Source organism: Plantibacter auratus, from assembly GCF_050587365.1.
Lineage (GTDB): Bacteria > Actinomycetota > Actinomycetes > Actinomycetales > Microbacteriaceae > Plantibacter > Plantibacter auratus.
In genome coordinates this window covers 167,413-609,858 of record NZ_JBOBFV010000002.1, presented here as the reverse complement: position 1 = coordinate 609,858, position 442,446 = coordinate 167,413, and the positions used below count along the sequence as shown (strand labels likewise).

The window sequence follows — 442,446 nt, the reverse complement described above, 5'->3', positions numbered from 1 at the left end:
GCTCGGCCGACGTCGACACCTGGGCCGATGCCACCGAACTCGGGGTCGTCACCGCCGTCGAGTCGCCGGCATCGACCGCGTCCACCATGCCGACCGCCGACCCTGAGGAGCGTCTCCCATGACCGATGACCTGCTTGCCGTCCTCGCCGACTGGACCGAACGGGTGTCCGCCGAGCTGGAGCTCGGCGACGTCGCGGTCGACATCGACGCCGTCCTCGGACTCGCGGGCACGGCAGCGCACGCCGTGCTGCGTCCGGCCGCCCCGCTCACCACCTACCTCGTCGGCATCGCCGTCGGGAAGGCGCTCGCGAGCGGGGCGGATCCGGTCGCCGCCGCCGAGGCCGCGACCGCGGCGGTCGAACGGCTGGTCGCCTCGGACTCGACCGCATGACGAGGTCCTCCTGGTCGGACGCCCGCAGCATCGCGCATGCGGCGGGTGCCGCGCAGCGGTCCGACGTCGTCGACACCCTGGCGCTCTCCGAGGCTCTCGGACATGTCCTCGCGGCGCCGCTCGTCTCGCCCATCGCGATCCCGCACTACGCCTCCTCGGCGATGGACGGCTGGGCGGTGGCCGGGGTCGGCCCGTGGACCTTGCTGACCGGTGGAGACGCCGAGCACGCACGATCGGTCGGACTCGGCGACGGTGTCGCGGTCGACGTCCTGACCGGTGGACTGATCCCGGCGGGCGCCGAGGCCGTGCTCCAGCTCGAGCACGGCATGGTCGAGCACGGTTCGGGATCAGCTCGCCTCCACCTCGCACCGTCCGCACCGAGCGGGGAGCCGCGGACGGGGCGGCACATCCGGCCCGCCGGAATCGAGTCACCCGCAGGGTCGACCGTCCTCGACGGGGGCACGCGCCTGGGGCCCGTGCACCTCGCGGTCGCCGCCGGTGCCGGCTTCGACCGCGTGTCCGTCGTGCCGACCCCGCGGGTCCGCCTGGTCCTCACGGGCGACGAGGTCGTCACGAGCGGCGTGCCCGCACCCGGGTTCGTGCGCGACAGCTTCGGTCCATCGCTCCCGGGAGTGATCGCCTCGCTCGGTGGCGTCGTCACGTCCAGTGTCCGTGTCGGCGACGACGCGTCCACCACGGCCGACGCCCTCGGGCTGACGAGTGCGGTCGGCGCTCCTGCCCGCCACCCGCGGGACCTCGTCGTGACCACGGGTGGTACCGGGGACTCCCGGGCCGATCATGTCCGAGCGCTGCTCCGCGACGCGGGTGCCGACTTCCTCGTGGACGGCGTCGACGTCCGCCCGGGTGGCCCTGCGCTGCTCGCGCGGCTGCCGGACGGCCGCCTGTTCGTCGGGCTGCCCGGCAACCCGCTCGCCGCACTGCTCAGTGTCCTCACGCTCGTGCACCCGGTGCTCGCGGGCTTCCAGGGACTCGAGCTCCCGGCCCTGCGACCGGCGGTGCTCGCCTCGCCCGTCGACGGGGTCCGTTCCGGGACGGTGCTGCGTCCGTACCGCTCGGTGCACGATCCCGATTCGGCGACGCCGCATGCGGAGCCGACGCCCTGGCACGGGGCAGCCATGCTCCGCGGGCTCGCCGACGCCGATGGCGTGCTCGTGTGCCCGGGCTCCGGCACAGCCGCGGGCGGCCTGGTACCGAGTCTCGACCTGCCCTGGTGATCGCGCCTCGGGTCAGCGGCCCCGGACGGCTGCCGCCGTCATCAGCCGCAGCAGTTCCTCGCCGGCGAGGATGCCGCGCCGCTCGGTGACCGTCAGCGTGTCGATCGTGAAGCCCTCGTCGTCGAGCTCGCCGTGCGCCGGCCGGAACGCGAGGTCGGCGGTCTCCAGCATCGACTGGTCGAGGAGCGAGTCACCGGCCGCGAGGACGAGAGGTCCGTCGAGGCGACGGGCGACCTCGCTGACGGCGTCGTGCTTCGTGAGCGTGCGCGGCACGCAGTAGAGCTTGCGTCCCTGCAGCGACACCGTCCATCCGAGCCGTTCGCACTCCTGCTCGACCTGTTCGAGCCAGCCCGCCGGGATCGCGTCGCGCTCGACGATCGAGTAGAAGAACAGCGCGTCCGCGACGTTCGTCTTGAGGATCCAGGTGGGCGAGGCAAGCTCCTCGAAGCGCGCGAGCGCCTCGTCGAGCGGAGCGGTGTGGTCGGTGAGGTGCGCTCGCACGCGACCGCGCCAGTCGGCGTCCGGGACGCCGTCGACGAGGATCTCGCCGCCGTTGCTCGTGATCGCGTAATCGGGCGCACCACCCGGCAGCTGCACCCGCTGATACTGCGCCACGGTTCGCGTCGTGACGGGCATGAAGACGGCCTGCGAGCGCAGCTCGATCAGCAGGCGCTCCGAATGGCGCGTCATGAACGAGATCGGCACGCCGTTCCAGAGCTCCGAGACGATGATCGACGGCGCATCGGGGTCCGGCGTCTCGAGCCAGAACGCCTTCGGCGAGTAGATGAGCGTTCGGTCGAGGTCGCAGGCGACGAGGGCGCTCACTGGGCGTCTCCCGCCGCGGCGTCGCTCAACGGGTTGATGAGTCCGACACAGCTGTAGGGCAAGCCGGGCACGACCTCGACCGGCACACCGCGCTGCTCGGCGAGCAGGAGCACGTGCGCGACGTCGTCGAGGGCGTCCGGCGACACGAGCACCTTCCACGGCACCCGACGGAGCAGGACGCGGGTGGTCTCGCCGACACCCGGCTTCACGAGGTTCACGGTCGGGATGTCGTACTGTTCCCGGATCCGCTCGACGGCCTCCCAGCCGATCCAGCTCGGTTCGCGATCGGCCGTGGAGGCCTCCTCGACGCCCGCTGCGACGTCGTCGACCACCTCGGCGAAGCGGCTGGAGACCGCGTCGAGGAAGGCGCCGGAGACGTCGTGACTGCTCAGCTCGCGGTAGAACTTGGCACCGTGGAACTGGTCGTCGGAGAGCAGATCGCGGTTGTACACCGTGCGGGACACGAGGCCGGAGACGGTGGAGTTCAGGCACGCGGAGGGGATGAGGTAGTCGTCGCGCGTGCCGTAGACGGGCACGCAGTGTCCGGGGTCGGCGAGGACCGCCAGTTCGTCGGAGAAGCGGATGCCGTCGGTCTCGGCGAAGAGCTCCAGCGCCGCCGTCAGTTCGCGGGCGATGGCGCCCTTGCCGGTCCAGCCGTCGACGAACGCGATCTGCTCCGGGTCGTGGTGCGCCGCGAGGTAGCGCAGCGCGGTCCCGTCGACGCCGACACCGCGCACGATGCTCATCGTGTAGTGCGGCACGTCGATCCCGCGGACCTCCTTCGCCCAGCGACGCATGAGGATCCCGATGGGCGTTCCGGCGCGGGCGAGGGAGACCAGCACTGGCCGGTTCTCGCGGGACGCCAGGACGAGGTCGGTGACGACGCCGACGGCCACCGCGAGGCGTCGGCTCGAGCGCGCGAGGGCGTCGCGGTAGAGCTCCTCGTACTCGGGGGAGGGCAGGTACTCGATGGGCAGCGACTCGGCGTAGTGCGCGCGACCGCTCTGGATAGCGGCCTCGCGTTCGGAGGCGTCGGCCTCGAGGCGGGTGTCGCCGAGGTCGGTCAGCAGCCAGCGCACCTCCGAGGCGTCGTAGGACCCGAAGTCCGGTCCGGTGAGCGGCTCGGGGAGGGCGGCGGCGTCGATGGTCACGGTGCGGGGTTCCATTCGGCTGGGGTCGGGACGGATTCGGTGAGGAGGACGACGATGACGTGGTCGGTGACGGTCCGCAGTGCCTCGACGACGCCGTCGGGCCGAAGCAGGAGCTCGCGGTCGGCGCCCGGCTCCGGGAACAGGACCACCGCCGCGAACCGTGAGCCGCCGCGGGAGAGGTTGTAGGCGAAGCGGGGTCCGAAGCCGTCGATCGTACGGTCGTGGCTGGTGAAGGACACCGCGCTCGCGATGGCGTAGTCGTCACGGTCGATGACGGCGATGGGGGACCGCGTGGTGGTCGAGAAGCGCGTCGCTCCGCGCGCGCGGTCGAGGTGGGCGGCGACGGCCAGCGGGACCGCGATGAACTCCTCGGAGCCGAGCACCACGACCTCGCCGTCCGGCAGCTCCGGAAGGACCCGGTCGGCGATCGCGGCGGTCACCGCGTCGTCCAGGCGTCCTGGCGCACCGAAGCGTGCGCTCCGCACGGGCGGCAGGTCGGAGGCGTCCACGACGACGACGTCGCCGGCTGTGGTCGATCCCGCGACCGATGCGGCGGGTGCAACGTCGATGACCGCTCGCGCTCGGGCGAGGACGTCCTCCGGAAGGTCGACGGCACCCACACCGAGTGCCACGACGGTGATCCGGGTGCCGAGCCGGTGGGCGAGGTCGTCGAAGCGCTGCCGGTCCGCATCCGAACGGAGGTCGATGAGGGCCGCGACCACCCAGTGCGCCTGCGGCGTGGTGGCGTGCAGGGCGGTGATCGTGTTGCGGACGGTGCGTCCCGTGCTCAACTCGTCGTCGACGAGCACCGTGGTGCCGCCGACCGTGGCCCACGCGGGGTCGCTCGGGTACAGGCGGTGGTCGCTCGCGTGCGAATGCTCCTCCTCGAACGGGGTGAAGGGCACGTCCGCCTCGTGTCTCGTGGAGTGGAGGTACGGCGAGCCGAGCGCGTCGGCGACGATGTGGCCGAGCCCGGTCGCCGTCTCCGCGTAGCCGACGGTGACGAGCTCCGGCCCGGCCACTGGGGCCGCATCGCGGAGCTGGGCGAGGTGCTCGCGGACGGCGGTGAGGGCGGCGAGACCGTCAGCGTCCGGCCGTTCCCGACGGGCCAGGAGCTGCGCCACGGTGTCGAACGGAGCCGTCTCCGGATCGCTGCCGTCGAGCGCGCTCCGCACCAGCAGTCCGAGCAGTTCTCCGGCGGCGAGTGCCAGGCCGGGCACGGTCGGCACGTGTTTGGCGAGGACCGTCGACACGAGCAGCTGCGCGCGTTTGGGGTTGTCGCGGAGTGCGAGACCGACGAGGTCCTCCACCGGGATCAGGCTTCGGGACGCGTCCGAGCGCAGGCCGATGCCGACGGCGTCACTGACGAAGCGGCCCGTCCATACGGTCACCGCATGCTCGTCTCGAGGAGGTCGACGAACGTCGTCTCCTCCGCTGCCACCCCGAAGGCGTCCGCGCGGAGCAGGGTCTTGCGCGCCCACGCCTGGTGCGGCTTCATCTCGTTCATCTTGTTCCGGTAGGGGGAGGCGTTGGCACCGCCGCCCACATCGCCGACGACCGAGAGGGCGTCGACGTACTCCTCGTGGCTCACGACCGACATCGCGTGGACGACCGGCACGTGGCTCGGGTGGATGACCGTCTTGCCGAGCAGCCCGTTCGCCTGGTCGAGCGCGATCTCGCGGATGAGGCCGTCGAGTCCCTTGAGGAGGAGCTTCTGACGCAGCTGCGCCTCGTTCGCGTCCTGGAACGGCGTCATGCGCAGCTGCGGGCGCATGAGCCGCTCCGCGTTGTGGAAGTGCTCCCAGACCGTGCCGGTGATGACGAAGTCGTCGCCCGGTCGACCGAAGACGTTGACGACGTCGGCGATGACCGAGGAGACGAGTTTCACGTCGTACACGGTGAGGTCGCGGGAGCGCCGGAGCGAGAAGGCGCTCGAGAGGTCGGTGGCGCCGATGCGGACCGCCAGGACGTCCTCGCGGTGGGCCTTGGTGACGTCGACGATCCCGGAGAGGGTGTCGTCGCGGGTCTCGCGGTGGATCATCCGCGGCGACTCGAGGATCGGCATGACCCGGAGGCGACGCGCGCCGTTCGACCCGTCCTGCCCGTAGTCGCGCTGCACGCGACCGAGCGCTTCGAAGAAGCGGTCCGCCACCCCGTCGCTGTTCTCGTACTTGGGGATGACGAAGCCGCTCAGGAGGTCGAGTCCCGGACCGAGGAGCCCGGCGACCCGCTCGAGCTGCTCGGGCGTGCGGACGCGGATGAAGAGCAGCGGCAACACGGGGCGCTTGGACCCCGAGCTCTTGGCGGCGAGCTGCTGCATCGCCTCCGCGACGTTCGTCTCGGCGAACTCGACCGCGTCGTCGGGTACCGAGTCCTCGAGGCACAGCACCATGCTCAGGCAGCCGTGCTTCGCCTGCTTCACGACGTCCTTCGCGAGCGTCGGGCGCGTGCCGGGACTGTAGAGCGTGGCGCCGAGTGCCGCCGCCACGTGTTCCGGCGGGGAGTCGATGCTGATGGGGCTCGGGAGCTTGTGGAACAGCCGCGACGCGCGCTTGTCGTCGACGTAACTGAAGTGGCGCATGGTCATCGTCTCCGGGGTTCGCGGGCGACGACGTACGGCGTCGGCTCGAAGCCGAACTGCTGCAGGAGCGTCTCGAGGGGGATCTCGGCGGGAAGGGGTTCGAGGCGGAGTTCGAGTCTCGACCCGATGCGCAACAGCGAGACGACCGGAGCGGCACCGGTCTCATCGGCGGCGGCGAAGCTCTCGCCGTCGAAGAGCTGCACCGTCAGTGGGTGGCCGGCTGTGCCGACGAACAACGCCCGCCGGATGAGGTGCACGTGCCGGAGCGCGAGGATCGCGTCGCCGCCGTCGAAGCCGAGCAGCGGCCGGTTGCCGGGCGTCGTCACGGGCGTGCCGTCGATGCCGTCGGCCGTCGCGACCCCCGTCACGAGTTCGACGGTCTCCCACACGATCGCCGTCGCTCCGCCGATGATGAGGCTGCCGATCGCGGACTGACGTGGGTCGAGCCGGACCAGTGGGGTCTCGTCGTCGAGGACGCGGACCTCCTCGGCTGTCGGGGCCGGGAAGGGCTGCGGGGTCGTCGGAGCTGCGGCGGGTGTGGTGGCGGGGCGTCCCGACGGCGTAGCGGGAGCGGGCGACGAGGATCCGCCGAGCGAGAGTCCTGTCGAGGGTGCAGACGGTGCAGACGGCGCTGCCGATGCCGCCGGGGCAGGGGGTGCGGCGGCGGGCGTCGACGGCCCGCCGAGCGTGAGTCCCGTCGACGGTGCTGCCGACGCGGCGGGCGTTGCGGGGGGAGGTGCCGCCGGGGCGCTCGCCACCGGTTCCGCCTGCGCCACCGGCTCAGGTCTCGGCTTCACCCGACGACGGAGGTAGTCGATGTCCCGTCGCACCGGGGAGGTGTTGAGCGGCACGGCTCAGAGGTCGATTCTGAAGTCGCGCGCCACGCCGGCGAGCCCACCGGCGTACCCCTGCCCGAGGGCGCGGAACTTCCAGTCCGAGCGGTGCCGGTACAGCTCGGCCAGGAGCAGCGCCTGGCTGCTGCGGACCTCCGCGATCGGCACGTCGAAGCGCACGAGCTCCCGACCGTCGGGTGTGGCGACGCGGACGAACGCCGAGCGCACAGGCGAGAAGTCGCCGGGACCGCGGACGTCGGGGTCGATGTAGAGCAGGAAGGCGATCTTCGACACGGCGTCCGGCACCCGCGACAGCTCGACGTCGATCTCCTCGTCGTCGGCCTCGGACGAGAAGGTGACCGCGCCGTCCTGGCTTTCGACCTGGTTGAAGAACACGAGGTGGTCGTCGGACAGCGCCTTGCCGTCGTCGCCGCACATGATCGCCAGCGGCACGGGTTCGCTCTGCGGCCCGCGGCTCGCGATGACGTCCCAGCCGAACCCGATGAGCACGGCGTCGAGGCCGGGGTTCTCGGCGGTGAGCGCGGCGTTCGCGCCCGCGATCAGCGACGCCATCAGTGCGCCCCCAGCACGAGACCGGCGTCGGGCTCCTGGAACTTGTCGGAGAGGAAGCGACCGTGCGTCGAGAGTTCGGCGATCGCGCCGATGCGGATCTGGTTGAGGAGGTCGCGGATGGTCTCCTCGATGAGCTCCAGCTGACGGGCGAAGACGATCGTGCTGCGGGAGTCGTCGGTGCGGTCCGCGGCCGGCAGCGCGAGGAAGGAGCGCAGCGGGCTCGGGAGGTAGTCCGTCACCATCGCGGCGAGGAGCACGCGCTGCTCGGTCGACGCACCCTGGTCGGCGATGGTCGCGACGACGAGGCGCAACTGGTCGTCGATCTGTCGGAGCTGCGAGGTGAGCAGCGTGGGGAGGTCGCGCCCCACGGAGCGCACCGAGTCGCGGAGTTCGTCGAGGTGCCGGGCCGTCTGCTCGTCCTCGGTCTCACCGACGGGCGCCGGCGTGGCGTCGATGACGCCGAGCGGCTCGGCCCCGCCGGTCCGCAGTGCGTTCAGCAGTCGTCCGAATGCCATCCCTCGTCCCCCTTCGTCCTCAGCGACCCGTGCGCCCGATCACCCGAGCGTGAGGCTACCGCAGTTCGCGCTGCTCGGCCTGACGGCTGCGCTCGAGGTACGGCTTCGCCTTCTCGAGACCAGACTCGAGCGCGTTGACGGTGCCCTCCATGTTCTTGGCGGCTTCGGCACGGAAGGTGTCGATCGCGTCCATGGTCTGGAAGACGTTGTCGAACGCGCGCTGCAGGGTCTCGACGCTGACACCCGCGGTGGAGGCCTGCTGGTGGATGCGCGTGGTCTGGTCCTTCAGCATCTCGCTCGTCTGCAGGATCATGTTGTTCGTCGTGGTGTTGATCGCGTCGATCTGGTCGAGGACCATCTTCTGGTTCGCGAGGGCCTGCGCGACGACGACGGCGGTCCGCAGGGCGGCGATCGTCGTGGTGCGAGCGCGGTCGACACCCTTGATGAGCTCGAGGTTGTTCTTGCGAATGAGGTCCATCGCCAGGTAGCCCTGCACCGAGACGGCGAGCTGCGTGAGGATGTCCTGGTGACGCTGGCGGACGGGGAAGAGGACGTCGGCCTCGAGCTTCTGGGCTTCCTCGATGCGTCCGGAGGAGCGGGCTTCGTCGATCTTGGCGACGCAGGCGGCGTCGAGCGCCTTCGCGAAGACGGCGTACTCACTGAGCGCCTGCATCGTCTCCCAGAGCTGGACCTTCTCGCCGGCGAGGGCGGCGTTGTCCTTCAGGAGCTCGTCCTGACCGGCCATGAGCGACTTGATGATCTTGTCGAGCTGGGTCTGCGCGGACTCGTACTTCTGGAAGTACTTGGCGAGCTTGTTGCCGCCCGGGATGAACCCGAGGATCTTGCGCCCGACGCCGAGGTCCGCCTGGTTCGGCGTGAGGTCCTCGACGGTGCTGCGGAGGTCGCCGAGCGTGGTCGCGACCTTGATCTGCGCGCTGTCACCCGAACGCTTCGCACCGGCGACCGAGGTCGACGAGCGGTCGAGCATGCGGGAGGAGTACCCGCTCGACTGCACCATCTCCTTGCCGCCGATCTGGGAGATACCCTCGATCTTCTGCGTGAACTCGGGCGAGCGCGGGTCGAGCGTCGCGACCTCCGTCACGAAGGAGCGCGCCTGCTGCTGGATCTCCGTCTGGCGCTCCGCCGGGACGGGGACCATGCCCGGTGCCTCTTCGGCCTGCACGACGTCCGGTGCATCCGGAGCGTGCAGCACGAGGGAGGCTGCTGCCTGTTCGTTGGCGTCTGGCGGAGTGAGTGGCGTGCTCATACGGTCGACCTTGCTCTCGTGTGTGGCTTGCTCGTGGTGGAGGCGTCGGTGCTCAGCCGAGCGGGACGCCGAAGTCGCCGGCGATGCCGGCAAGACCGGTGGTGTAGCCCTGGCCGACGGCCTTGAACTTCCACTCGGATCCGTTGCGGTAGAGCTCCGAGAACAGCATGGCGGTCTCGGGGGCGGCGTCCTCGCTGAGGTCGAAGCGGACGATCTCGGTGCCGTCCTGGTCGACGATGCGGCAGTACGCTCCGCGGACCTGGCCGAAGTTCTGGCGACGCTCGTCCGCCTTGTCGATCGACACGGCGATGATCACGCGCTCGACGTCTGCCCCGACCGCGTTCAGGTCGACCGAGATCTGCTCGTCGTCGCCCTCGCCGTCGCCGGTGCGGTTGTCGCCGAGGTGCTTGACGGAGCCGTCCGCCGAGGCGGGCTGGTTGTAGAAGATGAAGTCGGCGGAGGAGCGCACCTTGCCGTTCGCGCCGACGAGCAGCGCGGAGGCGTCGAGGTCGAAGGCCTCACCGCTCGTGGTGCGCGGGTCCCACCCGAGACCGACCGTCGCGACCGTCAGGCCGGGGCTGGTCTTGGTGAGCGAGAGGTTGTTGCCCTTTTCGAGGGTGAGTCCTGCCATGGTGATCGCTTCTCCTTCGGAACTGCGCTGGCGCGCGGGGGACTGCTGCGGGTGGTGCTCAGAGGGCCTGGGCGGCCGGGCCGAGGAGGTCCATGACGGAACGCCCGTTGGCGCGCTCGCCGATCGCCTTGAAGGTCCAGCCGTTGCCCTCGCGCGAGACCTTCGACATGATCATCGCGGTGTGCGGACCGGAGTCGGTGAGCTGGTAGCGGGCGACCTCGGGCGAGCCGGGGGTCGAGTCGTCGATGATCCGGCTGAAGGCGTTCTGCACGGTGTCGAAGGTCTGGCGGCTGTAGCTGCTGATCACGAACACGATCTGCTGGACGGACGGGGCGACCCTCGAGAGGTCGACGAGGATCGTCTCGTCGTCGCCGTCGCCGGCACCCGTGAGGTTGTCGCCGGTGTGGCTGGCCGAGCCGTCCTTGCTCGCGAGCTGCTGGAACCAGATGGTGTCGAGCACCTTGCCGGTGGCGTCGAAGAAGATCGCTGAGGCGTCCAGGTCGATGTCGGGTGCGGACGAGCGGCCGAAGAAGCCGCGCTTCACCGGTGCGACGCCGTCCCAGCCGAGACCGAGGCGGATCCGCGTGAGCGACCCGCCGTCCTGCTTCGTCAGTGAGAGCGACTGGCCCTTTTCCAGACTCAGACCCATGGTTCCGTCTCCTAGATGCTTCATCGTGTTGCTGGTGGTGAGGTGTGGGACGTGCGCCCCCGGCCGAAGCTGGGAGCGCACGTCCACGTTATCGGTTCAGCCGGGCGAGCGCCCGGATTCCCGGTCCGTTCAGAGCAGGCCGCGTGAGTCGGAGCTCTTCGCCTGCAGCTCGTGGGCCCGGGCGAGCAGCCGCTGGAGCTCCTCGTCGTCGGCCGCCTTCGCCTGGTGCTTGGGCTTCAGGTTCGCGAACGACTTCTGGCGCTCGACCATGCGGGTGTAGCTCGTCTCGAGTTCGACCTCGTCCACGTGGTGACCGTCCGGGATGTCCTCCGGGGAGTCGGCGTGGTCGACGATCTTCTTCGCCTGGGTGCGGGCGTCGCTGATGATCGTGTGTGCACGACCGGCCGGGCTGAGGAGCGAGGCGAGGACCGTGACGGTCAGGATGCCGATGATGACGATGAGCGACAGCCCAGTGCTGATCTCGAACACCGGGATGTGCTCGCCACCGTTGAGGAACGGCAGGGTGTTCTCGTGGAGCGCGTGCAGGACGAGCTTCACACCGATGAAGCCGAGGATCGCCGCCAGGCCGTAGCTCAGGAAGATGAGGCGGTCGAGCAGGCCGTCGATGAGGAAGTAGAGCTGACGGAGGCCGAGCAGCGAGAACGCCGTCGCGGTGAAGACGATGTACGGGTTCTGCGTGAGGCCGAAGATCGCGGGGATCGAGTCGAGCGCGAAGAGCAGGTCGGTGCCGCCGATGGCGACCATGACGAGCAGCATCGGCGTGAGGACCTTCTTGCCGTTCTCGATGGTGACGAGCTTGTCGCCGTCGTAGCGGTCGGTCGTCTTGAAGAGACGCTTGGCGAGACGGATGACGAAGTTGTTCGCGTCGTCGCTCTCCTCCTCCGGGCGGAGGAGCTTGATCGCCGTGAAGATGAGGAACGCGCCGAAGATGTAGAACAGCCAGGACCAGGCGTTGACCGCGGCGGCACCGAGGAAGATGAAGCCGGTGCGGGCGATGAGGGCGAAGACGATGCCGAAGAGGAGCACCTTCTGCTGGTCGGCCCGCGGCACGCGGAAGCTCGACATGATGATGAGGAAGACGAAGAGGTTGTCGACCGACAGGGCCTTCTCCGTGATGTAGCCGGCGAAGTACTCGGATCCGAGTGTGCCACCGCCGAAGAAGAGGACGCCGAGGCCGAAGACGATGGCGATACCGACGTAGAGGGCCGACCACTTCGCGGCTTCCGGCAGCGTCGGCTCGTGGGCCTTGCGCACGTGGAAGATGAAGTCGAAGGCGAGGAGGGCCAGAATGCCGACGATCGTCAGCAGCCAGACGTATCCGGGGATTTCCATGGGCTGTGTTCTCCGCAGCGCTCGAGGTGGGGACGGGTGATGTTTAGTTGGTGCCGTCCCACTATATAGTTGGTATGGTCGAACCAACACCCGAACGCACGTATTCAGAAAGAATTCAGCTATGAGCGATGACGTCGACCCCGCCGAGGCGGGAGCCGTCATCCAGGCGTCCCTCGCGACGGTGCTCCGGTGGTCCACCAGGGCCGACAACCGGCGTTCACTGCACGACGCCGAGGGTGCCGCCCTCACCGCCACGGACGCGTGGCTCCTCGAATACGTCATCACCGCCGGGCCGATCCGCATGTCCACGGTCGCGGGCTGGATGGACGTCGACAAGTCGACCGCGACGGCCGAGGTGCGTCGCCTCGAGGAGGGCGGTCTCGTCGTCCGGGCGACGGATCCGAGTGATCGCCGCGCGGTGCTCGTGAGCGCGACGGAGGAGGGACGGACCGCCCTCGAACGACACCGGCAGGCGGCGCAGCAGGTCTACAACACCCTCGTCGGCAAGTGGAGCGAGCGCGATCGAGCGGAACTCGCCCGGTTGCTCTCGCGGTTCGTCGACGAGTTCTCCTGGGTCAGCGACGCCGTCTCGCAGCACAACGCGAGTCGCTGACCGGACGGCCTCACGGGTCGACGCGCACGGGGATCGGCCCCGTCCGCTCCGCCCGCGGTCCGTACACCCAGAAGCGGTAGAGCACGAAGCGGAACGCGGAACCGAGGGCCAGCCCGACGATGTTCGCCGACACGTTGTCCGCCAGCGGCGTCGTCAGGTGCATCGCGTCGTGGGAGACCCAGAGGCAGGCCAGGGCGATCGCGCCGCCCGCGAGACTCACCAGACCGAATTCGAGCGCTTCGCGGGCGACGTCCGAGCGCCGATGCGCGCGGAAGGTGAGGAGCCGGTTGCCCACCCAGTTGGCCACGATGGCGAGGGTCGTCGAGATGCCCTTCGCCACGAGCAGCCCGGAGGTGCCGGTGTGGAGGAACACGGTGTACGCGAGCAGGTTGAAGACCCCGACGTCGACGAGGAAGCCGGCGCCGCCGACGAGGCCGAAGGTGGCGACCTCGCGGACGATCGGTCGCCGGAGCAGTGCGCGCGGATCGGGAAGGGCTCGGATCACCATCGCGTCACGACCTGACCAGCTCGAAGACGATGCTGCGGTGGACGGGGATCCGCTGCTCGACGTGGTAGCCGAGCGCCTCCAGATCCGCCACGTTCGGAGAGGTGCTCGAGCCCTCGACGACCCAGACGGTGTCGTGGCCGATGAGCCGGTCGTGGATCTCGGACAGCGGCGCGGCGAGATCCCAGAGCTCGGGGCGGTCGCGGTAGCTCGTCTCGAGCGCCACGTCGTCGAGACCGGCGAAGGCCTGCGGGTAGAGGTCGATCGCGAGCCGCGACTTGCGCGAGGGCTTCACCGACTGGTCGAAGACGACCGCGTCGCCCGGCGAGGCATGGGCCTGGACGACCTCCGCGGTCTGCCGGAGGTCGCTGCCGTCGTCCTTCGCGAACGGGCCGCGCTGTTCCGCGAGGACCGGGATCGCGAGCGCCAGCACGAGCGCGACACCGACCGCGGTCGCCACCGCGCGGTCCACCCGCTTCGGCAGGAGGTCGACGATCGTCCGGAGTCCGAGCGCCATCATGATAGCGACGGCCGGGACGCAGAAGGTGACGTAGCGGAGGTTGTACATCGGCGTCACGAGGGTGTTGCCGATGATGAGCAGCGCGGTCGGTGCGAGCGCCCAGACGGCGATCATCGCCAGGGCGCGACGCTGTCGGGAGGATCGGCGCACCACGAGGACCCCGATGGGAGCGAGCACGATGAGCAGCCACGCGAGCACGGCGAAGGCCGGCGTCTGGAACCACTGGCCGACGAGCACCGATTCCGGCGTCGCGTAGTCCCGCCTGCCGAGGAACGCGATCTGCTCGCGCTGCGCGATGCCCGCGATCACGATCGGAGCGCCGAGGACCAGTGCGCCGACCAGGGACCAGCCCCACGCTCGCATCACCCTCCGCCCGGGGCGTTGGAGCACCATCCAGGTTGCGTGCACGAGGAGGAGCATCGCGAGGTACAGGAACAGGTACATCGAGGCGGCGCTCGCGATGGCGAAGAGCGCCCAGCTGCGGCGCGATGTGGACCGGCGGCGAACGAGCGACACGAACCAGACCGTCAGCCACACGACCGTGGCCATACCCAGTGCATAGGAACGCGTCTCGGCGCCCATCCTGGTGACCTGGGGGATGACGGCGAACACGAGGCCCGCCGTGATGCCGATCGCCGGGGTGAAGATGGACCGCGCGAGCACGACCGTCCCGGCCGCGGCCAGGCCGACGCCGATCGCGCTCGGGAACCGCGTGACGGCCTCGGCGGTGCCGAAGGCACCGGTCCAGACGTGCAGGAACGCGTAGTACAGGCCGTGGACGGCGTCGATGTGGCCGATCATCCCGAACATGACGGGGAGGGGGCGTTCAGCGGCGAGGACGCTCGCCGCCTCGTCACCCCAGTACGACGGCGTGCCGATGCCGATGAGGGAGACGAGGGTGGCGAACAGGCCGACGACCCATGGTGCGGCGCGGCCGCCGAGGAGGGTGTGGAGGGCGTCCCACCGACGGCGCGAGGGCGCGGTCGGGACGGTGATCGTCGCAGTCATGGGTTCCCCTCGGACGCGACAACCTGGCGCGTCGTCTCATCGTCCGCCGCTCGGATGAACGCCAGCAGAGAGATTCCTGAGAGGCCGCGGGGGATCCTGCCGGGACCCGACGGCAGGAGCCCGGCCGCCCCGGTGGGGAGTTGTCCCCATCGCGCGGCAACGGCGCGCGGGACAGACTGCTGGAGTCCGCCGCCGAAAGGAATCCCGATGCAGCTCTCCCGCGTCACCGCCCTGATCACCCTCCCCGTCGCAGCCATGCTCGTGCTGGCCGGATGCTCCACGCCGTCGGCCCCCGACGCGAAGCCGACGGAGAAGGCTTCGTCGTCTGCGACGTCGAAGCCGACCTCGACCGGATCGGCGGACGGTGAGGTCACCGAGCCTGGAGCGCAGGTCGGGATCGATGAACCGATCGTCTACGAGTCGCAGGGCACCGACGGCGTCACCGCACTCATCAGCGCGAAGCTGACCGAGGTCACCCCCGCGACGGCCGACCAGGTCGCGTTCCTCAAGACGCAGTTCGACGGCGGAGAGCTCGACGGCTACGACATCACGCTCATCCGGCTCGAGATGACCAAGGTGTCGGGCGACCCGGTGGCGTTCAACAGCGACGCGACCTCCTTCTCGCCCGTCGACGCCGATGGGGAGAAGGTCCAGGAGGCCACGCTCATCGGGTGGGACGAGTGCGGATCCGACTCGTTCACCGAGGAGTTCGACGCTGGCGCGCCGATCACGCAGTGCTACGTCGCGGCGGCTCCCGCCGGCGGCAAGGCTCCGGCCGGCCTCATGTACGACGGCGGCTTCACCGACCCGAACCCGTACGACTCCTTCGACGGCGACCCGATCCTGCTCATCAAGGACTAGCTGTGCTGCAGGCCTAGGTGCCCTTCGACAGGCTCAGGGACCGGAGCATCGCGGGTGAACCTCTCCCGCTCACTGAGCCTGTCGAAGTGCCCGCGAGGAACCCGCATAGTTCCGGGCACACCTCTCCCGGTCACTGAGCTTGTCGAAGTGCCTGAGTGCCCTTCGACAGGCTCAGGGACCGGATCATTCCCGGTGAACATCTCCCGGTCACTGAGCCTGTCGAAGTGCCCGCGAGGATGCTTCATCGTTCCGGGCGAACATCTCCCGGTCACTGAGCCTGTCGAAGTGCCCACGAGGAACCCTCATCGTTCCGGGCACACCTCTCCCGGTCACTGAGCTTGTCGAAGTGCCCACGAGGAACCCTTCCGGCGGGAACACGGCCGGAACGACCGAGTCTGCGAGCGCGTCCGCATATGCGGCAGAGCGAGCCAGCAAGCGCGCTTCTCGCGCATCGAGAGCAGCCCGCAGCCGGTGGATCTCCGCGTACTCGTCCGAGAACTCCACCAGCCGTGCGGCGTACTCGTCGCTCGCGCGGATCGCGGCGGTGGTGGTGTCGGTCATGGAACCAGTCCACCATGGACCACTGACATTCCAGATGCTGATTCGGGACGGCTGTGGAAGTTGCTCGTGGGCCCTTCGACAGGCTCAGGGAGCGGAGGAGGCATGCCGGACTGGTGGGGTTCACCCGTGGGCCCTTCGGCAGGCTCAGGGGCCGGGGGAGGAGGAGTCTGGGATCGGGGGAGTCAGGGACCGAGGGACAACAGACGAACGCCGGTGACCCGCGAGGGCGGGTCACCGGCGTTCGTGTGATCGGGAGGTCAGTTCTTGAACGCGTCCTTCACGTTCTCACCGGCCTGCTTCACGTCGGACTTGGCCTGGTCGGCCTTGCCCTCCGCGACGAGCTTGTCGTTGTCGGTCGCCTTGCCGACGGCCTCTTTGGCCTTGCCCGCGAGGTCTTCGGCGGCGTTCTTGATCTTGTCTGCTGCGCTCATATGGTGCTCCTCACATGTTCTTCGGGCTGTCGATCCGCACTGATCGAATCCGACAGGGCGACCTGGTGGACGCCCTTCACTTCTACACCCGGGAGCTCCACGTCCGGGCGGGGCTCCAGCAGACTCCCAGAGAACTCCCCGGACCGCTGCACCAGCACACCCGTCGTCGGTTCGTCCCCGACAGCCAGGACCCTGGCCATCAGACCACGCCGCTCGTGCCGAGCAGGGTGCCGATGGCGAAGGTGACGGCGAGGGCGAGCGCTCCACCGACCACGACCCGGACGGTCGGGCGGAGCGCGGGGTTGCCGCCGATCCTCGCGCTCGTGAAGCCGGTGAGCGCCAGCGCGATGAGCACGACGACGAAGGTGATCGGGACGCGCACCTCGGGCGGCGGCAGCAGGATCGCGAGCAGGGGGAGCAGCGCCCCGATCGTGAAGGCGAGCGCTGATGCGCCGGCGGCCGCCCAGGGGCTGACGACGGCGTCCTCGGTGATGCCGAGTTCGGCCTCGAGGTGTGCCGTGAGCGGGTCGTGTGCGGTCAGCTCCTCGGCGACCCGCCTCGCGGTCGTCGGCTGGAGCCCCTTCGCCTCGTAGATCCCGGCGAGTTCCGCGAGCTCCGCCGCGGGGTCGTCGGAGAGCTCCCGCCGCTCCTTCGCGATGAGGGCCCGCTGGCTGTCCCGCTGGCTGCTCACCGACACGTACTCGCCGAGGGCCATGGAGATCGCACCACCGACCAGCCCCGCGACACCCGCTGCGAGGAGCGGGGCGCTGTCGGTCGTGGCACCGGCGACACCGACGACGAGGGACGCGACGGAGACGATGCCGTCGTTCGCGCCGAGCACACCCGCACGGAGCCAGTTCAAGCGGCCCGCGAGGTCACCGCGGTGCGGTTCGTCCGGGTGGCCGCCGGTCGGTGGTGAGGAGCTCATGGATGCATCCAAGCACTGCGCAGGCCGCCTGCGCACGGTTCCCGGCCGATCCCCCACCCGATCGCCTAGAATGGAGGCTGGTGCGCCGGGAAGTCTGGTCGGCGGGCGATCGATCGAGATCGCTCTGCTGCTCGACCGAACCCTCACCCGAAGGATCCGCATGCCCGACGCGCACCGCTCCCACGACCTGCCGGCCGACCAGGCCCCGCACTCGATCTGGCGTGGCATCCACCAGACGCTCCAACAAGACACCGTCGGTGGCGCCCTCCTCGTCGTCGCCACCGCACTTGCGCTCGTGCTCGCCAACACCGGTGCTTCCGAGTTCTACCTGAGCGTCCGGGACTTCACCTTCGGTCCGGAGGCACTCCATCTGAACCTCTCCGTCGGTGCCTGGGCGGCCGACGGGCTCCTCGCGATCTTCTTCTTCGTCGTCGGTCTGGAACTCAAGGAGGAGTTCGTCGCCGGGAAGCTCCGGAACCCCAAGACCGCGGTGCTCCCCATCGCCGCTGCGGTCGGCGGAGTGGCCGTGCCCGCCGTCATCTACGTCCTCGTGAACCTGAGCGCCGGGCCCGACGCACTGCAGGGCTGGGCGATCCCGGCCGCCACGGACATCGCGTTCGCCGTCGCGGTGATCGCGGTGGTCGGCAAGTTCCTGCCGCCGGCACTGCGCACCTTCCTGCTCACACTCGCCGTGGTGGACGACCTCATCGCCATCAGCATCATCGCGATCTTCTACACCGACCACATCGAGTTCCTGCCGCTGGCGCTCGCCGCGGTGCCGCTCGCCATCTTCGCCGTGCTCGTCCAGCGCGGCGTCCGGGCCTGGTGGGTGCTCATCCCGCTCGGTCTGTGCACCTGGGCGCTCATCCACGCGTCCGGTATCCACGCGACCGTCGCCGGCGTGCTGCTCGGCTTCATGGTGCCGGTCATCGCGACCAAGCGCGCGCGCGTGCAGGTGGGGACCACCGCTGAGGGACGACCGGTCTACGACGGGCTCGCCGCGCACTTCGCCGACCGCTGGAGCGTCGTGTCGACCGCTGTCGCGGTCCCGATCTTCGCGTTCTTCTCCGCGGGCGTGGTCATCGGTGGGATCTCGGGGCTCGTCGAGTCGTTCCAGGACACCATCGCAGTCGGGATCATCGCCGGGCTCGTCCTCGGCAAACCGATCGGCATCACGGTGACGACGTTCCTCGTCACGCGCCTGCCCGGGCTCAGGCTCGACCCCTCGATCCGCTGGGTCGACCTCGTCGGCATGGCGTTCGTCGCGGGCATCGGCTTCACCGTCTCGCTCCTCGTCGGTGAGCTGTCCTTCGGTGTCGGCAGCGCGTCCGACGACCATGTCAAGGTCGGTGTGCTCGCCGGCTCGCTCATCGCCGCCACCATCGGTGCCGCGATCCTCGCCGCCCGCAACCGCGTCTACCGGCGTGCGGTCACGGCTGGAAGTAGTACGCCGAGTGCAGGCGGCAGCCAGGATTGAACCGGGCGTCGCAGTTCGGGCAGGCGTCGACCTGCAAGTAGCGGTCGATCGTCAGTTCCGTCGAGCACACGCCGCACAGGATCGCCTCGCGGTCGCGCTGCTCGCGCGGCCACTGCTCGGCCGGGTGGTCGGCGCACTCCGCGTGGCACAGGTGGCACGGGTAGTACTCGCCGCAGCAGGCGAAGCGGATCGCGATGACGTCGAGCGCGGTCGCGTAGTGGACGCAGCGCGTCTCGTCGTCGACCGTCTTCCCGAGGACGCGCACGGTGTCGCCGCCGCTCACCGGACGCCCCGGGCGGTGAGGGCCTCGCCGAGCTCGTCGGCATGCTTCAGCGACACCACGAGGAACGGCACGACGAAGGTCACGAGGTTCGACCCGGCCCCACGCGCCCGCTGCGCTTCCCGGACGCTCGTGGCCAAGCGGGCGAGGACGGGCACCGTGTTGATGGCGACGGCGAGCATCAGGGCGATGCGCGAGGGGTCGACACCGAAGCGACCCAGGGGCTGGAGGACGCGCTCGAAGGCGTCGAGCAGGTCGGCGACCCGCGTGCTCAGCACCAGGAGCGCCGCGAGCAGGACGGCGGCGACGATCCGGGAGGTGTTCGACACGGCGGACTCGACGTCGAGGAACAGCAGTTGGCCGGCCACCGTGATCGTGATGATCCAGCGGATGAGCAGGAGCTGCCGTCCGAGCTCGCCGAGGCCGAGGCCCGAGACGAGGTAGGCGAGGACGGTCACCGTGGTGGCGATGCCCGCGGTCCACCAACTTGTCGGCAGGAGCGAGATCGCGAGCACCACGACGAGGATGCCGAGCGCCTTCGGGCCGGCCGGCGCGCGGTGGAGCCAGCCGGAGCCGGGACGGTAGAGAGTGATCACGCGGTCACGCCCGCAGACTCGCGCGGTAGGCCGCGATCACGTCGTCCGGTGCTCCCTGCGCGACGACCCGCCCACCGTCGAAGAGCAGCGCGGTGTCGCAGCGGGCGGCGAGCTCCAGGTCATGGGTGACGAGGAGGAGCTGATGGCCTGCCTCGGGGTGGAGGAGGTGATCGGCGACGGCGGCGCTGTTGCGGGCATCGAGGTAAGCGGTGGGTTCATCGGCGATGAGCAGCGCCGGCCGGCGGATCACGGCCCCGCAGAGCGCCAGCAACTGCTTCTGGCCGCCGGAGAGTTCGTAGGCGGACCGGTCGGCGAGGGCAGTCAGGCCGAACTCGTCGAGCGCATCGGCGACCTGCGCGGCGATGTCGGCCTTCGACGCCTTCGTGCCGCGGAGGGAGAACGCGACGTCCTCCGCCACCGTCGGCATGACGATCTGCGCGTCCGGGTTGCTGAACACGATGCTGACGAGTCGTCGAAGGGTCGCCGTGTCCTTGGCTGCGTCGACCCCGTGGACCTGGACGCTGCCGACGGTCGCCCGGGTGAGGCCGCCGACGAGCCGCGCGAAGGTGGACTTCCCCGAGCCGTTCGCCCCGATGACCGCGATGCGCGCATCGTCGAGGTGGAGCGTCACGTCGTCGAGTGCGACGGTGTCGCCGAGACGAGCGGTGACGCCGTCGAGACGGATGGCGGATGACTGGTCGATGTCCCCGATCATCGCACGACCTCGAACACCGCGGCGACGCCGAGACCGCCGCCGACCGAGGCCGCAGCCACCCCGATCGTGCCCGCCGGAGCTCCGCCACGGACGAGCCGCGAGAACAGGCGGACCACGGCGACCGCACCGCTCGCGCCCCACGGATGACCGAGCGCGAGGGCGCCACCGTCGGCGCAGAGACGCTCGTCGTCCTCGGCGACACCGAGTCGGTCGAGCACGGCGAGCGTCTGGGCCGCGAACGCCTCCACGATCTCGAACGCGGCGATCTGCGCGAGGTCCACGCCGGCCCGATCGAGAGTGTCGAGGATCGCCGGCGCGGCCCCGATCCCCGGCAGTGCCGGGTCGCAGCCGACGACGGCGTGCGCCCGGACGGCGAGACCGGGCGTCGTGCTCCCGTGGGCGGGCCCGCCGGGCATGACGAGCACGGCGGCCGCACCGTCGCTCACCCGGCAGGTGTTGCCTGCGGTGAGGGAGCCTTCGGAGAAGAGCGGGGTGAACCGGGGGAGGAGCCGCTCGATCCCGCTGCGCGGCGCCTCATCGTGCTCCGCCGCCCCGACCAGCGCGACGAGCTCGTCGGTGAACCGCCCGGCGGCGACGGCGCTCGCCGCACGATGCGCGCTCCGCGTCGCGTAGGCGTCCTGGCGTTCGCGGGAGATCCCGTCGTGCTCGGCGAGGTCCTCCGCGGCGCGGGTCATGTCGGGGTCGTGCCAACCCGCCGGTGCGAACGGTGCGCGTGCGTAGGCGATGCCGTCGACGGAGCGGGTCGGCGCGGTCGACGCGCTCTCGACACCGCCGGCGATCCGTGGCCGATGGTCGCCGGCGCTGATCGCCGTGGACGCCTCGATGATCGCCGCGAGGCCGCTGCCGCACTGCCGGTCGACGGAGAGCCCTGGAACGTCGAAGCCGAGGCCGGCCCCGAGCGCGGCGACGCGGGCCGGGTTGCCGCCGGGGCCCATGCAGTTCCCGAAGACGACGTCCGCCACCACCGGCGGCAGGCCCAGGACGTGCGTCGCGTCGTCGTGCACGGCGCGGACGACGGGGACCGCCAGCTGCTCGACCGTGAGTGCGGCGAGGGCGCGCCCGCGCGTCGCGATCGGCGTCCGTCGGGCCGCGACGATGCGCGGGAGGGCGTGCGACTCAGTCAAGGGACGCCACCGTCCCTGCCGCGAGACGACCGGCGAGCTCCGCGCGGGCGGCCTTGCCGGTGACGGTGCGGGGCAGCTCGTCGACGACGAACCACCGTCGGGGCCGATGGGTCGGCGGCAGCAACGGTGCGAGGGCGTCGCGGAGCATCGCGCGGGTCGGACGCGCGCCCGGGTGCAGTTCCAACACGGCCGTCACGAGCGATCCGACCCCGGCGTTCGGCAGACCGAGCACGACGGCGTCGTCCACCTCGTCGAGTCGGCGCAGAGCCTCCTCGACATCGGCGGGGATGACGGTCGCCGCGGCCGTGAGGATCGCATCGTCGGATCGTCCGAGGAGCGTGACGATCCCGTCGTCGGTCCGTGCGCGGTCGCCGACGGTTGACCAGTCGCCGTCGCGTCGGAGCGGGCCCGAGCCCCCAAGGTACCCGGTCGCGACGAACGGCGATCGGACCCAGAGGACGTCGTCGTCGCGGACCTCGAGCTCGACGCCGGGGAACGCGCGGAGGCCCGGTCGATCCGGATCGACACCGTCATCGACCGCCACGAAGGAGAGCTCGGCGGCTCCGTAGTAGGACACGACGCGGATGCCGAGGTCCTCCGCCCTGGCGCGGAGTCCGGGGTCGAGTGAGGCGCCTCCGATCAACGCCACCCGCAGGTGGGGCGGCACCTCGCCGTCGAGGAGTGCCCGGAGGCCGTTCGGGGTCCCGTGGAACCGGGTCGCGTCACGAGCGTCGTCGGCGGTGAGCGCGTGGGTGGTCGGGAGGGCGAGCGAGCAGCCGACGGCGGCCGCATGGGCGACCGAGAACAGCGACAGCGACGACGCGGGCGGCGACGACAGCGCCAGGACGTCGTCCGGCCCGAGGTCGAGCAGCGCGCCGACGGCCGGGAAGGAGTCCGCCCACGACGCGGCGGTCCTGAGCACGATGCGCGGCTCGCCCGTGGTGCCGGAGGTCAGCGTCGCCCACCCCTGGCCAGGCTGTGGACCGGACGCGGTGCTGCGCTCGCGGACGGAACGCCAATACGACTCGCTCCACCGGTCGTCGCCGATCAACGGCACGCCGCCGGCCGCCCGCACCTCGAGCGCCCGACGGACGAGGTCGGTCGGCGCCCCGCCGCGCAGCGGGACGAGGTGCCCTGGACGCACGGTCATCCGATCCGGGCGGGCTCGCCGGGACGCGTGGAGCCGGCGCCGGCCGCGTTGCGGAACGCGCGCGGGTAGGCGCGGGCGAGCGTCATCGTGATGACCGTCGCGAGCACGACCTTCACGAGGTCGCCGGGCACGAAGACGAGGCTCTGCAGGGCGGTCTCGCCGAGTGGCAGGCGGGTGACGAGCGACTGCACCGGGATGCCGAACGCGTAGATGACGCCGATGCCGCCGGCGAAGACGCCGAGCGCGGTGCGCCACCAGCGCAGCCGACTCCCGCCGGCGTGCACGATGAGCCCGATCACGAAGACGCCGACGATCCAGCCGAGGAGATATCCGGCACTCGGTCCGACGAAGACGCCGATCCCGCCGCGACCGCCGGACAGGAGAGGGAGGCCGATGGCGACGAGCGCCAGCAGCACCAGCATGGAGAGCATGCCGCGCCACGGGCCGAGGATCGCGCCGGCGAGCATGACGCCGAGGGTCTGCGCCGTGATGGGCACCGCGCCGAGCACCGAAAACGCGCCGGGCAGGCCCAGGGCGGCCACGATGGCGGCGAACACGGCAATGCGTGCGATGTCGGTCGCGTCGATCCGGAGTCTGCTCATGCTGGGTCCTTCGTCGGGATGGTCGGTTCGCCTGGGGCGGGTGGATCGCACCTGAACGGTGTTCACCTGAACAGCGTTCACTATAGTGGTGCTCATGTCCGGTCCCGAAACAGTGCGTCGCCATCGGCGCGACGATGTGGCTCAGGTGGCCCTCCGCATCCTCGACGATCACGGCCTGGCCGACCTCACGATGCGCCGCCTCGCCGCGTCGCTCGACGTCCAGCCGAGCGCGCTGTACTGGCACTTCGAGAACAAGCAGACCCTCATCGCCGAGCTCGCCGACCGGATTGTCGATGCGCACCCGGCACCGGGTGACGCGGTGTCCGAGGCCGGTTCCGACTGGCGCGAGCGGACGCGCGTGGAGGCGGAGGCGCTGCGCGACGCTCTCCTCGCCTATCGCGACGGCGCCGAGGTGGTGTCGAGCACCTACGCGCTCGGGCTCGGTTCCGGGCGGGCGCTCACCCGGCTGACGGATGCGGTGTCGGTGGCCGGGTTCGACGAGGCGACGAGTCGACGTGCGGGCACGGTGCTGCTCCACTTCATCCTCGGGCACGTGTCGCACGAGCAGCAACGGATGCAGTACGACAGCGTCGGCGTGCTGGCTGACGCTGCGACGGATCCGCTCGGCCAGGAGGACCAGGCACAGGCGTTCGCCTTCGGGGTCGGTCTCCTCGTCGACGGCCTGGCGGCGCTCTCCGTCCGCTGACGGCTCGTCGTGCGCGATAGCACAGGGTGGATGGAACCGCCCACCGTCTGGATCGGCGGCGGCCCACGGTAGCGTTGGTGCAGGCAGGACGCGAGGGAGGCAGGCGATGGCGAAGGGTGATGACGACGACGTCGACATCGTCATCGACGCCTGGGCGAACGCGCTGCCCGACGTGGACTTCGCACCGCTCGACGTGGTGTCCCGCCTCCGCCGGCTCGTGCCGCACCTGCAGGAGGTTCGACGCCTGTCGTTCGCCGCGAGCAACCTGCGGCCGTGGGAGTTCGAGTTCCTCTCCATCCTCCGCCAGCACGGAGCGGACGGACTGACGCCGTCCATCCTCGCCACCCGACTGGGCATCACGAGCGGCAACCTCGCGAGTCAGCTCGATCGTCTGGCCGCTCGCTCGCTCGTCGCCCGGCAGAAGAACGAGGCCGACGGTCGGAGCAAGATCGTCGTCCTGACGACCCTCGGTCAGCAGCGGGTCGACGAGGCGATGCGTCGGCTGGTGGACGACGAGAACGCGATGCTCGCCGGGCTCAGCCATGAGCAGGTGGCCGTGCTCATCGAGAGCCTCCGGGTCATCGGCGCGGCGCTCGAGCGTCGGTAGGGGTCTGTTCCGCTGCCCTTCGACAGGCTCAGGACAACGCCCTTCGACGGGCGCAGGGACCGGACCCGCCTCAGAACCGCAGGTCGGACGGGCCGCTCAGCTCGATCCAGGTGTCGGTGTCGGGACGCACTGTCGCGGGAGTCGGCTCGAGGACGTCGGCGGAGGCGAGGGCACCGAAGTCGAGACCGGTGACGCTCGCGAGGTCGAGGATCGGCAGCTGGAAGGTCCGGAACGGGCCGAGTGGGGGCACGTCGGTGGCATCGTGCGTGTCGTCGATCGCACTGGACCGGCCGAGGTCGAGGTCGTCGAGCTGCGCCGACTGGTCGAGGAGGTAGCCGCTCGCCGCGAGCGCTCCGTCGTTCGACCACGCCGCCACCTTCCAGAACCGGCGCGGGATCTGCACGCCGCGGTAGAGCGGGTCCGTGTCGGCGAACACCGGCCCGGTGAAGATCGACAGTCGCCGGCGCCCGGCCGAGGCGTACTCGAGGACGAGGTCCTCCAGGCCGTTCCAGAGCTCGAGTGACTGGTTGAAGTCCGCAGCCTGCGGGGCGGCGTTCGTGTAGCAGAAGGTGTCGACGTTGGCCTGCCGGGCGATCTCGACGGGCCCCCAGACCGGGTCCCTCCGCCGCACGAGGTGGCCGCGGTCGAGGTCGTTGCGGGCGTAGAGCTCCGGGCCGGCCTGCTCCTCGACCGGGATGCGGTCGTCGAGGTGCCAGTCGTCGCCGCGCCCGAGGTCGAGGAGGGCGGCGCCGTCGATGTCGACTCCGGTCGCGGCTGCCAGGCGGCGGTCGGGGTCGAGGAGCACGGTGAAGTGCGTGTAGTCGAGACGGCGGAGGCGCGCCAGCTCGGCGGGATCGGTGGGTGCCGGGAGCTGCAGCTGGTCGGCGAGGTCGAGGAAGCCTGAATCGAAGCCGGTCATGGCAATGAGTCGATCATGAATCCGATCGAATCGGAACGGGGGACCCGCCCGATGGCCACGACGTCACCGACCGTTCACGATCATGCACCCGTTCCGCAACAAATGAGAGCGCTCTCTTGACCTCGTCCAACCCAGCGCTTAGTGTGTCCTGCATGCCCGTGGGAACGTTCCCACGGCGTCGCGCCGCGGATCCCGGATGGGTGGCCGGCCGACACCGAAGCGCACACACAAAGGAGTGACTGTGAACAGCAAACGCCGCGGCATCACCGCCGCATCCATCGCGGGGGCATCGATCCTCGCCGTCCTGGCCTCGGGGTGCAGTTCCCCCGCCGGCAGTGGCGGAGACGAGAAGATCACCCTCTCGGTCACCACGTTCGGCACCATGGGCGTCGACGCCAACTACGAGCAGTACATGGAGGAGCACCCCAACATCACCATCGAGGCCACCAACCTGGAGGGTGGTGGAGCAGCGCGCGACGACGCCTACGCCAAGATCGCCGCCGGAACCGGCCTCAGCGACGTCGTGGCCATCGAGGAGGGCTGGCTCGGAACCATCTCCGAGGTCAGCGACTCCTTCGTCGACCTTCGCGACTACGGCATCGAGGACGTCAAGGACACCTGGCTGGACTGGAAGTACGAGCAGGGCACGGACGCCGACGGGCGCGTGATCGGCGCCGGTCTCGACATCGGACCGCAGGGCATCTGCTACCGCGGTGACCTGTTCGCGGCAGCCGGTCTGCCGAGCGAGCGCAGCGAGGTCGCTGCGTACTTCGGCGGCGAGGACGCGACCTGGGACCGGTTCTTCGAGGTCGGTGAGGAGTACGTCGGTGCCACCGGGAAGGCGTTCTATCACAGCCCCCGGTTCTTCTGGAACTCCTTCGTGAACCAGCAGGAGGAGGGCTACTACAAGGCCGACGGCGAGACCCTGAACATCGAGGGCAACGACGTGCTGAAGGAGCAGTTCGCGAAGATCGTCGAGGCCGAACAGGCCGGGCTCGGTGCCGGTCTTCCCGGCTGGGACGTCGGCCCGGAGGCCAAGGAGGGCAAGTTCGCGACCTACATGTGCCCGAGCTGGATGCTCGGCATCGTGCAGGGCTACTACGACGAGGGCACGACCGACAGTGGTTGGGACTTCGCCGACGTGATGCCCGGCGGCGCTGCCAACTGGGGCGGTGCGTTCCTCGGCGTCGCCGAGAACTCCGAGCACAAGGAGGAGGCGGCCGAGCTCGCCCTCTGGCTCGCATCCCCTGAGGCGCAGGCCGCATCGTTCGAACTCGCCGGTCCGTTCCCGAGCACGCTCGACGGCCAGGAGCTCGTGAAGGACTCCACCAACCCGTTCTTCAACGACGCACCGGTGGGCGAGATCTTCGCCGCGCGGTCGGAGGGGGTCGTGGCCCAAGTGAAGGGTCCTGAGGACTCCAACATCCAGGACAACGTGTTCGGTCCGATCCTCGACCGGGTGAGCCAGGGCGAGATCACCGATGGTGACACCGCCTGGAACGAGGCGCTCAAGCTGCTCGACCAGCTCGTCGGCTGACCTCCTCTCCGACGCAGCTCGCCGGGGCGTCCGTTCGCACGCGGACGCCCCGGCACCCCTCCCGCTCCCTCTCCCGGATTGGCAGAGCCATGACCAGCACCGCAACCGTCCGCCGGCCACCTGCCGCGTTGACGTTCAGACAGAAGCTGAACCGCTTCGACTACCGCGCCTCGCCGTACCTGTACATCGCGCCGTTCTTCATCCTCTTCGCACTCATCGGCATCTTCCCGATCGTCTACACCTTCAACGTGTCGCTGTACGAGTGGCATCTGTTGAAGGGCCAGGGCGACTTCGTCGGACTCGACAACTACGTCTCCGTCCTCTCGGACCCGTTCTTCTGGAACGCGTTCGGCAACACCGTCAGCATCTTCCTGCTCTCGGCGGTGCCGCAGCTCGTCATCGCGACGCTGATCGCCGCCCTCCTCGACCAGACGCTCCGCGGACGCACGTTCTGGCGGATGAGCATCCTGCTGCCGTACATCGTGGCGCCGGTCGCCGTCGCGGTCATCTTCCTGCAGATCTTCAACCAGTACCACGGACCGGTCGCCGGCCTCCTCGAACTCTTCGGGCTCGACCCGATCCGGTGGGCGTTCGACGTCTTCCCCTCGCACGTCGCCATCGCGAGCATGGTGAACTGGCGGTGGACCGGCTACAACGCCCTCATCCTCCTCGCTGCGATGCAGGCGATTCCACGGGACGTCTACGAGTCCGCCGCGCTGGACGGCGCGAACAAGCTCCGACGGTTCTGGTCGATCACGATCCCGATGATCCGCCCGACGCTCATCTTCGTCGTCATCACCTCGACGATCGGCGGGCTGCAGATCTTCACGGAACCGAAGCTGTTCGATCCCCGGAGCAACGGCGGATCCGACCGGCAGTTCCAGACGATCGTCCTGTATCTGTACGAGCTCGCCTTCCCGAGGCGGGACTTCGGTCGAGCATCCGCCACCGCCTGGATCCTGTTCCTCGTGATCATCCTCGCGGGCCTGATCAACTTCGCCATCACCAGGGCCATCCGGACGAACGACGCACGTCCGGTGCGGATCCCGAAGGTGCGCGACACCCTCATCACGACGCGGTCCGTCAGCACCAGCCCGGCCCGCTCGCGTTCGACGACCACGAGCACCACCGACCAGCGAGGCGGACGAGCATGAGCACCCTGATGGAACGCACGCGGACCGAACCGACCGCGACCACGGAGGCCCCGCGGTACCGCAAGGGCAAGGACCACGAGCGGCCGGGCATCCTCACCTACGCCATCCTCATCGCGTTCTTCGCCATCTCGGCGTTCCCGTTGTGGTGGTCGTTCGTCATCTCGAGTCGGCAGTCCTCCGACACGAACCTCGTGCCGCCCGCCGTCCTCCCCGGCCCGAACTTCCTCGGCAACGCGGCGAAGGTGTTCGAGACCGCCCCGTTCCTGCAGGCGCTCGCGAACAGCGTCATCATCTCGGGCGCGATCACGGTCTCGGTGGTGTTCTTCTCGACCCTCGCCGGCTACTCCTTCGCGAAGCTGAAGTTCCGGGCCAGCAACGGGCTGCTCCTCGCGGTGATCGCCACGATGGCGATCCCCACCCAACTCGGCATCATCCCGTTGTTCATGCTCATGGCCGAGTGGGAGTGGGTGGGGACGCTCCAGGCGGTGATCCTGCCGGGGCTCGTGACCGCGTTCGGTGTGTTCTTCATGCGCCAGTACCTCGTCGACGTCATCCCCGACGAGCTCATCGAGGCCGCGCGCGTCGACGGCGCGTCGATGTGGGGCACCTTCTGGCATGTCGCGCTGCCGGCCGCCCGACCGGCGATGGCCGTCCTCGCGCTCTTCACCTTCATGGCCGCGTGGACCGACTTCCTCTGGCCACTCCTCGTCCTCGGTCCGCGGAACCCGAGTGTGCAGACGGCGCTCGCGGCCCTGAGCGCGAGCGGCGGACAGACCCCGGACCACTCACTCGTGCTCGCTGGCGCGGTGCTCTCGGTGATCCCGCTGCTGATCCTCTTCGTCCTCGCCGGGAAGCAGCTCGTGGCGGGCATCATGCAGGGCGCGGTCAAGGGATGACGCCCGCGCCGCATACAGTGTCTTCACACCGGCACGACTGAGGAGACACACCATCGACACCGAGACGGACTCCACCGTCCCCACGCTCATCGCGGTGGCAGCGCTCGCGGGCGTCTCCAAGTCCACCGCCTCCCGCGTCATCAACGGGTCCTCCCAGGTGACGCCGGAGGCGGTCGCGTCCGTGACCGCGGCCGTCGAGCAGCTGCACTACGTCCCGAACCGCGCGGCACGCAGCCTCGTGCGTCGGCGTGCTCAGACGATCGCGATGGTCATCCCGCAACGCACCGCCGAGTTCTTCGCCGACCCCTACTTCGCCGAGGTCATCCAGGGTGCCGCGATGTACGCGTCGTCGACCGACTACACGCTGACGCTGCTGATCGAATCCGACGTCGACCCGGACAAGACCCGTCGGTTCCTCACCGGCGGCAACGTGGACGGCGCGCTCGTCCTCTCGCATCACACGAGCATGCAGGCGTACGCGAAGCTGTCGACGTCCCTCCCGGTCGTGTTCGGGGTGCGGGCGCTCGAGGAGACGACGCCACCTGGACATGTCGTCGACGTCGACAACGTGGAGGCGGGCGCCCTGGCGACCCGGCGTCTGGTGGAGGCCGGTCGGTCCCGCATCGCCACGATCACCGGCCCGCTCGACACCGCGGCCGGTATCGACCGCCGTGCCGGGTGGCGGCGCGCCCTCCTCGAGGCGGGACTCGAGCCGGGACCCGAGGAGGAGGGTGACTTCACGCCAACGAGCGGCGCGCGCGCGATGGAACGGCTCCTCGCGGACGGCCGGCAGGTCGATGCGGTGTTCGCGGCGTCGGCGCAGATGGCGACCGGAGCGCTCGGGGTGCTTCGAGACCGGGGGATCCCGGTGCCGGCGCAGATCGCCATGACCGCGGTCGACAACAACGTGTTCGCCGTGGACGCCTACCCGGCGTTGACGACCGTGGACCTGCACACGGCGGACAAGGGTGCGCTGCTCGTCGAGACCCTGCACCGCCTCATCGCAGGAGAGGAAGTGCCGGAGATGACCACGATCCCGATCGACCTCGTGGAGCGCGCCTCGGTCTGATCCCCGCCAGGGCTCGTAGGCGGGAGTCGCCGCACCTGACTGCACTTACTAGAATTTCACACTTTTGTTTCAGTTGGTTTTTTGATATATTACTTTTCATGACCACGATCTACGAAACCACGCGCCGCACCGAAGATTCGCGCATGCTCGCAGCTCTCGTGTCCGCCACATTCCTGCTCGACGCGCTGATCGTGTTCGGCATCGGCTTCATCCCCGGCGTCTCGCCGCTCGAAGGCGGACCGACGGCGATGACCGCAGCGGTGCTGACCGCCGTCCTCTTCGCCGTTCAGCTCGTGATCGTCGTCGTGATGGCACGTGCCGCCCGGGCCTCCATCGCCTGAGGGCATCGCTTCGGCGAGGTGCTCAGAGATGGATCTGCGTCTTCGGTCCGCCGGAGCTCGCGCGGGGGAGTCCCTCGGCGAGGACCCGCGGCACCTCGTCCAGGGTGATGACGGTGCCGATGAGTCGGCGGATCCGGTCACCCATGAGCGCAAACCGTCGTGCCGCCTCGTCGATCTCGGCCGAGCCGCCGAGCACCGCGTGGACGGCGGCATCGAGGGCGATGAGTCTGCCCGACGGGAGTCCGACGTCACCGTCGGGGACCCCGAGCAGCGCGATGCGGACGCCGACGGTGGCGTTGTCGAGCAGCCGACGCGTGACCTCGGCTGAGCCGGTCGCTTCGATGACCACGTCGAAGCGCTCGTCGCCGAGCGTCGCGGGGTCGCGGGTCTTGAGGCCGAACCCCGTGGCGAAGTCCCGGTCGGATTCGCGGCGCGCGGCGACGGCCACCTCGGCGCCGGCGTCCGCGGCGAACAGGGCGGCGAACATGCCGAGGGTCCCGGCGCCCCAGACGAGCACGCGGTCGCCCGGGCCGGTCTCGGTGAGTCGGATGCCGCGAAGCGAGCACGACGCCGGCTCGACCATCGCGCCCAGGTCCGCATCGACACCGGGTGGGAGGCGGTGTACGGCCCGCTCGGGGAGCACGAGGAGTTCCGCGAGTGCGCCGTCCAGCTGGCCGAGGACGCCGAGTTCGAGGTGGTCGGGGCAGCGGTGGTGGTGTCCGGCGGCGCAGCGAGCGCATGCGCCGCACCCGATGAACGTGTCGCCGGTGACGAGGTCGCCCGGCCCCACACGGCTGACGCCGTCGCCCACGGCGACCACTCGGCCGGCCCACTCGTGGCCGGGCTGGAGCGGCAGGGTCGTCCGTCCGTCGGCGAGGTACGGCATGGTGCCGCGGAAGAGTGCCACGTCGGTGCCGCAGAGTCCGGCGCGCTCGATCCGGATGAGGACCTCACCCGGTCCAGCCGGTGGATCCGGTCGCTCGAGGACGGTGGCCTCGTTCGGTGCGGTGATGCGTACGGCTCGCATGCGGTCTCCTCGTCGTGACGGCGCTGGTCAGAGCGTAGTGGGGGTATGCCGCCGTCGATCTGCATGCGGAAGGACGCGGTGTCCTCGTGGGCACTTCGACAGGCTCAGTGACCGGAGGGGGTGTGCTCGGGACGCTCTGGTCCCTGAGCCTGTCGAAGGGCAGTCGGGCCGGGTGGCCTCGGCTCGCCCGCGTCAGCTCACCAGGACGACTTGCCTCCGCCTGCGACGACCGCGCTGGGCCGCTGCACCTCGGCGAGACGGGAGGTCCGGAGCGGCGTCGTCTCCCACCAGGCGTCGAAGGTGCCGGACGCCGGGTCGATCTCGAGGTGCATGCGGTGGGGTGTCTCGATGAAGATCGCGTCGACGCGGAGGACCCGCGCTCCGTCCTCGCCGCCGGTGCCCCAGGCGGCACTCGCCGTGATCGGTCCATGCGTCCGCCACGCGCCGACACCGGGGACGAGCTCCACCCGGTCGTCGCCCTCGTGCACGACCAGCACGATGTCGTCACCCTCGCCCGCCGTCACCTCGAGCGCCGTCAGCTGCGCCAGGCCGGTATCGGCGGCGGCCGAGAACGTCCGTCCGACGAGCTCGCGCAGTGACGAAGCCCCGCCGGTCTCGTCGGACGCGTCGAGCGGCGGCAGGGCAAGCCCCGCCAGGCGTGCGAGCAGCGACTGATCGGCGTCCGAGGTCGGACCGCGGTCTGCGTCACTACGCTCGCCAGTCCCGAACGCCGGCAGCAGGTGCTCCCACGCGGCGTTCAGCACGGCCTGCATGTCGAGACTCTGCCCGGTGATCGCCAGGACCACGTCGTGCTCCGGCAGGACGACACAGTACTGACCGTAGGCGCCGTCGCCGCGGAACCCGTGACGGGCCATCCAGAACTGGAACCCGTACCCCTGCGCCCAGTCCGACTCAGGGTCGTCGCCGTTCGCGATGTGGGAACGTGTCGCCTCGGCGACCCAGGCGGCCGGCAGCAGCTGCCGATCATCCCAGGCGCCGCCCTGCAGATAGAGCTGACCGAGTGCGGCGATCGCCTCCGTCGTCGCGTGCAGGCCGCTGTACCCGAGCTCGAAGCCCTCGTCGTCCTGCTGCCAGTCGAACTCGCCGATACCCAGTGGCTCGAGTAACCGCGGTCGCAGGTAGTCGGTCATCGTCCCGCCTGTGACGCGCTGGACGATCGCCGCGGCCGTGTAGGTGCAGGGCTGGTTGTACGCGAAGACGGTTCCCGGGTCATCGTCGGGTGGGAGGAGCAGGAAGCCGCGGACGAGGTTCGTCGGGTCGATCGCAGCGGCCCGCATGATCGTCTCCTCGCGGTGCCCGCTCGCCATCGCGAGCACGTGTCGCACGCGCATGGCGCGGCTGCGGGGGTCGGTGATCTCGGCGTCGAGCTCCGGGAAGTGGCTGATGATCGTGTCGTCGAGTCCGAGCAGGCCCTCCTCGACGGCGAGGCCGACGGCGGTCGAGGTGAAGCTCTTGCTCAGCGAGTACAGCAGGTGCACCCGATCAGCCGAGTACGGCGCCCACCAGCCCTCGGCGACGACATTCCCGCCGCGCAGGAGCATCAGGCTGTGCGGTTCGACGTTCGGCGTGTGCTCGAGGGCCGTGATGAACGCCTCGATCCCGGCGGCGTCGACGTGCTGGGCGGACGGAGTGCTTCGCTGCAGGCTCATCCCTCCATGCTGCCATCTGCCGGCGGTGGGATCGACCCGACGCTCAGTCCTGGTCGGCGTCGAGCTGGTCTCGGAGTCCCTGGTTGATGTCCTCGAGATCGAGCACGCGAGCGATGCCGGCGAGGTTGACGCCGTCGTCGCGGAGGTCGGTGACGCGCTTGAGTCGCTCGATGTCATCCTCGCTGTAGCGACGGGTGCCGCCCTCGGTCCGGGACGGGGTGAGGAGGCCTTTGCTCTCGAAGAGCCGCAGGGACGCCTCCGGGACGCCGGCGAGCTGGGCTGCGACGGCGATGCCGTACACGGGTGTCGCGCCGTCACGATCGGTCATGCTTGAGGTTTCCTTTGAACGGGTTGCAATGGATCAGGTTTCGGATGTATAAAAAATCTACACCACAAAGTGCAGATCTGAACCACCGGATCTGTGGCTTCCGGGCACTGACAATCGATGAGCCCGATCCGTCATCGGGCGACAGGGAAGGAGAACACCCATGGCAATGACCCTCGATCCCATCAGCCAGCTCGACCGCTTCGCGGCCTCCGTACTGGACTCCGTGCGCGCACCCCGGCCCATGCCGGTGGACCTCTTCCGTGACGGCGACCGGTACATGATGGTCGCCGACCTCCCCGGCATCGACCCCGGATCCATCGACGTCGACGTCGACGGAGGTCAGCTGACCATCCGTGCCCAGCGCACGGCCGACAGCCGCGAGGGTGTCCGCTGGCTCGCACGCGAGCGCGGTGGCGGCCACTTCCTGCGGCAGTTCACCCTCGGCGAGGGAGTCGACCTCGACGGCATCACCGCGTCCTACGACAGCGGTGTGCTCTCCGTGATCATCCCGGTGAGCGAGCGTGCGAAGCCGCGGAAGATCACCGTCGACTCCACGACCGACCACCCGCAGTCGATCAACGCCTGAGCCAGGATCGACCCTGAGCCGGGATCGACACTGAGCCGGGATCGACACCCGTCCGGATCGAACGAACCGAACGCCCCGCCCACGATCCGTGGGTGGGGCGTTCGCCCGTGTGCGACCGGCGGTCGGCATACTGGGGGCATGTCCCGCGTCCAACGGATCCTCGTAGCGTCAGCCCTGCTCGTGATCGCCGCACTCGGCCTGTTGGTCGCGGCGACGCAGACCACGATGATCTGGTACCAGGCGCCGGGCGCCGACGGCATCGCGACGGAACAGGTCGCGGTGTTCGAGCCGGCGGTGGTCGGCACCGTGATCGCCGCGGTGGCGGTGCTCGCGCTCCTGGCCCACCTGGTCCTCGTGATCCGACGCGCGGTGCCTCGGATGCAGTGGGTCGTCGCCATCGCGCTGACCGTCGTGACCGTGATCGCCGCGGTCCTCGTGTCCATCGCGGATCGGCCGGTGTTCTAGCGCACGTCGAGCTCAGCCGAGCAGCTCGGCCAACAGGGCCCGAGTCGTCTCCTCGCTCGCCCCGGGGGCCTGCAGACGCACCCAGTCGTCGCCACGACGAGCGTGCGCCGAGTGCTCGCTCCCGGCCGCATCCACGGCGCCGACCGGACTGTCCTCGCGAAGCACCCACGCGCCTCCGGGGAGCGCCGTGAACCGGACGAGCTCGCGGGAGTCCGCGGACAGCAGCCGGCAGTCGAGTCCGCCGAGCCGCTGGAGCGAGTCCTGCACGAGGTGGTAGCTCGGTGTCGCGGTGCTCACGTAGCTCGCGCCGGTGGCGGCTGTGCCGAGGTGTGCTGCAGCGATGTCCACCGGCAGCGCCGTGGCGCAGGAGCGCGAGGTGGGCGCCGACGACGGGGGTGCGGCGGGCGCCGGAACCGGGGCTGCCGCGAGCGCTGCGCGAGCCAGTTCCTCCGTGCGCGTCCCAGCCGGGTCGTCGACCCCCGCCGCATCGACCTCGATGAACCGCTCGCCGTCGAGGGCGTGGACGGAGCAGGCGCCGTCCGAGCACATCGTCCCGTTGATCTCGCCGACGCTGTCACGCCAGTCGGTGTGCTCGTACCAGTGGTTGAAGGTTGCCCAGTGGTCGACACCCTCTCCGACGAGTCGGACGGTAAATGAGGTGCCGGCCGCTTCGTCGGCCCAGGCGCAGACGGTCCCGCCGTCCTGCAGGACCGGGGCGTCGTCGACGGTGAGCGGTTGCGGCGCGGCTGCGGCGCCCAGGAAGGATGCGACCTCCGCGTCGGGGACGAGCGCGTCGCAGGCGAGCCCCGGGAAGGTGGACGTCGGCGCGGGTGGGAGCGCCGCCGATGCATTCGGTGGGGATCCGGTCGGAGTCCCGGTGGGCACCCCCGACGGCGGCGCGCTACACGCCGCAAGGACGCCCAGCAGCGCGGCGATCGTGAGGACGCGTGCGCCACGTGCGATCGTGGGCACCGTTCGACTCAGCCCACTGCTCATCGTCGCCGGAACAACCCTCGCTTGCGGCGATGGAACGGCGGGACACTGGTCAGGAGATGCTTCGCGCCAGGCGCCACGTACATGACGTCGATCGGCACGCTTGCCGAGTATGTCGCGAGGGCTCGTGCGAGCGGACCGCTGATCGTCTCACGGGCGGTCGGGGCGCCGACGATGACGAGGAGGTAGCACTCGTCGAACGTGCCGCCCTCCTGCGGGGTGACCTTCCAGCCCAGCACCGCTTCGTCGACCTCGCCGTACTCGGCGAGGACCGCGGTCAGGGTCTCGGTCATCCCTGGTGGGATGCGAGCCGGCTGTCCCACCATGACCTCGGTCTCGCGCTCGACCACGCGTGGTGTGAGCACCGCCTCGCCGTCGAGCAGCTGGGCGACTTCGCCGGGGAGGAACTCCTTGCCGTGCGTGGAATGCGGGTTCAGGACCAGCCTCGCGCCTCGGGTCATCTGCCACAGGACGCGGCAAGGGAGGGCGAGGAGGTGCTGTTCGAACGACGGGACGACCTGGAGTGTCTCCTGGAAGCGCGCCTTCGAGGTGTAGAACGGCTGCACCGAGCTGCCGTCCGAGTCGAGGAGGTCAGCCAGGGTCGCCATGCCGTCGTCGGTCACGGTCCCTGCCACGATCACGGTGCTCTCGAGGAGCGCCGTCAGGAACGCGGGGGCGTTCGAGCGGTCGTTCGCGGCTGCGGCGAGGAGGGCTTCGATGTCGGGAGCGTCGGGTGCGTCGTCGGCGGCAGGCATGCCAGCAGCGTATCCCGGCCGTGTGGGAAGGTGCGCGTGCTCAGCAGCAGTCGCAGGTGTCCGTGTTCTCCGAGGTGAGCGATGAGACCGGCCGCTTGCACGCGTCTCCACGCCAGGCTTCGACGCCCTCACGGACCGCGAAGCCGGCGATGACGAGGGCGGCGACGCCGTCCGCCCAGGCCCAGCCGAGGGTGCTGTTGAGGACCAGCCCGATGAGGACCGCGGCCGACAGGTAGAAGCAGATGAGCGTCTGCTTCGAGTCGGCGACGGCGGAGGCGGAGCCGAGTTCCTTGCCGGTCCGGCGCTCGAACAGCGAGAACGCCGGCATGATCACGACGCTGACCGCCGCGAGGACGATGCCGACGGTCGAGTGCTGGACTTCGGCGAACCCGAGCAGCGAGCGGGCGGCGTCGACGCTCACGAACGCGGCGAGGCCGAAGAACGACAGGGCGATCACCCGGAGGGCGATCCGTTCCCGACGATGGGGATCGGGGCTCGAGAACTGCCAGGCGACCGCGGCGGCGGACAGGACCTCGACGATCGAGTCGAGACCGAAGCCGACGAGGGCTGCCGATGAGGCGACGGTCCCGGCCGACAGGGCGATGACGGCCTCGACGACGTTGTAGGCGATGGTCGCCGCGACGATCCAGCGGATCCGGCGCTGCAGCGTCGTGCGTCTGGCGGGGCTCAGCTGGGCGCGGAGCCGGGGGCTCGGCAGGCCGACGTCGCTCATACGCAGGTGCAGCTCTCACCCGAGCAGCAGGCGGGATCGACGATCAGGACGAGCCGGAGGAGGTCGTCGAGCGCCGGCGCCAGGTGGCTGTCCGCCAGGCGGTACCAGGTGTTGCGTCCTTCCTTGACGCCTTCGACGAGGCCGCAGCCGCGGAGACAGGCGAGCTGGTTCGACATGACCTGTCGGGAGACGCCGAGTGCGTCCGCGAGATCGGAGGGGAAGGCCGGTGCCTCGCGCAGGGTCAGGAGGATCCGGGCCCGGGTCTCGTCCGACAGGGCGTGCCCCAGCCTCGCGAGCGCGGCGGTGTGCGTCAGGGTCGCGGTCGGTGTCATGGTGTCGGTCACGCGAACGACAGTACACGAAACGCTGTATCGAGCAAGTCTCGCGGTCGCCCGAACAGCCGCGTTAGGTGAGGCGAAACGCTGGCAATCGGGCGTCTCGGCTTGCTGCCGCCGCACGGCGCTGGCAACGTTGACGGGTCCTCGCGGCATGGCGCCCGAACGCATCTCCGCGTCCAGGACGCATCACAGGAAGACCTCGCGACATGACGTTCTGGCCGCTGCTCCTCATCGCGCTCGGCGTCTCCGCCGACGCCTTCGCCGTCGCCCTCACCAAGGGTCTGCACATGCGGCGGTTCAACGTGCGTCACGCGCTCGTGATCGCCGCGACCTTCGGACTCTTCCAAGCGGTCATGCCGCTCATCGGCTGGTTCCTCGGCACGCAGTTCGCGCGGTACATCACGGAGGTCGACCACTGGGTCGCCTTCGGCCTGCTCGCCCTCGTGGGCGGCAAGATGCTCTGGGAGGCGTTCTCGAGCCACGAGGACACCGAGGTCGACTCCGACCGCATCGACGTCCGGCGACTCCTCATCCTCGCGCTCGCCACGAGCATCGACGCGCTCGCCATCGGCATCACGCTCGCGTTCCTGCCCGGTTCGATCCTCGAAGCTGTCGTCCTCATCGGACTGACGACGTTCGTGCTCGCCTTCCTGGGCGTCTTCATCGGCCGTCGCGTCGGTCAGCGCTTCGGCAAGCCGGCGGAGATCGCCGGTGGAGTCATCCTGATCCTCATCGGTGTCAAGATCCTCATCGACCACCTCACCGGCTAGTCGGAGGTCACCGCTTCCGGGTGAAGATCGCGCCGGTCGACACGTCCTCGCCGAGCGCCTCGAGGCTCCGCCCACGCGTCTCGGGTACCTGGGTGGCGACGAAGAGGAGCGCGAGTGCGCCGACACCCGCGAACAGGAAGAAGGTCCCGGTGATGCCGAGGCCGTCGACGAGCGACGGGAAGTACAGCGCCAGGAACCCGTTGGCGACCCAGAGCATGAAGATCGAGACGCCCATCCCGAGGCCGCGCATCTGGAGCGGGAAGACCTCGGCGAGGTACACCCAGACCGCCACGTTGAGGAACGTCTGCATGGAGCCGACGAACACGACCACGAGGACCAGGATGACCCAGGGACGCATCGGGTCGCCCGGCTCGAGCACCGTCGAGGAGAAGCCGATGAGCAGATGGCACGCGGTCGTGAGCGAGAAGCCGATGACGAACGTCTTCCGTCGGTCGAGTCGGTCCATGTAGGTGAGGGCGATGAAGCCCCCGACGACGGCGATGATCCCGGGCGCGATGTTGGCGATGAGCGCGGCGCTCTCGTCGAAGCCCGACTCCACGAGCACGGTCTGCCCGTAATACATGATCGAGTTGATCCCCGTGAGCTGCTGGGCGATCCCGACGCCGACACCGACGAGCAGGATGCGCACGAGCCACGGGTTGCGGAGGACGGCCCCGAGCCCGATCCGGTGTTGGTCGCGCTGCGCGGTGATGGACGCCTCCACCTCCGCGAGTTCGGCGACGGCGCGGTCGTCGGAGCGGACGGTCCGCAGGACGTCCAGGGCGTCCTCGCGGCGACCGTGGTCGACGAGCCACCGCGGTGACTCGGGCATCCGCAGCATGCCGACGAACAGCGCGACCGCCGGGAGGGCGCAGACGGCGAACATGATGCGCCAGACGCTCGTGTGCTCGCTGAACACGGTGCCGATGACCGCGTTGATCACGAACGCCGACAACTGTCCGAGGACGATCGCGACCTCGTTCCGGCCGGTGATCGACCCGCGGATCTCATACGGAGCGAGCTCCGCCAGGTAGACAGGGACGACGGCGGAGGCACCGCCGACGGCGAGACCGAGAAGGATGCGACCGGCGACGAGGAGCTCGACGTTCGGTGAGCAGACGACGACCAGCGTGCCGACGAAGAAGAGGACGGCCAGCACGATGATGCTCCGACGTCGGCCCCAGGCGTCCGACACCCGCCCGCCGAGCAGCGCACCGACGGCGGCCGCGAAGACGAGTGAACTCGTCACGACACCCTCGGTGAGCGGGGTGAGGCCGAGCTCCGCGGTCATCGGTCGCAGTGCGCCGTTGATGACGCCGGTGTCGTACCCGAAGAGCAGGCCGCCGAAACAGGCGACGATGGAGATCAGGCCGAGGTGGCGGCGGTGCGGCCCGGGCGTGAGGGCCGGCAGCGTGCTCGCCGACTGTCGGGCTGTGGGGGATCCGGCCATCGTGCTTCCTCGTCTGCTGGGTCCCGGTGCCGAGCGGCGACGTGGACACGACGACAGTACCGGTTCAGTCGTCCGCGCCCGGCCGCAGCAGGCCGCTCTCGTACGCGAGGATGACGAGCTGGGCGCGGTCGTGGGCGGCGACCTTCGTCATGATGCGGTTCACATGGGTCTTCGAGGTGTGCGGTGAGATGACGAGGTCGTCGGCGATCTGCTGGTTGGAGCGTCCGCGGGCCACGAGGAGCAACACTTCCAGCTCCCGCTCGGTGAGGAGCGCCAGCTCGGTGGGGACCTGGCGCGGGCTCGTCGGTTCGTCCGCAGCGACGACGTACCTGGTGATGAGACTCCGGGTCGCCGCGGGGGACAGGAGTGCGTCTCCGGCGTGCACCGCGCGCACGGCGCGGACGATCTCCTCGGGCTCCGAGCCCTTGCCGATGAACCCGCTCGCGCCGGCGCGCAGGGTCGCGATGAGGTTCTCGTCCTCCTCGAACGTGGTGAGGATGAGGACCCGGGTGTCCGCGAGCTCGGGGTCGGCGCAGATCGCCGAGGTCGCACCGATGCCGTCCAGCACGGGCATGCGGATGTCCATGAGCACGACGTCCGGTCGCAACTCGCGCGCGAGTGACACCGCCTGCGCGCCGTCCACGGCTTCGCCCACGACCTCGAGGTCGGCCTCGGAGGAGAGGATGTCGGCGACCGCCTGGCGGATGAGCGACTGGTCGTCGACGACGAGCACGGTGGTCATGCGGGGGACTCCTCGGGGTGTGTCGTGTCTCCGTGCATCGGTTCGCCGGTCGGGAGGCTCGCGGACAACCGCCAGCCGCCCGGGGTCACGCCGACGTCGACGGCCCCGCGGACGGCGGCGACGCGCTCGCGGATGCCGAGGAGTCCGTGCCCGGTGGTCGGCGCCGCGTCGGCCTGCTCACGCGGGACGCCGGGGGCCGTCGGATTGCTCACGCTGACGACGATCCTTCCGTCGCCGCCCTCCACGAGCACGTGTGCACGACGCTCCGGACCGTGCTTCAGTGCGTTCGTCAGCCCCTCCTGGACGACGCGGTACGCGACCATGTCCGTGGCGGTCGACAGCTCTGGTGCGTCGGGGTCGATCCGTGTCGTGATGTCGAGGCCTGCGGTGGTGAACTCGGCGATCAATGCGTCGAGTCGGTCGAGTCCCGGCTGCGGCAGCGTTCCACGGGAGCCTGCGCCAGCGTCCCCGCCGTCGCTCCGCAGGACCTCGAGCAGGTCACCGATCTCGCCGAGCACCGTCCGTGACGCCCGGCGGATCGAGACGAGCGCCTCCTTCGCCTTCTCCGGCCGCGACTCCAGGGAGCTCGAAGCCACCCCGGCGTTCAGGCTGATCACCGAGATCTGATGCGCGACGGTGTCGTGGAGGTCGCGTGCGATCCGGAGACGCTCCTCAGTCACCCGACGCCTCGCCTCGGCCTCGCGGGTCTGTTCGGCCCGCTCCGCGCGTTCGGTGATCGCCAGGATGTACGCGCGGCGTGATCGCGTCCCGTCGCCGGCTGCGGCGGCGAACGCGATCATCACCGCGAACTGGACCGTCCGCGGATCGAAGCTGCCGATCGATGCCAGCAGGCTGAGGAGGGCGACGGCGACCATCGTCGCGACGGCCGTGATCAGGGTCGTCCGACGCGCCGAGCGAACGGCCACCCCGAACATCGCGATCGCGGCCGCGATCACGACACCGGGAGCGAGGGTCCCCGTGATCGCCGCCGCACCGTAACAGGCGATGACGGCAGCGAGCACCGGGATGGGCCAACGTCGGCGGAGCGGGAGCAGGAGTGCCGGCGCGACGACCAGGGCGACGACGAGCGGGCTGCCCGGCCGGAACTCCGCATTGGGGAAGGGGATGAACGCCGAGGCGATGATGAGGACCGCGGCGACCACGTCGTGCACCCACGCCGGAGGTCTCCGACGCGGATCGCGCACCCGGTGATCCTGCGTCGCGGAGGTCATTGGCCCAGTCTGCCGGGAACCGGCGCCGGGCGACTCCTCCGCACGTGGCATTCCGCGGTACCACGGACGCGGTACACGGGTGTCCGCCGGTGGGGGACGCGCCGGACGGGCGACGCCGCGAGTCTGGAGTGGAGCCGGAGCACCCGGCCCCAGACGAGGAGACACCATGCAGAGCACCACAGCGCCGCCGATCATCTCGGTCCGGGACGTCCGGCGTTCCTACGGTCGCGGTCAGAACCGGTTCGACGCGCTGAAGGGGGTGAGCTTCGACATCCACGCCGGCGAGAGCGTCGCGATCGTCGGGAAGAGCGGCTCCGGCAAGTCCACGCTCATGCACGTGCTCGCGCTCCTCGACGCACCGAGTTTCGGCACCGTCGAGCTCGAAGGGGTCGACACGAGCACCCTCCGCGGTCGCCGCCTCAACACGACCAGGAACAAGACCTTCGGGTTCGTGTTCCAGCAGTTCTTCCTCACCGCCAACGCGACGGTGCTCGAGAACGTCCTGCTCCCGATGAAGATCGCCGGCGTCCGCCGCGGTGACCGGCGTCGCCGGGCGCTCGCCGCACTCGCGCAGCTCCAGCTCGAGGACAAGGCGCGGAACCGTGCGGTGAACCTCTCCGGCGGGCAGAAACAGCGGACGGTGATCGCCCGCGCGCTCGTCAACAACCCGCGGATCATCTTCGCCGACGAGCCGACCGGCAACCTCGACACGGCGACCGGCGCCGTCGTGGAGGACATCCTCTTCTCCCTCAATCGGGAGAGCGGCATCACCCTCATCGTCGTCACGCACGACGAGGAGCTGGCGGCACGCTGCGATCGGCGGATCCTCATCCGCGACGGACTGCTCGTCGAGGACGAGGCGGTGGCCGCATGAGAACCGTCGACCTCATCGGGACCGCCGTCGCGAACACGTTCCGGTCCAAGACCCGCACCATCCTGACCATCCTGGCGATCTTCGTCGGGGCGTTCACGCTCACGCTCACCAACGGGCTCGGCACGGGCATCAACGCCTACATCGACGACACGGTGTCGAGCGTCGGCGCGTCCGACACGATGACCGTCACCAAGACGTCCGAGACCGCAGGCGGGTTGGGTGCGGCGACGAGCGGGCCGAAGGAGTACGACCCGGACGCGGTCGCCGCCACCGGTGCCGGCGCGCCGGGATCGACCGTCGTCGCCCTGACACCGACCGACCTCGACGAGCTCGGCAGGATCGACGGCGTCCTCGACGTCCAGGCCGTGAAGTCGATCTCGACCGACTACATCGAGGCGGGCGGCGGCACGAAGTACGTCGTCGGTGTCGGTGGGCTCATCTCCGGGCAGAGCGTCACGCTGGTGGACGGTGCACAGCCCGACGACGACACCGACACGCTCCAGCTCGTGCTCCCCACGTCCTACGTGGAACCGCTCGGCTTCGGAAGCGACGCCGACGCGGTCGGGCAGACGGTCACGGTCGCGATCACGGATGCGCAGCGCACGCAGCACACCGTGGACGCGACCGTCGTCGGAGTCGCCGAGGAGAGTCTCGCTTCGCCCACCGGCGCCTCGATCGTGCCGAACGCCGCGCTCACCGACCTCCTCTACGAGACGCAGAACATCGGCGTCCCGTCCGACCAAGTCGACCGGTACGCGCAGGCGTCCATCCGGTTCAGCGCGGACGCCACCGACGAGCAGGTCACGGCGTTGAAGGACCGACTCACCGACGCGGGCTACACCGGCACGACCGTCGCGGACCAGCTCGGCACCATCAAGACGGTGATCGACGGGATCGTCCTCGTCCTCAACGCCTTCGCGATCATCGCGCTCCTCGCGGCCAGCTTCGGGATCGTGAACACCCTCCTCATGTCCGTGCAGGAGCGCACCCGCGAGATCGGGCTGATGAAGGCCATGGGGATGGGGAGCGGGAAGGTCTTCGGGTTGTTCAGCCTCGAGGCCGCGTTCATCGGCTTCCTCGGCAGTGCGATCGGCGTCGGTATCGCGGCGCTCGCCGGCACCGGCATCAGTGCCGCGCTGTCCGGATCGCTCCTCGCCGACCTGCCGGGCCTCGACCTCATCGCGTTCGACCCGGTGTCGCTCGGGATCATCGTCCTGGTCGTCATGGTGATCGCGTTCCTCGCCGGCACCCTGCCCGCCGCCCGTGCCGCCAAGGCCGATCCGGTGGAGTCGCTCCGCTACGAGTGAGGTGCAGTGGTCGGGAATGCCGGGTGGCGGCTGTGGGGCGTGGCGGAAGCGACGCCCCACAGCCGCGCCGGCGCCAGGTTGAGGAGCAGCGCCGGCGCAGACGCTCAGGTCGCGTCTGCGGCGTCCACGTTACGACAAGCGGCCGTCCCGTCGTCGGAGGTTGAGGCTCCGCGCCCGCTTCTTCTACGCTTCGCGCTTCGGGGTGGTGACGTGCTCGGGTCTGAGACCGATCCCGATGAACCTCGCCGCAAGCGGTCGGACGACGGGTCCGGCGAGCCGCATCAGCCGGATCACCGACCGCGGCGCGATGCGGTCGCCCGTGGTCGTGCGGGAGATCACCCGATGCCCCGCTCGCTGGATGCGCTGCATGATCCTCACCGGCCGCTCGCGTCGACGTTGGACGGCCGCGAGGACCCCGGACGGTGCGTCCCCTGCGGCGAGGTGGTCGGCGATCGCGTTGGACAGGGCGACCGCATCCTGGATCGCGTAGTTGACCCCGACGCCGAACATCGGTGACATCGCGTGCGCGGCGTCGCCGATGGCGATGAAGCCCGGGCGGTGCCAGCGGTCGAGGCGGTTGAGCTGGACTGAGAGGAGCTTGACCTGGTCCCAGTCGGTCAGGGTGTCGACCACCTGACGCAGGACGGGCGCGGCATCGACGATCCGGCGGCGGAGCGCCGGCAGGCCCTCGGCTCGGAGCAGCTCCGCGCCGCCCTTCCGGATGACCATGCCGGACTGGTACCGGTCACCCCGGTCGATCGTGAGCACCATGCCGCGCGGCGAGAGGTAGGCGAGGGTCGGGGGCGGCGGGTCGGCCGGCTTCGGCAGGCTGAACCACAGGACGTCGATCGGCACGCCGCTCTCGTCGGGGATGAGTCCGGCCGCGTCGCGGAGTGCCGAGGTGCGTCCGTCCGCCGCGACCGTGAGGGTGGCTCGGATCTCGATCTCGATCTCGATGTCGGTGGAGGTGCTGGTCGCCGGGTCGGTTTCGCTCGCTGGGCCTTCGGCGGTCGTCGTGGTCGCGCGCAGGCCACGGACCTGGCCCTGCTCCATGATCAGGCCGGTCGCCTCCGTGCGGAGGCGGAGCTCGAAGTTCGGCAGTGCGGCCGCCTCCTCGGCGAGGAAGTTCAGGAAGTCCCACTGCGGCGCGAGGACGAGGAAGCGGTCGGGTGCTGGCAGGGTGCGGAAGTCGACCATCGTCATCCGCAGGCCGTCGATCACGGCGTCCATCGCCTGCAACCGGTTGAGCGGCAGCCGCAGGAACCGCTCGCGCAGGCCGAGCTCGCCGAGCAAGGTGATGGTCGACGGGTGGATCGTGTCGCCGCGGAAGTCGCGGAAGAAGTCGGCGTGTTTCTCGAGCACGGTCACGCGGAGGCCGGACCGGGCGAGGAGGTAGCCGAGCACCATGCCGGCCGGGCCGCCACCCGCGATGACGCAGTCGCGGTCCGTGGTGTGGTCGGCAGTGTGGTCGCCGTGATCGCTGTCGGTGGGGGTCGTCGGTTTCATCGCGCTGCTCCCGTCGGTCTCTTCCGGACACTACTCCGGAACCCATATCGTCGACATCATGCGTGTGTTGCAGCGGGCGGGACTGCCGCTTCTCGTGTCCGGAACGATCGTGCTCGCGCTGTCGGCGTGCACTGGTGGCGGTGGGCCCGGTGGCGGCTCCGCCGGCAGCGCATCGCCCGCTGCGTCGGTGCCGGCGGAGTCGTCGAGCGGGGGCTCGGGAGACGGATCGTCCCTCCAGGTCGACTGCGCGGCGGTGGAGGCGGCCGTCGCGCCGTACATCGAGGGGCTCGTCGCGCGGGAGGACAACGGGGCGGACGAGTACGGGACCGTCTGCGGGTGGGAGGCGCCGGAGGGGACGATCGATGCGGCGGACATCCGCTCGGTGGAGATCGTCGTCTCGCCCGAGTCGAGCGAGGCACTGTCGGCCGATGAGCTCGCCGCCGCCGGGCTCACGCCGATCCCGGATGCGACCATCGAGGCTGCTGGCGGGACCGCTTACAGTGCGACGGTCGAGACCGGTGTCGCCGCGGTGATCGTCACGACGGTGGTGCTGCCGGAGACGGAGATATCCGTCACCGGTGGGCAGTGGGCCGGTCATCCGTCGCTCGACGGACCGGCCGCGGTCGAGGTCGTGAAGGCGCTCATGGGCCGGTGAGCGGCCCGGGAGCTGCTGGCCCATCCGGTCCCTGAGCAACCCACTCCGGTCCGCGAGCAACCCTCGCCCGTCCCTAAGCGACCCTCGTCCGTCCCTGAGCAACCCACTCAGGTCCCTGAGCAACCCCCTCCGGTCCCTGAGCAACCCCCTCCGGTCCCTGAGCTTGTCGAAGGGCCCACGGGGCGAACCCTGCGAATCCGGTATGCCTCCTCCGGTCCCTGAGCCTGTCGAAGGGCCCACGATCAACTTCCACAACCGCTTCGACTCAGCATCTGGAATGTCAGTGGTCCGTGGTGGACTGAAGTCATGACCGAGACCACCACCTCCGCAGTTCGAGCTGGCGATGATTACGCCGCGCAGCTCGCGGAGTTCTCGGACGAGTACGCGGAGATCCAACGGCTGCGAGCGGCGCTCGACGCACGGGAGGCACGCTTGCTGGCTCGCTCCGCCGCATATGCCGACGCCCTCGCCGACTCGGTCGTCCCGGCGATCTACCCGCCGGCCGAGCGACTGGCCCTGTCGCGCCGCTCCACGTGCGCAGCCCTCGCGATGGCGACGCGCACGCCCGAGCAGACGGTCCAGCGGGCGACGAACGACGCTGAGCGTCTCGTCAATGACGCACCCGCCGTGCTCGCGTCCCTCGAGGCCGGCCGCATCTCGGCCCGGCACGCGCAGACGATCATCGACCAACTCAGCGACGTGCCGACCGCAGGGCGGGCGGTGTTCCTCGCCGAGGTCCTGCCGGTCGCGGAAGAGTCCACCAACGCGAACCTCCGCAGGCGAGCCCGCGTCCTGCGCGAACGCCTCCACCCCGAGTCCATCACCGCCCGAGCGGTCCGCTCGGAGGCCGACCGCCGGGTCGAGTTCGAACCCGCGGCGGACGGCATGGCCTGGGTGCACCTCTTCACCACAGCACCCATCGCCCAGGGCATCATCGAGCGCGTCGAAGCCGCGGCAGCAGAGTCACGCAACGCCGGCGACACCCGCACCTGCGGACAACTGCAGGCCGACGCCCTGGCAGCTCTCGCACTCACCGGCGTCACCCCCGACGACGTCATGTCGAACCCGGTCCTCCCGCACCCGATCGAGGTGCAGGAGCACATCAAGCCCACCGTGCAGATCACCGTCCCGGCGCTCACTGTGGCCGGCGTGAGCGACGCTCCGGCCACCCTCGACGGCTACGGACCCATCGACGCCGAGACCGCCGCCCGTATCGCGGTGAACGCACCCAGCTTCACCCGGATCCTCGTCCAGCCCGAGACCGGCGCGGTCTTGTCGGTCGGGCGCAACCAGTACCGCGTTCCGGCGGACCTCCAACGCGCGGTCCGGCTTCGGGACGGCACCTGTCGGGCACCGGGCTGCGGCAGGCGAGCCAGAGCGTGCGACCTCGACCACTCGGTCGCCTGGGAAGACGGCGGCGCGACGGATGTCGGTAACCTCGCGTGTCTCTGTCGACATCATCACCGGATGAAGCATCTGCCCGGCTGGAACCTCGACCACGGGCCCGGCGGGGTCCTCGTGTGGACGACACCCGACGGCAAACACCATCGAACGAAACCGGACCCTGCCCCATTCTGACTCCCGCCGGTCCCTGAGCCTGTCGAAGGGTTCCTCGTGGGCACTTCGACAGGCTCAGTGACCGGGAGGGGTGTACCCGGAACGTTCAGGCGTGCTCGTGGGCACTTCGACAGGCTCAGTGACCGGGAGGGGTGTGCCCGGAACCGGTTCGGTCCCTGAGCTTGTCGAAGGGCACTCGGGTTGCGCTGCCTCAGTGACCGGGGAGAGGTGTGCCCGGAGCGTTGAGGGTTCCTCGTGGGCACTTCGACAGGCTCAGTGACCGAGCTGGACTGTGCTCGGATGCATTTCGGTCCCTGAGCTTGTCGAAGGGCACTCGGGTTGCGCTGCCTCAGTTACCGGGGAGAGGTGTGCCCGGAACGTTGAGGCGTGCTCGTGCGCACTTCGACAAGCTCAGTGATCGGGAGAGGTGTGTCCGGAACGTTTCGGTCCCTGAGCTTGTCGAAGGGCAGGCAGCCCCGGCGTGCTTCCGGGACCACCTCCGCACCCCGCCGGGTAGGCTCCAGACGTGGGCACCGACGAAGACCAGATGCTGTCACTTGTGTACGCGAGCACGGCGACACAGCCGTTCACCGACGACGACCTCACCGCCCTGCTCGCCGTCTGCCGCGAGAACAACGCCCGCGCACAGCTCACCGGCATGCTCGTCCACCGTGACGGACGGTTCCTCCAGGTCCTCGAGGGCCCCGAGGCCGCCGTCCGCGAGCTGATGGTCACCCTCGCGGCCGACCCGCGCCACGCCGGTATCCGCGTGATGTTCGAGGAGCCCATCCGCGAACGCCAGTTCGCCGCCTGGACCATGGGCTTCGAACGCGCCGACACCGGCTCCGCCGCAGACCTCGACGGCTACCGCGACACCTTCGACGACCTCGACCGCGACGACCCGACCGCCACCATGCGCGCCCTGCAGGAACTCGCCCGCTGGTTCCGCAGCCGCGCCACGCGGAGCTGAGCCACGCTCAAGCCCGCGCTCACACCCGCAGTCAGCCTGCGAGCTTGCCGATCGGGCTGTCGTCGAGGTTCGCGAGCAGCTCGGCGACGTCGCCGTAGACCGCGACAGCACCCGCGTCACGGAGCTCCTGCTCGCCGAACCCACCGCTGCGCACCCCGATGCACTCCACACCGGCCCGCGCAGCCGCCTCGATGTCCCAGACGGCATCGCCGACCATGACCGCTCGCGACGCCGGCACGCCCGCACGATCGAGGGCGACCTCGACGATGTCGGGCTCCGGCTTGGCGGTCTCCACGTCACCGGACGAGGTCGCCGCGAAGATCGCATCGTCGACGTCGAGCAGCTCCCGCAGGATCTCGAGCTCGTTCTCCGGAGCCGAGGTCGCCAGCACGACCGCGATCCCGCGGCCTGCCAACTCGCCGAGCAGCTCGCGCGCACCACCGATCACCCGCAGCCGGGAGGTGTTCTGGAGGTAGTACTCGCTGTGCAGCTCCTTCGCCCGCTCGCCGTACTGCTCGACCTCGTCGGACCCGTCGAGCAGCGATTCGAGCAACTCGCCGCCGTCCTTGCCGATCGAGCGATGGATCCGCCACGCGTCGACCGGCCTGCCGGCATCGGCGAACGCGCGATCCCACGCGTCGACGTGCAGGTAGTTCGAGTCGACGAGCGTCCCGTCGATGTCGAAGAGCACCGCGATGCGGTCGTCGGCGTTCTCGGGGACGGTGGTGTCAGCTGATTCGGACATGCGTCCAGTCAAACCCGCGAGCCCGCGATTGTGAAGCGGTGGTCATTCTCCACGGAACATGCGAGCCCGCAGCGCCGCCCGCTACTGGAACCGACTCGTGAGGATCACGGAGCTGGTCGTGTCGTCGAGGAACACCTGCGTCGAGCGGCCGTCCTGCGAGAAGGCGTCGTCGAGAGCGGACGAACGTACAAGCGGTCCCGGCGGCAGTGCGTCGTCGAGTCCGGCGTCGAGGTCCGGGAGCTCCGCCTCCGCGTCCGAGCCCGCCTCACCTGGCGCGAGCGCCCGCAGTTCCGCGTATCCGGCCTCGTCCAGGACGACGACCGCGTCGATCCAGTACGTGCTCGGGCCCGGAACCCGCTCGTCGCCCATGGTCCCCGACATCCAGGTCGCCGAGAGCGCGGTGGCGAGCTGCGGGAAGCGGTCGGTGAGCGGGCCGAGCTCGTGCCGGATCTCACCGGTGCCCGAGCGGGTGGCGGAGTCCGATGCCGCGGCGGATGCCGCCGTCGTCCGGTCCGGCGACGGTGACGACGCGCAGCCGGCGAGCAGACCGGCGACCACGACGACCACCGTGGCCACGACGGTCGCGCGCGGCGCGAGACGGTGACGTCGATCGTGCATCCGAGCAGTCGTGTCCATGCCAGCAGCCTAGAGGTCGTCGATCACTGTCCGTTCGGCCAGCCCGGGACTGTGCGGCAGGCGGGGGTGCCCGGAGCGGCTTGCGCCGAGGCTGGATCCATGAACCTCTCCACTCATCCCATCGAGGCTCGCGGGCTCCGCAAGACCTTCCACGGTCGCCCGCGCGTCGATGACGTGTCCTTCACCGTCGACCCTGGCCGGGTCGTCGGACTCCTCGGCCCCAACGGCGCCGGGAAGACCACCACCATCCGCCTGCTGCTGGGACTCGCCCGTCCTGACGCGGGGGACGGCCTCATCCTCGGTCGCCCGTACCGCGAGCTCGAGCAGCCGGCGCGCACCGTCGGCGCCGTCCTCGACGCGGGCGGACTCCACCCGGCTCGCACCGGGCGGCAGCACCTCCGCATCGCCGCCGCACGGATCGGGGTCGACGCCTCCCGCATCGACGCGGTCCTCACCGAAGTAGGCATGGCACGCGACGCCGACCGCCCCGCCGGCGGGTACTCGCTCGGGATGCGTCAGCGCATCGCGATCGCGGCAGCGCTCCTCGGCGAGCCGGCCGTGCTCATCCTCGACGAGCCGTCGAACGGCCTGGACCCAGCAGGCATGCAGTGGCTGCGACTCCGGCTGCGTGCGTTCGCCGACGCGGGTGGAACGGTGCTGCTCTCGTCCCATCTGCTCTCCGACGTCCAGGACATCGCGGACGACGTGGTCGTCATCACCGACGGGCGCGTCGTGGCCCAGTCGTCGATGGACGACATCCTCGCCGCATCGAGCGGCGACCTCGAGGCGTACTACCTCCAGGTCACCGGAACCGCCCAGCTCCCCGAGAACGGGCAGGTGCGCTGATGTTCCGCGCTGAACTCATCGGGCTCGTCACCACGACCGCGACGAAGGTCACCGCGGCGGTCGCCGTCGTGGGACTCATCGTCACGCAACTCGCCTTCGTCACCCTCATGCCCGCCCTCGCCGAGGGCGACATCGGCCCTGGCCTCGACGCCCTCGGGAGCGACTTCCCCGTCCTGGACCTCGCCTCCCGCGCCGTCCAACTCGACGCGCTCAACCCCCTCGGTGCGTCGATGGGCAGCGGCTCCATCGGCGTCGCACTCCTGGCGATCACCCTGCTCGGCGTGCTCGCCGGCACGAGTGACGACCGCTACGGCGGCATCGTCGGCGCTGTCCTCGCCTCGCCGAAGCGGTTCCGCATCGTCGCAGCCAAGGCGGGCGCCGTCGCAGTCGTCGGCGCCGCTCTCGGTGTCGTACTCGCCCTCGTCAGCCTGGTCACGCTCGTGATCACCCTGGCAGCGACCGGGACGCCGTTCGTCCTCGGACTCCCGGACCTCGCAGCACGGTTCGGGCTCGGTGTCCTCGCCGTCACCGCCCTGTCGGTCATCGGACTCGCGGTCGGACTCATCGTCCGCACCCAGCTCGCCGGCGTTCTGACGATGATCGCGATCCTCATCCTCGAACCGGTCGTCGTCTCCTCGATCCAGCTGGTCACCGGCGGCACCGTGCCGGCCTGGACCCAGTTCCTGCCCGTCGCCCTCGCACAGGGCGTCATCCACGGCGGAACGGACGGGCTCGGACCGATCGTCGTCATCCTCGCCCTCGTGGCCCTCACCGCCGCCCTCACCGCGGCCGCATCCGCTGCGCTCGCGCGCCGCGACATCTGAAAGGAACCACCCACATGAACGACCAGACCCAGACCCACACTCAGACCAAGACGCAGCACCAGACTCGTCACCGCACGATCATCGCCGTCTCGGCCGCCGCCGCCCTGCTCGCCGGAACCGTCTCGCTCAGCGCCTGTTCCAGCGCCACGGAGCAGACCGCCGGCACCGGCTCCGCATCCGGGCCGCTGCAGGACCGGATGCAGTCGCTCGTCGACGCCGGTTACCCCGCCGCACTCGCCTCGGTGATCGGGCCGGACGGCGAGGCGACCGACGTCGCCGCCGGCATCGGCGACCTCGCGACCGACGAGCCGGCCCCGGTCGACGGCGAGGTGCGGATCGCGAGCAACACGAAGATGTTCGTCTCGACCGTCGTCCTGCAACTCGTCCAGGAGGGGAAGGTCGCGCTCGACGCCCCGATCGACACCTACCTCCCCGGGCTCATCACCGGCGACGGTATCGACGGCACCCGCATCACGGTCCGTCAGCTGCTCCAGCACACGGCAGGGCTCCCCGAGTACGCCGACCAGATCGCCGCCGACGCGTTCGCGGCACAGGAGCGCTACACCTCACCCCGCGACATGCTCGACATCGCCCTCGCAAAGCCGGCCGTGTTCGCGCCAGGGGAGCGGTGGGCGTACAGCAACACGAACTACCTCGTGCTGGGGCTCATGGTCGAGAGCGTCACCGACCGGGCACTCGCCCAGCAGATCGACGAGCGCATCGTCAAGCCGCTCGACCTCGAGCGCACCTACTTCCCTGCGCCGGGCGAACGCGAGCTGCGCGGCGAGCACCCGCACGGGTACCACGCGAAGACCGTCGGCGACCTCCTGGACATCACGGCCCTCGACACCTCGTTCGCCTGGTCCGCCGGTGCGCTCGTCTCGACACCGCACGAGCTCAACGTCTTCATGAAGGCCCTGCTCGACGGTGAACTCCTGAACGAGGAGACCCTCGCCGAGATGCAGACCACGGTTCCGGCTGGTGACGAGCTGTGGCCGGGAGCGGGGTATGGATTGGGCCTGCAGAGCTACCCGCTGAGCTGCGGCGGTGTGGCGTGGGGCCATGGCGGCGACATCCCCGGAACCCAGACGCGCAACGCGGTCGGCCCCGACGGCACGGCCGTCACCATCGCCGTCACCTCGCTGCCGTGGGCGGTCGTGTCGCCCGATGACAACGAGCGGTTGATGAAGCAGTACCGGATCGTCGTCGACGCCCTCGACGCGACCCTCTGCGAGCGATGATCGCTGCCCACCGGACGCCGAGGGCCGGCCCCCACCGGGGTCGGCGCTCGGCGTGGTTGACTCGACCCATGACCTCTTCCGCGCGGCCAGCCCCTGTCGCGGCCCGTCTGCGCTCGGCGCTCCCGCCGGTTTTGGTCCTCGCCGGTGCGGTGGGGTACCTCGGGGTCGTGCCGTGGGTCGACGAGCTGCACGCCGTGCCGGGTCAGGTGTCGCCGTGGGCGCACGCGGGGCTGGTCGTGCTCCAGGCCATCGCCCTGCTCTTCCGGCGTCGGCACCCTGTCGCGGTGTTCGGCGTGGCGGTCCTCCTCGACCTCCTGGTCCTCGGGTCCAGTGGTGGCGAACTCGGGATCGGCTCGTTCGGCGTGATCCTCGCCACCTACGCGCTCGCTCGTCGCGCGGAGCGGCGGACGGTCATCCGCGCGCTGGTGGCCGGTGCGGTCGCGACGACGGTGGTCGGCGGCATCGCGATGATCTTCGGGTCGTCCGAGGAGCCGCTCATCCTCGTGTTCGCGGCCGTTGCGCGAATCGTGTTGCAGTACGTGCTCCCGGCCGGTGTCGCCGAGTACGCCAGGGGTCGCGAGCGCCTGCTGTCGGCGATCGAGGACCAGGCACGCATGGCCGAGAACGAGCGTCGCATCAGCGTGCAGAACGACCTCCGCGCTGAGCGCACCGCCCTCGCGCGGGAGCTGCACGACATCGCCGGACATCACCTGTCAGGGATCATCGTCAGTGCGCAGGCGGCCAGCGCCCTGGTGGAGCGCGACCCGGAACGTGCTCGGGAGATGCTCCAGACGGTGCAGTCCGATGCCCGCACGACGCTCGTGGACCTGCGGCGGACGGTCGGCCTGCTGCGCAGCGACGATGCGGACGCCCAGGGAGGCGGAGACGGATCGACGCTCGGGCCGGCGACCATTCCGACGATCGCGGCGATCCCGGAACTCGTCGAGGCGGCGCGGTCGCGGGGGCAGCACGTCGCCTACACCGTGACCGGCGAGCCTCGTGTGCTGGGGCCGCTCGCGGAGACGGCCGCGTACCGGACCGTCCAGGAATCGCTGGCGAACGCCGCCCGGCACGCGCCCGGAGCCGTTTGTCGCGTGTCGGTGCGGTTCGAGGTGGACGCGATCGAGCTCACCGTGACGAACGCAGCGTCGTCGCAGCGGCCTGCTTCGCCGTCGCGTGACGGCTACGGACTCTGGGGCATGCGCGAGCGTGCCGAGCTCATCGGAGCGAGTTTGACCTCAGCACCGACGGACGAGGGTGGGTGGCGAAACCGCCTGACCATCCCCGACGAACACCGTCCCGATCAGCAGGGTCCCGACCAGCATCGGAGTGACGCATGATCCGCCTCCTCATCGCCGACGACCAGGCGGTCGTCCGCGCCGGCCTCTCGGTGATCCTCGGTGCCGAGCCCGACATCGAGGTGGTGGGCGAGGCGATCGACGGTGCCGACGCGGTGCGGTTGGCGAAGGAGCTGCGTCCGGACCTGATCTGCATGGACATCCGGATGCCGGGTACGGACGGGATCGCGGCGACCCGCACGATCACGGCGGATCCGGATCTCGACGCCGACGTCCTCATCCTGACGACGTTCGATGTCGATGCGGACGTGTTCGCCGCCCTCGAGGCCGGTGCGGCCGGCTTCCTGCTCAAGGGCGCCGATGAGGCGACGCTGCTTGCCGCGATCCGGTCCGTCGCAGCGGGGGAGGGAACGCTCGACCAACGCCTCACCCGTCGCATCCTCCGCGAGTTCTCGGAGCGCCGGCGCGAGACGCCCGCGGCCGCGACGGCACCGGCGGAGTCGCCGCTGACCGACCGCGAGTTCGAGGTCCTCGACCTCCTGGCGCAGGGACTCTCCAACGCGGAGATCGCCGACCGCCTGTTCGTCGAACCCACGACGGTGAAGTACCACCTCGCCGGCCTGCTGCAGAAGACGGGAGCGCGCGACCGCCTCCAGGCCGTGCTCTGGGGCATCCGCGCGGGGCTCGTCGACCCGCGGTGAGCTGCGGCTAACGAGCCGTAAAGACATAATCACAATTATCGGGCATATTCCCGGTGAGTTATCCACAGGTTGATGCGGTCCGATGTCGACCAGAAATGAGAGCACGGCTACGTCCACGCCGGTGTGACGAGCGCGATCGCGGACAGCGCCGGAGCCTACGCTGCCCTCACGCTGATGGACCAGGGCTCGGAAGTGCTGACCGTTGAGTACAAGATCAACCTGCTCGCACCTGCGGCAGGCCGTCATCATGGTCATTGTCGCCAGCGTAGCCATGACTGCGGTACTGACGCGCGAACAACCGGTGAGGGTTCAACCGCCGCGGGTCGATCCTCAGTACACGCTCTTGATCACGAAATACGTGCCGCGGATGGTGCCGGCGAGTTTCGACTTCTGGCGGGCGAACTTGAACCTCGACTCGAGTTCGGCAGGCACGTCCATACCGTCGGAGAGCTTGAACCCGACGGCGCGTTTCCCACCGTCCTCGATCGTGTACATGACGTTGATGGAGAGTCCGGACTCGTAAAACACATAGGACATGTCGATGCCCTCCACCTCGAACCTGGTGGCTTCGAGCGGTCTGGATTCGATCGTCAGGCTGCGCTCGTCCTGCAAGATGCGGTGCACTCGTTCGATGATCTCCGGCACTTGGCTCGCGGGGCTGACGGTGAAGACGTGGTCGTACTTGTTCTTGAAGTAGCGGGCCTCGTTGGCCCGCAGTCCGGCCAGTGCCGCAGCCACCGGCGACGACTCGAGCCCGACCTCCGACACCGTGACGAAATCGACGACGTACGACATTGGTTCCTCCTCGGTTACCGACCCATCCGACTGTAGGGCGAAATGCACACGCGGTGGCCGTCAGCGGGTTTGGGGGCGTTCCTGGATCACCCAGGCGTTCCCGCCGGGGTCGGCGAAGAAGACGAATGAGTTCCAGTCGCCACCTCGGCCCTCGAGGCGGACGCCGTCTTCGAAGTGTGTCACTGGACTCACGTCGACACCGCGGTCGGCCAACTCGGCGCGTGCCTGATCGATGTCGTCGACGATGAGCTGCAAGCCCTCCAGCCGGGTCTCACCGGTCTTGAGTTGGATGCTGCTACCTGAGCCGGGCGGTGTGAGTTGCACGATGCGGAGCTCGTCACTGATTCGGACGTCGAGGTCCAAGTGGAATCCGACCTGCTGGGCGTAGAAGTCCTTCGCCTGATCGACGTCGGCGACGCTGACGGGAACGACTTCGAGACTCCACTGCACCGGGCACTCCTTCGCGACGATCACGGGTTCGAATGCCCGTCGTGCTCCAGTGTGCTCGGCCGGCACGTGTTTCGACAAGCGGGTGTGTCACCGGCAGGTCTGGTGGGGGCGCGTTGGCGTCGGTTCTGTCAGAACTCTCAGGGTGTCGGTCCGCGTTCGAGGGCGCAGCGCCGCTCGGCGTGCGAGGCTCGGGAGATGATCCACACCGGTCTCTTCGACCCTCAGTCCATCATCCAGAGCAGTGGCGGGTGGGCGCTTGCCGTCGTGTGTCTGATCATCTTCGTCGAGACGGGATTGCTGATCGGGTTCGTGCTTCCGGGCGACACCCTGCTCTTCTTCACGGGGGTGCTGACGTTCTCCGGCGTGATCGACGTGCCCGTCGCAGTCGTCATTCTCGCGGTCGCCGTGTCGGCGGTCGCAGGGGATCAGCTCGGATACCTCATCGGGAGGCGGCTCGGCCCTCGGGTCTTCGAGCGGAAGGCCGCGGGACTCATCAGTCGGGCCACCCTCGAGCGCACGAACGGATTTTTCGACCGATACGGTTCGGCGACGGTGACGATCGCGAGATTCGTCCCCGTGGTCCGCACCGTCGCACCGGTCGCCGCCGGCACGGCCCGGATGCACTATCCGCGGTTCCTGCTCTTCAACATTGTCGGCGGCATCGCCTGGCCGACCCTGCTGATTCTCGCTGGGTTCTTCCTTGGACAGATCCCCGGCGTGGCGGACTTCGTGTCGCAATACATCGACCTGATCCTCGGCGGCATCGTTGTCATCTCCATTCTGTCGATCATCGTCAGCGTGATCCGGAGTCGTCGCGCGGGACGCACAGACCGCTGAACCAGCCGTCCGGGACGCGCGGGCGCCGCGCATTCTGTGAGCACCCTCACGAATGCGGGTCGTCAACGTCAGGCCGGCTGCAGGGTGGAGCGGGAGCGTTGAGGCATGACCTCGACACTCGAATCCACTCGCGTCAGTGACCTGCTGCTCAGCAAGGTCCCCCAGATCACCTTGGCCTTCTGGGTGATCAAAGTGTTCTCCACTACCGTCGGCGAGACCGCGGCCGACTACTTCAACGACACGCTCGGCTTCGGACTGACGGCGACGTCGATCGTGACGGGCGCACTGTTCCTCGTCGCCCTCGCCGTCCAGTTCCGGACGCGCCGCTACGTGCCGACGGTCTACTGGATCACCGTCGTGTTGATCAGCGTCGTCGGCACCCTCATCACCGACAACCTCACCGACGTCGTGGGGGTGCCGCTGTGGGCTTCGACGCTCGGCTTCGCCGTCCTGCTCGGGGCGACCTTCACGGTGTGGTTCCGGCGCGAGCGGACCCTGTCGATCCACTCCATCGTGACCCGCCGGCGCGAGGCGTTCTACTGGTTGGCGATCCTGTTCACTTTCGCGCTCGGTACTGCGGCGGGAGACTTCCTGTCGGAGGCGCTCGGCCTCGGCTACGTGCTCGCCGCGGTCCTGTTCGCCGCGGTCATCGCGGCCGTCGCCATCGCGTATGTCGTCTTCCATGCCAACGCCGTGGTGTGTTTCTGGATCGCCTACGTCCTCACCCGCCCGCTCGGTGCTTCACTCGGCGATCTCGCCTCCCAACCGGTCGCGGACGGCGGGCTGGGGCTCGGGACGACCGCCACGAGCGCGGTGTTCGGCATCGTCATCATCGCCCTCGTCGTCTTCATGACAGTGCAGCTCGCGCGTCAGCGTCGACAGCTTGTGGCGTCCGATCCGTCGGTCGTCTCAGCGGTAGCCGGCGCCCGGCGACACGCTGCGTCCTAGGATGTGGAAACGGGGGCCGGGCGGGCATTGCCGGCAACAGGCGGGAGGGGGCAGGTCGTGAGGATCCTCGTCGTCGACGATGAGCACGAGATGACGGAACTGCTTGCTCGCGGGCTGGCGTCCGACGGCCACGAGGTCGTCGAGTCACACGACGGTATCGACGCCATCGGACTCGCGACGGACACGGGGTTCGAGCTCGCGGTCGTCGACGTGATGCTTCCGGGGATGTCGGGGTTCGAGCTCAGCCGCCGGTTGAAAGAGCTGGATCCCACGATCGCGATCATCCTCCTGACCGCTCGGCACGCCGTCGACGATCGGGTGCGGGGGCTCGACGCCGGTGCTGACGATTACATGGTCAAACCGTTCGACCTGGCCGAGCTGTCCGCGCGCATCAGAGCCGTCCGCCGCCGCGACGCGCTGCACGCACCCGCCCGCATCCTGCTCGGCGACCTGACGGTCGATCTCGCACGCCATCGTGCCCGGCTGGGCGACCGGGAGATCCCGCTGAGCCGCACGGAGTTCGACGTGCTCCGCGTGCTCGCGCTTCGCGTCGAGGACACCGTGACCCGCGCCGAGATCCTCGCCGAGGTCTGGGAAACCAGCGAGCACATCGATCCGAACATCGTCGACCAGTACGTGAGCTACTTGCGGCGGAAGCTCGAGCAGAGCGGGGCGGGCGTGCGCATCCTGACCACCCGCGGCGTCGGCTTCCGGCTCGTCGCCTCACAGGGTCCGTGACGGGCCCCGTGTCGACGGCCCGCAGACTGATCGACCGTCTCGGCATCCGGATGAGGATCGCCGGGGGCAGTCTCCTCATCGCGATCCTCATCGCAGTCGCCGCGGGCATCGTCCTGAACGCGCAGATCGAACGCATCGTCCGTGACGGCACCAGCTCGGTCCTCTCAAGCGACAGCGCCCCCTACGTCGTCGCCCTGCAGACGGAACCGGACGACTCCTTCGACGCGCCCGGGCCATCACAACTCGTCGCCGTCCTGGCTCCCGACGGCTCGACGCCCATCAACACGCTGCCGACCTCACTTGCCGACAAACTGCCGAATGTGGGCGGATCCGGGCAGGCGCACGACGTCCGGGTGGGAGATGCGTCCTTCATCGTCCTGTCGACGACGGTCGCAGTCGCCGGTGGGGACTGGGTTGTGGTGGCAGCCCGAGACGCCCAGGAAGAGACGACCGTGCTCGCGCAGATGCGCGCGCTGCTCTTCACGGGCCTCGCGGTGATCGCCGTCGGTGCTGCCGGGACCGCCTGGGCGCTCACCAGTCTGTCCCTCGGCCCAGTCCGTCGCCTTCGCCGGAGTGCGGATGCGCTCAGCGCCGGGTCGTCCTCGGAACTCCTCGCGGTCGGCGAGGCTCGCGACGAGATCTCGGACCTCGCCCGCACCTTGAACGAGCTCATCGAGCGGCTGCGCGACTCCGCCCGCCGGGAACGGCAACTCGTCTCCGACGCCAGCCACGAGCTCCGCACGCCGATCGCGTTGCTGAACACCCAACTGCAGGTCGCGGTCGCTGAAGCGTCCTCGGTGGAACAGATGGTGCGAGACGTCGACGGTGCCAGACGGAACGTCGCCCGCCTGGCGGCCCTCGTGACCTCCCTGCTGGAACTTTCGGCCATCGAAGCCGCCCACGACGGTGTTCGAAGCTCGATCGGAGCACTCGATCGTGAAGCCGACGATGCGACCGACCGCGCACGGTTCCGCGCACAGGACACGGCGATCTCGATTCTGTACGACGGGCCGGAGCTCCTGGCGTCCGACGACGGGACAGAGGACACCGGCAGCTTCCCGATCGGCGCTGAGGCGTTCGGACGCATCCTGGACAACCTGCTCAACAATGCACTGCGCGCCGTCGGCCACGGCGGGGTGATCGACGTCCAGCTGACCGTTGGAGGAGGATTCGCATGGCTCCTCGTAACCGACACCGGCGGTGGGATGGATCCGGCGTTCGAGCCGTTCGCGCTCGACCGCTTCACCCGTCAAGATGCCTCGCGGACCGGCGGTCAGGGAACCGGTCTCGGACTCGCGATCGTCGCCGCACTGGTTCGGAACGCCGGTGGCAGCATCGAGCTGGACAACCGGCCGGGCGACGGGCTGACGATCCGCATCGGCCTGCCTGCCGTTCAGGCGGCGTCGTCGCACGACAGCTGACCGGCGCCGCCTGAACGTTTTCCGGCGGGCATCGGGTTGCGGGCGTGGCGTCGCGCTAAGACGGCGACGAGTCCAATCGCGAGGGCAAGAGCGACCAGCGTCACCGGACCCGTTCCGAAACCCAGACCGCCTCGCGAAGGCACCACCGCGAGCCCGTCCGCAATCGACGCACCGAGCGGTCTCGTGACGATGTACGACGCCCAGAACATCGCGACCGCCGACCAACCCAAGAACCGGTATGCCAGACCCGGTAGCAGGAACAGTACGCCGAAGAGGATGGCGGACCCGCCGTAGCCGAGAGCGAGGTCGTGCGCGGCGAGGTCACCGACGGCGGTGCCGAGCGCGAAGGTCGCGCACACCGTCGCCCAGTAGAACACCTCCCGCCGGCGACTCGTGATCGAGTGGATCGACAACGTGCCCTCGAATCGCCACCACACGCCCAGCACCACGGCGAGTGCCACGGCGAACGCCGCCGTCGAGACGATGTACGGCACCCCGACGACGATGTGCGCGACATCGGCGACCATCGTCCCGAACACCCCGATCATGCCCACCAACAACCAGTACCGCCACACCGAGTACCGCGGCGCCCGCAGCTGGATTGTCAGACACGCGCCGAACACCACCGCCGTGCCCAGCACGACCGATACCGGATCGAGGTGCACGACCATCCAGTCGGACGCCGTCTCACCGAGCCCCGTGGTCAGCAGCTTCAGCGCCCAGAAGAACGCCGTGATCTCGGGCACCTTCGACGCGACGAACGACGCGGGCGCAGGCACAACACTCATGAACGGAGCCTGCACGCGCGTCCCGAGAGATGACACGGAAAGCGAGCGCGGAGCTCTGAGAGCACTCTCAGCCAGCGCCACCCCGCTCGGTGTCGGCACGCCAAGCGAACAACCAGCCCCAGCCGCGATGAGATCCGTCGGCGTCATGACGGTTGGCTCCGACCAGGGAAGCGTTTGCGGCACCCCCTGTCGTGACGTATCGCCTCACCGTCCGCGAAACATCGTCTCCCGGCAGACCCCAGCACCACCGAGTCCCTAACGCGTCTTGGCCGTCCGTGCGCGGGTTCGGAGTCCGAGGAGCGCGTCGACGACGACGAAGGCGGCGAGGCTGAGCCCGCCTGGATCGACTGCGGCGTACCGATCTTCTTCCGGTTCGAGGGTTCCCGGCCCATCGCGATCAACCGCTTCTGACTGGAGGCGATGATGGATCGGTCGTTCACCCTCGCTGGCCTCGACGTCATGCCGGAGAGCGAACACCCCGACACGTCACCCGACGCATAGTTCATCGCGGTCGCGAACGGTTCGAGCTACGAATGCTCGCCGTCGTCCTCTGGCACCTGCTTCGGCTTGCGTGGCCACCGGAGCACGAGCAGTGTCACGTTGCCGACCAGCAACACGATGAATGCCACCTTCAACGGCGTTTGCATCGTCGGGCTGACCAGCAAGATCAACGCCAGGAACACGATGAACGCCAAGCGAGCCCACGAGGCTTTGGCCGAGGTCTTCATGTCGGCAGCAGATCGCGAACGCATCTGAGGGGCATGGTCGCGACTGTAGCATTGCCGTCGACGTCAGCTAGGGCGTCAGTGAAGGCGCATCCCGTGTCCATAAAACCGGAATGACGAGTCATAACATGGGTTATCAGTCTTATTCCCGAGGAGTTATACACAGGCGGGAGGCTTCCGAACCGGTCCGTTTCGCGCACCGAAACCTTCCCAGCGTGAATCATGCCGGGTGGAGACACTGCGGTGTCACACGTGCGTATGTGGAGCCGGTCCCGATGAACTCGGCACGGTGGCGGTGACGGTTCGAGCGGAGAAGGCGTCGAGATTCGGCAGAGCGTGCTCTGCTCGATGTTCTGCCTTGAGTGCGACGGCTTCGGCATGGCTCAGGCGACCAGGCGCGAACGCGGCGCCGGACCCCGGGCCCGACGCCGTCGCTCGTGCTGGGATTTTAGATCCCCGTGTCGCGAAGCCACTGTGCAACAGAACGAGGAGAGATGCCGAGCAGCGTCTGCGCGGACCGGGACTCGTCGATGCGCTCGTCGGGCATCGACCATCGTGCGTGGTACGACGCGATGACGGGCTCAACGCCCGCGGCTCCGAAGAGTGGGGTGATCAGCTTCCCGTAGTCGTCGGGGTTCTGGCTCTCGAAGGTGACCGGCGTGTTCAGGTGTGCCGAGAATCCTTCAGCGAGGTCGTCGCCGAGCAGGGCCGGCAGTGCACCTGCGGTGACAACGCCCTGCACGCCGACGTTGTCGGTGAGGAGCTGCACTGCGATGTCAGCCATGTCCAGGTGGGAGATCCACGAGATGGCGTAGTCCTCACGGATCGGGTAGCGAAGCTTCCCCTCTATGCGGGCGGGGTCGAGGGTGACCGGCAACAGCAGGTTCTCGAGGAACGTCTTCGGAGCGATGACGGCGTAAGCCACTCCTGACTTCTCCAGTCTGTCGTGGAGGATGCCGTGCGCAGTGCTGGTGCCATCGGGCAGGGTCAGCGGGTAGCCGCTGGTCGAGAACACGACTCGCTTGGGGCGCGCCTTCGCGACCGCGTCGCCGATCGCCGTCGCGAACGTTACCTGCTGGTCCGGGCTTCCCAGGGGCAGGTGAACGAAGACACCGTCTGCGCCTTGGTACGCCTCGGCGAGGGACGCCGCCGAATCGAAGTCGACGGAGACAGCCTTCCCGTCGACCTTCGCCGTGTCGCGCACCGCCGCAATGGCGTCGTGGCCTGCCGCGTGCAGGAGGGAGAAGATGGGGGCGCCCTGGGCACCCGTTGCACCATGAATGATAAATGTCATGACACCATTAGTGCATACGATGCACTAGTTACTTCAAGTGCACTAAGGAGGCATCATGGGATTCACAGCACAGACCTGGCCAGCGTGCGGGATCGCTCGATTCCTGTCGCTTCTGGAGGGTCCGTGGGCGACCTTGATCGTTCGAGAGCTGCTGAACGGACCTCACCGTTTTGGCCGGTTGAAGGACGCACTGCCAGGGATCAGTGCTCACACGTTGACGGATCGGCTGCGTCGCTTCGAGACCTATGGAATCGTCACCCGAACCTCGCACCCGGAAATTCCTCCCCGAGTGGAGTACGAGCTCACCGAACTGGGCCAGGGCCTACGGCCCGTCCTTGACGCCATGAACGCCTGGGCACTGACCGTTCCAGCCGCGGCAGACGAAGAAGATGCTGTCGCGCTCCCGGCATCGTGCACTGGTGTGGTTTACCAGCCGACCACGCACTCCTGACGCAGGGCGTAGCGGTCAGCTGGAAACGATTGTTTCGGAGCACTCGCCTGTTGGTCCGGTGCAGTTGGCGAGGTCCCACACACGTCGGGTGCTCAGAACTTGTTGTCGAAACCCAACCTGCGAGGTTCAGCTGACCGGTGTTCGTTCCCGAACCAGCAGTGGGACGAGCCGCACGAACACGACCATGCCGACCAGCTCGACGAGCGTCTGCGTAACGACCACCACGGGCGCGAGCGCCAGTGACGGGGGCAGCGCGAGCGCGAGCGGCAGGACCACGAGACTGTTCCGGGTGGCACCGCTGAACACCAGGGCACGGGTCGCCGGGACGTCGAGGCGGAACAGGCGCCCGGCACCCGTGCCGACGAACGCCATGACGACGAGGAACGCCGCATACAGCGGCACGAGCACGAGCAATTGCAGGGCCGCGGTGCTCACGGCCCCCGCCTGCGAGGCAACGACCGTGAACAGGGTCGCGACCATCAGCGGCACCATGAGCGCCAGCATGGTGCGTTCGATCCCGCGCCCGATCCGGTGCCGCTTGGCGAGCCACTGGGTCGCCGCGGCCGCGGTCAGTGGCAGCACGATGAGCAGCAGGAACGCGCGCACGAACGGGCCGAGCTCGACGGCCGCGACACCGCTGGGACCGACGAACAGCAGCAGGTAGACGGGCAGCAAGAGGATCTGCGTGAGCATCAGCAATGGAGCCGCCGCGAGCAGACGCTCCGCGGCTCCTCCCGCGAGGCCGGCGAACACGATCACGTAGTCGATGCACGGCGTCAGCAGCACCAACAGCACCCCGAATAGCAGCGCCGGTTGATCCGCGACGAACCGCGACAGACCGTAGGCGACGAGCGGCACGATGACGAAGTTCACGAACCCGACCGCGCTGAGGAACCGGACGTCGCGAAGCGCGCGGCCGATCGCGGCGAACGGAACTCCGAGGAACGTCGCGAACAGCAGCAGCGCGAGCACCGGCTCGATCGCCATCTCCAGATGATGCGCGCCAGGTAGGAGCAGGCCGAGGACGCCGCCAGCAGCGATCGCCGCGAGGTAGAGGACGATCTGGTGACGTTCCAGCCACGGGACGACCGCCGCCACGAGGGACCGAGAGTTGAGGGGCACGAGGCTCAACCGTAAACATTCGAGCCACTGGAAGGTCAAGCCGGGTTCCCAGCCGTAGGATCGGCGCATGCGCATCTCGGAGGTCAGCAAACGCACCGGCGTCGCACCGACCGCACTGCGCTATTACGAGAGCATCGGGCTCATCGCCCCCGGCCGCACCCGCAACGGTTACCGCGACTATGACACCGCCGTGCTCGGGCGGCTCGACCTGATCGAAGCGAGCAAAGAACTCGGCCTGCCACTCGCTGACATCGGTCGGCATCTCCGGTCGCTGGAGGACGACTCCTGCACCGACGTTCGCGACCAGCTCCGCCCGCTCCTGGCGGAACGGGTGCGCCAGATCGACGAGAAACGCGCCCGCCTCGACGAGCTGCGCGCCCGCCTCGACCAGGCCGACATGGGACTCGCGAACTGTCCAGATCGAGCCGAACACTGCTCAACCGAATGCGTGTTTCACCCGGCCGAGCGATCAGCCTCGACCCACACTTCCGGTGTGCCCCAGGAGCTCGATTGACTTGAGCATGCGTGCAACCTGCCTTGGAGTGTCACGGTGTTCGTGTCGTGGTGTCGGTCTGGTGTCTGTAGAGCGTCGCCCTGCTCCAGCCGACGAGTGCGGCGGCTTCTGCTGCGGTGCGCCCGCGATCGCGGGTCCTGGGTCCGCAATCACCTCGACGAAGCACCGTCCGGAAGCGTCTCGATCACTTTCCCTTCGATGAGCTGCCGAAGCGCCGCGATCTCGCTCGTGAGTGCTTCGATGTGCGCACTGGTGATCGCTTCGGATGCGGCTTCCCTTTGTTCGACGCGTTCGACGATCCATGAAGCAAGAGTGGCAGTGACGACACCGATGAGGGCGATCCCACCGATCATGACTCCGACGGCAACCAACTGTCCGGTGTACGTCACGGGGAAGTAGTCGCCGTAGCCGACGGTGGTGATGGTGACGAATGCCCACCAAAGGGCTTGGCCAAATGTCTGGATCGAGCCGTCGCCGCTGCGTTCAGCATCAAGGACCGCAAGACCTGCGACGTACACCAGGAGGGTGGATGCGCCGGCGGCATAGATGATGACCCGTCCTCGGAAGGCGGCGCCGGCGGTCCGGTTCAGGATCGCCAGGAGCGTGACGAGCCGGAGCAGGCGCAACGGCCGGAGCATCGGGAGGACGACGATCGCGAGATCGAGAAGGTGCGTGTAGAACCATCGCCATCGCGGTTTCGCGAGCAGCAGATTGACGACGTAGTCGGCTACGAAGACCACCCACGTCGCCGCGATGATGACCTCGGCGACGTTTCCGCCGGGTTCGGCGATCACCTCGTAGGAGTACGCCGCGAGGAAGACGACCGCAGCGATCGCGAGGGGCCATTCAGTGAGCTTCTGCCAACGTGCCTGGGTCATGCCGCGAGCGTATCTGGAGGAGCCGTCAGCGTTGGGCATCCGCCCAAGGCTCGTCGACCCGCCCCGAGGGGTATTTCGAGGCCTGAACAGGGCCGATTCGCACCCTGGACTCAGGTAAGGCTATCCTTCCTAGGTCCCACCCCTCGAATGAAGGAGACGACGTGCACCAGCGCGCCGCCATTAGCCTCGTCCTCGCCGCGGCACTCGCCGTCGGACTGTCCGCCTGCGGCGCGTCCGAAGCGGTCGAGCCCGCATCGACAGCCGCCGCCGGGCAAGGGAAGACCGAGTATCCGCTCACGCTCGACAACTGCGGCACCGAGGTCACGATCGACGCCGCACCCCAGCGGGTCGTCTCCCTCGACCAGAACTCCACCGAGATCCTGCTGTCCCTCGGTCTCGAAGACCGCATGGTCGGCACCGCCTCCTGGACGGACCCCGTCCTTGACTCACTCGCCGACGCGAACGCCGACGTCCCGCGCCTGGCCGACAATGCCCCCACGTACGAGGTCGTCCTCGGTGCCGACCCGGACTTCGTCACCGCGTCCTTCGGCCGCCACTACAACGAGGGCGGCGTCGCGCCACGCGAGCGGTTCGCCGAGACCGGTGTCGCCAGCTACCTCTCGCCCACCGACTGCGACAACGGCACGAGCATCAACGGCGGCGGGACGCGCACGACGCCGCTCACCATCGACGCGCTGTACCAGGAGATCACCGAGATGGGAGAGGTCTTCGACGTCTCCGACCGTGCTGCTGCGCTCGTCGCCGAGCTGCAGGGTCGTGCCGCGAAGGCGACCGAGGGTGTCGATTTCGACGGCACGACGGTCGCGTTCTGGTTCGCCGACACGAAGACCCCCTACGTCGGCGGTGGGCTCGGATCCGCCGCACTGCTCGCCTCGACCACCGGGCTCGACAACGTCTTCGGCGAGCTCGAGGACGACTGGCCGGCCACCACCTGGGAAGACCTCGTCGACCGCGACCCGCAGGTCCTCGTCCTCGGCGACCTGCAGCGCGACCGGTTCCCCGGCGACCGCCTCGACGACAAGGTCGCGTTCCTGGAGTCCGACCCGCTCACGAAGACCATGGACGCGGTGCGCAACCAGCGCTACATCGCCCTCCACGGCGCCGAGCTGAACCCGTCCATCCGCTTCGTCGACGGCCTCGAGAAGATCAAGGTGTGGTGGGTCGAACACGAGGACGAGCTCTGAACCCGGAGACGGTGACGAGCACCGAACCGGTGACGAGCGGCGACACGGCGCGGCGACCCGCCTCACGCGCACGCCGCGCGACGATCACCGGCCTGCTCGTCCTCGCCGGCGTGATCCTCCTCCTCGCCTCGGTCGGCGTGGCGATCACGCTCGGACCGGCGGACATCCTGCTCGTGAACGTGCGGGACATCGTCGCGAACCACCTCGGCTTCACCGACATCCCGGTGAAGCTGTCGAAGGACGCGATCGTGTGGGAGGAACGCCTGCCGCGGGCCTTCGTCGCGGCAGCCTGCGGAGCCGGGCTCGGGCTCTGCGGCGTCATCATGCAGTCGCTCCTCCGCAACCCGCTGGCCGACCCGTTCATCCTCGGCATCTCCTCCGGGGCGTCGACCGGGGCGGTCGCGATCGGGATCCTCGGACTCGGCGGGGCATCGATCGGGCTCTCCGGCGGCGCGTTCATCGGCGCGCTCGTCGCTTTCGGACTCGTGCTCCTGCTCTCCCGTCTGTCGGGCGGCGGTACTGACCGGGTCGTGCTCGCGGGCGTCGCCAGCACGCAACTCTTCTCCGCACTGACCTCGCTGATCATCTTCGCGTTCGCCGACTCGGACGAGACGCGCGGCGTGATGTTCTGGCTGCTCGGCTCGCTCGAGGGCGTGCGCTGGGACGACGTGGCACTCTGCGCAATCGTCGTCGTCGCCGGGTCGCTCCTGTGCCTGCGGTACGCCAATGCACTCGACGCGTTCGCCTTCGGTGAGGACGTCGCGGCGTCACTCGGCATCCACGTCGCGAGGACGCGGGCGATCCTGCTCATCGCGACGGCGCTCATCACGGCGACGCTGGTGAGCGTCGCGGGGGCGATCGGCTTCGTCGGGCTCGTCCTGCCCCACGCCGCCCGCTTGCTCGTCGGGCCCCGTCACGGTCGGCTCATCCCGGCCACAGCGATCATCGGTGCGATCTTCATGGTCTGGGTGGATGCCGGCTCGCGCGTCGCGTTCTCGCCGACACCGCTGCCGGTCGGCGTCGGGACAGCGCTCGTCGGGGTGCCGGTCTTCATCGCCCTGCTGGCGCGGAGGAGGACGCGGGTATGACACTCCACGCTGAGCACGTGTCCTGGAACCGCGGCGGTGCGCTCGTCGTCGACGGCGTGACGCTGCACCCCGAGCCGGGACAGACCGTCGGCCTCCTCGGGCCGAACGGGTCGGGCAAGTCGTCGCTCCTGCGGGTGCTCCACGGACTCGTGAAGCCGACCGCGGGCCTCGTGACGCTCGACGGTGTCGACCTGGCGTCGGTCGGTCGACGGCGCATCGCGCGTTCGGTCGCCTCGGTGACGCAGCACGCCGACACCGACGTCGACATCACGGTGCGCGACATCGCACGACTCGGTCGGATCCCGCACCGCTCGGGGCTCGGCGGTGACACCGCAGCCGACGAGACCGCCGTCGACCGCGCGCTCGCCCACGTCGGCCTGCTCGACCAGGCCGGCCGCCTGTGGCACACCCTGTCCGGAGGCGAACGCCAGCGGGCACAGATCGCGCGGGCGCTCGCCCAGGAGCCACGTGAGCTCCTCCTCGACGAACCGACCAACCACCTCGACATCCGACACCAGTTGGAGCTGCTCGACCTCGTCTGTGCGCTCCCGGTCACGACCGTGATCGCCATTCACGACCTCAATCTCGCCGCGATGTACTGCGACACGGTCGTCGTGCTGCGGGCCGGTCGGGTGGTCGCTGCCGGGGCACCCAGCGAGGTGCTGACCGCGGCGCTGATCGCGGACGTCTACGGCGTGGCGGCCGAGGTGACGCTGGACGTCGAGCGCGGGTATCCGGTGGTCACGTTCACGAGATCGGCTGCGCCGTCCCCGTCACGGTGATGCCGCCGGTGACCGGGACGTCGACCGTCAGCAGACTGGGCGCGCCGACGTGGTGGCCCTGGCGGATGAGGATCCGAGCCGGTGGGGTGAGGAGGCCGAGCGCCCGCAGGTAGCCACCGAAGGAGGCGGCTGCGGAACCGGTCGCCGGATCCTCGGTGATGGCTCCGACCGGGAAGAGGTTGCGGGCCTCGACGAGCAGCTGGCCGTCCGCGTCGATCCCGTGATCGTGTACGACCGTCACCGTCCCGGCCCAACCCTGCTCATCCATCAGCGTGCGCAGGGCGGTCGGGTCGAAGGTGAAGGCGTCGAAGACCTGTTGCTCGCGGACCGCGACGACCGGGTGCCGGTTGCCGGCGAACGACTCGCGGAGCGGCCACCGCTCGTCGAGGTCGGAGCGTTCGAGCCCGAGCAGTGACAGCAGACGATCGGCGACCCCGGCGTCGAGATCGCGCACGGTGGGTTCGACGCTCGTGAACGACGCGGTGATCGAGCTGGCGTCGCCGTTCGTGTCGGCGTCGGATGCGGTCTCGACGACGAGGGGTCCGACGTTCGTCTCCAGCGTGAAGCGTCCGACGCCACGGCGCTCAGCCAGGGCGACGGCGGTGGCGATGGTCGCGTGCCCACAGAACGGCACCTCGGCACCGGGGGAGAAGTAGCGCATGCGCAGGTGGCGGTCGTCACCATCGATACCCGGGTCGACGACGAACGCCGTCTCCGGATACGCGACCTCGGTGGCGATCGCCTGCATCTCAGCGTCGGTGAGCACCGAGGCGTCGAGGACGACACCCGCGGGATTGCCTCCACCGGGTTCGGCGGCGAAGGCCGTGAGGCGGAGGATCTCGGGAGGTCGCGTGGTCGACATCCGACGATGCTAACCCGCGTCGCCGTCCTCGCCGACTGCTGAGACCTCCACGATCCAGGCCCGTTCCGGTGCGGACGACGGGGTCTGGAGGCCCGAGTGCGACAGCATCGCCCCGGAGGCGACCACTCCGGTCCACCCGGCGAGCGGGCCGTCCACCTCGTCCTCCTCGCCGAACCAGGCGGGCACGGCGCGACCGCCGGTCGGCTCACCGATGCGCAACGGCCGAACCCGGTAGCGACGCTCCGGGTCGAGTCCGCGCAGGGTGAACCGCCCGATCCTCGCGACGTCCGAGCGGCTGAGGAACGTGAGTGAGAACAGGGCACGCGACCGGTCCTCGGCCACCACACCCGTGATCTGGAGCGCGTCGTCGAAGACGTCCTCGCGCACGAGCCTCCCCGTGTGCAACAGGTCACGCGTCCGGCGGTAGAGCCCGAACCATCCGCGCAGTTCCTCCAGTTCCGCCGGGGACGCCTGCCGCAGGTCCCACTCGACCCCGAGATGACCGAAGATCGCGGTCGCCGCACGGAAGGACAGCTCGTGCGAGCGGCCCGTGGTGTGCGAGCGCCCGGAGGCGATGTGGGCGCCGAGCCGCTCCAGGGGGACCAGCTGGGCGGTCCAGCGGTTGATCTGCTGCCGCTCGAGCGGGTCGCTGCAGTCCGAGGCCCACACGCGGTGCGTGCGCTCGAGGACGCCGAGGTCGACGCGTGAGCCGCCGGAGGAGCAGGACTCGATCTCCAGCTCCGGGAACCGACGCGTGAGTTCGTCCATCAACCGGTACACGGCCGCCGTCTGACGATGCACGCCGGCCCGACCGTCGGGTGCCGACCCGGCGTCGACGAGGTCGCGGTTCTGATCCCACTTGATGTACGCGATGTCGACCTCGGTGAGGATCGCGGTCATCCGTTCCAGGACGGCGGCGAAGGCCTCTGGTCGGCCGAGATCGAGGACCTGCTGGTTCCTGGCGGGGATCGGCAATCGTCCACCCGTCTGCATGATCCAGTCCGGGTGCTCCCGGGCCAGATCGGAGTCGAGGTTCACCATCTCCGGCTCGAACCACAGACCGAACTCCATCCCCAGGCTCCGGACCCGGTCGGCGAGCGGCTGCAGCCCGTCGGGCCACACCTCCTCGTCGACGAACCAGTCGCCGAGCCCCGCGCGGTCGTGTCGTCGCCCGCGGAACCAGCCGTCGTCGAGGACGAACCGCTCGATCCCGAGCGAGGACGCGACCTCGGCCAACTGCATCAGAGCCTCGGCGTCGTGATCGAAGTAGACCGCCTCCCACACGTTGAGCGTGAGCGGTCGGTCCCGTGCCGGATGGCCGGGTTGCGCGCGCAGGTGCTCGTGGAACAGCGCGGCCTGCGCGTCGAGCCCGTCCCCGTAGGCGCCGTACACCCAGGGGCTCGTGTAGGTGTCACCCCTGGCGAGGCGGATCTCGTCGGGCAGCAGCAGTTCGCCGCCCCCGATCACCTGGTCGCCGGTCGAGAGCCGTTCCGCGAGGTGTCGCTGGTTGCCGCTCCACCCCACGTGGACGCCCCAGACCTCGCCCGTGGCGAAGCCGAACCCGGGGACGCCCACGTTCAGGACGAGCGGCGCGTCCGGCCCGGTCCGCCCGCGGCGGTCATCGCGCACCCAGGCGCCGACCCGGAGCGGCGAGCGCTGCGGCGTCCGCTCCTTGCCCCACCGGCCGGCGAGGTCGAGGACCTCGCGGGCGCGAGCCGGGATCGGGAGCGCGAGATGCAGGTCGTCGAGCCGGTAGACGCCGTCGGCGACGTTGCGGAGCGTCGCGCGGACACGCAGGAGACCGGCCTCGCTCAGCTCGAACTCGACGCGGATCGCCAGCCCCGCCTCGGCGTCCTCGCCGTCGACGGTCACCGTGCGCGGGGTCACCTGCGCCGGCTCCATCGTGAACAGCGGCGACCAGTCGCGTCCGTCCCGGCTGCCGGTGATGCCCGGCCGACCGAGCCAGGCCTCGCTCTGCTCCGGCAGCACCGCGAGGCGGGTCGGGCGGTCGGGGGCGTTCTCCGTGACGAACCGCTCCGCGCCGCGCACGACATCGGCGAGCTCCGCAGCGTCGAGCGCACCGAGGTCGGCTCCCCAGTGCGCGATCGACGGCAGATGTCCGTCGTGCAGGTCGATCACGACGCTCACGGCGCGCGATCGCAGGTGGACGACGGGCTGTCGGGTGTCGGTGGACATGGGGTCCTTTCGGATGGGTGCGGTGGTCAGTCCGCGGACGGGCGTGCGAGCTGGCCGTCCCAGGGGACGAAGGTGGCGAGGTCGACGTCGTGCACGGTTCCGTCGGTCCACCGTGCGACCAGTCGGGTCCCGGTCACGTCCACCGCGACCGGCAGGTCGGGTGTCTCGCCGTCGTCGAAGCGGAGGGTGTGGAGTGCGGCCAGGACGGTGTGCCCCGGAGTGCTGACGGCGTACAGTACCGGGACCGCCGAGTGGGGACCGAACGCGTTGGCGTCACGGTAGGCGACGGCCTCCGCGCGGTCCCAACCGTGCAGCCCGACGATGGTCGCTGCGAGCCCGTCACGACCGACCACCGTGGCCCGCGGCGCGGCCCCGGCGGGATCGACCACGGAGGGATCGACCACGGAGGGATCGACCACGGCGGGATCGACCACGGTGCGCAGGATGGCGTCGTCGGCGACGGCCGCACCGCCCTCGCGGACGGTCCAGGCGCGCGTCGATTCGACGAGGTGCGCGCGGAGCTCCTGATCACCGTGGACGATGCTGACCGTGGTGACGGCGCAGCCCGGCCACACCCGGCCGTCGAGCTGTGGGAGGTGCACCGAGCCGGAGACCTCGCCGACGGTCCGCATCCCGCGGATCGCGGCGCGTCGACTCGCCCGCCCGTCCTCGTCGAGCAGCGCGAGATGGCCGTCGACGTTCTCGTCCCACGCCGCGCCCGTCCCCGGGGCCGTGTGCGAGGAGTACCCGAACTTGGCGTAGTGCGGATCGTCCGCGTCGGCGCGAGCGGGCTCGACGGGGATCTCGCAGTGGTCGCTGCCGTGGTTGGCGAGCGTCACGACACCGTCCCGCTGCGAGCGCAGGATCCATCCGACCGCCGGCAGCACGGTGGTCTCCGGCGGCCCGTCGGTCGGTTGCGGGCGTTCCGGAGCGGTCCACACCGGGTCGTCGCGGTCGATGGCGAGCCCGAGGAACCCGATACCCGCGAGGTAGGGCGAGCCGAAGCCGCTGTAGCTCTGCGCGGTGGGCTCCCACGGCCCGTACCAACCGAGACTCAGCGGGCCGTCGACGCCGACGCCGTGCCGGACGAACCCCGAGACCACCCCGGAGGCCAGGCGTCGCGTCGCGCCGGGACTCAACGGGTTCACCCCCGAGAGCTCGGCGCACCAGAGCGCGGTGAGGGCGGCCGTCCGATAGCTCAGCGAGCGGCCGACGTGCACCATCGACCCGTCGGGTGCGACCATGCGCGCGAAGGAGCCGGTGAAGTCGTGCAGCCGTTCCAGATGCCGTGAGCCGTCGGCCGTGCCCGTGCGGTCGGTCATGCGGTACCAGGCCCAGAGGTAGGGGTGGATCGCCCACGCGTTGTAGTAGTCGATCGCGTGTTCCGGACCGTCGGTGTACCAGCCCTGCTCCAGGTGCCACGACTCGACCCGGGCGACGTTCCTCGTGCCGTTCAGCCCGGTGACGTCCTCGTCGACCGAGCGGAGGAACGCCTCCGCCATCGCCGGGAAGAGCTGCCAGTTGTTGTGCCAGACCTCGAGGCGCGCATGGTGGCGCAGCCAGTCGGCGATCTGCACCTGCTCCTTCCGGGTGAGCCCCGCCCACAGTCGGTCGCGACTGACGTACAGGCCGAACGCGATGTTCGCCGCCTCCACGATCGAGTTGGTGACGCCCGTGCCGGGGGCCCGACACGTCACGCCCAGCGGCCAGGACTCCGGACCGTCCGGGGCCGTACCGGCGAGGAGTGCCCGGCTGTACCAGGCGACGAGGTCCTCGACCCCGTCTCCACCGCCGTCTCCACCGCCGTCTCCACCGCCGGCGATCCGCGGTGCGGCGAGGAGGAAGGAGCGACCGACCGCTTCCATGCCCTCGCGGGCGACACCGTCGCGGGTGACCCGACCGGGCAGCCGAGGGATGCCGCCGAGCGGACTCTCGAACCGGCGGACCTCCGCCAGCCACCGGTCGGCCGTGGCCTCCCAGTGCGCCCGCGTCCACCCGGTGAAGGGTGCGGCGACGGGGTCCGCGGCCGGTAGACGGAACGGCGGGAGCGGGTCGGGCGTCATCGTCGGGCCTCCATCGGTGCTCCCGGTTCCGGGTACTGTTCCGCGCGGCGCACCCGCAGCGCGTGTGACCCGCTCGTCGCGGTGGCGCGCTGCACGAGCCGGATGCGGAAGACGGCCGACCCCCAGACCTCATGGAGCTTCGGGTCGTCAATGTCGATCCGGTCCACCGCCACCTCGAACGCGGGGTCGGTGTCCAGGCGGGCGTCGCCGACCAGGACACCGTGATCGTCGGCGACCGGCTCGGCAGCCGTCAGGAAGGTCAGCGTCATCTGCAACGGTTCGGCGAACGCCCAGTGGTCGTCGACGAGGACGGCGCCGGCGGCACGGTCGAGCGTCACCGTGCGGTCCAGTGCTGTGAGTCGGGCCTCGGGCGGATACGCACCCAGGAGGGACGTGGCGAGGACGGAGCGGTCGCCCTCGTCGGAGAACCGTGTCCCGCTCGCCGTGAAGGACCGACCATACGGTTGCTCGACCCCGGCAGGGAGGGGGACGTTGTGGAAGGCGCTCCGCATGGTCCAGATGCCGTAGCGGGTGTCCGGCATGAAGGTGTCGCGGTGGTACACGCCGACACCCACGTCGATGAGGACGGGCTCACCGTCGAGCGAGACGATGACCCCGCCGACGTCGTTGTGGTTGTGGCTGACGTCGTTGTGACCACCCTTCGCGGCGACCGCCCAGCCGTCCACGCGACCGGCGTGCTCGCGGAACACCGCCACCTCCGTTCCCGGTGCGTACCAGGAGGAGGGCATCCCCGGCGTGGCGGCGCCGGCCGTGGTCCACGCCGGGTCGAGCAGCTCCGCAAGCGTGCGGCGGAACAACGGAGCCAACTGCCCCGAGAAGCCGAGCGGATGCGAGCGCCCCATCCAGCGGGCGTGGGCAGCCACCTCGTCGTCGCCCACGCGCTCGCCGAAGCGGGCGAGCAGGTTCCACGTCGCGTTCGCCGGCAGGCTCGCGGACCCGTCCGAGAAGTTGACCTGTGACGTGGCCGACAGCTGCATGACCATCGGGAACCGGGCCATCGCGGCGACCGGCGGGACCGCGAAGCCGTCGAAGACGCCGCCCGTCAGGTCGCCGAGCAGGTCGAGGGCCTCGAACAGGGTCGCGCCCGCCCACCACCAGTACGTCGCACCCTCGTCGCAGCTCCCGTCCTCGGCGTACCCGGCACGGAAACGGTCGAGGACGGCGACCGCGCGGTCCACCGACGCCGCCAGCTCGGACCGATCGGTCTCGACCACGGCGGAGCACACGAGCACGTTCGAGACGATCCACGGGGCCCAGTTGTTCGGCGGTCCGTCGAGCCCGTGCCAGAAGTCCACCTCGTCGCGCCACGGGTCCAGGACCCGACGACGGATCTCGGCGTGCACCCGTGCGCGCAGTCCGGGGAAGGTCCGCTCCAGGCGGTCCCCGGCGATCGTGTCGATCGCGGCGAGCATCCCGCCGATGTAGGCGTCTGAGAGGTCGAGCACGTCACGACCGGGGATCGGGAGGAAGGGGCGCTCGCCGGACTCGGGCAGCGCGTAGTGCGAGGGCAGACACCAGGCGGTCAGTTCGCAGAGCCGCCAGACGCGGTCACCGAGCTCGCCGACCCAGGCGTCGGCCCCGGTGGCACCGAGCGCGAGGGCCGAGGCGGCGACGGACCCGAGGAGGGCCTGCTGCGCCGTCTCGTACGGGGTCCGGTCGCCTTCCGCGCTGTACGTGGCCCACAGCGACAGGGTCGGTGGGTTGCGGTCCGCCTCCGCGCACCAGCGGTGGGCCGCATCGACGAGGGCCAGCCGGTCGCGCTCGGCGACGCGGCCCCAGGCCTCGCGGTCGTCGACCGACGGCCCGGCGCTCCAGTGCCCGACCCGCAGTGCGCGGCGGGCCCGGACGTCGAACCGTCCGGCGAAGCTCGTGGTCGTCGGCGCGGTGCGGTCTGTCTCGAGGGTCATGGTCTGGCCTCTGGTGTTCGGTGGTCGGTTCACGCCTGCAGCGCGAGGGCGGCGAGGGTGATCGGTCGATGGAAGGTGCCGAACCGGACGAAATGCAGGGCCTCGTCAACCGTGTTGGCTGCGAGACGTGCGAGCTCGTTCCCGGCCGAGCCGGCGATGTGCGGCGTGATGACCGTGTTGGGGGTCGACCACAGTCGGGAGGAGGGCGGCAGGATCTCCGGCGAGGTGACGTCGAGGATCGCGACCAGGTCGCCGCGGTCGAGTCGGTCGGCGAGCGCGTCGTGGTCGATGAGGTCGCCTCGGGCGGTGTTGATGACCGTGGTCCCGGGCCGCATCAGCTGGAGGAGGGACCGGTCGACGAGGTGTCTGGTGGAGGGGAGTGCCGGGGCGTGGAGCGTGACGATGTCGCTGTGCGCGGCCAGCTCGTCGAGCGTGACGCAGGGTACCCCGAGGGCCGCCTGCTCCTCGTGGTCGAGGGTCGGATCGGCGACGACGACCCGCACGTCCAGGGAGGCGAGGCGCTCGACGACGAGTCGGCCGATCCGGGAGGCGCCGACGACGCCCACCGTGATCCCGTGGCTGCCGACCGTCGGCCACGCCCGCTCCGCATCGACGGGGGCTCGAGAGGCCCGCAGCGTCTCGGCGGCCCAGAACGTGCGCTTCGCGGCGAGGATCACCATCGCCATCGTGAACTCGGCGACCGGGACCGCGTTGGCCGTCGCACTGGAGGTGAGGGCGATCCGGCGTTCGAGAAGGGCGTCGGTGACGATGCCGCGCACGCTGCCGGCCGAGTGCGCCACGGCCCGGAGTGACGGCAGGGATCGCAGGAGCGTCTCGTCGAGCACGGGGGAGCCCCAGCCCGTCACGAGCACCTCGACCGCGGCCAGCCGGGCGCGGTCCGCCGCGCGCTCGAGCCGGAGCGGGCGGTCCCACGGCAGTCGAGCGTGCGACTCCGACCGCAGCCGGGCGAGGTCCGGCTCGGAGAACACCCGGTCGAAGGTGCCGTCCGGCATGAGGAAGCCGATCGTGCCCGTCGGGGCGCTCTCGCTCTGCGGCATCGTCGCCTCCTGGTCGTCTCGGCAGCAGGCTCAATCCCAATCGGAGCCGCCCGATCGTGTCAAGCACGCCCGTTCAAACGAACAGGAATCGAACAGCGCCGTGCTATCGCGGTGGCGCGGTCGACTCGCGGAGGCTCAGACTCGGCCGCAGGCTCATGTGGCGTGCGGAGAAGCCCTGCTGGGCCGCGGCCGAGATGCGCTCGAAGCACATCGTCGCCGCGAACCGGCCGATGTCGCGTTTGGGCGGTGCGACCGCCGTGAGCGGCACCCGGGCGAGCCCGGCCACCTCGTCGTCGTACGCCACGATCGACAGGTCGTCGGGGATCGAGAGCCCGAAGTCGAGCGCCGCGTCCGCGAACTCGACGGCGTAGTGGTCCGAGTGCATGAACACCGCGGTCGTGCCGGACGCCACGCACGCCTCGAGGTACCGCCTCGTCTGCTCGCCGACGCCGTGCCGGTCGTCGATGATCGCCGTGCTGGCGTCCTCGCGCAGGCCGAGCTGGCGTCGGGCGCGCTCGTAGCCGAGCCGCAACGAGGGCGTCGTCGGGGTGTCGAAGGCCGCCATCCCGACCCGCTCGTGACCGAGGGCGGCGAGGTGCCGGAGCGCGATGGCGGCGCCGGCGGCATGGTCGGTACGCACGAACTCGAGTCCGTCGCCCACCGGGGACTCCGCGACCGAGCGCTCCACGAGGACGACGGGGACCGGTGCGCGCTCGAGGAGCTCGAGCGTCGCGAAGGCGTCGAGGACCGAGGTGGTCACGAGGAGGCCGTCCACTCCGCCGGCCAGCAGTCGCTCGATCTGGTCGCGCTCGCGGGCGGGGTCGTAGCGCGAGACACCGAGGACGATCCGACCGCCGAGCGACTGCGCCCGCTCCACGGCACCGGCCACGATCGTCGGGAAGTAGTAGCTCGGATCGGGCACGACGAACCCGAAGGTGAACAGGGTGTCGGCGGCACCGGGGGCCGGCGTGGGGCGGGCGCCCGGCCGGTGCGGGATGCCCGTGGTCGGCTGCGTGTCGATCGAGACGGCCCCGCCGTGCACCCGACGGAGGCGGCCCTGCTCCCCGAGCTCGCGCAGGTCCCGCCGGACGGTCATCGCGGAGATGCCCATGCGCTCGGCGAAGTCGGCCGCGGAGAGACTGCCGTGGATCCGCAGTTCGGCGAGGATGCGGTCGTGACGTTGCGAGAGCTCCATGATCGACTCCGATGTTCGATATCTGTTCGGATGATTAGATGATCTTGACTTTACTCAACGGCCCCGCGAAAGATTGCCAACGTTCGAGAGAACGACGCGGAAGCACCCGACGGGGCCTCCGCTGCGAGCAAGGGAGCTGCTGTGAGCGCGACGACGACCGATCGGCCGGAGACCATCCGACCACCGATCGCACCCGCAGGTTCCGGCGGCCGGCCGACGAAGCGCAAGGTGCCGTTCGGGATGCAGTTCCGTCGCGACTCGCCACTGCTCATCATGGTGACGCCGGCGGTCGTGCTGCTGCTGCTGTTCGTCTACATCCCGCTGCTCGGGAACGTCATCGCGTTCATGGACTACCAGCCGTACATCCCGATCCCGGACAGCCCGTGGGTGGGCTTCGCCAACTTCTCGGCGCTCTTCGGCGATCCGGCGTTCTGGAACGCGGTCTCCAACACCCTCCAGATCACGTTCATCCAGCTGGTCCTCTTCTTCCCGGTCCCCATCGCGCTGGCCATCTTCATCCACTCGCTGACCTGGCCCTGGCTCCGCTCCATCGTGCAGTCGGTGCTCTACCTGCCGCACTTCCTGTCCTGGGTCATCGTCGTCGGCTTCTTCCAGCAGAGTCTCGGATCGGGAGGGGTGCTCAACACCTGGCTGCGGCAACTTGACCTCGGGACCGTCTCCGTCATGTCCGACCCGGCCACCTTCAAGCTCCTGCTTTCCTCGCAGGTGATCTGGAAGGACGCGGGCTGGGGCACCATCATCTTCCTCGCGGCGCTCGCGGCCATCGACGACTCGCTCTACGAGGCCGCCGCCATCGACGGAGCGGGCGCCTGGAGCCGGTTCTGGCACATCACCCTGCCTGGGATCCGGCCCATCATCGTGCTGCTGCTCATCCTGCGGCTCGGCGAGGCGCTGTCCGTCGGCTTCGAGCAGATCATCCTGCAACGCAACGCCGTCGGCCCCGGAGCCGCCGAAGTGCTCGACACCTACGTCTACTACCACGGCGTCATCGACGGGAACTGGAGTACCGGCATCGCCGCCGGCCTCATCAAGGGTCTCGTCGGTCTCGTCCTCATCCTCGTCGCCAACAAGGCGGCGCACATGCTCGGCGAGCAGGGAGTGTATTCCAAATCATGAGCACCATCGTCCGACCGGTCTGGGCGGGGAAACCGAAGCCCGTCGTCCTCGCGCTCAAGGCGCTCGCGATCGTCATGATCCTCGCCGTCATCCTGTTCCCGTTCCTCATCGTGGTCTCCACGAGTGTGTCGACCGCCGAGGACGTCACGGCCGCCGGTGGCTACGTCGTGTGGCCAAAGTCCTTCACGCTCGACGCGTACCAGCAGATCCTCGCCGGGGGCGTGGTCACCCGCGCGATCCTGGTGACGCTGTTCGTGACCGTCGTCGGCACGCTCATCAGCCTCGTCTGCACCGTGTCGGCAGCGTGGGCCCTCAGCCGGCGTTCGTTCTTCCAGCGCCCCGTACTGATGATCGTGCTCGCCACGTTCCTCTTCACCCCGGGGCTCATCCCGCTGTACCTGATGGTGAAGCAGCTCGGTCTGCTCGACAACGTCTGGGCGCTCATCCTGCCCGGTGCGTTCAGCGTGTTCAACATGGTGGTCGTCCGCGGCTTCATGATGGGCATCCCGCAGGAGCTCATCGACAGCGCGAAGATCGACGGCGCCGGGGAGTTCCGCATCCTCGGCACGATCGTCCTGCCGCTGTCCCGCGCGGTGATCGCCGTCGTCGCTCTCTTCTACGCGGTCGGGTACTGGAACGCGTTCTTCAACGCGCTGCTGTACATCAACGACACCTCCAAGTGGACGCTCCAGCTCGTCCTGCGCACCTACGTGCTGCAAGGGTCCTCGCTCGTCGGTGGAGCTTCGGACGCCTCGGTGCTGCCACCGGCCGAGTCCCTGCAGATGGCCGTCGTGCTCATCGCCATCGTCCCGATCCTCATCGCCTACCCACTCGTGCAACGCCACCTCACGAAGGGTGTGCTGACCGGCGCCGTCAAGGGCTGACCGGTCCGCACACCTCCACCCGGCACCGTCGCCGGGACCTCACCCGCGCCCCTGGCGCCAGCCCCACCTCGAAGGAGACCACGATGAACGACACCACCTCCGGCCTGTCACGCCGCACCTTCCTCACCGCGGCCGGCGTCGGCCTCGCCGTCCTCGGCCTCGGTTCCGCGCTCGCCGGCTGCACGCCAGGCGGCGCGACGTCCGGTGCCGCGGGTTCCGGAGCCCTCGTCCCGCTGCCCACGTACGTGCCGATCACGAAGGGACCGACCCCGGACCTCGCCGGCTCGGCCACGGTCCAGCCCGTCTACCTCTCGGCACCGAAGGAGGCCGAGCTCTTCACCTCGGTGTCCGGGAAGGCCGCCGTGAGCGGCACGGTGTCCGGGTTCGTCATCTCGTACAGCCCGCCGGCACCCGCGTCGAACAGCTACCTCCAGGCGGCCGAGCAGGAACTCGGCTGCAAGCTCGACCTGCAGGTGGTCCCGGCCGACTCGTTCGCGCCCAAGTTCGCGACGGTCATGGCCGGCGGCAGTGTGCCGGACCTCGTCGAGTTCCTCGCGTTCCAGCTGCCGCCGTCCTACCCGCAGCTGCTGAAGGCCCAGTTCGCGGACCTGTCCGACCACCTCTCGGGCGACAAGGTGAAGGCATACCCCAACCTCGCGAACCTGCCCACCCCGTCCTGGGAGGGCTGCCGGATCAACGGCCGGATCTACGGCGTCCCGGTGAACCGCCCGCCGTTCGGCAACATGCTCATCTCCCGACCGGACGTCATCAAGGACCTCACGGGAGCGGAACCCGCTCCGAAGACGAAGGACGAGTTCACCGAGCTGTGCAAGGCGGTCACCGACGCCAAGCGCAACCGGTACGCGATCAGCGGGCAGAGCAACGGCGACAGCGTCGACTGGGGGTACGACTTCATGGGCGCGATGTTCGGGGTGCCGAACGGTTGGGAGCTGCAGGGCTCGAAGCTCGTCCACAAGTGGGAGTCGGACCGCTGGCTCGAGACGCTGTCGTACATCAAGGAGTTGAAGGACGCCGGGTACTACCACCCGGACACCCCGAGCATCTCCGGCTCCCAGGCGAAGACCTACATGGCCAACGGCACGGTGCTCATGCACCAGGACGGCATCTCGGCGATCATCGACCCCAGTGCCCCCGAGGGCGTGGTCTACGACGCGATCCTCCCGTTCGCGGCGGACGGCGGCGACGGCATCGTCTACCAGGGCTCGTCGATGTTCTCCTTCACCGCCATCAAGCAGGCGGACGACGCTCGCGTGAAGGAACTGCTGACGCTGCTCAACCACCTCGCGGCGCCCTACGGCAGCACCGAGGGGTTCTTCCTCCAGTACGGCCGGGCCGGCGAGCACCACACGCGTGAAGCGGACGGTCGCGTCGTCCTGACCGAGGCGGGATCGGCACAGATCGGCCCCACCTCGCTGAACCGGCTCGCCGCCGCACCACAGATCCTCGCGAGCGCGGTGCCGATGGAGGAACGGCTGCGTCGCTCGCACGCCTGGCAGGAGCAGGCCTCCCCGATGCTCCAGAAGAGCCCGATCACCGGGCTGTACTCGGAGACCGCGGGCAAGACGTCGTCGTCGACGAACGCCCTGTCGTCGACGATGAACGAGTACGTCCTCGGCCGGACCGGTTTCGACGCCGTGAAGTCGGGCATCGCCTCGTGGAAGAAGTCGACGAACGACAAGGTCCGTGCGGAGTACCAGGAGCAGCTCGAGAAGCTGTCCTGACGGCGGCCGGCGGTCAGGCGCGAGGTCTGGCCCACATGACGACGCCGTACCAGGCGATGACCGCCACGACACCGGCGATCAGCCCTCCGAGGACGAGGTCGCCGAACGGGTCGTCGCCCGCGACGCCGTTCAGGGTCCAGATGCCCAGGATCACTGCGGCGGCGAGGGCCGACGGGGTCAGCCAGCGCACCGCGTCGCGGAGCAGACCCGGCTTCGGGGCCCGGCGCCGGGCCGACCCGAGGGCGCCGATCACGGAACCGAGGATGGCAAGCCCGGCGAGGACCACCGTGAAGAGCCCCGGTGCCAGCGCCACCGTCCGGGCCCAGGCCGCGGCATCGGCGTCGGTACCGGCGACCGTCCCGGCCGGGAGGTCGAGGACCACGCCGAGGTCGTCGCCACGGACGTCGAGCGGCCATCCGCCGTCGTCGTCAGGCGTGAGCTCGATGGTCGCCGTCTCGCGGCCGGAACCACCCTCGGACGCCGCCGGTCGCCAAGTCCCTGCCTCGGTGGGGGTCCACCCGGCATCGACGGCGTCGTCGAGGAGTTCGTCGTCGGCGGTGAAGCTGAGCCGGAACGGCCCCTGCGCGACGTCCTCGTCCCAGGCGACACCGCTCGTCCAGCCGTCGAGGAACCCGACCCAGCTGACCCGGTCGACGTCCCGTCCATCGACAGTCGCGGAGACGGCCGGCCTCGTGGCGGTCGTCTGGATCACGACGTCGCGCAGGCCGGTGCGCACGTCGGCGAAGGTCGTTCGGAGCAGCAGCCGACCCTCCGCGCGTTCCGTCGTGAAGGGCGCGTCATCGCCATCGACCGTCACCCGATCGACCGTGAGGCCCAGGTCTTGGCCGTCGACCACGGCCGGCCATTCGCGCACCACCTGGGCGGGCACCGAGCCCTCGTCGGAGAAGTCCACACCCAGGCGTTCGGTCACGCGCAGTCGCGCACCGTCGCCGTCGGTCCGCGTGAGCTGCGCGTCGAGGTCGGCTGTCGCGATCGTCGTGAGGGTCGATCCGGGGATGTCGCCCGTGTAGGAGCGCGCGGTCTCGGGCTCCAGCGACGAAGCCGGGAGGACGTTCACTGCGACGATCGCGCCGACGACGAGGAGCGCGGCGAGCACCCGGACGGCGATCCGCGGGCCGGTCAGGAAGCCCGCTGACGACCCGTCGGGCGGCGAGGTGGGATCGGTCGAGGCCGCCGGCATCGTGATCTCCGGGGCGATCAGGGCCGCCACGCGCCGGCCGGTCGCCCGAGGTGGGGCGCCGAGCACGGCGTAGGGCAGGAGACGGTCGCGCAGGGAGGCGCGATCGAGCAGCTGCGTCCGTTCGGCGAACACCCGGATGCCGAGCAGGTGCTGCTTCACGAGCGCACCCTTGCGAGTCAGTGGCCGGGCGGTTAGGGCGATCGCGAGCACGATGGCGGCGAAGACGGTCGAGAGGGCGACGAAGGCGAGCGGCCACCACACCACCGCGAGCACGGTCTGATGGGAGAGCTGCCGGACGATGCCCCACTGGAGGAGGGTCAGCGCGATCGGTGCGGCGATGAACCAGTCACGCACGAAGCCCTTCGGCACCCGGCGGAGACCCGCCTGGATCTGCCCGGCGCGTTCCGGCCCGGTCAGGTACCGGCGCAGGGCACGGGGTCGGTCGCCCAAGCGGCCGGCCCGCTTGGCGGCACCGGCCGCCGCGATGAGGCGCGCCTGTCGTTTGGCCTGCTGCTTCGTGCCGCTCACCGCGGCGTCCTTGAGTCGTTCGGCGAGCTCCATCGTCGCGGGCGACCGGAGGAGGTGCGCGGCGATGCGCGGCGAGATGCCCTCCGGCGGTTCCGACTGGGCGAGGTACCACGGACGTCCACGCGCATCACCCCACGCGACCGCACGGGCCGCGAACGACAGCAGGAGCGTCGCAGCGAGGACGAGCATCGGCAGGACGGGGCCGAAGGTCTGCACCCAGAAGATCCAGGACTGCGGGGGCATCGTGATCGAGCCGGCTTCGAACGGCATGGTGAACCGCGCCTGCGCGTGCGGTGGGGCCGCGTCGTCGCTCGTGAACGCGTAGGCCACCTCGCCGGGTGGGGCGTCCGGCTCCGGGGTCAGCCACTGCCCGGCACCCACGAGGGTCCATGCGAGGGAGCCGCGCGGTTGCCGGACGAGACGGTCGTCGAGCTCCTGTGGGATGGTCACCCGCACGTCGAGCTTCGCCACGGCCTGCTGCAGGTCGGGGCCGAACACGTCCCACCGGAGCAGGTCGACGGGCTGCCCGGTGGCGGGGTCCGGAGCGACGTAGGCGAGATCGGAGAGCCGGTACCGGATGACGAGCTCGTGGTCGCCCGTGAGCTGCTCGCCGGGATCGACGACGAGCCTGAGGAAGACCGCGGCCCGCTCCCGGGTCACGTCCTGCTTCACGCCGTCCAACGTCACCGTGATCCCCGACGGCTCGAGGGCGTGCCCCTGGTACTCGGTCGCGAGCACCCGCTCGATGGCGCGGTCGTCGAGGTCCTTCGGGAAGAACGCGTCGATGCGCTCCTCGACGTCGGTGACGAGTCGGCCGTCCTCATCGGTGGTCACGCGGTAGTCGGCGCTGAAGGAGCGGGCGATCCAGGTGTCGGTGACGTCGGATGCCTCGTCGGTGAGGTCGTCGAGAGTGAGGGGCGGGTTGATGACCGGGCCGACGAGGAGGAGGATCCCGCCGACGGCCACGAGCCCCCAGAGCTGCCACAGCCCGCCGCGGAGGCGGGAGCCGCCACGAGACTGCAACCATCGCTCGACCCGCAGGAGCCAGGCGGAGAGGACGGTCCACAGTGGCGTGTGCCGGGGCGCGGGATCCGGGATGCGGCTGTCGGGTTCGCCCACGCCGTCCGGTTCCGTCACGTCGTCGAGTGTAATCCCGTGGCGTCGCGCGCCCGGACGCCAGCCGTCGCTCGGCGACGCCGGGAGCTCAGCGACGCCGGGTGTTCAGCGACGCCGAGAGCTGAAGGCGACCGCCTGGTGACCCGTCTCGGTGACGTCGCGCTCGGCCGCGGCCCGCTCGCGGTCCAGGTCGAGCGACCGGGAGAGGAGCACGTACGCGATCGCGGACGCGGCGAGACCGATGAACAGGGCGAGGTCGGCACCGCCGAGCGCCTGCGCGATCGGACCGGTGAACCACACCGTGACCACGAACGGGATCATCGCGACGATGCCGATCGCGTAGGCGAGGAGGCCGCGCCAGCCCCAGGCACCGTAGACGCCGTTCGGGGTGAAGATGTCGCGGACCACGTAGTGGCCCTTCCGCACGAGGTAGTAGTCGACGAGGTTGATCGAGGTCCACGGCACGAGGACGTAGAGCAGGACGACGAGGAAGCTGCTGAAGTTCGCCAGGAACTCGCCGGTGCTCAGCAGTGAGCCGATGACGGCGGCCGTCGCGATGGCGAGACAGGTGACGACCCGCAGGGTGCGCGTCGGCCGGACCGGTCGGATCGAGTCGATGATCGTGATGGTCTCGATCGAGGCCGCGTAGATGTTCACGGTGATGACGCTGATGAGTCCTGGCAGTGCGGCGACGAGCAGCCAGGTGCCTGAGCCGGGCAGGATGGCGTCGGCGGCGTCACGGACTCCTTCGAGCGGGTCGGCGCCCTGGAACGCGCTGGCGACGAACGCTCCGAGGCCCATCAGCCAGACGGCACCGACGAACACGCCGCCGTAGGTGTAGAACAAGGCCCGCCCGGGGTTCGTCTGCGGCGGGAGGTAGCGCGAGTAGTCGGAGACGTAGGGTGCCCAACCGAGCGCGTACGCTGCGGCACCACCGAACTGCACGAGGAACGCGACCCAGCTGAAGTTCGCGAGCGACAGCGCGTCGGCCGGCAGCGGCACAACGAAGGGGACGACGACCGTGAACAGCCCGAAGGTGATGAGGAACAGCGCGGTGAGCCACGACTGCGTCCGGTGGATCCAGGAGTACCCGAAGATCGCGAGGAGGACGGCGACGCCGCTGATGAGCACATACCAGCCCGCACCGGCGTCGACTCCGGTCGTCATGGTGAGGACGTCCGCGCCGAGCATCTGGTTGAACATGTTGAAGCCGACGAGGCTGAAGACGACGATCGCGCAGATGAGGACGACGCCGCGGTAGCCGAACTGCGCACGCGACTGGATCATCTGCGGGAGTCCCAGCTGCGGCCCCTGTGCGGAGTGGAAGGCCGTGAACACGGTGCCGACGGCGACGCCGAGGACGATCGCGAGGAGGGACGTCGCGAGGTTCGCGCCGAGCGCCGCACCGAGCATGCCGGTCGCCAGGGTCGTGACCTGCGCGTTCGACATGAACCAGAGCGAGAACAGCGAGCGCGGGCGACCGTGACGCTCATTGAGCGGGACCCAGTCGATGGAGCGGGATTCGACGAGGGACGGCTGGGCGTCACCCGCTCCGGCGGCGGAACCGGACGGGGGAGTGGGGGCGGCGGGTGTCGCCATGGCTGGCCTCCAGGGCTCGGGCGGTCGAGGAGTGCGACGGGCAGCCGGGGGTCTGCCTCAGGTCGGGGACTCGCTCGTGCCGACGACGGTATCCGCAGCCCACGGACCGGCACAATCGGCCATGCCCCGATCCCAGCCATCGGGGAACACGATGGTCCCGTTCGCGAGGGCTTCGTATGATCGCTGGATGACCAGCACCGACCCCTCGGGGTTCACCGACCACGCCGACCACGACGCGCACAGCATCCGGGTTCGCGCTCAGGAACTCAGCCCCGTCCTCGGCGACCTCGACGGTAACCTGCGCACGATCGAAACGGCCGTCCGGGACGCTGTCACGGACGGGGTGCAGCTCCTCGTGCTGCCCGAACTCGCGACGAGCGGCTACTACCTGGGCAGCCCGGAGGCGGCTCGCGCCGTCGCGCTCCCGAGCGACGCGTCGGTGTTCACCGAGTGGGCGTTGCTGCTCCCCGAGGACGCCGTGGTGGTCGTCGGGTTCTGCGAGCTCGACGGCGAGGAGATCCGCAACAGCGCCCTGGTGCTCGGCGCCTCGGGTGTGCTCGGGGTCTACCGGAAGGTGCACCTGTGGGACGAGGAGCAGTCCGTCTTCGTGGCTGGTCGCGAGACCCAGCCGGTGGTCGAGACGCCGCTCGGCCGGCTCGGCATCCTCGTCTGCTACGACCTCGAGTTCCCCGAGGTGCCGCGGGGCCTGGCGCTCAGGGGCGCGGACCTCCTCGTCGTCCCGACGAACTGGCCCCTGGTCGAGCGCCCGGAGGGCGAGCGGGCACCCGAGGTCGTCCAGGCGATGGCGGCGGCACGAGCGTCCGCGATCCCGATCGTGTGCTGCGACCGCTCCGGCACCGAGGCCGGCAACCCCTGGACCGAGGGAACCACGATCATCCCGGCCGACGGGTGGCCCGTCGGTGGGAAGGACGCGCGGGGACGGGTGGACGCGACCGTCCGGATCGACCGGGGCGCGACCCGGATCGGTCCGCGCAACGACGTCCTCGCCGACCGGCGCCCCGAGCTGTACGGCGCGGTGACGGGAGAACGCTCCTCGCTAGGCTGACCGCATGACCCTCGCGCAACTCCGCGCCTTCCTCGCCGCCTACGAGAGCGGCTCCTTCACTGCCGCAGCCGCCGAGCTCGACAGCAGTCAGGCCTCCGTGTCGGAGCTCGTCAGCCGCCTCGAGCGCGAGATCGGCCTGCAGTTGTTCGCCCGCGGGGCGCGTCGGCTCGTCCCGACGGCGGCCGCCGAGGAGCTGCGCGAGCACGCCAGACGCGCGGTCGCCGCGATCGACGGTGGGCTCGACGCGCTCTCGGCGATCACCTCCCTCGACGGCGGCGTGTGCACCTTCGGCGTTCTGCGCAACGCCGCCTACTACGAGCTGTCCGACCTGGTGCAGCGCTTCCACCAGCGCTACCCCAACGTGCGCGTGCGACTCGTGGGGTTGAACTCGGCACTCGTCGCGGACTCCGTGGCGAGCGGCGAGATCGAGGCCGGGCTCGTCGTCCTCCCGGTGCCCGTCGCGGGCCTCGCCATCCGGCCCCTCTTCCGCGACGAGGTCTTCTACGCCTCCACCACCAGGGATCCCGCCGCGGGCCCGGTCGGGATCGACGAGTTCGCGGACGCCAAGCTCGTGCTCTACGACGCCTACGCCGGGTGGCGGGATCCCACTCGGCTGCAACTGCTGGAGCGCGCTCGCCTGCAGGGACGGTCGATCGAACCGGCCGTCGAGGTCGAGCACGTGGAGACCGCCCTGAGCCTCGCGGCGACCGGGGCCGCGGACACGATCGTCTCCGGCACGGTCGCCCGCACCGGCGGGTTCCCGGAGCAGCTCACGCTCACCCCCTTCGCCGAACCGCTCTACGACACGATCGCGCTCGTCCAGCGCGAGGGCGCCTACCTGTCGCCGGCCACCGCGCGGATCGCGGAGCTCGCCGAGCACACGCTGCTCGCGGCGGCCGAGCCCGACCAGGTGATCGCGACCACCCCGAGGCGCTGAGCGTCGCTTGCGAACCGGCGTATCGGATGACCCGATGGCTCGCGCAGGCACGTCCCCCGTTGTCGCCCTCACGCCGCGTTCGTACGCTCGCACCATGCGTTTCAGTCCTCCTGTGCTCCAGTCCCTCGACGGCTCCTTCCGTCACCTCAAGACCCCGCTCGTCGACGCCCCACCGGCCCAGCGCGACCCGGCCGTCATCGAGACCGTCTCCGCGATGCTCCTCGACATCGAGCGGCGCGGCATGGACGCCGTGCTCGACGCCGCGCGACGGCTCGACCGGTACGAGGGCGGCGACGTCGAGCTGACGGCCGAGCAGATCGCGACCAGCGGCGACCGCCTCCCCGCCGACCTCCGCGCCGCCATCGACCTCGGCGGCGAGCGCACCCGGGCCTTCGCCCAGGAGCAGCGCTCCCACCTGCAGGACTTCGAGACCGAGCTCGTCCCCGGGCTCGTCACGGGCGTGAAGTACGTGCCCGTCTCCCGCGTGGGCGCCTACCTCCCGGCCGGCCGGTTCCCGCTCACCGCGAGCGCGTTCATGACGGTCGGCGTCGCCAAGCAGGCTGGTGTGCCGACGGTCATCGCCTGCACCCCGCCGCAGCCCGACGGCGGCGCGAACGACGCCGTCGTCTACGCCGCGCATGTGTCCGGCGTCGACCGCGTCTTCGTCCTCGGCGGTGTGCAGGCGCTCGCCGCGATGGCCTACGGTCTGCTCGGCGAGCTGCCGATCGACATGCTCGTCGGTGCGGGCAACGCCTTCGTCGCCGAGGCCAAGCGGCAGCTGTTCGGCACGGTCGCGATCGACCTCCTCGCCGGTCCGTCCGAGGTGGCCGTCCTCGCGGACGAGACCGCGGACCCGATCCTGGTGGCCGCGGACCTGCTCGGGCAGGCCGAGCACGGTCCGAACTCGCCGGCCGCGCTCGTGACGACGTCGGAGGAGCTCGGCCGCGCGGTCATCGCCGAGGTCGAACGCCAGCTCCCGACGCTCTCGACCGAGTCGATCTGCGGGCCCGCCTGGCGCGACTACGGCTCGGTGACCGTGGCCGACGACCGCGAGACCGCCGCGGCGCTCATGGACGACCTCGCCCCGGAGCACCTCGAGGTCATCACGGCGGACGACGCCTGGTACCACGAGCGGTTGCTCAACTACGGGTCGATCTTCCTCGGTGCGTGGAGCACTGTGGCGTACTCGGACAAAGGCATGGCCGGCACGAACCACGTGCTCCCGACCGCCGGCGGCGCCAAGCACAGTGCCGGGCTCTCGGTGTCGCGGTTCCTGAAGCCGCTCACCTACCAGCGGATCGCCGAGGCGGCGACACCCGAGCTCGCCGACGCGGTGCAGGTCATCTCCGATTCGGAGGGGATGGCGGCGCACCGCGCGACGGCGACGCTTCGCACGGCCCGGCTCAGCTGAGGCGGTCGGCGGCACGGCCCCACTCCGGTCCCGGAGTTCCGATCTACGGTCCCTGAGCTTGTCGAAGGGCATTTCGACAGGCTCAATGACCGGGGCGATGGCTCAATGACCGGGGTGATGGCTCAATGACCGGGGTGATGGCTCAGTCACCCTGGCGGAGCGCGTGCTGGGCCTCCTGCACCGCCTCGTCGAAGTCGAGTTCGGGCTCGTGGAGGATCCGGGCGGTCGCGCGAGCGTGCGCGCGGGCCTCGCGCTCGACCGCCTCGGACGCAGCTGTCTGCTCGACGGGTTCGATCGAGGGCTCACCGATCGTGGCGAACGCACGCGTGAGGCTGAGCTGCACCTCGCGGTCGCCCCGGCCGAACTGCCTCGCCAGCAGCTCGGCGAGTGCCGACGCCTCCCGCTCCGGGACGACCCCTGCAGCGGTGCGCCAGGCGGCTCGGGCGACCTGATCCTCCTCGTCCTCCAGCAGTGCGAGGGTGATGGCCGACCAGGTGCGGGGGTCTCCGGTCTTCGAGAGGGTGTGGAGCGCCTGACTGCGAGCCTGTGGGAAGACCGACCCGAGTTCCTCCATCAGCCGAGGAACGGTCACCTCGGGGTCGTGCCGCACGAGTGCCCAGGTGAGCATGTCGCGCACGAAGAAGTCGGGCTCCACGGCGCAGCGGTCGACGAGGACCTCGATATAGGCGGTCCTCGGGGTGGTGCCCGCAGCGAGTGCAGCCTGGAGCCGGTCTGAAGAGGCCGGCACGCGGAGGGCGCGGGCGAGCCCGTTCGCGGCGGCGTCGTCGTATTCCGAGGACATCTCGACCACCTTCCGGGGTGTGGGGACGGGTTTCCAGCGTAGGTGTCCGGTGACGCCGACGGCCCCCTATGACGGCGCTCGTCGTGCGGACAGCCAGACTGGACCCATGATCACCATCCACCTCCGCTACCAGATCGACCCCGAGCAGCTCGACACCTTCACCGAGTACGGGCGGCGCTGGATCCGCCTCGTGAACCGGCTCGGTGGCGACCACCACGGCTACTTCCTCCCAGCGGAGGGCGACAACGACGAGGCGTTCGCGCTGTTCAGCTTCCCGTCGCTCGCCGCATACGAGCAGTACCGCATCGCCGCGGCGACGGACCCGGAGTGCATCGAGGCCTACGAGCTCGTGCGGGGCACCGGCTGCATCGTGCGCTTCGAGCGTCGCTTCCAGACACCGCTCTTCGGCGACGAGGCGGACCTCCGACCCTGAGCCTCGGTGACCCTGAGCCTCCGTGAGCGTCAGTAGGGCGCGCGGAACGTCAGGGTGAACCGGGTCGGCGCGTCCTCGGTGAGGAGGGACCCGTTCAGGAGTTCGGCGCGTTCGCTCAAGCCGACGAGGCCGTGGCCCGCGGACGACCACGAGCTGTCCGACGTGCGTGCGGGTCGGGCGTTCCGGATGACCACGGTGACCTCGTCTGCGGAGGCTTCGGCGCGCACGTCGACCGCGGCGCCCGGCGCATGCTTCCGCGCGTTCGTCAGTCCCTCCTGCACGGTCCGGTAGATCGCCCGCTGCACGGGTGCGGGGAGGCCGTCCGGCAACTCGATGGCGGAGGTGACGTCGATGCCGCTGTCCGCGATCAACCGGTCGAGGTCGTCGACCGTCGGTTGCGGGGCCAGCGGCGCATGACCGGTCTCCGCGCGCAGCAGCGTCACCATGTCCCGCAGCTCGTCGAGCGTGCGCGACGCGAGCGAACGGATCGTCACCGCCATCCGCTTCGTCCCGGGTTCCTCGGTCTGCACCTGGATCGCGCCGGCCTGGACAGCGATCAGACTGACCTGGTGGGAGACGACGTCGTGCATCTCCCGGGCGATGCGCGTGCGCTCCTCGACGAGGACGTCGGAGGCGATGCGTGCCCGCTCGCTGCGTCGGACCTGTTCGAGGTCGTGTATGCGGTCGAACAGTTCGCGGCGGGTGCGGACGAGCAGGCCGAAGGCGATCGGTGCCGCTGCGTAGAGCGCGGCGTACACGATGGACAGGATCGTGTAATTGGGCGACGTCCACCCCCACCACGGCACCGCGGCGAGGACGAAGACCACGGCGCCCGTCGTGACGAGCCGCCAGCGTCGCCGTTCCCGCACCGCGACGGAGAAGAGCGACGCCAACCCGGCCAGGGTGGCGAGGTTGAGGGTGAAGGCCGGCACGGCGAGGATGAGCGACAGCCACGGCCAGCGTCGCCGGAAGATCAGACCGACGGCAGCGGCGATCGCCAGGCCGGACTCCCAGGGCGTCGCCCACTCGAGCGTCGTCAGGCTCTCGACGGCCGCCGCCGCGATGAGGGCGAGTTCGAGGAGGACCGACCAGAGCCGCGAGCGCCGCTTCACCGGGGGTCCGCTTCGTCGCCGCGGACCCCGGCACGCTCGGCGATGATGGCGGCTTCGAGTCGGGTCGTCACCTCGAGTTTGCCGAGGATGGCACTCACGTGGTCCTTCACGGTCGCGCGGCTGAGGTGCAGTGCCTCGCCGATCTCGGTGTTGGACGCGCCCGTCCGGAGCGCCGCGAGCACGTCCTGTTCGCGGCCCGTCAGCCCGGACAGTCGCTTCGCCGCCTCGCGGTCGGCGGTGCGGGCGAATCCGCCGACGAGCGTCCGGGACACCTGCGGCGAGAGCACGATGCCGCCCGCGGAGAGGGATCGGAGCAGCATCGGAAGCTGCTCCGGGTCCGTGTCCTTCACGAGGAACCCCGCGGCACCGCTGCGCAGAGCTCGGGCGATGTAGTCGTCGGAGTCGAAGGTGGTGAGGATCGCGACGACGGGCGGGTCGTCCCAGGTCTGCAGCTCGTCGAGGATGTCGAGCCCGTTGCGCCCGGGCATGCGGACGTCCAGGAGGACCACGTCGGGACGGCTCGAGCGGATCGCCTCCACGGCGCCGATCCCGTCGACCGAGGCGACGACCTCGATGTCCTCGACGGCACCCAGGATGAGTTCGAATCCGGACCGCACCAACGCCTCGTCGTCGACGATGGCCACTCCGATCACGGTGTCCTCCTCAGCTCGACTCTCACCCTACGAGTCCCGGGAACCGGGCGGCGACGGCCGGGAGGCTGAACCCGCCAGGTGGCGGGGGTGGAATAGCCCGCAGCAGGATGCGCGTCGCGCCGACCCGGGCGGATACTGAAGCGCCCCGGTGACGTGCGCGCCACTCGGAGCATCGACATCGAGGGTGTCGATCGAACGTCCGGGGGAAGCACGATGCGAGAACAGTCATGACACGAGTGCGCGTGGAGCAGCGGATCCCGCTGTCGAAGCCCTTCCACGCCGCGGGCGAACTCGAACAGCTCGAACGCGTCCTCGCCGGAGACCACGTCCACGGCGACGGTGCCTTCACCGCGTCGGCATCCGAGCGCCTCAGGGACCTCACGGGCGCGCCGCACGTGCTCCTGACCACCTCGGGGACCCACGCGCTCGAGATGATGACCCGCCTGATCGGCGTCGGTCCCGGCGACGAGGTCATCCTGCCGACCTTCACCTTCCCGTCGGCGGCGAACGCGGTCGTCCTCGCCGGAGCGACGCCGGTCTTCGTCGACAGCGACCCGGTGACGGGCAACCTGGATCCCCAGCACGTCGCCGACGCCATCGGACCACGCACGCGGGCGATCTCGGTCATGCACTACGGCGGTGTCCCCGTGGACGTGCCCGCGTTCCAGCAGCTCACGGGCGAGCACGGGCTGCACCTGCTCGAGGACAATGCGCACGGCCTCGGGGTCGCCGGCGACGGTGTCCGCCTCGGCACGGTCGGAGCGATGGCGGCCCAGAGCTTCCACGACACGAAGAACGTGCACTGCGGCGAGGGCGGCGCCCTGCTCATCTCCGACGAGACCGTCCTCCTCCGCGCCGAGATCATGCGCGAGAAGGGGACCGATCGGGCCCAGTTCCTCCGCGGGCAGGTCGACAAGTACAGCTGGGCGGACCTCGGGTCGAGCTACCTGCCGAGCGAGCTCAACGCCGCCGTCCTCGACGCCCAGCTCCGCGACTTCGACGTCATCCAGGGGCATCGGCATCGCATCTGGGACCGCTATGCGGCCGAACTCGCCGAGTGGGCTCACGATCGCGGCGCGACGCTCATGGACCCGCCCGGTGGCGTGCATGCCGCGCACCTGTTCTTCCTCCTGCTGCCGGATGCGCAGGTGCAGCAGGAGTTCCTGCGTCACCTCCAGGCGCACGGTGTCGGAGCGGCCTTCCACTACGTGCCACTGCACTCGAGCGCGGCGGGCCGGCGCTACGGCAGAGTGGTCACCGAGCCGCAGCACGCGGTCCGGTTCGCCGAGCGTCTCGTCCGGCTCCCGTTGTGGCCGGCCATGACGGACGACGAGGTGGACCGGGTCATCACGGCGGTCCGCGCGTTCGGACCCGTGACACCAGCGGCACCAGCAGCACCTGCGGCACTCGCAGCGACGGCATCGACGGGACAGGACTCCATATGGGCATGATCGGGCAGGGGCTCCGAGCCATCCGCGGCGAGGGCGTCCGATCGACGCTCTGGCGCGCCGCGCACTTCGCCGACGGACGGTTCAACCCGATGCGGCGCAAGCCGACGGACCTGTACCCGAGCGACGCCATCGCCGCGGACTGGACGGTGCCGCGGAACTTCAACGCCGTCGAGTTCCCGGAGGGCCCCTACGAGGTGGCGTGGTTGATCTCGCCGCCGAGCCGGACCTCGGGCGGGCACCAGAACGCCTTCCGGTTCATGGAGTTCCTCGAGCGCGCCGGGCACCGGCTCACGATCTACCTGTACCAGGCGTCGGCCCAGCCCGCGGTCGACATCCCCGGGATCAGGGCGATGATGGCCGCGAGCAGCGCGTACCCGGAGCTGCAGGCCGACCTCGTCCGGTACGACCCGACGATCGGCATCGCGCCGGGCGCGGACGTCGTCGTGTCCTCCGACTGGCAGACGGCCTACCCCGCGTTCCGCTACGAGGGGCCGGCCAAACGGTTCTCCTTCGTGCAGGACTTCGAACCGTGGTTCTACCCGGCCAGCAGTGAGTACGTGCTCGCGGAGAACACCTACCGGTTCGGGTTCCACGGCTTCTCCGCTGGGCCGTGGCTCGCGCAGAAGGTCGCGGACGAGTACGGGATGAGCTGCGACCACTTCGACTACTCGGTCGACAAGCAGCACTACTCGCACGTGAACGACGCGCCCCGCACCGAGATCCTGTTCTACGCCCGCCCGCCGACTCCTCGACGCGGTTGGGAGATCGGCGAACTCGCCCTGACCGAGTTCCACCGGCTGCGGCCCGACATCACGATCAACCTCGTCGGCTGGGACATGTCGGGATACGAGACCGGGTTCCCGTTCGTCAACCGGTCGGCGATGGACATCTCGGAGCTCAACGCGGTCTACAACCGGTGCGCCGCGGGTCTCGTCCTCTCGCTGACCGACATGTCGTTGCTGCCGCTGGAGATCATGTCCTCCGGCGTCGTGCCCGTCGTCAATGACAGCCCGAACACGACCGGGGTCCTCGACAGCGAGCACATCGAGTACGTCCCGTTGTCGCCTGCGGCCATCGCCCGTCGCCTCGTCGACATCGTCGAACGGCCCGACGCGGTCGAGCACGCGAAGCGGATCTCGGCGTCCATCACCGCCGCGGACTGGTCCGACCCGGGCACGCAGTTCGTGGCGCAGTTCGAGCGCGCGATGCGCACGTCGATCTGACGAGCCTCCGCCGCGTCAGCCCGCCCGCACCTGTCGGCCACGCGAGTCGAAGTCGGGCACCGTGGCGGTGGTAGCCGCTTCGCGCGAGCCGAGGGCGGTGAGCGCGAGCTCGACCGCCTCCCGCACGCTCAAGCCGGTCGCCGTGAGGGTGTTCAGCTGCGCGAGGGCCTCGGGATCCACGATGACGACCGAGACGGGCGACTCGGGCCCCGCCTCGCCCACGGCGGACCCGGCGCGAGCCCGACGGGTGGCGAGCCCGCGAGCGATCCACGCCCGGTTCCGCTCGACGTCGATCTTCAACAACCGTTTGTTGTTCCGGACCCGTTCGGCGACGAGTCTGCCCTCGTGGATGTCGGAGTACACCTGCCAGCGCGGGTAGAGGAGCCGGGTCGCGAGGTCGGTCGGTCGCAGTGGGATCGGGAGGTCGTCGATGAAGTCCTGCAGCACGGCGTCGGCGAGCGCCTCGCGGAGCGGTCGCCGACGCAGGGTGTCGTCGGGCGAAGCTGGGAACGGCAGGGTCATGGGGATCCGGTGGTCAGAGGTCGGGTATGGTCCAGTGTCACTCCGGGTCCTGCGCCCCGGGTGGACTTCACCTGGAAACCACCCCGGAACCAACCCCTGCAATCCGTTGACCGTGCAGGTGCCGGTCTCATCGCACGGACCTGATCGGCAGCACGGCGAGTCCGCCGAGGACGGCGAACACGATCGCCGCGACATACAGCGCGTGATAGTTCTCCCCGCCACCGAGCGCGAGCAGGGGGACGGCGACGATCGGTACGAGCAGCTGTGGGAGCTGGTACGACAGTGAGACGATGCCGAGGTCCTTGCCGGCCTCGTCGAACGACGGCAAGACCTCCGTCATGAGGGCGATGTCGACGGACACGTAGGCCCCCTGCGCCGCTCCGACGATGAAGATGCCGACGAGGAACACGGTGACGTCGGGGGAGATGATCGCGACCCCGAGTCCGACCGCGCTCAGGAGGCTGGAGACGAGCACGATCGGCTTGCGTCGCCCGGTCCGGTCGGAGATCCAACCGAACAGGACCGTCATGGCGATGTTCCCGACCGTGAAGATGATGAGCGCGTTCGCCTGGACGCCCGAGGCCTGCTCCTTCGGGATGCCCAACTGGTCGATGATGAAGAACAACAGGTAGATCGACACCGAGACGATCGACATCGTCACGAGCAGGCGGCAGGCCCACGCCCAGAAGAAGTCGCGATAGCGCACGGGGTTCAGCCAGTACGTGGACAGGATGTCGGCCACGCGCAACGGCGGAGCAGGGACAGTCCGCACGATGTCCCGGAGCCCGAACACGAGCGCGGTGCTCAGCACGCCGCCGATCAGGCCCGGCACGACGAACCAGGTCCACCGCGCGTCATTGGGGAGGGCGGCGACGATCTGCGCACCGACGATCAGGGCGAGCCCGCCCGAGACGCTGGCGGCGGCCGCGACGCGCGCCCTGATCCGTGCCGGGATCTGATCGGCGAGCAGCGCGTGCACCGCCATGTTCGTCGCCCCGAAGCCGAGCTGCACGATGCTCCACCCCAGGATCGTCACCGCGAGGCTGTCACCCGTCGCCAGGATCGCGACCCCGCCGAGCGCCACGATCGCACCGCCGAGCATCCACGGCCGCCGCATCCCGAAGCGCGAACGCGAACGGTCGGACAGCCGGCCGAACAGCGGCGTGATGATCATGATGACGATGCCGCCGACCGCCGCGACGATCGAGAGGTTCGTCCCTTTGGTCGCATCGTCGAGGAACGCGAGGGCCTTGGGGATCGACGCCCCGCTGATGGTGCCGAGCGCCAGCGTGACCCCGAACCAGGCCAGGACGAACAGCGGCAGGAAGCCGCGCGCCTGCGGTGAGCCGGGGACGGCGTCCGGATCGACCGCCGCCACGGGGACGGCGTCACCGATCCGCGGCTCCGGCTCGACGGGGCCCGTGGACGGACCGGTGGGTGGGGTGTGAGCTGACATCATCGTCTCCTCGGCTGGGTCGGTTCGGGCGCGAGCGCGTTCGTCCCGTAGGCCTCACGGAGCGCGGTGGCCTGGACCGCTTGCCACTCCCTCGCGCCCGCCATGACGGCCGTGAGACCACCCGACGCATGGACGTGGCCGCGCCCGATCCACGTCATCGTCGGGACCCCCGCCTCCACGAGTCGGCCTCCGTACGCCAGACCCGCGTCGCGGAGCGGGTCGTGCTCGGCGACTTGGATCAGCGTGGGTGGCAGGCCCGAGAGGTCGCCGGCCTCGAGCGGGGAGGCATAGGCGTCCGCCGCCCGCGGACCGCCGAGGTAGAGCGGCACGAGTGCCTCCGCGTCGTCCAGCCCGAACCCGCGCGCGTACCGTGTGGCGGAGTCGCCCGACGGGGTCAGCGACACCGCGGGGACCTCGAGCGCCTGATGGACGAGGGGGAGGTCACCCGAGTCACGCAGGTGGAGGACGGCGCTCGCCGCGATCCCGCCACCCGCCGAGTTGCCGGCGATGCCCAGGCGGCCTGGATCGACGTCGAAACGGCTCGGGCCTGCTTCGGAGGTCAGGACCTGCAGGGCGTGGATGGTGTCGTCGACGGCGGCCGGATAGGGGTGCTCGGGTGCGAGCCGGTATCCGAGCGCGACGACCTGGATCCCGGCGGCGAAGGCCCTGGCTGCGAGCAGTCGGTCGTTTAGGAGCTCGTGGACGGTGCCGGACGTGAAGCCGCCGCCGTGCAGCGCGAGTTGGGTCGGCGCCGGAGACGGGAGCCCCTCCGGGCGGTACCGGCGGAGCTCGAGCGGCCCGGCCGGTCCGTCGATCCAGCTCGAGGTGATCTCGACCGACGGTGGCGCGGGTTCGGTGAACTCCTCCGCCAGGAGGTCGGAGAGCCGCCGCGCCGCCTGCCGACGGAGGGCGAGGTCCGAGGAGCGGAGTGCCGGCAGCTGCTCCGCGTGCTGCTCGATCCGCGCAGCCCAGGCGAGGATGCCCGGGTCCAACCGCAGCTCCTCCACGGACGTCACCGCGAGGCCTCCGCCGGCTCGCGGAGCGGCGCGCCGTAGCTCACCGGCTCCTCGTGCAGCGTCCGCAGGGTCGTGATGACGTCGCGGTGCAGGTGGTCTGCGGCCGGGACGTGACCGGTCAGCCCGCCGGAGGTGTGCGTCTGCCCGATGTAACGGACGCAGCTCACCGGCACGCCGGCCTCGCTCAGCACGCGGGCGTAGGCCTCGCCGTCTCCGCGGAGCGGGTCCATCTCCGCCGTGTAGATGACGGCCGGTGGCAGATCCCGGTGGTCGGTCGCGAGGAGTGGCGACGCGTACGGTTCGTGCTGCGTCGCCCGGTCCGGCCCCAGGTACTGGAGCACGAGCTGGCGCGCGAGGCGACGCAGGATGGCACCCGGCACCTGCGTGATCCCGCGGGCGTCGAGGTGTCCGCGCGTCAGGTCGAGCGCCGGAGCCTCGAGCAGCTGCAGCCGGATCGGCCGCTTGGTGCGGTCCCGGTTCATGAGGGTCACGGCGGCGGCGAGGTTCCCGCCCGATGATGCACCGCCGATCGCGAGTCGGTCGGGGTCACCGCCGAGTGAACGCGCGTGTTCGGCCGCCCACTCGAACACGGACCAGCACTGCTCCGGCTGTGCGGGGTACCGGACCTCCGGGGCCAAGGAGTACTCGCCGGCGACGATGATGACACCGGCCTCCCTGGCGCGGCGACGGAACCCGGCGTCCCAACCGATCCAGTCGATCCCGGCGATCGTGAAGCCACCGCCGAAGAAGTACACGAGGACGGGTCGGCCACCGGACACACCGTCGGCCAGGGCGGGGAGTCGCTGCTGGTCGGGCCAGTAGACGCGGAGCCGTGCGTCCGGGTGGCCGGGCACTCGGACGGTGTGGTCCTCGGTCGCTGCCACGAGGGTCTCGGTGCCGAGCGCCTCGGAGGACACCCGGTCGAAGGCGGCCGCGTGTGCACGCCGCCCGGCGGGATCCTTCGGCTCGGGCGTCTGCAGCGCTGCCAGACGCCCGGTGATCGCCGTGACGAACGCGTCGACGGCGGGCTTGCTCCGAGCCATGGTGTTCCTCCGATCCCGGCATCGATGCCGTGTCCGGTTCGAGTATCCGCTATCGAAGAACTTCGATCAAAGAACTTTTTACGAGCTAGGATCGTCGGAGGAGGTGCGCCATGGACGAGCGACCGCAGAAGGCGACGATCTACGCGGTGGCCAAGCGTGCCGGCGTGAGCATCTCGACCGTCTCCCTGGCCATCAACCACCCGCAGCGGGTGAACGAGGCGACGCGACGATCGGTCATCGCCGCAGCGACGGAGCTCGGTTACCGCGGTGGTGCCGCCGCGAGCGGTGCTCAGCGGATCGCCGTCGCTGCGCCGTTCTCGAGTTACGCCTCCTACTACCGGCGACTCTCGGGGATCATGGAGCGCGCCGCGATGGACTCGGTCGAGATCGTCGTGCACGACCTCCCCTCGGCGGCGGGGAGCGACAGTCCCGTCCTCGACGCGCTGCCCATGCGAGCGGGGATCGACGGCATCGTGGTGATGGGCGTGCCGCTGTCACCGGCCGCGTTGGAGTCGAAGGCGCTCCCCGGCCCGCCGGTCGTCCTCGTCGACGTCCCGGACGGCGCGCAGCGGCGGCTCGGGCTGCCCTCCGTCCTCATCGACGACGAACGGGGTGGTGAACTCATCGCGCGACATCTCGCGGAGCTCGGTCACGAACGCGTGATGTTCCTCCACGAGCCGCAACGCTCCGAGGAGTACGTGTCGGCCGGCATGCTGCGGGCGCGCGGCCTCGGTCACCTGCTCTCCGTCTCCGAGGCCGTGGCCGACGTCGCCGCGACAGACCTCGTCGAAGCCGTCGGTGCCGCGCTCGAGCGGGCGTTCCGGGTCGATCCGGAAGCGACCGCCGTGGTCGCCAATCACGACGAGCTGGCCGCCGCCGCGCACCGGGCGTTCCGCGTCACCGGCGCGCACCTGCCCGTGGGACGCTCGCTCGTCGGCTACGACGACGGACCGCTGGCTTCCGCGCTCGACCTCACGACGGTCCGCCAGCCGTTCGAGGAGTCCGGGTACGCGGCGCTCGATCTCCTGCTCGGTCGGCTCTCGGGTGAGCACGCCCGCGTCTCATCGGTCCAGCTCGCACCCGACCTGGTCGTCCGAGGCACCACCTTCCGCGTCTGACCCGACCTCGCGAGCGCCCGCCGCCGCGACTCTGTTAGCCTCGACGCACGAACACCACCGTTGAGGGAGGAATCGTCATGGGCAACGACGCCGGACGACAGGACCGAGCACGCGCAGGATCGAAGCGGGACGGAGCGCTGCAGCCCGCGGGTGGCGGGGAGGCGGAACCCGTCCTGGTCCAGGATCCGGAGCTGCCGCCCACGGCGGTCGACGAGGCCGACCTCGCCCCGAGATGGACCCCGGCGAAAGTGATCCTGTGGGTCGCCATCGCCTTGCTCGGCGGTCTCGCCTGGACGATGCTCGCCCTCGTCCGGGGTGAGACGGTCAACGCGATCTGGTTCGTCTTCGCGGCGGTCTGCACCTACCTCATCGCCTACCGCTTCTACTCGAAGCTCATCGAACGCAAGCTGCTGCGCCCCGACGACCGACGAGCCACCCCGGCCGAGTACCTCGCCAACGGCAAGGACTTCGTCCCCACCGACCGCCGGGTGCTGTACGGCCACCACTTCGCGGCGATCGCCGGAGCCGGTCCACTCGTCGGCCCGGTGCTCGCGGCACAGATGGGCTACCTGCCCGGCACCATCTGGATCATCATCGGCGTGATCCTGGCGGGTGCCGTGCAGGACTACCTCGTCCTCTTCTTCTCGATGCGCCGCGGCGGCCGCTCCCTCGGCCAGATGGCGCGCGACGAACTCGGTGTGATCGGCGGGACGGCGGCGATCATCGCGACGCTCGCGATCATGGTCATCATCGTCGCGATCCTCGCCCTCGTGGTCGTCAACGCGCTCGGCGAGAGCCCGTGGGGTGTCTTCAGCGTCTCCATGACGATCCCGATCGCACTCTTCATGGGCGTGTACCTGCGCTTCATCCGGCCAGGCAAGATCACCGAGATCTCGATCATCGGTTTCGTCCTGCTCATGTTCGCGATCGTCGCCGGCGGCTGGGTCGCCGAGACCGAGTGGGGCGCCGCGGCGTTCACCCTCGACCGCACGGTCATCGCCGTCGGGATCATCGTCTACGGCTTCGTCGCCGCGATCCTGCCGGTGTGGCTGCTCCTCGCACCACGCGACTACCTCTCCACGTTCATGAAGATCGGCACGATCGTCATGCTCGCGGGCGCGATCGTCCTCGTCCGCCCGGAGATCACGGTGCCGGCGTTCAGCGAGTTCGCCGGTGGCGACGCCGGCCCGGTCGTGAGCGGCTCGCTGTTCCCGTTCCTCTTCGTCACGATCGCGTGCGGCGCCCTCTCCGGCTTCCACGCGCTCATCGCGTCCGGCACCACGCCCAAGCTGATCGAGAAGGAGCGCCAGACCCGTTTCATCGGGTACGGCGGCATGCTCATGGAGTCGTTCGTCGCGATCATGGCCCTCGTCGCGGCGCTGTCGATCGACCGCGGCATCTACTTCGCGATGAACTCCTCCGCAGCGGCCACGGGCGGCACCGTCGAGGGCGCGGTCGCCTTCGTGAACTCGCTCGGCCTCGCCGGAGTGAACCTCACGCCCGACGTGCTCACGCAGACGGCGGCGAACGTGGGGGAGGAGTCGATCGTCTCCCGCACCGGCGGTGCGCCGACGCTCGCCCTCGGCCTCGCGCACATCATGCAGCAACTCATCGGCGGCACGTCGCTCATGTCGTTCTGGTACCACTTCGCGATCATGTTCGAGGCGCTGTTCATCCTCACCGCGGTCGACGCTGGGACGCGCGTGGCACGCTTCATGCTGCAGGACACCTTCGGCAACATCATCCCGAAGTTCCGCGACCCGGACTGGCGGGTCGGAGCGTGGATCTGCACCGCGGTCATGGTGGCGGCGTGGGGAGCGATCCTCATCATGGGCGTCACCGATCCACTCGGCGGCATCAACACCCTCTTCCCGCTGTTCGGCATCGCGAACCAGCTACTCGCCGCCATCGCGCTCGCCGTGTGCATGGCGATCGTGGCGAAACGCGGGAACTTCCGCTGGCTGTGGATCGTCGCCGTCCCGCTGGCGTTCACCGCCGTGGTGACGATCACCGCGTCGATGTTCAAGATCTTCTCGCCGGTTCCGGCCGTCGGCTACTGGGCGCAGAACGCGGCGTTCCGTGAGGCGCTCGCGGCGGGCGAGGACAGCTTCGGAAATGCACCGACGCGGGCGGCGATGGAGGCGGTCGTGCGGAACACCACCGTGCAGGGGGTGCTCTCGATCCTGTTCGTGACCCTCGCGATCATCGTCATCTTCTTCGCGATCCTCCACACCGTGCGGTCGTTCCGCTCGGGTGGCGGGCCGAGTTCGGAGGATCCGGCGCTGCCGTCGCGACGGTACGCGCCGTCGGGGCTCATCGCCACGAAGGCGGAGAAGGTGCTCGAGCGCGAGTGGTCGACCGTGGACGCCGACAAGCGACCCGCGCGGTCGGGGCACTGATGGCCGGCTTGCGGCGGGGTTGGGCGTCGGTGCGGTGGTTCGTCACCTCGCTCATGGGTGACACCGCCTACGCCACGTTCGTGGACCACCAGCGTCGCGTCCATCCCGACGCACCGGTTCCCGACGAGCGCACATTCTGGCGGGAGCGCTTCGCGGAGCAGGACCGGACGCCCGGTTCTCGCTGCTGCTGAACGCGCGGGGCGCTCGTGCCGTCGCGTCCTACTGGTCCACCGCGTGGACGGAGAGGACGACCTGCTCCTCCGGCACGAGCGCCTCGAGAGCCTTGCGAGCGCTCGGGTAGTCGCGGCCCTCTGCCTCGATGGTGCGGGTTGCCGTCGGTCGGAAGACCGCGGTGCCGACGAGGTCGCCGTTCACCCGGCCGCCGCCGTGCAGCCCGGCGAGGGCGTGACCGGGCGGGGTGGAGGCGAGGACGGCGGCACGCAAGGCGGCGACGTCGGGTGCGGAGGCTTCGGTGGTGATGGTCGCGCGGTCGCGGACGGTGGCGATGAGCTTCACCCGTCCAGCCTACGGAACGTCGGGTTCCGGGACGAACCCCTTCCGGTCCCTGCCGAGGGACCTCCCGAATCCGGTGATCCTTTCCCGGTCCCTGAGCCTGTCGAAGGGCACACGACGGATCTCCTGCTCCGGTGATCTTCTCCCGGTCCCTGAGCTTGTCGAAGGGCCCACGAGGGACCTCCTGCTCCGGTGATCTTCTCCCGGTCCCTGAGCTTGTCGAAGGGCCCACGAGGGACCTCCTGCTCCGGTGATCTTCTCCCGGTCCCTGAGCCTGTCGAAGGGCACACGACGGATCTCCTGCTCCGGTGATCTTCTCCCGGTCCCTGAGCTTGTCGAAGGGCCCACGAGCAACTTCCACAACCGCGTCGACTCAGCATCTGGAATGTCAGTGGTTCATGGTGGACTGGTTCCATGACCGAGAGCACCTCCGCCGCAGTCCACGTCGGCGACGAGTACGCCGCGCAGCTCGCGGAGTTCTCGGACCAGTGGGCTGAGCTCCACCGCCAGCAGGCCGTCCTGGACGCCCGGAAAGCGGGCCTCCTGGCCCGCTCCGCCGCCTATGCGGACGCCTTCGCGGATGCCACGGTCCCGGCGATCTTCCCGCCGGCCGAGCGCCAGGCACTCTCTCGCCGGTCGACCTGCGCTGCTCTCGCGATGGCGACCCGGACACCGGAACGGACGATCCAGCGTGCGACGAACGACGCCGAACGCCTCGTCAACGACGCACCCGCCGTGTTCGAGTCCCTGGAGGCCGGCCGTATCTCGGCGCTGCATGCACAGGTGATCACCGACCAACTCTGCGACGTCCCGGCCGCGGGTCGGGCGGTGTTCCTCGAACAGGTACTGCCGGTCGCCGAGAGCGCGACCGCCTCGTACCTCCGGCACCGCGCTCGCGTCCTGCGCGAACGGCTCCACCCGGAATCGATCACCGCACGCGCCAAGCGTTCCGAGGCCGACCGCCGGGTCGAGTTCGAGCCCGCAGCCGACGGCATGGCCTGGGTACACCTCTTCACCACGGCACCCATCGCGCAGGGCATCATCGAGCGCGTCGAAGCAGCGGCAGCGGAATCACGTGCGGCTGGCGACACCCGGACGTGCGCTCAGCTGCAGGCGGACGCCCTCGCAGCCCTGGCCCTCACCGGTGTGACCCCTGACGACGTCATGTCGAGCCCGGTGCTCCCGCACCCGATCGAAGTGCAGGAGCACATCAGGCCGACCGTGCAGATCACGGTCCCGGCGCTCACCATGGCCGGAGTCTCGGACACCCCGGCCACCCTCGACGGCTACGGCCCCATCGACCCGGAGACCGCGGCACGCATCGCGGTGAACGCACCCAGCTTCACCCGGATCCTCGTCCAACCCGAGACCGGCGCGATCCTCTCCGTGGGGCGGAACCAGTACCGGGTCCCGGCTGATCTCCAGCGGGCGGTGCGTTTGCGAGACGGCACCTGTCGCGCACCGGGCTGCGGGCGACGAGCCAGAGCCTGCGACCTCGATCACTCGGTCACTTGGGAGGACGGCGGCACCACGGATGTCGGCAACCTCGCGTGTCTCTGCCGACATCACCATCGGATGAAGCACCTGCCCGGATGGAACCTCGACCACGGGCCCGGCGGGGTCCTCGACTGGACGACACCTGATGGGAAGCGCCACCGGACCGAGCCGGACCCCGCACCGTTCTGACCAGCTCCGGTCCCTGAGCCTGTCGAAGGGTTCCTCGTGGGCACTTCGACAAGCTCAGTGACCGGAAGAGGTTCACCGTGAACGTTTCGGTCCCTGAGCCTGTCGAAGGGTTCCTCGTGGGCTCTTCGACAAGCTCAGTGACCGGGTAGGGCGTGCCCGCGTAGCCGCTGGGGCGCTCGGGGTTGGACCGTCCTGCGTGTGCCGCTCGATGCAGGCGTGCACACCCCTCACCGCCGACGGCTCGGTAGCCTGGGCGGATGGCCGGACCGACCGATGCATCCCCGGAGTTCGAACGCATCTCGGACGGTCTGCGGATCCTCGATGCGATCGTCGGCCTCACGCCCCGTGAAGCCGCGACCCACCCGTCGCTGTGGCCGCTGCTCGGCGTCCCTGCCATCGACCGTGGTGCGCTCGTGATCTTCCCCCTGGCCGCCTGCAGCGCGACGGACCGATCAGGGCTCGAGCGGCTGCGCGAACTCTGTGCGGCACTGCAACAGGACTGCATCCACCTCTTCGGCGGGGACCACATCCACCGGGAGACCGTGCTCGACCCGGATGAGGACCCGTACGGGCGGCGTCTCGCCGAAGTCGGAGCGCACGCGACGACACCGCGCGGGGTGGTGGTGTGGCGTGTCCGCGATCGTGGCGCGGCACTCGTCCTCGTGGTCGACGAGGAGCGCGAGCAGGCGACGCTGGCCTTCCACCTGGTGCCGAAGGATTGGATCTGGAACTGGCCTCCGACGCCCACGACGAAGCGCGACGCGTCCCGTCGTCGGACCGCGGTGAAGGAACAGGCGGCCGTCGACGTCGTCTGGTCCTGGCCTGCGGCCGACCTGGCTCAGGTTCGGTGAACGGAGGGCTCGCCAGGTTCGTCCGAGGGTGTCGACCCGTTGAGCGCCGCAGCACGTTCGGTGTCCGCGGTGCGCGCGGCGAAGAGCGCGAGCGCCGCAACGAGACCGGCCACCAGTGCGAGGATCGGTGGGAACCAGAACAGCAGGTCCTCGACCTCGCCGGCGCGGATCATCATGCAGACGAGCGCCACCGTCGCGAAGAACGCGGTCCCGCCCGAGACCTGCATGGCGCGGGTGCGCGCTGCACCGTGGTCGCGTCGCCCGATCGACCACTGCATGAGGACGTTGAGGAACGCCAGGCTGTAGCAGACCGCCACGACGGGGAGCCCCGTCTCAGCCGGGAAGATGAACGTGCCCCGGTCACCCGAGTCGCCGGTACCGCGCGTCTCCGCACGCGAGAAGGTGAACGGCGACATCCAGAGCCAGCCTGCTCCGGTCACGAGCCACATGACACCGGTCACCGTGCCGACGACGCCGATGCGTCGGTAGCTCTCACCCAGGGTCCGCAACTCCTCCCGCTTCACGACTGGTCCGCCGTCTGCGCATCCGTCGCGATCGTTGAGCGACCCGGGCGCGGGTCGTCGCCGCCGAAGGCGACGACGCGGTCCCACAACCAGTCGGTGAGGCTCGCGGCCACCTCTTCGTCGTCACGTCCGGCGGCACGACGGATGAGCCGTCCGCCTGAACCCTCGATGAGGTAGGCGCCCGCATCGTCGGTGAAAAGCTGCGTGTAGTAGTCGTGCTCGGCATCCCACTGCGGCCACGCTTCCGGGTCCCGTTCGATCGCCTCGTCCATCTCGCCGATCTCGGCGCCGCTCATGAGACGGAACGGGCTGCCGTCGCCCCAGCGCCCGCCGGTACCGGGGAGCTGCCCGTCGTGCCAGGCGAGCACCTTGTCGTCACCGCCGCTCGCGCCCGCGGCGTCGAGGTCGAGCGACGGGCGCAGCGAGGCCGCCAGCTCCTCCGGGAGCAGTGGGTCCAGAGCGGCCAATGCGTCGGCGAGCCCGGCCTCGAAGAGCTTGTCGCGCAGGATCCGCCAGGCGATCTCGCCCATGCCGGCCCGGCGCAGGTCGTCCATCGTCCCGACGCCACGCTCGATGGGATCGAGGAACGCCCGCGCGACGATCATCCCGCCCTGGGCGACCTCGTCCATCGGGTCCTCACGCAGGACCCGGGCGAGGAGTTCCAGGGCCTCCTGCGGACGGTAGTCGTAGAGATAGGCGAAGGCCAGTGCCGTCGAGAGCGTCGTCTCGCTCGGATCCGCCTCGATCGCCTGCTGCGCGGCGACGAGGAATCGACCGGGTGGGGTGCCCGTCGACAGGAAGTGCACGGCTCGGAGTCCGAGCGCGCCGGCGTGGGCCTCCGGGGCGGTCCGGCCAGCGAGCTCGACCGCGTCGTCCATGAGTGCCCACCCGCGCTGGGGATCGGCTGCCATCGCGACGGCGGCCGCGTGGTCCATGTGGTCGAACCAGTCCGCCTCCGGGTCCTCGCGGAGGACGAGTTCACCGAGTCGCATGGCCTCCGCGAAGTCGCCCTCGGACCCTTCGAGATCGCGCAGGCGACGCAGTGCACCGAGGAACTGTCGGTCGCGTCGGCCGAGCAACTCCCGGAGGAGGCGTCTGGCCTCATCGACGTCGCCGCAGGCCTGCCGGTGCATGGAGAGCAGGATGATCATCCCGGTGAACTGCGGCGCCCGGGCGAGGACGCTCATCGCCAGCTCGGGGATCCGCGGGTGTTCGGGCTGGAAGTCGTAGAGCTCCCAGGCGAGGTCGCGGTCGTGTTCGATGGCCTCGCGTTCGACGCCGACGGGGTCGCTCATCGGAGCCCGTGCTGCACGCGGTACGCCCGGAGCTGGGCGAAGGTGCCGTCGTCGACACCGTATTCGAGCACCGGTGCGACCTGGTCGAACCATGATGCCGTCGAGGGGGTGAGTCCGGCTGCGGCGTCGAGCAAGGCCTGCGTCGTGACCGGCACGATGGTGCCAGCGTTCATCGAGGCGGTGAGTGACTGCTGCAGTGCGATCCTGGTCACCTGAGCGATGTCGGCACCGGAGAAGCCCTCAGTCGCTGCGGCCGCTGCGATCACATCGACCTCGTCCGTCGGTTTGCCGTCGAGGCCGCCCTGCAGGATGGCCGCTCTGGCGACGGCGTCGGGCGGGAGCACCAGGACGGTCTTGTCGATGCGGCCTGGGCGCCGCAACGCCGGATCGATGTCCCACGGGCGGTTGGTCGCGGCGAGGAAGTAGACGCCGTCGTTCTCGTCCGCCACTCCGTCGAGCTCCTCGAGCAGCTGCGTCACGATCGTACGCATCGACTGCGATCCGCCCCCGGACGTGCGGCGGCCACCGAGAGCGTCGAACTCGTCGAAGAAGATGACGCATGGAGCGGCGGCCCGAGCATCGTGGAAGACACTCTGGATCGCCTTCTCGCTGTCACCCAGCCACTTGCTCAGCAGGTCGGCGAGGGTGACGTGGATGAAGGACGCCCCGAGGTCACCGGCGATCGCCTTGGCGATGAACGTCTTGCCGCAGCCGGGCGGACCGTACATGAGCAGTGAACCGCCGGGCTTCTGCCCGAACGCTGCGGCGAGCTCCGGGTTGCGGAGTGGCGCGAGGAACGTCGAGTCGAGGTGCTGCTTCACGTCGGCGAGTCCCGCCACGTCCGCGAGCGTGACGGCTGGTCGTTCCGCGTCCCAGAGGCTCGGCTGGTCGATCGGCATGGTGGCGGTTTCGGCTGCCGACGGGGCGGGGATCGCCGAGCGGTCGGGCTCGATCGAGGTGTCGGTCGCTGTTCCCCGGAGTCGCGCCGCCATCACGCGGGCGCGCAAAAGCCGGACCCGCGCCGGGTCGCCCCCGAGTCGCTCGAAGGTCGTCACCTCCTGCGCCGCGCGGTCGACGTCGTGCTGCAGCAGCAGGGTGACGAAGTCCTCGCGGAGCGCGGCGTTCTGCGGATCCTGCGCGACCTCCGCCGCGATCACCTCGAGGAAGTCCTCGTCCTGCGTCATGTCGTCCCCCCGGTCGATGTGCGATTCCGACCATCCTGCCAGCGGCACACTGATCGGCGACAGGTGTCCGCCGGCATTGAGCGGGCGGAGGGGGAGCGCACCCCATCCGCCCTGACCCGCTCGTGTACCGTCGAGACGAGCGTCGGACCTGAAGGCGGCTTGAGGTCGATGCGAGGAACGAGGGTGGGACACCGTGCACAGTCCGGACGAGTTGCTCAGTGTCGGCGAGATGAGTCGTCGCACCGGCGTCGCGGTGTCGGCGCTGCACTACTACGAGCGGCTCGGCCTCATCGGTTCCGAGCGGACCGCCGGCAACCAGCGGCGATACCCCCGGCACATGCTGCGTCGCGTCGCGCTCATCTCGGTCGCGAAGCGTCTCGGTATCCCGCTCGAAGACGTGGCGGAGGCGTTCGCCGACGTGCCGCTCTCCAGCACCCCGAGTCACGAGGACTGGCAGCGTGCCTCCCGCCGCTGGCAGAAGGTCCTCGAACAGCGTCGGCGCGGGATCGAGCAACTCGAACGCGAGCTCACCGGCTGCATCGGCTGCGGCTGCCTCTCGATGAAGGCGTGCACACTCCTCAACCCCGACGACGAGCTCGGCGACACCGGCACCGGCGCGAGGCGCATCCCGGTCTGAGTGCACTGTCTGCCCGGTGTTCAGCCGTCGCGGCGTTGTCCGAACGTCGCTGGATCGACCGGCCGCAGCCGTTTCGGCAGTCCCTCGACGACGAGCAGGTACGACTCCGTGACGAGGTCGTCGACGAACGCCGGTTCGAGCTCGCCATCCGGCTTGAGCGAGATCCAGTGCCGCTTGTTCATGTGATAGCCGGGGATGATGTCGGGGAAGGCCTCGCGCAGACTGTGGCTGTCCTCGGGTCTCGCCTTCAGGGTGACGATGGGTTCGCCCGTCGCCCCCGTCTGCAGCATGAAGACCTTGCCGCGGACCTTGTAGACGTCCCACTCCTCGCCGAACGGGTGCGTCAGCTCCGCACCGGGGAGTTCGTCGGCGCGACGGGCCGCCCGGTCCTGCAGCTCCGAGCCGTGCATCGTGGTCCTCCTCGGAGTCGACGTCAGCCCTGGCTGTCCGTGGGTTTGAGCCCCGCCAGGTTCTGCAGCGGGCACCAGGCGCCGAGGCGCGGGTAGTCGATGGTCACGCCGACGACCCCGTGCTCGCCGAAGGACCGGACCCAGTCGATCGCCGCAGGCATCGGGACCGCGAGCAGCGACACCGTGGCGTCCGGCGGGACCAGCCCGTTCGCGTACGCGGCCTCCTGCGCTCGCGTCCCGCTGCTGTAGATGCCGATCAGGTTCCCGGGTTGCGCTGCGAGCGCGTACGGCCGCGGGTTGTCCTCCGGACCACGGTTGATGAAGACCCACCGGTCGAGTGCGGCGACCGCCCGCCAGAGCCGGATCTGAGCGTCGATGTCGTCCGGCGCCGCCCGGCAGGCCTCGTTCAGTGCGTCGAGCTCGGCCAGTACCTCGGGAGCGGGCTCGAGGGTGCGGCCCTGGTTCGGCTGCTCCGGGGCGTCGATCTGCTCATCGACCGGGCTGTCGTCGTTCGGGCTGCCGTCGTTCGGGCTGCCGTCGCGGCGGAACGGGTTCTTCATGGTCACTTCCTCGTGGCTCGGGATCCGGGTTCGGGGACGTGGCCAACGCTATCGCAGGGGTCCGACGGGGAGCGGGAGGTTCAGAACGCACTCCCGAAGGCGAGGGCTTCGGCCGCTGCCTGCGCCGGCGAGCCGAAGAACGCCGGGCCGTGTCCCGGCAGCACGACGGAGGCCGGGAGTCCGGCCAGCGTGGTCAACGACTGGCGGGCGCGCTGGAGATCGCCGTGGAACATCTCGGGGAGCAACTGCGGGCCGTCGTGAGGGCTGGTGGGGTGGGCGGTGACGAGTGCGTCGCCCGCGACGAGGACGCCGTGCTCGACGAGGAGAAATCCGAGGTGCCCGCGCGTGTGGCCGGGGAGGGGGAGCGGGCGGACCGCGACACCGAGGGTCGCGCGGAGCTCGGGCACGTCCTCGATCGCGGTGACCGACGTCGGCGGCACGACCTCGAGTCCGCCGGCCTCGACGGCGTGGTTGACCCAGGCGGCGACCCCGGGACGTTCCAGATGTGGCTGCACGTCGGCGAGTCCGACCTGCTCGAGCACCTCCCGGCGGACGTTGGGGATCTCGTCGCGGGACGCGAGGATGTCACACTCCGCCAACCCGGCGATGAACGTCGCGTTGCCGATGTGGTCGCTGTGTCCGTGAGTGAGGAGGATCGCCTGCACGTCCTCGACCGCGTAGCCGAGCGCGCCGAGGGTCGCGGTGACGGCCGCGCCGTCGCCGGGGTAGCCGGTGTCGATGAGGACCGGCCCGAGGTCGCCCTCGACGATGATCCAGTTGACGGACGGACCCTGCACGAGGTGTACCCGATCCGTGACAGTGGTGCTGCGGGTGGTGCCGTTCGGCACGGCGTCGATCTGGGACATGGGCGTCCTTCCGATTGCGGAGACGGGGTTCGGGGGAGGGGTCGGTGCTCGGGAGAGGGTCAGTGTTCGGCCGGTCCGGCGACGAGCTCATGAGCGGCCGCTGCGGCGGTCGTCGTGGCTGCAGCGCCGGCGGGATCGACGGTCGCGAGGATCGGCCGGATCAGGGTGATCAGTCGCTCGCTGAGCTCAGCCGCATCGTCGTCGCCGACCGTCGTGGTGACGAGTCCGAAGCAGGCGTCGAGCAGGACGTCTGCGACGCCGTCGAGGTCCGGGAGGTCGAGATCGTGCGCTGCGGCCTCCATGCGGAGGTTCGTGCGGGTGTACGCCCGCCAGTCGAACACCGTGTAGACCGGGTCGTCCATCCGTGGCAGTTCGTGCAGGAGCCGGATGGCGCCCATCGCGATGGGGGACCGCTGCGCTTCCTGCGCGGAGGCGAGGATCATCGTCACCCAGCGGAGCGCGCCGTAGGGCACCCCGATCCGTGCGTCCGCCGCCTGCCATCGTTCGTCCTGCTCCGCGATCACCGCGTGCGCGAGGCTCCGCTTCGAGGGGAACAGGTGGTACCCGATGACCGATTTCGGCTTGCCCATGACGGACGCGATGCCGGAGAACGACGTCCCGGCGTAGCCGTTCCGGCCGAACTCGAGCCCGGCGGCGTCGATGATCTCGTCGCGGACCTGGTTCATCGCGTACTGGCGCAGACCGCTCACGAGCGCTCCTTCGAGGTGGAGGGCCCGGGGCTCGGGCCGCTAGACGATCGTCTGAGTCAGACGTTCGTCTAGCTTAGACGAGCGTCTGTGAAGGAGCTGAGGGTGCATCGGATGACCGGTGGTCAGCCGGGAGCTCTTCGCCGGTTCCGCAGTCGCCCGATACATTGGAGCGTCGATTCCCCCCGCCGATTGGAAGGCAACAGCCTATGCGCGTCACCCCTCGTGTCTGGATCGGCCTGGCGATCTACGTCGGTTACGTCGCCGTCATCTTCGTCGTATCGAAGCTCAGTGGGGTGGCGTACACCGAGATCGGGACGTCCGCGGAGCTCACGTGGCGAGGTGCGGTCCTCGACCTGGCGGTCGGCGCGGTGCTGCTGGCCATCACCACCTGGCTGTTGGGATGGTGGAGGCCTGCCCTGTTCGAGCGGAGACGCTCGCACCACAAGTGGCCGATCTTCGTCCCCGCCCTCATGCTGGTCGTCGCCGTCGCGAACCTGGTCAACACCGACTGGTCGAGGTTCGACCCGTCGTTCCTCCTCTCCCTGCTCGCGCTGGGCCTGGCGGTCGGGTTCTGTGAGGAGCTGATGTCGCGCGGTCTGCTGCTGACGGCGTTCCGCTCACGTCTTTCCGAAGTGTGGGTGTGGCTGCTGACCTCCCTGCTCTTCGGAGCCATGCATCTGGTCAATGCAGCACTCGGCGCTCCATTCCTCAACACGCTCGGACAAGTGGTCCTCGCCGCGATGTCGGGCACCTGCTTCTACATCGTGCGGCGGGTGACCGGCTCCCTCATCTGGGCGATGGCGTTGCACGGCATCTGGGACGTCGCCGCGTTCTCGGTGGGCTTCGCCCCGCTCGGCACGCCCTGGGCGGCCTACCTGACGCCGGTCATCGGTATCCTCGCCGTCGCGGTCGTGTACTGGGTGATCACGGGGACAGACGAGCGACAGGTCGGATCCCGAGCGGGCGCGACACCCGCCCTGAGCTGACACTCAGACCGGGAGCGGCTCGATGAGGTGCGGGCCCGTGTTGCGGACGTTGTTCACGTCGCGCGTGACCTCGTAGTGGGTCAGGTCGTGGGCGACCGCGAAGGACTCCCGGTCGAGCAGCTGCAACAGCTGGTCGGTGTCGAGGTGGTCGCCGAGCCAGTCGTCGTAGCCGTCGGGGGTGAGGCAGGCCGGCATGCGGTCGTGGACCTCGCCCGGCGAGACGTGCGCGTCCCGCGTGATGATCGCCATCGACAGACGCCACTTGTCCGGGTCGCCCTCAGGTTTGCCGGGGTCGGGCCAGGCACTGATGATGCCCGCCATCGCGAGCTCGGCCTCGAGGTCGTGGATGAAATGCGGCTGTTTGCCGGTCTCGGTGACGACCCACTCGTAGTAACCGGTCGCCGGCACGATGCACCGTGCTGACGCGAAGGCCTTGCGGAACATGGAGGCGGTCGCGACCGTCTCCATACGCGCGTTGATGGGTTGTGGCCGTTGCTTGGCGAAGTCCTTGGCCCAGCCGGGGACGAAGCCCCAACGGGCGCTGGTCGCGGTCCGTTCCTCGTGCCGGGTGCGGACCACCGTCACCTCGGTGGTGGGCGCGACGTTGTAGTCGGGCGCAGGCGCCTCGAACTCGGCCACGAGGTCCGCGAGGAGGGTGGACGTGGAATCGGTGACGACGAAGCGACCGCACATGCGCTCAGCTTAGGAGCGCATGTGCGGTCGGTCGACCCCTACCGCTCGAGGCCTGCTCGTGCGTCACGGCGGGTCTTCGCGAGCGAGGCGACCGTCGCCACGGTGATGGTCGCGGCGATGAAGAGCAGCGAGAACCAGATCGGGATGTCGGGGATCCAGTCGATGTGCTGACCGCCGTTGATGAACGGCAGCTCGTTCACGTGGAGGGCGTGGAACACGAGCTTCACGCCGATGAAGGCGAGGATGACGGCGAGCCCCTGGGCGAGGTAGACGAGGCGTTCCAGCAGACCACCGATGAGGAAGAACAGCTGGCGGAGGCCCATCAGGGCGAAGGCGTTCGCGGTGAACACGATGTACGCCTGCTCGGTGAGGCCGTAGATCGCGGGGATCGAGTCGACCGCGAACACGAGGTCGACGAACCCGATCGCGACGATCGTCAGCAGCATCGGCGTGAAGAAGCGCTTGCCGTCGATCCTCACCGAGAGTCGGTCACCGTGATAGGTGTCGGTGATCGGGAGGATGCGGCGGGCGAATCCCACGACCTTGCCGTTGGCCGGGTCGCTCTCGTGGCTGCCGAACGCCTGGCGGTACGCGAGGAACAGCAGCAGCGCGCCCATCAGGTAGAAGATCCAGGAGTAGTTCTCGATGAGTGCGGCGCCGACGGCGATGAACGCGCCGCGCATGATGAGCGCGATGATGATGCCGATCATCAGCACCTTCTGCTGGTACGCCTTCGGGACGGCGAACCCGGCCATCACGATGAGGAAGACGAACAGGTTGTCGATCGACAGCGCCTTCTCGGTCAGGTACCCGGCGAAGTACTCGCCGCCGTACGTCCAGCCGGAGACGAGGCCGATACCGACACCGAACAGCAGGGCGAGGCTGACGTAGAAGATCGACCAGCGTGCCGACTCGGCGATCGTCGGTTCGTGGGGCTTCCGCACGTGCGCGAAGAACTCGTAGACGAAGAAGAGGATCGTGACACCGATGGTGATGATCCAGATCAGCGGGGTGACGGCCATGGTGGCTCCAGGGGCTCGAGGACGGGACTCCGACGCGATGGTCGGAACACGGTCTTCTCCACTCTCGATGAGAGCCGACACCCCGGGACCCGATGGCGGATCCGTACTGACGAGCATGTCGCGAAGGAGTACTCCCCCTGCTCCGACAAGTGTAGGTCAGGGGGTGGGCGGGGCACCTGGGAATACGCCCTTCGACAGGCTCAGGGACCGGAGGAGGGGCGGCTCAGGGACCGGAGGAGGGGCGGCTCGGGGACCGGAGGAGGGGCGGCTCGGGGACCGGAGAAGGGGCGGCTCAGGGACCGGGATGGGGCTGAGGGACCGGTGTGGGGCAGGGGCCGGGTGAGGCTCAGGGACCGGAGGTGCTCAGGGGGCGTCGACCCGGCGCCTCGCCAAGCGCTCGGCGTTCGCCGTCGCCGTGGAGTCGCGCAGGATCAGCTCCGGTACCGAGGGTGACACCACTCCCGGGGGTTCCCCGTTGACGTGGTCGAGCAGGGTCGCGAGCAGCGTCCGGCCGACCTGTTCGAAGTCCTGCCGCACGGTGGTGAGCGGCGGCGAGAGGTGCTCCGCCTCGGGGATGTCGTCGAACCCCACGACGCTGAAGTCGAGCGGGACCCGGAGTCCGCGCTCGGTGAGCGAGTGCATGAGCCCGAGGGCCATCTGGTCGTTGGCGGCGAACACCGCGGTGACCTCGTCGTCCAGCTGACGGCCGAGAGCGTATCCGGAGGTCGGCGTCCAGTCGCCGGTCCCGACGACCTGAGCGACGAGACCCGCGGTGGCGAGTTCGTCTCGCCAGCCGCGCTCGCGCTCGCGGGCGTCGATCGCGTCCGGTGGTCCGGCGAGGTGCCCGATGCGCCGGTGGCCGAGCCCGATGAGATGGGCGGTCGCGGCACGCGCGCCGGCGTACTGGTCGACGCCGACGGTGACCATGCTCGCGCGTGGTGTGGCGTGCAGGGCCACGAGCGGCACGCTGAGTTCCATCCCCGCCACGATGTCGGTGACCCCCTCGCGTGCGCTGATCACGGCGATCCCCTCGACGTTCTGGCGCAGGAACCCCTCGACCGCTGCACGCGCGGAACCCGGGTCGCTGTCCACCATGTTCGCGGTAAAGACCGACCAGCGGGCGTCGCGGGCCGCGGCGTTGAAGTGCAGGACCGAGGACGAGGGCCCGAACTCGGTGCCACCGGTGGCGATGAGGCCGATGGTGCGGGATCGCTTCGTGACGAGCGTCCGGGCGGCGGGGGAGGGGACGTAGCGCAGCTGCTTGATCGCTTCGTCGACCCGCGCCTTCGTCGCCGGGCGCACGTTCGGGAGGTCGTTGAGCACTCGTGACACGGTCTGGTGCGAGACCCCCGCGAGCCGCGCGACGTCGAAGATCGTCGCATGACGGGACGGCTCAGCCACGCGGTCCCCTCTCGTCGTCGGCGGTCGTGATCGGTTCCGGCGGGGCCTCGTCCGGCCCCTCCGAGATCGCGGCCAGCAGCTTCGAGACGGTGAGGTCGTAGTTCGGGAGGTCGGCGACCTTCCGTCGGTCGCGCAGCACGGCGATCCGGTGGCTGATGCGCAGGACCTCCTCGAGTTCGGCTGAGATGAACACGACCGACAGACCGTTCTCGGCGAGCCGGGTCACGAGCTTCTGGATCTCGGCCTTGGCGCCGATGTCGATGCCTCGGGTCGGTTCATCGAGCACGAGCAGCCGAGGAGCGAGCGCGAGCCACCTCGCCAAGAGTACCTTCTGCTGATTCCCGCCTGAGAGCTCCTTCATGAGCGCATCGGGATTCGCCGGTTTGATGCCCATCGCCTGGATGTAGCTCTCGGCCAGTTCGTTCTGCCGACGCAGCGGGATCCGCCTGAACCACCCGAGGTCCGCCTGGAGGGCCAGCGCGATGTTGTCGCGCAGGCTGAGGTCGCCGATGATCCCCTCGGTGCGACGGTTCTCCGACGCATAGACGATCCGTTGCTTGAGGGCGCGACGCGGGGATCCGAGGCGGGTGGCCCTCCCGGCCACCTCCACCGAGCCGGTGTCGGCCCGGTCGACGCCGGTCAGAAGTCTGGCGAGCTCCGTCCGTCCTGAGCCGAGCAGGCCGGCGATGCCGACGATCTCGCCCTCGTAGACCTTCAGGTCGATCGGTTCGATCGCGCCCTGGCGCCCGAGCCCGATCGCCGCGACGAACGGGTCCTCACCGTCCAGGGCGTCGCCCTCGTCGGAGGTGTCGAGCCCGCGTCGGATCTCGTCGAAGGTCGCGAGCTCCTTGCCGATCATCTTGTGGACGAGGTCGATCCGGAGCAGTTCGTGCGGGAGGTATTCGCCGACGAGACGCCCCTCCCGCAGCACGGTGAGTCGGTCGGAGATCTCGTAGACCTGGTCGAGGAAGTGCGAGATGAAGAGGATCGCGACGCCCTCGGCCTTGAGGATCGAGATGACCCGGAAGAGTTCGGTGACCTCGTCGTTGTCGAGGCTCGAGGTCGGTTCGTCGAGGACGAGCACCTTGGTGCGCACGGCGATCGCCCGGACGATCGCGACGAGCTGCTGGATCGCCGGCGGGTGGGCGGAGAGCTGCGAGGCCGGGTCGATGTCGAGTCCGACGACGGCGAGCAGTTCGCGGGCGCGCTCGCGCATGCGCCTCCCCGAGATCCCTCCCCAGGCATGGCGTGGTTCGCGGCCGAGGAGGATGTTCTCGGCGACGGTCAGGTTGGGGAGGAGGTTGACCTCCTGGTAGACGGTGCTGATCCCGTGCGCCTGGGCGTCGGCGACGCTCGAGAACGACACCTCTCGTCCCTCGAGGAGGATGCTTCCGCTGTCGATCCGATGGACCCCGGTGAGCGACTTGATCAGGGTCGATTTCCCCGCTCCGTTCTCGCCCATGAGGGAGTGGACCTCACCGGGGAACAACCGGAGGTCGACGTCGTCGAGCGCTTTGACGCCGGGGAAGCTCACGGAGACACCGCGCAACTGCACGAGTGGCGTGGGCGAGGTCATCTGCAGCTCTCCATCGAGGTGGTCGCGGCCGGGGTGTCCGCTGATCACCTGACTCTAGCGCGCGCGACGGCGCCGCCGGGAGGCCGCTCCGGAAGAATTGTGAGGGCTAACATTGCCTGTTGACAACCGGTTCGAGCCGTGGCTAATGTTCAGCACAACGCAGATGTGATCGCTAACAATCACCGACCACCTGCGTCACCGCAGCACCACGCACGTCACATTCACGCCGCACCCATCGTCGGGACCGCGGGTCTCAAAGAGGAGAACAATGTTCAAGACAACACGTGTCCGCGCACTCGCGGGCCTCGCCCTGGTCGGCGCTCTCGCGTTCAGCGCGACCGCCTGCTCGAGCGGTTCCGGAAGCTCCGACGGCGACGCCGGTTCCGACGGCGAACTCACCACCATCGGCTTCGTGGCCGTCGGTCCCGAAGGCGGATGGCGCACCGCGAACGAGAAGAACATCCAGGACTCGTTCTCGAAGGAGAACGGCTTCGACCTCAAGTACGCACCGGCGACGAACGGCGACCAGAACTCGCAGATCACCGCCTTCACCTCGTTCATCGACGAGGGCGTCGACGCCATCCTGCTGTCCGCCACCGAGGCGACCGGCTGGGAGAGCGTCCTGGAGCGCGCGAAGGAGGCCGAGATCCCCGTGGTCCTGCTGGACCGCGGCATCGAGCCGAACGACACCGAGCTCTACACGAGCCGCATCGCCCCCGACAACGTCGGCATCAGCGCCTCGGCCGCCGAGTGGGCGAACGGTCAGTTCCCCGACGGCGCCAAGTACGTCGTCCTCGAGGGCCCTCCCGGCCTCTCCGTCGTCAACGACCGCAACAAGGGCTGGGACGACACCATCGACCCGAACTTCACCAAGCTCGAGTCGCAGTCGGCGAACTGGTCCACCGAAGAGGCGAAGAGCGTCTTCGAGACCATCCTCAAGGCGAACAACAACGACGTCCAGCTCGTCTTCGCACAGAACGACGAGATGGGCCTCGGCGCTGCACTCGCCGTCGAGGAGGCCGGCCTGAAGCCCGGAACCGACGTCAAGATCATCACGATCGACGGCACCAAGGCGGCGCTCGAAGCACTCGCCGCCGGACGCCTGAGCTTCGTCGCCGAGTACAACCCGCTGTTCGGTGAGACCGCGATCGACATCGTCAAGAAGGCACTCGCCGGCGACAAGGTCGAATCGGACATCGTGGTGCCGAGCGTCACGTTCGACTCCCCGGACGCCGCGACGGCAGCACTGCCCGAACGCGCCTACTGATCCGACCCGGTCGCCCGGCAGCCACTCCCTCGCTGCCGGGCGACCGCCCACCCGCTTCCCGGGGACCAGACTCCCCGGCGACGACGCCGGATCGACCGGCAGAACGACCAGGCAGACATGGCAATCACCGAGCCGATCGTCGAGATGCGGCACATCTCCATCGAGTTCCCGGGCGTCAAAGCCCTGCAAGACGTGGACTTCCGTCTCTTCCCCGGCGAGGTCCACACGCTCATGGGCGAGAACGGCGCCGGCAAGTCGACGCTCATCAAGGCGCTCACCGGTGTGTACAAGATCGACTCCGGTACGATCCTGGTCGCCGGAGGCCCCCGTTCCTTCTCCGGAACGGCGGACGCGCAGAGCGCCGGCATCTCGACCGTCTATCAAGAAGTGAACCTCTGCGACAACCTCACCGTCGGCGAGAACGTGATGCTCGGCCACGAGGTCCGCGGTCCCTTCGGCATCAACTGGCGCCGCACCCACGAAGCTGCACACGAAGCGCTCGTCGGGCTCGGCCTCGGGCACATCGACCCCAAGCAGCCGCTCTCGAGCATCTCGCTCGCGCTGCAACAGCTCGTCGCGATCAGCCGGGCCATGGTCACCAAGTCGAAGGTGCTCATCCTCGACGAGCCGACCTCCAGCCTCGACGCCAACGAGGTGGAGGGCCTCTTCCAGGTCATGCGCCGACTGCGCGACCAGGGCGTCGCGATCCTCTTCGTCTCCCACTTCCTCGACCAGGTCTACGCGATCAGCGACCGACTCACGGTGCTCCGCAACGGTGAGTTCGTCGGGGAGTACCGCACCGCCGACCTCAACCGCACCGAGCTCATCTCCAAGATGATCGGCAAGGACTACGGCGCGCTCGCTGCCCTGGGTTCCAACCGCGGGCGCACCGGTGTGACGGACGCCCCGGCGTTCTACAGCGCCAAGGACCTCGGGCGGAAGGGCTCGATCGACCCCGTCGACATCGAGGTCCACGCCGGCGAGGTCGTCGGTCTCGCGGGGCTCCTCGGGTCGGGCCGCACCGAGCTGGGTCGGCTCATCTACGGTGCCGACCGTCCCGACTCCGGCACGGTCACGATCGACGGCACGACCGCCGAGGTCCACACGCCCATGGCCGGCCTGTCGAAGCAGATCGCCTTCTCCACGGAGAACCGACGCGACGAAGGCATCATCGGCGACCTGACCGTGCGGGAGAACCTCATCCTCGCCGTCCAGGCCCGCAGGGGCTGGGCGCGCCCGCTCTCCCGCCGCGAGCAGAACGAGCTCTGCGACAAGTACCTGCTCGAACTCAACGTCCGGCCCTCCGACCCGGAACGCCCCATCAAGAACCTCTCCGGTGGTAACCAGCAGAAGGTACTCCTCGGCCGATGGTTGGCGACGAAGCCGCAGCTGATCGTGCTCGACGAGCCGACCCGCGGCATCGACGTCGGCGCAAAGGCCGAGATCCAGGAGGCGATCGCCGCGCTCGCCGAGGACGGGATGTCCGTCGTGTTCATCTCCTCCGAGCTCGAGGAGGTCGTGCGTTTGAGCGAGCGGATCGTCGTGCTGAAGGACCACCGTAAGATCGGCGAGATCGTCAACGGACCCGAAGTCACCGCAGACACCATCGTCGACCTGATCGCCACCGAAGGGAGCGCCACGTGAGCGCCACCAGTCAGGGGCCGGCCCGTTCCGGTTCCTCCGCACGCGGCGGCCAGGGCTCAGCCCGCGGCGTCGTCAGCACCATCGTCCACCAGCCCTACATCTGGGCGATCGTGACGTTGCTGCTCCTCCTCATCATCAACCTCGTCAAGGACCCCGGCTACCTCGGCGTCTCCGTCAACGGCACGACCGGCAACCTGTCGGGCAACCCCATCGACATCCTGCGTGCGAGCGCCCCGATCATGATGATCGCGGTCGGGATGACGCTCGTGATCGCCACCCGCGGCATCGACCTCTCGGTCGGTTCCGTCATGGCCGTCTCCGGCGCCGTGTCGATGGAGTTCATGAGCAACCAGAGCGGCGGCGACGCCGGTTCGGCCATCGTCGCAGCGCTGCTCGCGCTCGCCGTGAGCGCCTTCCTCGGCACCGTCAACGGAGTGCTCGTCTCGATCGTCGGCCTACAGCCGTTCATCACCACGCTGATCACGATGCTCGCCGGCCGCGGCCTTGCGAAGGTCATCACCTCAGGGCAGAACACCTCGGCCACGAACGAGCCCTTCCGCTGGCTCGCCAACGGCACCGTGTTCGGATTCCCCGTCGTCTTCATCATCGCCGGTGTCATCGTCGCGATCGTCGCGTTCCTCGTCCGGCGCACCGCGCTCGGCCTGATGATCGAGTCCATCGGCATCAACCCGCGCGCCGCCCGGATGGCGGGTATCCGCCCCATCGGCATCCTCATCGCCGTCTACATCGTGAGCGCCGTCCTCGCGGGTGTCGCCGGGATCTTCAGCACCGCCAGCGTCATGACGGTCGAGGTGGCGAAGACCGGGTTGAACGCGGAGATGGACGCCATCCTCGCGGTCGTCATCGGCGGCACCTCGCTCGCCGGTGGCAAGTTCTCCCTCACCGGCAGCGTGATCGGCGCGCTCCTCATCGCGACCCTCGACAAGACGATCGTGTTCCTCTCCATCCCCTCCTCGGCGACGCCGGCGTTCAAGGCCGTCGTGATCGTGATCATCTGCCTCCTCCAGTCACAGCGCGTGAGAGCCCTGTTCGCCCGGCGGAAGTCCCGGACGACGCCCACGGCGTCGGTCCCCACGCGAAAGGAAACGGTGTCAGCATGAGCACCCTCACCGACCGACCGGCACCCGACGCTCCGGTGCTCCCGCGGCGCTCGCTGCTGTCCCGGCTGACGCCCAACCTCGAGACCCTGCCCACCCTGGCGGCCGTCGTCATCTTCATCGGCATGGTCGTCTACGGCGAGATCGCCTACGGACGGATCGTCCAGGCCAGCACGATCTCGAACCTGCTCATCAACAACGCCTACCTGATCATCCTCGCCGTCGGGCTCACCTTCGTGATCCTCACGGGCGGCGTGGATCTCTCCGTCGGTGCGATCATCGCCATCAGCAGTCTGATCGGGGTGATGCTCGCGAACTCGGGCTGGAACCCGATCGCGGTCATGGTGATCATGATCCTGATCGGCTCCGCGTTCGGCGTGTTCTCGGGCGTACTCGTGCAGTACTTCAACGTGCAACCGTTCATCGCCACCCTCGCGATGATGTTCCTCGGGCGCGGTCTCGCGTCGATGCTCAGCACCACCCCGGAGCGTCTCGCCGACGACTCGCCGATCCGTTCGCTGTCCACCGAGTGGAAGGTGATCGACGGCCCGAAGATCAACGACCTCATCACCACCCCGAACGTCCTGATCGCCCTGCTCGTCGTCGCCGCGGCGTTCGTGGTGCTCCACAAGACCCGCCTCGGCCGGACCGTCTACGCGATCGGCGGCTCGGAGCAGTCGGCGCTGCTCATGGGGCTGCCCGTCGTCCGCACGAAGCTCATGGTCTACGTGATCAGCGGCACGCTGGCTGGCCTCGCGGCCGTCGTCTACACCTCGAAGCTCGGCATCGCCCAGAACATCACGGGCGTCGGCTGGGAGCTCGACGCCATCGCCGCGGTCATCATCGGTGGCACGCTGCTGACCGGAGGCGCCGGCTTCGTCCTCGGCTCCGTCGTCGGTGCGCTCGTCCTCGGCCTCATGAACGTGCTCATCACCCGCGACGGCAGCATCCCGCCGGAGGCGACGACCATCATCACCGGCGGCATCCTGCTCGTCTTCGTCCTCCTCCAGCGACTCGTGGTCTCGCGCAAACGCAAGACCTGACGCCCGCCCCCCCCGCAGCACCACCCGTTCCATCCCGCTCGACAACGACGCCGAACCAGGAGAACCAACCCCCATGAGACAACTGCGCCTCAAAACGGTCGTCGCGACCTCCATCGCGGCCCTGATCCTCCCGCTCGTCGGTGCCTCCGGCGCCGCCGCAGCGGTGCCGTCGGGGGTCACCTCGACAGCGACATCCCATTCCAGCCTCCGAGCCGCCCCCACGGCGCAGGAGGATCTGGACGCCGCCGCGGCGGCGCTCTCGATCGCGAACGTCGACGACGTGCGCGGCAATCTGACCCTGCCGGGAGCCCCCGAGGGGATCGACATCGCCTGGGCGTCGTCGGACACCACCGTGATCACCACCGACGGTGTCGTGACGCGGCCCGCCACGGACACCGCCGTCACCCTGACCGCCACGCTGAGCCAGGGCGAGGCGACCGCGACGCGCGAGTTCACGGCGACCGTCCGCGCCGCGATCGCGGCCCCCGACTACGAGGGCTACGCGTTCGCCTACTTCACCGGCAACTCGCTCGCCGGCGAGAACATCTACTTCGCCGCCAGTGAGGGCAACAACGCGCTCGACTGGAACGAACTCAACGCCGGACGCCCGGTCCTCACCTCGGACGAGGGTACGAAGGGGCTGCGCGACCCGTTCCTCATCCGCTCTCCCGAGGGCGACACCTTCTACCTCATCGCCACCGACCTCTCGATCGGCAGCGGCACGTCCTGGGGTGACTCGGTCCGGAAGGGCAGCCACTACCTCGAGGTGTGGGAGTCCCACGACCTCGTGACCTGGTCCGACCAGCGGCACATCGAGGTCGCACCGGAGAACGCGGGCAACACCTGGGCACCCGAGGCGTACTACGACGACACCATCGGCGCGTACGTGGTCTTCTGGGCTTCGTCGCTCTACGGCGCCGACGACCCGGACCACACCGGGAACAGCTACCACCGCATGATGTACGCGACCACCCGCGACTTCACGACGTTCAGCGAGCCGCAGGTCTGGCAGGACCAGGGTGTCTCGCGGATCGACTCGACGGTGATCAAGTCGAGCGACACCTACTACCGCTTCACCAAGGACGAGGGCGCCGGTGGCACCGGGTGCGCCGACATCATCCAGGAGTCCTCGACGGACCTGCGGGCCACGCTCGAGTCCTGGACGGTGCTCGACACCTGCATCGGTCGCGACGCCGGCACCAGCGCGGTCGAGGGGCCGACGGCGTTCGCCGCCAACCCTGGCGACGTCAACGGTGACAAGTTCTACCTCTTCGTCGACGAGTACGGCGGACGCGGCTACATCCCGCTCGAGACCGAGGACATCGCGAACCCGGACTGGCAGGTCGCGAAGGACTACGACCTGCCCGCGAGCCCGCGCCACGGTACCGTGCTACCGGTCACGGCCGCAGAGCTGCAACTGCTCGAGGACAGCCTCGGCGGAGCACCCGAGCCGGTGCCCGCGAACGAGGACGGCGAGATCGTCCGTTACGACTTCGCCGGCTCCGCAGGCTCGACGCTCAGCGACGTTTCCGGCAACGGCCTCGACGCGACGGTCGAAGGCGGTGCGACCTTCTCCGACGGTGCACTGCAGCTGGACGGCGGCGACGACTACGTCAAGCTGCCGGACAACCTGCTCGCCGGCGTGAAGGACGTCACGGTGGAGGCGGAGGTCTGGATCGACCCGACGCAGGCCAACCCGTACTTCATCTACGGGCTCGGCAACACCACCGGTGGCGCCGGCGACGGCTACCTGTTCAGCACCGGCAACGCGTATCGGACGAGCCTCGCGACCGGCAATTGGAGCACGGAGCAGACGGTGTCGCAGGGCAAGGACCTGACGCGCGGTCGCTGGGCGAAGCTGACGTACACGTTGCAGGGCACCACGGCCACGATCTACCTCGACGGCATCGCCGTCGGCACCGGAACCGTGACGTCGGATCCGGGCGACATCGGCGGCGGGTGGACGAGTGCCAACTACCTGGGCCGTTCGAACTACGACGCCGACAACCGGCTGAAGGGCGCGTTCCGCGAGTTCGCGATCTACAACCGCGCCCTCTCGGCGGACGAGGTGCTCGCCGGCTCCGGGAACACCGCTGCGCTGACCGACATCGGCCTCGAGGAGGACGTGCTGAAGACCGCTCCGATCGTCGACAACGACCGCCACGAGGTCGTCTTCCCGGTCCAGCCCGGGACGGACCGCACCGCGCTCCGCCCGACGTTCACGACCGCGGCCGGTGTCACGGCGAGCCCCGCCTCCGGGACCGCCGTCGACCTCAGCAGCCCGGTGACCGTGACGTTGACGCCGACCTCGGGTGACGCCGTGACGTGGACGATGCGGGCGGTCGAGATGAAGAGCCCGGTCATCCCCGGCCTCTACGCCGACCCGAACGTCTTCGTCTGGGGCGACACCTACTACATCTATGCGACCACCGACGGCTTCGCCGGTTGGGGTGGCAAGGAGTTCTTCGTCTGGTCGTCGAAGGACCTCGTCGACTGGGAGCGCTCGGCGGAGCCGATCCTCACGCTCGACGGCGCGAACGGGAACGTGCCGTGGGCGACCGGCAACGCCTGGGCGCCGACGATCGGGGAGAAGGACGGGAAGTTCTTCTTCTACTTCAGCGGCCACAACCCCTCGGTCGACCGGAAGACCATCGGTGTCGCCGTCGCGGACAGCCCGGCCGGTCCGTTCACAGCCCAGCCGAACGCGATGATCCTCAACGACGAAGCGGTGACCTCGGGACAGGCGATCGACCCGGCCACGTTCACCGACCCGGTGACGGGGAAGAGCTACCTGTTCTGGGGCAACGGCTCGCCGGTGTACGCCGAGCTGTCGGACGACATGCTGTCGATCAAGGCCGACACGCTCAAGCGCATCGACGGCCTGACCGACTTCCGAGAGGGGGCCTTCGTCAACTACCGGGACGGGATCTACCACCTGACGTACTCGATCGACGACACCGGTTCGGAGAACTACCGGGTCGGGTACGCGACGGCGACGAGTGTGGACGGCCCGTGGACGTACCGCGGTGTGATCCTGCAGAAGCAGCCCGAACTCGGCATCCTCGCCACCGGTCACAGCTCGATCCTCAACGTGCCGGGCACCGACGACTGGTACATCGTCTACCACCGGTTCGCCATCCCGGGTGGTGACGGTCAGCACCGCGAGACGACGATCGACCGGCTGACGTTCGACCCGGAGACGGGCCTCATGAACCCGGTCGTCCCGACCCTCGAGAGCGTCGGCCCGCAGCGGATCGCGGTGCCCGGTGCCGAGGGCACGCTGACGATCGACCAGCCGTCGGTGCGGGTGGGTGAGTCGATCTCGGTGTCCGGGTCCGGCTTCGCCGCGGGGGAGCAGGTTCGGTTCACGCTGTTCTCCACCCCGACCGACCTCGGGACCGTCGTCGCGGACGCTTCGGGTGCGTTCGTTGCGACGCTCACCGTGCCCGCTACGGTGGTGCCGGGTGCACACACCTTGCAGGCGCTGGGTGCGGACTCCGGCATCACGGCCGAGGCGGCGCTGACCGTCCTGGCTGCGGATGCCGCGGCTCCCGGCGCTGCGGGCTCCGGTCCTGGTGCGCTGTCGACCACCGGTGTCTCGGTCGTCGGATTCCTGGGTCTGGCCGGGCTGTTCTTCGCAGCCGGCGCGTGGCTGGTCGTCCGTCGCCGACGCGTCGCCGCCTAGCCCGCGCCGACACAGCATCGATCCCGTCCGAGGTGACCATCGTCACCTCGGGCGGGATCATGCGTGCGCCGTCTGACGCGTCGAGCTCCGTCAGTAGCTGAGGTCGGGGAGGAGGAGCCCTCCGACGATCGCGACGAAGCCGAGGCCGATGAAGGCGAGCGAGACGAGCGTCGCGCCGGTGACGCGGAGCAGTGTCGACGTCCGACGGTGACGACGTTCCTCGGGCGACCCGACGCCTCGCGCCGCACGGATCGCCCGCCAAGCGCTCGGAACACACCCGAGCACCGCGACAGCGGTCAGGATCTGCGCGATCCGGATGACGATCGCCGACGGCGCCGGTCCGTCGGACATGAGCGCCTGCGCGACGACGGCCCAGAACGGTGCCGCGGCGATCAGGGTGAGGATCGATCCCCGCGTCCACCAGGTGAGCAGGCGTCCACGTCGATCGGAGGGCGTGGGCTGATCGCGGCCCGCGCGACGTAGGTCTCCGAGCGGCCATGCGATCAGGGCGAGGACGAGGGCGATCAGCGACAGGGCGGCGACGATCGGGACCAGCGCGCGCTCGGTCGGCATGGGCTGCATCGTGAACGCCGGGTCGAACCCGACGGCCGTGACCAGATCGCCGTCCGTCGCAGCGGCGACCCGACGCTGACCGCCGATCTCCTGCCAGACCCATGGTTCGACCTCGACGAAGCGAAGCGGTGTCCCGGCGCTGTCGGTGATCGCGGAGATCGTGACCACGCCGTCCTGCTCGGCGGCGACCTCCACGCTCGAGAGGATGTAGAACAGTCGGACGAACGTCGATTCACCACGACGTGACAGTTGATAGGTTCCCGTCAGTGCGGCGCCGTGGTCCGCGGCCGTGTCCGTGGCCATGGGGGACTGCCGCCCCTCCGGGAAGTAGCGATCGGCGAACCCGGTCGTGATCGCGTCGCGGATCGCCGTGCTCGAGTCGCCGTGGATCCCGGTGCTGTTGAGCGAGATGAAGATGCCGGCGTCGTCATCGGGGTAGATCTCGAGTTGGGCGTGGAACGCGGTCAGGTCGCCCGCGTGGCTGAGGACGCGATGTCCGTTGCGGTCCCGCTCGAAGAAGCCGAGGGTCATCTGCGGACCGTTCACCAGGTTCCCCAACTGCTCCTCCCCGAGCGCCGGCGCGTGCATCTCGTCGAGCAGGTCAGGGGCGAGGAGGGTGCGCCCGTCGGCGGCGGGGTGGCCGAGTTGAGCGTTCATGAAATCCGCCAGATCTCCGGCGGTGGCGGTGACGGCACCCGCCGGCGACGGGCTGACCACCTCGAACGGCACCTCGGCTGAGCCGGCGAACCGGTATCCGGCCGACATGTGCTGCTGCCGTTCCGGAGAGAGCGGCTGCTCGTAGGTCGCTCCGTCCATGCCGGCTGCATCGAGGATGTGCTCGGTGGCGTACTCCTCGAACGGCTGTCCGGTGACGCGTTCGACCACGTATGCGGCGAGTCCATTGGAGTAGTTGGAGTAGGACGGCGTCGTGCCTGGCTCGAAGAGATGCTCGGGTGGGTCGACGGACACCGTGTCGCGGAGGGGCTTCGGCTCAGCGGGCGCCGACGCGATGAGGCCGCCCAACTGATCCTCGAAGCCGGCCGTGTGCGTCAGGAGGTGCCGGAGGGTGACGGGGGTGTCGAACGTCACCGGCAGGGTGAAGTCGAGGTAGGACTGGACGGGTTCGTCCAGATCGACGGCTCCCGCTTCGACCTGCTGCATGACCGCGGTCGCCGTGATCAGCTTCGACACGGACCCGATGCGGAACAGCGTCCGGTCGACGTCGACCGCCGCGGCTTCGGCGGTCCCGGTGCCAGCCCTCGCCACGCCGTAGCCGCGCTCCGCCACGATCTCGCCGCCGCTCACCACCGACACGACGGCGCCGGCGATCCCCTCGCGTTCGAGTGCGGCCGGCAGCATCCCATCGAGCCACGCGGTCGTGTCCTGTGAGGTCAGGGAAGCCGGCTCGGTCCGGGGCGTCACAGCCTCGGTGCGTTCCACTGCCAGCGCCGATCCGGCGACCGGCAGGGTACCGCAGGCGATCGCCCCTGCGACCGCGAGGGCGAGCATCCGCCATCCCCGGGATCGAGGAGCCGTCAGGACAGGGCGGCCGGATCCGCGATGGGTGTGGTTCACAGTAGTCAGTCGACCACTATTCCGCCCCGACCTCCAAAACGAGCGCGATCACCGACCGCGCTCGGCTCGTGGAGGGTCAGTCGAGCGGGACGCCGAAGTCGCCCGCGATGCCTGCCAGGCCGGTGGTGTAGCCCTGGCCGACGGCACGGAACTTCCACTCCGAGTTGTACCGATAGATCTCGGCGAACAGCATCGCCGTCTCCTGGGAGGCGTCCTCGGTGAGGTCGTAGCGGACGATCTCCTGCTGGTCCTGGTCGAGGACCCGGCAGAAGGCGTCGCGGACCTGGCCGAAGTTCTGGCGGCGGTTGTCGGCGTCGTGGATGGAGACCGCGATGACGATGCGCGAGACGTCGGGCTCCACGGCGCGGAGGTCGATCGTGATCTGCTCGTCGTCGCCGTCACCCTCACCGGTGCGGTTGTCGCCCTGGTGCACGACCGAGCCGTCGGGCGTCGACATCTGGTTGTAGAAGATGAAGTCCGCGGGGGTTCGGATCTTGCCGTTCTCGGCGACGAGGATGGCGGAGGCGTCGAGGTCGAACGCGACGCCGACGGTGGTGCGCGGGTCCCACCCGAGACCGACCGTGGCGATGGTCAGCCCTGGGCTGGTCTTCGTGAGCGAGAGGTTGTTGCCTTTGGAGAGGCTGAGGCCTGCCATGGGTGTGTTCCTTCGAGAGTGCTCGGTGATGTTCGAACCTCCATCCTGCCCTGTTCCGGCTGAGTTTGGAGTGGGTTGTGGAGGATCGACCAGCCACCCCACGGCCGCAACGGTGGTCAGGCGCCGTCCGCTCCCGGAGAGCCGACTGCCGTGACCTCGTCGAGCGGCAGTTCCTCACGGGCGACCGCAGCGGCGACGTCACCGAGCCGCCGCTGGCGGGTGCGTGCGTACTGCCGGATCATCCCGAAGGCCGTGTCCATGTCGACCCCCGCCGCGCGGGCCAGATACCCCTTCGCCTGTTCGATGGCGACCCGGCTGTCGAGTGCACGTTGGAGTTGCTCGGTGGCGAGCGTCGCGTTCTCGATCGTCCGCTGCTGGAGGAGGCTGATCGTCGCGACATCGGCCAGCGCCTGGCCGGCTCGGGCGTCGGCACCGTTGAGGGCGCCCTCGGTCTCGCGGAACAGGTTCAGTGACCCGACGGTCGTGTCGCGGAGCCGCATGGGGATCGCGTGGACGCCCGCGTATCCGCGTTCTTGTGACGCCTCGGCGAACCTCGGCCAGTGCTCCTGGAGCTCCTCGGCACTCTCCGCGGTCACCAGGACACCGCTCGTCACCGCAGCGATACAGGGTCCCTCGCCTGCGTTGAGCTGCATGAGGCCGATGAACTCGCTCCGCTCGCTCGTGGACGCGACGACCTGGAGGACGTCGTCGCGGTCGGCCAGATGGATGGCCCCGGCGGCAGCGTCGAACAATTCGACCGCCCGGTCGACCAGTGTCTGCAGCACGTCGACGACGTCGTAGTCGGCGACGAGGCTGTCGGTGAGGGTCACGAACGTCTCGATGAGCCGTGCTTCGCGGGCGTCGTCCATGGCGGTGTCAGTCCTCATCTGTTGATCAGCGGATCAACCGTAACCGAGGCCGGAGGCCGTCCATGACCGCCGCTGTCGAGACGCGCTGACGCGGATTTGCGTCGGGTCGCGGGGCCGTTCTACGCTGAACGAGCGCTGCCCCAGACCCCGGTTGCCGGATTGTTCGTCCTTTCTGATGATGCCCAGGAGCCTCATGAGCACGCACCCCGTCGGCCTTCTTCTCGCGCGCCGTCGGCGACCATCGTGGTCGACGAGACCGCCAGTCGCACCGGCGGAGGGCGTCCGATGACGGTCGAACGCAGCAGTGGGTTCCGGAGGACCGGCCCCAGTGGGAGACCCCGGACAGGCGGGACCTCGAGCTACTCCGCGATCCTCGCCGAGGTGAAGTCGGCCGGTCTGCTCCGACGACGCTACGGCTTCTACTGGACGCTGTTCGCCGTCCTGGTGCTGGCCACCGCCGGCTGCTGGGTCGCCTTCGCGTTCCTCGGCGACTCCTGGCTGCAGTTGTTGGTCGCGGCGGCGCTGGGCGTGCTGTTCACACAGTTCGCCTTCCTGTCGCACGAGGCCGCGCATCGGCAGGTGTTCGAGTCCCGTGCGTGGAACGACTGGGCGGGCCGCCTCCTCGGGACCTTCCTGGTTGGACTGAGCTACTCGTGGTGGATGAACAAGCACACCCGTCACCACGGCAACCCGAACACGGTGGGCAAGGACCCCGACATCCAGCCCGACACGATCCGCTTCCTGCCGGAGGACGTCGACACCGTGCGGAACCGGGCGGCGAAGGTCTTCTACCGCCACCAGGGTTGGCTGTTCTTCCCTCTCCTCACCCTCGAAGGCCTCAACCTGCACTGGCTCGCGATCCGTTCCGTCGTCAGCGGTGTCGGGACGCGGGCCGACGTGCGCGACCGGGTGATCGAGGGCGTGATGCTCGTCGCACGTTTCGGGATCATCCTCACGGTCGTGTTCTGGTTCCTGCCGTTCGGCATGGCGTGCGCGTTCCTCGGTGTGCAGCTCGCGGTGTTCGGCGTCATGATGGGTGCCTCGTTCGCCCCGAACCACAAGGGGATGCCGACGATCGCCAATGACGCGAACGTCGACTTCTTCTCCCGGCAGGTCCTGACGTCGCGGAACGTCGTCGGCGGATGGTGGGTGTCGTTCCTCATGGGCGGCCTGAACTACCAGGTCGAGCACCACCTGTTCCCCTCGATGCCGCGTCCCGCACTCAAAGAGGCTCGACGACTCGTTCGCGACCACTGCGCCGCACTCGACGTCCCGTACACCGAGACCACGCTGCTGCGCTCGTACGGCATCGTCATCCGCTACCTCAACCGCGTCGGCCTCGGAGCTCGCGATCCGTTCGCGTGCCCGCTCGTCGCGGAGCTCCGCATACACTGAGCCACCTCACCGACCACCATCACCCCACGGAATCAGGAACCCAAGCCATGCAGATCATCATCGTGCTCCTCGTCATCTGGGCGATCCTCTCCATCGTCGGCTTCGCGCTGAAGGGTCTGCTCTGGCTCGGGATCATCGGCATCGTCCTCATCATCGGCACGATCGTCTTCGGTGCCATCCGACGCGCTGCGAACAAGCGCTAACGCGCAGCCGGAAGCCGCACGGTCGGTTCGGGTACGCTCTGCCAGATGCGGAATCTGGACTGGGACGGCCTGCGCAACCTCAGGGATCTCGGCGGCCTGCCGACACCGCTGTCGTCCACCGGCCTGACAGCGCGCGGGCGCATCGCGCGGGGTCCTCGACGCGAGCTGCTCACCGCTGCAGGGTGGGACGCCGCGATGCGATGGGGGCTGCGGTCCGTGGTCGATCTCCGCAGCGTCGATGAGACCGGGGCGCGCGAAACCGACCCTGGTGTCCGGCCACCAGCCGAGCTGGTGATGACGCTCGCGCCGACCGAGGATCAGACCGATCCGGAGTTCCGCGCGGTGTGTCTTCCGATCCTCGACTCCCCGGAGTACTGGCCGCACAATGTGCGTATCCTGCCGGAGCTCGTCCGCGGTGCGCTCGAAGCGGTCGCATCATCCGAACCCGGGATCCTGGTGCACTGCGCAGCCGGCCGGGACCGCACCGGCATGATCAGCGCGCTCCTCCTCGCCAACGCCGGCGTCACCGATGAGGCCATCGTCGACGACTACGCGGCATCGGTGCGTGCCATGGCCGGAACAGCGCCCCACGGCGGCCCGACCCACGACCGCCAGGCCTCCTGGACCTCGGAGCAGGTCGACGCCTTCCTCGACGAGGTGACGCCGCACGTGCGAGCGTTCGTCGCCGATGCGGACGGGGTCTTCGACACCTTGGGCTTCGCCGAGGCATCTCGACAGAGGGTGCGTCAGCTCCTGCTGTGATGTCCGCGCGATCAGCTTGCGAGCCTTCGTCGACGGCGCCTTACGGCTCGTCGTCCCAAGGGACCGGCGTCGTCGTGCCCGACTGCACGTCGCTGCGGAGGATCGCGTAGGCGACCGATGCGAGCGGCTGTCCGCCGGCCACGGGCCAGCCCTCGCGGTAGTGGGCCTCCTTCACCCAGCCAGCCCGACGGAAGGCACGACGCATGGCGACGTTGTCCTCGCGGGTCTGCCCCTCGAGCTTGCGAACCGACGGGAACCGGCCGAACACCTCGGTGACGATGACCGGCAGGACCGCCGTGCCGATCCCGCGCCCTCGCGCGTCTTCGGCGAGCCGCAGGTCGATCAACGCCGTGTCGTCCTCGAGGTCCTCGAGGGTGACGATTCCCACCACCTCACCGTCTGCGAGTACCCAACATCCGAAGGCGCCGGGCCCGTCGACGATGCCGGAGGTCAGGCGTTTGCGAGCCTCCTCCGTGGTCGGTCGCGGCTGCATGTGGAACGGGAACTCGTGTGCGCTCAGGAACTCGACGAACGCGTCGTCGTCCCGAGGACGTTCGAGGGGGCGGAGGGTCAACGCTGGCATCCCTTCAGTATCGCAACGCGGCGCATCGTCGCAGGACACGCCGGCTCATCCCGCAGCCAGGGTGCGGAGGTCGGCGAGCTCGCGTTCCAGGTCCACGTCGTCGAGTGCTCCCGCCATGGCTGCGATCGACAGTCCTTCGAGGCGCCTGACGATCTGCCGGGCGAGGAACGCCCGATCGTCGACGCCGGAGACCTCGCCGAGCATCCCGACCACGACTCCTTCGGCCTGCCGGAACTGCTCCGCGAGGAGAGCGCGACGATGGTCGGCAGGCAGACCGAGGACGTATTCGTAGGCGATCGGGCGGAGGGTCGCGTCGATGTCGTGGAGCGCGGTCGCCTGTTCGGTGAGGAAGCCCTCGAGGTCGTTCGCCTCGTCTCCTGAGCGCTCGTGCGCAAGCGCGTCGAGCAAGATCTCCTCGGTGTTGGCGTATTGGTAGTACAGGCCTCCGCGCGAGACGTCCGCCGCCAGTCGGACGTGATCCATCGTCGTCCGCCAGAAGCCGCGTTCCCGGAACTCGGCGACGGCGGCCTGCCGCAGGTGTTCGCGGGCGCGTGACGACGTCGGGCTGAGCGCGTTCACGAGGCGAGGGCGTCCCGCGCGCGACCGAGGTCGCGGGTGAACCCGGGGACGGGGACAGCCGATTCGGTGGCCGACACGTGGACTTCCGACATGAGCGCCAGGATATCGTCCGTGTTGTGGTGCAGCTCCATGATGCGCCGACTGAGGACGTCCTTCCGGAACATGAGGACCATGACGCGCGCGGCGAGTGCCTCGGCCGGAACGGAGACGAGGACGAGGTCGACCGTCTCCGGATCGAACGTCACCGGGGTGAGCGGATACCGGAACGAGCGGTCGACCGGTGGCTGCTCGCGTCCGTCGAGGAGGTCGACCGTGGTGGTCGCCGGCCGGGCCCGCGGGTCGGCGTCACGAAGGAGGTGCTGGACCTCGTGGCCGGCTTCACGCAGGACGCAACCGTAGGTCACCCCGATGACGCCTCGACCCATGATGACGATGCGCATGTGCTCTCCGTTGCTGATCCGTGTGCATAATTCGACACAAGTGTCGGTTTATTGAGAGTACACGGATGCTGCTGTCCAAAGAACGCAACGGGCCACGCGCCGTCCGGCCTCGTGATTACGCTGATGCGCGACAGGACCCTTTCGCCCTGTCGGGGTTCCCGGCCGGCTTCCCCTCGATTCCGGCCGGGACCCACTTCACCGCCAGGTGGGCGTCCGGTCAGTCGGCGAGTTCGGCGCTCGCCGCGAGCAACCCGCTCGCTCCGGCGACCATCGCGGCCTCGGTCCGGGTCGCCACACCGAGCTTCCGCAGGATGGCGGACACATGGACGCTCGCGGTCTTCGCGCTGATGAACAGGCGCTCGCCGATCTGTCGATTGCTGAGCCCCTCCGCGATGAGCTGCAGCACCTGGCGCTCCCGGGCGGTCAACTCGATGGAGCCGCTCGTGCCACGCGCTCGGGGGCGGCCGTCGAGGTTCAGCGACGCTCGCTCCGCCAATGCCCGCGCACCGTCGAGCACGAGGCCGGCACCGAGCGTCGTCGCCTCGGCGACCGCGACGACGAGCGTGTCCTGTGCGCCAGGGCGATCACCGGCGGCCACGCGCGCCTCAGCCAGTCGCAGCGCCGTGTAGGGCGCGAGCACGGCCGGTGCGAACGGACGCTCGGCCATCGCGCGAGCTGCCTCCCACGCACCGACGTCGTCACCGGTGCCGTCCGGCCCGCCGAGTTCGGCGTCGACCAGCGCGCTCCACAGCGGTGCGGTCGGCCAGAACCGCTCCTCGGCGAGCAGTGCCCGCCAGCGTTCCTCCAGCTGCCGGAGCCGATCGTCGTCGACGCCGACGAAGGGCCCGGACTCCACGTCGAGGGTGCCGGTGGCCAGCGCGACGCGGACGCGGGCCAGGACGCGCGCCGCGTCCGCCAGCGCCGGCAGGTCGTAGGCCGGCATCGGGCGGTGGTCCGGTGCGTCGAATACGCCGACCCCCGCCGGTGACCAGGCCCCGGCGAGGTCGCCGGCCGCCAAACCGACCTGCATCACGACGCGGGCGACGCCGAACCTCGTCTGCACCTCCAGGCCGGACAGGGAGAGCATCCCTTTCCGCCACCGGCGGTACATGGTCGCTGCACTCTCGGTGTCACCCCGCCAGAGCGTGAGCAGGATCAGCGACTGGCGGAGGTACACCGAGAACGCGAGGGGCGGCTGCAGTGCTAGGGCCCGATGCACACGCTCCTCCGCTTCGTCCCAGCGTCCGAGCGCCACCAGCGGGTCGACCGCGTTCGACGACAGGATGAGGCCCGAGCTGCGCTCGACACCCAGCTCCTTCGCCCGCTCGACGCCTTCCAATGCCGACGCGAGCGCCTCCTCGTACGATCCGAGGAGGTTCGCCATGTCCGAGGCGTTCACCCGGTAGCGGAGCAACGCACTGCCGTCGCCGTCGGCCAGTGGCTCCGCCGTCGCGAGGAGCGCCCGCCCGGCTTCCAGCTCGCTGTGGTGGATCCGCGCGATGCCGCCGATGTTCGCCGCGACCGAGGCGTTCCGCGCCGAACCGGTCCGCGCCGCCTCCCGGGCCGCCTCGTCGGCGTACTCGATGGCCCGCTCCAGCCGCCCGATGATCATGTGACGAGCGCCGAGGCTCGTCAGCAGGACACCACGCAGATCGCCAGGGGTGCCCGGTGGAACCCGGTCAAGCGCCTGCTCCAGGAGATCGACCGAGCCCGGCCGACCGAGGTTGGCGAGGTAGAAGGCCTTGTCACGGAGGAGCTTGGCCTGGTCGAGGTCGTCGCGGTCCTCGGGCGTCGCGAGCACCTCGTCGACCATGGCGATCGCCCGGTCCGTCCAGCCGGCGTTCCGCAACGCGCTCGCCGTCCGTCGCATGAGCTCCGAACGCGAGCGGCCGACGAGTGCCGCGGCATCGGGGACCTGGTCCCAGATCTCCAGGAGACGCTCGCCGAGCTGCGACTCCGTGCTGTACGCGTATGCCGCGTGAGCCTGCTCCATGGCGCGGACGGTCGCGGGGAAGGCCCGTCCGAAGTCGCGGGCGAGCATCCAGTGGTGCGACACCGCGGCAGCGACCGGCTCACCACCGACGCCTGCCTCCAGCGCCTCGGCGAACCCCGCATGGAACCGGCTCCGTTCGCCGGGCAGCAGGTCGTCGTGGATCGCCTCCCGGACCAGTGCGTGACGGAACTCGTACGTGGTCGCGTCCGCGACGAGGACGTTCGACCCGATCGCCTCCCGCACACCGGTGTCGAGAGCGTCAGGGCCGCCCATGAACACCCGTTCCAGGAGTGCGTGCTCGACGCAGACGCCCCCGGCCGAGATCACGCGCAACAGCTGTTGGGTCGTGGGCGCGAGGCGCTCGTAGCGCGCGAGCAGGAGTTCGCGGAGCGTGTCCGGGAGCTCGTCGCCCTCGCCGTCGCGGTCCTGGTCGAGACCGAGCAGCTCCTCGACGAAGAACGGGACGCCCTCGCTCCGCGCGTACACGCTGTCGATCGATACCGTGTCGAGCGACGTGCCTCGGATGGCGATCGCCTGGCGGAGCACGTCGCTGCGGCTCAACCGTTCGAGGCTGTGCCGCTCGACGCGTCTCGTGCGGTCGAGCTCGGCGAGGAACCCGCGCAACGGGTGTCCGCGGGAGACGTCCTCGCTCCGGAAGGTGAGCACGATCATCACGCGATCGCAGGTGAGCGCGCGGACGAGGAACGCGAGCAGGCTGAGCGTCGCGCCGTCTGCCCAGTGGACGTCCTCGACGGTGACCACGACGGGCTGGTCGCGAGAGAGCGCTTCGAACAGCACGGCGACGGTCTCGTGGAGCCGCCCGACGCCGCCCTCCCGCTGATCCTCCGCGTCGGGACCGAGTGTCGGCAGCAGCGTCGCGAGGGAGGCCTTGCCCGGGCCCGCAGCTTCAAGCACCGCGTCGCGCCCGCGCTGCGCGACGAGGTCCTTCATGAGGCCGAGGACCGGTGCGTAGGGCGCGGCGACGTCACCGAGGTCCACGCACTGGCCCGTGATGACGAGCGCCGACGACCGGACCGACCGCGTGAACTCGGTGAGCAGGCGCGTCTTGCCGATGCCGGCCTCGCCGCTCAGGACCACACTTCGTGACTCGCCCGCGGTGACGGCGTCGAACACGGCCTGCAGCGCTCTGAGGTCGGAGGCACGCCCGATCATCGTCGGGCTGGTGGTGGGCAGGCTCACCACTCCATGGTCCCACCCTCGTCGGAATCGGCCGCGGCCTCCGCGAGTTGTCGCTGCTCCTCGAGTGGTCGTTCTCGGCGGCGACGCTCCCGCTCGAGATCCCGCTGGAGTTCCTGCTCGATGAAGCGTCTCGTCTCGGCGGACGTGAACGGGCTGTAACTGGCACTCGTGATCAACATGATTCCTCCGCTGCCGCACGGTGCTGGTGTCCGTGCTCGACCACTCACGTTCCTCGCTGAGGCCCCATGCCTACCTCGGGCATCTGCCCTAGTTCCGCCGGAAGCGCGTCGCTGTGGAGCCGTAGGACGGGTTCGCACCGCTCGATGGCGTACGGTTGCCCTTCGCGCACCATGACCTCATTGAGGACATCACGATGGAAAGCAGCACTCTCACGCTCGGCGGGCTCGTCTACGACCTCGACCCGAGCACGATCATCACCACCCTGAAGGACACGATGGAGCGCACCGCGCTGTCCGGAGGCGGTTTCGTCGACCTCGACGTCGTCGGCGAGGACTTCGCGAGCGTCTTCGTGAGCCCTGGGACGTCGATCTACTTCACGACCAACGACGTGTCCGAGTTGACGCACGTCGACCTCAGCCCCACGGAAGCGGTCGACTGGGAACTGGGGTTCTACGGCCTGTGATCCAGCGGGGTGGTCGTGCCCGGTCGGTCGTCGGACGGGGGAGTCCTCAGTCGGCGTTCGCCCGCAAGTAGGTCTCGAGGTCCATCGGTGGGACACCGGTGACGTCCTCGATCGACGAGCTCACCTCGGCCATCACACCGCTGCCGATGGCCGTGTACGTGCTCACCCAGGCGTCGACCTCCCAGTCGGGTGCGCCGTAGGAGGCTCGCGACGCGTAGGCCTCCTCGATGGTCTCGTCGTGGAAGGTGACCTCGCGATGGCGGACGCGACCGATCGTGGCGGCGACCTCGGCCATCGAGAGCGCCTCCGGTCCGGTGAGGTCGTAGGTGCGACCGGCGTGGGACGCCGGGTCGACGAGGATCGTCGCAGCGGTCCGTGCGATGTCGGCGCGGGCGACGAAGGAGGCGCGACCGTCCCCGGCCGGCCCGCGGATGACACCGTCCTCACCCACGAGGGCCTCCATGAAGTCGAGGTAGAAGCCGTCGCGCAGGAACGTCCAACGCATGCCCGACGCTCGGATGTGCTCTTCGGTCGCATGGTGGTCGCGCGCCAGCGTGAACACGGCATCCGGTGCCGCCGCAGCGAACGAGGTGTACACCAGGTGCTGCACGCCGGCGGCGGAGGCCGCATCGATGAACGACCGGTGCTGGTCGACCCGGTCGGCGCTCTCGGCCCCCGACACCATGAACAGGGTGTCGACGCCCTCGAGTGCCGCGCGGGCCGCCGCCTGGTCGGTGTAGCTGAACCGGTGCACGGTGCTGAGTGGGTGCTGCGGTGCTTTCGAGGGCGTGCGCACCAGCAAGCGTTGTGGGATCCCGCGGGCGGCGAGGTCGTGCGCCACCAGGCCGCCGAGGACGCCGGTCGATCCGGTGACGGCAATGGGTCGGGGTGTGCTCGGGCTCACAGGGTTCCTCTCATCGGGCTCAGGGGCGGACGCGGACGCTGCGCCCCTCGAGGGAGACGACGTCGTCGAGCTGCAACTGCCGGCCGCGTCGGCGATCGATCTCGCCGTTGACCCGCACCGCGCCGTCGGCGATCGCCGCTTTCACGTCTCCGCCGGAGTCGAGCAGACCGGCGAACTTCAGGAACTGCCCGAGTCGGATGCCCTCGCCGCCGATCGGGACGTCGGTGATCTGTGTCGGGTTCGTCATCCCCGAATGCTAACAAGGATGCGGCGGCTGGACCCGGGGACAGGATGTGGCTGTACCCTCAGCGGTACCGGGTCACCGTGACTCGCAAAGGAGCACCATCATGGGCGAGAAGTCCGCACGGAAAGAAGGCGGCAAGACCGCACCGGCGAAGACGCTGAAGGAGAAGCGCACCGCCAAGGCCGACAAGAAGGCCGGCAATGCGCGTTCGGAGAACACCGACGCAGTCACGCGGGTCAAGAACCGCTAGTCCTGATCAGCGGCCCGTCGCGGTCGGTGATGCGCTCAGGCGTCTGTCCCCTCACGGAGACGGGCGCCTGTTCTGGTGTTCGGGCGCCTCCGTGACGAGCCGTCCCGCTATCGTCGTGGCATGTCCGACCTCAGCCCCGGCGACGACGCGCTCGAGCTCGCCCGCCTGCTCATCTCGATCGACTCCGTCAGTCCGAGCCTCGTCCCAGGGGCTCCCGGAGAAGGGCGGATCGCGGCGGTGATCGCGCAGCGACTCGAGGGAGCCGGCTTCGTGGTCGACCTCGTTCCCGCGCCGGAGGATGCGCAGCGCGTCAGCGTCGTGGCCGTGCACGCGGGATCGCGGCCGGGTCCGACGGTCGTGTTCAACGGCCATCTGGACACCGTCGGGGTCGAGGGCATGGTCGACCCCTTCAACCCGCGGGTGGCGAACGGCAAGCTGTTCGGACGCGGCGCCAGCGACATGAAGTCCGGCCTGGCGGGGTTGATCGTCGCCGCGGAGCGACTGGCCGCGGCGGACCACCCTGGCACGGTCGTCTTCACCGGTGTCGCTGATGAGGAGGACGCGAGTGTGGGTGCGGCAGCGGTCCTCCGACACCTCGCCGATCGTGGTGTGGCGGCGGACGTGTGCCTCATCGCCGAGCCCACCTGGCTGGACCGCGTAGCGGCGCACCGGGGGTACGCGGTCGTCGAGGTGACGCTGCAGGGGACGGCCGCGCACTCGTCACAGCCCGGTCTGGCCGTCGATGCGATCCGCGCTCTCGGCGCCCTGCTGCAGGAGGTGGTGCGGGCCGACGACGAGCTCCATCGGCGACCGGCGCACCCGTTGCTCGACCACGGTTCGTTCACCACGACGGTCGCCAGGGCAGGGAGTGCTCCGTTCACGATCGCCGCCGACGCGACCCTCGTCATCGAGCGACGCACCCTGCCGGGTGAACGAGCGGAGGATGCCCTCGTCGAGGTCCAGGCGATGCTCGACGCGGTCGCCGCCCGGGCGCCTGGTCTCCGCGCGGGTGCTCGGCTGACCCATCAGCGTGAGGCTTGGGAGGCCGACGAGCACGGGGCGGCTGCGCGGTTCGCCGACGTCCTCGCCGCCGAGCTCTCCCGGGACGCCGAGGCCGCACCGGCGGCGGTCGGAGCGCCGTATTGGATGGAGTCGGCGCTCTGGCAGGCGGCGGGGATCCCGACCGTCGTGTGCGGCCCCGCCGGCGGCGGACTGCACGCGGCGGAGGAATGGGTCGACCTCGACCAGCTCCGGCGGTTCCCGGAAGCGGTCATCGCCGCGACCCGCGTCGCCCTGCACGGATCGAGCGAGGCGTGACGCCCGGGGGACCCGACCGCGTCGCAGTGATCGGGCCGGGCGCGATCGGCACCGTGGTCGCGGCAGCGCTCCACGAACAGGGACGGACCCCGTTCATCGCGGGACGGTCGGAACGGTCCGAACTCCAGCTCCAGGTCGGCGATGAGACGGTGACGGTCCCCGGGCCGGTCCACACCGATCCGGGCGAGGCCCAGGGGCCGGTGGACCTCGTCTTCCTGGCGGTCAAGGCGACCCAGACGGCTGCCGCTGCGGACTGGCTCGCCGCGCTGTGCGGCCCGGAGACGGTCGTGTGCGTCCTGCAGAACGGCGTCGAGCAACGCGAGATGGTGGAGCCACTCGTCCGAGCGGGAACGGTCGTCCCCGCGGTCGTGTGGTTCCCGGCCACCCGTGAGCCCGGCGGCCCGGTCACCCTGCTGAGCCCGCCGCGCCTGTCCCTGCCGGAGGCACCCGGTGCCATCGTCGTCGAGGACGCGTTGCGCGGCTCCCGCTGCACCGTCGAGGTCTCGACCGACTTCGCGACCCTCGCCTGGCGCAAGCTCCTGCAGAACGCCGCCGCCGGACTCATGGCGTTGACCGGACGCCGATCCGGCATGTACCGGCGCGACGACATCGGCCGCTTGATGCTCGGCTACCTCGAGGAGTGCGCGGACGTCGCGCGCGCGGAGGGTGCGCGGTTGACCGACGACGAACCTCGACGGCTCCTCGACCAGTTCCGAGCCGCTCCGGTCGACCGTGGGACGTCGATCCTCGCCGACCGCGAACAGGGGCAACCGCTCGAATGGGACGTCCGCAACGCGGTGATCCAGCGGCGGGGGAGCGTGCACGGCATCCCCACGCCGATCAGCGACGTCGTCGTGCCGTTGCTCGCCGCGGCGAGCGATGGACCCGGCTGAACCGCCGGCGGTGGTGGGATCGAGCGCTTCGATAAGGTCGAAAGCATGCTTCGTCTGATCGCCTTCGCGGCTCTCGGTGCTCTGCTCGGCGGCGTCATCGTGATCACCGTCGGTCCGCCCGACGTCGGGTACGCAGTCGCCGGTGTCGCACTCCCCGTCTTCATCATGACCTCGGTGCTCACGCTCGTGGCCCGGTCGGTGGGGAACGCCGTCGGTGCTTCGCCTCAGGCCGTCCAGCAGGCCAAGGACGCTCGTCGGCTCGGGGTCGCCCGCGTCGATGCGCTCCGTCAGACCGGCACCCAGATCAACGACCAGCCGCTGTGCGAACTCGACCTGACCGTCCAGCCGCTTCACGGAGCGGCGTTCGCGAGCACGATGCGCACCGTCGTCCCGCTGACCGCCATCCCGATGTTCCAACCGGGCACCGAGCGCGATGTCGCGATCCTGCTCGACGGCGGCCCCGAGGTCGCCTTCATCGACGCCGGCGAGCTCGCTCCGGCGGAGCGTTCACGGTTGCGCGTGCCGGCTCGCGCGTCCGTCCCGTTCCTCCCCGTCGAGCCGCACCGGCGCATCGTCGACGGACGGCGACGCGGACCGTTGCTCGGCGTCGGCCGGGCCGGTCGTCCCGGCCGCTTCGCCCTGTTCGCGATCGTCGCCATCGCGGCAGCGGCCATCGTGGTCGTGCCGTACCACCAGTCCGTCGCGCAGGCGATCGCTGCCCTCGAGGACGGACGCCTCCGACCCGACCTCCGTCGCCCGGAGGCGCTCGCGGAGGCGCAGCGCGCGCTCCAGGAAGCGATCGGTCATGACCGTGTGGTGTCGATCACGGTCGCCGCCGATTTCGTCATCGTCCAGGCGCCGCTCACCGTGGGGGACACGAAGACCGACCGGTGGGAGTACCGGTATGGCCAGGTCACCAACGACGGCGCGGCGAGCATCCAACCCGAATCGGCGGCCGAGCAGTTCTCCTGGTCGGACGTCGCGCTCGACCGCGTCTGGGCGTTGATGCAGGACGGCGCAGAGCAGGTCGGCCTGCCCGTGGGTGACGCGCTCGCATACGTCGTCCGGTCGACCGACACCGACGTCGACAGCCCCACGTTCGCCCGTTCGGCCGGACCGCCGCAGATCACCTTCAGTGTCGGGGACGACTACGGTTCCACCTCGTTCGTCGCCGATGCGGACGGCTCGGGCCTCACCGCGCGGTGAGCGGCATACTGTCCTCATGAACGGTGCGCCGCAGTCATTCCCCCCGCTGGTCGTCGGATCCGCCCCGGTCCGGACGGAGCGGGCGACCCGCCCGGCGTTCGTGTTCATGTTGATCGCAGCGGCGCTGATCCCGGTGCTCGGGATGTTCCTCGCGGTGCTGACCACGGCCTCCGGCGGATTCGCCCTCGGCATGCTGGCCGGGGTGTCCTTCAGCGTCGTCTGGTGGTTCATGCTGTTCGCGGTGGTGCAGTTCGCGACGGTCCGCGGCGCGCAGTCGGTGGCTCGTACGGTGCTCACACTCGACGCGAATGGCCTTCGTGGCGTCATCCCGCAGGGTGAGGTGTTCCTCCCATGGGGTGCGATCGAGCGCGTCTCGATCCGCTCCCGCGGCAAGTGGCGGATCCTGACCTTCCACCTCGTGCCCGGTCTCACCGCGCAGTCGCCGGGCGTCTCGACGACCCTCCCGCCGCGGTCGTTCTCCATGCTCGGCAAGCTCGGGTTCCAGATCGGCGAAGCGGCGATCGACACACCCGTCGACACCGTCCTCGCCGCGACGAACGCGTTCACCGGAGGCCGTCTGCGCTGAGCCATGGTCGACGGGTCTGTCGGATGGTCTGGCACGATCGGATGTATGGACTCCGCACACGCCGCCAGCCCGGTCACCGCCCCCGATGTCGATGCCGCGAGGACGATGTGGCAGGCGTACGCCGAGTATCGCGGGGGCGGGGACGTGGGCGCGGACGACGCCGACTACACCGTCGAGCACTTCGGCGACACAGCCGGGCTGGCCGACGAGCTGTTGGACATCGTCCTGAGCGGACGGAAGCGGGCCACCGCCGAACTCGTGTCGGAGTTCGCGCATCGCGGGGACCCGCTCCCGCGGATCGGGTCGCACTGGATCGCGTGCGACAGCACCGGGGCTCCGCAGATCATCATCCGGAGCACCGCGCTGCGCATCGGACCGTTCACGAGTGCCGACGCCGACTTCGCGTTCGCCGAAGGTGAGGACGACCGCACGCTCGAGAGTTGGCAGCGCGAACACCGACGCTACTGGGAACGGACCAGTGCGGCCCGGGGCGCGGAGTGGTCGGAGTCCGAGGAGATCGTCTTCGAACACTTCGCCGTGGTGTGGCCGCCGGAGCACGCCGACTGACACGTTCCGGTCAGACCGGTTCCGTAGACTCCCCGCATGCCGATGTCCGACTACGTCGCCTCGATCCGCGCCCACATCGGGACCGGGTTCCTCATGCTCCCCGGGGTCACCGCGGTGATCAGGGACGGGGACCGGTTCCTCCTCGGTCGCCATCACCACTCCGGCCTCTGGAGCCTGATCGGCGGCGGCGTCGAGCCGGGTGAGGAACCCGCCGACGCCCTCCTGCGCGAGGTCCTCGAGGAGACCGGCGCCCGGGTCCGCATCCGCGGGATCGTCGGGGTGTACGGCGGCGAACCGATGATGGTGCGCTACCCGAACGGCGACCACGTCGGGTACGTGACCACCGCTTACGACTGCGAGCTGCTCAGCGAAGCGACCGCGGATCCCGAGGAGCTCCTCGAACTCGGCTGGTTCGCTCGGGACGAGATCCTGACGCTGCCGCGACGTGACTGGATCGATCGCGTCATCGCCGACGCTCCTGGGCATGAGTCGGCGGGCAGCGAGGAACGGGTCGAGTCGTGATCCGCGTCGTCCTGTTCGACCTCGACGGCGTGATCCGACACTTCGATCCGGCGCAGGTGTCCGACATCGAGGCCAGGTACGGACTCCAGCCTGGGGTGCTCGCCGGGATCGCCTTCGCGGCGCCGCTCATCGACGAGGTCACCACCGGCCGGATCACGAGAGCCGAATGGGTCGGCCGGATCGGCGGTCTCGTCGGTGACCGGGCAGCGGCGGAGGAATGGGGTGCTCAGACGTGGTCGGTCGACGACGCGCTGCTGGAGCTGTCCGACGAGATCCGAACCGCGGGCTTGACGACGGCGGTGCTCACGAACGGCACGGACACCATCGCTGCTGAACTCGCAGCCTCGGGCATCGCCGACCACTTCGACGCGATCTTCAACTCGGCGGACATCGGCTTCGCGAAACCCGACGTCCGTGCGTTCCAGCACGTGCTCGATGCTCTGCAGGTACGAGGAGAAGACGTGTTCTTCAGCGACGACTCGCCTGCGAAACTCGCGGGAGCAGAACAGCTCTCGATGTCCACACACCGGTTCACGACGGTCGAAGCCCTTCGGGGTCGCCTGCGCGACGCGGGGGTGCCGGTTCGCGGTGCGCAGGCGCCCGAGCGCTCAGGCCGAGGCGAGCGCGCGGGCGGAGAGGACGCCGGTCTCGAGCGCTGAGAGCGCCACAACCTTGTATCCCTCGGCGTCGAAGAAGATGGTGACGCGGTCGGGTTCGACGCCCATGACGGTGCCCGGACCGAACTCCTCGTGGTGCACCGCCTGGTCGACGTGCAACGGCGAGGCGTCGCTGGCGCTGTCCGTCCCGGCGTGCTGCTGTGCCCGCTCCTGCTCCTGATGCGCTTCGTGCCGTTCGCAGCCGTCGCAGTTCCCGCACCACTCCGGGGCCTCGACACCGAAGTACTCCAGCAGGACCCGCCGGCGGCAGTGCGACGTCTCGGCGTAGGCGCGCATCATGGCCAGCCGCGACTCCGCGATCCGCTCGCGTGATTCGAGCGTCTCCCGAACGGCGCCGATCGCGCGCTTCGGACCGACCTCGTCGATGGCGCGGACGCCGTCGGCGGTGTCGACGAGCCCGGCGTCCGCGAGGTCGTTGACCAGGCGGGCGACCGTGCGCCGCGGCCGATCGAGCTGCTCCGCGAGATCGCCGACGGTCACGCCCGGGGTCGCGCGGATTGCCCGCCACACGGCGCGCAACGCCGACTCCGACACCGACCGCTTGGTGAAGAAGCGGCGGAGTCCGAGATCCTCCGCCCGGTAGTGCAGCGCGGTGGTCGCCGGCTCACCGTCCCGTCCCGCGCGGCCCACCTCCTGGTAGTAGGCGTCGAGCGACTCGGTGGTCGTGGCGTGCAGGACGAAACGCACATCGGCGCGGTCGATGCCCATGCCGAACGCGGAGGTCGCGACCACGACGTCGAGTTCGCCGGCGCGCCAGCGATCGTGGACGGCACGACGTTCGGTGCTCTTCAGACTCGCGTGGTAAGCGGCCACCCGGCGGCCCTCGGCCGCGATCTCGTCGGCGTACTGCTCCGTCTCGCGCCGCGTCGCGACGTAGACCAGCCCGGGCGCCGTCCAGGCGCGGGCTTCGTCGACGACCGCGGCCCGTTTCTCCGCTTCGCTCTCGTGGCGGTGGACGACGAGCCGGATCTCCGGCCGGTCGACGCCGTGCACCTGCACGTCCGGGTCGTGCATGCGCAGCCGGTCGATGATCTCCGCGCGGACAGGGCCGGACGCGGTCGCGGTCATCGCGAGGACGGGTGGATCGCCGAGTTCGCGGCGGACGTCGGCCAGGCGCAGGTAGTCGGGGCGGAAGTCGGTCCCCCACGAGGAGACACAGTGCGCCTCGTCGACGACCAGCAGCGAGACACCGGCCGTCCGGAGCCGGTCCACGGTCTCCTCGTTCGCGAGCTGCTCAGGAGCCAGCAGCACGTACACGGGGCCACCCTGGTCGACGAGCTCCCACGCGCTCGCGACCGCCGCCTGCCCGAGGGAGGCGTTGAGGGCGACGGCCGGGGGCGCGTCCGGCGCGGCTTCGATCGAGGCGAGCTGATCGGCCTGCAGCGCGACCAGCGGCGAGATCACCAGGGTCACGCCACCGCGCTGAGCACCGGCGACCTGGTACACCGCCGACTTCCCGCCGCCCGTGGCGAGGACCAACAGGGTGTCACGCCCCGCGACCGCCGACTGGATCGCCTCCCGCTGTCCTGGCAGGAACGTCTCCCATCCGAACTCATCGCGGGCGATGCGATCGACGGAACCGGGGGATGTGCGAGAGGAACCCATGTCCGTGACGGTACCTCCGCCCACCGACCTCGCGAGCCCGCTTGACGAGTGCGACGGGCTCTGCAACACCATCCCAGCTGAACGGTGTCGGTGGCTCGTTCTAGCGTGGGATCCGGTCGACGTCGCATCCCCAGCTGACAGTCCTCGGGCCTCACCGGTGAGGCTTGAGCGAGACATCTTCGCGACGTCGGCCCGCTTTCGCTCGCGCGTGCGCCAACCCTGCTGACGCGACCGCGATCAGGACGAGGACCATGAGCGTCGGCATCGCGGCCTCGACGCCTCCCTGTGCGACGAGCCAACCGGTGAGCGCGGCGCTCGCCGCGATACCTGCAGCGGAAGCGGAGTTGATCCAGGTGAACCCCTGCGTCAGTTCCTGTGGGACGACCGTCGCCTGCACGATCTGCGAGGACGAGGCGAGCAGCGGTGCGATCGCGGTCCCGCCGACGAGGAGCATGATCGCCAGCCCGGGCAGGGTCGGCCAGACGGTGCCGACGAGCACGGCGAGCGTGAGGACGACGGACGCGATCAGCTGCACGGTCGGAGGCTGTGGAGTCGATCGCAGCGCCCCGTACAGCGCGCCCGCGACGATGCTCGCGGCACTGGAGAGCGCGAGGACGAGTCCGCTGAACGGCTGGAGCCCCTGCGCCGTCGCCGCCGCAGTGACGAGGAGTGGCACCGCGCCGAAGAAGCAGCCTAGGCCGAGGTTCACCCCGAGCGCCGCGAGGAACGGCGGGGCGAGGAGAGTGGACCGGTGGGCGCCCGCCCCGCGCTCCGGTCGACATCGCGGTATCGGTGCGGTGGAGCGTTGCAAGGAGAGTGCGACGCAGCCGGTGACCACGAGGATCCCCGCAGCTGCGGATCCCGCCCACGGCGCGAGCAAGGAACTCATGAGCGTCACCAGGATTGGTCCCGACAGGAACACGACGTCGTTCGCGTTCGCCTCGAGGGAGAAGGCGGTCCGGAGCGCCTCGGGCTCCAGGAGGAGCCGTGACCAGCACGCCGCCGACAGGGCGCCGGGCTGCGGGATCGCGGCACCCGCGACGAGGACGATCGCCAGGGTGATGCCGATCGGTGAATGTCCTGCAGTGGTGATCGCGACGACGACTGCACTGACGTGCACGAGCACGGCCACCGGCACGGTCGCCGTCTGGCCCCACCGGTCGATGAGTCGTGCGATCTGCGGACCGACCACCGCCTCGGCGAGGGCGAACGCCCCCGTCGCCGCCCCCGCGGCCGCGAACGACCCCGTCGCGTGCTGGATCGAGAACAGCAGCCCGAGTCCGGTCATGGCCACGCCGAGTCGGGCGACGGCCGCAGCGAGGAAGAACTGCGGCGCCCCGGCCCGGCCGAGGACACCGCGGTACCGGCTGGCGGCTGAGCGGACGGGCCCGGGGATGGAAGGTGGGAATGAGCGAGCAGTCGTCATGGACGATGCCTCCGAGGCGGAGCGGGGGATCGGTCGGCAGACAAGTCGGCCTGGGCTTCGACGATCACCACGACACCGCGGTACCCGTCCATCGTGCCCGCCAGGCCTGTGGGGCGCAAGCGCCGCGAGCCGTCCGTGGTGGACGGTCCGCGTCAGGCGTGGGTGGGTGGTGCGGTGGGGTTCGGATCCCGTGCGCCGCGGGTGGTCCCGGCGCTGGTATCTTACGGATGGCGCCGACACCATCGGGGTATGACTCCGGATGCGGTGACGAGTGACGAGGTATCGATGCGAACGGTCGGCGTACTGGACAGTGACGACCGCGCCCGCGCGTCTGCCGTGTCGTGGCTCGACTCCCACGCGCCTGATCTGCAGGTGACGATCGCGGCGTCGTCCTGGGGCGAGATGCTCACAAACGAACGCTTCCCGCCGAGCGCGGTCGTCTTGTGCCCGCGAGTTGGGGACCGCGTCGACATCGCGTACAAGGCGCGTGTCTGTCGAATCCTCGACATCGACGTGGTCGTGCTCTCCGACGCTCCGCAGCAGGAGATCCGGTCCGGGCACCGAAGCGTCGGCGCCACGTTCGTCTCGACTGTCGAAGCGGCGGCGGGAGTGCTCCGCGCAGGAAGCTGACCCGCGCCCGCAGGCGGGCTCAGTCCGCGGTGTCGGTGAGGAGCGAGGACACGGAGGCCGCGATGCGGTCGGCCCCCTCATGGTCCTCGGCCGTGATGGTGACCACGGCGTCGCCGGCGAAGACGACGAGCTGCCCGTAGGCACCGTGGAGTCGCCAGGCCGCGCCCGGACCATCCCATCCGGCGAGCGCATACCGCTCGTACCCGGCGCCGGTTCCGGAGGGCACCCAGTCGGTGTGCATGGCGTTGATCCACTCCGGTGACAGGAGCTGCTCGCCCGCCCACCGGCCGCGGTCGCGGATGAGGCGGCCGATGCGTGCGAGTTCCGTGGTGCGGAGCTGCAGCCCTCCGCCGGCCGCGATGAATCCGCGGGGGCACCGCTCCCAGGGCGCGTCGTGGATGCCGAGTGGTGCGAGGAGTCGCTGCTCGAGGTAGTCGCCGACGTCGCCGACCCGGGTCTCGAGTGCGCGCATCGCCGTGTAGGTGCTGGCGTTCGAGTACTGGAAAACGCGACCACGGGACGGCCTGCTCAGGAACTCGAGGGTCAGGTCCGGCCAGTCGGACAGCAGGGTCGGCGACCAGGGGAGGTCGACGCCGCTCGTCATGTTCAACAGGTGCCGGAGGGTGACGTCGGCGGTGCCGTCGCCGAAGTCGGCTTCAGGGAACACGGCGCCAAGCATGGTGTCCATCGTGATGAGGCCGTCGTCGATGGCGAGGCCGGCGGCGAGCACACAGACGCCCTTCGCCGCGGAGTGGATGTCCTCACGGACGTCCTCGGTCCAGCGATGCTCGGCCTCGTCGTCACCGGCGAGCACGTGCAGGCCGTGCGCGCCGAAGCCCTGCTCGGCGACCTGCTGGACGATGCGATCGCGGAGGAGGGCTGCTCGGGTGGTGTCGGCTCGGATCGGGTCGGATCTGGTCACCGGTCCAGTCTGCCCGACGGTCGTCCCCGGCACCTACGCTGGAGACCTTGGTCCATTCGGGGAGGGATCGCATCATGCGTCGGACAATGCTCGGCCTCATCGGCATCGTCCTCGCCTGCGCGCTCGCAGGCTGTGGATCGTTGCAGATCAGGCCGGACTACGACACCACGAAGTCGGAGGCGCTCTCGCTCCGTGCCGAGTTCGAGGCGACGCTGCCTGCCGACAGCGTGTCGACGGGGGCCGAGGACGACGTCGACATCCAGTGCACCGGTGGCGCCGCGCAGTTCAACGGGATCCTGACGATCAGCGTCGCAGCGGACTTCGACCGTGCCGCCTGGTTGGACGATGCGGCCGCCATGTACGCCGGACGCGCGGGATGGAAGGTGGAGAAGAAGGTCGCCGCGGATGGATCGTCAGACGCCACTCGGGCCGTGGCGTTCACGTCTGACGACGGGTTCTACCTGCGTCTCGGGGAGTTCGCCGACGCGCCCGAAGTGGGCCCGGTCATCGTGTTGTCCGCCTCGGGGCCCTGCAGCGTCCGCTGATCACGTCGGAGCGCCGGTCGCACGCTGCGCTCACCGTCGTAGGCCTTCGCCCGCCTTCGCCGTGTCCAGTCGTCCGGCGAGCAGGACGCCGAGGAGTCCGAGTGCTGCGGTCAGCCCGAACACCGCGAGGAAGGCCGGGGTCGTCGCTCCGAGTCGGGCGACGACGGCACCACCGACACCGGCGATGGTCGCGGTGGCGAGCGTCTGTGCGAGCTGCAGACTCGCGCTGATGCTCCCCGCGGTCTCGGCCGGGGTCGCCGCCATCGTCGCCGAGGTCGCGGCGTTGAAGGCGACGCCCATGCCGATCCCGGCGATGGTCCAGCCGACGATGGCCCAGCCCGGCCACACGCCAGGCAGTGCGACGGCGACGCCCATGAGTGCCTCGCCGCCGACGAGCGCGAGGATGCCGGCGCGCGTCGACCGTGCGCGTCTGCCGGGCCGCGCAGTGTCGATCCGCGCCTGCACGAACGACCCGACGGTCCAAGCGAGCGCGCCGGCGGCTAGACCCAGGCCGGCGAGGGTGACGTCGAGTCCGTGGACACTCGTCAAGCCGAGCGGCAGGAAGGCCTCCGAACCGAAGTAGACACCGCAGAGGATGAAGCGGATGACGATCCCCACCGGGGCGCCGCGGCGGAGCCGGAGGGTTCCGGACGGCAGGATCCACCGCAGCGCCAGGACGGCGCCGACGAGTCCGCCGACGACCAGCGCCACGAGGGCGGGGAGGGCGTCCAGTTCGAGCCCGAGGAGCACGGCTCCAGTGCCGACGGCGAGCAGGATCGAGAACCACACCGGTGCCGGGAGGCGACGCCGTGAGCCGGATGTCGAGCGCTGTTCCGGACGCGACAGCCGCCGGGCGCCGGGGAGCACGAGCGGGAGGAGGACGAGCGTGAGCGGTGCGATCGACCAGAAGACGACGCGCCAGTCGAGCAGCGAGGTCAGCGCTCCGGCGAACACCGGTCCGATGAGCGACGGAATCGTCCAGGCCGAGGAGAGGAACGCGAACATCACGGCCTGCAACCGTGCCGGGTAGGCGATGCCGACGAGACTGTAGGCGTAGGCCATGATGGCGCCGATGCCCAGGCCCTGGAGGGCGCGGGCCGCGATGAAGACGCCCCACCCCGGGGCGAGTCCCGCGAGCAGGCAGCCGAGCGCGAAGACGATGGTGCCGACGAGGACGGTTCGGGCCGGTCCTCGTCGGTCGATGTCGGTGCCTGCGACGACGGTGCCGACGATGTTGGCCAGCATGAGCGCCGAGAGCCCCCAGCCGTAGCCGCCCAGGCCGCCGAGCTCCTCGGCGACCGCCGGGAGGATCGTCGCGACGCCGAGCGATTCGAACGCCACCGCACCGACGCTCGCGAGGATGCCGATCGTGAAGCCGCTGAACCGTGGTGAGAAGACCCCTCCGGTGTCGTCGTCGGTCATCGCCACTCCTCTGCTTTCATTCCACTACGGAACGTAATGAATCTAGAGTACGATCATGGAATGGAGCAAACGGAGCGTGTGGATGCGTCCGCGACGAGCCCGCCACTGCCGGGTCGCCCGCGCGACACGACGATCGACGCGAGAGCGACCGCCGCAGTCGTGGAGATGCTCGCCACGGTGCCCTACAGTGCCCTGACGCTCGAGGGGGTCGCGGCGGCTGCCGGCACGAGCAAACCGGCGTTGCGGCGCCGCTGGGGGAGCCTGCCCGGGGTTGTCGTGCACACCCTCATCTCCGTGCTCGGCACGACGCCGACGCCCGACACCGGGTGCGTCCACTGCGACCTGATCACCGGCATCTCCACCCTGGCGGACGCCTTCCAGGACTCCCCGATCACCCGGGCGCTTCCGGGGCTCGTTTCCGACCTCGAGGCGGATCCGGCGTTGCGTGAGGTCTTCCGCCGTGACTACTTCGAGGCCCGCCGGACGACCTCGCGAGCGGTGCTCGAACACGCGGTCGAGCGTGGCGACATCCAGGGCGGCCTCGACATGGAACTCACGCTCGACCTCCTGGCGGCCCCCCTCTACTACCGCGCCTTCTTCGGGCACCAGCCGATCGACGACGGCCTGGCCGAACGGGCCGTGCTGAGCGTCCTGAACGGCGTCGCGTCAGTCGACTGGCAGCGCCACCACCGAGCGCGGCCCGCCGCATCGAGCACCGGTGGCGCCTGATCGCGGCGACAGAACGTCTGCGACGTCGCGTCCAGGCTCCGCGAGGTCGGCTGACGGAGTCGGGTGCGGTGCGGCCCACCCGCCCGTCGCCCAATGGAGCGCCGGTAGGAGGACCCACGTGAGGGACACGACGAGGACGGTCGCGTTGGCGACGACCGTGGCCAAGCGGGGCCAGTCGCTGGTGAGCGGGTCGAGGCCGATGTTCAACGCGACGCTCATCGGTAGGACCCCGGCGAGGGTGACGACGGCCTGCCGCCAGGATCCGCGACGGAATCGGTGCCGATTCACGCGAAGAACCCGTCGCGCCAGCTCGGGTACCGCAACGTGAGACCTGCCGCTCTGGCGGCCGCGTTCGACACCGGTCGGCCGATTTCGCCTGAGATCGATGACGTCGGCGGCGGCGCGCCGACTGCAGCGGCGAACTGCGGCACCCACTCGTGGCCGCTGGCGGGCTCGTCGTCGACGATGTTCCACGTCCCGCGACCCCATCCGAGCGCGAGCAGGAGCGCCGCGGCGGCGTCGGAGGTGTGCACGAACGAGGTGACGGTCTCCGTGGCCGGGAGCTCGCCCGCACGGGCGGCGTCACCGAAGCGTCCGGCGGTCGAATACCAGGTTCCGGGCCCGTAGAGCTGGCCGAACCGGAGGACCCCGCCGTCGTGGAGCTCCTGCACGGCGCTCTCGAGGGCACGCACCGCGGAGATCGTCGTCTGCCGGGGCTCCGGTGCGTCCAGATCGAGCGGATCGGACTCCGTCGCGGGCTCACGACAGGGGGAGTGGACCCAGGAGATGCTCTCCGCGACCATCCGTGACGTTCCGGCCTCGTGAGCTGCGTCGACGAGGTGACGGGTGCCCGCGGTGCGCAATCGTGCGTTGCTCCGTGGGTCTCCCGCGGTCAGATCGGTCAGGAGGTGCACGATCGCGTCCGGCCGGGTGTCGACCACTGCCCGCACCGTCGCGGTCCGGTCGAGGACGTCCAGCAGGACCGGTGTCGCCCCGGTGTCGGCGACGCGCGCGAACTTCGAGAGCGACCGGGTCGTCGCGATCACCTCGTGGCCTGCTGCCCTGAGCATCGGGATGAGCGCGCGCCCGAGCACGCCTGATCCGCCCGCGATGAACACCCGCATGAGCACGTCCTTCCAGAAGATACGATTCGACCCTATTCCGCCGGTGGACCGATGATGAGGGCCAGAACGAGTCGCATATCCTGGTCCAGTGGACCTGATGCTCCAGCTGGACCCGACGTTGCCGAAGACCCGAGCCGTCGAACACGCCATCCGGACTGCGATCGCCGATGGACGGGCTCGACCCGGTATGCGATTGCCATCGTCCCGGGAACTCGCGCTCGAGCTCGGGGTGGCTCGCAACACGATCGTGGCCGTCACCGACGACCTCGTCGCCGAAGGTGTTCTCGAGGCCAGAGCCCGGGCGGGCACGTTCGTCGCGCGCAGCGTCGCGCCGCTCCACAGCGAAAGCCGGACGCCAGCGAGTGCCGGACCGGAGTTCGACCTCAGGCCGGGGCGACCTGAGGTGGGGTCCTTTCCGACCGCGCGTTGGCTCACCGCCATCCGGCGCGCCGGCGCCGCAGCTGCCGACATCGACTCCGACCGTGCCGGCAGCATGGCGCTGCGATCCGAACTCGCCTCATACCTCGCCCGCGCTCGCGGGGTGGAGACGACCGCTGACGCCATCGTGATCTGCGCCGGCTACCGGACTGCCAGCACGCTCCTCGCGGCAGCGCTCGCGGCAGGCGGAGCGTCGTCCGTCGCGATCGAGGACCCGTCGCTGTTCGGCATCGAACGCCCATGGTCGACGTCGGGGTTCTCCGTGTCCGACCTCGTCGTGGACGAGGACGGCGCGGACCTCGGTCGGCTCGATGCCCGCACGGACACCGTCGTGCTGACGCCGTCGCACCAGTTCCCACTGGGTGGGGCGTTGGCCCCGGCGCGACGTCGACTCGTCGTCGACTGGGCGATGGCGAACGACAGAGGGTTCATCGTCGAAGACGACTACGACGGCGAGTTCCGCTTCGACCGCCGGCCGGTCGCCGCGTTGCAACGGTCGGCACCGGAGCGCGTGGTCTACGCCGGCAGCGTGAGCAAGACCCTCGCTCCAGACCTCCGCCTCGGGTGGCTCGCGTTGCCGCGCGACCTCGTGCGTCCGGTCGTCGATGCGTCCGAAGCGCTCACGGGCGGCGCTCCGATGCTGAACCAACTGGCTCTCGCCGACCTCATCAGGACCGGCGAGTACGAGCGCCACATCCGCCGTCAGCGCCGCGAGTACGCCCGCCGTCGCACCCATCTCCAGCAGGCGCTGCGCAGCGTCGGTCTCGAGGTCCCCGGTCTTGCCGCCGGGCTACACGGCCTCATTCCGCTCGGCGATGCCGCCCCGACGGTGCTGTCCCGGCTCGAGTCCCAACCCGATCACGTCGGCGTCCACCGCCTCGCGCGCTACACCCGGAGCCACGAGCGCCCGGAGGCCCTCGTCGTCGGGTTCGCCACGCCGTCGCGAGCGCGGTTCGAACCTGCGATCACGGCTCTCACGTCGCTGCTGACCGATCGCGACTCCCGACCCCCGCGCTGAACGCGGTCAGCAGTCGCCGGCCCTCCGGCCAGGCGCCGAGTCCACTGGCCGAGTTCACGTGGCCCTGGCGCCCGATAGTGATCCGAGGCACGCCCCACGTTGCGGCGAACCCGGCCGCGCGTGCCTCCGAACAGTACGGGTCGTCGTCACTGGTCACGAGCAGCGCGGGTGCGGATGGCCGGACATCGAGATCCTCGGCGAACGCAGCGGCGACCCTCGGGAACCGCGGCCCGTCGGGATCGGGGGCGGCGACGAGGAACAGCCCGGCGACTCGTGCAGGGTTCGCCGCCGCCCAGCGGACGGCCAGCAGACACGAGAGGCTGTGCGCGACCAGGATCGCCGGTTCGTCCGCCACCGCTCGGTCGAGGGCGGCGGACCAGTCGTCGAGGTCCGGTTCGTCCCAGGAGGCCGGTGCGAACCGGCGGATCGCAGGCGTGTCGCGCTCCCACTGGGATTGCCAGTGGGCGTCGTCGGATCCACCGATCCCGGGCATGGTGATGATCGACATGGGATTCCTTCGTCGTGGTCGGGCGATCTGCCCTCAGCGTGCCAGTCGAACCCTCGGTCTCAGCAGCTGGAGCGTCATCATCCGTTGTTTACTAAGCAGATGACGGACGATGCTTCGCTTTCCTTCGATCGAACGGATCAGACGATCCTCGACGTGCTCCAGGTCGACGGGCGGACCACGATGACCGACCTCGCCCGGCTCGTGCATCTGTCCCAGCCGGCGGTGTCGGCGAGGGTCCGCAAGCTCGAGCTCGCCGGGTACATCACCGGCTACGGAGCTCGGGTGTCGCCGCAGAAGCTCGGGCTCACGACGCACGCCGTCGTCCGACTGCGGACGACCCACGCGCAGATCCAGGCGTCACTGACCCAGTTCGACGAGCTGCCGGAGATCCACCGGATCTACCGAGTGACCGGCGAAGACTGTTTCGTCCTCGATGTGCACGCGCCCTCGCCGGAACGCCTCGAGCAGATCATCGACGCCATCGGCCGGTTCGGTCCTGTCAGCACGGCCCTGGTGCTGCGCGAGTACCCGGCCCACCCCATCGCCAGCCGCTGAGTCTCCGTCAGCGGTACCACTCCTCGTCGCATCGGGGTGGTCGAGTGCACCCGGCGGCGACTACCGTTGACGGGTGTTCACAGCGATCAGCGTCGGCGACGGAATCGACATGCGGCCCTTGGGGCTCGGCGATGCGAAGGAGCTCGCTGCGGCGTACTCGCGGAACCGCGACCATCTGGCGCCGTGGGAGCCGGCTCGATCCGACGAGTTCTTCACCGAGGCCGGGCAATCGGCGGACCTCACCAGCAAGCTCGCGTCGAGTGCCGCCGGGACCGGATACTCCCTCGGCCTGTTCGACGGCTCGACCATCGTGGGCCGGTTCAACGTGTCGGGGATCGTCCGCGGCCCGTTCCAGAACGCCGGGTTGGGCTACTGGGTGGACGCGGAGTACGCGGGTAAGGGCCTCGCGACGGCGGCCGTGCAGGCGATCGTCCGGGTGGCGCGCGACGATCTCGGCCTGCACCGGGTCGAGGCGAGCACCCTGCTGCACAACCACGGTTCGCAACGGGTGCTCCGCAAAGCCGGGTTCGAGCACATCGGCATGGCGCCGTCCTATCTGCGGATCGCCGGCACCTGGCAGGACCACAACCTGTACCAGGTGATCCTGCACCGCTGACCATCCGGGACCGGGCGCCTTCGCTATCGTGAGCGCATGCTGATCAGACACCGGGACTGCGAACCGTCGATCCACGAGACCGCGACCGTCGCGTCGTCCGCCATGATCGTGGGCGATGTCAGGATCGAGGCGGGTGCTCGGATCCTGCACGGTGCGGTGGTGTCCGCCGAAGACGGCGAGGTCGTCATCGGCGAGGACACCGTCGTCATGGAGCACGCCCTGATCCGCGGACGGTCCGGTCACCCAGCGCTCATCGGAGCCGCCGTCATGATCGGGCCGCACACGCACGTCAACGGCAGCGTGGTGGCCGACGAGGCGTTCATCGCCACGGGTGCCTCGCTGTTCCCCGGCAGCCGAGTCGGGCACGGTGCTGAAGTCCGGATCAACGGTGTCGTCCAGGTCAACACCGTGCTGGAGCCGGGTGCCATGGTTCCCATCGGATGGGTCGCGGTCGGAACGCCGGCATCGATCCTCCCGCCCGAACGTCACGATGAGATCTGGGCGATCCAGCGACAGCTCGACTTCGGCGGGACCGTGTACGGCGTCGGACCCGAGGTGTCGATGCGCGAGCTCATGCGGCGGCAATCCGAGTTCTACGGGGCCCACGCAGGCGACGAGTCCGTCGGTCGCTGAGGCCTGTGGAGTTCCGCGCTTCCCCCATGCAGACTGGGGTGATGACAAACGCCCGTGTCGTCTCGGTCAGCAGCGATGATGAGCACCGTTTCTCCAAGCCGCGACGGGACGCGATCACGCTCGTCGCCGGGCTGGGTGTCGAGGGAGACGCGCATTTCGGTGCGACGGTGCAGCATCGATCCCGGGTGAGACGAGACCCCTCGCAGCCCAACCTCCGGCAGGTCCACCTGATCCACCGGGAGCTGTTCGCGGAGGTGGACGCCGACCTCACTCCGGGTGAGCTGGGCGAGAACATCACCACCGAGGGGCTGGACCTCCTCGACCTCCCCGCGGGTGCAGTGCTCCGACTCGGAACCGATGCCGTCGTTCAGGTGACGGGGCTGCGGAACCCGTGTGTCCAGATCGACCGCCACGAACCAGGCCTGCTCAAGCAGGTCGTCGGCACCGACGCGGAGGGTCGCACCGTCCGCAAGACGGGAGTCATGGGTGTGGTGCTCGTCGGCGGTGTCGTGCAGCCCGGTGACCCGATCACCGTGGAGCTGCCGGACGGAGCCCGCGAACCCCTCGAGCCGGTGTAGAGCCAGGCCGCGGTAGCGCGATGCGACGGCGCGCGTGGTTCCCGCCTACCGGAGTGCCAGCCGCGTCTGCGTGTGGGTCGCCCCTCCGTCGTTCTTCATGCTGCGGAGGAGGCGGTCGAGGGAGGCGGTGCCGGCGACGCGGATGTGGACGAGGTAGTCGTAGGCACCGGTGACGTGCACCGCGTCTTTGATCTCGGGGATCCGGCGGGTCCACTCCAGGAACTCCTCCGACTTGCGCGCGGGGTCGAGTCGGACGTCGATGAACGCCTCCAAGCCGTCCTCGGCGACCGGGGCATCGGAGCCGAGGATCGCACGGTACCCGGTGATGACGCCGCTGTGCTCCAGGCGACGCACACGGGCCGCCGTCGCATTCGTGCTCAAGCCGATCTGGCGACCGAGCTCACTGAACGATATCCGCCCGTCGACCCGCAGAACATCGATGATTTCACTGTCGAGCGCATCCATGCGACACAGTATGCCGTCTCACTGCCGGAACGCACTGTCGTGACCGGTGCACTGCACCAGAGTCGTCAGCATGGATGTCCTCCTCGCCCTCCTCTCCGGGTCCGTCGCCGGCCTCGCTCTTGCCGCTCCGCTCGGGGCGATCGGGATGCTGCTCCTCCAGGAGGGCATCACCCGCGGGCTGCGCAGTGGACTGCCTGCGGCCGCCGCTGTGGCGACGGTGGACGTGTCGTACTGCACGGCAGCCGTCGCTGCCGGTGCGCTCGCCGGTCCCATCGTGATCGGCTGGTCTCCCTGGCCGCAGCTCCTCGGTGGTGTCGCTGTCGTCGCACTCGGAGTGCACGGTCTCCTGCAGGGCCTCCGTGCGAAGCCGTCAGCCGGGGAACGGCCCGCAGGCCGCTCGGGCACCTCGCGTCAGCGGTACCTGCTCTTCCTCGGCCTGACGGCGATCAACCCGGCCACGCTGGTGTACTTCGCGGCGATCCTGACCGGGCTCGCCGAGTTCACGGCATCAGGGTCGACGGCGGCCGCCTTCATCGTGGGTGTCGGGCTCGCATCCTTCTGCTGGCAGACGCTGCTGGTCGCGCTCGGAGCCGGACTGCGGCGGAGGATGGGACCGGCGTTCCGGAAAAGGACGGCCATCGTCGGCAACGGCCTGATCGTCGCATTCGGTGTCGCCCTCATCATCCAGGCGCTGTGATCTTCGCCCTGTGAGCGTCGGCTCGTCCGGCGATCAGCGCCTCACCGGCACGTCCCCGCAGGCGTTCCGGGACGTCGGCGCGACGATCTGACCGCTCGAGGTCGTGCGGTGACGGCGGGCCGATTCGCTTCCCGATTCCCGTGAATCGAATATCGTATGTTGCGTTGCTTTGATGGGGTCATCGCAGTGATGCGTTCGGATTGAAGGGGGATGTCGGGTGACGGAATCGCGTGGGGGTACGCCGGCCGGTTGGTATGCGGACCCGTGGAACCCGACCGGGCAGCGGTACTGGAACGGCTCGGAGTGGACCCCGCAGGTGCACAGCGGAGTTCCGCAGCAGCAGCCGCCATCGCAGCCACGACCCGTGCAGCAGCCACCAGCCCCACAGCAGGCTCAGCGTCAGCCGCAGCAGCCACACCAGCCGAAGCGTCCTGGCAAACGGCGGGGCCGGACGATCGGCATCGTCACCGGGAGTGTCGCTATCGCGGCCGCGCTCGCCGTCGTGGCGGCGTTCGTCGTGGTCCCTGCCGTGACCGGCGGCGACGAGGGCCGTATCACCACCGACCAGTCCGCACTCTACGACTTCACCGCCCCACAGGCGGGCCTCGAACGCGACCACGAGTTCGAGATCGACGTCGACTACGACGTGAAGGCAGAGAACAAGAAGCGGGCGGACGCCGACGACCTCGACCGCGGCGGCAACGCACCCCCGTGGGCGTTCCAGGTCTTCTACGACGCGGCCCTGACGAAGCAGGCCGAGTACTCGGTGTACCAGTCCGACTCCGGTGGCGGCGTCACGATCTCCGGAACCGAACTCGGGAAGACGTTCGGGAAGACTGAGGCGGAAATCCTCGACGAAGCCGGAGCGTCCCGCGGCCGCTGGGGCCTGCACGACGAGTACTTCCTCGTAAGTCGGCTCGAGAAGGACGGCACCGAGCGGGACAAGCCGCTCGTGACCAAGTTCACCGTCGAGTCGGAGTACGCGGCACCCGAGGTGACCTTCGGGGCGGCCGACGACAGCGGCGGTGTCACGCTGTCCTGGGAGTCGGTGGAAGGCGCCGACACCTACCTGATCGTGCACCACGAGGTCACCAAGCGGGGTGACGGCGTCTTCAAGCTGGTGGCCGAGGTCGACGGGACCGAGTGGTCCTCCGCTGGCGACACCGAGAGCTTCGAGGCGAAGGAAGCCCCCTTCGTCAGTCGTCAGAACATCGGGCTGCAGGCCTACAACTACCGTTCGCAGACCGAGGACGACGTGACCGGCGGCGAGGAGCAGGACGCCGGCGAGGAGGAGATCGCCGCCGAGACGATCGGGTTCGACCTCGGCGTGATCGCCACCGACGGAACAGCCTTCTCCCCGTACAAGCCGTACGACTTCACCCGCTCCGCCGGATTCCTACCGCTCGAGGTCGCGTCGAACTCCACGCGGGCGCTGAAGAACTGGGGTGCCAGCGGCTACATCGAGGGCATCGAGAACGTGCAGAAGGTGCTGCCGTTCGTCTCCGTCGACGGGCGCACCCGCTCGACCGTCGCGTACCTCGATGACAGCGCCGTGCTCGACTACGGCGATCGATGGGTCGTCCCGCTCCGTGGGCGCAACACGCAGCTGGGGGAGTGGATCCCGATCACGAAGCGGTCGACCCCCGACCCGGTCGCAGCCATCGCCCAGTTCAACGCCGCAGCGCAGGAGGCTGCCCCGCCGACCGGCATGCCGCGGTTCGACGCCTTCGTGGCACCCGAGAACACCGACGCCGAACCGGTGTCCGAGGTGCCACCCACCGACTACCCGGTCTACGGCAGCACCGAGTTCACCCGGTTCCTCGCCGGGCACCTGATCGCCCAGACGAAGTCGATCGACATCTCCGAGTTCGTCGACACTCCGGGAGCGCCCGACCCGTACGACGCCGTGTACGAGGCGCGGGCCCAGAACCCCTACGTCTTCAACGTCAGCTACGTCGGACTCCGCGACGGGGGAGACACCCTGCTCGTGACGTATTCGCTGCCGAACGACGAGGTGGCGGCGCTGCAGGCGCAACTCAAGCAACGCGTCGACGAGGTCGTGGCGGCAGTGGCACCCGAGGGGCTGAGTGATCGGGAGAAGGTCACCGCGCTCAACGAGTGGCTCGTCTCGAATGCTGAGTACGACGACACCGCCTTCGCGACCCTGCAGGGCGACGCGTTCGACGGGGTCCCGGTCGGCTACGAGTACGCCTGGAACGCCACCGGGACGCTGCTGCAGGGGCTCGGCGTGTGTGCGAGCTACTCCTACGCCTTCAACGCGCTCGCGAACGCCGCGGTCGGGGCGTGAAGTGGTTGGGGGAGTTGGGCGTCGGGGTGGCTGTGGGGGCTTCTTGACAAAATAACTGAGTCTGCTCATAATTGAGCTAACTCGGGTCAATCCGGGGAATCGACCCGGAAGGAGCCCCCACCCATGAGGGCGTTCACCATCTCGAGCTATGCGTCCCCACTGCACGAGACCGAGGTGCCCGAGCCCGTCGTCGGCGCCGGCGACGTCCTGGTGCAGGTGCGGGCCGCCGGCCTCAACCAACTCGACGAGAAGATCCGTCTCGGCGAGTTCAAGCAGATCCTGCCGTACCAGTTGCCGATCATCCTCGGCCATGACGTCGCCGGCACCGTCATCCGCGTCGGTGCGCAGGTCAGCGGCTTCAAGCCCGGCGACGAGGTCTACGCGCGTCCTCGTGATCACCGGATCGGGACCTTCGCCGAGCGCATCGCCGTCGCAGAGGCGGATCTCGCGCTCAAGCCGGCGTCGATCAGCATGGTGGAGGCAGGATCCCTGCCGCTCGTCGCACTGACCGCCTGGCAGGCCCTCGTCGAGCTCGGCGACGTTCAGCCTGGTCAGCAGGTCCTCATCCACGCCGGTGCGGGCGGGGTCGGGTCGATCGCGATCCAACTCGCCAAGCAGCTCGGTGCTGAGGTCGCGACGACGGCCAGTGCCGCCAACGCGGACTTCGTGCGCGAACTCGGCGCGGACACCGTGATCGACTACCGCACCGAGGATTTCGAGCAGCTCCTCCAGGGGCACGACTTCGTGCTCGACAGCATCGGCGGCGAGAACCTCGAGAAGTCGCTCCGCATTCTCAAGCGCGGCGGGACGGCCGTCGGTATCGCCGGACCACCGACCCCGGACTTCGCCCGCTCCGCCGGCCTCAACGCGGTGCTCCGGCTCGCGATCTCCGCACTCAGCGGCAAGATCCGCAGGCAGGCCAAGCGGCTCGGCGTGAACTATCGGTTCCTCCTCATGCGGGCGAGTGGTGACCAGCTGCGGGAGATCACCGCCCTCGTCGACAGCGGCGCGATCCATCCCGTCGTCGGACGGGTGTTCCCCTTCCATGACACGGTGGAGGCCCTCGGCTCGCTCGCCGGTGGCGGCATCCGTGGGAAAGCCGTCATCGTGGCGTAGCCCGCGGACGAAAGCGCGCAAAATGCTCCCAAACGTCGTGCTTGGGAGCGTTTTGCGCGCTCTCGGAGCGTCAGCTGCGCACTGCTGCGAGCTGCGGGTAGACCGCCTCGAGTGTGGCGCTGAGCCCGGCCTTCAGCTGCACCGAGGTGTCGTCAGCGAGGACTTCGTACTCGCCGGCCTCCGTCGCGTCGAGCACCTTCGTCACGAGGACGGCGGGGTCGAGCTTCGGGTCGGTCGCGCCGGCGGCCATGGCCGTGTCCACATAGCCGACATGCACGCCGACGACATGCACGCCAGCGGGGGCGAGTTCGAGGCGCAGTGAGTTGGTCGCCGACCAGAGCGCGGCCTTCGTGGCGCTGTAGATGCCGGCGACGGCGTACCAGCTGAGGGCGGAGTGGATGTCGATGATCGCGGATCCGGTGTTGGCGGCGAGGATCGGAGCGAACGCGCGAGCGAGGAAGAGCGGGCCGAGGAAGTTGGTCTCCACGTTGGTGCGGATCTCCTCGTCGGTGTGCGACAGGATGCCGGGCGTCGACGCGTTCGTGCCGGCGTTGTTGATGAGGATCGTGACGTCGGGGGCCGAGGCGACGACGGCGGCGATCGAAGCGGGGTCGGTGACGTCGAGTGGGAGCGGGACGACACGCTCGTCGTCCCAGGTGCGCGGGCTCCGAGCCGTGGCGTAGACCTTGCTGGCGCCGCGTTCGAGGGCGTCGCGGACGAAGTTGGTCCCGATGCCGCCGTTCGCGCCGGTGACGAGGACGACTGCTCCGTTGAGTGAGGGCATGTGGCTGACCGTTCTGTTCGAGTGAGTGGTTCCGAAGTGGTCGTGGAACAATGAGCGACATCCAGCGATGCCGCGATCCAGTGACTATGCTCACAACTGAGCGCAATCATCTTCTATTCCCGAAGGACACCATGACCGTCGAATCCCGGCCGCTCGGTCGTCGCGAGCGCAACAAGCTCGACAAGCTCGAACGCATCACCGCGGCTGCCGGCGAGCTCTTCGCCGAGCACGGGGTCGACGACGTGACCACGCAGCAGATCGCCGACCGGGCCGACATCGGTACCGGCACGCTCTTCCTCTACGCGAAGACGAAGGGTGAGCTCCTGCTGCTCGTGCAGAACTCCACCTATGCGGATGCACTCGTCCGCGGGGTGGCCGACGCCGAGGCCGCGACCGACCCGCTCGCAGCGGTCATGGCGATCATCCGTCCGGTCGTGGAGTGCAATCGGAAGCAGGTCGACAACGGCCGCACCTACCTGCGGGAGATCGTCTTCGGCGATCCCGAGGAGCCGTATCACCGTGCCGCGCTCGCCCTCACCGTGCAGACCGAGGAGGCGATCGCCGCGGTGTTGCAACGAGACGACCTCATGGCCGCCGATCGCGCAGCGACGACGGCGCACATCGTGTCCGCGATCATGTTGGTCAGCATGGCGGCGACGATCAACGCCGGGAACACCATCGACGAGATCGTCGCTGAGATCGAAGCACAGGTGCGGGTGATCCTGCCGAGCTGAGCAGGCGACCCGCACGCCTGTCCCACGTGACGTGAACAACGGGTGAATCCGCCCGCTCACCCGTTGTCGATCCAGCGATCGAGGAGCAAGCTCGTCGCCGTGGACCCCATCATCCTGCTCTCGCTCGTCGTGATCACGGCACTCGCCTTCGACTTCACCAACGGCTTCCACGACACCGCGAACGCGATGGCGACCTCCATCGCCACCGGTGCGCTGTCGCCGAAGATCGCGGTCACCCTCTCAGCGGTGCTGAACCTCGTGGGCGCGTTCCTCAGCATCGAGGTCGCGCTCACCGTCACGAACGCGGTCGTGAAGATCCAGGACTCCTCGGGAGCTCCCGATCCCGCGCTCCTCGAGGGCGGCGGCTCGGCGCTCCTGCTGATCGTGCTCGCCGGGCTCATCGGCGGCATCATCTGGAACCTGCTCACCTGGCTGCTCGGTCTTCCGTCGAGCTCCTCGCACGCGCTCTTCGGCGGTCTCATCGGCTCGACGCTCGCTGGCCTCGGCCTGAACGGCGTGAACTGGGCCGGTGACGGCTCGAAGCTCGACGGCGTCGTCGGCAAGGTCATCCTCCCGGCGCTCATGTCGCCGTTGCTCGCCGGCGCGGTGGCTGCGATCGGCACCTGGCTCGTCTTCCGCGTCATCGGCAACCTCGCCCAGGGGCGTCTCCACCGCGGCTTCCGGATCGGGCAGATCGGCAGCGCGTCGCTCGTCTCGCTCGCCCACGGCACGAACGACGCACAGAAGACGATGGGCGTCATCACCCTCGCGCTCATCGCGGCCGGCGGCTGGGACGATACCGAGTCGGTCCCACTCTGGGTGAAGCTCGCGTGTGCCCTCGCGATCTCGCTCGGCACGTACATCGGCGGGTGGCGGATCATCCGCACCGTCGGCAAGGGCATCGTGGAATTGAACACGCCGCAGGGCATGGCCGCCGAGAGTTCCTCCGCCGCCGTCATCCTCGCGTCGAGCCACCTCGGCTTCGCCCTCAGCACCACGCACGTCGCGACCGGATCGATCCTCGGCTCCGGGGTCGGACGGCCAGGTGCGCAGGTGCGCTGGCGGGTGGCCCTGCGGATGGTCGTCGCCTGGATCATCACCCTCCCGGCTGCCGCGCTCATGGGCGCGGTGATGTGGTGGGTCGGTCACCTCGCGGGCGGGGCGATCGGCGGAATCCTCATGGTCGCGATCCTCGTGGGTGTCGCGCTCGCCATCTACCTGCGGTCGCGCCGCGACAGCATCGGATCCCACAACGTGAACGACGACTGGCAGGACGCCCCCGCCCGCTCGTCGCAGAAGACCGCAGCGTAAGGACGTCGGACATGTTCATGCTCTTCCTCGAAGCCGCCGCCCAGGTGGCCGTCATCGCGCTCGTGCTCGGCGCCGGGCTTCCCGCGCTCTTCGCGCTGGGTGTCCGCTCGTTCGCGGTCGCCGGAGGCGCCGGGTCCGACGACCGGAGCGGGTCGGGCACGCCGACGATCCCGTCGGGGCTCCTCCGTGCCATCGGCGTGCTGTGCTTCGCCGTCGTCGTCGCCGCAGTGCTGGTCGGACTCACGATCATCGTGGCCACCGGCCTGGGGCAGGAGGTCAGCTTCGACCACGTGTTCCCGACCTTCACCCCGAAGGGCTGAGGATGTCCTCCGAGAACGGGACAGACCTCACCGGCCACGGGTCCGGCGTGGTGGCGCGCGTGGTCGGCTGGCTCCGCGCCGGATACCCGACGGGTGTGCCCGAGCACGACTACGTGCCGCTGCTCGGTATCCTTCGACGGAGCCTCACGCCCGAGGAGCTGGACCAGGTCGTCGACAGATTGCTCATCGAGGCGGAGAACGCCGATGCGAGCGGTGAGCCGGTCGGCCACGATCGCCTGCGGGCGCGTGTCGAACAGCTGCTCCTCGGTCCGGCCCTCCCGGAGGACCTCGTCCGCGTCTCCGCTCGGCTCGCGAGCGCGGGGTGGCCGCTCGGGAGCCCGGACGACGTCCGTGCTGTGGCGGCCGACGATGACGACGCCGGTCGGGAGGCGCGCGCGACCCTCCTCGAGGAACGCGGAGGGCTGGTCGCGCGCATCGTGCGCTGGCTTCGAGCCGGGTACCCTGCGGGATTCCCCGACCAGGACTTCGTCCCGCTCGTGGCGCTCCTCCGTCGGCGGCTGAGCGACGCCGAGGTGGCCGAGGTGGGTGCGCGCCTCGCCGCTGAGGGCGACACGTCGCTCAGTCGGGTCGACGTCGCGACCGCGATCGCGCGGGTCACCGCGGAGCTGCCGAGCGATGAGGACGTGGAGCGTGTCCGCCGGTCGCTCGCCGAACACGGGTGGCCGAGCGACTTCGCGGTCTGACGGTCGAGTCGTGGTGCGGGGGTGACGACCACCGTGTCCTCACCCGTGGCCGGTGTCGGGGGCCCGTCGTAGGTTCGGCTCGTGCCGGAACGTGTGGAAGCGTGGTGGGCCCGTCGTCAGTGGTCGAAGGGTCTCGAGACCCCGTACCCGGTTGGCGCCTACCGACAGGCCTGGGCGTCGTTCCCCGCGCTGTGGCGTCAGTACCACGCGGATCTCAACGCCGGCATCGTCCTCAGCCAGGTGCCGCCGGCGGCCGATGTCCTGCTGCAGTGGCAGTGCGACCGGGGGCACCGGTTCGTCGCAACGCCGGCCGAGCAGCGCTCGCGGCCCGGACGCGAGCGTCGCCGCAGTGCGTGGTGCCCGGAATGCTCCGATGAGGCGGATCCGTCGAGGATCGTCGCACTGCCGATGCGGGAGTCGGTGACCGATCCGGTGCCCGCGGTCGCCGGGCTCATCCGGGAGCGTCGTGCGCGCCCGAAGCCGTCGCTGTGCGAGAAGACCCCCGACCTGCCGGTGGGGGAGGCCTTCACGTCCGTGTGCGCGCCGAAGCCGGCGTCCGCTGTCGAGGCTCAGCTGCGCGCGGACGTCCACGAGCGACTCGCGCTGACCGAAGGACTGAACGCCGTGCGGGTGCAGCGTCCGTTCTTCCAACACCTGGAGGTGTGGCCCGACCTGGTCTATCCGGAGCTACGCATCGCCATCGAGTACGACAGCATCGGCCGGCACGGTCTCGAGCACGTCGGACGCCGCGAGGAAGTGGATCGACGAAAGGACCGCGCGTTGCGGTCCGCCGGCTGGGAGGTGGTCCGCCTTCGCACCGGGAAGCTCGAGCCCCTCGGGCCCTTCGATCTCCAGCTCTCGTCGTGGAACAGTCGAGCCCTCGGACGCCTGATCGACACGCTCAGGGCCATCCGGGGTCCGTTGCTGGTCGACGCGTATCTGCGGTGAGTCCATCAGCGGGACGAGAGTGCGCGAAACGCCCCCATGAGCGGCGTTTGGGAGCGTTTTGTGCACTCTCGCCGGAATGAGATGCGTTACCCTCATCGCAGAGGGAAAAATCCCGTCGTGCTTCGGCTGGCGGAAACGCGCACGCGGCTCACGGGAGCCGTCACTTCTTCATCGAAGGAGTGCGCCCATGTTCGAACCCTCAACCTCCGCGGCTGTCGAAGACTCGCCCCCACGCCTCCGCGACGCGTGGGTCGCGCTGGCCGGCCTCTCGGCCGTGTTCCTGTTCGAGATGCTCGACAACTCCGTCCTGAACGTCGCCCTCCCGACCATCGGCCGTGAGCTCGCGGCATCCACCGCGTCGCTGCAGTGGGTGTCGGGGGCGTACTCGGTCGCGTTCGGTGGACTGATGCTGCTCTTCGGTGCGGTCGCCGACCGGTTCGGCCGGCGTCGGGTCATGCTGATCGGCCTGACGTTGCTCGCCGTCGTCAGCGTGCTGACCGTGTTCGTCGCCTCGGTGGAGCAGTTGATCGCCGTGCGCGCGCTCATGGGTGTCGCCGCGGCGATGACGACCCCGGGATCCATGGCGCTGGCGTTCCGTCTGTTCGAGCAGGACGACCTCCGTGTTCGGGCGCTCACGGTCATCTCGACCGCCGGATTGGTGGGCCTCGCGGCCGGCCCGACGATCGGTGGCTTCGTGCTCGCCGTGGCACCGTGGCAGGTGCTCATCGTCGCCAACGCCCCGATCGCGGTGATCGCCTGGATCGGGATCCGCGCCGGGATCGTTGCCGACGAGCGGTCGCACCTGCACCGGGACCGGATCGACGTGCTCGGCGCTGTGCTCGGGACCGCGACCGTCGTCGGCGTCCTCCTCACCCCGACCCTGTTCGTCGCCGGCACCGACGTCGTAGCGGCCTGGGGTGCGGCGGCGGCAACGGTGATCGCCGCGATCGGCTTCGTGGTCAGGGAGCGCACCGCTCGCCACCCGTTGCTGGATCTTCGTCTCGTGGCTCAGCCGCTCGTGGCCTCCGGCTTGGCGTACAAGGCCGCCGCCGGGCTGGCGATGGCCGGCTTGTCGTACTTGGCGACCCTGCAGCTGCAGTTCGCCTGGGGGTGGCCGCCGGCCCTGGCCGCTGTCGCGATGCTCCCGCAGGTCGTGGTGTTGTTGGCGAGCGGTCGCTTTGTCGGTCCGTTCGTGCACCGCGTGGGACTCGATCGTGCGGCATGGATGAGCGCTGCCGCGGTCGTCTCGGGGCTTGCCGTGTTCGCGCTCCTGAGCCGGTTCGGCTACCCGTGGGTCCTCGTCGCACTCGTCCTCGTCGCCGCCGGGATGCGGGTGGTCGGAGTCGTCGCTGGCAACAACGTCCTCCGCGGCCTCCCCGCGGACCGCACGTCCATCGGTGCGGCCCTCGTCGACACCGCGAGCGAGATCGCCACCGCTGTCGGGATCGCCGCGACCGGGACCATCCTCGCTGCGGTCGTCGGCGGCGGCATCACGACGATGGTCTTCACCGGGGCCCGACTGGCGGCCTTCCAGGAGGCGGTCCTCATCGCAGGCCTGGCCATCACCGCCCTCGCCGCAGCTCTCGTCGCCCTCGGCGTCCATCGCTCACGTTCCATCCCCTTCCCGCACACCGCTCAGGAGTCCTCCCATGTCTGATCTCTCGCCCCGCCCGCCCTTCGACCCCGAACTGGTCCCGTTCCTCGCCGCGCTCGAGGCGCGCGGACCGTTCACCCTGACGACCGAGATGCTCCCGAGGATGCGCAGCCTCGAGACGACCGAGGAGGCCCTCGACGAACGGCTGCGCTCCCGGGGGTTCGAGCGGCGCTCACTGACGGTGCCCGGCCATCTCGGGGATCCGATCACGCTCGCTGTCATCCAGCGGATCGGGCGCTCGGGCGCGACGACGGCGGTCTACACGATCCACGGCGGCGGGATGATGTTCGGCCATCACCTCGGCAACCTCGAGTCCTACGACGACTGGCTCCTGAACGACCACGACGTGGTGCTCATCAGCGTCGACTACCGCCTCGCCCCCGAGTACCCCGACCCGTACCCGGTGGAGGACTGCTATGCCGGACTCGTGTGGGTCGCGGAGCACGCGGATGAACTCGGTATCGACCCGGACCGCATCGTGATCGCCGGGCAGAGCGCTGGCGGCGGGCTCGCGGCCGGCACCGCCCTGCTCGCCCGGGACCGCCGCGGGCCGGCCCTGTTCGGGCAGATCCTCGTCTCGCCCATGCTCGACGACCGCGATGCCACCGTGTCGACGAAGCAGATCGACGGGGTCGGGGTCGCAGATCGGCAGATGACCCGGTTCGGCTGGGACGCGTACCTCGGACCCCGCCGTGCCGGTGAAGACGTGTCGATCTCCGCCGCACCGGCGCGGGCGACCGACCTCGTCGGCCTTCCACGCACCTACATCGACTGTGGCAGCGCCGAGGTGTTCCGTGACGAGACGGTCGCCTACGCCAGCGCGATGTGGGCTGCGGGTGGCGACGCGGAACTGCACGTCTGGCCGGGGGCGTTCCACGGCTTCACGAGCATGGTGCCGAATGCCGCCATCTCGCGGGCCGCCATCTCGGCCCTGGCCGACTGGACGCGGCGACTGCTCGGAACACCCGCCGGCGAGGTCGCTCTGCCGGGTGCATCATGAACCAGTGAACTGCGCCACGGTGTCCCAGGCCAGCTTCACGATGAGGATGGACAGGGTCACCAGGAACACGATCCGCACGAAGCCGCTTCCGCGACTCGTAGCCATCCGGGCGCCGATGAACCCGCCGGTGATGTTCATCACGGCCATGGCGAGACCGAGCGCGAGCAGGACCTCGCCGTGCACCCCGTACACGACGAGGGCAGCGAGGTTCGTGGTGAGGTTGGCGATCTTCGCGTTCACGCTGGCTTGCAGGAAGCCGTACCCCAGCACGCCGACGATGAGGATGACGAAGAACGAACCCGTTCCCGGTCCGAGGATGCCGTCGTAGAAGCCCACCAGCAGGCCGATCATCGCCGCCCGCCAGGCGACGGCGGTGGCGCGGTCGTGGCGGGGTTCGTGGTGCAGGCCCATGGTCGGCTTGAAGAGGGTGTACAGCGCCACGGCGATCACGGCCACGAGCACGATGGGCGTCAACACCTCCCGAGGGACGTACCGCGATAAGGCGGCACCGACGGTCGACCCGGCGTAGGCCCCGGCGACGAGAGGCGCCAGCAGCACGAGCTGCACCCTGATCTTGCGCAGGTACACCCAGCTCGCCGAGAGGGTGCCGAAGAACGACGACAGCTTGTTCGTGCCCAGGATGAACGGGGTCGCGACGTCGCTCGGAACGGCGATGACGAGCGCGGGCAACTGGATGAGTCCGCCGCCGCCGACGACCGCGTCGACCCAGCCGGCCACTCCCGCCGCGACGAGGAGGAGGACGAGCGCGGCCACCGAGACGGGGAGCCATTCGGCGATCAGCGGTCCATCGAGCACAGTCGCCCAGCCTAATCGTCAGAGTGACGATCCAGCGGGCGGACGTCGAACGGCGTCTTCGAGGATTCAGGCGATCCTGATGCATTCACATCTGCTTATATGTACAGATGAACGAGGATCTCGAACCCGCTGCCGAGTTGTTCAAGGCGCTGTCCTCATCCTCGCGGCTGCGGTTGCTGCGCATCCTGGCAAGCGGTACGTCCACGGTCGGTCAGCTCGCGGAACAGAGCCAGTTGTCGCAGCCGTTGGTCTCGCAGCATCTGCGGACGCTGCGATCAGCCGGCCTCGTCTCCGTGCAGCGGATCGGTCGAGAGGCGCACTACGACGTCGCTGACGTGCACGTCTCGCACATCGTCGACGATGCCGTGCAGCACGCGCTCGAGGGATAGCGAGAACCACTATCGATTAGCTGCATGTATTGCAATTCGCTTATGAATGAGATGTACTGATGACGCGTCGCCGCCCGTCGCGACACCCGATCTCTTCCTTCGAAAGGCAACCATGAGCACGACTGACATCCACGCCGAGCACTCCGTCACCGAGCACGAGCACGGAACGGACTGCGGCCACGAGGCCGTCCAGCACGACGACCACACCGACTACGTGCACGGCACGCACCACCACGCCCTGCATGACGGTCACTACGACGAGCACGAGAGCGTCGCCGAGCACACCGTCGCCGACCACGAGCACGGTGCGGCATGCGGTCACGACGCCGTCGACCACGACGGTCACGTCGACTACGTGCACGACGGCCACCAGCACGCGGCGCACGGCGAGCACTACGACGAGCACTGATCACTCGTCGTCGCACGACGCACGAGGGGGCCGGCTTTCGAGTCGGCCCCCTCGTGCCGTTGGCGGGCTGGCGTTCGGTCAGTCCTCCGTCAGTCGTTGTTCCTCGCTGGCCGTTACGCTCGCTGCATGGAACCGGACTGGATCGAACATCGGCGCTCGGAGGACCGAGAGCGGCTGGGGTGGATGAAGCCTGTCGGTGAGGGGTTCGTCGTCATCGATCTCCTGGGGCGCCAGCGAACCGATGCGCTGGATTGGTTCCATGCCGAGGAGGCGCTCGACGAGATCGGCATGGGCTATCTGGCCGACCCGCACGAGCTTCGTCTGGAGGACGGCTCCTGGTTGCGGGTTCGGATCGCCGAGGTCTCGACCGCCGGGATTCGAGTGAAGAAGGACGACTGGGGCGACATGACCGCCACGCAGCTGTACTACGAGGTCTCCTTCCCCGTGACCGAGGATCAGCTGCGACCGTTGCCGCGCTGAGCGGCATGGCGGCCCGCACGCTCTGGGCCACCACGGCCGGATGTCGGGATCGCCGTCAGCGGGGCATGGAGCAGCGTTGTCAGTTGCTGATCCGGAGCTCCTGCTGGGCGTATCGCAGGTCATCGGCCTGGGCGAGCATGAACCGGGCGAGGTCGGTGCGAGCGATGCGCAAACGGACCCGGTCGCCGGATCCGCTCGCGGTGCGCACCCTGACCGTTCCCGTTCCGGGCTTGTCGTGGGGCATCGTGACGACCACGGTCGTCCAGTCGCGATCAGAGCCGCGAATGGCCTCGCCCACCTCGGTGGACTCGGGCCCCAACCTGAGCAGGGCGTAGCTCGCTCTGCTCAATGCCCGCATCAGCGGGCTGCGGGGGATCAGAATGCTCGGCCCCCAACTGAAGACGAGTCGGCGGACCCCGTGCGCGCGCATCGCGGCCACGATGTTGCGCGTTCCGGCTGCGACGGGCAGGTCCTTGGACCCGCCGACGATCTGCGGCGTCAGGGTGGCCAGGACGGCGTCGGCACCGCGCACGACGTCCTCAACGGCGACCGCGTCGGTCAGCTCGCCCTGCACGACCCGCAGTCGGTCGTGGCGCAGGTCGAGCTTCGCCGGATTGCGGATGAACGCCACCACGTCATGCCCGGCGGCGAGTGCCTGTTCGACCAGGCGGATACCGGTGCGCCCGGTGGCGCCGAAGATGATCAGCTTCATGACGTCTCCCTTGCGAAGCCTGTGGGTCAGCCGTTGTAGGCGACGTAGTGCAGCTCGGCCTGCTGACGCTCGTCGTGCAACTGCGCCAGGGCCTCCGCGATGACCTCGGGCTCGGCGTCGGGGTGGCCGCCTCCGATGAGTGCGGTGATGCCCAGGTGTGCGACGTAGACGCCCTTCGGTTGCAGTGCGTTGTGCAGGTTGAGGGCCCAGTTGCGAAGTCCCGCTGCGGCGATGTTCACGTTGCCGAGGAAGGGCATGGGGCTGATGGATCCGCCGCCGGTCGTGATGAGGACGGTCCCCTTGCCTGCTGCGATCATGTCCGGCAGCACTGTCCCGACGGCGGCGAGCGCGCCCCCGAGATAGAAGTCGATCTGTGGTTGCAGGTTCTCCATCGTCACCTCGAGGACGTCGACGGGCGTGAGGGACGGGTCCGCGGGCGAGAACTCGAGCACGTCGATCGGGCCAAGCGTGTCCGTGATCGAACGCAGGGCGGCGGTGACGGTGTCCGGTCGGCTGATGTCGGCAGCGAACCCGTGAGCGGTGATGCCTTCGCCCGCGAGGGTCTGGGCGAGCGAGTCGAGCTTGGACTGCGTTCGTGCGACCAGCGCGACGTCGAAGCCCCTGCGTCCGAAGGCGCGGGCGATCTCGAGGCCGAGGCCTGGGCCGGCTCCGATGATGGTGATGAGCGGCATGATGTGTCCTTTCGAATCCCACGGGTTCGTGGGGCGTTGCGTCGTTGAGCTAAGTTGAGGGTGTCCTCAAACAAGCTCGAGCATAACTTGAGACCACCCTCAATATCCATAGGAGCCAGCATGACCGCGGAACGGAGTCTGCGTCGCGATGCTCAGTCGAACGTCGAGAAACTGCACGCGGCGGCGCTGACGGTGTTCTCGGATCGAGGTCTGTCCGCTCCGTTGGAGGACATCGCGAAAGCAGCCGGGGTGAGCATCGGCACGCTCTACAACCGAGTGGGGTCGCGCGATCAGTTGATCGATGCCGTCATCCCCGCGGTCGTGGGGGAGAAGCTCCTCGCGCTCAAAGAACGGACCATGGCGGAGCCGACTCCGCGAGCGCGGCTGGAGAGGTTCGTCACCTGCATGATCGACCTGCAGCTCAGCGATCCGGCCCTCAACGACGCAATGCTCCGGCGGTTCCCCGACGCAACGGCGCTCATCAACGCCTGCGATCGGTCAACGGCCCTCGGGGCGGAACTCATCGAGGATGCGCACGCCGCCGGTGTCCTCTCCCAGGACTTCACGACCGAAGACCTCATGGCGGTGTTGTGGATGGCGGGCACGGCGAGTCACGACCCGAGAGCGCCGTCCGGATGGCGACGACTCGTCGAGCGTGGTGTCGCTGCCGCCTGGATCGAGTAGACCCGGCGGCTGACGGTCGCCGTCACCAGCGCGACGTTCACGGGTCCGTGCGGCTGCAGCTGGGCGCCGGGGTGGCGGCCTCGGCTCTCGACCTCCGCCTGTGGGCGCTCGTGGACCTCGTCATCACTGTGCTGTCCTGACGACGACTTTGATTAATTAGTCATGAAAGTCCTTGACCTCTGGAGAAAGACAGGGGAGCCTGTTGAGACCGGCGCTTCAACGAGGAAGCGCGAGAGGGAGACGATGATGAAATCACATGTTCGTGCCGGACGACTGGCGCTCGCCACCGCGCTCGTGCTCGGCTTGGCAGGAGCGGCGGTCGGGCAACCGGCACCCGCTGAGGCGTTCCCGGCCAAGACGAAGGCGTCGGTGATCCAATACCTCCGTTCGATCACCGGCTCGAACGTCGTGTCGGGTCAGCACAACAAGGAGCCGGCGAGTGCGCCGGGCCAGTACACCCAGCAAGTGAAGGACATCACCGGTCAGTATCCCGGTCTCTGGGGCGGTGACCTGATGTTCCGAGCGCAGGACGCGGCCAACCGTCAGCGAGTGATCGATCAGGCGAAGACCGAGTGGGCGAACGGGTCGCTCGTCGCGTTGACGTGGCATGCATGCTCACCGACCGGCCCCTCGACCTGTGAGTTCGACGGCGGTGTCAAGACGCAGATCACCAACGCGCAGTTCACCCAGATCGTCACGGGTGGCACGGCCCTCAACACCACCTGGCGGCAGCGGATGGCCGAGGTCGTCCCGTATCTGCGGCAGCTCAAGGACGCCGGAGTCCCGGTCCTCTTCCGGCCCTTCCATGAGATGAACGAGACCTGGAACTGGTGGGGCGGCCGATCGGGAGCGAACGGCGGGGCGAAGATCTTCCAGCAGATGCGTGACTACTTCGACTCGCAGGGGCTCGACAACCTGATCTGGGTGTGGAACGTGCAGGACAACCCGGCGGGAGGGTGGGCGAACTACTACCCGGGGAACTCCTACGTCGACGTGGTCTCACTCGACGTCTGGTACAAGAACTATCCGAGCGCGGCCGACTACCAGCAGATGCAGACGATCGCCGGTACGAAGCCGATCGCGATCGCGGAGTTGGGGAAGGCGCCGGATGCGAACCTCCTGCAGTCGCAGACGCGTTGGTCGTACTTCATGATCTGGTCGGAGCAACTGCGTGGCAACAACTCCAATGCCGAGATCCAGAACGCGTACTTCCATCCGCGGGTGTTCAATCAGGGCGAAGTGGTCCTGCCGTAGGCGGGATGCCGTGACCTCGTCGGTCCGCGCCCGCTACGATGGCGCGGCCGTCGGGGCGACCTCCTGAACGAGCTGGGAGGCCGGGCCGTCGTCGAACCGGCGACTCAGCGTGTGAGCGCCGGCCCGTGTCCCGGGGCGATCGTGCCTTGTAGGACCAGCGACGCGGCGCCGATCGCTGCCGCGTCGCGCGGGTTGGCAGAGAGCTCGACCACGATCGGGTGGGCCCGCCGGGCGAAGAACCGCTGCTCGAGACGTTCGCGGATCGCGCGGGCGTAGAGCGAACCGGCCACCGCCATGCCAGGGCCGGCGAGGACGAGCCGATCGAGGTCGAGCAGGTTCGCGAGTGTCACCGTGGCCGCGGCGACCCGGTCGGCCGAGTTCTGGATCAGGTCGAGCGCCACGTCATGGCCGCTGACGGCGGCTCGGGCGAGCTGGTCGAAGTCGCGGCTGAGCGTCTCCGGTGCGAAGCCGAGCCCGAGTCCGTCGAGGCGATCCCGCGAGGCCTCAGCCGCCGCCATCACGGCTGCCGGTGCCGCGTAGCGCTCCAAGCATCCGCGGTTCCCGCAGTGGCAGGGGACGCCGTCGACCTCGATGCTGATGTGACCCAGCTCACCGGCGTTGGAGCTCGAACCACGATAGAGCGCACCGCCCAGCACCATTCCTGCGCCGATCCCGGTGCCCATGTAGACGCACGCGAAGGACTCCGTGCGCGACACCTGGCGACTCCAGAACTCGCCGACCGCCGCTGCGGCAGCGTCGTTGTCGACGACCACCGGAACGTCGAGGCTCTCCTGCAACGCCTGCTGCAGGGGGAAGTCGTCCCAGCGTACGAGCGTGGGCGGACCGAGGAGGACACCGCCGAGTTGGGCGATCGGACCGGGAGCGACGACGGCGACGCCCGCGATCGACGGGGCCGCGAGCCCGACGCCGGCGACGAAGTCGCGGTAGAGCGTGACGAGTCGGTCGGTCACCTGCTCCGGCGTGGCCGAGCCTGCGCCGTCGACGAGCTGTCGGCCGACGACGCCGCCGCGGACGTCGGTGGCGACGAGCGTGATCGACTCGAATCCGAGCTGGACCCCGACGGCGTACTTGGCGCTCGCGTTGATCTCGAGGAGGGTCCGCGGCTTGCCTCCGCGGGGCGCGGCCCGACCGGTCTCGCGGACGAGTCCGTCCTCGATGAGGCGGCGGACGATGTTGGAGATCGACGGCTGGGTCAGGCCCGTCGCCTCGGTGAGCTCGGTGCGGCTGATCGTGCCGGCCGAGCGGATGAGGTCGACGATGAGCGCCTGGCTGCCGGGACCCGACTGCACGGACTCACGTCTGGCCAACTGTCCCTCCCGGCGATGTTCGAGCGCGTAGTGTGAGGGCCACACGACCACTCCTCACGAAAGGCCGCGTCCCGATGGGTCTCGATGCCGAACAGACTATCGCGCAGCCCCGGCCGATCGGCCTCACGCTGTTCCGGGCCTCGGAGATCTACGGCGCGGAGCCGTTCTACCACGAGCTCATCGCCGGCATCGATCGCGTCGTCCGCCCGCACGGCCTGTCCGTGTTGCTCCGCGTGCTGCCGACGCGGGAGGAGGAGCTGCTGCAGCTCGGGCGCTGGCAACAGGACGGAACGGTGAGCGCCGTCATCCTCGTGGACCTCATCGACGACGACGAGCGGGTGGCCTTCGTCGAGCGGTCCGCGATCCCGGCGATCGTGATCGGCGCTCCGACGACGGCTCAGGGGCTCCCGGCGGTCTGGACCAACGACGCGGTCACGATGCACGAGGCCGTCGACCACCTCGTCTCGCTCGGGCACCGGCGTCTCGCGCACGTCACGGGTCCGCGCGAGCTCACCCACACGCTGTCCCGGATGGAGGCGTTCACCCTCGCCTCCGACCTGCCCGACGTGGACACGGTCTCGATCGGCGGCGATTACTCGCGGACGTCCGGCTACCAGGCCATGCAGACGCTGCTCGCCCGAGAGCCCAGACCGACGGCGGTCGTCTTCGACAGCGACGTGATGGCGCTCGGCGGGCTGCAGGCGGTGCAGGAGGCCGGGTTGCGGGTGCCCGACGACCTGTCGATCGTGGCGTGGGACGATTCGGCGCAATGCCAGCTGTCGGACCCGCCGATGTCGGCGCTCAGCCACGACGTGCAACGCATCGGCGAGATGGCGGGCGAGGAGCTGCTCGAGCTGCTGGCGGGTCGCCCAGGTGCCACACGGGAAGCACCGCACGCCGTGGTCATCGAGCGCTCCACCTCGGGTCCCGTCCCCGTCGCTTGAGGTTTCGAGGGCGCGAGTGGGGTGGATTCCCTGTGATCGATTTGTTATATAAATTAATAATGTTTAGTCTTGACGGGCGTGAGACGGCAGACGATGCTGGACAGCGAGCGACGAGGCGACCCGGCCCTTCGCCCCCATGAACGAAGGAGTTCCCATGTCCCGGAGACCGATCATCGGCCTCGCCGCAACGGCTGCGGCCGCGGCACTCGTCCTCAGCGGCTGTTCCGGCGGAGCCGCCAACGACGACGGCGACCCGAGCGGCGAGATCACCGTCCTCACGAACCGCACCGACCTCGTCGACACCACCTTCAAGGACTACGCGGCCGAGTTCGAGAAGCAGTACCCCGGCACCACCGTCAAGTTCGAGGCCCTGACCGACTACGAGGGCGACGCCAAGATCCGCCTCAACTCGAAGGACTACGGCGACGTGCTCCTCATCCCGTCCTCGAATGTCACCAAGGATCAGTACGCGAACTTCTTCGAGCCGCTCGGCAGCACCGAGGAGCAGTCCAAGACCTACCGCTTCGCGAACGAGGCCTCCTTCGACGGGACGGCCTACGGCGTCTCGACCTTCGGCTCCGCCATGGGCTACGTCTTCAACCGCGACGTCTGGACGAAGGCCGGGATCACCGAGCCGCCGGCCACCGAGGAGGAGTACCTCGCCGCACTCGAGAAGATCAAGGCGAACGGTTCGATCCCGTACTACACGAACTACAAGGACGGCTGGCCGCTCGCGACGCTCGAGGGCAACCTCGGTGCGGTGCAGGGCCCGGAGGTCCGTACCGAGATGATCGCCACCGACAGCCCGTGGACCGAGGGCAACGACCAGTACAACATCGACGGTCTCCTCTTCGACACCGTTGCCGCCGGCCTGAGCGAGCCTGACCCCACCACCACCAACTGGGAGGAGTCGAAGAACCTCCTCGCCTCCGGTGAGATCAGCTCGATGGTGCTCGGCTCCTGGGCCGTCTCGCAGATGCAGGACGCCGCCGAGAAGGCCGGCGAGTCCCGCGACGTGATCGGCTTCTGGCCGATGCCGTGGAAGACCGACGACGGCTTCACCTCCGTCACCGCCTCCGACAAGTTCCTGGCGGTCAGCAAGTACTCGAAGAACAAGGCGACCGCGAAGGCCTGGATCGACTGGTTCACGAACGAGTCCGGATTCGCCGCGAGCCAGGGTGCCATCAGCCCCGTCATCAGCGACCCGGCACCCGACACGCTGGCCGACTTCTCCGATCTCGGCGTCACCTACCTGGAGCTCGCTCCGGACCCGGTGGGCAAGGAGGCCGTGATCAACGACATCGCCAACGCCGCCGAGATCGACCTCTTCGGCAACACCTACCGCCAGAAGCTCATCGACATCGCCCGCGGCGCAGCCGACGGCGACAAGGAGAGCGCCTTCGCCGACCTCAACGAGCGCTGGGCGGCCGCCCGCGCGGACGTCGCCGAGTAGCACCCATCCGATCGACACCCGGGCCCGTCCCCACGGCGGGCCCGGGTGTCCTCCACCCCGCGCAGCGAAGAAGGCAACCAGCATGGTCACAGTCCAGGGAGCGTCACCCGCCACCCGAGCGGTGGTGACGAACCATCCACGCCCGCCGCGCACCCTGCGCCCGGGCAGACCCCCGAAGGCCACCGGGTCGCGTGTCACCCCCTGGCTCTTCCTCGTGGTGCCGCTCGCCTTCCTGATCGTGCTCACCTACGTGCCGGTCGCGAACATGTTCTGGTACAGCCTCACCTCGTGGGACGGACTCGAACCCGAGCAGGAGTTCGTCGGCATCGACAACTTCGTGCAGATCTTCACGAAGCCGGAGATCTTCCAGGTCTTCTTCGTGAGCCTGTACTACCTCGTCGGGGCCGTCGCCCAGCTCGTCCTGGCGCTGTACCTCGCCACGCTGTTGAGCTTCCGCACCCGCTTCAAGAACCTCTTCAAGGGCGTCATCTTCTTCCCCTACCTCATCAACGGGGTCGCGATCGGGCTGGTCTTCCTCTACTTCCTCCGCCCAGGCGGCACCCTCGACGCCCTCCTCGCGGCGGTCGGCGTGCAGGACACCCCGCAGTGGCTCGGCGACCCCTCGTTCGTGAACGCCTCCCTCGCCGCCACGTCCGTCTGGCGGTACATGGGCCTCAACTTCGTCCTGTTCCTCGGTGCGATCCAGTCGGTCCCGTCCGAGCAGTACGAGGCCGCGGACCTCGACGGCGCCAACTCGTGGCACAAGTTCCGCTTCATCATCCTGCCGAGCATCCGGCGCATCCTCGGCCTCTCGTTCATCCTGGCCATCGCCGGAGCACTGTCCGCCTTCGAGATGCCGTACGTCATGACCGGCGGTGCCAACGGCTCCGAGACCTTCGTGATCCAGACGGTGAACACGGCCTTCAAGTTCTCGAAGGTGGGTTTGGCGTCCGCGATGGCCGTCGTCCTGCTGCTGATCGTCCTGATCATCACCTTCGTCCAACGCCGGGTCTTCCCCGACGAGAAGGGAGGCGAATCGTGACCGCCACCGCCGACCGACCGGTCTCCGCTGCCACACCCGAGCCCCGACGCGCACTGCGACGGACGCGGCGCGGGCCGAAGCGCCCACAGGGTGCCGCCGCCCTCACCGCGACGACGATCAAGTACGCCTCGCTCATCATCGCGAGCCTCTTCGCGGTGGTCCCCCTGGCCACGATCTTCATGCTCGCGTTCAAGACCGACCGCGAACAGCGGACGACCGGTCCCCTCACCCCGCCGTCGAACTGGTTCAACTTCGACAACTTCGTCGTCGCCTTCGACCAGGGCGGCATGGTCACCGGCTTCCTCAACACCGCGATCATCCTGCTCGTGTCCGTCGCCGGGACCATCCTGATCGGCACCATGTCGGCCTACGCACTCGACCGGTTCCGCTTCCGCGGACGGAAGCTCGTCATGGGCCTGTTCCTCCTGGCGACGCTCGTGCCGTCGGTCACGACCCAGGTGGCCACGTTCCAGGTGGTGTCCGCACTCGAGCTGTTCAACACCCGCGGCGCCGCGATCCTGCTCTTCATGGGGACCGACATCGTCGCGATCTACATCTTCCTGCAGTTCATGCAGTCGATCCCCGTCTCCCTCGACGAGGCCGCGATGCTCGACGGCGCGAACCGCTTCACGATCTACTGGCGCATCATCCTCCCGCTGCTGAAGCCCGCTGTCGCGACGGTGGTCATCATCAAGGGCATCGCCATCTACAACGAGTTCTACATCCCCTTCCTGTACATGCCGTCGCAGGACCTGGGGGTGATCTCCACCTCGCTGTTCCGGTTCATGGGACCGTTCGGCGCCCAGTGGCAGATCATCGCGGCCGGGACGATCCTCGTGATCATCCCGACGCTCGTCGCCTTCCTCTTCCTGCAGCGATACATCTACAACGGCCTGACCTCTGGAGCAACCAAGTGAGCATCATCGACACCGCCACCGTCCGTCCCCTGACCACCCGCCTCCTGCACGAGGGGTGGAGTCTGCGTGCGGTCGGTGGCGCGATCCCCGAGGCCTTCGTCGGGACGAGCGTGCCCGCGACGGTGCCCGGCCTCGTGCACACGGACCTCCTCGACGCCGGGCTCATCCCCGACCCCTTCCTCGACCGCAACGAGCACCTCGTGACGTGGATCGGATCGACGGACTGGGAGTACCGCACCACCTTCACGTGGGAGCCGGACGGCCACGAGCGGCACGACCTCGTGTTCGAGGGACTCGACACCGTGGCGACGGTGACCGTGAACGGCTCGGTCGTCGCGACCACGCGGAACCAGCACCGCACCTACCGCATCGACGTCGGTGCCGTCCTGCGCGAGGGTGAGAACGAGCTGGTCGTGCACTTCGCGTCGCCCGTCGCGGCTGCCGACCTGGCCAGCCTCGAGATCGGCTACCGCCCCCACACCTACTCCCACCCGTTCAACGCCATCCGCAAGGCCGCGTGCAACTTCGGCTGGGACTGGGGACTGGACGCCGCTTCGTCAGGGCTCTGGAAGCCCGTGAGCCTGCAGTCGTGGTCGACGGCCCGCCTCGCCTCGGTGCGTCCGGTCGTGACGGTCGACGGCGGCGAGGGCCGGGTCGCCGTGCACGTCGACGTGGAACGCGCCGGCGACGGTGACGCGCCCCTCGCGCTCACAGCGACGGTCGCCGATGCGAGCACTGATGTCGTCCTCGCGGCCGGTGCCGACACCGCCGTGGTCGAGCTCACCGTCGCGGATGCCGAACTGTGGTGGCCGCGCGGGTACGGCGAGCAGCCGCTGTACGACCTCGACGTCGTGCTCAGGCAGGACGAGGCACGCCTCGGCGAGTGGTCGAAGCGGATCGGGTTCCGGACCGTCGCCGTCGAACTCGAACCCGACGCGGAGGGCACCTCGTTCCGCTTCGTCGTGAACGGCGAGGCCGTCTGGGTGCGAGGCGCCAACTGGATCCCCGATGACGCCTTCGTGACCCGCGTCGACCGCGCAAGGCTCTCGCGCCGGATGGACCAGGCCGAGTTCGCGAACCTCAACCTGCTCCGTATCTGGGGCGGCGGCTACTACGAGTCCGACGACTTCTACGAGCTCTGCGACGAGCGCGGGATCATGGTCTGGCAGGACTTCCTCTTCGCCTGCGCGGCCTATGCCGAGGAGGAGCCGCTGTGGAGCGAGGTCGAGGCGGAGGCGCGCGACAACATCACGCGCATCATGCCGCACGCGAGCCTCGTGCTGTGGAACGGCAACAACGAGAACATCTGGGGCTTCGAGGAGTGGGGCTGGGAGAAGCGCGTCCAGGGTCGCACGTGGGGCATGGGCTACTACCTCGATCTGCTGCCACGGCTCGTCGCCGAGCTCGACCCGGCCGGCAACTACACCGCGGGCAGCCCGTGGTCGGGCACGCCGGACATCCCGGCCAACGATCCGGACCACGGATCAGTGCACCTCTGGGAGCTGTGGAACCGCGTCGACTACCCCGCCTACCGCGACGTCTCGCCGCGCTTCGTGGCCGAGTTCGGTTGGCAGGGGCCGGCGACGTGGTCGACGATCGATCGAGCCATCTCGGACTCCCCGCTCACGCCGGAGTCGCCCGGCATGATCCACCACCAGAAGGCGACGGACGGGAACGACAAACTGACCGACGGACTCGTCGCGCACCTGCCGCTGCCGGACGACACCGAGGACTGGCACTGGGCGATGTCGCTCAACCAGGCCAACGCCGTGACCGTCGCGATCGAGCACTTCCGGTCGTGGAGCCCACGCTGCATGGGGTCGATCGTCTGGCAGCTGAACGACTGCTGGCCCGTCACGTCCTGGGCGGCCGTCGACGGCGACGAGCGCGCGAAGCCGCTGCTCTACGCCTTGCGACACGTCTACGCCGACCGGCTCGTGACCGTGCAGCCGCGAGGGGAGTCCCTCGTGGTCGCCGTGCTCAACGACGGCCCGGACGCCTGGGCGGACGACCTCGTCATCCGGCGCCTCCGGTTCGACGGGACCGAACTCGCCTCGGTGCGCGTCCCGGTCGACCTGGACCGACGCTCCTCGACGCTCGTCGAGATCCCCGAAGCGGTCGCGGTCGCGGGCTCGGCACCCGATGAAGTGCTCGTCGCCACAGTCGGGGCGGAACGCGGCTTCTGGTCCTTCGCCGAGGCACGTGATTCAACGATCCCCGCCCCTCGGTTCAGCGCCGAGGTCGCCCGCCAGGAGGACGGTTACGCCGTGACCATCACGGCCGAGTCGTTCCTCCGCGACCTCACGCTGCTCGTCGACAAGCTGGACCCGGCCGCCGTCGTCGACGACCAGCTCGTGACCCTCCTGCCGGGAGAGCGCGTGACGTTCCACGTGCGGACAGAGGTGGAACTCGGCGAGGACGAGCTCCTGTCGACCCGGGTCGTGCGCACCGCGAACCAGCTGGTCGAGGACTGGGCACGGTGACCCTGGCGGACATGACCGCGGAGCGGGATCCGTCGGGGTCGGTCGCGCTCGCGGTCGACCTCGGCGGCACCAAAGTGGAGGCCGCGCTCGTCACGGCCGAGGGCGTCGTGGTCGACGGCAGCGCGCATCGGGCGCCGACGGGGCCCGATGCAGGGCGCCGTGCACTGGAAGACGCCGTCGACCGAGTGGTCCTCGCCTCGATCGCGCACCTGCCGGACGGTTCCGCGCTCGTCGGCGTCGGCATCGGTTCGGCGGGTCCCGTCGACCTCGGCAGCGGCACCGTGAGCCCGAAGAACCTCCCGCGACTGCACGGCTTCGACCTCCGGACACACGTCGCGCGGCTGTTACCGGACGCCCCGGTGGTGGTCCGTCTCGACGGGACCTGCATCGCGCTCGCGGAACACTGGCTCGGAGCGACCCGCGGCACCGAGAACTCGATGGCGATGGTCGTCTCGACCGGTGTCGGCGGCGGGATCATCCTGCACGGGCGGTTGATCGCCGGCCGGAGCGGCAACGCCGGCCACATCGGTCAGGTGCAGATCGCCTCGCGCGTACCTGGAGAGTCCGCCGACGACGCGACGCTCGAGCGCATCGCCTCCGGACCACGGAGCGTCGCCTGGGCGCGGGCCCACGGCTGGGAAGGCCGCACCGGCGAGGAGCTCGCCGTCGACGCCTCGGCGGGGGATCCCGTCGCGCGGTCCGCCGTCGTCCGTTCGGCCACCGCGGTCGGACAGGCGATCGCGAGTGCCACGACCCTGCTCGACCTGGAGGCGGTCGCCGTCGGCGGCGGGTTCACCGCCGTCAGCACCGACTATCTCGACCTCGTCCGTGCCGCGGTGCAGGACGCCATCGTCCTCGACTACGCGGCCGGCGTCGTCGTGACCGGTTCCGCTCTCGACGGCGCGGGTCCGATCCTCGGCGCCGCAGCACTCATCCACCGACCGGAGGCACTCGGCCTCCCACCGCTCGACCCGATGCACCATCCCAGACGAAGGAGCCTGGCACGATGAATCGCACCCCCGACCCCCGCCCATCGCACCGCGACACGAGCGGCCGCCTCGCCGCCGGCATGCTCGCGGCGGCCGTCACCGCCGCACTGCTCCCGGCGCTCGCGGCGCCGGCAGCTGCCGCCCCGGCCGACTGGACCTCGCTCAACACCTCGTTCGTCGAGCGTGACGGCTCCCGCCTCGTGCTCGACGGCGAGACCTTCCGCTTCAGCGGTCCGAACATCTACTGGCTCGGTCTGGACGAGAACGTGGGCGGGGTCGACTACCCGACTGCGTTCCGCATCGCTGACACCCTCGATGCGGCGGCCAGGATGGGTTCGACCGTCGTGCGGACGCACATGATGACCTCGACGGGCCAGGACGGTGCGAACCCCCTGGCGATCATGCCGGCCCTCGGGCAGATGAACGACGAGGCGTTCGCGACGATCGACTTCGCCGTCGCGTACGCCGGCAAGCTCGGCATCCGGCTGGTGCTCCCGCTCACCGACGAGTGGGAGTACTACCACGGCGGGCATCGCGACTTCACGACCCCGTACGGGCTGACGTCGGCCGACTTCTACACCGACGAGCGGCCGATCGCCGCGTACCAGGCCTACGTCGACGCGATCCTGCAGCGGACGAACGCGCTCACCGGCGTCCGGTACACCGAGGACCCGACGATCATGGCGTGGGAGCTCGGGAACGAGTTGGAGGGGATGACCGCGCCGTGGATCGACCGGCAGGTCGCGTTCATCAAGGAACGCGCCCCGCAGCAGCTCGTCGCGGCCGGTCGTCGATTCGACATCGACCCGGACACGCTCTCGGCGCCGGGGCTCGACATCGTCGATGTGCACTACTACCCGCCCACCGCCGCACGCGTGTCCGCGGACGCGGCCACGGTCACCGCCGCGGGCAAGGTCTACCTGGCCGGCGAGTACGCCTCCACTGCTGCGAGCCCGGCGTTGCTCGAACCGCTCGTCGCCGACCCGAACGTGACCGGCATGCTGTTCTGGTCGCTGTTCGGCAACAGCGACCGTGGTGGGCTCGTCCCGCACGACGACGGGTTCACGATCCATGCACCCGGTGCGACCGATGCCGAGCGCGCCCGGGTCTCCGCGATCACCGCCTATGCCGCTGCGATCGGTGCCGTGCCGGCTGCTCCCGCCGTCGGGACACCGCTCATCACAGCGGTCGACCGCGCGGACGGCATCAACACCGTCCGATGGCGCGGGGCCGGCGGCGCGGTCTCGTACCGGCTCGAACGCTCGCTCGACGGGATCTCGTGGACCGCGGTCGACACCGGCGCGCTCCGGGCCGATGCCGGGTCCGCGACGGACTTCGCCTCGCCGACGGGAGCGGTCTACCGCGTCGTCGCGATCGACGGGGCCGGGGCCGACGCGGCGCTGTCGGACCCGGTCATGACCGAGACCGACACCCGCGTGCTCGTCGACCCGCTCGAGTCCTGGCTGCTCACCGAGGCGCACGACGGTGCGACGATCGTTCCACGCGCAGATGGGACGAGCGTGGTCGCCGCCTCCGATGGAGCCAGCGTCACCTGGAAGCAGGACCGACTCTCGGCGGCGTCGTTCATCGTCTCCGGATCGGTCGTGGTCGAGTCCAGCGCTGACGGTTCAGCCTGGGTGACCGCCGCGGCCGAGGTCGGACCCGGCGGCACGGTGATCGCTCGCGATCTGGCGGGGCCGTACCTCCGGGTGACCCTCGCCGCCGACGCGACCGTGTCGCGGGCCACCATCTGGTCGGCGGTGGACGCTCCGAGCGGGCCGCCGGCGGCGTTCGCATCCGTCTCACCGGCGCCCGGCACCGTCGATGTGACCGCGACGCCGACCTTCACCTGGGAGTCGGCGGCCGGTGCGGCCTACTACCGCTTCACGCTCGCCGCGCAGGCCGACCTCGGAAACCCGGTCGTCGTCGTCGACGGTGTCGGAACCCCCTCGGTCACCCCGACGGTCTCCCTCACGCCGGGACAGCGGTACTGGTGGTCGGTCACCGCGGTCAACGGAGCCGGGACGACCGCCTCGAGCACGGGAGCGGCGGACTTCCTCATGAAGGCGCTGCCGAGCGAACCGCTCGTCGTCGAGGACTTCGAGTCGTACGCCGATGACGCCGCCTTGCAGGCCGCCTACGTGCGGAACACCGGGGGCGGCGCCGTGACACCGACGCTCACGCCGAACCCCGACACCGGCACGAACGCGATGTCGGCCGCGTACGACCTCGCCGGTCCCGGCTATGCCGGCGTCGTCCGCACCTTCCAGACGCCGCAGGACTGGTGGGGCTACACCGGGCTCCAGCTCTGGGTGCAGGGGACACCGGGCGACGACGTCACCGTCCAGTTCGTGACGCGTGGGACGTACTGGGAGACGGTCGCGCCCATCGAGGGCGAGGGTTGGCAGCTGATCGAGATCCCGTTCTCGGCCTTCGCCCCACCGGCCTGGGCCGGCGAGGCGGCGTTCGACCCGACCTCCGTCACCCAGATCGGGTTCTACCTCGGTGGTGAGGGGGCAGGCACCCTGCTGGTCGACGACGTCGTCACGACGGTCGCGGCGGTGGAGCCGGAGCCGGAACCGGGCACGGGACAGCCGGGCACGGGACAGCCGGGCACGGGACAGCCGGGAGGGTCGGGCGGCACCGACCCGGTGGCGCCGACGGGCGACCTCGCCCGCACCGGCCTGGACGCCACGCCCTGGATCGTCGGCGCGTTCGCGCTGCTCGCGATGGGTGGTCTGCTGCTGGTCCGCGGTCGACGGCGGGCTCTCTGATGGCGCTGCACCGCATCACCAGCGACCCCAAGCGGTACGCCTGGGGGTCTACGACGGCCATCCCGGAGCTGCTGGGGGTACCCGCTGACGGTTCGCCCCAGGCGGAGCTCTGGCTCGGGGCACACCCTGGCAGCGTGACCGAGTTCGTCGAGCCGGGTCACGGTCGTCCCGACAGCCTCAACGACTGGATCGCGTCGGACCCCGACGCGGCTCTCGGTGGGCGCTCCAGGATGCCGTTCCTGGTGAAGCTGTTGGCCGCCGCGAGGCCGCTCTCCCTCCAGGTCCACCCCACGCCCGACCGGGCCAGGGCGGGGTTCGCGGACGAGGACCGCCGCGGCGTGCCGCTGGATGCACCGCATCGGAACTACAAGGACGCCTGGCACAAGCCGGAGATCATCGTCTCCCTGCAGGACGGCTTCCGCGCCCTCTGCGGATTCCGGGCGGTCGAGGAATCGCGCGCATTCCTCATGCACCTGTCCGCCTACGTCGAGGGGCCGGACCGGATGGTGCTCGAGGCGTTCGAGGCGGAGCTACGTGACGCCGGTCTGGAACCGACGGTGCGAGCGGTGCTCGAACGACGGACGCCCGGCGTGGTCGCCGCCCTGGTGACGGCCGCCGGTGTCGGCACCGGCAGCGGAGCGGTCCCGGACGCCGACCGTCGATCGCGCTGGTCGGCCGAGCGCGAGCTCATCCTGCAGCTCGCCGAAGAGTACCCGGGGGACCCCGGCATCGTCGTCGCGGCGCTCCTCAACCTCGTGACGTTGCGGGAGGGTGAGGCGTTGTTCCTGCCCGCGGGGAACATCCACGCCTACCTCTCCGGCTTTGGGGTCGAGGTCATGGCCTCGAGTGACAACGTGCTTCGCGGCGGACTGACGCCGAAACACGTCGACGTCCCGGAGCTTCTCGCGGTTCTCGATTTCGAACCGTCGCCGGTCCCGTTCGTCGAGCCGATCGTGCGAACCGGCGGTGGGGTCATGTACCCGGTGCCGGTCGACGATTTCCGGCTCGTCCGGATCGATCCCGGGACGGCGACCGACCTTGCTCGCGGCCAGGCGGCGGTGATCCTCGTGACCGGTGGTACAGCGCGGGTGGAACAGGGTGCGGACACCGTCGTGCTCGAGCGCGGGACAGCGGCGTTCGTCTCTCCGGGCCCGGAGCCGGTGACGGTGTCCACGGACGGTCGGGTTTTCGTCGCCACCGGCTGAAGGGCTGACCGGCTGACCGGCCGACACTGTCGGTGGCTGCTGTCCACCACATGGAGGCGTGAATCCGTGCGCGGACGTTCGGTCGTGACGACAGGCGTGCGCTGCTCGAGCCGCTTCGCGTCGGATGACTCTTGACGTGGTCGACCATCCTCGTCATGATTCGAAAACGATCGACGGCAACGGGCCGCCGGCACCCTCGAGAGAGACGGCCCCGATGTCCACCACGATCTTCGTCAACCTTCCCGTCAGCGACCTGGCACGGTCGCGGGTGTTCTTCGAAGCACTCGGGTACTCGATCAATGAGGGGTTCAGCGACGAGAACGCGATCAGCGTGGTCATCAGCGACACGATCACGGCGATGCTGCTCACGCGGGAGTTCTTCGCGGAGTTCACGAGCAAGTCGATCATCGACGCCACCACCTCCACCGAGGTGCAGCTCGCTCTCAGCGCTGAGAGCAAAAGCGACGTCGATTCGATTGTCGAGAAGGCCATCGCGAGCGGGGCTACGCCTGCCGGCGAACAGGACCATGGCTTCATGTACTCGAAGAGCTTCGACGACCTCGACGGCCACCACTGGGACTTCGTCTGGATGGACCCGGAGGCGGCCGCCGGCGGCGCGCCGGAGATGACCGTTGAGGAGATGCGGGCGAACACGACGCACAGCTGAGCGCCTTGATGAGAGGATCGTCCAGCGGAGACGTCTGACGCGGATGCTCGAACGAACACCGGAGAGGCCACTCATGACCACCACACGCAGGCGCATGCTGCTGCGGCGGATCGCCGCTTGGATCACTGTCCTCGGACTGCTGCCAGCGTTCCTCGTTTCAGTCACCACGGCCATGGGGGGAGGCAGCGCCGGAGGTTACATGCTCAGTGCGGTGTTCTTCGTGATCGGCATTGCCGGGCTCATCTGGTGGGTCATCCTCCGACGGTTGCAAGGCTGACGCGATCTCGTCGAGTCCGCCGGCTCAAGCCCTGCAGGTGTTGGCCTCCCGTGGGCGACTCATGCCAACCTGGCATCGGATGGAGAGAGCAGGCGACATGTCGAAGCGTTTTGAGAAAGCTCGATGACGGGTGGGTTGGAGCCTGCGTCGAGCATGGGCGATCGGGTGCAGTTGAAGATCCGTCGGGCCGTCCCGGCGGACGCAGCAGCGGTGCTGGCGCTCTTCGATGAAGCAATCGCCTGGTTCGTGCGGATCGGCAACACGCGGCAGTGGGGTACCGAACCTGCATCTGGGCAGGAGCGCTGGATCACGCGTGTCGAGCAGTGGTGTGCTTCATCCGATGCCTGGGTCGCCGAGCATCCCACGGTCGGCGTCTGCGGAGCGCTCGTGCTGGGCGAGGCGCTCGAGTACGTGCCGGCCGCCACCGAGCCGGAGGTCTACGTCCGCGTGTTGATCGGCTCGCGCGACCCGCGGGCGAAGGGTACCGGTCGCCGCTTGCTGGCATTCGCCGAGGAGCGCGCCCAGGCCGCCGGGGTCGGTCGCATGCGGGTCGACTGCTACGCGGGTGGAACGGGAGATCTCGTCCGCTTCTATGAGGCTGCTGGCTATGAGCGTGACGTGACGTTCACGGTCGGCGACGGGGCTGACGCATGGCCGGGCCAGGTGTTGTCACGGCGAGTCGATGTGGCGAACGGCCTGGTGCGATGAGGTGATGAGCGCCGGGTAACGGAGGAGGCGTGTGACACCTGCCGGGTAGAAGGGGTGATCGGTCTCGCTGATCGACACCCACCGAACCGGACTTCCCTCGTCCAGGACGTGGAGGCGGGCGTCGAGCGGTATGGCATCGATCTCGGCGGACTCGACGGCGAAGATGTGGGCGATCTCATGGCCTCGCTCACCCTCGTACTCGAAGATGTTCTCCGCGACGTCGAGCAGGGTGACGGGGCCCAGCGTGACGCCGAGCTCCTCGACGAACTCGCGGCGCAGAGCGGCTTCCGCGGTTTCGCCGAACTCGATGCCGCCCCCGATCGCGCGATGGAAGGCCTGGTCCTTCACGGTGTCCACGCCGTTCAAGACGAGTACGTGACCGTCTCGGATGGGAAGGCCGACGGAGATGTTCCGAATCGAGGGCATGTCGTCGACTCTAGAGCGACCGCTGACCTGGTGTATGGAGCGGATGACGGGAATCGAACCCGCGCTATCAGCTTGGGAAGCTGAAGTTCTACCATTGAACTACATCCGCGTGGCGCCGGAGCGTCCTGAGTAATCGTACATGACCCGGCGGGCCTCCGGTCGGACCCGGCGCGGAGGCCTCCGGTCGGACCCGGCGTGCGCCCCTTGTTCGGTCCCGGCGTGCGGCCCTTGTTCGGTCCCTGAGCTTGTCGAAGGGCGAGGTGTGGTCGTGTGCCCTTCGACAAGCTCAGGGACCGGGGTGGGCTCAGGGATCGGGGCTGGGCTCAGGGACCGGGGCTGGGCTCAGGGACCGGGGGTGGGCTCAGCGATCGGGGCTGGGCTCGGGGACCGGGGTGGGCTCGGGGTCCGGGTCCGGGTGTGGGCTCGAGGTCCGGGGATGGGACCTGCGCTCGGTCGGTCGCCGGGGCCGGCTCAGTCAATCTGCGGCCCGCAGCTAGGCTGGTTCACCGTTCCCCGAGCGGGACGGGATCGAGGGTGTGACGTGAAGCGCAGTGCAGGTGTCGTCGTGGCCGGCCTCGCCGCCGTTGCCGTCGCCGGGTTCGGGGTCGCGAGCGCCATGGTCGCCCGGCGCGTCATCGGGGCCGGACGAGTGCACTACAGCGAGGTGTTGCCGACCTCGTCGCCGATGACCGTGCGGCTCGAACGGAACGCTGCCACCGCGCTGCCGGGACGATACGGGCTCGAGTTCGACGACGGCTCGCGGGTCATCGTCGGACCAGTGATCGGCCGCGAGACGATAGACGGTTCCGTGATGCGAGCCGTGATCGCCAGCCGGGTTCCAGCCGGAGCGACCCGTGCGCGGTTCACCGGCGCAGCCGTGACACCTACGGACCTCGGGGTGGACGAGGCGCGCGTGCCGAGGACACGGTCGGGGGCGTGGCGATTCGAGGGGACCGTAGACGGCGACGCTCATGGCGACACCTGGGTCGTGCACACCCACGGACTCGGAGCATCCCCGCTCGCGACCCTCCGCTCCGTGCAGGCCGTGCAGCGCGCGGGCCTACCGTCGCTCGTCACCTGCCTCGGTTCGGCGTTCGCCGAGCGGCGCTCCGGGGCCGATGCCAGGGACGTCGAGCGCGTCGTCGCGGCCATCGACGACGCCGTGGCACTCGGTGCGCGGCGGGTGATCGTCTGCGGGTGGTCCTACGGTGCCGCCCTCAGTCTTGCGGCCGCCCGATCACGGCCCGACGCGGTGCAGGGCGCGATCCTCATCTCGCCGATGCTCGGCCTCAGCGAGACGGTGCTGCATGCTGCCGCGGTCGCCGGGGTGCCGCGGTTCCTCGTACACACGGCGCTCGCCGTGCTCTCGACGCCCGTGCTGGCGCGATCCGCCGGGGTGCGCGGCGCGGTTCCGGTCCGCGCGCTGTCCGCCGGGCCGATCGACGGCCTGCCGACGCTCGCGATCCACTCGCCCGGCGACACGACGATCCCCGTGGAACTCACGCGGGCCGTCGCTCGTCGCTCACCGTCGTTCGAGCTGGTCGAGGTCGATGCGGCGCCGCACGGGCTGGAGTGGAACGTCGCGCCGGAGGCGTTCGAGACGGCTGTGCGGGAGTGGCTCGGGGCGCGCTGATCGGAGTGCTCCTCGGTGCCTGAGGTTGTCGAAGGGCGGGGTGTGTCCGTGTGCCCTTCGACAGGCTCAGGGACCGGGATGGTTGGGGGAGCGGGTCGCTGCCGGTTGGGTGCGTGGTGCCCTTCGACAAGCTCAGGGACCGGGGTGGTTGGGGGAGCGGGTCACGGTCGGTTGGGTGCGTGGTGCCCTTCGACGGGCTCAGGGACCGGGGTGGTTGGGGGAGCGGGTCGCGGTCGGTTGGGTGCGTGGTGCCCTTCGACAAGCTCAGGGACCGAGGTGGTTGGGGCTCAGGGACTGGTGCCCTTCGACAGGCTCAGGGACTGGTGCCCTTCGACAGGTTCAGGGACTGGTGCCCTTCGACAGGCTCAGGGACCGGCCCTTCGACAGGCTCAGGGACCAGGGGCTCCGGGACCGGCGAGGCGGAACCTACTTCGCGTAGCGGTAGCGAGCCCCGGTGTGCTCTTCGGGGAGACGGTCGCCACGGCCGTGGAGCTTGTGGCGGAGGCTGCCCTCGACGTACTCCTCGGGGTAGGCGCCGCGGCGTCGCAGCTCGGGGATGACGAACTCGACGATGTCCTCGAAGGTGCCCGGAGTGATCGCGTAGGCGAGGTTGAAGCCGTCGACGTCGGTCTCCTCCACCCACTCCTGCAGGGTGTCGGCGATCTCCGACGCACTCCCGACGATCCGCGGACCGAGCCCACCGATCGCCCCCATGCGCGCGATATCCTTCACCTTGAACTCGCCACCCTCCTCGTTGGCCGCCTGGTAGTTGGCGACCGCCGACTGGATGGCGTTGCTCTTGACGTTGCCGATCGGCTCCTCCGGGTCGTACTGCGACAGGTCGATGCCCATCCAGCCCGACATGAACACGAGCGCACCCTCCTGCGACGCGTACTGCAGGTAGTCCTCGTGCTTCGCCTGGGCCTGCTCGCTCGTCTCGTCGGTGATGATCGTGAGCAGCGTGTAGATCTTCGCCGAGTACCGGTCGCGACCGGCGGCCTCCAGGGCGTCACGGATGCGTCCGACCGTCGCCTTCAAGCCTGCCTTCGTCGACGCACCGACGAAGATCGCCTCCGCGTTGCCCGCGGCGAACTGGATGCCGCGCGGCGACGCACCGGCCTGGTAGATGACCGGCGTCCGCTGCGTGGACGGCTCGGACAGGTGGATGCCGGGCACCGTGTAGTGCTTGCCGAAGTGCCCGATCTCGTGGACCTTCGTCGGGTCGGTGAACACGCCTGTCTCGCGGTCGCGCACGACGGCGTCGTCCTCCCACGAGCCCTCCCACAGCTTGTACAGGACCTCGAGGTACTCGTCGGCGACGTCGTACCGCTCGTCGTGCTCGAGCTGGTCGTCGTGCCCCATGTTGCGCGCCGCACTCGGCAGGTAGCCGGTGACGACGTTCCAGCCGACCCGCCCCTTCGTCAGGTGGTCGAGCGTCGACATGCGCCGCGCGAACGGGTACGGGTGCTCATAGGCGGTGCCGGCGGTTACCCCGAACCCGAGGTGCTTCGTCACCGCGGCCATCGCCGACACGAGCAGGATCGGGTCGTTCACCGGCACCTGTGCGCCGTTGCGGATCGCGGCCTCGTTGCTGTCGCCGTAGACGTCGTAGGTGCCGAGGACGTCGGCGATGAAGATGCCGTCGAAGTTGCCGCGCTCGAGCAGCTGTGCCAGGTCCGTCCAGTAGGAGAGGTCCTTGTAGGTGCTCGAGCGGTCGTCGGGATGACGCCACATCCCCGACGCCTGGTGGGCGACGCAGTTCATGTCGAAGGCGTTGAAGCGGATCTGTCGGGTCATACGCACGATCCTGCATCACGAGTCCCGGACGTCGCCTGGCAATCGGCCTCGCCCGTAACAGGGCGTCATCTGGGGCGCAGCGCACTACCTGTGCGAGGTGTCCTCCGCGGCGATCGCCTCGGCGTACTCCGCGTCGCTGAGCGCGCCGACCGTCGAGTGCCGGCGCCCGTACCCGAGGTAGAGCGCCGCTCCGACGAGCATCCAGATGAGGAACACGATCCAGGTCGTCCCACCGAGCGACACCATCAGCCCGAGGCACATGACGATGCCGAGCGCGGGGACCACCGGGAACAGCGGGACGGAGTAGCTGCGGTCGAGGTCCGGGCGCAGGCGACGCAGCAGGATGACCGAGAGGTTCACGAGGGCGAACGCGAACAGCGTGCCGATGCTCGTGGCGTCGGCGAGCTCGCCGAGCGGGATGAGGGCGGCGACCACGGCGACGACCGCACCGACGATGACGGTCCCGGCGACGGGCGTCCCGCTGCGACGACCCACGCGCGAGAACACCCGCGGCACCATGCCGTCCTGCGCCATCCGGTACAGGATGCGCGTCTGCCCGTAGTAGACGGTGAGCACCACGCTCGCGATCGCGATGACCGCGCCGATGGAGAAGAAGAGCGCGACGATCGGCTGCCCGGTGATCTCGGTGAGGATGCCGACGAACGCGGACTCGTCGTCCGCGAAGGCGGTCCACGGCCGGGCACCGATCGCGGCGATGGCGACGAGGATGTAGACGGCGGTGACGATCACCATCGACAGGATGATCGCGCGCGGCAGGTCGCGACGCGGGTTCGTCGCCTCATCGCCGGCGGTCGATGCCGCGTCGAAGCCGATGTAGGAGAAGAACAACCGGCTGGAGGCTGCCGCGATGCCGGCGACCCCCATGGGCGCGAGCGGTTCGAAGTTGCCGAGGGAGAACGCCGAGAACGCGATGACGACGAAGACGAGCAGCACGGCGAGCTTCACGAACACCATGATCGTGTTCGCCCAGGCGCTGTCCTTCGCACCGCGGACGAGCAGCAGCATCGCGAGCAGGACGAGGGCCGCGGCCGGCAGGTTGATCAGGCCGTCGGCGACGCCGATCGGGTTCGCGAGTGCCGGCGGCAGTCCCAGGCCGAACACCGCGAGCGCCTCGTTCACGTACTGGCCGGCACCAACGGCGACCGCAGCGACGGAGACTCCGTACTCGAGCACGAGGCACCAACCGCACACCCAGGCGACGCCCTCACCCATGGTCGCATAGGCGTAGGAGTAGCTGGATCCGGAGACCGGCACCGAACCGGCCATCTCGGCGTAGGACAGGGCCGACAAGAGCGCTGCGAGTCCGGCGACCGCGAACGCGATCCACACGGCGGGCCCGGCGAGCGGGACGGCGGTGCCGAGGACGACGAAGATACCGGTGCCGAGTGTCGCGCCGACGCTGATCATCGTGAGCTGCCAGACACCGAGCGAACGGCGGAGCGACGTCCCCGAGTCGGCGGGATCCGTCCCGAGTCGGACGAGCGGCATGCGCCGGCGCAGCTGCGCGAGGAGCGGGAGTCGGCGATCAGTCACGGGGATCCATCGTAACCGTGGGGATCCGCGGAGCTTGCCGCGGTCACCGCACCGAGCTGCGCCGGACGACGAGTTCCGGCTTGAGGACGACCGTGCGGTGCTCGTGCGTCGCCGGTTCGTCGACCTCCTCGGCGAGCAGTCCGGCTGCGATCACGCCCATCTCCCGGCCGGGCTGCGCGATCGTCGTCACCGGGACGGCGCTCTCGGCGGCGTAGTGGTTGTCGTCGTAGCCGGTGACGGCGATGTCGTCGGGGACGCTGAACCCGGCGGCGACGAGGTGCTCGATGCACCCGACGGCCAGCGAGTCGGCGGCGCAGACGACCGCGTCGGGGCGGTCCGCAACCGCGCGGTCGGCGAGCTGCTCACCGAGGATGCGGCCGACCCGCGTGGTGAGGCTGTGGGTCTCGGCGACCTCGAGCTCGACGCCTGCGTGCTCGGACACGGCGCGTCGCACGCCCGCGAGACGGTCGGCGACGGCGTGCAGGTGGAGCGGTCCACCGGCGTACAGCAGCCTGGTCCGTCCGAGACCGATGAGGTGGCTCGCGGCCAGGTAGCCGCCGAACTCCTCGTCGACGATGACGCCGCAGGACTGCGCGGGGTCGCCCGGCCAGTTCACGAACACCACCGGGCGGCCGTGGCTGCGCACACGGGCCGCGCCCCGCTGTTCGCCGTCGAGCGGAGCGAGGATGATGCCGCGCACGCGGGTCTCGTCGAACAGGTCGAGGTAGTCGTTCTGGCGTTGGAGGTCGACGTCGCTGTTGGCGAGGAGCAGCTTGAGCCCGGCTTCCGCCGCTGCGGACTCGATCCCACGTGCGATGTCGACGAAGAACGAGTTCCCGATGTCGACGAGCACGGCGCCGACGGTGTTGCCGGTGCCTTTCGCGAGCGTGCGGGCTGCGTCGTTGGGGACGAAGGCGAGGGCGTCGACCGCGGCGGCGACCTTCTCGCGCGTCGCGTCACTGAGCAGGTGGGGTCGGTTGAAGAAGTTCGACACGGTGCCGTGCGACACGCCCGCGCGCTCGGCGACGTCGCCCATCCGCGAGTCCCCGTGCTGCCCGCGCCGTGCTCTCGCTTCCGACATCTTCGCCCACCCTCGTCGTGATCCGCGTCGATCGGTGAATCGTTACCGATTCCACCTTGCGGATCGAAGCCAGTTTACCTAGTCTCATCACTTGACGCGCATCAATTGATGCGCGTCAACAACACACGGCACCGCTCGGGGCCTGCATTCAAGGAGGAATCGCAATGACACGACCCATGCGCCGGAAAGCCGTCCTGGCTCCGCTGGCCGCCAGCGCCGGAGCGCTCGCTCTCGTCCTCACCGGTTGTGGTGGCGGCGGTGGCACGACGACGGCGTCCTCGTTCACCTACCTCATCAACTCCGAGAACACGATGATCCCGGGGCAGATCACGGCCCTCAGCGAGAACCAGTGCAAGGCGGAGAACACGGCCCTACCGCTCAAGGTGGAGACGGTCCCGCAGACGAACCTCGACCAGAAGCTCCAGTTGCTCGCCGGGCAGAACTCCCTCCCCGTCATGTACGCGGCTGGTAACGCTCCCGATCTCACCAAGACGCTCGACGGCTCCGGCAACGTGGTCGACTTCGAGCAGGCCCTCACCGACCTCGACGCGCTCGACGACATCGAGCCCGCGGCGATCAGCACCATCAAGGCGCTCTACGGCGGCAAGTTCAACGTGCTGCCCTACCAGTACAACATCGAGGGGATCTGGTACAACAAGCAGATCTTCGCCGACGCCGGCGTCGAGATCCCGCAGACGTGGGACGAGCTCGTCACCGCTGCCGACACCATCTCGAAGACGGGCGTCACCCCGTTCTCCGCCTCCGGGGAGCAGGGCTGGCCGCTCACGCGTCTCGTCGGCGACTACCTCTTCCGTGACCTCGGCGCCGATGCGCTCCAGAAGGTCGCCGACGGCGATGCGAAGCTCACCGACCCCGAGTACGTCGAGGCGGCCGCTGCCGTCGCCGACCTCGGCGCGAAGGGCTACTTCGGGCAGGGCGTCGGATCGATCGACTACGACACGGCCGCGCAGCAGTTCCTCACCGGCAAGGCCGCGATGTTCTACATGGGCAGCTGGATCCTCGAGTCGATGAACGACGAGACGGCGAACCAGATCGGCATCGACAACGTCGGCTTCATGCCGTTCCCGGCCGTCGAGGGCGGCAAGGGCTCGATCGACGAGTACCCGGCGAACGTCGGGCTGCCGACGACGATGAACGCGAAGCTCTACGACGACAAGGTCGGCGACTGGCTCGGCTGTATCGCCGAGAACTACGGCAGCGCGGCGCTCCAGGATCAGGGCACCATCTCGGGCTTCAAGACGAACACCGAGGTGACCGGCGTCGCACCGCTCACCCAGGAGATCCAGACGACGATCTCCGAGTCGACGTCGAGCGTGCTCTGGTTCGAGGCGCTCTTCTCCACGAAGGCGACGACCACCAGCCAGACGAACGCCGCACAGCTCGTGACCGGGGCGATCAGCCCCGAGGAGTTCATGCAGCTCGTCCAGGCGGACCTCGACAACTGATCCGCGGCGGGCGGCGGTCTCGCGCCGTCGCCCGCCTCCAACCGCGGCTGCACACGGAAGTGACATGACATGAAACACGTTCTCGGCGACAAGCGGGCGATCGCGATCCTGCTCGGTCCCGCCCTCCTCGTCTACACCCTGGTGATGCTCGTCCCGGTCATCTGGTCGCTCGGCTACACGGTCTTCGAAGGCAACGCCATCACCGGCTTCACCTTCGTGGGCGTGGACAACTTCCTGCGCGCAGCCGGCGATCCGAAGGTCTGGGACGCGGTCCTCTTCACGGTCAAGTACGCCCTGGTCGTCACGATCGGGCAGGTCTTCATCGGGTACCTGATGTCGCTCCTGTACGTGTTCGTCCTGAAGCGTTCGTCCGGCATCATCCGCACACTGGTGTTCTTCCCGGTCGTCCTGCCGACCGTCGCGGTCGCGCTCCTCTTCCAGAAGATGTTCGAGGTGGCACCCTCCACCGGCGTCGTCAACACGGTCATCACCAGCTTCGGCGGCGACTCCGTCGACTGGTTCGGCAGCGGCGCGAACGCGTTCCTCGTGATCGCGATCATGGACATCTGGCGCTCCATCGGCTTCTACGGCGTCCTGCTGTACGCGGGCATCGTCGAGATCCCCGAGGACACGCTGGAATCCGCCCGCCTCGACGGAGCGACCGGCTGGAGCCTCGTGCGCCACATCGTCATCCCGCTGTCGCTGCCCGTCCTGCTGTCGGCGATCATCTTCAGCATCAACGGCACCCTCAAGGTCTTCGACTCGATCATCGCGCTCACGAACGGCGGGCCGGGCAACGCGACGAGCCCCCTGACGCTCTACATGTTCCAGACGTCGTTCTCCTACGGCGAGTACGGCTACGGCAGCACCATCGCCCTGTTGCTGACGATCATCTGCCTCGTCGTGACCGTGTTCATCTTCCGTTCCTCGCGTCGCGACCTCACGAAAGCCTGAGCCGATGACCTCCAGCACCCTGCCCGCCACCGCGGTTCCCGCGAAGACCCCCGAGCGCCGACCGCGCGTCTCGCCCGGCGCCCGCCGCTTCCGCCGCGGGCTGGTCAAACTGCCCCTGAACGTCCTTGTCGCGGTCATCCTCGTCATCACGATCTATCCGCTGTTCTGGCTGGTGATCAGCTCGTTCAAGACGAACGACGAGTTCATCAACGGCGACGCCTTCGCCCTGCCGTCCTCGATCGCCTGGGGCAACTACGTCGAAGCGTGGACCACCGGCAACATGGGCCAGTACCTCACGAACAGCGCGCTCGCGGTGTTCCCGGCGCTCGCGCTCATCATCGTCCTCGGGACCGCAGCCGGCTTCGCCCTCGAGGTCATGGTGTGGAAGGGGAGGAACGGCGTCCTGCTGGCGTTCCTCGTCGGCATCATGGTGCCGGGGCAGATGATCCTGCTGCCGCTGTTCACCGTCTACTTCCAGACCGGGCTCTCCGGCACGCTCTGGCCGCTCATCATCACCTACACCGCGATCGGCCTCCCGCTCACGGTGTTCATGATGGCGACCTTCTTCCGGGCGATCCCGCGCGAGGTCTTCGAAGCGTCGACCCTCGACGGCGCGAGCATCATCCGCTCGTTCTTCGTCATCGGGTTCCCGATGGTCCGGAACGGGATCTTCACGATCGCCCTCGTGCAGTTCTTCTTCATCTGGAACGACCTGCTCATCGCGCTGACCTTCACGAACAGCTCCGACCTCCGCACGATCCAGGTCGGGCTGCTCAACTTCACCGGCGAGTTCGGGGCCACGCAGTACGGCCCGCTGTTCGCAGCCATCTGCATCAACGTGTTCGGCACCCTCGTGCTCTACCTCGTGCTGAACCAGCGGGTGATGAAGGGGCTCACGGCGGGCTCCGTCAAGGGCTGATCCCTCAGTCGCCGCCGTCCCCAGCGCCCTTACTCGCGCTTCCCACCACTCCGCTCACCCGGGTCCGCTCCGACCGGGAGAAAGGCGACGTCTCGCCATGACCACCTCCATCACCGCCACCACGTCCGACCAGGCCGGACGTCCTCCCGCCGCCGCCGAGCAGGTCACCGTGACCGCGCCACGCTTCGAGCACCTCCGTGAGCCGCTCGGCATCGGCGTCGCGTCTCCGCGGTTGTCCTGGAAGCTCACCGCTCCGTCCGACTTCGAGCAGTCCGCGTATCAGGTCGAGGCGTTGCGCGCCGACGGCCGCACGGAGGCGGAGCCGGTCGCCTCCTCCGAGCAGGTGCTGGTCGACTGGCCGTTCGAGCCACTCGTGTCGCGTGAGGCGGCCGTGGTGCGGATCCGGGTCCAGGATCGTGACGGTGCGTGGTCGGCGTGGAGCGAGTCGGCGACCGTGGAGGCCGGCCTGCTGGAGCCGTCCGACTGGACGGCGGCACCGGTGGGCGGCGCGTGGGAGGAGGACCCGGAGGCCGAACGGCGACCGTCACTCGTCCGTCGGGAGTTCTCGCTGCCGGACGACGTCGTCTCCGCCCGCCTCTACGTGACCGCCCACGGGCTCGCCGAGGTCGAGATCAACGGGAGTCGTATCGGGGCGGACGCCCTGGCGCCGGACTGGACCGTCTACGGCGAGCGCCTCACGCACCGCACGTACGACGTCCTCGACGCGCTGCGTGCGGGTGGGAACGCGATCGGGGCCTGGCTCGGTGACGGCTGGTACCGCGGCCGCATCGGCTTCCACGGCGGGTATCCCAACCTGTACGGGGCCGACCTGTCGCTCATCGCGCAGCTCGAGGTGACACATGCCGACGGCACGCGCACGACGATCGCCACCGACGCCGACTGGACGGCCGGGTTCGGGCCGATCCTCCGCAGCAGCCTCTACTTCGGCGAGCACTACGACGCGCGTGAGGAGGTCGCCGGTTGGTCGCTTCCAGGGTTCGACGGGGAGGGTTTCTCGCCCGTCGCCGTCGGATCGCGCGATACCGGGACACTGGTGGCGCCGCAGGGGCCGCCGGTCCGGAACACGCAGGTCGTCTCGCCGGTGGAGGTGACCACCTCGCCCTCGGGCGCCACGGTGCTCGACTTCGGGCAGAACCTCGTGGGTCGCCTCCGCATCCGGGTCTCCGGAGCGCGCGGGACGACCGTGCAGCTCCGTCATGCGGAGGTCATGCAGGACGGCGAGATCTACACCCGTCCGCTGCGTGGTGCCCTCGCGACCGACCGGTACACGCTGCGTGGTCCGGCATCCGACGCCGCCGATGGCACGGATCATGTTGAAGTGTGGGAGCCGCGCTTCACGTTCCACGGATTCCGGTACGCCGAGATCACGGGATGGCCGGGCGCGTTCGATCCGTCGGACGTCGAGGCGCTCGTCTACCACAGCGACATGGAGCGCACGGGGTGGTTCGAATCGTCCGACCCGCTGCTCGACCGGTTGCACGAGAACGTGGTCTGGGGGATGCGCGGCAACTTCGTCGGCCTGCCGACCGACTGCCCGCAGCGGGACGAGCGGCTCGGCTGGACCGGGGACATCCAGGTGTTCGCCCCGACGGCGTCGTTCCTCTACGACTGCGCGGGGTTCCTGGGCGGGTGGTTGCGGGACGTGGAGGCGGAGCAACTCGACGACGGGACCATCCCCTGGTACGTCCCGGTCATCCCTGGTGGCAGCGAGTGGACGCCGATCCGGCCGGGCGCGGTGTGGGGCGACGTCGCCGTCCTGACGCCGTGGACCCTGTTCGAACGGTTCGGAGACCGCGGGGTGCTCGCGACGCAGTATGAGAGCGCGAAGCGGTGGGTGGACCTCGTCGACCGTCTCGCAGGGCCAGGCCACCTGTGGAACACGGGCTTCCAGCTCGGCGACTGGCTCGACCCGGCTGCACCCCCGAACGACCCAGCCGATGCCGCGACCGACCGCTACCTCGTCGCGACCGCGTACTTCGCGTGGTCGGCGAAGCGACTGGGGGAGACGGCGGCCGAACTCGGTCTGACGGCCGACGCCGAGCACTACGGGCGGCTCGCGGCGGCGGTCCGGGACGCCTTCGCCGCGGAGTACGTGCTCGAGACGGGCGAGCTGACGAGCGATGCGCAGACGGCGTATTCGTTGGCACTGGAGTTCGGACTGTTCCCGACCTCGGAGCAGCGGGACTGGGCAGGTCGTCGGCTCGCCGAGCTCGTCGCCGCGGCCGGCAACCGTATCGCGACCGGCTTCGCGGGGACACCGCTCATCACGGACGCGTTGACCGACAGCGGCCACCTGTCGACCGCCTACGACCTGTTGTTCGAGGACGAGTGCCCGTCGTGGTTGTACACGGTGAAGCAGGGTGGCACGACGATCTGGGAGCGGTGGGACAGCCTCCGCCCGGACGGGACCGTGAACCCCGGCGGGATGACGTCGTTCAACCACTACGCCCTGGGTGCTGTCGCCGACTGGATGCACCGCTCCATCGGTGGGCTCACGAGTGTCGCGCCGGGGTACCGCCGGGTGCGGATCGCGCCGCGACCGGATCCACGGCTGACGTCGGCCGCGGTCGCGCATGAGTCGCCGTACGGGCGCATCAGTGTGTCCTGGCGGGTCGCCGGGGAGGCGTTGGAGGTCGATGTGGTCGTGCCCGTCGGTGTCACCGCGGAGATCGCCCTCACCGGTGCGGAGGAGCAGGTGGTCGCGCACGGTGAGCACCGGTTCGTGGTGCCGGTCGTCTCGGACTGAGCCCGGGTCGCCCAGGTTCACCCCGTCTCGGCGAGCTCGGGTCTGGTCTCGTGTCGTCGGCCGTCGGGTGTGGTCCAGGTGAGGATGCCGCCGGGGTGGTGCTCGAGGTTCCAACCCGGCAGGTGTTTCAGCCGGTGATGATGTCGGCAGAGACAGGCCAGGTTGTCGACAGCTGTCGTGCCGCCGTCCTGCCAGGCGACCGAGTGGTCGAGGTCGCAGCTCCGGGCGGCTCGTCCGCAGCCCGGAGCCCGACACGTGGTGTCTCGCAGGCGGACGGCGCGCGCCAGGTCTGCCGGTACCCGGTACTGCTCGCGCCCGACGGACACGACGGCTCCCGTTTCCGGTTGGGTGAGGATACGGGTCATGGAAGGGGCCGTGACGGCGAGTCGGGCGGCGGTGTCGGGGTCGATCGGGCCGTAGCCGTCGAGCACGCCGGGTTCGTCGGTGACGCCGAGGGTGGACAGGGCCGGGACGGTCATCTGGACGGTGGCCCGGATGCGGGCCTCGATGCCGACGGGCTCGACGAGCAAGGGGTCGGCCCCGGCGGCGACCGCCGCCTCCGCGATCCTGGCTGCGTCGTCGAGCGGCGCGGAACCGGGCAGCCAGGTGAACGTCCCGGTCGTCTCCGGGTCGACCGGGATGGGACCGACGTCGTCGCGCACCGTGCCGGCCACGGCGAGCGACGCGAGGGCGTCGGCGCGCAGCTGCGCGAGCGTGCGGGTGTCGCCCGCGATCCGCGCCGGGACCGCGACGGCGTCGAGGCGGTTCCTGATCGCGTGCGCCAGCGGGGCGGTGGTGAACAAGTGCAGCCAGGCCATGCCGTCGGTCGCAGCTTCGAGCTCGACACGGCGGTCGGTGATCGAGCGCGTGCGTCGAGCGGTGATCGATTCGGGGTGCAGCCGCTCCCGAACGACCCTCGCGCGCTGACGCAGGCGTGCGGTCGTCGATCGGAGGGCCACGGGCAGCACCTGCTCGAGGAACACCGTGCGGCCCTCTGCCGGGACGTCGCGCAGCTGGTCGGTGATCGCGCGGGCGTGACCGCCGCTGATGGAACCCTGCGCGAGGGCCTCGAGCACGGTGGGTGCGTGGTGGACGAGGGCCTCGGCGTCGCCGACCCGCGCCTGGAGCGTCGATTCGGACATCCTCGTGGCGATCGCGAGCGACGCGCACATCGACCGCCGCGCGAGGTCGCGGGCGTCGGTCGAGGTGGTGCTCGCGGAGACGAGCGCTGACGCGGTCGCATCGGCGTAGGAGAAGGCTTCGGCCAGCAGGTGCGCCTCCTCGGCGTCGAGCGCCGCGCGGCGGCGGGTGAGATCGACGAAGCGGTCGGTGAACGACGCCATCCGAGCAGCGAACACATCGCTCGGGTGTTCCGGGTGCTCCGGATACCCCGAGCGCTCGTGCACCTCGGGGTCGTCGAACGTGGCGGTCTCGGTCATGACCCCAGTCCAACATGGACCACTGACATTCGAGATGATCACCAGGATTCGGGCCGATCGGACCCGCCCATGACCTCGCACAGACGACCGCCGAACACCAGGGCGAGCCAGCCGTCACCGGTGGCTCGTACGATGAGCGGGTGGGTATGCGTTCGCTGCTGAGTCAGCTGGCCGGGGGAATCCGAGGAGCGGCGCCGGAGGGCGTCGACGAGCAGGCGGTCATCCGCCTCAATGCGGAACGGCCCGTGCGCGAGGTGCTCGAGCTGGCCGGCCGGATCGGCGAGTCGATGCTGGCTCTCGGAGCAGCAGCGGCCGAGGTCACCGACGCCATCCGTCGCGTGTGCCGCGCGTTCGACCTCGAATGCCAGGTCGACCTCACCTTCACCTCCATCCTCATCGCGCACGACGGGTCCGAGCTGTCACCGGGCGTCACCGTGCTCCGCGTGGTCCGCTCGCCCTCCGCCGACTTCGACCGCCTCGCCAAGGTCGTCGTGGTCGCCGAGGGCATCACCAACCGATCCGAACCGATCATGACGGTCACCGACGTCGCCCGCGACGACGAGGCCGACCTCCGCGACGAACTGCACGCCCGCCTCGGCGCCGCCCACCGCGACCTCGACCGCATCCTTACCGCACGACGGACCTACCGCCGTGGCTTCGTCACCGTGCTGCTGTCGACGATGGCGGCGGCCGTCGCCGTCCTCCTCGGTGGCGGCGTCGTCTCGATGCTGCTCGCCGCCGCCACCACCGCGCTCATCGACAGCGCCTTCCGCGCACTGAACGTCTGGAAGCTGCCGGTCTTCTTCCTCCAACTCACCGGGGCGGCCATCGCCACGACCGTCGCCGTCCTCATCTCGATCCTCAGCCCCTACGTCCCGGACGACCTCTCGGCCCTGCCGCCCGCGCTCATCGTCGCATCGGGCATCGTCGTCCTCCTCGCCGGCGCTTCGCTCGTCGGGGCGGCCGACGACGCGATCAACGGGTTCCCCGTCACCGCGAGCGGACGGCTCGTCGAGGTGATGCTCCTCACCATCGGGATCGTGGTCGGCATCGGTGGCGTCCTCGACCTCGCCCGGCGCCTCGGCATCTCCCTCGTCCTCTTCGACCTCCCGGTGAGCCCGTGGCCCGTCGCTGTGCAGATCGTCGGTGCGGCCGTGGCCTCCGCCGCCTGGGCGATGGCCTCGCAGGCGGCCATCCGTGCAGCGTTCTTCGCCGGGGTCACCGGCGCGATCGCGTTCTCCGTCTTCGTGTTCGTCTCCGGCAGTGGCGTCGCGCCCGCCGCAGCCAGTGCGCTCGCCGCGCTCATCATCGGCTTCGCCGCGGAGGCGCTCGGCCCGCGGCTGCGCATCCCGGCGATCATCCTCACCATCTGTGGGATCGTGCCGCTGCTGCCCGGGCTCGCGATCTACCGCGGCATGCTCGCGCTCGTGAACGGCGAGCAGGGTTCCGAGGGGGTCGAACAGCTGCTGCAGGCGGGCCTCACCGGCCTCGCGCTCGCCGCCGGCGTCACCCTCGGCGAGATCCTCGCCCGCCGCACGGGCGTCTCCGGCCGCGTGCTGCTGCCCGGATACATCCGGCGCTCCAAGCGCCACCCGCGCTGAGCGGAACGACTCAGGGACCGGCTGGCGAGGCCGTCCGCTGCCGCTCCTGGGGCTTCGCCGCGGACGTCAGGAACGACGCCAGGACGACGACGGCGAGCACCACGATCATCGCGCCGCGCAGACCGAAGTGCTCTCCGAGGAACCCGAGCAGCGGCGGACCGACGAGGAACGCGACGTAGCCGGCCGAGGCGACGGCGCCGACGGTCGTCGTCGGATCGTCGCTCTCACCCGCCGCCGAGAGGGTCACCGGGAAGCCGAGCGCCGCACCGAGCCCCCACAGCAGCACCGCGAGCCCCGCGACGAGGACACTGTCGGAGAACACGACGAGCGCGATCCCGACCGCCGACACCAGCGCGCTCACCCGCAGCACATTGGCCTTGCCGAAGCGGGCGAGGAGCGGTTCACCGGCGAAACGACCGATCGTCATGGCGAGGGCGAACCCGGCGAAGACGATCGATCCGACGGCGGCCGTGGTGCCGTGCCCGTCGACCATGATGAGCGGCAACCAGTCGCCGGCGGCGCCCTCGGCCAGCGCGAGGGCGAGCACGATGAGGCCGAGGAAGATCACGCGCTGCTGCCGCCAGATTGCGAGCTGCGCACGGATCCCGGGGGAGCCGGCACCCGTGTCCGACTGTCGTCCGGTCTCGGCCGGGATCTTCGGGATCGCCCACAGCAGCGCCGCCAGCGCGACGGTCGCGACGATCAGCAGATGGATCGTCACTGGGAAGGCGATCGCCGTGAGCGCGATGCCGGCGACCGAGCCGATGACGGAACCCAGGCTGTAGCAGCCGTGGAGCACGGGCAGGATGGACCGCCCGGACAGCTGCTCGATCATCGCGCCCTCGATGTTGATCGCGATCTCGGCGAGGCCGAAGCCCAGACCGATGCCGATCAGACCGAGGAAGACACCGACGCCCTGCCCGGCACCCGCCATGAGGGCGAGGAGCGCGAGTCCGATGACGAACGCCGCTCCGCCGATGATGATCGGGCGACGCGCACCGAACCGACGGACGAGCGCTGCGGACGACAGGATGCCCGTCATCGATCCGACGGAGATGCCGAAGAGGATGAGTCCCATTTCGGCGGTGCTCGCGTGCACGAGGTCGCGGACGGCCGGCGTCCGGACGATGAAGGACGACAGGCCCACGCCGACGGTGAGCATGAAGACGAAGATCGCCCCGCGCCGCCGCCGAAGAGGGGCGGACAGCGCGGGGCGGGGGTTCGCCTGACCGGCGCGAGCACTCATGCTCCGAGCCTAGAGGCGGTGATGCGGTGTGACGGGCGTGTTGCTAGCCCGACGGGTTCTCGACGGGGTCGCCGTCGGCGTCGGTCCCCGTCTCGGGGCGGTGCTCGCCTCGGACGGGCCGACGCCGGAGGATCAGCCCGACGGGTTCTCGACGGGGTCGCCCTCGGCGTCGGTCCCCGTCTCGGGGTCGACCTCCTCGGGCTTCGGCACGTCGTGCTTCACGTCGTCGTCGTGCGTGTGCGGGGGACCGGGGCGGGGGCCGTCACTCGACATCGCCACGCCATCCCTGTCCGGTCTGGCCCTCGGATTCGACGAGCTGCTTGAAGTTGCCGAGGTCCTTCTTGACCGCATGGCCGGCCACACCGACGGCTGCGCCGAGGTGCTCGAGGAGGCCCTTGGGCTCCCAGTCCAGCTGCACGGTGACACGCGTCTTGGCGTCCGCCAGGCGGTGGAAGGTGACGACGCCGGCGTGGTCCGCCTCGCCGCCGGTGCTGTTCCAGGCGACGCGCTCGTCGGGGTGCTGCTCGGTGATCTCCGCCTCGAAGGTGCGGGTCTGTCCGGCGACGGTGACCGTCCACTCCGTGAGGGTGTCGGTGACCTGCGTGATCGAGTCGACCTCGTCGAGGAACTTGGGGAAGTCCTCGAAGCGGGTCCACTGGTTGTAGGCGACGGAGACGGGAACGTCGACGTCGATGGTTTCGATGACCTGGGTCATGGGCGCCATCCTCTCTGGTTCTGCGGTACCTGCATGGGTCTCGTCCGGAAAGCCCGGACGCGACTGCGACGGTACGCGTGCAAGCTGCGATTCCGGGGGCATGGCCTCGGGCGCTGCAACCTGTTACCCTGCCCGACTCGACGCGAGCCCTCGCTCAGAGCTGGAAGCGGTACCCCATGCCGGCCTCGGTGAGCAGGTGGCGGGGAGTGGCCGGCTCAGGCTCGAGCTTCTTCCGCAGCTGCGCGATGTAGAGGCGCAGGTAGCCGGTGTCGGTCACGTGCGTCGGACCCCAGATCTCCGTAAGCAGCATCTGTCGGGTCACGAGCTTGCCGGCGTTCCGGATGAGCAGCTCGAGCACCTGCCACTCCGTCGGCGTCAGGCGGACGGTGGCCGGGGACGCACCAGGGGTCTGCCTGGTGACCTGCTTCGCGGCGAGGTCGACCACGATGTCGCCGAACCGCACGGTGGGTTCGGCCTCGGCGCCGGGGACCCGCCGGGTGAGCGCACGGATCCTGGCGAGCAGTTCGTCGATCGCGAAGGGCTTCGTCACGTAGTCGTCGGCTCCGGCGTCGAGCGCCTCGACCTTGTCGGTCGAGCCGGCACGACCGGACACCACGAGGATGGGCGCGTCGGTCCAGCCGCGGAGGCCCTCGATCACCTGCCGCCCGTCGAGCCCCGGCATGCCGAGGTCGAGCAGGTACAGGTCGGGCCGGTGCGTCGTCGCCGCGTTGAGCGCAGCGGTCCCGTCCTCGGCCGTGATGATCTCGTAGCCGCGGGCGGTGAGCGTGATGCGCAGGGCCCGGAGGATCTGCGGGTCGTCGTCGGCGATCAGGATCTTCATCGAGCGTTTCCCTCCTGATCACGTGCCGCCGGCAGTGACACCACCATGGTGAGGCCCCCACCCGGCGTGTCCTCCGGTTCGAGTGTGCCACCCATCCCCTCGACGAAGCCCTTCGACAGCGCGAGTCCCAGGCCGAGACCCGTGAGGTTGTCGGTGTCGCCGAGCCGCTGGAAGGGGACGAACACGTCCTCCCGCCGGTCGGGCGCGATGCCCGGGCCGTGGTCGACGATGCGGATCTCGACGGCGTCGCGGAACCCGCTCGTCGCGATCCGGACGGGGGTGTCGTCTGGGCTGAACCGCTGCGCGTTCGCCAGGAGGTTCACGATGACGCGCTGCAGGAGGCCGGCGTCCGCGAGGACGGGTGGAAGATCGGGCGCGAGGTCGAGCTCGGCGTCGTGCGGCCCGATACCGAGCTCGTCGAAGGCCGGCAGGATCGCGTCCTCGACGTCGATCGGCGCGACGGTCACGGCGAGGACGCCTGCCTGGAGACGACTCACGTCGAGCAGGTTGGTGACGAGGGCCGCGAGCGTGCGCAGACTGTCGTCCGCGGTCTCGAGGAGGTCGTGGCGGTCCGCCGTGGTGAGTTCGACGTCGGTCGCGCGCAGGCCGGTGACGGCGGCGGTCGCGGCGGCGAGGGGGCGCCGGAGGTCGTGACTGACCGCCGAGAGCAGCGCGCTCCGCACCCGGTCTGTGGCGGCCAGCGGGCCGACCTCCCGGGCGGTGGCGCGCAGATCGGTGTGCTCGAGCGAGGCGTCGAGCTGCGCTGCGATGACGGCGAGCAGGCGGCGGTCGGAGGCGGCGAGCACGCCACCGTGCAGTTCGAGTACCGCGCGGGTGCCGATCGGGATGCTCGTGAAGTCGCCTCCGCGGGTCGGTTCGCCGTCGACCGCGAGGACCTGCTCACCCGAGACGAGGCGCACCCCGGCGAGCGAGAAGGACTCGCGGGTCCGGCTGACGAGCGCCTGCAGGGCGCCCTCACCGCGGAGCACGCTGCCCGCGACCGTCGCGAGCAGCTCGGACTCCGCCGCCGCGCGCCTGGCCGTGCGAGCCCGCCGAGCCGAGAGGTCGACGACGCCGCTCACGATCACGGCGATGACGACGTAGAGCACGAGCGCGACGAGGTGCGCCGGGTCGTCGATGGTCACGGTGTAGAGCGGTTGGACGAAGACGAAGTCGAGCGTGACCCCGGACAGGACGGCTGCGAACACCGCCGGCCAGAACCCTCCCACGAGCGCGACGAGCACGACGAGGAGCTGGTAGGACAGCACCTCGCTCGTGATCGACTCCTCGGTGCGGGCGAGGTGGAGGAGCCAGGTGACGAGCGGCCCGCCGATGAGCGCGAGCGCGAAGCCTGCGATGTGGCGCCGTGCGCTCAGGGCACCGCCGAGCTTCGGCAGTCGGAACCGACCGCCCGCCGCTTCGTGGTTGACGATGTGGACGTCGATGTTGCCCGACTCGCGGATGACCGTGTTGCCGATGCCGGGCCCCGTGACCGCGGCGGACAGGCGACTGCGCCGGCTGACACCGATGACGAGCTGCGTCGCGTTCGCCGCTTTCGCGAAGTCCACGAGCGCACGCGGTACGTCGTCGCCGACCACCTGGTGGAAGGTGCCGCCGAGGGTGTCGACGAGTGCTCGCTGCTGCGCGAGTGCACCGGGGTTCGCGGTCCGGAGGCCGTCCTGCGTCGTCACGTGCACCGCGATGAGCTCGCCACCGGAGGAGCGTGCGGCGATCCGAGCGCCGCGCCGGAGCAGAGTCTCGCCCTCCGGGCCGCCGGTGAGGGCCACGACGACCCGCTCGCGCGCCTCCCAGGTGCTGTCGATGCCGTGTTCGGCGCGGTAGTCGCGCAGGGCGGAGTCGACCTCGTCCGCCAGCCACAGCAGCGCCAACTCGCGCAGTGCCGTGAGGTTGCCGAGGCGGAAGTAGTTGGACAGGGCGGCGTCGATCCGCTCGGCCGGGTAGACCCGGCCGCCGGCGAGCCGGTCGCGGAGTGCCTGTGGAGCGAGGTCGATGAGTTCGATCTGGTCGGCCGCCCGCAGCACGGCGTCGGGGATCGTCTCCCGCTGCGGCGCCCCGGTGATCTGCCGGACGACGTCGTTCAGCGACTCGATGTGCTGGATGTTCACCGTCGAGAGCACGGAGACACCGGCGGCGAGCAGGGCCTCGACGTCCTGCCAGCGCTTGTCGTTCGTGGAGCCGGGGGCGTTCGTGTGGGCCAGTTCGTCGACGAGCGCGAGTCCAGGGCGGCGTGCGAGGACGGCCTCGAGGTCCATCTCGTCGAGCGTCACGCCCCGGTGCTCGACGCCCCGACGCGGCAACGTCTCGAGCCCCTCCGTCAGAGCGGCGGTCGCGACCCGACCGTGGGTCTCGACGACCGCGACGACCACGTCGACGCCCTCCCCGGCGAGGCGGTGGCCCTCCTCGAGCATGGCGTAGGTCTTGCCGACCCCGGGGGCCGCGCCGAGGAGCACCCGGAGTCGTCCGCGCTGCATGGTGTTCAGTCCTCCTGGAGCATGGCGCTCTGCCTGCCGACCCCGGGGGCCGCGCTGTGTCGTCCGCGCTGCATGGTTATCCGTCCAGTCCTGCCACGGCGAGGTTGAGCTGCAGGACGTTGACCGTGGACTCCCCAAGGTAGCCGAGGTCGGGGCCCTGCGTCAGGCGCTCGACGAGGGCACGGACCTCGTCCTCGTCGAGGCCGCGCTCGGCGGCGACACGGGGCACCTGCAGCAATGCGTAGGCCGGGCTGATGTGCGGGTCGAGGCCGGACGCGGAGGCCGTCAGCGCGTCGGCGGGGATGCTCGACGGATCGACGTCCTCGAAGGCGGCGATGGCCGCGCGGCGCTCCTCGATCGAGGCGACGAGGTCGGTGTTCTCCGGCCCGAGGTTGCTGCCGCTCGACGCGCCACCGTCGTAGCCGTCGCCGGCCGCCGACGGACGCGACTGGAACCACTGCGGCAGCGGCTTGCCGTCGGCGTCGGTGAACGACTGTCCGATGAGCGCCGAGCCGACCGTCTTGTCACCCTCGGTGACGGCGGATCCGTTCGCCTGCCAGGACATCGTCGCCTGCCCGATGCCGGTGACGATGAGGGGGTAGCCGACGCCGAGGACGACGGTGAGGGCGAGCATGGCCCTGATGGCGACCCAGTACTGGGCGATGCCGCTGCGGGATGCACTCATGATGATCTGTCTGCTTTCGTGTGCTGGGTGGGGCTAGAAGCCGGGGATGAGGGTGACGACGAGGTCGATCAGCTTGATCTGGGTCGTCGGCTCAGAAGCCGGGGATCAGGGTGACGACGAGGTCGATCAGCTTGATGCCGATGAACGGCGCGATCACGCCGCCGAGTCCGTAGACCAACAGGTTCCGGCTGAGGACCTTCGAGGCGCTGAGCGGTCGGTACTTCACGCCGCGGAGGGCCAGCGGGATCAGGATCACGATGATGATCGCGTTGAAGATGATCGCCGAGAGGATCGCCGACGCGGGGGAGTGCAGCTGCATGATGTTGAGCAGTGCGAGCCCCGGGAACACCCCGGCGAACATGGCCGGGATGATCGCGAAGTACTTGGCGACGTCGTTCGCGATCGAGAACGTCGTGAGGGCGCCTCGGGTGATGAGCAGCTGCTTGCCGATCCGGACGATGTCGATGAGCTTCGTCGGGTCGGAGTCGAGGTCGACCATGTTGCCGGCCTCCTTCGCAGCGGAAGTGCCCGTGTTCATCGCGACACCGACGTCGGCCTGTGCGAGCGCCGGAGCGTCGTTCGTGCCGTCACCGGTCATCGCGACGAGGTTGCCGCCCTCCTGCTCCTTGCGGATGAGCTCGAGCTTCTGCTCGGGCGTCGCCTCGGCCAGGAAGTCGTCGACTCCGGCCTCGGCGGCGATCGCCTTCGCGGTGAGCGGGTTGTCACCCGTGATCATGACCGTGCGGATGCCCATGGCGCGCAGCTCGGCGAACCGCTCCGCGATGCCGGCCTTGACGACGTCCTTCAGGCGGACGACGCCGAGCACCCGCGCGGTGCCGGTGGTGTCGGTCTGTGCGACGACGAGCGGGGTGCCGCCGCCGGCGGACACCGCCTCGACGTGCTCCTGGAGCTCGGCGCGGGTCGCCTCGGCGAGGGGGCCGAACGACTCCACCCAGGCCAGCACGGCCGAGCCTGCGCCCTTGCGGATCTGTGCGCCGTCCGGCTGGTCGAGGCCGCTCATGCGGGTCTGCGCCGTGAACGGGACGATCTCGCCTGCCACGGACCCGTCCAGGTGGATGCCCCGCTCGGCCGCGAGGTCGACGATCGACTTGCCCTCGGGCGTCGGGTCGCTGAGCGAGGACCGGGCTGCGGCCTGCGCGAGTTCCTCCGGCGTGACACCGCGGAGGGCGATGAACTCGACCGCCTGGCGGTTGCCGTAGGTGATGGTGCCGGTCTTGTCGAGCAGCAGGGTCGTGACGTCGCCGGCGGCCTCGACCGCGCGGCCGGACATCGCGAGCACGTTGCGCTGCACGAGTCGGTCCATGCCGGCGATGCCGATGGCCGAGAGTAGGGCGCCGATGGTCGTCGGGATGAGGCAGACGAGCAGGGCGATGAGGACCGGGACGCTGACGGGAGCCGCCGCATACGAAGCGATCGGGTTGAGCGTCAGCGCGACGACCACGAAGACGATCGACAGGCTCGCGAGCAGGATGTTGAGCGCGATCTCGTTCGGCGTCTTCTGCCGCGCCGCACCCTCGACGAGGCCGATCATGCGGTCGACGAAGGTCTCGCCGGGCTTCGAGGTGATGCGGACGACGATGCGGTCGGACAGCACGCGGGTGCCGCCCGTGACGGCGCTGCGGTCGCCGCCGGACTCGCGGACGACCGGGGCCGACTCGCCCGTGATCGCCGACTCGTCGACCGAGGCGATGCCCCAGACGATGTCGCCGTCGCCCGGGACGAGCTCGCCGGCGGTCACCACGACGACGTCGCCGAGGGTGAGGTCCGCGGAGGAGACCTGGCCGATGGCGGCGTACTCCGCGGACGGATCAGCCGAGGCGTCGTAGGCCGTGACCTGGTTCGCCATGGTCGAGGTGCGCGTCTTGCGGAGGCTGTCGGCCTGCGCCTTGCCGCGGCCTTCGGCCACGGACTCCGCGAGGTTGGCGAAGACGACCGTGAGCCACAGCCAGATCGCGATGCCCCAGGTGAACGACGCCGGCACGGCCGAGCCGCCGGACTCCTGCGCACCACCGAGGAACGGTTCGGCGATCGCGAGGACGGTCGTCAGTGCCGCCCCGACCTCGACGATGAACATGACCGGGTTCTTGACCATGAGCCGCGGGTCGAGTTTGCGGAAGGCGCCCGGGCTCGCGGCGAGCAACTGCGCCGGACCGAACGCGGCCTTCGCGGGCTCGTGGTGGTGGTCCTGCTCCTGCTCGGGTTCCGCCGGGGCGGGAAGCGTGTGCGTGGTGGACATGGTTTATGACAGCCCTTCCGCCAGGGGACCTGGCGCGAGTACGGGGAGGTAGGTGGGTGCGGTGATGATCACGCGGTGTGCGTCGTGGACGTGGCTCATGACAGCCCTTCCGCCAGGGGACCCAGCGCGAGTACGGGGAAGTAGGTGAGTGCGGTGATGATGACGGCGACGCCGGTGAGGAGGCCGACGAACTGCGGCCGGTTGGTCGGGAGCGTCCCGGCGGTCGACGGGACCCGGTCCTGCGCGGCCAGCGAACCGGCGAGCGCGAGGACGAGCACGATCGGGACGAAGCGACCGAGGAGCATCGCGACACCGAGCGCGGTGTTGAACCACGGCGTGTTCGCGGTGAGTCCGGCGAAGGCGGAACCGTTGTTGTTCGCGGCGGAGGTGAAGGCGTAGAGGACCTCGGACAGGCCGTGGAGGCCCGGGTTCCAGATCGACGTCGTCTCCACGTCCGAGCGGACGCCGGGGATGGCGAAGCTCAGTGCGGTGCCGGCGAGCACGAGGGTCGGCGTCACGAGGATGTACAGGCTCGCGAGCTTGATCTCCCGTGGGCCGATCTTCTTGCCGAGGTACTCCGGGGTCCGGCCGACGAGCAGCCCACCGATGAACACGGCGATGACGGCGAGCACGAGCATGCCGTACAGGCCGGAGCCGACGCCGCCGGGGGCGATCTCGCCGAGCATCATGTTGATCATCGGCATCATGCCGCCGAGTGCCGTGTACGAGTCGTGCATCGAGTTGACGGCACCCGTCGAGGTGAGCGTCGAGGTCGAGCCGAACAGCGTCGAGGCGAAGACGCCGAAGCGCTGCTCCTTGCCCTCCATCGCGCCGCCGGCCGCCATCGGTGCTGCACCGAGGCCGCGGGCTTCGAGCGCCGTGAGGATCGAGAACGAGGCGAGGAAGATGACGCCCATGACCGCGAGGATCGTGTAGCCCTGCTTGTGGTCGCCGACCATGCGGCCGAAGGTGCGCGGCAGGGAGAACGGGATCGCGAGCATGAGGATGTTCTGCACGAGGCTCGTCCAGGCGGTCGGGTTCTCGAAGGGGTGCGCGGAGTTCGCGTTGAAGAACCCGCCGCCGTTCGTGCCGAGGAGCTTGATGGCCTCCTGCGAGGCGACCGGTCCGCCGGGGATGGTCTGCGTCGCGCCCGTGATGGTCGTCACGTCGGTGAAGCCGTTGAGGTTCTGGATGGTCCCGCCCGCGATGAGCACGACCGCCATGACGACGGAGAGCGGCAGCAGCACGCGGAGGGTGCCACGGGTGAGGTCGACCCAGAAATTGCCGATGGTGCCGCTGCGGCGACTCGCGAACCCGCGGACGAGGGCGATCGCGACCGCGATGCCGACGGCGGCGGAGACGAAGTTCTGCACCGCGAGGCCCGTGAGCTGCACGGTGTAGCCCATCGTGACTTCGGGGGAGTACGACTGCCAGTTGGTGTTCGTGACGAAGGACACGGCCGTGTTGAACGACAGTCCCTCGGGGACGGCGGGGAGGCCGAGTGCGAAGGGGAGGACGGCCTGGGCGCGCTGCAGCGCGTAGACGAGGAGGACGCCGACGAGCGAGAAGGCGAGCACCCCGCGGAGGTAGGCCTGCCAGGTCTGCTCGGAGCGGGCGTCGACACCGATCACGCGGTAGAAGCCGCGCTCGACGGCGAAGTCCTTGCTGGAGGTGTACACCCGGGCGAGGTACTCACCGAGCGGACGGTAGAGCAGCACGAGGACCAGGACGAGGGTCGAGACCTGGAGGATCGCGAAGAGGGTCTGCATCAGAACCTCTCGGGTTTCACGAGCGCGTACACGAGGTACACGACGGCGGCGACGGCCAGGACGGCGGCGAGGAGTTCGAAGACGATCACAGTCTCTCCACTCCCCGGGCGACGAGGCCGACCAGAGCGAACACGGCGATGACGCCGAGTACGTAGACGAGGTCGAGCAAGAGGACTCCAGTGGGTGCGTGGTGCGGGTGCGTGGTGCTGTGTCCCGTTCGGGACAGCTCAGAGCCAACACCCGTCAGTGACCTCAGACGGCGGTCCTCACGGTTTCCATACGCCTTCCGCGTGGATCCTCACGACCTCCCTACGGGGTGGTGTTGTCCACAGGCCGAATGCCGCCAGGCTCCTCGGCACGTCTCCGTCCGTTACGCTGGAGTCATCATGATCAGCCCGTTGCCGAAAGGCGCGGGCTGATTTTCTGTTCGGGGAGATCCATGGTCGAGTACGCCAAAGACTGGGTGTCCGTTGAGCAGCAGGTCGCCCGGCTCGAGGAGCACGGCCTCGAGGTTTCGGATCCCGATCATGCCGCCCGGGTCTTGCGATCAATCGGGTACTACCGTCTGACAGGCTTCCTGTACCCGTTTCGGACGTCCGAGGAGTACGTCGACGAGCACGGCCGAACCCGGGTCCGCGTCCTCAGCGGGTACCGGCCGGGCACGCGTCTTTCCCATGCTGAGGAGATCATCGAATTCGATCGCCGACTGCGCATGCTCGTGCTCAACGGGCTCGAGCTCATCGAGGTCGCGGTCCGTATGCGCGTCGGTTACGTGCTCGGCCGTACGTCCGCGTTCGCATACGAAGAGTCGACCCCGTTCGTCCACGCGTTCACAGCGAACGACACCGACATCCGTAATCCGAAACCCAGCAGACACGTCCTGTGGCTGCAGCGGGTCAGGGCGCGTCAGGCGGGTTCTGATGAGCGGTTCGTCGAGCACTTCCGCGACAAGTACGAAGACAGGATGCCCGTGTGGGCGCTCACCGAGATCCTCGAGCTCGGCCACCTCGCCGTTCTCTACCGAGGGTTGAACCAGGTAGACGCGGAAGAGATCGCCGTCGCACTCGGAGTGCCCACGAAGAAGTTGTTGGTGAGCTGGCTCGCCAGCCTCAACTACGTACGAAATGTCGCGGCCCACCACGCACGTCTGTTCAACCGCAAGCTGCAGAACGCGCCCTCGCGGCCGAAGGTCGGACAGATCGAGGCGCTCGATCATCTGCGTGATTCCGAGCATTCGAAACAGGTGTACGGCACCTACAACGCGCTGGCCGTGATCGCCTACCTGCTGGCATCGATTGATCCTGACACCGATTGGTCGGTGAGAGTCGCGGCGCTGCTCCGCGGCTTCCCGACATCCGAAGCCCTCACGATCGAGTCCCTGGGTGCGCCGACCCACTGGGATACCCTCGATCTCTGGCAGGCATGAGCTCCTCGGAGAGCTCCGTCAGCGTGGCTTGCTCGGCGGCCCGCACCGTGTCCAGACGCCTGTGGTCTGAGCCTTGACATGTCCTCGGCCGTCGAATCCCCGGGCTCGAACGCCCACGCGCGGGCGGGGTTGTCGCGGGTGATCGTCGACACCGCTTCCGTGCCGAGGGCCTGCGCCAGCTGCGGTGCGACGGTCGTCCGGAGCGCCGCCGGACCGTACTCCTCCGGCCGAGCACGGGAGGCGGACGTGGTCGTGTCGGCGCCGAGGAGCAGCGCGGGCAGGTGTCCGTCGTCGATGAGGGCTTCGAGGATCCGCGCCAGTCGAGCGGGGTCCATCGGATGAGCCGGCGATGGCGTGTCGAGGCACACCCACGCGCCGGAGCGGGCCGCCTCGAGGATCTGCTCGAGGTGAGGGTTCCGGCCGAGATGCCCGAGGACGATGGACCTCGGGTCCACCCCGTCGGCGTCCAGCGCCGCCAGGACGAGCTCGGCCGCCGCTCCCTGCTCGAGGTGCACCGCGATCGGCACTCCGGTGGCGTGATGCGCCACTGCGGCGGCCCGCAACGCGTCCCGCTCGTCCTCGGCGAGGCGGTCGACGCCGACACCGATCTTGATCAGTCCGCACCCGTGCCGGTCGACGTCGTCGATGAACGCCGCGGCGAGATCGTCGGCCGAGCGCGCGGGTTCCGCAGCACCGTCGGGGTAGACGCGTCGCAGATGTCGTCCGGTCGCCGCCACGACGTGGACCCCCGTCGACGCACTGATCCGCCGGAGTGCCGGGAGGCCGCGTCCGAGACCCCGAGGCGTCCACTGGACGACGGCTCCACCACCCGCCGCCGCGAACCGCTCGAGCGCGGTCGTGGCGTCAGACTCGTCGACGAGGTCGTCACCGGCCAGGACCGGTGTCCGCAGGAAGAGGTGGTCGTGGGAGTCGACCACGCCTGCCGTGGCCGGGTCGATGTCGCCGCGCACCGTGCGGATCACCCGGGTCTCGAGTCGCACCCGGGTCATCGGGCGTCGGCGTCGAGGTCGGTCGCCGGTGGTTCGGCCGCCGGCTCGGGGAGGAGTCGCAGGGCCGCCATCACCCGGGGCAGCCCGACATACGGCACGAGGTGGACGAGCGCCTCGGCGAGCTCCGTCCGGGTCATCCCGATCCGGAGCGACGTCGTGAGGTGACCGCTGAGCTGCGGGTCGACGCCGCCGAGGGCCGTCAGCGCGCCGATGATGAGCAGTTGCCGGTCGCGCGGCGTCAGGCCCTCGCGCTGGTAGGTCCCACCGAACACGGCGCCGACGATCCACTCGTCGAAGCCCGGCGCCGCCGCATCGACCGTCGCGCGCCAGGCCGCGGTCGTCGTCTCGTCCTGCAGCTCCGCCAGTCGTTCGCGGCCGGCCGCCACATCGAACACCTCGTGCATAGCCTCTCCCTGCATCGTCGCTCCCTCGCTCGTCTCGGCTGTAACGGTTGACACGTTACACTCGAACCATGGCGACCGAGACCGACTTCCGCTTCGACGGCGGAGCCACCTGGCTGAACCTGCTCGCCACGCAGGGGCAGAGCTTCGGAACGAGGCCGGTGGAGCGGATCGGGACGCCCGAGGCGGGGCGGCGGTGGCTCGGCCTGGTCGGGTTCGGGGTGGGTAACGAGCTGAGCTCCGGGGACCTCGACCGCCTCGTGCGGCTGCGGGAAGCGCTCCGCGAGCTGGCGATGGCGGCGGTCGCCGGGCGTGAACCGGCCTCGGACGACCTCGCGCGGGTGCGAGTGCACGCGTCAGGTTCGGCCGGAGCGCTGTGGAGTGGTTCTGCTCAGGCCGGAGTCCCGCTCGACGCGGCGCTCGCCGCGATCGCCGTCCAGGCGCTGGTCATGCTGCAGGGGCCGGACCGGGCGTTGTTGCATCAGTGCGCCGAGGTCGACTGCCGCTGGGTGTTCCTCGACACCTCCCGCAGGCGGCACTGGTGTCCGTCGCCGGCCTGTGCCAGTCGGGGTCGGGTCCGCGCCCACCGCGCACGACAGGGTGGCCAGAGCGCCGACTGATCCGGGTCGTCCCGTCAGCGCGTCGGTTCAGCCCCCGAGGGTGTGGGCGTGATCCGGCACGTACCGGTACCGTTCGCGCGCGGGTCGGTCGTACCCGTCGGCGCCCGGCCGCTCGGGGATGTCGATCGGCTCGGGGGCGCGCTGCTCGTAGGGGACCTGGGAGAGCAGGTGCGAGATCGCGTTCAAACGCGACGCCCGCTTGTCGTCGCTCTCGATCGTCCACCAGGGTGCGTCCGCGTGGTCGGTGGCCTCGAACATCTCGTCCTTGGCGCGCGAGTAGTCCTCCCAGCGGGTGATCGACTGGAGGTCCGTGTCGGACAGCTTCCAGCGGCGCATGGGGTCGTCCAGTCGCGAGCGGAACCGCTGCTCCTGGACGTCGTCGGAGACCGAGAACCAGTACTTGATGAGGATGATGCCGTCCTCGACGAGCATCCGCTCGAACACGGGAGTCTGGCGGAGGAATCGCCGGTACTGCTCAGGGGTGCAGTAGTCCATCACCCGTTCGACGCCGGCACGGTTGTACCAGGAGCGGTCGAACAGCACGATCTCGCCCGCCGTGGGCAGGTGCTGGATGTAACGCTGGAAGTACCACTGACCACGTTCCTGCTCACCGGGTGTCGGCAGGGCCGCGACCCGGGCGGACCGTGGGTTCAGGTATTGGACGATGCGCTTGATCGCGCCGCCCTTGCCGGCGGCGTCTCGGCCCTCGAAGACCACGACGACCCGTGCGCCGGTCTCGATCACCCAGCGCTGCATCGCGACCAGTTCGATCTGGAGTCGTTCCAGTTCCGCTTCGTAGCGGTCCTTCCGGATGCGTTTGGGTGGCTTGTTCCGGTTCGGAGCCTTCGACATGCTGCGTGTTCCCGCCCGTCCCCGAGAGGACCTGTTCGACGCCTGAGCGGCGCTGGTGCAGTGCTCGGTGCCCGCCCCGGCGGAGCGGTACTCACGCCCAGCCTGCGCCTGCCGATCGATATCCGTGGGGGCGTGTCATCCGTGCGCCGACAGGCGTATAGTCACGCGCGCGCTGCGATCAGTCCGAACGGGTCAACCCGTCGCGGAGGGCGACGAGATGGGTGCGGCTGCGGTCGAAGGCCGCGGTGGCATCGCGATCGGCGACCGCCTGCACGATCTGCTCGTGGACGATCTGGTCGTGGTCCGTCCCCGGCTCGCCGCTGAGGCGGAGCATCTGGATCATCGCCTCGCGGCTGCGCTCGGCGAAGGTGTCGAACAGTTCGGTCAGGATCTCGTTCCCGCTCGCAGCGACGATGCTCCGGTGGAGCGCGGTGTCGGCGTCGACCCGCCCCTCGATGGTCGCGCGATCGGTGTTGCGGTGGGCCAGCGCTGCCCGGATGGCGGCCAGATCGGACGCCGTGTGGCGTTGTGCGGCGAGGGCTGCCGCTTCACACTCGATGGCGATGCGCGCCTCGATGACCGAGCCGATCGCGGTCCGCAGGACGAGCGCGTCCCAATCCTGGACCGGCGTGCGCGACCGGAGGAAGTTCCCCGATCCCTGCCGGCTCGACAGCACGCCCTGGCCGGCCAGCTGGCGGATCGCCTCGCGCATGGTCGACCGGCCCACGCCGAGCTGCGATGCCAGGGTCGTCTCGCCGGGCAGCTTCTGGCCGATCTCCCACTCGCCGGCCTGGATGCGTTGCAGCAGCAAGCGTGCGACCTGGTCGGAGAGCGATTCGCGGTGCACCGTGTCCATGACTCGATCATAGTCCTCAGCTTGTCTGACAAGTTGTGTTAGCGTAGCCGCGTGATCCCCGCAGACTCCCGACTCTCCACCCCCGCCGGTCCTGTCCCGCCCTCCGCGCCGAGCTGGAACCGACAGCGGCACTCCCAGATGCCGTCCCATCGCTACCAGGACCTGTACTCGCGGGTGGACGTCCCCCTCCTCGACCGCACCTGGCCGTCGAGACGACTGACCGAGGCGCCGCTCTGGGTGCCGGTGGACCTTCGCGACGGCAACCAGGCGCTCGCCGAGCCCATGGACCCGGAGCGGAAACGGGCGTTCTTCGAGCTGATGGTCACCATGGGGTACAAGGAGATCGAGGTCGGGTACCCCTCCGCCTCGCAGACCGACTACGACTTCGTCCGCTTGATCGCCGAGACCGACATCGCTCCCGAGGACGTCACGATCGTCGTCTTCACGCCCGCCCGCCGCGACCTGATCGAGCGCACCGTCGAGTCGATCCGTGGGATCCGGAACCCGGTCGTCATCCACCTGTACACCGCGACGGCGCCGCTCTGGCGGGAGGTCGTCCTCGGACACGACCGCGACTCGCTCCGCGCGCTCATCCTCGCCGGCGGCGCCGACGTCCTCGAGTTCGCCGGCGATCTCGACGGGGTGCGGTTCGAGTTCTCCCCGGAGGTCTTCAACCTGACGGAGCCGGACTACGCCCTCGAACTCTGCGACGCCATGACGACGCTCTGGGACGCCTCTCCGGACCGCCCGGTGATCCTCAACCTGCCCGCCACCGTCGAAGCGGCGAGCCCGAACGTCTACGCGGACCAGATCGAGTACATGCACCGGAACCTCGACCGCCGCGACGCCGTCATCCTGTCGGTCCACCCGCACAACGACCGCGGCACCGGGATCGCGTGCGCTGAGCTCGCGGTCCTCGCTGGCGCCCAACGCGTCGAAGGGTGCATCTTCGGCAACGGCGAGCGGACCGGCAACGTCGACCTCGCGACCCTGGCGCTCAACCTGCACGCGCAGGGCGTCGATCCGATGATCGACTTCTCCGACATCGACCACATCCGTCGGGTCGTGGAGCACAGCAACCGCATCGAGATCCACCCGCGCCACCCGTACGTCGGCGAGCTCGTCCACACCGCGTTCTCGGGGACGCATCAGGATGCGATCAAGAAGGGCTTCGCGGAACACCGAGCGCGGGCTGAGGCCACCGGCAGCCGCCCGGAGGACCTCCCGTGGCGGGTGCCGTACCTGCCGGTCGACCCCGCGGACCTCGGTCGGAGCTACGAGGCGGTCATCCGCGTGAACTCGCAGTCCGGCAAGGGCGGCATCGCCTACCTGCTCGAACGCGACTACGGCATCGAGATGCCCCGTCGTCTCCAGGTGGACTTCTCGCGTCGCGTCCAGCAGCAGGCGGACGAGACCGGTCGCGAACTGGACGCCGAGGCGTTGCTCGCGGCGTTCGAGCGCAGCTACCTGTCGGCGACGCCGTCTCGGGTCGAGCTGCTCGAGGTCGATGTGGCGACGACCGGCGAGACCTCGCGGACGACGATCAGTCTGCGGATCGACGGGGACCGCCATGAGGCCACCTTCGCCGACGTCGGTCCGGTCGAGGCGGCGACCCGTCTCCTCGCCGACCACGGCGTCCACGTCGAGATCGTCTCCCTGCATCAGACCTCGCTCAGTGCCGGGAGTGGCGCCGAGGCCCTGACCCTCCTGGAGATCCGCCGCGGGGCGGAGACGGTGTGGGCAGCGGGTCGGCATCGCTCCGTCCTCGACGCATCCGTCCGTGCCGTCGTCAGCGCTGCGGGCCGCTAGCCGCCCTGCCCTACGCTGGGAGGCTGAGGGCGTCGAGGGGATCTGGATCAGTGGAACTGCGTTGGCTGACGGCGCCCGAACACGAGGTCGCCGCGGCGATGGCGGATGAGCGTCGCTCCGGCCGGCCCAAACGGGTGCCCACCGGGCGGAGAGTGCTCTTCCACCTCTACTTCAGCCTCGTCCTCTGGTACCTGGCGATCGCGCTCGTCTCGGTCGGGGTCAGCGTCGACGAATACCACGACCGTCGCGTCGAGCCTGATGACGTCATCGGCCTGGTCGTCGCCGCGCTCGTCCTCGTCGGGCTGCTCGTCGGTGCCTGGTTCCTGTACCGCTGGTCGCGACGCCCGCCGTCGCCGAAGGCGCGTCTCGCCGGATGGCGGACCCACCTGACGGCGGTGGCCAACGGCCTCGAGGAGGAGTCGAAAGGACGGGCGATGTTCTCCTCGCTCATCACCACGACGGGGAAGTACAACAACGCCTTCATCACCGTGCCGGGACCACAGGTGCAGTCGTATCCGCGATTCGTCCGCGGGAACATCGAGTTCGGCAACCTGGTCGACGACGTGAAGCGGTCGAGGGACTGGCATTACCTCGTGGTGCGGCTGCCGGCACCCCTCCCGCATCTGCTGCTCGATGCGACGACGAACGACACCGTGCGCAGCGATCTGCCGCCGGGCGTCGACCGGGGTCTGCAGATCTCCCTCGAGGGCGACTTCGACCGGTGGTTCCGCGTCTACGCGCCGTCCGGGTACGGAGCGGACGCGCGATACGTGCTGACCCCCGACGTGATGTCGTCGCTCGTCAGCACCGCGGCCTACTACAACGTGGAGATGGTCGACGATCGGGTCGTCTTCTTCAGCAGGCCGGCCGCCGACTTCGCCTACGCCGCCCCCTGGGTCGCCATCGACGCGATCCTCACCGACCTGGTGCCGCGTCTCATCACGAGGGCCGAACGGTACCGCGACGAACGGGTGGCGGGACAGGACGCCGAGAGCGTCCTCGAGGCGGCGCGGGACGCCATGGAGGCTGAGCAGGTCTGGACCCGGAAGGAGACGGTCGTCGGCGAGGAGGGCCGTCGCCTCACGGTGCGCGCGCGCTTCCACGCGATCTGGGTGGCTGTCGGCGCGGTCAGTTGGCTCGTCACCCGCACGCTGCTCTACTTCATCCCCGCCGCCTTCGCCTTCGCGGGGTTCATGTCCGTGGTGGACGGGCGCTAGCCTCCGCGCCCCCTGAGTCGCCCGGATCTGCTCCGATTTCGGCCGAAAACGTGCAGATCCGGGCGAGTCAGTGCGGAGGGCAGCGGAACATCCGGCGACGCGATCGCGTTCACGACGGTGTGACCCTCACCGCGACCCCTCCAGCGTCGACGATCGACACCTTCGATCGCGCACTCGCGAGCCTCGAGTGGACGATCCACGGCACCGACCGCGACCGCCTCGCCGCGGGCACACCGCTGCGGCGACCGCACACGGCGTCCGGTTTCGTCTACCTCTCCAGCGGACGCGTCCGCCTCACCGCCGCCGACGGCACCCGCGACCTCGACGCCGGCGACCTCGTCTTCTTCCCCCGCGCCCACGCCACGACGGTGGTCGCGCTCGAGGACGCCGAGCTCCTCGACGTCGCCTTCACCCCGCCGGGTCAGCGCCAACAGGTGGCGGAGACGCTGCCCGAGCACCTGTACGTCCCCGATTTCGCCGGGCAGGAGCCCTCGATGGTGGCGCTCATCGCAGGCATGGGCTGCCCGCAGGCGACTGGCCGTCCGCGGCCCGGCGACACCGTCATCTGCAGCCGCATCGCGACCACGATCGTGTCGGCCGCGCTCCGCACGTGGAACGAGGCCGGCTGTGCGCCGGACCGCTGGCTGCAGCGCATCGGCGACCCGCACATCGGCGCGGTCCTCGACGCCCTGCACGCCGAACCGGGGCGCCCGTGGACCTTCGAGACGCTCGCCCGCATCGCCATGATGTCGCGGTCGGCGTTCGCGGAGCGGTTCCGCGAGGTCGTCGGGCACACCCCGCGCGCCTACCTCACGACCGTTCGCATGGAGACGGCCAAGGGGCTCATCCTCACGGGCGACGCGTCCGTGGCCGAGCTCGCCGGCGCGCTCGGCTACGTGTCGGAAGACGGCTTCGCACGCGCCTTCCAGCGGTACACGGGCCTGACGCCGGCCCGCTGGCGCGCCGAGGCGGCGCTCGCCGCGTAGGCGCTCGGCCGGGCAGCCTTCGGCATCACCGCGCGGTGCGTGCCGACCCGAAGACGACACCACCGACGATCGCGGAGATCGCTGCGACCGTGAGCGCCGGGACGATGCCGACCGCGTCGACGAGCAGTCCGCCCGCTCCGGCACCGACGGTGATGGCGAGCTGGAACCCCGCGACGACGAGTCCGCCACCGGACTCCATGCGGTCCGGGACGAGGCGACCCATCCAGGTGCTCAGGGTCGTGAGCCAGGCGCCGAAGCCCATGCCCCAGGTGGTGATCGCGATGGTCACGATCCAGGGCTGCCCCGGGAACAGGGTCACGAGGGCGATCGAGATGCCGATGAAGGCCGGGACGACGTAGCGCAGGGCTGCGAGGTGGCGGTCGACGAGGAGCCCGATGACGAAGTTGCCGACCACGCCGCCGAGGCCGAATGCCGCGAGGAGGACGGCCACACCGGCCGCGTCGAGGTCGGGCACCCGCTCGATCGCGAGTCGGATGTAGGTGAAGGCGATGAAGTGGCCGAGGACGGTCAGGATGTGTCCCGTGAGGCCGACGCGGATGCCGGGGACCCGGAGCGTGTCGACGAGCGACCGCAGACCACCGCTGGACGGAGCCGGCGCGACGGGTGGGAGGACGAGCCGCAGCGCGACGGCCACCACCGCGGTGATGACCGCTACACCGGCGAAGATGAGGCGCCAGTCCATGACCGAACCGAGGTAGGTGCCGACCGGGACGCCGGCGACCGTCGCGACGGTGGTGCCGGTGTTCACGAGCATGATCGCCCGGCCGAGGTGGTGCGGCGCGGACAGTCGGGCGGCGATCGCGATCGACATCGCCCAGAACGCGCCGAGGGCCGCGCCGAGCAGGAGTCGGGCGATGAGCAGCATCACGAAGTCGGCGGAGATCGCGACGAGCGCGCTCGACACCGCGGCGGCCGCTGCGAGCAGGACGAGCAGGAGGCGACGGTCGAGACGCGGGACGAGGATCCCGATCGTCGGCGCGGTGAGGAAGCCGATGAACGCCGTCGCGGTGACGGCCTGGCCGGCCTGGCCCTCGGTGATCCCGAGCGACGATGCCATCGACGGCAGCAGGCTCGGCGGCAGGAACTCGGCGAGCACGAGCACGAAGCTCGTCGCCATCATGACGGCGACGGCCGCCCACGCGGTCCGCGTGCGCGGGGCGTCGGACGCGGCTGTGTTCGTCGTGGGGACCGAGCCCGTTCGTGGAGCGTCGAGCTTCTCGTCTGTCGTCATGCTCTCAGCTTGCCGGAGCCGTGACCCCTCCACCCGACGCCCAGTCCACCCGAACCGACCGTCCGTCCACCCCGGCACCCGTCCCGGCGTCGCTGAGTCGCCCGTTCCTGCACGAAAGTCGCGGATATTCGTGCAGATTCCGGCGAGTCAGCGCCCCTTCCTGGCAGATCGGTGAACACCGCGTCAACAAGTTGCACTGAGTGCATCGGTGCACGTAGTGTACCCACGTGTCCACCACCGCCCCCGCCGAGGATCGACGCGCCGCCCTTCGCGCGCGCCACCATCGGGCGATCCTCGACGCCGCCCGCGTCATGATCGCGGAGCAGGGCATCGCCGGCTTCAACGTCGACGTCATCGCCGAGCGCGCCGACGTCTCCCGCCGCACGGTGTTCAACCACTTCTCCTCGATCGACGACCTCGTCACCACCTCCTGCACCGAGGAGCTGGCCGTCGTGATCGAGAGCTTCCGGTCCGCCGTCAACGCCCGACCGGCGGGCCCGGGGTCGCGCGTCTCGATGTTCGAGGACGTCGCCGCAGCGCTCCGCACGACCGACATCCCCCGCGTCATCGCCTTCCTCTGGAACGCGCTCGGCGGCTTCGCACCCGACGACTCGCGCCCGCAGCAGCTGTTCCAGGCCACCTTCTCCCGCACCACCCAGGAGCTCGCCCACGAACTGGCCGAGCGCAACACCGACGTCGACGAACTCGAAGCCGGCTTCCTGGTCTCCTCCCTCATGCACGGTGTCGAAGTGCTCGCCCATCACTGGATCGCGAGTACCGGCGCCACCACGGACGATGAAGCCCGTGCCCTCTGGACCGACCTGCTGGAACGGCTCATCGCGAGCGTCCGCACCGGCTACGCGTCCACGCACTGATCCGCTTCCCGCTCCGTCCCCGCACACGTCACCAGCACCACCTCCCGAAGAATCGAGACTCCCTTGGCTGAACTGCTGTATCGCCTCGGACGCTTCTCCGCGCGTCGCGCGTGGGCCGTCCTCATCTCCTGGATCGTGATCCTCGGCATCTCGGTGGGCGCGTTCCTCGCCTTCGGAGGCACCCTCTCGAGCGCCGTCACCATCCCGGGCACGCCGACCGCGAAGGTCACCGACCAGCTCGAGGAGTCGTTCCCGAGCGCATCCGGCGGCACCGGGGCGATGGTGTTCCACACGAAGGACGGTGACGCCTTCACCGACAGCCAGAAGACCGCGATCGGTGAGCTGCTCGATGAGACGGCCGACCTCAAGGGCGTCGACTCCACGGTCAACCCCTTCGAGACGCAGGAGACGATCGCCGACCAGGCGAAGCAGATCTCCGACGGCAAGACGCAGATCGACGACGGCCGCACCCAGCTGACCGACGGCCAGACGCAGCTCGACGCCGGACAGCAGCAGCTGACCGACGCGCAGACCCAGCTGAGTGCCGCGCTCGCCCAGGCGCAGCAGGCCGCGGGCGGCACACTCCCGGCCGCCGCACAGGCCCAGTTCGACGCGCAGCAGACCGCGATCACGCAGCAGCAGACGGCGCTCGACGCCCAGCAGGCCACCATCACCGAGAACCTCGCGAAGCTCGACGAGCAGAGCACGAAGCTCGAACTCTCCTCGCAGCTCCTCGACCTCTCCTCGGGTATCCGCACCGTATCGACCGACGACACCACCGCGGTCGCGAACGTCGTCTTCGACAAGCGCCAGCAGGAGGTCACGCCGGAGACGAAGCAGTCGGTCATCGACCAGGTGAAGGAGGACGTCCCGTCGGGCGTCGAGGTCGAGTTCTCGAACGAGCTCGCGCAGAGCCTGCCGCAGCTGTTCGGCGTGGGTGAGGCGATCGGCCTCATCATCGCGGCGATCACGCTGCTCGTGATGCTCGGCACGGTCATCGCCGCATCGCTCCCGCTCGTCTCGGCGATCGTCGGCGTCGGTGTCGGCGTCACCGCGTCGCTCTCCCTTTCGGGCGTCGTCGACATGCTCTCGATCACGCCGGTGCTCGGCGTCATGCTCGGGCTCGCGGTCGGCATCGACTACTCGCTGTTCATCCTCAACCGGCACCGCAAGCAGCTGCTCGCGGGCGTGGAGCTGCACGAGTCCATCGGCCTCGCGAACGGCACCTCGGGCAATGCGGTCGTCTTCGCCGGATCGACCGTCCTCGTCGCGCTGCTGGCGCTCAACGTCACGGGGATCCCGTTCCTCGGCCTGATGGGCACCGTCGGCGCGATCTGCGTCGCCGTCGCGATCCTGCTCGCGGTCACCTTGACGCCCGCCCTGCTGTCGCTGCTCGGTCTCCGTATCCTCAGCCGGAAGGCTCGCGGCACCATCGGCACGCCGCGCCCGGACGCCGTCCCGACCAAGCCCATGGGTACCCTGCGCGCCGTCGGCACGCTCGTCGCCGGACTCGTCGTGCTCGGCGTCGTCGCGATCCCCGCGCTCGACATGCGTCTCGGCCTGCCGGACGGCAGCTCGGAGGCCGTCGACTCGACGCAGTACCAGTCCTACACGCTCATCGAGGACAAGTTCGGTGCCGGCGTCAACGGTCCGCTGCTCGTCGTCGCGACGCTGCCCGACGCCGCCACCGACGAGGAAGTCCTCGAGGAGCAGGTGCGGATCGGCCAGGAGATCGCCGACCAGGACGACGTCAAGGCCGTCGCGCCGGTGGGCGCATCGGACGACAACTCCGTCCTCGCCTTCCAGGTGATCCCGAAGGAGGGGCCGAACGCCGTCTCCACGGAACAGCTCGTCCGCGACCTGCGCGACCTCTCGCCGCTGTCGGGCGATGTCGAGCTCGGCGTGGCCGGCAGCGCGAGCGGCAACATCGACGTCTCGAAGCAGCTCTCCGACGCCCTTCCGCTCTACCTGGCGCTCGTGGTCGGCTTGTCGCTGATCATCATGATCCTCGTGTTCCGCTCGATCCTCGTGCCGCTCACCGCGACGCTCGGCTTCATGCTGTCCCTCGCGGCGACCTTCGGGGGCATCACGGCGATCTTCCAGTGGGGCTGGCTCGGACCGGTGTTTGGCGTGCACGACCCGGGGCCCATCCTGAGCTTCCTGCCGACGATCCTCATCGGCATCCTCTTCGGACTCGCGATGGACTACCAGCTGTTCCTCGTGTCCGGCATGCGCGAGGCGTTCGCCCACGGTGCCCCGGCGCGCCTGGCGGTCCAGCGCGGGCTGCACGCGGGCCGGACGGTCGTCGTGGCGGCGGCGATCATCATGATCTCCGTCTTCGGCGGGTTCATCTTCTCCCACTCGGCGATGATCCGGTCGATCGGGTTCGGTCTGGCGTTCGGTGTGCTCGTCGACGCGTTCGTCGTCCGTATGCTCCTCATCCCGGCGGTCATGCACCTGCTCGGGAAGAGCGCCTGGTGGATCCCGAAGTGGCTCGACCGCATCCTGCCGAACGTCGACGTCGAGGGTGCCGCGCTCGAGCGCAGCCACCCGCATGACACGGGTTCGGTCGCGACCGCCCCGTCGAGCGGCGAGCCGCGGAACGCGGTCGACGGCGCGGAGACGGCGGCCCTCGGTGCCGGCGTGACCGCGGGGACGGCTGCACACGTGGCCGCGCCGTCGAGTGATTTGACCCGCCGGGAGGCGGCGGCCGCCGCCGAGCGGACGCACCCGGCGCACGTGCTCACGACCGACCCCGACCCGGCCGACCAGCAGGTCTCACGGGTGGAGCCCGGGCTCGACGTCATCGTGCACCCGGCGACCGCCGGTGTGCAGCGCGTGGCCGTCGGTGCCTACGTCATCGCGGTCGACGCCGACAACGGCACCGCGGTCGTCGAGCCGCCCGTCGGTGGGGTCGTGGTCGTCCGCGCGCCGAGGTAGCGCGGTCTGCCCGGTCCCCGGGTGGGCTGCTCGGTCTCTGAGCGGCCTACTCAGTCCCTGAGCTGCGCCGCACTGAGCCTGTCGAAGTGTCGAAGGGCCAGCCCCCGGTCCCTGAGCTTGTCGAAGGGTATTTCGACAGGCTCAGTGACCGGGCTCGGGTCAATGACCGGGGATTTCCCGGTGGCCGGGCCGCTCGGTCACCGGGAAGGCATCTCCAGGGCGTGGTGCCGGTTGTCGCCGTCGAACGCACGCTCGGCCACGACCGCGGCTTCAGGCGAGATGCCGTAGCCGATCGCGACAGTCCGCCAATCCATCGTGCGCTCCGCTGTGTCGCGGATGATCGAAGCGGCGGCCGTCGCCGAGAGACGGAACGCATCGTGCACCGCGCGGAGTTCGCGGATGTCACGACCGTACCGTTCGCCTCCTTCGGTGATGGGAGTGGCTTCCACTCGATCTGGGCGCCGGTTCGGTTCCAGGTCGAAGACGGGCGACAGCTTCCAGCCGGTGTGTTGCCGGAGGAACCCGTGGTTCCGAAAATGGTCGTCCACGTTGCCGATGAGCAGGCTGAGTGCGACTCGTCGGAACAGTTCGGCGAGATCCACTCGCGGGGTCGGGCTTGCGAACGCGACTGCTTCGGCCAGATGGACGTACGACAGGGGCTGGTCCTCCGGTTTCGTGGTGAGCGAGTGAGCACTGAGATACCCGATGCGCTGCTCGCCGACGCGGTCGAACCGTTTCGTGAGCAGGATCGACCGGCCCTCGGCGATCCGCTCCAGCTCGAAGGCGGGTGTCTCGACACCTGACTGACGGGCGAGCGCGAGCGCCGTCGCCTCCCAGGCCATCGGGTCGGAGTATTCGGTGTCGCGAGCGAACTTCGCCATCCAGAGTGCGTCGTGATGACGGACGACCGCCTTCGGGCGCGCTCCTCCGGCGCTGGTCCCTGCTTCGATCAGCACCGCGAGCTCCTCGTCGGACTCGGTGCCCGTCTCGAATGCCCGTGCTGCGGCGAGGATCCGGCGGAGGTGGTGGACCTGAGCCACGGGGTGGGTGTGTCGCCCGAGGAACGTGCCTTCCGTCGCGAAACGTAAGGCGCCCTGACGGGTCTCGTCGTTCACGTGCAGCAGGTAGTCCAGACCGCTTCGCGCCTGCGTTCCGGCGCGGATGATCCGACGCCCCCAGCTTTCAGGCATGGCGTCGCCGAGTGCGCCGAGCGATTCGCGGCCCGACCATGCACGGAGCGGACCAGCACTTCGGGGCATGTCGGGCGACAGGTCGTAGCCGCGTGGATCGAGGAGGAACGAGTCCGCGTATCGGAAGACGATGCCCGGCGCTGCCGACCCCGGGAGCCCGTCGGTCGCGACTCGTCCAGCCGCGACTTCGACTCCGTCTGGCAGGACGACGCTGACGTTCGCCTCGACCAGGTGGTCGGGCGCCAGGTCGACGCTCATCGTTGATCGTCTGAGGGCGTCGCAGGGATCCGGACGCGCTCGACGCCAGCTCGGGCGAAGTTCCGCGAGCCGAAATCGCTCGCCAGAGGATCTGATGCGTCGACGACCTGGGACAGGATCCCGACAGCTCGGAGCGCTGCGAACAGGTTCTCGGAGGAGGTCGATCGTCCGTTCTCGATGGCGCGCAGCGTGTCCCGCGAAATGCCGGCGCGCTCTGCGACGATGTCTGCCGTGAGGCCGACGATCTTGCGCCAGGCTCGGACGTTCGATCCCAGACGGACCATCTCGCGACTCAGACCTGGACCGGCGGCCATGATGACACCTTCTCGTTAATGACGAACATATTCGCCACTATACGCGTTAATGACCGAAATTCTCTCCATATGGAGAGACTCCCGTTGGTTGCCTCCCTGCTACGGCTGCAGGCGGTCCACGATCCAGCCGCCGTCGGCCGCGAGGTAGCGGAGGCGCCGGTGCATCCGGTCGCGACTGGCGTGCCAGAACTCGACCATGTCGGGGACGAGCCGGAACCCGACCCACGTGGCCGGCCGCGGGACGTCGTCCCCCTCGCGCTCGAGCAACGCGTTCGCCTGCGCGATGAGGGCGTCGAGGGTCTCCTCCGGGCCGGCGCGGAATGGCGTTGACTGGTGGGCGACCGCCGTCGCCGCTCGTGACTTGGGCGAGCGGTCGGCGAACAGTGCGTCGGACTCCTCGTCGCTCAGCTGCTCGACGCGGCCCTCGAAGCGGAGCTGCTGCATCGTCTCGCGCCAGTACACCTGGAGGGCGGCGCTCGGGTTCTCGGCGAGCTGTCCGCCCTTGCGGCTCTCGATGGAAGTGCCGAAGACCAGGCCGCGGTCGTCGAACGTCTTCACATCGACGGTGCGCGCGCTGACGACACCGACCGAGGTGGCGGTCGCGAGGGTCATCGATCGGGGTTCGCTGACGTCCTGCTCGATCGCTGCGGCGAGCCACTGCTGAGCGAGCAGCATGGGCTCGGCGGGCGGGGTCTCGAACTCGGGCAGCTGCAGGGTGTCGTCTCCGGAGAGGGGTTCGGCGCTCATGTCGCGAGCCTACCCGTGCGCTGAGGTGAGGCATCTCGTCGCCCGGCGAGCTGCCGAGCGACGACCTGCCTCACCTCAGTGGCTTGGGCGCTCGGCACAGCTCGGGCGGGAACGCTGGGTCCAGGGCACATGGTGCACGGCCAGGCCGCGGGCTAGCCTCGGAACGCCCGCCAGGGAACACGTTCGAGGAGAGTGAGCACCGCATGCCGTACACCGACACCGACGACGTCTCGATCTACTACGAGGTGGAGGGCGACCCCGCCGACCCGGTGATCGTGCTCATCGCGGGCGGCGGTGCGCAGCTGCTCACCTGGCGTGACCCGTTCCGGGCCATGCTCGTGGACGAGGGGTTCCGCGTCGTGCGGTTCGACAACCGCGACGTCGGGTACTCGCAGCGCTTCGGTGGCGAGCACGACCTCGACGGCGGCTACTCGCTCGGCGACATGGGCGACGACGTCCTGCGGGTGCTCGACCACCTCGGGGTCGAGGAGGCGCACCTCGTCGGTCACTCGATGGGCGGGATGATGGCGCAGATGGTCGCCCTCGACCACCCGGAGCGCGTGCTGAGCCTCGGCCTGCTGTCCACGATCCCCGGCCAGGACCCGCGCTACATCCTGCACGGAGACCGCGCCGAACTGCAGGTCGAGCCCGAGCGGTACAGCCGGGAGGAGTCGGTCGCCGCGATGGCCGTCCTCGCCGCGCCCGTCCCCGGCGCCCGCTACCAGCCGGACACCGAGTGGGAGGTGTGGGCGACCGGCGAGGCCTACGACCGCGGGTACGCGCCGGAAGGGTTCAGTCGCCAGTGGGCCGCGTTGCTCCGCGCACCGGAACGGCTCGACCGGCTGCGCGAGGTGACGGTGCCGACCCTCGTGCTGCACGGACGCGAGGACGACGTGCTGCACTGGCGCTCGGCGGTGGACATCGCCGAGGCGATGCCGGCGGCCGAGCTGCACGTGCTGCCCGACATGGGGCACCTCATCCCGGCGCAGCTGTGGCCCACGCTCGTCGCGGGCGTCGTGCGGACGGCGAGGCACGCGGAGACGCTCTCGTCCGGTCGGTGAGGTCGTCGAGGGGCTGCCCTTCGACAGGCTCAGGGACCGGGGCACCTTCGTCCGGTCATTGAGCTTGTCGAAATGCGGCACGGAGGGCGTGTAGCCGACGGGAAGGCACCGCGTGGGCCCTTTGACAGGCTCAGGGACCGGGGCGGAGCGGGCCTACGGCATCCCGATGAGCCGCACCCGGCAGGCGAGCTCCGCGGCGAAGCGGACGTCCGGGTCGGCGAGGTCGAGTTCGAGCGACTGCTCGATGCGCCGGATCCGGTAGTTCACCGCGTTCGGATGCAGGTTCAGCTCGGCCCCGGCACGCGCCAGCGAGTTCCGATGGCTGAGGTAGGAGAGGAGTGTCCGCACCGAGATCGCGGCCCGCTCCGACCCGAGAGCGTCGAGTGGCGAGAGGATGTCGTCGAGGAGCGTCCGACTGAGCGGTGAGGCGTAGAAGTCGAGGAGCACCCGCCGTAGCCCGGTGACGTCCGTAGCCTCCATGGTGCCGAAGCGGCCACCCGCGATGGCAGCCTCCGCCGCGACCCGCGCCTCGGTCGCCGACTGCCGGAGCCCCGCGGCCCCGCTCTGGGGCGTCCCGAGCCCGACGGTGAACGTCCATTCCGGCCCCGCGATCGTCGAGGCGTGCGCGACGATCCGCTCCATCACGTCGCGCAGGCGTCGCTGGTGGTCGGGTGCGCCGAGCTCCTCCGACGCGATGACGACGATCTCGTCGCGCCGCATCGCGAGGTGCCACTGCTCCTCGCGCTGGTCGACGAGTTGCAGCGCGAAGAGCTCGACGGAGGGCGCGAGGACCGTGGGTGCGCGGCGGTCGGGATCACTCGCGTGCTTCGGGGTCAGCCACGCCACCGCGTGCGACAGCTGGAGCGGCAGGCCGGCCCGGACCGCGTCCATCGCGAAGCCGTCGATACGGGAGGACTCGGCGAAGATCAGCTCGATGATGAGCTCCGCCCGCGAGCGCACCGAACCGAAGCGTCCGTGCAGTTCCCGTTGCAGGGCGCGCGAGAGGACGGAGGCGATGACCGGGAGGGCGATCGCCGCGGCCGGGTCGTCGCGCTCGGCGTGGACCCGGCCGATCGGGATCTCACCGATGCACACCGCGTCCGGTTCGAGCCAGCTCGCGCTCGCGTCCTCGACGAGGGTGACCGGCACCCCCAGGGTCGTGCTGGCGACCTCGAGGATCGCCTCCCGCACGCCGACACCCGACGCCTGCTCTGCTTCAGCCGCGGACGCGCTGATCACCCGTTGGATCGCGAACTCGGCGCGCGACATCGCCTCTTCCGCTCCACCGCGGATCGTGCGGTCCATGAGCACGGCGAGGTCGGAGGCGATGCCCTCGCTCATGATGACCGGCAGGCCACCGCGGTCCGCGAGGGCCCGCGAGGTCTCGGCGACGGGGAACGCACCGACGAACACGAGGCCGGCACAGCCCGCGGCGATGGCCCGGCGGATGGCGATGTCGACCTGGTACGGCCTCGGGACGGCGCCGTCGGGGGTCGTCACGATGGCGATGGAGTGCTCGGTCGCGTCGTTCAGCTCGTCGAGCGCGAGGATCTCGACGCCGGTGACCGGGACGCCTGCGGGGACGCCGGCGACGCAGCGGGCGCCGAGATGCTCGGCTTGGAGGATGACGTCCGCAACGGTGACTTGGGCCATGAGCACATTCTGCCCCGATTGTGTGGGCTGCGGGAACATTGTCGTGCTTCCCGACCCTGCCTACGCTCGGTACATGTCAACGAACCACCCCGCTGCACGTTCCGCAGCGTCGGCCACGCCGATCACCAGCATCACCCTGGCCGACGTGCCGGCGCTCGCCGCAGGATGCGCCATCTTCGGCACCGGTGGCGGCGGCGCGGTGCAGACCCCGCAGCTCGGCGTCGAGATCGCCCTGGAGCAGTTCGGTCCGGTGCCCGTCAAACAGGTCGCCGACCTCGACGCGGACGACGTGGTCGTCGCCATGTCCGGCATCGGAGCACCTTCCGTGGGCTTCGAGATGCTCGGCGCGAGCGGCCAGGCCGAGATCATCGTCGAGGAGATCGAGCGCCTCACCGGTAAGCGCATCACCACGATCATGGCGACGGAGATCGGCGGCAGCAACGGTGTCGGCCCCGTCGGCTGGGCCGCGAGCCTCGGCCTCAGCATCCTCGACGCCGACGGCATGGGACGCGCCTTCCCGGAAGCGCCGATGACCGCGATGAACGTCGCGAACCTCCCGCCCGGATACGCGGTCCTGAGCGATGTGATCGGCAACGTCTCGATCCTGCGTCCCGTCAGCCTCGCCTGGCTCGAGCGCCACGCCCGCGCCCTCACCGTGGCGAGCGGTGCGATCTCGATCGGCGCCAACTACGTCATGGACCGCGACACCGTCCGCGGAGCCGTCATCGACGGCAGCGTCAGCCGCGCCGTGCAGGTCGGGCGCCGGCTCCTCACCGCCACCGACCCCGTCGGCGCGCTCACGGACGAACTCGGCGCGTCCCTCATCACGGGCGGCAAGGTCGTCGACATCGAGCGCCGCACCGAGGGCGGGTTCACCCGCGGTTCCGTCACGGTCGAGGGGATCGGCGAGCACCGCGGTCGCCTCACCCGCGTGGAGATCCAGAACGAGAACCTCGTCGTCATGGAGGACGGAGCGGTCATCGTCAGCGTCCCCGACCTCGTCACGATCGTCGACTCCGAGACGGGCGACGCGATCTCCACCGAGATGCTGCGCTTCGGACAGCGGGTGAGCGTCCTCGCCTGGGCCTGCGATCCACTGTGGCGCACCGAGCGCGGCCTCGAACTCGCCGGCCCGCGCGCGTTCGGCTACGACCTCGACTACGAGCCCTTCGGCGTGAGCGCCGACGAGACCATTGGAGCGACCCGATGAGCGCCGGCACCAGCACCGTCACCGACACCTCGGGCGAACTCGCGATCGGCATCGACGTCGGCGGGACCAACACCGACGCCGTCGCGCTCTCGGGCACGGGCGAGGTCGTCTCATGGACGAAGCAGCCCACCACCCGCGACGTCACGGGCGGCATCCGGGCGGCGCTCGCCGAGGTGCTCGACCAGCTCGGCGACGACCGGGGCCTCGTCACCCGCGTCATGCTCGGCACCACCCACGCGACCAACGCGATCGTCAACCGCCGCGACCTCGGACGCGTCGTCGTCATCCGGCTGGGCTCGCCCGCCGCCACCTCGCTCCCGCCGCTCGCCGGCTGGCCGCGGGAACTGCGCGACGTCGTCCTCGCGGGGAGCATCCTCGCGGGCGGTGGCCACCTCGTCGACGGCTACCCGATCGCCCCGCTCGACCGCGACCTCATCCGCCGGGAGCTCGACGCCCTGGCCGGCACCTTCGACGCGGTCGCCGTCTGCGGGATCTTCAGCCCGTCGTTCCCCGAGCAGGAGCTCGAGGTCGAGGCGCTCGTCCAGGACCACGTCGGGGTCGACATCCCGGTGTCGCTGAGCCATGAGATCGGCGCGCTCGGGTTGTTGGAGCGCGAGAACGCGACCGTCCTGAACGCGTCCCTCTACGCCGTCGCCCGCGACGTCACGAACGCGCTCACGACCGTCGTCGCCGAGGAGCGACTCGACGCGACCACGTACTTCGCCCAGAACGACGGCACGCTCATGGCCGTCGAGTACGCGGCGCGTTACCCCGTGCTCACGATCGGTTCCGGGCCGGCGAACTCCATCCGCGGCGCCGCCTTCCTCTCCGGTGCCGACAACGCGATCATCATCGACGTCGGCGGCACGACGAGCGACCTCGGCGTGCTCGTCGACCGGTTCCCCCGCGAGTCGACCCTGCCCCGCGAGGTCGGTGGCGTGCGGACGAACTTCCGCATGCCCGATATCCTGAGCGTCGGCCTCGGCGGCGGCACGATCGTCGACACCGCGACCGGTGTCCCGCGGCACGACTCGGTCGGCTATCGGCTCACCGAGGAGGCGCTGCTGTTCGGCGGCACCACGCCGACCCTCACCGACGCGGCCTCGCTCCAGTTCGGCATCGCCGACCGCGAGCTGCCGCCCCTCGACCGCGCTACCCGCCAGGCACTCGAGCACGCGCTCGGCGTCGCCCACGAACGCATCGAGTCCGCCGTCGAGCGCATGTCGCTCGGCCGCACCGGCCTCCCGCTCGTCGTCGTCGGCGGCGGTGGATTCCTCGTCCCGGACGCCGTCCTCGGCGCGAGCGAGGTCCTGCGCCCGGCGCGCGGCAACGTCGCCAACGCCGTGGGCGCGGCCATCGCGCTCGCCGGTGGGCGCTCCGATCAGCTCTGCGACTTCGCCGACCGCGCAGCCGCCATCGAGGAGGCAGGACGCTCCGCGATCGAGAAGGCGATCCAGGCCGGCGCAGACCCGCGCTCGGTCGAGATCGTCGACGTGCTCGAGACCCCCGTCTCGTACGCGACCCGCCCCACCCTGAAGGTCTCCGTGAAGGCGGCGGGTCCCCTCGCCCGCATCGGCACGGCGACCCGACAGCGCATCTGACGCACCACAGCACCAGCACAGCTCTCCACCAGCACCAGCACGGCACCTCACCCCATCTGATCCGGCCACCCGCGCACCACGGCCACCCGAGTACGAAGGATCCAGCATGAACAGCAAGCGGAAAGCCGCGGCGGCACTCGCCACCGCGGCCCTCACCGCGGTGGCCCTCACCGCGTGCACCTCCTCGCAATCCTCCGATTCCTCCGGCGAGTACGTCTCCGGCGGCACCTTCGTCACCGCGATGAGCGGCGACCCGGGCAGCCTCGTCCCCATGACGGGCATCAGCCTCGAGGCCCGCGAGATCATCAGCTTCCACTACGAGTCGCTCGTGTACGTCAACGCCGACGGCGAGCTCCTGCCCTGGCTGGCCGAGAGCTGGGAGGAGGATGCGAGCTCCACCTCCATCACCTACACGCTCAAGGACGGCATCACCTGCGCCGACGGCACCCCGTTCACCGCGGAGACCGCCGCGGCGAACATCACCTACAACGCCGACCCGGCCAACGCGACCTTCTACTACGGCGCGCAGGTCTCCGAGCGGATGACCGCGACCGCCGACGGCAATCAGCTCACCGTCACGAGCACGACGCCCGACCCGTTCATCCTCGCCAACACGGGCACCGTCGAGATGGTCTGCCAGGCCGGCCTCGACGACCCGGACTCCCTCGTCGAGACGATGAACGGCACCGGCCTGTTCGCCCTCGACAAGGCGACCCCGGGCTCCAGCTACACCTTCACCAAGCGCGACGACTACACCTGGGGCCCGGAGGACGTCACGAGCGACACCAAGGGCCTGCCGGACACCTTCGAGGTCCGCGTCGTCACCGACCCCGGGACCGCCGCGAACCTGCTGCTCTCCGGTGACGTGAACGCCGCGAGCATCGGCGGCGCCGACCAGGACCGCGTCGAGGCCGCCGGTCTCGGCAGCGAGGGCGTGCGCAACCCGATCGGCGAGATGCTCTTCAACGAGCGCCCGGAGCGCCCCACCTCCGACCCCCTCGTCCGTGAGGCCCTCGTCACCGCGATCGGCCGCGAGCAGGTCGGCGAGGTCGTCACCGACGGCACCGCCGAGGAGTCCAAGTCGCTCGTCGTGAAGAGCCCGTACCTCTGCGTCGCCGACGGCCCGCAGTGGACGCTCCCCGAGACGGACGTCGAGAAGTCCGGCGAACTGCTCGACGAGGCGGGCTGGACGCTCGGTTCCGACGGCAAGCGGTCGAAGGACGGCGAGCCGCTGACGATCAAGTTCATCTACGACGCGGCCACCCCGAGCCACGCGGCCGCAGCCGAGCTCGTGCAGCAGACCTGGGACGAGCTGGGCGTCACGACGGAGCTCTCGGGCAACGACGCGAACGCCTGGTCCGAGCAGCTGTTCTCGACCTTCGACTGGGACACCGGCTTCGTGCAGATCGCTCCGGGCGGACCGGTCATCGTGAACACCTTCTTCGGTGGCGAGACCCCGGACAAGGGCGGCAACAACTTCATGTTCGTCGACAACCCGGAGTACGACGCGCTCGCGGAGCAGGCCAAGACGGCCAGCCCGGAGGAGACCTGCGACCTCTGGCAGCAGGCCGAAGCGAAGCTCATCGAGCGGACGGACGTGTTCCCGATCGCCGACGCGCAGGACTTCCTGTACCTGAACGGCGCCGAGGTCGAGCGTCCGAACTTCATTCGCCCGACGAGCATCCGGATGGTCGGCTGATCATGACGATCCCCTCGACCGTGACCACCGAGCAGGCCACCGACCCGGCCACGGGCCCCGGCGGCCCGGCGGTCGCGCGTCGAGGGGGTCGCGGCGTCCTCGGCGGACTCTCCCCGCGGACCTCGTTCATCCTCCGACGACTCGGCCGGGTGCTCGTCTCCCTCGCCATCGTCATCGTCGCGACGTTCCTGATCGTGCAGCTCGTGCCGGGAGACCCGGTGCGGGCTGCGCTCGGGAACAGCGCGACCCCGGAACTCGTCGAGCGGACGCGCGCCGACCTCGGCCTGAACGTGCCGGTGCCGGAGCAGTTCGTCAACTACGTCAGCGGGCTGTTCCGCGGCGACTTCGGCACGGCGATCGGGTCGCAGCGGCCGGTCGCCGACACGATCGCGCAGCGGTTCCCGGTGACGCTCACCCTCGCGGTCGCGTCCTTCCTCCTCGCGGCGATCGGCGCCTTCCCCATCGGTGTCGCGACCGCGGTGTCCTCGCGTACCGGCCGCCGCCGCCTCGCCGACCTCGGCGTCTCGGGTCTACTCGGCGTGCTGATCGCCATCCCGAGCCTCCTGCTCGCCGTCGGTCTCATCGCCGTGTTCAGCATCGGGCTCAAGGTGCTCCCGGCCGCCGGCTGGGGAGGTTTCGACCAGGCGATCCTGCCGGTGGTGGCCCTCGCGGTCGGTCCGATGGCGTACCTGGCCCGCATCGTGCACGTGGAGATGCTGGCCGTCCTCGAGATGCCGTACATGACCACGGCACGGAGCAAGCGCCTGCCGACGCACCTGGTCTACCTCCGGCACGCGCTGCCGAACATGGTGACGTCCACGCTCACGATCGGCGGCATCATCCTCACGGGCATGGTCGCCGGCACCGTGCTCATCGAGACGGTCTTCGCCATCCCGGGCCTGGGGACGAGCATCGTCTCGTCGATCACCTCGAAGGACTACCCGATGATCCAGGGCATCGTCCTCGTGTACGCGATCCTCGTCCTCGGTCTCAACCTCCTCATCGACATCGCGCTCGCGACGATCGATCCGCGCTCCTCGATCACGGAGGGCTGAGCTCATGAGCACCCGTCCGACCACCTCCAGTCCCACCCCCTCACGCCGCTCCCCGGTGCTCGACCGCCTCCGCACCCCGCGCGGCCTGACCGGCGCGATCGGAGCGCTCCTCATCATCGTTGTCGCGGTCGTCGGCCCGACCGTCTGGGGGTCCGCCGCCGACACGACGTCCGTGGCCGACCGCCTCGCCGGTGCGAGCCTCGCCCACCCCTTCGGCACAGACGAGCTCGGACGCGACGTCTTCGCCCGGGTCATGGTCGCCACGCGGGTGTCCGTCCTGCTGACCCTCGGCGCCACCGCGATCTCCGTCGTCGGCGGCGTCCTGCTCGGGGCCGTCGCGACGGTCCTGCCTCGCCCGCTGCGTCGACTCGTCACCGCGCTCATCGACATCCTGTTGTCGTTCCCCTGGCTCCTCATGGCGCTGTTCTTCTCGGTGATCTGGGGCGCGAGCGCCACCGGCGCGATGCTCGCCGTCGGGTTCGCCGGCGTGCCGACCTTCGCCCGCCTCACCTACACGCTCGCGTCGTCGCTCATCGGTCGCGACTACGTGAAGGCCGCGCGGATCGCCGGCGTCGGGCAAGCGGAGGTGCTCGTCCGGCACGTCATGCCGAACATGCTGCCGCCCATGCTCGTGAACGCGGCGGTCTCCGCCTCCGGCACGCTGCTCGCCTTCGCCGGCCTGTCCTTCCTCGGTCTCGGGGTGCAGGCGCCCGAGTACGACTGGGGTCGCCTCCTCGGCCTCGGGATCGCCCGCATCTACGGAAACCCGATGGCGGCGATCGGTCCCGGCATCGCGCTCGTCGTGTGCGGCGTCATCTTCACGCAGCTCGGCGAGCTCTGGAACGAGTCGTCGAAGCGGCTCCTCGGCCTGCCCGCGCCCGCGCGTCGTCGCACCGCGGCTCCCGCGACCGCCTCGGCTGCGGCTGCGACGCCCGCCGACCAGGAGCCCGTCGTGCAGGTGCGCGATCTCCGCGTCGCCTTCCCGGACCGCGACGGCCGTCTCGTCGAGCGCGTCCACGGCATCAGCCTCACGATCATGCCCGGCGAGGTCGTCGGTGTCGTCGGCGAGTCCGGATCGGGCAAGTCGGTGAGCGCGATGGCGATCGCCGCCCTCCTCGGGCCGGACTCCTCGGTGCAGGCCTCGGAGCTGAGCTTCCGCGGGATCGACATGACCGCACCGCTGACGAAGGCCGAGCGCAGCCGCCTCGGCCTCGAGCTCGCGATGGTCTTCCAGGACCCGCTCACCTCGCTCAACCCCTCGCTCACGATCGGCAAGCAGCTCCGCGAGACCGTCGAGGTCCACGAGGGGCTGTCGGTGGCCGAGTCGACGAAACGCGCCGAGGCCGCGCTCGAGTCGGTGCGGATCCCGCTCCCGGCGAAGCGCCTGAAGCAGTTCCCACACGAGCTGTCCGGCGGCATGCGGCAACGGGCCATGATCGGTATGGGGCTCATGGGCCGCCCGAAGCTGCTCATCGCCGACGAGCCCACGACGGCGCTCGACGTGACGGTGCAGCGCCAGGTCCTCCGGGTCCTCCACGAGGCGCAGGAGCAGACGGGCGCTGCGATCCTGCTCATCTCGCACGACATCGCCCTCGTCAGCGGGTTCTGCGACCGCATCCTCGTCATGAAGGACGGCCGCATCGTCGAATCGCTCGACGCCGATCGCCTCCACGAGGCGCGGCACCCGTACACGCGTGGGCTCATCGCCTGCGTGCCCGACATGACCTCCGACCGCACCATGCCGCTCCCGGTCATCGGTGCGATCGACGAGGAGCCCCTCCCGGTCCCTGAGCTTGTCGAAGGGCCCATCACCACCGAAGGACAGCGCGCATGACCGGTCTCGAGTTCTCCGGCCTCACGGTCCGTTACGGCCACGGCGCGTCCGCGCACACCGCGGTCGACGGCTTCGACCTCACGGTCCGCCCAGGCACGTCCCACGGGCTCGTGGGGGAGTCCGGCTCGGGCAAGTCGACGGTCGCCGCGGCCGCCGTCGGTCTCGTCATCCCGAGCGCCGGCGGCATCCGACTGAACGGCGCCGACATCGTCGGGCGCTCGTCCGCTGCCCGTCGTGCACGTCGACGCGTGCAACTCGTCTTCCAGGACCCGTACTCCGCGCTCGACCCGCGCATGCCGATCGGGCTGTCGATCGCCGAGGGGTCCCGGGCGACCGGGCGCTCCTGGAGTCGCTCGGAGCAGCGGTCCCGGGTGGGCGAGCTGCTCGAGCGCGTGCACATCGACCCGGACCGCGCGAACGACCTGCCGTCGGCGTTCTCGGGTGGTCAGCGGCAGCGCATCACGATCGCCCGGGCGCTCGCGGCCGAACCGGAGGTCCTGATCGCCGACGAGATCACCTCGGCGCTCGACGTGTCGGTGCAGGGCGTCGTCCTCAACCTGCTGCGCGAGCTGCAGCGTGAGCTCGAACTCACGGTGCTGTTCATCTCCCACAACCTCGCCGTCGTGAACTACATGTGCGACACGGTGAGCGTCATGCAGGCCGGCCGGGTCGTCGAGGCGGGCCCCACGGCCACCGTCCTGGCCGCTCCCGAGGACGCCTACACCCGAGAGCTGCTGGCCTCGGTGCCCGTGATGGGCCGTCGCATGACCTGGGACGAGGAGTAAGCGGCCCAGGCTGCTCGGCCGGGCCGCGCCCGGTCGCTGAGCTCACCGCGCCCGGTCGCTGAGCTCACCGCGCCCGGTCGCTGAGCTCACCGCCGCCGGTCACTGAGCTCACCGCCGCCGGTCACTGAGCTTGTCGAAGTGCCCACGGTCTGACGTCGCCCTTCGACAGGCTCAGGGACCTGGGCCTTCCGGGTAGGCCTTTTCCGGTCACTGAGCTCACTTATTCCGGTCGCTGAGCTCACCCTTTCCGGTCACTGACCTCACCCTTTCCGGTCACTGAGCTTGTCGAAGTGCCCACGGGTGACGTCGCCCTTCGACAGGCTCAGGGACCGGGGCCTTCCGGGTAGGCCGTTTCCGGTCACTGAGCTTGTCGAAGTGCACACGGGTGACGTCGCCCTTCGACAGGCTCAGGGACCGGGGGGCAGGTCAGCCGCGCTGCTTGCGCGGCAGGGTCTCCGGCAGGAAGGCGATCCCGACGATGCCGATCGCGCTGAGCACCAGCAGGTACGCCGCCACCAACCACGGTGCACCACCGCTCGCGGCGACGAGCGCGGTCGCGACGAGCGGGACCGTCCCGCCGACGAGGGCGGCCGGGATCTCACGCGAGAGCGCGATGCCGCTCCAGCGCATCGAGGTCGGGAAGATCTCGGCGAGCAGTGCTCCCGAGGTGCCGATGGTGGCCCCCTGGATGACGGCGAGGCCCAGGATGAGGCCCAGGGCGACGAGGGCCGACTGCTCCGTGTCGTAGAGCAGGAACATCGGGAACGCGTAGACCACGCCGAAGATCGCGGCGCCCATGAGGACGGGCTTCCGACCGATGCGGTCGGCGAGGCGACCGAACAGCAGCGCCGTCGGGATGGTCAGGACCTCCGCGACGATGAGGCCGATGAGCGCCTCCGTCGGGTTCACGCTCAGCGTGCCCGTCACGTACGACAGCGAGAACACCTGCACGACGTAGACCCACGGCAGTGCGAACGCGAAGAGCCCCATGCCGCAGAGGATCACCCGCCAGTGCGAGCGGATGGCGCCGACCAGTGGTGCCGAGGTGACCGCGCCGCGCTCCTCCGCGCTCTCGAACGCCTTCGTCTCCTTGACCCGCAGCCGGAAGTACAGGGCGAACGCGACGATGACGACGCTCGCGAGGAACGGGATCCGCCAACCCCAGCTTTGGAACTGCTCGATCGGCAGGGTGCTCACCACAGCGAAGACGGTGGTCGCGAGCGCCATGCCCACGTACACGGAGGCGCCGGGGAACGACGCGGCGAACGCGCGGTGCTTCACGTCGGCGGACTCGCTCGCCATCGTGATCGCGCCGGCGAACTCGGCACCCGAGCCCATGCCCTGGAAGATCCGCAGCACGATGAGCAGGATCGGAGCCCAGATGCCGATGGCGTCGGCGGTGGGGAGGAGGCCGATGAAGGTGGTCGCGACACCCATGAAGAGGAGCGTGATGAGCAACGTCGGTTTGCGCCCGAGCTTGTCGCCGTAGTGGGCGAAGATCAGGCCGCCGATCGGGCGGGCACCGAAGCCGACCGCGAAGCCGGCGAACGCGCCGAGCAGGCCGGCGAGGTCACCGGCGCCGGGGAAGAACAGTGGCGCGAACACGAGCGCGGAGGCCAGCCCGTAGAGGGTGAAGTCGTACCACTCGATGACGGTGCCGACCGAGCTGGCGAGGATGGCGCGGCGACGCTGCACCCGGGAGTCGAGGCCGTCGCGATCGATGTCGCTCTGGCCGACGGCGGTGGTGTCTGCTCCGCGTGGGTCGCTCTCGCGCGCGCTCTGGATGGCCATGGCACTCCTTCGTGTTGGGCGCACCCGGACGGCCGGGACGCCTGACGAGGCTACCGGCCGTCTGGAGGCTCAGCCCATGTGCGGTCGGCACACTCCGAAGCCGATCCGGTGCGTCGGGAGCACACGGGGTGGGGTTCCCGAGGGTCGCCTCACCCCGGACCGTTGGCTGTGCCCATCTCCGGTCGCTGTGCCCATCTCGGGTCGCTGTGCCATCTCCGGTCACTGAGCCATCTCCGGTCACTGAGCTTGTCGAAGTGCGCTCGGGCTGACGCCCTTCGACAGGCTCAGGGACCGGGTTCGCCGGGAAGGTCTCTTCCGGTCACTGAGCTTGTCGAAGTGCAGGGACCGGGTTCGCCGGGGAGGTCTCTTCAGGTCACTGAGCTTGTCGAAGTGCACACGGGTGACGTGGCCCTTCGACAGGCGGTTCCTGAGCCTGTCGAAGGGCGGGACCGGGGGTGCTCGCTACAGCGCCTTCGACTCGCGGAGGATCCCGGCGAGCGTCTCCATCTGCTTCGCCTGCGACGTGTAGTCGAGGGCAGCGGTGTTCCAGGAGTGGATCTGACCGGCGACGAGTGCCGGGTGCGAGGCGAAGGTCGCCTGAGCCTCGAGGTCGCTCTGCTGGAAGCCCTCGACGTTCACGAGCAGGACGTCACCGGTCATCGCCTGGCCAGCGTTCTCCCAGCTGTAGATGTCCCAGTAGTAGTAGCCGTCCGGGTTCGCGTTCGTGTACTTCACGCCGAGTTCGCTGTACAGCTCGGTCTCCGGCTCGTCCTGCGGCTTGACGACGTAGACCCCGCTCGCGTCCGCGTACATCTGCGTGACCTCGAGGTCGGTCTCCTTCGCTGCGGCGGTCAGGTCTGCTGCTGCGGCGTCGTACTTCTCCTTCGCCGCGGCGATGGTGTCCTCGTCGGCTCCGAGCGCCTCCGACAGCTTGTTGAGCGAGGCGATGACGTCGGCACCCTTGCCGCCGACCTTGATGGCGACGACCGGAGCGATCTTCTCCAGCTGCTCCTGCTGCTCGACGTCGGCGACGCCGTAGTAGGGACCCTTGAGGTCGAGCGTGCCGTCGCGGTCGGTCGGGTAGATCCCGGTCACGATGAGGTCTGGTGCCGCCTCGGCGAGTGCCTCGAGGTCGATCTCGCCGTAGCTGTTGCCGACGATGGCCGTGTCGCCGAGGTCGTAGTCCGCGAAGCGCTTGTCGGTGGCGACGTCGACGCGACCGAAGACCGCGACGGGGTCGATGCCGTTGCCGTGCAGGCCGAGCGCGTAGTCGGCGAAGCTCGCGACGCGCTTCGGCTGCTGGTCGAGCTTGACCGTGGTGCCGGTGTCGTCGGTGTAGCTCCAGGCGCCGCTGCTGTCGGCGTCGGATGCGGCGGTGGGGGAGCAGCCGGCGAGGCCGACCAGGGCGAGCGCCGGCACGAGAACGAGTGCGGCGCGGCGGAGGCGTGAAGAGATCGTCATGGTACTTAGGGTAGCCGAACCTAAGTCACGAAACGATATCGGAATGCCCGATCGCCCGGATCACTCCGCGTCGAGGGCGATCGCGTCGTCGGGGTCGACGGGCACGATGAGCGGCGAGCCGCTGCTCGGGTCGGGGATGACGATGGCGTCGAGGTCGAACGCCTCCCGGAGCACGGCCGGGGTGAGGACCTCCCAGGGTGTCCCGTCGGCGATGACCCGGCCGCCGCCCACGACGACGAGCCGGTCGGAGTACCGGCCGGCGAGGGTGAGGTCGTGCAGGACCATGACGACCGTCGCGCCGCGCTCGCGGTTGATCGACCGTACGAGTCGGAGGACGTCGAGCTGGTGGCTGAGGTCGAGGAAGGTCGTCGGCTCGTCGAGCAGGATCGTGGGGGCACGCTGCGCGAGCACCAGGGCGATCCAAGCGCGCTGCAGCTGCCCGCCCGACAGGGAGGCCGTGTCGCGGTCGGCGAGCGTCTCGAGGCCGGTGGCGGCGAGGGCCTCGTCGACGGCGATCGTGTCGGCGGGCGTCCAGGGCTTGAGGAGGCTCTGGTGCGGGTGCCGCCCTCGCGAGACGAGGTCGCGGACGGTCGTCGCCGACGGCGTCAGTGGCTTCTGCGGCAGGATAGCCAGGCGGCGCGCGACCTCGCGGGTCGGGATCGAGCGCACACCGCGACCGTCGAGTTCGACCGTGCCGGCGGTCGGGGTGAGCAGACGACCGAACGCCTTCAGCAGCGTCGACTTGCCGCAACCGTTGGCGCCGATGAGCGTCGTGACCTCGCCCGTCTCGATGCGGAGGTCCAGTCCCTCGAAGACCACCATCTGGTCGTAGGCCAGGGAGACGCCCCTCGCCTCGAGGGCGGGCGTCGGGCGTTCCTTCACGAGCGAGGGGGTCGTGGCGGGGTCGGTCATGCGGAGGTCTCCCGTTCCTTGCGGCGCGTCAGCAACCAGATGAGATAGGGCGCGCCGACGATCGCGGTGATGATGCCCACCGGGATCTCGCCCGGCAGGACGCCACGGACGAGTGCGTCGCCGCCCGTCACGATGACGGCGCCGAGCAGCGCGGAGGCGAGCAGCGGCGGGCGACCGGTGCGGGCGAGGCGGCGGGCGATCTGCGGTGCGACGAAGGCGACGAACTCGATCGGCCCCGCGGCGGACACGGCTGCGGCGACGAGCAGGACCGCGCACGCGATGACGACGATCCGATGCCGCTGGACGGCGACGCCGAGGCCGGTCGACAACTCGTCACCGAGCTGGCTGATGTCGAGGCTGCTCGTCTGCAGGACCGCGATCGGCGTCAGGATCACCAGTGCGACGAGCACCGGCCACACGCTCGACCAGGAGATGCCCGAGAGGCTGCCGACGAGCCACTGCGCAGCCGCTGCCGCCTCGGTGATCTGCGCCCGGGCGATGAGGTAGCTCGTGATGCCGCCGAGGGTCGCGGTGGCACCGATGCCGATGAGGATGAGTCGGAAGCTGTCGACCCCGCCGCGCCAGGACAACGCGTAGACGGCGGCCGAGGTGACGAGCGCGCCGATCGCCGCCATGGCGGGCAAGCCCAGGCTGAGGGCGCCGGCCCCGACCGAGTAGCTGCCGCCGACCAGGACGATCGCGGCCACGGCCCCGAGCGCGGCACCCGAGGTGACACCGAGGATGTCCGGAGTGGCGAGCGGGTTGCGTGCGAAGGTCTGGGTCAGTGCCCCGGCGAGTCCGAGGGAGGCACCGACGAGGAGGCCGCCGACGACCCGGGGGAGGCGGAGCTCGAACACGATGAGTTCCTGGCCGCCGGTCCCACCACCGAGCAGGGTGGTGATCACGTCGGGGATCGTCAGGGACGACGAGCCGGCGACGATCCCGAGCAGGGCGAACGCCAGCGCGACGACGAGACAGGCGATCGTGACGCCGACGACCCGCCCTCGCCACAGGCGGCCGAAGAGGCGGCTGCCCTCCCGCACGGCGCTCACAGCTCCGCCATCCGTCCGCGGCGCACGATGGCGATGAAGGCGACCCCACCCACGACGGTGAGGACGACACCCACGGGCACCTCGGCGGTGCCACCGATGAGGCGACCGATCACGTCGCATGCGAGCAGCACGCTCCCGCCGACGAGTCCCGAGGCGGGGAGCAGCCAGCCGTGATGCCCGCCCACGAGCGTGCGGGCGATGTGCGGCGCGGTGAGTCCGACGAACGCGATCGGGCCGGTCAGGGCGACGGCGGCGGCCGTGAGCAGGGTGATCGCGGCGAGCCCCACGAGTCGCGCGCGGATGAGGTTCTCGCCGAGCCCGTTCGCCAGCTCTGTCCCGAGCGCCAGGGCGTTCAACGAGCGGATGTTGGCCACCGCGAACACGAGGCCGAGCCCGGCGAAGACGAGCGCCGCGTCGACGCCCGTGAGCGATCGGCCGGACAGCGAACCGACCACCCAGATGCGATAGGCGGCGAGGGTCGTCTCGTCGGACAGCACGAGGTACGAGGTCAGGGCGACGAGGAGGGCCGAGACGGCGGTGCCGGCGATCGCGAGCGGGACGGGACTCGAGAGTCCGCGGCCGAGTGCGGCGACGGAGAACACGATGACGCTGGCGACGGTGGCGCCGAGCAGAGCGAGCCAGAGCGTCGTGACCACCGAGCTCGTGCCGAGCACGTAGACCCCGACGACGACCGCGAGACTCGCGCCGGCGGAGACGCCGAACAGGCCGGGGTCGGCGAGCGGGTTGCGGGTCTGCCCCTGCATGACGGCACCGGCGATCCCGAGGCAGACGCCGACGAGGACGCCGAGCACCGTGCGCGGCACCCGCGACCCCCAGACGACGGCGCCGGTGTCCTGGGCGGGGTCGAACAGAGCGGTGAGGACGGCTACGGGACTGATGAGGTTGCTGCCGAGCATCAGACTCGCGAGGGCGATGACGAGGAGCGCGGCGGCCAGTGTGCCGACGGCGAGCGCGCGTCTCGATCGGAGGAGGGTCGCGCTGCGCATAAAGTAAGCCTAGCCTCACCTATCCCGGTCGTGATGCACACCCGTCATCGTCGGTGACGGACGGGCGGTCCATGGATCGGCGCGGGAGGTGTGGGGTTCACCCATGGGTGGGGCCTCCATCGCCCGATACCGTTGACGGGTACGGAGTACAGCGATCAGGAGGACACGCATGGCCGAGCAGCCGTCGACCGGAGCCGACACCGAAGCGGTCCTCGCCGCCACGGAACGACTCGCCGTCCCGCCCGGCTCGCTCGAGGGCGTCGTGGTCCTCGACCTCTCCCGCGTCCTCGCCGGTCCCTACGCCGCGTCGATGCTCGCCGACCTCGGCGCGACCGTCATCAAGATCGAGAACCCGAACGACCCCGACGTCTCCCGGGGCTTCCCGCCCTACCTGCGTGACGGCGACGAGGAGTTCAGCGGCTACTACGGCCAGTACAACCGCGGCAAGTTCGGCCTCGCGCTCGACCTCGCGAGCGACGCCGGCAAGGAGGTGCTGCGCGACCTCGTCGCGAGCGCCGACATCCTCGTCGAGAACTTCCGCCCGGGGACCATGGCGAAGCTCGGCCTGCCGTACGAGGCGCTCGCCGCCATCAACCCGAAACTCGTGTACACCGCGATCTCCGGCTACGGACAGACAGGCTCCCGGAGCCGCCGCCCGGCGTTCGACAACACGGCGCAGGCCGCCGGCGGGCTCTGGTCCATGAACGGCTACGCGGACCAGCCGCCCGTGCGTGTCGGCGTCACGATCGGCGACCTGTCCGCGACGATGTTCGGCGTCATCGGCACACTCGCCGCCCTCCGGCACGCCGAGCGCACCGGCGTGGGCCAGCTCGTCGACGTCGCCCAGGTCGACAGCATCATCGCGATGACCGAGACCGCCGTCGTCGACTACACCGTCGACGGGACCGTCGCCTCGCCGTCCGGCAACGAACACGCCTGGGTGCGACCCTACGAGTTGTTCCCCTGCGCCGACGGCCAGGTGTTCTTCGGCGCGTACACCGACAAGCTCTGGAAGGCGAGCTGCGAGCTGTTCGGCACGCCCGAGGCGATCGCCGACCCCGAGATCGACACCATGCGCAAGCGCTTCGACGAGGAGGTCTACGCCCGACGCGTCAAGCCGCTCGTCGTCTCCTGGTTCGCGGACCGCACCCGCGCCGAGCTCGAGGAACTGGCCGGCGACGTCGTCCCGCTCACCGCTGTCAAGACCATCGGCGAGGTCGTCGAGGACCCCGGGACCGCCGAACGCGAGATGGTCGTCGAGACCGACTACGGCTCCTTCGGCACCCTCCGCTCCTTCGGCCAGCCGATCAAACTGAGCGCGACCCCCGCGACCACCGACCGTCCCGCGAACCACATGGGCGAACATGCGGACGACGTGCTCACGGCGCTCGCCGGGTACGACGCCGACCGCATCGCCGCGTTGCGTTCCGACGGGGTGATCTAGTGGACCGCGAGGAGACGCTCGATCTGCGTCCCGCCTCCTGGTACCGCAGCACCTTCGCGACCGCGGCACCGGAACCGGTCCTCGGAGAGGGGCTCCCCACCGGTTGGGAGGGCGTCCACTTCCCGTTCGAGACGCCGTTCGCGCAGCTCCGGGAGGACGGCTCACCGGCGGAGGACGGCGTGCTGCCGGTCATCGACCTGCCGCGTCGCATGTACGCGGGGGAGGACACCGAGTTCCTGTCGCCCCTCCGCTACGGCGACGTGGTCACGCAGCGCACGAGGCTCGGTTCGCTCGTCGAGAAGCAGGGGCGGGCCGGACGGCTCGTCTTCGCCGACCTCGTGCGCGAGTACCTCGTCGACGGCGAGGTCGCCGTCCGCAGCACCTGGCACGACGTGTTCCTCGAGGCGCAGCCCGCGGTGCCCTCCCCGCGGACGGCGGCGCCCGAGGTGGCAGCCGAGGACGCGCTCGATCCCGACGCCGGAGCCGACTGGACCGTGACCCGCTCGCTCGACTCCCGCCAGCTGTTCCGCTTCTCGGCCGTGACGGGCAACACGCACCGCATCCACTACGACCGGCAGTGGGCGCGTGAGGTCGAGGGGCTCGACGACCTCCTCGTGCACGGCCCGCTCACCCGCATCCTGGTGCTCGACGCCCTCACCGCGAACGCCGGTGGTCGTCGGCTCGCGTCGGTCCGCTTCCGGGCGAAGGCGCCGGTGCTCGTCGACACGGCGTTCCGCATCGCGGGGACGGACGGCCCGGAGGGCACCTCGGTCGTCGTGCGTGCCGCCGACGGTACGGTCCTGGCCTCCGCCGACGCCACCTGGCGTCCCTGACTACCGGGGTGCCTTCCTCCGGTCACTGAGCCCTATTCCATCGGTCACTGAGCTTGTCGAAGTGCTCACGAATGACGTCGCCCTTCGACAGGCTCAGGGACCGGGGTAGGTGTTCCGGTTTGGGGCTGGGACCTCCTGGTCCGGGGTTCCTTTCTCCGGTCACTGAGCTTGTCGAAGTGCCCACGGGGTACGTCGCCCTTCGACAGGCTCAGGGACCGGCTCCCCTCTTGTGGCCGCTGCGCCTTTACCCGGTCGCTGAGCTTGTCGAAGTGCCCACGGGGTGCACTGCCCTTCGACAGGCTCAGGGACCGGGGTGGGGTGCTCAGGGACCGGGGTGGGTTGTCCGGTTTGGGACCGGATCCGCTGTTGGTCGTCGTGTCTTCCTCCGGTCACTGAGCTTGTCGAAGTGCCCACGGGGGTACGTCGCCCTTCGACAGGCTCAGGGACCGGGATGGGGTGCTCAGGGACCGGGATGGGGTGCTCGGGGGCCGGGGGCGCGCTGCGCCGCCTACGCGTCGATCACGAGCGTCGACGTCAGCGACCGCGACACACACGGGTACATGATCATCGACGCGTCGTCGGTCGTCAGGGAGTCGCGATGCTCCGGCGTCCCGTCCACCACCTGCACCGCACAGGAGCCGCAGACGCCGCGCATGCACGACCCGGCGACACCGACCCGCGCGGCCTGCATCGCCTGCAGCATCGTCTGCCCGGCGGGAACCTCCACGGTCCGCTCCGACCTCGCGCACTCGACGGTGAACGCCGTGTTCGGCAGGTAGGAGCGGGGCTTCGGCTCGAACCGCTCGAGGTGCAACCGGCAGTCCTCGGGCAGCGTCTCGGCCAGGTTCGTGAGGGTGTCCGTGAACCCGCGCGGCCCGCAGGCCGACACGTCGGTGCCCGGCTCGAGTCCCACGAGGAGGCCTGCCAGGTCGAGTCGGCCGCTCTCCGCGCTGACATGGATCCGCACATGGTCGCCCAGGGCTTCGAGTTCCGGCGCGAACGCGATGTCCTCCCGCGTGCGCACTGCGTAGACGAGGGTCCAGTCGGCGTCGCCCGCGGCCAACCGCCTCGCCATCGAGAGCAGCGGCGTGATCCCGATGCCGGCCGCGAGCAGCAGATGCCGCTTCGCGTCCGAGAGCGGGAACAGGTTCCGCGGCGGCCGGATGAACACCTTGCGACCGACCTTGAGGAAGTTGTGGATGTAGTGCGAGGCACCCCGCGAGTGCTCCTCCCGCAGGACAGCGATCCGGTACCGGTATTCGTCCGCCGGATCACCGCAGAGCGAGTACTGCCGTTCGTGGCGGGTGATGAGCTGCAGGTCGATGTGCGCTCCGGGGTCCCACGGCGGGAGCCGGCGGCCCTCCGGATCGGCGAGCACGACGCTGACGATGGTCGGCGTCTCGCGCACGATCTCCTGGACGATGAGCGGGGTCATGCCCGCGCGATTGCGCATCAGGAATCCCTCATATCGATAGCATCGCCGATCTGGAGATCAGGACCGGTCATGCCCGCGCGATTGCGCATCAGGAATCCCTCCTGCTCCCAGTCATCAGTACAGGCTCTGGTTCCCGACGGCGACCGCCTCGTCGATGGCGTCGCCGACCTCGGTGCTCAGCCCCGACATGCTCGCCCAGATCCGGCCCGCACTCGGCACCTCGGCCGCGAGCTCCTGCATCTCGGCGTCCCACAGCCCGCCGCGGAGGAGTGCCCGCCCGCAGTGCAGGTAGACCTCCTCGGTGCGCACGACGATCGCGAGCTGCGGCGTCACGTGGTCCTGCTCGAGCATCGCCATCAGTGCCGGGTCGTCGGTGACGGTGGCCGTGCCGTTGATCCGTAGGGTCTCGCTCATGCCGGGGACGAAGCACAGCATGCCGATGTGGCCGTTCTGGACGATGTTCTGCAGGGAGTCGGCCAGCCGGTTGCCGAGGCGCTCCGGGATCACGAGCGTTCGGGTGTCGAGCGCGCGGACGAACCCGGGGTAGTCCCCGCGCGGGGAGTTGTCGCACCGGCCGTCGGCGTCGGACGTCGCGATGGTGCAGAACGGCGAGTGGGCGAGGAAGGCGAGGCAGTTCTCGTCGAGCTCGTCCATGATCTTGGCCGTCGCGGCGGGATCCGGTTCGCCGAGCGACCGACGGATGGTGTCGACGTCGATCGACGCGAACGCGCTGGCCTGCATGGCGGACCCCTTCTCTGTCCCTTCGACCCTACGGTCGTCCCTCGCGCGCCTCAATGGGCTGTCGGCACACGGTTCGCGTGTTTCCTGTGCCACCGCCCCAGCCGCAGCGATCGTTCCGCCCCGGTTCATCGGCCGAACGAGCGGCGGAACATCGCCTTCGCGCGCGCCGCGGTGTCGGCTCGATGGGAATCGGGGATGCGGGTGAGCGTTGCTCCCACCATCGAGATCGCCATGAGTATGTCGTCGGGCTCGACGTGGTCGGCGATGCGGTGCGCAGCCAGTTCCTTCGCATGGAGGGCGTGCGCGAGGCGGTCGAGGCGGGTGCCGAGCGCGATCACGCGGGGGTCGTCGCCCTCGCCGAGGATCGCCTCGACGAAGGGCGAGGTGACGAGGGCCTGGTCGATCACGACGTCGAGCAGGGTGTCGAGGGTCGCATCGGGCAGCCCGGTGTGCTCCTCCAACTCACCGACGTTCTCGTCGAGCACTGCGAGCGCGAGGGAGAGTCGGTCGGGGAAGTGTCGGTACAGGCTGCCCTGTCCGACGCCCGCCCGCTTCGCGACCGCACTGAGGGGAGCGCTGAAGCCGTCCGCGGCGAACACCTGACGCGCTGCGGCGACGAGCGCTCGGCGGTTCTCGGGTCCCGCGCTCGGGCCTCGGTTCGGCTTCGGGGGCGTGGACGACATCCCGGTAGCGTAACGCCGCGCGGCCGGTCCTGAGCACCCGGCTGGGAGCCCGCCGTGAGGGCTTGGTGGCCATGACCTGGAGGGCGTAACGTGTACCGGACAATGATGTCCGGTATGGATCGAGGCCCATGCGGTCCCGCCGCTCATCGCCCTCCCGAGAACGAAGGAACCCCATGAGCGCCCTCACCGCCAACACTCCGATCGCCGCGTGGCTCGCCGACCCCACCGGTGGACCGCTCATCCGCGGCCTCCTCACCCAGCTGGGCACCGAGGAATCGCAGCTCGCCCCGATCTCGGGCCTCCCGCTCCAGCAGCTCGTCGCCCTGAGCCAGGGCAAGCTGCCCCAGTCGCTCATCGACGACCTCGTGCTTGCCGCGAACGACGGCGTCGCACCCGTCGACGACGCGCCCCAGGGGTGGCAGGAGCGCATCACCGTCGGCCGGTTCGTCGGGAAGACCGTGATCGTCACCGGGGCCGCTTCCGGCATCGGCCGTGCCACGGCATCCCGCGTCGCCCGCGAAGGCGGCCGGGTCGTGGCCGTCGACCTCTTCGAGGACAAGCTCGCCGACCTCGCCTCGAGCCTGCCGGACGCCGACCTCGTCACGGTCGCCGGCGACATCACGAAGCAGGACGACATCGACGCGATCGTCGCCGCGGCAGGGGAGCGGATCGACGCGCTCGCCAACGTCGCCGGCATCAACGACGACTTCTCCCCGCTTCACGAGACCTCCGACGCGACCTGGGAGCGGGTGATGGGCGTGAACGTCACCGGCGCCTTCAAGCTGACCCGCGCGGTCCTGCCGTCGATGGTCGCGGCCGGATCCGGCTCGGTCGTCAACATCGCGTCCGAGGCCGGGCTTCGCGGCAACGCCTCGGGGAACGCCTACACGACCTCGAAGCACGCGGTCGTCGGCATGACCAAGAGCGCCGCCTTCATGTACGGACCGCACGGCGTCCGGGTCAACGCGGTCGCTCCGGGTGGTGTCGCCACGGGGATCCCCTTCCCGCCGAACGTCTCCGAGGCGGGTTCGGCGCGGCTCGGACCGTTCCAGGCGGCGATCCCGACGATCGCGACCGCGGAGCAGCTCGCGGCGTCCATCACCTTCCTGCTGAGCGACGACGGCGTGAACATCAACGGCGTCATCCTGCCGTCCGACGGCGGATGGTCGGTGCAGTAGTCGCGCTCGCGCAGAACTTCAGCAATCGACAAGAAGAGCGATTCTTAACGACCGTTCGGGGCGGGATGAACGCGTTTCTGCTGCGAATCTTGAAGCACACGGGCCCGCTCTGCGTCGCCCGTCCCCTGCGAACGGTCTGAACGAGTACGGCCGGAACGACTGTTCGCACTGCGGTGACACCGCTCACAGGGCCCCACCGATCTTGGCGGAAGGTGGGGCCCTGCGCCGTGTCCGGGCCGATCTGCGCCGTGTGCTGGCCGCTCAGCGCGGGATCGCAGCGGCGAAGCGCCACGGCTGGGAGCGGATCGTCGCGACGGCCCGGGTGATCGCACCGAGGGCGACGACGTCCGCGCCGAGTCGCGACGCCCGCACGATCGGCGTCGGGGCGTAGGTCCCCTCGTCGAGCCAGGTCTGAGCCGCGGCGATGACGGGTGAGGCGACGCGGGCCACGCCGCCGGCGACGACGACCTCGTCCACGTCGAGCAGGCTGCCGAGCAGGACGCACACCCGCCCGAGGCGCTCCCCGAGACGTTCGACGAGTCTGCCGGCATAGGCGTCGCCCGAGGCTGCGGCGTCGATGATGCGGCCGACATCGAGGTTGCCGATCGGCATGCGGGCGAGTGGGGAGGCCGCCGGCACGGCGCCGGATCGCTGATCCTCCTCCAGCCACGACCGTGCCGCACCGTCGAGGCCCTCCGGCGAACCGACGCCCTCGACCATGCCGAGCACGCGGAGTTCGCCTGCACCGCCGGCCCCACCGTGCAGCAGTACGCCGTCCACGATGAGTCCCGCGCCGAAGCTCGCCTCGGCCAGGAGGACGGCGATGGACTCGCGCGCCACTTCTCCGAGGGCGCGCTCGGCCGTGGCCGCGAGGTTGGCGTCGTTCTCGAGCACGACGTCGCCCCAGGGGCCGAGGCGGCTCGCGAAGTCGGGGTTCATCCGGGCCCAGTAGTCGTGATCGCCGCGCGGGGAGCGGCCGTGCGCGTCCACCGGTGCCGGGACGCCGACGGCGGTCACGAGTACCTGTCCCGGGGTCGCACCGGCCTGCGCGGTCGCCTCCTCGACGACGGTCCGTGCGGTCGCGAGGCGGAGGTCTGGGTCTTCGTCCCCACCCGCGATGGGGCGTTCAGCGCGGCCGACGACCTCACCACGGAGCGTCGCGACGAGCGCCGCGACCCGATGCTGGCCCACGTCGAGTCCGACGACGAACGCGGTGTCAGCGGCGAGTTCGTAGCGCCTGGCGGGTCGTCCTCGCCGGTAGTCGCCGGCGGCCCGTGCGTCGTCGAGCTCCCGGATCCAGCCGCGGTCGGCGAGGGCGTCGCAGGCGTTCAGCACGGTCGCGCGGGTCAGGCCGGTCTCGTCCATGACGTCGCTCGCCGTGAACGCACCGTGGTCGAAGGCGTAGGCGGCGACGAGTTCGACGCTCGCCCTGCCCGTCTCGATCCCCGGTTCCGCCATGGGGTGACTGTAGCAGGGTTGCATTACTAGATATGGCCGCTATATTTAGTGGCGAAGGTCGACCACCGCCGGTCACGACAGTGCTCGGCTCCGCACCCCGAAAGGAACCGTCCGAGCATGAGCACCAGTACCGCCCCGACATCAGCAGACGCTCCGGACCTCCGGGTCGGCGTCATCGGCCTCGGCTTCGCCGGGACCACGCACCTGGACGCCTTCACCGCGCTCCCCGGTGCCACCGTCGTCGCCCTGTCCGGCCAGGAACCGGCGCGCCTCGCCGAGCTGGCCGAGAGCCGCGGGGTCCCCGAGACCTACGCCGACTGGGAGGACCTCGTCGCCCGCGACGACCTCGACATCGTCTCGATCGGTGTGCCGAACGCCCTGCACCACCCGATCGCCGTGGCCGCGCTCCGCAGCGGCAAGCACGTCTTCTGCGAGAAGCCGCTCGCCACGACCGCCGACCTCGCCGCCGAGATGGTGGAGGCCGCGACCGCCGCCGACCGCGTCCTCGAGGTCGCGTACAACCACCGCCGTCGTGCCGACGTCGCCTACCTCGCGCGCTACCTCGCCGAGGAGCCGATCGGTCGCGTCTACCACTCGCGCGCCTCCTGGCTCCGTCGCCAGGGTGTGCCCGGCATCGACTCCTGGTTCACGAACAAGGCCGCGGCCGGTGGCGGGCCGCTCATCGACCTCGGCTCCCACGTGCTCGACATCGCGCTGTCGCTCCTCGGCGAGCCGCGCGTGACGCACGTGTCGGCCGTCGCGTACAACGAGCTCGGCCGCGCCGGTCGCGGTGGCTCCTCCGGCGGCGGTCCGGTCTCGAGCCGGTCCACCCACGCCTTCGACGTCGAGGACTTCGCGTCCGCCCTCCTGCGGTTCGAGGACGGCGGCAGCCTGCACCTCGAGGCGTCGTGGGCGTCCTACTCGAAGGCCCACGAGGACATCTCGGTCGAGCTCCTCGGCTCGGAGGGCGGCGTCCGCCTCCACGTCGACAACTACAACACCGAGGGGACCGTCACGATCTACCGCGACGTCGCCGGTGCGCCGACGATCGAACGACCCGCAGTCCAGGTCCCGGCCGGCCACCACCAGTCGGTCATCGCGGAGTTCCTCGACACCATTCGCGCGGGTGAGACCGCCGGCGGTGAGCTCCGGTTCGCCGGTCACCACGGCGAGTACGCGCTGCACCGCAGCCGCGTCATCGACGCCGCCTACGCCTCGGCCGCCGCCGGGCACGAACTGGAGGTCCCCGCATGAGCACCACGACACCGATCCGCATCCGCGTCTGGAACGAGTTCGCCCACGAGTCCCGCGGCGACGCCGTGGTGCTCGGCCACTACCCCGACGGCATCCACGCCGTGATCGCGGCGGGCCTCGAGGAGTCGCTCGGCGACGCCGTGTCCGTCTCGACCGCGACCCTCCAGGATCCCGAGCACGGTCTCACCGAGGAGGTCCTCGCGAACACCGACGTCCTCTTCTGGTGGGGCCACATCGCCCACGATCAGGTCTCCGACGAGGTCGTCGAGCGGGTCGTGCGCCACGTCCACGCCGGCATGGGCATCGTCGTGCTGCACTCCGGGCACTACTCGCGGGTCTTCCAGCGGCTGATGGGAACGAGCTGCGCCCTCAAGTGGCGAAACGACGGCGAGCGAGAGCTCGTCTGGACGGTGCTCCCGGACCACCCGATCGCGCAGGGTGTCCCGCACCCCATCGTCATCGACCGCCAGGAGATGTACGGCGAGCAGTTCGACATCCCGCGTCCAGACGAGGAGGTGTTCCTCTCCACCTTCGCCGGTGGCGAGGTCTTCCGGTCAGGTGTCGCCTACCACCGCGGACGCGGGCGCGTGTTCTACTTCTCGCCCGGCGACCAGGAGTACCCGGTCTACCACCACCCCGACATCCGTCGAGTGCTGGCGAACGCGGCCGAGTGGGCGCGCCCGACGATCGAGCGCACGCCGCCGACCGCGGACCAGCACCCACGGGACTGGTTCCTGAACTAGCGCGTCCGCATCCCTGACACCAGCCCCTCCACCGATCCGTCGGGCAGCGAGAGGCTGGTGGCAGGCCGATCGGCCGACCACCGGACGATGAGGGAGGACGACATGCCCGGGAAGCAGAACCCGTCACTGAAGGATCCCGAGCTCTACGAGAAGCTCCGTGACGACGGCGCGTCGAAGGGCAAGGCTGCTCGGATCTCGAACGCCGCCGCGAAGGAGGGGCGCTCGACGATCGGGGAGAAGGGCGGCGAGGCCGGGTCCTACGAGGACTGGACGGTCGCGCAGCTCCGTGAGCGCGCAAAGGAGATCGGCCTGACCGGCTACTCCGGCAAGCGGAAGAGCGAACTCATCGCGATGCTCCGGGACAGCTGAGCAGGCGGCGCGATCGCCCGGGCTACTTCGCCTGGGCGGTCGCGTCGTCGCCGGTCGTCGCGTGCACGACGACCTCGCCGGTGTTCGCCTCGTGCATGAAGCCTTCGAGCAGTGCGCGGTCCATCTCGCCGACCTCGTCGGAGTCGAAGGAGAACTGCAGGGCGATCGCCGGGTGCAGCCAGAGCGTCGTGCGTCCGTCGCTGGTGGAGTCCTGCCGGATCGTGAGCGCGAACGACTCGTTCCGTCGCAGCTTCATGAGCGCGATCGTCTTGACATGGGCGAGCGTTCGATCGTCGAGCCGAACGCGTGCATCGCCGGTGCCGTAGACCAGTTGTCCCATGGGATCCCTCGACTTCCGACCCCTGCGATGGCCGACGACGCGAACGGCCGACTGCTGTGCGCATCCCGACGGGGTCCGGGCCGGTGAAGCGCTCTCTCAGGATACGAGACATTCTTGGCGCGCGCCCGATTATCCACAACGCGATGACTGTTCGCCGACGCGCATTGTCCGCTGCCCGAGCCATCCGCGCAATGGCCCGGGCGCCCCCGTCTCTGCGCGCTAGCGTGGCACACCTGAGAAAGGGGCTGACGATGGGATTCCTCCGCCTCGGTGCGCTCCGATCACAGGTCGACGACCAGACGCTCGCCCAACTGGAACGCGTGATCCTCACGCGCATGCTCGGTGAACGGTCGTTCCGGCTGCAGCTCCACCGCGGGCGCTTCCAATCGTCCGAGCCGGTCACCGTGTCGCCCGAGCAGCCGATCGTCTTCGCGTTCGACGCGGAGTTCGAGCCGCCGATCGACGAGCGCATGGCAGCCGAGATGCTCGAGGAGATCGAGATCACGGGCGGATTGCACGTCGTCGTCGCCTGACCAGCGGCAGACCGACACCAGCACCACATCGAAACCACCACCACAGGAAGCAGGAGCGACATGAGCGACTTCACCGGAGCAGACGCATTGGGTACCGACCCGGACATGGTGGTCGGCACGCCGCCCACCGAGATCCCGGACGAGTCGACGGATGAGGACACGGCGGACGAGCCGGACGTGCTCGAGCAGCCGGACACGGACGCTCGCTGAGTCCGTCACACGCGGAAGCGCCGCCGACCCTCGGGTCGGCGGCGCTTCGTCGTGCAGCGGGCGTGGCTCAGCCCTGCTCGGTCTCCTCGGGGTCCGCGCCCGGCCGCACGGCCGCGTCGTCGCGGATGTCGATCCGGGTCACGCCGTCGCCCTGGTCGGTGACGTCGATGCGGGGAGCCGCGTCGGCTTCGGTCGCGTTCGGTGCGGTCGTCAGCTGGTCGTGGCGGTTCTCGTCGTGCGTGGTGGGAGTCTGGTCGCTGTCGGTCATGCCCAGACGATAGCGCACGGGCGCGTGGTGCCTCCGGTATACCTTCCGGGTTGCGGATGCAAGGTCTGCCGGTCCGGCCGCTTCGGTTCCCAGAATGGTCGTATGAGGAAGTTGCACTACGCCAGCGGCTATCTGTTGATGGCTGACCAGACCTGCAAGGCGCTGCTCCGGTATGCGCGGGCCCTCTCCCAGAGCGGTGAGTCCGACATCGTGATGGTCCCGACCATCTCGGAAGGCGGCAGCCTGGGATACGCCCACCTCCTCATCGGACCGGCAAGCCAACTGTTCTCGACGCCCGTCGAGAACGCCTCGGAGGAACCGTTCGACGAACAGACCATCGTCGAACTCGAACAACGGACCGCCGAGCTGCAACCGGCGCGACCGGAGTGGGCGACGGAACTCACGGACATCGACGACCTGGAGTTCGACGAACGTTCGAGGTGAGCGGGACCGGAGACCCTGTCGGCGAGGTTCAGATGCGCGGACCCGGCTCCGGCACGAGGACGAGGCCCTGGTTCGAGTCGGCGCTGACCGCGAGCGCATCGAGCCAGGCACGGTTGAGTTCGACCGGCACGCTGCCCGCGTACTTGAAGCGGAGGGACATCGCCGGGTGCAGCCAGATCGTCGTCCGGCCGTCGCCCGACCGCGGATCGTCCTTCCACCCGAAGTAGAACGCTTCGCCGCGACGCAACTTCGCACCGATGACCTGTTGCAGGTGGGCGAGGACCCGGTCGTCGAACGTCACCGACACGTCTGCGTCGTAGATCATCTTGCCCATGGGTTCTCCTGCTCCGCTCTCCGGTCTCCACCGTAGGCCCGGTCCTGTGGAAGCACCACGTTCCCCGAGGGGGTTGCGAACTGGCGCGAGTCGCCGGACCTGACACGCCGAAGCGGCACCGGCGCGATGCCGGTGCCGCTCAGCGGTGGTGCGCGATCGCTCAGACGCTGATCGGGAGCGCCTCCGCGATCGAGGTGCGGTGCAGGACGTCCCAACGGCTGGTGTAGCTGCGCTCGGGGAGTGAGCGGAGCGCCTCGACCAGGTGGGTCGGGAGCAGGTCGCGGCGGGCCTCACGCGTCAGGTCGCTGGGGCGGCAGGGGTACTCCATGCCGCGTAGGAATTCGTCGAGCTCGGTGAACACGAGCATCTCCTCTCTGGGCGCGTCGTGGCACCCGATGTCAGGCGGGCCGGCTGCGTCGACCGGTCGTCAGACCGCCGTGCCCTCCTTCGAGTGTCCATCCCGTTCGGCCGTTCGGCGCGCTCTTGCCTTTCCGTCGTCGAGCTGCTACTCGACGGGGCCCGGGCGTCCGGACTAGCGTGTGCCCATGACGAAGCTCCGGGTCCACAATCTCGCCGTCTCGCTGGACGGGTTCGCCACGGGCGAGGGCCAGTCCTTCGAGACCCCGTTCGGCCACGCCCAGCACCGGCTCATGCAGTGGTTCTTCCCGACCCGCACCTTCGTGTCGATGAGCGGGCACGAGGACGAAGCGGTCGGCGAGGGGACGCGCGGGGTCGACGACGCGTTCGCCGCGGCCACGGGTGATCGCATCGGCGTCGAGATCATGGGCCGGCGCAAGTTCGGTCCGCAGCTCGGACCGTGGGAGGACGAGAGTTGGCAGGGATGGTGGGGCGAGGAACCGCCGTTCCACACGCCGGTCGTCGTGCTGACCCACCATGAACGCCCGGACCTGGTGGTCGGTGAGACGACGTTCCTCTTCCGCGACCTGTCCGCCGTCGACGCGTTGTCGTTCGCGACGTCGCTCGCCGACGGACTCGACGTCCGTCTCGGAGGAGGACCGACGACGGTCCGCCAGTTCCTCGAGGCCGACCTCGTCGACCATCTCCACGTGGTCGTCGTCCCGATCCTGCTCGGTCGTGGGGTGCGGCTCTGGGACGGGCTCGAAGGCCTCGAGGATCGGTTCACAGTCGAGGTGACCGCATCACCGAGCGGCGTCGTGCATTACGTGTTCGCGCGGAAGTCGCGCTGAAGGTCGATCGAGGCCGGTGACCGGGCGTCAGAGCTCGAGGCGTCGCTCCACGATGTCGCGGGCGACGTCGGCCAGGGCACGACGTCCGCCGCGAGCGTGCTTCCGGATGCGCTCGAAGGCCTCTTCGACCGAGATCGCGGCGGTGTAGGCGACGACGCCCTTCGCCTGCTCGATGACGACCCTGGACTGCAGCGCGGACTCCAGCTGCTCGCGGGTCGCGTCACTCTCGCGGAGGGTCCGCTCGTGCAGGATGCCGATGGTCGCGACGTCCGCCATCGCCTGTGCGGCTCGCGACTCGAACCGGTCGAGGGCTTCCGGTGTTGTGCGGAACAGGTTGAGGGTGCCGATGGTCGTCCGGCGGAGCCGCAGCGGGAAGGCATGAGCGGAACGGAACCCAGCGGTCGCCGCGACCTCGGCGAATCTCGGCCAGTCGGCTGCGACCGCGGCGATCTCGGGGATCGACACCGGCGTCGCATCACGGAAGCTGTCGATGCAGGGGCCTTCGTCCGCGCTCAGCTGGATGAGTTCGACGAGCTTCCCGGACTCGCTGGTCGACGCGATGAGTTCGAGGTCGCCGTGCGGGTCCGCCAGGAGGATGCCGGAGGCCTGGACGTCGAGGAGGTCGACGGTGGCGTCGACCAGGGCCTGGAGCAGGTCGACGACGTCGTAGTCGTCCACCAGGGTGTCGGCGAGCGTCGCGAACACGTCGAGCAGGGCGGTCGAGTGACGGAGCTCGGAGCCGGTCCCGTCGTCGCCGCGCTCGCTCATCGCTCGTCTTCGATCGTGTCGTCGTGCAGCACGTAACCGGTGCGACGTTCGAGGATGTCCTCGGCGACGTCCGACATCGAGCGGTTCTGGGCGAAGGCCTGCGCCTGGATGAGCAGGTGGGCGTCGTCAGGGGTGAGGCCGAGTTGCGCGATCACGAACCCGGTCGCCTGATGGATCCGGCGTCGGGCGTGGGGCTTGAGCTGCGTCGTGTCGGGGAGGCTCGCGAGTTCGAGGGTGCGTCGGAGCACGTACCGGCTGAGCGGGCGGGTGAGGGACATCATGTCCTCGACCGCCTGCGAGTCCAGCGTGCGCTCCTCGGTGTCGTACAGCTCGACCGCGCCCACCTGGAGCGGCCCGACGCGGAGGGGGAAGGCGAAGATGGAGCCGACCGCGTGGTCGCGGATCGCCTCGGTGAACGACGGCCAGGAGTCGTAGCCGTTCCGCTTGACGGCCTCCTCGAGCACCGGGCGGCCGCTTCCGACGGCGTCCCAGCAGGGGCCCTCGGAGAGGTCGAACTGCAGCTCGTCGATGAGCGCGATCTGCTCGTCGCTCGCGGCGATCGTCTCGGGGCTCAGGGTGTCGCCGAGCGTCGCGATCGAGACGCCGCTGAGGGGCATGAGCCGGAGGATCGGCTCCACCAGCTGGTCGTCCTCGTCGACCCGGTCGAGTGCGCTGTACACGATGGCGAAGGTGTCGCTCATGTCCGCATTCCTTCCGGGCTCAGGGGTGGTCTCCGCTCATCGTACGGCCATCCGGCCGCGATCGCCGGGTGGTGATCCGTCCTGCCTGGGAAAGCAAGGGGCCGCCTCAGGGGGGTGGATTCGCCTAACGTAGCGTCATGCCTCTGACGACGACAACCTCTCCGCGCCTCTCCGTCCACCGGTCCGCAGCAACCGATCGGTCGGCGCGATGAGCCGCGGGGTCGCCGTCGTCACCGGCGGAACCGCGGGGCTCGGTCGTGCGACCGTCCGTGAACTCGCCGCCCGGGGCTGGGACGTCGCTGTCCTGGCCCGCGGTGAGGACGGACTCGCGGCAACCGTCGCCGAGGTCGAGCAGGCCGGGCGTCGCGGGCTGGGCGTCCCGACGGACGTCGCCGACCGGGAGGCCGTCGAGCAGGCGGCGGACCGGGTCGAGGCGGAACTCGGACCCATCGAACTATGGGTGAACTGCGCCATGGTCGGCGTCTTCGGGGACTTCCTCACGACCGAACCCGCGGACTTCGAGCGCGCCGTCGCCGTCAACTTCTTCGGCTTCGTCAACGGCACCCGGGCCGCCCTCTCGCGCATGGTCCCGCGTGACCGTGGACACGTGATCCAGGTCGGTTCCGCCCTCGCCCACCGCGGCATCCCGCTGCAGGCCGCCTACTGCGGGTCGAAGTTCGGCGCCCGGGGCTTCACGGAGTCGGTGACCGCCGAACTGCTCCACGACCGCAGCAACGTCAAGCTGTCGACCGTGGACATGCCGGCGCTCAACACCATCCAGTTCAGCTGGGTGAAGTCGCAGCTGCCCGAGCACCCGCAGCCGGTGCCGCCGATCTACCAGCCCGAGGTCGGTGCGACCGCCATCGCCGACGTCGCAGACCGACCGCGGCGACGCACCTGGGTGGGGGAGTCCACCGTCGGCACGATCCTGGGCGATCGCTTCGCCGGCGGATTCCTCGACTGGTTCCTCGCCAGGACCGGGTACTCCGGTCAGCTCGCGCCGGACAAGCACGACCCGCGGATGCCCGACAACGTCTACACGCCGGCCCCCGGCGACCACGGCGCCCGTGGCGTGTTCAGCGACAAGGCCCACTCGTGGAGTCCGCAGACCTGGGCGATCCGCCACCGGCGGGCCGTGTACGCGACCGCCGCCGGCACCCTCGCAGCGGGGGTCGCCCTGGTGGCCGGCGCGGCGAAGCGGCGCTGAGCACGATGGCGCGGCGCGAGCAGTTCGACGCGGTGGTCGTCGGCGCGGGCCCCAACGGGCTCGCTGCCGCAGTGACCCTCGCCAGGGCCGGCCTGCACGTGCAGGTGGTCGAGCGGGGCGACACGATCGGTGGTGGTGCCAGGACCGCCGAGCTGACACTGCCCGGCTTCCACCACGACATCTGCTCCGCGGTCCACCCGATGGCGCTCGCGTCCGGGTTCTTCCGATCCTTCGGCCTCGAGCGCCGCATCGACCTCGTCGTGCCGGAGATCTCTTACGCCCACCCGCTCGACGGTGGCCGGGCCGGGATCGCCTACCGCGACATCGACCGCACCGCCGACGCCCTCGGACGCGACGGCGAGGCCTGGCGCTCGCTCATGGGACCGCTCGCCGCCGACGCCGACCGCGTCTCGCAGTTCACCGGTGGCAAGCTCCTGCAGGTGCCGCGCCACCCGGTCACGGTCGCGCGCTTCGGCCTCCGCGCGCTCGAGCAGGGCAGTCCCGCCTGGAACCTCCGGTTCCGCGAGGAGACCGCTCCGGCCATGCTCAGCGGTGTCGCCGCCCACTCCATCCGGCCGATGCCGAGCCTGTCCACCTCGGCCGCCGCCCTGTCGCTCGGTGCGTATGCGCACGCCCGCGGTTGGCCCATCCCCGTCGGCGGCAGCCAAGCGATCGTCGACGCGCTTGCCGCCGACCTGCTGGCCCACGGCGGTGAGATCGTCACCGGAACCGAGGTGCGTTCCATCGACGAGCTGCCGTCCGCCCGCGCCGTCCTGTTCGACACGACGCCGAAGGCGCTCGCCGAGATCGCGGGCAGCCGACTGCCCGACGCCTACCTCCGTCGTCTCTCCCGGTTCCGGTACGGCGACGGCGTGGCCAAGGTCGACTTCGCGCTCTCAGGTCCCGTCCCGTGGACGAACCCTGAACTGGCCCGGGCCGGCACGCTCCACCTCGGCGGCACCCGCCCGGAGATCGCCGCCGCCGAGCGCGACGTCGCCCGCGGTCGGCACAGCGAGTCGCCCTACGTCCTCGTCTCGCAGCCCGACGTCGGCGATCCTGGTCGCGCTCCCGGTGACGCCCAGGTCCTCTGGGCCTACACGCACGTGCCGAGCGGGTCCGGTCTCGACCAGACCGAGGCGATCACCCGGCAGATCGAGCGCTTCGCCCCCGGCTTCCGCGACGTGATCCTGACGTCGGCGTCGATGACCGCCCGCGACATGGCGCGGTACAACCCGAACTACGTGCTCGGCGACATCGCGGCCGGCGCTGCGAGCTTCGCGCAGCTCGTCGCGCGTCCCGTGCTCTCGAACGACCCGTGGCGGACGCCGGCACCGGGGATCTTCCTCTGCTCCTCGTCGACTCCGCCCGGCCCGGGCGTCCACGGTCTCGCCGGCTGGCACGCCGCCCGCAGCGCCCTCCGCTCGGTCTTCGGCCGCGACCGCATGCCGTCGCTCGCGCCCGACCGCCCGCGTTCGACCTCCTGACCTCGTCCCTGCTCCAGCGAAAGGAACACCACCGTGTCCCACACCACTCGGATCCTCGACTGCCCGCCCGACCGTGTCTTCGCCGTCCTCGCCGACGGCTGGCTCTTCCCGGCGTGGGTGGTCGGCGCGTCCCGCATGCGCGACGTCGGTGACCGGTGGCCGCACGTGGGCGGGAAGCTGCACCACTCCTTCGGTGTCTGGCCGGCGGTGCTGAACGACGAGACGACCGTGCTCCAGTGGGATGCTCCGCGCCGGTTCGTCATCCAGCCGAAGGGATGGCCGCTCGGTGAGGCCCGCGTCGCGGTCGAGGTGGAACCACACGAGCGTGGGTGCATCGTCCACCTGCATGAGCACGCCGTGACGGGACCTGGAGCACTGATCCCGGTCTGGCTCCTCGACATCGGGCTGCACATCCGCAACATCGAGACGCTGCGCCGACTCGCCCACCTCGCTGAGGGCGGCGCCGGTGGGACCCACCTGGTGGAGGCGGCCGAACCGACCGCAGACGATCGGAAGCGTGCCGAGTTCCCGAAGCGGTCGTTGTTCGCGCGGGTGGCGTCGGTCCTCGTCGTCGCCGTGCCGGTGGTCGCGGTGGCGCGCAAGCTCGCCCGTCACTGACGTCGATCCGACGCCGACGCACAACCGCGCGGGGATAGCAAGCACGGGGCGGGGTTCCAGAGCTGCCGTACCGTTGCGCGGATGACCTCGACCGACACCACCAGGGCTGATCCTCCGTCCACGCTCAAACGCGACATCTCCGGCAAGATGCTCTACCTGTTCATCCTCGGAGATGTGCTGGGCGCGGGCATCTACGCCCTCATCGGTCAGATCGCCGGGGAGGTCGGCGGGGTCACCTGGGTCCCGATGATCGTCGCGCTGCTGCTCGCGTTGCTCACTGCGGCGTCGTACGCAGAGCTCGTCACGAAGTATCCGAAGGCGGGTGGTTCGGCCGTGTTCGCCGAGCGCGCCTACAAGCGGCCGATCATCTCCTTCCTCGTCGGGTACTGCATGCTCGCGGCGGGTGTCGTGAGTGCGTCCGGGTTGGCGCTGGCGTTCGCCGGTGACTACCTCGCGACCTTCATCGACCTGCCGCCGGTCCTCGGCGCCGTGCTGTTCCTCCTGGTGATCGCGCTGATCAACGCCCGCGGCATCAAGGAGTCCGTCCGGGCGAACCTCGTCATGACGATGATCGAGACCACCGGCCTTGTCCTCGTCGTGGTGGCGGTCGCGATGATGCTCGGTGGAGGCAGGGGCGACCTCGGTCGTGCCACGCAGTTCGCTGAGGGTGGCAGCCCCGTCATCGCCGTCTTCGGTGCTGCACTGCTCGCCTATTACTCCTTCGTCGGGTTCGAGACGAGTGCGAACGTCATCGAAGAGGTCAAGGACCCGTCGCGGGTCTACCCGAAGGCACTCTTCGGCGCCCTTGCGACCGCCGGCGTGCTGTACGTCCTCGTCGGCACCGCGGCCTCGATCGCCGTGCCCTCCGACGAGCTCGGCGAATCGACCGGTCCGCTCCTGACCGTGATCCAGGCGACCGGCGTCGGCATCCCTGCTTGGTTGTTCAGCATCATCGCGCTCGTGGCGGTCGCGAACGGTGCGCTGCTCACGATGATCATGTCGAGCCGGCTCGCCTACGGCATGGGCTCGCAGGGTCTGTTGCCGAGCGTCTTCACGAAGGTGCTGCAGAAGCGCGGTACGCCGTGGGTCGCGATCATCGTGACCACGGGTGTCGCGATGGTCCTCACGGCCACCGGCAGTATCGCGACGCTCGCCGAGACGGTGGTCCTGCTCCTGCTCATCGTCTTCCTCAGCACGAACATCGCGGTGCTCGTCCTGCGGCGCGAGCGCGTCGAGCACGCCCACTTCCGTGCCTGGACGGTCCTGCCGGTCCTCGCGGTCCTGTCGTGCCTCGTCCTCCTCACGCAGCAGAGCGCCGAGGTCTGGTTGCGCGGAGGCATCATCGTCGCGGTCGGCGTCGTGCTCTACGCGATCACGCGTGTGGTCCGACGGCGGAAGGCGCCGGAAGCGGCGTGAGGAGTGCCTGACGGCGGTACCATCCCTCCATGCGATCTGGACGAGGTGTGACGGATGACGAGGTCGGCTGATGCCCGCCGCAAGTGACCCGGCCGACGCCCTGCCCGGGGACGGTCGCGACGAGACGCTGAACGAGCGATCCGACCGCAACTGGTCGGAGCTGCTGCAGGAGTTCCGCGTCCTGCAGACGGGCACGCAGATCCTCGCGGGTTTCCTGCTGACGCTGCCGTTCCAGCCACGGTTCACCGAGCTCAGTGGATTCGACCACGTGCTGTACCTCGTCCTCGTGGTCCTGGCCGTGACGGTGACGCTCCTCGCGCTCGCACCGGTCATCATGCACCGGCTCGTCTTCGGACGACTGGAGAAACCACAGCTGGTGCGGCTGTCCAGCAGGATCCTCATGGTGTGTCTCGGGGCGGCGTCACTGCTGTTCGCGGGGATCGTCCTGTTCGTCTTCGACTTCGTCGCATCGCCTGCGGTCGGGCTGTGGGCGGGTGGTGCCGTGGTCGTCGTCATCGGGCTGGTGTGGATCGTCGGCCCGCGCCTGATCCGGGGTGCGCGCGACCGCGTGTCCTGAGGTGATCGACGTGCCCGCGGTGAGCCCCGAGAATGGGACGATGCCCGACACCTGCACCTTCTGCCGCATCCTGCGTGACGAGCCCGACGACATCATCTGGGTGGAGCGCGAGGACGAGGCGGTCGCCTTCCGGCCGTTGCCCGAGTCGGAGCTCGCGCCCGGCCACACCCTCGTGGTGCCGCGGGCGCACAGCGTCGGCCTGCTCGACGCCGATCCGCGAGCCCTGCAGGCGACGACGGCCCTCGCTCAGCGGGTGGGACGCGCGATGCGGGCGGCGCTCGGGGCGACCGGCGTCGTCGTGCTGAGCGCGTCCGGTGCCGATGCCGGGCAGAGCGTCCCCCATCTCCACCTCCACGTCGTGCCGTGCTGGGATGACGACGGGGTCACGTTCTGGCCCGAGAGCCGCTCGAAGCACCGGGTCGACGGCGACCCGCACGAGCTCCTCGCGGAGATGTTCGAGTAGCCGGAGATCGCTGCTCCTTGAGTTGACCTCAAGACCGATTGAGGTTCTACGGTTGAAGCATGACCATTCCCACCACGCCGTCCGCTGATCCCGATGCCCTCGCCCGCGCCGCGACCGTCGACGGGTTCAAGACGGCGTTCCGTGACCACCCGGCGGGCGTCGCGCTGATCAGTGCCTCGACCGATCGGGGAGACGTCGGGCTGACGGCGTCATCGGTCGCGTCGGTGGCCGTCGACCCGCCGATGCTGTCCTTCTCGGTCACGCGGGCGACGGGGTCCGCGGGCGGACTGCTCAGCGCGGGAACGGTCGTCGTCCACCTCCTGGCGGACCACCACCTGGAGGTCGCGAAGGCGTTCGCCAAGACGGGGGAGCCGCGCTTCACCCCGGAACAGCACTGGGAGCGACTCGCGACCGGCGAGCCCTACCTGCCGAGCGCCCGTGCGGCGCTGCGCTGCCGGATCGTGCAGACGGTACCGGCCGGCAGCTCGATGCTCGTCATCGCCGAGGTGCTGGAGGTCATCCCGCCCGGCACGGACGCGCCGGCGCTCGTCTACCAGAACCGCAACTTCCACCGCCTGGAGTCCGACCCGCTCGGCTGATCAGGCGAGGAGCGCGATCGGGCCGATGTCGGCGATCGCCTCGATGACCCGCTCGGGGTGCTCGGCGATCCGGTTCAGGACGTAGAGCCACCACTCGGGTCCGTAGACGAGGTATTCGCGCGTCGCGAACCCGCGGCGGTGGAGGTCGTCGAGCAGTTCGGTGCCGAGTCCCTGCAGCATCTCGAACTCCACGTGCGGCTGGCGGAGGTCGTCGCCGAGCGCGCCCTCGAGTGCGGCGACGAGGTTCGCGTCGTGGGTGGCGAGGTTGACCCGGTGACCCGACCCAACGAGTCGTGTGACCATGCTGATGTAGGCGGCGGTCATCGGTGCGGAGTCGCGGGGGTAGGCCACCTCGGTCGATTCGAGGAAGGCGCCCTTGACGACACGGATCGGCCCGGGCCGATGCAGCACGCGGTCGAGGTCCGCGGGGGTGCGGTGCAGTCTCGCCTGCAGGGTGATGCCGGTCTCCGGGAACCGGTCGGCGATCTGCTCGAAGAGCGACAGCACCAGGTCCGTGCGGTCGGAGCCTTCAGCGGAGATCATGAGCGAGGTGTCGGCGTCCCGGGCCGCCTGCGCGAGCGCCAGACCGTTGCGCAGGCCGAGCTCGGGGGAGACGACGGAACCGATGTGGGAGAGGTCGAGCGAGATTTTCGCGGTCTGGTCGGATTCGCTGATCCGGCGGGCGAGGTCGATGAACTCCGCGGTCTGTTCGTCGGCGACACGTGCGTCGCGGACGGACTCGCCGACGAGCTCGATGCTCCAGCGATGCCCACGATCGGCGTTCGCTTCGAGCAGTCGCAAGGCCGAGGGCGCGTCCTCGCCGGCGATGTATCGCAGGGCGGCGCGCTTGGCGACGGCGGCAGCCTCCGGGTGGGCGAGGACTCGCGCTTTGAGGTCCTCGTCGAGGGCCCAGGCTCGCAGGGTGTCGGCGGCGCGCGACAGCGTCTCGTCGTTCATCAGCATGCTTCGACCCTATCCAGTCCTGGGTGGCGGTCCGGACGGCACCGGGGTCTGAGCTGCACCGAGGTCTGGGCTCCGTCGCCCGTGCGCGCTACGCTCGCTCACGTGGCGAGCTTCGAGGAGAAACCGATCCTGGACCTCACGCTCGATGAGTGGGAGGCCTACCTCGCCGGTGCGCCGAGCGACGCGGGCGTGCGGTTGAAGCTGCGGAAGAAGACGTCGAAGGCGTCGGGGATCACCTGGTCGGAGGCGCTCGACGTCGCCCTCTGCTACGGATGGATCGACGGACAGAGCAAACGGTTCGACGACGACTACACGCTGCAGGCGTTCACCCCGCGGCGGAAGAGCAGCCCGTGGTCGCAGATCAACCGGGAGCACGTCGCCCGCCTCATCGAGGAGGGGCGGATGCGTGCCGGCGGGCTCGCGGAGATCGAACGCGCCAAGGCCGACGGGCGGTGGGACGTGGCGTACCGGCAGAAGGACGCCGTCGCACCGGATGACCTCCAGGCGGCGCTCGAAGCGAACCCCGAGGCGGCGGCGTACTTCGCGACGCTCGGCCGCACCGACCGATTCCGTGTCTTCTTCCGCCTGAGCAACATCAAGACGCCCGCGATCAGGGCCGCGCGCATCGCCGACGTGGTCGAGAAGGCCGCCCGGGGCGAGCAGCACTACCGCTGATCGGGCACGCTCTGCACCTCGCCCGCGGCAGGCGTCCGAACCCACCGGCGCGAATCGTCTACAGCGTGTAGACAGGAGCCATGACCGATCGATCACGGCTGTACATCTCGGCGGATCTGGAGGGTGCGGCGACCGTCGTCTCGCCGGACGATCTTGCGCGAGGAGGGTTCGGGTTCGACGACGCCAGATCCCAATTGACACGCGAGGTCAACGCTGCCATTCGCGGAGCACTCGCGGTCGATGATGGGTTGCAGATCGTCGTCTCGGACGCGCACGGCACCTATCGGAACATCGACCCGCTGGAACTGGACGACCGTGCTCGCCTGCTCCAGGGCAAGCCTCGTCCGCTCGCCATGATGTCGGGCGTTCGCGCCGGGGACGGTGTCATGTTGATCGGATACCACGCGAGAGCTGGAATGGGCGGTGTCCTCAGCCACACCATCGATGACGCCGTTCGCGACGTGCAGTGCAACGGAAGCTCGTTCGGGGAAGCAGGGTTGAGCGCCTTGCTCGCGACGGAGGTCGGGGCGTCGATTCTTCTTGCTTCGGGAGACGATTCCCTGGCAGCGGAGCTGGCTGCGCTGGCACCCGGGCTTCCGGTCGTGCAGACGAAGGAGACCGTTTCCGCAGGGGCCGCGGTCTCCGAGCATCCGCTGCGGGTGTGTGCGGCGATCGAAGAAGCTTCCAAGCAGGCCGTCGAAGCGTGGTCGGGCGAGCACGTCCAGGTGCAGGTGCAGGGATCATCGCGCAGGGAGGTCCACCTCGAGGTCGAGTTCGGTCATCCTATCCACGCGGATCGCGCGGAGCTGCCGCCGCCCGTCACGCGTCTCGATCCCATGACCGTGACCGTGACGTGCGGGTCGGTGACCGAAGCCTATCGATGGGTGCGCACGTTGATCATGCTTGCCACCGGCTCATGAACGCGCAGGGTGTGCCAATCCGGAGCAGCTCATGTTGATCGGGCGTCGAACGCGGATGTTTCCCTCGGCGGTGTGGCCGGTCGTCCACGAGGAGCGTCGGCGGCTCGTCGCGGACCTGTCGGTGCTGAGCGACGATCAGTGGGGGAGGCCGTCGCTCTGCACCGGATGGGATGTGCATGACGTCGTCGCCCATCTCGTCGATTCGGCGAAGACGACGCGGCTGGGATTCGCCCGACGACTCATCGCCGCGCGGTTCGATTTCGACCTCGACAACGCACGCGGGGTCGAGCGGGAGCGGAGGAACGATCCGCAGGAGACGCTCCGCGCCCTGGCGGACGCCACCGAGCTGACATGCACCCCGCCGGCGAACCTCGCGACCAGGCTCGTCGAGGCCATCGTGCACGGCGAGGACGTCCGTCGACCGCTCGGCATCAGCGCGGACTACCCGATAGCCGCGGTCCTCGTGGCGTTGGAGTACCAGCTCCGCACCGGCGTCTCGATGGGCGGTGGAAAGGAACGCGCCCAGGGGGTTCGGCTCGTCGCCGAAGACGCCGGGGTGAGCTGGGGTGAGGGCCACGAGGTCCGGGGATCGGCGCTCGACCTGCTGCTCGCGGTGTCGGGGCGAGCGACCGGGCTGGCGTTGCCCGGGAGGTGAGGAAGAAGCTGGAAGTCACCCGCGTGCACCTTCCCCGTTGACCGACGTGACTGGGCTCGGCTGCCCTTCGACAGGCTCAGGGACCGGATTACTCCCGGTGAACCTCCTCCGGTCACTGAGCTTGTCGAAGTGCCCACGAAGGACCCCTCGACAGGCTCAGGGGCCGGGTGCATTCGGGTGAACCTCTTCGGTTGACCGAGGTGGCGCGGCGCGGCTGCCCTTCGACAGGCTCAGGGACCGAAACGGTTCGGGCGCACTTCTGCCGGTCACTGAGCCTGTCGAAGTGCCCTCGGAGGACCCTTCGACAGGCTCAGGGACCGGGTTCATCCGGGTGAACCTCTTCGGTTGACCGAGGTGGCGCGGCGCGGCTGCCCTTCGACAGGCTCAGGGACCGAAACGGTTCGGGCGCACTTCTGCCGGTCACTGAGCTCGTCGAAGTGCCCACGGAGGACGCCGCATCGTTCCGGGCATGCCTCTTCCGGTCACTGAGCTTGTCGAAGTGCCCACGAGGAACCCCTTCGACAGGCTCAGGGACCGGCGGAGGTCAGAACGGTGCGGGATCGGGTTCGGTCCGATACTGCTTCCCGTCGGGTGTCGTCCAGTCGAGGACCCCGCCGGGTGCGTGTTCGAGGTTCCACCCGGGCAGGTGCTTCATGCGGTGGTGATGTCGACACAGGCAGGCAAGATTGCCGACACCTGTCGTCCCGCCGTCTTCCCAGGCGACCGAGTGGTCGAGATCGCAGGCCCTGGCGCGCCTGCCGCAGCCCGGTGCCCGACAAGTGCCGTCCCGCAGCCGGACCGCCCGTTGCAGGTCGGCCGGGACCCGGTACTGGCCGCGCCCGACGGAGAGGACCGCACCCGTTTCCGGTTGGACGAGGATCCGGGTGAAGCTGGGGGCGTTCACCGCGATACGGGCGGCGGTCTCGGGGTCGATCGGACCGTAGCCGTCGAGCATGCCGGGTGCGTCGGAGACGCCGGCCATGGTGAGCGCCGGGACGGTGATCTGCACGGTCGGCTTGATGTGCTCCTGCACCTCGATGGGGTGCGGGAGGACCGGGCTCGACATGACGTCTTCCGGGGTGACGCCGGTGAGCGCGAGCGCCGCTAGGGCGTCGGCCTGCAGTTGTGCGCAGGTGCGCGTATCTCCTGCTGCTCGCGACTTCGCCGCCGCTGCTTCGACCCGCTCGACGAGCCCCTGGGCGATCGGGGCGGTGGTGAAGAGGTGCACCCACGCCATGCCATCGGCTGCGGGCTCGAACTCGACCCGGCGGTCGGCCTCCGACCGCCGGGCGCGTGCGGTGATGGACTCGGGGTGGAGTCGCTCGCGGAGCGTGCGGGCGCGCTTGCGGAGGTTCGCGTTGGTCGTCTGCTCGGCGACCGGCAGGACTTCCGCGAGGAACGCTGCCCGCCCAGCGATCGGCACGTCACTGAGTTGGTCGATGATCGTCTGCGCGTGCCGGGCCGAGATGCGCCCGGCCTCGAGCGACTCGAGCACTGCTGGGGCTTCATTGACGAGGCGTTCCGCGTCGTTCGTCGCCCGCTGGACCGTCTGCTCAGGCGTTCGGGTCGCCATGGCGAGGGCCGCGCAGGTGGAGCGGCGGGAGAGCGCAAGGCGCTCGGCCGGCGGGAAGATCGCCGGGACCGTGGCGTCGGCGAAGGCGTCCGCGTAGGCGGCAGAGCGGGCGAGGAGCCGGGCCTCCTCGGCGTCCAGAGCCGCGCGGCGGCGGTGGATGTCCGCGAAGGCATCCGAGAACTCCGCCAACTGCGCGGCGTACTCGTCACCAGCTCGAACTGCGGAGGCGGTGGTCTCGGTCATGGAACAAGTCCACCATGGACCACTGACATTCCAGATGCTGAGTTGGCATAGTTGTGGAAGGTGCTCGTGGACCCTTCGACAAGCTCAGGGACCGGGGGAGGTTGGCCGGATTGGCGGGGTATTCTGTGGGCCCTTCGACAGGGTCAGGGACCGGTGGAAGGGCGCCGGATTCCTGGGGTTCCTCGTGTGCCCTTCGACAGGCTCAGGGGCCGGAAGGGGTCCGCCGGATTGTCGAGGTCGTGGGCCCTTCGACTGGGTCAGGGGCCGGAGGAAGGGCACCCGGATTAGCAGAGTCTTCCGTGGGCCCTTCGACAGGCTCAGGGACCGGGACGGGATCACCGGAGCAGGAGGTCCCTCGTGGACCCTTCGACAAGCTCAGGGACCGGGAGAAGATCACCGGAGCGGGAGGTCCCCCGTGTGCCCTTCGACAGGCTCAGGGACCGGTGGAGGCGTGCCGGATTCGTGGAGGGTCTTCGTGTGCCCTTCGACAGGCTCAGGGAACGGGGGAAGGGTGCGGGGTTCGTGGAGCCGCTCGTGGGCCCTCCGACAGGCTTAGGGACCGGGGAAGGACGCCCGATTCGCGGGTCCGTGTGCCCTTCGACAGGCTCAGGGACCGGGGGTCGACTGGCGACCGGCTCAGGGGCCGGCGCTCGACCGGCGCCCGGCCCATTGGCCGGACGGGGTCAGACGGCCCGGGCGAGCAGGTCCGCGATGCGCTTCGCGACGGCGTCGTTCCACGCGGTGACCCCGAAGGCGGTCGGCCACAGGTCGCCGTCGTCGAGCTTCGCGGAGTCGTTGAACCCGATGGTCGCGTAGCGCGCCTTGAACTTCGCCGCCGCCTGGAAGAACACGACCGCCTTACCGTCGGCACCGACGTAGGCGGGCATGCCGTACCAGGTCTTGGCCGCGAGGCCGGAGTCGCCGCCCATGATCAGCTCATGCAACGGCTCGGCGATCGCGCGGTCGGCGTCCTCCATGTCCGCGATCGCGTCGACGACGGCCTGCAGAGCCTCCTCGCGACTCGCGGCCGCCTTCAGCTCCTTGGCGCGCTCCTTCATCGCCGCGCGCTCCTCGGCGCTGAATCCGCTCTTCGTGCTCGACTGCTTCTCGGCCATGTCGGCGTCCTTCCGTTCGGGGCTGTGGTCCGCCTCTCACGGTAGACCCGCGAGCCCCACGGCGCTTCTCGAATCCTGCTCGGCCCACTGAGTCGCCCGGAAGTGCTCGAAAACAGCCCGAAAACCGACCGATCCGGGCGACTCAGCCGTCCAGCGCGCCCGGCCCGAGCACCGACTCGACGATGACCCGGATCGCGTACTCGCTCGTCTCGGCGAGGTCGACGTCCGCAGGGTCGATGAGCCACTGCACCTGCAGGCCGTCCATGACCGCCAGGATGGACGCCGCCGCGCGGTGGATCGTCTCGGGCGCATCCACGCCCCGCTCGGTGCACACCACCTCGAACGCCTCCGCGATCTCGCGCCGGAGGGTCCGGTAGCGGTCGTCGAAGTAGTGCCTGGCCGGGTGGTCCTCGGTCACCGACTCCGCCGACAGGACGACGAACGCCTGCACGATCCCGGCACGCTGCGCGTTCGCGGCTGCGGTGCGGATCAGGTGCTTGAACAGGTCGATACCGCCGGGGATGTGCTGGTCGTCGAGGTCCTGCACATCCGTCGCGTCGCGGTAGCTGAGCACCTCGAGGAGGAGCTGGTCCTTCGAACCGAAGTGGTGCAGGATGCCCGCCGGCGTCATGTCGACGAGCTCGGCGATGTCGATGAGGGTGCCGTTCGCGTACCCCTTGGCGCCGAAGACGTCGAGCGCGGAGCGGACGACCTCGGCTCGTCTCGCCACAGTCGCCGGGCGTGGCTGGGCTGGTCGTTTCGCCGTGTTCTGTCGTTTCACCGTGCTCATGGTGTCCGTTCCGCGGGGGCCTCGATGCGCCCGACACTACCGCGCTTGCCAACTTACTGAATGGTCAGTAAGTTATCACCGAATCCCGACTTGCGCCGCACTGCCGCAGCGCACACCCAAGAGGAGAAAGCGATGAAGCTGAGAACCCCACTGCTGGCCGCGTTCGCGGCCACAGCCCTGCTGCTCACCGGATGCACCGGTGGCGGCGGGTCGAGCGACGGCCCCGAGAGCGGCGCCGCCCTGACGATCGCGAAGCCGGACGGCTCGATCGCCACCGAGTCCAACAACCCCTACGTCGGCGACTCGTCCGCCATGAAGCTCGGCTACATCAACGCGATCCTGGAGCCGCTCGCGATCGTCAACCTCGTCGACCCGAGCGCGGAGGTGAAGCCCTGGCTCGCGTCCGAGATCGCCTGGTCCGACGACTACACCTCCGTCGCGCTGACCGCCCGCGACGGTGTCACCTGGAACGACGGCGAGGCGTTCAGCGCCGACGACATCGCGTTCACCTTCCAGCAGTTCATCGACCACCCCGAACTCGACAACTCGGCCCTCGGCCTCACCACGGTGGCGACCGAAGGCGACACCGTCACCCTGTCGTTCACGAACCCGATGTTCGTGAAGCAGGACAAGGTGCTCCTCAAGCAGATCGTCCCGAAGCACGTGTGGGAGTCCGTCGACGACCCCGCCACCTTCGAGAACCCGGAGCCCGTCGGCACCGGCCCGTACACGCTCACGAGCTTCAGCACCGAGAGCGTCGAACTCTCCGCCCGCGACGACTACTGGGGTGAGCAGCCGGCCGTGCCGACGCTCTACTACGTGTCGTACAACGACAACACGGCCCTCACCACCGCCCTCGCGAACGGCGACGCCGACTGGGCGCAGGCCTTCATCCCGAACGTGCAGTCCGCGTACCTCGACAAGGACAAGGAGCACAACGTCTACTGGGCGGCCGCCGGTCTCGCCGTCGACGCGATGTTCGTGAACACCCAGACGAAGCCGTTCAACGACCCCGCGTTCCGCCAGGCGGTCAACCTCGTCATCGACCGCGAGCAGCACCAGCAGATCGCCCGTGAAGGCGGCGTCCCCGAGCTCAGCTCGGTGACCGGCCTCCCGACCCCGGCGGGTGACGCGTTCATCGCCTCCGAGTTCGAGGGCGAGGACTACACCGTCGACGCGAAGGCCGCGAAGCAGGTCCTGACCGACGCCGGCTACACCTGGGAGGACGACGTCCTCACCGACCCGTCCGGCGAGGCCGTCACCTTCACGCTGTCGGTGCCGCAGGGCTGGAACGACTACGTGACCGGCATCAGTCTCATCGCCGACTCGGTCAAGACGCTGGGCGTCACCGCCACGGTCGACACCCCCGACCAGGACACCTGGTGGGCGGCGAAGTCGGACGGCGACTTCCAGGCCATCCTGCACTGGACCGACACCGGCGCGACGCCGTACGACCTGTACTCCGACATCATGGACGGCCGCTGGCTCGTCGCCGAGGGTGAGGCGGCCGACTTCAACTTCGGTCGGTACGACAGCCCGGAGGCTACCGCGGCGCTCGCCGCCTACGCCAACGCGACGGACGACGCCACACGCGCAGCCGCCCTCGAGACCGTACAGAAGCTGTTCGTCTCCGACGTCCCGGCCATGCCGATCGGCACGCGCCCGTTCATCGGTTCGTACAACACGCGGAACTACACCGGCTGGCCGAGCGAGGACGACCCCTACGCGCCCGCCGACCCGACGCAGCCGACCGCGGTCTACATCCTCACGCAGCTCAAGGCCGCGAAGTAGGCACGGAGTCATCCAGCGGGGCGGGCTTCGGCTCGCCCCGCACCCTCTTCATCAGCACAGAACGGACTCATGCAGTGACCAACGACGACCTGCTGACGGTGTCCTCCTTCAGCGTCACCTACGACGTGGAACCACCCGTCGAAGCCGTGCGCGACGTCTCGCTCACCCTCGGCCGCGGCGAGATCCTCGGCCTGGCCGGCGAGTCCGGCTGCGGCAAGACCACCCTCGCCTACGGCCTGCAACGGCTCCTCAAACCACCGGCGGTCATCACGGGCGGGACCGCCGTCTTCCACGACGAGTCCGGCGAGGACATCGACCTCGGCCGGCTCGGCGAGGAGGAGATGCGCGCGTTCCGCTGGGACAAGGCCTCCATGGTGTTCCAGGGAGCGATGAACGCCCTCAACCCGGTCACCTCCATCGGGCGGCAGCTCGACGACGTCTTCACCACGCACCGCCGAGGCATGTCCCGCGCCGAACGCCGTGAGGAGGCGGGCAAGCTGCTCGACATCGTCGGGGTCGGCCGCGACCGCCTGAAGTCCTACCCCCACGAGCTCTCCGGCGGCATGCGTCAGCGGGTCATGATCGCGATGGCGCTCGCCCTGAAGCCGCAGTTGATGATCATGGACGAGCCGACCACCGCGCTCGACGTGCTCGTGCAGCGCGAGATCCTCCAACAGATCTCCGAGCTCCGCACCGAGTTCGGGTTCTCGGTCATCTTCATCACCCACGACCTCCCGCTGCTCCTCGAGATCTCCGACCGCATCGCCGTCATGCGTGCCGGCCGGCTCGTCGAGATCGACACGGCGGAACGCATCTACCGACAGGCGAAGGACCCGTACACGCGGAAGCTGCTCGCGTCCTTCCCGAGCCTCACCGGCGAGCGCGGCGACTTCGTCCGTGGGACCGGTGGCGCCACGTCGGCCACCCAGGCAGGAGTGACCGCATGACCACCCTCGAGTTCTCGCACGTCTCGAAGCGCTACCGGGTCCGTGGTTCCGGCCACATGCTCGCGCTCGACGACGTCAGTTTCACCCTGCGGTCCGGCCAGACGCTCGCCCTCGTCGGACAGTCCGGCAGTGGCAAGTCGACCATCGCGAAGATCCTCACCCAGTTGGAGCGCGCGACGAGCGGCGACATCCTGCTCGACGGCAAGGCCATCCCGCGTCGTGGTCGTGCACTCCGCCGCTACCGCCAGCAGGTCCGCATGGTCTTCCAGGACCCGTTCGCCTCGCTGAACCCGTCGCACACGATCCGTCACCACCTGGAGCGACCGCTGCGCCTCGACCACGTCGTCCCCGAGGCCGAGGTCGAGGACGAGGTGCACCGCCTCCTCGAGCGCGTGCAGCTCGACCCGGCCGGCACGATCGACCGCCGGCCCCACGAACTGTCCGGCGGTCAGCGCCAGCGGGTCGCCATCGCCCGCGCACTCGCGTCGCGTCCGTCCCTCCTCATCGCCGACGAGCCGGTCTCGATGCTCGACGTCTCCATCCGGCTGGGTGTCCTCAACCTCCTGGCCGAGCTGCAGCGCGAGTCGCAACTCGGCGTGCTCTACATCACGCACGACCTCGCGACCGCGCGGCACTTCAGCGACGAGATCATGGTCCTGCACCACGGCGAGGTGGTCGAGCGGGGCCCGGCCGACGACGTGATCCTCCGCCCGCAGCACCCCTACACGCTCGCCCTCCGCAACGCGTCGCCCGACCCCGACCGCCACTTCGCGGGAACGGAGACCATCGCATGACCTTCTTCCTTCGTCGCGCCGCCTTCTACGCGTTCACCGCGTGGGCCGCGATCACGATCAACTTCTTCCTGCCGCGGATGCTCAAGGGCGACCCGGTGTCGGCGTACATCGCGAAGAACCAGGGCCGCATCAGCCCCGAGGCGGCGGACTCGCTCCGCACCCTGTTCGGACTCGACGCCGACAAGTCGATGCTCGAGCAGTACCTCGATTACTGGCGGTTGCTCTTCTCGGGCGACCTCGGACGGTCCTTCTCGAAGGGCCTCGCCCCGGTCACGGACGTGATCGCCGCCGCTCTGCCCTGGACCGTGGGCCTCGTCGGGATCGCGACGATCCTGTCGTTCGTCCTCGGCACGTCCATCGGCGCCCTCATCGGGTGGCGACGCGGCAGCAAGGCGGACTTCATCGTCCCGCTGTCCACCTTCTTCTCGACGGTGCCGTACTTCTGGATGGGCCTCATCGCGATCGCGGTGTTCTCCACCCTCCTCGGCTGGTTCCCCGCCTCCCACGCCTACGGCAAGGGGTCGAGGCCGGAGTTCTCGCTCGACTTCATCGGGCAGGTGATCGCGCACGGCTTCCTCCCGGCGGCGACGATCGTGCTCGCCTCGCTCGGCGGCTGGATCCTCGGCATGCGCAACATGATGGTCACCGTCCTCGACGAGGACTACGTGACCGTCGCCCAGGCGAAGGGCCTGCCGACCAGTCGGGTGCTCGTCGACTACGCGGCGCGCAACGCGATGCTGCCGCAGCTGTCGAGCTTCGCCCTGTCGCTCGGCTTCATCGTCGGCGGCACGATCGTCATGGAGATGGTCTTCTCCTACCCGGGCGTCGGCAAGCTCCTGCTCGACGCCACGACGGCGAAGGACTACCCGCTCATGCAGGGGCTCTTCCTCGTCATCACGCTCACCGTCCTCGTCGCGAACATCCTGGCCGACGTCGCCTACGCGGTGCTCGACCCCCGCACCCGCCAGATGGAGTCCTGACATGACCATCCCCACCACCGAGGCCCTCGCCACCGCCGAGGCGCCCAAGCCGACGCCCACAGGCCGCTCGCTCGCGGCCCGGTTCGCGTCGTCGTTCGCGATGTTCCGGAACGGCAAGTCGATCGCGGGGCTCTGCATCCTCGGGTTCTTCGTCCTCGTCGCGGTCTTCGGCGACCTCATCGCGCCGTACGGCCCGCTCGAGAAGGACTTCACCGCGTTGCGTCAGGCCCCGTCGGCCGCGCACCTGCTGGGCACCACGCACATGGGCGAGGACGTGCTGAGCCAGCTGATCTACGGCACCCGCGGCGTGCTCCTCGTCGGCTTCCTGGCCGGGATCTTCGCGACGATCATCGCCGTCGCCATCGGGGTCACCGCCGGGTATGTCTCGGGGTTCACGAGCGAGTCGCTGTCCGCGCTGACGAACGTCTTCCTCGTCATCCCGGGGCTCCCGCTCATGATCATCGTGGCGTCCCAGTACGACAACCCGAGCCTGTTCCTCATCGCCGGTGTCCTGGCGCTCACCGGGTGGGCGTGGGGCGGCCGGGTGCTCCGCGCGCAGACGATGTCGCTGCGGAACCGTGACTTCATCCAGGCGGCGAAGGCGAACGGGGAGCCCCTCTTCCGGATCATCACCGTCGAGATGCTGCCGAACCTGACCGCCATCATCGCCTCGAGCTTCGTCGGCACGGTGACCGCTGCAGTGCTCGGGCTCACCACGCTTGCGTTCATCGGCGTCATCCCCATCACGAACCTCAACTGGGGCACCATCCTGTTCTGGGCGCAGCAGAACGGTGCGTTCCCCGACTTCTGGTGGTGGTACGTGCCCGCCGGTGTCTGCATCGCCCTGCTCGGTGTCGCGCTGTCGCTCATCAACTTCGGGATCGACGAGTACGTGAACCCGAGACTCCGCTCGGCGGGTGAACGCGCCAGAGCCCTCCGCAAGCGAGGCATCAAGCCCGGGGCGAGTGTCACCGCCGTCCGCACCGAGACGACCGGCCCGTCCACGATCACCGACACGACCCACACCGAACGCGCTGGAGCCACCGAACGATGAAGACCGACACCGCCCGCCACCTCGAGGACGCCCGCTACCTCGACCCCGCGCTGCCGATCGCGGCCCGCGTCGACGACCTCGTCGAGCGGATGACCGTCCGCGAGAAGGTCGGGCAGATGATGCAACTCGACGCGCGCGACGACATCGACGCCCACGTCCTCGAGACGCACGTCGGCTCGATCCTGCACGCCTCGCCGGAGCGTCTCGCGGTCGCCCATGAACTCGTCGGGCGGACGCGACTGCGGATCCCGCTGATCGTGGGGGAGGACTGCATCCACGGTCACTCCTTCCACCTCGGCGCGACGATCTTCCCCACGCAACTGGCCATGGCCGCGAGCTGGGACGCGGGGCTGCTCGAACGGGTCGCCAGGGCCACAGCCGTCGAAGTCGCTGCGACGGGTGTCCACTGGACGTTCTCGCCGGTGCTCTGCATCGCGCGCGACCTCCGCTGGGGACGTGTCGGCGAGACCTTCGGTGAGGACCCGTTCCTCATCGGTGAGCTGGCCTCCGCGATGGTGCGCGGCTACCAGGGCGACGGCCTGTCCGACCCGACCGCCATCCTCGCGACGGCCAAGCACTTCGCCGGCTACTCCGAGACGCAGGGCGGGCGCGACGCGAGCGAGGCCGACATCTCCCCGCGCAAGCTGCGGTCATGGTTCCTCCCGCCGTTCGAGCGGGTCGCCCGCGAGGGCTGCGCCAGCTTCATGCTCGGCTACCAGTCGATCGACGGGGTGCCGATCACGGTCAACGAGTGGCTGCTCAACGACGTCCTGCGCGGTGAGTGGGGGTACGAGGGGACCCTCATCACCGACTGGGACAACGTGGGCCGCATGGTGTGGGAGCAGCACGTCAGCCCGGACTACGTGCACGCCTCGGCAGCCGCGATCCGTGCCGGCAACGACATGGTGATGACCACCCCAGGCTTCTTCGCGGGCGCCCTGGAGGCGCTCGAGCGCGGGCTGCTCGAGGAGGCAGACCTCGACCGCGCCGTCCGTCGCATCCTCACCCTGAAGTTCGCGCTCGGCCTGTTCGAGCACCCGCGGCACCCGGACGCCGCCGAGCAGCTCGCGGTGATCGGCTCGCCGGAGCACACCGAGCTCAACCTCGAGACCGCGCGGCGTTCCCTCGTCCTGCTCCGCAACGAGGGCGTGCTGCCGCTCGCCGGCGGCTACCGGGCGGACGAGGCTGGCAGGGCGATCGTGACGCCCGAGGCCGGGCCGCAGCGCATCGCCGTCGTGGGTCCGCTCGCGGACGACGCGCAGATGCAGCTCGGCGACTGGGCGGGCAACTCCGGCCAGGCCGGTTGGCTGCCCGACGGCCAGCCGCGCGAGATGATCACCACCGTGGTCGACGGCCTGCGTGCAGTCGCACCCGCCGGGAGCACGGTCACGACCGCGTTCGGAGCGGACATCCTCACGCTGTCACCCGACTCCGCGGGGGCGACCTTCCCCGACGGTCAGCCGCGCCCGCCGCTCGTCACGCCCGCGCGACCCGACGAGGCGCTCATCGCGGAAGCCGTCGCGCTGGCCGAGGACGCCGACGTGGTCGTCGCCGTCGTGGGCGACCGCATCGAACTCGTGGGGGAGGGCCGCTCCACCGCGACGCTCGAGCTCATCGGCGGACAGGTGGCACTGCTCGACGCCCTGGCCGCCACCGGCAAGCCGCTCGTCGTGGTCCTGCTCGCCTCGAAGCCGCTCGTGCTGCCGCCGTCCGCGCTGCACGCCGACGCGATCGTGTGGGCGGCGAGCCCCGGCATGCAGGGTGGCCGCGCGATCGCGGAACTCCTACTCGGTCTCATCGAGCCGACCGGTCGCCTGCCGCTCTCCTTCGCGCGGCACGCCGGCCAGCAGCCGACGTACTACAACCAGATCCGCGGACAGCACGGCGACCGCTACGCCGACCTCACCCAGGAGCCTGCGTTCGCGTTCGGCGACGGACTGTCCTACTCGAGCGTCGAGTACGGGGAGCCGCGCCTCGACCAGGTCGTCCACGGACGTGGCGACACCCTGCGCGCCGAGGTCGAGGTGCGCAACAGCGGATCGCGGCCCGTCCTCGAGACGGTCCAGGCGTACGTCAGCGACCTCGTCACCTCGGTGAGCTGGGCAGACCAGGAGCTGAAGACGTTCCGTCAGGTCGCGATCCAACCGGGCGACACGGCGACGGTCACGATCGAGCTGCCCGTCGCCGACTGCTCCATCGTCGACGGGAGGGGACGACGGGTCGTCGAAGCGGGCGAGTTCGAGCTGCGGGTGGGCGGCTCGTCACGGGCCGATGCGCTGCACGCGGTCCGCTTCACGATCGCCGACTGAGCCGTCGGCCGCCGGGACCCTCACGGGGCCGCACGAAGTCCCTCCTGTTTCGTGCGGCGCCCGTGAGAGCTCGCGACGACTACGCCAGTTCGTCCGCGTCAGCGCGGACGGTGACCTCGCCGCCGTTGGCGCCGTGCATGAGGTCCTCGAGCAGGGGCCGGTCCATCTCGAACGTCTCGTCCGAGTCGAAGCTGAACTGCAGCGGGATCGACGGGTGCAGCCAGAGCGTGACGCGGCCGCGTTCCGTCGAGGTGTCGCGCAGGGTCACCGAGAACGACTCGTTCCGGCGGAGCTTCATGAGGGTGATGGTCTTGACGTGAGCCAGCATCCGGTCTTCGAGGTGGAACCGGTTCTCGCCCGTTCCGTACACGATCGCGCCCATGTGGATTGCCCTTCTCCGGACCTCCGACGGTCGACACGGCGAGATGCGCCAGTGTCGAGCGGCCAGCCTGGAGACCCACTTCAACGTCCGCCGAACAAGTGTAGGAAACTTGAAATCGTCGCTCTGAACTGTTGATTTCCGAGTGTCGGCTGCGCTATGCGCGCGTGACCGCTGGGCCGGTCAGGACAGCAGGTCGGGGTCCTGTCCTTGGGGGAGCGCCGAGGACGGGGTGTCCTGGGAAGGGCCGTCCGGTGTGCCCATCGCGATGCCGATCCCGGGGCCGATCAAGATGGTGATGGGCTCCAGCTGACCCTCACCGCGGTCGACCTGCAGCCACCGGAACTGTCCGGCGGAGATGCTGTCGAGCACCTCGGCGCGGAACTCGTCCGGATCCTCGACGGCGATCGAGTACGGAAGTCCCTGGTAGACGATCTCCATGCGGCTCATGCGACTTGTCCTGTCCGGCTCGGAGCGGGCTCCGCGATGACCGAGAGGCCGTGGGCGGAGTTCGCCGTGACGTTCAGCGCGTCGATCCACGCGCGGTTGAGGTCGATCGGGACACTGCCCGAGTACTTGAAACGCAATGGCACCGAGGGGTGGATCCAGATGACGCTGCGCCCGTCGCCGGCGCGCGGGTCGTCCTTCCAACCGAAGTAGAAGGCCTCGTTCCGGCGGAGCTTCGCACCGATCACGAACTGCAGGTGCGCAAGCAGCCGGTCCTCGAAGGTGATCGAGACCTCAGAACCGTAGATCAGTTTTCCCATGGCGGGCCGTGCTCTCCTCGTCGTGCGTCATGCGGTATCGCTCTGCGCTGTGTGTTGCTTCACCTTAAGACTCTCGGCTCCGAAAACCCAGCTGACGGCCGCGCGGGCACGGATGGGATGCTTCGGCGTCGATGTCAAGGGCCCCGGGATCGACAGGTACGGTGCGTAACCTGCCGTGCAGGAGGTGCCAACCATGGCAACAGCAGAGAAGAACAGCAAGACCGAGAGCACGACCCGATCGGCTCCCGGAGGATCCGGGCCGAAGCCCACCCGTCGGCAGAACGCCGAGAAGGGCTTCGTCGCGTCGAAGGAACTCGACGCCAACATGCAGGCCGTCCTCGTCGACCTCATCGAGCTGTCGATCCAGGGCAAGCAGGCGCACTGGAACGTCATCGGACGCAACTTCCGCGACACGCACCTGCAGCTCGACGAGATCATCGACGCCGCTCGCGAGTTCAGTGACACCGTCGCGGAGCGCATGCGTGCCCTGCACGCCGTGCCGGACGGCCGCAGCGACATCGTCGCCGAGACCACGACGCTGCCCGAGTACCCGCAGGGCGAGATCGACACCTCGGAGACGATCGACCTGATCACCGTCCGACTCGAGGCGGTCGTCGGCACGATGCGTCGGGTCCACGACGACGTCGACGATGAGGACCCGACGAGCGCGGACATCCTCCACGCGATCATCCAGCAGCTGGAGCAGTTCGCGTGGATGATCAGCGCGGAGAACCGGACGGCGACCCGCAGTCGTTGACCTGCAGGCGGTGACCCTGGGCGGCGCCCGACGACCACGCGTCGTCGGCAGCGCCGCCCGGTCGTTCGTCGACGACCAAGGGCCGGCGACGACTACTCGTCGTCGGCGCCGCCACCCGACGCCGTGTCCTCGCCGTCGTTCGGCTCGGAACCGTCGGAGCCCGAACCATCGGGGATCTCTTCCGCGTCGGGACGTGAGGATGATGCAGATGCGTTCGTCATGTTCGCTTCCTTCCTGGTTGTCGCCATCGGAGATGACCAGACCAACGCTAGGCCGCGGAGCTGATCGGCGCGTGGGGGTTGACGCTTCGACAGGGCCAGACCAGCATGGCGGCTGTGATGAGCGGTGATGAGGTGACCGGGCGCGAGACCCCGACGGGGAGCATCCGCACACCGAAGCAACGGGTCGGCGCGTGGATCATGCCCGCGCTGCGTCCGTGGCGCCTCATGCTCGCACTCAAGGTGGCCATCGCGGCCACCGCCGCCTGGTTCCTCGGCAGCCTGCTCCCGGGCGAGCTCGGCGACTTCTCCTACTACGCACCGCTCGGCGCCCTCGTGAGCCTCACGCCGACGCTCATGGACTCGGTGCGCTCGAGCCTGCAGACCCTGATCGGTCTGGGCCTCGGCATCGGACTCGCTTGGCTGCTCATCATCTCTCCCGCGCCCGGCTGGGTGTCCGTCTCGCTGTCGGTGGGGCTCGGCACACTGCTCGCGGGCCTGCCGGGACTCGGACAGGGCCGTGACTACGTCCCGATCGCGGCGCTGTTCGTCATCATCATCGGCGGAGCGAACGCCAACGACTTCTCGGTCGGCTACCTCGTGCAGATGGCCCTCGGCGTGCTCGTCGGGCTCCTCGTGAACCTGCTCATCATGCCGCCGTTGTTCGTCCGCGAGTCGGCAGCGGGGATCTCGGCCGCGAGGTCGCGGATGGTCGGTGCGCTCCGGAGCATGTCGGACACCCTCCGATCCGAGTCGGCACCGACCCCGGACGACCCGCCGTCCTGGGACAGCTCGCTGCTCGCCATCCGGCACGACGTCGACGCAGCCCGCGGGCTGATGAAGGACGCCGCGGAGAGCCGCCGGGCCAATCCGCGCACGCGGTGGAACCGGCACGACTTCCGCGGGGATGAGGGGGCGCTCGCCGCCCTCGAACGGATCGCGCCGGTGGTCGTGGAGATCGGTGACGCCCTGCGTGCGGCGCTCTGGGGGATCCCGGTGCCGGTCGACCTCGACGAGGGCGTCCGGAGCGCGCTCGCCGATGCGATCGACGCCTCGGCCGACCTCGTCGAGGCCGCGATCGACGACGAGCGGCTCTCCGAGGCGCTGCGTGCCTCCGACCAGGCGCTGACGACGCTGCGACGGGCGGTGCGCTCGGCGCACGCGGGCGCGAACGGGGCGGCGGGTCGGGAGCCGGACGACGACGACCCGGCGGAGGATGCGGGCGGCGAGAACCTGCTGTTCGCGCTGCGCCGCATCCACGCCGAGATCGAACGCTCGGAGCGGTCGCCCGACGCCTGAGCGGCGCCCGGCGCGCGGTCCTCAGAGGATCGGCTTGCCGCCGGTCACCGCGATGACGGCGCCCGAGATGTAGCTCCCCTCGTCCGAGGCGAGCAGCACGTAGGGCGGAGCGACCTCGGCAGGCTGGCCCGGACGCCCGAGCGGGGTGTCCGTTCCGAACGACTCGACCGTCTCGGGCGGCATCGTCGACGGGATCAGAGGCGTCCAGATCGGGCCGGGGGCGACCGCGTTCACGCGGATCCCGTCGCCGCCGAGCATCTGGGCGAGCGAAGCGGTCATGCTCGCGAGCCCCGCCTTGGTCATGGCGTAGGGCATGAGCTGCGGCGACGGCGAGTCGGCCTGCACCGAGCTCGTCGCGATGATCGAGGAGCCCGGAGCCATGTGCGGGACGGCCGCCTTGCTCAGGTGGAAGAACGCGCTCAGGTTCGTGGCGAGCGTGTGGTCCCATTCCTCGTCCGGGATCTCGGCCAGGCTCTCCCGGGTCATCTGGTACGCGGCGTTGCTCACGAGGATGTCGACCTTGCCGAAGCGTTCGACCGTCGTGCGGACGATCTCACGGCAGTGCTCGGGGCTCGTGAGGTCCCCACCGATGCTGAGGGCGGTCCGGCCGGCCTCCTCGACCCAGCGGACCGTGTCGGCCGCGTCCTCGTCCTCGTCGAGGTAGCTGACGACGACGTCCGCCCCTTCGCGGGCGTAGGCGATGGCAACCGCCTTGCCGATACCGCTGTCGCCGCCGGTGATGATGGCGACCTTGCCCTCGAGTTTGCCCGAACCCCGGTAGCTGGTCTCGCCGTGGTCGGCCTGCGGCGTGAGCGCTCCCTCGGTCCCGGGCGGCTGCTGCTGCTGAGCGGGCTGGTTCATGGTGTTCCTCCCTGTGCTGCTGTGCGTGCCAGCATGCTGTGGTTGCGGTCCGTCCACCCAAGCCGATCCGAGCGATCCGCCTCCAGGGGTTGACGCCTGCCCGGCACCGGGCGTCCCGCGCTAGCAGCCGCGTGGCGGGGCCGCCAGCCCCGGCGATTCGGAGGCGCGGCTCGTAGGGTGAATCGCATGACCGCAGCTGGCGAGGATCTCCGTTCGTACGCACCGATCGGGGACGGCCGCACCGTCGCCCTCATCGGACTCCGAGGCCAGGTCGACTGGCTGCCGATTCCCGACCTCGGCTCCATGCCGGTGTTCGCCAGGCTCCTCGACGACGACTCCGGCGGGTGCATCGAGCTCGAGCCGGTCGGCGAGTACACCGTCACGAGACGCTACGTCTCCGGCACCAACGTGTTGCGCACGACCTTCACGACCGAGCACGGGCGCGCGACGATCACGGACGCACTCGTCACGGGTATCGCGGGGCGCCTGCCCTGGGCCGAACTCGCACGCCGGATCGACGGCGTCTCAGGCAGCGTCGAGTTCACCTGGCGCGTCCGGCCCGGGACCGCGCTGGGGACGGCCTCGCCCTGGATCGAGGACAGCACGCGCGGCCCCATCATCCGCTCCGGCGCGACGACGATCGCGGTCGTCGGCGACGAGTACGGGCCGGAGGCGGTCGAGGTCGACGGAGCCATGCCGACGGAGCTCTCCGGTCGCTTCACGACGACCGAGAAGTCCCGTCACCTGCTGATCATCGTCGCGACCCACGGTGAGCCGATCCACTTGCCGGTCCCGGCGAACGTCGACGTCGGCATCGATCGGACCATCGACAACTGGCGCGCCTGGTCCCGGGCCTTCTCCTACGAAGGCCCCTGGGCGGACCAGGTGCAGCGCAGTGCGCTCGCCCTGAAACTGCTCATCTTCAGTCCGACCGGTGCCATCGCCGCGGCCGCCACGACCTCGCTGCCGGAGAACCCGCGCGGGGCCAAGAACTGGGACTACCGCTTCGCCTGGGTGCGCGACCTCGCCTACACCGCGCACGCGCTCGTCCGCTTCGGTCTCCGTGAGGAGACGCACGCCGCCGTGTCGTGGCTGCTGCGCACCATCCGTGAGAACGGGCCGGAGCTGCACATCTTCTACGGACTCGAGGGCGGTGTGCCCGACGGAGTGGTCGAGCACGACGTCGCCGGCTGGCGTGGCATCGGTCCGGTGGTCAGTGGGAATCCGGCCCAGGGGCAGTTGCAGCTCGGCGTCTACGGCGACCTCTTCGCGATCTGCCGCACCTACGTCGACGCCGGCAACGTCCTCGATGTGGAGACCGGCCGTCTCCTCGCCGAGGTCGCCGACCGCACCTGCGACCTGTGGCGGAACCGCGACGCCGGCATGTGGGAGCTGCCCCAGGAGGAGCACTACGTGTCGTCGAAGATGGGCTGCTGGCAGGCGCTCGGCGACGCGGTGCACCTGGCGGAGCTCGGGCAGGTCGCCGGCAGTGCCGACCGCTGGCGCACCGAGCAGGCCCGCATCCGGGAGTGGATCGACGAGCACGGGTGGAACGAGGAGCGCGGGGCGTACGTCATGTTCCCCGGGAGCGACGACCTCGACGCCTCCGTGCTGCTGCACGCGATGAGCGGGTTCGACCGCGGTGACCGGATGTCCTCGACGATCGACGCGCTGACGGCCGAACTCGGCGAGGGGGCACTGCTGTACCGGTACTCGGGCGTGCAGCAGGAGGAGTACACCTTCGTCGCCTGTGCGTTCTGGCGGGCCTCCGCGCTCGCCTGCGTCGGTCGTCACGAGGAGGCGATCGCGGCCATGGACGAGCTCGTCGGCATGACCAACGACGTCGGGATCCTCGCCGAGATGATCGACCCGGCCGACGGCGCGCACTGGGGCAACCTGCCGCAGGCGCTGAGCCACCTCGCGCTCATCAACGCGGCCCTCACGATCAAGGAGCTCACCGAGCAGGATTGAGCTCTCCGGTCCCTGAGCTGCGCCGCACTGAGCCTGTCGAAGTGTGGAAGGGCACGCACGCGGGTACCCGCCCCATGCTGGGAAAGCAAGCCCCGCGGGGACACCCGTCCGGGTCCGTACCGTGGAGGCAATGGATGTTCACCCACAGGTCTTCCGAGACACCCCCGCGATCCTCGTCGAGAGCATCTGGTGGGACGCCCGCACCGACGAGGTCGTCTGGGTCGACATCACCGCGGGCACGCTGCACCGCGGACGGATGGACGGCGCCGTGGACGGCAGTGACGACCGCGTCACCGAGCTCCCACCGCCGCTGAGCGCCGTGCAGCCGCGTGCCGCCGGCGGCTACATCGCCGCACTCGGTGACCGCATCGTCACCCTCGACGACGACGGACTCATCGCCGAGACCCTGGCGAAGGTCGACCACGTCCACGCCGGCCTGCGCAGTAACGAGGCGAAGGTCGACCCGTTCGGCCGGTTCCTCGTCGGCTCCATGAACGTCACCACCGGCGAACCGAATGCCGCCCTGTACCTGCTCGACGACACCGGACTCCGCACGCTGCTCGGCGGCTTCGGCGTCACCAACGGCTTCGAGTGGTCCGACGACGGTCGCACCGTGTACGTGACCGACACCACCGTGGCGACGGTCTACCGGGCGAGCACGGGAGAAGACGGCCGACTCGGGCCGCTGGAGCCCTTCCTCGTCGGCTACGACTCCGACGGCCTCGCGCTCGACACCGACGGTCGATTCTGGAACGGCGTCAACGGCGGTGGTCGCGTGCTCCGGTGGAGCCCGGACGGCACCGTCGAGGACGAGCTGAGCGTGCCGGCCCCGGGCGTCACCTCGGTGGCCTTCGGCGGGCCCGAGCTCACGACGCTCTTCGTCGGGACGGCCCGCGAGAACCTCACCGAGGCGGATCTAGTGGACGCGCCACTCAGCGGCAGCATCTTCCGATTCGACGGCCTCGCGACCGGCCGACCCGTCAATTCCTACGGACGCCGATCGACCTCGGTGCCCGACCCGGCGACCGACCGCACCTGACCTGAACCATTCCGACCTGTCCGACCACGACCGAACACTGAACGAGAGGACCATCACCATGGCCAACGACCAGTACACCTTCACCGACCCGGCGAAGCTCTACGCCCACATCACCGCCGAGAAGCAGCACCAGCCCGAGCCGGGTCTCGACGCGAAGCTCGACCCGAAGGCCGACCTCGGCGAGGAGAGCTACCGCGGCTCGGGTCGCCTCACCGGCCGTAAGGCGCTCATCACCGGCGGCGACTCCGGTATCGGTGCCGCCACCGCGATCGCCTTCGCCCGCGAGGGCGCCTCGGTCGCTCTGTCCTACCTCCCGGAGGAGGAAGAGGACGCACAGCGCATCGCCGGCATCGTCCGCGAGGCCGGCGCCACCGTCCTCACCCTGCCGGGCGACCTGCGCGACCCGTCCTACTGCCGCGACCTCGTCGCGCAGACGGTCGAGGGCCTCGGAGGACTCGACATCCTCGTGAACAACGGCGGCAAGCAGATGTTCAACGAGGACCTCACCACCCTCACGGATGAGCAGTTCGACGACACCTTCAAGACCAACGTCTACGCGATGTTCTGGCTCTCGAAGGCCGCCCTCCCTCACCTTCCGGCCGGCTCGTCGATCATCAACACGACGTCGATCCAGGCGTACTCGCCCTCCGACATCCTCGTGGACTACGCGTCGACCAAGGCGACCATCAACGCCTTCACGAAGGCGCTGGCGCAGCAGCTCGCGCCCAAGGGCATCCGCGTCAACGCGGTCGCGCCCGGCCCCATCTGGACGCCGCTCCAGGTGTCGGACGGTCAGCCGCAGGACAAGATCGCCGAGTTCGGCGAGGACACCCCGCTCGGCCGCATGGGCCAGCCGGCCGAGCTCGCGCCCGCCTACGTGTTCCTCGCGTCGGCGGAGTCGAGCTACGTGCTCGGTGAGACCCTGAACGTCAACGGCGGTATGCCCACGCCGTAACCCCGTCCCACCCCACAGCAGCCCGCGAACTGTCAGTTCCGGCTAGTCAGACGCCGTCCGACTAGCCGTTTCTGACAGTTCGCGGGCTGTTTGGGTCAGTCCGTGCGGTCCGCTGCACGTCGGACGCGACGGCCCTCGAGGGCGTCCTTCGCGTCGCGGTCGGCGAGCGCCTTGATCGCGGCGTCCGACCGCAGGGGCAACTGCAGCTCCTGCTCCGCGGCGACACCCGAGGCGAGCTGGCGGCCACGCTGGATCTCGATGTCGAGCTGGGCACCGAACAGCAGTGCGAGGTTCGCGATCCAGATCCACAGCAGGAAGATGATGATGCCGGCGAGCGAGCCGTAGGTGGCGTCGTAGTTGCTGAAGTTGGCGATGTAGAAGCCGAACCCGACGGAGGCGATGAGCAGGATCAGGAGAGCGGTGAGCGCCCCGATGCTGATCCAACGGAACTTCTCCGGCTTGATGTTCGGCGTCGCTGAATACAGCACGGCGATGACGAAGACGAGCGCGGCGGCCATGACCGGCCACTTCGCGATCAACCAGACCGTGAGGCCCGTCTCACCGAGACCGACCGCCTGTCCGATGGCCTGCGCGACCGGGCCGGACACGATGAGTGCGAGGGCGATCACCGAGATGACGAGCAGGACGACGAGGGTCACGCCGAGCTGCGTCGGACGCAGCGACCAGATCTTGCGACCCTCCTCGACCCCGTACATGCGGTTGAGCGCGCGACCGAAGCCGCCCACGTAGCCGGATGCCGACCACACGGCACCGGCGATACCGGCGATGAGCGCGAAGCCGATCGCCGGTGACTCGACGAACTGGTTCACCGCGTCGGTCAGGAAACCGAGGCTGTCGCCCGGGGCGAGGTTGCCGACGATCTCGAGGAGGGCGTCGGTGCCGTTGCGGCTCTGCCCGAAGAGGCCGAGGATCGAGACGAGCGCCAGGACGGCCGGGAAGAGCGACAGGATCGCGAAGTAGGTGAGCCCCGCGGCGAGGTCGGTGCACTGGTTCGAGGTGAAGGAGTGCAGCGTCCGCTTCAGAACGTAGCCCCAGGGGACGGGGACGCGCTGCGGCTGCATCGTCTCCTCGGCGTCATCCGCGTGACGGTCCTTCGGATCGTCGGGCTGGCTCGCCTCGACGCGGTCCTGGCGCTGCTTGGTGGGTTCAGACACGGTGCCCTCGGTTCGCACGCCACAGCAGGACGCCGGCGCCGACGACCGCCACCGAGGCGACGACGATGGCGGTGGTGCGCAGGTGGTAGGCCACGGCGGTGCGGACGTCGAACTTCTGGAAGAGGAGGTCGAGCGTCTGTGCGAGGTGCTCACGCGTCTGCTCGACGTCGAGCTGCAGGGTGTTCAGCCCGGCGCCCTCGGGGGGAGTGGGGCGGGCGAGATCCTGGTCGCTCATGCTGCGGCCTCCTTGGTGTCGTGCTTCGAGTCGTGCTGCTGGTGCTCTGCGAGGTGGTCGCCGGTGAGGGCTTCGACACTGCGCTCGGGAACGGGCTTCGCGCCGGCCTTGAGCTTCTTGACGCCGACGAGCGCCAGGATCCCGGCGACGAGGATGAGGACGACGCCGACGATGAGGGCGGCGAGCCAGGCGGGGAGCACGGTGGCGAGTCCGAGGACGGCGGCCGCGATGAGCGTCCCGAAGCCGAAGAGCACGAGCACCAGGGCGACGACGAGCATCCCCGCGCCGATCCCGAGGTCCTTGGCCTTCTTCGTCATCTCCGCCTTGAACAGGGCGATCTCGCCGGTGACCAGGCGGACGACGTCCTCGCGGAGGTCGGTGAGGAGGGTCTTCATGGGAGGAAGTCCGCGGCGACTCCGTCTGCGGTCGGCCGCGCTGCTGGCATCGGTCATGTGAGCACTCTTCTCGTTGTGGTCCTCCAGCCCACACCCCTCGCGCGCGCGAGACAAGGGCTTGACAGGCGTGTCGGCCGATCGCGGAATACGACGACCCTGAATTGGTTACATCTACAAGTAAACGGGGTAGCCTGTACCGACCCCATCACCCGATCGGAGACCGAATGTCCGCTGTGCTCGACGAGCGTCTGCTCGCCCCGGAGACGTCGATGGGCGCGGTCACGCTCCGCGTCGGCGACCTCGACCTCATGTCCGGCTACTACGCCAACGCCTTCGCGATGGAGCCGCTCGAGGAGCGCAGCCGTGCCCGCGAGGTGCACCGGGTGCTCGGTCGTGGCGACACCCCGCTCGTGCGACTCGTGCACACGCCGGACCTGCCGGCCGTCGACCGGCGGCAGGCCGGCCTGTTCCACACGGCGTTCCTGTTCGAGGACGAATCGAGTCTCTCGGCGACGGTCTATCGGGCCGCGCAGGATCCCCGCGGACAGTTCGTCGGGTCGAGCGACCACTTCGTGAGCGAGGCGTTCTACTTCACCGACCCGGAGGGGAACGGCGTGGAGCTGTACACGGACCGCCCGCGCAGCAGCTGGGTGCGCTCGGGCGACCAGATCGCCATGACCACCACGTACCTCGACCCGAACGCCTACCTGCAGCGGCACCTCACGGAGGACGCCCTCGGCGCCGGGCCGTCGTTGGCCGGTGCCGTCGGGCACGTGCACCTGCAGGTCGGAGACCTCCAGACCGCCCGAGCCTTCTACGTCGACGCCCTCGGATTCGAGACGACGCAGACCGAGTACCCCGGCGCGATCTTCGCCTCCGCCGGCGGGTACCACCACCACATCGCGATGAACGTCTGGAACAGCCAGGGCGCCGGACCTCGCGCGGCCGCCCTCGGCCTCGGCGACGTGTCGATCACCGTCCCCGACCTCGCGAACCTCGATACGCTGGCCGCGAGGCTGCGCGCTCGCACGATCCCCTTCGACGCGGACGGTCGTTCCGTGACCGTCTCCGACCCGTGGGGGACCCGCGTGACCGTGGCGCTGCCCGACCTGTCGACCGAGGAGCTGCTGTCCCGATGACCACCGCACTGCGCGACGTCCGCTCCGTCGACTGGGCCGACGCCGCGTCGTCCGCTCCCGTCGTCGCGGTGCTCCTCCACGGCTACGGCTCGAACGAGCACGACCTCACCGGCCTCGTCGGGCCCCTCGCGCTCGGCATGCCCTGGGTGTCGCTGCGCGCGCCGCTCGAGATGGGACACGGCGGGGCGGCCTGGTTCGAGATCACGACGCCGGGCAACCCGGACCCGGAGCCGATCGCCCGCGCAACGGACGCCGTCTGGGGCTGGATCGACGAACACGTGTCGGCCGAGGCGCGCATCGTGCCCATCGGTTTCTCACAGGGCGGCTTCATGGCTTCGCAGCTGCTGCGCACCCGACCCGAGCGGGTCGGGGCGCCGGTGATCCTCGCCGGCTTCGTCCTGAGTGCACCACAGCCCGGCGACGAGGTGCTGGCGGCGACGAAGCCCGCGGTGTTCTGGGGACGGGGTCTCGAGGACCGGGTCATCGCCGCGCCGGCCGTCGCGCGCGCCGCAGCGTGGTTGCCGCTGCACACGACCCTCACCGAGCGCACCTACCCGGGGCTCGCCCACGGGATCGACCAGGCCGAGATCGACGACGTCCGTGGGTTCCTCGGCGAGCACGTCGGCTGATCTGTCGCCACAGTCGCTCAGGTCGTCGCCTCCGCGGGCATCACCACCTGCGGTCGCACGTGCTCGTAGACGACGCTCGTCCGGACGTCCGCAACCTCCTCGCGTTCGGTGAGCTTGTCGATCACGAAGGCGTAGAGCGCGTCGTTGTCGGTGACGGCGACCTGGAGCAGGAAGTCCTCGTTCCCGGAGACGACGAAGACGCCGATGGTCTCGGGGAGGGTGATCGCCCAGCTGCGGAACGCGTCGATGTTGACGCGCGACGGCGGTCGGATCCGGATCGCGATGAGCGCCTGGACCGAGCGACCGAGCGACGCCAGATCGACGTCGAGTCGCGCGCCGCGGATGACGCCGCGGCGGTACAGGCCCCGGGTCCGGTCGAGCGCAGTGGTGGGCGAGACGCCGACCGCGGCAGCGATGTCCCGGTTGGTGCGCCGTGCGTCGCGCTGCAGTTCGCGCAGGATCGCCGTATCAAGTTCGTCCATGCGGTCGATTGTGCCAGTTCGTCCGGACGATGTACGGGGTCGAATTCGTTGTGGTGCCGCTCGACATAGCCTGAGGATCGATTCACGTACGACATCAGGGAGAGACATGACGGAAGAACAATTCGTCGGCTTCGCGCCGGAGGAGATCGACACGGCGGCGCCCACGCGGTCCGCCCGGCTGAAGTGGGTCGTCGTCGTGCAGCAGGACCTCCCGGCCGGTCGAGCCGTGAATGCGGCGGCCTGCGTCGCGGCGGCGATCGGAGCACGGGTGCAGGGACTTCTCGGACCGGACGCCGTCGACGCCGACGGCTCGGCTCATCCCGGACTGCCGTGGGCCGGGTGCAGCGTGTTGACCGCTCCGGCCGAGCAACTGGCGGCGATCCGGACCAAGGCGGCGGGCTCGGACGGTGTGGTCGTCGTCGACATGCCGGAGGCGGCCCAGCTCACCCGGGTCTACGACGAGTACCTCGAGGCGGTGGCGGCGACCGCGTCGGAGGCCCTCGCCCCGCTGGCCGTCGCCCTGGTCGGGCCGCGCAACCGGGTGGACCGGATCGTCGGGCGACTGCCGCTGTTGGCCTGAAAGCGCATGCGTCAGGGCTTGGGGGAGGTGGGGTGCGGCGGGCTGGCTAGGGTTGGCGGGTGAGCACCACCGTCCATCCCACGCAGGTCGCGCCGTCCGCGGTCGTCGTCACCGCCAGCCGTGTGGTCTACCTCCTGATCGCCGTGATCATCGCGATCTCGCTCGTCATCCAGATCGTCCTCGTCATCACCGGCGGCGCCGACGCCCGCTCGGGTGGCGTGGACATGTCCGTCGGCCTCGCGACCCGCTTCGCACGTATCTTCAGTGCGTTCACGATCCTCAGCAACCTCATCGTGCTCGCGGTGTCCGTCCTGCTGGCGATCGACCCCCTGCGTGACGGTCGGCTCTGGCGGGTCGCGCGGCTCGACGCCCTGCTCAGCATCGTCATCACCGGCATCGTGTACGCGGTGGTGCTGGCGCCGCAGGTGAACCTCACCGGGTGGGCGCTCGTCATCACGATCGGGTTCCACTACCTGTCCCCGTGGCTCACGCTCGGCGCCTGGCTCGTGTTCGGTCCGCGTCCGCGCTTCACCTGGAGCACCGTCGCCTGGGCGTTCCTCTGGCCGCTCGCCTGGGTGGTCTTCACCTTCATCCGTGGCGGCATCACCGGCTGGTACCCCTACCCCTTCCTCGATGCGACGCAGCTCGGCTTCGACGGTGCCGTCCGGAACGCGCTCATGGTGCTCGTCGTCGCGATCGTGTTCGCCGTGCTGCTCAAGCTCGTCGACCGGGTGCTGCCCGCCGCGCTCCGTCGCTGAGGTGAGGCACCTGGTCGCCCGGCGGTGTTCCGGGCGACCATCTGCCTCACTTCGGCGCCGTGTCAGGATGGGGCATGCCCGTCGTCGAATCCCGCTGCACCGTGCCCGTCCCGCCCGACGTCGCGTTCGCGATCTCCCAGACGACGGGCGAGACCCGGATGCGCTGGGATCCGTTCATCCGGAGGCAGTACTTCCTCGACGGCGCGAAGGAGGCCGCCAAGGGCGTCCGCACCTTCACGGTCCAGCGGTTCGGGTTCCGGATGGTCAGCGAGTACGTGTCGTACCACCCGCCGACCAACGTCGGTATGAAGATGACGAAGGGCTCATGGTTCTTCGAGCGGCTCGCCGGCGGCTGGCGCTTCAGCCCGGTGGAGGGCGACGACCAGCGCACCCTCGCCGTCTGGCGCTACAACTCCACGTGCAAGCCGCGGTGGTTGGCGCCGATCGCCGAGCGCATCGGTGCGATCGTCCTGCAGCGCGACATCGACCGCCGCATCCGAGGCTTCGCGCGCGGCTGTGAGGATCCCGCCGTGCTCGCCGCGGTCGCTGCAGCGGACTGATCCGCCACTCAGCGGGCGAGGAACGAGCCGATCCCGAACCGGGCGGTCACGCCGGGGCTGAAGAGCACCGAGTCGGGCTCGTGCTCGACGACACCCGGGAGGCCCGCCGCCGCGCAGAGCTCGTCGCGCAACGACGTGACACGAGCCGGGTGCAGGACCCAGGGTTCGTGCTCGTTCGGCAACCACTGCGTCCGACCGAAGCGGCTCTGGAAGAGCCCCCACCGCGCCGTCAGGAACTGTGACAGCTCGTCGTCGACGGTCGTCGCCCGGTCGACGTCGACGCCGAGCTGGAAGCCCGGACCTCGTGTCGTCGGCGACATGGTGATCCGCCGCGACGCGTACTCCCAGCCGTCGTCCGTCGGCCGTTGCGCGGTCCGCGCCCACTGGTAGGGCAGGCCGAACATCGCGCGGGCAGCGAGGACCGCCGGCAGGCTCGACGCCTCGAGCGACCGGAACACGACGCCGCGACGCCCCTCGGCGTCGACCCCGTACAGCCGGACGTTCACCTCGGTGAAGGAACCGCCGATGGGCGACGGCGGCAGTGGGCCGATTCGCGCGTCGCCCAACTGGAAGGCGATCAGCCCGACCCAGGTGGAGCCGTCGACGACGTCGGGGACCACCCCGGGCGGCAGCAATGGCGCGACGGCGCTCGCCGGGACGCGCCAGTGGACGAACGCCAGGTCCCGCCATTCCTGCGCGGCGACGACCGGGCCGGACAGTGCCGGTGCGCTCGAGGCGATCGGCCTGGGCTCGCCGGTCATGCCAGGTGCTCGTACTCGGGCAGGTCGATCTTGTCGGCCGGCGGGGAGAACAACTGCGCACCGACGAGCTTCGCCGGCTTCGACCCGGCCACGCGGAGTGCGGTGCGGAACGCCGCGACGCCGGCCTTCGAGGTCGGGTTGGCGAGCTGCGGCGTACCCGGCGGCAGTGACTGGGCCTGCTCGACGTAGGGGCGCATGATCCGTTCGTACCCGCGGAAGGCGTCCCGGTGGTGCACGTGCGCCGCCAGCTCACCGGCCAGCACGTAGGCGCCGACGATCGACAGGCTCGTCCCCATACCGCTGACGGGCGACGCGCACCAGGCCGCGTCACCGAGCAGTGCGACCCGTCCGGATGCCCAGCGGGGCGTCCGGACCTGGCCGATGGACTCGTAGTAGACGTCGTCGCTGTCGTCGAGGTGCTCGAGGATCCGGTTCGTCTGCCAGGGGAGTCCGACGAACCGGTTCCTGAGATGCCGTCGCTGCGCGTCGAGGTCGCGGCGCGCGGGGACGACGCCGTCGCCGCGGTCGGACGTGACCTCCGTGAGGACGGCCCGGGTGGTGCCGTGCCGGTCGGGTCGGAGCGTGACGCTGCGGCCGCCGACGCCCGAGTACCACTGCCACCACGGCACGTCGGCGTCGTCGCGAGGGATCGTGAGGTAGGTCATCTCGAGGCCGAGGGACCGGGTCACCGCCTCGCCGGGGAAGGCCAGCTCACGGGTCGACGATCGGATGCCGTCCGCCGCGATCACGAGGTCGAACGCCTCATCCTCGCCATGTGCGAAGGACACGAGGACCCGTTCGCCGTCGTCGTCGAGCCCGGTGATGTGGTCGCCGTACCGATAGGTGGTGGTGCCGTCCGTCGCGTCGATGAAGATGCGGGCCAGGTCACCTCGGAGGATCTCGACCTCGGCGGTCGCGCCGTCGGTCTCGGAGTCCGACACCGGGAACTCGGCGATCGTCTCACCGGCGTCACCGACGAACCGGGTGCCGCGCTCGCCGGTGGTCGCCTCGCGTGCCGCGTCCTCGAGGCCCGCGCGTCGCAGGACCTCGCGAGCAGCGCCCCGCACGTCGATGTTCTGGCCGCCGTCGCGGAACGCCGGCGCGCGCTCGATGACCGTCGTCTCCCAGCCGTAGCGGTTCAGCCAGAACGCCAGGCCGGGGCCGGCGATGCTGGCTCCGGAGATCAGGACGCGGGGAACGGTCATCGTGGTGCCACCTCTCAGGGAGCGTGGGATTGCCGCTCCGGTCGCCTCCATCATCGCAATCGCCGATCCGAATCCCGCATGGTTGACAGCTCCGGCGGTGCAGACGCCGGCCGCTTGTACGCTGGGGGCATGTCGAGGATCGAACGCAAGCGTCGCAAGCGGAGTGTGCGGGTCGATCGCGTCTACGACGGCGACGTCTACGTCCGGGTCAACTCCGTGGGATCCAGCGGCGATCGCTCCTTCATCCTCATCCCCGGCATCGGTGTCTCGTCCACGTACTTCGAGCGCCTCGCGCCGCACCTCAACGAGTTCGGGCCGGTGCACGCACTCGACCTCCCCGGCTTCGGCGGGGTGCCGCACCCCTCGTCGACGCTCACGATCCGCGAGTATGCGGACCTCGTCGGTCGGGTCATCGACGAACTCGATCTCAAGGACCCGATCATCGTCGGCCACTCGATGGGCAGTCAGGTGGTCAGCGACCTCGTCTCCCGTCGCCCCGAGCTGTCGACCCTCATCCTCATCGGCCCGGTCGTCGTGCCCGGTCAGCGGCGGGTGCTCACCCAGGCGGTCCGGTTCCTGCAGTCGAGTTGGCACGAACCGCTCACCGTGAAGGTGCTCGCCGTCAGCGCCTACGTCTTCTGTGGCTTCAAGTGGTTCTCGCGGGTCCTGCCGGAGATGCTGACCTACCCGATCGAGGAGGCCCTGCCGAAGGTGCAGGCGCACACGCTCGTGATCCGCGGCGAGTACGACGCCGTCGCGCCGCGCGAGTGGGTGGAACGGGTCGGCGAACTCCTGCCCTCCTCACGCCTCTGGGAGATCCCAGGTGCTGCGCACTCCGTCATGTACGCGCACGCCGAGGAGGTCGCGAAGCTCTGCGTCGACCACGCCAGGCGCACGGTGGCGGACGGCGACGACGACCGACTCCAGGTCTACCCCGAGGACTCGGACGGGAGCGACGACAAGGAACCGGAGGCGCCGCAGCCCGCGGCCATCATCCAGGCCGTCGGAGGTCGGATCGAGGAGACGATCGGGATCGTCACCGACGACGACGACCGCGTGGCCGAGGGGAAGTCGCAGGTGGCCGACGCGGTCGCCTCCATCGACCACGACTGAGCGCTCGCTGAGTTGCGGCGGATCGTCGCTCAGCCTCGGGCCGGGCGACGAACCGCCTCACCTCACCGCGTCGGCTCGCCGAACCAGCGCCGGAGGGCCGGTTCGAGTGGTTCCCGCCCGTCGGCCAGCCAGACCACGTGGCCATCCGGGCGCAGGAGCGCCGCCGTGGCCGCGAGCTCCGGGGTCGTGGTGGCGACCCGGTCGACGCGGTCCGCCCAGCCGGACAGCCCGTGGGTCCCGGTCTGGTCGAGCAGGAGTCCGCGACCCTCGTGGAGGAGGGTGAACAAGCGCCCGCCGTCGACCAGGGGGAGGTCGTGGAGCCGTCGACCGAGCAGCGACCCCTTGTCCGAGCCGCTGTCCACCGCTGCGCCGGGACCTCCGACGTCGTATCGGATGCCGGTGGACGCGATCCGCTCGCCCAGGAAACGGGCCACGTCGTCGAACCACATCAGGTCCGAGAACAGCCGACGCACCGCCTGCGGGCCGGGGTCGGGGGACAGGAGGACGCTCTGTGCTCGGGTGAGCGTGAGGACGTCGTCGGCGACCGGGCGGCGCTCGGTCGCGTAGGTGTCGAGGAGGTCGGCCGGTGCCCACCCGGCGAGCTCGGCGGCCAGCTTCCATCCGAGGTTGAACGCGTCCTGGACTCCGAGGTTGAGGCCCTGCCCGCCGAGGGGCGGGTGCACGTGGGCGGCGTCGCCGGCGATCAGCACGCGGCCGACCCGGTAGCGCTCGGCGAGTCTCGTCGCATCGGTGAAGCGCGACAGCCAGCGCGGGGAATGTGCGCCGAAGTCGGTCCCGGCGAAGCGCTCGAGCCGGGCCCGGAACTCCTGGATCGTCGGAGTCGCCAGGCGTTCGTCGGCGGGGGCGTCGGCGGGCGCCACCGCGCGGAAGAACGCGTCGGACACCGGTCCGATGCCGAAGCCACGGTGCGTCTTCCGGACCTCGTCGGCGATGGCGGCGACCTCGTCGGCCGGGAGGGTGACCTGGATCTCCCCGAGGATCCACTCGGTCTGCGCGGGCTCGCCTGGGAAGCCGATGCCGAGGATCTTCCGGACGGTGCTCCGCCCGCCGTCGCATCCGACGAGCCACCGTGCCCCCAGGCGCTCACCGTCGTCCAGCTCGACGGTGACGCCGTCATCGTCCTGTTCGAGGCCGACGAGTCCGTTCCCGCGACGCAACTCGGCACCGAGCTCGAGCGCGCGTTCGGTCAACAGCCGATCGGTGACCGGCTGCGGGAGACCGAGGATGTAGTCGTGCGCGGTGTCGAGCGGTACGGGTCGCGGCGGGACGATCCCGGCGAAGTGACCGGCGGCGCCCGGGTACCGCGTGCCCTCGGCGAGGAACCGGTCGAGGATGCCGCGCTGGTCGAGGATCTCGATGCTCCGCGGGTGGAGGCCCAACGACCGCACGGCAGGGTTCGGCTCGGCGTCCCGCTCGAGGACGAGGACGTCGACGCCGTGGAGCCGGAGTTCGGCTGCCAGCATCATGCCGGTCGGGCCGCCACCGCTGATGATGACGTCATGCATGAGGACCCCGTTCTCGCGGTCGGAGGCGACCGCGGCCACCCATTCTGGAGGCCGGAAGGGGTCTTGCGGCAAGCCCCGGTGCCCGGCATACTCTGGAAATGCAGCGGCAGTGAGTTGCGGCGGATCGTCGCTCAGCCTCGGGCCGGGCGACGAACCACCTCACCTCACCGCGTCGGCTCGCCGGGCCAGGACCGCGCCGTGCGGCCGCTGGTCGAGGCTCGTCCTGGTGTGCGTCTCGGCGACCTCGAACCCCGCCCGGCGCACCCGCTCGGCCAGCTCCATGACCGGCCAGCGATAGGCCGTCACCACGGCGTGGTCGAACGCCTCGACCGCCGGACCCTCGAAGCAGCCGATCAGCAGTTCGCCGCCCGGTCGGAGCACGCGTCCGAACTCCGCGAGCGGTGTCTCGATCGTGTCGGGACGGTGGTGGATCAGCGAGTACCAGGCGAGGACGCCGCCCACCGAGCCGGTCTCTGCGTCGAGGGTGTCGAGGCTGCCGAGGTCGTACCGCGTCTCCGGGTGCTCGGCGCGGGCATGCGCGATGAACTCGGGGACCAGATCGACGCCACGGATGTCGAGCCCGCGCGAGGCGAGGTACGCCGTCCAATGGCCCGGGCCGCAGCCGGCGTCCAGCGCGGGATCGGCGATCCGGTCGGCCCAGGAGGTCACGAGCTTCCGGTCCGACGGGTGCACTGACGCCATCGTGCCCAGCAGCGTCGCGTACTCGGCGGACCGACGGGCATAGGCGTCTCGGACGGTGCGCATGCTCTCACCGTATCGATGGGCCCCGATCACGTTCGCGGTGAGTCGTCCCCGGTGGACGACTCACCCGGCGTGAGCCTGGCGAGCGTCGCCGCGACGAGGACGACGACGGCTGCCGCCGCACAGATGCCGACGACCGCGGTGGGTGCACCGGCCGCCTGGATGAGGACGCCGGCGATCGCACTGCCCGCTGCCGCACCGATGTTGTGTCCCGTGTTCACCCAGGTCGTCGCGGCGTTCTGCTGGTAGCGCCCACCGGCTGTGTGCGCGGCGACGTAGGAGACGATCATGATCGGCGAGAAGAACAGCCCGGCGACCGCGAGGACGACGCCGACGGCGAGGAAGCCGGTCACCGCGGCGATGAGCGAGGCCGAGACGAGGAGCGCCCCCGCGAGTGCGACCAACTGGCGGACGGCCGACCCCGGGACCGAGAGCGCCCCGTACAGCAGCCCGCCGAGGGCGCTCCCGCCGGCGAAGAGTCCGAGGGCGATGCCCGCGGCGGCCGCACCACCGTATTCCGCGAGCACGACCGGTACGGCGACACTGATCGTGCCCGAGACCGCCCCGGCGACCAGCACCGGCAGGAGTATGGCGATGAAGCGGGCGTCGAGTAGGAGTGACCGCCCACAGTCCTGCCGGGGGACGCTGCGATCCTGCGGCGCCATGCTGCCGACGGTCGAGGTGCTCACGAAGAGGAGTCCGCCGATGAGGACGAACCCGGCGGGCACGAGGAGCGCCGTCCCCGGGGCGATGACGGCGAGGGCCAACCCGGCCGCCGCGGGTCCCGCGAGGTAGAGGAGTTCCTCGATGACCGCATCCAGGCTGAGTGCCTTGCGCAGGAGTTCACCGTCTGGCGTGAGTCGGCCCCAGGCGACTCGCATCGTCGGCCCCAGTGGGGGAGCGAACGCGCCCGCCAGTCCCGCGAGCGTGATCAGGAGTGCTCCGGGAGCGTCGGTGAGCGACGCGACGGCCAGGGCCGCGATGGCGCCACCGAAGACGAGGACCAGGATGGCCAGGACGCGACGCGCGCCGTGGCGGTCGATGAACCAGGCCCGAAGCGGTGCGAGGAGGCTCGCCGTGGCGCCGTAGACGGCCACCGCGACACCCGCGAGGGCGATCGAACCCGTCGCCTCGGAGACCGCGTAGAGCAGGGGAAGCAGCACCAGCGCGTAGGCGGATCTGCCGACGAGTGCGGACCCGAAGGTCAGCGGGACATGGGGAAGTGCGAGCACGTCGAGATAACGTGCTGTCCGGGTGGACGACATGAGAGGAACTCCAGTGAAACAGGGCGCGCTCGACGGCGCGCGGGGTGATCAGGATCGGGACGATGAGCGTCGGGGACGACGCGCGGGCCGATCAATCACGAACTGGAGACATGTGGGGCAGCCTATCGGCAACGACGAGCGCCGTGCTGTCGTCCGCTACAGCGTCGTCAGGAACGCCCGGATGTCGTCCGCGAGGAGCTCGGGCTCCTCGTGCGGGGCGAAATGGCCGCCTCGGGGCATGGTCGTGAACCGTCGCACGTCGTAGCTCCGCTCTGCCCAGCTGCGCGGCGGGCTCGCCAGGTCGTGCGGGAAGAGCGCGACCGCGGTCGGCACCTCGACCCGGTCGACACGCGTCGTGATCCCGGTCGCGGACTCGTAGTACGGGCGGAGCGAGGTGCCGATCGCGTTCGTGAACCAGTAGACGGAGGCGAGTGTCGCGAGGTAGTCGTCGCTGAACCGGGACGAGACGTCGCCGCCGCAATCGCTCCAGGCCCGATGCTTCTCGAGGATCCACGAGAGCAGGCCGACAGGGGAGTCGGACAGTGCGGGAGCGAGCGTGAGCGGACGCGTGTGGTGCTGATGCTCATACGCGCCCTCCTCGGCGTCCCAGGCCTCGACCCGGGCGAGATGCGCCTGCTCCTCCTCGGTGAGCGTCTCGGCGTCGACCTCGAGCGGCGCGGCGACCGCGAGGAGGTGGATGCCGGCGACCGCCTCGGGATGCGCCTGCGCGAGCCGAGAGGTGATCCCGGCCCCGAGGTCGCCTCCATGGGCGGCGTACCGGGCGAAGCCGAGGTGATCGTGCATCAGCGTGTGCCACAGCTCGTGCGTCTGATCGCCGGAGGTCGGCCGTTGCGGCGAGAACGGCAGGCCGGGCAGCGCTGGCACGATGACGGTGACGGCGCTCGCCGGGTCCCCGCCGAAGCGGGACGGCGTCGCGAGGCGCCTGGCGAGTCCGACCAGTTCGAGGGCGGTGCTCGGCCACCCGTTCGTGAGGACGACGGGGATGCCGCCCGGGGCCTCAGCGTCGAACCGGAGATAGGTGATGGCGGCCTCGCCGATCTCCGCCTGGTGCCACGGCAGGGCGTTGATGTCCCGCTGCTGTGCCTCCCAGTCGAAGTCGTCCGCCCAGTAGGTGACGAGTCGCCGCAGCTCGTCCTGGTCGGTGCCGGCCTCCCAACCGGCGGTCGGCCACCGGTCAGGCCAGCGGGTGTCGTCGAGTCTGCGGCGGAGGTCGGCGAGGTCGTCGTCGCTGACGTCCATGACGGTCTGGCCCGCTGGCGACCGGGTCACCAGGTAGCGGCGCTCGATGGCCGCGGTCGCGCGCCCCCACTCGCTTGACGCGACGCGCGCCTGGTGTGCTGCGAACGACTCGTCGTCCTCGAAGACCTCGGCGACGTCCCAGACGAGCGGGTCGTCCGTCGGCGTCACCTCGAACGACACGCACCCCGGTTCGGCGCGGGTGAGCGCGACATGCTCCGGCAGATGGGTCTCGACGATCGCCACGTCGGTCGGTGTCGCGCAGATCAACTGGCCGGTCAGGTGCACGGTGGTCATGGTCTCACCGTAGCGAGGGTCGGCCCTCCGGCTGCTTCGTCCCGAGCTCCGCACCGCGTTTCCAGAGCCATTCGACGGGGCCGAGTGCGAACCGCCGGAGCCAGAGGTGGGCGAAGCCGGTCACGAGCGCGGCGATGACGACGAACGCGGCGACGGTGACCGGGACGCGCCACGGGGCGGCGAGTTCGGCGAGGCCGAAGCCCCAGCCGTAGAAGATCGCGCCGCCGAGGAGGTTCTGGAGCAGGTACGCGCTCAAGGCGACCTTCCCGAGTTCGCGGAGGCGTGAGGCGGTCCAGCCGTCGGTGCCGAAGCGACGACAGAGCTCGACGGTGGCGCCGAGGATCCCGAGCGCCACGAGGGGTGCGGCCAGGTAGCGTTCGGCGAGGAGCCCCGCCGTACCTCCCCAGATCCCGAGGGCGAGGTCGACCGGGAGCGCGCAGGCCCCGATGATCATCAGGCGGCGCCGGAGTCGCCCCCCGGTCTCACCGAAGACCCCGGCCTGGAAGAGGTGTGCGCCGGCGAGGAACATCGCGAGCGTGAGGAATCCGATCAGCACGGGCTCCGCGCGGAACACCCCCATGTTGTCGAGCCGGAAGACCGCCAGGCCGAGGAACGAATCAGTGGCGTAGGGGCTCGATCCGGCGGGGAGCGGGAGGTCGCCCGACACCGCCGGCGTCGTGGCGATGAACGCGACGATCGCGCTGATGAGGAGGACGTGCAGCGCGCCGAAGACGGCGATCATGGTGCGCTGGGCGCGGGGCCTCGTGAGCAGGAGCCAGGCGACGATGGCGCCGGTGACCGCATAGCCCATGAGGACGTCGAACTCCGCGATGAGGACGTAGTTCACCGCACCGTCGATGAGGAGCAGGGTGGCGCGCCACAGGTACCGGCCCGGCCAGCGCTGCTCGCGTCGGCGTGCAGTGGCGTGCTGGATCGCGAGTCCCGCGCCGAACATCAGGGTCAGGAGGGCGAGGAACTTACCCTGCGTGAGCGCCATGAGGGCGAGCTGGATCGTGCCCGCGGCGGGGCCGGTCTCCGGCGTCACCGGGCCCGAGAGCATCCCGAGCAGACCCCAGGGGTGCGAGAACACCCAGATGTTCGTGCCGAGCGTGCCGAGGATCGCGAGTCCGCGGACCACGTCGAGTGCGGCGATGCGTCGGGAGGTCGGCGGTGATAGCGGCAATACGCTCGTATTGGTCATGTGAAGACCGTACCCTGTCGAGTGGGCGATGGCGAAAGCGGAGGCGATGACCGAGCAGGACACGAACAGGGATCGGATCCTCGATGCACTGCTGCGGATCATGGCGTCGCGCGGTGCCGACGCGCTGACCATCCGCACGGTCGCGAGCGAGGCCGGTGTCTCCGTCGGCGCGGTCCAGCATCACTTCCCGACGAAGGATCGACTGGTCGTCGCGGCGATGACCGAGGTCAACGAGCGGTTCCGTCGGCGTGTGGCAGCACGGCTCGAGGCGATGAACTCCGAGGGGGAGCGACTTCGGATCTTCTGTCGTGAGATCGCCTGTGTCGAGGGTGATGACCTGACCGACGGGATCGTCTGGGTCGCCTTCGCCGCTCGGGCGAGCACCGAGACCGAGGTGCGCGCGATCCACGCTGCTGACTGGGCCCGCACCGAGGAGGTCCTCCTGCGGCTGCTCGTCGCCGCGTTCCCGGAAGACGGCCTGGCCGCGGACGATGCGGCACTCCTGCTGGCGGTGCTCGACGGCATCGCGGTCGCGCGAGCAGCGGAGCAGTCGGACCGGATGACCCCGGAGCGCGCCGAACGCCTGATCGACGCGACGCTGCTGGGACTGCGCCGAGCGGGCTGAGCCACGCCGGTCCGGCTCAGTCGACGTCCAGTTCGAGCTCGACAAGGTAGCCGACAAGTCGTGGTTCGACCTCGCCCGGTGGTGGGATGGTCCCGCGCGCTGCATGTGCTTCGGCTTCCGCGTCCGCGGCCGCCTGTTCCGCTGCTCGCGCTGCTGACCGAGCTCGTGCTGCCGACCGGGCGTCGGCGCCCTCGACCCCGCGCCGGGGCGGAATCCGAGGCGTCTCCTCCACGATGGGCGGCCCTGGCACAGTTTCATGGTGCGTCACGAACGGGGAGTGCGGTACGCCGATGTACACGCCGCTGCCTGGGGGACCGATCAGTCGCCTCGCCGCAGGCAGGGCTCCGAGTGGCAACGGAGGGCGCTCCGTGTGGACGAGGCGCGAGAGCACGGACACCGTCGCCAGCCTCGACAGCGTGCCCGTCAAGCACTCCGGAGCGGGGTCCTCCTCGTGGTGCCTCTCGACACCGTCGATCCGCACCGCGAGATCGGCCCCGATCTCATCGATCAGCCAGGTCCGCTGTGTGTCGTCGACAGGCCAGACGGACAGCGTCGCCTGCTCTCCGGTTACCAAGGGGCCGCCGCAGCAGCGCCACTCCCAGCGGGTGAGCCAGAGCGTCCGCCGCGTCATGCGCCCACCTCCGTGTCCGGGCCGTCGACATCGAGTTCGACGAGATAGCCGACCAGTCGGGGTTCGATCTTGCCGGGCGGTGGGACGCACCCGGGCGCTGCTGCTTCGGGCGCGTCCGCCGCTGCTCGTGCGGCTCGGGCCTCGGCTCGGATCTGGGCGTGGTCCTGCTCCGATTCCGGCGGGACCAGGGACGCCTCACGCACCACGGGCGGCCCGGCGACGACGTCGTGGTGCATGACGTATCGAGAGGGCCGCACCTCGGCGAACACGGGGCTGTCAGGGGAACCGGGAAAGCGCGACCCTGGGCCGGCGACCCCTGGTGGCAGCGGTGGCCGTTCGGTGAGCGTCAGGCGTGAGGGCACCGAGACCGTCGCCGATCGGACCACCGTCCCGGACAATCGCTCGGGGGCTGCAGCACCGTCATGGTGCTGTTCGATGGCGTCGATGCGGGCGGTGAGGTCCGCGCCGACCGTCTCGACCAACCAGGCTTTCCGGTCAGCTGCTACCGGCCACACCGCGAAGATGACAGCGTCGCCCGTCGCGAACGGCTTGCCGCAGCACTCCCACTCATCCGAGCTGAGCCAGACCGTCCGCCGGGTCATGCGCCCACGTTCGGATCCGGGACGCTGAGTCGCAACGCCAACTCGGCCGTCGGCGCGGTGAGGACCCGCAGCGCGATCGCGTCGCCAGGCATCGGTACCCGACCGGCCTCGGTGAGCCCCCAGTGGCGGTACATCGCGGCCACCGCGGTCGCCCGCTCGTAGACGCCGATGAACGTCTGCGATTCCGTCCGATCTCGCAGCAGTGCGGCGAGGCAGGTCCGTCCGATGCTGCGTCCGCGTTCGGATGCCGTGACGGCGAGCTCGTGGACCACGACGGTGTCGTCCGGCTGGGCGAGGGCGGCGCTCGCCGCGTCGCTTCCCTCGGCGAGCTGCGCGAGGATGCCGAGCCAGGCCGGGTCTGCGTCGAGGCCGTGGGCGAGGGCGAAGCCGACGAGGCGCCCGCCGTCCGAGGCGGTGACGAGCCGCCCACCCCGGTGTCCGAGGTGCTCGGGCCCCCACTGCCGGATCGTCCCGAGGTCGAGCGCGTCCTCGTTGTACGGCTCGGCGGTGAACGCCTCCACGAAGAGCGCGGTGACGTCGTCCCACGCCGCTCCGGGTGCGGATCCGGTGAAACTCTCGAAGGCGACCGGCTTCGTCATCAGGCCAGCATAGAGACGGCGCACCAGTGTTCGTCCGCCCATGTTTGGGCGAGCGGACACTGCGTCGCCCAAGGATGGGCGAACGAACCGAGGCCTAGAGCGTGTTGCCGAGCTTGAAGCCCTGCGCTTCGTCGCCCTTGCGGGTGTAGGAGAAGCCGTCGGCACCGATGGTGACCTCGAGCTCGGAGTCATCGGTCCGGGAGGCCACCGGCTTCGGCTCGCCGTCGAGGTCGAGGACGAGCGACGCTTCCGTGTACCAACTCGGCACGACGGCGTTGCCCCACCAGTCGCGACGCTGGTTGTCGTGCACGTCCCACGTGACCACCGGGTTGTCGGGGTCGCCGGTGTAGTAGTCCTGGGTGTAGATCTCGATGCGGTGGCCGTCGGGGTCGCGGATGTACAGGTAGAACGCGTTCGAGACGCCGTGCCGGCCAGGGCCGCGCTCGATGACGTCCGACATCCGCAGCGCGCCGAGCTTGTCGCAGATCGCGATGATGTTGTGCTTCTCGTGCGTCGCGAACGCCACGTGGTGCATGCGCGGTCCGTCGCCACCCGTCATCGCGGTGTCGTGCACCGTCGGCTTCCGGCGCATCCAGGCCGCGTACGTCGTCCCGGCCTCGTCCTGGATGTCCTCGGTGACCCGGAACCCGAGGTCCTCCATGTACGCGACCGCCCGCGGCACGTCGGGCGTCACCTGGTTGAAGTGGTCGAGCCGCACGAGCGCGCCCGGCGTGTACAGGTCGTAGCGCCAGGCCAACCGCTCGACGTGCTCCACGTCGTAGAAGAACTCGACGGGGAACCCGAGCGGATCCTCGACGCGCACCGAGTCGCCGATGCCCTTCACATACCCCTCGGCACGACGCTCCACCCGGCACCCGAGCTCCGTGTAGAAGGCGACCGCGCGGTCGAGGTCCTCAGGACTCCGTACCCGGTAGCTGAACGCAGCGACGGCTGCCACCGGCCCCTGCCGCAGCACGAGGTTGTGGTGGATGAACTCCTCGAAGCTCCGCAGGTAGACGGTCGTCTCGTCCTCCTCCGTGACCACGAGGTCGAGGACGTCGACGTAGAACTTCCGGCTCGCGGCGAGATCCGTGACGACGATCTCCATGTACGCACAGCGGAGGATGTCGGGCGGGGTGGCGGCGGGCGTCGGGATGCGGTTCACCGGCACGGGGATCGGGTCGGTGGCGGTCACGACGGGCTCGGCCGATGACGGGGTGATGGGGTTCGACATGATCTGCGTCCTTGCTGATCTCGGTTGCTGGGTGAAGGTCGACCGGGAGCGGTCAGTGCGCGGCCTGCAGCGGCCCGCCGGTCCCGAAGCGTGGGGAGTTCGCCTGGTTCAGCGTGATGTGCACCGCCTGCTGGTCGGTGTAGAAGTCGATCGAGCGGTAGCCGCCCTCGTGGCCGAGCCCCGAGGCCTTCACCCCGCCGAACGGGGTGCGGAGGTCGCGCACGTTGTTCGAGTTCAGCCACACCATCCCGGCCTGCACGTTCTGCGAGAAGGTGTGGGCCCGCTTGAGGTCGTTCGTCCAGATGTAGGCGGCGAGCCCGTACTTCGTGTCGTTCGCGAGCGCGAGTGCCTCCTCATCGGAGTCGAAGGGGGTGATTGCGACGACCGGCCCGAAGATCTCCTCCTGGAAGATCCGTGCGGTCGGCGGGACGTCGGCGAAGACCGTCGGCGCGACGTAGTTGCCGGTCGGGAACCCCTCGGGGCGACCGCCGCCGGCGACGAGGCGGCCCTCGGTCTTGCCGATCTCGACGTAGCCCATGACCTTCTCGTAGTGCTCCGGGTGCACGAGCGCGCCGACCTCGGTGGCCGGGTCGTTCGGGTGCCCGACGACGATGTTGCGGGCACGCTCGGCGTAACGCTCGACGAAGTCGTCGTAGACGCTCCGCTCGACGAGGATGCGGCTGCCGGCGGTGCAGCGCTCACCGTTCAACGAGAACACCCCGAACACCGTCGCGTCGAGGGCGTCGTCGAGGTCGGCGTCGGCGAACACGACGGCCGGTGACTTGCCGCCGAGCTCCATCGAGAGCCCCTTCAGGAACGGCGCGGCGTTCGCGAAGATGAGCTGACCGGTGCTGCTCTCGCCGGTGAACGAGATGAGCGGCACGTCCGGGTGCTTCACGAGGGCGTCGCCGGCGTCCTCGCCGAGCCCGTTCACGAGGTTGAACACGCCGTCGGGCACGCCGGCGTCGCGGACGATGTCCGCCCACAGGCTTGCCGAGAGCGGGGTGAACTCCGCCGGCTTGAGGACGACCGTGTTGCCGGTCGCGAGGGCCGGAGCGAGCTTCCAGCTCTCGAGCATGAACGGCGTGTTCCACGGCGTGATGAGCCCCGCGACGCCGATGGGCTTGCGGTTGACGTAGTTCACCTGCCGCCCGGGCACCTTGTAGGTGTCGTCGTGCTGGGCGACGATCAGGTCGGCGAAGAACCGGAAGTTCTCGGCGGCGCGCTTCGCCTGCCCGAGTGCCTGCGTGATCGGCAGCCCGGTGTCGAAGCTCTCCAGCTCCGCGAGGCGGGCGTCCTGCGCCTCGACGGCGTCGGCGACCCGGTGCAGGATCCGGCTGCGCTCGCGGGGGAGGAGCCGCGGCCACGGACCCTCGTCGAAGGCGCGCTTGGCGGCGGCGACGGCGAGGTCGATGTCCGCCTGCTTGCCGGCGGCGGCCTGGACGTAGGTCTCGTTCGACACCGGGTCGAGGACGTCGAAGGTGTCGCCGTCGACCGAGTCGACGAACGCGCCGTCGATGTAGTGCCGGATACGGTCGGGCAACGCTGCCGGAACGTGCTGGGTCATGGGTGGTTCCTCCGGTCGGTGGTGGACGGCGGTGACGACGGCGGGCGGGCCGTCGTGGGCGGCTGGTGCTCCGCCTGGTACGCGACCATGGCGTCGAGCGTCGCCGTGCGGTGGTCGCGGGCGGCGATCTCGATCTCGAGCGGCTGCGCGCCGGCGGCGATGAGTTCGAGGATGCCGTCGTGCTCGGCGACCGACTCCCGCGCGCGGCCGGGCACGAAGCTGAACGTGGAATCACGGAGCGCGTTCAGCCGCCGCCAGCCGCGGTGGACGAGGTCGAGGACGTGCGGGTTCGGGCACTCCTCGAAGAGGACGGTGTGGAACTCCAGGTTCAGCGCCGTGAACGCGTGCGGGTCGAAGTCGTCGAGCGTGCGGCGCATCCGCTCGTTGATCTCGCGGGCGCGGGCCAGATGGTCGTCGGTGAGGTAAGCGGCACTCATCGAGGTCGCTGCGCCCTCGACGAGGGCGAGCGTCTGCATCGTGAAGAGGTACTCGGTCTCGTGCAGCATCGCGACCTGCGCGCCGACGTTGCGCTCGAACGTCACGAGCCCCTCGGCCTCCAGCCGACGGATCGCCTCGCGCACCGGGACCACGCTGATGTCGAGCTCACCGGCGATCTGTCCGAGCACCAGCCGGTACCCGGGGACGAAGCGCCCCTCGTCGATGGCCTCGCGGATGAACCGGTAGGCGCGCTCGGACTTGCTGAGCGACGCCTCCTGCCCGGTCGTCGGGTGTGGTCCGCTCATCGTCCCTGCTCGCTCTCGTATCGCGCCCGCCACTCGGCGTTCAGCGGGAAGAGGCCGTCGACGGCGGCACCGCCACGGACCTGCTCGGCGATCCAGGCGTCCTCCGCCTCCTGCACGACCGCCTCCGCGGCGACCTCGGCGGCGAGCGCCCGGGGGATCGCGATGACGCCGTCGCCGTCCCCGACGATCACGTCGCCCGGCAGGACGGTCGCCCCGCCGCAGGTGATCGCGACGTCGGTCTCCCACGGCACATGGCGGCGCCCGAGGACGGACGGGTGCGGACCCTGTGAGAAGGTCGGCAGGTCGAACGCCGCGACCTGCTCGGCATCGCGGATCCCGCCGTCGGTGACGACCCCGGCCGCTCCCCGCTGCTGTGCCCGAAGCGCGAGGACGTCACCGACGGTGCCCGTGCCGCGCTCGCCGCGTGCCTCGATCACGATGACCTCGCCGGACTCGACCGTGTCGAAGATGCGCTTCTGCGCGTTGAAGCCGTTCCCACGCTCGGCGAAGAGGTCGGGCCGGTAGGCGACGAAGCGGAGGGTGCGGGCCACGCCGACCATGCGCGTGCCCGGTCGTGAGGCGTGGACGCCCTCGATGAAGACCTCGGTGTACCCGCGGGCCCGCAGCTTGGCGCTGAGCGTCGCCGTCGAGACCGACGCGAGCTGCTCGGCGACCGCGGGGTCGAGCGGTTCGGCGACCCGATCACCGAGACCGTCCCGGTCCCTGAGCTTGTCGAAGGGCAGACCCGCCGCCGCAGCGTCCCCCCAGGCCTCGATCCGCTGACGGTCGTCGACAGCCGGCTTCGCGCCGAACCCGCCGAAGGGCTCGGTGCCCTCGACGACCGTCGTCACGAGTCGACCGCTCGTCGGGGTGCCGGGTGCGGTCGGTGCGTCGACCTCGACCTCGACGACGTCGCCGGGCACGACGACGGAGGAGCCGGCGGGTGTGCCGGTGAGGATGACGTCGCCGGGCTCGAGCGTCGAGAGCTGCGAGAGGTCGGCGATGAGCTGGGCGAAGGGGAAGAGCAGCGTGTCGCTCCTGTCGTCCTGGACCACGACGCCGTTGACCCAGGTGCGCACGCGGAGGGCGGCCGGATCGATCTGCTCGGCGGGGATGACGGACGGGCCGAGGGGCGTGTAGCCGTCGCCGCCCTTCGAGCGCAGGTTCGACCCCTTGTCGGCACTGCGGAGGTCGTAGAGCCCGAAGTCGTTCGCCGCGGTGACGCCCGAGACGTGCTGCCAGGCGTCCTCGACGCGGACGCGGCGGGCCGCGGTACCGATGATGATCGCGATCTCGCCCTCGAAGGCGAGCAGTTCCGCGCCGGCCGGGCGCTCGATGGTGCCGCCCGTGCCTGAGACGGAGGACCACGGCTTGAGGAAGTACGAGGGGTGCTCCGGCGTGCGGCCGCGCTGGGCCGCTCGCGACGGGTAGTTGAGGTGGACGGCGATGATCTTGCCGCTCCCGCTGTTCGGGAGGCCTTCGATGCCCTGGTGGCTACTCATCACACGTCCTCACTGTCGGTATCCAGAATCGTATACGATCCGGACGCGGTGGGAAAGGGTCAGTACCCGTCGCTGCGGGTCGCGTCGCTCCGGCCGTCGATGAAGCGCTCCGCCAACTGTTCGGACGCGCGCGCGAGGAGCGACACGTCCGCACCGACGAGGACGAAGGACGCCCCGCGGTCGAGGTAGTGCTCGGCCATGACGGGGTCGAAGGCGTTCACGCCGGCCGGCTTCCCGGCGGCGGCGGCGGCATCGAGCACCCGCTCGACAGCGCTGACCACGGTGGGGTGCCCCTGCTGGCCGAGCAGTCCGAGCGACGCCGAGAGGTCGGCCGGACCGACGAACACCGCGTCCACGCCGTCGACCGCGAGGATCTCGTCCGCCTGCTCCACGGCCTCCGCCGACTCGATCTGCACCGTGAGCGACACCGAATCGTTCGCCTGCGCGAGGTAGTCGTCGACCCGGTTCCAGCGGGAGGACCTCGCGAGCGCGCTGCCGACCCCGCGGACGCCCTGCGGCGGGTACCGCACGGCCTGCACGAGCGCCGCCGCCTGCTCGGCCGACGACACCATGGGCACGATGAGGTTCTGCGCCCCGAGGTCGAGCACCTGCTTGATGACGACCGCGTCGCCGAACGGCACCCGCACCAGCGGACACACCGGGAAGGCGGCCACCACCTGCAGCTGTAGCTGGATGCTCTCCAGGGTGTTCGCCGAGTGCTCGCCGTCGATGAGGAGCAGGTCGAGCCCGCTGCCCGCCGCGATCTCCGCCGCGATCGGGCTGCCAGACACCACCCACATGCCGATGAGGGGGCGATCCGCGGTGCGCAGGCGCTCGCCGAAGGTCGGCGGCAGGGTCAGTCGAATCGGCATGTCACGGCTCCCAGTCCCTGGTATTCGGCGTGGACGGTGTCGCCCCGTTCGACCCACATCGGTCTCGTGAACGATCCCGACAGGATGATCTCCCCGGCGGCGAGACTCCCGCCGTGCTGGGCGAGCTTGCCGGCGAGCCACGCGACGCCGAGTGCCGGGTGCCCGAGGACGGCGCCGGCGACGCCCGACTCCTCGATGGTCTGGTTGCGGTAGAGCAGGGCCGAGACCCAGCGCGGGTCGAGCGTGTCGGGGCGGACGGGCGTTCCGCCGAGCACCATGGCACCGAGTGCCGCGTTGTCGGCGATGGTGTCGACGATCGTCCGGCCGCTGAGTTCGATGTGGGAGTTGAGGACCTCGAGCGCCGGCACGATGTGGTCGGTCGCGTCGAGCACCTCGAAGATCGTGCAGTGCGGGCCCTGCAGTGGGCGGCCGAGGACGAAGGCCAGCTCGACCTCCACGCGGACGTTGGAGTAGGCGTCGAAGTCGAGCGTCGCGCCCGAGTCGAAGACCTGGTCGTCGAGGATGACGCCGTAGTCGGGTTCGGTGATCCCGGTGGCCTGCTGCATCGCCTTCGAGGTGAGGCCGATCTTGTGGCCGACGACGCGCCGACCGGCGGCGATGCGGCGTTCGGCCCACAGCGCCTGCACGGCGTAGGAGTCCTCGATGGTCATGTCCGGGTGCCGGGCGGTGAGGAGGGGGATGACGCTCCGCTCCTCGTGCGCCGCCGCCAGCTCGTCGGCGATCGCCTGTCGTTCGTGATCCTGCATCGCGTCCCGTCCTCATCTGCGTCGACTGCGGCCTGCGATCACGATACGGTGCGTCGTCATCGACTGCCTCTTGCGCGGTGAGCACGATTGTATACGATGTGGTGTACATTCTGGCGGTCCAATGACGGGCCGCGACGGACAAAGGGGTCTCGAGACAATGACAACCGCATCACTGGCGCGAGCGACGACGCCCGCGGAACTCCGGCGCGTGGCCTTCGCCACCGTCATCGGCACCACGGTCGAGTGGTACGACTTCTTCCTCTACGCGAGCGCCGCCGGTCTCGTCTTCTCGCAGCTCTTCTTCCAGCCGGCAGGGCCGCAGGCCGCGCTGCTGCTGTCGTTCGCGACGGTCGGCGTCAGCTTCCTGTTCCGGCCGCTCGGCGCGTTCGTCGCCGGGCACTTCGGTGACCGCATCGGCCGGAAGAAGATGCTCGTCATCACGCTCTTCCTCATGGGAGCTGCCACGACGCTCATCGGTCTGCTGCCGACGTACGACCAGATCGGGATCATCGCCCCCGCCCTGCTCGTGTTCCTCCGCATCCTGCAGGGGCTGTCGACCGGCGGGGAGTGGGGCGGCGCCGTCCTCATGGCCGTCGAGCACGCCCCCACCGGTCGCCGCGGCCGGTTCGGTGCGTTCCCGCAGATCGGCGTCCCGATCGGACTGCTCCTCGCCTCCGGCATGCTCGCGCTCATGACGGGCGTGATCTCGCCCGGTGCCGCGTTCCTCGAGTGGGGCTGGCGGATCCCGTTCCTGCTGAGCTTCGTCCTGATCATCGTCGGCTACGTCGTGCGCCGGAAGGTCGATGAGAGCCCCGTCTTCGTCGCGCTCGCCCGCAACAAGGAGCGTCGCCGGGTCCCGATCATCGAGCTCTTCCGTCACCACTGGCTGCTCGTGCTGCTCGCGGCGCTCACCTTCGCCGGCAACAACGCTGCCGGCTACATGACCACGGGCGGCTACATCCAGAACTACGCGACGACGCCGCTCGCCGACGGTGGCCTGGTGGGCATGGAGCGGACGCCGGTCCTGCTCGCGGTGACCGGGTCGGCCATCGTCTGGCTCATCGTCACGTGGTTCGCGGGTTCGCTCTCCGACCGGATCGGCCGACGCAACACCTACATCATCGGCTGGGTCGCGTTCCTGGCCACCGTCTTCGTGCTCTTCCCGCTCGTGAACACCGGCAACCCCTGGCTGTTGTTCCTCGGGCTCGCGCTGTTCACGATCGGCAACGGCTTCACCTACGGGCCGCAGGCGGCGTACTTCGCCGAGCTGTTCCCGGCGTCGATCCGATACACGGGTGTGTCGGTCACCTACGCGATCGGCGCCATCCTCGGCGGCGCGTTCGCACCGACGATCGCGACCTGGCTAGTGCAGGTCACTGGCTCGTCGACGAGCGTCGCGTTCTACATCGCCGGCATGATCGTCATCGCCTTCGCGGCGACCCTCCTCCTGCGTGACCGCACGGGCATCCCGCTCGGTGGCGAGGCGGAGGACGAGCAGAGCCGTGGTCAGATCTACGGCGCGCGGAGGTAGCCGCGGTCAGACCGACGACGCGATGGTCGCGGCCCCCTCGATGAGGCGGGCCGCGATCTCGGTCTCGGGGCGGCTGCTGGAGACGTAGACGACCGCGAGGGCGGCTGCCGGCGAGCCGTGCACAGCGAGTGGAACCGCGACGGCGCGGAGACCGGTGATGACCTCGTCGTGGCTCGACGCCCAGCCCTGTTCGCGGACCACGGCCAGCTCGGCGCTGTGGTCGTCGTCGAGGGCGGCCGGCCACCGCGACGCAGGCAGACGGGACGCGATCGCCTTGCCGGGAGCGCCGACGCCGACCGGGTGCCGGGTGCCTGGCCGCTGCGCGATCGACCCCATCGTGTGCCGTGGCTCGACGCTGACGAGGGTGACGATCTCGTCGCCGTCCAGCACGGTGAGGAAGCAGGTCATGCCGAGCTCGTTCGCGATCGCCGTCAGCTCGGGCAGGGCGGCGGCCTGCAGGTCGTGGGAGACGCCGGCGGCGAGGGCTGCCAGGCGCGATCCGAGCGCGATCCGTCCGGCACCGTCGCGGACGACCAGGCGGTGGTCTTCGAGCGTGCGCAGCAGGCGGTAGGTGACGCTGCGGTGCAGACCGAGCATCGCGCTCAGGGCGTCGATCGTGAGCGGGGTGCGCGCGTCGGCCAGGACCTCGAGGATCCGGATGCCGCGCGAGAGCGTCTGGGAGTGGGCGCTGCTGGCATCGGTCACGCTCCGACCCTATCGACGAGCCCCCTGAGTTGCCCGGATCGGTGCGATTCTTCGCCGAAACCGCGCAGAATCGGGCGATTCAGCTGGTGATCGGGTAGGCGACGAAGGCGAACCGTGAGCTGTCCGATGCCCAGCTGTTCACGTTGAGCGTGCCCTGCCCGCCGAACAGCGGGTAGCGGCGGAGCGGGGTCGCCCAGTCGTCCGTCGAGACGAGCCGGACCTCGACGTCGAGGTCGGCGGGGTGTCCGATCGTGCCGGTGGGGAAGGCGATGTACGAGGCCAGGCGGGCGTCGGGGGAGAGGTGCGGGAACCAGTCGACGGTGTCGCTCACGACGAGTTGCTCGAGCTCGCCGCCGCCGTCCGGGATCCGCGCGAGCTGCGCATGGCCCGGGGCTGTGCCGAAGTGTTCCGTGTTGCAGAGCAGCCACCGGCCGTCGGGCGACCACTCCGGGCCGTCGAGGTGGCCGTCGCCCGTGTCGAGGACGGTGACGGGGCCGCCGCCCTCGACCGCCGGAGCGATCGCGAGTCGACCGGGGTGCTCGAAGCCTTCGAGTTCGACGTACGCGATCCGCGTGCCGTCGGGTGAGACGCCGTGGAGGAAGTGCCACCGGTCGTCGTCGGCGGTGAGCTTCGTGACCGGTCCGCCGGTGAGGGCACCGCGGTAGATGTGACCGTCCATCGCCGAGAGGAGGATGTGTTCGCCGTCGGGGTCGAGGACGTGGTCGTTGTTGAGCTCGGGGAGGCCGTGAAATTCGATCGGCGTGAGCCCCGCGGTCGGGTCGTCGACCGTGAGCGCCCAGAGTCGCCCGTTGCCGTTGAGGTACAGCGTCCGGCCGTCGAGGGACCAGTTCGGCGCTTCGACGAGGAGCTCGTCGGTCTCGAAGAGGAGGACGGGCGCGTCATCGTGCGGATCGCCGAGCAGGACGCTGGAACGCTGGCCGGGGGCGAGGGCGCGGAAGGTCATGCGCCCATCGTCCTCCAGTCCGTCGTGATCCGGGAGGATCGTTCTTCCCGGATCACGATCCGACGACTACTTGACGAGCGCGAACCCCGCGGTCCAGGAGATCTTCTCCGACGCCGCCAACGTGAGCTGCAGGAAGCCGATCGCCTCGAGTTCGTGGGCGCGCTTCAGGGACCCGGCGTCGACGGCCTCGAGGCCACCGGCGGTCACGAGCTGCTGGAGTGCCGCCTTGGCATCGGCGTCGTCCCCGGCGATGAGGACCGTGGTGGTCACGTCGCCGACCTGCTTCGCGGCGAGGGTCGCGGCGAAGTTCGTGTTGAAGGCCTTGAGAACATGGGAGCTCGGGAGCTTCGCCTGCAGTTCCGCTGCAGCCGAGCTGCCGGCGGCGACGGTGAGGCCGTCGAAGGTCGAGAAGTCGAGGGGGTTGGTGATGTCGACGACGACCTTGCCCGCGAGCTGGTCGGCGTACTGCTCGACGATCGTCGCGAGGGCGGGGTAGGGGACCGCGAGGACGACGACGTCGCCGGTGATCGTGCCGGCCTCGGCCGATCCGAGGTGGTCGACGGAGGCGCCGCCTGCTGCGAGGACACCGGCGATGGCGCTGCCCATGTTGCCGGTTCCGAAGATGGTGACGTTCGTCATGACGATGCTCCTTCTCGTGGCCGCCTGGTCACGGGTCAATTGGTTGTTGGTACAACTAATGTAACACCGGTTAGTTGTAGGCGCAACTATTGCTACGCTGGAGACATGACCGAGACGCGATGGCTGAGCGACGACGAGCAACGCTCCTGGGTGCGCTTCGCCGCGGTGCTCGAACTCCTGCCGGCCGCGCTCGACCTCCAGCTCACGCGGGACGAGCACCTGACGCACTTCGACTACTTCACGCTCGCGATGCTGTCCGAGACGCCGGACCGCACGCTGCGCACCTCGGCGCTCGCGGCCCGGACGAACGCCACGCTGCCTCGTTTGTCGCGGGTGCTGACGCGCTTGGAGGAGGCCGGCTTCGTGGCGCGGACGCCGTGCCCAGAGGATCGACGGGCGACGAACGTGACGCTCACCGATGCGGGCTGGGACAAGGTCGTCCAGGCTGCGCCGGGCCACGTCGAGCATGTGCGGTCGCTCGTGCTCGACGCACTGACGCCGGCGCAGATCGAGCAGCTCGGCGAGATCTCCGCCGCCCTCCTGACGAAGCTCGACCCCGACGGACGGATGTTCGCCAGCGAGGCCTGATCTCCGTCACCTGGGGGATTCGCGGCGCTCCAGGGCTGCGTAGCGTGGGGCTCGACGTCGTGGACACCACCGAGCGCGACGCGGATCGGAGCGAATGATGACCGGATCGACGCAGCCCGAACCTGCACCACACGGGGACGAGGTGCCCCAGGACGGTCCTGCCTCGGCGCGGCCCGAATCGACGCCACGGCCCACCTCGCTCAACGGTGGGACGACCTCCGTCTGGTACTTCGTCGGCGCCACGTTCCTCTTCGCCGGACCCCTGATCTTCGGTGTCGACGACTTCGGGTTCTTCCGGATCATCACCCTCGTCCTCGGGGCGGTCGTCATGGTCGCCGGGTTCGTCGTGCTGCGACGTGAGAGCGGCAAGCGATCCTGAGGGCGCTGACGCCGGGCCGGCTCGCCAACCGTCCAACCGGCGAGCCGTTCAACCGGCGAGCCGGTCAGTCCGCGAGGAAGGCTCTGATGCCATCGAGCAGGCGGTCGACGTCCTCGTCCGAGGTGTACGGGGCGACGCCGACGCGGAGGCCGCCGACGTCCTCGAGGCCCAGCGCAGCGAACGGCTCGACCGCGTAGAACGAGCCAGCCGGTGCGAGGACGTCGCGAGCGGCGAGGAACGCGGCCGCGTCGGCGGAACGCCTGCCCGGGAACGTCATGAACAGCGTCGCCGTGCGCTCGGCGGCTTGCGAGTGCAGCTCGACGAGCGGGCCGAGGTCGGCGAGCTCGTCCTCGATACGGGTGCGCAGCGCGAGTTCCCGCTGGTGGACGGCTGCGGCTGAGGCGACGAGACGGTCGCGTCTCGTCGTGGCGTCACCGGGGTCGATCGACGCGAGCACGCCGATGGCCGCCGTCACGCCAGCCATGAGCTCGTAGGGCAGCGTGCCGAACTCGAAGCGCTCGGGCACCACGTTCGTCGACGGCAGCAGCTTGTCGGGGTGGATCGACTCGAGGAGTTCCGGCGACGCGGCGAGGACACCGCAGTGCGGCCCGAAGAACTTGTACGGCGAGCAGACGAAGAAGTCGGCGCCCAGGGCCTCGACGTCGACGACGTGATGCGCGGTGTAGTGGACGCCGTCGACCCAGACGAGCGCGCCGACGGCGTGCGCCCGGTCGGCGATCGTCCGCACCGGCGGGATGGTGCCGAGGAGGTTCGACGCTGCGGTCACGGCGACGAGCCGGGTGCGCTCGCCGAGGGTCGCGTCGAGCGACTCGAGGTCGAGCTCGCCGGCCGTGGCATCGAGCTCGATCCAGCGCACCGTCGCGCCGGCGCGTTCCGCGGCCTGGACCCACGGGCGGACGTTCGCGTCGTGGTCCAGCCGGGACACCACCACCTCGTCGCCCGCCGTCCAGCCGCGGGACAGGTGCTTCGCGAAGTCGTAGGTGAGCTGGGTCGCGCTGCGACCGTAGACGATGCCGCTCGGGTCGGCGGCGAGGAGGTCCGCCATCGCAGCGCGGAAGGCGACGACCGCGTCGTCAGCCCGTCGTTCGGAGGCGACCGAGGTCCCTCGGTTCGAGAGCGGGCCCGTCAGGGTGTCGAGGATGGCCTGGCCGACGGCGAGCGGCGTCTGGGTGCCGCCGGGGCCGTCGAAGTGGGCGATGCCCGAGGTGAGGGAGGGGAACGCGGTGCGGAGGAGGGCGACGTCGAGGGCCATGCGTCCATCCTGCCGCGCCGGGAGCCTGAACGTGCGGACCAGGGGAGCGAGCGCGCCATCGCTTGATACAGTGCCTGTGTGTCCATGCTCATCGCTCCGCCCCGTGTCGGGCGTCTGGAGGTCGTCGGCGTCCGCAACGCCGGCCCGAGAGAGCAGCGCACCCGGTCGACCACCTCACCCACCCGGTGAGGGCGTCGGCCTCGTCCATCGCGCTCGTCCGAGCGACGACGACGGGGCCGCGCACCCTGACGCACCCACCGCAGCGCACCGACGCGCGGAGGGTCTCTCCGCCGTCTCCACGACGGCCCAGCCGAAACCGGTGAACCCATGATCCCCCTGAACGAATCCCAGATCCGAGCCTCCTTCGTCAACGCGTCGCGCAAGGAGGTCAGTGACGTGAGCCTGCCCATCGACTTCGACATGATCGACTTCGAGGTGCGTGACTTCCTCGGGTGGCGCGACAGGAAGCTGCCGAGACGCGCCTATGTCATCACGATCGTCGACGGCGAACCCGTCGGCATCCTGCTCCGGCAGGCCGATGCGATGCCCCGCACCCGCCCGCAGTGCGCGTGGTGCCAGGACATCACGCTCAGCAACGACGTCGTGTTCTACAGCGCGAAGCGGGCCGGACAGGCCGGCAAGAACGGCGACACGGTCGGCACGCTCGTCTGCGCCGACTTCCAGTGCTCGGCCAACGTGCGGAAGCTGCCGCCGCTCGCCTACGTCGGTTTCGATGCGGAGGCGGCCCGCCAGGAGCGCATCGCGACCCTCGGCGTCCGTGCCGCGTCCTTCGCCTCCTCGGTCCTGAACGGCGTCGGCTGACCCGCTGAGTTGCCTCAATCTGTGCGAAATCCGCCTGATTTCGTGCAGATTCGGGCGACTCAGGCGGGCGGCGCGGTCAGGGAGGAGGCGCGGACCTGCAGCTCGGGGAGGACCTGGGTGCGCTGCGTCGGGCGGCGACGGCCCTCGGACAGACGGGCGACCATCGTCTCGACGGCCATCCGACCGATGTGCTGCTTCGGCGGGCGCAGCGCGGTGATGGGCGGCTCGCCGTTCTCCGCGACCTCGTCGTCGTAGGCGACGATGGCGAGATCCTCGGGGATCCGCACGCCGCGGTCGAGGCAGTGGTGCTCGAGCAGGATCGCCTGCGGATCGGCGTGCACGAACAGCGCGGTGGTCCCCGTGGCGAGGCATTCGTCGACGAGCGCACCCAGCCGGGCGTCCCTGGCGCCGTTCTCGACGTCGTCGATCTCGGCGTTCACCGTCAGTCCCGTGTCCAGCCCCAGGTCCGCGGACGCCCTGGCCCAGCCGCGCCGCAGGTGGTCGGAGGTGGGGGAGTGCCGTGCCGCGGCGATGCCGATGCGGCGGTGCCCCTGCTCGTACAGGTGGCGGACGGCGAGCACCGCGCCGAACTCGTGGTCCGTCGTGACCCACTCGAGCGACCGCAGCGCGAGCGAGGACGGCGCGCGACGCTCGGCCAGCACGACCGGGATCGGCAGCGCATCGAGCCAGGCGAGGAGGGCGTACCCGTCCTGGCCCGCGGTGTCGGGTGCGGCGATGAGCCCGTGGATCCCACCCGTCTCCACGAGCGCGGCCATCTGCCGGCGCTGGTCGGCCGGGTCGTAGGACGAGCCGCGGAGCACGAGCTGCGAGCGGCTGAGGGCGGCCGTGGCGCGGGCACCGTTGACGATCTGTGGCCAGTAGTAGCTGAGCGACGGCACGACCATGCCGATGCGGTACCTGGCGGGGCCGGCGGCGTCGGCCGATCGCGCGACCGTCTGGTCGAGGGAGCTCCGGGCGGTCGCGCCACCGTGGACTCGCGTGACGAGCCCGAGGTCGGCGAGCGCGGTGATGTCGCGTCGGATCGTCAGCTCCGTGACGCCGAGGATGACGGCGAGTTCGCGGACGACGACGGAACCGTTGCGTCGGACCTCGTCCATGATCCGTTCGCGGCGCTCGATGCCGAAGACCTGCGAGGGTCCGGTGCCGGCCGGTGCTCCCCGGTCGCCGGAGACGCCGTCGTCGCTCATCGTGCGGCCTCCACGGTGACGAGCAGACGATCCGCATCGGGACGCGGCAGCAGCCGCACGCGGGTGATCGTCTCGCCCCAGGACGACCGCATCATCGCGTCGTCGAGTCGGACGACCTCCATCGCGACCTCATCCGCGTCGTGCTGGAGCATCACGTCCCGGACGCCGTCGACCGGCCGACGGAGGCGGAGGGTCGCCGGATCGACCTCGGTCACGTCGCCCCACAGCATGAGGGTGACGGCCGTGCCCGCCGGGTCATCGAGCGTCCAGACGTCCTCGATCACGACGCGCGACGCCGTGCGGTCGAGCGTCGCGGTCCGGCGCCAGTGTTCGTGCTCCGCCAGTCCGTAGGCCGCGGCGAGGTCCATCGACCAGCTCGCCTGTGCGCCATGGTCTCCGCCCCGGCGATCGCGCGCCGCGAACTCCGGTCCATGCTGCTGCAGCAGACCGCGCGGTGCCGGGACGCTGTGCCAGTCGCTGCGCATGCACCAGATGTCGTAGCGGTCCGGGCCGAAGGTCCGCGCGTCGTAGGTGGGCCGCCCGGGATCGATGACCGCGGGGACGCCGTCGAGTGCGACGATCACGCTCCCGAGGTCGTTGTGGTTGTGGTTCTCGTCGTTGTGGCCGCCCTTGAGGCTGACCGCGAGTCCGTCGGAACGCCCGTCGTGCTCACGGGCGAGGCTCATGCCGATCGACGGCAGGTCGACCGATGCCGGCAGCGGCAGCGGCAGCGTCGCGTTCCGGGCGTCCGCGACCGCCCATGCACCGTCCAAGCAGACGCGGACGAGACGTCCGAGTCCGGCCCGGTCCGTGGCGACGGGTGCGTCGGGATCGCGATGCGCCATGGCGTACGCGACGACGTCCGGCAGCTCGAGTCGCCGGCCCCAGCGATGCAGGAGATCGAACGGGAGCGTGCGATCACCGCGTGCTCGGGCATCCGCGACGTTCACGTACCAGTCGGCGGACAGCTGCATCCGCAGCGGGAAGCGCAGTGACTCGGGCAGCAGGTCGAGGACGTCGAGCGCGAGGCGACCTCCGGCGAGACGATCGAGGGTCTCGACCGCCTCGAGGGCGCGAGCCGCTCCGTTCCACCAGTACTCCCAGCCCTCGTCGATCGCGCCGTCCCGAGGGAGGCCCGCCAGGTAGCGGTCGATGCCGTCGACGGCTCGGTCGATGACGAGCTCGGCGCGGTCGGGGCTGCAGAGCACCGCTGCTGCGGCGATCGTGTTGCCGAGGATCCAGGGGTTCCAGTTGTGGAGGACGACAGGCTCGCCGTCAGGGTCGACGTCGAGGCCGAGCCAGTGCCAGTCGTCGCGGTCCAGGAACGGCTGGAACACCCGCTGCTCGGCCTCGGTTCGCAGCCGGTCGGTCAGCCCCGGGTAGCGCTCGTCGAGCTCGTCGCCGAGGACGGCGATCGCCCAGGCGACGGCCGCGACCGCCTCACCGGCGCCGAGGTCGAGGAACGGTTCGTCGAGCGACGGCGTGACCGTCCCGAACCGACGGAACGCGTCGTCGTGGGCCGCCCAGCACCAGGTCGTCTGCTCCGCGAGGAGCCACAGGCCGTCGGCGACCTCGGCGAGCGGGTCGTGCCGTGCGGCCACCGCGACACCGGCTGCGGACGCGGCGGCGAGGATCACGGCGCGGGAGAGGCGTGCGAGTCGGTCACCGACCGCCGTCTCGTAGGAGAGGCGCTCCCCGGCGAGCGGGTAGGCGCTGTACTGCGAGAAGAGCGGCTGCGGCCAGGGCGTCGCCGCGCGGTCGGTGGTCGCGGACTCGCGCGTCGCCTGGGCGACGAAGGAGTCGAGCAGCCGTCGGTCGATCGAGCTCCAGTCGCCGTCCGGCACGATGGACCGGAGTGCGGTCGCCGGGCGCTGTGACCACGCCGTCACCAACGGGCCGTGCGCCCGACGTCGCTCATCGGTGGTGGGTGTGGCGGGTGCGGTCTGCGAGGGTGAATGCACGACGTCTCCATGATCATCTTCGATCGAGCTTGTTCGTTTGTGATCGACTGTTTTGACTCCGATCGGATTGGAGTATTCACTACCTGACAACCGCATGCAACCGCGGCCCACTCGAAGGAGAGCACCAGATGTCGAACGCCGCGCGCCCCGCAGCCCTGGTCGCCATGTGGCCCGACGTGTTCTCGACGCTCTTCGACGACGCCCGTCTGTCCCGGCTCCACGCGATGTGCGAGGTCCGCGACGACGAGACCACCGGCGACCTCGACGACCCGGCGCTCGCCGCACGGCTCGCGGAGGTCGAGGTGCTCATCACCTCGTGGGGCACCCCGCCGCTCACGGCGGAGCGGCTCGACCGCATGCCCCGGCTGCGCGCGGTCTTCCACTGCGCCGGCACGGTCCGCTCGCTCGTGACCGACGCCGTCTGGGAGCGCGGCATCGTCGTCACCACGGCCGCCGAGGCGAACGCCATCCCGGTCGCCGAGTTCACCTTCGCCTCGATCGTGCTCGCCGGCAAGCGGGCACAGGTCTTCGCCCGCGACCCGCGGGCACACCGTCGCGAGTGGCGCACCCTGCTCGAGACCACGAACCTGTCCAACCTCGGACGCCGGGTCGGCGTCGTCGGCTTCTCGCGCATCGGCCGTCGCGTCGTCGCCCTGCTCCAGCAGCTCGACGCGGTCGAGGTGCTCGTCGCCGACCCCTACGCCGACGCCACGGCCGTCGCCGCGGCGGGAGCCCGCCTCGTCCCGCTCGACGAGCTCCTGCCGAACGTCGACGTGCTCTCGCTGCACGCTCCGGAGCTCCCGGAGACGAAGCGCATGATCGGGGCTGCCCAGCTCGCGGCGCTCCCGGACGGCGCCACGGTGATCAACACGGCCCGCGGGAGCCTGCTCGACACCGACGCCCTCGCGGCGGAGTGCGCGAGCGGACGCCTCGACGCGATCCTCGACGTCACCGACCCGGAACCGCTGCCGGTGCACTCGCCGCTGCTCGACCTCCCGAACGTCTCGATCACCCCGCACATCGCGGGCTCCCTGGGCCGGGAGACGCTGCGCATGACGGACGCGGCGCTCGACGACCTCGAGCGGTTCCTCAACGGCGAGCACCCGCGCGAAGCCGTCCGGGTCGCAGACCTGGGGGTGAGCGCCTGATGGTCGTGCTCCTGACCGCCCCGGCGTCGGACACACTCGCCCTGGACCGCACCCTGTCACCGTCGACCGGCTGGACGCGCAGGCACTGGGAGGACCTCGCGGACCGGCTGCTCGGCGGTGCCGAACCCTTCACCTCGCCCGGTCGTGCCCGCATCCTGTTCCCGGGTGCGCCAGGCGGCTACGGCTCCGACATCGACGGCCTGGAGGGGTTCGCGCGGACGTTCATGCTCGCCGCCTTCCGCATCGCCGGTGATCCCGCACGGACGGGCGACCTCGTCGAGCGCTACGCCGCCGGCCTCGCGACGGGCACCGACCCGGACTCCCCGGAGCGGTGGCCGCGGCCGGACGAGGTCGACCAGGCCAAGGTCGAGGCCGCAGCCATCGCGATCGGACTCCACCTCACCCGTGCCGAACTCTGGGACCGTCTCGACGACCGGACCAAGCGCACGACGATCGACTGGCTCGCATCCGTCATCGGCCAGCCGTACCCGCCCATCAACTGGGTGTGGTTCCGTATCGTCGTCGAGGAGTTCCTGCGCACGGTCGGTGGCCCGTTCTCGGAAGCGGACCTGGAGGAGGACCTCGCGATCGCGGACGGTTTCTTCCGCGAGGACGGTTGGTTCGCCGACGGCGGCACGCGGGCCTACGACCACTACACCGGGTGGGCGCTCCACCTCTATCCGGTGCTGTGGCGCACGATGCTCACGCCGGGCCACCCGCATCAGGCACGTCTCGACCGCTACGACGCCCACCTCGACCGCTACCTGGAGGACGCCGTCGCACTCGTCGGCGCGAACGGTTCGCCGCTCGTCCAGGGGCGGAGTCTCATCTACCGCTTCGCCGCCGCCGCACCGTTCTGGGCCGGTGCCATGGCCGGGTCCACCGCGCTCTCGCCGGGACTCATCCGTCGAGCGGCCAGTGGTGTCGTGTCGCACTTCGACGCCGCTGGCGCCCCCGACGACCGCGGGATCCTGACGCTCGGCTGGCACCACGAGTGGCGGCAGCTCGCACAGTCCTACTCCGGCCCAGGTTCGCCCTACTGGGCATCGAAGGGCATGCTCGGGCTCGCGCTCCCGGCCGACCACCCGGTGTGGACGGCCATCGAGGAACCACTGCCGATCGAACGGGGCGACGTCCTCCGGACCATCATCGCCCCGGGCTGGATCGTCAGCGGGACGACCGCCGACGGCATCGTCCGCGTCGTCAACCACGGGACGGACCACGCGAACGACGGCGTCGCCCAACGCGACGCCCCGCTGTACGCACGCCTCGGGTATTCGACGGCGACCGCGCCGGGGCTCTCCGCCGATGCCCGCGATCCGTTCGACGGGTCGGTCGTGCTCCTGGACGCCGAGGGTGTCCCGAGTCACCGTTCCGGGTTCACCCGAGGTGGGCTGACGACCCTGCCGACCTCCGACGGATCGTCCACCGGTTGGGCGACGTCCTCCGGTCCCGCCCGCTGGATCGACGCCGATGCCGATGGCCCGGACCACGGCCACGGCCACGCCGCGGACCGGCCCCGCACGGGCGCGCGGATCGACCTCTGCTCGGCCGTCCGCGGCCCCTGGGAGGTGCGGTTCGTCCGCGTCGTCCCGGGCACCGGCGACGAGGTCCCGCTCGGCGCGCTCCATGTCGGCGGGTGGACCGTCAGTGGTCGTGACCTGACCGTCGCCACCGACCAGACCTCGGCGGTCGCCGTCGCCGACGGCGTGCGTTCGGTCGTCGTCGCGCTCCCGAGCGAGCACGACCCGCTTCCGACCGGCGCGCTCCGGTCGGGCGTCCGCGACCTCGACGACGCCACCCCGCTCGGACCCCGTTCGGGCACGCCGTGGTGCGAGACCGACGGTCCCGTCCGCCCGGACCACTGGCACGCGTTCGCGCTCCTCCTGGATGGCGCCACGCAGCCGGGCGTCGTCGCCCCGGCGATGGCGGGCGTCGCCGGGTCCACCGCCCGCACCATCACCTGGCCGGACGGCGCGACGACATCGCTCGACCTGCCCGCGTCGCACTGACGCCCACCGACCGCTCCACCCCGCAGCATCCCCGTCCCACCAGCACCGCCATCACCACAGACAGCACCACTACTCACCGAGGAGCATCCGCAATGAAGCGACCCATCCTGACCATCTCCGCGATCGCCGCAGCAGCCGGCCTCGCCCTCACCGGCTGCTCAGGTGCCGGCTCCGCCCAGCAGGACGAGGACGGCCCCGTCACGCTCAGCGTCTCGGTCTGGAACTACGACCAGACGCCCGAGTTCAAGGCGCTCTTCGACGCCTTCGAGGCCGAGCACCCCGACATCACGATCGAGCCCGTCGACATCCTCGCCGACGACTACTCCGACAAGGTCACGACGATGCTCGCGGGCGGCGACAAGACCGACGTCCTCACCATGAAGAACGTGACCGATTACGCGCGCTACGCGAACCGCGGCCAGCTCGTGGACGTGGGCGACGTCGTCGACGACATCGGCGCGGACAAGCTCGCCGGGATCGAGCCGTTCGCCCTCGACGACACCTACTACGCGGCGCCGTACCGCCAGGACTTCTGGCTGCTGTACTACAACAAGGCCATCTTCGATGCAGCAGGCATCGAGCACCCCGACAACCTCACCTGGGACGAGTACGCGGACATCGCGGCGAAGCTCACCTCGGGCGACGGGGACTCCAAGGTCTACGGCACGTACAACCACTACTGGCGCTCCGTCGTCCAGTCGATCGCCGCAGCCCAGACCGGTGGCGACCTCATCAGCGGCGACTACGGCTTCATGCAGGACCAGTACGACCTCACCCTCGACCTGCAGGACAAGGGCTACGCGCTCGACTACGGCACGGCGAAGACCCAGCAGATCAGCTACCGCACGATGTTCGAGACCGGCAAGGCCGCGATGATGCCGATGGGCACCTGGTACATCGCGGGCATCGCGCAGTCGATCGAGACGGGCGCGACCGACGTCGACTGGGGTGTCGCGCAGATGCCGCAGCTCGAGTCCGGTGAGGAGACGGTGACGTTCGGCTCGCCGACCGCGTTCGCCGTCAACAAGAACTCCACGCACCAGGCCGCCGCGAAGACCTTCCTCGAGTTCGCCGCGAGCGAGGCCGGTGCGAAGGCCATCGCGGCGATCGGTGTCGTCCCCGCGTACCAGTCCGACGACGTCACCGCGGCGTTCACGGCCCTCCCGACCGACGACCTCTCGGTCAAGGCGTTCCAGGAGCCGAAGGACGTCGTCCTCGAGATGCCCGTGAGCGAGTACTCCTCCGACGTCAGCTCGATCCTCGACGAGGAGCACGACCTCATCATGGTCGGCGAGTCGGACGTCGACGACGCCATCACGAAGATGCAGGACCGCGTCAAGAACGACGTCCTCGTCGACTAGTCGCGATCGCGGGGCCGGCACGCTCGGCCCCGCGATCCCCGCGTCCGCCCGGCGCGTCCCCACCGACCCCGCACCACCGTCCTCGAAAGGCTCGTCATGGCGATCGCAGCCCCACCGCAACGCACCCGCTCCAGCAGTCGCGTCCGCAGGAATGCGCTCGTCGGCTGGAGCTTCATCCTGCCGAACTTCATCGGCTTCGCCCTCCTGACCCTCATCCCGATGTGCGCGGCGTTCGTCATCGCGTTCATGAAGTGGGACTCGTACTCACCGCCCGAGTGGGTCGGGTTCGCGAACTTCGCGCGCATGATGCGTGACGAGTCCTTCTGGATCGCGCTCGGCAACACCGCCTACTACGCGGCCGGGCACATCCCGCTCACGATCCTCGCGTCGCTCGGCCTGGCACTGCTCCTCAACCGCAAGCTGCGCGGCCTCGGCTTCTTCCGCACCGCGATGTTCTTCCCGTACATCACCTCGCTCGTCGCCGTCGCCGTCGTGTGGAACATGCTCTTCAACCCCACCGCCGGCCCGATCAACCAGTTCCTCGAGCTCATCGGTGTCGCCGACCCGCCCGGCTGGACGACGAGCTCCGCGTGGGCGATGCCGGCCGTGATCATCACGAGCGTGTGGCGCGACATGGGCTACTACATGGTGCTCTACCTCGCTGGGCTCCAAGCGATCCCGCAGGAGTACTACGAGGCCGCCGAGGTCGACGGTGCGAACGCCTGGCAGCGGTTCTGGAACATCACGATCCCGTCGCTCCGTCCGACGACGTTCTTCGTCCTCATCATGGTGACGATCGCGAGTTTCAAGGTGTTCGACCTCATCGTCGTCATGACGGGAGGCGGCCCAGGCCGGTCCACGCTCGTCCTCTCGCAGCTCATCTACCGCGAGGGCATCACCGAGAACCGCTTCGGATACTCCTCGGCGATCTCGCTCGTGCTGTTCGTCATCGTGCTCGTCTTCACCGTCGTCCAGTTCAAGCTGCAGCAGAGGAAGGAACGCTGATGTCGACCAGTGCCACCACGCGTGCCTCGTCCACGGTCCCGTCGCAGGCGGAGGTCGCGATCGCCGAGGTCACCGACGCCATCACCCCGCCCGTGCTGCCCGGTGCTGGAGCTGGAGGCAAGCGCACCCGGGTGCGCCGCCACGGTCCGATCTCGCCGCTGCGCCGCGTGCTCATCTACGTGATGCTCACCGTGCTGACCGCGATCATCTTCGTCCCGTTCTTCTGGATGGTCTCGTCGTCGCTCAAGCAGAACAACGAGGTGTTCTCGATCCCCGTCCAGTGGATCCCCACCGAGTTCGTCTGGCAGAACTACGTCGACATCTGGACCCGCATCCCGATGCTGACCTACCTCAAGAACTCGCTGTTCCTGTCGGTCACCATCACGATCCTGCAGGTGCTCACCGGGAGCTTCGCCGCCTACGGCTTCTCGAAGATGCACTTCAAGGGACGTGACGTGCTGTTCGTGGCCTACATCGCGACGATCGCGGTGCCGTGGCAGGCCTACATGATCCCGCAGTACATCATGATGCAGAACGCCGGCCTCGTGAACACGCACCTCTCGATCATCCTGCTGCAGGCGTTCGGCGCCTTCGGGGTCTTCCTCATGCGGCAGTACTACCTGACCATCCCCGACGAACTGAGCGAGGCCGCCCGCATCGACGGCCTCAACGAGTACGCGATCTGGTGGCGGATCATCCTGCCGCTGACGAAGCCGGCGCTCGCGAGCCTCGCGCTGCTGACCTTCGTCTCCACCTGGAACGACTACATGGGTCCGTTCATCTACCTGACGAGCAACGACCTCTGGACCGTGCAGCTCGGTCTGCGCTCCTTCGTCGGGCAGTACGACGCCGAATACGCGCTCATCATGGCCGGGTCCGTCGTCTCCGTCATCCCGATCGTGCTGATCTTCCTCCTCGGCCAGCGCTACTTCATCCAGGGCATCGCGACGAGCGGGATGAAGGGATGAGCGCGGTGACCGAGCGGCGCACGGACAACCGTGCCGGCGGCGTGCGCGGACTGCTGCAGCCGCGCCGGGAGACCTTCGAGTCGGTGTTCGGCGTCGTGTACCGATCCCTCATGGTCGGCGTCGGCGTCGGGATCGGCGCGCTCCCGCTGGCGGCCGCGATCGTCCTCGTCGCCGAGCCGCTCGCGAGCTGGCCGTTCCTGCTGCTGTGCTCGCTCCCGCTCGGCCCCGCCTTCGCCGCCGGCTGCTGGTCGTTCCAGCGGTCGCGCGACGCCGCCGACGCCGCGCCGCTGCGGGAGGTCGGGATCGGCCTCCTGCGGACGTGGCGACCGGCGCTCGCCGTGTGGTCGCTCGTGTGTGCGCTCACGTTCGTCGTCGTGATCGACATCGTCGCCGTGTGGGGGACGCCGTTCGCGATGCTGCTCGGGCCGTTGCTCGTCGTCGTGCTGCTGCTCGCGGTCCTCGCAGCCTTCGGCGTGTTCGCCGGCTTGGCGGCCGCTCCGGGCCTGCGGTTCCGGGCCCAGCTGCTCGGCGGGCTCGTCCGGACCGTCCGTCGGCCGGGCACCTCGCTGCTCTCGCTTGTCCTCCTGGCCGCCTGGGCGGTCATCGTCCTCGCGCAACCGGTGCTCGGGCTCCTCGCCCTCGGCGGCTTCGTCCTCTACGCGGTCTGGAGCAACGCCGCGGCGGCGCTCGCCGACTGACGGCGCGGATTGTCCGACGCTCGGCTCGGTTGAGTGGTTGGATCGACGCATGGGCGAGCACAGAGGTCACGGGCACAGCGGTCAGCGGACACTCACCACCAGCGGATGGCACGACTTCTGGGCGAAGGGCGGTGTCGGGCGGGCGTTCCTGCTGGCGATCGTCTACCTCGCCCTGTACCTCGGTGCCGGCTGGGTCGTCGGGCAGCTCTTCGGCTCGCAGATCGGCGAGGACGTCTTCGCGACCCCGCAGAGCGTGTTCTTCGGGCTCATGCTGCCGCTCGTCGTCGGCTCCCTCCTCCTGGCCGGCTTCGTCCTCTCGGTCGGATGGTTCCGGGAGCTGTTCGGAAGGCAGCCCATCCGCGGCCGGTGGTGGATGTGGGTCGCACCGATCGTGATCCTCGCCGCGGTCGTCCTGCGCCTGCTCGGCATCGACTACGGGAGCTACGAGGGTTCCGTGGTCGCTGTCGCGATGCTGTCCGGGGTGTTCATCGGGTTCGCCGAGGAGATCCTGACCCGCGGCCTGGTCGTGAAGATGCTGCGTGACGCCGGCAGCTCGGAGTGGATCGTCATGGTGGTCTCCTCGCTGGTCTTCGCCCTGCTGCACGCCTCCAACCTCCTGTCGGGCCAACCGGTCACGACCGTGCTCGTGACCGTCGTCTACACCTTCGGATTCGGCGTGTGCATGTACCTGACGCTCCGGGTGACCGGCAACCTCATCTGGCCGATCCTGATCCACGGACTCTACGACCCGACGCTCTTCCTCTCGACCGGTGGGATCGACCACGCGGGAGCCGCCGCCGGTCAGAGCGTGTTCCTGGCGATCGCCGGTCCGGCCAACCTGCTCATCATGCTCGTGGCCGTGATCGGCTTGATCTTCGTCCGTGGGCACGTGCAGGCCCACCCGGCCGACGACGTGCTGCGGCCGTAGGCCGAACGGGCCTCATCGACCGGCCGAGTACGCTCGGACGGATGACCACCGCGCGGCAGTACCCGGCGACGATCGCCGCGCCGATCGAGCACGAACTCGTGATCAAGAAGTCGCGCTTCCTCGGCCTCGCTCACCCGGTCGCGTCGCCGGAGGACGCCGAAGCGGTCATCGCGCGGGTGAAGAAGCAGGCGTGGGACGCACGACACCACTGCGTCGCGATGGTCACCGGGCTGCTCGGCGACCAGGCCCGCTCGTCCGACGACGGTGAACCGTCCGGCACGGCGGGGATGCCGATCCTCGAGGTCATCCGGCGGCGGGAACTGACCGACGTGGTCGTCGTCGTCACGCGGTACTTCGGCGGCGTCAAGCTCGGGGCGGGCGGGCTCGTCCGTGCCTACTCCTCGGCGGCCTCCGAGACCCTCGACCTCGCCTCGCTCGTGCGCCGTGAGACGCTGACCCGCGCGACCCTCGTCGTCCCGCACGCCGAGGCCGGGCGGTACGACAACCTGCTGCGCGATTGGGCCGGTAGCCACGGCGCGACGCTCGGCGATCAGACCTACGGGGCGCAGGCGGAGCTGGAACTGTGGGTGCCGCCGGCGGAGCTGGAGCGGCTCCAGGCGGACGTCGCGTCGGCCTCCAACGGTTCGCTCGCCGTAGCCGTCGGGGAGGAACGCGTCGTCGACGTCCCGGCGCCTCGCTGAGCTGCCCGGATCTGCACGGAGTCGGCCGGATGCCGAGCAGATCCGGGCGACTCAGGGGAACGTGCGGTCCCGATAGGGTCGGACCATGCACACCGACGTGACCCGCATCGACGGGCTTCCCGACCTCGCCTGGACCTCGACCCCCGGAATCGCATCGTTCGACGCCGATGCCGGAGCGCTCACCCTCACCTCCGCCGCCGGCGTCGACTGGAGCAACAGCTCGCTCGGTGGGCCGCGTGAGTTGCGTGCCACGGCGCTCGCCTTCGACGCACCCGACCACTTCACGCTCTCGGCGCGGATCGCGGTCGTGAGCGAGCGCAGCACCTTCGACGCCGGTGCCCTCGCACTCTGGATTGACGACGAGCACTGGGCCAAGCTCTGCTTCGAGCAGTCGCCGCAGGGGCAGGCGATGGTGGTGAGCGTCGTGACGAACACCTGGTCGGACGACGTGAACTCGACGCACGTCACGGCCGACCACGTGTGGATGCGCGTCAGTCGTCTCGGTGAGGCATGGGCGTTCCACAGCTCGAACGACGGTGTCACGTGGGACTTCGTCCGGGTCTTCCGTCTGCACAGCGACGCCCCGGTGCGCGTCGGGTTCCTCTCGCAGGCGCCGCTCGGTCCGCCCTGCGAGGCGCGGTTCGACGAGATCGCCTTCGGTGCAGCGCCCTCGACGGACCTCCGCGACGGGAGCTAGTCGTCCTCGACCGATGCGTCCGCGGATCCGGAGTTGACGTATCGGAACCTATCTTCCTATAGTGGCTCCATGGCACGCAGACGACCCGGCACGCTCTTCCCGCTCGAGCTCGACATCCTCGACGTCGGCACCGTGTTGCAGTCGACCGAGGGGAGCTTCTACGGGTTCGCCCTCGCGAAGCAGCTCGCCGAAGCCGGGGACGCCGCCCTCACCGCGCACGGCACGCTCTACAAGGCCCTGTCGCGGATGGCGGACGCCGGCCTGATCGAGGCGACCTGGGAGGACCCGGAGGTCGCGGAGACGGAGGGCCGCCCCCGCCGACGGTTGTACCGGATCACGGGCGAAGGAGCGACGGCCCGGGATCGGGAGCACGCGAGGATCGCCGGTGAGCAGGCCGCCGCGGCGAGGCCGGCGGGTGCGGCGTGGACGCAGGGGGCGATCGCATGACCGCCATCCGGACGCCGGAGTACCGCACGGCAGCCCACCGCGTCCTGAACTGGTGCGGGTGGTACACGCGCGACCTCTCGCCCGATGTCGCCGGGGAGCGCCGCGACGAGATCGCGTCCGACCTGCACGAGCACGCCGTCTGGGCCGAGGAAGCGGGCGTCACGCCGCAGCGGCTCCGGCGGGACATCATGCTGCGGGCCATCCGTGGGATCCCGCATGACCTCTCGTGGCGCTCCGGGCAGTTGCGCGCGGGCCACGGCGTCGACCCGATGCCGCTCGGCATGCGGCGGGCCGGCGACGTCCTCGCAGCCCTCGTGGTGACGGGCGGCGTCCTGGTCACCGGAGCGGCACTGTTCCTCCTCGTCCGCATCCTCCGTGCGCTCGCCATCGGCGACGTCGTCGAGGTGCCGGCGGGCGCGCTCGGTGTGGCGGTCGCCGCGGTCCTGGGCGTCGTGGGGCTCGTGCTGTCGCTGCGGCGACGCAGTCGATGGCTCGGCGCGGGGCTCCTGGCGCCCGCAGCGGTCCTCATCGGCGTGCTCGCGGGCGACATCATGTACCGCGTCAGCGCGACCGGCGTGCTCATCGTGTCCCGTCTGAGTTCGCACGGAGCCGGTGTCGAACCGTGGTGGGTGATGAGTGTGGCGATCGGCGTGGGTGCTGCACTCGGGTTCATCGGAGCCGCGGTGTGGTGGTGGCCGGGGGGCCGTCGAACGACGGAGCGGGACGCAGCGACGTCGGCGCAGAGGAAGACGGCATGAGCGCGAACGAGATCCACGACGGGCCGGACGCGGCGCAGGAGGCGGCACCCGTCCGCCGGAGTCCCGGAACGCTCCGTCGACGGATCGGGCTCGGCATCGCGATGAGCGGGGTGCTCGCGGTGGCGGCCGGCGGGGTGTTCATCGGGGTGTCGAACGCCCAGGCGGCCGCTGACGACGCGCGGTCCCTCGAAGCGGTCGCCGAGGCCGCAGCGTCGCTCGACGAACTCCCGCCCGTCGAACCCGTGGTGCCCGCGGATCCCACTGCCACGCCGGACGCTGGCGAACCCGTCTCGCCGGCGTCCGGCGTCGACTACTCGCAGACGCCGGAGGGCTGGTACGACGCCACGACCGACCCGGCTTCGATCGTGCCCAGCACCGACTCATACCTCAGTGACGGGATCTGGGAGGCACAGCAGCAGATCATCGCGAAGTGCATGGCTGATCAGGGGTTCTGGTACGCGTGGACGAACGACCGATCGAAGATCCTGGATCCACTCTTCGGCATGGTCATGTCGGAGTCGTCCGATGCGGCGTTCCTGGCTCGTTGGGGGACGAACCCCTCGGATCAGCCGTACGACTGGAAGCTCGCCGGCTGCCACGGCTACGCCGTCCACGTCACCGGGATGGACGACGCCAACTGACGGTGCCGTCGTCGGGCGCCGGTGCTAGCGTCGCCCGCATGAGAATCCTGTTGATCGGTGCGAGTGGACATGTCGGACGAGCGGCGCAGGACGCCCTCGCGGAACGTCACGAGGTGGTCGCGGTGTCGCGCTCGACGACGCCTGCCGTCGACACCACCGATGAGGCGTCGATCGAGGCGCTGTTCGCCGAGGTGGGCGAGGTCGACGCGGTCATCGTCGCCGTCGGATCGGTCCCGTTCAAGCCCGTGGAGGAGCTGACGCGCGACGACTACCGCGCGGCCTTCCTCGGCAAGGTGCTCAGCCAACTCGACGTCGTGCGCATCGGGACCCCGTTCGTCCGCGACGGCGGCTCCTTCACGCTCACGACGGGCATCCTCGCCCGCGAACCGATCGCGACGGGTGCTGCGGCCTCGATGGCCAACGGAGCGGTCGAGTCCTTCGTGATCGGTGCCGCTCCGGAACTCCCGCGCGGCATCCGCATCAACGCCGTCAGCCCCACGGTGCTCGCCGAGGCCACCGGCTACCACGACGCATTCCCGGGCTTCGCGCCCGTCGCCTCCGACGTGGTCGGCCTGGCGTTCGTCCGTGCCGTCGAGGGGGTCGGCACCGGGCGCGTGCTCGCGCTCGACTGAGCCGTCCCGGCACTCCTGAGGGGAGGCATGTCGTCGTCCGGCCGTTCGCCAGGTGACGACCCGCCTCCCCTCAGTCGCGCTCTCGACGCGGCCGACACCCAGCGCTAGGGTCGGCACATGACCCGCTTCCTGCTCAGCATCGCCGTGAGTCTGCTGTCCTCGGCGATCGGGCTGCTCGTCGCCGACTGGGTCGTGCCCGGCGTCCGTCTGTCGCTCGGCGGCTTCATCATCGCCGTCGTCGTCTTCACGATCGCGCAGGGCGTCCTCGGGCCGTTCATCCTCCGCCTCGCGCGGCGCTACGCCTCGGCGATCCTCGGCGGCATCGGACTCGTGACGACGCTCGTGTCGCTCTTCGTCGCGTCGATCCTCCCCGGTGGCCTCCACATCCGCGGGGTGCTGGCCTGGGTGCTCGCACCGCTGGTGGTGTGGCTGGTCACGGCGCTCGGGAGCTGGATCCTCGGGTGGGCGCTCATCACGCGACGGTTCGGCGATCGGGATCGCGACCGGGGCCGTACGAGCTCGAAGCGGTAGGCGGCGACGGAGCTCGCACGCGATCAGCGGCCGGCAGCCAAGGCGGCCGCCAGCTCGACGCGGCTCGCGACGCCGAGCTTCCGCAGGACGTTCGCGATGTGGAACTTGACCGTGTTCTCGCTGATGGTGAGGGTCTCGGCGATCGCCCGGTTCCGTGCTCCTCCGGCGGCCAGCTCGGCGACGCTCCACTCGCGCTCGGTCAGCGCGGCGGCCGAGTCTGCGCGGGTCTGCGTCGCGGGCGGCGGGTCGAGCGGCAGTGTCACGTGCAGCTCCGAGCCCCACCCGGGCGTCGCCTGGACATCGAGACTGCCGCGGAGGGCGGCGACGCGAGCACTGAGCTGCTGCACGCTCGGGGTGTCGACGGTCAACTCGCCGGGGCCGTCGTCGCGGATCCCGATGAGCAGGTTGCTACCGTCGCAGTCCCACTGCACCCGGACCCGCCCGACCGAGGACTGCTCGACGAGCGCGAGGACCGTGCCGCGGACGATCGCCCGTCCGGCGTGCGCCACCTCACCGGGGAGGGCCCGACCGTCGACGGGCGGCTCGATGAACTGGACCTCGGGACCGCCGAAGCGGGCCAGCGGGCGGAGGTCCTCGCGGAGTCTGGCGAAGGCGCGCGCGACCGGTTCCTCGGCCAGTTGGCGGTCACGGTCGGACACCGCCCGCAGCTCGACCATCGCGGCCGAGGCGATCTCGGTCACGGCCGCTCGGGCGTCCTCGGGCGACGTCTGCCGCGACCTGGTGACCGCGAGGATCGACTCCAGCGTCGTCGCATGGGCGTCGGTGAGTTCCGCGATCGCGCCAGCCCGCTCGCTCGACGCGGCCCGCGAGTCGCGGAGGTAGTCGGGGGCCGCCGTCGCGACCTGCTGGCGGATGCCGGCCGCGACGACCTCCCACAGGGCGCCGACCAGCCGGTCGTCGATCGGTCCCTGCGGGTCGGTCAGGACGAGGAGGGCGCCGGTGTCGGCCAGCCACGCCGCGATCGGACGTTCGGCGCCCGCGATCACCGCCGACGTCGGCCGGTCGGCGTGGGGGTCGGCATCATTGGTCACCCTGGTTACCGGGCCGCGCGGGGTGCGCTGTCGGACCGCGTCGAGCTCGGCGATCGTGACGCCCTCGACGATCGCCGGGTCGCCGGTCTTCTTCCGGGGGCGACCGGTGCAGTCCTCGGTGAAGATCACGAGCGCGGAATGGGCGACGACCGGCTCGAGGACTTCCCGGAACGCACCGGCGATGCGCAGCAGCGAGCTCGATGCGACGGAGGCCAGGCTGTCGAGCAGCTCGACCGGGTAGGTGACAGTGCGTTCGGTCATGTCCGCACCCTATCCCATCGGTCCACGCCTACCCGTTCGGGTAGTTGAAACCGTTCGGGCGAGCAGCGGTGCACCTACCCGATCACGCCCAGGATGGAGGGATGACGAACCCCACCGTCCCTCCATCCACGTCGGTGACGCCTGCGACCTCGACGGTCCAGGGGGCGCTCGCCGCGATCGACGCCGAGCTGCATCGCACCGTGTCGAGCCTGCTGGAGGCCGATCCGGCTCCCTTCGCGGGCGCACTCGACCGCCTGCGAACGGCGGACAGCGTGTTCGTGTCCGGTGCCGGTCGTTCCGGTCTCGCGCTCCGGATGACCGCGATGCGACTCATGCACCTCGGGCTCACCGTGCACGTCGTCGGCGAGACGACGACGCCCGCCATCACCTCGGGTGACGTCCTGCTCGTCGCCAGCGGCTCCGGTACGACGACGGGTGTGGTGCGCGCTGCGGACACGGCCGTCTCCGTCGGAGCACAGGTGATCGCCATCACGACCGACCCCGCATCCCCGCTCGCCGAGTTGGCCGCCGAGACGATCGTCGTCCCCGCCGCGCAGAAGACCGACCACGGTGGCACGCGTTCCGTGCAGTACTCGGGGAGCCTCTTCGAGCAGGCGGTCATGCTGCTCGGCGACGCGTTCTTCCATGCGCTCTGGCAGTCCGCCGGCGTCAGCGCCGAGGAGCTGTGGCCGCGCCACGCGAACCTCGAGTAGTCACCCCGATCCCTTCCCACGCGCCCGGCAGACGTCGGACGCATCCCATCACGACAGAAAGCAGCACCACATGAAGCTCCAGGTAGCCATGGACGTCCTCACCACCGAGGCAGCCCTCGAACTCGCCGGGAAGGTCGCGCCCTACGTCGACATCCTCGAGCTCGGCACGCCCCTCATCAAGAGCGAGGGCCTGCGTGCCGTCACCGCGGTCAAGGACGCCCACCCCGACAAGATCGTGTTCGCCGACCTCAAGACCATGGACGCCGGTGAGCTCGAAGCCGACATCGCCTTCTCCGCCGGTGCGGACATCGTCACCGTCCTCGGGACGGCCGGTGACAGCACGATCGTCGGCGCTGTGAAGGCCGCGAAGGCGCACGGCAAGTCCGTCGTCGTCGACCTCATCGGGGTCGCCGACAAGGTGCAGCGCGCGAAGGAGGTCACCGCTCTCGGTGCCGCGTTCGTCGAGATGCACGCCGGTCTCGACGAGCAGGCGGAGGAGGGCTTCACCTTCCAGACGCTCCTGTCCGACGGTGAAGCGGCCGCCGTGCCGTTCTCGGTCGCCGGTGGCGTGAACGTGTCGACGATCGCGTCGGTGCAGCAGGCGGGGGCGCAGGTCGCGGTCGCCGGTGGTGCGATCTACTCGGCCGACGACCCGGCGGCCTCCGCAGCGGCGCTCCGCGCGGCAATCGTCGCGTAACCCCCTCCGCCAACCCCGCACCTGTCGGGTTGGCCAGCGCGGTGCGCTGACGTGAGCGCGGTGCATCGGACGTGAGCGCGGGTCTGCAGAGAACCGCGCTCACGGCTCCGGGGCGCGCTCGGGTCAGCGCACCGCGCTGGCGCACCGGGTGGGTCGGCTGGGTGAAGTCCGAACATCGGACGGGATTCGCGCGTGACGCGGCATACTGGGCGGATCACCACGCGACGCTCGTCGGATGAGCGCGCGGCCGAGTACCCGGAGGATCCGCCGATGACGACCGATTCCAGCCCAGAGCAGCCCATCGCACAGACGACCTCGGGAGCCGTCCGCGGGACGCGCCGCGCCGACGGATCGGTCGCCTTCCTCGGCATCCCGTTCGCCGAGCCGCCGACCGGAGCGAGACGATTCCGGGCCCCCGAGCCCAAGGCGCCCTGGGACGGCGTCCTCGACGCGACCGCCTACGGCGCGACACCGCAGCGGAAGGCCCTGGCCGAGATCACGACGATCCCGGAACCGTCGATCCCCGGCGACTCGACGCTCAACGTCAACGTCTTCACGCCCGACCCGACACCCGCCGCAGACCGTGCCGGTCTACCCGTCCTCGTGTGGATCCACGGTGGCGGCTTCATCGCCGGGTCGCCCGCGAGCCCTTGGTACGACGGTCGGGCCTTCAACCGCGACGGCGTCGTCACGGTCTCGCTGTCGTACCGCCTCGGCTTCGACGGCTTCGGCTGGCTGCCCGACGCCCCGGCCAACCGCGGGGTCCTCGACTGGATCCTCGCGCTCGAGTGGGTGCGTGACAACATCGCGGCGTTCGGCGGCGACCCGCGGCGGGTCACGATCGCGGGCCAGTCCGCTGGCGGCGGGTCCGTCATGACCCTGCTCACGGTGCCGTCCGCGCAACACCTGTTCCAGCGGGCGATCTCCGTGTCGGGCGTCCCCGGCGACGTCCCGCTCCACGAGGCGCAGGCCCTGACCGTGCGACTCGCCGAGCACCTCGGGGTGCCCGCGACCCTGGCCGGCTTCGCAAGCGTCCCGGAGGCCACACTGATCGAGGCCCAGCGGTTCGAGGTCGTCCCAGGCGGCGCGACCGACCCGGAGTCCGTGCTCCGCGGGATGGCGACGATGAACGGCCGCCTCGGTCTCGGCCCGGTCGTCGACGGCGAGCTGGTCGTCGACACCGTCGAAGCCGGCATGATCGCGGGACGAGGCGCGCACAAGCCGTTGCTCGTCAGCGCGACCCGAGAGGAGTTCGCCGGGTTCTTCACCGGTCGGCTCGAGCAGTTCGACGCCGTGGCGCCGACGCGTGCCCTGGAACTCATGGGCGTGCCGGAGCCGCTCGCCGAGGCGTACGTCGCGACCCAGCCCGGTGAACGCACGGGACTCGTCGCGGGGCGCTTCGTGAGCGACGTCATGTTCCGGGAGCGCGTCATCCGATGGCTGGCGCTGCGACACGACGCCGAGACCTGGGTCTCCGACTTCGTGTGGCGCTCGGCGGTGAGCGGGATCGCGGAGCACTGCCTCGACGTCCCGTTCATCTTCGACGTGCTCGACGACCCGGACGTCACCCGGGTGGCGGGCCCGCACGCGCCGCAGGAGCTCGCTGACCGGATCCACGGCGCGGTCGTGGCGTTCGTCCGAGACGGGTCGCCGGGCTGGTCGCGGTCCGACCGCGATGCCTCCGGGATCGAGGTGTTCGACGCGGCCGGGGCGCCGACGGTCGAGCCGTTCGCGAGTGCGCGCGTGCTCGCAGCGGCGAAGCGACTCGCGGAAGCGGCGTCGACGACGGCATCGACACCGGTCTGACGGGGCCGGGCACTCGGCTCCTAGGACGAACCGGGCCGTTCTGCCAGGGGGTGTGGCTGTGAGGCGTCCCGCGTTACCGTCGGGACACGAGGAAAGGAATCAGCATGAGCGACCCACGAGACGAGATGGACGACCCGATCGGCGACGCCCAGGAGGCGATCTCCCGAGCGCTGCCCGACAACGCTCCCGAGAGCGATGATCCGATGGCGGCGCCGACGGTCGACGACCCGGGCTCCGAGCCCGGCGACGGCGACCCCGCCGACCAGCCGGGGCTCCTTTAGCGAGGCTCGCCCGGGACTGTCCTGAGCTCGGGAATCCCTGGTCAGCGCGGTGCTGCCGACCGAGGTGTGCTGAACCGGCGCCAGCGCGGTGCGCTGGTCCGAACCCCCGGGATCAGGCTTCAGCGCGGCCCGTGCGCGTGGGCGCGACCCTCCGGAGACCCGCGCTCACGCGTGTGGCCCGCGCTCGCGTCAGCGCACCGCGCTGGCGCAAGCCGAAACGCAGGAGGGTGGAGGTGTGCAACGCGGGGGCGCTCCGCGCGCGTAGCGGAACGATTTCGGACGATGTCAACCCCCGGGACGGAATGGTCATGCCCCCATACGGTGGACGGAGTTCTGCGAAAGGAGCTTCACCATGAACATCCTGCTCATCATCGTCATCGTCGTTGCCATCGTTCTCGCCATCACCGGTGGGTTCGTCCAGTCCCTCAACTTCCTGCTGTGGGTCGGCCTCGTGCTGCTCGCGATCGCGATCATCGCGTTCCTGATCAGGACGATCACGGGTCGTAAGGCGCTCTAACTCGAATTCGAGTCCACGAAGCGGTCGGTCCCTCCGGGGGCCGGCCGCTTCGCTGTGTCCGGGGTAGTGCGTCCGGGCGGGATCTGAGCCCTACCGCAATGACGGATCGACGCTCGTCCGTCGGAGCACCGCATCGGCGAAGGCCCCGAACAACCGCTCGCCGGCTTCGCGCATCGGCCCCGCCACAGCGGCGACCTCGGACCGCAAGCGGTCGGCCGCCTCCTCCGCTGTCCCGGCGATGAACGGCAGGTCGCGGAGCATGAGCGGTTCCGCGAGCCACCGGTCGAGCATCGGCGAGTCGACCTCGAGGTGGAACTGCGTCGCGAAGACCCGGTCCTCGATCCGGAACGCCTGGTTCGGCGTCGACGGCGACGACGCGAGGACCGTCGCTCCATACGGAGCCTCGACGACATCGCCATGCCAGTGCAGCACCGGCAGCCGCTCGCCCCGCATGCCGAGTTCGCTCTCGGTCAGGAGCTCGACGTCGCCGACACCCACTTCGTGCGCGGCCGCGGAGTGGAGCGTGGCTCCGAGGGCCGTCGCGATGAGCTGATGCCCGAGACAGACCCCGAACACCGGGATGCCGAGCACCGCCGCATCGCGCACGAGCTGCGCTTCGAGCCCGAGACCCGGGTGCTCCTCCACGTCGAGCGCGCCCATCGGGCCGCCGAGGAGGACGAGCCCGTCGAACCCGGTGATCTCGCGCGCCGGCGGCAGCTCACGACGCTCGACGATCGTGTCGAGCGTCCAGTCGATCCCCGACGCCGTCAGCACCTCGCCGAGCACCGCCGGTCGCTCCCAAGGGACGTGCTGCAGGACGAGGACGTGCGGTCTGGTCATCGGAGGCCTCCAGGTCGCTGGGGCCGGCGCGACCGGTCTCCGCCGGGTCGCGGAGGTCCGCGCCGTGCGAGCATCGTAGCGAATCCGGGCGTCGTCACCGGCCCGAGGCTTCGGGCTCCCGGCCGATACACTGTCACCGTGCTGCTCTCGGACCGTGACATCAAAGCCGAACTCGACGCCTCTCGCATCGCGCTCGACCCCTACTCGCCGGAGATGATCCAGCCGTCGTCCATCGACGTGCGCCTCGATCGCTTCTTCCGCCTCTTCGACAACCACAAGTACCCCTTCATCGATCCCGCAGAGGATCAGCCGGAGTTGACGCGCCTCATCGAGACGCTGCCGAACGAGCCGTTCATCCTGCACCCCGGCGAGTTCGTCCTGGGGTCCACCTACGAGCGGGTCTCCCTTCCGGACGACGTCGCAGCGCGTCTCGAGGGCAAGAGCTCGCTCGGTCGTCTCGGGCTCCTCACGCACTCCACCGCCGGCTTCATCGACCCGGGCTTCACCGGCCACGTCACCCTCGAGCTCAGCAACGTCGCGACGCTGCCGATCAAGCTCTGGCCGGGGATGAAGATCGGTCAGATGTGCTTCTTCCGGCTCACGTCACCGGCCGAGCGCCCGTACGGGTCGAGCGAGTACAGTTCCAGGTATCAGGGACAGCGTGGACCCACCGCCTCCCGTTCCTTCCAGAACTTCCACCGGACCGACGTCGGCGAGACGCAACGCTGACGCAGGACTGAGGCGGGCGTCCCGACGACGGGCGAGCAGGTGGACCAGCAGAAAGGCCCCGCCATGAGCACGTCAGAGCGACCCGACTTCGCCCGCGCGATCACCGCCGACGGGCCGACGCCGCTCTACCCGCGTCGCATGGTCCGGTTCGGCCAGTTCGTCGGGTCCTGGGACGTCCACTCGAAGCGCCTCGACGATGAGAGCGGCGAGTGGGTCGAGTCCGACTTCCGGTGGATCGTGTCGTACATCCTCGAGGGGCGTGCCGTGCAGGACGTCCAGCTCGTCGCGAACGACGCGGAGCCGTCGGGCTGGGAGACGGTCAGCACGGCTCTCCGTGTCTACGACCGGTTGATGGGCGCCTGGCGCGTGAACTACGTCGAGCCACGGCGCGGGGAGTTCTGTCAGCTCGTCGCGACGCCGCACCGCTCCGACGGCATCCGCCAGGACGGCACGCGGAACGACGACAAGCTCATCCGGTGGAACTTCAGCGGCATCACCGAGGACTCGTACACCTGGGAGAGCTGGGTGTCCGACGACGAGGGCGTGTCCTGGTGGCTGCAGGAGCACAACGAGGGTCGCCGCATCGCCTGAACCGGTGCTGCCCGGGCACGTGCCCGTGCTCGGGGCACGTGGAACAGGGCGTGCCGCCGGAGCGGAGACGTGCCGCGAGCGTCGACGCGACACTCAGGTGTCGGTGCGAGCCAGGCGCTCCAGGAAGGCCGCCAGCTGCTCGCGCTCGGCGGGGGAGAAGCCGTCGAGGACACGCTCTTCGGCGGCGAGGTGGTCGGGTAGGGCTGCTTCGACGAGGCGCTTGCCGGCCGGGGTGAGGGCGACGACCGTGCCGCGCCCGTCCTGCTCACTCGGACGGCGCGTCACGAGACCGCGCTCGACGAGCTTGTTCACCCGCTGGGCGATCGCGCTCGACGTCACCATCGACCAGTGGGCGAGGTCCTTCGGGGCGAGCTCGTGCGGTGAGCCGGCGCGGAGCAGGGTGGCGAGCACATCGAACGAGGCGCTGTCGAGACCGTGCTCGGCGAAGGTCGAGGACAGGCGTGCGTCGACCGCCGTCGCCGCTCGCGACAGTCGTCCGATGACGGCCATGGGCGAGACGTCGAGGTCGGGTCGCTCGGTCCGCCACTGGCTCAGGATGTCGTCGACGCGCGTGCTCATGCCGCCAGCCTAGCAATTCGCTTAGTGCTGAGCTATTATTGCTCAGTGCTTAGCAATCAACTCCGCATCGCCGCCGTCACCGCCATCGCACCGATCAGCTGGGGGACGACCTACCTCGTCACGAGCGAACTGCTCCCGCCGGGACGACCGCTGCTGGCAGCCGTGCTCCGAGCGCTGCCGGCCGGCCTCCTGCTCCTCGCGATCACCCGGACCCTGCCGGTCGGTGGCTGGTGGTGGCGGTCGCTCGTGCTCGGCACCCTCAACATCGGCGCCTTCTTCGCGTTCCTCTTCCTCGCCGCCTACCGGCTGCCCGGCGGGGTCGCCGCGACCATGGGGGCGATCGGGCCGGTGCTCGTCGCCGCGCTCGCGAGCCTGCTGGTGGGGGAGGCGTTGACCGTGCGCCGCGTCGTCGCCGGGTTCGCCGGGGTGCTGGGTGTCGCCCTCATCGTGCTGCAGGCCGACGCGCGTCTCGACGCGGTCGGCGTCGTCGCCGCACTCGCCGGGGCGGTCTCGATGTCGCTCGGATCAGTGCTGAGCAAGCGGTGGGGGAGGCCGCAGGTCGGCTGCCGGATCGGCGCCCGCCGGCGCACGAGCCCGGACCTCGACCCGAACGCCGGCAGCGGCGCACCGGTCTCCGGCCTCGCGCTGACCGCCTGGCAGCTCGTCGCTGGCGGTCTCGTCCTCGTGCCGGTGCTGCTCCTCGTCGAGGGACTTCCGTCGGACGCCCCGGACGCAGCGGCGATCGGCGGGTACGCCTACCTCTCCCTCGTCGGCACGGCCCTCGCGTACGCCCTGTGGTTCCGCGGCATCGCCGCGCTCCCCGTCGGGTCGGTGTCGTTCCTCGGCCTCCTGAGTCCCGTCGTCGCCGTGCTGGCAGGCCTCGTGGTCCTCGGGGAGGCGCTGAGCCTCGGACAAGTGCTCGGGATCGCGGTCGTCGCCGGCTCCCTCGTCCTGGTCTTCACCGCGAGACGGCCCCGGGCCATACTGAGCGCATGAGATTCCGCACCGTCATCGAACTCCAGGGCAACAACACCGGCATCCTCGTCCCCGACGCCGTCGTCGAGGGCCTGGATCGCGGCAAGCGCGTGCCCGTCGTCGTCACCGTCGGTGCGACCACGTACCGCAGCACCATCACCCCGATGGGTGGCCGGTACCTGATCGCCCTGAGCGCCGCCAACCGCGCCGCCGCCGGGGTCGCGGGAGGCGACGAGGTCGAGGTGGACCTCGAGGTCGACGACGCACCGCGCCTGTTCCCGTTGCCGCCCGAACTCGAGACGGCGCTCGCGGGAGACGAGCAGGCGCTCGCCGCCTACGGAGCCCTGTCGTTCAGCCGACAACGCGCGCTGGCCGAGCCGGTCGCACTGGCGAAGACGGACGCGACGCGCGACAAGCGGATCGCCGCGGCCCTCGAGGCGCTTCGCGGCGCCTGACCTCGCTCAGTCGCCTGAATCTGTTCGGAAACCGGCTCGATCCGCGCAGATCCGGGCGCCTTAGCGGGTGGCGGACTCCGCGAGCAGCGGCACGACGAGCGGCAGCTGGAGCGTCAGCCACGGGCTGAACGCGAAGGGCGCCTGCTCGACGGACGCGAGGAGTGATTCGGGCTCGGCCCAGGCCCACTCCACGACCTCGTCGGGGTTCGGCTCGGGTGTCGCATCCGTGTAGGCGACGTAGACCGGGCAGATCTCGTACTCGACCACACCCGAGGCGTCGACGGCGCGATACCGGAAGTCGGGCAGCACCAGTTCCGGCGCGGAGATCGGCAGGCCCAGCTCGGCGCTCGCCCGACGCAGTACGGCGTCCACGCTGTCCTCATCCGGGCCGGGGTGTCCGCAGAACGAGTTCGTCCAGACGCCCGGCCACGTGAGCTTCGAGAGCGCGCGGCGGGTCACGAGGATCCGACCGTCGGGCCCGATGACGTGGCAGGAGAACGCGAGGTGGAGTGGCGTCTCCAGCGTGTGGACGGTCGCCTTCGGCGTGGTGCCGATGCGGGTGCCGTCCTCGGCGAGCAGGACGACGAGTTCTTCGGGTACCGACATGCGTCCATTCTCCCCGACGATCGGGGTGAACGCGAATGGACAGCTAGCGTACTAATCTCGCCGCTCCGTGAAGTAGCCTCGTGATATGGAGACCCACCACGTCGTCGACGCGCCCTATCGACAACAGCATCAGGTCGAGGATGCGCTCGAGCGTTTCCTCGAACTGGCGAAGACGCAGGCGGTGTCGTTCGGCGGCGCCGGCTATCTGCGGCTCTGGGAGACCATCGAGCGCAGCATGGCCGGCGGCAAGCGGTTCCGCCCACGGATGGTCATGACGGCCTACGAGGCGCTGGGTGGAACGGACATCGTCGCCGCGGCTCACGTCGCCGCGGCCTACGAACTCCTGCACACCGCGCTGATCGTCCACGACGACGTGATCGACCGCGACTTCGTCCGGCGCGGCAGCCCCAACGTCTCCGGCAGCTACCGCGACATCGCGCAGACCGCGGGCATCCCGCTGCCGCTCGCCGAGCACCGCGGCATGTCCGTCGCCGTCATCGCCGGCGACCTCGCCCTGTCCGCGTCCTACCGCCTGATCGACCGCGCCGGGAGCGCCGACGCGGTCCGCACACGCCTGCGCGAGATCCTCGACGACGCGATCTCCGCCTCGGCGGCCGGCGAGCTCGCGGACGTCGACTTCACGGTCGGCGGCGTCGTCCCGACGGTCGACGACATCATCCGCATGGAGCGCCTGAAGACCGCCTACTACTCGTTCGAGGCGCCCCTGCAGTCGGGCGGCGTCCTGGCCGGCGCTCCAGAGGCGACGATCGACGCGCTCGGAGCCTTCGGACAGCAGATCGGTATCGCCTACCAGATCATCGACGACGTCCTCGGCGTCTTCGGCGACTCGAAGACGACCGGTAAGACGACGATCGGTGACCTCCGCGAGGGCAAGTTGACGGTCATGGTGGCGTTCGCGGCGGAGCAGCCCGAGTGGCACGCCGTCGAGCACCTCTTCGGCGACCCGGACCTCGACGAGGAGGGTGCCGCCGTCCTGCGCGACGTCCTCACGACGACGGGCGCCCGCCAGCACGCGACCCTGCTCGCCGGTGACTACGCCAACCGCGCCTGGGAGCAGCTGGCCTCGCCGAGTATCCCGGCGCAGCTCCGCGACGAGCTCCGCCCCATCGTCGCCACCGTGCTCGAGCGGTCGCGATGACCGCAGCAGGGGACGGGACCGGGCGACCGGCCGACGACGTTTCGGCGGTCGGCGACGCACGACAGCTGTACGACCGGGTCGCGCAGGAGACCGCCAGCATCGTCATCCGTCGGTACTCCACGTCCTTCGGACTGGCGGCCAGACTGCTGGGTGGCGACATCCGCCAGGACGTCGAGAACGTGTATGCGCTCGTCCGCATCGCCGACGAGATCGTCGACGGCGTGGCCGCGGCGGCCGGGCTTGACCCCGAGCGGGTCCTCCGCATGCTCGACGCGCTTGAACAGGACACCGAGGACGCGATGGAGACGGGGTACAGCAGCAACCTCGTCGTCCACGCCTTCGCCATCTCGGCGCGGTCGGCGGGGATCGAGGCCGACCTCACCCGTCCGTTCTTCGCGTCCATGCGCGCGGACCTCTCGCGCACCGTCCACACGCCGGAGACGTTCCGCGACTACGTGTACGGCTCCGCCGAGGTCGTCGGGCTCATGTGCCTGCGGATCTTCCTGCGCGGCCACGACGTCGACGACGCCCAGCGCGCCGCGTTCGTCGTCGGCGCCAGGAGTCTCGGTGCCGCCTTCCAGAAGGTGAACTTCCTCCGCGATCTCTCGGCCGACCACGACGAGCTCGGCCGCAGCTACTTCCCGGGTGTCGCCGTCGACGAGCTCACCGAGGCGCAGAAGCACAGCCTGCTCGACGACATCGAAGCCGATTTCGACCGCTCGGCAGCGGTCCTCGGCCGGCTGCCGAAGTCGAGCCGTCGAGCGGTCGCCCTCGCCCAGGAGCTCTTCTCGGAACTCGCCCGACGCATCCGGACGACGCCGGCCTCGGCGCTCGTCCGCACGCGTGTCCGGGTGCCCGACCCGGTCAAGCTCCGCATCGCCGCCGGCGCGCTCGCCGGTCGCACACCGGCCACGACCGGCACCACCGCCTCCATCCCGACGATCGACGAGAGTTCGCAGTCATGACCACCTCCCACAACCGGACCGTCGTCATCGGCGGCGGCATCAGCGGTCTCGCCACCGCAGCCCTCCTCGCCCGCGACGGCCAGCGGGTCACGCTGCTCGAACGACGCGAGGTGCTCGGCGGCCGCGCCGGCACCTGGGAGCAGGACGGCTTCACCTTCGACACCGGCCCGAGCTGGTACCTCATGCCGGAGGTCTTCGACCACTTCTACCGCCTCCTCGGCACCTCTGCCGCCGAGCAGCTCGACCTCGGGCGACTCGACCCGGCCTACCGCGTCTACTCGGAGGGCCGCGACGGGCACCTCGACCTCGCCGCCGACCGGGCCGGCAACCTCGCCCTGTTCGAGTCGGTGGAGCCCGGTGCCGGCGCGAAGATGGACGAGTACCTCCGCAGCGCGAAGGAGACGTACGAGATCGCCATCCGGAGCTTCCTGTACACGACGTTCGAGTCGTACCGGACGCTCGCGAGCCGTGAGGTCCTCGCCCGGATGCCGAAGCTCGCGAAGCTCCTCACGGAGGACCTCGACACCCTGGCCGCGCGCACCGTCTCCGACGTCCGGTTGCAGCAGATCCTCGGCTACCCGGCCGTGTTCCTCGGCTCCTCGCCCTTCGAAGCGCCGAGCATGTACCACCTCATGAGCTACCTCGACCTCGAGGACGGCGTGCTCTACCCGCAGGGCGGCTTCTCGCGGATCATCGAGACGATCGCCGAGCTGGCCCGCGCCGAGGGTGTGGAGATCATCACGGGCGCCGAGGTCACCGGCATCACCACGATGCCCGCCGGCCGCCGCGCCAGGGTCGACGGCGTCAACTACCTCGACGCCGACGGTCGTCGGCAGCTGCTCCGCGCCGACCGCGTCGTGTCCGCCGCCGACCTGCACCACACCGAGACGACGCTGCTTCCCCGCGAACTCCAGACCTACCCGGCCGAGTACTGGGAGAAGCGCACCGCCGGCCCCGGAGCCGTGCTCGTCATGCTCGGCGTCCGCGGTGAGCTGCCGGAACTGCTGCACCACAGCCTGTTCTTCACGGCCGACTGGCGCGACAACTTCGGCCGCATCTTCGGCAAGGAGACGAGCGTGCCCGACCCCGCGTCGCTGTACGTCTGCCGCCCGAGCGCGACCGATGCGGGCGTCGCACCCGACGGCCACGAGAACCTGTTCATCCTGGTCCCGGTCCCGGCCGATCCGTCCATCGGTGGCGGTGGAGACGCCCGGGTCGCGGAGATCGGCGACGCCGCCATCGCGCAGATCGCCGAGTGGGCCGGCGTCCCCGACCTCGCCGAGCGTATCGTGGTGCGTCGCGACGTCGGCCCGGCCGACTTCGCGACCGACCTCAACGTCTGGAAGGGCACCGCCCTCGGGCCGGCGCACATCCTCTCGCAGAGCGCGATGTTCCGGAGCGGCAACGTCAGCAAGAAGGTCGACGGCCTGTTCTACACCGGCGGCTCGACCATCCCGGGCATCGGCCTGCCGATGTGCCTCATCAGCGCGGAGCTCGTCGTGAAGCGCATGCGCGGCGACATCACCACCGGCCCGATGGCGGAGCCGTTGCGCGCGCGCGCCGAGGCGACCGGCTGATGGGTCTGCTGTACCTGCTGGCGCTGCTCGTCTCGATCACCGGGATGGTCATGCTCGACCGGCGGTTCCGGCTGTTCTTCTGGGCCGACCGACGGCGGGCCGCGATCATCCTGCCGATCGGCGTCGTGTTCTTCCTCGTGTGGGACCTGCTCGGTATCGGCACCGGCATCTTCTTCCGCGGTGAGACCTCGTTCATGACCGGGCTGCAGGTCGCGCCCGAGCTGCCGATCGAGGAGGTCTTCTTCCTGACGCTGCTCTGCTACCTCACGATGAACCTGTTCGGTGCGGCGCGACACACGCTCGGCCGGGTGTCCCGCCGGACGACCGGCGCCGCCGAGGTGAGCGGACGATGACCTACTGGGCCCTCAACGCATGGTTCCTCGCCGTCGTGGCGGTCGTCGCCCTGCTCGCGGTCGTGCGGCTCGATCGACGCCGTGCGAACGGACCGCGATCCACCGGTCTGTCGGCGGGCACCTGGCTGCTCGCAGTGGGCGGTGGGCTCGTCGTCCTCCTGCTCATGACCGCGCTGTTCGACAACATCATGATCGGCATCGGGCTCGTCGGCTACGACCCCGCACTCATCTCCGGCGCCTTCATCGGCATCGCGCCCCTCGAGGACTTCGCCTACGCCATCGCCGCGGCCGTCCTGCTCCCGTCGCTCTGGGTGCTCCTCGAGCGCCGAACCCCTGCTCCCGTCTCCCCATCCCCGTCCCAGGAGGACCCGGCATGAACCGACTCGGCCAGCTCGTGCTGTCCTCCCGACCGCTGTCGTGGATCAACACCGCGTACCCGTTCGCAGCGGCATACCTGCTGACCACGCGTGAACTCGACCTCACGTTCTGGCTCGGGACGCTGTACTTCCTCATCCCGTACAACCTCGCGATGTACGGCATCAACGACGTCTTCGATTACGAGTCCGACCTGCGGAACCCGCGCAAGGGCGGCGTCGAGGGCGCGGTCCTGGACCGCCGGATGCACCGGTTGACGATCTTCGCGGCGATCGTGACGAACGTCCCGTTCCTCGTCTACCTCGTCGTCATCGGGTCGCCGCTGTCGTGGCTCGTCCTCGCGATCAGCGTGTTCGCGCTCATCGCGTACAGCGCACCCGGCCTGCGGTTCAAGGAGCGGCCGTTCATCGACTCGCTCACCTCGAGCACGCACTTCGTGAGCCCGGCGGTCTACGGCCTCGTCCTCGCCGGTGCGGTCTTCACGCCCGCGCTCTGGGCGCTGCTCGTCGGCTACTTCCTCTGGGGGATCGCCAGCCACGCCTTCGGTGCGGTGCAGGACATCATCGCCGACCGGGAGGGCGGGATCGGCTCGATCGCGACGGTCATCGGCGCGGCGGCGACCGTCCGGTTCGCCTTCGTCGCCTACCTGGCCGGCGGTGCGCTGATGCTCGTGACCCCGTGGCCCATCCCGCTGGCCGGCCTGCTCGCGCTGCCCTACGCCGCGAGTGTGCTGCCGTTCTGGAACCTCCGCGAGGAGGACGCCGAACGGGCCAACGCGGGGTGGAAGCGGTTCCTCCGTCTCAACTTCCTGACGGGCTTCCTCATCACGATGCTCATCATCTGGTACTGGTTCCTGACGTCCTGACCGGAACCCGTGACCCTGTCTCAGGAGTCCCCGGGCGCGCCGCCGAGGTCACTTGGCGCCACGCCCGGATCCTCCTGAGAACCGGTCGTCAGTCGAGGATCAGAGCTCGAAGGAGAAGCCGAGGTCCTCGGGGTACTCGCCGAGCTCGGTGAGGCCGGTCGCAGCGCGCTGGAGGGCGGCGAGGGTCAGGCCGAGCGTGCCGGGGCCGAAGCTGACGCGTGAGACGCCGAGTTCGGCCAGGCGCTTGAGCGGCACCGCGCCGGGGTAGCCGATGACGGAGATGCGTCCGTGCACCTGCTCGATCGCTTTGGCGACGAGCTCTTCGGTGCCGAGCCCGAGGAAGAAGACGACGTCCGCACCGGCCTCGAGGTAGGCGTTGGCGCGCGTGACGGCCTCGTCCCATGCCTCGGGGTCGCCGGCGAGCGTGTCGACCCGGGCGTTGATGACGAGCGGGATGCCCGCGTCTTCTGCTCCGGCGCGAGCGGCGGCGACGCGGGCCGCGGCCTCCTCGATCGGGAACTGCGGGGCCTTCGCGGCACCGACGGAGTCCTCGAGGTTGATTCCGACGGCACCCGACTCGACGATGAGGCGGCGGACGTTCTCGCGAACACCGGCCGCGTCGGATGCGTACCCCTTCTCGAAGTCGATCGTCACCGGCAGGTCGACGGCGCCCACGATGATCTTCGCCGCGGCGATCGCCTCGTCGACGTCGAGGCCGCCGCCGTCTTCGAGCCCACGGACGTTCGACACCGAGTGGCTCGCGGAGGCGAGGGCGACGACGCCGGGGGCCTCGGAGACGACCTTCGCGGTGATGGCGTCCCAGACGTTGGTGACGATGAGCGGGGAACCCGGCTCGTGGAGGGAGTTGAGGAGGACGGCTTTGGCATGCTGATCAGTCATGTCCGCAGTCTGCCAGCGGACGTCGGCCGCCCAGCCGACAAGCGTCGAGAATTCAGGGAACGTTCGGGTTGGCTGCGGTTCCCGGCTCGTCGGGGCCGCTCCCGTGACGCAAGACGAGGGCGGTCCGCGCGTCATCCCACGCCGCCGGTGGACCGGGCGGGCAGGATGCCGTGCGTATCATTGGTGGCCGAAGGAAGGCGTTCCCATGACGAAACCGCCGACGGTCTACGACGTCGCGCACCACGCCGGCGTCTCCATCGCGACGGTCTCGCGGGTGCTCAGCCGCCCCGACGACGTGAAACCGGCCACGCGAGACCGCGTGCTCGCCTCGGTCGGTGAACTCGGGTACGTCCCGAGTGGGGCCGCACGAGGACTCGCCGCGCGCCGCACCGGCGTCATCGGCCTGTTCTTCCAGGGGCTCGACGCGATGGACGACCTCGGGGACATCGCCCTCGAGGGTGACGAGGCGGCGGCCGGGGGAGCGCGCATCGTCCGCGACATCCCGGAGCGGACCGACACGCGGACGCTCAACCTCTACTTCGACGAGGTGCTGCGCGGCTGCGAGCTGGAGTCCTGGCGGAGCGGGTTCGCACTGCTCGTCGGCGTCGGACGCGGATCCACGGCGACGCAGACCGTGCGCGACATGGCAGGTCGGGTGGACGGCCTCATGGTGCTGGCCGGGAGCGCGAGCGAGGAGGAGCTCGCGCGCCTGTCACGTCACGTCCCGATCGTCGTGATGGCGGGGCCCCGGCGCGGCGACGACCTCGACCACGTCTCGGTGAGCAACGCCGAGGGGATGCGCACGCTCACGGCGCACCTCATCGACGACCTCGGCGCCCGAGAGCTCGAGTACGTGGCCGGAAGCCTCGGCTCGCCCGATGACGCGGAGCGCTGGAGCGGGTTCCGCGCGGCCCTCGCGGACCGGTCGCTCGACGCCCCGGAGGAGCCGACCCTCCGCGGCGACTTCACCCGCGAGGGCGGGCGACGGGTCGGTCGGGAGCTGTTCCGACGCGACGGGCTGCCGCGGGCCGTCGTGTGCGCCAACGACCAGATGGCGCTCGGCGTGATCGACGCCGCCAGGATCGCGGGGGTCGCGGTCCCGGACGAGCTCATCGTCACCGGATTCGACGGCATCGATGCCGGCCGCCTGTCCGCTCCGCGGCTCACGACGGTCCGGCAGCCGATGGAGACGCTCGGCCGGGTCTCCGTGCAGGCGCTCGCCCGTCGCCTCGCCGAGCCGAAGCTGCCCGCGATGTCCGTCCGACTCCCCGTCGAGGTCGTCCTCCGCGAGAGCTCCGAGTCGATCACGTCCTGATCATCGCCTCCCCTCGCGTTCACCATTCAGGAAGCCCGCGGCGTGCCGCGACGCGTCCGTCCGCCGCGAGGCCGCCACGCCGGGGCTCTCCTGAATTGCGAACAGGATCGGATGTCCGACACGGGTTGCGTCGGGCAATGTATGCGCTTACACTCAACCGGTACAGACTTCAGCAAGGACGGTGGCGATGACGCACACGACGCACGAGCGGACCAAGGTCCGCAGGCGCAGACGACTCGGAGCAGCGGCGATGATCGCCGCGGCGGCCTTGCTCGTCTCCGGCTGCAGCATCCAGATCAAGAGCGAGCCGGATCCCTCGATCCCGGCCGACACGATGCTGCTGGCCTCCGACAAGGGCACCCCGATGCTCGAGCGGAACTTCAACCCCTACCTCGTGAACAAGCGCTCGGCCTCGAGCTACATCTACGAGCCGCTCGTGATCATCAACGTGCTCGACGGCAAGGAGACGCCGTGGCTCGCCGAGAAGGTCGACCTCCCGGACGCCCGCACGATCGACTACACGATCCGCGACGGCGCCACCTGGTCCGACGGCGAGGCCTTCACCCCTGAGGACGTCAAGTTCACCTTCGACCTCATCAAGCAGTACCCGACGCTCGACCAGAAGGGCGCCTGGCAGCACATCGACACGATCGAGGTGAAGGGCCAGCACGTCATCATGCACCTGCTCGACGACGACGCCCCCGCGGCCGACATCGTCTCGCAGACGCTCATCGTCCCGGAGCACATCTGGAAGGACGTCAAGAGCCCCGACACCTGGCGGAACCCGAACCCGGTCGGTACCGGTCCGTACGTGCTCGGCAACTACACCTCGCAGCAGTACACGATGGACAAGAACGAGACGTACTGGCAGGCCGACAAGATCGAGGTCAACCACCTCGTGATCCCCGCGGCCACCGGCGAACTCGACATCGTCACGAAGGGCTTCGACTGGGCGTACTCGTTCCTGTCGAACGTCGAAGGCACCTGGGGTGCGGCCAACGACCACAACAAGTTCTGGTTCCCGCCGGGAGGCGTGATCGGGCTCGTGCCCAACATGGACGTCGCCCCGTTCGACAACGTCGACGTCCGTCGCGGCATCGCCCTGGCGCTCGACCGTGACAAGATCGCCGACGCAGCGACCGAGGGGTACCTCGGTGCAGCCGGCCAGTCGAGCCTCATGCTCCCCAACCAGGAGGACGAGCTCGACCCGACCCTGCCGAACCAGGGCATGATCACGCAGGACACCGCCGGCGCCCTCGAGGCCTTCGCGGCCGCCGGGTACACCCAGCAGGGTGGCAAGCTCGTCGACGCGGCGGGCAAACAGTTCAGCTTCTCGATCACGACCGCCAACGGCTACGCGGACTGGCTCCGCGCGGTCCAGGAGGTCCGCAAGGAGCTCGGCGCCCTCGGCATCGACGTGCAGATCAAGCAGCCGCAGCCGCCGGGGTACCAGCAGGCGATCCAGAGCGGCGCCTTCGAGGTCGCCATGGGTGGCATGGGCAACGGCATCATGTTCCAGGGCTTCAACAACAGCTTCAACAGCGAGTTCGCGAAGCCGATCGGCGAGACGACGTCCAGCAACTTCGGTCGCTACCGCAACCCGCAGATGGACCAGCTGCTCGCCCAGTACAAGGAGACCACCGACGAGGCGACCCGTCTCGGGCTGAGTCACCAGATGCAGCAGATCGTCTACAGCGACTTCCCGGTCATCGGCATGTACTACGGCGGACTCTGGGGCCTCTACAACGACAAGAAGTTCACCGGCTGGCCCGATGCGGACAACCCGTACGCACCGCTGCAGACCTACGACCAGACCCCGCTCCTCGTGTTCACGCACCTCAAGCTCCGGAAGGACGGTGAGTGACCGTGTACATGGTGCGCAAACTCGGCCTCTTCGTCCTCACTCTGTGGGCGGCGGTCACGCTGAACTTCCTCCTGCCGCGGCTCATGCCCGGTTCCCCGACCGACGCCGCGATCGCGAAGCTCGCGCAGAACGGCCCGGTCTCCGCGGCCACGCGTGCGGCGATCGAGGCCCAACTCGGTGTCCCCGGCGGCAACCTCTGGGAGCAGTACGTCACGTACCTCCACCAGGTCGTTACGCTCGACTTCGGGGTCTCGTACACCTTCTTCCCGCAGTCGGTCGGTGAGCTCATCTGGCAGGCGTTCCCATACACGATCATCCTGCTCGGGATCGTGACGATCGTCGCCTTCATCCTCGGCACCCTCATCGGCGTGCTCGCGGCCTGGCGGCGGAACACCTGGCTCGACGCCCTGCCGACGCTGAGCGGCACCTTCGCCAGCACGTTCCCGTACTTCTGGACCGCACTGCTCCTGCTGTTCTTCGCCGGCTACGTGCTCCACTGGTTCCCGACCTCGGGTGCCTTCGGCCCGACGGCTTCGCCTGCCTTCACCTGGGACTTCATCGTCGACGTCGCGTACCACGCGGTGCTGCCGGCGCTGACGATCCTCGTGACGAGCCTCGGCGGCTGGATCATCGGCATGCGCAACGCGATGATCAACACCCTCGGTGACGACTACGTGACCTTCGCCGAGGCGAACGGTCTCCGTGGTCGCACGGTCGCCATCAAGTACGCGGCCCGCAACGCGATCCTCCCAAACCTCACCGGCTTCGGGCTCGCGCTCGGCGGTGTGGTCGGCGGCTCGATCCTCGTGGAGCAGGTCTTCGGATACCCGGGCATCGGCTTCCTCCTGTTCAACGCGGTGATCGGACAGGACTACCCGCTCATGCAGGCGCTCTTCCTGCTCATCACCGTGAGCGTGCTCATCGCCAACTTCCTCGTCGACATCCTGTACGGCGTACTCGACCCAAGGACCCGCCGATGACCACCACACAGCACGTCAAGACACTGCAGTCCGACCAGGCCGTGCGTCCGCCGAGGAAGTTCGCCTTCATCGGTCGATCGGCGGCGACGCTCTGGGCCAACTGGAAGTCCCGCCTCGGGCTCATCATCCTCGCGTTCTTCATCCTCGTCGCGATCTTCGCCCCGGTGCTCGCACCGTACGGCGCGAGCCAGGACGGGTTCCCCCGGAACGCCGACTCGAGCCCCGAGCACTGGTTCGGGACGACGGCGGCGGGCGAGGACGTCCTCAGCCAGCTCATCTACGGCTCGCAGATCAGCGTCACGGTCGGCTTCATCGCCGGCATCCTGTCGACGATCGTCGCGGTCCTGATCGGCCTCAGCTGGGGCTACATCAAGGGCTTCGGCGCCGAGGTCGTGAACTTCATCGTCAACCTGTTCCTCGTGGTGCCCGGCCTGCCGCTCATGATCGTCATCGCCGCGTACCTCCAGAACGGTGGGCTCGTGATGATCGTCGCGGTCATCGTGATCACCGGGTGGGCGTGGGGTGCCCGCGTGCTCCGCAGCCAGACGCAGTCGCTGCGTTCGCGTGACTTCGTGACCGCAGCTCGCTTCTCCGGCGACCGACCGTTCCGCATCGTGTTCAACGAGATCCTGCCGAACATGACGTCCCTCATCGCCGGTGGCTTCTTCGGTGCCGCGACGAGCGCGATCCTCGCGGAGGCCGGCCTCGAGTTCCTCGGCCTCGGCGACTCGTCGATCGTCAGCTGGGGCACCATCCTCTACTGGGCGCAGAACTCCAACGCCCTGCTCACCGGTCAGTGGATCCTCCTCTTCGCCCCCGGTCTCTGCATCGCGCTCCTCGCGATGAGCCTCACCCTCATCAACTTCGGTGTCGACGCGATCAGCAACCCGCGCCTCCGTGAAGGGAAGTCACGATGAACGCCGTCAACCTCCAGGCCGAGAGCGCATCAGCGCCGGCAGCCGGGACCGGAGCGCTCCTCGAGGTCCGCGACCTGTCCGTCGTCTACGAGTCCGTCGGCGCCGCGCCGGTCCAGGCGGTCGACCACGTGTCGTTCTCCGTCGGTGCCGGTGAGTTCATCGGGCTCGTCGGCGAGTCCGGCTCCGGGAAGTCGACGCTCGGCTTCGCGGCCACCCGCTTGCAGAAGCCGCCGGCCCGCATCAACGGCGGGCAGATCCTCTTCGGCGGCAAGGACATCCGCGAGCTCGGCGACGAGGCGCTCCGTGAGCAGCGTCAGGGCGGCTTCGCCATGGTGCTGCAGTCGGGCATGAACGCGCTCAACCCGGTCCGCACGATCCGCAACCACTTCGTGGACATCTTTAAGGCGCACGGCCACGTCTCCCGCGACCGCTGGGACGCGCGGATGGCCGAGCTGGTCGACAAGGTCGGGCTGACGCCGCAGGTGCTCGCGCGCTTCCCCGGCGAGCTGTCCGGCGGCATGCGTCAGCGCGTGTCCATCGCACTGGCACTGTCGCTCGAGCCCCGTCTCATGGTGTTCGACGAGCCGACCACCGCGCTCGACGTCCTCGTGCAGCACGCGATCATGGACACGATCACCGAGCTGCAGCAGGCCGAGGGGTTCACCGCCATCCTCATCAGCCACGACCTCGGCGTCGTGCTCGAGGCGACGCAGCGCGTGCTCGTCATGCACGAGGGTCGCATCGTCGAGGACGCCCCGAGTCGCGACATCCTCGAGCGTCCGCAGGACCCGTACACGCGGATGCTGCTCAGTCACTACGCCGACCCGCGCGCCGCGGTCGTCGAGCTGCCCGGCTTCCCCTCGCGTGCGAACCGGGGCACTGCTCCGGTGTCCGGCACCACGACGAGCGTCCCGACCGCGACGAGCGCGAGCTCCGAGTCGGGCAAGGCCTCGTCGCGCGCCGGTCGTTCGGCCGAGTCGGCGGTCATCGTCGACGCCGTCTCGAAGGTCTACCCGCCGCCGCGCCGCGGTGAGTCAGCGGTGACGGCCGTCGACGACGTGTCGTTCACGCTCGAACCCGGTCAGTCGCTCGCGCTCGTGGGGGCCTCGGGCTCCGGCAAGTCGACCATCGCGAAGCTCATCACGGGCATCGAGAAGCCGACCTCCGGTGCGGTCCGCTTCGGTGACCTCGACGTCGCCCAGCTGAACCGCAAGGGCATCCGGAACCTGCACAAGAACGTGCAGATGATCTTCCAGGACCCGTACGCGGCGCTCAATCCGCTGCACACGGTCGAGTACACGCTCACCCGTCCGGTGGTGAACTTCACCGGGCTGAAGGGCGACGCCGTCCGCAGGCGCGTGCTCGAACTCCTCGAGACGGTGGGCCTCTCGCCCGTCGAGCAGTTCGCGGCGAAGCTGCCCCACCAGCTCTCCGGTGGACAGCGGCAGCGCGTCGTGATCGCCCGGGCGCTCGCGAGCGACCCGCAGGTGCTCATCGCCGACGAGCCCGTGTCGATGCTCGACGTGTCGCTGCGTGCCGGTGTGCTCGCGCTGCTCGAGGACCTGCGCGAGCAGTGGGGCGTCTCGATGCTCTACATCACGCACGACCTGCTGTCGGCGCGACTCGTGACCGACAACATCATGGTCCTCAACCAGGGTCGCGTCGTCGAACGTGGCGAGACCGCGCACGTCCTGCAGCACCCGCAGGATCCGTACACGATCCAGCTGCTCGACGCCGTCCCCAACCCGGCCCGCGCCAAGCGCTGACGCCCGTCCCGTCCCTGCGCCCCCCTCCCGGCCCCTGGGCCCACCCCTTCCGGTCCCTGAGCTTGTCGAAGGGCCCGGTCTTCCCCCCGGTCCCTGAGCTTGTCGAAGGGCCACACCTCTACATGAAACAGGAGCAACACCCGTGCTGACCTTCCCCGACGGCTTCCTCTGGGGCGCCGCCACCGCTGCCCACCAGATCGAGGGCAACAACATCAACAGCAACTGGTGGGTGCACGAGCACGAAGCCGGGACGAACATCGTCGAGCCCTCGGGTGACGCGATGGACAGCTACCACCGCTACCGCGAGGACATGCAGCTGCTCGCCGACGCCGGGCTCAACACCTACCGGTTCAGCATCGAGTGGGCCCGGATCGAGCCCGAGCGCGGCATCGTCTCGCGTGCCGAGGTCGACCACTACCGTCGCATGGTCGACACCGCACACGAGCTGGGACTCAACCCGGTCGTCACGCTCATGCACTTCACGGTGCCACGCTGGTTCGAGCGCGACGGGTTCTGGCGGGCGAAGGACGCCGCCGACCTCTTCGCGCGGTACACCGAGCTGACCCTGCCGATCGTCGGCGAGGGCGTCGATCACGTCTGCACCATCAACGAGCCGAACATCGCCGCGATGCTCGCCGGTGGTGAGGACGCGGCGAACCTCGTCGCGTACGGCCTGCCGAACCCGGACCTCTTCGTGGCCGACGCGCTCCTCGAGTCCCACAAGCGTTCGCGCGAGGTGCTCTCGCAGGTGTCCGGCCTGAAGTCAGGCTGGACCATCGCGACGCAGGCGTTCCGGTCGAACGGTGAGCCGGGCTCCGACGAGATGCTGCGCGAGTACGGCTACCCGCGTGACGACTGGTACCTCGAGCAGTCCGCCGGCGACGACTTCCTCGGCGTCCAAGCGTACACGCGCACGTTCATCGGGCCGAAGGGACCCCTGCCCGTCGAGGACGGCGTCGAGACGACGCTCACCGGTTGGGAGTTCTACCCTCCGGCCGCCGCCGAGGGTGTGCGGAGCGCCTGGGAGCTGTCGGGCGGGGTGCCGATCATGATCACCGAGAACGGTATCGCGACCTCAGACGACACCCGTCGGATCGACTACACGGACGGCGCCCTGCGCGAGCTGCACGCCTGCATCCAGGACGGGATCCAGCTCGAGGGGTACCTCCACTGGAGCGCGCTCGACAACTACGAGTGGGCGAGCGGCTTCCGACCGACCTTCGGCCTCATCGCCGTCGATCGCGAGACCTTCGTGCGCACGCCGAAGCCGAGCCTCGCGTGGCTCGGGAACGTCGCGAAGGCGAACGGCCTCACGGAGTAGCTGAAGTGGTGCCGTCCCTAACTCAGGAGTTGTCCGGTGTGTCGGGTTGGTGTGGGTGGCGACACGCGACGGAGTCCTGAGATAGGGGCGCCGGGGTCGCGTGTGGTCCGTTCGTCCCCAACTCAGGAGTTGTCCGGTGTGTGTGGCTTCGCGGGAGGGCGACACGCGACGGAGTCCTGAGAACGGGACGGTGGGTCGAACGGAGAGAGCCCCGGGCAGCGATTGCTGCCCGGGGCTCTGTGCATGGTGTTCGGCTGGGGTCCGCATGGGCGGAAGACGCCGGCGGCCGGTCAGCGCTCGATGCGGGGGCCGCGACCGAAGCGACCACGCGGGCCGTGCTCGTGCGCTGTGTGCTCGTCCCGGCCGAAGGCTCGGGCGATGCTCTCGAGGCTGGCGAGCGTCGTCGCGAGGTCCTCGGGCGAGACGGCGTCGGCGACGGTCTGGCGGACCGCGTCGACCTTGGTGCGGAGCGCGTCGTGCGCCTCGCGACCGGTGTCCGTCAGGGTGATGCCGTCGGCGTCGACGATGACCCAGCCGCGGGCGGCGAAGTCGATGACGATGTCCGCGGTCGAGCGACGAGGGCCGCGGTGGTGGCCGTGGCCAGGGCCGAACGGTGCGCCGCCGGGTCGGTGATCACGACCGAAGCCGCGACCGATCTCGCGGCCGCGCCCGAAGGCCCGATCGTGAGCGGGGTGGCCGTGCTCGTGGCCGCTCGGACGCTCGGCGGATGCGGTGTCCGCGGTCGTCTCGGCGGTGCGCTCCGGGCGACCGAAGCCGCGACCGGGGCCGAACCCGCCGCGGCGGCCGAACCGTTCGGGGCCGCGCGGTCCGTGGCGGTGTGGCGGGAGCGAGGCGTCGAGCTCCTCGACGCTCGACGCGCCGGAGGCGATGAGCTCGTGCGTGCGCCAGCTGCGGCGGCCGAGGCCGTCCTCGGCGAGCACCTCGTGCATCGAGTGCTTGAGCGCGTGATCGACGGCGCGGAGCCAGAAGCCGAGCGGGCGCTCGGCGGACTGGGTGGTGGACTGCTCTGGGGAAGTCGTGGGGGTGTTCATGGGTGGTCTCCTTATTTGCATGCTCTGTTACATGTAAATGTATAATGACATGTATGTCCGACGATCGTCAAGCGCAGCCCAGCGAACCCACAGCAACCGACCCGGTGGAGATGATCGAGCAGGCCCTCGTCCAGATCCGACGGGACCAGTCAGGCCGTCGGTTCGGCGGACGCGGTGGGCGCGGTGGGCCCGCTCATCACCACCACGATGAGCACGGGGGCGGTCATCGGCACGACGCCGACGGCGGCGCTGATGACGAACGTGCGCGCGGGCGCGGTCCGGGCTTCGGACCCGGCTTCGGTGGGCCCTGGGCTCCCGGCGGTGGCGCCCGTCACCCGCGCGAGCAGGCGATCGCACAGGCTGCTCGGTTCCGGATGCTGGACGCGCTCGCCCGTGATGAGGCGGCCGGTGGCATGGGGATCAGTGCGCTCGCGGAGTCGATCGGTGTCGACCAACCCCGCGCGAGCCGGCTCGTGGCCGAAGCGACGAAGCGCGGCGAGGTCGCTCGCGCAGTCGACCCGAACGACGGTCGACGCAGCGTGGTGCAGCTGAGCGCCGCCGGCCGCGCGGTCCTGCAGGAGGCGCACCGGGGTCGACGCGACGCGGTCACGACCGCGCTCTCGGGATTCGCGCCCGCGGAGGCGGCGCAGTTCGCCGCGTACCTCGAGCGCTTCGTCGCCGCGTGGCCGCGCCCCGACACCGACCGGTAGCTCGCCCGCCTGATCCTCGGCCCAGGGTTCGCAATTCAGGAGCGTCCCGGTGAGTCGAGCCGGATCATCCCCTCGGTGGCGGGACGCGCCGGCGTGCGCCTGAGTTCTGCACGATCGGACCCGTCCGGTCCATGCCGTTCGCAATTCACGAGGAGTCAGGCGTGTCGGCCTGGGGATGGCCGTCTCGCGGGAGAACCGCCGGGGCGCTCCTGCGTTGTGAACGGTGAGGCGGCATCGGGACTCGGCCCTCGCTACTCGGGGCGGAGGCGGAGCTCCTGCATCCCGCCGTCGACGGCGATCGAGGTGCCGGTCGTCGAGCCTGATCGCGGGCTCGCCAGGTAGGCGACGGCACCGGCGACCTCGGTCGCGGCGACGAGTCGGCCATGCGGCTGGCGTGCCTCGAGTGCGGCGCGTTCTGCGGCCGGGTCGGCGGCGCTGTCGAGCAGCCGGCCAACCCAGGGGGTGTCGGCCGTGCCCGGGTTGACGCAGTTCACCCGGATGCCCTCGCGCAGGTGGTCGGCGGCCATCGCTCGCGTCAAGGACAGCACGGCTCCCTTCGTCGCCGTGTAGAGCGCGCGCTGGGGGAGTCCCGCCGTCGCGGCGATCGACGCGGTGTTCACGATCGCGGCCGACGGAGACTCGCGCAGGTGTGGGAGGGCCGCGCGCGTCACGCGAGCCATGCCGACCACGTTGATGTCGAAGACGCGGTGCCACTCGTCGTCGTCGTTGGACTCGATGGTGCCCTGCGCGCCGATACCGGCGTTGTTCACGACGATGTCGAGGCGGCCGAACCGTGCGACGACGGCGTCGATCGCCGCGCGGACCGACGCGTCGTCGGCGACGTTCGCCCGCACCGACAGGCGGGTGGCGGAGTCCTCGTCGGGCGACGGGTTCAGGTCGAGGATCGCGACGCTCGCGCCAGCTGCGGCGAGGCGTTCGACGATCGCGGCGCCGATCCCCGAAGCGCCGCCGGTGACGATCGCGACGAGCCCGTCGAACTCGCCGGTGTCTTCGGCGCTCATGCGCGGGCTCCGAGTGCCTCGGCTGGCTTCGCCGCCGGCGCGATTCCGGGGACCGAGTCGACGAACCGCTGTCGCTGGCGACCGAGGCCCTCGATCTCGACCTCGCAGACATCGCCCGGTGCGAGGTAGGGGAAGCGGCCGGAGAGCGCGACGCCCTCGGGTGTGCCGGTCAGGACGAGGTCGCCGGGTTCGAGCTGCAGGTACTGGCTCAGGTGCCAGATGACCGTGGCGACGTCGAAGATGAGGTCCGCCGTGCTCGAGTCCTGACGCGGTTCGCCGTTGACCCAGCTGCGGAGTCGCAGAGCGCCGGCGTCGACCTCGTCCGGCGTCACGAGCCACGGGCCGGTCGGGTTGAAGCCCGGAGCGCACTTGCCCTTGGACCACTGCCCGCCACTCGCCGCCATCTGGAAGTCGCGCTCCGACACGTCGTTCGCGGTGACGAAGCCGGCGATGCGGCCGAGGGCGTCCTCAGGGCTGTCGAGGTAGGAGGTGCGCTCGCCGATGACGACGCCCAGCTCGACCTCCCAATCGGTCTTCGTGCTGCCGCGCGGGATGCGGACGTCGTCGTTCGGGCCGACGACCGTGTTGGGCGTCTTCAAGAACATGATGGGGATCTCGGGAGGGGCGGATCCCGACTCCGCTGCATGCGCCGCGTAGTTCATCCCGATGCAGACGACCGCACTCGGCCGGGCGATCGGAGCGCCGATGCGGAGCTCGTCGGCGCCGTCGAGGGCGGGGAGCGCACCCGACTCGAGGGCGGCGCGAACCTGATCGACGCCGCCGCCGGCGAGGAAGGCTCCGTCGATGTCGGGAGTGATCGATCGGAGGTCGTAGGCGGTGTCTCCCGCGAACACGACGGGGGTCTCCCCGTCCGCGGGGCCGAGTCTGGCGAAGCGCATGCTGGTCCTTCCGGTTCCGCCGGTGCCCGCGTGCGGACCCGACTCCGTAGCCGATAACGTCTGAACTCTACCGCCCGACCCGGCCGTTGCAACAGGTGATTTGGTCCACGCTGAGCGCATTGACAGCCCAGACATCGGATGTCTAAGCTCGGTGGCACCAGCCCGAAGGAGCATGCCGACGTGAGTACCATCATCGGATTCGAGACGCACGACGTCCGGTTCCCGACCTCGACCACCCTCGACGGCTCGGATGCCATGAACCCCGACCCCGACTACTCCGCCGCCTACCTGCGCCTCGTGACGGACGCGGACGACGGCCACGAGGGCCACGGCTTCGTCTTCACGATCGGACGCGGCAACGACGTCGAGGTCGCAGCCATCCACGCCCTCCGGGACCACCTCCTCGGTCGCGAGGTCGAGCCCGTGCTCGACGCCCTCGGGTCCTTCTGGCGCGAACTCGTCTACGACTCCCAGCTCCGGTGGCTCGGCCCCGAGAAGGGCGTCATGCACATGGCGATCGGCGCCGTCGTCAACGCGCTCTGGGACCTCAAGGCCAAACGCGCCGGCCTGCCGCTCTGGCGGCTGCTCGCCATGATGACGCCGGAGGAGCTCGTCGAGCTCGTCGACTTCCGCTACCTGAGCGACGTCCTCACCCCGGACGACGCCCTCGCGATCCTCCGACGCGCCGAACCAGGACGGGAGGCCAGGACCGAGGCCCTGCTCGCCGCCGGGTACCCCGCCTACACGACCACGCCCGGGTGGCTCGGCTACTCCGACGAGAAGCTCGACCGCCTGTGTCGCGAAGCGGTCGCGGACGGATTCGCGCAGGTCAAACTCAAGGTCGGCGGGAATGTGGAGGACGACGTCCGTCGCCTCGCCATCGCCCGGAACGCCGTGGGACCCGACATCCGGATCGCCGTCGACGCCAACCAGCGGTGGGACGTCGCGGAGGCGATCGACTGGATGTCGCGACTCGCCCCCTACGACATCGCCTGGATCGAGGAGCCGACGAGCCCCGACGACATCCTCGGCCACGCGGCGATCGCGCGCGGCGTCGCCCCGATCCCGGTCGCGACCGGCGAGCACATGGCCAACCGCATCATGTTCAAGCAGTTCCTGCAGGCCGACGCCCTCCAGGTGCTCCAGATCGACTCCACTCGGGTCGCCGGCGTGAACGAGAACATCACGATCCTCCTCCTGGCCGCGAAGTTCGGTGTCCCGGTCTGCCCGCACGCCGGTGGCGTCGGGCTGTGCGAAGCGGTGCAGCACCTCTCGATGTTCGACTTCATCGCCGTGTCCGGGAGCGAGGATGGACGCATGATCGAATTCGTCGACCACCTGCACGAGCACTTCGTCGAGCCCGTCGAGATCGTCGCCGGCCGGTACCGCGCGCCGGTCGCCCCCGGCGGCGGTTCGGAGATGCTCGCGACGTCGATCGCCGAGTTCACCTTCCGGGGCGCCGGTGCCTGACCTCCTCGTCCCGCGGCTCGCGTACGGCGCCGCCAACCTCGGCAACCTCTACCGCGAGCTCGGCGATGAGGAGGCCTGGGCGATCCTCGATGCGGCCTGGGAACACGGCGTCCGCTTCTACGACACGGCTCCGCACTACGGCCTCGGTCTCTCCGAGCGTCGGCTCGGCGCCTTCCTGCGGACGAAGCCCCGCGACGAGTACGTCCTGTCCACCAAGGTCGGCCGCCTCCTCGTGCCGAACCCTGAGGGGGAGGGTGCGCTCGACACGGACAACGACTTCGTCGTCCCGGCGACCGTGCGGCGCGAGTGGGACGCGAGTGAGTCGGGCGTGCGGCGCTCGCTCGACGAGTCCCTCGAACGACTCGGACTCGACCACGTCGACGTGCTCTACCTCCACGACCCGGAACGCAACGATCCGGAGTCCGGGATATCCGAGGGGATACCGGCGCTCGCCGCCCTCCGCGACGAAGGAATCGTCGGGGCGGTCGGGATCGGGTCGATGGACGTCGCCGCACTCCTCGCCGCGGTGCGCACGGGCCTGACCGATCTCATCATGATCGCCGGTCGGTACACGCTCGCCGAGCAGCCAGCGGGCGAGGAGGTGCTGCCCGCCTGTCTGGAACACGGCGTCGGCGTGGTCGCCGCCTCGGTGTTCAACTCCGGTCTGCTGGCCCGCGCCGTCCCCGACCGTGACGGACGATACGAGTACGGTGCCGTCCCACCTGAGGTCTTCGACCGCGCCGTCGACATCGCCGAGATCTGCCGTCGGTTCGAGGTCGAACTGCCCGCGGCCGCCCTCCAGTTCCCGCTCCGCCACCCCGCCGTGCGGACGGTCGCTGTCGGCGCCTCGCGGCCGGAGCAGATGATCCAGAACGTGGAGCGCTTCGAGGCGCCGATCCCGGAGACGTTCTGGACGGAGTTGCGCACCAGAGGGCTGCTCGGCTGATGCGGACGATCGACGCGCACCTCCATCTGTGGAATCGCGCCGACGGCTATCACTGGCTCGCTTCGGCCGACGAGGCACTTCGCGAGGATTTCACGCCGGAGCGCGCGGCCGCGGAGCTGCGGGAGGCCGGCGTCGATGCGGCGATCCTCGTCCAGGCCGACGACACGGAGCTCGACACGATGTCCATGCTCAGCGCATCGGACGCTTTCAGCTGGGTGGCCGGCGTCGTCGCCTGGGTGCCGATCGACGATGCGAAGCGGGCCGAGGCACTGCTCGACCGTTGGGGCGCGCATCCACGGTTCCGCGGCGTTCGTCAGCTGCTGCACGACGATCCCCGGGACGGCCTGCTCCTGGCCGCCCCCGCGCGCCGGTTGGCGGCGCTCCTCGCGGACCGTGGGCTTCCGCTCGACGTCCCGAACGCCTTCCCTCGGCTGCTCCGTGACGCCACCGGACTCGCGCGGCTTGAGGAGGGGCTGACGATCGTCGTCGACCACCTCGCGAAGCCGCCGCGCGACGATCAGGCCTTCGCACAGTGGGCGACCGAGCTGGCCGCGGCGGCGGCGTCACCGAACGTGGTCGCGAAGGTGTCCGGCCTCAACCGGGCCGGTCGGCCGTTCGCGGCGGCCGACGTGCGTCGGGCCTGGGACACCGCACTCGCCTGCTTCGGGCCCGAGCGGTTGATGCTCGGCGGCGACTGGCCGATGACCGTCACGAGCGGCGGGTACGGTGTGGTCTGGCACGAGCTGTCCGGTCTCGTCGACGAGTTGTCACCGGCGGAACGCGATGCAGTGCGTGGCGGGACAGCGACGCGCGTCTACCGGCTCGACCCCCGCGGGCCGGTCGGCGTCGACGGACTGACATGATCGGGCAGACGGATGGACACGGAACCATGACGAGGAGGTCACCATGCTGACAGGGATCGACCCGGTGCTGAGCGGCGAACTGCTGCTGCACCTGGACGCGATGGGACATTCGGACGCGGTGGTGATCGCCGACGCGCACTTCCCGGCCGCCCGGCTCGGCGAACGCGTCGTCGTGCTGCCGACGCTGTCGACGCCGGAGGTCCTCCGAGCGGTGCGCACGGTGATCCCGCTCGACGACGAGCCCGTGCTCGACCTCATGACGAGCGCCGACGGCACGGTGCTCGACGTCCAGCGGGAACTCATCGCCGCCGCCGGCACGACCGAGGACGCCGTGCGCTTCGTCGACCGGTTCGCCTACTACGACGAGGCCGCCACAGCGTTCCTCATCATCCGCACGGGCGAGACCAGGAAGTACGGGAACGTCACCCTGCGGAAGGGGCTCGTGCTCCCGGGCGCCTGACCCGACCGTGGGCTGCGGTCGCTCACCAGCAGAGCGCGACGATCGCGGCACCGACGACGGCGTAGATCCCCGACAGGACCTGCCGACCGCGGGTGCGCGGTTCGACGGCTGTCTCGACCGTCGCCCCGTGCTCGTCGACGGTCCGCCTCGGCTTGGGTGCGTGCCAGGGGAGTGTGTTCCAGCGGAGTGCTGCGCCGGCGAGTCCGAAGCCGACGATCGCGACGGCGATGATCCACGCCCAGGACCAGACGCCGACCGGCGCGGCGAGGGCGCGGACGAGGGCGAGGATCACGATGCTGTCGACCGCGTCGACGACCAGTCGGTAGCGCTCGGTCGCCGCCCAGCGTCCCGTACTCCACGCATGCGCGACCTGGAGGGCGAGGAACCAGGCGATGACGAGGGCGACGACGGCGGGTGTGAGGATCTCGATCATCGTGCTGCTCCGATCTGCTCGAGGAGGGCGACACCGGCCGCATCGACCGACTCCTGGGTCGCCGAGACGAGGACCACCGTGGTGCCGGTCGTCGGAACGACGCCGACGAAGGAGGCGAAGCCGCCCGTGGCGCCGTTGTGCCAGACGAGGTCCTCACCGTCGATCGCTTTCCGATCGGTGATCCAGGCCCAGCCGATCTCGCGATCGCCGAACGCCGTCTGAGGGGCGAGCGCCTCGATGCCCGGCGCGCTGCCGTCGGCCAGTCGTTCCGCGAAGCGGGCCAGATCCGCCGTGTCCGAGCGGATGCCACCAGCAGGCCCGATCGCCGTGCCGGTCCATGCTGCGGCGGTCCGTCCGCCGGCGGTCTCACCGAGGAGGTCGCGGTCGCCGAGCTCTGCTGCATCGCTCACGGGGCCGGTCGAGTCGAGCCCCATCGGACCGGTGATCCGCTCCTCGAGGAGATCGGCGTAGCTGGTGCCGGCGGCCGAGCCGAGGGCGGCGCCGAGGAGTTCGAAGCCGAGGTTGGAGTAGGTGCCCTTCGGGGTGTCGAGGGACGCGGACCGCGCCTGTTCGAGCAGCTTCTCGAGGTCCTCTCCGTATGGGTTCGCCGTCGTGAGTGCGAACCACGCTGAGGAGAGGATCGTCGAGAAGTCCATCGGCAGGCGTGGCAGACCGGAGGTGTGGGTGGCGAGCTGCTCGAGGGTGACGTCCGCCGCCGGTGCGTCGTCCAGTTCGAGGAGGTCACCGAGCCTGGTGTCCGGGGTGACCTCGCCGCGCTCGATCGCGTCGGCGAGCAACAGTCCTGTGAAGGCCTTGCTCACCGATCCGATCTCGAACCGGGTGTCCGGCTGGGCGCCGATCGTCGCGGTGCGGGTGCCGTCCGGGGTGACGACGACGGCCAGCACGGCCTTGCGGTCGGGGCCGGCGAGTTCGCGGACGGTCGCCGCGAGTTCCGCGTCGCCGGCGGCCTCCGCGGGAAGGGTCGAGGGCCCTGGCCGGAGGGCGAGTCCGGCCGCGAGGGCGACAGCGGTGCTGATGGCGGCGATGACCCAGACCCGTCTGGGTCGGGACGTGCTGCGTGGTGTGGCGGTCATGCGGGGTCCTTCCTGGGGTCGGTGGTCATTCCATGGCGGCGACGGCGACGAGCAGCGGGACGAGTCGCATGGGTGGGACCGCGACCCGTCCGCGGCCGGCGGGTTGCAGCCAGCCAGCGGCGGTCAGGACGCGGACGTGGTGGTAGACCTGGCCGGTCGTCCCGATGCCGTCGAGTTCGCCGAGGTCCGCGAGTGCGGAGGTGCCGTTGGCGACGGCCAGGAGCAGCTGCAGCCGGACGGGGGAGCCGATGGCCGCGAGCCGCGATGCAGCGGTCGCGAGTGGACCGGAGCCTGCTGATTCCACGGCGTCGGGGTCGTCGCCGAGCGCGAGGAGGTCGTCGGTCGCTCTGGCGTACTGCCACTGCACGGGTCCGCCGCCGGCGACGACCGAGCCGGTGAAGAGAACCGCCCCGTGCTCGAGCTCGGCCGTGCGCTGTTCGAGCCCGCGGAGCGCCCAGAAGGTGTCATCGGAATCGCCTGTCGCGGCTGCGGACGGAGCGTCATCCGGTCGCTCGGTGGTCGTGTCGTCGTCGGCCGGTCGGGCGAACACGGCGGCTTCGAGACGCGCGAGACGTGCCTCGAGATCGCCGGGGTCGATGGTCGTCATGACCCAAGTGTATAAATATCGTAATTACGAAATCAAGCTGACGGGTTGTGTGGTCGGCTCACCGGAGCCGCGCATCAGGCCCGCGAGCTGAGCCGCCCCTGCTTCGCATGCACCGGGATTAGGAGTCCGAGGCCGATGAGCAGCACGAGCACGATCCCGAGGATCCCCCAGAACTGCGCCCCGCCAAGCGTGACGAACAGTGCGAAAGCGGTCGGTGCGAGGAAGGACACGGCGCGGCCGGTCGTGGCGTAGAGGCCGAAGACCTCACCCTCGCGGCCCTCGGGGATGATGCGCGCCAGGAACGAGCGGCTCGCCGACTGTGCGGGGCCGACGAACAGGCACAGCATGAGGCCGAAGATCCAGAAGATCGTCGCGCCGCCCTCGTGGAGGAGGAACACGGCGCTTCCCGCGACGACGAGGCCGATGAGCGACGCGATGATGACGGGTTTCGGCCCCACCTTGTCGTCGAGCAGGCCGATCGTGATCGTCGCGATCCCGGCGACGACGTTGGCGGCGATCGCGAAGATGATCACCTCGCCGGGTGAGAAGCCGAAGGTCCCGGCGGCCAGGACGCCGCCGAAGGTGAAGACACCGGCGAGCCCGTCGCGGAACACGGCGCTCGCGAGCAGGAAGTACAGCGTCTGTCGGCTGTCGCGCCAGAGTTCCGCGATGCTCTTGGCGAGCACCCCGTAGGAGGCGAAGAACCCGACGTGCGGCCGGGCGACGGCCTGGGGTGCGTGGTACTCAGGCACGGCGAGCAGCACGGGTAGGGCGAAGACCCCGAACCACGCCGCGGACACGAGCATCGCGACACGGACGTCCATGCCGTCCTCGCCGGTGACGCCGAAGAGTCCGACCTCGGGGGAGATGAAGCCGAAGTACACGATGAGCAGGAGCACGATGCCGCCGATGTACCCCATGCCCCAGCCGAGGCCGGAGACCTTGCCGATGGAGGTGGGCGTCGACACCTGGGCGAGCATCGCGTTGTAGTTGACCCCGGCGAACTCGAACACGATGTTGCCGACGGCGAGGAGGACGAGGCCCAGCCAGAGGAAGTTCGGATCGGGCGCGACGAAGAAGAGGAGCGCGGTGACCGCGACGACGACGTAGGTGTTGAAGCCGAGCCAGAACTTCCGTCGCCCGGCGGAGTCCGACCGTTGGCCGACGACCGGCGCGAGGATCGCGATCAGCAGTCCGGCGGCCGCGAGCGCCCACCCGAGGGATGCCGACACCGCGGCCTCCTCGCCGAAGGAGTCGCTCGTCAGATAGACGGTGAACACGAAGGTGGTGACGACGGCGTTGAACGACGCCGAGCCCCAGTCCCACAGGCTCCACGCGAAGATGCGACCCTTCCGGCCCGCCTGCGCCTTCACTGCGGCGACCTGCGAGGTGTCGAGGTCGACGGTGGCCGCTGCGGCGTCGGGGGTGACGAGCGGTGGTGGCGGGAAGTTGCGGGGCCGGGATCCGAGACGCGGGGCTTCGTCGCCGTGCCCGCCTGTCCGGCCGGTGTCGTCGGTGCCACCTGGGGGAGTCGTGCTCATGCACTGAGGCTAGTGCCGCGTGGTGAACGCGCGGTAGCGCGGAGAGAGGCCCTTGCGGTCGACCATCTTAAACTCTACATTTGAAATATCAAACAAGGGAGGGCGCTTCGTGGACCAGCGGTATTTCCAGTTCAGTCATCCGGAGCTGCCCTTCTACTCGTCTGCGAAGGCGCAGCAGCGCGGCGACGGGTTCCAGCCACAAGGTATCCCCAACGACTGGCGGCGCTTCCGGCAAAACGGCTGGGAGATGTGCGCTCCACCAGACGTGGACCTACCCGTTCAGGGTTGGAAGATTCACGTCTCCGCAACTCCTGACACGGCCGCTGAGACGCTGCAGGCCACAGTTGACGTATGTGTAGCGATGAGCGCGTCGTTCAAGTTCGTTCCGACCCGCGACGGTCTCGTGGCACGAAACTCGAAGAGCGCCGACAGGGCTGCGAGCGGAAAGTTCGTGACTGTCTATCCGTGCGATGCTCATCAACTGGATCGCCTGATTGACACCCTCTCCGCATGTCTCAGTGGTCGGCCAGGACCATTCATCCTGAGCGATGTGAGAGTCGGTGACGGTCCGCTGTATCTCCGCTACGGCGGATTCATGCCCCTGATGGTCCCAGATGCAACCGATGAGCCCGTGCTTTCTCTCGTCGGCGATGGGTTCCGACTGATCGCCGACCTTCGCGTGCCGTACTTCGACATGCCTGCCGAGGTTCAAATGACGGACAAAGTACGACACGCCATCAAGATCTTCCGTGAGGTGCCTGCCGAGCAGTCACCTCTCGATGACTATGATTTGCTCACCCCGCTGAAGTTCTCGAACAGCGGAGGAGTCTACGAGGCATCGTCAGGTGGAGGGGCCGTCCGCTCGATCGTGAAAGAAGCAAGGCCTCTTGCTGGCCTAGACGCGCGCGGACGCGATGCAGTCGAACGGCTCAATGTCGAGGGTGAAACGCTGTCGCACGTGGCACATCTTGAGATTGCTCCGCGGCCCATCCGGATGTTCACCGCTTGGGAACACCGCTTTCTCGAGATGGAGCACGTCCCCGGGGAGCCGCTGAATGCATGGGGGGCGAAAAACTATCCATTCAGTCGGGAACGCCTGGCCAGTGATGAGCAGTCCCGCTTCGTCGATTGTGTGGATCGCATCATGAGTTCGATCGAACGGTGCGTTGCGATGCTTCATCAGCAGGGAGCGGTTGCTGGTGATCTGCACCCCGGCAACGTCCTTGCGCTTGCCGACCTGTCGGTTCGCCTCATCGACCTCGAGGACGGACGGCAACCGAATAGTCGAACGCGGTCGAGCTTCAACGCGCTGGGTTACGCTCCGCCGGACGGGTACACCGCTGCAGAAGCTGACTGGTTCGCAGTGTCACGTATCGCCGCGTCCCTCTTCCAGGTCAACAGGTCGATCGAGATACTCGCCCCAGGTCACTGGTACAGGACTATAGACATGGTCTCGGCGACGTTTGGCTCGAGGGCAGCGGAAATCATCCGTCGCGCTTGTGTCAAACTGCCGCGTGAATTGACGACTCAGGTCGAACTGACACCGGCCGAGTCGCCATCCGTGTGGGACGTTGAACGGCTGGGAGACCCAGTGACGCGTGATCGACTTGCTCAGGGTATTCTGGCGTCCCTCCGTGCAACGTCCGGCGCACTCTTTCCTGGCGATGTGGCCCAAGCCGACCCGTTCGGAACGGTGAACGTTGCGAACGGGGCTGCCGGAGTGTTGCTCTCCCTGGCGCGCGCGGATGTCGACATCACGTCAGACCTCACTGAATGGCTCGTCGCCGCGGCCGATACCTCACCTCCCGATACGAAACCCGGTTTGTTCAACGGCCTTGCGGGCGTCGCTGCAGCACTCAGCGAACTTGGTGCACACGATGCGGCGAAGCGCCATATCGATCGCTCATTGCAGGCGCGAGGCAGGACGCGTAGCCTCAACCTGTTCGGCGGACTCGCAGGGATCGGCCTGTCAGCCGTCGGCGCAGCGCTCGAGTATGAAGACTCGGAGTACTTCGAGATTGCGCTGGAGTGCGCCGCCCGCATTTCGGCACAGCTGTTCTCCGACGGTGAATCCAGCGCATCTGAGGCACTCGACCGTCGGGCAGGGCTGTTGTTCGGATGGTCGGGTATCTCCTTGTTCTTGTCCACGCTCGCGCGACACCACGATGACTTCGGCGCAATGCGACTCGCTATCCGAGCAGTCGAGCGCGACCTTTCTCGGACGCGTTCTTACGCTGATGACCTCGTGGGAATTGAGGACACGGAGAACGGGAGAACACTTCCGTATCTTGCCCGAGGCAGCGCGGGGGTTCTTGTGGCAATCGCGCAATTGCAGGACCGGGTCGACCTCGGTGACGACGTCTCGCTTGTGACAGCGGGACTGCGACGCGCCTGCGCGAGCCACACGTACGCGTTCTCTGGTCTCTTCAACGGCCGTGCGGGGATACTCGCAGCGCTCGCGGCTGATCGCGCTCCGATCGCTACTGACGGCGCTGAATTCCAACGAAGCGCTCTCGCTCACGACGCCTTGTGTTGGAGACGATCGGTGCAGTTTCCCGGAGAGAACTACCTCCGATTGTCCAGCGACTTGGCGACTGGAAGTGCAGGTATCCTCGCCGCGCTCACAGCACAACGTCAAAGAGACCTGTCCTGGCTGCCGCTGATGCAGCAGCCCGGGCTGTTCGAGCGAGCGCAGGGTTCGCTCGGTCTTGATCGGAGAGGAGGTGATGAACATGAACAAGGTTCTCGACCTTCAGCGCCGTGATGCGCATCGCGGCATCGGAACGCTAGGTAGCAACTGGAGCTGGTGGGCCTGCGGCGAAAACCAGCCGGAGAGTTCGGCCAGCCTGTTCGCGTGCGCGGGCGGCTGATGAGGGGGGCTGCTGCGCACACGAGGACATCGAGCGCAGCAGCCCCGATGCTCACGACCGACCTGAGCTGGTGGAGACACCGTGCCTGAACGACGAAAGACACTGCAACGATGAGCCTGGAAGCACGCGATCTCTCCTTCAGCTATTCGCTGCATCGCCGCGACCCGGTCCACGTGTTGCGGGGGGTGAGTCTTTCTGTAGCCGCCGGTGAGTCGTTGGCGGTCGTCGGGCCCTCGGGATCCGGGAAGTCGACACTCCTGCACTGCCTATCTGGTCTCCGAGCTCCGACACGTGGAAGCGTCGTGGCGTTGGGGACGGAGCTGTCATCCCTGACCGAATGGGGTCGTTCCCGATTCCGGCGGCGGTCCGTCGGCTTCGTGTTCCAGGACTACAACCTGATCCCCTCCATCAACGCGCGGGACAACCTCGCGTTGCCCGCGCTCTTCGCCGGTCGCGCAGCCGGGCGTCAGGCGGTCGCAGATGTCGCCGCAGACATCGGACTGTCGTCGCGCCTCCGGCATCGCCCGGACGAGCTGTCAGGCGGTGAACGGCAGCGCGTCGCGATCGGCCGGGTGTTGCTGTCGCAGGCCGAATTGGTCTTCGCCGACGAACCCACCGGTGCACTTGACACGTCGTCAGGACGGGTCGTGCTCGACCTCCTGTTCGGATCGCTCGGTCCCGAACGCACGATGGTGATGGTGACCCATGACCTCGACGCTGCTGCGCGTGCGGATCGTGTGCTGGTCCTCTGTGACGGTTCCGTCCACGCTGAGCTGACGTCCGCCACCCCGGAGGCGCTCTGGTCCGCCATCGAAACGGCCCGCGCGGACAGTGTCCACACGTCCGTGGGAGCATGACGATGGCCGGTCTCGTTCTCCGCACACTCCTGCATCAGTGGCGGGTGTGGATCTCCCTGCTCCTGTTCCTGGCACTCGCGAACGCGCTCCTTGTCAGCGTGGGAGTGCTCGTGGAGGCCGCCGGTCGGCTGCCCGTCCGGGAACAGCGCATCGTCCGGAATCTGAGCACGCCGATGTACGGGATGGCCTCGCTCGCGGTCTTCGTCATCACCTCGAGCGCGGTCTCCTTGGCGGTGCAACTCCAGCGTCGACCGTTCGCGACCTGGAAGCTCGCGGGGATGTCGTCAGTGCGGATCGCCGGCGTCCTTGTATCGCAGCTGATCGTGCTCGGGACCGTGGGCGGAGCGCTCGGGCTGCCACTGGCCCTATTGGTCGCACCGCGGTTCACCGGCTGGGTCCTGCAGGCCAACGCGGTCGCCGCGATCGTCGATGCCCCGGCGAGCACGCTGGTGCTCCTGTCGACCTGGGCACTGCTCATCGGCATCCTGTTGCTCGCCGGTCTGCAAGGTGCCGGCTCGATCCTCCGGGTACCGGCGGTCGACGCGGTCCTGAGCGCGGAAGTCGTCCGCCGTCGCCCGACCGCGTTCAGGCTCGCGCTCAGCCTGGTCATGTCGGCGGCGGTCCTCGCAGTGGCGGCCGGAATGGTCGGTACGGTGAGCGGCGACGTGTCCAGTCGGCTCGGTCTCCTAGTCGGCCTCGCGATGCTCCTGTCGTTGCTGATCATCCCGCTGATCGCGCTGCACGTCTCGCGGATCGCTGCGATGTTCCTCGCGGCGTGGACATGGATCGTCCCACGTCGATGGTCGACGGCTTGGTACCTCGCGCGTCGTGGCTGCGCCTTCCGCTTGGATCGTGTAGGCGTCTCCCTCGTCCCGCTCTACGTCGCGGTCGCCCTCGCGAATTCGATCTACACCGTGTTCGAGACCGCCGATTCCGCCAGGAGGGCGGCCGGGCTTGTGTCCGCCGGCGAGCACGGCATCAACCACTCCGCTGTCTGGACCATTCTCGGTCCGACGGTCGTCCTGGCGATCGCCGGCACCGCGACGGTCGTGGTGATGGCTGCTCGTGAGCGGGTGCACGAGCGGGCGCTGCTGGCTGTGGGCGGCGTCAGTCACCGCTCGATCGTCGGAGCCGGCGTCGTCGAAGCCTTCATGTATGCCGTGACCGCGACGTTCCTCGGGCTCCTGACGGCAGCGGCTGTCTCAGCGGTGGAGGCTGAGGCGTTCGGTCGCCTCGAAGAGGGGGCGCGCCCGGTGCTCGCCGTCGCGCCAGGCCTCGCGGTCGGCGCTGGAGGCTTCTGTGTGCTGGCTGCCGCCCTCGCTTTGCCCGCGGCGCTGGAGCATCGTCGAGCGGCGGTGGACAGGCTCCCTCGCTGAAGGTTCGCTGGGACGCGGATCGTCGCCGGGAATAGCTTCGGGCACCCCGCGTTGGACTTGAGCGTACGACACTCAAGTTTGAATCCAGGAGGTTCACGTGCCCGAAGACTTCACCCAGGGCGGCGCAGCAGCAGACGGCGGATCGTCGTCGTTCGACGACTTCCTCGCCCGATATCTCGAGGGCGAGCGGGCGCGTTCGGCGCGGACCATCGACCTCAGCCGCTTCCTCACCGCGCGGACGCAGGAGATCCTGCAGCGCGCCGGCCGGTTCGCGCTCGAGCGCGGCCAGAACGAGCTCGACGCGCTGCACATCCTGCGCGTCATCGTGAGCGAGGAGCCCGCGAAGGACGCCGTCGCGCGCCTCGGCGTCGACCCGAAGGTCATCGCCAAGGCCGCCGAGCAGCGCCTGCCGCAGGCGTCCTCGCCGAGCGTCAAGGACCCGGCCATCACGCCGTCGGCCCAGCGCGCACTGTTCCACGCCTACCAGGTGGCCCGCGCCGCCGGGTCGACGTACGTCGACCCCGAGCACCTCTTCTTCGCGCTCGTCATCAACCAGGACTCGCCCGCCGGTGAGGTCCTCGCCCGCGCCGGCGTCACGGCGGAGGCGCTGACCCAGGGCATGCGCCAGACCGTCGGCGACCCCGGTGTCGCCACCGACGACCAGGACGACCGCGATGCCGACGACCTCGACTCGGACACCCCGATGCTCGACCGTTTCGGCACCGACCTCACGGCGCTCGCCGCAGGCGGATCGCTCGACCCCGTCATCGGACGTTCCGAGGAGATCGAGCAGACCATCGAGATCCTCTCCCGCCGCACCAAGAACAACCCCGTGCTCGTCGGCGAGGCCGGCGTCGGCAAGACCGCCGTCGTCGAGGGGCTCGCCCAGGCGATCGTCGACGGCAGCGTCCCCGAGCAGCTGCGCGGCAAGCGCGTCGTCTCGCTCGACCTGCCCGCCATGGTCGCCGGTACGCGCTACCGGGGCGACTTCGAGGAGCGCCTCACCGGCCTCCTCGACGAGATCGCGGCCAACCGCTCCGAGCTCATCGTCTTCATCGACGAGGTCCACACGGTCGTCGGCGCCGGAGGTTCCGGTGAGGGCGGCATGGACGCCGGGAACATGCTCAAGCCGCGTCTCGCGCGCGGTGAGCTGCACCTCATCGGTGCGACCACGCTCCGTGAGTACCGCGGGATCGAGAAGGACCCGGCACTCGAACGCCGCTTCCAGCCCGTGCGTGTCGGCGAGCCGTCGATCGAGGACGCCGTCCTCATCCTCGACGGTCTCCGCCCTGCCTACGAGGAGCACCACGACGTCCGCTTCACCGACGACGCCCTCCGCGCCGCCGTCGAGCTCTCGGCCCGCTACCTGCCCGACCGCGTCCTGCCCGACAAGGCCATCGACCTCGTCGACCAGGCCGGAGCCCGGCTGTGGTTGCGGCTCGGGAAGGCGGTCGACGTGAGCGCCCTCGTCGAGGAGCTCGCGACACTCGAGGCGTCGAAGAACGCGGCCGTGTCGGCCGAGCACTACGAGGAGGCCTCGCGCATCCGCGACGAGATCACCGCCGTGCAGGCGAAGCTCGACGCCGCCTCCAACGGACCCGGTGCCCGCACCGACCGCGACGCGGTCGTCGACGAGGCCCAGATCGCCGGCGTCGTGTCCCGCGCCACCGGCATCCCGGTCAGTCGGCTCACGGAGGGCGAGCGGGAACGTCTCGCCGGTCTCGAGGACGAACTGCACGCTCGCGTCGTCGGCCAGCACGACGCCGTGACCGCGGTGTCGAAGGCCGTCCGTCGCAACCGCACGGGCATGGGGGATGCGAACCGACCGGTCGGCAGCTTCCTGTTCCTCGGCCCCACCGGCGTCGGTAAGACGGAGCTCGCGAAGGCGCTCGCCGGATCCCTCTTCGCTGACGAGCACTCCGTGATCCGCTTCGACATGAGCGAGTTCGGCGAACGCCACACGGTGTCGCGACTCGTCGGCGCCCCTCCCGGGTACGTCGGGTTCGACGAGGCGGGCCAGCTCACCGAGCGCGTGCGACGCAACCCGTACTCGATCGTGCTGTTCGACGAGATCGAGAAGGCGCACCCGGACGTGTTCAACCTGCTCCTGCAGGTGCTCGACGACGGTCGCCTGACCGACGGTCAGGGGCGGACGATCGACTTCCGCAACACGGTCGTCGTCATGACGTCGAACCTCGGCTCCGAGTTCCTGGCCTCCCGGTCCGGTGCGATGGGCTTCGTGGCCGGCGGAGCCGACGACCCGACGGGCTTCGGCTCCGAGGAGGCGCTGCGTACCCGGGTCATGGGCAAGCTGCGCGAGGCGATGCGTCCGGAGTTCCTCAACCGCATCGATGAGATCGTCCTCTTCCGCAAGCTAGACCAGCAGCAGCTGCAGGAGATCGTCGGACTGATGCTCGGCCGCACGACCGAACGGTTGGCCGCGCGCGGTGCGTCACTCGAGACGACGCCCGAGGCGCTCACGCTCCTCGCGGAGCTCGGCTACGAGCCGGAGTACGGCGCGCGCCCCCTGCGTCGCCTCATCCAGCGTGAGGTCGACGACCGCATCGCCGAGCTCGTCGTGGGCGGCGGGGTCGGCGACGGCTCGACCGTGCACGTCGACGCGGTCGGCGGGAAGATCGTCGTCACCGAGCATGCTGCGGTGCTGGTGGACGCCGCGTAGGCACTACCCCTTCGACAGGCTCAGGGACCGGGATTCGTTCCGGACTCTGGGCCTGTCGTCACTCGCGGACCGTTCCCCGTCCTGGTCCCTGAGCTTGTCGAAGGGCACCTGGGTTGCGGTCACCCTGGCCATCCGCTGGGAGTTGAGCCAGGCGGACTCAACTTTCTTGACGTTGAAACCGGGCCTCGGTAGCATTGAGTCATCGGGGCTCAAGTCTCGACGTCGCACCAGCATCACCCCATCAATCAGCTCGGTGCCGAGCTCGTCGAGTCGGCCGGACGCCCACAGCATGCCGCCCGAGTCGACGAGTTCCGAACCGGCAGTCAACACAAGGAGAACCAACACATGGCACGTGCAGTAGGCATCGACCTCGGTACCACCAACTCGGTGGTCGCCGTCCTCGAAGGTGGAGAACCCACCGTCATCGCCAACGCCGAGGGCTTCCGCACCACCCCCTCCGTCGTCGCATTCACCAAGGACGGCGAGGTGCTCGTCGGCGAGACCGCGAAGCGCCAGGCCGTCACCAACGTCGACCGCACCATCGCGAGCGTCAAGCGCCACATGGGCACCGACTGGAAGTTCGACGTCGACGGCAAGAAGTACACGCCGCAGGAGCTGTCCGCCCGCATCCTCGCGAAGCTGAAGCGCGACGCCGAGCAGTACCTGGGCGACACCGTGACCGACGCGGTCATCACCGTCCCCGCCTACTTCAACGACGCCGAGCGTCAGGCCACGAAGGAGGCCGGTGAGGTCGCGGGCCTCAACGTGCTCCGCATCATCAACGAGCCGACCGCCGCAGCCCTCGCCTACGGCCTCGACCGCGGCAAGGAGGACGAGCTCATCCTCGTCTTCGACCTCGGTGGCGGTACCTTCGACGTCTCGCTGCTCGAAGTGGGCAAGGACGACGACTTCTCCACCATCCAGGTCCGCTCCACCTCGGGCGACAACCGCCTCGGTGGAGACGACTGGGACCAGCGCGTCGTCGACTACCTGATCAAGCGCTTCAAGGACTCGACCGGTGTCGACGTCTCGGGCGACAAGATCGCGAAGCAGCGCCTCAAGGAAGCCGCTGAGCAGGCGAAGAAGGAGCTCAGCTCCTCGATGTCGACCTCGATCCAGCTCCCGTACCTCTCCCTCACGGAGAACGGCCCGGCCAACCTCGACGAGACGCTCTCCCGCGCCAAATTCGAGGAGCTCACGCAGGACCTCCTCGAGCGCACCCGCAAGCCGTTCAACGACGTCATCGCCGAGGCCGGCGTGAAGGTCTCCGACATCGCGCACGTCGTGCTCGTCGGTGGATCGACCCGTATGCCCGCCGTCGCGGAGCTCGTCAAGAAGCTCACCGGTGGTCAGGAGCCCAACAAGGGCGTCAACCCTGACGAGGTCGTCGCCGTCGGCGCAGCCCTCCAGGCCGGCGTGCTGAAGGGTGAGCGCAAGGATGTGCTGCTCATCGACGTCACCCCCCTGTCGCTCGGTATCGAGACCAAGGGTGGCATCATGACGAAGCTCATCGAGCGCAACACCGCGATCCCCACGAAGCGGAGCGAGACCTTCACGACGGCCGACGACAACCAGCCGTCCGTCGCCATCCAGGTCTTCCAGGGTGAGCGCGAGTTCACCCGCGACAACAAGAACCTCGGCACCTTCGAGCTGACCGGCATCGCGCCGGCTCCGCGCGGTGTGCCGCAGGTCGAGGTCACCTTCGACATCGACGCCAACGGCATCGTGCACGTGTCCGCCAAGGACAAGGGCACCGGCAAGGAGCAGTCGATGACCATCACCGGTGGCTCGTCCCTCGGCAAGGAGGACATCGAGCGCATGGTCCGCGAGGCCGAGGAGCACGCTGCGGACGACAAGGCCCGCCGCGAGCAGGCCGAGGTCCGCAACAGCGCCGAGCAGCTCGCCTACTCGATCGACAAGCTCATCAAGGAGAACGACGACAAGCTGCCCGAGGACGTCAAGACCGACGTCCAGGCCGATGTCGACGCCCTGAAGAGCGCGCTCGCCGGTGAGGACGAGGACGCGGTGAAGACCGCGTTCGACAAGCTCAACGAGAGCCAGGTCAAGCTCGGCGAGGCGATCTACGCCCAGGCGCAGGCCTCCGAGTCCGCCGCAGGAACCGAGGCCCCGGCTGAGGAGGCGGCCTCCGATGAGGACGTCGTCGACGCCGAGGTCGTCGAGGACGAAGACGACAAGGACAAGAAGTAACCATGACTGACGAGAACCAGAACCAGAACCAGGACGATCCCATCATCCGCGACAAGCGGCGGATCGACCCGGAGACCGGCGAGGTTCGTCAGCCTGGCACCGAGGGGGCTGACGCCGACGCGTCGGCCCCCTCGGGCGCACCTGCCGAATCCGCCGACGCCGACGCACCGGCCGCCGACGACGAGCTGACCGTCGAGGACATCCTCAACGCGGCTCCCGAGGAGCCCGTGCAGGGCGGCGACCTCTCCCCGGCCGAGCAGCTCGCTGCAGAACGCCTCGGCGACCTGCAGCGCGTCACGGCCGAGTACGCGAACTACCGGAAGCGCACCGAGGCCGGCCGCGAGGTGGAGCGCGAGCGCACCACCGGCGAGGTCGCCAAGGTCCTGCTCCCGGTGCTCGACGACCTCGACCGCGCTGACAAGCACGGCGACCTCGAGGGCGACGCCCCCTTCACGCAGATCGCGGCCAAGCTCCGCGGCGCTGCCGAGAAGCTCGGGCTGAAGCCGTTCGGGGCGGTCGGCGAGACCTTCGACCCCAACGTGCACGAGGCCATCTTCCAGCAGCCCACGCCGGGCGCCGAGGGCGAGACCGTCCTCGACGTCGTGGAGACCGGGTACCACCTGGGCTCCACCCTGCTGCGCGCCGCGAAGGTGGTCGTCGCGGTCCCGGCGAGCTAGCCATGGCGAGTCAGGACTGGTTCGACAAGGACTTCTACAAGGTCCTCGGCGTCAAGAAGGACGTGACGCCGGCGGAACTGAAGAAGGTCTACCGGAAGCTCGCCCGGCAGTACCACCCGGACTCCAACCCGGGTGATGCGAAGGCCGAGGCGAAGTTCAAGGAGATCAGCGAGGCCCACTCGGTCCTCGGCGACCCCGAGCAGCGCAAGGAGTACGACGCCGTTCGTGCCATGGGCGGTGGAGCACGCTTCACCGCCCCGGGTGCCGGCGGCGGCCAGGGCGGCTTCGAGGACGTCTTCGGGACGATGTTCGGTGGGGGCGGTGGTGGTGGCGGTCGCCAGAGCTACAGCTACCAGCAGGCGCCTCCCGGGTACGAGGACATCCTCGGCGGCATGTTCGGCCAGGGTGGCTTCGGCCAGACCTCCGGTGGCTTCCGCGGCTACGGCGGACCCACGCCGGGCCGCGACATCACCGCGCACACGACGATCGACTTCATCACGGCCACGCAGGGAGACACCATCTCCCTGCAGACCTCCGAGGGACGCACCATCAAGGTGAAGATCCCGGCGGGTGTGTCGGATGGACAGAAGATCCGCCTGCGCGGCAAGGGGCAGCCGAGTCCGGACGGCGGCGAACCCGGCGATATCGTGGTCACCGTGAGTGTCCGCAAGCATCCCGTGTTCGAACGCGACGGCCTGAACCTCCGCGTCACCGTGCCGGTCACCTTCGTGGAGGCCGCGCTCGGCGCGACGATCGAGGTCCCGACGCTCGGCGGCGACCCCGTCAAGCTGCGCGTCGCCCCCGGTACGCCGAGCGGCCGCGTCCTCCGCGTCAAGGGCCGTGGTGTCGCGACGACGAAGGGCACCGGCGACCTTTTGGCCGTCGTGCAGATCGTCGTCCCGGCGCATCTCGGCGGCGAGGCCAAGGAAGCACTCGAACGGTTCCACGAGCTGGAGCCGAAGGACAACCCCCGCGACGAGCTCATCGCCAGGGCTCGGGGCTAGTAGCCAGCAGCACACGGAAGGGCAGGGAGCATGGACGAGCATTCGCCGGTCTTCGCGATCGCGATGGCTGCCGAGCTCGCCGGCATGCACCCGCAGACGCTTCGGCAGTACGACCGGCTCGGGCTCGTGTCGCCGACGCGGACCGCCGGGAAGTCGCGCAGGTACTCGATGCGCGACATCGCCCAGCTCCGTGAGGTGTCCAGGCTCAGTGCCGAGGGCGTCAGCCTCGAGGGCATCTCCCGCATCCTGACCCTGGAGAACGAGGTCAGCTCGCTCCAGGGCCGGGTACGGGAGCTCGAGCACGCGCTCGCCAACGCCCTGCTGCGAACCCCGGGCAACCGGGTGTTCGCCGCCGGCATGGAGGGGAGCGTCGTCCCGATGCGGAGCGGTACCCGCACCCGCCGCCGGACCGAGGTCGTCGTCTGGCGGCCGTCGCTCTCCGAGTAGCCGACGACAGCGCACTCGTCGCCGTCATCCCGCGTGGATGACGACCACGAGTGCGCTGTCGTATGTCTGCACGCCGCGTAGGGTTGGGGCATGAGCGCGCAGCCCGTGGTGACGAAGCCGGACCCGGCGCAGACCGCACCCGCGACGGCCCGGAGGCGGCGCGGCGCCCGGCTGACCGGACTGACCGCCTACCCGCTCATGTACTTCGGCGTCATCGCGGGCGTGCTTCCACTACTGACGCTCGTCGTGATCGGCGCTCCCATCCTCGTCGGCGTCCTGCTCGGTGCGGGCGAGGCCGAGTGGGTCGACGGCTTCTCGCGGGTGTTCGGCTTCATCCTGCTCTTCCTGACACCGCCGTTCGGCGCCTGGGTGTGGGGGTACGTCGCGCTCGGGGTCGTCGCCTTCCTCGGCGGCATCGGCCTCAGCCTGCGGATCCTGCGGCGTCACGGCGTGCGTCGCGCAGGAGCCGTCACGCACTGGGGCATGTGGGCCACCGTCCCGCTGCAGTTCGTCTTCGCGGTCATCAGCCTGGTGATCGTGTTCGGTGCGATCGCGTCCGTCCGCGCCGAGGACGCCAGCGGCCTCGAGACCGTCCGCGCCTTCGGCCAGGGTGTCGCCATCGCCACGGTCGTCAACCTCCTCGTCTCCGCCGGGCTCGGTGTCCTCGTCTTCCCGGCCGTCCTCCGAGCCGTGAAGGCGGAGAAGCCGGCTCGACGCGCACACCGACGCGGCTGACCACTGGACGGTGTCGGTCCCCGGGAGCAGAATCGCTGCATCAGCCGGTCCAGGCTGTGTCGCCGCTCCAGAAGGGAAGCAGTCATGTCCACGCCGCCGATCGCCGTCGATCCGCCCTCCATGTACACGAGCCCCGCCTTCGCGCAGGGCATGATCCTCCCGGCCGGCCCGACGCTGTTCATCGGCGGGCAGAACGGCGTCGACGCCGAGGGCGCACTCCTCGACGGCCTCGGTCCGCAGACGGAGCAGGCGCTCCGCAACGTCCTCACCGTGCTCGCCGAAGCCGGTTCCGGGCCCGAGCACGTCGCGAAGCTCACCATCTACCTTACGCCGGGGATCGATCCGTCCGACGGCTACGCGGCGACCGCGGCGGTCTGGGGCGGTCGCCGGACCGCAGTCACGGTCGTCTCCGTGGCGCCCGCACGTCCGGGAGCGCTCGTCGAGATCGACGCCGTGGCGGCGGTACCCGCGTCCTGACCCCGCGAACCCGTGCGGACGACCCGCCGGTACGCTGAGGGGATGCCCGAGTTCTCCTTCGACGCGCTGCGCCGGTTCCCCGATCACGAGGCACCAAACCTCTTCGCCGTCGACGCGACCGACCGGCTTCTGCTCGACGAAGCGGCCGCTGCCCTGGCCGGGCGGGTACCGACGCCCGGCGAGATCGTCGTCGTCGGCGACGCCTACGGGGCGCTGACCCTCGGCGCCATCGCGCTCCTGGGGGCGACCGACGTCCGGGTCCACCAGGACGCCGCCGTCGGTGAACGCGCCCTCGCGGCCAACGCCGAACGGCTCGGCGTCGACGGTGGCTTCCGTAACCTGCCGCTCGGCGAGGACCTGTTCACGGGCGCATCACTCGTCCTCCTCCAACTCCCGAAGCACCTCGAAGCCCTGCATGAGATCGCCGCCGCCGTGGCCCGCTGGGGCGCCGTCGACGTCCGTCTCCTGGCCGGTGGCCGGGTGAAGCACCTCACGCCCGCGATGAACGAGGTCCTCGGTCGGAGCTTCGCGACCGTCACCGCGAGCCTCGCCCGGCAGAAGTCCCGAGTGCTCCGTGCGAGCGATCCGGTGACCGCCGCCGTCGAGGGAGCGCGTGACGAGGCCGACACCACGGCCTCGACCGCGCTGCGCACCGAGCACCATGCCGACATCGGCCTGACCATCGCCGCCGCCGGCGCAGCGTTCGCCGGCACGAAGCTCGACATCGGCACCCGCTTCCTGCTGGAGGCGCTGCCGGAGATCGCGCCCGACGCCCGGACGGCCATCGACCTCGGCTGCGGCACGGGCGTCCTCGCGGTGTCGCTCGCCATCGCCCGGCCCGAGCTCGCGGTCATCGCGACCGACCAGTCCGCTGCAGCCGTCGCCTCGACCACCGCGACCATCGCCGCCAACGACGCCGCCGACCGCAGGCTGGCCGAGCGCATCACGGTGCTCCGCGACGACGGCCTGTCGATGCAGCCGGACGCGTCAGCCGACCTCATCGTCCTGAACCCGCCCTTCCACAGCGGGACCACCGTCCACACGGGCGTCGCCCACGACCTGTTCGCCGAGGCCGCGCGCGTCCTGCAGCCGGGCGGGACGCTCGCCGTCGTGTGGAACTCCCACCTCGGCTATCGGGCTGCCCTCGAGCGGCTCGTCGGTCCGACGACGCAGTTCGCGCGCAACCAGAAGTTCACGGTGACGGTCTCGCGCCCCCGGGCCGCCGTCGAGCCGCGTCCGTAACTCCTGCTGCTTGGACCGTCCCGTGGGCACCGGCCGCTCGGACACCGGCGTCCTCGACGGTCCGGGCGGGCGTTGCAGGAGTCGTGACCGTCAGGCGGCGTTCCAGAGGCGCTCGATGCGCTCGCGGAGCGCGGTCTCCTCCGGGGACTCGTCGGCGTACTCGGAAGCGTCGATGGTGATGGTGTCCGCGGCGTCGAACCACCAGGTCCCCTGCTCACCCTCGACCTCGATGCTGGTCCACGTTCCCGGAGCGACGCTCGCCTTGACCAGGCCGATCGCCGCCCCGAGCGTCGTGTCGTCGCCCGCGTGGAATTCGACGTGCAGGCGACCGACACTGCTCTCGACGGACGCCAGCGAGCCCATGGCGGTCAACCGCTCGACCAGGCCGAACAGCACGGTCGCGTCCCCGCGAGCGCCACGCACGGAGAACGTTCCAGGGGAACCGCTCACGACGGGGCCGTCGATGCCGAGCGACTCGACGATTGACGCCTCGGGCAGGGCGTCGAGGACATCGAGGGCGGTGCGCCCGGCGCCCGGACCCGCGACGGTGAGCCTGACGCTGTCACTCGACGCCGCGATCGCGGTCACGCCGGGCACCGCGCCGAGCGCCTGGACGACCGGCAGCATGTCCGCCGACTGGACGCCGTCATCCCAGGTGACGATGCCGCCCTGGACCTCCACTGCGACGTCCGCCGGAACCGCACTCGTCGCCACCGCGGTCGCGGCGGCCACGTCGTCGACGCTCGAGACGCGGAGGTCGATCGTGGCCGGGGTCAGCGCGGCGCCGATGACCTCGAACCGTCCGGCGACGGCCAGGTAGGCGGCACGGGTCGTCCCGGGGTCGCCGCTGACCGTCGCGTCGTCGTCGACGCCTGAGGAGATGGAGTACCGCGCGCCCGCGTCCCAGTTGGGGAAGCCGGGGGCCGCATCGTCGGTATCGTCCTCGTCGGGTTCGGCCGGGTCGACACCGTCGTCGCTGCGACCGCTGACGACCGCGGCGGCGTAGGCGGGCGTCGCGTCGGCGGTCGCCCTGGCCAGGTCGTAGGCGGCGAGGAAGTCCTCTCCGGGACGCGCCACGAGAGTGAGCGACGACGCACGCGCACCGTCGGTTCCAGCGGAGGAGAGCTGCAGCTCGCCGCCCGGCACGCCCTCGTCCTCGAGCGAGGCGAGCAGCTCCAGCTGGGTCGCGTTGTCGGCTCGTCGGTCGAGGACGGACAGGGTGAACCCACGGACGGTGAGGTCGACTCCCTCCCACGTCGCTCCGCCGCTCCGTTTCGCCTGCTCGTTCAGGAACCCGCCGATGCGGTCCACGATCGCGCTCAGCCGATCGTCGGTGACGTCGTCGTCCATGAGCACCGAGGCCGATGCCGTGCCGCTCCACGGCAGGGTGTTGCTCCCGGTCGTGTCGACATCGGCCACCTCCGGGACGCCGTCCAGGAGGTGCTCGAAGTCCCGCCCGGCGGCGGAAGCCGCGTTCACGTCGCCACAGCCCGAGAGGCCGAGGACGGCTGCCATGGCGAGCAACGCCGTGGCGGCGGTCCGGATCGTGCGGTTCTGCGGCATGGATCCACCCTAGGAGCTGCCCGTCGAAGCCCACGTCGGGGCGGTCCCGACGCCTCAGGTCCGGCGCGGCGTGTGCCCGTATGCTGGCCCGATGTCCGAGCCGCCCACCCCCGCAGACGGAGCGGGTCGCGACGGACGTCGGGTGGACCAGCACGAACTGACCGCGGTCGAGCGCTGGATCGACGACCGGGCCAACCGGCTCCTGCGCGACGCCCCCGACGGCGGTGCACGGGCGAAGGCCGTCGAGTTCCTCGTCTTCGGGGCGAAACAGGCGTGGGCGTGCATCTTCGGCGCAGCGATGCTCGCGGTCATCGTCGCCGCCCGCCTCTGGTACCCGGACGACGTCTGGCTCGCCCGGAACGATGCGCTCGTCATCGCTGCGATCGTCATCCAGGTGGTCATGATCGTCACCAGGCTCGAGACAGGCCGCGAGCTCTGGGTGATCGTCCTGTTCCACGTCGTCGGGACGGGCATGGAGCTGTTCAAGACCGGGGTGGGGTCGTGGGAGTACGACGGCGGCGGGGTCCTGCACCTCGGCTCCGTGCCCTTGTACACCGGGTTCATGTACGCGGCCGTCGGGTCGTACATGGTCCGGGTGTACCGGCTCTTCGACCTCCGGTTCGACCGCTATCCACGGGTGTGGCTCACGACGATCATCGCGGCCGGCATCTACGTGAACTTCTTCAGCCAGCACTTCATCGTCGATCTGCGATGGGTGCTGCTCGCGGCCGTCCTCCTCGTGTTCGCACGGACGATGATGCACTTCCGCGTGTTCCGTCGGACGCACCGCATGCCCGTCCTGGTGGCGTTCCTGCTCGTGGCCTGCTTCATCTGGATCGCCGAGAACATCGGGACGATCACGGGCGCCTGGCTGTACCCGAATCAGGAGGACGGCTGGCAGCTCGTCCCGCTCACCAAGCTGGTGTCGTGGTTCCTCCTCATGATGATCTCGGTGGTGATGGTCACCTGGGTGTACCCGCCCAAGCGGCCCGATCGCCTCCCGACCTGAGCCGCCTGCTGTCAACAGTTGCTGAAGGCGGTGCGCTCACCGGGTAGGGTTCGGGAGTGAGCGACCCGATCCCGGTGACCGCTCGTCCCCTCCGGAGAGCAGCCATGGCCCAGCGTCAGCCCCAGGACCCACGATTCCGTGATCGTGGCGGCGCTCGGCCAGCCTCCACGCAGTCGGGTCCCGTTCAGCCCGGCCCGGCCCGGCCCGTCCCGGCTCGACCTGCCGCCGCACCACGGCCCGCACCACCGACCGTCGGCATCGCAGTCCCGGCCGCGGCAGCCGCACCGCTGCCGCGGACCAACCACCTCTTCGCCGGTGCGCAGTTCGCGTTCATCGCCTCGATCCTCATGCTCGGGCTGTACATCGGCCTGACCTCGACGTGGACCCTGCTGGAGCCCGACTTCCTCATCGGGCTGTCCCTGACGGCCGCGGCGACGTCCCTGCTCTTCGCCGTGCCGCCGTCAGGCAAGCTCCGTGGCCTGCTCGTGCTCGTTCCGACCATCGACATCCTCGCCGTCGGGTTCTTCCGCGACACCCTGCCGAACCTGCCGACGTCGGGTCTCCTCATCGTGATCCCGGTGCTCTGGCTCGCGGGTGGGTTCGGGGTCTCGGCACTGCCCGTGCCGGTGTTCGGAGCGATCTTCGTCTCCCTGGTGCCGGTCGCGCGCGCCGGAGCGTGGCCGACGACGCCTGGCGGGTGGGGTGCGATCTGCATCCTGCCGGCCCTGGTCCTCATCATGACCGTCACCGTGCATTTGGCCGCGCGCCAGCTCCGCGCCCACGAGGGACGTGCGCGCATCGCGCTCGCCGCGGCGACGGAAGCGGCGGCCGTCGCGACGACGGTCTCGGAATCCGTCGACGCCGCCGTCGCCTTCTTCCGGCCCGACGGCACGGTGGCGCTCCGGAATGAGGCCACGTACGAGCAGGCCCGACTGGCGGGGTTCGACCCCAAGACCCGCGCCGGCGTCCACGTCTACGGACCGGACCGGAAGACCCGGCTGCGGCCCGACGAGCAGGTCATCAACCGGGCGCTGCGCGGAGAGAGCTTCCGCGGCGATCTGTACTGGGTGGGGGAGCCGGGCGACCAGCGCGCCATCATCGGGAACGCGCGACAGGTGCACACCGACGACGGCACGTTCGTCGGCACCATCACCGTCGGTCACGACGTGACCGACCTCGCGAACGCGGTGGCGCTGCGGGAAGCGTTCCTCATCGACGTGTCCCACGAACTCCGCACCCCGTTGACGTCGATCATCGGCTACCTCGACCTCCTCACCGAGGGACATGACCTGCGGCAGCTCGGGCTCGAGCGCGAGGTCTCGACGATCCAGCGCAACGCGGAGCAGTTGTACGCGATCATCGGCGACCTGCTCGCGGCGGGCGACGCCGAGATGCGGGTGCGGATCGCCCTCACCGACGTCGCCGACATCGCCCGGCAGAGCGTGGGAGCGATCCTGCCGCAGGCGTCGGAGACCGGTGTCGTCGTCCGAGCCGAGGTCCCGCCGCACGTGGAACTGGAGGGCGACGGTGGACGGCTCCGCCAGGTCCTCGACAACCTGCTGTCGAACGCGGTGAAGTACACCCCGCGAGGTGGGCGCGTCGTCGTGACCGTCGCAGTGGACGGTGAGACCTGCACCGTGAACGTCGCGGACACCGGCATCGGCATCTCACCGGACGCCCAGCGGCAGCTCTTCGACCGCTTCTTCCGGGCCAGGGAGGTCCGCGACGACGCGCGGCCCGGCGTCGGCCTCGGGCTGTCGATCGTGAAGTCCATCACCGAGGCGCATCATGGCTGGATCACCGTGTCCAGCCGCCCGGGCCGCGGCTCCACCTTCACCGTGACCTTGCCGCTCCGCCAGCCGCGCGCCGGCGCACCGTCCGCTTCCTGAGTCGGACCCCGGCAGGGAGGCGCTGCGGCACGCATCGTGGGAGGCTTGGAGGATGGCGCAGATCCTCGACCAGCCGATCGTCGACGAGGCGACCCTCACCATGCAACCGTGGGTCACCATCGTGTGGAACGACCCGGTGAACCTCATGTCCTACGTCTCACTCGTGTTCCGCAGCTACTTCGGCTACACCCACGAGGAGGCGGAGCGACTCATGCTCGCCGTGCACCACGAGGGCCGTGCGGTCGTCGCGACCGGCAACCGCGAGGAGATGGAGCGCCACGTCGAGGCCATGCACGGGTACGGGCTCTGGGCCTCGCTCGCGAAGGCCGACGCATGAGCGCCTTCGTCCGTCCGCCCGTCGGACCCGTCGTGCTCCGTCTCGACGAGCAGGAGACCTCGATCCTCGAACAGTTGGCGAGCCAGCTCGTCGACATGCTCGAGGACGCGACGCGCGCCGGGCTGGCGACGGCCGTGGAGCTCGACCCCGCCATGGCGCGACTGGTGCCGGAGGGGTACCGCGACGACCCCGAGGCCGCCGCGGAGTTCCGACGCTTCACCGCCGACGACCTCGTCGGCGGCAAGGTGACCGCGGCGCGGACCGTCCTGGCGGCGCTCACCGCCGACGCGTCCGACGCGGCTCAGCCGACGGACGTCCCTGCCGGGCACGAGGACGGTGCAGCCGTGACCCTCGAGGGCGAGACGGCCTGGACCTGGCTGCGGTTCCTCAACGACACCCGGCTCACCATCGCGGCTCGACTCGGCATCGAGGAGGACGACGCGGAGCCGTTCGACCCGTCTCCGACGAGCTCGGACGGCGAGCAGGATCCGCAGCTCATGATGGCGATCTACGCCTGGCTCGGGTACCTGCAGGAGTCGATCGTCGCCGTCCTCGACGAAGCCTGAGTCGCGGCGCCGGACACCTGCGACCCCGGTGCCACGGGTAGCCTTGGTGACCATGCACATCCTCGTCTTCAGCGACCAGCACCCCGAGTCGTCCGGCGGGGCCCAGGTCTCGATCCGGCTGCAGCGGCGCTTCCTGGAGGCCGCAGGGCACACCGTCACGGTGTGCTCGCCGCGGATGCACCAGGAGCACGACGACGACCCGCACTATCTCGACACTCCCTCGATCCCCATCACGCTCGACCGCGAGTACTCGATGACCGTGCCCGGCCGGCTCACCGACCGCTGGCTCGACGCACGCCTGGCCGAGCTACCCCCGGTCGACGTCGTCCACGTGCAGGCCGACTTCTGGCAGGCGCTCACGGCCTACCGCTACGCCGAACGGCACGGAATCCCGGCCCTCCACACGATGCACAACCGCATGGACGTCGGTATCGAGCAGACCATGCCGGCGCCGGGCCTCGTCGTCGGAGCCCTGTCGTGGTGGCAGCGCCGGGTCCTCCGGCCGCGGCTCTCGACCTTGCCGACCGGCGTCTGGTCCTACCTGCAGGAGTTCGCCAAGCGTGCGGCCGTCGTCATCGCGCCGTCGCACCACTTCGCGCGCGTCCTCCGCGAGCAGGGCGTGACCGCCCACGCCGAGGTCCTGTCGACGGGCGTCGACGACGCGGTGCTCGACGAGATCCTCGACGAACGCGCGACCACGCTCCACGTGCCGCACCGGCTGCCGTCGTTCGTGTGGATCGGCCGCTTCAGCCAGGAGAAGCGGCTCATGGAGTTCCTCGAGGCGGTCCGGCTCGCGGACGTCGACGCGGTGTTCCGCCTGTACGGGGCCGGACTCCTGCTCGCGAAGGCCCAGGCGTTCGTCGCACAACACGACCTCGCCGACCACGTCGTCTTCGCCGGTCGTGTCTCGTACCCCGACTCGCTGCGCGCGATCGCCGACGCCGACGCCCTCGTGCAGACGTCGATCGGGTTCGAGACGCAGGGCATGACCGTGTTCGAGGCGGCCGCACTCGGCACACCGTCGATCATCAGCGACCCGAACATCGCGGCGGAGCTCCCGGCCGACTCGATGTGGCAGCCGACGGACGGTGGGGTCGAGGCGCTCGCCGAAGCGATCCGCCGCGCCGTCGCCGACATCGAGGCGGGAACCGCACCGGTCGTCGCACCGGGCCTCGCCCGCACCCTGCGCCAGTCGACGCAGACCACCCGCCTCATCAGTCTGTACGAGGCAGCCCTGGCGCCGGAGGCCGCGCGCTAGCATCGGCTCATGCGCAGGACATCGAAGCAGCACCCCGGACCGGACGGCGGCGAACGCGTCCTGATCCTGTCGGCCGGGGTCGGGTCCGGACACAACAGCGCCGCCGCCGCGGTGGAACAGGCGTGTGCCGGGCGTCCCGACGTCACCGAGGTCGAGGTGCTGGACGTCCTGCAGGCGAGCACCTCCCTGTACCGCGACGTCCTCGGCAAGGGGTACTTCGTGCTCGTCGAGGAGACGCCCTGGCTCGTGGAGTGGGGCTACGACCTCAGCGACGCACCGTTCCGTCGTCGCGGCCCGCTCGACCCCTGGACGCGGGCGAACGCGATGCCGGTGGTCAGCGCGATCAAACGCTTCAGACCCACGGCGATCATCTGCACCCACTTCCTCCCGGCCCAGTTGCTGGCCTCCCTCATCCTCCGCGGCGCCGTCGACGCCAGGACCGCGATCGTCACCACGGACTACGACTTCCAGGGGCTGTGGTTGACGAGCGCCTTCCACGCGCTCTTCCTCGCCCGGGAGGAGGGGCGGGTCCAGCTGACGGCCCTCGGTCTCCCGCCCGACCGCGTCGTGGCTTCGGGGATCCCCATCGCCGCCCAGCCGAGCACCCCGGCCGAGCGCGACCCGGCAGCACCGCCCATGTTGCTCATCTCGGCCGGTGCGTCCGGCGGTGACTACGCGCTCGCGGTCGTCCGACAGACGCTGCACCTGCGGTCGCCGTTCACCGCGACGATCGTGTGCGGGCGGAACGAGGCACTGCGGCGGAGTGTCGAGGACCTCATCGCGCCCGGCGACGACCGCTACACCGTGCTCGGCTTCACCGACGAGATGCCGCGGCTCCTGCGCCGAGCCGACCTGTTCATCGGCAAGCCCGGAGGACTGTCGGCGTCGGAGTGCATGGCCGCCGGTCTGCCGATGGTCCTCGTGAACCCCATCCCCGGGCAGGAGGTCCGCAACGGCGACTACCTCATGGAGCAGGGTGCCGCCGTCCGGTGCAACACCGCGACGACGATCGGGTGGAAGATCGACGGGATCCTCGGCGAGCCGGGTCGTCTGGCGCGGATGCAGGCCGCGGCCCGACGGGTCGGTCGCCCCGACGCGGCCCGCGACGTCGTCGACCGGCTGCTCGACGGTCCGGCACGACCGTTCGTCGTGACCCGGGCGGCGCAGAAGACGATTTTCGACGCGAGCGCCCGGCGGGTGGTCGCGAGCGAGCTCGAGGGCGAGTCGGCCCTCGTGCGTCTCGTCGACCCGGCGGCGTCCAGCACGGTCGCGCTGCTCCGGGCCGGTGAGCTGGACGACCTGCAGCAGCGCTACACCGGGCCGGACGGCACCCTCGTGCTGCGACGCGACGACGCGGTGCTCTCCGTCCGGCGTGACTCGCAGCGCCTCCTCCGCGCCGTCCTCGGACGGGATGAGGAGCTCGCCGTGCGGGTCGAGGGTCTCGCCGGCCTCGAGTCGGCCGGCCCGAGCTGATCGGGTCGGGTCAGCCGGCTGTGTCCGGCAGTCGGGCGGGGTCGTCGTCGAGGTCGCTGTCACCGTTCCGCAGCGGGGTCGCGTCCGCCCAGGTCGACGGGCTGTGCTGGGCGGCCTGCAGTGCCCAGTCGCCGGTGCGGGGTGACCAGCGGCGGGTGACCGGGTCGCGTTCGAGCGTCGGTGTCGGATCGAGGACGACCCGGACGACGCGTTCCTCGCCCGCCTGCAGGGTCACCTTCCGGAACCCGAGGAGCTGGGCGACCGGTCGATCGCGTGCGGTGTCGGCGGCGTAGAGCTGGACGACGGTCGACCCCTCGCGGTGACCGGTGTTCGTCACAAAGACCTCGGCGGTCCCACCGGTGTCGTCGAACCGGTGCCCGAGCAGGCGGTGGTCGATCGTCGTGTACCCGAGGCCGAAGCCGAACGGGAAAGCCGGCGTGTGACCCTCCTCGTCCAACCGCCGCTGTCCCCAGCGGTCGTCGTACACGACGGCCTTCGCCTCGCGGTCGAAGGGCGGCAGGTGTGCGGGATCGGTCGGGATCACGAACGGCAGTCGCCCGCCGGGCTCGACCACACCGGTCAGGACGTCGGCGAGCGCTCGACCACCCTCCATCCCGCCGTACCAGGCGAGGACGAGCGCCGGGACCCGGTCGCGCCAGGCCTCGGTCAGGATCGCGCTCCCGCCGATGAGCACGACGACCGTTCGCGGGTTGGCTGCGGCGACGGCCAGGATGAGGCGTTCGTCCGACGGCCGGAGACGGAGCGAAGTGCGATCGCCGCCGCGCACGAACCGCGACGCGAGGTGCGCGACGCCCGTGATGGCGCTACGGAGTCGACCCGAGTCCAGGGCCGCCCCGAGGACGCCGACGTCGACGCCGCCGGTGACGACCGACTCGCCCTCGTCGTGCTGATCGAAGCCGACGACGACGACGGCCGTGTCGGCTGCCACCGCCGCAGCGACCGCGGCCCGCACGTTCCCGGCCGGGGTGGTCGTGATCTGCGTGTCGGGGAGTGCCTCACGGAGCCCTTGCAGCGGCGAGACGGTGGTCGGCGGACGGACGCGCGACGAGCCGTGGTCGCCGAGGTTCGCCCGGTCCGCGAGACGGCCGACCACCGCGATCCGACGGGTCGTCGCCGACAGGGGGAGGAGCGGTACGCCGTAGTCGACCGGGCGGTTGGCGAGGAGCACGATCGACTCCTCGGCGACGTGTCGGGCGAGCGCGCGGTGGGCCGAGCCGGCGACGACGTCCGCCGAGGGTTGCGGTTGGGTGCGGGTCGCGGCGTGCAGGAGGGTCGTCCGCAGGATGCGCCGGGCCGAGCGCAGGACGGTGGCGTGGGGGAGGGTGCCGGCCCGCAGGGCGGCGGGCAACTCGTGCGCCCGTCGCAGGCGGAGCGGCATCTCCACGTCCATCCCGGCTTCCAGGCTGCCGACCGCGTCATGGGTCCCGAAGACCCAGTCGCTCGTCACGAAGCCCGTGAAGCCCCACTCCTCCCGCAGCACCTCGGTGAGCAGCGGACGGTTGACGTCCATGTACTCGCCCCGCACCCGGTTGTACGCGCTCATGACCGAGTCCGCGCCGGCGTCGATCACGGCCTTGAAGTGCGGCAGGTAGACCTCGTGCAGTGCGTGGTCGTCCACCGAGACGTCGACCTCGAACCGCTCGTCCTCCATGGAGTTGAGCGCGAAGTGCTTCACGCACGCCATCGTGTGGACGCGGACGCCGCGGGTCATGGCCGATCCCATCCGGCCCGTCAGCACCGGATCCTCGCCGTAGCACTCCTGTGCGCGCCCCCACGCGGGATGGCGGAGCAGGTTGACGCAGACGGACGCCGAGTAGTTCGCCCCGCGGATCCGCGTCTCCGCACCGATCGCCTCACCCACCTGCTCCTCGAGCACCGGGTCCCAGGTGGCCGCCCGCGCCATCGTCACGGGGAATGCGGTGGACTCGCCGATGACGACACCGCGGGCGCCGTCACTGAACCGGACCCCCGGGATCCCGAGCCGGGGGACGGCTCCGGCCACGAACGGACGCCGGTGGAGCAGCACGGGGATCAGCGGGAGGAGTCGGCGCGGGGAGTCGCCGTCGAGCAGCCCCAGGAGCTCCGCGTCGGTCAGCCGCTCGATCAGTCGTTCCGCGCCTGTGTCAACGTCGAGGCGTCCGGCTCGGATCTCCCGCACGACCTCGTCATAGGCGTCGCCCTCGGGTGGTCCGCCACCGCGGCGCTGCTTCGGCGGACGCGCGTTCCGGCGCCCGGTGACGATTCCCATGCTCTGCATTCTGCACCCTCGACCGGCGTGCTGAGCCCCACGCCCGACCGCGCGATCCGCCGTGCGGTGGAGGACACCTCGGCGGACGCCTGCGAGGATGGGACGATGTCGGGACACGAGGGGGAGTCGGTTGCCGCGATGCAGCCGCTGATCGAGGCGGACGGCGTCGGCGCGGTGATCGACGGGGAGACCCTGCTGGCGCCCACGGACATCCGGGTCGAGCGGGGGATGGCGCTCGCCGTCCGGGGGCGGAACGGATCGGGCAAGACGACCCTGCTGCGGATCCTCAGCGGACGGCTGCGCCCGTCGAGCGGGACGGCGACGATCGGCGGCCGGACCATCGACGACCGCGACCGCACGGTGCGTCGCTCCGTCTCAGCCCTCATCGGCACCCCGGCCTACGCGCCGGACCTGACGCTGCGCGAACACCTGCGCTACATCTCGACGACCTGGGGTGTGACCGGCCAGGCGGCGGACGCCGCCGCCGACGAGCTGCTCGTGGCCCTGCGCATCGACACGCTCGCGCGCCGCTTCGCCACCGAGCTGTCCTCGGGTCAGTCGCAGTTGTTCGCCCTGGCGACGGCGCTCGTCCGGCCCTTCGACGTCCTCGTGCTCGACGAACCGGAGCAGCGCCTCGACGCCGAGCGGCGTGGCCTCGTCGCCGACCGCATTCTGCTCGCGAAGGAGCGCGGGGCGGCGATCGTCTTCGCGAGCCACGACGCCGGTCTCGTCGAACGGGTCGCGGACGAGGCGATCACGGTCGAAGCCCCGTGAGCACCGGCACCGGGCGCATCTCGCGCGACGACCGTCGGATCCTCGGCGCCGGCCGGGCGGTGCTCGCCGCGCGCGACGGGCGTCCGCGGGTCGCCGACGTCGCGTTCGTCGTCTATGCCGCGCTGCTCGTCGCACTCATCGTGGGTGCTCCGCTCGTGCGGTTCGCAGTCCTCGGACTGATCGAGCCGGATGCCGCGGGCGTCGTGGCGGCCGTCCGGCCTGGCGCGGTCGCGCTGCTCTCGGCGATCGCGACGATCGTCGTCGTGCTCGGTGGCCGGACGAGGGGACCGGTCGTGCCGAGGCCTGCTGCGGTGCAGTTCCTCGCCGAGTCGCCACTGCCGCGTCGACTCACGCTGCGTCGTCCCTTCGTCACCTCTGCGCTCGCACTCGCGGGGCTCTCGGTCCTCGTGGCCGGGGTGGTCGGCTTGTCGCGACTCCTGGTGCCGGGGGAGCGGGCGACCGTCTCGGTGGGAGTGGCCGCCGACACGGCCTCGGTGATCGGCATGACCGGACCGACCGTGCCCGCCGCCGTGGTGGCCTTCGTGATCGGTGCCGTGGGCTTCTCCCTGCTCCTGGCGGTGGCGTGGCTGCTCGGTCAGCACGGTTCGCGACGGACGGTCGCCGCTGTCGTCATCGTCGCCGGTGCAGGCGGGGTGCTGGGTCTCCTCGTCCCGGGCATGCTGCTCCTTTCGCCGTGGGGATGGCTGGGGCTCCTCTGGTCGCCGGTGGCCGGTGGCATCGAGGCCATGGTGCTCGGCGGTGCACTCGCGACGGGGGACTGGGCGCGGCTCTTCACCTGGGGTGGTGGAGGTGGCTGGTTCGCGTCGGTGGGGGTGCCGGTGTCGTGGTGGCCGGCTGTCGCGCTCGTCGTGCTCGGTGCTGTCTCCCTCCTGCTCGTCCCGAGGGCGCTGGACGGACTGCGGAGCGGACCCCTCCTCGACCAGGCGCTGCGCTGGCAGCGGGTCGGGATGATGCTGCAGAGCGGTGACGCCTCGGGTGCCGTCGGCGGGCTGCGAGCCTCCCCGACGAGCGGTCGCCGTGTCCCGCTGCGGATGACCGGGCCGTTCTGGCTCGTCGTCCTCAGGCGGTCGATCGTCGGAGCTCGGCGGACACCCGGGCGGGTCGCCCTCGGTTCCGTCGTCCTGGCGGCGTCCGGCGCGTCGGTCGGTCTCTCCTTCGGGCTCCCGGACGGTGTGCGGTGGATGCTCGCCGTCCCCGCGGCGTTCCTCGCCTACCTCGCGGTGGGTGTCTGGTGCGACGCGGTGCGACACGGGGTCGAGAGCGCGGGGACGCCCACGCTCTACGGTCGGAGCCCCCGCTCGCTCGTGCTCGCCGGAGCCGTCGCCCCGCTGCTGGCCGCGGTCGTGATCGGAGGGATCGGCGCCCTGCTCGGGGTGCTCGCCTCCGCGGCACTGGGCGGGATGACCCTCCTCCAGCCGCTCGGGTGGTGGCCGCTGCTCGCGGTGTGGATCATCGTGCTCCGGACGTTCGACGCGGCGAAGGGACCACTGCCGATCCTGCTGCTCATGCCCGTCCCGACACCGTTCGGCGATGCGTCCTCGCTGAACGTCCTGCTCTGGCAGTCGGACGCCGTCCTGCTGGCGATCCTCGTCGGTGGTGGGTTGACCGCGCTGGCGCCGGTGGCGCCGGGTGCGGCCGTCGTCCTGCTCGTCGGGGTGCTCGTGATCGTCGCGGCGTTGGGGTTCGCGCGGTTGCGGAAGCTGTCCCGGCCGGCCTGAGCGTCGGGGCGCTCAGCGTGAGAGCCGGAGAACAGCGCGAGAGCCGGACGGAAGACGCGATTCCGTCCGGCTCTCGCGCGGATCTCCTGCTGTGGTGCTGGTGGGCTGGACCCTACTTCGCGACCTTGACGGCGGCCTCGGCGAGCTTCGGGACGAGCTGCTCGAGGACGACGGGGATGCTCAGCACGGACGCCGCGCTGTAGGCCTGCGTGAGCTCGTCGGCGGGGTCGAGGACGATCGCGCGACCGTCCTGCACCACGGGGAGGCTCGCGAGCAGCGGGTCGGCGGTGGTGTCCGCTGCGCTGAACCCGATCGGGAGGAGGACGGCGACGTCGGCGTCGAACGCGGACACCTGCTCGGCGGAGACCGCCGCGTAGAAACCGGAGGCCTCGAGGTCGAGGACGGCCGGGTTCTGCTGGAAGCCGAGGTCGGCGAGGATGTCGAAGCGACCGTCGCCCTCGAGGTAAGCGCCGTAGGCGTCGCCGAACTTCGTCGCGGCGACGGTGGTGAGCCCGGCGAACTCCTGGTGGAGGTCGGCGGCCTCGTTGATCGACTGCTTCGTGGCGGAGACGAGTGCGTCGCCCTCCTGGGTCTTGCCGAGCGCGGCGGCGACCTGCTCGAGCTGGACGTCCCACGGGGTTGCGAACGCGGCGGTCCCCTTGGGTGCGAAGACGGTCGGGGCGATCTCCGAGAGCCGCTCGTACTGCTTCTCGTCGCCGGCGGACCGGGTGTTGAGGATGAGGTCGGGTTCGAGCGCCTGGATCTGCTCGTAGTTGACCGTGTCGCCGCTGTCCTCGATGATCTCGGGGGTGACGTCGCCGAACAGGTCGGTGGCCCATGGGCCGACGGCCTTGTTGTCGGCGCCGAAGGACTGCCAGTCGTAGACACCGACGGGCACGACGCCGAGGGAGAGCGCCATCTCCGCGTCGGACCAGCCGAGGGCGACGACGGTGAGGTCGCCGGCGGGCTCCGGGACGGTCACCTCGCCGAACATCGTGTCGACGGTGCCGAGCGTGCCGGTGGAGGCGTCGTCGGTGGAGGACCCGGCGGTGCAGCCGGCGAGGGCGAGGCCTGCGACCGCGAGGGCGGCGACGGCGGTGAGGGTGCGGGTCATGCGGCGCATGTTCTGCTTTCCGTTGAAGACGTGGGGTATGAGGTAAGCCTAAGCTTCCCAAGTCACGTCCCGGTAACGCTTGTGCTTCGGCCAGCGCGGTGCGCTGACGTGAGCGCGGGTCACTGACGCGAGCGCACCCCTCCGGAGACCCGCGCTCACGTCCCCTGAGGTGCGCTCGCGTCAGCGCATCGCGCTGGCACACGGACCACTTGCGCGGCATATGTCGGTGTAGGCATATCTGCTCTGTGGATAACCCTGAGCGGGAGTCTGGGTGCGCTTAGCGTCGAGGGATGCCACGGACCTCGCGCTCTCGCTCTGTCTCTACGATCGTTCTCACGGCGGGACTGCTCGCCCTCACCGCGTGCACGGGACCTGAACCCGCGCCGCCTCCGAAGAGTTCGCCGCCGGTCTTCGAGAACGAGGAACAGGCGCTGGCGGCCGGCACTGAGGCTTACGAGAGCTACTTGGGCGTGTGGAACCGGGTCGTCGCAGACGGCGGAGTCGATCCTGCTCGCATCGATGAGGTGACAACCGGAGAGCTCCGAACGTTCGAGAACGAGAGCCTGTCGAAGCTCCAGGAGCTCGGATGGACCTTCTCCGGCGCGGCTTCGCTGGAGGTGTTCACAATCAGCGACTGGTACTCGAAAGCTGACGCAGCGGGCGTCCTGATCGTCGGATCCGCCTGCGTGGACATGACGGGCTTGCAAGCAACGGATGGGGCAGGAGCGTCGATCATCAAGCCTGAACGCCCAGCCAAGCGCACCTGGGCAGTTCATATTGCTCCGGGTGCTGCTGATCAACGGCCCTACGTGCTGGCGAAGCACGAAGTCATCAAGGAGGGGTCCTCATGCGGAGAGTAGGTGCTGCGCTGGCCATCGGGTTCATGCTCGTGGGCGGCGTCGGGCTGGCGTCCGCCGCCGTCGCCGCCAGCTGCGATGCTGGCGGGGCAATTTCGGGCGCTTGCATCGGTAACGGTTCGGTCGACATCGGCGGCAGCGTCGAACGCCCTGGCACTGGCGGTGGGTCCGGTGGCGGAACGGGCGGAGGCAGTGGTGGTGGCGGCTCGGCCGAGTTGCCACCCGGGGTGACCGACGGGCCCAACGGTGAACGGACCGTCTGCAGCCTCATGCGGCCGGACGAGTGTTACACCTTCACGCCCGGCGACCTCGGCACCGACCTCGCAGCAGCACCAGTAGCGCAGCCCGTGACGATCCGCGACGTCGCCAGCTTCGCCCCCGCCGCACCCACCGTCACCACCGAACCCGCCGCCTGGGGCGTCCGCGGGCTCCACACCAACGTCATCGCAGCTGCTTCCGGACACACCCGCACCGGCACCCTCCTCGGCCAGGTCGCAGAGGTGAACTTCATCCCCGTCGGCTTCACCTACGACTACAGCGACGGCGACACGACCACCACCCGAACCGGCGGATCCACGTGGGCTGCCCTCGGACTCGCGGAGTTCTCCAAGACCCCGACCAGCCACCGCTACACGACGGTCGGGACGAAGACCATCACCGTCGAAGTCGAGTACGCCGCCGAATACCGCATCGGCGACAGCGAGTGGCTTCCTGTCGTCGGAACCCTGTCGATCCCGACCGAAGAACCCCACGCGGTGCAGATCGTGCGGAACTCGACCGTGGGCGTCGACAAACCCTGCCGCCCCGGCAAACCAGCCATCGGCTGCTGACGCCGGCACGCATCCACCTCGTGAGCGCGCCCCGCCGACGTGAGCGCACCCCTCCGGAGGCCCGCGCTCACGTCAGCGGGGCGCGCCCACGCCTGCAAGCCCGCGCTCACGCCAGCGCACCGCGCTGACACCGGCCAGAAACACGGGTCAGTGCGCGCCCATCAGCGGGATGACGAGCGGCGTGTGCGACTCGGGGTCGTCGATGATCCGGCAGCGGAGCCCGAAGACCTCCTCGACGAGCTCGGCCGTCACGATGTCCGCCGGCGCACCCTGCGCGACCACGTGTCCGTCCCGCATCGCGATCAGGTGCGTCGCGTACCGCGCCGCCTGGTTGAGGTCGTGCAGGACCGCGACGAGGGTGCGGCCACCCTCCTGGTTGAGCCGGGTGAAGAGGTCGAGCAGCTCCACCTGATGCGTGATGTCGAGGAAGGTCGTCGGCTCGTCGAGCAGCAGCAACGGCGTCTCCTGAGCGAGGGCCATCGCCACCCACACCCGCTGGCGCTGGCCACCGGACAGTTCGTCGACGAGGCGACCGGACAGCTCCGTGACGTTCGTCGCCTCCATCGCCGCGAGCACCGCCGCCTCATCGGCCGCCGACCAGCGTCGGAGGATCGACTGGTGCGGGTATCGGCCACGCGACACGAGGTCGATCACCGAGATGCCGTCGGGCGCTATCGACGTCTGCGGCAGCAGCCCGATGCGCTTTGCGACCTCCTTCGACGGGTAGCGCGTGATCTCCTGACCGTCGAGCACGACCTGTCCCTGCGTCGGCTTCAGCAGCCGGGCGAGGGCACGCAGGAGCGTCGACTTGCCGCAGGCGTTCGGCCCGACGATGACCGTGAACGAGTCGTCGGGGATCGCGATGTCCAGCTCGTGGATGATGGTCCGCTGGTCGTAGCCGACGCGGAGGCCGGTTCCGGCGAGTCTCGTGGTGGGGGTATCGGTCTTCATGTCAGCGCTTTCCCGCCTGCGTGATGAGCAGGGCGATGAGGTAGATGCCGCCGAGGGTCACGGTCACCGCACCGACCGGCAGGGCGGCCGGGGCGATGATCCGCTGAGCCACGACGTCGCTCACGAGGAGCAACGCCGCACCCATGGCGGCCGAGGGGACGAGGGTGATGCCGGCGGACCTCGTCAGCCGCCGGGCGAGTTGGGGTGCGGCGAGGGCGACGAAGACGATCGGGCCGGCGACCGCGGTGACGGTCGCGGTGAGGGCGACGCCGATCACGAGCAGCAACAGCCGCGTGCGTTCGACCGGGATGCCGAGGGCGCTCGCGATGTCGTCGCCGAACTCCAGCATGCCGAGTCGGCGGGACATGAGCGCGAGGAGGGGGACGAGGACCGCGACCGCGATCGTCACGGGCACGACGTCCTGCCACCCGAGGTCGGCGAGCGAACCCATGCCCCAGCTGGCAGCGGCTATGGCGGCATTGAGGTCCGCCCGCAGCTGCAGGTAGTCGTTGAACGCGTTGAGGACGGCGCTGATCGCGATGCCGATCACGATGAGCCGGAACCCCTGGACGCCCCGGGACCACGCGAGGAGGTAGACGATGAGGGCCGTCGCGAGCCCGCCGATCAACGCGCCGGAGACCATCGCCGCATAGTTCCCGCCGACGACGAGGGTGACGATGAGCGCGCCGGTGAACGCGCCGGAGTTGAACCCGATGATGTCGGGGCTGCCGAGTGGGTTCCGGGTGATCGATTGGAAGATCGCGCCGGAGAGCCCGAGAGCGATCCCGCCGACGACGGCGATCACGACCCGCGGCAGGCGCCACTCCAACACGATGCGGACGACGCTCTCCGAACCCGTGCCGGTGAACGCGGCGAGCAGTTTGTCGAGCGGGATGCGGTACTCGCCCTGGGTGAGCGCGAAGGCGCCGACCCCCACGATGACGGCGACCAGAGCGCCGACGACGATCAGCTCACGCCGGTGGACCACCCAGCTGACCCGACCGATCCGCACGGTGCGCCGGCCCGGCTCGGCGACCGCGGTCACAGCCCCTGCACCTTCGAACGGCGGATGAGCACGATGAGGAGCGGGGCACCCACGAACGCCGTGACGATCCCGACCGGCATCTCGCCGGGGACGGCGACCCGCCCGACGAGGTCGGACAGCAGGAAGATGATCGGCGCAAACACCATCGTGAACGGCAGTACCCAGCGCTGGTCCGGTCCGACGACGGCCCGGGCGAGGTAGGGCGACATGAGTCCGAGGAAGGCGATCGGTCCGGCCGCCGCGGTGGCCGAGCCGCACAACAGGGTGATCGCGACGACCGACAGCACCCGCGTCCGGAGCACCTTCGTGCCGAGTGAGGTCGCGAGGTCGTCTCCGAGGGCGACGGCGTTGAGTGATCGGGAGACGACGAGGGCGAGGACGACCCCGACGATGAGGAACGGCAGCACCCCGAGGAGCACGTCCATCTGGCGGTTCTGCAGCGAGCCGGCCTGCCAGAAGCGGATCTTGTCGAAGATGTCGGGGTTGCGGATCGTGATGGCGAAGGTCACCCCCTGGAGCGCTGCGGAGAGTGCGACACCGGCGAGGACGAGACGCACCGGGGTCGCCCCGGCGCGGCCCCGGGAGCCGATCACGTACACGATGACGGCGGCGAGGCCCGCGCCGGCGAAGGACCACCACACGTAGGAGCTCAGGTCGGCGGTGCCGGCGATGGCGACGGCGAGCACGACCGCGATGTACGCCCCGGCGTTGACGCCGAGGATGCCGGGGTCGGCGAGCGGGTTCCGCGTGACGGCCTGCATCATCGCTCCGGCGAGGCCGAGCGCCGCACCGACGCCGATGGCCAGGAGCATGCGCGGCACCCGGAACCCGGTGACGAGGATCGCGTTGGTGTCGTCGCCGCCCTGTGACAGCGCCCGCCAGACCTCGGCGGCACTGATCGTCCCCGAGCCGATGAAGAGGCTGCCCGCGGCGATGGCGGCGAGCACGACGAGCGCGGCGACGAGCAGCAGCCAGCGCGACGCGGTCGATCGGGCGATACCGGTCGACGCCTCTCGTGCGCGGGCGGCCGCGGTCGGGAGCCGCAGGCTGTCGAGGTCGGCGCTCACCGGCTCATCGGTTGTCTTCGGCCTTGCCGTGTCGCCAGTAGCCCATGAACGCGACCGACTTGCGGTCGACGCCGCACCCGGAGACGAGGTGTCGGCGGAGCGTCTTGATGGCCGACGCCTCTCCGGCGAGCCACGCGTAGAGCGGTGCGCTCTCGAGGACGGGGCCTCCGGTCGCGTTGACCGGCGCTTCCCAGAGCAGCTCGGTGTCGACGTCGACGTCCTCGAGTGCCGGCTGCGTGGCGATCGTGGCGGTGTCGACGCTCGGCGCGAGGCGGCTCGCGATGCGCTCGACCTCGGGGATGAGCAGGGTGCCCACGGGCTGGTCGCCGCGGGGGAGGACGACGACCTCGACCCCGTCGGGCTTCGTGGACAGGGCGGCGATGTCGTCCTCGTGCGGCAGCTCGACGACCGCGATCCCGCGCGCGGTGCTCGGCAGGCGCTCGAGGATCCCGGCGATCCCGGGCAGGGCCGTCTCGTCGCCGGCGAGGAGCACCTGGTCGACGGTGGCCGGTGCGTGCCAGTCGATGCCGCCGGCCGGGACGGCCGACCGGGCGTTGGGGACGTTGACGACGAGCTCGTCGCCGACCTTCGCGTCCATCGCCCAGGTGGACGCGGGGCCGACGCGGCCGTGCAGCGCGATGTCGACGTCGAACTCGGCGAGCTCGGGCCGGACCTCGCGGATCGTGTACGTGCGCATCGGGTGACGTTTGTCGTTGGGCAGCAGTCGCCAGGCCTGGTACCAGTCGTCGTGCATCGGCAGCTCGTCGAAACCGGTGTCGGGCAGCGGGAAGAGCAGCTTGATGCGCTGGTCGTGACGGTTGTCCGCGATGTGCTGGACCTCGGGGCCCGTGAACGTGAACCGCCGATAGCTCGGGCTCACCTGCTCGATGCGCCGGACGACGGCTGCGAGGAGGATGAAGATCGAGTCGGGGGTCTGTTCACTGAGGCGAGGCATCGATAGGTAAGCCTACCCTTCGATGCGCTGGAGAACACCTGCCGATCGCATCTTGTCGGCAGAGAGCGGCGGTGGTAAACTTGAGTCACATCCACTCAAGTTTTGAACAGGAGACCGTACCCATGCCAGCAGGCCAGACGCCTCAGCAAGAGGATCAGCGCAGCGCGCTCGAGCAGTACGGCGTCAACCTGACCGAGATCGCCGCCTCCGGCAAGCTCGATCCGGTCATCGGCCGCGACGCCGAGATCCGTCGCGTGAGCCAGGTGCTCACGCGACGCACCAAGAACAACCCCGTCCTCATCGGCGAGCCCGGCGTCGGCAAGACCGCCGTCGTCGAAGGCCTCGCCCAGCGCATCGTCGCGGGCGACGTCGCCGAGAGCCTCAAGGGCAAGCAGCTCATCTCCCTCGACCTCTCCGCACTCGTGGCGGGTGCCATGTACCGCGGGCAGTTCGAGGAGCGCCTCAAGGCGGTGCTCAAGGAGATCGACGAGTCCGACGGACAGATCATCACCTTCATCGACGAGCTCCACGTCCTCATGGGCGCCGGTGGCGGCGAGGGGTCCGTCGCCGCGGCCAACATGCTGAAGCCCATGCTCGCCCGCGGTGAGCTCCGGCTCATCGGCGCGACCACGCTCGACGAGTACCGCGAGTTCATCGAGAAGGACGCCGCCATGGAGCGTCGCTTCCAGCAGGTGTTCGTGGGTGAGCCGAGCGTCGAGGACACGGTCGCCATCCTCCGTGGCCTCAAGGAGCGGTACGAGGCGCACCACAAGGTGGCCATCGCCGACAACGCGCTCGTCGCCGCAGCAGCCCTGTCCAACCGCTACATCACGTCGCGGCAGCTGCCCGACAAGGCGATCGACCTCATCGACGAGGCTGCCAGCCGACTGCGCATGGAGATCGACTCGGCACCCGTCGAGATCGACGAACTCCGACGCAGCGTCGACCGCCTGAAGCTCGAGGAGCTCGCCCTCAAGAAGGAGAAGGACGACGCCTCCAAGGAGCGCCTCGCCCGCCTCCGGGAGGACCTCGCGACCCGCCAGGCCGCGCTCGGCGAGCTGCAGGCGCGCTGGGAGCGCGAGCGTGCGAGCCTCAACCGGGTCGGCGACCTCAAGAAGCAGCTCGACGCCGCCCGGAGCAAGGCCGAACGCGCCCAGCGCGAGGGCAAGCTCGAACAGGCGTCCAAGCTCCTCTACGCCGACATCCCGCAGCTCGAACGCGAACTCGCGCTCGCGGAGTCGGCCGAGCAGGACACCGACGGCGAGCCCCGGATGGTCAACGACCAGGTGACCGCCGAGGATATCGCCGCCGTCATCGCCGCGTGGACCGGCATCCCCGTCGGTCGCCTGCTGCAAGGCGAGACGGAGAAGCTGCTGCACCTCGAGCAGGAGCTGTCCCGCCGACTCATCGGGCAGCACCGTGCGGTCGCCGCCGTGTCCGACGCCGTCCGGCGCACCCGGGCCGGCATCTCCGACCCCGACCGCCCGACCGGCTCGTTCATGTTCCTCGGCCCCACCGGCGTCGGCAAGACCGAGCTGGCGAAGGCGCTCGCCGAGTTCCTCTTCGACGACGAGAAGGCCATGGTCCGCATCGACATGTCCGAGTACGGCGAGAAGCACTCGGTCTCCCGGCTCGTCGGTGCACCTCCGGGGTACGTCGGCTACGAGCAGGGCGGGCAGCTCACCGAGGCCGTTCGTCGACGCCCGTACTCCGTCGTACTGCTCGACGAGGTCGAGAAGGCGCACCCCGAGGTGTTCGACATCCTCCTGCAGGTGCTCGACGACGGTCGCCTGACCGACGGGCAGGGGCGCACGGTCGACTTCCGGAACGTCATCCTCGTGCTGACCTCCAACCTCGGCTCGCAGTACCTGATGGACGCCTCGCTCTCCCTCGAGCAGAAGGAGGAGGCGGTGCAGCAGCTCGTACGCCAGGCGTTCAAGCCGGAGTTCATCAACCGTCTCGATGACATCGTCGTGTTCCAGCCGCTCAGCGAGGCGGAGCTCGGCCAGATCGTCGAGCTGTACATCGACCGCCTGCAGCGTCGACTGGGGGAGCGTCGGCTCCACCTCGCCGTCACGCCCGACGCCCGCGCGTGGCTCGCGGAGCGCGGATACGACCCCATGTACGGCGCGCGTCCGCTGCGTCGACTCATGCAGCGGGAGATCGACGACCGCCTCGCGCGTGCGATCCTCGACGGCTCGATCCGCGACGGCGACACCGTGCACGTGGGCCTGGCGCTCGACGGCGACGGCCTCACGGTCGAGCGAGCGGTGGTCCCGGCCTAGCCGGCTGCTTGCGGCCAGCGCGGTGCGCTGACCCGAGCGCGACCCACCGACGTGAGCGCGCCCCTCCGGAGGGGCGCGCTCACGCGCATGCCCCGCGCTCACGCGACAGCACCGCGCTGGCCGTGACCCCCGAGTGGGGGAGGAAACCCCTGGTGCGCGACGGATGCCGCGCACTAGCGTGATCCTCGCGGTGGGCCCGGTCGGCGCGCCCTGAGAGGACCCGATGTCACACGCAGCCCCGAGCACGACGCCTGAGACCAGCGACGCCAAAGTGCCCCTCTGGCGTCACACACATGCCCCCGCCTGGTTCTTCTTCGGTGGCCTGGCGCTCTGGCTGTTCCTGCTGCTGGTGCCGCACGTCCTCCTCGGCAACCCGGCGGTGGTCCCCGCGTGGATCCTGCTCGGCTCGGGGCTGGCCGCGTCCACCCTGCTGCTCATCATGGCCAGACGTCTTCAGCCGGGCGACGGCGTCACGACGGCGACGCTCCTCTGGGCGGTCCTGGTCGGAGGCTTCATCGCCATCACGCTCGGCAGCACCTTCGACTCCCTCATCGGCGTCGCCGCGACCGATGCCGGCGAGAACCCGCACGACATCGGGCTCTTCTTCGCCGGGGTCGCCGAGGAGCTGGCGAAGATCATCGCCGTCGTGATCGTGGCGTGGCGGCTGCCGGTGAAGACCGCCCGGGGCGGGCTCTTCGTCGGCGGCGCTGTCGGGATCGGCTTCGCCGTCCTCGAGAACCTCTGGTACATCGGGCAAGGGTGGGCGGACGGGGTCGAAGCCTCCCAGAAGCTCGCCGCCGGTTCGCCACCACTCGAGACGATCCTCTCGCACCCGGCGTTCCAAGCGGCCGGGGCCGCGTTCGCCCGGACGATCTTCGACCCGGTCGGACACCCACTGTGGACGGCACTGTTCGCCGCGGCGCTGTTCGCGGCCACACGCAACGGCCGGTTCCGGATCACCGTGGGCGTGCTCCTGACCTACCTGCTCGTCGCGGTCATGCACGGCCTCTGGGACGGCAACGCCGTGCTCTGGGGGCTGCTGTTCCCGAGCATGCCGGTGCTCAAGATGCTCGCCGTGCCGGCCCTGATCGTGCTCGTCGTCGCATTCGCGCTCATCTGGCGGGCACGGGTCCGTCGCATCAACCGCGAGGCCGGCGTCGTGTCGCTCCACGTCCCGCGTCGCGAGCGGAAGCAGGCCTGACCAACGGACGCGCGAGGCCTGCTGTGATCCGGGCGTGCCGGGGAGTAGCGTGAAGCGCACCCGATCCGCGACGCCGAGGAGACACCCATGCTGGGACGCAAGACCTTCGAACAGCGAGAGGTCGACCAGGCGAAGACGATGATCGCCGCGCTCGTCGCCGGACGCGAGACGCTGGCCGAGGCCGGAGCGGACCCCGCAGCACTGGCCGTGGTCGACCCCGAGTTCTTCACCGGCCTCACCCTGGTGCTCGACCGGCCGTTCGTCCACCGGGTGCGCTCGGTGCTCGGCAAAGGTCCCGGGGCCCTCAACGAGCTCGAACTCATCGTCGCGTCGATCCTCGACCACGACCGGGTGTTCACGGTGGGGACCGTCCTGCAGTACGCCGAGGGGACGTCGTTCACCGGCCTCGTCCCGGGCGAGACGATCCTGCTGAGCGCCGAGCAGTTCGAGCGCCTCGCCGTCGGCGTCTTCGCCGAGTTGGAGGAGTTGTTCGTCGAAGCGGTGTGAGGTGCGGCGTCGGCCGCGAGTCTGCGTCACGCGCTCCGCGGACGGTGCCACGATCAGCTCGTGAGCTCATCGACGTCCGGAACGATCATGGTGCGGCACGGCGCGAAGCTCCGGTTGACCGTCTCCGCCCTCGTCGGTGTCGCCGTGGGCGTGATCGTCGGCCTGAACTGGTTCTGGGCGGGTGCGATCCTCGCCGGTTGGGGGACCACGTGCGTGGTCTTCGTCGGTTCCCTCTGGATCCGCATCTGGCGGATGGGCCCGGAGCGGACGCGCGAACACGCGACCTCGGAGGAGCCCGGGCGGACGACCAGCGAGGTGCTCATCGTGCTCGCGAGTGTCGGGAGCCTCGTGGCCCTGAGTGTCGTCATCCTGCAGGCGAGGGCGTCCTCCGGGGTCGAGCAGGGCGTGCTCGCCGGGTTCGCGGTCGTGAGCGTGGCGCTCTCCTGGGCGCTCATCCACACGATCTACACCCTGCGGTACGCGCGCATGTACTTCGCGGCGCCGGAGGGCGGCATCGACTTCAACCAGGAGGAGGCGCCGCAGTACAGCGACTTCGCCTACCTCTCCTTCGACCTCGGCATGACCTACCAGGTCTCCGACACGACGCTGCGGTCCAGCGAGCTGCGCCGCACCGTCCTCAAGCACACCCTGCTGTCGTACCTCTTCGGCTCCGTGATCCTCGCGACCGTCATCAACCTCGTCGCGGGGCTGTAGCGGCGCGACGGACACGCCCTTCGACAGGCGGTTGGATGTCCGCCTGCCTTGAGCGGACGGGGGCGGACTCCTCGACCGTCACTGGTCCTTGACCGATCGAGTTGTCGGTCGCAGATCGAGATATGCTCAGATATTTCATATGTGCAAGAGGATTGAGCATGTGAGGATACGCTCGCGGTTGATGCGAGTGTGCCTCGTCGTCGGTCTCCTGGCTGCGCCAGTTCAGTTTGGAACGGCGGACGGCGGCTCCGTGGTCGCGGTGTTCCAAGGGGTCGGCGTATGGGCGATAGCACGCCAGTCACGCGGTGCAACGGAGCCGGATACGTCGCGCGATTGGTGGCGTCTGACTGAACGAGCTTCGATGAGCGCTCTCGCTGCCCTGCTCGCCGGTCTCGCGACGGTCAGCATCATCGTCTACGGGGCCCACTGGGGCGCGACTGGAGAACTCATCGTGCGATCATGCGTGGGAGCAGCCTTGACTGCGTTGTTCATCGTGTCGGCCATTGGACTGTGTCGTCACCGGCCTAGCCCGAGCGATGACGGATGAGCCCCGCGAACCACGACTGCGCAGCCCGGCGGACCGGACTGCGCAGCGTGGTGGTGCAGGAACCGAGCGGACTACTCCTGGACGATCACGAGGTCGGCGAGGGGACGGCGCTCACGCGGAGCGGTCTCGCGGTCGCGGAGCATGCCCTCGGGCAGGAGCTCGGGTTCGCCGAGCTCGCCGAGCGCGGTGACGGTGAACGGCACGAGGCCGTCCGGCAGTGAGAACGCCTCCCGGATGCCGTCGGCGGAGAAGCCGGCCATCTGGTGCGCGAAGAGACCGTCGCTGTGGGCCTGGATGCTCAGGTGCGCCATCGCCTGGCCGAGGTCGTAGATGGCCCAGGGGCGCTCGTTGCCCTCGTCGTCGAGCGTCTCGGCGACGGCGACGATGAGCGCGCCGGCCTGAGCGGCCCAACCACGGTTGAAGGCCACCAGCTGCTCAGCGATCGTGTCGAACGTGGCGGTCCCCTTGGTGCCGACGATGAACCGCCAGGGCTGCACGTTGTTGGCGCTCGGCGACCAACGCGCGGCTTCCAGGGCCGAAGCCATCTTCGCTGCGGCGACGGGCTCGCTCACGAAGGCGCGGGGGCTCCAACGGTCGGCGAGGACGTCGAGGATGGGGGCGTCGGTCTGGGCGGTACGGGTGACGATGGACATGCGGTCTCCAAGCGAAACAAGGGAAGTGGACAGAGGTTGCGTCGCCGTTGACGATGGATGCAACTGCATCGATCGGGGCGCTATTCCCGGGCATGAGGGGTCCGTGCAGCAGTGACGATCTCCGCGATCCGGTGCGGGGCCGCTTCGTCCTGCAGCGACGTCGTGTCGCCGAGGGGCCGCTGGTCGACGATGTCGCCGAGCAGACGCCGCATGATCTTCCCCGAGCGGGTCTTCGGGAGGTCCGGGACCACGAAGACGTCGCGGGGCTTCGCGATCGGGCCGATCTCGTTCGCCACGTGGGAGCGCAGTGCCTCGCGGAGTGCCGCGGAGCGCTCCAACCAGTACGCCTCGCCGTCGGCCTCCGGACCGTGGGATCGCGAGGACGGGATGACGAACGCGGCGATCGCGCTCCCCGTGATCGGGTCGTGCACGCCGACCACGCCGGCCTCGCCCACGTGGGGATGCGACACGAGGGCCGACTCGATCTCGATGGTCGACAGGCGGTGGCCCGAGACGTTGATGACGTCGTCGACGCGCCCGAGGACCCAGATGTCGCCGTCCTCGTCCCACTTGGCGCCGTCGCCGGAGAAGAAGTAGCCCTGCTTCCAGTACTTCGCCCAGTACGAGTCGCGGTAGCGCTCCGGGTTGCCCCAGACCGTGCGCGCGAGCGACGGCCCGAAGCGGCTGACGACCAGATACCCGCCGGATCCGTACGGCACCGTCTCGCCGTCCTCGTCGACGACCAGCGCCTCCAGGCCGGGGAGTGCGCGACTGCCGGAACCCGGCTTGATCGTGGTCGCGCCGGGGAGCGGCGCGATGACGGCCGACCCTGTCTCCGACTGCCACCAGGTGTCGACGACCGGGGTCTCGCCGCGCCCGATGCGCTCGCGGAACCACATCCAGGCCTCGGGGTTGATCGCCTCGCCGACGGTACCGAGGAGCCGGAGGGTCGAGAGGTCGTACTCGGCGGGCGGCCCCTCGGGGAACCACGTCATGAGGGTCCGGATGAGCGTGGGCGCCGTGTAGTACGTCGTCACGCCGTAACGCTCGATGATCTCGAAGTGCCGTGCCTGGTGCGGGGTGTTCGGCGTGCCCTCATAGATCACCTGGGTGAGCCCGTTCGAGAGCGGACCGTAGATCTCATAGGTGTGCGCGGTGACCCAGGCGAGGTCGGCGGTGCACCAGTGGACGTCGTCGTCCTTGGCGTCGAAGATCGCCCAGTGGGTCCAGGACGCCTGCGTGAGGTAGCCACCTGACGTGTGGACGAGTCCCTTGGGCTTCCCGGTGGTGCCGCTCGTGTAGATGATGAAGAGCGGGTTCTCCGCGTCGAACGCCTCGGCCTCGTGGGTGTCGGCGGCGACACCCACGGTGTCGTGCCACCAGACGTCGCGACCGGGGGTCCACGGCACGTTCGGCGTCTCGTCGCCCGTGCGTGCGACGACGAGCACGTGCTCGACGGACGGCACGCCGTCGACCGCGGCGTCGGCGTTCTGCTTGACCGGCACGGCCGTACCCCGGCGGTACTGGCCGTCGGTGGTGATGAGCAGCTTGGCCTCGGTGTCCTCCACGCGGAAGCGCAGCGCCTCGGCAGAGAACCCACCGAACACGAGGGAGTGGATGGCGCCGATGCGGGCGACGGCGAGGGTGGCGATGACCGTCTCGGGGATGACCGGCAGGTAGATGACGACGCGGTCGCCCTGGCCGATGCCGAGTGCCGTCAGGGCGTTGGCCGCCTTCGCGACCTCGCGCTGCAACTCGGCGTAGGTGATGGAGCGGCGGTCGCCCGGCTCTCCCTCGAAGTGGAGGGCCACTTTGTCGCCTCGTCCGGCGTCGACGTGCCGGTCGACGCAGTTGACCGCCACGTTGAGCGTTCCCCCGGCGAACCAGGTGGCGGCGGGGACGGTGAGTTCGGGCTCGGGGTCCGACGGGTCGGACCCCTCGACCGGCCGGGCCGGGTCCCAGGTGTGAGCCGTCTCCCACGGGGTGACCCAGTCGAGGCGTCGGGCCTGCTCCTCCCAGAACGCCACGGGGTCGGCGGCCGCGCGAGCCCATTCCTCCGGGCCGACGTTCGCCGTCTGGGCGAGGTCGGCCGGTGGGGCGTAGCTGCGGGTCTCGGCGAGGAGGTTCGCGATGGTGGCGGCGGGCGCTGCGGACGTCGATCCATCAGTGGGAGGCATGCTGCAACGCTACGCGGGAGGCCGGGGCCGGTGCCATCCGCGGGTCATGCAGCGTCATGGTCCGGAGGTTCCGAGGGGCTGTGGAGGAGCGTCGGGAGTAGCCTCGAAGGGCCGTCGCGATGCGCGGCGGACGTCGATCAGGAGCGCGCACGGCGCGCCTCGAGAAGGGAACGACATGGCGACCGTCATCCAGTACCAGGAGCTCGGCCCGGCCGACGTCCTCGAGCTCGTCGAGGTGCCGACGCCTCAGGCGGGCCACGGCGAACTCGTCGTCGAGGTGCGCGCCGCGGGCGTGAACCCGATCGACTGGAAGCTCCGCAGCGGTGTCCGCGGCGGCGAGCTGCAGGGCACCCGACGCGTCGGGAGCGACGGCGCGGGCGTCGTCGTCGAAGTCGGCGACGGGGTCGAGGGCTGGTCGATCGGCGACGAGGTCGTCGTCGTCAACGCCTCCGGGACGTACGCGACCCACGTCGTCGTCACGCCCGACCAGATCATCCGCAAACCGGCGGCCATCTCCTTCGAGGAGGCGGCGGCGATCGGCATCCCCGTGAGCACGGCCTACCAGGCGCTCCGGTCGCTCGGCGTGACCGAGGAGACGACCCTCCTGATCCACGGCGGATCGGGCTCGGTGGGGCACGCCGCCGTGCAATTCGCCGTGGCGTGGGGAGCGACCGTCGTCGCCACCGCGAGCGAGGGGAACCACGCACGGCTGCGGGAGCTCGGGGCGATCCCCGTCACCTACGGTCCCGGGCTCGTCGAGCGCGTGCAGAAGGCGGTCCCGCAGGGTGTCGACCGCGTGCTCGACGCCGTCGGCACCGACGAGGCGCTCGAGGCCTCGTTCGAGCTGGTCGAGGACCGGCAGCACATCGGCACGATCGTCGTCGGCGCGAAGGCGGCCGACCTCGGGATCCAGGCATGGTCAGGCGGCAACCCGCTTCCGCTCACGGCGCAGGAGCAGGCCTGGCGGGCGGAGGCGATCCCGGCGGTCGCGTCCCTCGTCGAACAGGGACGCTTCAGCTTCGAGCTCGGGACGGTCCGGCCCCTCGCTGAGGCCGCCGATGCGCACCGCGAGAGCGAGTCGGGTCACCCGAGCGGGAAGCTCATCCTCGTCCCCTGAGTGCCCTTCGACAGGCTCAGGGACCGGAGTGACTTGAGCGGGAGTGCCCTTCGACAGGCTCGGGGCCCGGAGTGACTTGAGCGGGAGTGCCCTTCGACAGGCTCGGGGCCCGGAGTGACTTGAGCGGGAGCGCCCTTCGACAGGCTCAGGGACCGGAGCGCTACTCCGGGCCCTCGCCGAAGCTGTCGCCGACGGGAGCGCGGTCGGCGAGGTCGTCCTGGTCGTCGAGGTCCTCGACGGCGTCCTCGGTGTCCGAGTCGTCGTCCAGACCCGCGTCGCCGACGACGTCGTCACCACCGACGCCGTCGCCGGCGTTGCTCAGGCCGCCGTCACCGGGGGCCGCGTCGTCGGCCGAGCGGTCGACCGCACCGCCGTCGGGCACGACACCGCCGACCGAGCTGTCGGTCTGGTCCTCGCCGGGCACGTGTGCCTGGGCGCCCGGGCCGCCGTGGGCGAGGGCTTCGCGTTGGGCGTCTGCTGCTGCTGGATCCATGGGATTGCTCATGACGGCAGCGTAGGCCGGACGCCGAGACGTCGCGGGGGCTTGGCTCAGGGACGCCGGACGCCTATCCTCCGTGCTCCCCGCCGGACCCGACGCGGTGTCGACAGCGCGGTGCCCTTCGACAGGCTCAGGGACCGGGACAGGCTCAGGGACCAGGGCAGGCTCAGGGACCGGGGTGGGTCAGCGGCCGGTGTGCTCCACGATGATCGCCTTGATGCGGTCGACGTCGGCCGGCACGATCTCGAAGCGCTGTTCGAGCCCCTCGATGCCTTCGAACGCCTCGGGTCGCTCCGGTTCCTCGCCGAGCGCCTCGCGGACGATCTCGGCGAACTTCGCCGGCAGCGCGGTCTCGAGGACGAGCATCGGGACGCCCTCGCGCAGGTGGCGGCGGGCGACCGTGACGCCGTCGGCGGTGTGCGGGTCGATCGTGACGCCGTAGCGCTCGTGCACGTCGCGGATGGTGGCGACGCGGTCGGCGTGCGTGCTGCGACCGGAGACGAAGCCGAACTCGCTGATCCGCTCGAACTCGGGCGTCCCGGAGAGGTCGAACCCGCCCTCCTCGTCGAGGGACCGGAACAGCTCACCGAGGCGGGTCGCGTCCTGACCGACGAGGTCGTAGAGGAAGCGCTCGAAGTTCGACGCCTTCGAGATGTCCATGCTCGGGCTGGAGGTGTGGTGCGTCTCGGCCGCCGAACGCGGGCGGTACACGCCCGTGCGGAAGAACTCGTCGAGGACGTCGTTCTCGTTCGTCGCGACGACGAGCTGGTCGATCGGGAGCCCCATGGAGCGGGCGATGTGCCCGGCGCAGACGTTGCCGAAGTTGCCTGACGGCACCGAGAACGACACCTTCTGGCCCGGACCGTCGGTCGCGAGCAGCCAGCCGTGCACGTAGTACACGACCTGCGCGACGACGCGGGCCCAGTTGATCGAATTGACCGTGCCGACGGCGTGGAGCGCCTTGAACGGAGCATCCTTCGAGACGGCCTTCACGATGTCCTGGCAGTCGTCGAAGTTGCCCTCGACGGCGAGGTTCACGATGTTGTCGTCCTGGAGACTGAACATCTGCGCACGCTGGAAGCTGCTCATGCGGCCGTGCGGGCTCAGCATGATGACCCGGATGCCGGTCTTGCCGCGCATGGCGTGCTCGGCCGCGCTCCCGGTGTCGCCGGACGTCGCGCCGAGGATGTTGAGCTCGTCGCCGCTCTTCGCGAGTGTGTACTCGAAGAGGTTGCCGAGCAACTGCATCGCCATGTCCTTGAAGGCGAGCGTCGGGCCGTTCGAGAGGCCGAGGAGCTGCAGCTCCGTGTCGCCCTCGTGACCCAGGGTGCGGAGTGGGGTGATGAGGGACGCGTCGTCGCCTGCGCGGCCGTTCGAGTAGACCTCGGCGGTGTAGGTGCGACGGGTGATGTCCTGGAGGTCGGCTGCGGGGATGTCGTCGGCGAACTTCGACAGCACGGCGAACGCGAGGTCGGCATAGGACAGCTCGCGCCACGACTCGAGCTCGTCAGCGGTCAGCTGCGGGTACTCGGCCGGGAGGTACAGGCCGCCGTCCGGGGCGAGCCCGCCGAGGAGGATGTCCGAGAAGTGCTGGGGCAGATCGTGGCCCCGCGTCGACTGATAGTGCATGACCGTCTCTCTCATCCGGTTGGAAGCCCGATCTCCAACCTTGCCATATCGGGGGTCGACGCGCAGAGGCCCGCCGTCATCGTGACCGGCCGCTACGCGCGGGCGAGTTCCTCGCGGATCGCGGCGACGAATGCGTCGATGTCGTCCTCCGTGGTGTCGAACGAGCACATCCAGCGGACCTCGCCCTTCGCGGCGTCCCAGTCGTAGAAGCGGAAGCGTTCGCGCAAGCGGTCGGGGACGCCCGCTGGCAGGGTCGCGAACACCGCGTTGGCCTGGGTCGGCTGGCTGAAGCCGAGTCCCGGTGCCTCGCCGGCGGCGATGAGGGCCTCGAGGGAGGTGCGGAGGCGCGCGGCCATCGCATTGGCGTGGGTCGCGGAGCGGAGCCAGAGCCCGTCGCCACCGTCGGCCGCCGGCTCGAGCAGGGCGATGAGCTGCGCCGCACCGAAGCGCATCTTCGACGCCAGCTGCATGTTGAGCTTCCGGAGGTAGACGAGGCCCTCCGACGCCGACGGTTCGAGGACGACGATGGCCTCGCCGAACATGAGTCCGTTCTTCGTCCCACCGAAGGACAGCACGTCGACGCCGGCATCGGCGGTGAACGCGCGCAGTGGGACGCCGAGGGCTGCTGCGGCGTTGGCGATGCGGGCGCCGTCGAGGTGCAGTTTCATGCCGTGACCGTGCGCGTGGTCGGCGATCGCGCGGATCTCCTCGGGCGTGTACAGGGTGCCGAGCTCGGTGGTCTGCGTGATCGAGACGACGAGCGGCTGTGCACGGTGCTCGTCGCCCCAGCCCCACGCTTCGCGGTCGATGAGGTCGGGCGTGAGCTTGCCGTCGGGGGCGTCGACCGTCAGGAGCTTGATGCCACCGACCCGCTCCGGCGCGCCGCCCTCGTCGGAGTTGATGTGCGCGGTCGACGCCGAGATGACGGCACCCCAGCGCGGGAGCATGGACTGCAGACCGACGACGTTCGCGCCGGTGCCGTTGAAGACGGGGAACACGGCGACGTCGCGGCCGAAGTGATCGGCGAAGACCTCGTGCAGCCGACGGGTGTAGTCGTCCTCGCCGTAGGCGATCTGGTGGCCGCCGTTGGCCGCCGCGAGGGCGTCGAGGATCTCGGGGTGGACGCCGGAGTAGTTGTCGGAGGCGAAGCCACGGATGCTGGTGTCATGCAGAGAGTCGGTCACTGATCCATCCTCGCGCATGCCACACGCAGCTTCCGTGCATCGCGGGCCGACTTCCTGCGTGCTCGGGTCGCCGTCGGGCATGTTCACAATTCAGGAGCGCCCGGGCGTGGCGCCCTCGCACCGTGCGTGTCGGCGGGGACGCGCCGAGGCGCTCCTGAATTGTGAACCGGGAAACAGGGTCAGTCGGCGGCGTGACGCGGGCCGTCGGAGGAGGGGACGACCTCCTCGGGCACGGCGTCGATCGCGGCGTCGACGTCGGCGTGCGCGCCGGGCTCCGGCTCCGCGTCCGGCGTCTCCTGCGCGAGCGCGTGCTCGTAGGCGAGCGCGTGCACGGCGATCGAGGAGGCGACGGCGGCCTGCTGCTCGTCCTCGGCGGAGGGCTGAGCCGGCTGCTCGGCCGCCAGCGCGGCGGCCTGCTCGGGCGTCAGTCGGGCGTCCTGGTCCTCTTCGTCCTCGTCCACGAGGTCGAGCACGATGGGCTCGTCGCCGTAGATGTCGCCCGCCGGATCGCCCGCGAGCGGCGCCGGCGCGGGGAGGCGCTGCTCGGCGTCGAGGAACTGCTTGGCCTCGAAGGCGCCCGGGTTGAAGACCTCGTCGATCCCGCCGAGCCCGCTCATGCCTTGAGCGCTTCCGAGAGTTTGACCCGGCCACCCATTTTCAGCAGCGAGTTCTCGTAGATCCGCGAGCCGACGAGGATGACGAGCGCCGCGGTGATCGCGAGGATCAGCAGGGACAGGATCGGCTCCCACCACTGCGCCGAGCCGACGAAGAGGCGGACGGGCATGCCCACGGCTGCCGAGAACGGCACGTAGGACATGATCGTCATCACCACCGGGTTGTCGTTGAAGAAGATGACGGCGAAGTACGGGATCATGATCAGCATCGTAATCGGGGTCGTCGTGGAACCGATGTCCTCTTGACGTGAGACCAGCGATCCGGCAGCGGCGAACAGCGCGGCCAGCAGGATGAAGCCGAGCACGAAGAAGACCACGAACCAGAGGACCGGGGTCCCGAGTCCGGCGAGCAGCTCCGTCTGGCCCGTCACGGTCAGCCCGATCACCGACAGCGCCGCGATCGCCAGGATCTGCCCGAACGCCAGGATGCTGTTGCCGAGCACCTTGCCTGCGAGGAGCGCCTTCACGGGGATGGCGGACATGAGGATCTCGACGACGCGGGTCTGCTTCTCCTCGACGACGCTCTGCGCGATCGACGCCCCGAAGGTGGTGGCGGAGACGAAGAACACGAGACCGAACCCGAGCGACACGATGTAGAGCAGGAAGCCCGCGGAGGCGTCGGCGTCGGGATCGAGGATGGTGACCTGCGGCTGCGCGCTCAGTTGCATGATGAGCGTGTTGGAGGCCTCGGAGTCGAAGATGACCTGGACGCCGGTGGGGTTGTCGTCGGTGGCCGGTGCGATCGCCGCTTCGACGTCACCCGACTTCACCAGGGCTTCAGCGGCGGCGACGTCGGCCGCCTCGGTCACGTCGAAGGTCTTGCCGTCGACGAGTCCCGCACCCGCGTTCCCGACGACCGCGACCTTCGTGGTCTCCGAGGCGGTGTTCTTCGCGAGGAACCCACCGACGACGATGCCGGCGAGGATCACGAGGAGCAGGATGCCAGTCGAGATGAGGAACGTCTTGCTCCGCAGACGCATCTTGACTTCGCGCTCGGCGACGAGACCGATGCTCTGCACGAGGCTTGGGGAGGCCGGGCCGGAGCGACGACGACCGGCGGGCTGGATCGGGGACTCGGTTGCCGTGGTCACTGGATGACCTCCTTGAAGATCTGGGCGAGGGTGGGGCGGAGGGGGGCGAAGCTCGTGACGTCACCGTGGGTCAGCGCCTCACGGAGCACGGCCTGCGCCGCCTGGGCGTCGTCGGCGTCGAAGAGGGCGTAGCCACCGTCGAAGTCGACGACGGAGATCCCCGCACGCTCGCGCAGCCAGCCGGTGTCGGCCGCGGTGAGCAGCTCGTAGCGGTTGCCGGCGTGGGCTTCGCGGAGGGACTCGCGCGAGCCGGAGGCGCGGATCCTGCCACCGGCGATGATCACGAGGTCGTCGCAGAGGCGTTCCACGATGTCGAGCTGGTGACTGGAGAACAGGACGGGCGAGCCGCCTGCGGCGAACTCGCTGAGCACGCCGACGACCACGTCGACGGCCATCGGGTCGAGGCCCGAGAACGGCTCGTCGAGGACGAGGACGTCGGGGTCGTGCACGAGCGCCGCGGCGATCTGCGCCCGCTGCTGGTTGCCGAGCGACAGGCTCTCGAGGGCGTCGTTCCGGCGCTCGCCGAGGCCGAGACGCTCGAGCAGCTCGCCGGCGTTGCGCTTGGCGGCGTGGGTCGTGAACCCGTGGAGGCGGGCCAGGTAGACGAGCTGTTCCTCGACCCGCATCTTCGGGTAGAGGCCGCGCTCCTCCGGCATGTAGCCGAACCGGCGGCGGTCCTCCGGGGTGAGCGGGGTGCCATCGAGGGTGACGGTTCCGGCGTTCGCGGCGAGGACACCGAGCAGGATGCGCATCGTCGTCGTCTTGCCGGCGCCGTTCCCGCCGACGAACCCGGTCATGCGGCCGGGCGCGACCTGGAAGCTGACGTCGTCGAGCACCTTCCGCTCGCCGTACGACTTGTCGATGTGGCTGAGTTCGAGCATCGGCCGCCTCCTGTGATCTGCGTGCTGGACCGAGTGTCCTGCGTCGGGTTCTCCCGGTATGGCGATCACGCTACGCGGCGTGGTGTGCCACCGGCATCCGCCGTAGGACGGGTTGACGCGACGACGCCCGGTCCCCTTCTCCGTCGAGTGGGGGATACCGGGCGTCGTGGACCAGCCGAGCGCTGGATCAGGCGGGGCGGGACTCCGGGGAGACCGTCTTCGAGGGGTCGGTCTCGGCGACGGAGCCGACGGCCTCGTCGATGCGGGCGATGACCGCGTCGTCGAGCTTCACACCGGCCGCGGCGGCGTTCGCGGTGACCTGCTCGGGACGCGAGGCCCCGACGATCGCACCGGCGATGTTGTCGTTGTGCAGCACCCAGGCGAGCGCCAGCTGCGCCATGGTGAGGTCGAGCTCGTCGGCGATGGGCTTCAGCTGCTGGACGGCCGTCAGCACCTCGTCGTCGAGGAAGCGCTTGATGGTGTCGGCGCCGCCCTTCTCGTCGGTGGCCCGGCTGCCCTGCGGGAGCTCTGCGCCCGGCAGGTACTTGCCGCTGAGGACGCCCTGCGCCACCGGCGACCAGACGATCTGTGAGATGCCGAGTTCGCGCGAGGTCGGGACGACCTCCTCCTCGATGACCCGCCACAGCATCGAATACTGCGGCTGGTTCGAGATGAGCTGGAAGCCCAGCTCCTTGGACAGGGCGTGGCCGGCGCGCAGCTGCTCGGCGTTCCACTCGCTCACGCCGATGTAGAGCGCCTTGCCCGCCCGGACGACGTCGGCGAAGGCCTGCATCGTCTCCTCGAGGGGCGTCTCGCTGTCGTAGCGGTGGGCCTGGTACAGGTCGACGTAGTCGGTACCGAGACGCGTGAGTGAACCGTCGATCGACTCCATGATGTGCTTGCGCGACAGCCCGACGTCGTTGTGCCCCTTCGGGCCGGTGGGCCAGTAGACCTTCGTGAAGATCTCCAGGCTCGCGCGTCGTTCGTCCTTGAGGGCGTCGCCGAGCACCTGCTCAGCCGCCGTGTTCGCGTAGGCGTCGGCCGTGTCGAAGGTGGTGATGCCCGCGTCGAGGGCGGCGCGAACGCTCGCCGTGGCGACGTCGTTCTCCACCTGCGAGGCGTGGGTCAGCCAGTTGCCGAAGATGATCTCTGAGATCTTGAGTCCGCTGTTGCCGAGGTATCGAAATTCCATGGTCGTCACGCTACTCCTCGCATCCGACCGACCGACGGGGTTGCGCGGAGACGGAGCGAACCCTCAGCTGCGCGGCGACGCCAGCCCGTGCTCATAGGTGTAGATGACCGCCTGGATGCGATCACGGAGGGCGAGCTTCTGCAGCACCTTCGAGACGTGCGACTTCACGGTCGCCTCGCCGACGAAGAGCGTGGTCGCGATCTCCTGGTTGGACAGGCCCTGGGCGACCAGCTGCAGGACCTCGCGCTCGCGCTCCGTCAGCTGCTCATAGTCGGCGCCGGTCGTCGGCCCGGCCGGGACGGCGGGGTCCAGCGCGGCGTCCTCGACGACGGGGCTCTGACGAGTGAACCCCTCGATGACCCGGCGCGTGACCGCCGGGGAGAGGAGCGCCTCCCCGCCCGCGATCACCGAGACCGCCGCGACGAGTTCCTCCGGCGAGGAGTTCTTCAGGAGGAACCCGCTCGCGCCGGCACGGAGCGCCTCGGCCAGGTAGTCGTCGCGGTCGAAGGTGGTGAGGATGAGGACGGCGGCGTTGGTGTCCGGATCCGCGACGATTCGACGGGTGGCCTCGAGGCCGTCCATGCCCGGCATTTGGACGTCCATGCAGATCACGTCCGGCGCGAGCGTCGTCGCGAGCGCGACGGCCTCGGCACCGTCCGACGCCTCACCGACGATCTCGATCCCGGGCTGTGAGCCCAGGATGATGCGGAAGCCCGCACGCAGCAGCTCCTGGTCGTCGACGAGGAGGATGCGGGTGGGCTGCTCGGTCATGCCTGGTCCTTCGTGGTGGTGGTCTGGGGTCGTCCTGCGGCGGCGGAGGCGAGGCGGGCGTCGGCGATGGACGCGGCGACGGGCTCCATCGCCTGGTCGCCCGGCCGGCCGAGCGGGATGGCGGCCCGCACGAGGAAGCCGCCGCGGGCGCGTGCCCCGACCTCGAGGACGCCGCCGGACGACGCCACGCGCTCCCGCATCCCGATGAGCCCGAGCCCGCCGCGTCGGGCCACCGTCGGGACGGTCCCCGTGTTCGTGACCTCGAGTTCGACCGCGTCGTCCAGATAGCGGAGCCTGAGTTCGGCCGTCGCCGTGGTACCGCCGTACTTGCGGGCGTTCGTGAGCGCCTCCTGCGCGATCCGGTACAGGTTGAACGAGACGACGGCCGGGATCGCGACCGGTGTCCCCACGAGTTCGAACCTCGTCGGCAGCCCGTTCGCCGTCGACTCGTCGGCGAGCCGACCCAACTGGCCGACGCCGACGGTCGACGGGCTGCTCTCCTCGTCGGTCGGTTCGCCGTGTGCGCGGAGGGTGCCGAGCATCTTGCGCAGCTCGTCGATCGCGCTCCGTGCGCCGAGCTCGACGTTCGTGAGTGCATCCCGCGCGGCGGCCGGGTCCGCATCGAGCACGGTGCGCGCGGCACCGGCCTGGACGCCCATGACCGAGACGTGGTGGGCGACGACGTCGTGCAGCTCGCGCGCGATCCGCACCCGCTCGAGGGCGACCGCCTGCCGGGCGGACCGGGCGCGCTCCGCCTCGAGCTCGGCCGTGCGCTGCTCGAGCGCCGCTCGCTCCCGGGAGGACTGGTACACGCGCTCGCCGAAGAAGTACGCGGCTCCGAAGTAGAGGATGTTCGTCAGGATCTGGATGAGGATGAACGCCACGAGGGGCGAGAAGAGCCCCACCCGGGAGAGGCTGGGCAAGGCGTCGGGGTCGGTCGCCTGGATGAACATGGAGACGAGCAGCCAGACGAACATGGCGACGATGATGAGCACGCGGACGAGCGCAGCGCGCCGTCGGTTCGGAACCCATGCACCGACCGTGTAGATCGCGAGGAACAGGGCGATGTTCGTGAAGAGGACCTCGGGTACGAGCACCGTGCCGCCCACGATGAACATGACGGCGACGACGATCGATACGGAGCACGGGAAGCGGCGACGGAACGCGAGTGGCGCGGTGATGCCGATCGCCCAGAGGACGGACGCCCACATCGGTGCGGGCTCGGGGTAGAACCCGGCGATCGTGTACAGCGTGAGGCTGAGGAGGGTGCCGACGCCGAGCGCGATGGCGAGGATGATGTCGGATCGCTGTTCCGACGGCGTCGCGGCCGGACGCCGCCACTCGGCGTCGTAGGGGTCGACCGGGCGGTCCTCCTGCTGGTCGACGGCGGGCTCGCTCATGCCGTCCACGCTAGCGCGACGCCCCGCCGGGGACATCCGTCGAGCGACGGAGCGCGGCGGTCCGGCACCCGGACAGGAGCCCGGAGCGGCACTCAGGAGAGTGCTGCTCCGGGCTCCTCCGCGGCACGGTCGGGTCAGGCCGCGGATCGCCCCGTGATCCCTGCGGTCGACGTGATGACGTCCGCCATCTTCTTGCCCAGCGCCTCGTAGAACATCGACAGGGGGAACTCGTCGTCGAGGACCGCGTCGGTGAGTCCGCGCGGCGGTCCGCTCAGGATCTCGTCGGACAGCCCACGCGCCCACTGCGACGCGGGGTGCGGCGTCAGCGTCGTCCGGACGAGCTCGTACGCGGCGAGCCAGTGCGCGGTCTTCGGACGGTCGATCGATCGCCAGTACAGCTCGTCGATGCTCTCACCGAGCCGCACGACCACGTCGGGGACCTCGTCCCAGTCGATCGTGAGCCTGGTGTCGGTCCAGTGCAGCACGCCGTGCTGGTGCATCCACGCGAACAGCAGCTGGCCGCCGACGCCGTCGTAGTTCCGGACGCGCGAGCCGGTGATGGCGAACCGGAAGATGCGGTCGAAGATGATCGCGTACTGGACGAGCTTCGCGTGCTCAAGGATCGCCACGTCGGCCGCGTCGAGCGTCTCGGTCTCCGCGCGGGTCGTCAGCGTGCGCTCCAGCCGGACCGACTCGCGGAACGCCGTGAGGTCGCAGCGCAGCTCCTCGAGGGAGTACAGGAAGAACGGCATCCGCTGCTTGATCATGAACGGGTCGAACGGGAGGTCACCGCGCATGTGCGTGCGGTCGTGGATGAGGTCCCACATCACGAAGGTCTCCTCGGCCAGCTGCTGGTCGTCCAGGAGGGACGCGGCGTCGGCCGGGAGATCGAGCTTGGTGATCTCGGCAGCGGCTCGGACCACCCGACGGTACCGGGCCGCCTCGCGGTCCTGGAAGATCGCGCCCCAGGTGAACGCCGGGATCGCGCGCATCGCGACCGTCTCAGGGAAGAGGACCGCCGAGTTCGTGTCGTACCCCGGCGTGAAGTCGAGGAAGCGGATCGGCACGAAGAGCGCGTTCGTGTAGTCGCCGGCCTCGAGCGCGGCGATGAACTCGGGCCAGATGACCTCGACGAGCACGGCCTCGATGTGGCGGTCGGTCGAACCGTTCTGCGTGACCATCGGGAACACGACGAGGTGTCCCAGGCCGTCCACGCGATGCCGCTCGGGGTGGAAGGCGACGAGCGAGTCGAGGAAGTCCGGGACGCCGAAGCCGTCGCGCTCCCAGCGGTCGAAGTCGGCGACGAGCGCGTCGAGGTATTCGGCGTCGTGCGGGAAGTTCGGAGCGAGGGTGCGGACGCTCGCGACTATCGCGGCGACGTGCGCTGCCGCCGACTCGTGGTCGCTCGCCTCGGGGATCGAGCCGTCCTTCACCTGGACGGCCTGCAGCGCGGTCGCGGCGGCCTTGAGGTCCGTCCAGGCCGGGTGCCCGATGAGTGCGGCGGCGTCTTCGACGACCTCCGGCTCTCCGACGATGCTCTTCGTGTGGGTGGTGGCGACGTTCGACATGGTGAACCTCCTTCCGCGTGCGCAGGCGTCGCCCGGGGTGGGTGACGATTCCTTCGAGCGTAGGGGCGGAGGGGGTGCGGATTTCTTGCGTCAGGAGCGACTTCGCTGCAATATTCGGCCGTTCGCGCTGGGGAACTGCACGGCCGACCGCGGCGGGCCGCTACCCCCAGCGGCGCTTGATCCAGCGGTCGAGGACACCGACGAGCGCGTCGGTGATCGCGCCGAGCAGCGCGAGCACGATGATGACGAAGAAGATGCGGTCGACCCGGCCGTTGTTCTGCGAGTCCACCAGGCGGAACCCGAGTCCCATGGACGAGGCGATGAGCTCCGCCGCCACGAGGAACAGCCACGACTGCGCCAGCGCGAGCCGGAGGCCGGAGACGACCGAGGGCGTCACGGCGGGCAGCTGCACCGTCCGGAACAACGCGACACCGTTCAGCCCGAAGGCGCGGCCCGCCTCGACCAGGTGCTTGTCCACGTGGCGGAGCGCGGCGGAGACCGTCGTGTACACCGGGAAGAACGCGCCGATCGCGATGAGCGTGATCTTCGACTCCTCACCGATCTTCAGCCAGAGGATGAGCAGCGGGACCCACGCGAGCGACGGGACGGCACGGATCGCCGCGAAGGTCGTCGACAGCAGGATGTCGCCGAGGCGCGAGAGCCCCACGACCGCGCCGAGGACGAGGCCGAGGACAGCGCCGATGAGGAAGCCGACGAGGACCCGCTGCACCGAGATGGCCACGTCCTGCTGCAACCAGCCGCGCTGCGCGAGATCCACGCCGGCCGCCCAGACCTCGGCGGGTGCCGGGAGTTGCGAGGCGGGGACGAGGCTGAACGCGGTGACGAGCTGCCAGGCCCCGAGGATGACGACGGGGACGAGGAAGCCGCCGAGGACGACGACGATCCTGCGGGACCCGAGGACGGCGCGCGCGTCGCGGCCGGACTGGGTCGCCTGGGCACCCGCGGCTGCGGTGGTGCCGAGACCGGGTTGGTCGCTCACGGGAGCCTCTCGGGATGGGGTCATGGGCCCTTCGACAGGCTCAGGGACCGAGGTGGGGAAGGAGCCGGACTACTTCGCGCCGATGGCGGACGGGTCCGCGTCGTCCACGAAGCTCGGGTTGAAGAGGTCGGCCAGGGCGTCGTCGACCTTGTCCTGCGACGACACGTCGCCGGACTCCACGAAGATCGGGCCGATGATCGACAGGACCTGCTCCTGCGCCTTGCCCGGGGCCGGGTCGACGTCGAGGTTCGAGCGCTCCGCGATCACCTTCGTCGCCACGGCGAGGTCGAGGCCCGCGGCGTCCGCGAGGATCTGCGCCGTCTCGTCGGGGTTCGACGCAGCCCATTCACGAGCGTGCTCGTAGGCGTTCACGACGGTCTGCGCGACGTCCGGACGCTCGTCGATGAAGGACTCGGTCGCGGCCAGGATGCCGTAGCTGTTGAAGTCGACGTTGCGGTAGATGAGCTTCGCGCCCGCCTCCTCGGCGCCGGCCATGATCGGGTCGAGACCGGCCCACGCGTCGACGGAACCGTTCTGCAGGGCAGCCCAGCCGTCGGCGTGCTGGAGGTTCTCGATCGTGACGTCCGAGGCGGACAGGCCGGCCTCCTCCAGCGCCTGCAGGAGGAAGAAGTAGGGGTCGGTGCCCTTCGTCGCGGCGACCTTCTTGCCCTTGAGCTCGGCGACGTCCGTGATCGTCGAGCCCTGGCCGACGACGATCGCCGACCACTCGGGCTGCGAGAAGACGTCGATCGCCTGGATGGCCGATCCGTTCGCCCGGTTCAGGAGTGCGGCGGAGCCGGCGGTGGACCCGACGTCGATCGCGTCGGCCCGCAGTGCCTCGTTCGCCTTGTTGGAGCCGGCCGACTGGACCCAGTTGACGGTGATGTCCTGGTCGTCGAGTGCGTCCTCGAGCCAGCCCTGGTCCTTGATGATGAGCGAGAGCGGGTTGTAGGTCGCGAAGTCGATGTCGAGCGTGCCGCCCTCGGTGGTGCCGGCGGTGCTGTCGCCGCCGGCCGCAGGAGCGTTCTCGCCCGCGACGCAGCCGCTGAGGAGGAGCGCTGCGGCGGCGGTCGCGGCGACGATGGCCGCGCGCCCGGCGCGGGAGGTGGTGAAGCGGCGTCGTGAGGTCATGCGTTGGTCCTTGCTGTGGATCGGTGCGGGATGACGGCGGAGGTGGTGGGTGGCTCAGTACGGGAAGTGCGGGATGGACGGCAGTCGTTGGTCGCCGCGGGCGAGACCGTGGCGGTCGATACCGAGTCCGTCGAGGAGGCGGCCGCGCAGCTCGGCGAGCTCTGCCGACCCGCGGTCGCGCGGGCGGTTGCCGGGGACGGTCACGGTCTGGGCGATGGTCGAACCGGGGTGTCCGTCCTCACGACCCAGGAGGATGACCCGGTCGGCGAGCTGGAGGGCCTCGTCGACGTCGTGCGTCACGAGGAGGATCGTGGTGGGCGCGGCGAGGTGGATGGCGAGCAGCAGATCCTGCATCTTCAGCCTGGTGAGGGCGTCGAGGGCACCGAACGGTTCGTCGAGGAGCAGGACGCCCGGCCGGCGGGCGAGGGCCCTGGCGAGCGAGGCGCGTTGCGCCATGCCGCCGGAGACCTCCCGTGGGCGGTGCTCGGCGAAGTCCGCGAGCCCGACGAGTTCGAGCAGCTCGGCGACGCGGGCACGTCCTTCGGTTGCGGGTGTCCGTTTGGGCAGACCGAGTGCGACGTTCGCCGCGATGGTGCGCCAGGGGAGGAGTCGAGGCTCCTGGAAGCCGAAGGCCGTGCGCGGGTTGATGCCGGCGACGGGTGTGCCGTCGATGAGCACGGAGCCGGCGGTCGGGTGGTCGAGACCGGCCGCGATCCGCAGCAGGGTGGACTTGCCGCAGCCGCTCGTGCCGAGGATCGCCACGACCTCGCCGGCCTCGGCGGTGATCGTGACGTCGCGCAGCACGGGCCGCGGGACGTCGGTGCGTTTGCCGGCACCGCTCGCGAAGGTGCGGCCGACCCCGGCGAACGCGACCGTGGAGGCACGATCCGCCGAGCCGACAGGGGCGGCGTCGCGGGTGGCCGGCGAGCCCGCGGCGAGCGGGCTTGGGGCAGCGTTCGTCATGGGTCTCGGGCTCCAGGGGTGGGGTGCCCGCCATGCTACGCGAGGGCGACGGACCCCTCTCGGTCGCCGAAACAGAGCGTCACATTGGCGTCCGCCGGTGACATCCGGAGGGTTCCGGTGTTATGCGTCCGCTACCAGCTGCCGACCTGCGTGAGGGCGACGTCGAGGATGGCGACGGCCTCCTCCCGGTTGACTCGGGCGAGCAGCAGCGCGCTGACCGACAACGAGGTGAGCTGCCGTGCGGCCGCGGCCAATTCGCCCGCGTCCACCTCGGGACGGGCGAGGGCCAGGGCGTCCGAGACGGCGGTGGTGAGCTCGGCCCGGTAGCCGTCGACGACCTCGCGCAGTGCGTCGTCGTGGGCTGCGAGGCCGGCCGCGCTGTTGAGGAGGAGGCAACCGCGGCGGGGGGAGTCGTCGGGCAGGGTCGCGATGACCGTCTGCACGCCGGAGAAGTAGGTGGTGAGCCCGGCTCTGCCGTCCGTCGCCAGCGCGAGGACCGCGAGGCGCGGTCGGATGACGGTGTCGAGGTAGTCCTGCACGGCGGCGTCGAAGAGCCCGCGCTTGCTGTCGAAGGCGTGGTAGAGGCTCGACCGTCGCAGACCGGTGGCCGCTTCGAGGTCGGTGAGCGAGGTCGCCTCGTACCCGCGGTCCCAGAAGACGTCGCGCGCCGCCTGGACGACGGCGACGGTGTCGAACTCCTGCGTGCGTCCCATGGGTGCCTCCTCCTCGCTCGGCATCCGCGTGACGGGGTTGTGGACCGAGCGTTCTACTATTATAGTAGACCCATCGGTACAGAATGTCGCTCCGTCCGGACGACTCGACGCCGATCTCCCGGAAGGCCCGTCCCATGCTCGTCGTCAGTCTCGTCCTCGTCGGCATCGCCGCCCTCCTGCACGTCTACATCTTCGTGCTCGAGTCGCTGCGCTGGACCGAGCCGGCCACCCGCAAGACCTTCGGCACCTCGGAGCTCGAGGCCGAGACCACCCGCGGGATGGCGTACAACCAGGGGTTCTACAACCTGTTCCTCGCGATCGGCACGATCGTCGGCATCGTCTTCCTCATCACCGGCTCGACCGGTATCGGCGCGGCCCTCGTCTTCGCCTCGGCCGGCTCCATGCTCCTCGCCTCGCTCGTCCTCATCACCTCGGACCGCACGAAGGCCCGCGCCGCGATCGTCCAGGGGACCACCCCGTTGCTCGGACTCATCGCGCTCGTCATCGCACTGGCCGTCTGACACCTCCGCGACGCCCCAGGCGTCACCCCGTCCGCAACCCGACGACGTGCTGCGCCCGCCCACCGAATCACTGCACCAAGGAAAGGCACCACATGAACACCCCCGCGCTCAGCACCCAGATCCAGCTCGTCTCGCGACCGGTCGGCTGGCCGACCGAGTCCGACTTCCGGACCGTCTCCGTCGAACTCCCGGAGCTCGCGCCCGGCCAGCTCCGGGTCCAGAACCTCTTCCTCTCCGTCGACCCCTACATGCGCGGTCGCATGAACGACGCCCGCTCCTACGTCGCGCCGTACCAGCTCGGTGAGACGATGACCGGCGGCGCCATCGGCCGGGTCGTCGAGTCGGCCGCCGAGGGCTTCTCCGTCGGCGACGTCGTCCTGCACCAGTTCGGCTGGCGCGACCTCGTCCAGGAAGACGCCAGCGGGTTCCGCGTCGTGCCTGAGCTCCCCGGCGTCCCGCTGTCCGCCTACCTCGGCGTCCTCGGTATGACGGCCCTCACCGCGTACGTCGGTCTGCTCGAGGTCGCCAAGTTCCGGGAGGGCGACACGGTGTTCGTCTCCGGTGCTGCAGGTGCCGTCGGCACGATGGTCGGCCAGATCGCCCGTCTCAAGGGCGCGAAGCGCGTCATCGGTTCGGCCGGATCGGCTGAGAAGGTCGCCCTGCTGACGGAGAAGTACGGCTACGACGCCGCGTTCAACTACAAGGACGGCCCCGTCACGGAGCAGCTCGCGGCCGCGGCACCCGACGGCATCGACGTGTACTTCGACAACGTCGGCGGCGACCACCTCGAAGCGGCGATCGACGCCTTCAACGACGGCGGACGCGCAGCGCTCTGCGGCGTCATCTCGCAGATCAACGACACCGAGCGTGCCGAGGGCCCGCGCAACCTGTCGAACATCGTGACCCGTGGGCTGACCCTCACGGGCTTCACCGTCGGCAACTACACGCAGCACTTCCCGGCGTTCTCCGGTGAGATGGGCGCCTGGTTGCAGAACGGCGACGTCGTCTTCGACGAGACCGTCTACGAGGGCCTCGACCACACGCTCGACGCGTTCCTCGCGCTCATGCGCGGCGCCAACACCGGGAAGATGGTCGTCAAGCTCTGACGCGATCCCTCGACCTCGCCTGACACCGGCGATCGACGGCCCGTCCACCCGCTCCGGGTGGACGGGCCGTTCGTCGTCGTCAGACCGCTGCGAGGACCCCGCCGGCCGCATCGATGCGGGCCATCGCGAGGCGTTCGGCGGCGACGAGCGTCGTGACGCCCTCCGCTGCGGCGTTTCGGTAGATCGACTGCACGGTCCGCCCGATCGCCGACACCCGCTGCTCGATGGCAGCGGCATCGGCGCCCGGTTCGGACGCCATGGCGAGGTAGATCACGCCGCCCGCGTTCGCGACGAAGTCCGGCGCCCACAGGATGCCGCGCTCCTCGAGGGCCACCGCGTCGGCGCGGGAGGCGAGCTGGTTGTTCGCCGCCCCGACCACGGCGCGACACCGCAGCTGCCCGATCACCCGGGCGTTCAGGGCACCGCCGACACCGCACGGTACGAAGAGGTCCGTCTCGACGAGGTGCTCGTCGCCCGGTTCGATCCAGCTGGCGCCGATCTCCTCGGCGAGGGCGCGCTTCCGTGGGTCGACGTCGGTGACGATGAGGCGAGCGCCTTCGGCCGCGAGCCGTCGGGCCAGACGTCCGCCGACCTGGCCGAGCCCGGAGATCGTCGCCCGGTGGCCCGCGACGAGCGGGGTGCCGAAGACCGTCTCGAGCGTCGCGGTGATGGCCGCGTGCACGCCGGCAGCCGTCGCCTCGCTCGGTTCGCCGACGCCACCGCGGTCGGCCGGCAGCCCGCTGACGTGGTCGGTCCGCTCGGCGACGACGGCCATGTCCTCGGCGGTCGTGCCGACGTCCTCCGCGGTGCGGTAGGCGCCACCGAGCGCCTCGACCGCGTCGCCGAGGTCGAGCATCGCGTCGCGGCGCTCCGCAGGGTCGAGGGTCGTGCCGACGGGCAGGTGGATGACGGACTTGCCGCCGCCGTGCGCGAGACCGGCGGCCGCGTTCTTCATCGTCATCCCCGCGGCGAGGCGGAGGGAGTCGTCGACGGCCTCGAGCCAGGACCCGTAGCGCCAGAGTCGCGCGCCGCCGAGGGCGGGTCCGACGGCGGTGGAGTGCAGGGCGACGCTGATGGTCAGCCCTGAGCGCGGTCCGCGGGTGATGGAGAGGCGTTCATGGGGGAGGGTGGTGCTGTGCATCGCGTCGCTGGACGCGACCGGGTCGAATGACGTCATCGTCGGATCTCCTCGTGGGTGATTGGTGCGGGCTCCTGGTGGGAGCGGATCGCGGGGCGATGGTGGTGCCCCACTCTCCTCCCCAGATTCTCCACGCCGACCGCCCGCTCCACAACCGTCGGCTCAACGGGCCACCGGACGGGCTGCGCCTAGGCTGGACGGCATGGGTGGAGTGCTGACGGGGTTCGCGATCATCGGCACCGTCATCCTCGTCGGCTACTTCGCCGGCCGCCTCGAGGTCGGAGGGCCGACGACCGGGCACGTGCTCAACCGGGTGGCGTTCTTCGTCACCAACCCGGCGCTGTTGTTCACCGTGCTCGCCACGGCCGACCTGCACGAGGTGTTCAGCAGTTTCATCTGGGTCGCCCTCGCGAGTGCCCTGTCGGCCGCCGCGCTCTTCGTGCTGCTGAACGCGGTGTGGCTGCGCAAGGACCTCTCCGTCGCGACGATCGGCGCACTCGGCTCGGGCTACGTCAACGCCAACAACATCGGTATCCCGGTGGCGGTCTACGTCCTCGGTGAGGCCGGCTACGTCGCGCCGGTCATCCTGCTGCAGCTCCTCGTCTTCGCCCCGATCGCGCTCACCATCCTCGATGTCAGACAGCGCGGCTCCGTCTCGTTCCTCGGCATCGTGTCGCAGCCCTTCCGCAACCCGATGATCGTCGCGTCGATCATCGGCGTCGTGCTCAACCTGTTCGGCGTCCGGCTGCCCGAGCCGGTCATGGCTCCGTTCGAGCTCCTCGGCGGCGCGGCCGTGCCGCTCATCCTCATGGCGTTCGGGATGTCACTGCACGGCATGCGGCCGTTGCAGGCCGGCAGCGGACGTCGGGAGATCTTCGTGGCGACAGCGATCAAGTCGGTCGTCATGCCCGGGTTCGCCTACCTCATCGCCCACTTCGGTTTCGGGCTGAGCGACACGCCGTTGTTCGCCTCCGTCGTCCTCGCCGCCCTCCCGGCGGCCCAGAACGTCTACAACTTCGCCAGCCGGTACGAGCAGGGTGTCACGCTCGCCCGCGACACCGTCCTGCTGACGACGATCCTCTCCGTGCCGGTCCTCGTCGTCGTCGCCGCCCTGCTCGCCTGACCCCCCGAATCGGTCCGTCCGGAGCTCCGCTGTCCTCCGAAGCATGGACAGCGATGGCCGGAAAAGCCGAACGATCGCGACTACTCTTGGGCGGGCACGACTGAGATATACTACCGTCCAGTCCGGCGGAGCCCCGTCGGACCCGACCCGATGGGACGACATGACCGAAGGCACGACCCCACGACACGAACGTTCCGGAGACTGGGCCGCATCCCGCGAGACCGTCGGTGACGAGATGCTCGCCGTGCAGGACTTCTCCGGCGAGGAGGAGGGGTACCACAAGACCCTCAAGCCGCGGCAGATCCAGATGATCGCAATCGGCGGCGCGATCGGCACCGGACTCTTCCTCGGCGCGGGTGGTCGCCTGAACAGTTCCGGCCCGGCGCTCATCCTCGTGTACGCGCTCTGCGGGTTCTTCGCCTTCCTCATCCTTCGCGCCCTCGGCGAGCTCGTCCTCCACCGTCCGTCTTCGGGCTCGTTCATCTCCTACGCGCGTGAGTTCTACGGCGAGAAGATGGCGTTCGGCGCGGGGTGGTTGTACTTCCTCAGCTGGGCGATGACCTCGATCGTCGACGTCACCGCGGCCGCGCTCTACATCAAGACCTTCGGCAAGCTGTTCGGTTGGAAGGAACTCGAGGACTTCCCTCAGTGGGTCTTCGCACTCGGTGCCCTCGTCATCGTGCTCGCGCTCAACCTCGTGTCGGTGAAGCTCTTCGGCGAGATGGAGTTCTGGTTCGCGCTCATCAAGGTGTCGGCGCTCGTGATCTTCCTCATCGTCGGCGTCTGCTTCATCATCTTCGGTGGCCGGACCGACATCGGTGCGGTCGGGTTCTCGGTCATCGGCGACAACGGCGGGCTGTTCCCCGTCGGGGCGTTCGCCCCGATGATCGCGATCTCCGGTGTGGTGTTCGCCTACGCGGCGATCGAACTCGTCGGGACCGCCGCAGGTGAGACGGCCGAGCCGAAGAAGATCATGCCGAAGGCCGTCAACACGGTCATCTTCCGCATCGCGATCTTCCACGTCGGCTCAGTGCTGCTCCTCTCGCTCCTGCTCCCGTACACGGCCTACGAGGCCGGCGAGAGCCCGTTCGTCACCTTCTTCTCGCACATCGGGTCGGAGCAGGCCGGGGCGATCTCGGCGTCGGTCATGAACTTCGTGGTCCTGACCGCGGCGTTGTCGAGCCTCAACGCGGGGCTTTACTCGACCGGCCGCATCCTCCGGTCAATGGCCGTCAACGGTTCGGCCCCCGCGTTCACCGGCAAGATGAGCAAGAACGGCGTCCCGTTCGGTGGCATCCTGCTCACGGCGGCACTCACCCTGCTGGGTGTCGGCCTCAACGCGCTCGTGCCGTCGAAGGCGTTCGAAATCGTGCTCGAGATCTCGGCGATCGGCATCATCGGCGGGTGGGCGACGATCATCCTCTGCCAGATCCAGCTGCAGCGCTGGGCGAAGCAGGGCAAGGTCGAGCGGCCGTCGTTCCGCCTCTTCGGGGCGCCGTTCACGTCGTACCTCACGTTGGCGTTCCTCGCGTTCGTCCTCGTGACGATGGGGTTCTCGGAGACCGGCCGCTGGGTGCTCGCCTCCCTCGTCGTGCTCATCCCGCTGCTCATCGTCGGATGGTTCGCCGCCAAGCCGCGGATCCTCGCCGCTGCGGCCGCACGCGAGGGGCACACGGGCACCTGGCCGGTGGTCGCGGAGCGTCCCGCCATCGATGCGAACAAGCGGAAGCGCGGGGGCGCGCCTCGCTCATAGGGCGAGCGGAGACGGCGGCGAGTCAGTGCTTCGTGGTGAATCGCTAAGCGATAGTGATCACTTCGGGTCGGTTTCGAGCATTCTCTTGCACCTCGGGTGTCGGTTCAGCAGGATGTGGGCAACCTCTTCCGTGCACCACCGGACCCCGCTGGAGTTCCCGTGAACCGTCGTCTCCGTCTCGTCGCCGTGCTCGCCGCGTGCGGCATCGTCGTCGCCACACCGCTGAGCGCTGCGGCGCAAGCACCTGCCCCGACCCCGGCCGACACGGTCGCCTACGAGCCGAGCGATGCGATCATCGCAAATCCCGAGCGCGGCTTCGACCACACGAACAACACTCACTACTACCCCGAGGGGACCGAGGGCGGGCCGGGGTACACGCCGCTCGACGTCGCCACCCTGGCGGCCTACCGCGAGGAGGGCATCACCGAACTCGTCCGCGTCTTCTACCTGGAACGATTCGTGGCCGAGCCGACCCTCGACCCGGCCTGGCTCGCGCTCGTCCAGGCGGACTTCGACGCGGCTCGCACCGCCGGCATCTCGATCATCCCCCGCTTCGCGTACCTGGCGGGCGGTGACTGGCCCTATACACCGCCCTACGGCGACGCACCGCTCGACATCGTGCTCACCCACATCGAGCAGCTCACGCCGATCTTCCAGGACAACGCCGACGTCATCTCGGTCGTGCAGGCCGGCTTCGTCGGCCTCTGGGGTGAGGGCTACTACACGGACCACTTCGCCGCGGACCCGGCGAACCCCGGTGTCCTCACGGACGAGGACTGGGCGAAGCGTCGCGCAGTCGTCGAGGCGCTCCTCGAAGCGGTTCCAGCTGACCGCTCCATCCAGGTGCGGACCATGAACATGAAGCAGAACATCCTCGGGGTGGCGTCCGGAACCGCTGGGGCCATCACCGAGGCGCAGGCGTTCGACGGCAGCGCCATCTCGCGCATCGGGCACCACAACGACTGCTTCCTCGCGGCACCCGACGACTGGGGCACCTACCTGTCCGACCCGATCTCCCTCGATCAGGACTACCTCGCGCAGGAGAGCGACTGGGTGCCGGTCGGCGGCGAGACCTGCAACGTGAACCCGCCGCGGTCGGAGTGGGCGACCGCCTCGGCCGAGATGGAGCGATACAACTTCAGCTACCTGAACTGGGACTACCTCCAGGACGTCCTGCAGTCCTGGGGCCAGGAGAACCTCGACACCACCGCGAAGCGACTCGGCTACCGCTTCGTGATGACGGAGAGCTCGGTCGTGGACGACACGCTCTCGCTCACGGTCCGGAACGACGGTTGGGCGGCTCCGTACAACAGCCGGCTCGCGTACCTCGTGCTGTCGAACGCCGAGCGCACGGTGCGCGTCCCGTTCGGTTCGGACGCCCGCACCTGGGGTGCGGGGGAGACCGTCACACTTCAGGCGTCACTCGCCGACGTCCCGGCCGGTCGCTACGACACGGCGCTGTCGCTGCCGGCCACGCACGAGTCGGTCGCGGCGAACCCGCTCTACGCCGTCCAGACGGCGAACGTCGGCACCTGGGACGCGGCGACCGGCGTGAACAGCCTGCAGCGTCAGGTGACCGTCGGCGCCGACGGCGTCGTCATGGCCGAACCGGTGGCCGGTGCTGCGGCCAGGCTGCCCGACACGGGCGTCTCGTCGCTCGCTCCCGCGGTCCTCGGCGGTGGCGTGGTGGCACTCGGAACCCTCGCGCTCCTGCTCGCCCGCCGGCGTCGGAACGCCTGACCGG

At 69.8% G+C, this 442,446-nt stretch carries 437 protein-coding genes, 1 tRNA gene and 4 pseudogenes (1 of these 442 only partly in view); 238 read left to right on the top strand and 204 right to left on the bottom strand.

Annotated features, from left to right (window positions below; all coding sequences use genetic code 11):
- The 3 genes in view from mobA to ACQ3HE_RS10090 are tightly spaced (each overlapping or abutting the next) and all read left to right on the top strand, a layout consistent with a single transcriptional unit that may run on beyond the window.
- Positions 1-122: the 3' portion of a molybdenum cofactor guanylyltransferase gene (mobA, locus tag ACQ3HE_RS10100; protein WP_430892549.1), read on the top strand. 562 nt of this gene lie to the left of the window's left edge; the window shows 122 of its 684 coding nt (coding positions 563-684); its start codon lies off the left edge, out of view; it ends in the stop codon at positions 120-122.
- Positions 119-391, top strand: coding sequence for a DUF6457 domain-containing protein (locus ACQ3HE_RS10095; protein WP_430892547.1), 273 nt, complete (start codon positions 119-121; stop codon positions 389-391). Before mobA ends, ACQ3HE_RS10095 begins: the two co-directional genes overlap by 4 nt.
- Complete coding sequence (locus ACQ3HE_RS10090; protein WP_430892546.1) at positions 388-1,626, top strand: molybdopterin molybdotransferase MoeA; 1,239 nt, start codon at positions 388-390, stop codon at positions 1,624-1,626. Before ACQ3HE_RS10095 ends, ACQ3HE_RS10090 begins: the two co-directional genes overlap by 4 nt.
- Positions 1,627-1,638: 12 nt before the next feature.
- On the opposite strand, the gene ACQ3HE_RS10085 is transcribed toward ACQ3HE_RS10090, so the two are convergent.
- From ACQ3HE_RS10085 to ACQ3HE_RS10035, 11 genes are all read right to left on the bottom strand, one after another.
- Complete coding sequence (locus tag ACQ3HE_RS10085) at positions 1,639-2,451, bottom strand: HAD family hydrolase (protein ID WP_430892544.1); 813 nt, start codon at positions 2,449-2,451, stop codon at positions 1,639-1,641.
- Positions 2,448-3,617 carry a cysteine protease StiP family protein gene (locus ACQ3HE_RS10080; protein ID WP_430892543.1) on the bottom strand — a complete coding sequence of 390 codons (1,170 nt, stop codon included), beginning with the start codon at positions 3,615-3,617 and terminating at the stop codon, positions 2,448-2,450. The genes ACQ3HE_RS10085 and ACQ3HE_RS10080 overlap by 4 nt, the downstream gene beginning before the upstream one ends.
- Complete coding sequence (locus ACQ3HE_RS10075) at positions 3,599-4,993, bottom strand: phosphoribosyltransferase domain-containing protein (protein ID WP_430892541.1); 1,395 nt, start codon at positions 4,991-4,993, stop codon at positions 3,599-3,601. Before ACQ3HE_RS10075 ends, ACQ3HE_RS10080 begins: the two co-directional genes overlap by 19 nt.
- Complete coding sequence (locus ACQ3HE_RS10070; RefSeq protein ID WP_138945983.1) at positions 4,990-6,183, bottom strand: HpcH/HpaI aldolase/citrate lyase family protein; 1,194 nt, start codon at positions 6,181-6,183, stop codon at positions 4,990-4,992. Before ACQ3HE_RS10070 ends, ACQ3HE_RS10075 begins: the two co-directional genes overlap by 4 nt.
- A 2-nt stretch (positions 6,184-6,185) precedes the next feature.
- Positions 6,186-7,034 carry a hypothetical protein gene (locus ACQ3HE_RS10065; RefSeq protein WP_430892540.1) on the bottom strand — a complete coding sequence of 283 codons (849 nt, stop codon included), beginning with the start codon at positions 7,032-7,034 and terminating at the stop codon, positions 6,186-6,188.
- A gap of 3 nt (positions 7,035-7,037) precedes the next feature.
- Entirely contained in the window at positions 7,038-7,589 is a 552-nt protein-coding gene (locus tag ACQ3HE_RS10060) for a TerD family protein (RefSeq protein ID WP_064295863.1), read from the bottom strand.
- Complete coding sequence (locus ACQ3HE_RS10055) at positions 7,589-8,104, bottom strand: hypothetical protein (protein ID WP_430892538.1); 516 nt, start codon at positions 8,102-8,104, stop codon at positions 7,589-7,591. Before ACQ3HE_RS10055 ends, ACQ3HE_RS10060 begins: the two co-directional genes overlap by 1 nt.
- A gap of 55 nt (positions 8,105-8,159) precedes the next feature.
- Entirely contained in the window at positions 8,160-9,371 is a 1,212-nt protein-coding gene (locus ACQ3HE_RS10050) for a toxic anion resistance protein (protein WP_079704610.1), read from the bottom strand.
- 52 nt (positions 9,372-9,423) lie between these two features.
- Positions 9,424-10,002 carry a TerD family protein gene (locus ACQ3HE_RS10045; protein WP_079704611.1) on the bottom strand — a complete coding sequence of 193 codons (579 nt, stop codon included), beginning with the start codon at positions 10,000-10,002 and terminating at the stop codon, positions 9,424-9,426.
- Between the two features lie 58 nt (positions 10,003-10,060).
- The gene (locus ACQ3HE_RS10040; protein WP_079704612.1) at positions 10,061-10,651 is read right to left on the bottom strand and encodes a TerD family protein; all 591 of its coding nucleotides are present in this window, start codon (positions 10,649-10,651) and stop codon (positions 10,061-10,063) included.
- A 129-nt stretch (positions 10,652-10,780) separates the two neighbouring features.
- Entirely contained in the window at positions 10,781-12,004 is a 1,224-nt protein-coding gene (locus ACQ3HE_RS10035; protein WP_079704613.1) for a TerC family protein, read from the bottom strand.
- 121 nt (positions 12,005-12,125) lie between these two features.
- On the opposite strand from ACQ3HE_RS10035, the gene ACQ3HE_RS10030 reads away from it, so the two are divergent.
- Positions 12,126-12,617: a MarR family winged helix-turn-helix transcriptional regulator gene (locus tag ACQ3HE_RS10030; RefSeq protein WP_086472760.1), complete on the top strand. Its 492-nt coding sequence runs from the start codon at positions 12,126-12,128 to the stop codon at positions 12,615-12,617.
- Positions 12,618-12,627: 10 nt separating this feature from the next.
- Here the strand turns inward: ACQ3HE_RS10030 and ACQ3HE_RS10025 are convergent, their stop codons facing one another.
- Together ACQ3HE_RS10025 and ACQ3HE_RS10020 are read right to left on the bottom strand one after the other, a co-directional pair.
- Complete coding sequence (locus ACQ3HE_RS10025; RefSeq protein WP_159876993.1) at positions 12,628-13,125, bottom strand: GtrA family protein; 498 nt, start codon at positions 13,123-13,125, stop codon at positions 12,628-12,630.
- A 4-nt stretch (positions 13,126-13,129) separates the two neighbouring features.
- Positions 13,130-14,650: a glycosyltransferase family 39 protein gene (locus ACQ3HE_RS10020; RefSeq protein ID WP_430892536.1), complete on the bottom strand. Its 1,521-nt coding sequence runs from the start codon at positions 14,648-14,650 to the stop codon at positions 13,130-13,132.
- A 207-nt stretch (positions 14,651-14,857) separates the two neighbouring features.
- Between ACQ3HE_RS10020 and ACQ3HE_RS10015 the strand changes: the two genes are divergently transcribed.
- Entirely contained in the window at positions 14,858-15,511 is a 654-nt protein-coding gene (locus ACQ3HE_RS10015; RefSeq protein WP_430892535.1) for a hypothetical protein, read from the top strand.
- 207 nt (positions 15,512-15,718) lie between these two features.
- Here ACQ3HE_RS10015 and ACQ3HE_RS10010 read toward each other — a convergent pair whose 3' ends face one another.
- From ACQ3HE_RS10010 to ACQ3HE_RS10000, 3 genes are all read right to left on the bottom strand, one after another.
- Positions 15,719-16,072, bottom strand: coding sequence for a hypothetical protein (locus ACQ3HE_RS10010; RefSeq protein ID WP_430892534.1), 354 nt, complete (start codon positions 16,070-16,072; stop codon positions 15,719-15,721).
- A 257-nt stretch (positions 16,073-16,329) separates the two neighbouring features.
- Positions 16,330-16,503, bottom strand: a complete 174-nt coding sequence (locus ACQ3HE_RS10005; RefSeq protein WP_086472763.1) for a CsbD family protein — start codon at positions 16,501-16,503, stop codon at positions 16,330-16,332.
- Between the two features lie 199 nt (positions 16,504-16,702).
- The gene (locus ACQ3HE_RS10000; protein WP_430892532.1) at positions 16,703-17,431 is read right to left on the bottom strand and encodes a VIT1/CCC1 transporter family protein; all 729 of its coding nucleotides are present in this window, start codon (positions 17,429-17,431) and stop codon (positions 16,703-16,705) included.
- A 160-nt stretch (positions 17,432-17,591) separates the two neighbouring features.
- Between ACQ3HE_RS10000 and nhaA the strand changes: the two genes are divergently transcribed.
- Complete coding sequence (gene nhaA, locus ACQ3HE_RS09995; protein ID WP_430892530.1) at positions 17,592-18,908, top strand: Na+/H+ antiporter NhaA; 1,317 nt, start codon at positions 17,592-17,594, stop codon at positions 18,906-18,908.
- On the opposite strand, the gene ACQ3HE_RS09990 is transcribed toward nhaA, so the two are convergent.
- Genes ACQ3HE_RS09990 through ACQ3HE_RS09965 form a run of 6 tightly spaced genes read right to left on the bottom strand, consistent with a single transcriptional unit; the run spans position 18,862 to position 23,396 of the window.
- Complete coding sequence (locus tag ACQ3HE_RS09990; protein ID WP_430892528.1) at positions 18,862-19,191, bottom strand: CHY zinc finger protein; 330 nt, start codon at positions 19,189-19,191, stop codon at positions 18,862-18,864. The genes nhaA and ACQ3HE_RS09990 overlap by 47 nt on opposite strands.
- Complete coding sequence (locus ACQ3HE_RS09985) at positions 19,188-19,784, bottom strand: energy-coupling factor transporter transmembrane component T family protein (RefSeq protein WP_430892526.1); 597 nt, start codon at positions 19,782-19,784, stop codon at positions 19,188-19,190. Before ACQ3HE_RS09985 ends, ACQ3HE_RS09990 begins: the two co-directional genes overlap by 4 nt.
- 4 nt (positions 19,785-19,788) lie before the next feature.
- Positions 19,789-20,499 carry an energy-coupling factor ABC transporter ATP-binding protein gene (locus ACQ3HE_RS09980; RefSeq protein WP_411557513.1) on the bottom strand — a complete coding sequence of 237 codons (711 nt, stop codon included), beginning with the start codon at positions 20,497-20,499 and terminating at the stop codon, positions 19,789-19,791.
- The gene (locus ACQ3HE_RS09975; protein WP_430892524.1) at positions 20,496-21,644 is read right to left on the bottom strand and encodes a thiolase family protein; all 1,149 of its coding nucleotides are present in this window, start codon (positions 21,642-21,644) and stop codon (positions 20,496-20,498) included. Before ACQ3HE_RS09975 ends, ACQ3HE_RS09980 begins: the two co-directional genes overlap by 4 nt.
- On the bottom strand, positions 21,637-22,794 hold the full coding sequence (locus ACQ3HE_RS09970) for a class I adenylate-forming enzyme family protein (RefSeq protein ID WP_430892522.1): 1,158 nt from the start codon (positions 22,792-22,794) through the stop codon (positions 21,637-21,639). Before ACQ3HE_RS09970 ends, ACQ3HE_RS09975 begins: the two co-directional genes overlap by 8 nt.
- Positions 22,791-23,396 carry a biotin transporter BioY gene (locus ACQ3HE_RS09965; protein WP_191940156.1) on the bottom strand — a complete coding sequence of 202 codons (606 nt, stop codon included), beginning with the start codon at positions 23,394-23,396 and terminating at the stop codon, positions 22,791-22,793. Before ACQ3HE_RS09965 ends, ACQ3HE_RS09970 begins: the two co-directional genes overlap by 4 nt.
- Before the next feature lie 94 nt (positions 23,397-23,490).
- Between ACQ3HE_RS09965 and ACQ3HE_RS09960 the strand changes: the two genes are divergently transcribed.
- Together ACQ3HE_RS09960 and ACQ3HE_RS09955 are read left to right on the top strand one after the other, a co-directional pair.
- Complete coding sequence (locus tag ACQ3HE_RS09960) at positions 23,491-24,102, top strand: TetR/AcrR family transcriptional regulator C-terminal domain-containing protein (RefSeq protein ID WP_159877011.1); 612 nt, start codon at positions 23,491-23,493, stop codon at positions 24,100-24,102.
- A 106-nt stretch (positions 24,103-24,208) separates the two neighbouring features.
- Positions 24,209-24,709, top strand: coding sequence for a MarR family winged helix-turn-helix transcriptional regulator (locus tag ACQ3HE_RS09955; protein WP_079704629.1), 501 nt, complete (start codon positions 24,209-24,211; stop codon positions 24,707-24,709).
- Positions 24,710-24,779: 70 nt separating this feature from the next.
- Here the strand turns inward: ACQ3HE_RS09955 and ACQ3HE_RS09950 are convergent, their stop codons facing one another.
- Positions 24,780-25,628, bottom strand: a complete 849-nt coding sequence (locus tag ACQ3HE_RS09950; protein ID WP_430892520.1) for a DNA/RNA non-specific endonuclease — start codon at positions 25,626-25,628, stop codon at positions 24,780-24,782.
- 235 nt (positions 25,629-25,863) lie between these two features.
- Between ACQ3HE_RS09950 and ACQ3HE_RS09945 the strand changes: the two genes are divergently transcribed.
- From ACQ3HE_RS09945 to ACQ3HE_RS09925, 5 genes are all read left to right on the top strand, one after another.
- On the top strand, positions 25,864-27,165 hold the full coding sequence (locus ACQ3HE_RS09945) for an ABC transporter substrate-binding protein (protein WP_139382359.1): 1,302 nt from the start codon (positions 25,864-25,866) through the stop codon (positions 27,163-27,165).
- 89 nt (positions 27,166-27,254) lie between these two features.
- Complete coding sequence (locus ACQ3HE_RS09940) at positions 27,255-28,319, top strand: carbohydrate ABC transporter permease (RefSeq protein ID WP_124768239.1); 1,065 nt, start codon at positions 27,255-27,257, stop codon at positions 28,317-28,319.
- Positions 28,316-29,215, top strand: coding sequence for a carbohydrate ABC transporter permease (locus ACQ3HE_RS09935; protein ID WP_079704633.1), 900 nt, complete (start codon positions 28,316-28,318; stop codon positions 29,213-29,215). The genes ACQ3HE_RS09940 and ACQ3HE_RS09935 overlap by 4 nt, the downstream gene beginning before the upstream one ends.
- 94 nt (positions 29,216-29,309) lie before the next feature.
- Positions 29,310-30,284 (top strand): LacI family DNA-binding transcriptional regulator, encoded by a 975-nt coding sequence (locus ACQ3HE_RS09930; protein WP_426738668.1) that lies wholly within the window; start codon positions 29,310-29,312, stop codon positions 30,282-30,284.
- A gap of 98 nt (positions 30,285-30,382) precedes the next feature.
- Positions 30,383-30,625 carry a hypothetical protein gene (locus ACQ3HE_RS09925; protein WP_159877018.1) on the top strand — a complete coding sequence of 81 codons (243 nt, stop codon included), beginning with the start codon at positions 30,383-30,385 and terminating at the stop codon, positions 30,623-30,625.
- Positions 30,626-30,647: 22 nt separating this feature from the next.
- On the opposite strand, the gene ACQ3HE_RS09920 is transcribed toward ACQ3HE_RS09925, so the two are convergent.
- From ACQ3HE_RS09920 to ACQ3HE_RS09910, 3 genes are all read right to left on the bottom strand, one after another.
- Complete coding sequence (locus ACQ3HE_RS09920; protein ID WP_430892518.1) at positions 30,648-31,652, bottom strand: zinc-dependent alcohol dehydrogenase; 1,005 nt, start codon at positions 31,650-31,652, stop codon at positions 30,648-30,650.
- 197 nt (positions 31,653-31,849) lie between these two features.
- Complete coding sequence (locus ACQ3HE_RS09915) at positions 31,850-33,322, bottom strand: serine hydrolase domain-containing protein (RefSeq protein ID WP_430892516.1); 1,473 nt, start codon at positions 33,320-33,322, stop codon at positions 31,850-31,852.
- Positions 33,323-33,365: 43 nt separating this feature from the next.
- Positions 33,366-33,650, bottom strand: a complete 285-nt coding sequence (locus ACQ3HE_RS09910; protein WP_430892514.1) for a MerR family transcriptional regulator — start codon at positions 33,648-33,650, stop codon at positions 33,366-33,368.
- 160 nt (positions 33,651-33,810) lie between these two features.
- Here ACQ3HE_RS09910 and ACQ3HE_RS09905 point away from each other — a divergent pair, with 160 nt between their 5' ends.
- A complete protein-coding gene (locus ACQ3HE_RS09905) occupies positions 33,811-34,236 on the top strand; it encodes an Hsp20/alpha crystallin family protein (protein ID WP_071261327.1) in 426 nt (141 codons plus the stop codon).
- Between the two features lie 138 nt (positions 34,237-34,374).
- Positions 34,375-34,701: a hypothetical protein gene (locus ACQ3HE_RS09900; RefSeq protein WP_274499094.1), complete on the top strand. Its 327-nt coding sequence runs from the start codon at positions 34,375-34,377 to the stop codon at positions 34,699-34,701.
- A 12-nt stretch (positions 34,702-34,713) separates the two neighbouring features.
- Here ACQ3HE_RS09900 and ACQ3HE_RS09895 read toward each other — a convergent pair whose 3' ends face one another.
- From ACQ3HE_RS09895 to ACQ3HE_RS09880, 4 genes are read right to left on the bottom strand one after another with little or no spacing between them, the layout of a single operon-like run.
- The gene (locus tag ACQ3HE_RS09895; RefSeq protein WP_430892512.1) at positions 34,714-35,673 is read right to left on the bottom strand and encodes a hypothetical protein; all 960 of its coding nucleotides are present in this window, start codon (positions 35,671-35,673) and stop codon (positions 34,714-34,716) included.
- A gap of 20 nt (positions 35,674-35,693) precedes the next feature.
- On the bottom strand, positions 35,694-36,449 hold the full coding sequence (locus tag ACQ3HE_RS09890; RefSeq protein ID WP_426738673.1) for an enhanced serine sensitivity protein SseB C-terminal domain-containing protein: 756 nt from the start codon (positions 36,447-36,449) through the stop codon (positions 35,694-35,696).
- A gap of 40 nt (positions 36,450-36,489) precedes the next feature.
- Positions 36,490-37,182: a cation diffusion facilitator family transporter gene (locus ACQ3HE_RS09885; protein WP_430892510.1), complete on the bottom strand. Its 693-nt coding sequence runs from the start codon at positions 37,180-37,182 to the stop codon at positions 36,490-36,492.
- Positions 37,179-37,514: an ArsR/SmtB family transcription factor gene (locus ACQ3HE_RS09880; RefSeq protein ID WP_430893082.1), complete on the bottom strand. Its 336-nt coding sequence runs from the start codon at positions 37,512-37,514 to the stop codon at positions 37,179-37,181. The genes ACQ3HE_RS09885 and ACQ3HE_RS09880 overlap by 4 nt, the downstream gene beginning before the upstream one ends.
- A 212-nt stretch (positions 37,515-37,726) precedes the next feature.
- On the opposite strand from ACQ3HE_RS09880, the gene ACQ3HE_RS09875 reads away from it, so the two are divergent.
- A complete protein-coding gene (locus ACQ3HE_RS09875; protein WP_430892508.1) occupies positions 37,727-38,290 on the top strand; it encodes a manganese efflux pump MntP in 564 nt (187 codons plus the stop codon).
- A gap of 7 nt (positions 38,291-38,297) precedes the next feature.
- Here ACQ3HE_RS09875 and ACQ3HE_RS09870 read toward each other — a convergent pair whose 3' ends face one another.
- From ACQ3HE_RS09870 to ACQ3HE_RS09860, 3 genes are all read right to left on the bottom strand, one after another.
- On the bottom strand, positions 38,298-39,740 hold the full coding sequence (locus ACQ3HE_RS09870; protein WP_430892507.1) for a sugar porter family MFS transporter: 1,443 nt from the start codon (positions 39,738-39,740) through the stop codon (positions 38,298-38,300).
- 64 nt (positions 39,741-39,804) lie between these two features.
- A complete protein-coding gene (locus tag ACQ3HE_RS09865; RefSeq protein WP_430892505.1) occupies positions 39,805-40,482 on the bottom strand; it encodes a response regulator in 678 nt (225 codons plus the stop codon).
- Entirely contained in the window at positions 40,479-41,714 is a 1,236-nt protein-coding gene (locus ACQ3HE_RS09860; RefSeq protein WP_430892504.1) for a sensor histidine kinase, read from the bottom strand. The genes ACQ3HE_RS09865 and ACQ3HE_RS09860 overlap by 4 nt, the downstream gene beginning before the upstream one ends.
- A gap of 166 nt (positions 41,715-41,880) precedes the next feature.
- Here ACQ3HE_RS09860 and ACQ3HE_RS09855 point away from each other — a divergent pair, with 166 nt between their 5' ends.
- A complete protein-coding gene (locus ACQ3HE_RS09855; RefSeq protein WP_430892502.1) occupies positions 41,881-42,588 on the top strand; it encodes an ABC transporter ATP-binding protein in 708 nt (235 codons plus the stop codon).
- Positions 42,585-43,895 carry an ABC transporter permease gene (locus ACQ3HE_RS09850; RefSeq protein ID WP_430892500.1) on the top strand — a complete coding sequence of 437 codons (1,311 nt, stop codon included), beginning with the start codon at positions 42,585-42,587 and terminating at the stop codon, positions 43,893-43,895. The genes ACQ3HE_RS09855 and ACQ3HE_RS09850 overlap by 4 nt, the downstream gene beginning before the upstream one ends.
- Before the next feature lie 183 nt (positions 43,896-44,078).
- Here the strand turns inward: ACQ3HE_RS09850 and ACQ3HE_RS09845 are convergent, their stop codons facing one another.
- Positions 44,079-45,401 (bottom strand): FAD-dependent oxidoreductase, encoded by a 1,323-nt coding sequence (locus tag ACQ3HE_RS09845; protein WP_430892499.1) that lies wholly within the window; start codon positions 45,399-45,401, stop codon positions 44,079-44,081.
- A gap of 58 nt (positions 45,402-45,459) precedes the next feature.
- Between ACQ3HE_RS09845 and ACQ3HE_RS09840 the strand changes: the two genes are divergently transcribed.
- The 3 genes from ACQ3HE_RS09840 to ACQ3HE_RS09830 all read left to right on the top strand — a co-directional run bounded on the left by ACQ3HE_RS09840 (position 45,460) and on the right by ACQ3HE_RS09830 (position 48,583).
- Positions 45,460-46,056, top strand: a complete 597-nt coding sequence (locus ACQ3HE_RS09840; protein ID WP_430892497.1) for a hypothetical protein — start codon at positions 45,460-45,462, stop codon at positions 46,054-46,056.
- A 306-nt stretch (positions 46,057-46,362) separates the two neighbouring features.
- The gene (locus tag ACQ3HE_RS09835) at positions 46,363-47,634 is read left to right on the top strand and encodes an HNH endonuclease signature motif containing protein (RefSeq protein ID WP_430892496.1); all 1,272 of its coding nucleotides are present in this window, start codon (positions 46,363-46,365) and stop codon (positions 47,632-47,634) included.
- A gap of 505 nt (positions 47,635-48,139) precedes the next feature.
- On the top strand, positions 48,140-48,583 hold the full coding sequence (locus ACQ3HE_RS09830; RefSeq protein WP_430892495.1) for a BLUF domain-containing protein: 444 nt from the start codon (positions 48,140-48,142) through the stop codon (positions 48,581-48,583).
- Positions 48,584-48,614: 31 nt separating this feature from the next.
- On the opposite strand, the gene ACQ3HE_RS09825 is transcribed toward ACQ3HE_RS09830, so the two are convergent.
- Both ACQ3HE_RS09825 and ACQ3HE_RS09820 read right to left on the bottom strand, forming a co-directional pair.
- Positions 48,615-49,328 (bottom strand): HAD family hydrolase, encoded by a 714-nt coding sequence (locus ACQ3HE_RS09825; RefSeq protein WP_430892494.1) that lies wholly within the window; start codon positions 49,326-49,328, stop codon positions 48,615-48,617.
- 81 nt (positions 49,329-49,409) lie between these two features.
- Positions 49,410-49,964, bottom strand: coding sequence for a hypothetical protein (locus ACQ3HE_RS09820; RefSeq protein ID WP_430892493.1), 555 nt, complete (start codon positions 49,962-49,964; stop codon positions 49,410-49,412).
- A gap of 99 nt (positions 49,965-50,063) precedes the next feature.
- Between ACQ3HE_RS09820 and ACQ3HE_RS09815 the strand changes: the two genes are divergently transcribed.
- The 6 genes and pseudogenes from ACQ3HE_RS09815 to ACQ3HE_RS09790 all read left to right on the top strand — a co-directional run.
- A complete protein-coding gene (locus tag ACQ3HE_RS09815; protein ID WP_430892492.1) occupies positions 50,064-50,810 on the top strand; it encodes an ABC transporter ATP-binding protein in 747 nt (248 codons plus the stop codon).
- Positions 50,810-51,634 (top strand): hypothetical protein, encoded by an 825-nt coding sequence (locus tag ACQ3HE_RS09810; RefSeq protein ID WP_430892491.1) that lies wholly within the window; start codon positions 50,810-50,812, stop codon positions 51,632-51,634. Before ACQ3HE_RS09815 ends, ACQ3HE_RS09810 begins: the two co-directional genes overlap by 1 nt.
- Before the next feature lie 14 nt (positions 51,635-51,648).
- Positions 51,649-52,875 (top strand): serine hydrolase domain-containing protein, encoded by a 1,227-nt coding sequence (locus ACQ3HE_RS09805; protein ID WP_430892490.1) that lies wholly within the window; start codon positions 51,649-51,651, stop codon positions 52,873-52,875.
- A gap of 68 nt (positions 52,876-52,943) precedes the next feature.
- A complete protein-coding gene (locus ACQ3HE_RS09800) occupies positions 52,944-54,215 on the top strand; it encodes a sensor histidine kinase (RefSeq protein ID WP_430892489.1) in 1,272 nt (423 codons plus the stop codon).
- The gene (locus ACQ3HE_RS09795) at positions 54,212-54,874 is read left to right on the top strand and encodes a response regulator (RefSeq protein ID WP_430892488.1); all 663 of its coding nucleotides are present in this window, start codon (positions 54,212-54,214) and stop codon (positions 54,872-54,874) included. The genes ACQ3HE_RS09800 and ACQ3HE_RS09795 overlap by 4 nt, the downstream gene beginning before the upstream one ends.
- Before the next feature lie 114 nt (positions 54,875-54,988).
- Positions 54,989-55,099: pseudogene (locus ACQ3HE_RS09790) on the top strand (PaaI family thioesterase); the annotation flags it as partial.
- Positions 55,100-55,204: 105 nt separating this feature from the next.
- Here the strand turns inward: ACQ3HE_RS09790 and ACQ3HE_RS09785 are convergent.
- Positions 55,205-55,669, bottom strand: a complete 465-nt coding sequence (locus ACQ3HE_RS09785; RefSeq protein ID WP_137243541.1) for a phage tail protein — start codon at positions 55,667-55,669, stop codon at positions 55,205-55,207.
- A gap of 60 nt (positions 55,670-55,729) precedes the next feature.
- Entirely contained in the window at positions 55,730-56,119 is a 390-nt protein-coding gene (locus ACQ3HE_RS09780) for a VOC family protein (RefSeq protein ID WP_430892487.1), read from the bottom strand.
- A 195-nt stretch (positions 56,120-56,314) separates the two neighbouring features.
- On the opposite strand from ACQ3HE_RS09780, the gene ACQ3HE_RS09775 reads away from it, so the two are divergent.
- The 4 genes from ACQ3HE_RS09775 (at position 56,315) to ACQ3HE_RS09760 (ending at position 60,063) form a co-directional block, all read left to right on the top strand.
- The gene (locus ACQ3HE_RS09775) at positions 56,315-56,956 is read left to right on the top strand and encodes a DedA family protein (RefSeq protein ID WP_240044053.1); all 642 of its coding nucleotides are present in this window, start codon (positions 56,315-56,317) and stop codon (positions 56,954-56,956) included.
- A gap of 105 nt (positions 56,957-57,061) precedes the next feature.
- The gene (locus tag ACQ3HE_RS09770; protein ID WP_430892486.1) at positions 57,062-57,904 is read left to right on the top strand and encodes a COG4705 family protein; all 843 of its coding nucleotides are present in this window, start codon (positions 57,062-57,064) and stop codon (positions 57,902-57,904) included.
- A gap of 57 nt (positions 57,905-57,961) precedes the next feature.
- Positions 57,962-58,642, top strand: a complete 681-nt coding sequence (locus ACQ3HE_RS09765) for a response regulator transcription factor (RefSeq protein WP_192018398.1) — start codon at positions 57,962-57,964, stop codon at positions 58,640-58,642.
- Entirely contained in the window at positions 58,639-60,063 is a 1,425-nt protein-coding gene (locus ACQ3HE_RS09760; protein WP_430892485.1) for a sensor histidine kinase, read from the top strand. The genes ACQ3HE_RS09765 and ACQ3HE_RS09760 overlap by 4 nt, the downstream gene beginning before the upstream one ends.
- Here ACQ3HE_RS09760 and ACQ3HE_RS09755 read toward each other — a convergent pair.
- The 3 genes from ACQ3HE_RS09755 to ACQ3HE_RS09745 form a co-directional block, all read right to left on the bottom strand.
- Complete coding sequence (locus ACQ3HE_RS09755) at positions 60,036-60,851, bottom strand: COG4705 family protein (protein ID WP_430892484.1); 816 nt, start codon at positions 60,849-60,851, stop codon at positions 60,036-60,038. The genes ACQ3HE_RS09760 and ACQ3HE_RS09755 overlap by 28 nt on opposite strands.
- A gap of 527 nt (positions 60,852-61,378) precedes the next feature.
- Positions 61,379-61,579 (bottom strand): hypothetical protein, encoded by a 201-nt coding sequence (locus tag ACQ3HE_RS09750; RefSeq protein WP_430892482.1) that lies wholly within the window; start codon positions 61,577-61,579, stop codon positions 61,379-61,381.
- Between the two features lie 445 nt (positions 61,580-62,024).
- A complete protein-coding gene (locus ACQ3HE_RS09745; RefSeq protein ID WP_430892480.1) occupies positions 62,025-62,870 on the bottom strand; it encodes an NmrA family NAD(P)-binding protein in 846 nt (281 codons plus the stop codon).
- A gap of 55 nt (positions 62,871-62,925) precedes the next feature.
- Between ACQ3HE_RS09745 and ACQ3HE_RS09740 the strand changes: the two genes are divergently transcribed.
- Positions 62,926-63,321, top strand: a complete 396-nt coding sequence (locus ACQ3HE_RS09740) for a winged helix-turn-helix transcriptional regulator (protein ID WP_430892478.1) — start codon at positions 62,926-62,928, stop codon at positions 63,319-63,321.
- Positions 63,322-63,447: 126 nt separating this feature from the next.
- Here ACQ3HE_RS09740 and ACQ3HE_RS09735 read toward each other — a convergent pair whose 3' ends face one another.
- Complete coding sequence (locus ACQ3HE_RS09735) at positions 63,448-64,443, bottom strand: arsenic resistance protein (protein WP_430892477.1); 996 nt, start codon at positions 64,441-64,443, stop codon at positions 63,448-63,450.
- 67 nt (positions 64,444-64,510) lie between these two features.
- On the opposite strand from ACQ3HE_RS09735, the gene ACQ3HE_RS09730 reads away from it, so the two are divergent.
- Positions 64,511-64,957 carry a MerR family transcriptional regulator gene (locus ACQ3HE_RS09730; RefSeq protein ID WP_137242633.1) on the top strand — a complete coding sequence of 149 codons (447 nt, stop codon included), beginning with the start codon at positions 64,511-64,513 and terminating at the stop codon, positions 64,955-64,957.
- A gap of 31 nt (positions 64,958-64,988) precedes the next feature.
- Here the strand turns inward: ACQ3HE_RS09730 and ACQ3HE_RS09725 are convergent.
- Both ACQ3HE_RS09725 and ACQ3HE_RS09720 read right to left on the bottom strand, forming a co-directional pair.
- Positions 64,989-65,090, bottom strand: a pseudogene (locus ACQ3HE_RS09725) (recombinase family protein); the annotation flags it as partial.
- Between the two features lie 16 nt (positions 65,091-65,106).
- Entirely contained in the window at positions 65,107-65,835 is a 729-nt protein-coding gene (locus ACQ3HE_RS09720) for a potassium channel family protein (protein WP_430892475.1), read from the bottom strand.
- 161 nt (positions 65,836-65,996) lie between these two features.
- Between ACQ3HE_RS09720 and ACQ3HE_RS09715 the strand changes: the two genes are divergently transcribed.
- The 3 genes from ACQ3HE_RS09715 to ACQ3HE_RS09705 are packed head-to-tail and all read left to right on the top strand — an operon-like array spanning position 65,997 to position 68,910.
- On the top strand, positions 65,997-67,040 hold the full coding sequence (locus ACQ3HE_RS09715; RefSeq protein ID WP_430892473.1) for an ABC transporter substrate-binding protein: 1,044 nt from the start codon (positions 65,997-65,999) through the stop codon (positions 67,038-67,040).
- A 29-nt stretch (positions 67,041-67,069) separates the two neighbouring features.
- Entirely contained in the window at positions 67,070-68,128 is a 1,059-nt protein-coding gene (locus tag ACQ3HE_RS09710; protein ID WP_430893081.1) for a FecCD family ABC transporter permease, read from the top strand.
- On the top strand, positions 68,125-68,910 hold the full coding sequence (locus tag ACQ3HE_RS09705) for an ABC transporter ATP-binding protein (RefSeq protein ID WP_430892471.1): 786 nt from the start codon (positions 68,125-68,127) through the stop codon (positions 68,908-68,910). The genes ACQ3HE_RS09710 and ACQ3HE_RS09705 overlap by 4 nt, the downstream gene beginning before the upstream one ends.
- Here ACQ3HE_RS09705 and ACQ3HE_RS09700 read toward each other — a convergent pair.
- The 6 genes from ACQ3HE_RS09700 to ACQ3HE_RS09675 form a co-directional block, all read right to left on the bottom strand.
- Positions 68,876-69,772 (bottom strand): PhzF family phenazine biosynthesis protein, encoded by an 897-nt coding sequence (locus ACQ3HE_RS09700; protein ID WP_430892469.1) that lies wholly within the window; start codon positions 69,770-69,772, stop codon positions 68,876-68,878. The genes ACQ3HE_RS09705 and ACQ3HE_RS09700 overlap by 35 nt on opposite strands.
- A gap of 9 nt (positions 69,773-69,781) precedes the next feature.
- Positions 69,782-71,968 (bottom strand): alpha-galactosidase, encoded by a 2,187-nt coding sequence (locus tag ACQ3HE_RS09695; RefSeq protein ID WP_430892467.1) that lies wholly within the window; start codon positions 71,966-71,968, stop codon positions 69,782-69,784.
- Positions 71,969-71,994: 26 nt separating this feature from the next.
- Positions 71,995-74,031: a DUF2264 domain-containing protein gene (locus ACQ3HE_RS09690; protein WP_430892465.1), complete on the bottom strand. Its 2,037-nt coding sequence runs from the start codon at positions 74,029-74,031 to the stop codon at positions 71,995-71,997.
- Positions 74,028-75,959, bottom strand: coding sequence for a heparinase II/III family protein (locus ACQ3HE_RS09685; RefSeq protein WP_430892463.1), 1,932 nt, complete (start codon positions 75,957-75,959; stop codon positions 74,028-74,030). Before ACQ3HE_RS09685 ends, ACQ3HE_RS09690 begins: the two co-directional genes overlap by 4 nt.
- Positions 75,960-75,988: 29 nt before the next feature.
- Positions 75,989-77,017 (bottom strand): hydroxyacid dehydrogenase, encoded by a 1,029-nt coding sequence (locus tag ACQ3HE_RS09680; protein WP_430892461.1) that lies wholly within the window; start codon positions 77,015-77,017, stop codon positions 75,989-75,991.
- 103 nt (positions 77,018-77,120) lie between these two features.
- Positions 77,121-78,212 carry a substrate-binding domain-containing protein gene (locus ACQ3HE_RS09675; RefSeq protein ID WP_124768321.1) on the bottom strand — a complete coding sequence of 364 codons (1,092 nt, stop codon included), beginning with the start codon at positions 78,210-78,212 and terminating at the stop codon, positions 77,121-77,123.
- 141 nt (positions 78,213-78,353) lie between these two features.
- Here ACQ3HE_RS09675 and ACQ3HE_RS09670 point away from each other — a divergent pair, with 141 nt between their 5' ends.
- From ACQ3HE_RS09670 to ACQ3HE_RS09660, 3 genes are all read left to right on the top strand, one after another.
- Positions 78,354-79,349, top strand: a complete 996-nt coding sequence (locus ACQ3HE_RS09670) for an ABC transporter permease (protein ID WP_338000138.1) — start codon at positions 78,354-78,356, stop codon at positions 79,347-79,349.
- A complete protein-coding gene (locus ACQ3HE_RS09665; RefSeq protein ID WP_079704680.1) occupies positions 79,346-80,233 on the top strand; it encodes a carbohydrate ABC transporter permease in 888 nt (295 codons plus the stop codon). Before ACQ3HE_RS09670 ends, ACQ3HE_RS09665 begins: the two co-directional genes overlap by 4 nt.
- An 83-nt stretch (positions 80,234-80,316) precedes the next feature.
- Positions 80,317-81,975 carry an extracellular solute-binding protein gene (locus tag ACQ3HE_RS09660; RefSeq protein WP_430892459.1) on the top strand — a complete coding sequence of 553 codons (1,659 nt, stop codon included), beginning with the start codon at positions 80,317-80,319 and terminating at the stop codon, positions 81,973-81,975.
- A 13-nt stretch (positions 81,976-81,988) separates the two neighbouring features.
- On the opposite strand, the gene ACQ3HE_RS09655 is transcribed toward ACQ3HE_RS09660, so the two are convergent.
- Together ACQ3HE_RS09655 and ACQ3HE_RS09650 are read right to left on the bottom strand one after the other, a co-directional pair.
- The gene (locus ACQ3HE_RS09655) at positions 81,989-84,841 is read right to left on the bottom strand and encodes a hypothetical protein (RefSeq protein WP_430892457.1); all 2,853 of its coding nucleotides are present in this window, start codon (positions 84,839-84,841) and stop codon (positions 81,989-81,991) included.
- 84 nt (positions 84,842-84,925) lie between these two features.
- Positions 84,926-86,419 (bottom strand): purine-cytosine permease family protein, encoded by a 1,494-nt coding sequence (locus tag ACQ3HE_RS09650; protein WP_430892456.1) that lies wholly within the window; start codon positions 86,417-86,419, stop codon positions 84,926-84,928.
- A gap of 187 nt (positions 86,420-86,606) precedes the next feature.
- Here ACQ3HE_RS09650 and ACQ3HE_RS09645 point away from each other — a divergent pair, with 187 nt between their 5' ends.
- The 3 genes from ACQ3HE_RS09645 to hisD all read left to right on the top strand — a co-directional run bounded on the left by ACQ3HE_RS09645 (position 86,607) and on the right by hisD (position 89,833).
- On the top strand, positions 86,607-87,485 hold the full coding sequence (locus ACQ3HE_RS09645) for a nitrilase-related carbon-nitrogen hydrolase (RefSeq protein WP_430892455.1): 879 nt from the start codon (positions 86,607-86,609) through the stop codon (positions 87,483-87,485).
- A gap of 4 nt (positions 87,486-87,489) precedes the next feature.
- Positions 87,490-88,422: a LysR family transcriptional regulator gene (locus ACQ3HE_RS09640; protein ID WP_079704685.1), complete on the top strand. Its 933-nt coding sequence runs from the start codon at positions 87,490-87,492 to the stop codon at positions 88,420-88,422.
- Positions 88,423-88,516: 94 nt separating this feature from the next.
- The gene (gene hisD / locus ACQ3HE_RS09635) at positions 88,517-89,833 is read left to right on the top strand and encodes a histidinol dehydrogenase (protein ID WP_430892454.1); all 1,317 of its coding nucleotides are present in this window, start codon (positions 88,517-88,519) and stop codon (positions 89,831-89,833) included.
- Between the two features lie 142 nt (positions 89,834-89,975).
- On the opposite strand, the gene ACQ3HE_RS09630 is transcribed toward hisD, so the two are convergent.
- On the bottom strand, positions 89,976-90,635 hold the full coding sequence (locus ACQ3HE_RS09630; RefSeq protein WP_430892453.1) for a HEAT repeat domain-containing protein: 660 nt from the start codon (positions 90,633-90,635) through the stop codon (positions 89,976-89,978).
- Between the two features lie 106 nt (positions 90,636-90,741).
- Here ACQ3HE_RS09630 and ACQ3HE_RS09625 point away from each other — a divergent pair, with 106 nt between their 5' ends.
- Positions 90,742-91,068, top strand: a complete 327-nt coding sequence (locus ACQ3HE_RS09625; RefSeq protein WP_430892452.1) for an NIPSNAP family protein — start codon at positions 90,742-90,744, stop codon at positions 91,066-91,068.
- A gap of 29 nt (positions 91,069-91,097) precedes the next feature.
- Here ACQ3HE_RS09625 and ACQ3HE_RS09620 read toward each other — a convergent pair whose 3' ends face one another.
- Together ACQ3HE_RS09620 and ACQ3HE_RS09615 are read right to left on the bottom strand one after the other, a co-directional pair.
- Positions 91,098-92,180, bottom strand: a complete 1,083-nt coding sequence (locus ACQ3HE_RS09620; RefSeq protein WP_430892450.1) for a sensor histidine kinase — start codon at positions 92,178-92,180, stop codon at positions 91,098-91,100.
- Positions 92,177-92,833 carry a response regulator gene (locus tag ACQ3HE_RS09615; RefSeq protein WP_124768339.1) on the bottom strand — a complete coding sequence of 219 codons (657 nt, stop codon included), beginning with the start codon at positions 92,831-92,833 and terminating at the stop codon, positions 92,177-92,179. The genes ACQ3HE_RS09620 and ACQ3HE_RS09615 overlap by 4 nt, the downstream gene beginning before the upstream one ends.
- 227 nt (positions 92,834-93,060) lie before the next feature.
- Here ACQ3HE_RS09615 and rffA point away from each other — a divergent pair, with 227 nt between their 5' ends.
- Together rffA and ACQ3HE_RS09605 are read left to right on the top strand one after the other, a co-directional pair.
- A complete protein-coding gene (gene rffA / locus ACQ3HE_RS09610; protein ID WP_430892449.1) occupies positions 93,061-94,284 on the top strand; it encodes a dTDP-4-amino-4,6-dideoxygalactose transaminase in 1,224 nt (407 codons plus the stop codon).
- Positions 94,281-95,507, top strand: a complete 1,227-nt coding sequence (locus ACQ3HE_RS09605; RefSeq protein ID WP_430892448.1) for a rhamnosyltransferase WsaF family glycosyltransferase — start codon at positions 94,281-94,283, stop codon at positions 95,505-95,507. Before rffA ends, ACQ3HE_RS09605 begins: the two co-directional genes overlap by 4 nt.
- Before the next feature lie 15 nt (positions 95,508-95,522).
- Here ACQ3HE_RS09605 and ACQ3HE_RS09600 read toward each other — a convergent pair whose 3' ends face one another.
- The 4 genes from ACQ3HE_RS09600 to ACQ3HE_RS09585 form a co-directional block, all read right to left on the bottom strand.
- Positions 95,523-96,029: a hypothetical protein gene (locus tag ACQ3HE_RS09600; RefSeq protein ID WP_430892447.1), complete on the bottom strand. Its 507-nt coding sequence runs from the start codon at positions 96,027-96,029 to the stop codon at positions 95,523-95,525.
- Between the two features lie 127 nt (positions 96,030-96,156).
- The gene (locus tag ACQ3HE_RS09595) at positions 96,157-97,485 is read right to left on the bottom strand and encodes an MFS transporter (RefSeq protein WP_430892446.1); all 1,329 of its coding nucleotides are present in this window, start codon (positions 97,483-97,485) and stop codon (positions 96,157-96,159) included.
- Positions 97,485-98,501 (bottom strand): alpha/beta hydrolase, encoded by a 1,017-nt coding sequence (locus tag ACQ3HE_RS09590; protein WP_430892445.1) that lies wholly within the window; start codon positions 98,499-98,501, stop codon positions 97,485-97,487. The genes ACQ3HE_RS09595 and ACQ3HE_RS09590 overlap by 1 nt, the downstream gene beginning before the upstream one ends.
- The gene (locus tag ACQ3HE_RS09585) at positions 98,498-99,544 is read right to left on the bottom strand and encodes an alpha/beta hydrolase (protein WP_430892444.1); all 1,047 of its coding nucleotides are present in this window, start codon (positions 99,542-99,544) and stop codon (positions 98,498-98,500) included. Before ACQ3HE_RS09585 ends, ACQ3HE_RS09590 begins: the two co-directional genes overlap by 4 nt.
- Before the next feature lie 110 nt (positions 99,545-99,654).
- Here ACQ3HE_RS09585 and ACQ3HE_RS09580 point away from each other — a divergent pair, with 110 nt between their 5' ends.
- From ACQ3HE_RS09580 to ACQ3HE_RS09570, 3 genes are all read left to right on the top strand, one after another.
- Complete coding sequence (locus tag ACQ3HE_RS09580; RefSeq protein ID WP_430892443.1) at positions 99,655-100,662, top strand: LacI family DNA-binding transcriptional regulator; 1,008 nt, start codon at positions 99,655-99,657, stop codon at positions 100,660-100,662.
- Positions 100,663-100,739: 77 nt separating this feature from the next.
- Positions 100,740-103,061, top strand: coding sequence for a carbon starvation CstA family protein (locus ACQ3HE_RS09575; RefSeq protein WP_137242608.1), 2,322 nt, complete (start codon positions 100,740-100,742; stop codon positions 103,059-103,061).
- Positions 103,061-103,252: a YbdD/YjiX family protein gene (locus ACQ3HE_RS09570; protein ID WP_426738131.1), complete on the top strand. Its 192-nt coding sequence runs from the start codon at positions 103,061-103,063 to the stop codon at positions 103,250-103,252. Before ACQ3HE_RS09575 ends, ACQ3HE_RS09570 begins: the two co-directional genes overlap by 1 nt.
- Positions 103,253-103,280: 28 nt before the next feature.
- Here ACQ3HE_RS09570 and ACQ3HE_RS09565 read toward each other — a convergent pair whose 3' ends face one another.
- Positions 103,281-103,577 carry a hypothetical protein gene (locus ACQ3HE_RS09565; protein ID WP_079704698.1) on the bottom strand — a complete coding sequence of 99 codons (297 nt, stop codon included), beginning with the start codon at positions 103,575-103,577 and terminating at the stop codon, positions 103,281-103,283.
- 411 nt (positions 103,578-103,988) lie between these two features.
- On the opposite strand from ACQ3HE_RS09565, the gene ACQ3HE_RS09560 reads away from it, so the two are divergent.
- Complete coding sequence (locus ACQ3HE_RS09560; RefSeq protein ID WP_430892442.1) at positions 103,989-105,260, top strand: HNH endonuclease signature motif containing protein; 1,272 nt, start codon at positions 103,989-103,991, stop codon at positions 105,258-105,260.
- 257 nt (positions 105,261-105,517) lie between these two features.
- Positions 105,518-106,111, top strand: a complete 594-nt coding sequence (locus tag ACQ3HE_RS09555) for a hypothetical protein (protein ID WP_430892441.1) — start codon at positions 105,518-105,520, stop codon at positions 106,109-106,111.
- On the opposite strand, the gene ACQ3HE_RS09550 is transcribed toward ACQ3HE_RS09555, so the two are convergent.
- The 3 genes from ACQ3HE_RS09550 to ACQ3HE_RS09540 are packed head-to-tail and all read right to left on the bottom strand — an operon-like array spanning position 106,099 to position 109,114.
- The gene (locus tag ACQ3HE_RS09550) at positions 106,099-106,635 is read right to left on the bottom strand and encodes a hypothetical protein (protein ID WP_430892440.1); all 537 of its coding nucleotides are present in this window, start codon (positions 106,633-106,635) and stop codon (positions 106,099-106,101) included. The genes ACQ3HE_RS09555 and ACQ3HE_RS09550 overlap by 13 nt on opposite strands.
- Positions 106,632-107,930, bottom strand: coding sequence for a tetratricopeptide repeat protein (locus ACQ3HE_RS09545; RefSeq protein WP_430892439.1), 1,299 nt, complete (start codon positions 107,928-107,930; stop codon positions 106,632-106,634). The genes ACQ3HE_RS09550 and ACQ3HE_RS09545 overlap by 4 nt, the downstream gene beginning before the upstream one ends.
- Positions 107,927-109,114, bottom strand: a complete 1,188-nt coding sequence (locus tag ACQ3HE_RS09540) for an ATP-binding protein (protein ID WP_430892438.1) — start codon at positions 109,112-109,114, stop codon at positions 107,927-107,929. Before ACQ3HE_RS09540 ends, ACQ3HE_RS09545 begins: the two co-directional genes overlap by 4 nt.
- A 193-nt stretch (positions 109,115-109,307) precedes the next feature.
- Here ACQ3HE_RS09540 and soxR point away from each other — a divergent pair, with 193 nt between their 5' ends.
- Positions 109,308-109,751, top strand: coding sequence for a redox-sensitive transcriptional activator SoxR (gene soxR / locus ACQ3HE_RS09535; protein ID WP_255377972.1), 444 nt, complete (start codon positions 109,308-109,310; stop codon positions 109,749-109,751).
- Positions 109,752-109,771: 20 nt separating this feature from the next.
- Here soxR and ACQ3HE_RS09530 read toward each other — a convergent pair whose 3' ends face one another.
- The 4 genes from ACQ3HE_RS09530 to ACQ3HE_RS09515 form a co-directional block, all read right to left on the bottom strand.
- Positions 109,772-110,161 (bottom strand): MmcQ/YjbR family DNA-binding protein, encoded by a 390-nt coding sequence (locus tag ACQ3HE_RS09530; RefSeq protein WP_079704704.1) that lies wholly within the window; start codon positions 110,159-110,161, stop codon positions 109,772-109,774.
- 23 nt (positions 110,162-110,184) lie between these two features.
- Positions 110,185-110,721 carry a hypothetical protein gene (locus ACQ3HE_RS09525; RefSeq protein WP_430892437.1) on the bottom strand — a complete coding sequence of 179 codons (537 nt, stop codon included), beginning with the start codon at positions 110,719-110,721 and terminating at the stop codon, positions 110,185-110,187.
- 80 nt (positions 110,722-110,801) lie between these two features.
- Positions 110,802-111,587, bottom strand: a complete 786-nt coding sequence (locus tag ACQ3HE_RS09520) for an MBL fold metallo-hydrolase (protein WP_430892436.1) — start codon at positions 111,585-111,587, stop codon at positions 110,802-110,804.
- 59 nt (positions 111,588-111,646) lie between these two features.
- Complete coding sequence (locus tag ACQ3HE_RS09515; protein WP_064295974.1) at positions 111,647-112,297, bottom strand: TetR/AcrR family transcriptional regulator; 651 nt, start codon at positions 112,295-112,297, stop codon at positions 111,647-111,649.
- Positions 112,298-112,503: 206 nt separating this feature from the next.
- On the opposite strand from ACQ3HE_RS09515, the gene ACQ3HE_RS09510 reads away from it, so the two are divergent.
- The gene (locus ACQ3HE_RS09510) at positions 112,504-113,283 is read left to right on the top strand and encodes a CPBP family intramembrane glutamic endopeptidase (protein WP_430892435.1); all 780 of its coding nucleotides are present in this window, start codon (positions 112,504-112,506) and stop codon (positions 113,281-113,283) included.
- A 3-nt stretch (positions 113,284-113,286) separates the two neighbouring features.
- On the opposite strand, the gene ACQ3HE_RS09505 is transcribed toward ACQ3HE_RS09510, so the two are convergent.
- From ACQ3HE_RS09505 to ACQ3HE_RS09490, 4 genes are all read right to left on the bottom strand, one after another.
- Positions 113,287-113,976: an SOS response-associated peptidase gene (locus tag ACQ3HE_RS09505; protein ID WP_430892434.1), complete on the bottom strand. Its 690-nt coding sequence runs from the start codon at positions 113,974-113,976 to the stop codon at positions 113,287-113,289.
- A 38-nt stretch (positions 113,977-114,014) separates the two neighbouring features.
- Complete coding sequence (locus ACQ3HE_RS09500; RefSeq protein WP_124768366.1) at positions 114,015-114,998, bottom strand: TerC family protein; 984 nt, start codon at positions 114,996-114,998, stop codon at positions 114,015-114,017.
- Positions 114,999-115,361: 363 nt separating this feature from the next.
- Positions 115,362-116,399: a LacI family DNA-binding transcriptional regulator gene (locus ACQ3HE_RS09495; RefSeq protein WP_430892433.1), complete on the bottom strand. Its 1,038-nt coding sequence runs from the start codon at positions 116,397-116,399 to the stop codon at positions 115,362-115,364.
- Positions 116,392-117,975, bottom strand: a complete 1,584-nt coding sequence (locus ACQ3HE_RS09490; protein WP_191940226.1) for a sugar ABC transporter ATP-binding protein — start codon at positions 117,973-117,975, stop codon at positions 116,392-116,394. Before ACQ3HE_RS09490 ends, ACQ3HE_RS09495 begins: the two co-directional genes overlap by 8 nt.
- A 268-nt stretch (positions 117,976-118,243) precedes the next feature.
- Between ACQ3HE_RS09490 and ACQ3HE_RS09485 the strand changes: the two genes are divergently transcribed.
- The 5 genes from ACQ3HE_RS09485 (at position 118,244) to ACQ3HE_RS09465 (ending at position 126,732) form a co-directional block, all read left to right on the top strand.
- The gene (locus ACQ3HE_RS09485) at positions 118,244-119,242 is read left to right on the top strand and encodes an ABC transporter substrate-binding protein (protein WP_086472835.1); all 999 of its coding nucleotides are present in this window, start codon (positions 118,244-118,246) and stop codon (positions 119,240-119,242) included.
- A gap of 117 nt (positions 119,243-119,359) precedes the next feature.
- The gene (locus ACQ3HE_RS09480; RefSeq protein ID WP_430892432.1) at positions 119,360-120,886 is read left to right on the top strand and encodes a sugar ABC transporter ATP-binding protein; all 1,527 of its coding nucleotides are present in this window, start codon (positions 119,360-119,362) and stop codon (positions 120,884-120,886) included.
- Complete coding sequence (locus ACQ3HE_RS09475) at positions 120,883-122,007, top strand: ABC transporter permease (protein WP_124768368.1); 1,125 nt, start codon at positions 120,883-120,885, stop codon at positions 122,005-122,007. Before ACQ3HE_RS09480 ends, ACQ3HE_RS09475 begins: the two co-directional genes overlap by 4 nt.
- Positions 122,004-123,047: an ABC transporter permease gene (locus tag ACQ3HE_RS09470; RefSeq protein ID WP_079704715.1), complete on the top strand. Its 1,044-nt coding sequence runs from the start codon at positions 122,004-122,006 to the stop codon at positions 123,045-123,047. The genes ACQ3HE_RS09475 and ACQ3HE_RS09470 overlap by 4 nt, the downstream gene beginning before the upstream one ends.
- Positions 123,048-123,120: 73 nt before the next feature.
- On the top strand, positions 123,121-126,732 hold the full coding sequence (locus tag ACQ3HE_RS09465) for a family 43 glycosylhydrolase (RefSeq protein WP_430892431.1): 3,612 nt from the start codon (positions 123,121-123,123) through the stop codon (positions 126,730-126,732).
- A gap of 90 nt (positions 126,733-126,822) precedes the next feature.
- On the opposite strand, the gene ACQ3HE_RS09460 is transcribed toward ACQ3HE_RS09465, so the two are convergent.
- From ACQ3HE_RS09460 to ACQ3HE_RS09450, 3 genes are all read right to left on the bottom strand, one after another.
- Positions 126,823-128,814 carry a serine hydrolase domain-containing protein gene (locus ACQ3HE_RS09460; RefSeq protein WP_430892430.1) on the bottom strand — a complete coding sequence of 664 codons (1,992 nt, stop codon included), beginning with the start codon at positions 128,812-128,814 and terminating at the stop codon, positions 126,823-126,825.
- A gap of 142 nt (positions 128,815-128,956) precedes the next feature.
- On the bottom strand, positions 128,957-129,535 hold the full coding sequence (locus ACQ3HE_RS09455; RefSeq protein WP_430892429.1) for a TerD family protein: 579 nt from the start codon (positions 129,533-129,535) through the stop codon (positions 128,957-128,959).
- Positions 129,536-129,651: 116 nt separating this feature from the next.
- Positions 129,652-130,422 carry a GAF and ANTAR domain-containing protein gene (locus ACQ3HE_RS09450; RefSeq protein ID WP_430892427.1) on the bottom strand — a complete coding sequence of 257 codons (771 nt, stop codon included), beginning with the start codon at positions 130,420-130,422 and terminating at the stop codon, positions 129,652-129,654.
- Positions 130,423-130,689: 267 nt separating this feature from the next.
- Between ACQ3HE_RS09450 and ACQ3HE_RS09445 the strand changes: the two genes are divergently transcribed.
- The 3 genes from ACQ3HE_RS09445 to ACQ3HE_RS09435 are packed head-to-tail and all read left to right on the top strand — an operon-like array spanning position 130,690 to position 132,764.
- Entirely contained in the window at positions 130,690-131,799 is a 1,110-nt protein-coding gene (locus ACQ3HE_RS09445; RefSeq protein ID WP_430892425.1) for a fatty acid desaturase family protein, read from the top strand.
- A gap of 47 nt (positions 131,800-131,846) precedes the next feature.
- On the top strand, positions 131,847-132,002 hold the full coding sequence (locus tag ACQ3HE_RS09440; protein ID WP_430892423.1) for a hypothetical protein: 156 nt from the start codon (positions 131,847-131,849) through the stop codon (positions 132,000-132,002).
- A gap of 45 nt (positions 132,003-132,047) precedes the next feature.
- Positions 132,048-132,764: a tyrosine-protein phosphatase gene (locus ACQ3HE_RS09435; protein WP_430892421.1), complete on the top strand. Its 717-nt coding sequence runs from the start codon at positions 132,048-132,050 to the stop codon at positions 132,762-132,764.
- Positions 132,765-132,804: 40 nt separating this feature from the next.
- Here the strand turns inward: ACQ3HE_RS09435 and ACQ3HE_RS09430 are convergent, their stop codons facing one another.
- From ACQ3HE_RS09430 to ACQ3HE_RS09410, 5 genes are all read right to left on the bottom strand, one after another.
- Positions 132,805-133,347, bottom strand: coding sequence for a GNAT family N-acetyltransferase (locus tag ACQ3HE_RS09430; protein WP_430892419.1), 543 nt, complete (start codon positions 133,345-133,347; stop codon positions 132,805-132,807).
- Positions 133,348-133,392: 45 nt separating this feature from the next.
- Positions 133,393-133,926 carry a TetR/AcrR family transcriptional regulator gene (locus tag ACQ3HE_RS09425; RefSeq protein ID WP_430892417.1) on the bottom strand — a complete coding sequence of 178 codons (534 nt, stop codon included), beginning with the start codon at positions 133,924-133,926 and terminating at the stop codon, positions 133,393-133,395.
- Entirely contained in the window at positions 133,923-134,366 is a 444-nt protein-coding gene (locus ACQ3HE_RS09420; RefSeq protein WP_430892415.1) for a ketopantoate reductase family protein, read from the bottom strand. The genes ACQ3HE_RS09425 and ACQ3HE_RS09420 overlap by 4 nt, the downstream gene beginning before the upstream one ends.
- A gap of 217 nt (positions 134,367-134,583) precedes the next feature.
- Positions 134,584-137,559, bottom strand: a complete 2,976-nt coding sequence (locus tag ACQ3HE_RS09415) for a helix-turn-helix transcriptional regulator (protein ID WP_430892413.1) — start codon at positions 137,557-137,559, stop codon at positions 134,584-134,586.
- Entirely contained in the window at positions 137,556-137,738 is a 183-nt protein-coding gene (locus ACQ3HE_RS09410) for a hypothetical protein (protein ID WP_430892411.1), read from the bottom strand. The genes ACQ3HE_RS09415 and ACQ3HE_RS09410 overlap by 4 nt, the downstream gene beginning before the upstream one ends.
- A 194-nt stretch (positions 137,739-137,932) precedes the next feature.
- Here ACQ3HE_RS09410 and ACQ3HE_RS09405 point away from each other — a divergent pair, with 194 nt between their 5' ends.
- The gene (locus ACQ3HE_RS09405) at positions 137,933-138,202 is read left to right on the top strand and encodes a hypothetical protein (RefSeq protein ID WP_159877155.1); all 270 of its coding nucleotides are present in this window, start codon (positions 137,933-137,935) and stop codon (positions 138,200-138,202) included.
- A 46-nt stretch (positions 138,203-138,248) separates the two neighbouring features.
- Here ACQ3HE_RS09405 and ACQ3HE_RS09400 read toward each other — a convergent pair whose 3' ends face one another.
- Positions 138,249-139,106, bottom strand: coding sequence for an SDR family oxidoreductase (locus ACQ3HE_RS09400; RefSeq protein WP_430892409.1), 858 nt, complete (start codon positions 139,104-139,106; stop codon positions 138,249-138,251).
- Between the two features lie 19 nt (positions 139,107-139,125).
- On the bottom strand, positions 139,126-139,353 hold the full coding sequence (locus ACQ3HE_RS09395) for an RNA-binding S4 domain-containing protein (RefSeq protein WP_064295072.1): 228 nt from the start codon (positions 139,351-139,353) through the stop codon (positions 139,126-139,128).
- Between the two features lie 100 nt (positions 139,354-139,453).
- Here ACQ3HE_RS09395 and ACQ3HE_RS09390 point away from each other — a divergent pair, with 100 nt between their 5' ends.
- The 8 genes from ACQ3HE_RS09390 (at position 139,454) to ACQ3HE_RS09355 (ending at position 145,350) form a co-directional block, all read left to right on the top strand.
- Complete coding sequence (locus tag ACQ3HE_RS09390; protein WP_157579891.1) at positions 139,454-139,600, top strand: hypothetical protein; 147 nt, start codon at positions 139,454-139,456, stop codon at positions 139,598-139,600.
- A gap of 120 nt (positions 139,601-139,720) precedes the next feature.
- Positions 139,721-140,917, top strand: coding sequence for a M20/M25/M40 family metallo-hydrolase (locus tag ACQ3HE_RS09385; protein ID WP_430892407.1), 1,197 nt, complete (start codon positions 139,721-139,723; stop codon positions 140,915-140,917).
- Positions 140,914-141,810: an oxidoreductase gene (locus ACQ3HE_RS09380; RefSeq protein ID WP_430892405.1), complete on the top strand. Its 897-nt coding sequence runs from the start codon at positions 140,914-140,916 to the stop codon at positions 141,808-141,810. The genes ACQ3HE_RS09385 and ACQ3HE_RS09380 overlap by 4 nt, the downstream gene beginning before the upstream one ends.
- Before the next feature lie 45 nt (positions 141,811-141,855).
- Positions 141,856-143,016, top strand: coding sequence for a hypothetical protein (locus ACQ3HE_RS09375; protein ID WP_430892404.1), 1,161 nt, complete (start codon positions 141,856-141,858; stop codon positions 143,014-143,016).
- Between the two features lie 16 nt (positions 143,017-143,032).
- A complete protein-coding gene (locus tag ACQ3HE_RS09370) occupies positions 143,033-143,602 on the top strand; it encodes a hypothetical protein (protein ID WP_430892403.1) in 570 nt (189 codons plus the stop codon).
- A 45-nt stretch (positions 143,603-143,647) separates the two neighbouring features.
- A complete protein-coding gene (locus ACQ3HE_RS09365) occupies positions 143,648-144,169 on the top strand; it encodes an ASCH domain-containing protein (protein WP_430892401.1) in 522 nt (173 codons plus the stop codon).
- 36 nt (positions 144,170-144,205) lie between these two features.
- Positions 144,206-144,691: an NUDIX domain-containing protein gene (locus ACQ3HE_RS09360; RefSeq protein ID WP_236555338.1), complete on the top strand. Its 486-nt coding sequence runs from the start codon at positions 144,206-144,208 to the stop codon at positions 144,689-144,691.
- Positions 144,688-145,350: an HAD-IA family hydrolase gene (locus ACQ3HE_RS09355; protein WP_430892400.1), complete on the top strand. Its 663-nt coding sequence runs from the start codon at positions 144,688-144,690 to the stop codon at positions 145,348-145,350. The genes ACQ3HE_RS09360 and ACQ3HE_RS09355 overlap by 4 nt, the downstream gene beginning before the upstream one ends.
- Here the strand turns inward: ACQ3HE_RS09355 and ACQ3HE_RS09350 are convergent.
- Complete coding sequence (locus ACQ3HE_RS09350) at positions 145,300-146,973, bottom strand: RecQ family ATP-dependent DNA helicase (RefSeq protein WP_430892398.1); 1,674 nt, start codon at positions 146,971-146,973, stop codon at positions 145,300-145,302. The genes ACQ3HE_RS09355 and ACQ3HE_RS09350 overlap by 51 nt on opposite strands.
- 151 nt (positions 146,974-147,124) lie before the next feature.
- Positions 147,125-148,399, bottom strand: coding sequence for an MFS transporter (locus ACQ3HE_RS09345; RefSeq protein ID WP_430892396.1), 1,275 nt, complete (start codon positions 148,397-148,399; stop codon positions 147,125-147,127).
- A gap of 372 nt (positions 148,400-148,771) precedes the next feature.
- Between ACQ3HE_RS09345 and ACQ3HE_RS09340 the strand changes: the two genes are divergently transcribed.
- Positions 148,772-149,029: a hypothetical protein gene (locus ACQ3HE_RS09340; protein ID WP_430892395.1), complete on the top strand. Its 258-nt coding sequence runs from the start codon at positions 148,772-148,774 to the stop codon at positions 149,027-149,029.
- Between the two features lie 19 nt (positions 149,030-149,048).
- Here ACQ3HE_RS09340 and ACQ3HE_RS09335 read toward each other — a convergent pair whose 3' ends face one another.
- Positions 149,049-149,951: a serine hydrolase domain-containing protein gene (locus ACQ3HE_RS09335; protein WP_430892393.1), complete on the bottom strand. Its 903-nt coding sequence runs from the start codon at positions 149,949-149,951 to the stop codon at positions 149,049-149,051.
- 74 nt (positions 149,952-150,025) lie between these two features.
- On the opposite strand from ACQ3HE_RS09335, the gene ACQ3HE_RS09330 reads away from it, so the two are divergent.
- The gene (locus ACQ3HE_RS09330; RefSeq protein WP_430892391.1) at positions 150,026-150,496 is read left to right on the top strand and encodes a hypothetical protein; all 471 of its coding nucleotides are present in this window, start codon (positions 150,026-150,028) and stop codon (positions 150,494-150,496) included.
- 30 nt (positions 150,497-150,526) lie between these two features.
- Here ACQ3HE_RS09330 and ACQ3HE_RS09325 read toward each other — a convergent pair whose 3' ends face one another.
- The gene (locus ACQ3HE_RS09325; protein ID WP_430892389.1) at positions 150,527-151,918 is read right to left on the bottom strand and encodes an MFS transporter; all 1,392 of its coding nucleotides are present in this window, start codon (positions 151,916-151,918) and stop codon (positions 150,527-150,529) included.
- A gap of 60 nt (positions 151,919-151,978) precedes the next feature.
- Between ACQ3HE_RS09325 and ACQ3HE_RS09320 the strand changes: the two genes are divergently transcribed.
- Positions 151,979-152,647, top strand: coding sequence for a TetR-like C-terminal domain-containing protein (locus ACQ3HE_RS09320; RefSeq protein WP_430892387.1), 669 nt, complete (start codon positions 151,979-151,981; stop codon positions 152,645-152,647).
- On the opposite strand, the gene ACQ3HE_RS19425 is transcribed toward ACQ3HE_RS09320, so the two are convergent.
- Positions 152,585-152,935 (bottom strand): putative antibiotic biosynthesis monooxygenase, encoded by a 351-nt coding sequence (locus tag ACQ3HE_RS19425; protein WP_488609605.1) that lies wholly within the window; start codon positions 152,933-152,935, stop codon positions 152,585-152,587. The genes ACQ3HE_RS09320 and ACQ3HE_RS19425 overlap by 63 nt on opposite strands.
- Positions 152,932-153,771 carry an NAD-dependent epimerase/dehydratase family protein gene (locus tag ACQ3HE_RS09315; RefSeq protein ID WP_430892385.1) on the bottom strand — a complete coding sequence of 280 codons (840 nt, stop codon included), beginning with the start codon at positions 153,769-153,771 and terminating at the stop codon, positions 152,932-152,934. The genes ACQ3HE_RS19425 and ACQ3HE_RS09315 overlap by 4 nt, the downstream gene beginning before the upstream one ends.
- Before the next feature lie 97 nt (positions 153,772-153,868).
- Here ACQ3HE_RS09315 and pdxR point away from each other — a divergent pair, with 97 nt between their 5' ends.
- Positions 153,869-155,227: a MocR-like pyridoxine biosynthesis transcription factor PdxR gene (pdxR, locus tag ACQ3HE_RS09310; RefSeq protein WP_430893080.1), complete on the top strand. Its 1,359-nt coding sequence runs from the start codon at positions 153,869-153,871 to the stop codon at positions 155,225-155,227.
- Here the strand turns inward: pdxR and ACQ3HE_RS09305 are convergent.
- Positions 155,184-155,735 carry an RBBP9/YdeN family alpha/beta hydrolase gene (locus ACQ3HE_RS09305; protein WP_430892383.1) on the bottom strand — a complete coding sequence of 184 codons (552 nt, stop codon included), beginning with the start codon at positions 155,733-155,735 and terminating at the stop codon, positions 155,184-155,186. The two genes, pdxR and ACQ3HE_RS09305, sit on opposite strands and share 44 nt — an antisense overlap.
- 99 nt (positions 155,736-155,834) lie before the next feature.
- Between ACQ3HE_RS09305 and ACQ3HE_RS09300 the strand changes: the two genes are divergently transcribed.
- The 4 genes from ACQ3HE_RS09300 to ACQ3HE_RS09285 all read left to right on the top strand — a co-directional run bounded on the left by ACQ3HE_RS09300 (position 155,835) and on the right by ACQ3HE_RS09285 (position 158,117).
- The gene (locus ACQ3HE_RS09300) at positions 155,835-156,290 is read left to right on the top strand and encodes an Lrp/AsnC family transcriptional regulator (protein ID WP_192019422.1); all 456 of its coding nucleotides are present in this window, start codon (positions 155,835-155,837) and stop codon (positions 156,288-156,290) included.
- 109 nt (positions 156,291-156,399) lie between these two features.
- On the top strand, positions 156,400-156,906 hold the full coding sequence (locus ACQ3HE_RS09295; RefSeq protein WP_086473149.1) for a GNAT family N-acetyltransferase: 507 nt from the start codon (positions 156,400-156,402) through the stop codon (positions 156,904-156,906).
- Between the two features lie 36 nt (positions 156,907-156,942).
- On the top strand, positions 156,943-157,539 hold the full coding sequence (locus ACQ3HE_RS09290; RefSeq protein WP_430892382.1) for a gamma carbonic anhydrase family protein: 597 nt from the start codon (positions 156,943-156,945) through the stop codon (positions 157,537-157,539).
- A 41-nt stretch (positions 157,540-157,580) separates the two neighbouring features.
- Positions 157,581-158,117, top strand: coding sequence for an MOSC domain-containing protein (locus ACQ3HE_RS09285; protein WP_430892380.1), 537 nt, complete (start codon positions 157,581-157,583; stop codon positions 158,115-158,117).
- A 45-nt stretch (positions 158,118-158,162) separates the two neighbouring features.
- On the opposite strand, the gene ACQ3HE_RS09280 is transcribed toward ACQ3HE_RS09285, so the two are convergent.
- Positions 158,163-158,582, bottom strand: a complete 420-nt coding sequence (locus ACQ3HE_RS09280) for an Lrp/AsnC family transcriptional regulator (RefSeq protein ID WP_430892378.1) — start codon at positions 158,580-158,582, stop codon at positions 158,163-158,165.
- Positions 158,583-158,652: 70 nt separating this feature from the next.
- Here ACQ3HE_RS09280 and ACQ3HE_RS09275 point away from each other — a divergent pair, with 70 nt between their 5' ends.
- The 4 genes and pseudogenes from ACQ3HE_RS09275 (at position 158,653) to ACQ3HE_RS09260 (ending at position 162,703) form a co-directional block, all read left to right on the top strand.
- Entirely contained in the window at positions 158,653-159,279 is a 627-nt protein-coding gene (locus ACQ3HE_RS09275; protein WP_430892377.1) for a LysE family transporter, read from the top strand.
- Positions 159,280-159,496: 217 nt separating this feature from the next.
- Positions 159,497-159,607 (top strand): annotated as a pseudogene (locus ACQ3HE_RS09270) (DUF2510 domain-containing protein); the annotation flags it as partial.
- A 36-nt stretch (positions 159,608-159,643) separates the two neighbouring features.
- Positions 159,644-161,587 carry a hypothetical protein gene (locus ACQ3HE_RS09265; RefSeq protein WP_430893092.1) on the top strand — a complete coding sequence of 648 codons (1,944 nt, stop codon included), beginning with the start codon at positions 159,644-159,646 and terminating at the stop codon, positions 161,585-161,587.
- Positions 161,588-161,710: 123 nt separating this feature from the next.
- Positions 161,711-162,703: an NADP-dependent oxidoreductase gene (locus tag ACQ3HE_RS09260; protein WP_430892376.1), complete on the top strand. Its 993-nt coding sequence runs from the start codon at positions 161,711-161,713 to the stop codon at positions 162,701-162,703.
- Between the two features lie 70 nt (positions 162,704-162,773).
- Here ACQ3HE_RS09260 and ACQ3HE_RS09255 read toward each other — a convergent pair whose 3' ends face one another.
- A complete protein-coding gene (locus ACQ3HE_RS09255) occupies positions 162,774-163,487 on the bottom strand; it encodes an SDR family oxidoreductase (protein WP_430892375.1) in 714 nt (237 codons plus the stop codon).
- A 131-nt stretch (positions 163,488-163,618) separates the two neighbouring features.
- Between ACQ3HE_RS09255 and ACQ3HE_RS09250 the strand changes: the two genes are divergently transcribed.
- The 7 genes from ACQ3HE_RS09250 to ACQ3HE_RS09220 all read left to right on the top strand — a co-directional run bounded on the left by ACQ3HE_RS09250 (position 163,619) and on the right by ACQ3HE_RS09220 (position 170,158).
- Entirely contained in the window at positions 163,619-164,221 is a 603-nt protein-coding gene (locus ACQ3HE_RS09250; protein ID WP_430892374.1) for a TetR/AcrR family transcriptional regulator, read from the top strand.
- Positions 164,222-164,320: 99 nt separating this feature from the next.
- The gene (locus tag ACQ3HE_RS09245; RefSeq protein ID WP_138946111.1) at positions 164,321-165,532 is read left to right on the top strand and encodes an inorganic phosphate transporter; all 1,212 of its coding nucleotides are present in this window, start codon (positions 164,321-164,323) and stop codon (positions 165,530-165,532) included.
- Between the two features lie 11 nt (positions 165,533-165,543).
- Entirely contained in the window at positions 165,544-165,852 is a 309-nt protein-coding gene (locus ACQ3HE_RS09240) for a hypothetical protein (RefSeq protein ID WP_430892373.1), read from the top strand.
- Between the two features lie 2 nt (positions 165,853-165,854).
- Positions 165,855-166,556, top strand: a complete 702-nt coding sequence (locus tag ACQ3HE_RS09235; protein WP_430892372.1) for a DUF3349 domain-containing protein — start codon at positions 165,855-165,857, stop codon at positions 166,554-166,556.
- A gap of 81 nt (positions 166,557-166,637) precedes the next feature.
- Positions 166,638-167,504: a hypothetical protein gene (locus ACQ3HE_RS09230; protein ID WP_430892371.1), complete on the top strand. Its 867-nt coding sequence runs from the start codon at positions 166,638-166,640 to the stop codon at positions 167,502-167,504.
- Between the two features lie 187 nt (positions 167,505-167,691).
- Entirely contained in the window at positions 167,692-169,161 is a 1,470-nt protein-coding gene (locus tag ACQ3HE_RS09225) for an MFS transporter (RefSeq protein ID WP_430892370.1), read from the top strand.
- A complete protein-coding gene (locus ACQ3HE_RS09220; RefSeq protein WP_430892369.1) occupies positions 169,154-170,158 on the top strand; it encodes an alpha/beta hydrolase fold domain-containing protein in 1,005 nt (334 codons plus the stop codon). Before ACQ3HE_RS09225 ends, ACQ3HE_RS09220 begins: the two co-directional genes overlap by 8 nt.
- On the opposite strand, the gene ACQ3HE_RS09215 is transcribed toward ACQ3HE_RS09220, so the two are convergent.
- Positions 170,153-170,974, bottom strand: a complete 822-nt coding sequence (locus ACQ3HE_RS09215; RefSeq protein ID WP_430892368.1) for a sulfite exporter TauE/SafE family protein — start codon at positions 170,972-170,974, stop codon at positions 170,153-170,155. The genes ACQ3HE_RS09220 and ACQ3HE_RS09215 overlap by 6 nt on opposite strands.
- 107 nt (positions 170,975-171,081) lie before the next feature.
- Here ACQ3HE_RS09215 and ACQ3HE_RS09210 point away from each other — a divergent pair, with 107 nt between their 5' ends.
- From ACQ3HE_RS09210 to ACQ3HE_RS09200, 3 genes are all read left to right on the top strand, one after another.
- Positions 171,082-171,363 carry an ArsR/SmtB family transcription factor gene (locus tag ACQ3HE_RS09210; RefSeq protein ID WP_430892367.1) on the top strand — a complete coding sequence of 94 codons (282 nt, stop codon included), beginning with the start codon at positions 171,082-171,084 and terminating at the stop codon, positions 171,361-171,363.
- A 112-nt stretch (positions 171,364-171,475) separates the two neighbouring features.
- Entirely contained in the window at positions 171,476-171,772 is a 297-nt protein-coding gene (locus tag ACQ3HE_RS09205) for a hypothetical protein (RefSeq protein ID WP_079704758.1), read from the top strand.
- Between the two features lie 126 nt (positions 171,773-171,898).
- Positions 171,899-172,252, top strand: coding sequence for a hypothetical protein (locus tag ACQ3HE_RS09200; protein ID WP_079704759.1), 354 nt, complete (start codon positions 171,899-171,901; stop codon positions 172,250-172,252).
- 79 nt (positions 172,253-172,331) lie between these two features.
- Here ACQ3HE_RS09200 and ACQ3HE_RS09195 read toward each other — a convergent pair whose 3' ends face one another.
- Complete coding sequence (locus ACQ3HE_RS09195) at positions 172,332-172,964, bottom strand: NAD(P)-dependent oxidoreductase (RefSeq protein WP_430892366.1); 633 nt, start codon at positions 172,962-172,964, stop codon at positions 172,332-172,334.
- 26 nt (positions 172,965-172,990) lie between these two features.
- On the bottom strand, positions 172,991-173,656 hold the full coding sequence (locus ACQ3HE_RS09190) for an SDR family NAD(P)-dependent oxidoreductase (protein WP_086472880.1): 666 nt from the start codon (positions 173,654-173,656) through the stop codon (positions 172,991-172,993).
- A 120-nt stretch (positions 173,657-173,776) separates the two neighbouring features.
- Here ACQ3HE_RS09190 and ACQ3HE_RS09185 point away from each other — a divergent pair, with 120 nt between their 5' ends.
- Positions 173,777-174,340 carry a TetR/AcrR family transcriptional regulator gene (locus ACQ3HE_RS09185; RefSeq protein WP_086472881.1) on the top strand — a complete coding sequence of 188 codons (564 nt, stop codon included), beginning with the start codon at positions 173,777-173,779 and terminating at the stop codon, positions 174,338-174,340.
- Between the two features lie 243 nt (positions 174,341-174,583).
- Positions 174,584-175,594, top strand: a complete 1,011-nt coding sequence (locus tag ACQ3HE_RS09180; protein ID WP_086472882.1) for a glycosyl hydrolase — start codon at positions 174,584-174,586, stop codon at positions 175,592-175,594.
- Between the two features lie 104 nt (positions 175,595-175,698).
- On the opposite strand, the gene ACQ3HE_RS09175 is transcribed toward ACQ3HE_RS09180, so the two are convergent.
- Positions 175,699-176,967 carry an ROK family transcriptional regulator gene (locus ACQ3HE_RS09175; RefSeq protein WP_430892365.1) on the bottom strand — a complete coding sequence of 423 codons (1,269 nt, stop codon included), beginning with the start codon at positions 176,965-176,967 and terminating at the stop codon, positions 175,699-175,701.
- 29 nt (positions 176,968-176,996) lie between these two features.
- Here ACQ3HE_RS09175 and ACQ3HE_RS09170 point away from each other — a divergent pair, with 29 nt between their 5' ends.
- The 11 genes from ACQ3HE_RS09170 to ACQ3HE_RS09120 all read left to right on the top strand — a co-directional run bounded on the left by ACQ3HE_RS09170 (position 176,997) and on the right by ACQ3HE_RS09120 (position 190,381).
- Positions 176,997-177,866, top strand: a complete 870-nt coding sequence (locus ACQ3HE_RS09170) for a LacI family DNA-binding transcriptional regulator (RefSeq protein ID WP_086472883.1) — start codon at positions 176,997-176,999, stop codon at positions 177,864-177,866.
- A gap of 154 nt (positions 177,867-178,020) precedes the next feature.
- A complete protein-coding gene (locus tag ACQ3HE_RS09165) occupies positions 178,021-179,319 on the top strand; it encodes an ABC transporter substrate-binding protein (protein ID WP_430892364.1) in 1,299 nt (432 codons plus the stop codon).
- An 82-nt stretch (positions 179,320-179,401) separates the two neighbouring features.
- Entirely contained in the window at positions 179,402-180,361 is a 960-nt protein-coding gene (locus ACQ3HE_RS09160) for a carbohydrate ABC transporter permease (protein WP_085512119.1), read from the top strand.
- Complete coding sequence (locus ACQ3HE_RS09155) at positions 180,358-181,278, top strand: carbohydrate ABC transporter permease (RefSeq protein WP_236555343.1); 921 nt, start codon at positions 180,358-180,360, stop codon at positions 181,276-181,278. The genes ACQ3HE_RS09160 and ACQ3HE_RS09155 overlap by 4 nt, the downstream gene beginning before the upstream one ends.
- Positions 181,275-183,761 carry a glycoside hydrolase family 2 protein gene (locus ACQ3HE_RS09150; RefSeq protein WP_430892362.1) on the top strand — a complete coding sequence of 829 codons (2,487 nt, stop codon included), beginning with the start codon at positions 181,275-181,277 and terminating at the stop codon, positions 183,759-183,761. The genes ACQ3HE_RS09155 and ACQ3HE_RS09150 overlap by 4 nt, the downstream gene beginning before the upstream one ends.
- Positions 183,762-183,772: 11 nt before the next feature.
- The gene (locus ACQ3HE_RS09145; RefSeq protein WP_430892360.1) at positions 183,773-184,771 is read left to right on the top strand and encodes an ROK family protein; all 999 of its coding nucleotides are present in this window, start codon (positions 183,773-183,775) and stop codon (positions 184,769-184,771) included.
- Positions 184,768-187,524, top strand: a complete 2,757-nt coding sequence (locus tag ACQ3HE_RS09140; protein ID WP_430892358.1) for a CIA30 family protein — start codon at positions 184,768-184,770, stop codon at positions 187,522-187,524. The genes ACQ3HE_RS09145 and ACQ3HE_RS09140 overlap by 4 nt, the downstream gene beginning before the upstream one ends.
- Positions 187,524-188,729: a mannose-6-phosphate isomerase, class I gene (gene manA / locus ACQ3HE_RS09135; RefSeq protein WP_430892356.1), complete on the top strand. Its 1,206-nt coding sequence runs from the start codon at positions 187,524-187,526 to the stop codon at positions 188,727-188,729. Before ACQ3HE_RS09140 ends, manA begins: the two co-directional genes overlap by 1 nt.
- A gap of 214 nt (positions 188,730-188,943) precedes the next feature.
- Positions 188,944-189,396 (top strand): VOC family protein, encoded by a 453-nt coding sequence (locus tag ACQ3HE_RS09130; RefSeq protein WP_430892354.1) that lies wholly within the window; start codon positions 188,944-188,946, stop codon positions 189,394-189,396.
- Positions 189,397-189,469: 73 nt separating this feature from the next.
- Entirely contained in the window at positions 189,470-189,673 is a 204-nt protein-coding gene (locus ACQ3HE_RS09125; protein WP_430892352.1) for a hypothetical protein, read from the top strand.
- A gap of 210 nt (positions 189,674-189,883) precedes the next feature.
- The gene (locus ACQ3HE_RS09120; RefSeq protein ID WP_430892351.1) at positions 189,884-190,381 is read left to right on the top strand and encodes a GNAT family N-acetyltransferase; all 498 of its coding nucleotides are present in this window, start codon (positions 189,884-189,886) and stop codon (positions 190,379-190,381) included.
- Here ACQ3HE_RS09120 and ACQ3HE_RS09115 read toward each other — a convergent pair.
- Positions 190,343-190,807: an NUDIX hydrolase gene (locus ACQ3HE_RS09115; protein WP_079704763.1), complete on the bottom strand. Its 465-nt coding sequence runs from the start codon at positions 190,805-190,807 to the stop codon at positions 190,343-190,345. The genes ACQ3HE_RS09120 and ACQ3HE_RS09115 overlap by 39 nt on opposite strands.
- Positions 190,808-190,842: 35 nt before the next feature.
- A tRNA-Gly gene (locus tag ACQ3HE_RS09110) sits at positions 190,843-190,916 on the bottom strand.
- A 432-nt stretch (positions 190,917-191,348) separates the two neighbouring features.
- Here ACQ3HE_RS09110 and ACQ3HE_RS09105 point away from each other — a divergent pair.
- Positions 191,349-192,440: an alpha/beta fold hydrolase gene (locus ACQ3HE_RS09105; RefSeq protein ID WP_430892349.1), complete on the top strand. Its 1,092-nt coding sequence runs from the start codon at positions 191,349-191,351 to the stop codon at positions 192,438-192,440.
- A gap of 426 nt (positions 192,441-192,866) precedes the next feature.
- Here the strand turns inward: ACQ3HE_RS09105 and ACQ3HE_RS09100 are convergent, their stop codons facing one another.
- From ACQ3HE_RS09100 to ACQ3HE_RS09090, 3 genes are all read right to left on the bottom strand, one after another.
- Entirely contained in the window at positions 192,867-194,237 is a 1,371-nt protein-coding gene (locus tag ACQ3HE_RS09100; protein WP_192004341.1) for an LLM class flavin-dependent oxidoreductase, read from the bottom strand.
- An 84-nt stretch (positions 194,238-194,321) separates the two neighbouring features.
- Positions 194,322-195,746 carry an APC family permease gene (locus tag ACQ3HE_RS09095; RefSeq protein ID WP_430893079.1) on the bottom strand — a complete coding sequence of 475 codons (1,425 nt, stop codon included), beginning with the start codon at positions 195,744-195,746 and terminating at the stop codon, positions 194,322-194,324.
- Positions 195,747-195,834: 88 nt separating this feature from the next.
- Complete coding sequence (locus ACQ3HE_RS09090; protein ID WP_430892347.1) at positions 195,835-196,872, bottom strand: LacI family DNA-binding transcriptional regulator; 1,038 nt, start codon at positions 196,870-196,872, stop codon at positions 195,835-195,837.
- A gap of 164 nt (positions 196,873-197,036) precedes the next feature.
- Between ACQ3HE_RS09090 and ACQ3HE_RS09085 the strand changes: the two genes are divergently transcribed.
- The 4 genes from ACQ3HE_RS09085 to ACQ3HE_RS09070 all read left to right on the top strand — a co-directional run bounded on the left by ACQ3HE_RS09085 (position 197,037) and on the right by ACQ3HE_RS09070 (position 202,978).
- Complete coding sequence (locus ACQ3HE_RS09085; RefSeq protein ID WP_430892345.1) at positions 197,037-198,338, top strand: ABC transporter substrate-binding protein; 1,302 nt, start codon at positions 197,037-197,039, stop codon at positions 198,336-198,338.
- A 69-nt stretch (positions 198,339-198,407) separates the two neighbouring features.
- Positions 198,408-199,292: a carbohydrate ABC transporter permease gene (locus tag ACQ3HE_RS09080; RefSeq protein ID WP_430892343.1), complete on the top strand. Its 885-nt coding sequence runs from the start codon at positions 198,408-198,410 to the stop codon at positions 199,290-199,292.
- 4 nt (positions 199,293-199,296) lie between these two features.
- Positions 199,297-200,211, top strand: a complete 915-nt coding sequence (locus ACQ3HE_RS09075; RefSeq protein WP_430892341.1) for a carbohydrate ABC transporter permease — start codon at positions 199,297-199,299, stop codon at positions 200,209-200,211.
- 97 nt (positions 200,212-200,308) lie between these two features.
- The gene (locus ACQ3HE_RS09070) at positions 200,309-202,978 is read left to right on the top strand and encodes an alpha-L-rhamnosidase (RefSeq protein ID WP_430892339.1); all 2,670 of its coding nucleotides are present in this window, start codon (positions 200,309-200,311) and stop codon (positions 202,976-202,978) included.
- A 17-nt stretch (positions 202,979-202,995) separates the two neighbouring features.
- Here ACQ3HE_RS09070 and ACQ3HE_RS09065 read toward each other — a convergent pair whose 3' ends face one another.
- A complete protein-coding gene (locus ACQ3HE_RS09065; RefSeq protein ID WP_430892337.1) occupies positions 202,996-204,417 on the bottom strand; it encodes an HNH endonuclease signature motif containing protein in 1,422 nt (473 codons plus the stop codon).
- Positions 204,418-204,563: 146 nt separating this feature from the next.
- Between ACQ3HE_RS09065 and ACQ3HE_RS09060 the strand changes: the two genes are divergently transcribed.
- Positions 204,564-206,018 carry a threonine/serine exporter family protein gene (locus tag ACQ3HE_RS09060; RefSeq protein ID WP_430893078.1) on the top strand — a complete coding sequence of 485 codons (1,455 nt, stop codon included), beginning with the start codon at positions 204,564-204,566 and terminating at the stop codon, positions 206,016-206,018.
- A 10-nt stretch (positions 206,019-206,028) separates the two neighbouring features.
- Here ACQ3HE_RS09060 and ACQ3HE_RS09055 read toward each other — a convergent pair whose 3' ends face one another.
- The 9 genes from ACQ3HE_RS09055 to kdpF form a co-directional block, all read right to left on the bottom strand.
- Positions 206,029-207,264, bottom strand: coding sequence for an MFS transporter (locus ACQ3HE_RS09055; RefSeq protein ID WP_430892335.1), 1,236 nt, complete (start codon positions 207,262-207,264; stop codon positions 206,029-206,031).
- 132 nt (positions 207,265-207,396) lie between these two features.
- Entirely contained in the window at positions 207,397-207,537 is a 141-nt protein-coding gene (locus ACQ3HE_RS09050) for a hypothetical protein (RefSeq protein WP_159877259.1), read from the bottom strand.
- The gene (locus ACQ3HE_RS09045; RefSeq protein ID WP_430892333.1) at positions 207,527-207,979 is read right to left on the bottom strand and encodes an SRPBCC family protein; all 453 of its coding nucleotides are present in this window, start codon (positions 207,977-207,979) and stop codon (positions 207,527-207,529) included. Before ACQ3HE_RS09045 ends, ACQ3HE_RS09050 begins: the two co-directional genes overlap by 11 nt.
- Before the next feature lie 154 nt (positions 207,980-208,133).
- The gene (locus tag ACQ3HE_RS09040; RefSeq protein ID WP_159877263.1) at positions 208,134-208,820 is read right to left on the bottom strand and encodes a response regulator; all 687 of its coding nucleotides are present in this window, start codon (positions 208,818-208,820) and stop codon (positions 208,134-208,136) included.
- Positions 208,817-211,312, bottom strand: coding sequence for a sensor histidine kinase (locus ACQ3HE_RS09035; protein ID WP_430892331.1), 2,496 nt, complete (start codon positions 211,310-211,312; stop codon positions 208,817-208,819). The genes ACQ3HE_RS09040 and ACQ3HE_RS09035 overlap by 4 nt, the downstream gene beginning before the upstream one ends.
- A gap of 76 nt (positions 211,313-211,388) precedes the next feature.
- Positions 211,389-211,997 (bottom strand): potassium-transporting ATPase subunit KdpC, encoded by a 609-nt coding sequence (gene kdpC / locus ACQ3HE_RS09030; protein WP_430892329.1) that lies wholly within the window; start codon positions 211,995-211,997, stop codon positions 211,389-211,391.
- A gap of 91 nt (positions 211,998-212,088) precedes the next feature.
- Positions 212,089-214,254 (bottom strand): potassium-transporting ATPase subunit KdpB, encoded by a 2,166-nt coding sequence (gene kdpB / locus ACQ3HE_RS09025; RefSeq protein WP_430892327.1) that lies wholly within the window; start codon positions 214,252-214,254, stop codon positions 212,089-212,091.
- A 95-nt stretch (positions 214,255-214,349) separates the two neighbouring features.
- Positions 214,350-216,023, bottom strand: coding sequence for a potassium-transporting ATPase subunit KdpA (kdpA, locus tag ACQ3HE_RS09020; RefSeq protein WP_430892325.1), 1,674 nt, complete (start codon positions 216,021-216,023; stop codon positions 214,350-214,352).
- Positions 216,023-216,112, bottom strand: coding sequence for a K(+)-transporting ATPase subunit F (gene kdpF / locus ACQ3HE_RS09015; protein ID WP_056009336.1), 90 nt, complete (start codon positions 216,110-216,112; stop codon positions 216,023-216,025). The genes kdpA and kdpF overlap by 1 nt, the downstream gene beginning before the upstream one ends.
- A 350-nt stretch (positions 216,113-216,462) precedes the next feature.
- Between kdpF and ACQ3HE_RS09010 the strand changes: the two genes are divergently transcribed.
- A complete protein-coding gene (locus ACQ3HE_RS09010) occupies positions 216,463-217,449 on the top strand; it encodes an Abi family protein (RefSeq protein ID WP_430892323.1) in 987 nt (328 codons plus the stop codon).
- A gap of 131 nt (positions 217,450-217,580) precedes the next feature.
- Here the strand turns inward: ACQ3HE_RS09010 and ACQ3HE_RS09005 are convergent.
- Positions 217,581-218,459, bottom strand: a pseudogene (locus ACQ3HE_RS09005) (phosphotriesterase family protein); the annotation flags it as partial.
- Positions 218,456-218,878, bottom strand: a complete 423-nt coding sequence (locus tag ACQ3HE_RS09000) for a carboxymuconolactone decarboxylase family protein (RefSeq protein ID WP_430892321.1) — start codon at positions 218,876-218,878, stop codon at positions 218,456-218,458. The gene ACQ3HE_RS09000 and the pseudogene ACQ3HE_RS09005, both read right to left, overlap by 4 nt.
- 53 nt (positions 218,879-218,931) lie before the next feature.
- Here ACQ3HE_RS09000 and ACQ3HE_RS08995 point away from each other — a divergent pair, with 53 nt between their 5' ends.
- On the top strand, positions 218,932-219,480 hold the full coding sequence (locus tag ACQ3HE_RS08995) for a CGNR zinc finger domain-containing protein (RefSeq protein ID WP_430892319.1): 549 nt from the start codon (positions 218,932-218,934) through the stop codon (positions 219,478-219,480).
- A gap of 27 nt (positions 219,481-219,507) precedes the next feature.
- Here the strand turns inward: ACQ3HE_RS08995 and ppk2 are convergent, their stop codons facing one another.
- Together ppk2 and ACQ3HE_RS08985 are read right to left on the bottom strand one after the other, a co-directional pair.
- The gene (gene ppk2 / locus ACQ3HE_RS08990; protein WP_430892317.1) at positions 219,508-220,332 is read right to left on the bottom strand and encodes a polyphosphate kinase 2; all 825 of its coding nucleotides are present in this window, start codon (positions 220,330-220,332) and stop codon (positions 219,508-219,510) included.
- A 178-nt stretch (positions 220,333-220,510) separates the two neighbouring features.
- Positions 220,511-221,188 (bottom strand): FadR/GntR family transcriptional regulator, encoded by a 678-nt coding sequence (locus ACQ3HE_RS08985; RefSeq protein WP_430892315.1) that lies wholly within the window; start codon positions 221,186-221,188, stop codon positions 220,511-220,513.
- 138 nt (positions 221,189-221,326) lie between these two features.
- Here ACQ3HE_RS08985 and ACQ3HE_RS08980 point away from each other — a divergent pair, with 138 nt between their 5' ends.
- From ACQ3HE_RS08980 to ACQ3HE_RS08970, 3 genes are all read left to right on the top strand, one after another.
- Complete coding sequence (locus ACQ3HE_RS08980) at positions 221,327-222,997, top strand: 2-isopropylmalate synthase (protein ID WP_430893077.1); 1,671 nt, start codon at positions 221,327-221,329, stop codon at positions 222,995-222,997.
- Between the two features lie 50 nt (positions 222,998-223,047).
- A complete protein-coding gene (locus ACQ3HE_RS08975; protein WP_430892313.1) occupies positions 223,048-224,214 on the top strand; it encodes a hypothetical protein in 1,167 nt (388 codons plus the stop codon).
- A gap of 119 nt (positions 224,215-224,333) precedes the next feature.
- Positions 224,334-225,200 (top strand): helix-turn-helix transcriptional regulator, encoded by an 867-nt coding sequence (locus ACQ3HE_RS08970; protein WP_430892311.1) that lies wholly within the window; start codon positions 224,334-224,336, stop codon positions 225,198-225,200.
- Positions 225,201-225,225: 25 nt separating this feature from the next.
- Here the strand turns inward: ACQ3HE_RS08970 and ACQ3HE_RS08965 are convergent, their stop codons facing one another.
- Positions 225,226-226,452, bottom strand: a complete 1,227-nt coding sequence (locus ACQ3HE_RS08965) for an MFS transporter (protein ID WP_430892310.1) — start codon at positions 226,450-226,452, stop codon at positions 225,226-225,228.
- A gap of 227 nt (positions 226,453-226,679) precedes the next feature.
- Here ACQ3HE_RS08965 and ACQ3HE_RS08960 point away from each other — a divergent pair, with 227 nt between their 5' ends.
- Both ACQ3HE_RS08960 and ACQ3HE_RS08955 read left to right on the top strand, forming a co-directional pair.
- Positions 226,680-227,327, top strand: a complete 648-nt coding sequence (locus ACQ3HE_RS08960; protein ID WP_064296018.1) for a TetR/AcrR family transcriptional regulator — start codon at positions 226,680-226,682, stop codon at positions 227,325-227,327.
- A gap of 63 nt (positions 227,328-227,390) precedes the next feature.
- Positions 227,391-230,267, top strand: coding sequence for an MMPL family transporter (locus tag ACQ3HE_RS08955; RefSeq protein WP_430892308.1), 2,877 nt, complete (start codon positions 227,391-227,393; stop codon positions 230,265-230,267).
- Between the two features lie 197 nt (positions 230,268-230,464).
- Here ACQ3HE_RS08955 and ACQ3HE_RS08950 read toward each other — a convergent pair whose 3' ends face one another.
- From ACQ3HE_RS08950 to ACQ3HE_RS08940, 3 genes are all read right to left on the bottom strand, one after another.
- Entirely contained in the window at positions 230,465-231,715 is a 1,251-nt protein-coding gene (locus ACQ3HE_RS08950) for a type II toxin-antitoxin system HipA family toxin (protein WP_430892306.1), read from the bottom strand.
- On the bottom strand, positions 231,712-232,029 hold the full coding sequence (locus ACQ3HE_RS08945; protein WP_202939250.1) for a helix-turn-helix domain-containing protein: 318 nt from the start codon (positions 232,027-232,029) through the stop codon (positions 231,712-231,714). Before ACQ3HE_RS08945 ends, ACQ3HE_RS08950 begins: the two co-directional genes overlap by 4 nt.
- A gap of 99 nt (positions 232,030-232,128) precedes the next feature.
- Positions 232,129-232,776: a pyridoxal 5'-phosphate synthase gene (locus tag ACQ3HE_RS08940; RefSeq protein ID WP_430892304.1), complete on the bottom strand. Its 648-nt coding sequence runs from the start codon at positions 232,774-232,776 to the stop codon at positions 232,129-232,131.
- 203 nt (positions 232,777-232,979) lie between these two features.
- Between ACQ3HE_RS08940 and ACQ3HE_RS08935 the strand changes: the two genes are divergently transcribed.
- Complete coding sequence (locus ACQ3HE_RS08935; RefSeq protein ID WP_430892303.1) at positions 232,980-233,837, top strand: alpha/beta fold hydrolase; 858 nt, start codon at positions 232,980-232,982, stop codon at positions 233,835-233,837.
- 153 nt (positions 233,838-233,990) lie between these two features.
- Here the strand turns inward: ACQ3HE_RS08935 and ACQ3HE_RS08930 are convergent, their stop codons facing one another.
- Positions 233,991-235,490 carry a PucR family transcriptional regulator gene (locus ACQ3HE_RS08930; protein ID WP_430892301.1) on the bottom strand — a complete coding sequence of 500 codons (1,500 nt, stop codon included), beginning with the start codon at positions 235,488-235,490 and terminating at the stop codon, positions 233,991-233,993.
- Between the two features lie 73 nt (positions 235,491-235,563).
- Here ACQ3HE_RS08930 and ACQ3HE_RS08925 point away from each other — a divergent pair, with 73 nt between their 5' ends.
- The 6 genes from ACQ3HE_RS08925 to ACQ3HE_RS08900 all read left to right on the top strand — a co-directional run bounded on the left by ACQ3HE_RS08925 (position 235,564) and on the right by ACQ3HE_RS08900 (position 243,674).
- Entirely contained in the window at positions 235,564-236,700 is a 1,137-nt protein-coding gene (locus tag ACQ3HE_RS08925; protein ID WP_430892299.1) for an S-methyl thiohydantoin desulfurase family protein, read from the top strand.
- Positions 236,697-238,301, top strand: coding sequence for a hydantoinase/oxoprolinase N-terminal domain-containing protein (locus ACQ3HE_RS08920; protein ID WP_064296013.1), 1,605 nt, complete (start codon positions 236,697-236,699; stop codon positions 238,299-238,301). Before ACQ3HE_RS08925 ends, ACQ3HE_RS08920 begins: the two co-directional genes overlap by 4 nt.
- A 106-nt stretch (positions 238,302-238,407) precedes the next feature.
- The gene (locus ACQ3HE_RS08915; protein ID WP_430892298.1) at positions 238,408-240,000 is read left to right on the top strand and encodes an ABC transporter substrate-binding protein; all 1,593 of its coding nucleotides are present in this window, start codon (positions 238,408-238,410) and stop codon (positions 239,998-240,000) included.
- A 2-nt stretch (positions 240,001-240,002) separates the two neighbouring features.
- Positions 240,003-241,055 (top strand): ABC transporter permease, encoded by a 1,053-nt coding sequence (locus tag ACQ3HE_RS08910; protein WP_137242513.1) that lies wholly within the window; start codon positions 240,003-240,005, stop codon positions 241,053-241,055.
- Between the two features lie 4 nt (positions 241,056-241,059).
- Positions 241,060-242,889 carry a dipeptide/oligopeptide/nickel ABC transporter permease/ATP-binding protein gene (locus ACQ3HE_RS08905; protein ID WP_430892296.1) on the top strand — a complete coding sequence of 610 codons (1,830 nt, stop codon included), beginning with the start codon at positions 241,060-241,062 and terminating at the stop codon, positions 242,887-242,889.
- Positions 242,886-243,674 (top strand): ABC transporter ATP-binding protein, encoded by a 789-nt coding sequence (locus ACQ3HE_RS08900; RefSeq protein WP_085512081.1) that lies wholly within the window; start codon positions 242,886-242,888, stop codon positions 243,672-243,674. The genes ACQ3HE_RS08905 and ACQ3HE_RS08900 overlap by 4 nt, the downstream gene beginning before the upstream one ends.
- A gap of 426 nt (positions 243,675-244,100) precedes the next feature.
- On the opposite strand, the gene ACQ3HE_RS08895 is transcribed toward ACQ3HE_RS08900, so the two are convergent.
- The 5 genes from ACQ3HE_RS08895 to ACQ3HE_RS08875 form a co-directional block, all read right to left on the bottom strand.
- Positions 244,101-245,465 (bottom strand): MFS transporter, encoded by a 1,365-nt coding sequence (locus ACQ3HE_RS08895; protein WP_191940312.1) that lies wholly within the window; start codon positions 245,463-245,465, stop codon positions 244,101-244,103.
- Between the two features lie 462 nt (positions 245,466-245,927).
- Positions 245,928-246,926 (bottom strand): ABC transporter substrate-binding protein, encoded by a 999-nt coding sequence (locus tag ACQ3HE_RS08890; protein WP_430892294.1) that lies wholly within the window; start codon positions 246,924-246,926, stop codon positions 245,928-245,930.
- Positions 246,927-246,986: 60 nt separating this feature from the next.
- Positions 246,987-247,838 carry an ABC transporter ATP-binding protein gene (locus tag ACQ3HE_RS08885; protein ID WP_430892292.1) on the bottom strand — a complete coding sequence of 284 codons (852 nt, stop codon included), beginning with the start codon at positions 247,836-247,838 and terminating at the stop codon, positions 246,987-246,989.
- Positions 247,835-248,890: a FecCD family ABC transporter permease gene (locus ACQ3HE_RS08880; protein ID WP_200811400.1), complete on the bottom strand. Its 1,056-nt coding sequence runs from the start codon at positions 248,888-248,890 to the stop codon at positions 247,835-247,837. The genes ACQ3HE_RS08885 and ACQ3HE_RS08880 overlap by 4 nt, the downstream gene beginning before the upstream one ends.
- Complete coding sequence (locus ACQ3HE_RS08875; protein ID WP_430892290.1) at positions 248,887-249,897, bottom strand: FecCD family ABC transporter permease; 1,011 nt, start codon at positions 249,895-249,897, stop codon at positions 248,887-248,889. The genes ACQ3HE_RS08880 and ACQ3HE_RS08875 overlap by 4 nt, the downstream gene beginning before the upstream one ends.
- Before the next feature lie 169 nt (positions 249,898-250,066).
- Here ACQ3HE_RS08875 and ACQ3HE_RS08870 point away from each other — a divergent pair, with 169 nt between their 5' ends.
- Both ACQ3HE_RS08870 and ACQ3HE_RS08865 read left to right on the top strand, forming a co-directional pair.
- Positions 250,067-251,341, top strand: a complete 1,275-nt coding sequence (locus ACQ3HE_RS08870; RefSeq protein ID WP_430892289.1) for a CaiB/BaiF CoA transferase family protein — start codon at positions 250,067-250,069, stop codon at positions 251,339-251,341.
- Positions 251,341-252,174: an FAS1-like dehydratase domain-containing protein gene (locus tag ACQ3HE_RS08865; RefSeq protein WP_430892287.1), complete on the top strand. Its 834-nt coding sequence runs from the start codon at positions 251,341-251,343 to the stop codon at positions 252,172-252,174. Before ACQ3HE_RS08870 ends, ACQ3HE_RS08865 begins: the two co-directional genes overlap by 1 nt.
- A 508-nt stretch (positions 252,175-252,682) precedes the next feature.
- Here the strand turns inward: ACQ3HE_RS08865 and ACQ3HE_RS08860 are convergent.
- The 3 genes from ACQ3HE_RS08860 to ACQ3HE_RS08850 form a co-directional block, all read right to left on the bottom strand.
- Positions 252,683-253,627 (bottom strand): PDR/VanB family oxidoreductase, encoded by a 945-nt coding sequence (locus ACQ3HE_RS08860; protein ID WP_430892285.1) that lies wholly within the window; start codon positions 253,625-253,627, stop codon positions 252,683-252,685.
- Between the two features lie 96 nt (positions 253,628-253,723).
- Positions 253,724-254,350 carry an MSMEG_1061 family FMN-dependent PPOX-type flavoprotein gene (locus tag ACQ3HE_RS08855; protein WP_071261734.1) on the bottom strand — a complete coding sequence of 209 codons (627 nt, stop codon included), beginning with the start codon at positions 254,348-254,350 and terminating at the stop codon, positions 253,724-253,726.
- Positions 254,351-254,475: 125 nt separating this feature from the next.
- The gene (locus tag ACQ3HE_RS08850; protein WP_430892283.1) at positions 254,476-255,033 is read right to left on the bottom strand and encodes a TetR family transcriptional regulator; all 558 of its coding nucleotides are present in this window, start codon (positions 255,031-255,033) and stop codon (positions 254,476-254,478) included.
- A gap of 173 nt (positions 255,034-255,206) precedes the next feature.
- Here ACQ3HE_RS08850 and ACQ3HE_RS08845 point away from each other — a divergent pair, with 173 nt between their 5' ends.
- Positions 255,207-256,211, top strand: coding sequence for an SDR family NAD(P)-dependent oxidoreductase (locus ACQ3HE_RS08845; RefSeq protein ID WP_430892282.1), 1,005 nt, complete (start codon positions 255,207-255,209; stop codon positions 256,209-256,211).
- Positions 256,212-256,472: 261 nt separating this feature from the next.
- Here ACQ3HE_RS08845 and ACQ3HE_RS08840 read toward each other — a convergent pair whose 3' ends face one another.
- Positions 256,473-257,669 (bottom strand): ROK family protein, encoded by a 1,197-nt coding sequence (locus tag ACQ3HE_RS08840; protein ID WP_430892280.1) that lies wholly within the window; start codon positions 257,667-257,669, stop codon positions 256,473-256,475.
- 117 nt (positions 257,670-257,786) lie between these two features.
- Here ACQ3HE_RS08840 and ACQ3HE_RS08835 point away from each other — a divergent pair, with 117 nt between their 5' ends.
- From ACQ3HE_RS08835 to ACQ3HE_RS08825, 3 genes are all read left to right on the top strand, one after another.
- Positions 257,787-258,923, top strand: a complete 1,137-nt coding sequence (locus tag ACQ3HE_RS08835) for a Gfo/Idh/MocA family protein (protein WP_229939508.1) — start codon at positions 257,787-257,789, stop codon at positions 258,921-258,923.
- Positions 258,920-259,666, top strand: a complete 747-nt coding sequence (locus ACQ3HE_RS08830; protein ID WP_430892279.1) for a ThuA domain-containing protein — start codon at positions 258,920-258,922, stop codon at positions 259,664-259,666. The genes ACQ3HE_RS08835 and ACQ3HE_RS08830 overlap by 4 nt, the downstream gene beginning before the upstream one ends.
- A 102-nt stretch (positions 259,667-259,768) precedes the next feature.
- A complete protein-coding gene (locus ACQ3HE_RS08825) occupies positions 259,769-260,035 on the top strand; it encodes a DUF7218 family protein (protein ID WP_192019224.1) in 267 nt (88 codons plus the stop codon).
- Between the two features lie 22 nt (positions 260,036-260,057).
- On the opposite strand, the gene ACQ3HE_RS08820 is transcribed toward ACQ3HE_RS08825, so the two are convergent.
- Complete coding sequence (locus tag ACQ3HE_RS08820; RefSeq protein WP_124768476.1) at positions 260,058-260,375, bottom strand: DUF7882 family protein; 318 nt, start codon at positions 260,373-260,375, stop codon at positions 260,058-260,060.
- A gap of 251 nt (positions 260,376-260,626) precedes the next feature.
- Between ACQ3HE_RS08820 and ACQ3HE_RS08815 the strand changes: the two genes are divergently transcribed.
- Together ACQ3HE_RS08815 and ACQ3HE_RS08810 are read left to right on the top strand one after the other, a co-directional pair.
- Complete coding sequence (locus tag ACQ3HE_RS08815; RefSeq protein WP_064297054.1) at positions 260,627-260,908, top strand: DUF7882 family protein; 282 nt, start codon at positions 260,627-260,629, stop codon at positions 260,906-260,908.
- Positions 260,909-260,968: 60 nt separating this feature from the next.
- Entirely contained in the window at positions 260,969-261,118 is a 150-nt protein-coding gene (locus ACQ3HE_RS08810) for a hypothetical protein (RefSeq protein WP_159453395.1), read from the top strand.
- Positions 261,119-261,185: 67 nt separating this feature from the next.
- On the opposite strand, the gene ACQ3HE_RS08805 is transcribed toward ACQ3HE_RS08810, so the two are convergent.
- Positions 261,186-261,386, bottom strand: a complete 201-nt coding sequence (locus tag ACQ3HE_RS08805; RefSeq protein ID WP_159877319.1) for a hypothetical protein — start codon at positions 261,384-261,386, stop codon at positions 261,186-261,188.
- Between the two features lie 102 nt (positions 261,387-261,488).
- On the opposite strand from ACQ3HE_RS08805, the gene ACQ3HE_RS08800 reads away from it, so the two are divergent.
- On the top strand, positions 261,489-261,830 hold the full coding sequence (locus tag ACQ3HE_RS08800; protein ID WP_124768478.1) for a hypothetical protein: 342 nt from the start codon (positions 261,489-261,491) through the stop codon (positions 261,828-261,830).
- 28 nt (positions 261,831-261,858) lie between these two features.
- On the opposite strand, the gene ACQ3HE_RS08795 is transcribed toward ACQ3HE_RS08800, so the two are convergent.
- Both ACQ3HE_RS08795 and ACQ3HE_RS08790 read right to left on the bottom strand, forming a co-directional pair.
- Positions 261,859-262,164, bottom strand: coding sequence for a DUF7882 family protein (locus tag ACQ3HE_RS08795; RefSeq protein WP_086472938.1), 306 nt, complete (start codon positions 262,162-262,164; stop codon positions 261,859-261,861).
- A 160-nt stretch (positions 262,165-262,324) separates the two neighbouring features.
- Positions 262,325-262,525, bottom strand: a complete 201-nt coding sequence (locus ACQ3HE_RS08790; protein WP_158596586.1) for a DUF2795 domain-containing protein — start codon at positions 262,523-262,525, stop codon at positions 262,325-262,327.
- Positions 262,526-262,709: 184 nt separating this feature from the next.
- Between ACQ3HE_RS08790 and ACQ3HE_RS08785 the strand changes: the two genes are divergently transcribed.
- Positions 262,710-263,372 (top strand): dihydrofolate reductase family protein, encoded by a 663-nt coding sequence (locus tag ACQ3HE_RS08785; protein ID WP_430892277.1) that lies wholly within the window; start codon positions 262,710-262,712, stop codon positions 263,370-263,372.
- A gap of 27 nt (positions 263,373-263,399) precedes the next feature.
- On the opposite strand, the gene ACQ3HE_RS08780 is transcribed toward ACQ3HE_RS08785, so the two are convergent.
- Entirely contained in the window at positions 263,400-264,140 is a 741-nt protein-coding gene (locus ACQ3HE_RS08780) for an ANTAR domain-containing protein (RefSeq protein ID WP_430892275.1), read from the bottom strand.
- Positions 264,137-264,841 (bottom strand): GAF and ANTAR domain-containing protein, encoded by a 705-nt coding sequence (locus ACQ3HE_RS08775; RefSeq protein ID WP_430892273.1) that lies wholly within the window; start codon positions 264,839-264,841, stop codon positions 264,137-264,139. The genes ACQ3HE_RS08780 and ACQ3HE_RS08775 overlap by 4 nt, the downstream gene beginning before the upstream one ends.
- A 208-nt stretch (positions 264,842-265,049) precedes the next feature.
- Between ACQ3HE_RS08775 and ACQ3HE_RS08770 the strand changes: the two genes are divergently transcribed.
- The 7 genes from ACQ3HE_RS08770 to ACQ3HE_RS08740 all read left to right on the top strand — a co-directional run bounded on the left by ACQ3HE_RS08770 (position 265,050) and on the right by ACQ3HE_RS08740 (position 271,205).
- The gene (locus ACQ3HE_RS08770) at positions 265,050-266,048 is read left to right on the top strand and encodes an SDR family oxidoreductase (protein WP_430892271.1); all 999 of its coding nucleotides are present in this window, start codon (positions 265,050-265,052) and stop codon (positions 266,046-266,048) included.
- Positions 266,049-266,053: 5 nt separating this feature from the next.
- Positions 266,054-267,532 carry a phytoene desaturase family protein gene (locus tag ACQ3HE_RS08765; RefSeq protein ID WP_430892269.1) on the top strand — a complete coding sequence of 493 codons (1,479 nt, stop codon included), beginning with the start codon at positions 266,054-266,056 and terminating at the stop codon, positions 267,530-267,532.
- A 33-nt stretch (positions 267,533-267,565) separates the two neighbouring features.
- On the top strand, positions 267,566-268,150 hold the full coding sequence (locus ACQ3HE_RS08760) for an SRPBCC family protein (protein WP_430892267.1): 585 nt from the start codon (positions 267,566-267,568) through the stop codon (positions 268,148-268,150).
- Between the two features lie 81 nt (positions 268,151-268,231).
- Entirely contained in the window at positions 268,232-269,566 is a 1,335-nt protein-coding gene (locus ACQ3HE_RS08755; RefSeq protein WP_430892265.1) for an APC family permease, read from the top strand.
- Positions 269,567-269,636: 70 nt separating this feature from the next.
- Positions 269,637-270,143, top strand: coding sequence for a DUF6328 family protein (locus ACQ3HE_RS08750; RefSeq protein WP_086472945.1), 507 nt, complete (start codon positions 269,637-269,639; stop codon positions 270,141-270,143).
- Positions 270,144-270,183: 40 nt separating this feature from the next.
- Positions 270,184-270,606, top strand: a complete 423-nt coding sequence (locus ACQ3HE_RS08745) for an HIT family protein (protein WP_430892263.1) — start codon at positions 270,184-270,186, stop codon at positions 270,604-270,606.
- A 59-nt stretch (positions 270,607-270,665) separates the two neighbouring features.
- Positions 270,666-271,205: a flavin reductase family protein gene (locus ACQ3HE_RS08740; RefSeq protein ID WP_082916284.1), complete on the top strand. Its 540-nt coding sequence runs from the start codon at positions 270,666-270,668 to the stop codon at positions 271,203-271,205.
- On the opposite strand, the gene ACQ3HE_RS08735 is transcribed toward ACQ3HE_RS08740, so the two are convergent.
- A complete protein-coding gene (locus ACQ3HE_RS08735; RefSeq protein ID WP_430892261.1) occupies positions 271,206-272,168 on the bottom strand; it encodes a proline dehydrogenase family protein in 963 nt (320 codons plus the stop codon).
- A 102-nt stretch (positions 272,169-272,270) separates the two neighbouring features.
- On the opposite strand from ACQ3HE_RS08735, the gene ACQ3HE_RS08730 reads away from it, so the two are divergent.
- The 3 genes from ACQ3HE_RS08730 (at position 272,271) to ACQ3HE_RS08720 (ending at position 274,418) form a co-directional block, all read left to right on the top strand.
- Positions 272,271-272,843 carry a YdeI/OmpD-associated family protein gene (locus tag ACQ3HE_RS08730; RefSeq protein WP_430892260.1) on the top strand — a complete coding sequence of 191 codons (573 nt, stop codon included), beginning with the start codon at positions 272,271-272,273 and terminating at the stop codon, positions 272,841-272,843.
- Positions 272,844-272,923: 80 nt separating this feature from the next.
- Complete coding sequence (locus ACQ3HE_RS08725) at positions 272,924-273,763, top strand: M55 family metallopeptidase (RefSeq protein ID WP_430892258.1); 840 nt, start codon at positions 272,924-272,926, stop codon at positions 273,761-273,763.
- A 55-nt stretch (positions 273,764-273,818) separates the two neighbouring features.
- Positions 273,819-274,418: a maleylpyruvate isomerase family mycothiol-dependent enzyme gene (locus ACQ3HE_RS08720; RefSeq protein WP_430892256.1), complete on the top strand. Its 600-nt coding sequence runs from the start codon at positions 273,819-273,821 to the stop codon at positions 274,416-274,418.
- Positions 274,419-274,962: 544 nt separating this feature from the next.
- On the opposite strand, the gene ACQ3HE_RS08715 is transcribed toward ACQ3HE_RS08720, so the two are convergent.
- From ACQ3HE_RS08715 to ACQ3HE_RS08705, 3 genes are all read right to left on the bottom strand, one after another.
- On the bottom strand, positions 274,963-276,234 hold the full coding sequence (locus tag ACQ3HE_RS08715) for an HNH endonuclease signature motif containing protein (protein ID WP_430892254.1): 1,272 nt from the start codon (positions 276,232-276,234) through the stop codon (positions 274,963-274,965).
- Positions 276,235-276,917: 683 nt separating this feature from the next.
- Positions 276,918-277,349 (bottom strand): hypothetical protein, encoded by a 432-nt coding sequence (locus tag ACQ3HE_RS08710; protein ID WP_079704851.1) that lies wholly within the window; start codon positions 277,347-277,349, stop codon positions 276,918-276,920.
- A gap of 142 nt (positions 277,350-277,491) precedes the next feature.
- Complete coding sequence (locus ACQ3HE_RS08705; RefSeq protein WP_430892253.1) at positions 277,492-278,139, bottom strand: TetR/AcrR family transcriptional regulator; 648 nt, start codon at positions 278,137-278,139, stop codon at positions 277,492-277,494.
- Positions 278,140-278,271: 132 nt separating this feature from the next.
- Between ACQ3HE_RS08705 and ACQ3HE_RS08700 the strand changes: the two genes are divergently transcribed.
- The 6 genes from ACQ3HE_RS08700 to ACQ3HE_RS08675 all read left to right on the top strand — a co-directional run bounded on the left by ACQ3HE_RS08700 (position 278,272) and on the right by ACQ3HE_RS08675 (position 286,014).
- A complete protein-coding gene (locus ACQ3HE_RS08700; protein WP_124768494.1) occupies positions 278,272-279,930 on the top strand; it encodes an ABC transporter substrate-binding protein in 1,659 nt (552 codons plus the stop codon).
- A 74-nt stretch (positions 279,931-280,004) separates the two neighbouring features.
- Positions 280,005-280,877 (top strand): ABC transporter ATP-binding protein, encoded by an 873-nt coding sequence (locus ACQ3HE_RS08695; RefSeq protein WP_430892251.1) that lies wholly within the window; start codon positions 280,005-280,007, stop codon positions 280,875-280,877.
- On the top strand, positions 280,874-281,671 hold the full coding sequence (locus ACQ3HE_RS08690; protein WP_056009243.1) for an ABC transporter ATP-binding protein: 798 nt from the start codon (positions 280,874-280,876) through the stop codon (positions 281,669-281,671). Before ACQ3HE_RS08695 ends, ACQ3HE_RS08690 begins: the two co-directional genes overlap by 4 nt.
- Entirely contained in the window at positions 281,668-282,651 is a 984-nt protein-coding gene (locus ACQ3HE_RS08685) for an ABC transporter permease (protein WP_430892249.1), read from the top strand. Before ACQ3HE_RS08690 ends, ACQ3HE_RS08685 begins: the two co-directional genes overlap by 4 nt.
- A 1-nt stretch (position 282,652) precedes the next feature.
- Positions 282,653-283,705, top strand: a complete 1,053-nt coding sequence (locus tag ACQ3HE_RS08680) for an ABC transporter permease (RefSeq protein WP_430892247.1) — start codon at positions 282,653-282,655, stop codon at positions 283,703-283,705.
- Positions 283,702-286,014 (top strand): exo-beta-d-1,3/1,6-glucosidase, encoded by a 2,313-nt coding sequence (locus ACQ3HE_RS08675; protein WP_430892245.1) that lies wholly within the window; start codon positions 283,702-283,704, stop codon positions 286,012-286,014. Before ACQ3HE_RS08680 ends, ACQ3HE_RS08675 begins: the two co-directional genes overlap by 4 nt.
- A 79-nt stretch (positions 286,015-286,093) precedes the next feature.
- Here the strand turns inward: ACQ3HE_RS08675 and ACQ3HE_RS08670 are convergent, their stop codons facing one another.
- The 3 genes from ACQ3HE_RS08670 to ACQ3HE_RS08660 form a co-directional block, all read right to left on the bottom strand.
- Positions 286,094-286,396 carry a DUF7882 family protein gene (locus tag ACQ3HE_RS08670; protein ID WP_085512050.1) on the bottom strand — a complete coding sequence of 101 codons (303 nt, stop codon included), beginning with the start codon at positions 286,394-286,396 and terminating at the stop codon, positions 286,094-286,096.
- Positions 286,397-286,576: 180 nt separating this feature from the next.
- On the bottom strand, positions 286,577-286,843 hold the full coding sequence (locus ACQ3HE_RS08665) for a hypothetical protein (RefSeq protein WP_086472956.1): 267 nt from the start codon (positions 286,841-286,843) through the stop codon (positions 286,577-286,579).
- Positions 286,840-287,160, bottom strand: a complete 321-nt coding sequence (locus tag ACQ3HE_RS08660) for a DUF7882 family protein (protein WP_064297077.1) — start codon at positions 287,158-287,160, stop codon at positions 286,840-286,842. Before ACQ3HE_RS08660 ends, ACQ3HE_RS08665 begins: the two co-directional genes overlap by 4 nt.
- Before the next feature lie 193 nt (positions 287,161-287,353).
- Here ACQ3HE_RS08660 and ACQ3HE_RS08655 point away from each other — a divergent pair, with 193 nt between their 5' ends.
- Positions 287,354-287,917, top strand: coding sequence for a Dps family protein (locus tag ACQ3HE_RS08655; protein ID WP_229939520.1), 564 nt, complete (start codon positions 287,354-287,356; stop codon positions 287,915-287,917).
- Between the two features lie 92 nt (positions 287,918-288,009).
- Here ACQ3HE_RS08655 and ACQ3HE_RS08650 read toward each other — a convergent pair whose 3' ends face one another.
- Positions 288,010-288,138: a hypothetical protein gene (locus tag ACQ3HE_RS08650; RefSeq protein ID WP_255377977.1), complete on the bottom strand. Its 129-nt coding sequence runs from the start codon at positions 288,136-288,138 to the stop codon at positions 288,010-288,012.
- 117 nt (positions 288,139-288,255) lie between these two features.
- Here ACQ3HE_RS08650 and ACQ3HE_RS08645 point away from each other — a divergent pair, with 117 nt between their 5' ends.
- On the top strand, positions 288,256-289,434 hold the full coding sequence (locus tag ACQ3HE_RS08645) for an aromatic acid exporter family protein (protein WP_086472958.1): 1,179 nt from the start codon (positions 288,256-288,258) through the stop codon (positions 289,432-289,434).
- A gap of 21 nt (positions 289,435-289,455) precedes the next feature.
- On the opposite strand, the gene ACQ3HE_RS08640 is transcribed toward ACQ3HE_RS08645, so the two are convergent.
- A complete protein-coding gene (locus tag ACQ3HE_RS08640; protein WP_159877347.1) occupies positions 289,456-290,295 on the bottom strand; it encodes an SDR family oxidoreductase in 840 nt (279 codons plus the stop codon).
- A gap of 186 nt (positions 290,296-290,481) precedes the next feature.
- On the opposite strand from ACQ3HE_RS08640, the gene ACQ3HE_RS08635 reads away from it, so the two are divergent.
- From ACQ3HE_RS08635 to ACQ3HE_RS08625, 3 genes are all read left to right on the top strand, one after another.
- The gene (locus ACQ3HE_RS08635; protein WP_430892243.1) at positions 290,482-292,266 is read left to right on the top strand and encodes a glycoside hydrolase family 15 protein; all 1,785 of its coding nucleotides are present in this window, start codon (positions 290,482-290,484) and stop codon (positions 292,264-292,266) included.
- A gap of 130 nt (positions 292,267-292,396) precedes the next feature.
- Positions 292,397-293,305, top strand: a complete 909-nt coding sequence (locus ACQ3HE_RS08630; RefSeq protein WP_430892241.1) for an SMP-30/gluconolactonase/LRE family protein — start codon at positions 292,397-292,399, stop codon at positions 293,303-293,305.
- 58 nt (positions 293,306-293,363) lie between these two features.
- A complete protein-coding gene (locus ACQ3HE_RS08625) occupies positions 293,364-294,260 on the top strand; it encodes an SDR family oxidoreductase (RefSeq protein WP_085512035.1) in 897 nt (298 codons plus the stop codon).
- Between the two features lie 95 nt (positions 294,261-294,355).
- Here the strand turns inward: ACQ3HE_RS08625 and ACQ3HE_RS08620 are convergent, their stop codons facing one another.
- From ACQ3HE_RS08620 to ACQ3HE_RS08610, 3 genes are read right to left on the bottom strand one after another with little or no spacing between them, the layout of a single operon-like run.
- The gene (locus ACQ3HE_RS08620; protein WP_430892239.1) at positions 294,356-295,435 is read right to left on the bottom strand and encodes a YihY/virulence factor BrkB family protein; all 1,080 of its coding nucleotides are present in this window, start codon (positions 295,433-295,435) and stop codon (positions 294,356-294,358) included.
- The gene (locus ACQ3HE_RS08615) at positions 295,428-295,670 is read right to left on the bottom strand and encodes a DUF3618 domain-containing protein (RefSeq protein ID WP_064297084.1); all 243 of its coding nucleotides are present in this window, start codon (positions 295,668-295,670) and stop codon (positions 295,428-295,430) included. The genes ACQ3HE_RS08620 and ACQ3HE_RS08615 overlap by 8 nt, the downstream gene beginning before the upstream one ends.
- The gene (locus ACQ3HE_RS08610) at positions 295,667-296,122 is read right to left on the bottom strand and encodes a phage holin family protein (RefSeq protein ID WP_071261765.1); all 456 of its coding nucleotides are present in this window, start codon (positions 296,120-296,122) and stop codon (positions 295,667-295,669) included. The genes ACQ3HE_RS08615 and ACQ3HE_RS08610 overlap by 4 nt, the downstream gene beginning before the upstream one ends.
- 167 nt (positions 296,123-296,289) lie before the next feature.
- On the opposite strand from ACQ3HE_RS08610, the gene ACQ3HE_RS08605 reads away from it, so the two are divergent.
- A complete protein-coding gene (locus ACQ3HE_RS08605; RefSeq protein WP_285038501.1) occupies positions 296,290-297,204 on the top strand; it encodes a VOC family protein in 915 nt (304 codons plus the stop codon).
- A complete protein-coding gene (locus ACQ3HE_RS08600) occupies positions 297,201-297,833 on the top strand; it encodes an alpha/beta hydrolase (protein ID WP_430892237.1) in 633 nt (210 codons plus the stop codon). Before ACQ3HE_RS08605 ends, ACQ3HE_RS08600 begins: the two co-directional genes overlap by 4 nt.
- Before the next feature lie 17 nt (positions 297,834-297,850).
- Here the strand turns inward: ACQ3HE_RS08600 and ACQ3HE_RS08595 are convergent, their stop codons facing one another.
- Positions 297,851-298,315, bottom strand: coding sequence for an Lrp/AsnC family transcriptional regulator (locus ACQ3HE_RS08595; RefSeq protein ID WP_430892235.1), 465 nt, complete (start codon positions 298,313-298,315; stop codon positions 297,851-297,853).
- A gap of 106 nt (positions 298,316-298,421) precedes the next feature.
- Between ACQ3HE_RS08595 and ACQ3HE_RS08590 the strand changes: the two genes are divergently transcribed.
- The 3 genes from ACQ3HE_RS08590 to ACQ3HE_RS08580 all read left to right on the top strand — a co-directional run bounded on the left by ACQ3HE_RS08590 (position 298,422) and on the right by ACQ3HE_RS08580 (position 300,213).
- Complete coding sequence (locus ACQ3HE_RS08590) at positions 298,422-298,895, top strand: DUF2000 domain-containing protein (RefSeq protein WP_430892234.1); 474 nt, start codon at positions 298,422-298,424, stop codon at positions 298,893-298,895.
- Between the two features lie 59 nt (positions 298,896-298,954).
- The gene (locus ACQ3HE_RS08585) at positions 298,955-299,653 is read left to right on the top strand and encodes a Pr6Pr family membrane protein (protein WP_191940342.1); all 699 of its coding nucleotides are present in this window, start codon (positions 298,955-298,957) and stop codon (positions 299,651-299,653) included.
- Positions 299,654-299,727: 74 nt separating this feature from the next.
- Positions 299,728-300,213, top strand: coding sequence for an SRPBCC family protein (locus ACQ3HE_RS08580; protein ID WP_430892232.1), 486 nt, complete (start codon positions 299,728-299,730; stop codon positions 300,211-300,213).
- 8 nt (positions 300,214-300,221) lie between these two features.
- Here ACQ3HE_RS08580 and ACQ3HE_RS08575 read toward each other — a convergent pair whose 3' ends face one another.
- Both ACQ3HE_RS08575 and ACQ3HE_RS08570 read right to left on the bottom strand, forming a co-directional pair.
- A complete protein-coding gene (locus ACQ3HE_RS08575) occupies positions 300,222-300,974 on the bottom strand; it encodes a YqjF family protein (protein ID WP_430892230.1) in 753 nt (250 codons plus the stop codon).
- Positions 300,971-302,179, bottom strand: a complete 1,209-nt coding sequence (locus tag ACQ3HE_RS08570) for an FAD-dependent monooxygenase (RefSeq protein ID WP_430892228.1) — start codon at positions 302,177-302,179, stop codon at positions 300,971-300,973. Before ACQ3HE_RS08570 ends, ACQ3HE_RS08575 begins: the two co-directional genes overlap by 4 nt.
- A 129-nt stretch (positions 302,180-302,308) precedes the next feature.
- Here ACQ3HE_RS08570 and ACQ3HE_RS08565 point away from each other — a divergent pair, with 129 nt between their 5' ends.
- Positions 302,309-303,292, top strand: a complete 984-nt coding sequence (locus ACQ3HE_RS08565; RefSeq protein ID WP_124768512.1) for an alpha/beta fold hydrolase — start codon at positions 302,309-302,311, stop codon at positions 303,290-303,292.
- A 62-nt stretch (positions 303,293-303,354) separates the two neighbouring features.
- Here the strand turns inward: ACQ3HE_RS08565 and ACQ3HE_RS08560 are convergent, their stop codons facing one another.
- The 5 genes from ACQ3HE_RS08560 to ACQ3HE_RS08540 all read right to left on the bottom strand — a co-directional run bounded on the left by ACQ3HE_RS08560 (position 303,355) and on the right by ACQ3HE_RS08540 (position 309,600).
- Positions 303,355-304,818, bottom strand: coding sequence for an FAD-dependent monooxygenase (locus ACQ3HE_RS08560; RefSeq protein WP_430892226.1), 1,464 nt, complete (start codon positions 304,816-304,818; stop codon positions 303,355-303,357).
- Between the two features lie 159 nt (positions 304,819-304,977).
- The gene (locus tag ACQ3HE_RS08555; protein WP_430892224.1) at positions 304,978-305,583 is read right to left on the bottom strand and encodes a class I SAM-dependent methyltransferase; all 606 of its coding nucleotides are present in this window, start codon (positions 305,581-305,583) and stop codon (positions 304,978-304,980) included.
- Positions 305,584-305,609: 26 nt separating this feature from the next.
- Entirely contained in the window at positions 305,610-306,845 is a 1,236-nt protein-coding gene (locus tag ACQ3HE_RS08550) for an MFS transporter (RefSeq protein WP_430892222.1), read from the bottom strand.
- Between the two features lie 156 nt (positions 306,846-307,001).
- Positions 307,002-308,399 carry an alpha/beta fold hydrolase gene (locus ACQ3HE_RS08545; protein ID WP_430892220.1) on the bottom strand — a complete coding sequence of 466 codons (1,398 nt, stop codon included), beginning with the start codon at positions 308,397-308,399 and terminating at the stop codon, positions 307,002-307,004.
- Between the two features lie 4 nt (positions 308,400-308,403).
- Complete coding sequence (locus ACQ3HE_RS08540) at positions 308,404-309,600, bottom strand: DUF418 domain-containing protein (RefSeq protein WP_430892218.1); 1,197 nt, start codon at positions 309,598-309,600, stop codon at positions 308,404-308,406.
- A gap of 46 nt (positions 309,601-309,646) precedes the next feature.
- On the opposite strand from ACQ3HE_RS08540, the gene ACQ3HE_RS08535 reads away from it, so the two are divergent.
- Positions 309,647-310,225, top strand: coding sequence for a TetR/AcrR family transcriptional regulator (locus tag ACQ3HE_RS08535; RefSeq protein WP_430892216.1), 579 nt, complete (start codon positions 309,647-309,649; stop codon positions 310,223-310,225).
- Between the two features lie 16 nt (positions 310,226-310,241).
- Here the strand turns inward: ACQ3HE_RS08535 and ACQ3HE_RS08530 are convergent, their stop codons facing one another.
- From ACQ3HE_RS08530 to ACQ3HE_RS08490, 9 genes are all read right to left on the bottom strand, one after another.
- Complete coding sequence (locus tag ACQ3HE_RS08530; RefSeq protein WP_430892214.1) at positions 310,242-310,856, bottom strand: DUF6578 domain-containing protein; 615 nt, start codon at positions 310,854-310,856, stop codon at positions 310,242-310,244.
- Entirely contained in the window at positions 310,853-311,458 is a 606-nt protein-coding gene (locus tag ACQ3HE_RS08525) for a DUF6578 domain-containing protein (RefSeq protein ID WP_430892212.1), read from the bottom strand. The genes ACQ3HE_RS08530 and ACQ3HE_RS08525 overlap by 4 nt, the downstream gene beginning before the upstream one ends.
- Positions 311,455-312,057 (bottom strand): GNAT family N-acetyltransferase, encoded by a 603-nt coding sequence (locus ACQ3HE_RS08520; RefSeq protein ID WP_430892210.1) that lies wholly within the window; start codon positions 312,055-312,057, stop codon positions 311,455-311,457. Before ACQ3HE_RS08520 ends, ACQ3HE_RS08525 begins: the two co-directional genes overlap by 4 nt.
- A 94-nt stretch (positions 312,058-312,151) precedes the next feature.
- A complete protein-coding gene (hpaD, locus tag ACQ3HE_RS08515) occupies positions 312,152-313,291 on the bottom strand; it encodes a 3,4-dihydroxyphenylacetate 2,3-dioxygenase (RefSeq protein ID WP_430892208.1) in 1,140 nt (379 codons plus the stop codon).
- Positions 313,292-313,343: 52 nt separating this feature from the next.
- Positions 313,344-314,858, bottom strand: a complete 1,515-nt coding sequence (gene hpaE / locus ACQ3HE_RS08510; RefSeq protein ID WP_430892206.1) for a 5-carboxymethyl-2-hydroxymuconate semialdehyde dehydrogenase — start codon at positions 314,856-314,858, stop codon at positions 313,344-313,346.
- Positions 314,855-315,601, bottom strand: a complete 747-nt coding sequence (locus tag ACQ3HE_RS08505) for a GntR family transcriptional regulator (RefSeq protein ID WP_430892204.1) — start codon at positions 315,599-315,601, stop codon at positions 314,855-314,857. The genes hpaE and ACQ3HE_RS08505 overlap by 4 nt, the downstream gene beginning before the upstream one ends.
- On the bottom strand, positions 315,598-317,103 hold the full coding sequence (locus tag ACQ3HE_RS08500; RefSeq protein WP_430892202.1) for a fumarylacetoacetate hydrolase family protein: 1,506 nt from the start codon (positions 317,101-317,103) through the stop codon (positions 315,598-315,600). The genes ACQ3HE_RS08505 and ACQ3HE_RS08500 overlap by 4 nt, the downstream gene beginning before the upstream one ends.
- Before the next feature lie 59 nt (positions 317,104-317,162).
- Complete coding sequence (locus ACQ3HE_RS08495; RefSeq protein WP_430892200.1) at positions 317,163-317,975, bottom strand: HpcH/HpaI aldolase family protein; 813 nt, start codon at positions 317,973-317,975, stop codon at positions 317,163-317,165.
- A complete protein-coding gene (locus ACQ3HE_RS08490; RefSeq protein ID WP_430892198.1) occupies positions 317,960-318,742 on the bottom strand; it encodes a 2-keto-4-pentenoate hydratase in 783 nt (260 codons plus the stop codon). The genes ACQ3HE_RS08495 and ACQ3HE_RS08490 overlap by 16 nt, the downstream gene beginning before the upstream one ends.
- Positions 318,743-318,899: 157 nt before the next feature.
- Here ACQ3HE_RS08490 and ACQ3HE_RS08485 point away from each other — a divergent pair, with 157 nt between their 5' ends.
- Entirely contained in the window at positions 318,900-320,273 is a 1,374-nt protein-coding gene (locus ACQ3HE_RS08485; RefSeq protein ID WP_159877413.1) for an MFS transporter, read from the top strand.
- A 6-nt stretch (positions 320,274-320,279) separates the two neighbouring features.
- Here ACQ3HE_RS08485 and ACQ3HE_RS08480 read toward each other — a convergent pair whose 3' ends face one another.
- From ACQ3HE_RS08480 to ACQ3HE_RS08470, 3 genes are all read right to left on the bottom strand, one after another.
- Positions 320,280-320,978, bottom strand: coding sequence for an IclR family transcriptional regulator (locus ACQ3HE_RS08480; RefSeq protein WP_430892196.1), 699 nt, complete (start codon positions 320,976-320,978; stop codon positions 320,280-320,282).
- Between the two features lie 79 nt (positions 320,979-321,057).
- Positions 321,058-321,942 (bottom strand): TolB family protein, encoded by an 885-nt coding sequence (locus ACQ3HE_RS08475; protein ID WP_430892194.1) that lies wholly within the window; start codon positions 321,940-321,942, stop codon positions 321,058-321,060.
- Between the two features lie 66 nt (positions 321,943-322,008).
- Positions 322,009-322,581 (bottom strand): NADPH-dependent F420 reductase, encoded by a 573-nt coding sequence (locus ACQ3HE_RS08470; RefSeq protein ID WP_159877419.1) that lies wholly within the window; start codon positions 322,579-322,581, stop codon positions 322,009-322,011.
- Positions 322,582-322,686: 105 nt separating this feature from the next.
- Here ACQ3HE_RS08470 and ACQ3HE_RS08465 point away from each other — a divergent pair, with 105 nt between their 5' ends.
- Together ACQ3HE_RS08465 and ACQ3HE_RS08460 are read left to right on the top strand one after the other, a co-directional pair.
- Positions 322,687-323,169 carry a MarR family winged helix-turn-helix transcriptional regulator gene (locus ACQ3HE_RS08465; RefSeq protein ID WP_430892192.1) on the top strand — a complete coding sequence of 161 codons (483 nt, stop codon included), beginning with the start codon at positions 322,687-322,689 and terminating at the stop codon, positions 323,167-323,169.
- A 97-nt stretch (positions 323,170-323,266) separates the two neighbouring features.
- Entirely contained in the window at positions 323,267-323,548 is a 282-nt protein-coding gene (locus tag ACQ3HE_RS08460; RefSeq protein ID WP_430892190.1) for a hypothetical protein, read from the top strand.
- Between the two features lie 64 nt (positions 323,549-323,612).
- Here ACQ3HE_RS08460 and ACQ3HE_RS08455 read toward each other — a convergent pair whose 3' ends face one another.
- On the bottom strand, positions 323,613-324,821 hold the full coding sequence (locus tag ACQ3HE_RS08455) for a cysteine desulfurase-like protein (protein WP_430892188.1): 1,209 nt from the start codon (positions 324,819-324,821) through the stop codon (positions 323,613-323,615).
- A gap of 327 nt (positions 324,822-325,148) precedes the next feature.
- On the opposite strand from ACQ3HE_RS08455, the gene ACQ3HE_RS08450 reads away from it, so the two are divergent.
- On the top strand, positions 325,149-325,643 hold the full coding sequence (locus ACQ3HE_RS08450; RefSeq protein WP_430892186.1) for an FBP domain-containing protein: 495 nt from the start codon (positions 325,149-325,151) through the stop codon (positions 325,641-325,643).
- Positions 325,644-325,702: 59 nt separating this feature from the next.
- On the opposite strand, the gene ACQ3HE_RS08445 is transcribed toward ACQ3HE_RS08450, so the two are convergent.
- Both ACQ3HE_RS08445 and ACQ3HE_RS08440 read right to left on the bottom strand, forming a co-directional pair.
- Complete coding sequence (locus ACQ3HE_RS08445; RefSeq protein ID WP_159877429.1) at positions 325,703-326,851, bottom strand: substrate-binding domain-containing protein; 1,149 nt, start codon at positions 326,849-326,851, stop codon at positions 325,703-325,705.
- Positions 326,848-328,812 (bottom strand): heparinase II/III domain-containing protein, encoded by a 1,965-nt coding sequence (locus tag ACQ3HE_RS08440; RefSeq protein ID WP_430892184.1) that lies wholly within the window; start codon positions 328,810-328,812, stop codon positions 326,848-326,850. Before ACQ3HE_RS08440 ends, ACQ3HE_RS08445 begins: the two co-directional genes overlap by 4 nt.
- Positions 328,813-328,940: 128 nt before the next feature.
- Between ACQ3HE_RS08440 and ACQ3HE_RS08435 the strand changes: the two genes are divergently transcribed.
- From ACQ3HE_RS08435 to ACQ3HE_RS08370, 14 genes are all read left to right on the top strand, one after another.
- On the top strand, positions 328,941-329,960 hold the full coding sequence (locus tag ACQ3HE_RS08435; RefSeq protein ID WP_430892182.1) for a hydroxyacid dehydrogenase: 1,020 nt from the start codon (positions 328,941-328,943) through the stop codon (positions 329,958-329,960).
- Entirely contained in the window at positions 329,960-331,972 is a 2,013-nt protein-coding gene (locus ACQ3HE_RS08430; protein ID WP_430892180.1) for a DUF2264 domain-containing protein, read from the top strand. Before ACQ3HE_RS08435 ends, ACQ3HE_RS08430 begins: the two co-directional genes overlap by 1 nt.
- A 92-nt stretch (positions 331,973-332,064) precedes the next feature.
- A complete protein-coding gene (locus ACQ3HE_RS08425; RefSeq protein ID WP_124768539.1) occupies positions 332,065-333,333 on the top strand; it encodes an ABC transporter substrate-binding protein in 1,269 nt (422 codons plus the stop codon).
- Between the two features lie 96 nt (positions 333,334-333,429).
- Positions 333,430-334,338, top strand: coding sequence for a carbohydrate ABC transporter permease (locus ACQ3HE_RS08420; protein WP_124768540.1), 909 nt, complete (start codon positions 333,430-333,432; stop codon positions 334,336-334,338).
- The gene (locus tag ACQ3HE_RS08415; protein ID WP_430892178.1) at positions 334,338-335,306 is read left to right on the top strand and encodes a carbohydrate ABC transporter permease; all 969 of its coding nucleotides are present in this window, start codon (positions 334,338-334,340) and stop codon (positions 335,304-335,306) included. The genes ACQ3HE_RS08420 and ACQ3HE_RS08415 overlap by 1 nt, the downstream gene beginning before the upstream one ends.
- Positions 335,303-336,004, top strand: coding sequence for a hypothetical protein (locus ACQ3HE_RS08410; protein WP_430892176.1), 702 nt, complete (start codon positions 335,303-335,305; stop codon positions 336,002-336,004). The genes ACQ3HE_RS08415 and ACQ3HE_RS08410 overlap by 4 nt, the downstream gene beginning before the upstream one ends.
- A 49-nt stretch (positions 336,005-336,053) precedes the next feature.
- Positions 336,054-336,932, top strand: a complete 879-nt coding sequence (locus tag ACQ3HE_RS08405) for a CPBP family intramembrane glutamic endopeptidase (protein ID WP_124768542.1) — start codon at positions 336,054-336,056, stop codon at positions 336,930-336,932.
- Between the two features lie 41 nt (positions 336,933-336,973).
- Entirely contained in the window at positions 336,974-337,633 is a 660-nt protein-coding gene (locus ACQ3HE_RS08400) for an IMPACT family protein (RefSeq protein ID WP_430892174.1), read from the top strand.
- A gap of 85 nt (positions 337,634-337,718) precedes the next feature.
- The gene (locus ACQ3HE_RS08395; protein ID WP_430892172.1) at positions 337,719-338,330 is read left to right on the top strand and encodes a DUF1349 domain-containing protein; all 612 of its coding nucleotides are present in this window, start codon (positions 337,719-337,721) and stop codon (positions 338,328-338,330) included.
- Positions 338,331-338,399: 69 nt separating this feature from the next.
- Positions 338,400-338,777, top strand: a complete 378-nt coding sequence (locus ACQ3HE_RS08390; protein WP_430892170.1) for a PadR family transcriptional regulator — start codon at positions 338,400-338,402, stop codon at positions 338,775-338,777.
- Positions 338,774-339,535, top strand: coding sequence for a hypothetical protein (locus ACQ3HE_RS08385; protein WP_430892168.1), 762 nt, complete (start codon positions 338,774-338,776; stop codon positions 339,533-339,535). Before ACQ3HE_RS08390 ends, ACQ3HE_RS08385 begins: the two co-directional genes overlap by 4 nt.
- Positions 339,532-340,176: a hypothetical protein gene (locus ACQ3HE_RS08380; RefSeq protein ID WP_430892167.1), complete on the top strand. Its 645-nt coding sequence runs from the start codon at positions 339,532-339,534 to the stop codon at positions 340,174-340,176. Before ACQ3HE_RS08385 ends, ACQ3HE_RS08380 begins: the two co-directional genes overlap by 4 nt.
- A gap of 38 nt (positions 340,177-340,214) precedes the next feature.
- Positions 340,215-340,808 (top strand): short chain dehydrogenase, encoded by a 594-nt coding sequence (locus ACQ3HE_RS08375; RefSeq protein WP_430892165.1) that lies wholly within the window; start codon positions 340,215-340,217, stop codon positions 340,806-340,808.
- A 117-nt stretch (positions 340,809-340,925) separates the two neighbouring features.
- Positions 340,926-341,339, top strand: coding sequence for a phage holin family protein (locus ACQ3HE_RS08370; protein WP_137242431.1), 414 nt, complete (start codon positions 340,926-340,928; stop codon positions 341,337-341,339).
- Between the two features lie 23 nt (positions 341,340-341,362).
- On the opposite strand, the gene ACQ3HE_RS08365 is transcribed toward ACQ3HE_RS08370, so the two are convergent.
- Positions 341,363-342,652, bottom strand: coding sequence for a helix-turn-helix transcriptional regulator (locus ACQ3HE_RS08365; RefSeq protein ID WP_430892163.1), 1,290 nt, complete (start codon positions 342,650-342,652; stop codon positions 341,363-341,365).
- Between the two features lie 101 nt (positions 342,653-342,753).
- On the opposite strand from ACQ3HE_RS08365, the gene hxlB reads away from it, so the two are divergent.
- The 5 genes from hxlB to ACQ3HE_RS08340 all read left to right on the top strand — a co-directional run bounded on the left by hxlB (position 342,754) and on the right by ACQ3HE_RS08340 (position 346,666).
- The gene (hxlB, locus tag ACQ3HE_RS08360; protein ID WP_159877455.1) at positions 342,754-343,365 is read left to right on the top strand and encodes a 6-phospho-3-hexuloisomerase; all 612 of its coding nucleotides are present in this window, start codon (positions 342,754-342,756) and stop codon (positions 343,363-343,365) included.
- Positions 343,366-343,435: 70 nt separating this feature from the next.
- On the top strand, positions 343,436-344,062 hold the full coding sequence (hxlA, locus tag ACQ3HE_RS08355; RefSeq protein WP_064297125.1) for a 3-hexulose-6-phosphate synthase: 627 nt from the start codon (positions 343,436-343,438) through the stop codon (positions 344,060-344,062).
- A 270-nt stretch (positions 344,063-344,332) separates the two neighbouring features.
- Complete coding sequence (locus tag ACQ3HE_RS08350) at positions 344,333-345,868, top strand: carboxylesterase/lipase family protein (protein ID WP_430892162.1); 1,536 nt, start codon at positions 344,333-344,335, stop codon at positions 345,866-345,868.
- A 104-nt stretch (positions 345,869-345,972) separates the two neighbouring features.
- Positions 345,973-346,149, top strand: coding sequence for a hypothetical protein (locus ACQ3HE_RS08345; protein ID WP_159453388.1), 177 nt, complete (start codon positions 345,973-345,975; stop codon positions 346,147-346,149).
- 352 nt (positions 346,150-346,501) lie between these two features.
- Complete coding sequence (locus ACQ3HE_RS08340) at positions 346,502-346,666, top strand: hypothetical protein (protein WP_162852292.1); 165 nt, start codon at positions 346,502-346,504, stop codon at positions 346,664-346,666.
- A 90-nt stretch (positions 346,667-346,756) separates the two neighbouring features.
- Here the strand turns inward: ACQ3HE_RS08340 and ACQ3HE_RS08335 are convergent, their stop codons facing one another.
- Positions 346,757-347,506 carry a type 1 glutamine amidotransferase gene (locus ACQ3HE_RS08335; protein WP_430892160.1) on the bottom strand — a complete coding sequence of 250 codons (750 nt, stop codon included), beginning with the start codon at positions 347,504-347,506 and terminating at the stop codon, positions 346,757-346,759.
- Positions 347,507-347,644: 138 nt separating this feature from the next.
- Here ACQ3HE_RS08335 and dcd point away from each other — a divergent pair, with 138 nt between their 5' ends.
- Both dcd and ACQ3HE_RS08325 read left to right on the top strand, forming a co-directional pair.
- Positions 347,645-348,235, top strand: a complete 591-nt coding sequence (gene dcd / locus ACQ3HE_RS08330; RefSeq protein ID WP_056009122.1) for a dCTP deaminase — start codon at positions 347,645-347,647, stop codon at positions 348,233-348,235.
- Between the two features lie 63 nt (positions 348,236-348,298).
- The gene (locus tag ACQ3HE_RS08325; protein WP_430892159.1) at positions 348,299-348,826 is read left to right on the top strand and encodes a hypothetical protein; all 528 of its coding nucleotides are present in this window, start codon (positions 348,299-348,301) and stop codon (positions 348,824-348,826) included.
- Between the two features lie 93 nt (positions 348,827-348,919).
- Here ACQ3HE_RS08325 and ACQ3HE_RS08320 read toward each other — a convergent pair whose 3' ends face one another.
- Positions 348,920-349,405, bottom strand: a complete 486-nt coding sequence (locus tag ACQ3HE_RS08320; RefSeq protein ID WP_430892158.1) for a MarR family winged helix-turn-helix transcriptional regulator — start codon at positions 349,403-349,405, stop codon at positions 348,920-348,922.
- A 45-nt stretch (positions 349,406-349,450) separates the two neighbouring features.
- Between ACQ3HE_RS08320 and ACQ3HE_RS08315 the strand changes: the two genes are divergently transcribed.
- Together ACQ3HE_RS08315 and ACQ3HE_RS08310 are read left to right on the top strand one after the other, a co-directional pair.
- Positions 349,451-350,401 carry an EamA family transporter gene (locus ACQ3HE_RS08315; protein ID WP_430892157.1) on the top strand — a complete coding sequence of 317 codons (951 nt, stop codon included), beginning with the start codon at positions 349,451-349,453 and terminating at the stop codon, positions 350,399-350,401.
- Positions 350,398-350,835 (top strand): DUF1905 domain-containing protein, encoded by a 438-nt coding sequence (locus ACQ3HE_RS08310; RefSeq protein ID WP_159877467.1) that lies wholly within the window; start codon positions 350,398-350,400, stop codon positions 350,833-350,835. Before ACQ3HE_RS08315 ends, ACQ3HE_RS08310 begins: the two co-directional genes overlap by 4 nt.
- A 60-nt stretch (positions 350,836-350,895) precedes the next feature.
- On the opposite strand, the gene idi is transcribed toward ACQ3HE_RS08310, so the two are convergent.
- A complete protein-coding gene (gene idi, locus ACQ3HE_RS08305; RefSeq protein ID WP_426738336.1) occupies positions 350,896-351,441 on the bottom strand; it encodes an isopentenyl-diphosphate Delta-isomerase in 546 nt (181 codons plus the stop codon).
- 85 nt (positions 351,442-351,526) lie between these two features.
- Between idi and ACQ3HE_RS08300 the strand changes: the two genes are divergently transcribed.
- From ACQ3HE_RS08300 to ACQ3HE_RS08275, 6 genes are read left to right on the top strand one after another with little or no spacing between them, the layout of a single operon-like run.
- Positions 351,527-352,600 carry a polyprenyl synthetase family protein gene (locus ACQ3HE_RS08300; RefSeq protein ID WP_124768556.1) on the top strand — a complete coding sequence of 358 codons (1,074 nt, stop codon included), beginning with the start codon at positions 351,527-351,529 and terminating at the stop codon, positions 352,598-352,600.
- Positions 352,597-353,565, top strand: a complete 969-nt coding sequence (locus tag ACQ3HE_RS08295; RefSeq protein ID WP_430892155.1) for a phytoene/squalene synthase family protein — start codon at positions 352,597-352,599, stop codon at positions 353,563-353,565. Before ACQ3HE_RS08300 ends, ACQ3HE_RS08295 begins: the two co-directional genes overlap by 4 nt.
- A complete protein-coding gene (gene crtI, locus ACQ3HE_RS08290) occupies positions 353,562-355,142 on the top strand; it encodes a phytoene desaturase family protein (protein WP_159877473.1) in 1,581 nt (526 codons plus the stop codon). The genes ACQ3HE_RS08295 and crtI overlap by 4 nt, the downstream gene beginning before the upstream one ends.
- Positions 355,142-355,495, top strand: a complete 354-nt coding sequence (locus tag ACQ3HE_RS08285; protein ID WP_159877475.1) for a lycopene cyclase domain-containing protein — start codon at positions 355,142-355,144, stop codon at positions 355,493-355,495. The genes crtI and ACQ3HE_RS08285 overlap by 1 nt, the downstream gene beginning before the upstream one ends.
- The gene (locus tag ACQ3HE_RS08280) at positions 355,492-355,872 is read left to right on the top strand and encodes a lycopene cyclase (protein ID WP_124768559.1); all 381 of its coding nucleotides are present in this window, start codon (positions 355,492-355,494) and stop codon (positions 355,870-355,872) included. Before ACQ3HE_RS08285 ends, ACQ3HE_RS08280 begins: the two co-directional genes overlap by 4 nt.
- Complete coding sequence (locus tag ACQ3HE_RS08275; RefSeq protein WP_064297137.1) at positions 355,869-356,735, top strand: prenyltransferase; 867 nt, start codon at positions 355,869-355,871, stop codon at positions 356,733-356,735. Before ACQ3HE_RS08280 ends, ACQ3HE_RS08275 begins: the two co-directional genes overlap by 4 nt.
- A 99-nt stretch (positions 356,736-356,834) precedes the next feature.
- Here the strand turns inward: ACQ3HE_RS08275 and ACQ3HE_RS08270 are convergent, their stop codons facing one another.
- The gene (locus ACQ3HE_RS08270; protein ID WP_430892153.1) at positions 356,835-357,635 is read right to left on the bottom strand and encodes an isocitrate lyase/PEP mutase family protein; all 801 of its coding nucleotides are present in this window, start codon (positions 357,633-357,635) and stop codon (positions 356,835-356,837) included.
- A gap of 205 nt (positions 357,636-357,840) precedes the next feature.
- Between ACQ3HE_RS08270 and ACQ3HE_RS08265 the strand changes: the two genes are divergently transcribed.
- The 6 genes from ACQ3HE_RS08265 (at position 357,841) to ACQ3HE_RS08240 (ending at position 365,798) form a co-directional block, all read left to right on the top strand.
- Positions 357,841-358,950, top strand: a complete 1,110-nt coding sequence (locus ACQ3HE_RS08265) for a LacI family DNA-binding transcriptional regulator (RefSeq protein ID WP_137242419.1) — start codon at positions 357,841-357,843, stop codon at positions 358,948-358,950.
- A 187-nt stretch (positions 358,951-359,137) separates the two neighbouring features.
- Entirely contained in the window at positions 359,138-360,814 is a 1,677-nt protein-coding gene (locus tag ACQ3HE_RS08260) for an ABC transporter substrate-binding protein (protein WP_086473023.1), read from the top strand.
- An 8-nt stretch (positions 360,815-360,822) separates the two neighbouring features.
- A complete protein-coding gene (locus tag ACQ3HE_RS08255) occupies positions 360,823-361,794 on the top strand; it encodes an ABC transporter permease (protein WP_085512196.1) in 972 nt (323 codons plus the stop codon).
- The gene (locus ACQ3HE_RS08250) at positions 361,791-362,711 is read left to right on the top strand and encodes an ABC transporter permease (protein ID WP_064297140.1); all 921 of its coding nucleotides are present in this window, start codon (positions 361,791-361,793) and stop codon (positions 362,709-362,711) included. Before ACQ3HE_RS08255 ends, ACQ3HE_RS08250 begins: the two co-directional genes overlap by 4 nt.
- Positions 362,708-364,477: an ABC transporter ATP-binding protein gene (locus ACQ3HE_RS08245; RefSeq protein WP_079704934.1), complete on the top strand. Its 1,770-nt coding sequence runs from the start codon at positions 362,708-362,710 to the stop codon at positions 364,475-364,477. Before ACQ3HE_RS08250 ends, ACQ3HE_RS08245 begins: the two co-directional genes overlap by 4 nt.
- A gap of 142 nt (positions 364,478-364,619) precedes the next feature.
- Positions 364,620-365,798 carry a glycoside hydrolase family 1 protein gene (locus tag ACQ3HE_RS08240; protein ID WP_124768561.1) on the top strand — a complete coding sequence of 393 codons (1,179 nt, stop codon included), beginning with the start codon at positions 364,620-364,622 and terminating at the stop codon, positions 365,796-365,798.
- Between the two features lie 290 nt (positions 365,799-366,088).
- On the opposite strand, the gene ACQ3HE_RS08235 is transcribed toward ACQ3HE_RS08240, so the two are convergent.
- A complete protein-coding gene (locus ACQ3HE_RS08235) occupies positions 366,089-366,850 on the bottom strand; it encodes a hypothetical protein (protein WP_430892151.1) in 762 nt (253 codons plus the stop codon).
- A 53-nt stretch (positions 366,851-366,903) separates the two neighbouring features.
- Here ACQ3HE_RS08235 and ACQ3HE_RS08230 point away from each other — a divergent pair, with 53 nt between their 5' ends.
- Positions 366,904-367,560: a MarR family winged helix-turn-helix transcriptional regulator gene (locus ACQ3HE_RS08230; RefSeq protein WP_430892149.1), complete on the top strand. Its 657-nt coding sequence runs from the start codon at positions 366,904-366,906 to the stop codon at positions 367,558-367,560.
- A gap of 251 nt (positions 367,561-367,811) precedes the next feature.
- On the opposite strand, the gene ACQ3HE_RS08225 is transcribed toward ACQ3HE_RS08230, so the two are convergent.
- Positions 367,812-368,582, bottom strand: a complete 771-nt coding sequence (locus ACQ3HE_RS08225) for an SDR family NAD(P)-dependent oxidoreductase (RefSeq protein ID WP_430892147.1) — start codon at positions 368,580-368,582, stop codon at positions 367,812-367,814.
- Positions 368,579-369,481, bottom strand: a complete 903-nt coding sequence (locus ACQ3HE_RS08220) for a fumarylacetoacetate hydrolase family protein (protein WP_430892145.1) — start codon at positions 369,479-369,481, stop codon at positions 368,579-368,581. Before ACQ3HE_RS08220 ends, ACQ3HE_RS08225 begins: the two co-directional genes overlap by 4 nt.
- Before the next feature lie 180 nt (positions 369,482-369,661).
- Here ACQ3HE_RS08220 and ACQ3HE_RS08215 point away from each other — a divergent pair, with 180 nt between their 5' ends.
- From ACQ3HE_RS08215 to ACQ3HE_RS08200, 4 genes are read left to right on the top strand one after another with little or no spacing between them, the layout of a single operon-like run.
- Positions 369,662-370,951 (top strand): L-fuconate dehydratase, encoded by a 1,290-nt coding sequence (locus tag ACQ3HE_RS08215; protein ID WP_430892143.1) that lies wholly within the window; start codon positions 369,662-369,664, stop codon positions 370,949-370,951.
- Positions 370,944-371,897, top strand: a complete 954-nt coding sequence (locus ACQ3HE_RS08210; protein ID WP_430892141.1) for an aldo/keto reductase — start codon at positions 370,944-370,946, stop codon at positions 371,895-371,897. Before ACQ3HE_RS08215 ends, ACQ3HE_RS08210 begins: the two co-directional genes overlap by 8 nt.
- Complete coding sequence (locus tag ACQ3HE_RS08205; protein ID WP_430892140.1) at positions 371,897-372,760, top strand: amidohydrolase family protein; 864 nt, start codon at positions 371,897-371,899, stop codon at positions 372,758-372,760. Before ACQ3HE_RS08210 ends, ACQ3HE_RS08205 begins: the two co-directional genes overlap by 1 nt.
- Before the next feature lie 43 nt (positions 372,761-372,803).
- Complete coding sequence (locus ACQ3HE_RS08200; RefSeq protein ID WP_085511960.1) at positions 372,804-373,220, top strand: RbsD/FucU family protein; 417 nt, start codon at positions 372,804-372,806, stop codon at positions 373,218-373,220.
- A 22-nt stretch (positions 373,221-373,242) separates the two neighbouring features.
- Here the strand turns inward: ACQ3HE_RS08200 and ACQ3HE_RS08195 are convergent, their stop codons facing one another.
- The 4 genes from ACQ3HE_RS08195 to ACQ3HE_RS08180 form a co-directional block, all read right to left on the bottom strand.
- The gene (locus tag ACQ3HE_RS08195; RefSeq protein ID WP_430892138.1) at positions 373,243-373,653 is read right to left on the bottom strand and encodes a hypothetical protein; all 411 of its coding nucleotides are present in this window, start codon (positions 373,651-373,653) and stop codon (positions 373,243-373,245) included.
- A complete protein-coding gene (locus ACQ3HE_RS08190; RefSeq protein WP_430892136.1) occupies positions 373,650-374,747 on the bottom strand; it encodes a serine hydrolase domain-containing protein in 1,098 nt (365 codons plus the stop codon). The genes ACQ3HE_RS08195 and ACQ3HE_RS08190 overlap by 4 nt, the downstream gene beginning before the upstream one ends.
- A 25-nt stretch (positions 374,748-374,772) precedes the next feature.
- The gene (locus ACQ3HE_RS08185) at positions 374,773-375,354 is read right to left on the bottom strand and encodes a hypothetical protein (RefSeq protein WP_430892134.1); all 582 of its coding nucleotides are present in this window, start codon (positions 375,352-375,354) and stop codon (positions 374,773-374,775) included.
- A 74-nt stretch (positions 375,355-375,428) separates the two neighbouring features.
- Complete coding sequence (locus ACQ3HE_RS08180; RefSeq protein WP_430892132.1) at positions 375,429-376,895, bottom strand: MFS transporter; 1,467 nt, start codon at positions 376,893-376,895, stop codon at positions 375,429-375,431.
- A gap of 109 nt (positions 376,896-377,004) precedes the next feature.
- Here ACQ3HE_RS08180 and lanKC point away from each other — a divergent pair, with 109 nt between their 5' ends.
- From lanKC to ACQ3HE_RS08120, 12 genes are all read left to right on the top strand, one after another.
- Positions 377,005-379,659: a class III lanthionine synthetase LanKC gene (gene lanKC, locus ACQ3HE_RS08175; RefSeq protein WP_430892131.1), complete on the top strand. Its 2,655-nt coding sequence runs from the start codon at positions 377,005-377,007 to the stop codon at positions 379,657-379,659.
- Positions 379,628-379,765 carry a hypothetical protein gene (locus tag ACQ3HE_RS08170; protein ID WP_153303372.1) on the top strand — a complete coding sequence of 46 codons (138 nt, stop codon included), beginning with the start codon at positions 379,628-379,630 and terminating at the stop codon, positions 379,763-379,765. The genes lanKC and ACQ3HE_RS08170 overlap by 32 nt, the downstream gene beginning before the upstream one ends.
- A 110-nt stretch (positions 379,766-379,875) precedes the next feature.
- A complete protein-coding gene (locus tag ACQ3HE_RS08165) occupies positions 379,876-380,622 on the top strand; it encodes an ABC transporter ATP-binding protein (RefSeq protein ID WP_079001262.1) in 747 nt (248 codons plus the stop codon).
- A 2-nt stretch (positions 380,623-380,624) separates the two neighbouring features.
- The gene (locus tag ACQ3HE_RS08160; protein ID WP_430892129.1) at positions 380,625-381,998 is read left to right on the top strand and encodes an FtsX-like permease family protein; all 1,374 of its coding nucleotides are present in this window, start codon (positions 380,625-380,627) and stop codon (positions 381,996-381,998) included.
- A 97-nt stretch (positions 381,999-382,095) separates the two neighbouring features.
- Positions 382,096-384,678 carry an ATP-dependent Clp protease ATP-binding subunit gene (locus ACQ3HE_RS08155; protein WP_430892127.1) on the top strand — a complete coding sequence of 861 codons (2,583 nt, stop codon included), beginning with the start codon at positions 382,096-382,098 and terminating at the stop codon, positions 384,676-384,678.
- 345 nt (positions 384,679-385,023) lie between these two features.
- On the top strand, positions 385,024-386,886 hold the full coding sequence (gene dnaK, locus ACQ3HE_RS08150) for a molecular chaperone DnaK (protein WP_430892125.1): 1,863 nt from the start codon (positions 385,024-385,026) through the stop codon (positions 386,884-386,886).
- A 2-nt stretch (positions 386,887-386,888) separates the two neighbouring features.
- The gene (locus ACQ3HE_RS08145; RefSeq protein ID WP_079704947.1) at positions 386,889-387,563 is read left to right on the top strand and encodes a nucleotide exchange factor GrpE; all 675 of its coding nucleotides are present in this window, start codon (positions 386,889-386,891) and stop codon (positions 387,561-387,563) included.
- A gap of 2 nt (positions 387,564-387,565) precedes the next feature.
- A complete protein-coding gene (locus ACQ3HE_RS08140) occupies positions 387,566-388,567 on the top strand; it encodes a DnaJ C-terminal domain-containing protein (protein WP_079704948.1) in 1,002 nt (333 codons plus the stop codon).
- A gap of 30 nt (positions 388,568-388,597) precedes the next feature.
- Entirely contained in the window at positions 388,598-389,014 is a 417-nt protein-coding gene (locus ACQ3HE_RS08135) for a heat shock protein transcriptional repressor HspR (RefSeq protein ID WP_064297156.1), read from the top strand.
- 90 nt (positions 389,015-389,104) lie between these two features.
- Positions 389,105-389,749 (top strand): hypothetical protein, encoded by a 645-nt coding sequence (locus ACQ3HE_RS08130; RefSeq protein ID WP_430892123.1) that lies wholly within the window; start codon positions 389,105-389,107, stop codon positions 389,747-389,749.
- A gap of 84 nt (positions 389,750-389,833) precedes the next feature.
- Positions 389,834-390,226: a RidA family protein gene (locus ACQ3HE_RS08125; protein ID WP_430892121.1), complete on the top strand. Its 393-nt coding sequence runs from the start codon at positions 389,834-389,836 to the stop codon at positions 390,224-390,226.
- A gap of 42 nt (positions 390,227-390,268) precedes the next feature.
- A complete protein-coding gene (locus ACQ3HE_RS08120) occupies positions 390,269-391,468 on the top strand; it encodes a class I SAM-dependent methyltransferase (protein ID WP_430892119.1) in 1,200 nt (399 codons plus the stop codon).
- A 90-nt stretch (positions 391,469-391,558) separates the two neighbouring features.
- Here the strand turns inward: ACQ3HE_RS08120 and ACQ3HE_RS08115 are convergent, their stop codons facing one another.
- Positions 391,559-393,031 (bottom strand): hypothetical protein, encoded by a 1,473-nt coding sequence (locus tag ACQ3HE_RS08115; protein WP_430892117.1) that lies wholly within the window; start codon positions 393,029-393,031, stop codon positions 391,559-391,561.
- Between the two features lie 91 nt (positions 393,032-393,122).
- Here ACQ3HE_RS08115 and ACQ3HE_RS08110 point away from each other — a divergent pair, with 91 nt between their 5' ends.
- The 6 genes from ACQ3HE_RS08110 to ACQ3HE_RS08085 are packed head-to-tail and all read left to right on the top strand — an operon-like array spanning position 393,123 to position 399,563.
- Positions 393,123-394,040 carry a DUF817 domain-containing protein gene (locus ACQ3HE_RS08110; protein WP_159877523.1) on the top strand — a complete coding sequence of 306 codons (918 nt, stop codon included), beginning with the start codon at positions 393,123-393,125 and terminating at the stop codon, positions 394,038-394,040.
- A gap of 56 nt (positions 394,041-394,096) precedes the next feature.
- Positions 394,097-395,929 (top strand): sensor histidine kinase, encoded by a 1,833-nt coding sequence (locus tag ACQ3HE_RS08105; protein ID WP_430892115.1) that lies wholly within the window; start codon positions 394,097-394,099, stop codon positions 395,927-395,929.
- Between the two features lie 52 nt (positions 395,930-395,981).
- Positions 395,982-396,266, top strand: coding sequence for an ATP-dependent Clp protease adapter ClpS (clpS, locus tag ACQ3HE_RS08100; RefSeq protein ID WP_056009029.1), 285 nt, complete (start codon positions 395,982-395,984; stop codon positions 396,264-396,266).
- Positions 396,263-396,832 (top strand): DUF2017 family protein, encoded by a 570-nt coding sequence (locus tag ACQ3HE_RS08095; RefSeq protein WP_430892113.1) that lies wholly within the window; start codon positions 396,263-396,265, stop codon positions 396,830-396,832. Before clpS ends, ACQ3HE_RS08095 begins: the two co-directional genes overlap by 4 nt.
- Before the next feature lie 52 nt (positions 396,833-396,884).
- Positions 396,885-398,090 (top strand): glycosyltransferase, encoded by a 1,206-nt coding sequence (locus ACQ3HE_RS08090; RefSeq protein ID WP_137242401.1) that lies wholly within the window; start codon positions 396,885-396,887, stop codon positions 398,088-398,090.
- Positions 398,091-398,099: 9 nt separating this feature from the next.
- Positions 398,100-399,563, top strand: a complete 1,464-nt coding sequence (locus tag ACQ3HE_RS08085) for an MGDG synthase family glycosyltransferase (RefSeq protein ID WP_430892111.1) — start codon at positions 398,100-398,102, stop codon at positions 399,561-399,563.
- Positions 399,564-399,573: 10 nt separating this feature from the next.
- Here the strand turns inward: ACQ3HE_RS08085 and ACQ3HE_RS08080 are convergent, their stop codons facing one another.
- Positions 399,574-401,832, bottom strand: coding sequence for a beta-glucosidase family protein (locus ACQ3HE_RS08080; protein WP_430892109.1), 2,259 nt, complete (start codon positions 401,830-401,832; stop codon positions 399,574-399,576).
- Between the two features lie 105 nt (positions 401,833-401,937).
- Here ACQ3HE_RS08080 and ACQ3HE_RS08075 point away from each other — a divergent pair, with 105 nt between their 5' ends.
- Both ACQ3HE_RS08075 and ACQ3HE_RS08070 read left to right on the top strand, forming a co-directional pair.
- The gene (locus ACQ3HE_RS08075; RefSeq protein WP_244175396.1) at positions 401,938-402,606 is read left to right on the top strand and encodes an ABC transporter ATP-binding protein; all 669 of its coding nucleotides are present in this window, start codon (positions 401,938-401,940) and stop codon (positions 402,604-402,606) included.
- Complete coding sequence (locus tag ACQ3HE_RS08070; RefSeq protein WP_430892108.1) at positions 402,603-404,345, top strand: hypothetical protein; 1,743 nt, start codon at positions 402,603-402,605, stop codon at positions 404,343-404,345. Before ACQ3HE_RS08075 ends, ACQ3HE_RS08070 begins: the two co-directional genes overlap by 4 nt.
- 112 nt (positions 404,346-404,457) lie before the next feature.
- On the opposite strand, the gene ACQ3HE_RS08065 is transcribed toward ACQ3HE_RS08070, so the two are convergent.
- On the bottom strand, positions 404,458-405,459 hold the full coding sequence (locus tag ACQ3HE_RS08065) for an ABC transporter substrate-binding protein (protein WP_430892106.1): 1,002 nt from the start codon (positions 405,457-405,459) through the stop codon (positions 404,458-404,460).
- A 290-nt stretch (positions 405,460-405,749) separates the two neighbouring features.
- On the opposite strand from ACQ3HE_RS08065, the gene ACQ3HE_RS08060 reads away from it, so the two are divergent.
- Complete coding sequence (locus ACQ3HE_RS08060) at positions 405,750-406,319, top strand: hypothetical protein (protein ID WP_430892105.1); 570 nt, start codon at positions 405,750-405,752, stop codon at positions 406,317-406,319.
- Positions 406,307-407,146 (top strand): hypothetical protein, encoded by an 840-nt coding sequence (locus tag ACQ3HE_RS08055; protein WP_430892103.1) that lies wholly within the window; start codon positions 406,307-406,309, stop codon positions 407,144-407,146. The genes ACQ3HE_RS08060 and ACQ3HE_RS08055 overlap by 13 nt, the downstream gene beginning before the upstream one ends.
- Positions 407,147-407,293: 147 nt before the next feature.
- Here ACQ3HE_RS08055 and ACQ3HE_RS08050 read toward each other — a convergent pair whose 3' ends face one another.
- Genes ACQ3HE_RS08050 through ACQ3HE_RS08035 form a run of 4 tightly spaced genes read right to left on the bottom strand, consistent with a single transcriptional unit; the run spans position 407,294 to position 411,164 of the window.
- Positions 407,294-408,097: an ABC transporter ATP-binding protein gene (locus tag ACQ3HE_RS08050; protein ID WP_138946288.1), complete on the bottom strand. Its 804-nt coding sequence runs from the start codon at positions 408,095-408,097 to the stop codon at positions 407,294-407,296.
- 1 nt (position 408,098) lies between these two features.
- The gene (locus ACQ3HE_RS08045; protein WP_430892102.1) at positions 408,099-409,142 is read right to left on the bottom strand and encodes a FecCD family ABC transporter permease; all 1,044 of its coding nucleotides are present in this window, start codon (positions 409,140-409,142) and stop codon (positions 408,099-408,101) included.
- Complete coding sequence (locus ACQ3HE_RS08040) at positions 409,139-410,209, bottom strand: iron chelate uptake ABC transporter family permease subunit (RefSeq protein ID WP_430892100.1); 1,071 nt, start codon at positions 410,207-410,209, stop codon at positions 409,139-409,141. The genes ACQ3HE_RS08045 and ACQ3HE_RS08040 overlap by 4 nt, the downstream gene beginning before the upstream one ends.
- A 4-nt stretch (positions 410,210-410,213) precedes the next feature.
- Complete coding sequence (locus ACQ3HE_RS08035) at positions 410,214-411,164, bottom strand: siderophore-interacting protein (protein WP_124768591.1); 951 nt, start codon at positions 411,162-411,164, stop codon at positions 410,214-410,216.
- A gap of 122 nt (positions 411,165-411,286) precedes the next feature.
- Here ACQ3HE_RS08035 and ACQ3HE_RS08030 point away from each other — a divergent pair, with 122 nt between their 5' ends.
- From ACQ3HE_RS08030 to ACQ3HE_RS08015, 4 genes are all read left to right on the top strand, one after another.
- Positions 411,287-413,449, top strand: coding sequence for an ATP-dependent Clp protease ATP-binding subunit (locus ACQ3HE_RS08030; protein ID WP_430892098.1), 2,163 nt, complete (start codon positions 411,287-411,289; stop codon positions 413,447-413,449).
- Positions 413,450-413,672: 223 nt separating this feature from the next.
- Positions 413,673-414,650 (top strand): PrsW family glutamic-type intramembrane protease, encoded by a 978-nt coding sequence (locus tag ACQ3HE_RS08025; protein ID WP_430892096.1) that lies wholly within the window; start codon positions 413,673-413,675, stop codon positions 414,648-414,650.
- A gap of 87 nt (positions 414,651-414,737) precedes the next feature.
- On the top strand, positions 414,738-415,157 hold the full coding sequence (locus tag ACQ3HE_RS08020) for a hypothetical protein (RefSeq protein ID WP_159877549.1): 420 nt from the start codon (positions 414,738-414,740) through the stop codon (positions 415,155-415,157).
- A gap of 60 nt (positions 415,158-415,217) precedes the next feature.
- Entirely contained in the window at positions 415,218-415,871 is a 654-nt protein-coding gene (locus tag ACQ3HE_RS08015) for a DUF1345 domain-containing protein (protein WP_229940487.1), read from the top strand.
- A 618-nt stretch (positions 415,872-416,489) separates the two neighbouring features.
- On the opposite strand, the gene ACQ3HE_RS08010 is transcribed toward ACQ3HE_RS08015, so the two are convergent.
- Together ACQ3HE_RS08010 and acs are read right to left on the bottom strand one after the other, a co-directional pair.
- The gene (locus ACQ3HE_RS08010) at positions 416,490-417,071 is read right to left on the bottom strand and encodes a nitroreductase family protein (protein WP_079704973.1); all 582 of its coding nucleotides are present in this window, start codon (positions 417,069-417,071) and stop codon (positions 416,490-416,492) included.
- A gap of 80 nt (positions 417,072-417,151) precedes the next feature.
- The gene (gene acs / locus ACQ3HE_RS08005; RefSeq protein ID WP_430892094.1) at positions 417,152-419,248 is read right to left on the bottom strand and encodes an acetate--CoA ligase; all 2,097 of its coding nucleotides are present in this window, start codon (positions 419,246-419,248) and stop codon (positions 417,152-417,154) included.
- Between the two features lie 175 nt (positions 419,249-419,423).
- Between acs and ACQ3HE_RS08000 the strand changes: the two genes are divergently transcribed.
- The gene (locus tag ACQ3HE_RS08000; protein ID WP_430892092.1) at positions 419,424-420,365 is read left to right on the top strand and encodes an NADP-dependent oxidoreductase; all 942 of its coding nucleotides are present in this window, start codon (positions 419,424-419,426) and stop codon (positions 420,363-420,365) included.
- 160 nt (positions 420,366-420,525) lie between these two features.
- Here the strand turns inward: ACQ3HE_RS08000 and ACQ3HE_RS07995 are convergent, their stop codons facing one another.
- The 14 genes from ACQ3HE_RS07995 to ACQ3HE_RS07930 all read right to left on the bottom strand — a co-directional run bounded on the left by ACQ3HE_RS07995 (position 420,526) and on the right by ACQ3HE_RS07930 (position 435,061).
- Complete coding sequence (locus ACQ3HE_RS07995) at positions 420,526-420,870, bottom strand: hypothetical protein (RefSeq protein ID WP_430892090.1); 345 nt, start codon at positions 420,868-420,870, stop codon at positions 420,526-420,528.
- Between the two features lie 177 nt (positions 420,871-421,047).
- Positions 421,048-422,493, bottom strand: a complete 1,446-nt coding sequence (gene thrC / locus ACQ3HE_RS07990; RefSeq protein ID WP_430892088.1) for a threonine synthase — start codon at positions 422,491-422,493, stop codon at positions 421,048-421,050.
- 92 nt (positions 422,494-422,585) lie between these two features.
- Positions 422,586-423,695: a threonine aldolase family protein gene (locus ACQ3HE_RS07985; RefSeq protein ID WP_175116455.1), complete on the bottom strand. Its 1,110-nt coding sequence runs from the start codon at positions 423,693-423,695 to the stop codon at positions 422,586-422,588.
- Between the two features lie 161 nt (positions 423,696-423,856).
- Positions 423,857-424,294 (bottom strand): hypothetical protein, encoded by a 438-nt coding sequence (locus tag ACQ3HE_RS07980; protein WP_079704981.1) that lies wholly within the window; start codon positions 424,292-424,294, stop codon positions 423,857-423,859.
- Positions 424,291-425,442, bottom strand: coding sequence for an ABC transporter permease (locus ACQ3HE_RS07975; protein ID WP_430892086.1), 1,152 nt, complete (start codon positions 425,440-425,442; stop codon positions 424,291-424,293). Before ACQ3HE_RS07975 ends, ACQ3HE_RS07980 begins: the two co-directional genes overlap by 4 nt.
- Positions 425,439-426,323 (bottom strand): ABC transporter ATP-binding protein, encoded by an 885-nt coding sequence (locus ACQ3HE_RS07970; RefSeq protein WP_159877563.1) that lies wholly within the window; start codon positions 426,321-426,323, stop codon positions 425,439-425,441. The genes ACQ3HE_RS07975 and ACQ3HE_RS07970 overlap by 4 nt, the downstream gene beginning before the upstream one ends.
- A gap of 187 nt (positions 426,324-426,510) precedes the next feature.
- On the bottom strand, positions 426,511-427,515 hold the full coding sequence (locus ACQ3HE_RS07965; RefSeq protein ID WP_430892084.1) for an aldo/keto reductase family protein: 1,005 nt from the start codon (positions 427,513-427,515) through the stop codon (positions 426,511-426,513).
- Between the two features lie 63 nt (positions 427,516-427,578).
- Entirely contained in the window at positions 427,579-428,286 is a 708-nt protein-coding gene (locus tag ACQ3HE_RS07960) for a response regulator (protein WP_430892082.1), read from the bottom strand.
- The gene (locus ACQ3HE_RS07955; protein ID WP_137242381.1) at positions 428,283-429,686 is read right to left on the bottom strand and encodes a sensor histidine kinase; all 1,404 of its coding nucleotides are present in this window, start codon (positions 429,684-429,686) and stop codon (positions 428,283-428,285) included. Before ACQ3HE_RS07955 ends, ACQ3HE_RS07960 begins: the two co-directional genes overlap by 4 nt.
- Positions 429,687-429,820: 134 nt before the next feature.
- Positions 429,821-431,254 carry a DUF6421 family protein gene (locus ACQ3HE_RS07950; RefSeq protein WP_430892080.1) on the bottom strand — a complete coding sequence of 478 codons (1,434 nt, stop codon included), beginning with the start codon at positions 431,252-431,254 and terminating at the stop codon, positions 429,821-429,823.
- Positions 431,255-431,414: 160 nt separating this feature from the next.
- A complete protein-coding gene (locus tag ACQ3HE_RS07945) occupies positions 431,415-432,278 on the bottom strand; it encodes an ABC transporter permease (RefSeq protein WP_430892078.1) in 864 nt (287 codons plus the stop codon).
- Positions 432,279-432,323: 45 nt separating this feature from the next.
- Positions 432,324-433,385 (bottom strand): aliphatic sulfonate ABC transporter substrate-binding protein, encoded by a 1,062-nt coding sequence (locus ACQ3HE_RS07940; protein ID WP_430892076.1) that lies wholly within the window; start codon positions 433,383-433,385, stop codon positions 432,324-432,326.
- 54 nt (positions 433,386-433,439) lie between these two features.
- Positions 433,440-434,348, bottom strand: coding sequence for an ABC transporter ATP-binding protein (locus ACQ3HE_RS07935; RefSeq protein WP_430892074.1), 909 nt, complete (start codon positions 434,346-434,348; stop codon positions 433,440-433,442).
- Between the two features lie 131 nt (positions 434,349-434,479).
- On the bottom strand, positions 434,480-435,061 hold the full coding sequence (locus ACQ3HE_RS07930) for a TetR/AcrR family transcriptional regulator (protein WP_430892072.1): 582 nt from the start codon (positions 435,059-435,061) through the stop codon (positions 434,480-434,482).
- A gap of 83 nt (positions 435,062-435,144) precedes the next feature.
- Between ACQ3HE_RS07930 and ACQ3HE_RS07925 the strand changes: the two genes are divergently transcribed.
- Together ACQ3HE_RS07925 and ACQ3HE_RS07920 are read left to right on the top strand one after the other, a co-directional pair.
- A complete protein-coding gene (locus ACQ3HE_RS07925) occupies positions 435,145-435,582 on the top strand; it encodes a DUF1304 domain-containing protein (RefSeq protein ID WP_371413677.1) in 438 nt (145 codons plus the stop codon).
- A gap of 92 nt (positions 435,583-435,674) precedes the next feature.
- Complete coding sequence (locus ACQ3HE_RS07920; RefSeq protein ID WP_430892070.1) at positions 435,675-436,688, top strand: NADP-dependent oxidoreductase; 1,014 nt, start codon at positions 435,675-435,677, stop codon at positions 436,686-436,688.
- Positions 436,689-436,767: 79 nt separating this feature from the next.
- On the opposite strand, the gene ACQ3HE_RS07915 is transcribed toward ACQ3HE_RS07920, so the two are convergent.
- Positions 436,768-437,865, bottom strand: coding sequence for a Glu/Leu/Phe/Val dehydrogenase family protein (locus ACQ3HE_RS07915; RefSeq protein ID WP_430892068.1), 1,098 nt, complete (start codon positions 437,863-437,865; stop codon positions 436,768-436,770).
- Between the two features lie 163 nt (positions 437,866-438,028).
- Here ACQ3HE_RS07915 and ACQ3HE_RS07910 point away from each other — a divergent pair, with 163 nt between their 5' ends.
- From ACQ3HE_RS07910 to ACQ3HE_RS07900, 3 genes are all read left to right on the top strand, one after another.
- The gene (locus ACQ3HE_RS07910) at positions 438,029-438,949 is read left to right on the top strand and encodes an AEC family transporter (protein WP_430892066.1); all 921 of its coding nucleotides are present in this window, start codon (positions 438,029-438,031) and stop codon (positions 438,947-438,949) included.
- A gap of 160 nt (positions 438,950-439,109) precedes the next feature.
- A complete protein-coding gene (locus ACQ3HE_RS07905; protein ID WP_430892064.1) occupies positions 439,110-440,702 on the top strand; it encodes an amino acid permease in 1,593 nt (530 codons plus the stop codon).
- Positions 440,703-440,861: 159 nt separating this feature from the next.
- Entirely contained in the window at positions 440,862-442,442 is a 1,581-nt protein-coding gene (locus ACQ3HE_RS07900; protein ID WP_430892062.1) for a DUF4832 domain-containing protein, read from the top strand.
- Positions 442,443-442,446 lie beyond the last annotated feature (4 nt).

Coding starts and splice junctions, on each gene's coding strand:
- ACQ3HE_RS09390 (WP_157579891.1), top strand. CDS start 139,454: ATGGGCGAGAAGTCCGCACGGAAAGAAGGCGGCAAGACCGCACCGGCG.
- ACQ3HE_RS08035 (WP_124768591.1), bottom strand. CDS start 411,164: ATGCCTCGCCTCAGTGAACAGACCCCCGACTCGATCTTCATCCTCCTC.
- ACQ3HE_RS09455 (WP_430892429.1), bottom strand. CDS start 129,535: ATGGCAGGCCTCAGCCTCTCCAAAGGCAACAACCTCTCGCTCACGAAG.
- ACQ3HE_RS08475 (WP_430892194.1), bottom strand. CDS start 321,942: ATGACCTTCCGCGCCCTCGCCCCCGGCCAGCGTTCCAGCGTCCTGCTC.
- ACQ3HE_RS09795 (WP_430892488.1), top strand. CDS start 54,212: ATGATCCGCCTCCTCATCGCCGACGACCAGGCGGTCGTCCGCGCCGGC.
- ACQ3HE_RS08530 (WP_430892214.1), bottom strand. CDS start 310,856: ATGACGCGGCGGACGCTCTGGCTCACCCGCTGGGAGTGGCGCTGCTGC.
- ACQ3HE_RS08725 (WP_430892258.1), top strand. CDS start 272,924: ATGACCGATCGATCACGGCTGTACATCTCGGCGGATCTGGAGGGTGCG.
- ACQ3HE_RS08000 (WP_430892092.1), top strand. CDS start 419,424: ATGGCGACCGTCATCCAGTACCAGGAGCTCGGCCCGGCCGACGTCCTC.
- ACQ3HE_RS08690 (WP_056009243.1), top strand. CDS start 280,874: ATGACCACCCTCGAGTTCTCGCACGTCTCGAAGCGCTACCGGGTCCGT.
- ACQ3HE_RS09850 (WP_430892500.1), top strand. CDS start 42,585: ATGAGAACCGTCGACCTCATCGGGACCGCCGTCGCGAACACGTTCCGG.
- ACQ3HE_RS09700 (WP_430892469.1), bottom strand. CDS start 69,772: ATGTCGACCACGCGACCTCCCGAGATCCTCCGCCTCACGGCCTTCGCC.
- ACQ3HE_RS09165 (WP_430892364.1), top strand. CDS start 178,021: ATGTCCCGGAGACCGATCATCGGCCTCGCCGCAACGGCTGCGGCCGCG.
- ACQ3HE_RS08225 (WP_430892147.1), bottom strand. CDS start 368,582: ATGAGCGCCGAAGACACCGGCGAGTTCGACGGGCTCGTCGCGATCGTC.
- ACQ3HE_RS08905 (WP_430892296.1), top strand. CDS start 241,060: ATGAGCACCCGTCCGACCACCTCCAGTCCCACCCCCTCACGCCGCTCC.
- ACQ3HE_RS09685 (WP_430892463.1), bottom strand. CDS start 75,959: ATGACCCTCGAGACAGACCGCACCGCGCCGACGACCACGAGCTTCGCC.
- ACQ3HE_RS08615 (WP_064297084.1), bottom strand. CDS start 295,670: ATGAGCGACCAGGATCTCGCCCGCCCCACTCCCCCCGAGGGCGCCGGG.
- ACQ3HE_RS09430 (WP_430892419.1), bottom strand. CDS start 133,347: ATGCCAGCGTTGACCCTCCGCCCCCTCGAACGTCCTCGGGACGACGAC.
- ACQ3HE_RS08750 (WP_086472945.1), top strand. CDS start 269,637: ATGCCCGCCGCAAGTGACCCGGCCGACGCCCTGCCCGGGGACGGTCGC.
- ACQ3HE_RS09055 (WP_430892335.1), bottom strand. CDS start 207,264: ATGAGTGCTCGCGCCGGTCAGGCGAACCCCCGCCCCGCGCTGTCCGCC.
- ACQ3HE_RS08030 (WP_430892098.1), top strand. CDS start 411,287: ATGCCAGCAGGCCAGACGCCTCAGCAAGAGGATCAGCGCAGCGCGCTC.
- ACQ3HE_RS08775 (WP_430892273.1), bottom strand. CDS start 264,841: ATGAGCGACACCTTCGCCATCGTGTACAGCGCACTCGACCGGGTCGAC.
- ACQ3HE_RS08075 (WP_244175396.1), top strand. CDS start 401,938: ATGTCGGGACACGAGGGGGAGTCGGTTGCCGCGATGCAGCCGCTGATC.
- ACQ3HE_RS09370 (WP_430892403.1), top strand. CDS start 143,033: ATGAACGGTGCGCCGCAGTCATTCCCCCCGCTGGTCGTCGGATCCGCC.
- ACQ3HE_RS10045 (WP_079704611.1), bottom strand. CDS start 10,002: ATGGCAGGACTCACCCTCGAAAAGGGCAACAACCTCTCGCTCACCAAG.
- ACQ3HE_RS09085 (WP_430892345.1), top strand. CDS start 197,037: ATGACACGACCCATGCGCCGGAAAGCCGTCCTGGCTCCGCTGGCCGCC.
- ACQ3HE_RS08575 (WP_430892230.1), bottom strand. CDS start 300,974: ATGACCGGCGAGCCCAGGCCGATCGCCTCGAGCGCACCGGCACTGTCC.
- ACQ3HE_RS08825 (WP_192019224.1), top strand. CDS start 259,769: ATGCCCGGGAAGCAGAACCCGTCACTGAAGGATCCCGAGCTCTACGAG.
- ACQ3HE_RS08055 (WP_430892103.1), top strand. CDS start 406,307: ATGCGGAGAGTAGGTGCTGCGCTGGCCATCGGGTTCATGCTCGTGGGC.
- ACQ3HE_RS08235 (WP_430892151.1), bottom strand. CDS start 366,850: ATGAACACCCCCACGACTTCCCCAGAGCAGTCCACCACCCAGTCCGCC.
- ACQ3HE_RS08930 (WP_430892301.1), bottom strand. CDS start 235,490: ATGGCCCAAGTCACCGTTGCGGACGTCATCCTCCAAGCCGAGCATCTC.
- ACQ3HE_RS08885 (WP_430892292.1), bottom strand. CDS start 247,838: ATGACCGACCCCGCCACGACCCCCTCGCTCGTGAAGGAACGCCCGACG.
- ACQ3HE_RS07970 (WP_159877563.1), bottom strand. CDS start 426,323: ATGCTCGAACTCAGCCACATCGACAAGTCGTACGGCGAGCGGAAGGTG.
- ACQ3HE_RS08945 (WP_202939250.1), bottom strand. CDS start 232,029: ATGGCCGCCGGTCCAGGTCTGAGTCGCGAGATGGTCCGTCTGGGATCG.
- ACQ3HE_RS09555 (WP_430892441.1), top strand. CDS start 105,518: ATGGCCGGACCGACCGATGCATCCCCGGAGTTCGAACGCATCTCGGAC.
- ACQ3HE_RS09770 (WP_430892486.1), top strand. CDS start 57,062: ATGACCTCGACACTCGAATCCACTCGCGTCAGTGACCTGCTGCTCAGC.
- ACQ3HE_RS09545 (WP_430892439.1), bottom strand. CDS start 107,930: ATGAGCGACCCCGTCGGCGTCGAACGCGAGGCCATCGAACACGACCGC.
- ACQ3HE_RS09460 (WP_430892430.1), bottom strand. CDS start 128,814: ATGCTCGCCCTCGCGGTCGCAGGGGCGATCGCCTGCGGTACCCTGCCG.
- ACQ3HE_RS10025 (WP_159876993.1), bottom strand. CDS start 13,125: ATGGTGATCCGAGCCCTTCCCGATCCGCGCGCACTGCTCCGGCGACCG.
- ACQ3HE_RS09925 (WP_159877018.1), top strand. CDS start 30,383: ATGACCACGATCTACGAAACCACGCGCCGCACCGAAGATTCGCGCATG.
- ACQ3HE_RS08405 (WP_124768542.1), top strand. CDS start 336,054: ATGGGCGAGCACAGAGGTCACGGGCACAGCGGTCAGCGGACACTCACC.
- ACQ3HE_RS08185 (WP_430892134.1), bottom strand. CDS start 375,354: ATGACGACCATCGACCCCGGCGATCTCGAGGCACGTCTCGCGCGTCTC.
- ACQ3HE_RS07905 (WP_430892064.1), top strand. CDS start 439,110: ATGACCGAAGGCACGACCCCACGACACGAACGTTCCGGAGACTGGGCC.
- ACQ3HE_RS09965 (WP_191940156.1), bottom strand. CDS start 23,396: ATGAGCAGACTCCGGATCGACGCGACCGACATCGCACGCATTGCCGTG.
- ACQ3HE_RS08800 (WP_124768478.1), top strand. CDS start 261,489: ATGAGGAAGTTGCACTACGCCAGCGGCTATCTGTTGATGGCTGACCAG.
- ACQ3HE_RS08660 (WP_064297077.1), bottom strand. CDS start 287,160: ATGGGAAAACTGATCTACGGTTCTGAGGTCTCGATCACCTTCGAGGAC.
- ACQ3HE_RS08710 (WP_079704851.1), bottom strand. CDS start 277,349: ATGGCCGAGAAGCAGTCGAGCACGAAGAGCGGATTCAGCGCCGAGGAG.
- ACQ3HE_RS08255 (WP_085512196.1), top strand. CDS start 360,823: ATGGTGCGCAAACTCGGCCTCTTCGTCCTCACTCTGTGGGCGGCGGTC.
- ACQ3HE_RS09705 (WP_430892471.1), top strand. CDS start 68,125: ATGACACTCCACGCTGAGCACGTGTCCTGGAACCGCGGCGGTGCGCTC.
- ACQ3HE_RS08740 (WP_082916284.1), top strand. CDS start 270,666: ATGACCATTCCCACCACGCCGTCCGCTGATCCCGATGCCCTCGCCCGC.
- ACQ3HE_RS08415 (WP_430892178.1), top strand. CDS start 334,338: ATGTCGACCAGTGCCACCACGCGTGCCTCGTCCACGGTCCCGTCGCAG.
- ACQ3HE_RS09350 (WP_430892398.1), bottom strand. CDS start 146,973: ATGGGTTCCTCTCGCACATCCCCCGGTTCCGTCGATCGCATCGCCCGC.
- ACQ3HE_RS09890 (WP_426738673.1), bottom strand. CDS start 36,449: ATGCCTGCCGCCGACGACGCACCCGACGCTCCCGACATCGAAGCCCTC.
- ACQ3HE_RS08470 (WP_159877419.1), bottom strand. CDS start 322,581: ATGACGAACGTCACCATCTTCGGAACCGGCAACATGGGCAGCGCCATC.
- ACQ3HE_RS08050 (WP_138946288.1), bottom strand. CDS start 408,097: ATGAAGACCGATACCCCCACCACGAGACTCGCCGGAACCGGCCTCCGC.
- ACQ3HE_RS08915 (WP_430892298.1), top strand. CDS start 238,408: ATGAACAGCAAGCGGAAAGCCGCGGCGGCACTCGCCACCGCGGCCCTC.
- ACQ3HE_RS08085 (WP_430892111.1), top strand. CDS start 398,100: ATGCGCAGGACATCGAAGCAGCACCCCGGACCGGACGGCGGCGAACGC.
- ACQ3HE_RS08060 (WP_430892105.1), top strand. CDS start 405,750: ATGCCACGGACCTCGCGCTCTCGCTCTGTCTCTACGATCGTTCTCACG.
- ACQ3HE_RS09885 (WP_430892510.1), bottom strand. CDS start 37,182: ATGAGCGACGTCGGCCTGCCGAGCCCCCGGCTCCGCGCCCAGCTGAGC.
- ACQ3HE_RS08600 (WP_430892237.1), top strand. CDS start 297,201: ATGACCACCGCACTGCGCGACGTCCGCTCCGTCGACTGGGCCGACGCC.
- ACQ3HE_RS09755 (WP_430892484.1), bottom strand. CDS start 60,851: ATGAGTGTTGTGCCTGCGCCCGCGTCGTTCGTCGCGTCGAAGGTGCCC.
- ACQ3HE_RS08540 (WP_430892218.1), bottom strand. CDS start 309,600: ATGACCAATACGAGCGTATTGCCGCTATCACCGCCGACCTCCCGACGC.
- ACQ3HE_RS09570 (WP_426738131.1), top strand. CDS start 103,061: ATGGCCGGCTTGCGGCGGGGTTGGGCGTCGGTGCGGTGGTTCGTCACC.
- ACQ3HE_RS09195 (WP_430892366.1), bottom strand. CDS start 172,964: ATGAAGCTGATCATCTTCGGCGCCACCGGGCGCACCGGTATCCGCCTG.
- ACQ3HE_RS08720 (WP_430892256.1), top strand. CDS start 273,819: ATGTTTCCCTCGGCGGTGTGGCCGGTCGTCCACGAGGAGCGTCGGCGG.
- dnaK (WP_430892125.1), top strand. CDS start 385,024: ATGGCACGTGCAGTAGGCATCGACCTCGGTACCACCAACTCGGTGGTC.
- ACQ3HE_RS08065 (WP_430892106.1), bottom strand. CDS start 405,459: ATGACCCGCACCCTCACCGCCGTCGCCGCCCTCGCGGTCGCAGGCCTC.
- thrC (WP_430892088.1), bottom strand. CDS start 422,493: ATGCACTATCAGTCGACGCGGGGCCACGATCTGCCCCAGCACTTCTCG.
- ACQ3HE_RS09560 (WP_430892442.1), top strand. CDS start 103,989: ATGACCGAGAGCACCTCCGCCGCAGTCCACGTCGGCGACGAGTACGCC.
- ACQ3HE_RS08855 (WP_071261734.1), bottom strand. CDS start 254,350: ATGCAGGCCAGCGCGTTCGCGTCGATCGACGTCGACACCATCCGTCGG.
- ACQ3HE_RS09500 (WP_124768366.1), bottom strand. CDS start 114,998: ATGGCCGTCACCCCGCTGATCTGGATCATCACCATCGGTGTCACGATC.
- ACQ3HE_RS08545 (WP_430892220.1), bottom strand. CDS start 308,399: ATGACCACCGTGCACCTGACCGGCCAGTTGATCTGCGCGACACCGACC.
- ACQ3HE_RS09865 (WP_430892505.1), bottom strand. CDS start 40,482: ATGACCACCGTGCTCGTCGTCGACGACCAGTCGCTCATCCGCCAGGCG.
- ACQ3HE_RS09805 (WP_430892490.1), top strand. CDS start 51,649: ATGAACGACCAGACCCAGACCCACACTCAGACCAAGACGCAGCACCAG.
- hpaE (WP_430892206.1), bottom strand. CDS start 314,858: ATGACCCAGCACGTTCCGGCAGCGTTGCCCGACCGTATCCGGCACTAC.
- ACQ3HE_RS08590 (WP_430892234.1), top strand. CDS start 298,422: ATGACGGAAGAACAATTCGTCGGCTTCGCGCCGGAGGAGATCGACACG.
- ACQ3HE_RS08640 (WP_159877347.1), bottom strand. CDS start 290,295: ATGAACCAGCCCGCTCAGCAGCAGCAGCCGCCCGGGACCGAGGGAGCG.
- ACQ3HE_RS08650 (WP_255377977.1), bottom strand. CDS start 288,138: ATGACGAACGCATCTGCATCATCCTCACGTCCCGACGCGGAAGAGATC.
- ACQ3HE_RS09490 (WP_191940226.1), bottom strand. CDS start 117,975: ATGACCTCGCCCACGCCACTCGTGCAGTTGCGCGGTGTCTCCGTGAGC.
- ACQ3HE_RS09315 (WP_430892385.1), bottom strand. CDS start 153,771: ATGCGGGTGTTCATCGCGGGCGGATCAGGCGTGCTCGGGCGCGCGCTC.
- ACQ3HE_RS09300 (WP_192019422.1), top strand. CDS start 155,835: ATGACGGACGATGCTTCGCTTTCCTTCGATCGAACGGATCAGACGATC.
- ACQ3HE_RS09660 (WP_430892459.1), top strand. CDS start 80,317: ATGAACGACACCACCTCCGGCCTGTCACGCCGCACCTTCCTCACCGCG.
- ACQ3HE_RS08375 (WP_430892165.1), top strand. CDS start 340,215: ATGAGAATCCTGTTGATCGGTGCGAGTGGACATGTCGGACGAGCGGCG.
- ACQ3HE_RS09275 (WP_430892377.1), top strand. CDS start 158,653: ATGGATGTCCTCCTCGCCCTCCTCTCCGGGTCCGTCGCCGGCCTCGCT.
- ACQ3HE_RS07980 (WP_079704981.1), bottom strand. CDS start 424,294: ATGAGCGGGCTCGGCGGGATCGACGAGGTCTTCAACCCGGGCGCCTTC.
- ACQ3HE_RS08130 (WP_430892123.1), top strand. CDS start 389,105: ATGAGCGCGCAGCCCGTGGTGACGAAGCCGGACCCGGCGCAGACCGCA.
- ppk2 (WP_430892317.1), bottom strand. CDS start 220,332: ATGTCGAAGGCTCCGAACCGGAACAAGCCACCCAAACGCATCCGGAAG.
- ACQ3HE_RS08170 (WP_153303372.1), top strand. CDS start 379,628: ATGAACAAGGTTCTCGACCTTCAGCGCCGTGATGCGCATCGCGGCATC.
- ACQ3HE_RS08420 (WP_124768540.1), top strand. CDS start 333,430: ATGGCGATCGCAGCCCCACCGCAACGCACCCGCTCCAGCAGTCGCGTC.
- ACQ3HE_RS08680 (WP_430892247.1), top strand. CDS start 282,653: ATGACCATCCCCACCACCGAGGCCCTCGCCACCGCCGAGGCGCCCAAG.
- ACQ3HE_RS08505 (WP_430892204.1), bottom strand. CDS start 315,601: ATGAGCGGACCACACCCGACGACCGGGCAGGAGGCGTCGCTCAGCAAG.
- ACQ3HE_RS09365 (WP_430892401.1), top strand. CDS start 143,648: ATGGACTCCGCACACGCCGCCAGCCCGGTCACCGCCCCCGATGTCGAT.
- ACQ3HE_RS08580 (WP_430892232.1), top strand. CDS start 299,728: ATGCCCGTCGTCGAATCCCGCTGCACCGTGCCCGTCCCGCCCGACGTC.
- ACQ3HE_RS08980 (WP_430893077.1), top strand. CDS start 221,327: ATGCCGTCCCATCGCTACCAGGACCTGTACTCGCGGGTGGACGTCCCC.
- ACQ3HE_RS08295 (WP_430892155.1), top strand. CDS start 352,597: ATGACCGCAGCAGGGGACGGGACCGGGCGACCGGCCGACGACGTTTCG.
- ACQ3HE_RS08385 (WP_430892168.1), top strand. CDS start 338,774: ATGACCGCCATCCGGACGCCGGAGTACCGCACGGCAGCCCACCGCGTC.
- ACQ3HE_RS10090 (WP_430892546.1), top strand. CDS start 388: ATGACGAGGTCCTCCTGGTCGGACGCCCGCAGCATCGCGCATGCGGCG.
- ACQ3HE_RS08400 (WP_430892174.1), top strand. CDS start 336,974: ATGACCACCGCGCGGCAGTACCCGGCGACGATCGCCGCGCCGATCGAG.
- ACQ3HE_RS09440 (WP_430892423.1), top strand. CDS start 131,847: ATGCAGATCATCATCGTGCTCCTCGTCATCTGGGCGATCCTCTCCATC.
- ACQ3HE_RS09840 (WP_430892497.1), top strand. CDS start 45,460: ATGCGTGTGTTGCAGCGGGCGGGACTGCCGCTTCTCGTGTCCGGAACG.
- ACQ3HE_RS09630 (WP_430892453.1), bottom strand. CDS start 90,635: ATGTCCTCGGAATACGACGACGCCGCCGCGAACGGGCTCGCCCGCGCC.
- ACQ3HE_RS07960 (WP_430892082.1), bottom strand. CDS start 428,286: ATGACCGAGCAGCCCACCCGCATCCTCCTCGTCGACGACCAGGAGCTG.
- ACQ3HE_RS08770 (WP_430892271.1), top strand. CDS start 265,050: ATGAGCCGCGGGGTCGCCGTCGTCACCGGCGGAACCGCGGGGCTCGGT.
- ACQ3HE_RS08335 (WP_430892160.1), bottom strand. CDS start 347,506: ATGACCAGACCGCACGTCCTCGTCCTGCAGCACGTCCCTTGGGAGCGA.
- ACQ3HE_RS09845 (WP_430892499.1), bottom strand. CDS start 45,401: ATGAAACCGACGACCCCCACCGACAGCGATCACGGCGACCACACTGCC.
- ACQ3HE_RS08570 (WP_430892228.1), bottom strand. CDS start 302,179: ATGACCGTTCCCCGCGTCCTGATCTCCGGAGCCAGCATCGCCGGCCCC.
- ACQ3HE_RS10060 (WP_064295863.1), bottom strand. CDS start 7,589: ATGGCGTCGCTGATCGCGGGCGCGAACGCCGCGCTCACCGCCGAGAAC.
- ACQ3HE_RS09075 (WP_430892341.1), top strand. CDS start 199,297: ATGACCTCCAGCACCCTGCCCGCCACCGCGGTTCCCGCGAAGACCCCC.
- ACQ3HE_RS10005 (WP_086472763.1), bottom strand. CDS start 16,503: ATGAGCGCAGCAGACAAGATCAAGAACGCCGCCGAAGACCTCGCGGGC.
- ACQ3HE_RS08920 (WP_064296013.1), top strand. CDS start 236,697: ATGAGCGCCGGCACCAGCACCGTCACCGACACCTCGGGCGAACTCGCG.
- ACQ3HE_RS08080 (WP_430892109.1), bottom strand. CDS start 401,832: ATGGGAATCGTCACCGGGCGCCGGAACGCGCGTCCGCCGAAGCAGCGC.
- ACQ3HE_RS09375 (WP_430892404.1), top strand. CDS start 141,856: ATGCTTCGTCTGATCGCCTTCGCGGCTCTCGGTGCTCTGCTCGGCGGC.
- ACQ3HE_RS08700 (WP_124768494.1), top strand. CDS start 278,272: ATGAAGCTGAGAACCCCACTGCTGGCCGCGTTCGCGGCCACAGCCCTG.
- ACQ3HE_RS08870 (WP_430892289.1), top strand. CDS start 250,067: ATGGCCGAGCAGCCGTCGACCGGAGCCGACACCGAAGCGGTCCTCGCC.
- ACQ3HE_RS08310 (WP_159877467.1), top strand. CDS start 350,398: ATGAGATTCCGCACCGTCATCGAACTCCAGGGCAACAACACCGGCATC.
- ACQ3HE_RS08630 (WP_430892241.1), top strand. CDS start 292,397: ATGGATGTTCACCCACAGGTCTTCCGAGACACCCCCGCGATCCTCGTC.
- ACQ3HE_RS09330 (WP_430892391.1), top strand. CDS start 150,026: ATGCGTCGGACAATGCTCGGCCTCATCGGCATCGTCCTCGCCTGCGCG.
- ACQ3HE_RS08280 (WP_124768559.1), top strand. CDS start 355,492: ATGACCTACTGGGCCCTCAACGCATGGTTCCTCGCCGTCGTGGCGGTC.
- ACQ3HE_RS08265 (WP_137242419.1), top strand. CDS start 357,841: ATGACGAAACCGCCGACGGTCTACGACGTCGCGCACCACGCCGGCGTC.
- ACQ3HE_RS09625 (WP_430892452.1), top strand. CDS start 90,742: ATGATCACCATCCACCTCCGCTACCAGATCGACCCCGAGCAGCTCGAC.
- ACQ3HE_RS08745 (WP_430892263.1), top strand. CDS start 270,184: ATGCCCGACACCTGCACCTTCTGCCGCATCCTGCGTGACGAGCCCGAC.
- ACQ3HE_RS09665 (WP_079704680.1), top strand. CDS start 79,346: ATGAGCACCATCGTCCGACCGGTCTGGGCGGGGAAACCGAAGCCCGTC.
- idi (WP_426738336.1), bottom strand. CDS start 351,441: ATGTCGGTACCCGAAGAACTCGTCGTCCTGCTCGCCGAGGACGGCACC.
- ACQ3HE_RS09970 (WP_430892522.1), bottom strand. CDS start 22,794: ATGACCGTGCGTCCAGGGCACCTCGTCCCGCTGCGCGGCGGGGCGCCG.
- ACQ3HE_RS08560 (WP_430892226.1), bottom strand. CDS start 304,818: ATGCATGACGTCATCATCAGCGGTGGCGGCCCGACCGGCATGATGCTG.
- ACQ3HE_RS08180 (WP_430892132.1), bottom strand. CDS start 376,895: ATGAGCACGACTCCCCCAGGTGGCACCGACGACACCGGCCGGACAGGC.
- ACQ3HE_RS08550 (WP_430892222.1), bottom strand. CDS start 306,845: ATGTCGTCCACCCGGACAGCACGTTATCTCGACGTGCTCGCACTTCCC.
- ACQ3HE_RS08715 (WP_430892254.1), bottom strand. CDS start 276,234: ATGACCGAGACCACCGCCTCCGCAGTTCGAGCTGGTGACGAGTACGCC.
- ACQ3HE_RS08230 (WP_430892149.1), top strand. CDS start 366,904: ATGTCCGACGATCGTCAAGCGCAGCCCAGCGAACCCACAGCAACCGAC.
- ACQ3HE_RS08275 (WP_064297137.1), top strand. CDS start 355,869: ATGAACCGACTCGGCCAGCTCGTGCTGTCCTCCCGACCGCTGTCGTGG.
- ACQ3HE_RS08460 (WP_430892190.1), top strand. CDS start 323,267: ATGACCGGATCGACGCAGCCCGAACCTGCACCACACGGGGACGAGGTG.
- ACQ3HE_RS09320 (WP_430892387.1), top strand. CDS start 151,979: ATGGAGCAAACGGAGCGTGTGGATGCGTCCGCGACGAGCCCGCCACTG.
- ACQ3HE_RS08020 (WP_159877549.1), top strand. CDS start 414,738: ATGCTGGGACGCAAGACCTTCGAACAGCGAGAGGTCGACCAGGCGAAG.
- ACQ3HE_RS08950 (WP_430892306.1), bottom strand. CDS start 231,715: ATGAGCGTCGACCTGGCGCCCGACCACCTGGTCGAGGCGAACGTCAGC.
- ACQ3HE_RS09435 (WP_430892421.1), top strand. CDS start 132,048: ATGCGGAATCTGGACTGGGACGGCCTGCGCAACCTCAGGGATCTCGGC.
- ACQ3HE_RS09745 (WP_430892480.1), bottom strand. CDS start 62,870: ATGACATTTATCATTCATGGTGCAACGGGTGCCCAGGGCGCCCCCATC.
- crtI (WP_159877473.1), top strand. CDS start 353,562: ATGACCACCTCCCACAACCGGACCGTCGTCATCGGCGGCGGCATCAGC.
- ACQ3HE_RS09910 (WP_430892514.1), bottom strand. CDS start 33,650: ATGACCGATCGTGACGGCGCGACACCCGTGTACGGCATCGCCGTCGCA.
- ACQ3HE_RS08365 (WP_430892163.1), bottom strand. CDS start 342,652: ATGACCGAACGCACTGTCACCTACCCGGTCGAGCTGCTCGACAGCCTG.
- ACQ3HE_RS10000 (WP_430892532.1), bottom strand. CDS start 17,431: ATGAGCTCCTCACCACCGACCGGCGGCCACCCGGACGAACCGCACCGC.
- ACQ3HE_RS09235 (WP_430892372.1), top strand. CDS start 165,855: ATGTCCTCCGAGAACGGGACAGACCTCACCGGCCACGGGTCCGGCGTG.
- kdpA (WP_430892325.1), bottom strand. CDS start 216,023: ATGCAGACCCTCTTCGCGATCCTCCAGGTCTCGACCCTCGTCCTGGTC.
- ACQ3HE_RS09730 (WP_137242633.1), top strand. CDS start 64,511: ATGCGCATCTCGGAGGTCAGCAAACGCACCGGCGTCGCACCGACCGCA.
- ACQ3HE_RS09185 (WP_086472881.1), top strand. CDS start 173,777: ATGACCGCGGAACGGAGTCTGCGTCGCGATGCTCAGTCGAACGTCGAG.
- ACQ3HE_RS09935 (WP_079704633.1), top strand. CDS start 28,316: ATGAGCACCCTGATGGAACGCACGCGGACCGAACCGACCGCGACCACG.
- ACQ3HE_RS09190 (WP_086472880.1), bottom strand. CDS start 173,656: ATGCCGCTCATCACCATCATCGGAGCCGGCCCAGGCCTCGGCCTCGAG.
- ACQ3HE_RS09170 (WP_086472883.1), top strand. CDS start 176,997: ATGGGTCTCGATGCCGAACAGACTATCGCGCAGCCCCGGCCGATCGGC.
- ACQ3HE_RS08845 (WP_430892282.1), top strand. CDS start 255,207: ATGAGCGCCCTCACCGCCAACACTCCGATCGCCGCGTGGCTCGCCGAC.
- ACQ3HE_RS08835 (WP_229939508.1), top strand. CDS start 257,787: ATGAGCACCAGTACCGCCCCGACATCAGCAGACGCTCCGGACCTCCGG.
- nhaA (WP_430892530.1), top strand. CDS start 17,592: ATGCCCGACGCGCACCGCTCCCACGACCTGCCGGCCGACCAGGCCCCG.
- ACQ3HE_RS07995 (WP_430892090.1), bottom strand. CDS start 420,870: ATGAGCAATCCCATGGATCCAGCAGCAGCAGACGCCCAACGCGAAGCC.
- ACQ3HE_RS08795 (WP_086472938.1), bottom strand. CDS start 262,164: ATGGGCAAGATGATCTACGACGCAGACGTGTCGGTGACGTTCGACGAC.
- ACQ3HE_RS08220 (WP_430892145.1), bottom strand. CDS start 369,481: ATGCGCTTCGCCAGACTCGGCCCCGCGGACGGGGAGACCCCCGTCGTG.
- ACQ3HE_RS09950 (WP_430892520.1), bottom strand. CDS start 25,628: ATGACCGGCTTCGATTCAGGCTTCCTCGACCTCGCCGACCAGCTGCAG.
- ACQ3HE_RS08820 (WP_124768476.1), bottom strand. CDS start 260,375: ATGGGACAACTGGTCTACGGCACCGGCGATGCACGCGTTCGGCTCGAC.
- ACQ3HE_RS08670 (WP_085512050.1), bottom strand. CDS start 286,396: ATGGGCGCGATCGTGTACGGAACGGGCGAGAACCGGTTCCACCTCGAA.
- ACQ3HE_RS08450 (WP_430892186.1), top strand. CDS start 325,149: ATGATCCCCCTGAACGAATCCCAGATCCGAGCCTCCTTCGTCAACGCG.
- ACQ3HE_RS09650 (WP_430892456.1), bottom strand. CDS start 86,419: ATGGCGACACCCGCCGCCCCCACTCCCCCGTCCGGTTCCGCCGCCGGA.
- ACQ3HE_RS08875 (WP_430892290.1), bottom strand. CDS start 249,897: ATGCGCAGCGCGACCCTCCTCCGATCGAGACGCGCGCTCGCCGTCGGC.
- ACQ3HE_RS09410 (WP_430892411.1), bottom strand. CDS start 137,738: ATGTTGATCACGAGTGCCAGTTACAGCCCGTTCACGTCCGCCGAGACG.
- ACQ3HE_RS09955 (WP_079704629.1), top strand. CDS start 24,209: ATGGCGAAGGGTGATGACGACGACGTCGACATCGTCATCGACGCCTGG.
- ACQ3HE_RS09095 (WP_430893079.1), bottom strand. CDS start 195,746: ATGCCGCTCGTCCGACTCGGGACGGATCCCGCCGACTCGGGGACGTCG.
- ACQ3HE_RS08625 (WP_085512035.1), top strand. CDS start 293,364: ATGGCCAACGACCAGTACACCTTCACCGACCCGGCGAAGCTCTACGCC.
- ACQ3HE_RS07985 (WP_175116455.1), bottom strand. CDS start 423,695: ATGCGCGAGGATGGATCAGTGACCGACTCTCTGCATGACACCAGCATC.
- ACQ3HE_RS09860 (WP_430892504.1), bottom strand. CDS start 41,714: ATGACCTCCGCGACGCAGGATCACCGGGTGCGCGATCCGCGTCGGAGA.
- ACQ3HE_RS09100 (WP_192004341.1), bottom strand. CDS start 194,237: ATGACCCGACAGATCCGCTTCAACGCCTTCGACATGAACTGCGTCGCC.
- ACQ3HE_RS09810 (WP_430892491.1), top strand. CDS start 50,810: ATGTTCCGCGCTGAACTCATCGGGCTCGTCACCACGACCGCGACGAAG.
- ACQ3HE_RS08425 (WP_124768539.1), top strand. CDS start 332,065: ATGAAGCGACCCATCCTGACCATCTCCGCGATCGCCGCAGCAGCCGGC.
- ACQ3HE_RS08485 (WP_159877413.1), top strand. CDS start 318,900: ATGACAACCGCATCACTGGCGCGAGCGACGACGCCCGCGGAACTCCGG.
- ACQ3HE_RS09420 (WP_430892415.1), bottom strand. CDS start 134,366: ATGCGCATCGTCATCATGGGTCGAGGCGTCATCGGGGTGACCTACGGT.
- ACQ3HE_RS08320 (WP_430892158.1), bottom strand. CDS start 349,405: ATGAGCACGCGCGTCGACGACATCCTGAGCCAGTGGCGGACCGAGCGA.
- ACQ3HE_RS09510 (WP_430892435.1), top strand. CDS start 112,504: ATGCGCGTCACCCCTCGTGTCTGGATCGGCCTGGCGATCTACGTCGGT.
- ACQ3HE_RS09285 (WP_430892380.1), top strand. CDS start 157,581: ATGACAAACGCCCGTGTCGTCTCGGTCAGCAGCGATGATGAGCACCGT.
- ACQ3HE_RS08685 (WP_430892249.1), top strand. CDS start 281,668: ATGACCTTCTTCCTTCGTCGCGCCGCCTTCTACGCGTTCACCGCGTGG.
- pdxR (WP_430893080.1), top strand. CDS start 153,869: ATGCTCCAGCTGGACCCGACGTTGCCGAAGACCCGAGCCGTCGAACAC.
- ACQ3HE_RS09260 (WP_430892376.1), top strand. CDS start 161,711: ATGAGGGCGTTCACCATCTCGAGCTATGCGTCCCCACTGCACGAGACC.
- ACQ3HE_RS08535 (WP_430892216.1), top strand. CDS start 309,647: ATGACCGAGCAGGACACGAACAGGGATCGGATCCTCGATGCACTGCTG.
- ACQ3HE_RS08940 (WP_430892304.1), bottom strand. CDS start 232,776: ATGAGCGCCGAACCCCTCTCCGGAGACGACACCCTGCAGCTGCCCGAG.
- ACQ3HE_RS08190 (WP_430892136.1), bottom strand. CDS start 374,747: ATGACCGCCACACCACGCAGCACGTCCCGACCCAGACGGGTCTGGGTC.
- ACQ3HE_RS09825 (WP_430892494.1), bottom strand. CDS start 49,328: ATGTCCGAATCAGCTGACACCACCGTCCCCGAGAACGCCGACGACCGC.
- ACQ3HE_RS08665 (WP_086472956.1), bottom strand. CDS start 286,843: ATGAGCCGCATGGAGATCGTCTACCAGGGACTTCCGTACTCGATCGCC.
- ACQ3HE_RS08325 (WP_430892159.1), top strand. CDS start 348,299: ATGAGCACGTCAGAGCGACCCGACTTCGCCCGCGCGATCACCGCCGAC.
- ACQ3HE_RS09915 (WP_430892516.1), bottom strand. CDS start 33,322: ATGAGCCTGCAGCGAAGCACTCCGTCCGCCCAGCACGTCGACGCCGCC.
- ACQ3HE_RS09290 (WP_430892382.1), top strand. CDS start 156,943: ATGCTGATCAGACACCGGGACTGCGAACCGTCGATCCACGAGACCGCG.
- ACQ3HE_RS08810 (WP_159453395.1), top strand. CDS start 260,969: ATGAGCGACTTCACCGGAGCAGACGCATTGGGTACCGACCCGGACATG.
- ACQ3HE_RS10040 (WP_079704612.1), bottom strand. CDS start 10,651: ATGGGTCTGAGTCTGGAAAAGGGCCAGTCGCTCTCACTGACGAAGCAG.
- ACQ3HE_RS07940 (WP_430892076.1), bottom strand. CDS start 433,385: ATGACCTCACGACGCCGCTTCACCACCTCCCGCGCCGGGCGCGCGGCC.
- ACQ3HE_RS07945 (WP_430892078.1), bottom strand. CDS start 432,278: ATGACCCCATCCCGAGAGGCTCCCGTGAGCGACCAACCCGGTCTCGGC.
- ACQ3HE_RS09090 (WP_430892347.1), bottom strand. CDS start 196,872: ATGTCGGAAGCGAGAGCACGGCGCGGGCAGCACGGGGACTCGCGGATG.
- ACQ3HE_RS08830 (WP_430892279.1), top strand. CDS start 258,920: ATGAGCACCACGACACCGATCCGCATCCGCGTCTGGAACGAGTTCGCC.
- ACQ3HE_RS09140 (WP_430892358.1), top strand. CDS start 184,768: ATGAATCGCACCCCCGACCCCCGCCCATCGCACCGCGACACGAGCGGC.
- ACQ3HE_RS07955 (WP_137242381.1), bottom strand. CDS start 429,686: ATGAGCGAGCCCGCCGTCGACCAGCAGGAGGACCGCCCGGTCGACCCC.
- ACQ3HE_RS09035 (WP_430892331.1), bottom strand. CDS start 211,312: ATGCAGCGCGGACGACTCCGGGTGCTCCTCGGCGCGGCCCCCGGGGTC.
- ACQ3HE_RS07930 (WP_430892072.1), bottom strand. CDS start 435,061: ATGGGACGCACGCAGGAGTTCGACACCGTCGCCGTCGTCCAGGCGGCG.
- ACQ3HE_RS09690 (WP_430892465.1), bottom strand. CDS start 74,031: ATGACGCCCGACCCGCTCCCGCCGTTCCGTCTACCGGCCGCGGACCCC.
- ACQ3HE_RS08850 (WP_430892283.1), bottom strand. CDS start 255,033: ATGTCGTCCACGCCCCCGAAGCCGAACCGAGGCCCGAGCGCGGGACCC.
- ACQ3HE_RS10055 (WP_430892538.1), bottom strand. CDS start 8,104: ATGGCATTCGGACGACTGCTGAACGCACTGCGGACCGGCGGGGCCGAG.
- ACQ3HE_RS09920 (WP_430892518.1), bottom strand. CDS start 31,652: ATGCGAGCCGTACGCATCACCGCACCGAACGAGGCCACCGTCCTCGAG.
- ACQ3HE_RS09205 (WP_079704758.1), top strand. CDS start 171,476: ATGAGCACGACTGACATCCACGCCGAGCACTCCGTCACCGAGCACGAG.
- ACQ3HE_RS09675 (WP_124768321.1), bottom strand. CDS start 78,212: ATGGAGCTCTCGCAACGTCACGACCGCATCCTCGCCGAACTGCGGATC.
- ACQ3HE_RS08595 (WP_430892235.1), bottom strand. CDS start 298,315: ATGGACGAACTTGATACGGCGATCCTGCGCGAACTGCAGCGCGACGCA.
- ACQ3HE_RS09980 (WP_411557513.1), bottom strand. CDS start 20,499: ATGATCGGGGACATCGACCAGTCATCCGCCATCCGTCTCGACGGCGTC.
- ACQ3HE_RS09800 (WP_430892489.1), top strand. CDS start 52,944: ATGACCTCTTCCGCGCGGCCAGCCCCTGTCGCGGCCCGTCTGCGCTCG.
- ACQ3HE_RS09070 (WP_430892339.1), top strand. CDS start 200,309: ATGACCACCTCCATCACCGCCACCACGTCCGACCAGGCCGGACGTCCT.
- hisD (WP_430892454.1), top strand. CDS start 88,517: ATGCGTTTCAGTCCTCCTGTGCTCCAGTCCCTCGACGGCTCCTTCCGT.
- ACQ3HE_RS09900 (WP_274499094.1), top strand. CDS start 34,375: ATGTCCCGCGTCCAACGGATCCTCGTAGCGTCAGCCCTGCTCGTGATC.
- ACQ3HE_RS09640 (WP_079704685.1), top strand. CDS start 87,490: ATGACCCTCGCGCAACTCCGCGCCTTCCTCGCCGCCTACGAGAGCGGC.
- ACQ3HE_RS08985 (WP_430892315.1), bottom strand. CDS start 221,188: ATGGACACGGTGCACCGCGAATCGCTCTCCGACCAGGTCGCACGCTTG.
- ACQ3HE_RS08890 (WP_430892294.1), bottom strand. CDS start 246,926: ATGACGATCTCTTCACGCCTCCGCCGCGCCGCACTCGTTCTCGTGCCG.
- ACQ3HE_RS09645 (WP_430892455.1), top strand. CDS start 86,607: ATGACCAGCACCGACCCCTCGGGGTTCACCGACCACGCCGACCACGAC.
- ACQ3HE_RS07935 (WP_430892074.1), bottom strand. CDS start 434,348: ATGACGAACGCTGCCCCAAGCCCGCTCGCCGCGGGCTCGCCGGCCACC.
- ACQ3HE_RS08205 (WP_430892140.1), top strand. CDS start 371,897: ATGCGGACGATCGACGCGCACCTCCATCTGTGGAATCGCGCCGACGGC.
- ACQ3HE_RS10070 (WP_138945983.1), bottom strand. CDS start 6,183: ATGCGCCACTTCAGTTACGTCGACGACAAGCGCGCGTCGCGGCTGTTC.
- ACQ3HE_RS08525 (WP_430892212.1), bottom strand. CDS start 311,458: ATGACCCGGCGGACGGTCTGGCTCAGCTCGGATGAGTGGGAGTGCTGC.
- ACQ3HE_RS09405 (WP_159877155.1), top strand. CDS start 137,933: ATGGAAAGCAGCACTCTCACGCTCGGCGGGCTCGTCTACGACCTCGAC.
- kdpC (WP_430892329.1), bottom strand. CDS start 211,997: ATGAGTGCATCCCGCAGCGGCATCGCCCAGTACTGGGTCGCCATCAGG.
- ACQ3HE_RS09740 (WP_430892478.1), top strand. CDS start 62,926: ATGGGATTCACAGCACAGACCTGGCCAGCGTGCGGGATCGCTCGATTC.
- ACQ3HE_RS08345 (WP_159453388.1), top strand. CDS start 345,973: ATGAGCGACCCACGAGACGAGATGGACGACCCGATCGGCGACGCCCAG.
- ACQ3HE_RS08115 (WP_430892117.1), bottom strand. CDS start 393,031: ATGCCGCAGAACCGCACGATCCGGACCGCCGCCACGGCGTTGCTCGCC.
- ACQ3HE_RS08465 (WP_430892192.1), top strand. CDS start 322,687: ATGACCGAGACGCGATGGCTGAGCGACGACGAGCAACGCTCCTGGGTG.
- ACQ3HE_RS09305 (WP_430892383.1), bottom strand. CDS start 155,735: ATGTCGATCATCACCATGCCCGGGATCGGTGGATCCGACGACGCCCAC.
- ACQ3HE_RS09695 (WP_430892467.1), bottom strand. CDS start 71,968: ATGTCCACCGACACCCGACAGCCCGTCGTCCACCTGCGATCGCGCGCC.
- ACQ3HE_RS09220 (WP_430892369.1), top strand. CDS start 169,154: ATGTCTGATCTCTCGCCCCGCCCGCCCTTCGACCCCGAACTGGTCCCG.
- ACQ3HE_RS08655 (WP_229939520.1), top strand. CDS start 287,354: ATGGCAACAGCAGAGAAGAACAGCAAGACCGAGAGCACGACCCGATCG.
- ACQ3HE_RS09880 (WP_430893082.1), bottom strand. CDS start 37,514: ATGACACCGACCGCGACCCTGACGCACACCGCCGCGCTCGCGAGGCTG.
- ACQ3HE_RS08755 (WP_430892265.1), top strand. CDS start 268,232: ATGACCTCGACCGACACCACCAGGGCTGATCCTCCGTCCACGCTCAAA.
- ACQ3HE_RS09040 (WP_159877263.1), bottom strand. CDS start 208,820: ATGAAGATCCTGATCGCCGACGACGACCCGCAGATCCTCCGGGCCCTG.
- ACQ3HE_RS09815 (WP_430892492.1), top strand. CDS start 50,064: ATGAACCTCTCCACTCATCCCATCGAGGCTCGCGGGCTCCGCAAGACC.
- ACQ3HE_RS09680 (WP_430892461.1), bottom strand. CDS start 77,017: ATGCCGCAGAGCGAGAGCGCCCCGACGGGCACGATCGGCTTCCTCATG.
- ACQ3HE_RS08780 (WP_430892275.1), bottom strand. CDS start 264,140: ATGAGCGAGCGCGGCGACGACGGGACCGGCTCCGAGCTCCGTCACTCG.
- ACQ3HE_RS09180 (WP_086472882.1), top strand. CDS start 174,584: ATGATGAAATCACATGTTCGTGCCGGACGACTGGCGCTCGCCACCGCG.
- ACQ3HE_RS10035 (WP_079704613.1), bottom strand. CDS start 12,004: ATGGAAATCCCCGGATACGTCTGGCTGCTGACGATCGTCGGCATTCTG.
- ACQ3HE_RS09530 (WP_079704704.1), bottom strand. CDS start 110,161: ATGCACGGCTCGGAGCTGCAGGACCGGGCGGCCCGTCGCGCCGACGAA.
- ACQ3HE_RS08495 (WP_430892200.1), bottom strand. CDS start 317,975: ATGCCGATTCGACTGACCCTGCCGCCGACCTTCGGCGAGCGCCTGCGC.
- ACQ3HE_RS08555 (WP_430892224.1), bottom strand. CDS start 305,583: ATGCGCACCGTCCGAGACGCCTATGCCCGTCGGTCCGCCGAGTACGCG.
- ACQ3HE_RS08145 (WP_079704947.1), top strand. CDS start 386,889: ATGACTGACGAGAACCAGAACCAGAACCAGGACGATCCCATCATCCGC.
- ACQ3HE_RS08805 (WP_159877319.1), bottom strand. CDS start 261,386: ATGACCGACAGCGACCAGACTCCCACCACGCACGACGAGAACCGCCAC.
- ACQ3HE_RS09940 (WP_124768239.1), top strand. CDS start 27,255: ATGACCAGCACCGCAACCGTCCGCCGGCCACCTGCCGCGTTGACGTTC.
- ACQ3HE_RS07915 (WP_430892068.1), bottom strand. CDS start 437,865: ATGACGTCATTCGACCCGGTCGCGTCCAGCGACGCGATGCACAGCACC.
- ACQ3HE_RS09905 (WP_071261327.1), top strand. CDS start 33,811: ATGGCAATGACCCTCGATCCCATCAGCCAGCTCGACCGCTTCGCGGCC.
- ACQ3HE_RS08520 (WP_430892210.1), bottom strand. CDS start 312,057: ATGACGAAGCCGGTCGCCTTCGAGAGTTTCACCGGATCCGCACCCGGA.
- ACQ3HE_RS09855 (WP_430892502.1), top strand. CDS start 41,881: ATGCAGAGCACCACAGCGCCGCCGATCATCTCGGTCCGGGACGTCCGG.
- ACQ3HE_RS10030 (WP_086472760.1), top strand. CDS start 12,126: ATGAGCGATGACGTCGACCCCGCCGAGGCGGGAGCCGTCATCCAGGCG.
- ACQ3HE_RS08250 (WP_064297140.1), top strand. CDS start 361,791: ATGACCACCACACAGCACGTCAAGACACTGCAGTCCGACCAGGCCGTG.
- ACQ3HE_RS08785 (WP_430892277.1), top strand. CDS start 262,710: ATGACGAAGCTCCGGGTCCACAATCTCGCCGTCTCGCTGGACGGGTTC.
- ACQ3HE_RS08160 (WP_430892129.1), top strand. CDS start 380,625: ATGGCCGGTCTCGTTCTCCGCACACTCCTGCATCAGTGGCGGGTGTGG.
- ACQ3HE_RS09820 (WP_430892493.1), bottom strand. CDS start 49,964: ATGGACACGACTGCTCGGATGCACGATCGACGTCACCGTCTCGCGCCG.
- ACQ3HE_RS09785 (WP_137243541.1), bottom strand. CDS start 55,669: ATGTCGTACGTCGTCGATTTCGTCACGGTGTCGGAGGTCGGGCTCGAG.
- ACQ3HE_RS09125 (WP_430892352.1), top strand. CDS start 189,470: ATGACCACCACACGCAGGCGCATGCTGCTGCGGCGGATCGCCGCTTGG.
- ACQ3HE_RS09115 (WP_079704763.1), bottom strand. CDS start 190,807: ATGCCCTCGATTCGGAACATCTCCGTCGGCCTTCCCATCCGAGACGGT.
- ACQ3HE_RS08910 (WP_137242513.1), top strand. CDS start 240,003: ATGACGATCCCCTCGACCGTGACCACCGAGCAGGCCACCGACCCGGCC.
- ACQ3HE_RS08435 (WP_430892182.1), top strand. CDS start 328,941: ATGTCGAACGCCGCGCGCCCCGCAGCCCTGGTCGCCATGTGGCCCGAC.
- ACQ3HE_RS09360 (WP_236555338.1), top strand. CDS start 144,206: ATGCCGATGTCCGACTACGTCGCCTCGATCCGCGCCCACATCGGGACC.
- ACQ3HE_RS09145 (WP_430892360.1), top strand. CDS start 183,773: ATGACCGCGGAGCGGGATCCGTCGGGGTCGGTCGCGCTCGCGGTCGAC.
- ACQ3HE_RS08965 (WP_430892310.1), bottom strand. CDS start 226,452: ATGACGACAGACGAGAAGCTCGACGCTCCACGAACGGGCTCGGTCCCC.
- ACQ3HE_RS08140 (WP_079704948.1), top strand. CDS start 387,566: ATGGCGAGTCAGGACTGGTTCGACAAGGACTTCTACAAGGTCCTCGGC.
- ACQ3HE_RS09575 (WP_137242608.1), top strand. CDS start 100,740: ATGGGCAACGACGCCGGACGACAGGACCGAGCACGCGCAGGATCGAAG.
- kdpB (WP_430892327.1), bottom strand. CDS start 214,254: ATGTCCACCACGCACACGCTTCCCGCCCCGGCGGAACCCGAGCAGGAG.
- hxlB (WP_159877455.1), top strand. CDS start 342,754: ATGACGAACCCCACCGTCCCTCCATCCACGTCGGTGACGCCTGCGACC.
- ACQ3HE_RS07950 (WP_430892080.1), bottom strand. CDS start 431,254: ATGTCGAACGTCGCCACCACCCACACGAAGAGCATCGTCGGAGAGCCG.
- ACQ3HE_RS09240 (WP_430892373.1), top strand. CDS start 165,544: ATGTTCATGCTCTTCCTCGAAGCCGCCGCCCAGGTGGCCGTCATCGCG.
- ACQ3HE_RS09130 (WP_430892354.1), top strand. CDS start 188,944: ATGTCCACCACGATCTTCGTCAACCTTCCCGTCAGCGACCTGGCACGG.
- ACQ3HE_RS09450 (WP_430892427.1), bottom strand. CDS start 130,422: ATGAGGACTGACACCGCCATGGACGACGCCCGCGAAGCACGGCTCATC.
- ACQ3HE_RS08430 (WP_430892180.1), top strand. CDS start 329,960: ATGGTCGTGCTCCTGACCGCCCCGGCGTCGGACACACTCGCCCTGGAC.
- ACQ3HE_RS09470 (WP_079704715.1), top strand. CDS start 122,004: ATGAGCACCCTCACCGACCGACCGGCACCCGACGCTCCGGTGCTCCCG.
- ACQ3HE_RS10050 (WP_079704610.1), bottom strand. CDS start 9,371: ATGAGCACGCCACTCACTCCGCCAGACGCCAACGAACAGGCAGCAGCC.
- ACQ3HE_RS09580 (WP_430892443.1), top strand. CDS start 99,655: ATGGACGAGCGACCGCAGAAGGCGACGATCTACGCGGTGGCCAAGCGT.
- ACQ3HE_RS07925 (WP_371413677.1), top strand. CDS start 435,145: ATGTCGCTCCGTCCGGACGACTCGACGCCGATCTCCCGGAAGGCCCGT.
- ACQ3HE_RS09385 (WP_430892407.1), top strand. CDS start 139,721: ATGTCCGACCTCAGCCCCGGCGACGACGCGCTCGAGCTCGCCCGCCTG.
- ACQ3HE_RS08925 (WP_430892299.1), top strand. CDS start 235,564: ATGTCAACGAACCACCCCGCTGCACGTTCCGCAGCGTCGGCCACGCCG.
- ACQ3HE_RS08195 (WP_430892138.1), bottom strand. CDS start 373,653: ATGATCGAGATCCTCACACCCGCCGTCGTCGCCCTCGTCATCGCCTGG.
- ACQ3HE_RS08445 (WP_159877429.1), bottom strand. CDS start 326,851: ATGAGCGACGACGGCGTCTCCGGCGACCGGGGAGCACCGGCCGGCACC.
- ACQ3HE_RS09000 (WP_430892321.1), bottom strand. CDS start 218,878: ATGCAGGGAGAGGCTATGCACGAGGTGTTCGATGTGGCGGCCGGCCGC.
- ACQ3HE_RS09060 (WP_430893078.1), top strand. CDS start 204,564: ATGCGTTCGCTGCTGAGTCAGCTGGCCGGGGGAATCCGAGGAGCGGCG.
- ACQ3HE_RS08390 (WP_430892170.1), top strand. CDS start 338,400: ATGGCACGCAGACGACCCGGCACGCTCTTCCCGCTCGAGCTCGACATC.
- ACQ3HE_RS09325 (WP_430892389.1), bottom strand. CDS start 151,918: ATGACCGACGACGACACCGGAGGGGTCTTCTCACCACGGTTCAGCGGC.
- ACQ3HE_RS08260 (WP_086473023.1), top strand. CDS start 359,138: ATGACGCACACGACGCACGAGCGGACCAAGGTCCGCAGGCGCAGACGA.
- ACQ3HE_RS09465 (WP_430892431.1), top strand. CDS start 123,121: ATGAGACAACTGCGCCTCAAAACGGTCGTCGCGACCTCCATCGCGGCC.
- ACQ3HE_RS09250 (WP_430892374.1), top strand. CDS start 163,619: ATGACCGTCGAATCCCGGCCGCTCGGTCGTCGCGAGCGCAACAAGCTC.
- ACQ3HE_RS08025 (WP_430892096.1), top strand. CDS start 413,673: ATGTCACACGCAGCCCCGAGCACGACGCCTGAGACCAGCGACGCCAAA.
- ACQ3HE_RS09505 (WP_430892434.1), bottom strand. CDS start 113,976: ATGTGCGGTCGCTTCGTCGTCACCGATTCCACGTCCACCCTCCTCGCG.
- ACQ3HE_RS09775 (WP_240044053.1), top strand. CDS start 56,315: ATGATCCACACCGGTCTCTTCGACCCTCAGTCCATCATCCAGAGCAGT.
- ACQ3HE_RS08350 (WP_430892162.1), top strand. CDS start 344,333: ATGACGACCGATTCCAGCCCAGAGCAGCCCATCGCACAGACGACCTCG.
- ACQ3HE_RS09720 (WP_430892475.1), bottom strand. CDS start 65,835: ATGACCCAGGCACGTTGGCAGAAGCTCACTGAATGGCCCCTCGCGATC.
- ACQ3HE_RS10020 (WP_430892536.1), bottom strand. CDS start 14,650: ATGACTGCGACGATCACCGTCCCGACCGCGCCCTCGCGCCGTCGGTGG.
- ACQ3HE_RS09280 (WP_430892378.1), bottom strand. CDS start 158,582: ATGGATGCGCTCGACAGTGAAATCATCGATGTTCTGCGGGTCGACGGG.
- ACQ3HE_RS09870 (WP_430892507.1), bottom strand. CDS start 39,740: ATGGCCGGATCCCCCACAGCCCGACAGTCGGCGAGCACGCTGCCGGCC.
- ACQ3HE_RS08565 (WP_124768512.1), top strand. CDS start 302,309: ATGTCGAGGATCGAACGCAAGCGTCGCAAGCGGAGTGTGCGGGTCGAT.
- ACQ3HE_RS08455 (WP_430892188.1), bottom strand. CDS start 324,821: ATGGCCCTCGACGTCGCCCTCCTCCGCACCGCGTTCCCCTCCCTCACC.
- ACQ3HE_RS08120 (WP_430892119.1), top strand. CDS start 390,269: ATGCCCGAGTTCTCCTTCGACGCGCTGCGCCGGTTCCCCGATCACGAG.
- ACQ3HE_RS09960 (WP_159877011.1), top strand. CDS start 23,491: ATGTCCGGTCCCGAAACAGTGCGTCGCCATCGGCGCGACGATGTGGCT.
- hxlA (WP_064297125.1), top strand. CDS start 343,436: ATGAAGCTCCAGGTAGCCATGGACGTCCTCACCACCGAGGCAGCCCTC.
- ACQ3HE_RS07965 (WP_430892084.1), bottom strand. CDS start 427,515: ATGGAATTTCGATACCTCGGCAACAGCGGACTCAAGATCTCAGAGATC.
- ACQ3HE_RS08200 (WP_085511960.1), top strand. CDS start 372,804: ATGCTGACAGGGATCGACCCGGTGCTGAGCGGCGAACTGCTGCTGCAC.
- ACQ3HE_RS08895 (WP_191940312.1), bottom strand. CDS start 245,465: ATGGCCATCCAGAGCGCGCGCGAGAGCGACCCACGCGGAGCAGACACC.
- ACQ3HE_RS09480 (WP_430892432.1), top strand. CDS start 119,360: ATGGCAATCACCGAGCCGATCGTCGAGATGCGGCACATCTCCATCGAG.
- ACQ3HE_RS09485 (WP_086472835.1), top strand. CDS start 118,244: ATGTTCAAGACAACACGTGTCCGCGCACTCGCGGGCCTCGCCCTGGTC.
- ACQ3HE_RS08610 (WP_071261765.1), bottom strand. CDS start 296,122: ATGACCGATGCCAGCAGCGCGGCCGACCGCAGACGGAGTCGCCGCGGA.
- ACQ3HE_RS09010 (WP_430892323.1), top strand. CDS start 216,463: ATGGTCGAGTACGCCAAAGACTGGGTGTCCGTTGAGCAGCAGGTCGCC.
- ACQ3HE_RS08135 (WP_064297156.1), top strand. CDS start 388,598: ATGGACGAGCATTCGCCGGTCTTCGCGATCGCGATGGCTGCCGAGCTC.
- acs (WP_430892094.1), bottom strand. CDS start 419,248: ATGCCTCCCACTGATGGATCGACGTCCGCAGCGCCCGCCGCCACCATC.
- ACQ3HE_RS08245 (WP_079704934.1), top strand. CDS start 362,708: ATGAACGCCGTCAACCTCCAGGCCGAGAGCGCATCAGCGCCGGCAGCC.
- ACQ3HE_RS10080 (WP_430892543.1), bottom strand. CDS start 3,617: ATGGAACCCCGCACCGTGACCATCGACGCCGCCGCCCTCCCCGAGCCG.
- rffA (WP_430892449.1), top strand. CDS start 93,061: ATGACACGAGTGCGCGTGGAGCAGCGGATCCCGCTGTCGAAGCCCTTC.
- ACQ3HE_RS08095 (WP_430892113.1), top strand. CDS start 396,263: ATGAGCGCCTTCGTCCGTCCGCCCGTCGGACCCGTCGTGCTCCGTCTC.
- ACQ3HE_RS09225 (WP_430892370.1), top strand. CDS start 167,692: ATGTTCGAACCCTCAACCTCCGCGGCTGTCGAAGACTCGCCCCCACGC.
- manA (WP_430892356.1), top strand. CDS start 187,524: ATGGCGCTGCACCGCATCACCAGCGACCCCAAGCGGTACGCCTGGGGG.
- ACQ3HE_RS08270 (WP_430892153.1), bottom strand. CDS start 357,635: ATGACTGATCAGCATGCCAAAGCCGTCCTCCTCAACTCCCTCCACGAG.
- ACQ3HE_RS08395 (WP_430892172.1), top strand. CDS start 337,719: ATGCACACCGACGTGACCCGCATCGACGGGCTTCCCGACCTCGCCTGG.
- ACQ3HE_RS09210 (WP_430892367.1), top strand. CDS start 171,082: ATGAACGAGGATCTCGAACCCGCTGCCGAGTTGTTCAAGGCGCTGTCC.
- ACQ3HE_RS09045 (WP_430892333.1), bottom strand. CDS start 207,979: ATGACCCAGGTCATCGAAACCATCGACGTCGACGTTCCCGTCTCCGTC.
- ACQ3HE_RS08010 (WP_079704973.1), bottom strand. CDS start 417,071: ATGTCCATCGTCACCCGTACCGCCCAGACCGACGCCCCCATCCTCGAC.
- ACQ3HE_RS09520 (WP_430892436.1), bottom strand. CDS start 111,587: ATGTCCCAGATCGACGCCGTGCCGAACGGCACCACCCGCAGCACCACT.
- ACQ3HE_RS09835 (WP_430892496.1), top strand. CDS start 46,363: ATGACCGAGACCACCACCTCCGCAGTTCGAGCTGGCGATGATTACGCC.
- ACQ3HE_RS09395 (WP_064295072.1), bottom strand. CDS start 139,353: ATGACGAACCCGACACAGATCACCGACGTCCCGATCGGCGGCGAGGGC.
- ACQ3HE_RS08735 (WP_430892261.1), bottom strand. CDS start 272,168: ATGCTGATGAACGACGAGACGCTGTCGCGCGCCGCCGACACCCTGCGA.
- ACQ3HE_RS08090 (WP_137242401.1), top strand. CDS start 396,885: ATGCACATCCTCGTCTTCAGCGACCAGCACCCCGAGTCGTCCGGCGGG.
- ACQ3HE_RS09065 (WP_430892337.1), bottom strand. CDS start 204,417: ATGACCGAGACCGCCACGTTCGACGACCCCGAGGTGCACGAGCGCTCG.
- ACQ3HE_RS09585 (WP_430892444.1), bottom strand. CDS start 99,544: ATGGCTCGGAGCAAGCCCGCCGTCGACGCGTTCGTCACGGCGATCACC.
- ACQ3HE_RS08840 (WP_430892280.1), bottom strand. CDS start 257,669: ATGGCGGAACCGGGGATCGAGACGGGCAGGGCGAGCGTCGAACTCGTC.
- ACQ3HE_RS08635 (WP_430892243.1), top strand. CDS start 290,482: ATGACCGCAGCTGGCGAGGATCTCCGTTCGTACGCACCGATCGGGGAC.
- ACQ3HE_RS08860 (WP_430892285.1), bottom strand. CDS start 253,627: ATGCGCAATCGCGCGGGCATGACCCCGCTCATCGTCCAGGAGATCGTG.
- ACQ3HE_RS09605 (WP_430892448.1), top strand. CDS start 94,281: ATGATCGGGCAGGGGCTCCGAGCCATCCGCGGCGAGGGCGTCCGATCG.
- ACQ3HE_RS08675 (WP_430892245.1), top strand. CDS start 283,702: ATGAAGACCGACACCGCCCGCCACCTCGAGGACGCCCGCTACCTCGAC.
- ACQ3HE_RS08370 (WP_137242431.1), top strand. CDS start 340,926: ATGACCCGCTTCCTGCTCAGCATCGCCGTGAGTCTGCTGTCCTCGGCG.
- ACQ3HE_RS08815 (WP_064297054.1), top strand. CDS start 260,627: ATGGGATTCCTCCGCCTCGGTGCGCTCCGATCACAGGTCGACGACCAG.
- ACQ3HE_RS10015 (WP_430892535.1), top strand. CDS start 14,858: ATGCAGCTCTCCCGCGTCACCGCCCTGATCACCCTCCCCGTCGCAGCC.
- ACQ3HE_RS09540 (WP_430892438.1), bottom strand. CDS start 109,114: ATGACGCAGGACGAGGACTTCCTCGAGGTGATCGCGGCGGAGGTCGCG.
- ACQ3HE_RS09295 (WP_086473149.1), top strand. CDS start 156,400: ATGCGGCCCTTGGGGCTCGGCGATGCGAAGGAGCTCGCTGCGGCGTAC.
- ACQ3HE_RS08500 (WP_430892202.1), bottom strand. CDS start 317,103: ATGAGTAGCCACCAGGGCATCGAAGGCCTCCCGAACAGCGGGAGCGGC.
- hpaD (WP_430892208.1), bottom strand. CDS start 313,291: ATGTCGAACCCCATCACCCCGTCATCGGCCGAGCCCGTCGTGACCGCC.
- ACQ3HE_RS10095 (WP_430892547.1), top strand. CDS start 119: ATGACCGATGACCTGCTTGCCGTCCTCGCCGACTGGACCGAACGGGTG.
- ACQ3HE_RS09050 (WP_159877259.1), bottom strand. CDS start 207,537: ATGTCGAGTGACGGCCCCCGCCCCGGTCCCCCGCACACGCACGACGAC.
- ACQ3HE_RS09595 (WP_430892446.1), bottom strand. CDS start 97,485: ATGTCAGCTCACACCCCACCCACCGGTCCGTCCACGGGCCCCGTCGAG.
- ACQ3HE_RS07910 (WP_430892066.1), top strand. CDS start 438,029: ATGGGTGGAGTGCTGACGGGGTTCGCGATCATCGGCACCGTCATCCTC.
- ACQ3HE_RS09600 (WP_430892447.1), bottom strand. CDS start 96,029: ATGACCCTGCCGTTCCCAGCTTCGCCCGACGACACCCTGCGTCGGCGA.
- ACQ3HE_RS08765 (WP_430892269.1), top strand. CDS start 266,054: ATGGCGCGGCGCGAGCAGTTCGACGCGGTGGTCGTCGGCGCGGGCCCC.
- ACQ3HE_RS08165 (WP_079001262.1), top strand. CDS start 379,876: ATGAGCCTGGAAGCACGCGATCTCTCCTTCAGCTATTCGCTGCATCGC.
- ACQ3HE_RS09160 (WP_085512119.1), top strand. CDS start 179,402: ATGGTCACAGTCCAGGGAGCGTCACCCGCCACCCGAGCGGTGGTGACG.
- ACQ3HE_RS09345 (WP_430892396.1), bottom strand. CDS start 148,399: ATGACGACTGCTCGCTCATTCCCACCTTCCATCCCCGGGCCCGTCCGC.
- ACQ3HE_RS09255 (WP_430892375.1), bottom strand. CDS start 163,487: ATGCCCTCACTCAACGGAGCAGTCGTCCTCGTCACCGGCGCGAACGGC.
- ACQ3HE_RS09525 (WP_430892437.1), bottom strand. CDS start 110,721: ATGAAGAACCCGTTCCGCCGCGACGGCAGCCCGAACGACGGCAGCCCG.
- ACQ3HE_RS08490 (WP_430892198.1), bottom strand. CDS start 318,742: ATGCAGGATCACGAACGACAGGCGATCGCCGACGAGCTGGCGGCGGCG.
- ACQ3HE_RS08380 (WP_430892167.1), top strand. CDS start 339,532: ATGAGCGCGAACGAGATCCACGACGGGCCGGACGCGGCGCAGGAGGCG.
- ACQ3HE_RS09875 (WP_430892508.1), top strand. CDS start 37,727: ATGACGTTCTGGCCGCTGCTCCTCATCGCGCTCGGCGTCTCCGCCGAC.
- ACQ3HE_RS08285 (WP_159877475.1), top strand. CDS start 355,142: ATGGGTCTGCTGTACCTGCTGGCGCTGCTCGTCTCGATCACCGGGATG.
- ACQ3HE_RS09445 (WP_430892425.1), top strand. CDS start 130,690: ATGACGGTCGAACGCAGCAGTGGGTTCCGGAGGACCGGCCCCAGTGGG.
- ACQ3HE_RS08125 (WP_430892121.1), top strand. CDS start 389,834: ATGTCCACGCCGCCGATCGCCGTCGATCCGCCCTCCATGTACACGAGC.
- ACQ3HE_RS08605 (WP_285038501.1), top strand. CDS start 296,290: ATGTCCGCTGTGCTCGACGAGCGTCTGCTCGCCCCGGAGACGTCGATG.
- clpS (WP_056009029.1), top strand. CDS start 395,982: ATGGCGCAGATCCTCGACCAGCCGATCGTCGACGAGGCGACCCTCACC.
- ACQ3HE_RS08900 (WP_085512081.1), top strand. CDS start 242,886: ATGACCGGTCTCGAGTTCTCCGGCCTCACGGTCCGTTACGGCCACGGC.
- ACQ3HE_RS07920 (WP_430892070.1), top strand. CDS start 435,675: ATGAACACCCCCGCGCTCAGCACCCAGATCCAGCTCGTCTCGCGACCG.
- ACQ3HE_RS08935 (WP_430892303.1), top strand. CDS start 232,980: ATGCCGTACACCGACACCGACGACGTCTCGATCTACTACGAGGTGGAG.
- ACQ3HE_RS10010 (WP_430892534.1), bottom strand. CDS start 16,072: ATGACCGACACCACCACCGCCGCGATCCGCGCGAGCGACGAGTACGCC.
- ACQ3HE_RS08645 (WP_086472958.1), top strand. CDS start 288,256: ATGAGCGGTGATGAGGTGACCGGGCGCGAGACCCCGACGGGGAGCATC.
- ACQ3HE_RS08995 (WP_430892319.1), top strand. CDS start 218,932: ATGGCGACCGAGACCGACTTCCGCTTCGACGGCGGAGCCACCTGGCTG.
- ACQ3HE_RS08340 (WP_162852292.1), top strand. CDS start 346,502: ATGAACATCCTGCTCATCATCGTCATCGTCGTTGCCATCGTTCTCGCC.
- ACQ3HE_RS09080 (WP_430892343.1), top strand. CDS start 198,408: ATGAAACACGTTCTCGGCGACAAGCGGGCGATCGCGATCCTGCTCGGT.
- ACQ3HE_RS08300 (WP_124768556.1), top strand. CDS start 351,527: ATGGAGACCCACCACGTCGTCGACGCGCCCTATCGACAACAGCATCAG.
- ACQ3HE_RS08410 (WP_430892176.1), top strand. CDS start 335,303: ATGAGCGCGGTGACCGAGCGGCGCACGGACAACCGTGCCGGCGGCGTG.
- ACQ3HE_RS08705 (WP_430892253.1), bottom strand. CDS start 278,139: ATGAGCACGGTGAAACGACAGAACACGGCGAAACGACCAGCCCAGCCA.
- ACQ3HE_RS09200 (WP_079704759.1), top strand. CDS start 171,899: ATGGAACCGGACTGGATCGAACATCGGCGCTCGGAGGACCGAGAGCGG.
- ACQ3HE_RS08110 (WP_159877523.1), top strand. CDS start 393,123: ATGTCCGAGCCGCCCACCCCCGCAGACGGAGCGGGTCGCGACGGACGT.
- ACQ3HE_RS09750 (WP_430892482.1), bottom strand. CDS start 61,579: ATGAAGACCTCGGCCAAAGCCTCGTGGGCTCGCTTGGCGTTCATCGTG.